Source organism: Pantoea cypripedii (assembly GCF_011395035.1).
GTDB classification, from domain to species: Bacteria; Pseudomonadota; Gammaproteobacteria; order Enterobacterales; family Enterobacteriaceae; genus Pantoea; species Pantoea cypripedii_A.
The window spans coordinates 2,132,300-2,593,672 of record NZ_CP024768.1 but is presented as its reverse complement, the minus strand read 5'-3'; the positions used below and the strand labels follow the sequence as shown (position 1 = coordinate 2,593,672).

The following is a 461,373-nucleotide window of genomic DNA, read 5'->3' as shown; positions in this document are numbered from 1 at the left end:
GCGGAACTCGGTGCGGTTGGCGGGGATGAAGGTGGCGCGTTGTTCGGTGAAGCCGACAGCGACAAATTTACCGATCCCAGACTGGCGGCGGAGTTTGTGCGCAGCACCGGCATTGATTGTCTGGCGGTGGCGATTGGCAATGCGCATGGCAAATACAAAGGTGAACCGAAACTCGATTTTGACCGGCTGGCGGCGATCCGCGATGCGGCGCGCGTGCCGCTGGTGTTACACGGCGGTTCTGGCATCAGCGATGCGGATTTCCGCCACGCTATCAGCCTCGGTATTCATAAAATCAATTTCTACACCGGCATGTCGCAGGCGGCGCTGGGGGCGATTGAGAGCCAGATTGCCCAGCGTGAAGCGCGCTACGATGCCTTTGCCGAACTGCTGATGGCAGTGGAACGTGATATCGCCAACGTGGTGTCTCAGCAGATGCGGGTATTTGGCAGCGCCGGGAGAGCCTGAGATGGTGGCACGCAGCGGCATCATAGCGGCAGGCAGCATGCTGGTGGATCATGTGCAACGTATCAGCCACTGGCCGGAGCAGGGCTGGCTGGCCGAAATCCACCACAGCGAAAAGTGTAGCGGTGGTGCGGTGCCGAATGTGTTGTTCACCCTGGCACGTATGCAGATTAACCTGCCGCTGGCGGGCGTCGGGATGATCGGTGAGGACAGCGACGGCGACTATCTGATGCAGCTGCTGGACCAGCATCATGTTGAACGACGTTTTGTACAGCGTACCCGCAGCGTCAATACCGCCATGACCCAGGTGATGACCACGCCCGATGGGCAGCGCACCTTCTTCCATGCGCGGGGTGCCAATGCGCAACTCGATCTGGCGCATTTTGCCGCGGTGAATACCGATCATCGCATCTTCCATCTGGGGTATCTGCTGCTACTGGATGCCCTTGATGTGCCGGATGGAACCTGGGGCACGCGCAGCGCGCAGTTGCTGGCACAGATGCAGCAGCGCGGTTATCTGACGTCGCTCGACCTGGTATCGCGTGCCGGGGAGTATCAGGCATTAGTGGTGCCCGCGTTACGCTGGCTCGACTATCTGGTGATTAACGAGCTGGAAGCACAATCGCTCACCGGCATCAGCCTGCGCAGCGCACAGGGACTGGCACCGCCCGCCAGCTTTGCCGCTGCGGCACGCTGGCTGGCGCAACAGGGCGTGCGTCAGCGTGTGGTGATCCATGCCCCCGAGGGAGCATGGGGCTTGCAGGTGGGTGGCGAAGGGGTCTGGCAACCGGCGTGGCAGCTCCAGCCGGACGACATTGTTGGCAGCGTTGGCGCAGGGGATGCCTTCTGTGCCGGGGTGCTGTATGCCAGCCACCAGGGCTGGACGATGCCAGACACGCTAAAGCTGGCGCATACCTGCGCCTGTTTCAATTTGCATGCGGCCAATGCGCTGGACGGCACCCGCCCTTTGAGCGAGATGCAGCGCTGGATGGATCAGGCGATTTGTGTCACCGGCGCTGCTGCAGCCGGACGCATCACATCAGCGGAGAAAACATAACCGAGACCACGGATGGTGCGGATCAGACTGGGCTGGTGTGGATTCATTTCAATCTTGCGCCGCAGCCGCATAATTAACACATCAATGGTGCGATCAAACACATCCAGCGTTTCACTGTGGGTGAGTTCCAGCAATTGATCGCGTGTCAGCACCTTGCGGGCATGGCACACCAGCGCGCGCAGCAATGCATATTCGCCCTGGGTGAGCGGCACGCTTTCACGCTGAGGGTTGAACAACTGACAACGTGCTTCATCCAGTCGCCAGCCGTTAAATTGCCAGCCATCATCCTGGGCGATGTCCGGTTGCGCCAGCCGTCCGCAACGGCGTAACGCCGCGCGTGCACGCGCCACCACCACGCGGGGATTGAAGGGTTTGGCAATGTAATCATCCGCCCCCATTTCCAGCCCGACCACCATATCCGCTTCCGATCCCATACCGGTCAGCATGATCACCAGCAACTCGGGTCGTTGTCGTTGCATCTGCTGCAACACCAGCAGGCCGTTGGTGTCCGGTAACATCATATCCAGCATCACCAGTGAGATTTCCGGATGCGCAGCCAGTAATGACAGCGCGTCTTTGCCCTGGTGGCAGCTATAAACGGTAAAAACATGTTCACTCAATACATCGTGCAGCAGTTCGCATACGGCACGATCGTCATCCACTACCAGAATCGCGGGCTTCATTACGGGCCTCTTTTGTTATGGAAGAGTTAACGGAGAGTGTATACCGACCGCTTTTGCCTGCTGCATCAGGCAACAGAAACGTGAGCGATATCGCCTGACAGAGTGCGAAAGCGTGCGTTACCGCAATCTTTTTTCACCATCCCATTGACGTGTGGGAAAACGATTGCGCGCACATGGTGCAATGCACCATAATCGCGCCTCGTTCTGGTTCAGAATAGTCTTAGCCGGTGCTGTGATTGAGAAGGTAAACGATTGCGTCCCGGCATGGCATAGCAATTGCTATGAGGACTGAGGGGAAAGGAGTTTGTATACAAGGCGGATCGATGGCAGAGCATGCAGCCCCGTCTGCCTTTTCCCGAAACAATAACGCGCATGCACACCCCATTGGCAAGAGAACGCACGTCAGTGACGTCTCCCCATCACGAGAGATGATGATGTTAGAAAAACTATTCAAGCTAAAAGCGCACAACACAACGGTCCGCACCGAAGTTATTGCGGGTATCACCACCTTCCTGGCAATGGCCTATATCCTGTTTGTTAACCCAAGCATCCTGGGTGCTACCGGCATGGATAAGGGTGCGGTATTTGTGGCGACCTGTCTGGCGGCGGCGATTGGCTGCGTCCTGATGGGCCTGATTGCCAACTACCCGATTGCGCTGGCACCGGGTATGGGCCTCAATGCCTTCTTTACTTACACAGTGGTACTGCACATGGGCTACACCTGGCAAATTGCGCTGGGTGCGGTGTTCCTTTCTGCCTGTATCTTCTTTGCGTTGTCGGTGTTCAAGATTCGTGAGTGGATTATTGCCAGCATTCCGTTGCCATTGCGCGCCGGGATTGCGGCCGGTATCGGCCTGTTCCTGGCGCTGATTGCGCTGGAAGGAGCGGGTATCGTGGTTGATAACCCTGCGACCCTGGTGGGTCTGGGTGACCTGACCAAGCCGGGTCCGCTGCTGGCGCTGCTGGGCTTTGTCATCATCGTGGTGCTGGAAGCGCGTCGTGTTACCGGTGCGGTGCTGATCGGTATTCTGATTGTGACCTTCCTGTCGATGGGCATCGGCCTGACGCCGTTTGGTGGCGTGTTCTCTGCACCGCCGTCAATCGCCCCGACTTTCCTGCATCTGGACATCGCCGGTGCCTTTAACGTCGGTCTGGTGAGCGTGATTTTTGCCTTCCTGTTTGTCGACGTGTTCGACAACACCGGTACGCTGCTGGGTGTGACGAAGCGTGCGGGTCTGGCGGATGAGCAGGGCAACGTACCGAAAATGGGCCGTGCGCTGATTGCCGACAGTGCGGCAGCCTTGTTTGGTTCACTGCTGGGTACTTCAACCACCACCAGTTATGTCGAATCGGCAGCGGGCGTCAGCGCCGGTGGCCGTACCGGTCTGACGGCGATTGTGGTTGCCATTCTGTTCCTGCTGAGCCTGTTCTTCTCACCGCTGGCGGGCAGCGTACCGGTATTCGCGACTGCTCCGGCGCTGCTGTTTGTGGCGGTGCTGATGGCATCCGGCCTGGCAGAGATTGACTGGAAAGATATCACCACCGCCGCCCCGGTCACCGTGACTGCGCTGACTATGCCGCTGACTTACTCCATCGCCAACGGTATTGCGTTTGGTTTTATTACCTGGACGGTAGTGAAGCTGCTGAGCGGTCGTACTAAAGAGGTGAATGCGGCGCTGATTATTATGTCGATCCTGTTTGTGATTAAACTGGGTTGGTTGAGTGCGTAATCGCTTCAGAGTGATCTCGTTCGCTACGGCGTAATTTCGTTCGCTATGGGCTGAGGTAGTTTCAGCTCGCCGGTGCGGCGACCGAGCAAAGGGGACCTGGCCGTCCCCTTTGCATTCCCCGGCCTTGCGCCGCCTTCCTCGCCGCTTCGCGGCTTTATTGCGCGATTAATCGCGCCGCTACGACAGCGTGCAGTTATTTGTAGCGGCGCGATTTATCGCGCAACCGTCCTTTAAGATTCAATATTCTTTACGGGCGGTGTTTTTTTTTGTTTTTTCTTGCCTGCTGGGTAACGACTGGGCCATATTTCACCGGGCGTCAGACCTAATGCCTGCGCAATAATTTTTTCTCCCCGTGGCCAGGGTTTTCGCAGAGCATTATTTAATGTTCCAGCCGCAAGTCCGTTTTCTCTTGAAAGTGCAGCGAGAGACTTCTTCTTGCTTGAGGTTCCTGAAAAATAACCCTACTATTATTGGTAGCCATATTGAATGTTCTCGCGCTGATATCATTTTTTAATGAAAGGATATTGCTGTCATGCCTTGCATGTGTGCAATTAACAAGGACGATCATTGTTATGAAAAACAAAGAGAAAAAACTCAAAACATTTCATCTGCCACAACAAAAAGGCAAGCTGTCCGACTACTGGATTGCTATTTGCGAAGGTGAGGTAGAAGGCGCAGAAACAGAGCAGGAAGCGATAAAAAGGATCCTGAATAAAAGGAAAGATTTACACTGAAGGGTGTGAATACCATCTCATTTACTGGCTCTGAATAACCGGCCTTCCTGTATTCATATAATAATAATCGGGCGTGCTAATTCTGCTGTCTTGTCGGCGCAATTTTAAGATCGCGCACACAGACTGACTGAGGTAACTCGTATGAAAATATGATGCTATCAATAACATTTTTGGCGGAAATGACTCCACCTATACTTTCTTTCCACTCGATATAATCATTTTTCACGAAGTTGTCACTAATATGGCTGATAAGCTCCGTTTCGGCGGCACCCGGAGAGATGGTTATAACCCGGACGTTATCCGGGGCAACCTCCCAGCGAACGCTGTCGGACAAACCGTGGACTGCGAACTTAGTTGCACAATATGCAGCATGGTATTGGTAGGTCTTTTGACCCGCCAGAGAGGATATGTTGATGATTGTTCCTGTTTTCCGCTCGCGCATCGAGGGCAATACCGCCTGCATCCCATTAATGACGCCTTTGATATTGGTATCAATCATTCGATTCCATTCGTCATGATTCTGATATTCTAATTCGCCCAACAACATCACTCCCGCGTTATTTATGATGCAATCGACGTCGCCAAACTTCTCTTCAGCCTTACGAATAGCATGAAAAACCTGCTCACGACAGGTAACATCGACTTCAAAACAAAGGGCGTTTGCAAGATTCATTGCATGGAGCTTATCTATTCGACGCGCCAGGAGAGCCAGACAATATCCCCTGTTGCTCAGTGCTCTGGCAACTTCAGCGCCAAATCCGGAACTGGCACCCGTTATTACAACCAGTTTATTTCTCATAGAAAATTGCCCCATTCTCCATAATATTTCTTAGCAACATCCGGATGAGATCGCAGCCTTCCCTTCATATAATTCAGACCGACGTCTCTGAGCAGCGGGTTGTTTGGGTCGGTTTCGATAAATGAGGCATCTGAGGTTAACTCCTCGGGCAATTTAAATACCGGTACGACAGAATCGAGACTGGCACCCAGGAAGTAGGCCACAGAAATTCTGTCATTCTCTCCTGCCGGGGCCAGAACCCGATGAACGGTTGCTTTGAGGTATCCGTTAGTGGCTAACTCCAGGAGCTCGCCCAGATTAACCACAAAAGTATTATCAAGGGGTGAAACATCCACCCATTTATTATCGTTGGTCTTAACCTGTAAACCTTTATTCTCGTCCTGAAGAATTAACGTCAAGAGACCAGAATCCTTATGTGCACCCACACCCTGAGTCTCGGTTATTTTTTTACAGCGTGGATATCGGATGAGTTTTATATGCTCGTTCGGCGTGTCACCGTATATGGTGTCAAAAGCGTTTTCTGGCAAACCCAGACCTGATGCAAGGCTTCTGAGTAATCTCAGAGAGATGCTGGTTAATATATTGTTGTAGAAAAGCAGGGTGTGCTTCAACTCAGGTAGCGATTCCGGCCATTGATTAAAACCATGCAAGCCCATCCAGATGGGATCCTTATCCGTTAAGTTATAAGGTTTTCGTTCAGCCCCGATATCAAATTGTTCCCGCCAGTCTGCTTTGCCATTGGTTAGTTCATTGCCCGCTCGGTTATATCCTCTGAAATGAGGGGAGTTAATCATTGAAACAGAGCGTTTTTGTTCTTCAGATAAGAAAAAAAACTTTCGGGTTTGTTCACGAACTTCTGCCAGGAATGATGCTGAGACACCATGGTCGCTGAGATAGAAAAAGCCAACATCGTGGGCTGCTTCCTTCAATAAGCCGATAAATTTATCTTTGTCATTCCGGTCCCCATCTAACAAAGATAATTTCAATACAGGTATAGATGCCATTTTCACTCTCTCCATCATTAGCCCATTTAACTGGCAGAACTTTGCTTCACCAATACCATAATATACCAAACTATACTAAAGCTTAGATTGAGTGATGTGAGCTTTGTCGCATGTTGCAGTCATGCTCGGTGGAGCATGCTGCCCTGGATGAAGGACATATGATTTTGGGGCAGGAGGGGAGTTACGTGAGGCGAGCGGTGTTCCGCAATGTCTGTGGAATACCGCTCGCTAAGATGGCACCGCTCACAAATGAGCGGTGCCTGGTTTACCTGAACGGTGGTTCATTAAAGGTACGCAGTTTGCGCGAATGCAGCTTATCCCCCTCGGCGCGCAGTAGCTCCACCGCACAAATCCCGATCTGCAAATGTTCTGATATCGCCCCTTCATAGAAACGATTCGCCTGGCCAGGCAGTTTGATTTCGCCGTGCAGCGGCTTATCCGAGACGCACAACAGCGTGCCGTAAGGCACCCGGAAACGATAGCCCTGGGCGGCGATGGTGGCACTTTCCATATCCACCGCCACCGCGCGGCTGAGGTTAAAGCGCAGCGCTGACGCGGAATAACGCAGCTCCCAGTTGCGGTCATCGGTGGTCACCACGGTGCCGGTACGCAGGCGTTGTTTGACTTCTTCCCCAGGCATGCCGCTCACCGCTTTGGTGGCGTCGTAGAGCGCGCGTTGTACCTCGGCGATGCTCGGAATCGGGATATCCGGCGGCAGTACGCTGTCCAGCACATGGTCGTCACGCAGATAGGCATGCGCCAGCACGTAATCACCAATGGTCTGGCTTTCGCGCAGGCCGCCACAGTGACCAATCATCAGCCAGGCGTGCGGACGTACCACCGCCAGATGGTCACAGATGGTTTTGGCATTGGAAGGACCCACGCCAATGTTGACCAGGGTAATACCACGGCGATTGGGTGAGGTCAGGTGCCAGGCCGGCATCTGATGCTTCTTCCACGCCAGATCCGACATCATCGCTTCCGGATCCTGGGTGTCTTTGGTGATCACCACATCACCGGCACAGGCGAGGCTATCGTAGGAGGTGTTGGGATCCTGCACCTGCTCAATCGCCCAGCGAACAAACTCATCAACGTAACGCGTGTAGTTGGTAAACAACACAAACGGCTGGAAATGCTCCACGGCGGTGCCGGTGTAATGACGCAGGCGCGCCAGCGAGAAGTCGGTACGCAGTGCATCGAAGTGTGACAGCGGGAACAGCGCGTCAGCGTTGAACAGGCCATCGGCGGTTTCATCACCAATTTGCGACAGTTCCGTGGTGGGGAAATGGCGGGCAATGCTGGCGCTCATCGAACGGTCCAGTGACAAATCGGAACCGTCAATCACATAAGGGTAAGGAATCTCCTGCTGCGATGGCCCGACTTCAATCACCACTTCGTACTCTTTTTCAATCATCAGCAATTGCTCACTGAGATAGTGACGCAATAACGCCGGACGCGTAATGGTGGTGCTGTAGCTGCCGGTGTGGGTAAAACGGCCCCAGGCACGGGTACGATTACGTTGCGGGCCATCGCCAGCCCAGGTAATACGCAGCTCAGGGTAGACAAACAACCCCTGCTGGCGCGCCGCCTCATCAGGCAAACGTCCGTTTTCGCTAAAGTCGCGAATGGCGCTGCGTAACGCATCTACCGCGTTGGCGTATAACCGCTCAAGTTCATCCAGCGCCTGCTGGCTGCTGATGCCGTTCCGTTGTGTATTCATAAGTTCTCCCGCATCAATTTTGGGCCGATTTGGCTATAGCATAGCGGGTAAACCCCTCAGCACCATGAAGAATCTGTGATCAACCGCATTCTGCACCAACAGAGTGCTGGTGCGTCTTCAAACGCTGGCTATGGTTAAGATCAGCAGACGCGTTCCCTCCTGCTTTGGCGCGATGCCGGTGCAAAAACTTGTCACCAATGCTTACCTTTGGCGAGATTTTTGCTTGATTGTTAACCGTGGCCCTGCTGGTCACAGACTGCACATCGTTAAGTTTCAGAAATTGATTTCTCCCAGGCCGTGGTATGGCTCCGTTCCTGACCCGTTGAGGATTGAAAGCATGTCTTTGAAATTCATAAAATTACCATTGAAGGTTGTGATTGCAGGTTGCCTGAGCGCGGCGTTTTATGCCCAGGCGGACATTAAGATTGGGGTGGCCGGTCCGTTCTCAGGCCCCAACGCCACTTATGGCGCACAATACTGGAAAGGTGCCTCTCAGGCCGCCGATGACATCAATGCTGCCGGAGGGGTGAATGGTGAAAAAATTGTGCTGGTGCAGGGGGATGACGCCTGCGAACCGAAACAGGCCGTGGCCGTCGCCAACCGCCTGGTAGACCAGGACAAGGTACAGGCAGTGGTGGGGCACTTCTGTTCCTCTTCCACCATGCCCGCTTCCGAAGTGTATGACGATGCTGGCGTGCTGGCGATTACCCCCGGCTCAACTAACCCGCAGATCACCGAGCGCGGCATGAAAACCATGTTCCGTATGTGTGGCCGCGACGATCAGCAGGGGGCCATTGCCGCCGATTACATCATCGATAAGCTGAAAGCCAAACGCGTGGCGGTGATCCACGACAAAGACACCTACGGCCAGGGGCTGGCCGATGCCACCAAGGCTGCGCTGGAAAAGCGCGGAGTCAACGAGGTGTTGTATGAAGGTCTGTCGCGTGGCGAGAAAGATTTTAACGCGCTGGTGACCAAAATCGCTTCAGTCAAACCGGACGTGGTGTACTTCGGTGGCTGCCACCCGGAAGCCGGTCCGCTGGTACGTCAAATGCGTGAACAGGGCGTAACGGCTGCCTTCTTCTCCGGTGACTGCATCGTGACTGAAGATATGGTGACCGCAGCGGGTGGCCCGCAATACACCAAAGGCGTGTATATGACATTTGGTCAGGATCCGCGTCAGATTCCTGACGGCAAAGCGGTGATCGCCAAATTCCGCGCCGGTGGTTTTGAGCCGGAAGGCTACACCCTGTATGCCTACGCTTCCGTGCAGGCGCTGGCTGCTGCCTATAAAGCCGCAGGTAAAGATAACGCCAAAGCCAGTGAGTGGCTGAAGGCCAATAGCGTTGATACCGTGATGGGCAAAAAAGCCTGGGATGGTAAAGGCGATCTGAAAGTCTCGGATTACGTGGTTTATCAGTGGGACGATAAAGGCAAATATCACCAGCTGTAAGCTGACACGCGGCCCCGCGTGTTGCGGGGCCATTCGCGATTGGGCGCGAGGTTTGCGCTCCCTTTAAGCACGGGACTTGCATATGGAAGCCTTCTTTCTCCAGCAGCTGGTGAACGGCCTGACACTGGGCGCGGTTTACGGGCTGATTGCCATTGGCTACACCATGGTTTACGGCATCATCGGCATGATCAACTTCGCCCATGGCGAGGTCTATATGGTCTCTGCCTATCTGTGTGCCATCGGGCTGGGGCTGCTCAGCTTTTTTGGCATTCACTCCTTCCCACTGCTGATTTTCGGCACCCTGATCTTCACCATTGTGGTGACGGCGGTCTACGGCTGGACTATCGAGCGCATCGCCTATCGTCCGTTACGTAACTCCACCCGTCTGGCACCGCTGATTTCTGCCATTGGTATGTCACTGATTTTGCAAAACTACGTGCAGATCAGTCAGGGTCCGAATCAGCAGGGTATCCCCACCCTGATGTCCGGCGTGCTGCGCATGGAAGTTGGCGATGGTGTGGTGCAAATCACCTGGACCAAAGTGTTTATCCTGATTGCCGCGTTCTGTGGTATGGCGCTGCTCACCTGGATTATTCAGTACACGCGGCTGGGGCGGATTTGCCGCGCCGTGCAGCAGGATCGGCGCATGGCCGCCATTCTCGGTATCAACACCGACCGGGTGATTTCGCTGGTGTTTATGATTGGCGCGGCGATGGCGGGTCTGGCGGGCGTGCTGGTCACCCTGAACTACGGCACCTTTGATTTCTATATTGGTTTCGTTATCGGCATCAAAGCGTTTACCGCGGCGGTACTGGGCGGCATTGGTTCGCTGCCGGGGGCGATGCTCGGCGGCCTGTTGCTTGGCGTGGCCGAAGCGCAGTTCGCCGGGTTGGTGAACTCTGATTACAAAGATGTGTTCTCTTTTGCCCTGCTGGTGGTGATTTTAATCTTCCGGCCACAGGGGCTGTTGGGACGACCGCTGGTTGCCAAAGTGTGAGGACGCCAAAATGAGTGCAATGACGCAACGAATCGATGTGCGCCAGTCGCTGCTGGATTGTCTGATGGCCGGGCTGGTGGCGCTGGTGGTGTTTGGCCCCATTGTGGGTGTGGTGCTGGATGGCTACAGTTTTCATCTTTCGCCGCAGCGCGTTGCTGTGCTGGTGGCGGTGGTGATGGTGGGCCGTCTGCTGTTTAGCTTGTTTCAGCAATCCGCTGCCGGGCAGCGCTTCGCGCGTAAATTTGAAGGCAATGATGATGGTGTCTACGTGCGTGAACCGGGTCAGCGCTCGCGCCTGCGCTGGATCCTGCCGGTGCTACTGGTGGTGGCGCTGGCGTTTCCGTTCCTCTCCAGTAAATACCTGCTGACGGTGGCGATTCTCGGGCTGATTTACGTCTTGCTGGGTCTTGGGCTGAATATTGTGGTTGGCCTCGCGGGGCTGCTTGACCTCGGTTATGTGGCGTTTTATGCCATCGGTGCCTACGGGCTGGCCCTCGGTTATGAGTATCTCGGCCTTGGGTTCTGGAGCATGTTGCCGCTCGCGGCGCTGATGGCCGCTTTTGCCGGGGCGCTATTGGGTTTTCCGGTGCTGCGTATGCACGGCGATTATCTGGCGATTGTGACGCTCGGTTTTGGCGAAATCATCCGTCTGGTGCTGAACAACTGGCTGACCTTCACCGGTGGTCCCAACGGGGTATCGGTGCCGTCTCCCACCTTTCTCGGACTGGAGTTTGGCCGCCGCGCGCGTGAGGGCGGGGTGCCGTATAACGAGTTTTTCCACCTCGACTACAACCCGAACATGAAGTTTATCTTTATCTACGTGGTGCTGGTTCTGGTGGTGCTGCTGGTGTTGTTTATCAAACATCGCCTGACGCGCATGCCGATTGGTCGTGCCTGGGAAGCGCTGCGGGAAGATGAGATCGCCTGCCGGGCGATGGGATTGAATCACGTACTGGTGAAGCTGTCGGCGTTTATGCTCGGCGCGTCAACCGCCGGTATCGCCGGGGTGTTTTTCGCCAGTTATCAGGGTTTCGTCAATCCAACCTCGTTTACCTTTTTCGAATCGGCACTGATCCTCGCCATCGTGGTGCTGGGCGGGATGGGTTCTACGCTGGGGGTGGTACTGGCGGCGTTTGTGCTGACGGTTGCCCCGGAGCTGTTGCGCAGCTTCGCCGAGTACCGGGTGCTGTTGTTTGGCGTGCTGATGGTGCTGATGATGATCTGGCGACCACGCGGGCTGGTACGAACCGCGCGTGTCGGTGTGCCGCTGCGTAAAGGAGTGCGCCATGAGTGATGCGATTTTGCAGGTGGATAACCTGATGATGCGCTTCGGCGGCATTAAGGCGCTTAACGACGTTAGCCTGGCTGTCGAACGCGGCTCGGTCACGGCGCTGATTGGCCCCAACGGCGCGGGCAAAACCACGGTATTTAACTGTTTAACCGGTTTTTACCGGGCGACGGGGGGGCGCATCACCCTGAATGCCAGTCAGCGATCCACCGACGTGATTCAGGTGCTGGGGCAGAAAATTCACCCTGGCGACTGGCTGCACCCGGCGCGGCTCGGTTCACGCGTCTGGTACAAAATGTTTGGCGGGGCGCATCTGGTGAACCGTGCTGGTCTGGCGCGCACCTTCCAGAACATCCGCCTGTTTCGTGAGATGTCGGTGATTGAGAACCTGCTGGTGGCGCAGCATATGCAGGTGAACCGCCAGCTGCTGGCGGGCATTCTGAATACCCGCGGCTATCGCGAGGCGGAAAATCGCGCGCTGGATCGGGCGTTTTACTGGCTGGAGAACGTGGATCTGGTCGGCAGCGCCAACCGGCTGGCGGGGACCTTGTCTTACGGCCAGCAGCGGCGGCTGGAGATTGCCCGTGCCATGTGCACGCGGCCGGAGCTGATCTGCCTCGATGAACCGGCTGCTGGGCTTAACCCGGTGGAAACCGAGGCGTTAAGCCAGATTCTGCACCGTCTGCGTGCTGACCATCGCATTAGCGTGTTGTTAATCGAACACGATATGCCGATGGTGATGCGCATCTCTGACCATATCGTGGTGCTGGATCACGGCGATGTGATTGCCCAGGGCACCCCGCAGCAAATCCGTCATGACCCGAAAGTGATTGCCGCCTATCTCGGCGCGGAAGAGGAGAGTGATCATGGCTGAACCGATGCTGAGTTTTGACCAGGTAGATGTGTTTTACGGTCCGGTACAGGCCCTGAAACAGGTTTCCCTGACGGTGAACGAAGGGGAAACCGTGGCGCTGATTGGGGCCAACGGTGCAGGCAAATCCACGCTGCTGATGTCGATATTCAGCCAGCCGCGTATCGCCGCCGGGGAGATTCGCTTTCGCGGCGAAGCCATCAGCCACAAATCGACCCACGCGATTGCCGCCAGTGGCATTGCCCAGGCTCCGGAGGGACGGCGTATTTTCCCCGATATGACGGTGGAGGAGAATTTGCTGATGGGCACCATCTCCATTGGCGATCGTTTCGTGCGCGAAGATAAGGATCGTATGTATCAGTTATTTCCGCGCCTGCTGGAACGACGTAAGCAACGTGCCATGACGTTGTCCGGCGGTGAGCAGCAGATGCTGGCGATAGCGCGAGCGTTGATGAGCCGGCCAAAGCTGCTGCTATTGGATGAACCGAGCCTCGGTCTTGCGCCACTGGTGGTGAAACAGATCTTCAGCATCCTGCGTGAACTGACGCAGCAGGGCATGACGTTGTTCCTGGTGGAGCAGAACGCACGCCATGCCTTGCAACTGGCCGACCGGGGTTATGTCATGGTTAACGGTGAAATCCTGCTGCGCGGCAGCGGAGAGGAATTGCTGCATAACGACGAAGTACGCAGTGCTTATCTGGGAGGCGCGGTCGATCCTGCGGCCCTGGGAACAAAAAGTTTGTAATAATGATTAAATGTTGACGGGAAACACTTTGCATAATTGTTAGCGCCCTATCATCATTATTCTTCTTGTCCAAAGTGATTTGGTATTCCCTTGCAAAATCCTGGCGTAGCAGTGATGCGGGCGATCAGAAAAACGGCGTGGTATCCAAAACGCCGTTCTTATCGCACGCTGTTGTGGCGTGAAATTACGCCTCTGGCCGTGCCCATCTTTATCGAAAACCTCTGCGTGATGCTGATGGGCGTCCTCAGTACCTTCCTGGTCAGCTGGCTGGGTAAAGAAGCGATGGCGGGTGTAGGCCTGGCCGACAGCTTCAATATGGTGATCATCTCATTCTTTGCAGCCATCGATCTTGGCACCACGGTGGTGGTGGCGTTCAGCCTTGCCAAACGTAATGGCAAGCGGGCGCGCGCGGCGACCCGACAGTCGCTGGGATTGATGACGGTGCTGGCGTTTCTGCTGGTGATCGCCATCGAGATTTGGGGCCATTTGATTATCGATGTGATTGCTGGCAGTGCCGAACCCCAGGTGAAAGAGCTGGCGCTCAGTTACCTGCAAACCTCGGCCTGGAGTTATCCGGCAGCGGCGATTGCGCTGATCGGCAGCGGTGCCCTGCGCGGGGCGGGCAACACCAAAATCCCGATGCTGATCAATGGCGGGATGAACATCCTTAATATCATCATCAGTACTGTGCTGATCTATGGCTGTTTTGGCTGGCATGGATTGGGTTTTATCGGTGCCGGTCTCGGGCTGACCATTTCACGCTATATCGGCGCCATAGCGGCGATTTACGTGCTGTATCTTGGCATCAACCCGGCGCTAAAGATCTCCATCCAGAGTTACTTCCGGCGCTGGAATTACGGCATCCTGATGGAAGTGCTGAGCATTGGTGTGCCAGCCAGTATCGAATCGGTGTTGTTTAACGGCGGCAAGCTGCTGACGCAGATCTTTGTCGCCGGGATGGGCACCAACGAAATCGCCGGTAACTTTATCGCTTTCTCGATTGCCACCCTGATTAACCTGCCGGGTAACGCCTTAGGTTCGGCTTCGACCATTATCACCGGTAAGCGCCTGGGGCGTAATCAGGTGATGCAGGCCGAACGCCAGATTAAGCATGTGTTCTGGCTGGCGATGATTGGCCTGTGCAGCCTGGCGGCGATCACCGTACCGATTGCCGGATTGCTGGCGAAGTTCTATACCCGCGATCCTGAAGTGATCGCGGTGACCAAACACCTGATCTGGCTGAACGCCGCCTTTATGCCGATCTGGACCGCCTCCTGGGTGCTGCCTGCCGGGTTGAAAGGCGCACGCGATGCCCGATACACCATGTATGTGTCGATGTTCAGCATGTGGGGCGCGCGCGTCGTGGCCGGTTACCTGCTCGGCATTGTGCTGGGTATGGGGGTCGTGGGTGTGTGGCTCGGCATGTTCCTCGACTGGACAGTGCGCGGCATTTGTTTCTGGTGGCGTCTGACCAGCGGTACCTGGCTGAATAATTATCGGCGCATGCTGGCGAAAAATGCGGGGGGATAGCCCCCGTGTCCCGTAGCGGCGCGATTTCGTGCGCGGAGCTGGAAAAAACCGCGCGATAAATCGCACCGCTACAACCTGGTGCGGTATTGCGCTATGGTTTAAATCCCCGCACTTACCGTAGCGGCGCGATTTATCGCGCGTTGTTGGAAATTCAGGGAAAATAAGTAAAAACTATTATTTGTCGTCAACCTTTCTATGCCATTTTCCCTTCTTAATTAAAAAATCATCTGCTGGTCAATTCCGTTATTTAACCGCTGGCTTCGATACCGAAAAATTCTTTTTCAGTGCAACCAGGAGTGTCAATATGGAAAACCCTGACAACATCGCCCCGTTATTTTCTGTACGCCAGCTTTCTGTAGCATTGCCTCCCGGCATGGACCGCCGCTATGCGGTGGAAAACCTCAGTTTTGATCTCTGGCCCGGGGAAATTCTTTGCATCATTGGTGAATCCGGTTCGGGTAAATCCGTTACTGCCCATGCGGCGATGGGGCTGCTACCGAAGGCGCTGCGCGTGCAGGGCGGCGAGATTCTGCTGCGTGGTAGCGACCTGTTGCAGCAAAGCGTCGACCAGCTGCGCCAGTTGCAGGGTAAGACCCTCGCCATCATCTTTCAGGACCCGTTGTCGGCGCTGAATCCGCTGATGACCATCGGTGAGCAAATTGCCGAAGTGATGCTGGCGCACAACGTCGGTACCCCGGCGTCACGTCAGCAAAAAGTCCTGGCGCTGCTGGAAGAAGTCGGGTTGCCGGAACCGGAAAAAATCCAGCATCAGCATCCGTTTCGCCTGTCCGGCGGCCAGCGTCAGCGCGTGATGATTGCCATGGCACTGGCGCTCGATCCCGATATTCTGATCGCTGATGAGCCTACCACCGCGCTGGATGTCACTACCCAGGCGCAAATCCTGCGACTTATCCGCGGCCTGCAACAGCGCAAGGCGATGAGCGTGATGTTTATTACCCACGATTTTGGGGTGGTGGAGGAGATTGCTGACCGGGTCATCGTGATGGAAAAAGGCTGCATGGTGGAATCCGGCCCGGCGCAGCAGGTGTTGCATGCCCCGCAGCATCCTTATTCACAGAAGCTGATTGCCGCCGTGCCGCGGATGCATGCAGGTGATAAGGAGGTGCGCAATACGCCGACGGTATTGCAGGTCAATAACCTGGTGAAAACTTACCGTAGCGACGGCGGCTGGTTGAGCCGCAGCCGCGAGGTGAAGGCGCTGAACAAAGTCAGTTTCAGCCTGAACAAGGGCGAAACGCTGGGGATTGTTGGCGAGTCGGGTTCTGGTAAATCCTCGCTGGGCCGGGTATTGCTGAAGTTGCTGGCGGCAGATAGTGGGGAAATCCTGTTTGACGGGCGCGATATCCTGCCGATGAAAGAAGCGGATTTCCGCCCGCTGCGGCGTTATATCCAGATGATTTTCCAGGACCCCTTTGCCTCACTTAACCCGCGCCATACCATCGGCACCATTCTCTCTGCCGGGCCGCTGGCGCTGGGCGGTATGACGCCGCAGGAAGTGGAACGCAAAGCCAAACAATTGCTGCAACGGGTGGGCCTTGACGCCAGCGCCTGGCAGCGTTTCCCGCATGAGTTTTCCGGTGGTCAGCGTCAGCGTATCGGCATTGCGCGCGCATTAATGTTCGACCCGGTGCTGCTGGTGGCAGATGAATCGGTATCGGCGCTGGATGTGTCAATTCAGGCGCAGGTGCTGGAATTGCTGCGCAGCATTCAGCAGCAAACCCAGGTGGCGATGATTTTTATCACCCACGATCTGCGCGTCGCCAGCCAGATTTGTGACCGCATCGCGGTGCTGTTTAAAGGGGAAATTGTCGAGCAGGGCACGCCGCAGGCGGTGTTCCGTCAGCCGCAGCATCGTTATACACAACAACTGGTTAGCGCCATTCCCGGCCATGCGGAAGAACGGGTGGCGTCTTAAGTGAAATTGGAAAAAGCTATGACAAAAGTCGTTGTCATTTTATTAAAAAAGGTCTTATAGCTGTAACGCATTAATAAAATCTGAAGGTGGCTGCGGGTGAAAAGTTAATTTCACCTGCACGGCGAACTGTTGTCGAAATATCTCTGATGGCAGACTGAAATAATGACGATAAAACAGCGGGAATTATTATGCCTGGTCCGTTTGTTGTGCCGGTACATGGCGATGTGAAGTTGCCGGAAAAAGTCGATGTTGTGGTGATTGGCGGTGGCATTATTGGCTGCTCCACCGCGCTGGAAATTGCCGAACAGGGCATCAGCGTGGCGTTGTGCGAAAAAGGGGGCATTGGTCAAGAGCAATCCAGCCGTAACTGGGGCTGGGTAAGGCTGGCGCGGCGCGATCCGCGAGAAGTCCCGCTGATGGCCGAAGCCCTGCGCATCTGGCAGCAGCTGGATCAGCGGGTGCAGGCGGATACCGGCTATCAGCGTGCCGGTATCACCTTTAACTGCGCCACCGATCAGGAATTCAGCGAGCTGCAAAGCTGGTCGCGGCATATGGCAGGTACCGGCTTTCGTGCTGAGATGCTGGATCGCGCCGGGGTGGAGAAACTGTTTCCCGGCCACAAAATTCAGGGCGTGGGCGCGCTCTATACCCCGGATGATGGGCGTGCTGAACCGCAGAAAGCGGCTCCGGCGATTGCCGAAGCGGCGCGCCGCCACGGTGCCCATATTCTGACCGAATGCGCGGTGCGCGGCATCGAAACCAGCGGCGGGCGGATCTCTGGCGTGATGACGGAACGCGGGGCGATTGCCTGTCAGAGCGTGGTACTGGCCGGAGGGGCCTGGTCGGGGCTGATGGCACAGCGCTTTGGTCTGCGCCTGCCACAGCTGAAGGTGCTGAACAGCGTGGTTCGCACAGAGTCGCTGGCGGGCGGGCCGGAAGCGGCTTTCTGGGCGCGCGATTTTGCCATTCGTAAACGGCAGGATGGCGGCTATACCATCGCCTCCGGCCATGAAAGCGAAGTGGATTTTGTGCCCGACACCTTTCGTTTTGCCCGTCATTTCCTGCCGGCACTGCGCCACGAATGGAGATCATTACGCCTGCGTCTCACCGGACGATTTTATGATGAGTGGCGCATGCCGCGTCACTGGCACCTGGATGAACCCAGCCCGTTTGAATACTGTCGCGTGCTGGATCTGCCGCCGTCGAAAAAACTCACCAACAAGGTGCTGGAACAGCTGAAACAGCAACTGCCAGCGCTCGCCGGGTTGAAAGTCGCACAGCGCTGGGCAGGCTGCATTGATGTGTTGCCGGATGCCATTCCGGTCATTTCCCATATCGAGCGTTATCCCGGCCTGGTCATGGCCACCGGTTTTTCCGGCCACGGCTTCGGTATCGGACCCGGCGCCGGACGCCTCACCGCGGATTTGGTGCTCAACCGTACCCCAGTTGTGGACCCCAAAGCCTTCCGTTTTTCCCGTTTCACTGATGGTTCGAAGATCGAAATTATGACCGGCTACTAACTCTTATTGCCGCAACGCGGCGTTGTGTTTCTGTTCACCTGAGGAATAACAATGAGCGATAAGTTTGCAGATTCCCTGCCAAAAATTTCCCGTCGGCAGGCCCTGGTTTATCTGGCCTCCGGCACCGCAGCCATGGCATTACCGGGGTTGTTTGGCAGCAATGTGGCACGAGCAGCGATGACGGGAGCGGCAGGCAGTGGTGGACAGATGGTGGTGGGGTTCTCTCAGGAGCCGACGGTGTTTAACCCGCTGATGCCCCATATCGAGGTGGATGATGGTTTGCATTTCAGCCTGTTCGATCCCCTGTTTGGCATCGATGATAAGGGTAATTTCACGCCAGCACTGGCGACAGAAGTGCCGACCCAGGCGAACGGGGGGATTTCCGCCGATGGTCTCAATTTCCACCTCAAATTGCGTGACGGGGTGAAGTGGCACGATGGCCAGCCATTCACCGCCGAAGATGTGAAATTCACTCTGGAACTGCTGGTGGACCCCAATTTCCGCAGCTGGAGCCGCTCCGGTCATGAGCTGGTGCGGGATATCACTGTCGTCTCACCGACCGAAATTAAATGGCGGATGGAAAAACCCTACGCGCCTTACACTTCGATTCTCGCCGCCACTTTTATTGTGCCGAAACATGGCTTTGCTAACGTGCAGGACAAAAACACCGCGCCGTTCAACAGCGCGCCGGTGGGCACCGGACCGTTCAAATGGCAGCAGCGTGTGCCGGGCGACCATATCGAACTGATGGCGAACAAAGATTACTTTGGCGACGGCCCGAAACTCGACCGGCTGATTTATAAATACATCCCGGATCTCAACGTGATGTACACCCAGTTTGTCTCGGGCGATATCGACATCGCCGGGCTGCAATGGATCTCGGCTGACCATTACGACGAGGCGAAAAAACTGCCGGGTAAAGTGGTGGATGTGTCCCAGAGCGCCACCATCGAGAACTTTGCTTTCAACCTTGCGCGTCCACAGTTCCAGGATCCCGCCGTGCGTGAAGCGCTGTATTACGCCATTGATAAACAAACCATTATCGATGCGTTGTATTACGGCCTGCCGAAGCCGACCGAAACCTATATGCCGCGCCAGTCGTCGTATTTTAATGCTGATTTACCGGCCCATGAATTCAGCCTCGATAAAGCCAAAGCCCTGCTGGATAAGGCGGGCTGGAAGCCTGGCTCGGGCGGGATACGCGAGAAGAATGGCGTCAGGCTGTCGTTCACCAACTCCACCACCGCGGGTAACCATCTGCGTGAGCAAATGCAGCAGTTTATGCAGCAAAGTTTCCAGGAAATTGGCGTCGAGATGAAGATTTCCAACCTGCCACCGGCGGTGATGTGGGGTGATTACTGGATGTTGTCGAAATTTGATAGTGCCATTGTCGGCCTGAATTACCTCACCGGTTCCGACCCGGATACCGCGACCTATATGCGTTCCGATGCTATTCCGGCGCAGGGCGGGGCCGGGCAGAACGTGTTCCAGTACAAAAATCCCGAGGTGGACAAGCTGCTGGCGCAGGGCAGTGCCGGGTTCGCACCTGAACAGCGTAAGGCGGCTTACCTGCAAATCCAGTCGCTGGTGCGAAAAGATTTGCCGTTCCTGACGTTGTTCAGTTTCGCCAACGTGCGCAGTCACAAGCAGGGCGCGGAAAATATCATTCCCAACATCAACGTGCGTATCGATAGCTGGAACGTCAACACCTGGTACTGGAACAAAAAAGCCTGAGTCCATTCACAGAGCGCGTGACGTGCAATCCGCGTCACGCCGGGGAGAAGAGCCATGGGCGCATTTCTGCTGCGACGTGTCGGTCAAAGCCTCATTTTACTGTTGCTGGTGTCGATTATCGGCTTTGCCGCACTCAACCTGGCACCCGGTGGGCCACTGTCACAATACGCCTTAACGCCGGGGATGACCCAGGAGGCGATGCAGCGCATCGCCACTCAAATGGGGCTGAACCGGCCTTTGCCAGTGCAATATTTTGACTGGCTCAGCCATTTGCTGCGCGGTGACTGGGGGCGATCTTACCGTGATGGTCAACCGGTACTTAGCATCATCTTTTCACATCTGCCCGCTACCTTGTTGCTGATGTGCACCTCAATGGTGTTTTCCATCGCTATTGGCGTATGGATCGGCATCCAGAGCGCCATCAAACGTGACAGCCTGTTTGATCGTATGGCGACCATGGGCGCGATGGTGGCGCTGTCGATTCCAACCTTCTGGTTCGGCCTGGTGGCGATTTACTTCTTTGCACTGAAGCTGCAATGGCTGCCCGCCGGAAATATGTACACCGTGGGGGACGGTTCCCTGCTGGATGTGCTGCGCCATCTGATACTGCCGGTGCTGGTGCTGACCTTTGTCGATGTGGCGATCTGGAGCCGCTATATGCGCACCGCCACGCTGGAGGTGATCAATCAGGACTTCATCAAAACCGCGCGTGCCAAAGGTGTCGCACCGCGTCGTGTGCTGCTGAAGCATGTGGTGGGCAATGCGCTGCTGCCGATGATCACCCTCGCGGGCATGCAACTGCCAACGATTCTCGGTGGGGCACTGGTGGCGGAGACGGTATTCACCTGGCCTGGTATGGGGCGTCTGTTCCTGGATAGCCTGGGCTACAGCGATTACCCGGTGGTGATGGGGTTGCTGATGTGTTCGGCCATTCTGGTGCTGATTGGCAATCTGCTGGCGGATGTGATCACCGCGCTGGTCGATCCGCGTATTCGTCCCGCTTAAGGAGGCAAGATGGCATCTTCCGTGATTACGCCACCGGTCGCCACGTCACGCTGGCGAGGCAACCGCACGCTGCAACGCTTTCTGCGTCACCGGCTGGCCTGCGCCAGTCTGCTGCTGATTATCCTGATGGCACTGGCCTGTGCCTTCGGCCCGGCCCTGCTGCCGTTTGACGATTTACATATCGACCTGCGCGCGCGTTTTGCGCCGCCGCTGACCGGCTGGCACTGGCTGGGCACCGATCCGCTCGGGCGTGATTTACTGGCGCGTTTGTTGATGGCGGGGCGCATTTCGCTGCTGGTGGGCTTCTTTGCCATGCTGCTCAGTATCATGCTGGGGACGCTGGTGGGGATTGTGGCTGGCTATTACGGTGGGCGTGTCGGCGCGCTGCTGATGCGCGTTGTCGATGCGTTTCTCGCCTTTCCCAGCGTGTTTTTGCTGCTGGCGCTGGCGGCATTTATCAAGCCAGACCCGGCAATGATCACCGTGATTATCGCGGTAACCAGCTGGATGGAGGTGGCGCGCATCGTGGAGGCGGAGGTACGTTCGCTGCGTGAGCGTGAATATATTCTGGCGGCGCGCATGCTGGGCCTGTCCGGGCGCTGGATCATGTTCCGTGAGCTGCTGCCCAACGTGGTCGGGCCGATTATTGTCGCCGCGACGCTGACGGTGGCGCGTGCCATCCTGCTGGAAGCCTATATCAGCTTTCTCGGCTATGGCATTCAGCCGCCACTGCCGAGCTGGGGCAATATGCTGAACGGTGCACAGCAGTATCTGATTCGTGCGCCCTGGCTGGCGCTGGTGCCGGGCATCGCCATTACCCTGGCGGTCACCTGCTTTAACTTTATTGGCGATGGGCTGCGCGATGCGCTGGATGCACGCAGCGAGAAAGAGTGAGGTAACGATCATGGCCCGGTTCTCACCGTTTGAAGATTCGCTGTGGTTTGCCACCGCCGCTGCCGCCCCATCATTGCCTCCGTTGCAGGGCGAGCACCAGGCTGATGTCTGTGTGGTGGGCGGCGGTTATACCGGGCTGACCACTGCGCTGACGCTGGCAAAGCAGGGAGTTAAAGTCACACTGGTTGAAGCGCAGCAGGCGGGTTTTGGTGGCTCGGGACGCAACGCCGGTCACTGCACTCCCACCTTCACCCATTTTTCCCTGCCGGAGCTGCGCCGGTTACTGGGTGAACCCTGGGCGGAGCGACTGATTGCGCGTCAGACCCAGGCGAATCATCAGGTCAGCGCGATGATCGGTGACTACCAGATTGACTGCGAATGGCAGCAAAACGGTTATTTGCAGGCGGCAGCACGGCCAGGGGCCATGAAGTTGATCGAAGAGAAAGCTCGGCAATACAACGCGGTGGGAGCGCACACTGAAGCGGTGGATGCCGTGCAGGCGGAACGCATCAGTGGCAGCCCGCGCTTTTATGGTGGCTGGTTTCATCATGAAGGGGGACACCTCAATCCGCTGGGCTATGCGCGTGGCCTGGCGCGCGCAGTGGTGCAGGAGGGCGGGGAGATTTATTGCGCATCGCCAGTCAGCGAGGTGAAAAAGCAGGGAGCAAAATGGCAGGTGAACACGCCGCAGGGCGCCGTGCTGGCGGATAAAGTAATTTTTGCCACCGGCGCTTACACCGTGGCTGGCTGGCCGCAACTGGCCCAAAGTTTTCGCATCATGCGGGTGTTTGTCGCCGCCACTCAGCCGCTGGAGGCGGCGTTACGTCGCCAGGTACTGCCGCTGAATACCACCATCCATGACGGACGCGGTGATATCTACGTTTACAAATACAACCAGCAAGGGCGAATTGTTGCCTCGATGTTCCCGATGGGGCGGCGCGGGCGTGAGATGAATTATACCCATCAGGTGATGAGCGACCGATTGCGCTGGCTGCATCCGGTTATCGACCAGCCATTGCGCTGGGAATATTTCTGGTATGGCGAGCTGGATATGCAGCAGCGCACAATCCCGCGCCTGTATCAGCTGGCACCCGGCGTGGTGGCGCTGACCGGTCTTTCCGGGCGCGGCGTACCCACCGGCAGTATGTTGGGCGGAATTCTGGCCGAATGGGCGCTGGAGGTGCCGCAAAGCGAGCTGGCGCTGAAGATTGAGCCACTGCATAAAGCACCGTTCTGGATGGGCTTCGGCCCGCAACTGACGCTGCGCTATTACCGGGCGCGGGATTGGCTGCGTTGCCGCATCGAAGGTGCCGCGTTACCGCCGCACGCCTGATGTTATATGCGTTTTGCGGCAATGAAGCGCAGAACTAATTGTTTTGGTTATAAGGTGGGGTGCGTTTTACTGGCAAGGTCAATCATTTCTGGAGAACAGCCGATGAAAAAGTTACTACAGCAGTGGTTTAATCGTATCAATCAGCCGCAGAGCGCCGCGCCGCAACAACGTGACATCGATGTTGCGAAACATATTGAGCTGCTGATCCCCATCAGCCAGCTGTACGGTATTGAATTCCATCCCTCGGTGTATCGTTACTATGAAAGATGAACGATTTCATCTGGTCATGCGCTACAGCTACTGGAATGAGCTGTGCGTTACGGCGGCTGCCTGATTGAACCCCGTCATGCAATATCGCACCGGGTTGTAGCAGCGTGATTTATCACGCGGGATCTACCGGCACCGTGCATAGAATTGCGCGATAAATCGCGCTGCTACGAAAACGTGCGATTATTGGCATGTTCGGCATGAATGCCGCCCTTACTGGCGTAGGGTGCGAATTTATTCGCACCAGGGATTGACGCTCAAGACGGTAGCTACGGTTTACTGCGCGATTTATCGCGCTTTTTTTATGCGCCCAATCTGACGATTTTCTGCACATTGTTTAAATAATTCTTACAAACCCTCCTTATTTCGTTCAACTGTATTGATTGTGTAATAAATGCGTAAAGAAATGTTTTTCTTTACCGTTGCGCTTGTGTAAAAATACGAAAGTAAATGATAACCATTCTTTTTATCATTTAAGGGATCGGGCCAGGGGTATGTGAAATCGATCCTGTGGCCTGATGTGCGCGTCAATAACAACAATCAAACCCACACATTTAAAAATGGATAAAAATCGCAATTTGCCGTTTGGCAGCTTTAACTCGCTGACCTTGTTCACCGGGCTGTGCATCGGTATCTCCCCAGCGGCGGCGCTGGCGGCAGACAATACCGGCAAAAAAACCGACGATACCCTGGTAGTCGAAGCGCAGACGCCTTCGCTCTATTCGCCAGGCGTTTCTGCTGATCCGAAATTCACCCAGCCACTGGTGGATACCACACGTACCATCACGGTGATCCCTGCCCAGGTCATGAAAGATCAGGGCGTCAATAACCTCACCGATGCACTGAAAAACGTACCGGGCGTGGGGGCGTTTTACGCCGGAGAGAATGGTAGCTCGTCTACCGGGGATGCGGTGTATATGCGTGGTATCGATACCTCCAACAGTATTTACGTTGATGGCATCCGCGATATCGGTAGCGTGACGCGCGATACCTTCAACACCGAACAGGTCGAGGTGATCAAAGGTCCGTCAGGCACTGACTATGGTCGCAGCGCACCCTCTGGTTCCATCAATATGATCAGCAAGCAGCCGCGGCTGGACACCGGTCTTGATGCCTCGGTCAGCGTCGGCAGTGCCTGGATGCGTCGCGGTACGCTGGATTACAACCAGGCCATCAGCGATAACGCCGCGTTCCGCCTCAATCTGATGGGCGAAAAAACTCACGATGCCGGACGCGATAATATCCAGAATGAACGTTATGGTGTGGCACCGTCGCTGGCGTTTGGGCTTGATACCTCGACCCGTCTTTACCTTAATTACCTGCATGTGCACCAGAACAACACCCCGGATGGCGGCATTCCGACCATCGGCCTGCCGGGCTATTCCTCCCCGACAGCTGCTACCTCCGCGTTGAATAACTCAGGTAAAGTGGCGACCAGCAACTACTACGGCACCGATTCAGACTTCGACAAATCCACCACCGATAGCGCAACTATCCGTTTCGAGCATGATCTGTCGGATAACACCACCATCCGCAACACCACGCGCTGGTCGCGGGTGAAGCAGGAGTATCTGCTGACGGCAGTAATGGGCAGCACCATCGGCATGCCGGACCCGAACGATGTCGGCACCTGGACCTGGACGCGTAACGCCAACCTGAAAGACGTCAGCAACCGCATCCTGACTAACCAGACCAATATCACCTCGAAGTTTTATACCGGTTCGGTCGGGCATGATGTCAGTGCCGGGGTGGAGTTTACCCGTGAAAACCAGACCAACTACGGGGTGAATGCCATTACCGCGCCAGCGGTCAATATCTACCATCCGATCAGCAGCATTTCAGTGGGTGGGTTGGATCGTAACGGCGCGAACGCCAATGGCCAGACCGACACCTTCGGCATCTACGCCTTTGATACCCTGGCGATCACCAAAAACTTCGAGCTGAACGGTGGCATTCGCCTCGACAACTATCACACTGATTACGACAGCGCCACCGCCTGTGGCGGCACGGGGCGCGGTGCGCTGGCATGTCCGGCAGGTGTGCCGCGTGGTACACCGATTACCACCGTCGATACCGCGAAATCAGGTAATCTGGTGAACTGGAAAGCGGGCGCGCTGTATCGCCTGACTGAACACGGCAACGTTTACGTTAACTACGCCATCTCCCAGCAACCGCCGGGCGGCAGCAGCTTTGCGCTGGCCGCCGGTGGCAGCGGCAATAGCGCCAACCGTACCGATTTCAAACCACAAAAAGCCAAGTCCAGTGAAGTGGGGACCAAGTGGGAAGTGCTGGATAAACGCCTGCTGCTGAATGCGGCGCTGTTCCGGACTGATATTGAGAACGAAGTGGCGGAAAATGACGACGGCACCTATTCGCAATACGGTAAGAAACGGGTCGAGGGTTATGAGCTGTCGGCCACCGGTAATATCACGCCGGACTGGCAAATCATCGCCGGTTTTACCCAGCAACATGCCTCAGTCACCGAAGGTGACAGCGTAGCCCAGGACGGTTCCTCCGCGCTGGCGTATACGCCGAAGCATGCCTTTACGCTGTGGACCAACTATCAGGCAACGGATGCACTGTCGGTGGGGGCGGGTGCGCGTTATGTTGGCAGCCTGCGCCGTGGCAGTGATGGTGCAGTAGGCACGCCGGACCATACCGAAGGTTACTGGGTGGCCGATGCGAAGCTGGGGTATAAGGTGAACAACAACCTTGATCTGCAACTTAACGTCTACAACCTGTTTGATACCAACTATGTTGCCTCGATCAACAAGAGTGGTTACCGCTACCATCCGGGTGAACCGCGTACCTTCCTGTTGACCGCCAACGTACATTTCTAAGCGCCTAATGTGGGGCCACTGTGCCCCACTTTTCAGAGAGAATAACGCGATGATGTATCACATACCTGCCGTACTGACGCCGGAAGAGGTCGCCAGTTTCCGTTCGCTGCTGCAACAGGCCGAGTGGGTCGATGGTCGGGTCACGGTCGGCAGCCAGGGGGCTACGGTAAAAAACAACCAGCAAATCGATACCGGTACGCCGTTGTACGATCGTTTGCAGGCGGCGGTGTTGCAGGCGCTGAACAACAACCCGCTGTTCTTTTCCGCCGCGCTGCCGCGCACCATCTCCACACCGCTGTTTAATCGTTATGAGCAGGGGGAAACCTACGGTTTTCATGTGGATGGCGCAGTACGCCACAACGGTGCGGCGGGCTGGATGCGCACCGATCTTTCCGCCACACTATTCCTGTGCGAACCGGACAGCTATGACGGCGGTGAGTTGGTGATCGAAGACACCTATGGCCAGCACAAAGTCAAACTCCCGGCCGGGCATCTGGTGCTGTATCCCTCCAGCAGCCTGCACTGCGTCACACCGGTGACGCGCGGTGCGCGCGTGGCATCCTTCCTGTGGATTCAGTCGATGGTGCGGGATGACAAACAGCGCGCCATGCTGTTTGAGCTGGATCGTAATATTCAAAACCTGAAAGCCCGCCACGGCGACAGCGAAGAGCTGCTGTCGCTGCTGAATATGTATCACAACCTGCTGCGTGGCTGGACCGAGGTGTAAAGCTGCACTTTAGTGGTCAAACTCGCATGCCTGCTTGACCTTTATCCCCTTGATTTCGCCTGTAAATGTCAGACGAAATTCATCGAATTGCTGCGTAATAATGGTCTGGTTATCGGCAGAGCGAAACTCCTTCATGATAAACGAGGGAACATTGCGCTTAGGGTCCTTAGGCTGATGCTTAATTTGCACCAACGGAAAATGTTGATTCAGCATATTGATGCTATCTGTTCCCACCTGAAGAGAAACCAGCGTGTAAGCGGTACCGTTGGCCGGGTCCGGGATATTATTGAAGCCGCATTTATAGGTACCGGTGCGGATAACGACCGCATCGGGTGGCATGATGTGGGTCACATTGGTGCGGCGAAGTGGGGTGTAGGGTTCCGGCGTGGTGGAGCCTTGATGATAGATATAATAAGCCGTGGTGAGCGGCTGCTCCGGCGCAGTTGTTACTGCTGCGGGTGACGTATCCGCGACCGGCGCTTTGTTTTCAACCACAGGCGCAGTCGCTACACCGGTGAGCGCCGCGATGCGTTGCTGGTAGTCCGCCTGTAATTGGCCCGCTTGCGCACCGTGACTGCGCAGTTGTTTCAGCCATTCGCGTTGCGATTGTTTTAACTGCGCCGCATCGGTGCCGCTAAGGCCAGACATTTTTTTGCGATAAGCAGCGGCTAAGGCTTCATCCGATGCCGAGAGCTGCGGATTCTGGCAAATCAGTTTTTCCTGTGCCGTGCTGGCGCGGGTGCAGTCAAAAGAGGCGGCCATCGCCGGAGAGATTGCGCCGAGTAACAACACGGAAGCCAGGATATTGCGTTGGAGAGACATCATTATTCCCTGATTGATGGTTTCTCTCCGTGCTATCGGCGGCAGAGTGGCAAACTTTAATTCAGGTTTTGCGCCTGACTACTGCGTCAGCTCTCTGGCAAACTGGATAAAGTCGTGTAACGCCTTGTTTTTTACCTCCCGCTGCCAGCTCATGGTTAGCGTGGAGGTGGCGTGTTGATCCTGCAAAAAGCAGTAGCTGACGTCCGGTATCATCACCGAACGCTGGGTTTCAGGCACCAGCGTGACGCCCATCCCCATCGAAACCAGACCGATTGCCACTGAGACATCGCGGGTCGGCTGGATTTTCTGCGGCACAAATCCCGCCTGCTGGCAGGCGTTCAGTGCCGACCAGCCAAGCCCGACACCCGGTGGGTCTTCCTGCATCAAAAACGGTTCAGTAGCGAGTTGCGAGAGCGCAATGCGCGGCTGGCAGGCCAGCGTATGGCTGCGTGGCAGCACCGCAATCAGCGGACGGGTGGCGAGATCGAGATATTCCAGATGATCATATCGTGGCACCGGTGAACGAACCAGGGCGACATCTATTTGATTAGTTAACAAAAGTGTAAGTTGTTCGTGAACATTACGTTCTTCAATGACGACATCAATGTCCGGCTTGCGCTTACGGTAACCGTTAATTAACAGCGTAAGTGCCGGATCGAGGATGGAAGAACCAACGTAACCGAGCTTGATCTGTCCGCGATAACCCAGGCGCAAGCTGCGGGCATTGTCGCGAAACTTCACGTAATGGCTCGACGCAATGCGCGCTTCTTCCACCAGTTGTTCGCCTTCGAATGTCAGCGCCACATGCCGCCTGTCACGGGTGAACAGCGCGAATTCCAGCTCCTTTTCCAGGGCCTTAATGTATTGACTTAACGCCGGTTGAGCGATGTTGAGGCGCAGTGCCGCCTTGCCAAAATGCAGCTCCTCCGCCAGTACCACGAATGCGTGTAAATGCCGGTAATCCATCGGTTCTCTCCTGATTTTTCCTGATAATAACTCCTTATCAAAACCGCCGGTATTATTATTGGACTCTTATCACTGATCCTCTAAAACTGTGAGGGCAACGACGGGAGGTGCCGGTTCTATGCCACTGAATTCACTTCTGTTGTTCTCAAGGTGTGCCTGCGTTTGTCTGCGCCGCTGCATCACCGATTACCACGACTAAGAGGGACATTGAGATGTCTGTTAAGCAAACGAAAGTCACCGATTTGCGTTCCGCACTGGAAGTCTTAAGCCAGTACGATGATGAATTGATCTATACCGATGAACCCGTAAACCCTATCGCGGAGCTATCCGGGGTTTACCGTTACGTTGGCGCACACGGTACAGTGAAACGCCCAACGCAAATCGGTCCGGCGATGATTTTCAACAAAATCAAAGGCTATAACGATATGCGTGTGCTTATCGGCCTGCTTTCTTCACGTAAACGTGTGGCACGCCTGTTTGGCACCACCCCGGAAAACCTGGCGTTTATGTTGAAAGATTCCGTCGCTAACCCGATCGCACCGATTGTTATCCCGCGTGAACAGGCAGCCTGCCAGGAAGTGGTTCATCTGGCCAGCGACCCGGATTTCGATATTCTGAAAATTCTGCCGGCACCGACCAATACCCCGGAAGATGCCGGTCCGTATTTCACTCTGGGTATGTGTTATGCCGCCGATCCTGAAACCGGCGAGCACGATGTCACCATCCACCGTCTGTGCGTACAGAGCAAAGACGAAATCTCCATGTATTTCGTGCCGGGCCGCCATCTGGATACCTTCCGTCAGAAAGCGGAAGCCGCCGGTAAACCGCTGCCGATTTCTATCAGCATCGGTGTCGATCCCGCGATTGAAATTGGTGCCTGCTTTGAGCCGCCAACAACACCGCTGGGCTTTGATGAGCTGTCCATCGCCGGTAGCCTGCGCAACCAGGCGGTTGAATTAGCCGAATGTGTCACCGTGAAAGCGCTGGGTATCGCCAATGCCGAAGTGGTGATTGAAGGTGAACTGCTGCCAGGCGTGCGTGTGCGTGAAGACCAGAACACCAATACCGGCAAAGCCATGCCTGAATTCCCGGGTTATACCGGTGCAGCCCAGGCCGCGGTTCCGGTGATTAAAGTGAAAGCCATCACCCATCGTCGTTCACCGATTCTGCAAACCTGTATCGGTCCAAGCGATGAGCATACCAACATGGCCGGTATCCCGACCGAAGCCAGCATTATGCAAATGGTGGAACGTGCACTGCCCGGCTTTGTTCAGACTGTGCATTGCCCAAGTCCAGGCACTGGCAAATATCTGGCGGTGTTGCAGGTGAAAAAACGCACCCCGGCTGATGAAGGACGTCAGCGTCAGGCGGCATTGCTGGCTTTCGCCGCTTTCTCCGAGCTAAAACATGTGATGCTGGTGGATGAAGACGTCGATGTGTTCGATATCAATGACGTGATGTGGGCGATGACCACGCGCTATCAGGCCGATATTGATACCGTGACGATTCCTGGCGTGCGCTGCCATCCGCTCGATCCGTCATCCGATCCGGCTTACAGCCCGTCGGTGCGTGACCACGGTATTGCCTGCAAAGCGATTTTTGACTGCACCGTGCCTTATCACTTGAAAGCCAATTTCCACCGCAGCGAGTTTCTCGAAGTGGATGTGAACCGCTTTATCCCAGGTTTTAACAAAAAATAAGGAGGCAGCATGTCAGGGTCTGTCGTTCGTAACAGTGGTAAACCTCGGGTGATTGTGGGCATTAGCGGTGCCTCTGGTTTTTCTTATGGCGTACAGGCATTGCGCTATTTACGTCAGCTGGATGTGGAGAGCCATCTGGTGATCTCGCCGGCGGGGCATCTTAATCGTGAACATGAAACCGACCTCAGCGCAGAGGATGTGGCGGAATTAGCCGATGTGGTTTATCCCATCCGTGCCGTAGGGGCGGCGATCGCCAGCGGTTCATTCCGCACCTTCGGCATGCTGGTGGCTCCCTGTTCGATGCATACCCTGGCGGCTATCGCCAACGGCCTGACCGACAATCTGCTGACGCGTGCTGCTGATGTGGTATTAAAAGAGCGGCGCAGGCTGGTCCTGATGGTGCGGGAAACCCCGCTCCATCTGGGACATATCCGCAATATGCAACAGGCGACCGAATCCGGCGCGATTGTTTTTCCGCCGGTGCCTGCGCTGTATGCCAGGCCGCAAAGTGTGGAAGAGATTATTGCGCATAGCGTTGCACGTGCTCTGGGGCTGATGGATCTGGATTGCGCCGATCTGCCGCGCTGGGGAGAAGACGTGACTTTAATGACCAGGAGTAATAAATCGTGATTATTGGACCCTATATTAATGGCTCTGCGGTACTGATTGGTGGCATTGTCGGTGCGCTGCTCAGCTCACGCTTGCCCGAGCGTATCAGAACCTCCATGCCGCTGATTTTCGGCGCAGCCTCGATGTGTATGGGGATTGTGCTGGTGGTGAAAGTCAGCCATATGCCGGTAATGGTGCTGTCGGTGATCCTTGGCGCACTGCTCGGTGAGTTGTGTTATCTCGAAAAAGGCATTGGCAAGCTGGGCAGCAAGGCTCGCGGGCTGGTGGAGATGTTTGTCAGTTCAGGTGCGCAGGATCAGGAATCGCAGGAACAATTTCTGCAAAGCTATGTGGCGATTATCGTGCTGTTTTGCGCCAGCGGCACCGGGATATTCGGTTCAATGCATGAAGGCATGACCGGAGATACCAGCGTCCTGATTGCGAAATCGTTCCTTGATCTGTTCACTGCCGCAATCTTTGCCACCTCACTGGGTTTTGCCGTGGCCGTGGTTGCCGTGCCACAGTTAATTATTCAGTTGCTGCTGGCCTATGGTGCGGTATTTATTTTACCGCTGACCACCCCAGCGATGCAGGCGGATTTCTCAGCGGTAGGCGGTGTATTAATGTTCGCGACTGGCTTCCGTATTTGTGGCATTAAAATCTTCCCGGTGGCAAATATGTTACCTGCGCTGGTTTTAGCCATGCCGATCTCTTCGTTGTGGACCAGTTTCTTTTAATGGAGGAAGGTAAGTCACAGGTTATAAATGGGATGGAAATGTTATAAATCCAGGGGCCGGAAACGGGTGCTTAACTTTCCGGCATCTTAAGCAAGATCGGAATTTATCATGATTAAAAATAAAATTACTTGCGCAATAGCCTTGCTATTGCCATTGGCATCATACGCAGCGGATAACGCAACACAGGGTCTTGAAGTGCTACAGGTGACTTCTCCAGCTGACGATGGCAGCAATGGTACGCTGCGCTGGGCACTGGAAAAGAATAATCAAAATCCTGGTCATTACCGCATCGAATTACACGCCACTAACAACCAGCCACTGATTATTAAACCGAATAAACCCCTGCCGGAAATTAAAGGACCGGTGGAAATTATTAACAGCGATTTCCTCAAAAATGGCAGTTATGTGGCTATCGATGGCTCGGGTTACATTAAAGGCGTCGATCCGCGATCCTGCCCGGGAGCAGTAAGCGGCCAGTATGGTGCGAATGTCCGTACCACCACCATGCCGGGTCTGGTACTGCGTGATACCCATGATGTTACCCTGCAAGGGGTCGAGGTACGTAATTTCTGTATCGGCATCCTGATCAATCGCGCCAAAAATAACGTCATCGAAGATAACCGGATTGTCGGTAACCACGGTGGTGCCGGTATTATGATGACCGGCGATGATGGCAAGGGTAATTCCACCGCAACCACTACCGAACGTAATAAAATTATCCGCAATACCTTTATTAACAACGGCGATGCAATGGAAGCCACTCGTGGCGCTTCATTCAATCTGATTGCGGATAACTTTGTCACCACGGATAGCGTACATAATCAGGAACCGTCGCAGGGCCTGGAAATGTTATGGGGTAATGACAACGAAGTGATTCATAACCACTTTGAAAATTATTCCGATGGCGTCCAGCTGAACTGGGGTAATCGCAACTATATTGCCGACAATACCTTCACCAATCTTTCTTCAGCGGTAACCTTAAGTGGTACAGGCAATGTGGTGGCGGGGAATATTATGACCGGTAACCGCGTGGCCGTGTCTGTTCGCCCGCAGGGTGCGCCGGGTAAAGATGGCAGCTTTGGTATTAACCGTATTACCGGACCCGCCGTAAACCGTATCACTGAAAATATTATGGTCGATAACGGTAAAGAAATTAAACGTTGCTTTGCCGGTGGTAGTTGCCTGCCGGGTTATGCCGGAGCGATTGTCTTTAATGTGCCGGGTCTGGAACATGCGGCATTTATCGGTAATCGTGGTGGTGGTATCAGCGATGACACCAGCAAACTGGAAAAAATCTGCGCAATTGATGGCAACGTTGCCGGTTGTGAACCGACGCCGAACAAAGACCAGCATGCCCCGGCTATTACCCGTGTGGTCCGTAATCAGAACACGCTGACCGTAGACGGCAATGTCAAAGGTGAAGCCAATACGGAATACCGTATTGAGTTCTTCTCCAACAGTAAGCCTGCCATGGATGAAGCTGAGCATTTCCTCGGTTATGAGATGGTGGCGATTAATGCGCAAGGCAATGGCACCATTCATTATCAGACTCCGGTAAACGCTGATTTGCAGGTTGCCAATGTGACCTCGACAGCCACCACCAATGACGGAGCAACCTCCCCATTAAGTAAGCCAGCCCCGATGCAATAACTCTTTCCTGGATAAGCTGCGACATCGCATTACCTGACGGCATTCACCTGAAATTAAAAAAATAATCCGACCGGAAAGAGACGGCAACGCTGCCGTTCTCATCCTGTCAGGTGTGTCATTAGCGAAACAGGAACAACCCATGAACTTGCGTAAAAATGTATTAGCGATTTCTCTGCTGCTGGCCTTGCCGGGCGTGACCAACGCCATCGCTGCCACCAGCGCACCGGCCGCCGCGGTTAGCGTGCGTCACGCAGAGCCGATTGTTATCCGCCAGACTGCGATTGGCGAAGGCATGCCGAAAGTCATTATTCCGACCACGGGTGCGACAGCCGACGAGGTTTTGGCCCAGGCGAAAGCCATCGGTGCCAACCCGGATGCCGATTTGATTGAATACCGTATTGATTACCTGAATTTTGCTACTGACGCCGCCAAAGTTGGCGCGCTGGGCAAACAGGTGGCCGCAGATGTCCAGGGTAAACCGCTAATCCTGACTTTCCGTACCCAATCTGAAGGTGGCGCGAAAGCCATCAGCGATAAGGATTATGGCAAGTTATATCTGGCGCTGATTAAAGATCATTTCATCGATATTCTTGATGTGGAAATGTTCCGCGATCCGGCCGTGATTCATCAGGTGGTGACTGCGGCTCACCAGGCAGGGATCAAAGTGGTGATGTCCAGCCATGACTTCCACAACACGCCATCAACCAGTGAGATCGTATCCCGCCTGCGTAAACAAGACAGCATGGGTGCCGATATCCTGAAAATCGCGGTAATGCCGCATGATTCGGGCGATGTGGTGAAACTGATCGATGCGACTGCGCAGATTCGTAATCAATATTCGCGCAAACCGCTGCTGACCATGTCCATGGGCGGATTGGGTGCCATTTCCCGTTTGTCCGGTGAAGTGTTTGGCGACGACCTGACCTTCGGTATGTTGGGTACGGCTTCAGCGCCGGGCCAGGTTGATGCTGCACAGCTGCATCAGGTACTGAAAACCATCGATGTTGCGCTGAACGGTCATTAATTCCCGCCTGTTAAATACGCCTTCCACGTTAGCCGTGGAAGGCGTTTTCTTTTAGAACTTCACTTTGACCTGCACACCCGCTATCCAGGTATCTTTAATCTCTTTATTCGAGAAGGCACCCGGTTCTTTGATGTACTGCACGCTCGGACGCACGGACAGCCACGGCGTTGCCTGCAAGGTGTAAGTCATTTCAACCAGTTGCTCACCAATATCCAGACCGCTAACCATAGCTGCATCGGCTAACTCGCCTTTGGCGCGCAGGCTATCGACGGCGTTATCACGGCTGTGCTGGTTATACACCGCACGACCATAACCAATCGCAATCGCATCATTCGGGCGTGATTCAAACGGGCCATTCAGCACCAGACCGGCGGAGTACCAGTGACGGAATGGGGAGGTGGCTTCGTCGGTGGTGGTGGCCTGACCAAAAACGTGCAGATTCTGGCTGCGTGAGGACGCGGATTGCCAGACAGTCTGATCCGCCAGCAGGTAAGCCCCCCAGCGTTTATCTGCGCGGCGGTCCGGCTGGTCAATACGCGCGACGTTGGAGCTGTCGTAGTAATAACCTAACTTGTATTGGCCGGGCAGGGCGCTGTTGAAGTTGTAGATCAACTCAATCGGTACGATATAACCGGTGGTGCCTGGTGCGAACGGTTTAAATGCGCGAGATGATTCGCTGTTCTGCTCCGGATTAACGTTAAACACGGCGGTTTGCAGTGCCCAGCTATCATTGAAGGTGTACTTCAGCTCACCCCCCAGATGCGCATTCGGGTAGTTGCCCCAGCCACTGCCACCTGACATGGAAAGCGGGTGGGCGCAGAATCCGGCGTTCATAAAGTTAGTCAGAATCGACAGACCACCAAAATCATTGCCCATCGCCAGCCAACCCAGTTTGTACTGCAATTGCGGGGTAAACAGGGTGTTGGTGTAGCTGAATTCACTCAGACGGGTATATTCCCCACCGTAAACTTCCTGAATCGGCAGACGGTTGCCTACCAGATCGGCAGAGGTGCTGCGCCCACGACGGTCGTTGATGCTGAGCTGGATAGTACCGGCATGGTCAGCATTAAACAGACGATTCAGATCGAAAGTGGCACCGAGGCGAATTTGCTGCGCATAGCGGGTGCCATAAGACTGGCCGCCACTGAGCACACCGGCGGTTTCAGAAACATAATCGCCGGTTAAGTTGACGCCATGTTGCGCCAGGTCGGTGCGTGCACCTCCCCAGTCGCCGGTCATCGTGTCCTGATGGAAAAAGTCGGTTGCCTGTGCGGCAGGCATGGCCAGCGCACAAAGTAATGCCACAGGCAATGGCCTGATTTTAAAACGAATGGTATTCATGATGTATAAATTGTGATTAGTGAAAATGCACCCTTATTGTACCTCCTGGTACGTTCTTCTTCGTCCGCTTATTGACGTTTCATGACAAACCATTTGTTTCTAAATTTTACGTGTCGTCAGCCATGGCTGAGGGTGTTTTGCTGCATGCTGGTCAGTAAAAAATTGGCGATTTTTTCCTCAATTTGGCTGTCGATAGTTCTGAGCCTCAGCAGAGGAATTCCGCTCTCTTGCAGAATGGCCTCTTTTAAAGCATCTCGTTCGCGTTGTTCGGGTGTGTCATGATATCGGCCATCTACTTCCATCACGGCAAAAGGTTGCTTCCCGACACGAAAATAAAAAACAAAATCGCAGCTTGCTCCTTGTAATAAAAATTCCTGCTGGCGTTGATTGAAGCGACCTGCGGAATTTGTCAGAAGTTGCCTCAGCAGGATCTGCCTGTGGCAAACAATGGTGCGGAAAGTTGCTTGCTTAAGCACATCTTTTATTAATCGCATGGCAATTTGTTCTGAACGATATACAGAATCCTCTTTATTGAGTCTCGCATTCAGATTTTCTAAAGACTGATCATACTCTTCATAGAGTAAATCGAAAGCGCTGATGACCGGACTGTAATATATCTCCTGATTATCGGCATAATAGGTCATATAGCGAACCAGTGCGGCGATGTGTTTATTATTTCCCGCGAAGACATTCTCTCCGGTGACTAAGGTAAACTGCTTTTGCGCTCGTGAGACCGCGACATTGATTAAATGCGGATCGTCAACAAAATCGAGTGCTCGAGCATCAGCTTTTTTATCTATGACGGTGGAGAAAACGATCTGTTCACACTCTCGCCCCTGAAATTTGTGTACCGTCGAATTAATAAATTCTGCGGGCAGGATGCGTTCGGACAGTGAGACCTGTGCATTATAAGGGGAGATAAAACCGCGGTTTGCAGCGTTGGTACTTTCCAGCGTCATGAATGATTCCAGCTCGCGCAGGTTGCTATTGTATCGTTCATGATTTCCCTTTGCGGTAACGATCAGCGAGAGCGCTGCTTCGCCCTGATCCCGGGTCATGACAACGAGTTGATTGTCATAAAATTGCTTATTGCAGAAATGAATAATTTTGGGATGGCAGCGATAGTGCTCTTTTAATAATGTCACAGGCAACGCTTTGCCATACAAACTGAAAAGCGAGTCCAGTAAGCTTTTGCTGCCGCAATCATAATGGGGTGCCGGAGCGAGGATATTGGTCTGTTCAGGGATATGGGGGAGTTGTTTGCGGTCGCCAACGACAATGACATTTCGCGCACAGGCGAAGGCCAGAATGCCCGGAATGATATCTTGCTGCGATGCTTCATCAATAATGACGTAATCAAGTAAGGTGCCGGGAGCCAGAGAATTGATAATGGAATGTGTGCTGCTGCCAATAACAGGATAGCGTTTGACAAAATCGGCGAACTTACGGCGGTAGTTTTCCTGTGAAAAATCAGCATCTGTTCCGATTGCCTGGGCCAGATGCTGGCGTATCAACACCATTGAATCTGATGTCACGCGTTGCATCAGGTCTGCTACATTGTGAGCTTTCAGGATGTGCTCTTTTTCAGCCAGCTCATCCAGTGCCTGCTGTAAACGCGTGGCATAATACTGGAGCTGGAGAGCAAAAAAGAAGCGCTGCCGTTTTGAAGAGGTATTGAGTGCGGTTGTTTTGATAATACCGAATCTAAACAACAATGTAAGTCGACTGCGCCAGCGAAGCCTGTCTTCCGTAACTGTGCGTAAAAAAGCCATCAGGTCGGTAATTTTCTCTTTCTTTAAACCGTAGTGATTTACTTCCGGCAGGCTATCGAAGTTTTGCGTCTCGACCCACTGGCTGAGATACTTCTTTTCGATGCTGATTTCGTCAATCTCTGCACGCAGTCGTGCAGCGTCATTTTGTGCCCGTAAATATTTTTTAAGGTGTATTGTCTGCTCATTCAGCGTCGCTTTGTCCAAAGCTTGCGCGGCAGGAATGTTCGGCCTGAAAGACGGTGTGTCGAAAAATTGTTGACGGTTTTCCATACTGCCTAACCTGGCCACAACATAATCCAGGTTCGCTTTGGCCAGCTTTTCATACACGTTATCAACGGCAGTATTGTTATTCGAGACCACTGCAACATTCCCACCGCGCAACAGAATATTCGCGAGGATATTGAGGATGGTTTGTGTTTTTCCGGTTCCCGGCGGCCCTTCTATGACAGATATCTGCGAACTAAAGGCGGTTTCAACTGCCTGCATCTGGCTTTCGTTCAAACCAAAAGGATAAATAAAACTATCCGGTGCGCGACGAGACGCATTTTTACCGTGACAGTAGGCCTCCAGAGCGGTATCGGGATGGGCGATGATCTTGTCTAATTGTTTAACCGTGTTTTCTGCGATGCTCTCTTTACCGGGGCCAGCTTGTCGCAAGCGCTGCTCAGCCACGTGGCGAAAATAGTTAAAAATATTCCCTTTTTTTAACGATGTCTCATTAGCAAACTCGACTTCACCATATCGATAGACCAGGTTTGGGCTGAACCGGCATAGCTTATCAGCACATATTTATTGCCAACGATTTGCGCACTCTCAATACGCTTTGCGGTTGGCTGACCTTGTTTGATCAATATTGTGCCATTAACGCGGGTCGTAGGTTCAACCTGACAGGCACTGAATGGACGGATATATTTTTTCCCGGAAGGAAAATGGCATGCCAGTTGAATGCAACCTTCTTTATCAGAATAGAGCGTCCAGTCGACTATTTTGGCAGTTTTGTCTTCTCCATCAACGACGACGGTGACCATTTCTCAGCTCCATGAGTTTCGCGAAAAGCAAACCACTATACTCGCCAGAGCGAATGGGGTGAAGTCAGGTTCGGACGGTGGAATGAAAAAGCAAAAAGCCCGCTCAGATTTCCCTGAGCGGGCTTCTCTAAATATGGCTCCTCTGACTGGACTCGAACCAGTGACATACGGATTAACAGTCCGCCGTTCTACCGACTGAACTACAGAGGAATCGGTGTTGATGGCGCGCATATTAATGGCCACTGGCAGATGTGTCAACAGCTAAAAACACATTTGTATTCAACTGGCTAGCATTAATACAAAGCGATCACGCTTTAAGCAGATTCCGGTGGGGCGGGGTTTAATCGCGCCAGCGGATCCTGGTGGTAGAACTGTTGCAGATGGTGGTACATCGCGGGAAAGCGGTTTGCCAGCAGATCCGGAGCACTGAAGAAATACTCGGACAGCACGGCAAAGCACTCGGCGGCATCGCTGGCAGCGTAGGGATCGATAGTGGCGGCCTGCTCGCCGACCAGATCCACCTCCGATTCGATTTGCTCCATCGCGTGTAATAAATCTTTTTCCCAAGTGGCGACATCGCGCAGCGCAATCGCCGGGATACCGCTGGTATAACCGCTGCCGCGCGCATCCAGCTTATGCGCCACTTCGTGAATCACCAGGTTGTAGCCGGAGAGATCGAAAGAGTCCTGTATATCCAGCGCGTTTAACACCACCGGACCCTGAGTCCAGCTCTGACCGGCGTGCACGGCAGCTGCCTGATGCACCAGACCGCTTTCATCCTGCCAGTGGTCATTAACATTGAAGGGTTCAGGGTAGATAAGGATTTCATGGAAGCCGTCGAGCCATTCCAGACCCAGTTTTAACACCGGCAGGCAAAACAATAACGCCAGTCGCGCGGTGCGCAGCTCATCCAGTTGCAACCCTTGGAGTGGAGTCATCTTTTTCTGTTGCAGGAAGCGCTGGGCCAGGGCGATCAAGGCCTGGTGCTCATCCTCCTCCAGCAGAGAGAAGATAGGCTGCGCCAGCGCCTGTTGCCACGGGAGCGCTGCAACGGAAGATTCAACCTGCGCATGCCACGGCCATTTGAACATTGCATCACTCACTCTTCAGGGCGGAAGACGGTATCGTCGCGCGGTGCAGAGAAAATTACCAGCGCGGATTCAAAGCTGTCTATTCAACCTGTTAGCGAGGATTTTGTCTGTGACTGGGATTACAAAGGTGAGAGTTTTCCTCTCCCGCAGGCGGGAGAGGAGGGAGGATTTATTCACGTTCAACGCGCTGGAAGGCGATCACCCAGACCCAGGGGTTAACTTCCCAACTGGTGGCACCGTATTGCTTTTGCCAGGCCTTACGGTAGGCCTCTTTTGGTGATTCAGCATTCATATTCATGGTGAAGAAGTTATTCAGGAAATGCGAGTCAGTCTGGACGCCTTCTGCCATGATGTCGTCTTCGCTGATGTCCTGAATCTTCTCCGCGCGCACTGAGGTAATTTCCAGGTCGATGCGGCTGGCCCAGCGCGGCATATGGATGGCAGTCTGCCAGCCAAACTGCTCAGCGTCCTGCATGTTTTCATCCAGTTGCCCCAGTTCATTGCTGTCGGCACGATACTGGCAGAACGACGGAAAGCGGAACGGTATCGGGTCACGTTCGTATTCGGTGAGTTGACCTTCGGGAACAATCGGCCCACGCCAGGTCTCGCGTACCCACAGACGATCACCGGGTTTACCATAGGGGCAGTGATAACTGATATCAGCCATCGACATCAGTTTGTAGCCATGCAGATGGTTCGCGCTGACGTCAAATGCGTGCACGCCTTCGTGATGATCCTGACCCGGACCAAATGCCTGAGTCTTCATAATGCGCCGGGTCTGTGTTTGCTGGCCAACCAACAGGGCGCGTACCCGCTGTTCGGAAAAAAGAATCGGCCGTTCTTTCATGATTTACCTCTTGTTATGTCACGAACCCGGAGAATCTGCTGCCTCATTCGCGTCTGCGGATGTGCAGAATTAGCATAATGGGTTTAAATAAATTTGCTTAATAATTTGTCGCCTTATAGTCAGGCCATCCGTGTGTTTTCAGTTTTAAAAATGGCTCATAAGCAAAAAGCATGCTTAGTTGGCTTAGACGGAAAAACAGAATCACATTTTTCTCAGATACAGTACGTTATAACGGACAAAATGGGAACTCTTTCAGAATATGCCGTGGCTGATCGGTTGACCGAAACGTTTTTAAGTAGCGGGTTAAACCAGAATAATTGATTAACACACTATATCTGTATGCCTTTAAAACATTATGGCTGCTAAACAGAGTCGTTTAACTGAAACGAGGATGAGGAAATACCGAAAACGCCTGTGGCGCTGGGAAAGCGGAGTTAACAGCGCTATAACAGGATCAGGATCTCATTTTTTCCTCATGGCTTATGCAGGAGGGGTGTAAAGATAGTGTCATCAACGGGCCGCTATGATGTCCGCAGGAGTAGCACCCTGAGCCTGGCGGTGCTTTATAACAGCAATAACAGGAGAAGCACGATGTCGCTAACTGGTTGGCAAACACGATTCGAAAACTGGCTGCAGCAGAACTGGCTGCATGATGATAAAGCCCATGATATCGCCCACCTGCGCCGCGTCTGGATGAGCGCATCGCGCATTATGCAGCAGAGTGATGCTGATCCGCTGGTGGTGCTCACCGCCTGCTACTTCCATGATGTGGTCAACCTGCCGAAAAACCACCCGGAACGCCATCTGGCCTCGACCTACGCCGCAGAAGAGACGCGTCGTATTTTGCAGCAGGACTTCCCTGATTTTCCCGCCGACCATCTTGATGCTGTAGCCCATGCGGTACAGGCGCACAGCTTTAGCGCTGGCATCGCTCCTCATACGCTGGAAGCGAAGATTGTGCAGGATGCGGACCGGCTGGAATCTCTCGGGGCGATTGGACTGGCGCGCGTGTTTTATACCGCAGGAGCGTTGGGCCGTCCGCTGTTTGATAGCGATGATCCGTTGGGGAAAGACCGCGAATTGAATGACGTGCAGTGGACGCTGGATCACTTTCAGAAGAAGCTGCTGCGCCTGCCGGAAACCATGCAAACTGAGGCCGGACGACAACTGGCAGAATACAATGCTGACTTCCTGGTACGTTACATGGCCAAACTCTGTGCCGAGCTGCAGGGCAACCTGACTTCCATTGATGAATCGGTATTAAGAGATTTCAGCCCTATACAGGTTTAATATTAAATTTTTATGACAGCCTGTTAACTTTCGGCATCTTCCGCTACGTTGATGAAAATCAAAAAGGAGTAACAAGATGACCGAGACCGTTAACTTAACCATTAAAATTGATCCTGCGCTGAAAGAACACATCAAACAGCTGGCTCTGGACAACCAGATCTCCATGAGCCAGGAGATTGTTAATCGTTTGCAGGCGAGCTTACTGGCACCGGCTCAGGACGCGGTTGATAATCAGGACACAGAAGAAGCACCGACTGAACAGCTGAGTACCGCTGAACTGAAACAGATCCGCGCGCTGCTGAAGAAGCAGGGCAAGAAGAAAAAATAAGAATAAACCCGTCGCTTGACGGGTTTTTCTTTTTGGAAATTTAAGCGGCTTCGACGCGAAACTGCTGAGCGCGCTGCGCCAGGCGGTCTGAGAGATCACGCAACTGCGCAGCGGCGACCACCTGCTGCGCATTGAGCGTTTCGTTTTGCTGGAGCTGCTCGCTCATCGCCACCACTTCCTGGGCAATCGTGCTGACCCGGCGGCTCTGGGCGGTGGTATTGGTTTGCAGATCATCCAGCTGTTGTACCACACCCGAAACCGCGTGGCTTATTTGCGCAAACAGCGTTTCCAGCGTTTTCACTTTATCGAAGCCGTCGCTGACGTGCTGACGCGTATGCTGAATCAGACCATCAATCTGCCGTGTAGACTGGCCGCTTTGCTGCGACAACAACCCAATCTCTTTCGCCACGACCGAGAAACTGCGGCCATACACTCCGGCATGCGCCGATTCAATGGCGGCATTCAGTGCCAGTAACCGGGTTTGCAGCGACAGATTATCCAGCATATCGACAATCCCGGCGATATCGCCCGACGCGCTGACGATCTGCTGCATCTGATGTTCCATGTTATCCACTTCCCGCGCGCAGTTACGCATTAACGTATCGGCGGATTGGGCTTCCTGGGTGGCCTGCTGCGAGAAACGCGCGCCGTTTTCCACTTCTTCGGATACCCGATGCAGACGCTGTGACAGGTGATGGAAACTGGCGTTTTGTGCCTGATGTTGCTGCATCACCTGTTCGTTATGCTGTTGCATATGTTCGGCACCGGCCGCGACACTCGCCGCCACGGTGTTGATATCGCTCACGATCAGCTGCAACCCCTGGCGCATGGTATCTATTGACTGAAATAACTGGCGTGTTTCCAGCGACTGGCGGCCTGCTAAGGTTTGGCTGGCAAGCAGGTCGCCGGTGGCGATTTGTGCCAGCTGGGCATTGGCACGCCGCAGCGGCTGTAAGACACCGCGAATCAGCAGCGTCGCCGTCAGTAACAGCAGTACCATCAGCAGCGCACTGACCAGCAAAGACAAATCACGGCTATGTTTCAGGGTGCTGAGGGTACTCTGATTCACGCTGCTGAGCTGATGGTTGGCCTGTTCAATTTCACTGAACCAGGCATCGTTGAATTGCTGCTGAAATGCCTGCATCGGCACCATAAAGAAGGCATTGATATCATTGGCGCTGAGACCTTTTAGCTGCTCCTGCAACCCGCCAGCCAGCATGACAAAACTCTGCGCCAGCGGGCTATCGGCGGCGGCATGATATTGCGTAAACAGCTGTTGTGCCTGGTTCAACGAATCCTGAGCGGCAGCGGCAAGGCTTTTCCAGCTATCCACTGAGCCGCTTTGCTGATCCTGCATCAGATAAATGCCCGCACCGTGGCTGTTATCGCTGGCGGTGAGTAACTCAATACGGGCTTTATCCAGCAGGGCCAGTCTATCCCGGAGCAGGCTGGCCTGTTGCAGCGAGGTTTGGGTCTGATTCACTTTACTGTTAAGCAGCACCACGCCTGCCGATTGCAGCAGGCAAAACAGCACCATAAACAGCAAAAACTGGCTGCGCAGGCTGGTGAGCCACAAAGGTATGCGCAGGGAAAACCGGGCGCGCAAGCGCGCTGGCAGAGAGATAACGGAAAGGAGTGACATCAAACGCCCCCAAAAAATAAAAAGCAGTATTGGCAGGGCGTGTGACAGTTTGGTGATAGGGGAGTGACCGCCAGGGAAAACAGCAGAACACTCGTCCCTAAAGGAAATACTGGACCGAAATCACTCGTTGTTGCGGGTGTATTGTTCGATCAATGGCAGCAGCAATTGCGCGACAGCAGCAAATACCGGCACCACCACCGAGTTGCCAAACTGTTTATAGGCTTGTGTGTCTGATACCGGAATGCGGAAACGTGCTTCACCGGGCGCTTCAAATCCCATCAGGCGTGCGCATTCCCGTGGTGTTAAACGGCGCGGACGACGTGCCATATTCCCGGCGTGCTGAAAGTTCTGCTCGCCGAGGGCGCTATCCCAGCCGCGATCGATGAGAATCTCCGAGCCATCTTTGTAATAACGCGCCGACAGAGTACGTACACACACCGCCGGATTGCGCGGATCGTTCAGGCCGAAACCGAAGCCATTACCTTTGGCTTTATGTTTTTTCGCGTACTGATAGAGATAGTTCCACAGTACCGGGGAGAGGGTGTATTTGGCATCGGGCTGCGGTTCCAGCAGGCTGCTCAGGGCGGGGACTTTTTTCGGGTAAAGTGAGGAGAGTGTCCGCAGGGAAAAACCGGCACTGAGTCCGAGATCACGTCGGATACCCACCAGCACGATGCGCTCGCGGTGCTGTGGCAGGAAATGGCGTGCATCAACCACTTTGGCATCGGGGAGCCCGGCATCATCCGCATCGGCCACATCGTAGCCCAGCTCATCGAGGGTCGCCATGATGATGGCAAAAGTGCGGCCTTTATCGTGGCTCTTGAGGTTTTTGACATTTTCCAGCACAAAGAACGGTGGTTTTTTCGCGGCCAGAATACGTGCCACGTCGAAGAATAAGGTGCCCTGTGCTTCGCATTCAAAACCATGCGCCCGTCCCATCGCGTTCTTTTTACTCACGCCTGCCAGTGAGAACGGCTGGCAGGGGAAACCGGCCAGCAGTACCTGATGATCAGGGATGGTGCTGGCGATGTGCTGATAGATCTCCTGCTCATCGCTCAGGCCCGCCGGTTGTGTCACCTGACGGATATCACTGTTAAAACGATGAGTCTGGGGATCGCAATAGTGGTTCGCCTTATAGGTGCGCACCGCTTCTTTATTCCATTCACTGGTGAAGACGCACTGGCCGCCAATCTGCTCAAACCCCCGGCGAATGCCGCCAATACCGGCGAACAGGTCGATAAACTGGAAGGCGGGAGCAGCGTAATGTGCGGGCCGGGTGGGTAACAAGGCCCGCAGGCTGGTCATTTCCGCGCTGCTTAGCGCCGGAGCCGCGATCTTCCCCTGACGTATGCGGTTGAGGCGCTGCACATTCCAGTCGCGACCACCGGCGTCGCTAAGCGTGATGACCAGATCGCGCGCGGCATAAATGGCCAGCACCTGTTGCAGCAGGATGCTGGCTTCATCAACGGTGGAAACAGTGAGCGGGGAGGGTGAGGCAGTCGCGGCAGTCTCTTCGGCGTGCATGCGTTTTTCCTTAACAGTGAAGCGACTATGCTATCACTCATCACGCCACGAAGAAATTGGCCCGCTGTGCCTGCCTTCAATCCCATCACTGCGCATCCCGCTTTCGCTTTTGCCCCAAACCGCTAAAGTTGAAGGAGCCACAAGAAGAAGGAAACGTTATGGCCGACGTCCATTCCCGCGATGTACGCAGCAAGAATATGCGCGCGATTCGTAATCAGGATACTGAGATTGAACAGCGTATCGCCTTGATATTAAAAGACCGTGGTTTTATCTATCGGGTGCAGGATAAAGCATTAGCGGGCCGTCCTGACTTTGTTGTGCCTGCCCAGCAGGCGATTATTTTTGTTCATGGCTGCTTCTGGCATCGCCATCACTGCTACCTGTTCAAAATGCCTGCCACACGCACCGAATTCTGGAGCGGAAAAATTAACAGTAATGTTGAACGCGACAGGCGTTATGTCCGGCAACTACAGGAGAGCGGCTGGAAGGTGCTGATCATCTGGGAATGCGCACTGCGCGGTAAGCTGCGTCTGGATGATAACGCGCTGATCGAACGGCTGGAGGAGTGGTTATTGGCCGCCAGCCACAGCGGTGAAATTGATCATGCTGGTTTGCATCATTATCGGGGTGAATAAGGGTGATTGTTGCTTTTATACGCCATAACGGTTTAGATCTCCCCTTTCTCTGGGACGCGGAACATAGCCATGAGCAGCATAAAACTGACGGTCAAACGCCTGTACCAACTTCGTGACGAACGGATGGTCGACACCCGAGCCACTGCACGTATCTATCTGGGCGATACGCTGGTGGCAACCGAAGAGATTACCGGTATGACAGAAAGTCCGGTGAGCAAGTATGTGCATGCGGGTGATGTGGCAGGGCAACCGTTACGCGTCGAGTGGGATTGTGCGGGCATCGCCGATATGTCGGTGACGATGATTGAGCGTTGCCCCTGTTGTCAGGATCACGAACCGGAATAAGGATAATATTTTGGCAGGAACCAGCTTACTGACGCTTCTGGACGATATTGCAACGTTGCTTGATGACATCTCGGTCATGGGCAAAGTGGCCGCAAAAAAAACCGCAGGTGTTTTGGGGGATGACCTCTCACTCAATGCGCAACAGGTGACAGGCGTAAAAGCCAATCGCGAATTGCCGGTGGTGTGGAGTGTTGCGAAAGGCTCGTTTATCAACAAATTGATTCTGGTGCCGCTGGCGCTGGTGATCTCCGCATTTATCCCCTGGCTGATTACGCCGCTGCTGATGCTGGGCGGCGCGTATCTCTGCTATGAGGGGGTGGAGAAAGTGCTGCACAGCCTGAATCATGATAAAGCAGAAAAAAGCCCGGAGGCGCGGCAGCAGCGGCTTGAGCAGCTGGCGCAGCAGGACCCGCGGGAATTTGAGAAGAATAAAGTGAAAGGTGCGGTGCGTACCGATTTTATTCTTTCCGCTGAGATCGTAGCCATTACGCTCGGTATCGTCTCAGAGGCGCCATTGCTGAATCAGGTGCTGATTCTGGCGGGCATCGCGATTCTGGTCACCGTCGGCGTCTACGGTATCGTGGCGGTAATTGTGAAAATCGACGACCTCGGTTACTGGCTGCGGGAAAAATCCTCCACGCTGGCGCAGGCGGTCGGCGGGCTGTTGCTGGCGGCGGCACCCATCCTGATGAAAATTCTGTCGGTGGTTGGCACGGTGGCGATGTTTTTGGTCGGGGGTGGCATTGTGGTGCATGGTATTACCCCGCTGCATCATGCCATTACCGAGTACAGCAGCGGATTTGGTGCGCTGATCTCGGTACTGCTGAGTAACGGCGCCAATCTGGTGCTGGGATTCCTGATTGGGTCGATCGTGCTATTAGTGGTGAATCTGGTTGCCAAATTGCGTGGATAATCGTTATAAAGCGCAGGAAATTTTTAATCACGGGTCAGGAGAACGATGATGAACGACGATATGTTTGAATTCGATATCGATGCACAGCTGGAACAGGCTGAGGCAAAAGCGGCTGAAAAAGCCAGCGAAGTGCCGACCGATCTGAGCGACGAAGCCGATTGCGAAGGCTGTAAAATCTGATTTTCCCACCCGGGAAACGATTTCAAAGCGGATAATAATTTTTATCCGCTTTTTTTATTTTCCGCATTTTTAACTGCTTATTCCTAAATTGCAGTTGTAATCACAAACTCTTATAGGCAAAAACATCCCCCACCTGCTATACCTGATGAGGTTCATTCAACGGTAGAAGGGAGGGCGCGTAATGACCTTTGCGATCAGTGACGAAGTTCAGCATAAACAGGGCGGACCCACTATGGTGGTGACCGGCTATGCCAGCGGAATGGTAGAGTGTCGTTGGTATGATGGCTATAGCGTGCGCCGTGAGGCTTTCCATAGTGACGAACTCTGTCACTCATCCGCAGCGCGTCAACTGGCCAGCTAACCCGCCTCCGGGACGGCTTTTTGTCGTCCCGTGTTATTTCCCCTGTCTTCCTGCCTGTACCATTATTCTCCCGCTGACTACACTGTTTTAATTCACCTTTTCCGGAGCATGGTCGCTGATGGCACAAACGCCACTTCCCCGGCAGTCGGAACATCCTTTTCTGCGCGTTCATCTTTGCTTTCTGGCCGTGTTTCTCTTTTCAGCCTTGCTCACGGTGCATGAGGCGCTGGAGCTCAAGGCCAATTATGAAGAACGGCAGCGCGCGCAATTGGCGGAAATCCAGAAAAGCCTGGACAGTCAGTTCCAGGAAAGTGTGGATGGCCTGGTTTATTACGAAAAAATGCTCAACTACGCGCTGGCACATCCGCTTGACTCTGATAATGCCCGTGAAGCGGTAAAGCGGTTTGAACTGCTGCGCCGGGAACCGCAATGGCAATTGCAGCTGGAAAGCCCACGCAGCATGCCACTCAATGGCGTCAGTGATGACTGGCTGGCGCACGACCCATTATTACAGCGTGATCCAACGCGTATCAGCCAGGAACTGCGTGCGGCGCTGGAATTCAGTTTTATTATGCAGTTCAGCGATCCCGATCAGGATTTTCACTCACGCTTCTGGTACATCTCGCGCGCCGGATTTTTTATCAGCTCGCGTCCACCACAAAGCTTCCAGGAGCTGGCAGAAAGTTATGCCACCATGGTGCAGCGCAGCTACTTTCGCAGCCAGCAACCGCAGAAAAATGCCAACTCGCGCCTGCGCTGGACCACCGCTTACCAGGGGCTGTTTAATGAAGGTCTGATGCTTACCGTATCCGCACCGATTATCAGCAATGGCTACTGGTACGGTGTCTTGTCGATGGATTTTACCCAGCAACGCATCCGTGAATTGATGGTGGAAATGCGCCATACCTTACTCCAGGGCAAACTGATCATGATGGATCGCAGCATGAACGAGGTGGCACGCCTCTATGCACCGGATGATGAACCGCTGGCACCCCAGGAGCTGCAGCAGTTAAAAGTGCTGATGGAGCAGCAGCCCAGCGGTATCCTGCGCCTCGGGACGCAGTTTGCCAGCTGGAGCAGGCTAAAGAATGTTGATGCCTATATCGTCAATGTACAGAGCCTGAAGCAGGGGATGCAGCAGGAGCTGGGGCGCGTCTCTCTCTTCCTGTTTGGCATGTGGATGTTGTTTGTTCTGCTGCTGGTGGTGGCGCATCAGGTCATTTTCCGCCTGGTAAGGCGTATGGACGATCTCTCTGAACGCCTCACCTGGCGAGCCAACTATGACGGCTTAACCCGTCTGCTTAATCGTAGCGCCTTCTTTGAACAGTTCGTCGCGCAGGCGGCGCATTGTCAGCAGCTGGGACAGCCGATTGCGGTGATTCAGTTAGATGTCGATCACTTCAAAAAAGTGAATGACACCTGGGGGCATCACGCGGGCGATCAGGCACTGATTCGGGTGGCCAGCGTCATCAGCCATACGCTGCGTAAATATGATGTTGCGGGCCGTATCGGTGGCGAGGAGTTCTGTATTGTGTTGCCGGAAACCACGCTTATGGAAGCCGCTGCGGTGGCAGAACGTATCCGGTCGCGGCTGGCGGCAAAAACCATCCTGGTTAATGCCAGCACCACTTTCAATATCACGTTATCCGCCGGGGTTACCAGCAGCGAGGAGCAGGGCGATTATCACGGCGAAAGCCTGCAGGCCAAAGCGGACAGCAGGCTCTATCTGGCGAAAACCAGCGGGCGTAATCGCGTGTGCAGTGAGGATTAGACTTTGCCGTCGTTATCTTCTTCCACCGCCTGATAAATCCGTTGCAGGATATCCGGGAAGGCAGATTGCACGCGGCTCCAGCTGGGAATAAAGGGTTTATCATTCGGGCGTTCAATAAACGCCTGACCGGCGTCGAGAATCGCCTGGGTGAACATTTCCACCGCCGCTTCTTCGATATGCTGGTCAAACTTCAGGCCGTTCATGGTGGCTTCGTGGTTGTAGATTTCCATCATATCCAGCGCATTGCGGTAGTAGGTGGCTTTCAGCACCCGGAACGAATCGCTGGTCAGCGGGACACCCATCGTCGCCAGCTTACGCAGCAGCGACTGCACAATGTCGTTACTCATGCGTTTCAATCCACCGGTACCGTCCTCTTCCGACAGCGGCTGATGCTTATGATCGTAGTTGTCGGCGATCTCTACCTGGCAGCTCTGGCGAGTGGTGTAGTTGCGATAAATCTCCGACAGCACCCCAATTTCCAGACCCCAGTCACCGGGAATTTTGATGTTATTCAGCACATGGGTGCGCATGGCAAATTCGCCAGACAGGGGATAGCGGAAACTGGCGAGGTAATCGAGATACTCCGAATGGCCGTAGACTTTTTGTAATGAACGCAGCAACGGGCCGACCAGCAAACGCCCAACACGACCATTCAGTTTGCCGCCTGCGACGCGCGCGTAAAAACCTTTGCAGAACTCATACTGAAAAGCCGGGTTAGCCAGCGGATAGAGCAAACGCGCCAGCATACTGCGTTCATAGGTGACGATATCGCAGTCATGCAGGGCGACACAGCTGGTGCGGTCAGAGGCCAGGGTGTAGCCGGTGCAGAACCACACGTTGCGGCCTTTGCCTGGCTGGCTGGGGGATAAACCTTCTTTGTCCAGCTCGGCGTCCAGCGCCTTCAGCCGTGGTCCGTCATTCCATAAAATACGGTGACGTTGCGGCAGGCGGGAGAAGAAGTCGCGGGCAAACAGAAACTGATCGCGGTCAGCACGATCGAGACCAATGACGATTTCATCGAGGTAGGGGACTTTCGCCAGTTCGTTAACGATATTATCCAGCGCCGGGCCTTCCAGTTCGGAAAACAACGACGGTAAAATCAGCCCCATTTTGCGTTTGCGCGCAAAGCGCACCATCTCTTTTTCCAGCGATTCAACGCTGCGGTGGGTGAGATTATGAAAGTTGGTTATCACGCCATTCTGGTAAAAATCACTCATCGCCTCATCCTTCTGATTAGCTGTGCGGCCCGTTAATCGGGTTGGGCAAGAAAATAATCCAGACCTTCACGCCAGCCCTGTGGACCAACATGTGCGGTGTGGTAGACGTTTTCATCATCATCGCGTTGCAGGATGACGGGCGTTTTACTGAAACCCTTAATCACCACGGCATAATCGACGCGTTCCAGCATCGGTGCATCATTGGGACCATCGCCGAGGCCAAGGGTGATGCGCGTCTGGCCTTCCTGCCGGGCAAGATGTTGTTGCAGCCGTTGCAACGCGATGCCTTTCCCGCTGCCCTGTGGCATGACATGCCAGAAACGCCCGCCCTGGGTTAACGCCAGACCCAGCAGTGCCAGTGCCGCGCGGAATTCTTCAAGACGCGTGGGTTCATCGCGCCATAGCAGCACTTCGGATGCCTCACGTAACCGGCTCTGACGCGCTTCGGCCGGTGTCAGCCCGGTGAATTTCGCCACCTCCATATCACTGAAGTCGTGAAAGCCGGTGAAATGAAATCTTTCCTGCAAGGTTTTTAGCTGCTGGCAGAGATCAAGATAGTCGCGGCCGGGATCTTCGGGCAGGGTTTGCTCACCCCCCCAGGCGATACGTGCACCGTTTTCGGCAATAAAGGGTGCGCCAGCAATGCCGAGTCTCTTCTGTAGCGGAATGATTTCGGCAGCGGTTTTGCTGGAACAAATCACCAGCGGGATTTGATGTTGTTTCAGGCGCGTCAGCCATTCGCTGGCGGCATCCCAGCGATAATCGTGATGGTCCAGCAGCGAACCATCGAGGTCTGTGACAATCAATAGCGGTTGGTCAAGGCTGACCATCATCACACTCCTTACCCCCTCGGGCATGCGTAAAGCGAGGAATTATCAATATAATAGCGTAATCGCGATCACAGTTTTTCGCCTGTCAGCGTGAAGCTGCTCTGAGATAAATCCGAAAACGCTGTGATAGCAGCATTGTGCATGCCGGAAGATTGTGCAGAAAAAAGACAGCAAACGCGCGGTGTTTTCGGTAACAACCTGCGTAACCAAGGCGCATGGCGTTGCCTCTCCAGTAAGTGCTGGCACTTGTCTTATTCAGACCACAGCGTAATCTGGCTGCTGTGTTAGAGATTTTCCTGGTGTAACGAATTTAGCGCTTTATCTTTACCCGGCCATCCCGCCGGGTATTTTTTTGCCGTCAAGGTTAGCGGTTGACTTCGGTGATGGTGTAATCGCGGATATCCAGTTCAAAGGCTTCCGCCAGTTCGGTATAGGAGTCGTAAGATTCACCATCCACTCTGACGCGGTGTGCGTGCTCGGCTTCCATATACTCTTTCACCTCACCCGAGGTTTTTTCCTGAATTGCCTGAAGCAACGCCTCAACATCGATATTCACTTCACGCTGAACGTTATCGCTGTACTCTTTTGCAGTTGCCATCATCAGCCTCCTGAAAGGCGCAAGGGGTCTTAAAACAGTATAGACGGCAGAGGGAAATGGGCAGGTGGCTGAGTGACAGGCAAAAAAAAGCCCGCGCTGCGCGGGCAAAAATCCTTGTTACTTTTAGGTTGACTGCGCCTTTGGGGTTGGTGCAGTGCTGAAAATTCTACGCGGTGCGGGCGTCAAAAGTCTCGCCGCTAATCGTTAAGAAAGTGAAAATCCCTTGCCGGGCGTAGCGTTAGTCAGCCTGATGTGCGAATCATCTGATGCTGATCATGATCACACAGTCGTTCATTTCTTCCGTTACACTGTGTCCGAGGCACTATTTCTGGAGAGTAATCAATGAAGGTCAATGACCGCGTGACGGTAAAGACAGACGGCGGTCCACGCCGTAGCGGGACAATCCTGGCGGTGGAACCCTTTAATGAAGGGGTGATGTATCTGGTGGCGCTGGAGGATTATCCGCTGGGTATCTGGTTCTTTAATGAAAGCGATCATGCGGAAGGGATATTTGTCGAACCCTTCGCAGAGGAATAACAGAGTTTCACCCGTAGCGGCGCGATTAATCGCGCGTTTTTTTCGGCCAGGCGCACGGCCTTGCGCGATAAATCGCGCCGCTACCCAATATCGCACTGGGTTGTAGCGGCGCAATTTATTGCGCGGGGTTTATCGGTACCGCTGCGGTCTGCCACGAATTAAAACGTTTCCCAGTTATCATTACTGGTTGCTGCCAGCACCGGACGCGGGCTAAACGTCTTCGGCAGCGCTGGCGCAGAGGATGTGGACACCAGCAATCCCGGACTGTCATTTAAACGGAATGCCGCCACTGCCTGCGTCAGTTTGCCGGCCTGATCTTCCAGTGATGCTGCTGCCGACGAGGCTTCCTCAACCAGCGAGGCATTCTGCTGCGTCACGTTATCCATCTCAGTCACAGCCAGACTCACCTGCTGAATGCCACGGCTCTGCTCATCTGAGGCGGCGGCGATTTCCGCCATAATATCGGTCACCCGACGTACCGCCTCAACAATCTCGCTCATGGTGGCTCCTGCTGCGCCAACCTGACTGGAGCCATTGCTGATCAGATCAACCGACTCGCCAATCAGCGACTCAATCTCTTTCGCCGCCTGGGCGCTGCGCTGTGCCAGACTACGCACTTCACTGGCAACCACGGCAAAACCGCGCCCCTGCTCACCGGCACGCGCGGCTTCAACCGCAGCGTTCAGCGCCAGAATATTGGTCTGGAAGGCGATGCTGTTGATCACATTGGTAATCTCAGCAATTTTCTTCGAGCTGCCGGAAATGTTATTCATGGTTTTCACCACGCCATTGACCAGCTCACCACCACTACGCGCTTTACCGGAAGCATCCGCAGCCAGCTGGCTGGCATGATGGGCGTTTTCCGCGTTTTGTTTCACCGTGGCTGTCAGCTGTTCCATGCTGGCCGCCGTTTGCTCCAGCGCAGAAGCCTGTTCTTCGGTACGCGAAGAGAGGTCGGTATTGCCGGCAGAGATCTCACTGGAACCCTGATAAATCGCCACCGCGCCTTCACGCACCGTGCCTACGGTACGTACCAGCGAAGCCTGCATCAGTTGCAAATTATGCAGCAGGCTACCAATTTCGCTGCGGCCCCACTGTTGTTCCGGCGCAGTCAGGTCGCCCTGGGCGATGCGTTCAATGCGTGCCACGGATTGACGCAGTGGGTTGATCACCACGCGGCGCAGGAACAGGAAGGTCAGCAGCACCAGCACCAGCGCGGCGGCAAATGCCGCTGCCATCGCGATAAAACCAATGCGGGATTGATGTGCCGCCATGGCGTTAATGGCATCAGCCCGGTCGGTGCGAATCTTAATCGCCTTCAGTAACACCTGGTTATACGCATCATCCAGTTTGCGCGTGACGTCAGTTTCCTGCGCGATAATTCCTTCAAAGCTGCCTTGCTTGGCCGAGTCGATCATCGGCTTCAGTCCTTTATCGATATAAGCATTGAAGCGTTCGGTCAGCGGGGCATCCAGTGCCAGGTCTTCGGCTGTTTTGGTCTTACGATCCATATAAAGTTTGAAGCCCGCGCGTGCCTGCTCAATGCGCTGCTCGGTGCGTGCCAGATCGGCACGGTAACCCTCCATCTCACCAATACGTGCCGCCGCGCCGGACTGGATCACATTCAGACGTGCGGTGCGCAGATGGTTGGAGCTGTTGGAAATCCCCATGCGGATTTGAATTTCATCCGTGGCATCATTCAGCGACGTATTGCTTTGAATCAGAAAGTAGCTGGCGAGTCCAATGCACAGGGCAAAAAGCAGCAGAATGCCACCAAAGATCATGCTGAAAAGAGGCATCAGGCGCAGGTTCTGCCAGATGCTGAGCTTATGTTGCTCATCAATCGATGCTGTTTTCATATCCTTGCTCTCAGTTAGGTAGGTGTGCTGAAGCTAACATCGGCAAGGCAGGGGAAAGGATTAGGCGGCAGAGTGGGATCTGCATCGCAAAATGGATAAAACGCAAAAGGGCTAATCTGCTGATTAGCCCTTATTTTTACCGTGCTAAATTATCGCACGTTGACATAGATGCCAGAGGTAACATTATCCGTCAGACGCACAACATGGTAAATAACCTGTTTATTGTGGGTCTTAATTTTGCGTTTAATATTACCTTTATGTGACGAAACTGTTTTCGCCTTAATTTGCATCTTGTCTGAAATCTGAATAGTGTCGTGGCCTGACATCCACATTTTCAGCATATTTGATTCAGTCTGACTTAATGTCAGAGGGTGAATATCAAGTCCAGCTGAAATTCGCGGCGCTGCATTGAGTTTCTTTTGCAGGTAGGTGCCAAGTAAGGAGTCCAGGGTCGATGTTTTAATCGATTTTGACGTAATAATCAGGTTCTTACGAACGTAGAGATATTCCTCAAAATGGATGTTTGAAATCGCCATGAAGATGAAAAATAAGGTGTCAGGGTGCTGCATGATAATGCCGCGAATACGATCACTGGAATCGGATTCATGAATGAAACACTCTTCGTTAATAAATACCACTCCGGGCTTTAGCTGTTCACAGCGTTGCTGCAATTGCTCGATGTCCGACACGGAAGTAATATTTTTCTTTTTAACTCCTTTTGCGGACATATAGTCCGATAATCCCAGGCGTGTGTAGTTGCATGAATCCATAATAATCGTTGGCATGTTAGCGACCCTCACCAAATTTGTTATCCGTTTAAATCAACGATGAATTACGCGTTTGCGGTACGAGAGAGATTTCCAAAGACACTTTTTTATTCTGCTCAGCAGTCTGGCGAAGTCGATCTACACCCCTGCGCCATAATGACTCTTCCCTGACCCGTCCTGCGAAGTTTGTTGTGTTGCTTCAACGTCACTCTTGTCCCCGCGATAGTGGGAATCGCCGGGAAGTTGCCTTAAGTACTTAAATCGCCCTGTTTTTGCGAGCCATGTCACTATCGCGCATGTCACAGACAAATCTGATAGGACAAATCTTAAAAACATTTGAATTGCGAAAGTGTGACGCTTCAGCGAGTGTTGACAATGCCGTAAAAAAAGAATTCTTACAAGAAAAATCGCTGTTAAATTTTTTTTGTTCAAAAACAATCTTTTGGGCATTTTCTCAACGAATCCACACGCTTAGGCATGGTAGGATTCGTCTGACTAAAATACTTGAAGCGCCGTTTAATAAGAATAATTTTCACCATAAATGCGCATTTATCAGAATTTCCTCAGTTGATTTCTGAGAAATATGGTTCGAAAAATGCACAAATATATTTTGAATCCTTAACTATCACTTAAGAACGGCTACAGAATCGTTAATCATCCTTGCCGGGAGAGTTCAGACATGAACTGAGCGAGCAAATCAAAGACTTCGCTGAAGAGATGTTCACAGAAGGGGGCGAGCAAAGGCATCATCAGACCCAGGCTGAGGATACCCACAGATAAGGTTATCGGGAAGCCCACAACGAAAATTGATAACTGTGGTGTAACACGGTTTAACAAACCCAGGGCCATATTGATCGTGAGGAGCAGAACGATCAATGGCAGCGCTAACATCATGCCGTTAAGGAAAATTAATCCCGCTGCTTTAACCAGCGCCATAAACGCATTGGCGTTCAGGGGGTGATCGCTGATCGGCATGGTGTGAAAACTGTCGACCAGCATGGAGATCAACCACAGATGACCGTCAAACGTCAGGAACAGCAGCATCGCCAGCATATCAAGGATACGGGCCAGTACCGGCATATTGAGGCGGCTGGCGGGATCAAAGAAGGTCGCGAACGACAGTCCCATCTGCAAGCCAATCACTTCACCCGCCATGCGCACTGCGCCAAAGGCAAACTGCATGGTCAGACCGAGGCCGACGCCAATCAATATTTGCTGCAGCAGCAGCCAGAAACCGGCCGCGCTAAACAGCGTAACGTTAACCGATGGCAGCAGCGGCATTAAAATCCAGGTGGTCAGCAACGCCAGGCCAATTTTGACGCGGTTAGGAATGCTTTTCTCGCTCAAAACCGGTGCGCTGCCAAACAGCGCCAGCAAACGTACCATCGGCCAGAAAAACTGGCTGACCCAGTGGACCAGCTGGCTGCTGTCGAGGGTAATCATTAACCGATGATATAAGGCAGGTTGCTAAACAGGTTGCGCATGTAATCCAGGATCAGATTCAGCATCCACGGGCCGGCAATCACGGCGGTGGCGGCAACGGCGAGAATTTTAGGGATAAACGACAGCGTTTGTTCGTTTATCTGCGTGGCGGCCTGCAACACGCTGATGAACAAACCGCTGATCAGCGCCACCAGCAACATCGGGGCGGCCATCATCAGTGCGATACGCATCGCTTCCTGTCCCATTACCATTACCGATTCGGGTGTCATGTTGCGCTCCTGTGTTGAGAAAAGTGGCGAACTACGCCACTCAGGAATAGAAACTTTGTGCCAGTGAACCCACCAGCAACTGCCAGCCATCCACCAGTACAAACAGCATCAGTTTAAAAGGCAGCGAAATTGAGGCCGGTGGCACCATCATCATCCCCAGTGCCATCAGTACGCTGGCAACCACCAGGTCGATGATCAGGAAGGGGATAAACACCGAGAAACCAATCTGAAAGGCCGTTTTCAGCTCGCTGGTGACATAGGCGGGCAGCAGGATGCGCATCGGCACGGCTTCCGGCCCCTGAATCGGTGGCGTATTCGCCAGACGGGCAAACAGGGCGAGGTCAGCTTCGCGGGTTTGACGCAGCATAAAGTCACGCAGCGGCTGGGCGCCTTTATCAATGGCGACATCCATGCTGATCTTGTCCTGACTGAACGGCAGATAAGCGTCGGTATAAATTTTGTCGAAAGTGGGTGCCATGATGAAGAAGGTCAGAAACAACGCCAGACCCACCAGCACCTGGTTGGGCGGGGCCGACGGGGTACCCAATGCGTTACGCAACAAACCAAACACAATAATGATGCGGGTGAAACTGGTCATCATCAGCAACACTGCCGGAAGAAAGGACAGGGAGGTGATAAAGACCAGCGTCTGAACCGGCAGCGACCAGCTCTGGCCGCCGTTTGCCAGCGGATGGCTTACCAGACCTGGCAGTTGCGCATGGGCAACCGGTGCCAGCAACAGCAGCGGCAGTAGGGGAAGCAATCGACGCATCATTGGGGTTTTCCGGGACGTTTAACCAAAGTCTGTAGCAGCTGACGAAAATCCTGCGCGGGTGCCGGGGGAGCCGAAAGTTCTTCCGGCGCTACCGGGGGCAGGCTGTGCAGATGGGTAATTTGCTGCGCGGTCACGCCGAGTACCAGACGGGCATCCGCCGTATCGACAATCACCACGCGTTCCTGCTTGCCCACCAGAACACTGGCGCTGACTTTCAGCGCCTGTCCGTTTACCGTTTTTGGCGCAAAACCGAGGCGGCGCGCCAGCCAGCCGCAGGCGAGGATCAGCAGGATAATCACCGCCAGCACGCTGCTGACCTGGCCTACCACCGAACCGGTCGAAACCACCGGTTCGTTCTGGATCATCGGTTGACCCGTTTGCGCGTTCTTTAACATTATTAGCGGCTCAGACGACGCATGCGTTCAGAGGGGGTGATGATGTCGGTGATGCGCACGCCGTATTTGTCGTTGACCACCACCACTTCGCCCTGGGCAATCAGGTAGCCGTTGATCAGAATATCCAGCGGTTCACCGGCCAGACCGTCCAGCGCCACCACCGACCCCTGAGTCAGGCGCAGCAGCTCTTTGATGGTCATCTTGGTGCGACCCAGCTCCACAGTCAGTTTGACCGGGATATCCATGATCAAATCGATGTCCTGCAATGAACCGCTGGTCGCGCCGGCGTCGAGCGATTTAAACACGCCATCGCTTTGCTCCGGCGCGCTGGTTGCCGCCTGCTCATTCATTGCTTCAGCCCACAGATCGTCCGCGGAGATGTCGTCATCGGACGGTTTCTTGCTGTCACTCATTGGGCTGTTCCTCATTCAGCGAATTCAAAATCGGGTTAATCAGGTGCTCGACACGCAGCGCATACTGGCCATTTATCGTGCCGTATTGGCTGGTCAGCACCGGTACGCCATCTACGTGTGCGATGATGCGATCCGGCTTCTCAATGGGCAGGACGTCGCCAGGTTTCAGTTGCAAAATACGCGACAGACGCAGCGACACATCCGCGAAGTGGGCAATCAGCTCCAGCTCCGAGTGCTGCACCTGTTTCACCAGATTGTCACGCCAGTGATTATCTTCCTGACGGGAGTTTTCCAGCGGGGGATTGACCAGCAGCTCGCGCAGCGGCTCAATCATTGAAAACGGAATACAGATGTTGAATTCACCGACCAGGTTACCAATTTCCACCTGGAACGGGGTATTCACCACGATGTCGTTCGGTGAAGTGGTGATATTGGTGAACTTCACCTGCATCTCAGAACGGACATATTCCACATCCAGCGGATAAATCGCTTTCCAGGCGTCGCTGTAACCTTCCAGTGCCAGCTTCAGCATGCGGCGGATGACGCGCTGTTCGGTATGGGTAAATTCGCGGCCTTCCACTTTAGTTGGAAAGCGGCCATCGCCACCAAACAGGTTATCCACGGCGATAAACACCAGGCTTGGCGAGAACACCACCAGCGCGGTACCGCGCAGCGGTTTCAGGTGGATCAGGTTCAGGTTGGTCGGCACCGGCAGGTTGCGGGCAAACTCATGGTACGGCTGAATCTTGATCGCCCCAACGCTGATATCCGGGCTGCGACGCAACAGGTTAAACAGCGCCATACGAAAGTGACGGGCAAAACGCTCATTGATGATCTCCAGTGCCTGCAAACGCTCGCGTACCACGCGGCGCTGGGTATTGGGATCATAGGGACGAATATCACCATCGCCCCCGGTGGAACTCTTCTCTACTTCCGCGCTGTCACTGTCGCCATTGAGCAGCGCGTCAATCTCAGCCTGGGAGAGAATGCTATCGCCCATTAAATCACCTCAAAATGAAGGCGGTAAACAGCACGTCACTGACCACCTGCGGAGGTTGACCTTTTACCAGCGGCGGTGACAGCACCTGTTTGATTTGATCAACCAGGGCCTGTTTGCCTTGCTCCGATGCCAGCGCACTTGCACTCTGGCGGGAAAGCAGCAACAGCAGGCGGCTGCGCACTTCCGGCAGGTAGTCATTCAACCGACGACGGGTTTCCTCATCGGGCAGACGCAGCGTAAAGCCCACGTACAGCACACGGTCTGGATCGTTGTCAGGATTGACCAGGTTAACCGTAAAAGTATCCATTGCAAAAAATACGGGGGCGGGTGGCGGCTCAACTTTTGCCACTTCCGGCTTATCGCCCTCGTGTTTATTCATCATTCGCCAGACTGCATAGCCTGCCACGCTGCAAGCGGCCAGCGTCACAATCAGTAACACCGGAATTAATATTGAACGTTTGCGGCCTTTAGCTTTCGCGTTATCAGACATGTTTGCAGTTACTTCCTGTGAATTATGGGCAAGCCTTTCGGCTCGCCTGGACAGATTATCCCGCGTCTTAAGTCAAACAATGGGAAGAAAAGACGCGGGTTTTACGCTTACCTTCAGCGTTAGCCGCTGTCAGGCAAAGATATCGACAGCGCCGTTGCCGGTCGCGCGCGCCTGGAGGGCTGCCGGGACGGCAATAGGCGTTATCTCGTTGTCACTGTCCTGGGAGAGGGTAAAGCTACCTGACTTGCCATCACGGCGACCTTCCTGCTGGCCCTGATAATTCTGGCCCTGTGCGGAGGCGTCGCTGCTGACATTACTCTGTCCCAGGTTGATGCCACTCTCCGCCAGCGCCGTTTTCAGCTGTGGGAGAGCCGCTTCCAGCGCGGCCCTCACATGGCTGTGGCTGGAAACCATATTTAACTGTGCCTGATCCTTATCCAGGGTCAGGCTGATCTGAATCGCACCCAGGTCCTCCGGGTGCAGACGCAATTCGGCGTTTTGCTGCCCATTGCGGCTGAACATCACAATCTGCTGACTCAGCGCCTGCTGCCACTCAGAACTGCCGAGTTGCGCGTTGAGCATCGGGGTCGATGGCGTGGTGCTGGTCGACGCGGTGCTGCTGGTCAGGGTACTGGTACTGCTTAACGGCGCGCTGGTAATCGGTGTGGTCGTGTCGTTGCTGCTCAGGTCACGCTTATCATCCGGTTTACTCAACGTGCTCAGCACCTGCTGAAAACTTTCATCCAGCGTCAAAGCCGTGCTGTTGGTGCTGCTGTTACTGGCCGTGGTGCTGGCGGCCGACGTTGTCGTGGTCTGCGCAGTTAACGCATCGGCGACATCGCTGGTTTTCTTCGTGGTCACCGCCGAAGTGGTGGCCGCGGGTGTGTCTGGTTGTTCATCCTTCACGGCACTGGCCAGCGAATTCAGTAAGGTGCTATTCAGACCGGCGCTTTTCTCGCTGGTGTTGTCACTCAGCGTACTGGTGGCTGCTGTCTGCGTGGTTCGGTTTTCTACCGCAGCTGGCAACATAGCGAACAGGGCCTGAACATTCTGTAAGTCGCTGGCGCTTAACGAACTTGCCTCACTCTTATCCTTATCATCGGCTGATTTCAGCGTGGCTTTAATATTTTCCGGTTGTAAAAGTGCGTTCAGGGTCTCTGGTTTGTCCAGTGCCTCCATCAGCGTACTCAGGGAGACACCTTTGCTGGATTTTTCATCGCTTTCTGCTGATGAATCAGCCGATTGCGTGCCGGTACCTTGTTGTTGTGCCAGCGTGAGTAGCTTATTTCCCAGCGCGGTGACGAAGTCCTGCGGCAGGTTTTCCACCCCCTGCAGAACGTCCGTCGAAACTGAAGTGTCCGCATCACCCGCAACCGGGGTTTGCGTCACCACTGTTGGCAGCGTAATCATTCGCTTTTCCTCAATGCAGCCCGTTGGGCGTATTCATCCATCCGTTTCTGGTCGAGACGGTTTTCCTGTCGTAAAGCGTTTTCGGCAGCGCGGGTGATTAGCGTTTGGTAGGCATTGAGCCGCTTTTGCTTTTCGCGCCAGTTGTTGAGAGCCTGATCGAGACGCTTTTCCCATTGCTGCAGCTGTTGACGATGCTGCTCAATGGCTTTTTCCAGCGTCTGAATAAATTGGTGGTAGTTGGTCCAGCGGGTACTGGCGATGCCACCTGACATGTCCTGATTTAACTTGTTGCGATATTCATCCTGGTAATCGAGCAGCATATGCAGCTGCTCGTCCGCCTGTTGCTGGCCGCGGCGCATATCACCGAGATGGATAACCGCTTTTTCCAGGTCCTGTTCTGCCAGATCGCGCAATGTATCAATAGCATTGGCCGTTTTCATTGCATTCCCCTTAAACCCAGGTTAACCGAACATCGCCTGTAAATGCAGGCAGGCATCGTCGTAGTCGCTGCGTTCGAAAATCCCCTGTTGCAGGAAAGCTTCCATTTGTGGATAGAGCTTGATGGCCCGATCCAGCATCGGATCGCTACCTGCGGCGTAAGCCCCGACGCTCACCAGATCGCGGTTACGCTGGAAGCTGGAGAGCAGTTGCTTAAACTGGCGCACGCGTGCGTAGTGGTTTTCATCGATCAGCGCCGTCATGGCACGGCTGATCGAGGCTTCAATATCAATGGCCGGATAGTGTCCGGCCTCTGCCAGGCGGCGCGATAACACGATATGGCCGTCAAGGATGGCACGCGCCGAATCGGCAATCGGGTCTTGCTGATCGTCACCTTCGGTCAGGACGGTATAGAACGCAGTAATCGAACCGCCGCCGTGGGTGCCATTACCGGCACGTTCCACCAGCGCAGGGAGTTTCGCGAATACCGAAGGCGGATAGCCTTTGGTGGCCGGTGGTTCACCGATAGCCAGCGCAATTTCACGCTGGGCCATGGCGTAGCGGGTGAGGGAGTCCATAATCAGCAACACGTGCTGACCACGATCGCGAAAATCTTCGGCGATACGCGTGGCATAGGCGGCACCCTGCATACGCAGCAGCGGGGAGACATCCGCCGGTGCAGCAATCACCACCGAACGGGCACGGCCTTCGGCCCCGAGAATATTTTCAATAAACTCTTTCACTTCACGGCCACGTTCACCAATCAGCCCGACGACAATCACATCGGCTTTGGTGTAACGCGCCATCATGCCGAGCAGCACGCTTTTACCCACGCCGGAACCGGCGAACAGGCCCATACGCTGGCCGCGACCGACGGTGAGCAGGGCGTTAATCGCGCGCACACCGGTATCAAGCACATCTTCGATCGGGGTACGTTGTAGCGGGTTGAAAGGGGCGGTGATCAGCGGGGCGCGATAGCCGGTTTCGGGTGAGGGCAGGCCATCCAGCGGTTTACCGCTGCCGTCGAGCACGCGGCCCAGCAGCTGCGGACCGAGCAGCAGCTGTTTGCCACTGTGGGCGTTATCGCCGCTGACGCGCGCATACACACGGGCACCGGGCAAAATCCCGTCCACCTCTTCCAGCGGCATCAGAAACAGTTTCTGGCCGTTAAAACCGACCACTTCGCTTTCCACTTCGGTAATGTTCGCGCCGTCGTGGCGTTCAATCACGCAGGTGGCACCGAGCGGCAGTTGCAGGCCAGTGGCTTCCAGCACCAGGCCGGTGGCACGGATCAGTCGACCATAACGGCGCACGGTCTGTACCTGAGAAATACGATCTTCGAAGGCGTCCAGCGCCCCGAGCCAGCGATTGAGGCGCGTCGTCATCAGAACTCTCCCGGTGCCGCCAGGCGGCACAGTTCCTGCCAGCGTGTCGCTACGCTGGCATCGAGATCGCCGTCCTCGGCACTGAGTTTACAGCCGCCGGGGTGCAGGGAACTGTCGGCCAGCAGACGCCAGCCGTGCAGATCCAGCGTCGGGCCGAGCGTCTGCTCAATACGCTGTAAATCGTCAGGATGGACGCGCAGTTGCGGCTTGCCGCTGAACATCGGTTCCTGCTGGATCAGCTGCTGGATCTGGCGCAGCAGGGCGCTGCCATCGACCGTGGTCGCCTGGCCGATCACCGTGCGCGCGGCTTCCAGTGCCAGCTGCATCAAACGCGAGGCAATCACGCTATCGAGCGATTCCAGCGTGTGCTGGAATTCGGTCACCAGTTGCTGCATGCGCGCCTGCAAAGGGGCCTGCTGCTGCTGAGCATCGGCTAATCCCTGCTGAAAACCCGCGTCATAACCATGCTGTTGTGATTCCGCATGGCCTTTCTGGTAACCCTCGCTGTAACCCTGGGTTTGTGCTTCTTTCCGCATCTGCTGTTGCAGACGCTCCAGCTGTTGCTGCTGCTCATCTTCGGGACTCAGCTCTTCGTCGCTGATGGATTCCAGCGGCAAAGGTTCCGGTTCCGTATCAAACGAACGCCCTAAATCATCAGGCTGCCAGGGCTGCCATGGACGGGCGGAAAAGGCATCAGACATAGGTTTCCTCGCCACCACCAATTACCATTTCGCCGGCTTCTGCCAGACGGCGTACCACCAGCAGGATGGCTTTCTGTTCGTTTTCCACCGCAGACATACGTACCGGGCCACGGTTGGCGAGGTCGTCGCGCAGGATGTCGGCCGCACGGGCGGACATGTTTTTGAGGAACTTCTCGCGCAGCGGCTGCTCGGCACCTTTCAGGGCAATCAGCAACTGCTCGGACTCCACTTCCTGCAACAGACGCTGGATGCTGCGGTCGTCCACTTCCACCAGGTTTTCGAACAGGAACATTTCGTCGATGATTTTCTGCGCCAGTTCGCCATCGAAATCGCGCACCGCTTCGATAACCGCTTCTTCCTGCTGAGTTTTCATCAGGTTGATAATTTCTGCTGCGGTTCTCACGCCGCCCATTTTCGCACGCTTGAGGTTGGTACCATCCAGCAGGCTGTTGAGCACTTCGGTCAGCTCTGCCAGCGCTGCTGGCTGTACCCCGCCGAAGGTGGCGATACGCAGCATCACATCGTGACGCAGACGCTCGTCGAACAGCGCCAGAATATCTGCTGCCTGGCCACGTTTGAGGTGGACCAGAATGGTGGCGATAATCTGCGGGTGTTCGTCGCGGATAAGATCCGCGGCCGCCTGCGGTTCCATAAAGTTGAGCGTTTCCATCCCGCTGGTGGTTTCACGCGTTTCGAGAATGTCCTCCAGCAGGCTGGAGGCGCGTTCCTCGCCCAGCGCCTTGACCAGCACCGTGCGCAGGTATTCATTGGAGTTGACGCTGAGCGCAGCAAACTGCTCGGCGTTCATCTCAAACTCGCGTAATACCTCGGTGAGTTGCTTGTGCGAGATCTGTTTCATGCTGGCCATTGCCGCACTCAGATGTTGCACTTCGCGCTGGTTGAGGTGTTTGAACACCTCAGACGCACGATCCTCGCCAATGGTCATCATCAGAATGGCGCTTTTTTCAGTACCGGTCAGACTCATAGTTCGTTACTCATCCATTCACGGATCACCAGCGCAACAACGCGTGGATCGTTTTCAGACATATCGCGGATGCGCTGGCTCATGACTTCCGCGCTCATGCGGTTAGTTGATTTACGCTCCTGATCCACCTCATCTTTGCTGAGCTGCACGTTGTAGGCCTGTTCTTCTTCCTGCGCAGCGGCACGGGCAGCAGCAGCGTCAGCGGCAGCCTGTTCCTGGGCACGTTTACGCAGCAGCTGCGGACGGACCAGCTTGCGGTAGAGGATGAAGGCAACCAGGGCAACCAGCAGCCAGCGACCGGCGGTCATCAGCTGATCAAAGAACGACTGCTGTTGCCAGAAGGGCAGGTCGCCACCGGCTGGCTCAGTCATGTTGAACGGTGAGTTCACCACGTTGATGCTGTCGCCACGGGTCTGCGAATAGCCCATCGCTTCACGCGTCAGGTCTTCAATCTGCTTAATCTGCTGGTCGTTAAGCGCAACGGGTTTGCCTTTATCGTCAGCACGATAGTTCACCACCACGGCAACCGACAGACGCTGCACATCACCGACATTCACTTTGGTATGACGGATGGTGCGATCCAGCTCGTAGTTGACCGTGTCATCATGACGTGAACTGCTAGGGCCACTGTTCTGCTGGGCGGTGCTGGTCGTGCTGCCATTCGCGGCGTTGTTCTGACCATTGGCATTCTGGCCGTTGGCATTGTTAGTCGGCGGATTGGTTACCGGCGCAGTATTGGCAGGTGCTGGCTGGTTGGACAGCGCACCCGGTACGCCACCCGGATAGGGACTGCCGTTTTGCTGGTTGGTACTGGTCTGGCGCGAGCGAATCGCCGAGTTATCCGGACCACCGTTCGGTTGATATTTCTCGTCAGTTTGTTCGCTGCGGTCAAAGTTGAGCTGCGCCGTCACCTGCGCGTGCACGTTGCCCTGACCAACAATCGGGTTAAGGATGGCTTCGATACGTTGCTGATAACGCGCTTCCACTTCGGAAGTAAATTTCAGCTGGGCATCGTTAAGATCGCGACCTTCGCTGTCAGAGCGGGTCAGCAGACGACCTGCCTGATCCACCACCGTGACGTTACCCGGCGGCAGACCGGGGACGCTGCTGGAGACGATATGCACGATGGCCTGGATTTGGCCTTCATCGAGCGCACGTCCCGGTTGCAGGTTCAGGGTGACTGACGCGGAAGGGGCCTTCTGCTCACGAACAAACAGCGTGGGTTTTGGCATCGCCAGATGGACGCGGGCGCTTTTGACCGGTCCGAGGGTTTCCATGGTGCGCGCCAGTTCACCTTCCAGCGCACGTTGATAGTTGACCTGTTCGCTGAACTGACTGATGCCGAACTTCTCTTTATCCATCAGTTCAAAACCGACCGATCCCCCTTTTGGCAAACCCTGCTCGGCAAGACGCAGGCGCAGTTCATGCACCTTTTCAGCTGGCACCATCAGCGCACCGCCAGTCTCTGAGAACTGGTAAGGGATGTTCATCTGGGTCAGTTGGGTAACAATTGCGCCGCCGTCCTCATCGGAAAGGTTGCTATAAAGGACGCGATAATCCGGGGTTTTAGCCCAGAGCACCAATGCAAAAACCACTGCGATAGCCGCAGCGGCAGCGATAATTAAGGGAATTCGCGGATTGGCGCGCAGGCGGGCGATAAGGTCACTGAAGCCTTTCTTTGTTGTATCCTGTGTAGCGGCTGCACTCGCATTCATGACCGATTCCTGCCTGACATAATTGACCGGGTGTGTTGTGGTGACAAAACTGACTCCCTGAAACGTCGAAAAATGAAATTCCACTCCAATGCTTTGCATTATTTTCTGAATCGCGAAATTTGATGGCTGAATAAGCCGGGTTTTTTGCAGTCATTTAGCGCCTTTGTCTTATTGACAGTGTGCTAACTTTTCCATCGTGAAAATTCGGATCAACTTCAACGAGGTAATGGCATGTCGATTCAGGCAATTGATGGTGTTCTGCAGCAGCTCCAGCTGACATCGGTGCAGGCCAGCGGTCAGCAGAGTGACGCCACGCAGCAGGTGGATTTTGCAGCCACCATGAAAGCCGCGCTGGATAAAATCAGCGAAACGCAGAACAACGCGCGCACTCAGGCGCAGGATTTTGAGATGGGTAAACCGGGCGTGGCGCTGAACGATGTGATGGTCGATTTGCAGAAATCATCGATTTCCATGCAGATGGGCATTCAGGTCAGAAACAAGCTGGTATCGGCTTACACCGACATCATGAATATGTCGGTGTAATACCCGCTCAATATTGTTATCTGGCTAATAGTAAACTTAGCAACTATTGCTAAGTTTTGCCAGGAATAATCTGAGAAGATGGTTTTGCCCCTTCAAGAGCTAAGCCATTACGAGTGCCGGAGATAAGCGCCGGGTGGGGCATTGATTTTCAGAAAGGTCACCGTTGGGTGACCTTTCTGGTCTGGTTTGATAAAACCTATTGGATCTCCGGCCAGGCCACCGCAGGAATGCCGTTCAGCTGCGGGCGGGCAAACAGGAAACCCTGGAATTTGCTGATACCGGCAGCTTCCAGCCACATCCATTCTTCCGCTTTTTCTACCCCTTCAGCAATCACTGAGATCTCCAGCGAGGAGCAGCATTTGATAATGGCATGCACGATAGCCTGCTTCGGACCGCTTTTGTGTACGTCTTTGATAATGTTGCGGTCGATTTTGATCTTATCTGGCTGAAATTTGGCCAGCAGTGACAGTCCGGCAAATCCGGCACCAAAATCATCCAGCGCCACGCTAATCCCGGCCGCTTTTAATTGCTTAATCGCGGCGGCAAATTCATCGGCTCGCGAAATGGCTTCATCCTCTGTCACCTCCACCACAATCTGCTCGGGTACCAGGCCACTGGCCCGAATTTCTGTCAGCAGATAATCCACGGCGTTTGGCACCATCACCAGCGACATCGGTAACAGATTAATCGATAGCGTCAGTTCCGGAATGGCGAACTGTTTTGCCAGCTTAAAGGCCTGGCTTTTACTCCTGAGATCGATCTCATAGGCCTGCTTGCGGCTGTAGGGAGCAAAAAACTTTTGCGGCGGGCCGCCATCGGCACTGCGAATCAACGCCTCCAGCGCCAGCACTTCGCGTGAAAAAGGGTCAATGATGGGTTGAAAGGCAAAATGGCAGCGCGTTGAGGGATCAGGGATAACGTCGACCAGCACTTTTTCTTCGTTATCAGCGATAAATTCCCAGGTGCTGGCCGGGGGAATGTCAAAATAGGTTTCTTTTTCTCTGGCTTCGACAAAAGTACGCAAAAAACGCAACGCCCGATCTTCAAAAGTGAGCTGATAACGGGATGTCCCCTTGTTCAGCACTGCCTGTAATACAGTGGCCTTATCATGCTCGCGCAGGTCGAACAACTCCATGCCGGAATTGCCAAAACGGCGTGCCGGAGCGTAGTCATGCAGCAATTCCACGAGGTTTTCATGACGCGCGTCTTTACAGATCCGTTCATAGATAGACTGCACGGCTTCGTGCGGTCCCTCCAGCAACTGGAAAAAGTGCAGACCATCAAATAACAAAATGCCCGTCACATCCGATAATTCATTCTTTTTATTGGCTTTATCAACCATGCCTTCAAGGGTTTTCACCGGAACATGGTCGCACAGATGGCTGCGATAAAGGATGGTTGAGAGCATGGCAGGTTCCACAGCATTATTTTTTGTGTGACCTACATTAACAGAGCGCTGAAGGAAAAAGACGATACGGCAGATGATTTATATTTGTAGTGGCTTGATCTCCTCCCGGCAGGCTGGAACGCGAAGACTGGCTGGCGTCAAGTCGGATTCTTTCTGTATCAGGTGGTTGCTGGGTTATCGATAAAAATATTAGATTGAAACGACAAATAAAAAGCGTAGTGTGACCTTCGTTAACGGGAGGTGAGCACAATGTTGCGTGATTATTTGAAGATTGATGATAGCGATCGCTTAGTAGAACAGAGTATGCAAAGGCTCAACAATCGCGGTCAGGAAGATATTACTGAATGGCACATTATTGGCGCGAATGGCGAACATAAAGGACGGGTGTCCTTGTTTGATAAAATATGTATTCAGCGTTCCTGGTGTGTCAGTTATCGCATTACACAGACCGATGTAAACGGAAGGGTTGTCGTCGATCACTTGACCGACGTGTTGTAATTTTTGCCGTAGTTCTTGTCTTATTTAACCCGCCGCTGTGCGGGTTTTTTACGTTGCAACTATTGGCTCGCTGACCGTGCATGACCGGTAATATTTATCCGCGCGGTGAGGCAGGGTCGGGCAGGAAAATCTTCGTTCAGTCGCTGTAATGAGCAAATTTGTTTGTCGTAACGGGGAGGCGCAGGGATATTTTATCAGCAATCAGTTCCGAATATTCCTAATGCGAACTCGCTATTTTCTACTAACTTTAATCATTCGCACGTTATTAAAACTGGCAATTTTTAGAAAAAGGAAAATAGCATGAGTGATTCAGAGGCAATCAAAACCAAAACTGACTACCTGCGTGATGTCACCTCACAGCTAAAGGAGATGCGTCATTACGCGCAAACCAATACTGAAACGCTTTCCAGTCACTGGCTGGCCTTTGATGCCGGTGAATATAAAGACAAAGAGTACGCAGGGCGATTCGATGGTTTGCTCAATAAGCAGGGTAAATTGCTGGATGATATCGATCAGGCGATTCAGGATCTGGAAATCGCCATCAATCATAGCGAGCAGGAGAGCTAAGCCGAAGGCGCTGGTGGTTAATCAGCCACCAGCCACATATCAGCTTCATCGAACATCTCTTCGATGATCCGTGCCAGGGTGGCTTTATCGTTTTTACTCATGTCGGTATCAATGGCATTACGTTCCATCGGCTTGACCCGGACCTCAAGTTCGGGAAACACCCGCTGCACACGCTTTTCCAGTTCCTGCAAAATCATTTCGCGCGCGCCGGGTAATCCCGCTACGTTGCGCTTGTCGTAAATCAGCTCCACAAACATCAGGGCATTCCATTTAATGAATCAGTGCGCCATTTTACTGTAAATAAAAACAGTATCAAGCAGCGGAAAGAGCTAAGATGAAAATATTATCGCTGGTCACGGTGTGACGTTTTTCATTCCAGGGGGTAAACATGCGGCAACTGGTAATCGATATTTTGCTCAAGATGGCAAAAATGGATGTGGAAGCCAAGGAAGTGATGGCGCAGGTGGAAGCACAATCGCTGCTGATTGCTGCACTGCTGATTCAGGCCAAACAGGATAATTCATTAACCATCAGTGATACGGTCCAGGATGCCATTGTGACGGCTTCTCGCTCATCCGAGGAGTTTTTACAATCCGATGTGGACCTGTTGCTGACGCATATTAACCGACTGCTGGCTGTCGCGCGTTACGTCGAAGTGAAGGCGATTGAGCGCGAAGAGTAGAAAAAAATTTTACCTCTGGAGGTGGAAATCCAGCAACACCTCCAGAGGCGGTGCAAAGGCACCATTCGTTCAAGGACAATCTACGACCGAAGTCGTCAGACTAAGTTATACAACTTTTCATAGATTGTACAACTTTATCCTGATCATTTTGAGCTTTCTTAGGGCCGGACTAAACCGTGCCAGAGCATCAAAGTTCGTTTTTAATGCAGAACTCTTCCCACGTCATTCCCAGCGCCGTAGCGTGTGATTTCAGGTAGGTTTCGATGGCATCTGCCGCCACCGCTTTATCTGGCTCGGCAAGCTGAATGGAAAACAGCATACCGTCGAGGTTCTTCTGGCGGAGAAATGCAGCGTAGATACGCTCAGCGTGCCACTGACGCAGGGCGGTTAATGTCATGCTCGCCTGCTGTGCATCCTGCTCTGTCAGTTCATCCAGTGCTGACTGGAAATCAGGGTGGGCGGCAAAAAACATGTCGCGTGCCTGGGCATAATACTGTTCTGGTGTTTTCATGCGGGGTTCCTGCTAATCGACTCGGCGCGTAGTGTAACGTGCATCAGTCAGGTTGTCGCCCGAGCCGGGTCATATGAGGTAAAACGCGCGTGATGCGAGCAACCAACGTGCAGACAGCTTGCGAAACTCACTGGAAAAATTATAACGTAGCCGCCATTGAAGCGAGTGTAGGGATCGAAGATGAAAAAGTGGATGGTACTGGCGGCACTGGCCCTGACCGGTTGTGCGCAAATCAACAACTATGAAGCCGCAGTGCAAACCCCGCCTCCGGCAGAATTACAGGGTTACTGGCAAACTGTGGGGCCACAGAGCAAGCTGGTCAGTGACCAGGCGATGGCCAGCCTGATTATCGGTGCTAAGGGTGATACGCTGGATTGCCGTCAATGGCAGCGCGTGATTGCCAAGCCGGGCAAGCTGACTCGCTTTGATGATCAGTGGGTCAACGTGACGCGTCTGGTACGGGTGATGCCATTGCAGTTGCAAAATGGTGAACTGCGCTACGATGGTTTGCGTATGCGTAAAGTGGATCGCCCGACAGTGGAATGCCAGCAGGCATTACAGGAAGTGGCGGCACGTCCCAATGAAGCGGTGATTCAGAATATCGAGCCGGAAATTTTGCGGCCGACGCAGAGCGTTGCTCAGCAGTAGCAGACAGGAAAAAAGACGCAGCGGCGGAAAAGTGATTTTCGCTGCCGCTGCGTGAGGGTAAAACTCAGACCGATTCGCGCGGTACCAGCACGCTGCCCTGCTTGCCATAGGCACCCATCACTGACTTCTGGCGCGACGTTTGCCCCACCAGCTGTGACAGTTCATCCATACGGGTCTGCAACAAACGTTTGACTTCACTCTCGTTGTCGAGGATATGGCGCAATACCGGGCGCAACTGCTCCTGGGTTTGCAGCGAAGGTGCCGCATCCTGCGTCGATCGGGCTAACTGTTGCACCGCACTGACATAATCCATCTCCTTTGTAATCAATTCATCCCATTCGCCGTCTGCGGCAAGACGCAGCATTCCCTGGCTGAGATCGAGTAACTGTTGATAAATGGCAATCAGATGCGGTGCGATAGTCATTAAACGGCGTCCTGAAGGTGTTGAGGTTGAGCGACTTCTTTCCAGGCATCAGCAATATTACGCAGAAGGCCTTCAACTTCTTCGATGGCTTCCACGTCATTTCGCAGATTGGCCTGTAACAGACGGCGTACCATATAGGCATACAGCCCTAACAGGTTCTCGGTGAGTTCATCACCGTTGCTGTCTGCCAGACCCTGTTTGAGTCCGTTTTCGATAATGTTGATCGCATGAGAGAGCGAGCGGCCTTTGCCCTCCATATTACCGTCCTGTAAAAACAGGCGGGCGCGAACCAGCGCGCTGAGCGCGCCGTCAAACAGCATCACCACCAGCTGCTGCTGGCTGGCGCTCATGACGGCGCTTTCAACGCCGATTTTGGCATAGGCTTGAGTGCCATTTGCGCTATACATGAATCACTCCTTATGAGGATGAGCTACTGCTGGAGCTGCTGGACGACGTGTCGAACTGCTGCGACAGATAGCTACTGGTGCTATTCAGCGAACTCATCAGAACGTCAAGGGCAGTAAACTGCGTTTTATACCGGGCGATCAGGTTATCGATACGCGTACTCATGTCGTTGTACTGATCGGTCAAATCATTCAGCGTCTTACTGACGCCATCGGTCGCCGCCTGCACAATGCCGGTGGTAGAGAGCCAGTTGGTCAGGTTGGTGGCGATAGTGGTGGTGATACCGGTGGTGGTACCGTCGCCGACGATCATCTCTTTCACGCCATCAGCATCGCTTTCCAGTGCGGTGGAGAGTTTGTCGGAATCCAGCTCCAGCTGGCCTGATGTCGGATCGGTGGTGATACCAATCTGCGCCAGGGTTTTATAGGTGGACGAACTCTGCGCATTGGTCAGCATGCTTTTCAGCTGGGTCTGAATGGTACGCAGGGTGCTGTCACCGAGCAGTGCACCGTTGCTGGAATCCTGTGAGTCTGATCCCACATCCACCGCAGTATATTTGGTCAGCGTGTCGAACTGCGTCAGCAGGGCGTTATAGGCACTCACCCAGCTGGTAATCGCGTTGTCGGCTTTCGAGGAATCTTTGGTGATGGCCAGCGTCTGGTTGCCGGTGGTGGTGTCATTCAGCTTCAGCGTAATACCTTCCAGCGCGTCGCTGATGGTGTTGCTGCTGTTCTCAATTTCAACGTTGTTCACCGTCAGTTTGGCGTTTTGCGCCGTGACGCTTTCCGTCATGGCGTTGCTGCTGGCAGTGGAGTCATAACCCACAATACCCTGCAAGGTATCATCGCCGGTGACCGTGATGCTGCTGACGGCGTTGTCGCTGCCGGTTTCCGTCGAGGTCAGTGACAGACGGTAGCTGCTATCGCCGGTTTTAATAATGGTGGCGGTGACACCGGCATCGGCGCTGTTGATCGCATCACGCATTCCCGTCAGCGAAGTCTGATCGCTGGTCAGGGTGATGTCTTTGCTGGTGCCATCAACCAGTTTAATGGTCATGGTACGGCTGCTGGCAGAACTATCGCCCAGCGCGGTGCTGTTGCTGGTTTGTGTGGCAGAGGTCAGAGTCTGTGCCTGTGCCAGCTGTGACACGCTGATCGTGTAGTTGCCCGCTACCGTGCTACCTGAGGTTGTTGCACTGAATGCAGAGGAGGTGCTGGTAGCCGTCGTTGCCGTGAACAGGTCGGCGCTGTTTAACGCGGTATTCGCGGTCTGGAATGTTGTCAGAGCACTTTTCAGCGTGCCATAGGCGCTCAGTTTTGCGGTATATGCCGTCTGCTGATCTGAAATCGGCGTTAATGACGCTTTCTCGGCGGTTTCCAGACTATCCAGAATGGTACTTAAATCGAGGCCTGAACCGACACCCAGGGTAGAGATACTTGCCATGTTGTTTCCTTTTTATGTCGACACGGAGAGTGAATACCCGGGTTATCGGCTTGGGATGGGCAAAGTTTAAAATTATTTACCTGCGAGTAATAAAGCGAATAGCGCATATAGAGAAGGGTATTTCTGACGCTAGAAAAGTGATCATTCAGCACTAAAGAAGTGCAAGACCTGGGCGATAAAGATAAGCGTGACAGGCTGAAGTGAAAAATTTTTGCCTGGTACTAAAAAAAATCTAAAGGTTGTTTAAGGGCAGACGATAACAACTTTGACGGCGCTGAAGCCGGCGGGTTGAAGCCCACACCTTAACCGAAAGACTTGATTAACAGGAATATTTATCATGGCCCAAGTCATTAATACCAACAGCCTCTCGCTGATCACTCAGAACAACATCAACAAGAACCAGTCTGCTCTGTCTACTTCTATCGAGCGTCTGTCTTCTGGTCTTCGTATTAACAGCGCTAAAGATGACGCAGCGGGCCAGGCGATTGCCAACCGCTTCACTTCTAACATCAACGGCCTGACTCAGGCAGCGCGTAACGCCAACGACGGTATCTCTGCTGCGCAGACAACTGAAGGCGCACTGTCTGAAATCAACAACAACTTACAGCGTATCCGTGAACTGACTGTACAGGCTCAGAACGGTACTAACTCTGATTCTGACCTGTCTTCAATCCAGGACGAAATCAAATCACGTCTCGACGAAATTGACCGTGTGTCTGGCCAGACCACCTTCAACGGCGTGAACGTGCTGTCTAAAAACGGTTCAATGAGCATCCAGGTTGGCTCAAACGATGGCGAAACTATCGACATCAACCTGCAGCAGATTGACTCTTCAACTCTGGGTCTGAGCGGCTTCTCCGTCTCTAAAAACTCTCTGGATGTGACTGATTCTATTACTCAGGTTGCTGATACCGGCACCGGCGTAATGACTGACATCGACCTGACTGACGTGGCAAGCAAACTGGGCGTGAGCAGCGGTACTCTGTCTCTGCACCAGATCTCTGGCACCAGCGAATACGTGGTACAGTCTGGCAGCGATTACTACTCTGTATCTGTTGATACTGACGGTACTTCTGGCAACAACGCCGGTAAAGTTGAACTGAACACCGTTGACGTTTCTTATGATGACGCAGCGAATGGTCTGTCGAGCGGCAGCCCGGCCACCGTAAGTGGTCAGCTGATTAAAGTGGGTACCGACAGCAGCGGTAACGTGACTGCTTACACCACTCTGCAGGACAAAAACTACGCGGTAAGCGGTACCGTGCTGGCGAACAGCAATAACGCCGCTCAATCAACCAGCGGTACTATGGCCATTCACCTGAGCACCAGCGGTGCCACCACCGCGACTGCTGAATTCGCTGGTGCATCTACTGCTGACCCGCTGGCTCTGCTGGACAAAGCGATTTCTCAGGTTGACACCTATCGTTCAAGCCTGGGTGCGGTGCAGAACCGTCTGGACTCTGCTATCACTAACCTGAATAACACCACGACCAACCTGTCAGAAGCGCAGTCCCGTATCCAGGATGCGGACTACGCGACAGAAGTGTCGAACATGTCTAAAGCACAGATCATCCAGCAGGCAGGTAACTCCGTGTTGGCGAAAGCTAACCAGGTTCCGCAGCAGGTTCTGTCTCTGCTGCAGTAAGTCTCGAATGACTGCCAAACCCCGCTCCGGCGGGGTTTTTTTATGGCTGAATAACCGCAAAATCGTGGCGCTGCTTGGCGGATTGAATTCGCTGGCAACCCTTAGGATAAGGAAAAATCGTCTTGCTGCGTGCCGATGACGGCTGACGCAACCATTGCCAGAGAAGGGCCATCATGAACCATTCCCCACGTGTCAGCATTATTATCACGGCGTATTTTCCCGTTTGGCTGGAAGGGGCGCTCAGCAGTGCGCTGGCGCAGGACCATCCTGACTGTGAAATCCTGGTGGCTGACGTCAGTGGTACAGAATTTGTCGCACAACTGCTGCAACCTTACCTGAATCAACCGGGTCATCCGGTTCGTCATCTGATTTATCCGGCACGACATCCCGAAGCCATTGCCGAAGCGATCCGGGAAGCGCGGGGCGAGTTTATTAATGTGCTGAGCTATGCAGATGTGCTGGCCAGCAACGCCATCAGTACCCTGGTGGGTGCATTGGAGATGGCACCTCAGGCGGTGCTGGCGCTATCCAAACGTAACCGCATTGATGCATCGGGTGAACCGATGCCAGATATCCTCTCCACCGCCGCGTTTTTGCCCCAATCCGGACTGATCAATGGGACGGACCTGTTACGTTACCAGTGCCGCCTCGATTACAACTTGCTGGGTGATCTCAGTGCCGTGCTGATGCGCAGGGAAATGTTACTGGCGTTAATGCCTGATAACCATGCGCTGTTGAGCCTTGAGGGGGAGGCGTTACCCGAAATTGCTGCGCTGGTGCTGTATAGCAAGTTGCTGCCACAGGGGGATGCGGTATGGTTCCCGCAAGCGCTATGTACGGTGCGTGTGTCAGACGTGTATGTGCAACCCCATCTGAAAGAGGGGGAAGATCACATCCGTATCCCCCGTGAGAAACTGACTCAGCAGCTGCGCAAAGCGCAATGGTATATCAATGCCAAAGGCCCGTCTGAGATGGTCAGGGTGACCTCGCTGACGCAACCGGCTCAGACGACGCAATACAATATGCGTCAGCAGCAATATCAGGCGCTGAGCAACAGTACCCTTGAACACTGGAATGCGGTGCGTCAGCTGACTTCGGCTCACCAGGCGGCACTGATGCAGCAGAGTGCGGAAGTTGCGCAACCTGTCTGCGTGGCGGTGGTCATCAATGTCACCCCGGAAAATGCGGCTCTGCTTGATGAAACCCTGGCATCGCTGGCCGCGTTTGCTTCCCCATTATTGACGCTGCGCCCATTACTGGTGGGGGCAGTCACCGATAATCAGACGGGTGTGCTGGCGTTTCCGTCATCAGCCGAGCAGCGTTTACCGGTAATCAATCAACTGATCAACGATCAGGATGCCCACTGGTTTATTTTTGTTGAGGCAGGAACGCGTTTTAATGCCTCTGGCCTGATCGCACTGGCGAGTACCTTGCCATCCCGTGATGATGTGCTGGCGTTATATGCCGATGAGTATTTCTTCATTAACGGTGAGCCCTCTGGCCTGGCGTTCCGCCCGGATTTCAACCTCGATATGTTGCTCAGTTCACCGAAAACCATGGCGCAGCACTGGCTGTTCCGCCGTGAATTGCTGCTGGCGGCAGAAGGGTTTGACCTCAATTATCCGCAGGCGGCAGAACTGGACCTGATGGTGAAACTGATCGAGTCGCAAGGGTTGAACGTGGTGGGGCACCTGGCAGAACCGCTACTGACGGCGCATTTGCGTGCACGCGAGGTGGTGGTGGATGCCGGGATAATCCAGCGTCACCTGCAAAATCGCGGTTACGCCAATGCCGAAATCGCCCTCGACAATTACTACAACTATCGTCTGCGCTACAACCATGAGGCACAGCCAAAAGTCTCGATCGTGATCCTCGCCGGGCAAAGTCTGCCGGCCCTGATTACCTGTGTGACGACGCTGATGGAGAAGACGCGCTATCAGCATTACGAGCTGCTGATTGTGGCTGACTGCCAGCACAGCCCGGAACGCGACAACTGGCTGGGTGCCATTGCCACGGTGGATCCGCAACGTATTCGCGTTATTCAATACCCGCATCCATGGCATCAGGGCGCGATGAGTAATCTGGCAGCAGAGCAGGCGCAGGGTGAATACCTGATGTTTATGCACAGTGAGCTGGCGATTGCGGATGGCGACTGGCTGGACAATCTGCTTAATCATGGGCAGCGCCCGGAAGTGGCGATTGTTGGTGGTAAGCAGCTCTCCGCCAATAATAAAGTGCGTCACGCGGGTTATGTTCTGGGCATCAATGGCGTGGTGGGCGATGTGCTGCGTGGCCATGACGATAAAGATCCCAGTGCACTGGGCCGTTTGCATCTCGATCAGAATTACAGCGCCGTGTCTGGCGATTTTATGCTGGTGCGTTTTGCGGTGTTTGCGGCGCTTAACGGTTTCGATGAAAGCCAGACGTTGTTTAGCGATGTGGATTTGTGTCTGCGTGCGCGCGAACAGGGTTATCTCACGGTCTGGACTCCTTACGCACGTATCATGCGTGCTGCCGAACGCAAAAGTCCTTTTGCGGGTGTCGCGCTCAAGACTGCCGCCCAACTCAGGCAGCAGGAAGAAGACAAATTGCTGCAACGCTGGCTGCCGCTGGTGGGGCATGACCCCGCCTATAACACCAATTTGTCACTCCGTAGCCGCCACTTTGATATCAGCAACGACAGTGAAATGAGCTGGCGCCCGGTGAAACGTCCCGCGCTGCCACAACTGTTGTTGCATCACTCCGATACCGCTGGCTGTGGTCATTACCGCATGCTGCAGCCGTTGTATGCGATGCAGGTGGAGGGCAAGGCGCAGGGCAACGCCTCGTTATCGTTGCTCAATCTGAGCGAAGTGGCCCAGTATCGTCCCGACAGCCTGATCATCCAACGCCGTTACGCACCGGCCTTCCATAGCTGGATTGAACGTGCGGGCAAGATGCCGGATATGTTTAAAGTGTTCGAACTGGACGATTACATCCTCAACCTGCCAATGAAGCACTACAACCGTGCCAATTTCAGCCAGGAGATCTCCGGACTGCTGCGCAAAAGCCTGAGCTACTTTGACCGTTTTGTGGTTTCGACACCGCCGCTGGCCGAGTCGCTCGCCACTTACCATCCCGATATCCAGGTGGTGCTGAACCGTCTGCCGGTGAACTGGTGGGGCAACCTGCATAGCCTGCGCGGACAAGGGCGCAAACCGCGCGTGGGCTGGGCGGGTGGTGCCAGCCATCAGGGCGATCTGGAGATGATTGCCGACGTAGTGAAGACGCTGGCGAATGAGGTGGAGTGGGTGTTTATGGGCATGTGTCCGGAAAAACTGCGCCCTTACGTGCATGAACATCATACGGGTGTCGACATCAGTCTCTATCCGGCGGCGTTAGCCGCGCTCAATCTCGATCTGGCGCTGGCACCGGTAGAAGACAACATCTTTAACATCTGCAAAAGCAACCTGCGTCTGATGGAGTACGGTGCCTGCGGTATTCCGGTGATTTGTAGTGATGTGGAGTGCTATCGCCACACCGAGATGCCGGTTACCCGCGTCAAGAATCGCTTTAAAGACTGGGTGGATGCGATCCGTATGCACCTCAGTGATGCCGATGCCAGCGAGCGCAATGGTCTTGCCCTGCAAACCCTGGTGCGGGAGGAGTGGATGCTGACCGGTAAGCACCTGGATAACTGGTTAAAAGCCTGGACTGCCTGATAGCGCAGGAAATACCCCGTTTTTGCCCTTTGTTTTTGGGATTGGTGGCAGGGCGGGGTCGCTACTATAGGGAATATTTTCCGGGCACCATCAGCGACAGAAGAAGCACACGACGATGACCACCATTCAGGACGAAAACTTTCCCTATTTCATTATTGCACCGGACTATCGCGAGTCTTCGGCTGGCATTCAGGTGATGCATCGCTTGTGTCACCTGTTGAATGAAAGTGGCAGGCAGGCATGGATGGTCAATTGCACCGTGAATCCGGCGTGGAATACCCCGGCAGTCAGTGGCAAAGAATTGTGGGAGCACCGGCAGCGTGGCGGCCTGTTTGCCGCTATTTACCCGGAAGTGGTGAGCGGCAACCCTCTTCAGGCACCGGTGGTGGTGCGCTATATGCTCAACCAGGAAGGGGTGATTAACGGCAATAGCCTGGAGGCCGGTCCTGATGATCTGTTTTTCTGGTTCCGCCCGGAGTTTGCCGGTAAATACGCAAATCCCCGCCTGTTAAACATCGAGTTTTATGACCTGGAGCTGTTCCAGGACGATCAACCAGAAAAATATTGCGACATTCTCTATCTGAACCGCGTGCCCCCCTCCGCGGTTGATTTCGCTGCTTTACCGCCCGGTATTGAGATCCTCTCGATGCGGCATCCACTGACGCTAGCCGAACTGGCCGCGAAGCTCAAAAAGGCACGAACGTTTTATACCTTTGAATCATCCGGTACGGCCTTACTGGCCATTCTGTGTGGCAGCCCGGTGGTCGCGCTGACGGCAGCGGGTTACGAAAAATATGCCCTGACCGAGGCGACGCTGGCCGAAAATGGCGCCATCGGTATCTGCTGGGATGACCAGCCAGAGACCCTTGAGGCCGTGCGTGCCAATCTGTGGCAGATGCGCGATACCTTACTGGCGCGCCGTGAGCAGACGCAGGCGCAGATCCAGCAACTGGTGGATATGACCCAGCAGAAGCTCCGCCAGCACCAGCAGGCGCTGAGGCAGGGGCGGCTGGAAAACTGGCTGGTACAACGTAGCCTGACACCAGCTCTGCATAACAGGCTGGCATTAGCCAGCTCGCCGCGTATCCTGGTGGCGGTGTTTAACGATGCCGACCATCCTGAGCATCTCTTGCTGACGCTTGACACCCTGGCGCAACGGCCTGCGTTTGTGCAGGTGGTGGTGATTGCGGCGCAGGAGATGACCCTGCCTGCGGACATACTGGCGATTCATGCTGATGAGTGGCTCAACTGGCTGCAACACGCCAGCGCCACAGCCACATTTGACTGGTTACATTGCCTCCCTGCGGGCAGTTTTTACAGCGCGGAAAGCTGGCCGGCACTGGCCCATTTCCTTAACCGACAAACGGATGCCCTGGCGGTGTACAGCGACGAGCTGTGGCTGAACGCGGCGGGCGCAGCCGTGCCACATCTGAAACCGCACTGGGACTGGGATCTGTTCAGCGCATCGCCTGCATCCTGGCTGAAGCGATGTTTGCTGGCACGCGAGGCACTGCAACGCTGGCTGGGTGAGGCGCGGCAATATCCGCAGGCATTTGAAGTGTCTCTGATGCAGCTGATCGCATTACACGCAGGTGCTGGGGCGATCCGGCATTACCCGGATCTGTTGAGTATTTTGCCTGAGCCGCAGCTGAGCGAAGACGAGAGTCTGGAGACGGCGCGGGTGCTGGAGCATGGCCTGCATCTGATGGGCTATCCCGCCGCCCAGGTGCACATCCAGCCGGGCCAGATCATGCAGTTGTTGTATGGCCATGATGCGCTGCCACAGGTCTCGCTGATCCTGCTGGCGGGCAATTCGCTGGCCCAGCTGGAGCACGCCATCACCAGCCTGCTGCAACATAATAACTGGCCGCATACCGAACTGCTGGTGGTCAATCATCAGCATGACGATAGTACGCTGAATAACTGGCTGGCGGGGCTGGCCACCATCGATCCAGCACGGATTCGTGTGATTGAGGTGGCCGCTGGCTGGCAGCCGGTGGCACTGCGCAACGCCGCAGCGGCGCAGGCCAGTGGCGAATATCTGTGCTTTATTGAGCCGCAGCTGATCTTCCTGCTGGATAACTGGCTGGCCGCGTTGATGAACCATGCGCTGCGAGCGGAAGTGGCGATGGTGGGACCGAAGTTGATCCACAGCGAACAGCATATTCTCTCGGCGGGGGTTATTGCCGGTCACCGCGGGCTGGCCGGGCATATTGGTCACGGCGAACGCTGGGACTCGCAGGTGATGGGTGGTTACCTGCAAAGCGATCGTCAGTCACGGCTGCTGAATGGGCAGTGCCTGTTAATCCGTCAACGTTGCTGGCAGCAACTGGGGGGACTGGACGAAGGTTACAGCGACCCTGCGGTAGCGGAAATCGACTTTGCCCTGAAAATTGCCCAGGCCGGTTATCGCAGCATCTGGACACCGCACAGCGTGGTGGCAACAAGGGGCAATGCGCGCGGATTCAACTCTTCGTCACCGGAGGCCAGCCGACTGCGCCAGCACTGGGGGCGTGACCTGCTGTGCGATCCTGGCTATCCCCTTAATTACTCGCTGCACGGTGATCCTTTCAGCGTTGATGAGAGCCTGAAACAAACCTGGCCCGCCTTTAGCGAGGCAAAAATTCCCCGAGTGGCTTTTGTGCATGACGATCAAGATAAGCCAAATAGCGCGCGCTTGCTGCAGATCCTGACTCTGATGGCACAGCAGCAACAGATTGCGCTGCTGACTTATGACGCCTTTTCCCCCTGGGTGGTGCTGCGTCTGCAACCGGATGTGTTGATCGTTGCGGCCGATGTCGCCGAACGACAACAGGACAACATCGCGTCGATGGTGAATCTGAGCGGCTGCCAATGCTATGTCCTGCCGGAAGCCAGCGTTACCCAGCAATCCGGCTCGGATTTGTTACAGGCGAGCTGGCTGAATGGCTGGCTGGTGTGGAGTGGAGAATCACAGCTTTGGCTGCAAAAACGTAAGCAAAGCACGTTTCTGCTGCCGTCGCAGGTGATGATGCCAGAAACACGGCCCAGCAGTGCCCCGCGTCACGCACGCCTGCGGGTGTTGTGTGACACCAGCGAACTGAGCGCGGCGGATATACGCTTTTTTGCCCGTGTGGTGGGCGAAACGTCAACATTTATCGACTGGGTGATCCGGGGGGCAGCACCGGCCAGCTGGCTTGAGTCGATCAGCGAAATCCATCGTGCTGCCCCGGGTCCGGTTTCGGCCGATGAACTCGCCAGTCTTCACGTCAACATGGCGGTGCTGTTTCGTCTCCATCTCGACGAAAACCGTGGCAAAGATGATTTGGCATTACTCCATTACCAGGCAGCAGGTCTGCCGGTGCTGTGCAGCGACATTGCGTCACTCCGGCACCGTGGGTCGGCGAGCCATATCCGTAACAAAGAAAATCTCTGGATAACCGCACTGCGCGACTGGCACCAGCAGGCTGAATTGCCGCCGGTACCTGCGCCTGATACCGCGCATCAGTTAACCGCTGACGGGCTTGCGACCTTCTGGCAGCAGGCTGGTATCCATTTTTCCTGACCGTGACACATAACACCGCCCACAGGGGGTTTTGATGAAAAAGATCGCGCCACATTACGACAATAAAAACATTCTGGTGACCAGCCCGTTGTTGCCGCCGCTGGAGGAGTTTATTCCTTACCTGGAGAATATCTGGCAGAGCAAATATCTCACCAACGGGGGGCCTTATCATCAGGCGCTGGAAGCAGCGCTGGCGGAGTACCTCGGGGTCAAACATATTTGCCTGTTCTCCAACGGTACGCTGGCCTTAATGACGGCGTTGCAGGCTTTGCGAATCGGTGGGGAAGTGATTACCACGCCTTACTCCTTTGTCGCCACTTCGCACTCGCTGCTGTGGAACGGTATTAAACCGGTGTTTGTCGATATTGACCCGGTCACCTGCAACCTCGACCCGGCCAAAATTGAGGCCGCCATTACACCGCAAACCAGCGCCATTATGCCGGTGCATTGCTACGGTATTCCCTGTGATACCGATGCGATCCAGCGCATTGCTGATACCTACGGTCTGCGGGTGATTTATGACGCTGCTCATGCGTTCGCGGTGAAACGCGATGGAGTCAGCGTCCTCAATCATGGTGATTTATCGGTGCTGAGTTTCCATGCGACTAAAGTGTTTAACACCTTTGAGGGCGGGGCGATTATCTGTCCGGATGAGAAAATTAAACGCCGTATTGATTACCTGAAAAACTTCGGTTTTGCGGACGAAACCACCGTCGTAGCGGCGGGTATCAATGGCAAGATGAGCGAGTTTCAGGCGGCGTTTGGCATGTTGCAACTTAAACACGTTGATGCGGCTTTTGCGGTGCGTCAGCGGATTTATCAGCGCTACGTAGAAGCGTTGGCTGGCGTACCCGGTGTGTCGCTGTTGCACGCCGATGCGCAAACCGAGTGGAATTACGCCTACTGCCCGCTGTTTATCCATCCGGAACACTTCCCGCTGTCACGTGATCAGCTGTACCAGCGTATGAAGGATGAGGGGATCTATGCGCGTCGCTACTTCTATCCGCTGATTTCGCAGTTCCCGATGTACAAAGGCTACGATTCATCCCATCCTGACAATCTGCCGGTGGCGAGCGAAACCTCACAACAGGTGCTGTGCCTGCCGATCCATCCAACCCTGACCGAAGCTGAGCAGACGCGCATTATTGATATTGTGCTGGCAGCCAGCCAAATCGCCGCAGCCTGAAAATAACTAAAAACCCCCTCTCCCCTGACCTGGGGAGAGGGGGATGAGGCAGGGTTAGCTGGCGGCGGTAACCGGCTGGCTGAGCAGATCCAGCAGCGTGACCGGCTGATGCAGCGTGGCACTGCGCTGGGTCTTCTCAAGAAAAGTTAAGCCACTCAACGCGGTCTCAATGCCCTGGCTGTAATCGTTATGCTCGCCGCGCAAACTGTGCGCGATATCCACGTAATAGTTGGCAAAGGCTTCGATAAACCCGGCAGGATGACCGGCTTTGAAGCGGCAGTAGCGTGGCAGGTTAGCGATGCGGTTGGCGTTATCGGTGCGATCAATTAACGTGACCTGCCCATGCGCGTTGCTGAGTTTCAGCGTCTCCGGTTCAACCTGAAGCCATTCGGCACTGCCTTTATCACCCATCACCCGGATGCGTAAGCCATTGCGGTAGCCAAGGGCCGCTTTGCCATACCAATACTGGCATACCAGGCCGTCTTCATACCGGGAAACAGCATGGACGGTATCGATGATATTGGGCAGCGAGGTGAAGTGGCTGTTGATGGCATATACATCGGTTGCCCGGCGTTGCACGATAAAATCCACCAGTTGATGGACGTGCACACCCAGATCGAGAGAAACAGTAGGGATGACACCGTCGGATTGCCGCCAGCTTTGCGGGCGCGCGACTTCGCCTGCCGGATTGCGGCGGCTAAAGCCTTCCTGCGGCATTTCTACCAGAACCTGCTGAATATCGCCGAGTTCCCCTGCCAGGATACGCTGGCGTAATTCACGGACCATCGGGTAACCGCTGTAGTTATACGTGACATACAGGCGACCGCCGGTGCGTTGCAGGGTGTGCTGCACCACCTGAGCGCTGGCGACGGACTCGACCAGGGCTTTTTCACAAATCACCGCGACGCCGTATTCCAGACAGCGCACGATCACATCGAGATGATGGGGGGTAGGCAGTAAAATCACCACGGCGTCCAGCTGGGTATGTTCGGCAGCCAGTAACGTCTCAACATTCTCATACAGGCGCTCAGCCGGGATACCCCAGGCCTGTGCCGTTTGCTGGTTGATTTGTGCATCGCGGCTAAAACAACCGGCAACCAGCTGGAACTCGCCATCCATCTGGCAGGCAATTTTATGTGTCTGACCGATGGCGGAATTGATGCCGCCACCGAGGAAAGCGAGCTTGAGTGGCTGGGTCATATTGATCTCTCCTGTTGCGTCGGCGGATTGAGATACTGGTTCAGATGAGGAGTCAGCTCTGCCAGTGTGGTCAGGCTGGCGCATTCGGCAAACACCAGGCCCGCGCGATCGCGCGGGGCGGGTTCCAGCGCATCGCCAGGAAGTTTCAGCGGGATCACATCCAGAATCTGTGCCGGTAGCGAAGCGAAGTGAAAGCCGGGGAAACGGGTGGGCTGGGTTACCGAGACGGTATGACGGGCAATAAAACGCTGACGCACCGGACGGCGCTGATCAAAGTGGTCGTCCAGCCCGATAAACGGGGCAACAAAATGGCTACAGTAAGGCACACCGGTGGAGAGGCTGATCAGGCGGCTGTACAGATCGCCAGGACAACGGCGCGTCAGTTCGATCAACCAGAAATCGTTGCCGTCAGTCATAAACTGGGTGTGCAGCAGACCATCAACCAGACCAAGCTGTGCGGTTAGCGTTGCCAGACAGTCACTAACCCGATCCTGCAATGCCTGACTCAGTTGGGTGGTGAGGGAACTGCTGTTGACCTGCCACGGGTAAACGGTGCAAAACTCATCGACAAAGAATTCGCAGACGATTTCACCGTTGCGGATAAACGCGGAATGGCTGTGCAGCGTACCCTGAATAAATTGTTCAATCAGCGCCTCGCCGCTGCGTGAAGCCTGGCGGGCAGCAGCAAAAGCGGTGGGCAGCTGCGCACGTTCGCTGATATGCGTAATCCCCAGCCCACTGTAGGCATCCACGGGTTTGACGATCAAGGGTAACGGGAGCGTTTCGCTGTCACTCAGTTGATCCACCGCTGCGGGTACCGGGAAATGATGAGCCTGCGCCCAATGGCGGAACTGATCCTTCTGAAACAGCGTGTCGCTGACCTCGGGAGAGTCGAATCCGGCAAAACCAAGCTGATCCGCCACGCGTGAGCCGGTGAGATAAGACACATCGGTGACGCCGGGCAACAGTGCCGAAATGCGCCACTCACGGCACAGATCAATTACCTGCTGCACATCACCATAGTTAACCGCACTGCTGTCATCAGCGAAGCGATGACCTGGGTCCTGGTTTTTACTGCCACAGACCGCCGTGCGGTAACCCTGTTGGCGTAACACGTCGAGAAAGGGCAGCGATGCGAATCCCGCATCCAGCAGCAGCGCCCGTGAGGGTGAAGACATGGCGTCCAACCTTAGCCTGAGTAAATTTAACGGCTTTATTTTATGCAACTGACTCGGGGAACAATGGCTTAAACAGACGGGCTTTTTGGCCTGATTTGCCGGGTTCCCGTGTGGAATGGCGGCAAGAGGGTGTAACGGGCAGATAAAACCGTGATGCAGGTCAGTTTGTGAGCAAGTTCCAGGGAAGGAGAGCGTGATTTCAGGTAAAAAGGGGCTGCTATTGTCGCTAAGGTGACACCCCCGCCCCAGATTTATGATGGATTATTATCGGCCTGATAAGGAAAGAATTATGCCAAACGCGAATAACGTTAATTCGGTAGTCAATTTTAATCGGCAATCAGCATTATCCACGCCAGTCACCCCACCTGTCAGAACGACCGCCGTCACATCCCTCGGGAATAGTTCCGCCCGGTTGTCATTACCACCACAATTATTACCTAATCGGACTTTGACGCGCGCGACCAGTTTGTCATTACCGATATTATCTTCTCGTAGCAAAGTAGATAATCAGTTTACCCGTTCTATTCGTTCCCTGACACCGGTCACGCCTACCTCACCTCAGCGGCCCTCTCCGGTAAAGGCAATGGATTGCTCTCGCGATGTGAATAATAAAAAACAACGTATTACCCGCGACTGGGGGGTGCAGAATATATTGCAATCCACTGATAATATACAACAGGCGTTAAAAGCAAAGAAATTCATCAGGAAAAATGCCGCTGAGCAGCTGGCAAAACTCTCATTGAATAAGCCTGAAGGCAGTCAGGATGAACAAATTAAGCAGGATATAGTCGTCAGCATACGGCAGTCCGGCATATGGAATCATCAGGCAATTGATATTGCGGTTGACGCGCTGGTGAAAGTATTCAAAATCAGACTGAATATTTATGACGCAGATTTGGGTTCTACTATTCAGATGGGAGATGAGCAGAATTCCCGGCAGACGGTAAACTTACAAAGAATCAGAATTCAGGGTCAGGAACATTATCAGCTGGTAGAGCGTTCCGGTGTGGTTCGCGATGTGCCGGCAGACGGAAATTGCTTTTTCGCGTCAGTCTCTCTTGGTCTGTATGGCGACGAAGATTCCTGGATTCATCTAAGGAATGAAACGGCTAATTACGTGGACAATCATTGGGGCGATTATAAGGAATTTATTGCAGAGCCGTCGGAAAACGTATCGTTAAATGATCGCCTGTCAGAACTGACTGAAAGCAGACCCCATATTAAAGATAACATTCTCGATATCACTGCGAGAAATTTGAAAAAAAATTTATGCAGTTTTATTGACCGCAACGTAACACCGGTGCAGGTGATTGCCAAAGAGGATGAAATCACTTTAAGAAATGTATTGCATCACTTTTTATCGATCTATGATGTACAAAAGCTGGCTGAAATAAAGCAGGCGATTACCCGCTGGCTGCTGGATCCGGTAGAGGAAAAACGACAGCTGGGGCGTTTACAGGCACTGGCACAACGTTCTCAACATAGTCTGCGTTGCCTTGAGTTTCGCGAACAGGCCAGCCAGCAAAAACACAAAGATGTTAATTCACTGAAGATTTTCGCAACGGCCATCAGCAATGATCTGGTGACCATTATGGTGGATACGGGGATCAATCCTCATCAGTTGCTGGCTCTGCTTGAGACCACAGAAGCAGCGAAACTGATAGAGGACGCTGGATTACTCGGTGCTTCCTGTGAAGATCTGGCTGATATTTTGCAGGGAATGGCGGAAGATCCCGATTTACCTCCCGAGTACAGGCGTATTAAGGAATCCTCGGTGCAGCGTCAGATTGAACAGTTAAAAGAAGAGTTTGAAGAAAGTCTGATAGCACTGGCAAGGTTTGATCAAGATATCGATGTCGAAGGCTTTTTCATTGTCAGTGACCGGCAATTAGAGGCGTTTAACTGGCATAGTCCGGTAAATAATACTTACACCGCTAAAGTTGATGATGTTGTGAGTCGTCAGGGGGTAAGCAGAAGAGAGGTGATCGCGCCCCGGGTCAGGCGTTTGTTAGAGAAAAGCTTTATGCAACGCGTGGCGGTTAACCATCTTTATGATGATGTGGTTTATAACGGCCCGCTGTTTATGGTGAGAAGCGTCATTAATCCGGAGCAAAGGGAGTTATATTATGATGGCGAAATAAGCGAAAGAAGTGTCAGGCGTCATCTTAACAATAATCGTGCAGCAAGAATGGTGAGTCTGAAACAACATATGGCGAGTGCACCGTTTATTTTTGGTGAGGGGATGCCAGTTAGCGATATGGTTCTGGATGGCCTGAATTATGGCTATAAAGGATTGAGTATTGATGTGTTAAATCGACAGTTGATTGATAACCTGGCGATCTCAATATTCCGGTTGAATCGCATTGGCCTCTGGAGTAATACTATCATCCCCAGGATGACCCTAACGGGCATTATGGATTTTCACTGGATGGATGGTTTAGAAGATGACACCGTTGAATTATTGTTTCAGGGGTTGAGAAATCCAGCGGATAATAATGAACTGGATAGCTTGTTATTGTTCTCCTCGTTAATGCAAATAGGAAAAAAAATTAAAGGAGACACCTTTGATGAACATCAAATCGCCGGACTTATCGAAGACGGTCTTTATCCCTTTATGCTGGATAAACTCGCGCTGAAACTGGATGAACTGGCTCATCTGTTGTTTTTACTCCCGTATGGCGTTGATGGCGAACGGGGTATTATTGATATTGCGGCTAAAATTAATGAAGAACGTGCTGAAGATGAAGCACCCTATAACCCGGTCACTGACTGGAAAATGCTGGTCACCACACTGGCAGATAAAGGGAGATTCAGTAAAAGGCTCGAAGTGCGTTTGCGAAACTTACAGGAAAAAATCGATAATATCCCTCTTCCGATGTTCTACAGCTATCTGGCCCAGCAAAGCAATATCATCGTTATTGAGGAAAATGAGGCGCAGGAATTTTTAGCGAATTATGACCCGTCGGGTCAGATTGTTTTTACACCACCGGCAGAACAACCCGACCAGCGTTTTATGGTACTGCGTCCTGACTCAATAGAAGTTTACGATGGCAGAGAAGCAGAACCAATAGAGTTCTATCGGTTCGAAAGCAGCAACTTTTCTGCATTGCGAGCCATTATAGAAACCGATGCGATCCGTTTGACTAACCTGCAGCGGCGTCAACCCACTGATGCAGATAACCGGGCAGCATTAGAACAATTTGCGCTGAATATTTTAGCGCGGCATAAAGGTTAGAAACTCAGTAGCGGTGTGATTTATCGCACTGCTACTCTGATTCCCTCTTGTAAGGAGGTGCCGAAGACAACAAAAACTATCGTGCTGCGTTTCACGCCAGGAATATAAAAAGCCTGTTGTAATGTCGCTGTTCAAATACAGTCAGCGTCAGATTGAATGATGGATTATCAGGGCTTAATAAGGAATATATCATGCCAGATTTTAATAACGTCCATTCTTTAGTAAATTTTAATCGCCAGTCCACATTATCTACCCGTCCACCTGCATTGAAAAAAATAACCACGGTTGCATCTCTAAATAATACAACCGCAACGATTTCCTCACGTATTGCGCCACCACCACTCCGGCCAGACCGGAATCTATCCTCTGCTGCCAGTCAATTTTTCCCTTTCCGCAACCATGCGGAGAGTCAATTTGCCCGTTCAATTCAGAAAATAGCGCCATTTAGCATCGCGCAGAAAAGACCGTCTTCGGTTATGGAGATTACCTGTGGTCGCAAAGATCATGTTAAAAGTAAACGTTTTGATCCCAGCTGGAGCGCGAGCGATATCTTAAAATCAGGAAGCGAAGCGAGGCATAACGCAAAAGTAAAAAAATCAATAAAAAAAAATGCGACGGAATTACTGCAAAAACTTTCATTAAAAACGAAGGAAATCAGTGAAAGTGAACGGGCAAAAGAAGATTTACTCAGTTGCATTCGCCAGGAAGGCAGATGGGATCATGATGCCATCGATATTGCGGTGGATGCACTGGCAAATACCTGCAAAGCACGAATCCGAATTTATGACGCTGACGTGGGCATGATTGCTGATGCCGGACAAGAGCAGAATAGACAATGCACCATCAATTTACAAAGAATCAGAATCAACGGGTTAGAGCATTATCAATTCATCGATAATGCCGGTTGCGTACATGATGTGGCAGCTGATGGCAATTGCCTGTTCCGGTCAGTATCCATGGCCTTATTCGGCGATCAAGACTCCTGGATTTATTTAAGAGGCCAGACAGCTGACCATATTGCAAATCACTGGGAAGATTACCGGGATTTTGTTGAGGTACCGTCAGCAGAGAGCGTACCCGTTACAAGCCAGAAAAATAACCGACTTGAACAGCTCTTGCCGGCTTTCACGCTAAAGACGCCCCACCTGAAGGATAATATTCTGGAAAAATTCTCGATGTCGCTACAAAAGGATTTGCGCGATTTTATCGGACGAGGTGTCACGCCATCGCAGGTTATGCCCGAACAAGATCAGCGAGCACTGAGAAACGTGTTGCATCATTTTTTATCGATCTATGATGTCAACCGGCTACAGGGTATTAAGAAAGCTATCGCTGGCTGGATATCCGACCCGGTTGAGCAAAAGAGAATCTTCGGTCGTTTACAACGTCAGATGGAGCGAGCTCAGGATGGCCAGCACAATCTTACGTTGCGGGAGCAGGCAAGTAAGCAAAAGATCAGGGAAATGGGTTCCCTGAAGGTGTTTGCTAACGCCATTAATCATGATCTGGTGACCATTCTGTTAGATACCGGTATCAATCCGCACCAGTTGCTGGCTTTCCTCGAACTGACAGAAGCGGCGACATTGATATCGGAAGCGGGATTACTGGGTACCGCATTAGAAGACCTGGGGGAAATTATACGGGATTTGGAAGAAGACCCCGATTTACCAGAGGATTGCCAGCGGATAAAGGAACCCGCAGTTCAGGAACAGGTAGAGAATTTAAAAGAGTGCTTTGAAAAAGATCTGATTGAACTGGCGCATTTTGTTAATAACGTCGATTTTGAAGGGCATTTCATGATGAATGACCGACAATTAGACGAGAACTACAGTGCTGAAAATTATAATTACACGGATAATCTTGACGAAGTTATCGCCAGAGAGGGGGTGATCAAAGCAGATCTGATCGCTAACCGGACCCGGAGATTGTTAGAAGTCCGTTATATGCAACGTCTTCCTATGAATAATCTTCACGAGGATACCGCGTATAACAGCCCGTTATTTATGATGCGAAGCATTATTAATCCCGAGGAGGGAGGGTTATATTATGATGGCAATCTCAGCGAGAAAAGCATCAGGCATCATCTCAGCAACAACCACGCAGCCAGAATGGCCAGTCTGAGACAACATATGGTCGGGGCACCGTTCATTCTTGGCGAAGGTGCACCTGTCACTGATATGAATCTGGATGGTCTTGCTTATGGGGATAAAGGGCTGAGTTATGCGATGATCATGGAAGAATTAATTAATAATCGCGCGATATCCATATTTCGTCTCAATCGTATAGGCCTGTGGAGTAATACGGCGATTCCAAACATCACCCGTACCGGAACGTTGCCCTTTCACTGGATGGATGATTTTAGCGATGACACCATTGAATTGCTCTTTCACGGCTTCAGAAATCCAGATCAGAACCATGATTACGATAGTTTGCTATTGTGTACCTCATTACAACGTATTGGCAAAAAAATCATCGGGGATAAATTTGACGAGCATCAGCTTGGCAAGCTGATTCAGGATGGTCTTTATCCCTATACACTGGGGAAATTATCACTAAAACTGGATGAACTGGCATATCTGCTGTTTCTGTTCCCTCATGGCGTTAATGGCGGAAGGGGAATTCTTGCTATCGCAGCGAAGATCAATGAAGAACGAGCCGAAGGAGAACCCCCTTATTCCCCTAACGCGGACTGGAAAAAACTGGTGACCTCACTGGCGCTGGATAAAACCTATCGGGTAAAACTCGAAGAGCGTCTTCAGGTTTTACAATCAGCCATTGATGATATTCCCTGGTCGCAGTTATGTCGCCATTTGTCGCGGAATGCAAATATTATGGTGATTGAGGAAAATGAGGTGCATGACTTTGTCGCTTATTACCAGCCATCGGGAAATATCAGCTATACGCCACCCACAGGCGAACTTCACGAACCTTATCTTCTGCTGCGCCCCGATTATTTAGAAGTCTACGATGAGGAAGGGGTATCTTTCGGTGAATTTTATCGCTTTGAAAACACCAATTTTTCCGCTCTGCGCGCCCTTATTGAAGCCGAGGGGGCGAATTTCCATGATGTTCATGGACGTTTGCCCAGCGATACAGAAAACCGGGAGGCATTAGAGCGTTTGGCTAAACAAATAATAGCGCTGCAAAAAGTGCAGGAAACCCGTCAGAAGCCTGCCTGACAGGTGCTCTCCATGCAGCAGCACAACGGGTCGTGCTGCTGCCATAAAAAAGTAACCATCCTGTTACAGAACTCGCCAAATCTGCCGATAACGACTTTCAGAATCACACAAAATTTTGTCTTATTTTTTCCATTTCTGGGGTGTCTATGCGCTTCAATTATGACTTGTTACCCGGTGAGCTACTGACTTTTGAAGAGATCGCATTGCGTTATACGCAACAGCATCCTGACGAGAAAGAGCTGACCTCCCGCGGGTTGCTGAGCCCGTCAACCAGCTATCGCAATTTGATTATCCGCGCGGTATTTGCCCAGCAGGAGATCAATAGTCCGCTGGAGGATCTGCTGTTTGTCTCGGACGACAACGAACGGAAAAACTATCTGCGCCGTTTTGAGCATTACCTGAAAAACCAGCAGGCTTTCCTTTATTTCCGTCGCACCGATGAAATAAAGAAAGAAAATCGCTGGAAGGTGGTGGGGGAAACCCGCGTCTATGCGATGCTCGATCCGCATTCCGCCGAGGCGCAAAACATGCTGGCGAGCCGCGGTTTCAAGCTGGTGCTGATGCGCCAGACTGAAGAGGATGAATACTGGCAGTTGTTCGACCCGCAGGCGCATCCTTGTTTCCCGTTGTCACGCAAGGTGCAATTCCTGGTGGTGCTGAGTACGCCACAGCATAAAGTACCGATAGCGGTGATGCCCGGCACCGAAGTGGGCAGGCGGGTGAAAGCCAGAGTTTTCCAGCGCGACAGCCAGGCCGAATTTAGCGCCGCGGTAAAAGCACGATATGGTGCCTGCATCATCACCGGCACACGGCTGACGGAGCGCCATAGCTGGCCCTGGGTCGAAGCCTGCCATATCGATACCCAGGAAAATGATGATGGGTTTCTTGCCGATAATAGCGTGGATAACGGTTTGTTCCTGCGCAGTGACTTACAACGGCTGTTTATCAACCGAATGTTAAGTATTGATGCGGAAACCGGCCAGGTGTTGTTCAAAGCACAACTGGAAAGCGACGATAACATTAATCCTTTTTATCAGGCGCTTGAGGGTAAAACCTGTGCACTATGGGATGCGGTGCCGCCTGGGACGCGGCAGCGTCTGCGTAATCTGCGCTAATCCCCCCACAGATGGCAGCTCATCACGCTGCCATCTATTACAAATTTGAAATAACCGCGCTTTGCCCGCCTATTCACCCAATCAAAACACCCTACAGAATTGGATAATCATGCCGATAACTTTACTAACGCAGGGTAGTCAACGTGAACGATCTCTATACCGCCGATGGCGTGATGGATAAACATTCGCTCTGGCAGCGCTACGTTCCTCTGGTGCGGCACGAAGCGCTGCGTCTGCAGGTGCGCTTACCAGCCAGCGTTGAACTTGACGATCTGCTGCAGGCCGGTGGCATTGGTTTACTGAATGCTGTGGAGCGCTACGACGCGCTACAGGGCACCGCCTTTACCACCTACGCCGTGCAGCGCATCCGGGGATCAATGCTGGATGAATTGCGTAGCCGTGACTGGGCACCGCGCAGCGTTCGCCGTAATGCGCGCGAAGTAGCAGGTGCCATGCATCAGGTAGAACAAGCGATGGGGCGCGCGGCTACCGAGCAGGAAGTGGCTGAGCAATTGAATGTTTCGCTGGAGGAGTATCGGCAGATTCTGCTGGATACCAACAACAGCCAACTCTTCTCCTACGACGAGTATCGGGAAGAACACGGTGACAGCGCAGAGCTGGTGACGGAAGGGCATGAAGAAGCCAACCCGCTTCATCAACTGATGGAAGGGAATCTGCGTGAGCGCGTGATTGAAGCGATCGAGGCGTTGCCCGAACGCGAAAAATTGGTGCTGACACTGTACTACCAGGAAGAACTGAACCTGAAAGAGATTGGCGCGGTGCTTGAGGTGGGCGAATCCCGCGTCAGCCAGCTGCACAGTCAGGCGATCAAACGCCTGCGTGCCCGATTAACGGGAGCGCGCTGACAGAATCAGTTCCTGGCGATCCAAAAATAATAAAACCGGGGACTCAGCAATGGGAGCCAAATCCAAAGCCAGACCTTTAAGTCGCTACCTTAAAGACTACAAGCACAGCCAAAGCAATTGTTCACACTGTGGCAAAGTTCTTGACCGTATGGCGTTAGTGTTCCGTGGCCAGATTATCAACAAAGAGGCCATCGCACGCATGGACCAGATGATTGATGATCAGGTCTGGATGAAACTCCAGCCGGAATTGACGGCCTTGTGTCGTTTTTGCAGCGATATTTTTTGTAATACTCATCCGAATTACTTCGATATCATGGCGTTCAAACAATACCTCTTTGAACAGACTGAGATGAGCCACAGCACCATTCGTGAATATGTGGTGCGGTTACGTCGTCTCGATGACATGCTTAAGGCGAAAAACTTCCCGGCAGAGCGTTTGCGGGGCAACAGCTGGCATGAATGTCTGGAGAACGATTTACCTGATGCCGGTAATAACAACTACCGCATCGCTTTGCGCAAATATGACCAGTTTTTAGGCTGGCAGCGCAGTTAACTGTGATCCTCCCCTTGTTGTTGTCGAAGACGTCAGCAACAGGGACCGCACCCGGTGATTTCCGGGTGCGACTTCTCTCATCTTCTGCAACACTGTAAGAATAATCGCACTTTGCCCGAATGGAGGCTGCATTGTCCTTACATCTTTTGCACCAGTATCCCCGTCTTGAACTGCTCGGTGCACCCACGCCGCTGGAACATCTGCCACGTCTGTCTGACTACCTCGGCCGCGATATTTTCATCAAGCGCGATGATTTCACGCCAATGGCGTTTGGTGGCAATAAGCTGCGTAAACTTGAATTTCTGGCGGCGGATGCCCTGCGTGAAGGGGCGGATGTGCTGCTGACCGCCGGTGCTATCCAGTCGAATCATGTCCGCCAGACGGCTGCTGTCGCGGCACGTCTTGGTCTGAAATGCGTGGCGCTGCTGGAAAACCCGATTGGCACCCATGCTGAAAACTACCTCACAAACGGCAATCGCCTGCTGCTGGATTTGATGGATGTGGAAGTGGTGATGGTGGATGCACTGCATAACCCGACAGCACAGCTGGAGGAGCAGGCAACCCGTCTTGAGGCGCAGGGGTTCCGCCCTTATGTGGTGCCGGTGGGTGGCTCCAATGCGCTCGGCGCGCTGGGTTATGTTGAGTGCGCGCAGGAAATCGCTCATCAGAGCGAGGGCGTGGTGGATTTCGCCGCTGTGGTGGTCGCATCCGGCAGTGCCGGTACACATGCCGGTCTGGCGGTTGGTCTGGAACAGTTGCTGCCAGATAGCGAGCTGGTGGGGGTGACCGTTTCGCGTAAGGTGGCCGATCAGCTGCCGGTGGTTGAGCGTATCCGCAGTGCGCTGGCGCAGCAGCTGGAAGTCACCGCCCGTGCCCCGATCACGTTGTGGGATGACTATTTTGCCCCGCGCTACGGTGAACCCAATGAAGAAGGGTTGGACGCGGTAAAACTGCTGGCGCGGCTGGAAGGCATCATGCTTGACCCGGTGTACACCGGCAAAGCGATGGCGGGCTTGATCGATGGTATCAACCAGCAGCGCTTCCGCCGTGAAGGGCCACTGTTATTTGTTCATACCGGTGGTGCTCCGGCGTTATTTGCTTATCATCCTTCGGTCTGAGGCGCGGCTGAAAAAAGGTTTATAATCCGGCCGTTATTTGACTTGCCCGGTTAAGTAACGCCAATAACGATAGTGCGGCAGACGCGTTTTTTTGCCGCCTCACAACACACCACTCACAAATAATAAATGGGGTAACTATGGCTTTCTCACAGATTCGTCGCCAGCTGGTGATGGGAGTGATGGCAGTGGCGTTAGTCGCTGGCTTCAACGTTAAAACCTTTGCGGCAGAAAATCTGCTGAATAAAGTTAAAGAACGCGGCACGCTGCTGGTGGGACTGGAAGGCACCTATCCGCCGTTCAGCTTCCAGGATGAAAACGGCAAGCTGACTGGCTTTGAAGTGGAGTTTGCTCAGCAACTGGCGCAGCATCTTGGCGTGAAAGCCAGCCTGAAACCGACCAAATGGGACGGCATGCTGGCGGCGCTGGATTCAAAACGTATCGACGTGGTGATAAACCAGGTCACTATTTCTGACGAGCGTAAGAAGAAATATGACTTCTCCACGCCGTACACCATTTCCGGTGTGCAGGCGCTGACGCTGAAGAAAAACGCGGGCAGCATCAGTAAACCGGAAGACCTCTCGGGTAAGAAAGTGGGCGTTGGCCTCGGTTCTAACTATGAGCAATGGCTGCGCGATAACGTCAAGGGTGTCGATATTCGCACTTATGATGATGACCCGACTAAATATCAGGATCTGCGTTCTGGCCGTCTTGATGCCATCCTGGTAGATCGCCTGGCTGCACTGGATCTGGTGAAGAAAACCGGCGATACCATGGCGGTGGCGGGTCCGGCATTCTCTCGTCTGGAATCAGGCGTGGCGCTGCGTAAAGGCAATGATGATTTGCTAAACGCGATCAATGCGGCCATTGCTGAGATGCAAAAAGATGGCTCGCTGAGCAAGCTCTCCGAGAAATGGTTCGGCGCGGACGTCACTAAATAATGCAGGAAAGCCTACAACTGGTGCTGGATTCAGCACCATTTCTGCTCAAAGGCGCGGTGTTTACCCTTCAGCTGAGTATCGGCGGGATGTTCTTTGGCCTGATACTGGGTTTTGTGCTGGCATTGATGCGCCTGTCTCACTTCTGGCCGGTTAACTGGCTGGCCCGCATTTACGTCTCGATCTTCCGTGGGACACCGCTGATCGCCCAGCTGTTTATGATCTACTACGGCCTGCCGCAGTTTGGTATTGAGCTGGATCCGATTCCATCCGCGATGATTGGCCTGTCGCTCAACACCGCCGCTTATGCTTCGGAATCCCTGCGTGGTGCCATCGCCGCCATTGAACGTGGACAGTGGGAAGCGGCTGCCAGTATCGGTATGACGCCGTGGCAGACATTACGTCGCGTGATCCTGCCGCAGGCGGCGCGGACAGCGTTGCCACCGTTGGGTAATAGCTTTATTAGCCTGGTGAAAGATACCTCGCTGGCCGCCACCATTCAGGTGCCGGAGTTATTCCGTCAGGCGCAGCTGATCACGTCTCGTACCCTTGAGGTGTTTACCATGTATCTGGCCGCTTCGGTGATTTACTGGGTGATGGCCACGGTGCTTTCTGCCTTGCAGAACCGGCTGGAAGCGCACGTAAATCGTCAGGATCGGGAGGTGAAATGAGTGCCATTGAAGTTCGTCAGCTGGTGAAGAAGTTTCACGGCCAGACGGTGCTGCACGGTATCGATCTGGACGTGGCTTCAGGCGAAGTGGTTGCGATTATCGGACCGAGTGGCTCGGGTAAAACCACGCTATTACGCAGTATCAACCTGCTGGAAGTGCCGGACAGTGGGCGTATCCGGGTCGGGGATATCTCGGTCGATGCCGCGCTGGGCATTCATAAGCAGAAGGAGTTGGTACGACGTCTGCGTCAGCAGGTCGGTTTTGTGTTCCAGAACTTTAACCTGTTTCCTCACCGCTCGGTGTTGGAAAACATCATTGAAGGACCGGTGATCGTCAAAGGGGAACTGAAAGCGGAAGCGATTGCGCGTGCCCGCTCCCTGCTGGAGAAAGTCGGCTTGCAGGGCAAAGAAGAGAGCTTCCCACGTCGGTTGTCCGGTGGACAGCAGCAGCGTGTGGCGATTGCGCGTGCGCTGGCGATGCGGCCGCAGGTGATTCTGTTTGATGAACCCACCTCCGCCCTTGATCCTGAGCTGGTGGGGGAGGTGCTGAATACCATTCGCGCGCTGGCGGAAGAGAAACGGACGATGGTTATCGTCACCCACGAAATGAGTTTTGCCCGTGATGTGGCTGACCGCGCTATTTTTATGGACCAGGGGCGCATCGTAGAACAGGGACCGTCAAAGGCGCTGTTCAGCAATCCTCAGCAGGCACGCACCCGGCAGTTTCTCGACAAATTCCTTAATCAATAATCTGCAGCGCCGCATCATATTTGCGGCGTTTTTTCCTCAGCTTAGCCGTCTTGTGACTCGATTATTCTCTGGCTGATCAGGGGGTGAAATATTCTTAATTGTTGGGGGTGTTGATTTCCCGTTGAGAGTGATGGTGGTGGTTTAACGTTTAAATAAATGAGCTAAATCATTAGTCTGCTTATTTACCAATAAAGGTAAAGGTGCGTAACGCCTTGTTATAACAGGACCAGTGGGAAACTTTTAAGAGTTTCGCTACAGTCATGCAACATCTCCTGCCCGATAATCCCCCCTTAATCTAAAAAAGTACTGTCCATATATCTGCCTCATATTTTCACATTTCAGACCTACACAGCGGGAGTTAATCTTATGAATAACACCAGGAGCGATGAAATATTGTGGGTGAATACCCTTAAAGGGACCTGCATATTACTGGTTGTGCTCTACCACACGGTTTTACCCGGATTTGAGAATACGGTGCAATATCTGTCGGCAGGATGGATTCCAGCTGAAATATGGGTGAAGTTTAATACGGTACTGTCGCCACTGCGTATGCCGGCTTTTTTCTTTGTATCGGGGCTGCTGGCGGCGAATGGCATCATGAATCGTCCGTGGAAGCAGGTGTTTACCAGCCGGATTACCAACCTGTTTTATCTCTATATTTTATGGGGATTTATTCAGTGGTGGTCAATCGTCGGTATCTCTTCCGAAATTACCGGGCAGCGGATTTCGGAAAACCTGAATGCGGCCTATGCCGGTTCTCTGCTTGAGTTTCTGAAGCTGACCTTCCTTGCCATGAGTACCTCCTGGTATCTGTATGGCCTGGGGATTTACTTCCTGCTCGCCCGGATCTTCCGTAAACAGAAAATCGCGTTGCTGGTTATCGCCGTGGTGCTGAATTATCTGGCAGTGGAGAAGATTATTCCCTTCTGGGGACCACAAAGCCTGGCGCAATATTTTCTGTTCTTCCTGATGGGGGCATTCTGGAGCCCGCTGATGTTGCGTCTGAGTGAATGGCGGCGTGAAAACATCGTCCCCTGGGCGCTGCTGGCGGCGCTGGCCGGTGTGCATGTTATTTTTGGTATGAGCAGAAGCCTGTTTATGTGCCTGATTGCGGTGCTGTTCAGTGTGGCGATTTGTCGCTGGCTGAATGCGCATTTCCGCATGAGCTGGCTCAACTGGATTGGGCGTAACACGTTACAGATTTACGTCATTCACCGCATCTTCATTGAGTTCTTTGGTATGTCGGCGATTCTGTTTGCCCAGCGTCATCATCTGTTCGAGCAGGCATGGTTTTCGGTGCTGTGGGCGTGCCTCTACCCGATAGCGATCGTCGCCATCTGTTCGCTGTGTTCGGTACTGGTGTGGTCGTTGACCAATCGTGGTCTGGGGCAGTCGCTGTTTGTCTTCCCAACCCTGATTGGCATGAAACGCAAGAAAACCGCAGCGTAAAGACAAAATTGCGCCGCTACAAACCGTGCAGATCCGTAGCGGCGCGATTTATCGCGCAAAAAGATCGGTAAAGCGGCCCTGCTACCGGGCCGCTTTGTTTAGATTAACCTCAGCCAATGGTCATCAGACTGGCGTTACCCCCGGCAGCGGCGGTATTGACGCTCAGTGAGCGTTCGATTAACAACCGTTCCAGCAGCAGATTGGTTTCACCGCGGGCAAAGCCCTGCACGGACACAATCGCACCGTCACGCGCGGCAACCTGCTCGCACAGGCTACGCAGCTGATCGGCATCACCGTGGTAGATCACCGCATCAAACTCACCCGCCAGCACATCTTTCGCCAGCATGATCCGTTGCTGCACCGCAGCAGGCAGGGCAGCGCGCAGCGTGCGATGCAATTCATCATCCGGCCACAACGCATGGCTGCCGACACTGGTGACTGCCGCCAGTTGCGTCAGCGCATCCTGCTCATTATCAGCAAGGCACAATACCTGTTCACGTGGCAGCAGGGTGAAAGTGTTGCGCTCACCGGTCGGACCCGGCAGTACGCGCACCGTACCGGCCTGTGCCAGCTGATCATAATGCTGCGTCAGAGCCAGCAGTTCGGGTTTGTCCTGTGCCCATTGTTGCAGTGCCTGATGGGCGCTGAGCAGCGTGGTACGCAGCGTGCTGTCCACCGGGCGCTCGGCGTCCTGGCGGTCAAAAGTCGTGCGCAATGCGCCGTCCGGGCGGTTTGCCAGCAGGCGATAGAGATAGAGCGGGCCACCGGCTTTCGGACCGGTGCCGGACAAGCCTTCACCCCCGAACGGTTGCACGCCAACCACAGCACCGACCATATTGCGGTTCACATACAGGTTGCCGACTTTCGCCCCTGCGGTGACCTGCGCAATAGTTTCATCGATACGGGTGTGCACGCCGAGCGTCAGGCCATAACCGGAGGCGTTAATCTGATCGATCAGCTGCGGCAGGTTATTACGTGCGAAACGCACCACATGCAGCACCGGACCAAAGACTTCTTTGTCGAGGTCGCTGACCTGTTCCAGCTCAATCAGCGTGGGTTTAACGAAGGTGCCCGTTGCCCACTCTTTACTGTCCTGCGGATTTTCCTGCGCGGCCTGGTAAATGGTGAAGCCTTTACTGCGCATCGCCTGAATATGGCGCTCAATATTGGCTTTGGCTTCGGCATCAATCACCGGACCCACATCGGTGGCGAGGCGTTCTGGGTTCCCCATGCGGCACTCGGCCATCGCACCGCGCAGCATTTTCAGCGTATGGTCGGCGACATCGTCCTGCACACACAGCAGACGCAGGGCTGAGCAACGCTGTCCGGCGCTATCAAATGCGGATGCAACGATATCCACCACCACCTGCTCGGTCAGCGCAGAGGAATCAACGATCATCGCGTTCATCCCCCCGGTCTCGGCAATCAGCGGCGTTGGACGACCCTGCGGATCGAGACGACCGGCAAGGTTGCGTTGCAGCAGGGTCGCGACCGCAGTAGAACCGGTGAACATCACGCCGCGCACGCGTTCGTCTGCGGTCAACTGAGCACCCACGGTTTCCCCCAGGCCAGGCAACAGTTGCAGCACGCCGGACGGCACACCCGCATCCAGCATAATCTGTACTGCCTGGGCAGCGATCAGTGGCGTCTGCTCGGCGGGTTTCGCCAGCACGCTGTTGCCTGCGGCGAGGGCGGCGGCAATCTGACCACTAAAAATCGCCAGCGGGAAGTTCCACGGACTGATACACACCACCGGACCGAGCGGACGATGGGTGACGTTATCGAAATCATCACGCACCATGCCGGCGTAGTAGTAGAGGAAATCTACCGCTTCACGCACTTCGGCGATGGCATTGTTGTAGGTTTTACCCGCCTCACGCACCAGCAGGCCAATCAGCTGTTGCATCTGGCCTTCCATCATTTCGGCAGCGCGCTCCAGAATGGCGGCGCGTTCCTGCGGAGGGGTGGCAAACCAGATCGGACCGGCATTCACTGCCGCATCCAGCGCCTGTGACACCTCATGTGGCGTGGCCTCGCGCACGCTGCCCACCACATCGGCGGGAGCGGACGGGTTGAGCACCGGGCGGCTGCTACCGGCACCCAGCTCGCCGTCAATCAGCGGTTGTGCCTGCCACGGCTGGCTGGCGCTGTTCAACAGGGCGCTGGATAACGATGCCAGACGGTGTTCGTTCGCCATATCAAGACCAGCGGAGTTGACCCGTTTTTCGCCATACAACTCGCGCGGCAACGGAATCTTCGCGTGCGGCAGGCCAATCGCACCTTCGCTCGCGCCCATTTTTTCCACTGCTGTAACCGGATCGGCCACCAGTTCATCAATCGGCAGTGAGGTATCGGCGATGCGGTTCACGAATGAGGTGTTGGCACCGTTTTCCAGCAGACGGCGTACCAGATAAGCCAGCAGGGTTTCATGGGTACCCACTGGCGCATAAATACGGCAAGGACGATTGAGTTTGCCGTCAGCCACTTTGCCCACCACCTGCTCATACAAGGGTTCCCCCATGCCGTGCAGACACTGGAATTCGTACTGACCTGGATAGTAGTTGTTACCCGCCAGCTGATAAATCGCCGCCAGCGTATGGGCGTTATGGGTGGCGAACTGCGGATAGATGAGGTTTGGCACTGCCAGCAGTTTTCGCGCACAGGCCAGATAAGAAATATCGGTGTAAACCTTGCGGGTATACACCGGGTAACCTTCCAGCCCGTCGATCTGGGCGCGTTTGATTTCGCTATCCCAGTAGGCACCTTTCACCAGACGGATCATCAGGCGACGACGGCTGCGTTGGGCCAAATCCACCAGGTAATCAATCACGAACGGACAACGCTTCTGGTAGGCCTGGATCACAAAGCCGATACCGTTCCAGCCTTCCAGTTCCGGTTCGAAGCAGAGTTTTTCCAGCAGGTCGAGCGACAGTTCGAGGCGATCAGCTTCTTCCGCATCGATGTTGATGCCGATGTCGTAAGAACGCGCCAGCAGCGTCAGGGATTTCAGCGTGGGGTAGAGTTCGTCCATTACGCGTTCATACTGCGCGCGACTGTAACGCGGATGCAGTGCCGACAACTTGATGGAGATACCCGGGCCTTCGTAAATGCCACGTCCGTTGGAGGCTTTGCCAATGGCGTGAATGGCCTGCTGATAGGAAACCAGGTAGGCTTTGGCATCGCTGGCGGTGAGCGCCGCTTCGCCCAGCATATCGTAAGAATAACGGAAACCTTTCTCTTCCAGCTTGCGTGCATTAGCCAGCGCTTCAGCGATGGTTTCACCGGTAACAAACTGTTCACCCATCAGACGCATCGCCATATCCACCCCTTTGCGGATCAGCGGTTCGCCACTTTTACCAATGATGCGGTTCAGGGAACGGGACAGGTTGGCTTCATTATGGGTGGACACCAGACGGCCGGTGAACAACAGGCCCCAGGTGGCGGCATTGACGAACATTGACGGACTGCGACCAAGATGCGACTGCCAGTTGCCATTGCTGATTTTGTCGCGGATGAGTGCGTCACGGGTCGGTTTGTCAGGAATACGCAGCAACGCTTCGGCCAGACACATCAGGGCAACCCCTTCCTGCGAAGAAAGGGAAAACTCCTGCAGCAAACTTTGCACCATTCCGGCGCGTCCGGTTGCACCTTTCTGATGCCGAAGTTTATCGGCGAGGGTGTAAGCCAGCTGATGGGTTTTCTCCGCCAGCGGGGCCGGGAGACGGGCCTGCTCCAGCAGCATCGGCACGGCATCGGTTTCCGGACGACGCCATGCGGCGGTGATGGCCGAGCGTGTCACCGACTGCGGCAGGATATGTTCGGCAAAATCGAGGAACGGTTGCAGGGCCTCTTCTGATGAAGGATCTTCCTGCGCGCTATCGCTGGGTTGCAACGGAATCTCCGGCAGCGAATCTCCTGCCTCCAGCTGCGTCAGATAGTTAAAAATCGCCTGTTTAATCAGCCAATGTGGCGTGCGATCGATCTTCTGCGCTGCCAGTTTAATACGATCGCGGGTGGCGTCATCCAGCTTCACCCCCATGGTGGTGGTTCCCATGCTTTCCTGTTCCTCAAAAAGAATAGTTTGATGTCCGGTGTGAACTGCACTATCACTTATGTTGCAACTTTGTGCAACCTTGTTAATTGTGCGCTAAGTTATTGGTCTGGGGTTTATTGCAAGAATCTCGCCAGGGTTGCAACTTTTGTCGTGTGAAATGCAAAAGGTGCAACCTATCACAGGCGAGGTGAGGGCGGGGCGCAACCGCCAGCGATAGGGTGTGAAAGACGTTGTACCGACCACGGCTTTGCGGCAGGATACCGCGCCTTAATGGAAATCGAATTATAAGTGGAGAGATAAAATGAATGTCAGTACACCGATGCTGGTGACTTTTGTTGTTTATATCCTCGGGATGGTGTTGATAGGGCTGCTTGCCTGGCGTTCGACCAAAAACTTTGATGACTATATCCTCGGTGGCCGCAGCCTTGGCAGTGTGGTAACGGCGTTGTCTGCGGGGGCATCGGATATGAGTGGCTGGCTGCTGATGGGGTTGCCGGGGGCTATTTTCCTGTCGGGCATTTCCGAAAGCTGGATTGCCATTGGTCTGACTATCGGTGCCTGGCTGAACTGGAAAATTGTTGCCGGGCGTCTGCGAGTGCAGACGGAGCATCATAACAATGCCCTGACGCTGCCGGACTTCTTTACCAGCCGTTTTGAGGACCACAGCAAAATCCTGCGGGTGATCTCTGCGCTGGTCATTCTTATCTTCTTCACCATTTACTGTGCTTCCGGGGTGGTTGCTGGCGCGCGTCTGTTTGAAAGCACCTTCGGTATGGATTACCAGACGGCGTTATGGGCTGGAGCTGCGGCCACCATCCTCTATACCCTGGTGGGTGGCTTCCTGGCTGTCAGCTGGACGGATACCGTCCAGGCCAGCCTGATGATTTTCGCGCTGATCCTGACGCCGGTGATTGTGATTGTGGCGGTGGGTGGCTTGTCTGACTCGCTGGCGGTGATTGAAGCCAAAAGCCTGGAAAATCTCAACATGCTGAAAGGGCTGAATTTTGTGGCGATTGTCTCGCTGCTCGGTTGGGGACTGGGCTACTTCGGACAACCACACATTCTGGCGCGTTTTATGGCTGCCGACTCCCATCGATCGATTCGCACGGCGCGTCGTATTGGTATGACCTGGATGATCCTGTGCCTGGCGGGAGCCGTGGCTGTCGGCTTCTTCGGTATTGCTTACTTCCAGAACCATCCGGACCAGGCCAGCGGTGTCAGCCAGAACGGTGAGCGCGTATTTATTGAACTTGCGCGCATCCTGTTCAATCCGTGGATCGCCGGTATTCTGCTGTCAGCCATTCTGGCGGCGGTGATGTCCACCCTGAGTTGCCAGCTGCTGGTGTGCTCCAGTGCGCTGACGGAAGATCTGTATAAAGGTTTCCTGCGGAAAAATGCCAGCCAGCGCGAGCTGGTATGGGTGGGACGTCTGATGGTGCTGGTGATTGCATTGATTGCTATCGCACTGGCCGCCAATCCGGAAAACCGCGTGCTGGGCCTGGTGAGTTATGCCTGGGCTGGTTTTGGTGCCGCATTCGGCCCGGTGGTGCTGTTTGGTGTGTGCTGGCAACGTATGACACGTAACGGTGCGCTGGCGGGGATGATCATCGGCGCAGTGACGGTGCTGGTGTGGAAACATTTTGCCTGGCTGGATCTGTATGAAATTATCCCAGGTTTCCTGTTTGCCAGCATCGCGATTGTGGTGGTGAGCCTGATGGGCCGGGCACCTTCGCAGGAGGCGCAACTGCGTTTTGCGGCGGCAGAAGCCGAGTATCAGACTAAATAAGCCTCAGCCCGCCTCATTTTATGGGGCGGGTTTTATTGCCGCGCCGTAGTGATGGGGTGTTCAACCGGGAGTGAATATATTTTCCTGGGTAAAACAATTATCCCGCCTGGCGGTTGTTGACCAATTGGTTAATAAACGCACAGCACGTTTTACTACATCAGATGCGCAGACATCGTCCCCGTCAGGTTTTCCAGACTTTCGCATGGCCCCTGCGGTTTCCGAATCCTCCTAAAAAGTTCAGCCAAACCAGAAATAACTAACATATTGATATTTATCTTAAATTTAATTTAAGATGAAGGTCGGGTGCGGGCCACAGTCACTTTTTGTTAGCTGATAGTTAAAATTACTGTTGCAAAGGACCGCAAATATGATGCACTTTAATCATAAGCGTTGTCAGAAGTGTGGCTAAGGTCACTGGAGTTCGCGCATGATTCGGTCCTTCAAAGGACAGGTAAATACCCTCCAACATACGCAGTTCACTGCGGGGGATTTCTTCCCTCGAAAGTTTCCTCTTCGTTTTTCAATCTTCAACCTTTTTCAGGCCCCAAATCATTACCGGTGCGCGGCAGCGTTTTCGCGTTGTTGTACACCTTTCTCAATGGCTCGAAACGGCTCTAAAGGAAGCCACGTAAACCTCTAAAGCGTTCACGTCATCGCAACAGGACAAACCCTGCGGCGACAAATGAAACCAACTGTAAGGTGCCACTATGGGAAGACAGAAAGCAGTGATCAAAGCGCGTCGTGAAGCAAGAAGAGTAATTCGTAATGACTCTCGCAGTCATCGTCAGCGTGAAGAAGAATCGGTCACTTCGCTGGTGCAGATGGGTGGGCTGGATGCAATTGGCATGGCGCGTGATGTACGCGACCGTTCACCAATTGAGGCCAGAAATGATGCTCAGGCGCACTATCTTAATGCCATAGAAACGAAACAGCTTATTTTCGCCACCGGCGAAGCCGGATGCGGGAAAACCTGGATTAGCGCAGCCAAAGCGGCTGAGGCCCTGATACATAAGGATATCGACAGGATAATCGTTACGCGCCCGGTTCTGCAGGCGGATGAAGATCTCGGTTTCCTCCCCGGAGACATTTCCGAGAAATTCGCCCCTTATTTCCGGCCGGTCTATGACGTTCTGGTTAAACGTCTTGGCGCTTCCTTTATGCAGTACTGCCTGCGTCCCGAAATCGGCAAGGTGGAGATCGCGCCCTTCGCGTATATGCGCGGACGCACCTTCGAAAATGCCGTGGTGATTCTGGATGAGGCGCAGAACGTCACCGCTGCGCAGATGAAGATGTTTCTGACGCGCCTTGGTGAGAACGTGACGGTCATCGTCAACGGTGATATCACCCAATGTGATTTACCGCGTGGCGTGCAATCAGGCCTTGCCGATGCGCTGGCGCGCTTCGAAGAGGATGAGATGATTGGGGTTGTCCGTTTTGCTAAAGACGACTGTGTCCGTTCAGCACTCTGCCAGCGCACGCTGCATGCTTACAGTTAACCATTGAGAATCAGGACAGTAGACAAAACCCGGCTCAGGCCGGGTTTTTTTGTGTCGTTCCCGGAGAACAGGCAAAAAAAAGTCTGAACATACGTTCAGACTCTTCTTCAAAATTGTGGCGGTGAGAGGGGGATTGACTCGCTTCGCTCGCCCTGCGGGCAGTTTGTTCGCTGCGCGCCCAAACTGTCCAACCGGCTACGCCGGTTGTCGAACCCCGTCGGGGCTTCTCATCCCCTCTCACCCGGAGAATATGCAAAAAAAAAGTCTGAACATACGTTCAGACTCTTCTTCAAAATTGTGGCGGTGAGAGGGGGATTCGAACCCCCGATACGTTGCCGTATACACACTTTCCAGGCGTGCTCCTTCAGCCACTCGGACACCTCACCACATTTTTTGCTGCTGACCTTGGCGGGTCAACGGGGCGCTACTATAGGGAGTTCGCCTAAAAGGGTCAAGCCCTATTTTCTCCTTTTTTTCTATTCGCTTAAGCCCTGAGCGAATCGCGTTAACCCTGTTCGTATTGGTTATCCTGTCATCAAAATATTGCCTGACAGTCACAAAAGTGTAACGCCATTGTCGCAGACTTGTCCGCGGAAACATTTGGTTATATTTGTGAATAAGGATGCTTATAAATGAAACAGATACCTCTGATTACGGTTCCACTCATCGCTTCATTGTTGGCTCCGGCTGCGATGGCGGATGAGACCAGTTACTCCCGCGCCGCAACCGGCGATCTGACTCAGCACGGTGGTGCGCGTCGTCTGACAGGCGATCAAACCGAGGCATTGAAAGCCTCGCTCAGCAATAGCACGGCAAAAAACGTGATTCTGCTGATTGGTGATGGGATGGGGGATTCGGAAATTACCGCAGCCCGTAACCTGGCGATGGGGGCCGGTGGCTTCTTCCCGGGTATTGATGCGCTTCCGCTTACCGGCCAGTACACCCACTATTCACTGGATAAGAAAACCCACAAGCCGAATTACGTCACGGATTCAGCCGCTTCTGCCACGGCCTGGGCAACCGGCACCAAATCCTATAATGGTGCCATTGGTGTTGATGTAAACGGAAAAGACCAGACCACACTGCTGGAGTTAGCAAAGGCGGCGGGTAAGGCTACCGGTAACGTTTCTACTGCGGAACTGCAGGACGCGACACCCGCAGCACTGATCGCCCATGTGACTTCGCGTAAATGTTATGGTCCGGAAAAAACCAGTGAGCTATGCCCAGGCAATGCGCTGGAGCAGGGTGGAAAGGGTTCGATCACCGAACAGATGCTGAAAACCCGTGCGGATGTCACGCTGGGCGGTGGGGCGAAATCCTTCAGCGAAGTGGCGAAAGCGGGTGAATATCAGGGGAAAACCCTGCGTGAGCAGGCGCAGGTACTGGGTTATCAGCTGGTGGATGATCTTGATGGCATGAATGGCGTACAGCAGGCTGACCAAAGCAAGCCACTGCTGGGGCTGTTTGCGGCGGGTAATATGCCGGTGCGCTGGCAGGGGCCAAAAGCCAGTTATCACGGTAACCTGGATAAGCCGGTGGTGACCTGTGAAGTGAATAAAGACCGTCCGGCGAGTACGCCGACGCTGGCGCAGATGACCAAAAAGGCACTCGACCTGCTCAGCCAGAATGACAAAGGTTTCTTCCTGCAGGTTGAGGGGGCATCGATTGATAAACAGGATCATGCCGCCAATCCCTGTGGTCAGATTGGTGAAACCGTGGACCTCGACGAAGCGGTACAGCAGGCGCTGGCCTTCGCCCGCCAGCACGGTGATACGCTGGTGGTGGTGACTGCGGACCACGCTCACAGCAGCCAAATCGTCGAAAATGGCACCAAGGCACCGGGGTTAACCCAGGCGGTAAATACCAAAGATGGCGCGGTGATGACCATCAGCTACGGTAACTCGGAAGAGGATTCGCAGGAGCATACCGGCACCCAGCTGCGTATTGCCGCCTACGGCCCCCATGCTGCCAACGTGGTGGGGCTGACGGATCAAACCGACCTGTTCTTTACCCTGCGCGATGCGATGGGCATTAAATAACACGCCCTTAATCACCAATAAAAAACCCACGCAAGCGCGTGGGTTTTTACTTTATATAGACAACAGATCATCATTGCTGGCCAACGGTGATTTTTAAGTTTTTGTCGGAATATTCATATCGAAAATTAAATTTACCCATACATCTGCCATAGTTATGCGGATAAGTCAGTACTCCCTGCTCCCCACTTTGTGTCACAAAAGGGGGGGAGACGGTTATTTGTGTTACTTCGGTCATAAAACAGGTTCCGACATCTTTATAATATTCAATCCACCCACTCTGGCTGTTTCTTAATGTTCCTGAGTTTTCCGGGAGGCGCCATGCGCCAATTTGCGTTTCTTCTTTGCTGTCTTCTTCTCTGACGAAGCCATACCAGACATTCGCATCATCCGTAGCCCGGCGTATCTCAAACAGATATTTTCTATTGATTTTAATCGGATACATCACAGAGCAACTGACACCCTCGCCACCATCTGCACCCTGTCGGCAGTGATTCGTGTCCGCAACCTGAGTTCCAGAAATAAAAGAAGAGTACACCACCATATATTGTTCGTCGGTTCGTGGTTGCAGGCCAATATAACCTACCGCACCGGTGCCGGTGAACGAAAATTGATTCGCGTAATAATACCCGGCACTTTCCATATCGGTATTTACCGTAAACGGCATGGTCAGACTGGTAATATTCGTTGCGTTAACAGACCAGTTCCAGCCAGCCATCCCGCCAGGCGTTATTGCTGAGACGTTACCCATCAGAGAGGTAGTGAATATAAATGCGGACAAAGGATATTTCATATTTCTCCTGTTTAAATCATTCTGTCTTCCATAGCGTAGATTGAGAATAGACGTTTTTCTGATCTGTGCCAGAAAAATTACCACGCGGATTTAGCGGAAGCAGGCCAGGAAAAATAACCATTAAATAAAAAAGCCCACGCGATTGCGTGAGCTTTGCAGGTTTGCATTACTGCGTCTGATCGATTATGCAGCTAATCAGACGTTGAACAGGAAGTTCATCACATCGCCATCTTTCACGATGTATTCTTTCCCTTCTGAGCGCATTTTGCCTGCTTCCTTCGCGCCTTGTTCACCTTTATAAGTGACAAAGTCATCAAATGCGATGGTCTGGGCGCGGATAAAGCCTTTTTCGAAGTCGGTGTGGATTTTGCCCGCCGCCTGCGGAGCCGTTGCGCCGACCGGGATAGTCCAGGCACGCACTTCTTTCACACCGGCGGTGAAGTAGGTCTGCAGGTTGAGCAGGGTGTAACCCGCGCGGATAACGCGGTTCAGACCCGGTTCTTCCAGACCCAGCTCAGCCATAAATTCAGCACGCTCTTCATCATCCAGCTCGGCGATATCCGATTCCACTGCGGCACAAACCGGCACCACAACAGAGCCTTCGGCATCAGCAATCGCGCGCACCTGATCGAGATAAGGGTTGTTCTCGAAACCATCTTCGTTAACGTTGGCGATGTACATCGTCGGCTTCAACGTCAGGAAGCTCAGATAACGAATGGCCGCTTTTTCATCGGCATCCAAATCCAGCGAACGCAGCATGCCAGCGTTTTCCAGATGCGGCAGACATTTCTCCAGTGCAGCCAGCTCGGCCTTCGCGTCTTTATCACCACCTTTGGCTTTTTTCTGCACGCGCTGGATGGCACGTTCGCAGGTGTCGAGATCCGACAGCGCCAGCTCGGTGTTGATAACGTCAATATCTTCAGCCGGGTTAACTTTGCCTGCCACGTGAATGATGTTGTCATTCTCAAAGCAACGTACCACGTGGCCGATAGCCTCGGTTTCACGGATATTGGTCAGGAATTTGTTGCCAAGACCTTCACCTTTCGACGCACCTTCTACCAGACCGGCAATATCGACGAATTCCATGGTGGTGGGTACAACACGCTGCGGCTTAACGATATCGCTCAGTTGATCGAGACGTGGGTCGGGCATCGGCACCACACCGGTATTGGGTTCGATGGTGCAGAACGGAAAGTTGGCTGCTTCGATACCCGCTTTGGTCAGCGCGTTGAACAGGGTGGATTTACCGACGTTCGGCAGGCCCACAATACCGCATTTAAATCCCATGGTCTGATTACCTTTCTCACTGAGGATGCAGCGCTGGCTGGCAACGCTGACAGATTCTAAAAATTTCGCGCATTATACACAGAAATGCTGCTGTGCGGCGCGGGAATTGGCGTTAACCGGCTTTGAAAGCGTGCAGGCGGTTCATTGCCTTTATTTTGTCTTCTTTCAGCCAGAGTTCAGTGCAACGCACTGCTTCGTCAATGGCATCGTCAATCAGCTTCTGTTCACTGGCAGGGGGTTTACCCAGCACAAAGCCGGTCACTTTATTACGATCCCCTGGGTGACCAATACCAACTCGCAGGCGGTGAAAATTATTGTTGTTGCCCAGCTTACTGATGATGTCTTTCAGCCCGTTATGGCCGCCGTGGCCGCCACCCTGTTTGAATTTCGCGATACCCGGCGGTAAATCCAGCTCATCGTGTGCCACCAGAATCTCTTCCGGCGCGATACGGTAAAAGGTCGCCATTGCTGCAACCGCTTTGCCACTCAGGTTCATAAAAGTGGTGGGTACCAGCAGGCGCACATCTTCCCCTGCCAGCGATAACCGGGCGGTATAGCCAAAGAATTTGGGTTCGTCTTTCAGAGACTGATTGTAGCGCTCTGCCAGCAGATCCACATACCAGGCGCCAGCGTTATGGCGCGTGGCGGCATATTCGGCGCCGGGATTCGCCAGTCCGACAATCAGTTTAATGCTGCTCACGATGGTTATCCTGTCTCGCTTCACAAAGGGCGTTAGTTTACTGCGTGGATAAGGAGATGACAAAGGGCGAGGGCGAAGAATAGTGACGCTTCGTTATTTATCATTTTCTATCGAAATCAATCCGATAAGCGGTAAAGTTTTGTCAGAATTGTGAAAGATGTGTGATCCTGTACGCATCTTAACCGCCTGCTATTGCCTAAACTTATGGTCAGTTAACGTTATGTGCTGTTCTTAGCTTTGCTCATAAGGATGGAGGTGAACCATGAAACGTCATCACACTCGCTATATCGGTAACGGCCTGATGTGTCTCGGCTTACTCACCATGGTGCTCGGCGTCGGCTATTCGATCATCAATCAAATTCCTTCGCTGAATCTGCCGCAATTTCTGGCGCATGGCGCAATGTTCAGCATCTTTATCGGTGCGTTGCTGTGGCTGGTTGGTGCGCGTGTCAGCGGACGCGAAAAAGTCGAAGACCGCTATTTTTGGTTGCGGCATTACGGCGATAAACGTTGCCGCCGTAATACCCATCACCCCTGATACTAAACCAGCGTAGCCTGATTAATCGGCTGTAACTGTGCCAGATACTGTTCGGTGCGGTTACGGCCCGTGGCTTTTGCGCGGTAGAGTGCTTCATCGGCCAGTGCCAGCAGCGTCGGGAAATGCTGATCTTCCTGGCAGGATGTGGCAAAGCCAATGCTAACGGTGTAAATGATATCATCCGGTTGCGACAGCTGTGTCGCAACGCGGATGCGTTCACATACCGTCTGTGCCTGTTCGCTGTCGCCGGGCAAAATGGCGGCAAATTCCTCTCCGCCCAGACGGGCAAATTGGCCTTCTTCTGGCAGTAACGCCTGCGCAACCTGGCAAAAATCAATTAATACCCGATCGCCTTGCTGATGACCGTAACGGTCATTAATGCTTTTGAAGTGGTCAAGATCGAACAATACGGCGGTGAAGGGCTTTTGCTGACGTAACCGTCGGGCAATGATCTTTTCTGCCTGCTCGAACAAGGCTCGGCGATTCCACACGCTGGTTAGCGGGTCGTGCAGGGATGCCAGTTTATGCGCAATCTGCGTACGTTCATTAACCATCGCCAGAATGGTAAACGCCAGGCCAATCACAAACAGAATGGATTCGAGAATCACGTAGACGGAAAAACTGGAGCCGCCAATCGCACCATGTACCGGTGTCGCCACCGCATCATCGAGAAAAATGCGCGCCAGATGGAACAGCAGATGGATCCACAATAGCGTCTGCGCGGGCCAGAACGTCACCTTCAGCGAGGCGCGGGCGCGCCATAACAGCTGAATTAACGCCGCGGTGTAAAACATACACAGCAGACACACCACCAGCACGCGTTTGGGCATACTGTAATAAAAAGCCGGGAAGCAGCACAGAATGGCCCACAGCAGCGCGCCAGCCAGCCAGCTCAGCCCTATCGGTTTTTTACAGAACACGCGGAAGGCATTCAGCAAACAGCCATAGGCCAGCATCATGACCACATTCCCGACCGCAACCGGCAAAAAGTGCAGTCCTGCGGCGCGCAGGCTGCTGAGAAACACGGCCAGTAAGGTTAACGTCAGCGTCAGCGAAGTGAAGCCCAGTACGCGATCATACTGCGAACCGATCCAGGCGAAGACCAGAATGATGCTCAAAAACCCCAGTACATAGAGCTCACATACAAAAAGTGTGTAGATGTCGAGAGCCATAGTGGTCGGAGTTCTCAAAAAAAAGTGTGGTGAAAAATACCACTAAACATTGGGGCGCTAAAGTCCGGATGTCAGTGTTGGCAGAAAACAGTGAATGGCAACGAGAATAGCGAATTTTAACGAAATTTATCGCGCAAGCATCCGCAGCGGGAGCGGCTTAGTCGGTAAATGACGTAATAGCAGGACGAGAGAGAGAAAACCGGGCACGTGGCCCGGTTTTGTTCGATCAATGTTCGAACATGGCGGAGATGGATTCTTCGTTGCTGATACGACGAATCGCTTCGGCCAGCATGCCGGACAGCGTCAGGGTACGCACGTTCGGCAGAGATTTCATCTCGTCAGACAGTGGGATGGTGTCACACACGATCACCTGATCGATCACCGATTTGCGCAGGTTTTCCACGGCGTTGCCGGAGAAAATCGGGTGCGTTGCGTAGGCGAACACGCGCTTGGCACCGCGTTCTTTCAGCGCTTCAGCCGCTTTGCACAGCGTACCGCCGGTGTCGATCATATCGTCGACCAGTACACAGTCACGGCCAGCGACGTCACCAATGATATGCATAACCTGAGAAACGTTGGCACGCGGGCGACGTTTATCAATGATAGCCATGTCGGTGTCGTTGAGCAGTTTGGCAATGGCACGGGCGCGAACCACACCGCCAATATCCGGGGAAACCACAATCGGGTTTTCCAGACCAATTTGCAGCATATCTTCCAACAGGATTGGGCTGCCAAATACGTTATCAACCGGGACATCAAAGAAGCCCTGGATCTGCTCGGCGTGCAGGTCCACCGTCAGAACACGGTCAACACCCACGCTGGAAAGGAAATCCGCAACCACTTTAGCGGTGATCGGCACACGCGCGGAACGCACACGGCGGTCCTGACGGGCATAGCCAAAGTAGGGGATAACGGCAGTAATACGACCAGCAGAAGCCCGACGCAGTGCGTCGACCATCACAACCAGCTCCATCAGATTATCGTTGGTGGGGGCACAGGTGGACTGGATGATGAAAATATCACCACCGCGTACATTTTCGTTAATCTGTACACTCACTTCACCGTCGCTGAAACGACCGACAGCGGCGTCTCCGAGGCTGGTGTAAAGGCGGTTGGCAATACGTTGTGCTAGTTCCGGGGTGGCGTTACCAGCAAATAGCTTCATATCAGGCACGAGAAGAACCTCAGGCTTTGCGTCCAGCGAATGAACAACGCTGCGATAACCGGCGCATACCGCAGGGCGTGTTCATACAGGTGTGTTGATGCGTCGCGTGCTGCGTCTGGAACAGGGGTGACACAGTCACGCATACGCTTAAATCCCGGAAAGAGTACGTTGTAACGGCGAGGTATTTAGCCCGCGCGCCACAAATCCTCGTATCCATTCCGGGGCAAGCTCCAGCACCTGACGAGCGGCGGATTCGGTGTTAAATTCAGCAAACACACAAGCTCCGGTCCCAGTCAGGCGCGACGGCGCGTATTCTAGCAGCCAGGAAACCAGCTCATCAACCTCACGAAAACGTTTTCTTGCCACTGATTCACAATCATTGTGGAAAGGCAGCTGCAAAAGTACATCAAGTGAGCGGGTTGGTGAATCTCTCGTCAGCTCAGGATCGCCAAAGATTTGCGGCGTCGCGATGCTGACGCCCGGATGGGCCACCAGATACCACTTTTCTGCCGGAGCGGCTGGCTGCAATTGTTCACCCACGCCTTCGGCAAAGGCGGCGTGCCCGCGGATAAATACCGGCACATCCGCTCCCAGCCGCACGCCAATTGCCGCCAGCTCATCGACGCTCAGCCCGGTTTGCCACTGATGATTCAGCGCCACCAGCACCGTCGCGGCATCTGACGAGCCGCCACCCAGTCCGCCCCCCATGGGCAAACGCTTTTCCAGGGCAATCTGCGCACCGGCATGCGGCGGCAGGGTGCCGCGCGCACTTGCCACCTGCATTAACGCCCGTGCCGCCCGGACAATCAGATTTTCCTCGTCCGGGACGTCGTCGAGTGGCGTCAGCAAACGAATATCACCGCTGCTATCCGGGGTGATGGTCAGCGTATCGCCGTAATCAAGGAACTGAAACAGGGTTTGCAGATTATGATAGCCGTCCGGACGACGGCCAGTGATGTAAAGAAATAAATTTAGCTTCGCCGGAGCAGGCCAGGTGGTGATCATTGTACGGTCCAGCTATCCATACGCAGTTTGATACGCTGACCACCTTCACTCAACTCCAGATTGGCTGGCAGCGGTGGGGTGACTTTGCTGTCGTAATCAGAAATCGTGACTTTCCACTGCTGGCCGTTACGGCTGTAGTTCAGGCTCTGCAACTGATATTGGTCGTTCAGCTGATAGTCGCTGGCATCGCCAGGCAAGCCCATCATCCACTGACGCAGATTAGCCAGCGGAATGTCCATGCCGGTTAGCTGGGAAATCATCTTCTCAGCGTCATTGCTGACGTAGCGCTTGCCTTTGTTATCGACGATTTGCACCACGGAACCTTGCGCATCCAGCTGTAACTCAGTGCTGCCCAGTGGGTTAGTCAGCAGCAGGCGATAGCGGTCAGCGGCGGTCTGCTGCCAGTTAAAGCGGGCATAGACTTTCTGGCGATCAGAAATGTAAGCGAACGCGCCACGGGTTTCATAATGGCTGATCTTCGCCACCGTCTGTTGATGTTGCTGCCACTGTGGTGAGGTGGTGCTCGGACCAGGGCCCTGCTGCGGCTTGTTGATGCTACAGGCAGCCAGCAGCACGCTGGCAAGGGGTAAAAGGCGCAACAGCTTGCGCTTGGGCATGTGCATCACGTGGTCATCTCCTCAGACACGTTTTTAATTCGTAACCGGTAACGCTAACCATCCGCATCTAAGCCGTCAATGCTGATGTACGGATTATTGCGCACGATCAGTTTAATCTTATTACAGTCATAGCCTTTGTATGGCTTTTCTTGATCTATGGCATCTTGTATTATGCGCTTCACAAAACCATGACAATACCTGGGATATCCCACCAGAATCACCATGACGCTGCTTGCACTCGGAATCAACCATAAAACTGCACCTGTTGCACTGCGCGAACGTGTATCGTTCACGCCGGATACGCTGGATCAGGCACTTAGCAGCCTGTTATCCCAGCCGATGGTGCAAAGTGGTGTGGTGCTTTCCACCTGTAATCGTACTGAACTCTACCTTAGCGTAGAGCAGCAGGCCGATTTGCAGGAGAAGCTGGTGCGCTGGTTGTGTGACTATCACCAACTGCGCGAAGAAGATGTGCGCAAAAGCCTCTACTGGCACCAGGATAACGCCGCAGTCAGTCATCTGATGCGCGTCGCCAGCGGGCTGGACTCGCTGGTGCTGGGCGAGCCGCAGATTCTGGGGCAGGTGAAAAAAGCCTTCGCCGATTCTCAGCGTGGCCATGCGTTGAGCAGTGAACTGGAGCGCATGTTCCAGAAAACCTTCTCGGTCGCCAAACGCGTCCGTACCGAAACCGAAATCGGTGCCAGCGCGGTTTCTGTTGCCTTTGCTGCCTGTTCTCTGGCACGTCAAATCTTTGAATCGCTCAGCACCGTCAATGTTTTACTGGTGGGTGCCGGTGAAACCATCGAGCTGGTGGCGCGCCATTTGCGCGAACATCATGTGAAAAAACTGATGATCGCCAACCGTACACGTGAGCGCGCTCAACTGCTGGCCGATGAAGTCGGGGCTGAAGTGATTGGTCTGGCGGATATTGATTCGCGTCTCGCCGATGCTGATATTATTATTTCTTCTACTGCCAGCCCGCTGCCCATTATCGGCAAAGGGATGGTGGAACGCGCGTTAAAAGCACGCCGTAACCAGCCGATGTTGCTGGTGGATATCGCCGTACCGCGTGACGTAGAGCCGGAAGTGGGCAAACTCGCCAATGCCTATCTCTACAGCGTGGATGACCTGCAGGCGATCATTGAGCAGAATATGGCGCAGCGTAAAGCCGCTGCGGTGCAGGCTGAAAGCATTGTGGTGCAGGAAAGTGGCGAATTTATGGCCTGGCTGCGCGCGCAAAGTGCTGTCGAAACCATTCGCGAGTATCGTACCCAGGCCGATGATGTCCGTGCTGAATTGCAGGAACGCGCGCTGGCTGCGCTGCGTCAGGGCGCGGATGCGGAAAAAGTGTTGCAGGAGCTGGCACACAAGCTGACCAACCGTTTAATTCACGCTCCAACCAAATCACTACAGCAGGCCGCGCGCGATGGCGACAGCGAACGCCTGCAGATCTTACGTGACAGCCTCGGTCTCGATTAGGCTGTTACGACCTTTTACGGGATACCCTCAATTACATGAAGACCTCTATTGTTGCCAAGCTGGAAGCGCTCCAGGAACGTCACGAAGAAGTGGAAGCGATGCTGGGCGATGCTGGCGTGATTGCCGATCAGGACCGTTTCCGTGCGCTTTCGCGCGAATATGCACAGTTGTCTGACGTGACCCGTTGTTTCCGTGAATGGCAACAGGTGCAGGAAGATATTGAGACGGCAGAGATGCTGCTCGACGATCCTGAAATGCGCGATATGGCGCAGGAAGAACTGAAAACCTCACGCGAAAAACGCGAAACGCTGGAGCAGCAGTTGCAGGTATTGCTGTTGCCGAAAGATCCTGACGACGAACGCCCCTGCTTTGTGGAAGTCCGCGCCGGGACGGGCGGTGATGAAGCGGCGATTTTTGCCGGTGACCTGTTCCGTATGTATAGCCGCTATGCAGAAGCGCGTCGCTGGCAGGTTGAAATTGTCAGCAGCAATGACGGTGAGCACGGCGGGTATAAAGAAGTTATCGCCCGTGTGAGAGGCGAGGGCGCGTATGGTCGCTTCAAGTTTGAATCCGGTGGACATCGTGTACAACGCGTCCCGGAAACCGAGTCACAGGGCCGCATCCACACCTCAGCCTGCACTGTAGCGGTAATGCCGGAGTTGCCGGAAGCCGAACTGCCGGAGATCAATCCGGGCGACCTGAAAATCGATACCTTCCGTTCCTCCGGTGCCGGTGGTCAGCACGTTAACACCACTGATTCTGCTATCCGCATTACCCACCTGCCGACCGGGATTGTGGTGGAGTGTCAGGATGAGCGTTCGCAGCATAAAAACAAAGCTAAAGCGCTGGCGGTGTTGGGTGCACGCATTCACGCCGCAGAGATGGCGAAACGCCACGAGGCCGAAGCCTCAACGCGTCGCAACCTGCTGGGCAGCGGTGATCGCTCCGACCGCATCCGCACCTATAACTTCCCGCAGGGACGGGTGACCGACCATCGTATCAACCTGACGCTTTACCGTCTGGATGAAACCATGGAAGGTAAGCTGGATACCCTGATTGAACCGATTGTGCAGGAATATCAGGCCGATCAGCTGGCGGCGCTGGCTGGACAGGATTAATGGACATCCGTCATTGGCTCCGGCATGCCGTCACCACGCTGCGTGGTGGCGATAGCCCAAAACGCGATGCTGAAATTCTGCTGGCGTTTGTCACGGGCAAATCGCGTAGCTGGCTGGTGGCGTTTGACGATGCACCGCTTGATGACATCCAGCTGCAACAGCTTGAAACCCTGCTGGCACGCCGTGCCCAGGGCGAGCCGGTGGCGCATCTGGTGGGGGAGCGCGAATTCTGGTCGCTGCCATTACGCGTCAGTGATGTCACCCTGATTCCGCGTCCTGATACCGAGATATTGGTGGAGCAGGCGCTGGCCCATTTGCCTGCTGCCGCTGTAACCGTACTCGATCTGGGCACCGGTACGGGTGCCATCGCGCTGGCACTGGCCAGTGAACGGCCGGATTGTCAGGTTTACGGTTGCGATCGTATTGCCGCTGCCGTGGCGCTGGCGCAGGAAAATGCGCAGCGTCTGCATATTTCTAACGCAAAATTTTTCCTCAGCCACTGGTTCACCGCACTTCCCCCACAACGTTTTGACCTGATTGTCAGCAATCCTCCCTATATTGATGCCACTGATGAGCATTTGCAGCAGGGGGATGTCCGTTTTGAGCCACTCAGTGCGTTAGTCGCCGATGATGCCGGACTGGCAGACCTGCGAGCGATTATCGCCTCGGCACCAGACTGGTTGATGTCAGGCGGCTGGCTGTTGCTCGAGCATGGCTGGCAGCAGGGCGAGGCGGTGCGTCAGTTGTTGGTGCAGCATGGCTATCAAGGGGTGAACACCGTGGATGACTATGGCGGCAATCCGCGCGTGACGCTTGGACAATTTCTCTGATTAAGGAAGCAAGATGGTTACCTGGTATCCACTGATCAAACATTTCCACCTGCTTACGGTGGTCATCACCATTAGCCTGTTCTTGCTGCGTTTTTACTGGCTTTGTACCGGTTCCGGGCAGCTGAACCGCCGCTGGGTACGTATTGCGCCGCACATTAACGACACCTTTTTACTGTTGAGTGGCGTGCTGTTGGTCATGATTACGCACTTTTACCCGTTCTCACCACAAGGAAGCTGGCTGACGGAGAAGCTGATAGGGGTTATTATCTACATCGCCTTAGGTTCCGTGGCATTAAGTCGTCGCCCACGCAAGATGAGTGTCCGCTGGATTGCTTATCTGCTCGCTATCGTGGCGTTGCTGGTCGTGTTTAAGCTGGCGATGACGAAAATGCCGTTATTGGGGATAGTATGACCTCGCCAGAGCAACTTGATTACAGTCAAACACCGTTAAGTGAAGCGGTTATTGGTGCTACCTGCGCCATCCGCGAAGATTTTTCTGCTCAATCCGTTGAGCTTCAGCTGGCTGCGTTAGTTGAAGAAGCGCGCGTTTACATTAGCGATGCAGCGGATGCTGACCTGCAACTGGAAAAGTTGCTGGACCTGTTTTATCGCCAGTGGGGATTTGGTGGTGCCAGCGGCGTCTACAATTTATCGGATGCGTTATGGATCGATAAGGTGCTGAAAAGCCGTCAGGGCACGGCCGTGTCGCTGGGGGTGATCCTGCTGCATATCGCCGAGGAGCTGGAGTTGCCGCTGATGCCGGTGATTTTCCCGACGCAGATGATTCTGCGGGCGGACTGGCTGGATGGCGAAATGTGGCTGATCAATCCGTTTAACGGCGAAACCCTTGATACCCATACGCTGGAAGTGTGGCTGAAAGGCAATATCAGCCCGACAGCGAAGCTCTATCAGGATGATCTCGACGAAGCGAAAACCGTCAGTGTGATGCGCAAAATGCTCGATACGCTGAAAGCGGCGCTGATGGAAGAGAAAAAGATGGAGCTGGCGCTGAATGTCAGCCAGGTACTGTTGCAAATCGATCCGGACGACCCGTACGAAATCCGCGATCGTGGTTTGATTTACGCTCAGCTGGAGTGTGAACATATCGCGCTGAACGATCTGACCTACTTCGTTGAACAGTGTCCGGAAGACCCGGTTAGCGAAATGATCCGAGTACAGATCCACGCAATTGAACAAAAACAGGTCACGCTGCACTAAGCGTACCTCTGAATAAGGAAAGGGCATGACACAGAAAGTAGTCAGTATTGGTGATATCAACGTCGCAAACGATCTGCCATTTGTTCTCTTTGGCGGCATGAACGTGCTGGAATCGCGCGACCTCGCCATGCGTATCTGCGAACACTACGTGAAAGTAACCGATAAACTCGGCATCCCTTACGTGTTCAAAGCCTCTTTTGATAAAGCGAACCGTTCTTCGATCCATTCCTACCGTGGTCCGGGTCTGGAAGAAGGGATGAAGATTTTTCAGGAGCTGAAACAGGCTTTTGGTGTGAAAATCATTACTGACGTCCATGAAGCCGCACAGGCGCAGCCCGTTGCAGATGTGGTGGATGTGATTCAGCTGCCTGCGTTCCTGGCACGTCAGACTGACCTGGTTGAAGCGATGGCGAAAACCGGTGCGGTGATCAACGTGAAGAAACCGCAGTTTGTCAGCCCGGGTCAGATGGGCAACATCGTGGATAAATTTGCCGAAGGCGGCAATGACAAAGTTATTCTGTGCGACCGTGGCAGCAATTTCGGCTATGACAACCTTGTTGTGGATATGCTCGGTTTCAACGTGATGAAGAAAGTCACCAATAACAGCCCGGTGATTTTTGATGTGACCCATGCGCTGCAAACCCGTGATCCGTTCGGTGCGGCATCAGGCGGACGTCGTGCGCAGGTGGGTGAACTGGCGCGTGCAGGTATGGCGGTGGGCATTGCCGGCCTGTTTATCGAAGCGCATCCGGAGCCGAACAGCGCCAAATGTGATGGCCCGTCAGCGCTGCCACTCGACAAGCTGGAACCATTCCTGGTGCAGATGAAAGCCATTGATGATCTGGTGAAAAGCTTCCCGGAACTGGATACCAGCAATTAATTTGCCGGTTGATGAAAAAGGCGTCGTAAGACGCCTTTTTTATTGCGCGTTCGGTTACAACATAATCGTCATCAAATACCCGATAAACAGGGCGAGATGAGCCGCCCCGTTAAGTACATTGGTACGCCCGGTGGAAAACGAAATATGGCACAGAATCAATACGGCGCTCATCACCACCATATGCGGCGGCTCCAGACCGAATACCAGCTGCTGACCCGTAAGCGTAGCGATAATGGTCACCGCTGGCACCGTCAGTGAAATCGTCGCCAGCACGGAACCGAAAAACAGGTTCATGGCACGCTGCACCTGGTTCATCAGCACCGCTTTAATCGCTCCAAGTCCTTCAGGCGACAGAATCAGTAATGCCACCAGGAAGCCGGTGAACTGCTCGGGCGCATTCAATTCTGTCAGCAGATGTTCCAGCGTGTTGGCGTTCATTTTGGTCACGCTGATCACCGCAATCAGATGCACAATCAGCCAGGCGGTATGCCAGACAGAGCTGTGCGCCGACGGCTTGCCATGATGCGGGTCGCCATCATCGCTCTCATCTTCGTGCTCATAAACAAACAAGTTCTGGTGTGTTTTCGTCTGGATTAACAGAAAAACACCGTACATCGCCGCGGAAATCGCCGCTATCAGCAACGCCTGGGCGGTGGAGAAATTGCCACCGGGTAACGCATTGGGGAACACCAGCACCAGCATCGCCAGCGGAAAAATGGCGATCAGATACTGCTTAACGCCAACCAGATTGACGTACTGGGTAGCGAATTTCCGCCCGCCGAGCAGCAGCGCAAAGCCAACCAGGCCTGCGGTAACAATCATAATGATGGAATAAAGCGTATCGCGCATCAGTGCGGGCGCGGCATCGCCGGTGGCCATCAGCGCTGAGATCAGGCTGACCTCCAGAATCACCACCGACAAGCTGAGGATCAGTGAGCCATAAGGCTCGCCCAGTCGGTGTGCCAGCACATCAGCATGGCGTACCACACTAAACGCACTGCTGAGAATAGCGACCAGCGCCAGCAGGTTAATGCCAACCACGCTCAGCAGGTTGGTTTGCCCGCCAAAAAAGCTCAATACTGCCAGGGCGACAATCGGGAAAATCAGGGAATACTCAGAATGTCGGGTTTTCTCATGTGCAGCCATTCACCATCCTCTCCGGAAAAAAGAACAAAATCAGGCAGTCAGTGCCTGATAAATATACGTGGTTTTATCGCGATGCGCAGTGTAACTTTTCAGCCTCTCTGGTGTTGTATCTTTACGCGTTTTTACTTTTTGTAAAATTTATATCAACACGGACAAAAAGCAAGGTTATCTCTGGTCACTATCCAATTTTCATGATGTTAATGGTTAGATTATGGAACTTATTTCGATGATTAAGGTTATTTATTTTGTAGTTTACGGCTTAAAATTGATGTTATAACCGTATTTTGTTATTTAACTATAGAAAGTGACTGTTTGCGTTTTTATTTATCTGTTCCAGACTTATAAGGTATGTTCGCAGGGGAGGAACTATGCCTTATTCATCAACACGTCAACTGCCTGACAGCGTCCGCCACGTGCTGCCAGCGCACGCCCAGACCATCTATCAGAAAGCGTTTAATAGCGCCTGGGAAGAGTACAAGGATGAAGATGATCGGCGCGGCGATGATTCGCGTGAGAAAGTGGCACATAAGGTCGCCTGGGCAGCAGTGAAAAAAGATTACCAGAAAGGCGACGACAATAAGTGGCATCCCAAACACTAACCTATGCGGGCCTTTGCGGCCCGCTTCACACTTCTTAACCCGTTCACACTTCTCAACTCAAGTATCATGCCAGGCAGCCGATGCTATTTACAGGCAATTTACCCTTTGTGATCGGCATCAACCTTGAATAAATTGTGACAAATGCATTAATGTCTTCTTATCAGGCAGCTTTGTGCTAGCCACAGGTCATGAAAACCGTTTCAGAGGAGCCAAATCGACAGGATGTCAGGGGAGTTGAGGAGGTCGCATTGCTAACCCGGGAATTCTTATTAAAAGCGGATTGTAAAACATCATTCGGCGATATCGATGACACGCTGCTGTGGAGCTGTGAGCAACGCGCCGCTTCTCTCGCCGCTACGCTGGCCTGTCGGCCTGACCAAAGTCCGGTGTGGATTTTCGGCTATGGCTCGCTGATGTGGAACCCGGTCTTTGAGGCGGAAGAAGTGGCGTCTGGTCATCTTGATGGCTGGCATCGTGCTTTCTGTCTGCGGCTGACTGCCGGACGTGGTACGGCGTCGCATCCTGGGCGCATGCTGGCGCTGAAAGAGGGCGGCACCACCAGTGGCCTGGCATTTCGTCTGCCGGAAGCGCGTCTGCACGAGGAACTGGAGTTGCTGTGGAAGCGTGAAATGATCACCGGATGCTATCTTCCCACCTGGTGCGAGCTGAAGCTGGACGATGGCCGTAGCGTATCCGCATTGGTGTTTATTATGGACCCGCGCCACCCGCTGTTCGAAGCGGATTCCTGTCCGGGGACTATCGCCCCGTTAATTGCCCAGGCCAGCGGCCCGCTGGGCACCAACGCGCAATATCTTTTTGCGCTGGAGCAGGAACTGGCAAAACGCGGTATGCAGGAAGAAGGATTAACGGTGCTTGCCAGCCAGGTCAGGGCGCTGCAATTACGGACAGCGCGCTTGTCCTCTTAATTACCGGTATTAATCAGCCAGGTGCCGGGTTTATCAATGGTCAGCGTCTGGCTGTGAACCTGGCTGCCATTATGCACTTCAAGATGATACTGGCCTGCCGCCAGACTGAGCGTGGCAAACCCGTTGCTGGCTGGTTTCACGTTCTGCGCTTTTCCATTCAGTACGATGTTCTCGCCGCTCTGTAAACGCAGATAGAGGGTTGCCAGCGCGGGCGCACCGCTGACCGTTTTACTGGCTTCTGCGGCCGCAGGGGTACCAGAGTTCGCTAACGGCACGGCCACTTCGCGATGATTCACTTTCCACACGGCGACAATCACCGCCAGCACCGCAACCGCAGCGACAGCCAGCAGGCCGGGAGATAAACGTCGGACGTTGCGGGGTGTGACCGGTTCGATGGTCGCCGCCGCATGGTTAACCCCCATGATCTGGGGTTCCGGAATGATGATCGTCGGCTCAGGTTCCGCTGGCGTTTCACTGACGCTGGTATAACGTGTCACCAGGGCTTCGACATCGCTCACCGGTAAGTCGATCAAACTGGCGAACGCATCAATGGTTTGTGGGCGGTCGGTCGGTTTCATCGCCAGTGCGCAGTCGATGGCATGCAGTAGCGGCAGTGAGTAACCCGCCGGTTTGCGTTCTACCAGCGGCTGATAATTGTCTTCAATACAGCGCACCACAGAAACCGGTGGCGCATAGCCGGTAATCAGATTATGCAGCACGGCGCCCAGCGCGTAGATATCGGTCCAGGGTCCCTGTTCGCCTTCACCTTCTTCGCTGTATTGTTCAATGGGGGCAAAACCGGGCTTCAACATAATCTCGGTTTCATCGGACAGGTTGCCAATCTCTTTGCGCGCGGAGCCGAAATCCAGCAATACTGGCAGCTGGTTTTCCTGAATCTGGATATTATCCAGTGAGATATCGCGATGCAGGTAACCTGCCTGATGAATGGTATTGATGGCGCCAAACAGCGGCGGTAGCAGGCGACGAATCCAGTCTTCGTTGACGCTCTCCGGGCTGGTCAGCTGCCACTCTTTCAGCGTCATGCCGCTGTAGTAGAGCGTGCCCATATAGGCGGTGCCGTTCTCTTCCCAGAAACGCAAAACATGCAGCAGGCCAGGATGATTAAAGCGCGCCAGCAGACGTGCTTCCTGAATAAAGCTGTTGCGACCGGCGTTAAACAGCTTCTGAAAACGTTCGCCGCGCAGCTCCAGCGACAGATCAGCAGCACGAACAGCCAGTGACACCGGCATATATTCTTTGATGGCGATAGTGCGTTCCAGCTGATGATCCCAGGCACGGTAAACAATGCCGAAACCTCCGCCGCCTATCACATCCTTGATCTCAAACTCATTGAACCGGTAACCCGCAGGCAGGGCGTTGGGTACTTTCTGATTATCGTTTGCCGACATAGTGAACTCTCTGAACACGTCCTGTAGCGCCCGGCCATCACGATGACATGGGCAACGACCGCTAATTAATTAATGTTACGCCAGGCACCAATCGCCGGATCGGCGAGATCCGCGTGCAGGGTGTCAATCAGTAACACAGTCACTTTTTGCTGTGGCATAAACTGTGGCGTCCAGACGCCACGTAAGGTATCAACCCGCTTCTTAACGGCATCGCTATCCTGTCCAGCGGTCTTATCCATTTTGATCAGTAAAGTACCGGTAAAACGCCAAAGGTGCTGTTGTGCATCAAACGGCAACACCAGCCAACTGTCATTGGCATCAGGACGCGCCACGATCATGCGCTGGTTATTCACTGCCACCACCTGCAAGGCGGTTGTGCCCAGGTTGAGATCGGCGATGGGATAACCCTGATAAAAATTCACCGGCTGCTTGCTGGTCTGCCCGGCGCTCATTAGCGTCAATTCGCTGGCACCTTCCAGCCAGCCTTCACTGGAGCAGTGCTGTTGGCTACTCTCGGGGACAAATAACGATTCCCCTTTCTCATCCCATGAGGTACGGAAATGGCAGCCACCGGGCAGTGCAAATTGCTGCAATGGCGTGCTGTCCGCAGGGCGCGATAAATCAAGTGGTGCGGCATTATCATTGCTGGCACTGGCTGTGGCGTCATTCAGCACAATCGGTCGCCAGTTCTGCAATTTGGTGGCACTGCCGTTGGCCAGTACGCTGCCTTGTTTATCGGTCATTTGCCACGGAATGACATCAAGCGTGCCACACTGATTGGCTAATAACGTTCCTACCCGCGGCAGGAAGCTGGTGAGTACGCTGGAATCGGTGCTTTTACCCGAAACAATGCGCAGCGGCAGCGTCTCTTTACACCAGTCATTTGGCGCATTACTGGCTACGTCATCGATATACACTTCCAGTGAGAGGCTTGGCGAGTACACCACCCGATAATCTTCTGCCTGCGCATTCAGCGCCAGCAGCAAGGTCATTAAGCCTGGCAACCACAATTTCATATGAATCCTTGGATCAATAACGTGACGGCAGAAAACGTGCCGCATCAGCCTGGGAATAAAGCAGCGTTGCTTCCTGTGGCTCGCCAACCCAAATCGCCAGAGCACTCAGATTGTCGCTTTTTACGCTGCGGTTAACCGCTTGTTCCATCAATGCCAGCCACTCTTCGCAGACATTCACCATGCGCAGTGCCTGTTCCATTTCTTCAGTGGTCAGGTTGAGCCAAAATCCGTCGGTGCAGACAAGAAATGCGTCGCCATCCTCCAGTGCAATCACATCGCTAAACGTGACCGGTCGTACCGGTTCAGTGCCGAGCGCATTATAGAGTAAATTACTGTTAATGCCGGTATTTTCATAGCCGGCTTCGCGCAACTGCTGGGCCAGACTGTGGTCGCGAGTGACCTGGTGCAGCGCACCGTGGCGGAAGTGATAAACCCGGCTGTCACCTGCGTGCGCCCACCATGCGCATTGTTTTTCCCGGTCAATAAACAAGGCGGCAAGGGTGGTACTCATGCGGGAAAAATTAGGATTCATTCCCTGCGCTTCCAGCAGCACGCGCTGGCAAAGTTTCACCGCTTCGCAGGTGACTTCCGGTGTGAAGTCATCGTTGTCCTGCAATGCACCCAGCAGCGTGTCACGTACCAGCTGTGCAGCCATGTCACCACCGGGGAGTCCCGCGACGCCATCACATACCAGAAAACAGGCTTTATGCTCGTCAAGTTTCGCGCCGGTGCGATCCTGATTTTCATCGCGCATACCCTGCTGGCAGCGACTGGCAAACATCATCTTCATGCGTCTTCGGTCCGCGTTTGGGAGTCTTTGTATTGATTGACTTCCATATCGTAGGCATGAAGAAAGGCTTCGCCGAACAGGGTGTGGAAGTCATCTTCAATTTCACCGGCGGTGCGCTGATAATGACGGGAAAAATGATCCCACAGGGCGGCTTTACGGGTGTTGGAGAACGGCATTTTCGGCATGGCACCGTCGCGTCGTGCCTGCTCTTCCAGCCGCTGCGGATTAAAGGATTGCAGCATCGCCGCAATAATGGCGCGAATGCCGGCGATCATTCCTAACTGATGTGCCTGTAAATCCACCAGCGCATCGCGTACTGCTGTTTCCGGCGGCATAAAGCCTGGCATCTGGCTCTGGTACATCTGCATCAACACCGTTTTACCGGAGGGCAGAATCTTGAACGGGTTATTGGCCTCATTGAGGATCATCGTCATGTCAGCTTTGACACCGCGTTTGAGAATCGAGCGCGAGGAGAGCAGCGCAACCGTTCCCTGCGAGAACAGACTCAGCATTCGGCCAGTGACCCGCATTTGCTCTTCATTGATCGGCGTCTGATGGCCGTTATTCAGCCCCATTCCCTCCAGCAAAGCCGCAATCAGTTTATCCTGGTCGCTGCCGGACATAATGGCGGGCAGGGCGGAGGAATCGCTCTGCGGATCGATACCCAGGCGGGCATCGTTATGGCGTTCAGAGCGTGTTGCGACCGGTTCAAAGAGAACCTCTTCAATGGCACCAGGCAGGCCATCCAGCAGGCCAAGGGGGTCGCCTTCACTGGCGGCAAAAAATGCCAGCGGATCATCTTTTTGCGTGGTTGCACGCACCGGATCGCGGACCTCAAGGCCATAATCGCCAATCTTCAGTGTGTCGCCATGCTGCAAAACCGCCTGAACGCCACGGGGCAACGCTGCACCATTCAACACCACTGAGGTGACGCTCCCCTGATTGGTCAGGCGGCATTCGCCTTCTGGTGACAGGTGTACCAGTGCCTGCAGGCGCGAAATGGCCCGCGATTCATCCGGCAACACCAGATCATTATCCTGGCTGCGGCCGATGGTGCCGCCCGGGGGCTTGAACGCCACCGTTTTTGCCGGCACATCCGTATTGCACTGCACAATGGTAAATTCCATGAGTCTTCCCGTTTTCAGAGGGCAAACGTCGCGATCTTATTCGAACATGGGCGGATAAAGACCGTTACGTCCCGGCTGCGCACCAGACGCCGGGTTAAACAGTAACGAAAAAAGCTGCGCGGTGAGCGGGCCACTGTGTTTATGCGTGGCGTGAGCAAAACCGTCACTGCGATTACTCCACCAGTAGCTGATGTGCTGCTGGGGATCAAAATGGTCTGCCACTTCACGCCAGCTCAGCGTGCTGGGCAAATCGTCAAAGCCGATGACATCCATGATGTCAGAGCGTCGCTTTTCCGGCACCAGCAAAGGTGACACCTGGAGTATTGCCTGTTCCAGTTGCTCCGCTGTTTGCGCGGCACGCACGGCATGCAACAAGGTGGCGCCCAGTTCCTGAAACCACTCGCCGGAAATGGCCAGCTGTGCAGGATGCCACTGGCTGAGTGGAAAATGATGCAGCGCCAGCAACGGCCAGGCGCGACCGACACGATCGCACGACGGCAGCAGGCAACCCATTTGTACCTGCTGGCGCAGCGGTGAAATCGGCAACACAAAATTCCACACCGGTGCGGCGAGAAAAAGCTGGGTGCTGGCATCATTTTGCGGATGCCAGTGCAGCAATCCCTGTTGAAACCAATGGCTCCAGGATGTCACGGTATTTTCACTGAGACGCTGGCGCAGGAAATCACCGGTTGTCGGCAATTTCCCGTACCAGCCTGGGGCGATATAGGTCGCCATCGTTACCTCACCATTACTCACTGCGTCCGGTCAATCGCTGTGTCGCCTTTAACGGCGCGAGCGTCAGCGTATTGCCGTTCTGACCCGCATTTTTCAGATTTTCCGCAAGCTTACGCATCATCAACGCATTGTCACTGGCATAAGGCGAAGACTGAATTTGCTGATCCAGCAGTTGGCTGAGATGCCAGTCCAGTTGTTGTAAATCACGAGCGCTGACATTGGCTGGCAGGGAACGTTGCAGATTTTGCATCAACCAGCCGCGCAGAAACTCACCGTCATAATTGCGAGGCTGATACAACATCTGATAGGCCCGCAAGGCGTTGCGGCTGTATTCATTGTCGGTACCGGGATCGTCGCGCAGCAGATTGGTAATTTGCTGTGCCACGCGGGGCAACAATAAAGACTTAAGGGCGTTTTGATAAAGCACCCATGCCGCGTCACTCACCTGATTACCGCGATACAAACCGACACGCATGGTAAGCGGAGGATTGTCGAGGGAAAAGCGATCCGAAAGCGGCAATTTAACCAGGTTATTTAAGAAGGGTAGCAGATCAAAAATATTATCAGCGGGCTGATGAATCACCTGCTGGCTCTGGCGGGTAATAGGCGCGATGCGCGCGGCGACCTGGTCGAGATAGCGCTGATTCTGGAGGTAACTTGCCAGCCACAGACAGGAAAGCAGCAGCAGGGCACCCGTCAGGGCACCGTAGCCAATCCAGTGAAACAGCCGGTTGCGATACTCCCAATGCCGGTTACTCCCGGCCAGTCCGCTTTCACGAAACACCAAATCACTCAGCAGATTACGAATAAAAAAGCTTTGTCCTTTGGTACCGGGAATCGGGCTGCTGCGATTGACGCTATCCCAGGCGGCAATGGTGTGCTGTCCAGCCAGCGGCAGCTGTAATTTACGGTTCAACTCGCCCATGATGCGGTCAAAAGGGAGGCCTTCCTGGGTGCCGCTGGTAAAAAACAACCCGCGCGCGGACCTGGCCACCGTATCCTGATGGCCGGAAAACACCACATCGAGATATTCGCTCAGCAGCGGACGCAGAGAGCTGAATTCCTGCGGGAAGAGGAAACTGTCGGCGCGTTGTGTCAGGTCGCGATCCTGCGCCATCACGCCTGCCAGCTGCTGTTGCAGGCGCTGTTCAAGCAGGTGGAAATGCTGATTGAAGCTACGATGCCAGCTATCCTTGTGGGGTTTGCCCGGATCCCAGGGGAAGGTGAAACCCCAGATGGCATCGCGCTGTTGCTTAGTCAGCGCCCCGTAAAAGCTGAGAAAACCTTTCAGCAGATCGGTTTTCGTCACCATCACATACACCGGGAAATGAATGCCAGTTTGCTGATGCAGTTCGACCATACGCTGCCGTAGGGCCGTTGCCTGGGCATGGCGTGCTTCGGCTGAATCGGTGAGCAGGTCGGCCACGCTGATGGTAATGATGACACCGTTAATCGGCTGGCGGGTGCGATAGCGTTTTAGCAAATGGATAAAGTTTTGCCATTCGCTGGCGTCGCGTGCGCGCTGACTTTCCTGCAATGCATAACGACCGGCGGTATCGATCAACACTGCGCTGTCGGTAAACCACCAGTCGCAATGGCGTGTTCCACCGACACCTCGAATTGCCGCGTTGCCGAGGCTATCGGTGAGGGGGAAATCCAGCCCGGCATTGAGCAGGGCGGTCGTTTTACCGGCACCGGGTGCACCAATGATCACATACCAGGGCAACTGATAGAGATAGTGGCTCTGAAAACGGGCCAACAAGCTTTGCTGCGGACGTCGACCAAACTGGGTCCGCTTCAGGCGCTGTGCCGCTTCGCTGAAACGTTGGGTGAGCAGTGTTTCGGTTGTCTGGCGATCGGTTAACTCTTCACTGTTGACCTGTTGCAGGCGAGTGAGGAGTTTGCTGTTAAACCACGCGCGCCAGATTGCCGGGATAAACTGGAACAGAACCCAGAAAAAATAGAGGAGACCCACCACCAGTTGGCGTGGCCATACCGGTTCGAGTGGTCGGGTATCACCCCAGCTCCACAGCGGGCCGAGTATCCACAATACGCAACTTAGCGCGCTGACGCCGATAAAGCTCCACAACAGTCGGTGGGTCAATAAATGCTGAAGTGATGTGCGCATCACTGGCCTCCCTGGTGATTGCTGAGGGTTTCCGGTGCCGCGAACAGGGTGATTTCCACCCGGCGGTTGCGGGCGCGGTTTTCATTGCTGTCGTTGGGCAGCAGAGGATTACTGTCGCCACGTCCTTCGGCTTTCACGTTGTGCCCTTCAGCCAGCTGCGGATTGAGCAACTGCGCCACGGCTCGCGCGCGCGCAAAGGAGAATTCATAGCTGGAGACGAAGCGTCCATCCACCGCACCGTCATCGGTATACACCGAGACCAGCACCGTGCCCTTTACTGATTTCATCGCACTGGCGACGTGTGCCAGCAGAGCGCGTCCCACCTGATTGACGACTGTGCCATCTGCGGCAAACAGCTTATCGGCTGGGATGATCACCTTGCTACCAAATGCACCATCACTGACTTCTAACTGCCCGGCCGCGATCACATCATTAAGACGCTGATGCAGGTCAAGCAGCGCCTGAGGGGATGTGGGGCGGCGTCCCGGCGTAATCTGCGGTAGCGGAGTTTGGTAGATGGCACGTAACAGAGGTTCTGCGGCATTGCCCAGACGCCAGTTCAGGCCGCTGTAGATGAGGCAGGCGACCATGGTAGCCAGCGTGACACAGGCCCACAGCGGCACCATCGGACGGGATAAACTGCTCACCAGCGGATGAACTTCCACCAGGCGTGTCATCGCGGCAGCGTTATCCGGACGGGTTTCGGCAATCAAATGTGCCAGACGCTTACGAATGATTTCGCATTGCGCCGGACCATTTTCACTGCCGCGATAGCGACCTTCGTAGCCCAGCAGCAGACAATAATGAATCACTTCCAGCAACCACAGATGTTGTTCCGGGCTTTGCGAAATGCGCGACAACAGTTGAAAGACCTTGTCGCCGCCCCAGCTTTCATTATGGAAAGTGACCAGCATCCCGTTACCGGACCAGACGCCACGGGTGCCCCATGGAGTTTGCGCGGCGGCTTCATCCAACAGGCTGCACAGGCAATAGCGCGCGCCAATGATCATCTCAAACGGCAAACCGGCTTGTTTACAGCGGTGTTCGAACTGACGGACTTCATCGATAAGTAACTGACGCAAACCGGCGGGATCGTCATGCGTAGCAGCCTGCCGAATCTGAACGACGGCATTGAGGATTGGGGCTGCGGCAGTCAATAAAAGGTTATCATTGCCCGCGACGTTCGCATCACGTGCAGGAGCGTCCTGAGTCATTAAATCGTGTTCTTCCAGGCAATAGTGAAACTCTCTGCTCGCAGAGAGTCAGCCTTCTGCGAGCAATATGCGCCGGATTTCATGGTCAGTCTAAGATCCAGGTCGCGGTATCGTTGGTGCGGCATGCCTTGCTGGCACCCCCCACGTCTACACAGACCTGTTTGCTGCGGCGGGGACGGGGACGGTCACTGCGCACGGTGGCATCATAACGGCTGCTCTCGACGCCCGCTTTTGGCGGCACGTAGCCAATTAACTGACCCTGCGCTTCATCCGCAATCGCCAGCCAGCTGTGCTCAACCCGGCCTAAAACTTCAAAGGTTTTACCGGTTTCCAGATAACGCACCACTTTGCCGCTATAGTCGGGTGTGGTCATGATGGACGCGCCATATAAGGCACGAAAGCTCTCGTTGACTGGCGTGAACTCGCCAGGTGCTGCCACCGCATGACGATGAACCAGTTTAACCCCATTGACTTCGCTGGTTACCAGGGTGTCATCTGTGACTGGCGGCGGTGGCGCTTTACAACTCGCCAGAGTGAGCACCGCCAGCAGTGTTAGCACAAGACTCTTATTCACCATGATCCTCAAATTTCATCAGATTAACTACATAATGGGGTGTCCTGAGTGCCGGTTAACGGGCGCAGGGGGCCGGATTATGCAGTGAGAAAGCCATCAAAAAAACAGACAGATTACAGAAAGATAGTGCTCCCGTCAGTCTACCTAAGACTTTTGAGAATTCAAACCATTGCACCGTATGAAATCCCGTGCTAACGGGGAAAACGGGACGATCGTTGGGTGATAAAAAAACTGTGCGCATGGGGATAGTTAAGCCAATTTAACTTATTTAATGCGATTCGGCGCTCAGGCCTGCGTAAGCGCTTTTGATGTCTGTCAGGGCCAAAAATAAACGGTAAATAAGATTAATCTATTTTCTGATATAAAAAAAGATTGCGGCAGTAAACAAATTTCTGACTTTCAGAATATCCGCCCCTGATTCGGCCCGTTGCAACTTCAGTTCCGGCATGGCTTTTGCTAAGTCTTTTAGTCGAAAAGGTTATTTGCCAGGAGAATGCGATGACTCAGGCTGTGGATTATTTGCAGGCCAGCCGGGCGAGCGAGATTGCCAGCCTGCAACGGTTGCTGCATACCGGTGAATTGATCACTGCAATCAGTGAGTTAATTCATCTGTTGCAACGTGAGAGGGGCGTCAGCAACATCTGGTTATGCTCCGCAGGGCGTTTATTTGGTGATGAGCTGGAAGCCCGCGCGTTGGATGTGCGGCGCGGTCAACAGCAAATGCTCGCCGTGCTGCCACCCGCAGATGCGCAACCCGGTTATAGCCGTTTCTGCCTGCTTATCGCGGCGGGTTTACAGGCGCTGGAGGGGTTGCCCGCACTACGGTTGCAGGTACAGAGCCAGCAGTTGGCGCATGCGCAGGCCATGGATGCGTTCAACCACATTATCCGCACCTTACTCAATCTGGTGTTTGAAGCGGCGGATACCGCCAGCGAACCGGATATTTCTCGTGCGTTGATCGCGCTGTTCAGTTTTATGCAGGGAAAAGAGCTGGCCGGGCAGGAACGCGCCACCGGTTCAGCGGGTTTTGCCGCCGGGCATTTTACCGACCAGCAGCGGCAGCGGTTGCAGGCGCTGATTGAAGCACAGGAGCAAAGCTTCGCCACCTTCAGCCAGTTCGCCGATGCGGGCAATCTGCAACGCTGGCGCGCGATGGCTGATGCGGGCAGCGACATTGAGCGTTTGCGGCGTATCGCCTGCACCGGCGCGCATTGTGGCGAGAATGGCGTACTGCACTGGTTCCGGCTGCTCACCGCGCGACTGGATGACATGAAACAGGTGGAAGATGGCCTGAGCGCCACGTTAATGCGTTGCTGCCGACGAGCCATCGCCGCCAGCGAGCAGCACGATAGCCACACACCCGCGCTGGCCGATGAAGCGGGGTTCACCTTATATGTGGCGGGAGCCAATTGGCTGGCCGGCCAGGATGTCACGCTGGATAGCAATGGTCTGGCTCCACAGTTGGGTCGTTCGGTGCTGTCGCTCATCCGTGAGCAGGCGCAGCGTTTACAAATGCAGGCCGATGAACTGGCCAGCATGCGTGCCTCGCTGGATGAGCGTAAAATCATCGATCAGGCTAAGGGCTGGTTGATGCAACAGCATGGCTACAGTGAACAGGACGCGTGGCAGACGCTGCGCAAAAGTGCCATGAACCAGAACAAACGCATCCTTGAAATCGCCCAGGCGATCCTCGCGGTGGCCGCCACGTTAAAGGCATAACCCGTTAGAGTTAGCTGCACAAACAATGTGCGTATTTTGCGTCAACGCAGTGCGCAGCGCAGAACGAAAAAAAGGCTTAGCGGGTTAACTGCCTGAAATATCGCCCTTCACCTTCCTGGCACAGCCTTTGCAATAACCTGAATGACATTACGCATTTGTTTTGCCAACGGCGGCAGAACGAGTGCTTTGGATAAAGGCGTCCGGCCCCGTGCGATTGCATGTGGGAGGACGCCTTTTTTTATTCCTTTTTTTCAGGGTAAAGCGGATGAGCAAAACGCGGTTTTCGATTTCCCGTCGTCATTTTTTGCTGAGCAGTGCGGTGGTGGGCAGTAGCTATCTGCTGCCTGGATTACGCAACGCCGTCTGGGCAGCAGGCAGTGATGCACCGGAGAAAAGTACGGTGCGGGTGGGGTTTATCCCGTTGACGGACTGCGCGCCGGTGGTGATGGCAGCGGTGAAAGGCTTCGATAAAAAATACGGTCTCAGCCTGCAACCCAGTAAAGAAGCCAGCTGGGCGGCCGTGCGCGACAAACTGACTTCCGGTGAGCTGGATGCGGCCCATGCGTTATACGGCATGATTTATGGCCTGCAACTGGGGGTGGCCGGTCCGCAACACGATATGGCCAACCTGATGACGCTGAACAACAATGGCCAGGCGATCACGTTAGCGAATCAACTGAAAGATCAGAAGGTGACCGATGCCGCCAGCCTGAAAACCCTGATCGCGGGCAGCGCCAAAGGCACTTACACCTTTGCTCACACCTTTCCCACCAGTACCCACGCCATGTGGCTGTATTACTGGCTGGCGAATGCCGGGATCGATCCCATTGAGGATGTGCGTACCGTGGTGGTGCCACCGCCACAAATGGTGATGAACATGAAGATCGGCAATATGAGCGGCTTCTGCGTGGGCGAACCCTGGAACCAGCGTGCCATCAGCGACAACATCGGTTTCACCGCCGCGACGACGCAGCAAATCTGGCCGGATCACCCGGAAAAAATCCTCGCCACGCGATCGCAGTGGGTCACGGAAAACCCCAACACCGCTCGGGCGCTCACGGCTGCGGTACTGGAAGCCGCCCGCTGGATTGATGCGTCCGATGACAACCGACGTGAAACCGCACAAACCCTGGCGGGACGCGCCTGGATCAATACCAAACCGGAAATCCTGGAAGGCCGCATGCTGGGTCATTACGAAAACGGCCTGGGCCAGCAGTGGCAGGACGCGCATGCGATGCGGTTCTTCCACGACGGTGAAGTCAGCTTCCCATGGCTTTCTGATGGCATGTGGTTCCTGACGCAGCTGAAACGCTGGGGAATGCTGAAAAGCGATCCGGATTACCTCGCTGTGGCGCAAAAAATCAACCGTATCGACATCTATAAACAGGCTGCGGCTGCGGTGGGTAACGTCACGCTGCCCACTGGCGTCATGCGCAGCAGCACCCTGATGGACGGCAAAGTGTGGGACGGCAGCAATCCTGCCGCTTACGCCGCCAGTTTCGCTATTCACCATTAACAGGAAGAGGAGTTGCCATGAAATCTGACGTGCGCACCCTGAAATCTCCGGTCAGCGCCGCCGCTCCGACGGCACAGGTGATCACCCTCAAGGTCACCAGAGCATCCGGTGTACGCCAGCCCTGGCTGAGGCCACTGCTGCAACGGCTGATCCCGGCAGGTTGCGGCATCCTGTTGTTGCTGCTGGTGTGGCAAATCGCCGCGTTATCCAGCAAAGGCTTCCCCACGCCTTACGCCACCTGGCAGGCGGCGCTGACCCTGTTTGCCGACCCTTTCTATAACAACGGTCCAAATGACCAGGGGATTGGCTGGAACGTGCTGGCGTCGTTGCAACGTGTGGCGGTGGGCTTTGGCCTGGCTGCCCTGGTGGGGATTCCGGCGGGTTTTCTGCTCGGTCGCTTCACCTTTGTCTCCCGCATGTTCAACCCGATCATCGCGCTGCTGCGTCCGGTCAGCCCGCTCGCCTGGCTGCCAATCGGCCTGCTGCTGTTTCAGCGTGCTGAACCGGCCTCCAGCTGGACCATTTTTATCTGCTCCATCTGGCCGATGGTGATCAACACCGCCGAAGGGGTGCAACGCATCCCGCAGGATTACCTCAACGTGGCGCGGGTGCTGCAACTGTCTGAATGGACGGTGATGCGCCGCATCCTGTTTCCGGCGGTGTTGCCCGCCGTGTTGACCGGGGTACGCCTGTCCATCGGTATCGCCTGGCTGGTGATCGTCGCCGCCGAGATGCTCACCGGAGGCCTGGGGATTGGGTTCTGGATCTGGAACGAGTGGAACAACCTCAATGTGGAAAACATCCTGATTGCCATTGTGATCATCGGCGTGGTCGGGCTGTTGCTCGAACAAATGCTGATGCTGCTGGCGCGTCGTTTTAGCTGGGACAAATAAGGAGCCTGTCTGATGAATCCGATCATTCGTGTGCAGCTGGTGAGCCAGCGTTTCGCCACCGCCCAGGGGGATTTCCTCGCCCTCGACAACGTCAGCTTTGACATTCATCCGGGGGAAACCCTCAGCCTGATTGGGCACTCCGGCTGCGGCAAATCGACGCTGCTTAACCTGATTGCCGGACTGACCACGCCGAGCAGCGGCGTGCTGCTGTGTGACAACCGCGAAATCACGGGCCCTGGCCCGGAGCGTGCGGTGGTGTTTCAGAACCATTCGCTGCTGCCGTGGCTGACGGCGTATCAAAACGTCGAGCTGGCTGTGCAGCAGGTGTTTAAAGGCAGGATGAACCGCAGCGAGATGGCGGAATGGATTGAGCACAATCTCGGCAGGGTGCAGATGAGTCATGCCATGCATAAACGTCCGGGGGAAATTTCGGGTGGTATGAAACAACGCGTTGGCATTGCCCGTGCGCTGGCAATGAAACCGCGCGTGTTGTTGCTGGATGAACCCTTCGGTGCGCTGGATGCACTGACCCGAGCCCATTTGCAGGACAGCGTGATGCGCATTCAGCAGGAACTCAACACCACCATCGTGCTGATTACTCACGACGTAGACGAAGCGGTGCTGCTCTCGGACCGGGTGCTGATGATGACCAATGGACCGGCCGCGCAGGTCGGCGAGATTCTGGCAATTGATTTGCCGCGTCCACGCTCCCGGGTGGCGCTGGCCGATGAGCCGCGTTATCACCAGCTGCGCCAGCAAATCCTGCATTTCCTGTACGAAAAGCAGACGGCAGTCGCGTAAGGAGCCGGGCATGCAGCAGCTGATTGTCATCGGAAACGGCATGGCCGGGATGCGCATGGTGGAAACCCTGTTGCAGCGTGCGCCAGGGCGTTATGCGATTACCGTCATTGGCCGGGAACCCGAGGGAAATTACAACCGGGTGCTGCTGTCACCGGTGCTGGCAGGGGAGAAAACCTTCGCTGAAACCCTGATCCACCCGCCGCAATGGCATGCGGAGCATGGCGTCAGGTTGCTGGCGGGAGAAGAGGTGCAATCTGTGGACCTTGACGCCCGGCTGCTGCACACCGACCAGCGCAGCCTGCGCTGGGACAAGCTGGTGTTTGCCTGTGGATCGCAGCCACGGATGCCGTCACTGCCGGGGATTGATCAGCCGCAGGTGCTGGGATTCCGCACGTTGCGCGATGTGGAAAAGATGCAGGCCGAACCGGGACCGGTGGTGGTTCTTGGCGGTGGGCTGGTTGGGGTCGAGGCGGCAGCTGCGTTGCGTCAACAGGGGCGAGAGGTCACGTTGCTGCATCATCGCCCCTGGCTGCTGGATCGTCAGCTGGATGCCCACGCCGGTGCGCTGTTGCAGCAACACCTGACGGCGCGCGGCATCGACTGTCGTCTCGGGGTGTCATTGCAGCAGGTGGATGCGCACCAGGTGACACTCACCGATGGCAGCCAGATTGCCGCGCGGCAGGTCGTCATCGCCATCGGTGTGATCCCGGAGATTGCCGTGGCACAGGCGGCGGGCGTGCCTTGCCAGCGCGGTATTCTGGTCAATCGCCAGCTGCATACCCCGATTGCCGACGTCTATGCCCTCGGTGAATGCTGCGAAATTGCGGGTGAAACCTTCGGTCTGGTTGCGCCCTGTCTGGCACAGGCGGCGGTGTTGGCTGCCAGCCTGGCGGGTGAACCGGTGGAGGATTTTTACTTCCAGGAGAGCGGCACCCGGCTCAAGGTCAGCGGCATTGAGGTGTTTAGCGCCGGGCAGATTGGCGATGCGCCGTCGCTGACCAGCTTCGACCCGCTGTCGGGCCACTATCAGCGGCTCTTCCTGCGCGATGGTGTGCTGGCAGGCGTGCTGTTGTTTGGCGACAGTAGTCCGGCGGCAAAATTACTCACCCGATTACAACGGACCGAACGCGTCGATATCAATGCGCTGTTCGGGCTGGACAACAATACGACGCAGCCAGTGGCTGCAGGAAGCACAATGATGAGCAAACCCATTCTCGCAGTCGTGGGCCACGGTATGGTTGGCCACCATTTTCTGGAGCAACTGGTCAGCCGCGAGCTGCATCAGCAATATCATATTGTGGTGTACGGCGACGAGCCGCAGATGGCTTACGATCGCGTGCATCTGACTGAGTATTTCACGGGCAAAAGTGCTGACGACCTGTCGCTGGTCAGTGACAATTTTTTTCAGCAGCACGGTATTGAGTTGCGTAGCGGCTGTGAAGTGCAGGCGATTGATCCACAGCGCCGCAGCCTGCGCGATAGTCAGGGGGCCGAACTGGCGTGGGACAAACTGGTGCTGGCGACGGGCTCGGTGCCTTTTGTGCCGCCCGTACCAGGCCATGACCTTCCTCGCTGCTTTGTCTATCGCACGCTGGCTGACCTGGATGCTATCGCTGCCTGCGCGCGCGGGGCGCAACGCGGGGTGGTGATTGGTGGGGGTTTGCTGGGTCTGGAGGCTGCCAACGCCCTGAAACAGCTGGGGCTGGAAACCCACGTGGTCGAGTTTGCGCCGCGCCTGATGGCAGTGCAGCTGGATGACGGCGGCGCGCAAATGTTGCGTGGCAAAATCAGCGCCCTCGGGGTGCAGGTACACACCAGCAAGGCGACGGAAGCGATTGAGAGCCAGCCAGACGGCAGTGTGCAGCTGCGCTTTGCCGATGGCAGCCTGCTTGATAGCGATCTGGTGGTGTTTTCCGCCGGGATCCGTCCGCGCGATGCGCTGGCGCGTGCGGCGGGCCTTACCCTTGGTGAACGTGGTGGTATCGTCATTGATGATGGCTGCGCCACCAGCGTGCGCGATGTGTATGCCATCGGTGAATGCGCCCTGTGGCACGGGCAAATTTTTGGTCTGGTAGCACCGGGCTACCAGATGGCGCGGGTGCTGGCCGGGCAACTGGCGCAGGAAGAGACCGCCTTCAGCGGGGCGGATATGAGCACCAAACTTAAGTTGCTGGGGGTGGAGGTGGCATCATTTGGCGATGCGCATGGTCGTACCCCCGCCAGCCAGAACTATCAATGGATCGATAACCCGAAAGGCATCTACAAAAAGCTGGTGGTGTCTGAGGATGGCAAAACCCTGCTCGGTGGGGTGCTGGTGGGAGACAGCAGTGATTACGCCAGCCTGCTGCAAATGATGCTGAATAAAATGGCGCTGCCGGAAGCGCCAGAGAGCCTGATTCTGCCGCAGCTGGCAGGCGCGCCAGCCAAAGCCCTCGGCGTGGCGGCATTGCCGGACAGCGCGCAGATTTGCTCCTGCCACAATGTCAGCAAGGGCGACATCTGTGCTGCGGTACAAAGCGGCTGCGGCGACATGGCGACGTTGAAAAGCTGTACTAAAGCCGCCACCGGCTGTGGCGGGTGCAGTGCACTGGTGAAGCAGGTTATGGAGCATCAGCTCGCCAGCCTGGGTGTTGAGGTGAAGAAGGACATTTGCGAGCACTTTGCCTGGTCACGTCAGGAGCTGTATCACCTGATCCGCGTGGGTGAAATCACCACGTTTGATGAGTTGCTGGCGCAGCATGGCCGTGGTCAGGGCTGCGAAATCTGTAAGCCGCTGGTGGGGTCGCTGCTGGCTTCCTGCTGGAATGATTACCTGCTCAAACCTGCGCATCTGCCGTTGCAGGACACTAACGATCGCTACTTCGCCAATATTCAGAAAGATGGCACTTACTCGGTGGTCCCGCGCGTGCCGGGGGGAGAGATCACCCCGCAAGGCCTGATCGCCATCGGTGAAGTCGCTGCGCAGTACGATCTCTACACCAAAATCACCGGCGGGCAGCGTATCGATCTATTCGGTGCACGCCTCGATCAACTGCCTGCCATCTGGGAAGCGCTGATTGCCGCCGGATTCGAAACCGGGCATGCCTACGGCAAATCGCTACGCACAGTAAAATCCTGCGTGGGGTCGAGCTGGTGCCGCTACGGGGTGCAGGATTCTACCGCCTTTGCGATTGCGCTGGAGCATCGCTACAAAGGCCTGCGTGCGCCGCACAAAATTAAAATGGCGGTGTCTGGTTGCACGCGTGAATGTGCCGAAGCCCAGAGCAAAGATATCGGCGTTATCGCCACCGATAAAGGCTGGAATCTGTATGTGTGCGGCAATGGCGGTATGAAGCCACGACATGCCGACCTGTTTGCCAGTGACCTCGACGACGACACCCTGATCCGTTATGTCGATCGCATCCTGATGTTCTATGTACGCACCGCCGATCGTCTGCAACGTACCAGCGTATGGATGGACAATATGGCAGGTGGACTGGCGTATTTGCGCGAGGTGGTGATTGACGATGCGCTCGGCATCGGTGCCACGCTGGAACAGGAGATGCAGCGGGTGGTGGATCGTTATCAGTGCGAGTGGCAAACCACCCTGGCCGATCCGTCGCGTCGCGCGTTGTTCAGTCCCACCATCAACAGTGACCAGCCGGACGAAACCCTGCATTACAGCGAGGTCCGTGGCCAGCGTCAGCCAGTTAATAACCTCAGCATTCCGGTGCTGACCCTGCCCGCAGAGCCGTGGAGTGCCATTTGTGATGAGACGGCGATCCCGCCTGCGGCAGGTATCGGGGCGCGGCTGGGTCAGCAGCGTGTGGCGCTATTCCGCTTCGGTAGCGCCATCTATGCGATCGAAGATATTGAACCGGGTACGCAGGCCAGTGTGTTGTCACGCGGCATTCTCGGCGATGTGGCCGGGGAGCCGGTCGTTATCTCGCCATTGTACAAGCAGCGGATACGGTTGCGTGACGGACAAAGCCTCGATAACCCCCAGCTGCAATTACGTTGCTGGCCGGTGCGTGTCGAGGGTGGCAAAGTCTGGCTGGGTAATCAGTCGCTGCTGGCGCTGGCGGCCGCATCATGAAAACCACCTGTCCCTACTGTGGTGTGGGTTGTGGCGTTGAAGTCCATGCCCCGGATGCGCCGGTCAGTGGTGACCGCCAGCATCCGGCGAACTTCGGTCGTCTGTGCGTCAAGGGTTCTGCGCTGGGGGAAACCCTTGGGCAGGAGGGACGTTTGCTGTGGCCGCAGGTAAAAGGCCAGCGTGCCAGCATGGATCAGGCGCTGGATTATGTGGCCGCAGGATTGCGTGACATCATCCGTCAGCATGGCCCACAGGCAGTGGCGTTTTATGCCTCCGGCCAGCTGCTGACCGAAGATTACTACGTCGCCAATAAACTGATGAAAGGCTTTATTGGTGCCGCCAATATCGATACCAACTCGCGGCTGTGCATGGCCTCGGCGGTGGTGGGATATAAAAGAGCCTTTGGTGCGGATGCGGTGCCCTGCTGTTATGAGGATATTGAGCAGGCGGATCTGGTGATTCTGGTGGGTTCCAATGCCGCCTGGGCGCATCCGGTTGCCTGGCAGCGACTGGTGCAGGCGAAGCAGCAGCGGCCTGAGATGAAGCTGGTGGTCATCGATCCGCGGCGTACCGCCAGCTGCGATCTGGCCGACCTGCACCTGGCCCTGCGTCCCGGCAGCGATAACGCCTTGTTTGCCGGATTACTTAACTGGCTGAGCACCGGGGAGGGCATCGATAGCAGCATGTTGCCGCACCTCGACAATGTTGAAGCGACGCTGACAGCCTGTGCTGACTGGGATCTGGCCGCTGTTGCCCATGCCTGCCAGCTGGATCAGGCCGCCATTCTCGCCTTCTGGCAGCTGTTCACTGCGCATCCCCGCGTGCTGACGTTATGGTGCATGGGGATCAATCAATCGCAGACTGGCAGCGACAATAACAACGCCATCCTTAACGTGCATCTGTTAAGCGGCAAAATTGGCCGCCCTGGCGCTGGGCCTTTTTCCCTCACCGGTCAACCTAATGCGATGGGAGGGCGTGAAGTCGGCGGCTTAGCCAATCAGCTGGCCGCACACATGGGGTTCAGCCCGCAAGAAGTGGATCGGCTGGCGCGTTTCTGGCGCAGCGACCGGGTGGCATCTCAGCCTGGACTCAAAGCGGTGGAGCTGTTCCAGGCGGTAGAGCGCGGTGAGGTGAAAGCGGTCTGGATTATGGGCACCAATCCGGCGGTGTCGATGCCGGAGGGGAATCGCGTGGCTGAAGCGCTGGCGCGTTGTCCGCTGGTGATTGTCTCGGAGGTGAGCGCGGCCACGGATACCAGCGTTTATGCCGACGTGCTGCTTCCCGCCCAGGGGTGGGGGGAAAAGAATGGCACCGTGACCAATTCGGAACGTCGCATTTCGCGGCAACGCAGTTTTGCTGCGCCTGCCGGGGAAACGAAGCCGGACTGGTGGTTGCTGGCTCAGGTGGCTCAGCGGCTGGGCTATGGGGACGCGTTCGGCTGGCAGCATCCCCATGAAATATTTATTGAACATGCCGCGCTGTCCGGCTTTGAAAATCAGGGGCGGCGCGCGTTTGATATCAGTGCGCTGGCAACGCTGAGTCGTGAGCAGTATGACCAGTTGCAGCCGGTGCAGTGGCCGGTGAATACGGCTGCCCCGGCAGGCACGCCGCGTCTGTTCAGCGATCGCCGCTTCTTTCATATGGATGGCAAAGCGCGTCTGCTGCCGGTCGCCATTCCGTTACATACCCCTTCCTCTGCACATTATCCGTTACTGATGAACACCGGACGTATCCGCGATCAGTGGCACACTATGACGCGTACCGGTGCGGTGCCGCGGTTGATGCAGCATTACGACGAACCTTTTGTGTTGCTGCATCCGCATGACGCAGCGGCACATGGCCTGAGTCAGGGCGATCTGACGCGGGTGCAATCGCAGCTTGGCTGGTGGTGTGGCCGGGTGAATATCGATAACGGCCTGACGCGTGGACAGCTGTTTATTCCGATGCACTGGACGCGTCAGTTCAGCGTCCAGGCGAATGTGGATGGGCTGGTGGCGGCGCGTTGTTGTCCGGATTCCGGGCAACCGGCCCTCAAGCAAACTGCGGTGCGTCTGCAACCGCTGCGCCCGCAATGGCAGGGCTGGCTGTGGCAGCGTGAGCAGACGGATCCACAGCATGTGGATTATTGGTCGCGCGCGCCGCAGCCGGGTGTGCAGCGTTATGTATTGGCCGGACAGGGCACACCAGCCGATTGGTTACAGCAACAGCCCGGTGCAGCTGAACTGCAATGGCAGCAAGCCAGGGCAGGTCAGCAGTTGCATCTGTTGGGCTGGCGCGAGGGGCAGCTGGAGCGGGCATTCTATGCCGCCCCCTGGTTACCAGAGATTGACCATGCTTTTGTCGCGTTGGGATTCAGCGAACCACCTGCCACGGCGCAACAACGGCATGCGTTGCTTGGCGGCCGACCAGCGCAGGGGGAGAGCCAGGGGCGTACCATTTGCAGCTGTTTTGGTGTCGGTGAAGTCGCCATCCGGCGCGCCATTGAGCAGGGGTGTCACTCTCCAGCGGCACTGGGCGCGTCGCTCAAATGCGGTACCAACTGTGGCTCCTGTATTCCGGAGCTGAAACAACTTATCGCCGCGCTTCAGGTAGCGCAGTAATGGAGGCCATCATGACTCAGGCAATCAAGACACTGGATAAATTGTTTAACCCGCACGGATCGGATGTGTCGCAGGGTGAGGTATGGCTGGTGGGTGCCGGGCCGGGCGATGTAGAGCTGCTGACGCTAAAAGCGCTGCGGCTGATCAAAAGCGCGGATGTGGTGGTCTACGACCGGCTGGTCAGTGACGACGTCATGGCGGAAGTACCCGCCAGCACGCTGGCGATTGATGTCGGCAAAAAACCCGGCAGCCACGGGTTAAAACAGGCGCAGATCAATCAACTGCTGGTGGATCTGGCGCGGAGCGGGCGCAATGTCGTGCGCCTGAAGGGGGGCGATCCTTTTATTTTTGGTCGCGGTGGCGAAGAGATGGTTTGTTTACAGCAGGCCGGGATTGAATGCCGGGTGGTGCCAGGGATTACAGCAGCAGCGGGCTGCGCAGCGGCCAGCGGCATTCCACTCACTCATCGCGATTGCGCCCAGTCGCTGCGACTGATTACCGGACACGGTAAAACCGGCGAACCTCAGTTGGATGATCATAGCCTCGCCGCCGCCAATCAGACGCTGGTGTTTTATATGGGACTGAAATGGAGCGCCAGTATTAGCGCGCAGTTGCAGGATCAGGGGCGCGTTCCGACAACCCCGGTTGCCATTATTGAGAATGGCACGCGGCCAGAGCAGCGGGTGCTAATCACCACCCTCGGGCAGCTGAGTGAGACCGTGGCCCGCGAGCAGCCGCAATCACCGGCGTTGTTGCTGGTGGGGGAGGTGGTGAGTTTTTATCGTGAGTCCCGCGTTGCGCTGAGAGGATTGGCGTTTGTGAAATGATCATCGACTGATTATTTCCTGAAGCCAGACTGAATCCCTTAAATTCACCTGACATTTCCACCACTTAAATTTCAGAGGGCTGTCCCCTGTGCTAACGTCCAGCCACTTTCTTTACGGACGACAGGAATCACGGTTATGCGTGTCTCAACGGCACCTCATGATGCGCTGTTCAAAAAATTTCTCAGCCATCTGCCGGTCGCCAGGCAATTCCTGGAAATTCACTTACCGGCAGAAATACAGCAGCATTGCGACCTGGATTCGCTGCAACTGGTTCCGACCACCTTTATTGAACGAGATCTGAGCGCTTTTTATTCTGATGTTCTGTTTTCGATGAAGACCGCCTGCGGGGCAGGATATATCTATACTTTAATCGAGCATCAAAGTTCCCCCGATAAACATATGACCTTGCGCATGATGCGATACAGCATTGCCGCCACGCAGCGTCACCTCGATGAAGGTCATCGTGAATTACCCATCGTGGTGCCGATGCTGTTTTATCAGGGGAGGGTCAGCCCCTACCCATATTCTATGAACTGGCTGGAATCATTTCGCAATCCGAAGCTGGCTGAACAGATCTTCTGTCGGCCCTTCCCGCTGGTTGATGTTACGGTCATTCCAGACGAGGAAATCATGACGCACCGGGATGTGGCACGGCTTGAGATGGCACACAAAATCATCCGCTTGCGCGACATGCTGGAGAATATTGACCCAATGGCAACCTTGCTGGCGGTGGATTACAATGACGATCTCTCGATCGACGTCATATTTTATTTACTGCGACATGGAGATACGGACAACAGGGAAAAAGTCGTTGATATTTTGAGGCTGGCCAGACCGCAACTTGAGGAAAAGATTATGACGATTGAAGAGCAGTGGAGGCTGGAATCACGTCAGGAAGTCACACTGGAAATGGCACGCCGTATGTTGGCAGAAAAACTGGATCTTAACACCATCATGAAAGTGACAGGTCTCAGTGATGATGAGTTGCAACAACTCAATTCCTGGCTATTCCACAGTAAATCATGCCGCTAAGACAGCTGTGCTGCGGTAATTTCCTTTGAGGAAAAGATGATGACGATTGAAGAGCAGTGGCAGCTGGAGTCTCGCCTGGAAGGGCGTCAGGAAGGGCGTCAGGAAGGGCGTCAGGAAGGGCGTCAGGAAGTTACGCTGGAAATGGCACGGCGTATGCTTGCGGAAAAAATGGATTTCAACACCATTATGAAGGTGACTGGCCTCAGTGATGGTGAGTTGCAACAACTCAATTTCTGAACACCCCGCGCTAAATCATGCCGCCACTTCATCAGCCCTGGCGGTAATTTCCCTTATGGCTAAATAAACTGACATTTTCCCCCCTTAATCCACGCTTTAGCGCCAGCGCCTTTTGGCATTCTATGCTCAGAATTCCAGTCAGCAGAGGTATGTCGTGGCTGAAGAGAGTAGCGACGAGGACAAAACAGAATCGCCCACAGCGCACCGACTTGAAAAAGCGCGCCAGGAGGGGCAGATTCCGCGTTCGCGCGAGCTGACGTCATTACTGATGATGTTGTCCGGCATCATGATTTTATGGCTGGGTGGCACCAGCATGGCGCGACGGCTGGCGGCGATGGTGGCGACAGGTTTTCGTTTTGATCATGGCATGGTCACTGATGACAAGGTGATCGTGGCGCATATCAGTACCCTGATTGGTCAGGCGGTGCTGGCGGTGCTACCGCTGATGGCCGGATTGGTGCTGGTGGCGATTGCGGCACCGATGCTGCTGGGCGGTATCGTCATCAGCGGTAAATCAATCAGCCTGGATTTCACCAAACTCAACCCGTTAAGCGGCCTGAAACGTATGGTGTCAGGACAAACCTGGGCTGAGCTGCTGAAAGCTGTCCTCAAGGCGGTACTGGTGGGGGCGGTAGCGGGCTGGTATGTCTGGTCACACTGGCCGGAGATGCTGCGCTTAATCAGCGAGTCTCCCATGAACGCGCTGGAACATGGCATGAACATGATCGCCGTGTGTTGTGCGCTGGTGATGCTGGGCCTGATCCCGATGGTCGGCTTCGATGTGTTCTGGCAGTTGTACAGCTACTTCAAAAAATTACGTATGTCACGCCAGGATATTCGCGACGAATTCAAACAACAGGAGGGCGATCCTCATGTTAAAGGGCGAATTCGTCAGGCGATGCGCGCCGCTGCACGCCGCCGGATGATGGCCGACGTGCCCAAGGCCGACGTGATCGTCACCAACCCGACGCACTACTCGGTTGCGCTGCAATATAACGAGAAAAAGATGAGCGCACCGAAGGTCATCGCGAAAGGGGCAGGTGAGGTGGCGCTGAAAATTCGCGAACTGGGCAAAGAACATCGCGTACCCATTCTTGAAGCACCGCCGCTGGCGCGTGCGCTATACCGTCATACCGAAATTGGTCAGTTCATTCCAGGTGCACTTTATGCGGCGGTGGCCGAAGTGCTGGCGTGGGTCTGGCAGCTGCGACGCTGGAAGCGTGAAGGCGGCATGATACCGAAGAAACCTAATAATCTGTCGGTCCCGGCAGAGATGGACATTCCAGGAGAGAATAGAAACGATGGCTAATCTGGCCGAAAAGCTGCGGTTACCGGGCAACTTCAAAGACACACAATGGCAGGTACTGGCTGGTCCGGTACTGATCATGATGATCCTGTCGATGATGGTACTGCCGTTACCTGCGTTCATCCTCGACCTGCTGTTTACCTTTAACATTGCGCTGTCGATCATGGTGTTGCTGGTGGCGATGTTCACCCAGCGCACGCTGGATTTCGCGGCATTCCCCACTATTTTGCTGTTCTCCACCTTGCTGCGTCTGGCACTTAACGTCGCCTCAACGCGTATCATCCTGCTGGATGGGCATACGGGTGCCGCTGCGGCAGGCCGTGTGGTAGAAGCCTTCGGCCACTTCCTGGTCGGCGGTAACTTCGCCATTGGTATCGTGGTGTTCATCATCCTGGTGATCATCAACTTTATGGTTATCACCAAGGGTGCTGGCCGTATCGCCGAAGTGGGCGCACGTTTTGTCCTCGATGGGATGCCCGGTAAACAGATGGCGATTGACGCCGACCTGAACGCCGGGTTGATCGGTGAAGAGGAAGCTAAACGTCGTCGCTCTGAAGTGACACAGGAAGCGGACTTCTACGGCTCGATGGACGGTGCCAGTAAGTTTGTGCGTGGTGATGCCATCGCCGGGATCATGATCATGGTGATTAACGTGATCGGTGGCCTGCTGGTGGGTGTGGTGCAGCACGGTCTGGATCTGGGGCATGCCGCGGAAACCTATACGCTGCTGACTATCGGTGATGGCCTGGTCGCGCAGATCCCGGCACTGGTTATCTCGACCGCAGCGGGTGTCATCGTGACACGCGTCAGCACCGACCAGGACGTTGGCGAGCAGATGGTGGGCCAGCTGTTTAACAACCCACGTGTGCTGATGCTGAGTGGCGGGGTGATCGGTTTGCTGGGCCTGGTGCCGGGTATGCCTAACTTCGTGTTCCTGTTGTTCACCGCAGGGCTACTGGGGCTGGCCTGGTGGTTGCGTGGCCGTCAGATGCAGCCGAAGAAACAACCGGAATCCTCCAGTGTGGTGAAAAGCCAGGAGACGCCTGCTACGGTTGAAGCTTCATGGACCGACGTGCAACTGGAAGATTCACTCGGCATGGAAGTCGGCTATCGCCTGATTCCGATGGTCGATCATCTGCAAAACGGTGAACTGCTGGGGCGTATCCGCAGTATCCGTAAAAAAGTGGCGCAGGAGGTGGGCTTTCTGCCGCCGGTGGTACATATCCGCGACAATATGGAGCTGCCGCCTGCCCGTTATCGCATCCTGATGAAAGGGGTGGAAATTGGCAGCGGTGATGCTTATCCGGGACGCTGGATGGCGATTAACCCTGGCACCGCAGCCGGTACCCTGCCGGGTGAGGCGACTATCGATCCCGCCTTCGGCCTGGCTGCGATCTGGATCGACAGTGCGTTAAAAGAACAGGCGCAGATTCAGGGCTTCACCGTGGTGGAAGCCAGTACCGTGGTGGCAACGCACCTCAATCATCTGATTGGACAATATGCCAGCGAGCTGTTTGGTCGTCAGGAAGCGCAACAACTGCTGGATCGCGTGACGCAGGAAATGCCGAAACTCACCGAAGATTTGGTGCCGGGCGTCATTACCCTGACCACGTTGCATAAGGTCTTGCAGAACCTGCTGACGGAGCGAGTGTCGATTCGCGACATGCGCACCATTATCGAAACCCTGGCCGAGCATGCACCGGTGCAGACCGATGCGCAGGAGCTGACCAGCGTGGTCCGTGTGGCGCTGGGCCGTGCCATCACCCAGCAGTGGTTCCCGGGCAATGGGGAAGTGCAGGTGATTGGTCTGGATGCCACGCTGGAACGTTTATTGTTGCAGGCGTTACAGGGCGGCGGCGGTCTGGAACCGGGTCTTGCCGATCGTTTGTTGCATCAGGCACAGGATGCGCTGCAACGTCAGGAAATGCTGGGTGCGCCGCCGGTGCTGCTGGTTAACCATCCATTGCGTGCGTTGCTGGCGCGCTTCCTGCGCCGCAACCTGCCGCAGCTGGTGGTGTTGTCTAATATGGAGCTGACGGATAACCGCCAGATTCGCATGACTGCCACCATCGGAGGCAAATAATATGCGTCGCGTCTGGCCGGGACTGTTTCTGCTACTGCCCTTGTGGGCAGTAGCAGCAGATGGCGCGTGGCATGCCAGTGCCAGCGGGCCGACTCTCGGGGCGCGCGGTAACTGGCTGGCTTCTCCACCGTTGCGTGCCACAACCAGGGTGCAGGGGACGATTTCACGGGTGAGCTGGCGTTATCGACTGAGCCGTCCGGCGCCTTCCGGGCTGGTGGTACGTCTCTGTGCCAGTCAGCGTTGTGTGTTGCTGGAGGGGGCGAGCGGGACGACGCGCAGTCTGGCGCACATCGCTGCCGATGAAACCTTGCATCTGGCGTTTGGCTTTAACGGCCGGGGTGCCGTGCCGCCAGGCCTGCGGGTTATCAGCAGTGAAGTCACGGTAAATTATCAGTAGTGTATCCGGGAACGCAGACCTGCGTTCCCGTGGCCTCTCAAAGGGTTAATTACGCACCCTGATCACGCCATATTTTGCCGCCTGATCCTGAAAAACCACATCACCTGTATTGTTGTTGATGATTTTTATCGTCAGGACATCGCTGTCCATGCTGTTTTGGGCAAACAGGGCAAAATTTTTCGTCAGCAGAATGTGCAGGCCATCGCTTTTTTGTTCGCCCGCCTGGCTGGGATAATTTCCGCTGTTCATGTTGTACAGGGTAGTAATATTGTTTTGCGTGATTTTCAGATCGCTGTCATTGAAACAGTTATCGACATAGTTGGGGATGACCACCGGACCGCAGGTCAGAATCGCCGTAAATCCATCCTGATATTTCTCCTGCTGGGCAATTTTATATTTTATGGCCTGAATATTTCTCGCGGCCAGTGGGCTGCCGTTCTGCCCGGCTTTTTCATACCAGAACAGAGATTGTTGCAGATCCAGCGGGACCCCGACGCCTTTCGCATAGCTATATCCGAGATCGATCTGTGCGTCGGCATTGTTCGCTTCTGCCGCCTGCCGGGTGAGCTGCATACCGCGAGGGATATCTTTGGTGACGCCCTCGCCAAAGGTGAGCAAATATCCCAGATGTGCCATCGCGGCGGTGTTGCCCGCTTTTGCCGCTGGTTCCAGCCAGGTTAACGCGGTTCTCTGTTGTGCAGGCGTACCTTGACTCAGCTGAATACCTAACTCGGTCTGGGCAGCAACATCGCCGGATTCGGCTTTCAGCTCAAGCGGAGATTTGGCTGGCGCAGCGGCGGGTTTGTCGGCGGCGGGTGGCGCGGGAGCCGGGGCTGGAGTTGGAGTTGGGGAGGAGGAGGGGGCCTGGGTGCCGGTCAGTGTAGTCAGATCCCGGATACGTCCCTGATAAGCGGATTCCAGAGCCTGAATGGTGGTGGCTTTATTTCGGATGTCCTTGAGCCAGGCCAGCTGTGTTTTGCGTAACAACGCTTTGTTTTGCGGCTGTTGCTGAAGGGCGCTGTTATACAAGGTGCTTAATTGCGTATCCAGAGTGGACAGCTCAGGTGTGGCACAGATTGTCAGCTCAACAAATCCTGTGGCTTTGTTACAGTCAAATGAGGCGCTGTAAGCAGCGGGAACCGATCCCAGTAACAGGGCGGCTAATAACGTTCGTTTCATTTTCTTCCTCAGTCACCATCCATTGATGAAAGGTACTATCGGCGGAGGAAGGCGGGGCTTTAAGAGAAATCAGGCCCTCCGGCACGGAAGCGAGTTCCGCGCCGGGGGGCAGGAGGGATTACATCCGTTCGACGGTTTTGATACCGAGGGTATCCAGACCCTGTTTCAGGGTTTTCGCCGTCAGCGCCGCCAGTTGCAGACGGCTATTACGCACCTGCTCATCTTCCGCTGACAGGATCGGGCAGTGCTCGTAGAAGCCGGAGAACTGACCCGCCAGATCGTACAGATAAGCACACATCACGTGCGGTGTGCCGTCACGCGCAACCTGGGTGATCACTTCTTCAAATTGCAGCAGACGAGTCGCCAGTTGGGCTTCACGTTCTTCTGTCAGCACGATAGCGCCTTGCAGGTTGTCGGCATCAATCCCGGCTTTACGGAATACCGACAACACGCGGGTGTAGGCATATTGCATATAAGGTGCGGTGTTACCTTCAAAGGCCAGCATGTTGTCCCAGTCGAAGACGTAATCGGTGGTGCGGCTTTTTGACAGATCAGCGTATTTCACCGCGCCGATGCCAACCACTTCCGCCAGATCCTGCAACTCCTGCGGTGTCATATCCGGGTTTTTCTCGCTGACCAGCGCCAGTGCGCGCTCAACCGCTTCATCCAGCAGGTCGGCCAGTTTAATGGTGCCGCCGGTACGGGTTTTGAAAGGGCGGCCATCTTTGCCCAGCATCATGCCAAATGCGTGATGCTCCAGCGGCACGCTCTCAGGCACGTAACCAGCTTTACGCACGATAGTCCATGCCTGTTGCAGATGCTGATGCTGACGTGAGTCGATGTAGTACAGCACACGGTCAGCATGCAGGGTTTCATAACGGTATTTCGCACAGGCGATGTCGGTGGTGGTATAGAGGTAGCCACCATCTTTCTTCTGCACAATCACGCCCATCGGGTCGCCTTCCTTGTTTTTGAATTCATCAAGGAACACCACGGTTGCGCCTTCGCTGATCACCGCCAGACCTTTCTCTTTCAGGTCGGCAACGATGCCCGGCAACATGTCGTTGTACAGACTTTCACCCATCACATCTTTACGCGTCAGGGTGACGTTCAGGCGGTCATATACTTTCTGGTTCTGACTCATGGTGATGTCGACCAGCTTTTTCCACATGCTGCGGCAATATTCATCGCCACCCTGCAATTTCACCACATAGCCGCGTGCGATCTCGGCGAAAGCTTCGTCTTCGTCATAGGTGCGCTTGGCTTCGCGGTAGAAGGCTTCGAGGTCAGCCAGTGCGATATCTTCATGATGTTCGTTCTGCTGTTTTTCCAGATAGGCAATCAGCATACCGAACTGCGTGCCCCAGTCACCGACGTGGTTAGCACGGATAACATGATGGCCGAGAAACTCCAGCGTGCGCACCGCAGCATCACCGATGATGGTGGAACGGACGTGACCTACGTGCATTTCTTTCGCCACGTTCGGTGCGGAGTAGTCAATCACCACGGTTTCAGGTGTCACGCTGCTGACGCCAAGACGAGGTAAGGCCAGCGCCTTTGCCGCCTGCTCCGCCAGCCACTGGCGATCGAGGAAAATATTAATGAAGCCGGGACCCGCGATTTCAACTTTGCTGGCAATGCCGTGCAGATCAAGATGCTGGATCACCTGCTCAGCCAGCTGACGCGGTGCCTGACCGAGCTTTTTTGCCACCGCCATGATACCGTTCGCCTGGTAGTCGCCAAATTGCACCTTAGCGGACTGACGAACCTGGGGTTCGCAATCGGCAGGCGCACCTGCTGCGATCATTGCCTGACCGACTTTGTCGGAAAGAAGAGCCTGAATATTCACCGCGTTACCTTCATATGCTGAAATGGCCCGCCTGCCATAAGCGAGCCGTTGTCGTCATCCCGCAGAGGCGCTCTCGGGCTGGCGGGACGGAAAAAATAAGAGGGGAAGTATACGTGAAATGATAGAGTGCGTCAGCAATCGGTTCAGACTGAAAAATAGAGGAAACACAGCGCCGATTAACGGCGCCGTGCAAAGCGACGAGGATTTTTAACGCTTTTGTCTTCACGCACCTTCCAGTGGCGGGAAATTGCAAATCCCATCAATGCAATCAGGACCGCGACAACAATGAGCATAGACATAGGGCCATTCCTTTTATTTGAGTAGTCACAAATTTATAAGAAAGGATTTCAGGCTGCAATTGTTTGCAGGCTAAATAAGACTTATCTCATTGTATTAATTATATTTATTAAAAACAGATGGTTAAGGCACTTTCATAAAGTAACTTTTGGTCCTGGGGTTGCGATTAATCCGAATTGAAAGGCGGTTTTATAAGGTTTTACGGGGTTTTAGCGTCGAAATCAGATGATTCCGACAGTTATGCCTGGAGAAATTCAGATTCTGCAAGGATCTACATTGATTAAAAAATCTGAACTAATCGCGAGGTGATTAACACATGACGATGATTTTTCCTTCGGAACTGAAGGATTTGGAACAGGACCTGCTTCGCTTCGAACAGGCATTACTGCAATTTGCTGAACGTTTGGGATTGCAGCTTGATCAGCACGAGGCCGATCATGTGGCGGTACGTTGCCATCAGTACGCTACGGCGGAACGCTGGAAACAGGGGTTGTTGCAAATCGGCAGCCAGTTTTCTGAAGCCATGATCAATGGTCGTCCGATTTGTCTGTTCAAATTACATCAACCACTCCAGCTGGCGGGATGGCAGGTTGAGGTGATCGAGTTGCCGTGGCCGGGTGAAAAACTTTATCGGCATGAAGGCTGGGAGCACGTTGAGATTGTCTTGCGTGGCGAGCCGGAAACCTTGGGTATGCGGGCAATGGCGCTGCTGGCCGATGAAGCGCTGCTGCAGCCAGGCATTTCGTTTAAAACCAGTACGCCACAGGGAGAGAAAGAGCGTTTGCCCAATCCGACCCTGGCCGTGACGGATGGGCAAACCACCATTAAATTTCACCCGTGGCGACTGGAAGAGATCGTCGCCAGCGAGCAGGCTTAGCGACGGGTTGCCACCGCACGTTGCAGGCGAACAACGGCTTCTTCCAGCGTGGCACGGGTGCAGCCAAAATTGAAACGAACAAAATTGTCGTCGCCAAAATCACGACCCGGCGAGAAACCCAGCCCGTGCTGTTCAAACCACCGTGCCGGGCTGGCAACAGCAAGCTGGCTGGCATCGATCCAGCCCAGGTAGGTCGCTTCCGGTGACACCATGCTGAGTTCTGGCAGGGCATTAACCTGTTCCACCAGCCAGTCACGGTTGGCGCGCAGATAATCAAGCTGCGCCGCCAGCCAGGCATCGCCCTCCCGCCAGGCCGCTTCTGCCGCGACCAGCGCCAGAATATCGACTGCAGGGACAATTCCCTGACGCGTCTGATTAAAACGTTTACGTAATTCCGGGTCAGGGATGATCGCCATTGAAGCGCCCAGCCCGGCAATGTTGAAGGTCTTCGACGGTGAAATCAGGGTGATGCTGCGCTGCGCCGCGTCTTCGCTCAGTGAGGCGAAGGGGATGTGCTGCACACCGGGACTGAGGATCAGGTCGCAATGGATTTCGTCAGAACAAACGATCAGGTCATGTTGCTGTGCAAAGGCCAGCTGTGCCAGCAACTCCTCACGACGATAGGCAGTGCCGCCAGGGTTTTGCGGATTGCACAGCATCAGCAGGCGTTCGTTACCCTGCATTTGTTCACTCGCCGCCGCCAGATTCATTAGCCAGCGCTGATTTTGTAACCGAAGCGGTAAGTGGATTTGACCTCGCTCCGCCAGTTTAGCCGCAGCGCGAAACGGAGGATAAATGGGGTCAGGAGCGACGGTGCTTTGCGTGGGGTCGGTAAATGCGCGGACCGAAAGATTCAGGCCGCTGACGACGCCGGGCAACAACACAATCCATTCCGGCTGAATCTGCCAGCCATAGCGCTGCGCCAGGCGGGAAATCGTGATATCAATCAATCCGCTCGGCGTACGGCCATAACCGAAAACACCATGCTCTGCCCGGTTTTTTATCGCAGTAATCACACATTCCGGGGAGCGAAAATCGGTGTCAGCAACCCATAGTGGCAGTACATCCTGATCGCCATATTTGTGCCATTTCAAACTATCGCTGTGACGGCGGTCTATCCATTGGTCAAAATTGAATGCCATAGTTAGTTTTCCACGTAAACTGTCTTCATTGAGCAGACTAACTTAAGCAATCTTCCCGAGCCAGAAGTCATGTGAAAGGAGAAAATTATGACGAAACTGGAAATATGCTGCTACGGCATCGACTGTGCAATGACTGCGCAGCTGTCCGGTGCTGATCGTGTGGAGCTATGTAGCGCACCACGTGAAGGGGGGCTGACGCCATCAGCGGGTGTGCTGGAGGCAGTACGACGTCAGGTGACAATTCCGGTGCATCCGATTGTTCGGCCACGCGGCGGTGATTTTTGTTACACCGCCCATGAGTTCGAGGTGATGAAATCGGATGTGGCGTTGATGCGCGAACTGGGTTTCCCTGGTCTGGTCATTGGTATGCTGGATGAAGACGCACATGTCGATATCACCCGCATGCGTCAGATTATGGCGTTGTGCGATGGTATGGCGGTCACTTTTCATCGCGCCTTTGACTTGTGCCATAGCCCAAAGCGCGCGCTTGAGGTGCTGAATGATTTGGGCATCGCGCGTATTCTGACTTCGGGTCAGCAGCAAAGCGCGGAAACCGGAATTCCATTATTGCGGGAACTAAATGAGCAGAACGTGGGTCCAATCATTATGGCCGGGGCAGGGGTGCGTCTGAGCAACCTGCAGAAGTTTCTGGATAACGGTATCCAGGAGGTTCACAGCTCGGCTGGCCGCTTAGTCGCCTCCCCGATGCGCTACCGTAAAGCTGGGGTGTCGATGTGTTCTGAAGCGGAAACCGATGAATTCAGTCGCTACTGCGTTGATGGTGATGTGGTTGAAGCCATGAAAAGCATGATGCAGATGAACACCGTCCGGGTAGCCTGAAATCACGCCAATTTTGCCGCGCAGCACGCCGAAAGCATGACGTGATGTTTGCAAGTACCAAACCCCAGTTTTTCTTGCTGGGGTTCTTTTTATCTAAAATATGCGTCTGACTCTTCGCACAGTAACGAAATGCGATGGATCATAGAAATATAAATCCGTCAACCCGCCAATATTAAACTCACACAATCTCCATATTGTCATTAACATGACGTGCAAACAAAAGAACTTATTACAACTAAAAGCACGGATGATTTTGTGAACCAGAGCATCCGTGTGTCATCAATGTAGTGCCTTTGGCTGGGGTAAATGGATATGACCATGATTTCACAAGAGAAACTTGTAACTCTGAATCGTATGCGCAACGGAACGGATTATAAGTTACGCGGTGATAAAGCAGTCGGTGTGGAAGTCAGACATGATAATGTGCGGAAAAAACGCAAAGAGGTCACCTGCCGGAGTCTGGCACCATTGATGCGTGAAGGCTTAATTGATTTCGTGGTGATTGTCAGTGATATGACACGTTATTACGAAGTCAGACTTACCGAAGAGGGTGAGAAGGTAATAAGGAGCAAGCCACGATAATATTATCGGGAATAATATCCCGTCATCACTTTTAATGATGGATAAACTATGAATCGTAGCGGCGCGATTTATCGCGCAATATTATTTTGCGTCAATATCAACCCTCGCCGCTACGAGTCAGGACCAGAACATGACAGGTTATTGCTGTTTCAGCGACTGCTCATAAATATCAATGGCATTTGCGATGATGGCTGCCTGAGATATCCCGGAATGGCTGGCGAGTAACTCGATTCTGTCAATGGTATTGAGATGGAGTTTATAAGTTTTGGGCTTCATTCCACGCTTTTCATCGCTGCGTTTCTGAATGTCGCTGGCTGATTGAATCATGCTTAAACCCTCCGTAGGGTCAGGAAAACCAGGGTATGGATGTTCTCATTAAGTTCGCCCTCGGGATTATAAAATAGCGCCGCTAAGCTTAATCTCCTGAATAACCTCACTATAGTGGGTTAATCAGACTTGACTTTGTTCAGAAGACTTTTTTTAGTTTTAAAATCCATGAAGTCATGCAATGGCAGAAGCTAACATCGAATGAGGTGTGCAATCCGGAGTTAAATAACTAAAGCAAAGTTTAAATAAACTTTTGCGACTTGTATTTTGTCAGTTGTGCGGTGAATCCCCCTGTGCGGTGGGGCAAAGCCAGGCATTCTGACGTGTCATGCGGGCCGGGATTATGGCTTAATCGGCTCACCGGGAGGCACCCGGCATCGCATATTCTTATGTTGCCATCTCTCTCTCCTTTCCCTTTGTGATGATCGCCGCAAGCTGACCGTAGCGCATCATGGAAAAAGATGCTTACATTGAAAGTTAAGGCTATTCACGGATAACCATCATGAAATCCATCCCTTGTGCCGTTTTACTGCTGCTTTTACCGCTCAGTGGCGCTGCGCTGGCCGTCAGCACTGCCTGCCTGCCGTTGAGTAAAAACATCACCAATAGCAATAACTGGATCATGCTGGGAGGAAATGCGAAAGGCGCAGTACGGCAGGTGATCGCGGGCGAATTTGGTAAAGATGTTGATTCACAGAAACGCATTCTGGGGCAGTTTGATCCCTGCGGCGATTTGATGGTGGCGGACATTACCTACGATAAAAGCGAAAGTAATGTCGTGCTGAGCATGGAACAACACATTGCGCGTGTGCAGGGGGGCTGGGTAGCTGAATACGCCTATCTGGTGAAAGTCCTGAAAGAGGGTAAAGAAGTGGTGGTGGATAATCGTCAGGGCACCATTAACTGGCAGATGGGGCAACGGGGCAACATCATCAGTTCCTCTGACAAATTTACCAGCATGGGGAAAAACGGCTTCACCGATACCACCTACCGCTATGACAAACATTTCCGCGTAGAAAGGAGTGTCGCGCGCGGCAGCGATGCGCTGACTAACGGCGAGAGTAGCTACAACTGGAATCCTCAGGGGCTGGTGACCAGCGCCATCAGCGCCCGCAGCAAGGATACCTACACCTACGACAATCAGTGGCGTGAGTTACGTCTGAATGGCACCGCGACCACACCGGTCAGTACCCTTCGTTCGGTGGATGAATGTCAGCTGTGGGATGAAGTGGGGAATTGCACGCTCAGTTATTTGCATGAAACCGAAGTGTTTGATAAAGGCACTATCGAACGCCATCTCAGCTCGGCCTACAAATACCAGTACTGGGACAAACCCACAGAAGAACAATAGTGCTGGTCAAATTGTAGCGGCGCGATAAATCACGCCGCTACGCAGGGTGGGTTATTTAACGGTTTTACTGAACGCGTCCACCGCCAGAATCGCATTGGCAATATCTTCCGGCGACAGATTCGGGTTCAGGTTTTTCAGCGTATCGCCTTCGCTATTTGCCAGCGCCCCGATCCGCACCAGATTCTCCCAGGACTCATGTTCCAGATGCAGCTCTTTCAACGTGGTCGGCATATTAATGGAACGGTAGAAGCGGATATAGCGGGCAATCTCTTCATCCGGACGCTGCTCCAGTACCATCTGGGTCAGGGTGCCATAAGCCACTTTTTCACCATGGGTCAGATGGTGGATATCCCCGTCGATTGCGGTAAAACCATTGTGGATAGCATGGGCACCCGCCAGACCGGCATTCTCAAAGCCGAGGCCGGAGAGCAGGGTGTTGGCTTCGACTACCGCTTCAACGGCAGGTGTTACGCGTTTTTCGCTGACGGCGGTGTAAGCGCTGTAACCCCAGGTGAGCAGCGTTTCCTCACAGGCACGGGCGATCGCCAGCCCGGCGATGGTGGGATCGCCATTGACCATCGATTTGGCATGTGAGCGCAATACGGCCTGCGCTTCTACCCAGGTGGCAAGACCATCGGCAATACCGGATGCGAACAGCCGTACTGGCGCGCTGGCACAGACGGCGGTATCCACCAGCACCAAATCCGGGTTCTTGCTATAGAAGCGATAACTTTCGAACACGCCGCTGTCAGAGTAGATCACGGAAAGCGCGCTACATGGCGCATCGGTGGAGGCAACCGTCGGGACGATGGCGACCGGCAGCTTGAGTTCATCAGCCACGGCTTTCACCGTATCCAGTGTTTTACCGCCGCCGAGGCCGACTATCACGTCGCTGCCGGTAGATTTCGCCAGTTGTGTCAGGCGGTTGATTTCATTGCTGGAGGCTTCGCCGTTAAACGGCTGCCGATTGAATTCGACGCCGGCTGCTTTTAACGCCTGTTGTGTCCGCTCGCCAATCAGTTGCCAGACAATATCGTCAGCCACCAGAAAAGCGTGTTTGCCCAGCTCGGCGATATAGGACCCCAGTTCAGCCAGTACGCCAGCGCCCTGCACATATTTCCGTGGTGAAGAGAAAATAAACTTACTCATAGCCATAACTCCTTTGGGTGAGAAAAGAGACTGGCCTCAAACTGACACAGAAAAGTGACGGTAATTTAACCATTGGTGGCAAGTTGAGAATTATTCTCAGTTACTCACGGAAGGTAACTATCGTCTTCCCCTCATTGCGGCGTTAAGATAGCGGCAAATTCACCGGGAGCATGCCATGACGTTACTGATTTCATTTCTGTTTGCTATCACCATCCTCACCTTAACGCCGGGCTTTGATACCGCGCTGGTACTGCGTACCGCAGCGGCACAGGGCTGGAAACGCGCCTCGGCTACCGCGTTTGGGGTGACCCTGGGATGTCTGGTGTGGGGCGTGATGGTCGGGCTGGGATTGGGTGCGTTGCTGCTGGCATCAGAAATGGCCTACAACCTGTTGAAGTGGGTGGGGGCGGCATATCTGCTGTGGCTGGGTGTGAAATTGTTGCTTAATCCGCGTAGCCAGGTGGATGACGGGCAGGTTACCCCCCAGAAGGAACAGCGTTATTTCGCCTGTTTTAGTCGTGGGCTGCTGGGCAACATGCTGAATCCAAAAGTGGGGGTGTTTTACGTTACCTTCCTGCCGCAGTTTATCCCGGCCGGTGCGTCGGTACCCTTGTGGTGTACTCTGATGGCGCTGACCCATATGGCGATAGGTCTGGTGTGGAATGCGGTGCTGATTGGCGGCAGCCACTATTTTGCCGCGCACCTGCGTCGTCCGACGGTGCTGAAAGTGATGGATCGTCTGACAGGTTGCGTATTTATCGGTTTCGCCGCGAAGCTGGCGCTGTCGCGGCGTTAAGCATCAGGGCTTACGTGCTACCAGTACCGCGCGCAGCGGTGCTGGATAGCCTTCTACCGTTTTGCTGCTATCGAGCGGATCAAGGAATTCAGCCAGCGATTCGCTGGTCATCCAGTCAGTGCGGCGTTGTTCTTCCACCGAAGTCACCGCGTAATCAACGATACGTACATCGACGAAGCCACACTTCTCCAGCCAACTTTTTAATGCGGCGGCGGAGGGAATAAAGTAAACGTTGCGCATCTGTGCATAACGTTCGCCAGGTACCAGTACCGCGTTCTCATCCCCTTCAATCACCAGCGTTTCCAGCACCAGTTCACCGTCGCTGACCAGCTGATTTTTCAGCTGTAGCAGGTGATCAAGCGGTGAGCGGCGATGATACAGCACCCCCATCGAAAACAAAGTATCGAACGCCTGTAATGCGGGAAGTTGCTCAATGCCCAGCGGCAGCAGATGCGCACGACGATCGTCACCCAGTAACTTGCGTACCGCTTCGAACTGACACAGGAACAGCTGCATCGGATCGATGCCCACCACCAGCTGAGCGCCAGCACCGACCATGCGCCACATGTGATAGCCACTGCCACAGCCGACATCCAGTACCGTGCGTCCGGCCAGCGGGGAAATATGCGGCAGTACGCGCTGCCACTTCCAGTCAGAACGCCATTCGGTATCGATTTCCGTGCCATAGAGCGAGTACGGCCCTTTACGCCACGGCATGAGATTACGCAGCAGCTTTTCAATCCCGGCACGCTGACGTTCGGTTAAATCATCCTGCTGCGCGCTAACGCTATGCAGCAAATCGAGCGTCTGTGGGACAAGTGCGGGAAGATGCTCAACCGATTTTTCCCAGTTGCGGAAATGGCCGTGCAGGTTTTCACGCTGCCAGGCAGCCACCTGGGCGGGCAACACTTCCAGCCAGCTGGCAAGCGGGCCAGTCGCGATTTGCTGATAGAACCGACCAAAATCAATCATTTCAGCGCCACCAGAGAACCAAAGTTAAAGCACTGGAACCACAGCTCGGCGTGAGCAAAACCCGCCTGCCTCAGGCGCGCTTTGTGGGCTTCGACGCTGTCGGTCAACATGACATTTTCCAGCATGCTGCGCTTCTGGCTAATTTCCAGCTCGCTATAGCCGTTGGCGCGCTTGAAGTCGTGATGCATGTTGAACAGCAGCTCGCCGACTTCGGCATCTTCAAAGCTGAATTTTTCCGACAGCACCAAAGCTCCGCCAGGATTCAAGCCCTGAGCAATTTTTTGCAGCAGCAGCACACGGGCAGCGGGTTCCAGGAACTGCAACGTAAAGTTGAGCACCACAAGCGAGGCGTTTTCGATGTGAATATCACGAATATCCGCCTCCAGTACCTGCACCGGGGTATCGGCACGGAAGGCATCGATATGACGACGGCAGCGTTCAACCATCGCTGGCGAATTATCGACAGCAATGATCTCACAACCCGGCACATGAATATTACGGCGTACTGAGAGCGTGGCAGCACCGAGCGAACAGCCCAGGTCGTAAACCTTGCTGTTGGGCTGCACAAAGCGTTCTGCCAGCATGCCAATCATCGAAATGATGTTGGAATAACCGGGCACCGAGCGCTGAATCATATCGGGAAAGACTTCAGCCACGCGCTCGTCAAAGGTCCAGTCACCCAGTTTATCGATGGGGGCGGAAAATAGCGTATCGCGGTCAGACATAATGAAATATCCGGAGAGAAAACGGAAAGGGCGCTATTCTGGCAGAAACTGCCGCAGGCTGCACCCGTTTCCCATGAGTGTAGTCTGCGGGCGTCAGAACAGGCTGGATTGCTGAGGCCAGACGGGCAGGGCGGGCAGGCGCGGTTCCAGCTGTTGTAACCGGGGCCACAATGCCTCAACCAATGGAAACACCGCACCCATATCTGGCGTGTGGATAAACAGCAACGGATCGCTCTCTGCCAGCCAATTGGGCAACTTTGCCAGCCACGGCTGAAACAGCGGCACGGTTTCATCGACGCTATCGCTGCCGATAAAGCGCACCATCGGCTGATTGCCGGTTCGCACCGCGTGTGGCGGTACGCGAGGCTTTTTTTCCCGCGCATGAATGGCCGCGGCGGTTTGTGATTGCGAGGCATGGACCGGTCGGCTATCCAGGATCACCCGGTTCACGCCGCGTTGCTGCAAACCGCGATTGAGCGCACGTTCGGCCTCGCCTTTGGCAAAGAACGCCGCATGGCGCACCTCCACCCCATAGCTGAAGCGACGCGGCAGGCTATCAAGAAAGTGCCACAAATCATTCAGCTGCGCCGGTGAGAAGGCGGCGGGCAGTTGCAACCAGTATTGGCCGATACGGTCGGCTAACGGGTCCAGCAGACGCAGAAACTCCGCCAGCAAATCATCGCAGTTACGCAGCGCCGCCTGGTGGCTGATGGTGGACGGGAATTTAAAGCAGAAGCGGAAATCATCATGGGTCATATCGCGCCAGCGCAGCACCACTTCCTGCTTTGGCAGTGCATAAAGCGTGGTATTACCTTCGACACAATCGAACAGCTGCGCATAATCAGCCAGCGTTTCCAGACCAAATTGTTTCCAGTGGGCATGCTGCCACTGTGGTAACCCAATACGTAGCGTCAAAACGAACTCCAGACGGGAAAATCAGCGACAGGTTAACCTGTTTTCGTCACACTGGGATAACAACCTGTGACAAAAGCAGATGTTTTAGCCGCTTTGGCGCGGCTCTACTTATCCTGTCTGGGTTTTTCCATTATAATAGCCGCCTTTTTTGCGGCAGCATCTCATATGGTTACGCGGCCTGATGCTGTCAGCTGCAGCGGCGAAGTTAAAAGGATACGTTATGCGTACAGAATATTGCGGACAGCTCAATCTGTCTCATGTGGGTCAGCAAGTCACTCTTTGCGGCTGGGTAAACCGCCGTCGCGATCTGGGTAGCCTGATTTTTATCGATATGCGCGACCGTGAAGGCATCGTCCAGGTGTTCTTCGATCCCGATCGCCAGGAGGCTTTCCAGCTGGCGTCTGAGCTGCGTAACGAATTCTGTATCCAAATCACCGGCACCGTGCGTGCGCGTGATGAGAAGAATAAAAACAGCGATATGGCGACTGGCGAGATTGAAATCTTTGCCCATGACCTGAACATTATTAACCGTGCTGAGCCGCTGCCGCTGGATTCCAACCAGGTCAACAGCGAAGAAGCACGTTTGAAATACCGCTACCTGGACCTGCGTCGTCCGGAGATGGCACAGCGCCTGAAAACCCGTGCAAAAATCACCAGCTTTGTCCGTCGCTTTATGGACAACGAAGGTTTCCTCGATATCGAAACCCCGATGCTGACCAAAGCCACACCAGAAGGTGCGCGTGACTATCTGGTGCCGAGCCGCGTGCATAAAGGCAAATTTTATGCACTGCCGCAGTCGCCTCAGCTGTTCAAACAGCTGCTGATGATGTCCGGTTTTGACCGTTACTATCAGATCGTCAAGTGCTTCCGTGACGAAGACCTGCGTGCCGATCGTCAGCCTGAATTCACCCAGATCGATGTGGAAACCTCTTTCATGAGCGCCGAACAGGTGCGTGAAGTGATGGAACGCCTGATCCGTGAACTGTGGCTGGATATCAGAGGCGTGGACCTCGGTAGCTTCCCGCAAATGACCTTCGCCGAAGCGATGCGTCGTTACGGTTCTGACAAGCCAGACCTGCGTAACCCGATGGAGCTGGTGGATGTCGCTGACCTGCTGAAAAACGTCGAATTCCAGGTGTTCTCTGGCCCGGCTAACGATGCAAAAGGCCGTGTCGCCGCGCTGCGCGTGCCGGGTGGTGCCACCCTGAGCCGTAAGCAGATTGATGAATACGGCAAGTTTGTTGAAATCTATGGTGCCAAAGGTTTGGCATGGATGAAGGTCAACGAGCTGGCCAAAGGTTTTGAAGGTGTACAAAGCCCGGTAGCGAAGTTCCTCAATGCTGAGATTGTGGCAGCCATTCTTGAGCGTACCGGCGCACAGGACGGCGATGTGATCTTCTTTGGTGCCGATCGTGCCAAAGTGGTTTCCGATGCGCTGGGCGCACTGCGTCTGAAAGTGGGTCGTGACCTGCAAATTACCGATGATAAAGCCTGGGCACCGCTGTGGGTGATCGACTTCCCGATGTTCGAAGCGGATGACGAAGGCGGTCTGGCCGCGATGCACCATCCGTTCACCTCGCCTAAAGAGATGACGGCTGAGCAACTGGCGGAAAACCCGGAGCAGGCTATCGCCAATGCTTACGATATGGTGATCAACGGTTATGAAGTGGGTGGCGGTTCCGTGCGTATCCACAACGGTAAAATGCAGCAGGTGGTGTTCAGCATTCTCGGTATTGCTGAAGAAGAGCAGCGTGAGAAGTTCGGCTTCCTGCTGGATGCACTGAAATTCGGTACGCCGCCGCATGCGGGTCTGGCATTTGGTCTGGACCGCGTCACCATGTTGCTGACCGGCACCGATAACATCCGTGACGTGATTGCCTTCCCGAAAACCACCGCGGCGGCCTGTCTGATGACGGAAGCACCCAGTGAGGCCAACCCGGCTGCGCTGGCCGATCTTGGGATTCAGTTGGCTCCGAAGAAAGACAAGCTTGAGAATAAATAATGGGCTATAAGCATCCGGTTTCGGTTCTGGTAGTGATTTTTGCTCAGGACTCAGGCCGGGTGCTGATGCTGCAACGCCGCGATGACGAGAGCTTCTGGCAATCGGTCACCGGCAGTCTTGAAGCCGGGGAAACCCCGCTTCAGACCGCACAGCGTGAAGTGCAGGAAGAACTGGCGATTGATGTGGTAACGGAACAGCTGCTGCTGGAAGATTGCCATAAACAAATCGAGTTCGAGATCTTCCCCCACTACCGCCATCGCTACGCGCCGGGTACCACCCATAATCGGGAACATTGGTTCCGGCTGGCATTGCCCACCGAGCGCGAGGTTATCCTGAGTGAGCACCTTGCCGCGCGCTGGCTGACGCCCGCAGATGCAGCAGCCCTGACTAAGTCCTGGAGTAACCGCCAGGCAATTGAAGAATTTATCTGAATGCCAGCCGTCACGCGTTTTTTGGGCGGCGCATTGATTAGAATTTAATGCATCTGGTGCGTTCTTCAGAACAGCACAGCGAAATTGAACAGTCAGGTTAGAAAGATACCCTGCATAAGATTTGAGATCGGAGAAATATTTTTATGGCTGGACATAGTAAATGGGCAAACACCAAGCACCGCAAGGCGGCTCAGGATGCAAAGCGCGGTAAGATCTTCACCAAAATCATTCGTGAGCTGGTGACCGCAGCGAAACTGGGTGGTGGCGATGCCGGTTCTAACCCACGTCTGCGCGCGGCAATGGACAAAGCCCTGTCCAACAACATGACCCGTGATACCATGAACCGTGCGATTGCACGTGGCGTGGGCGGTGAAGATGATTCCAATATGGAAACCATCATTTACGAAGGTTACGGTCCGGGCGGCTCTGCGGTGATGGTTGAGTGTCTGAGTGACAACCGCAACCGTACCGTCGGCGAAGTACGTCACGCCTTCACCAAAACCGGTGGTAACCTTGGTACTGACGGTTCCGTTTCTTACCTGTTCAGCAAGAAAGGCGTTATCTCCTTCGAACCGGGCAAGGACGAAGATAGCTTGATGGAAGCTGCGCTGGAAGCGGGTGCAGAAGATATCGTCAGCTACGACGATGGTGCTATCGACGTGTTCACGGCGTGGGAAGAACTGGGTGCCGTGCGTGATGCGCTGGAAGCGGCTGGCCTGAAAGCCGATAGCGCGGAAGTCTCGATGATCCCGTCCACCAAAGCTGAACTGGATGCGGAAACCGCACCAAAACTGCTGCGTCTGATCGATATGCTGGAAGATTGCGACGACGTGCAGGAAGTTTACCATAACGGCGAAATTTCCGATGAGGTGGCGGAAACGCTGTAATGGCGTTTTCTCAACCCCAGACTGCCGGAGACGCGTCATGGCGATAATCCTTGGGATCGACCCTGGTTCGCGCGTCACTGGCTACGGTGTTATCCGTCAGGTCGGCCGCCAGCTCAGTTATCTGGGCAGCGGCTGTATCCGCACTAACGTTACCGATCTGCCCTCCCGCCTCAAACTGATTTATGCTGGCGTCAGCGAAATCATCACCCAGTTTTCACCTGATTTTTTTGCCATTGAACAGGTGTTTATGGCGAAAAACGCCGATTCAGCGCTCAAACTGGGGCAGGCGCGTGGGGCCGCCATCGTGGCAGCGGTAAATCTCGATCTGCCGGTGTTTGAATACGCGGCACGCCAGGTCAAGCAAACGGTGACCGGCATCGGTAGCGCGGAAAAAAGCCAGGTGCAGCATATGGTGCGCACCTTGCTGAAATTACCTGCCAATCCGCAGGCGGATGCGGCGGATGCTCTCGCCATCGCCATTACGCATTGTCACGTCAGCCAGAATGCGGCGCGGATGAGCGATAGCAAGCTGGTATTGACGCGAGGGCGTTTGCGGTCAGGCTAGACGAAACCTAAGGGCTGGATATTCATCCAGCCTTTTTTATGGTATATAAACAGGCTTACTCATAGATTAAGGAAGTGCTCAGGTGATTGGTCGTTTACGAGGCAACATTCTGGAAAAACAGCCGCCGCTGGTGTTGATTGAGGCGCATGGCGTCGGTTATGAAGTGCATATGCCAATGACCTGCTTTTATGAGCTGCCTGAGCTAAACCAGGAAGCGATCATCTTCACCCAGTTTGTGGTGCGTGAAGATGCGCAACTGCTGTTTGGTTTCAACAGTAAGCAGGAGCGTGCGCTGTTCCGTGAGCTGATTAAAGTCAATGGCGTGGGGCCGAAGCTGGCGCTGGCGATTCTTTCCGGCATGTCTGCACAACAGTTCGTGACGGCGGTGGAGAAAGAAGAGATTGCGGTGTTGGTGAAACTGCCTGGCGTCGGCAAAAAAACCGCTGAGCGTCTGGTGGTGGAGATGAAGGACCGCTTCAAAGGTATGCACGGTGATCTGTTCGGTGGTGACAGCGCCTTTACCCTGACCACACCGTCGGCTGCGCCAGACACCAACGATGCGGAAGCAGAAGCGGTTGCGGCCCTGGTGGCACTGGGGTATAAACCGCAGGAAGCCAGCCGCATGGTAAGCAAAATTGGCCGACCTGATGCGGACTGCGAAACCCTGATCCGCGAAGCCCTGCGCGCAGCCATTTGAGGTAAAGCATGATTGAAGCCGATCGCCTGGTCTCCGCCAGCAGTGTTAACGAAGAAGAGAACCTTGACCGCGCCATTCGGCCTAAGCTGCTGTCTGAATATGTTGGACAGCCGCAGGTGCGTGAACAGATGGAGATCTTTATCAAAGCGGCGCAACTGCGTGGCGATGCTCTCGACCATCTGTTGATCTTCGGTCCTCCCGGCCTCGGTAAAACCACGCTGGCGAATATTGTCGCCAACGAAATGGGGGTCAATCTGCGCACCACTTCCGGACCGGTGCTGGAGAAGGCGGGCGATCTGGCGGCGATGCTGACTAACCTTGAACCGCATGATGTGTTATTCATCGATGAAATTCACCGTCTGTCACCGGTGGTGGAAGAGGTGCTCTATCCGGCGATGGAAGATTATCAGCTGGATATTATGATCGGTGAAGGTCCGGCAGCGCGTTCGATTAAACTCGATCTCCCGCCGTTCACCCTGATTGGTGCGACCACCCGCGCCGGTTCACTGACTTCACCCTTGCGCGATCGCTTCGGGATTGTGCAGCGCCTGGAATTTTATAACGTGGCGGATTTGCAGCATATCGTGGGCCGCAGTGCTGCTTGTCTGGGTCTGGCATTGAGCGAAGAGGGTGCACTGGAAATTGCACGCCGTTCACGCGGGACACCGCGTATTGCTAACCGCCTGCTGCGCCGCGTGCGTGACTTCGCCGAGGTGCGCGCCAATGGTGATATGAGCGGTGAGGTTTCCGCCAGCGCGCTGGACATGCTCAATGTGGATAGCCAGGGCTTTGACTATATGGATCGCAAGCTGCTGCTGGCGATTATTGATAAGTTCATGGGCGGCCCGGTCGGGCTGGATAACCTTGCCGCAGCGATTGGCGAAGAGCGTGAAACCATCGAAGACGTGATTGAACCCTTCCTGATTCAGCAGGGCTTTATTCAGCGCACGCCGCGTGGCCGTATGGCAACGCAGCATGCGTATCGTCACTTCGGTATTACCCGCGAAGAACAGTAAACCGGCGTCAGGCCGCCGGTTTTTTTGCCATGCTGATGATAAACAGGATGGCTGCGCATAACACCACTGACGGACCGGCCGGGGTGTCGTAAAGCGCGGAAAAGCTCAGACCGCCGGTCACGGCCAGAATGCCGATAATCACCGCAAAGCCTGCCATCTGTTCCGGTGAGCGTGAGAAGCGGCGTGCGGTAGCGGCCGGGATGATCAGCAGTGAAGTGATAATCAACGCCCCGACAAACTTCATCGCCACACCAATCGTCAGCGCCGTCACCAGCATCAACATCAGGCGCGTGCGCTGAATATTGACACCATCCACCTGCGCCAGCTCCGGGCTGATGGTCATGGAGAGCAGTGAGCGCCATTGCCACGCCATCACCGCCAGCACAATCACCACGCCACCGCCCATCATCCACAGATCCTGTGGTGTGACGGCCAGCAAATCGCCAAACAGATAAGCCATTAAATCGACGCGCACGCCAGACATCAGGCTGACTACCACCAGACCCAGCGATAACGCACTGTGCGCCATAATGCCGAGCAGGGTATCAATCGCCAGATGCGGGCGACGTTCCAGCCACACCAGCCCGAGCGCCAGGCAAACCGTCACCAGAATCACCGCATAATAGGGATTGACGTTAAACAGCAGGCCGAAGGCCACGCCGAGGAGTGATGCGTGGGCAAGGGTATCACCAAAATAGGACATGCGTCGCCAGACGACAAACGCGCCCAGCGGACCGGCCGCCAGTGCCAGAAACACACCGCCCAGCCAGCCAGGTAACAACAGTTCAATCATGACGGGCCATTTCCTTTGCGCAGAACAATTCGTCCCTGTAAATCGTGACGATGATTATGATGATGGCGATAAATCGCTAGTTGCTGAGCGCCGCGTGGACCGAACATCGCGATAAATTCCGGGTGCTGCGAGACCGCCTCCGGGGTGCCAGAACAGCAGATATGGTGATTAAGACACAGCACTTCGTCCGTTTTGGCCATCACCAGATGCAGGTCGTGCGAAACCATTAGCACACCGCAGTTCAGCTCGCGCCGCAGCTGATCAATCAGGTCATACAACGCGACCTGACCATTTACATCGACACCCTGGGTAGGTTCATCCAGCACCAGCAATTGCGGGTCACTGAGTAACGCCCTCGCCAGCAACACGCGCTGCGTTTCACCGCCGGATAATTTCTGCAAAGGCGCATGGAGCAGATGCCCAGCCTGTACGCGTTTTAACGCCGGTAAGATGGCGTCTGCACGGCTGCCACGCGACAGACGCATAAAACGTTCAACGCTGATCGGCAGGGTAGGGTCAATATGTAATTTCTGCGGCACATAGCCGATGCGCAAACTGGCGCTACGTTTGACGCTGCCTGTGTCAGGCGTCAGCAAACCCAGCACCACGCGCACAAGTGTTGATTTCCCGGCACCATTCGGGCCAAGCAAGGTCAGAATTCTTCCCGGCTCCAGTGACAGGCTGATACCCGCCAGTACCGGACGTTGGGAGAATTTCACGGAGATGTTTTCGAGCGTAACAAGTGAAGACATGATATTTACAGGTTGCACAGAATTTCGAATGTTATAATATCACATTCCATCACCTGGTCACGATGGAATGACGCATTATGTTACACAATAAAAAGCGCCTTGCTTTTACCCTTCCTGCGGTCGCGATAGCGGCTTCATTTTCCCTGCCAGCATCTGCTGCGGTCGTTGCCTCAATTAAACCGATCGGATTTATCGCCGCCGCGATTGCTGATGGCGTCACGCCAGTGGAAGTGCTACTGCCGGATGGCGCATCTGAGCATGATTATGCACTACGTCCTTCAGATGTAAAACGTATAAAAAACGCAGACTTAGTGGTTTGGGTTGGCCCGGAAATGGAAGCCTTTCTGACGAAGTCAGCGGCGGAACTTCCGGCGAATAAAAATCTGGAAATTGCCAATATTGCCGGGGTCAAACCGCTACTGATCACCGGTGATGACGACGATGATGAGCATGAACATACGCAGGATCAGGGACATGGAGCAGAAGATTCAGCTGCCCATGAGGCGTCTGATGAACACCATCATCATGGTCAGTTTAATATGCATCTGTGGATGTCCCCAGAGATAGCAAGGCAATCTGCGGTTGCAATCCACGGAAAATTATTGGAACTTATGCCGCAAAGCAAGGCCAAACTAGACGCCAACCTGCAGCAGTTTGAAGCAGAATTAGCGGATACGGATAAACACATTGGCGCGCAGCTTGCTCCGGTGCGGAATAAGGGTTACTTCGTTTTTCACGACGCTTATAGCTACTTTGAGAAACATTACGGTTTATCACCGTTAGGGCATTTTACCGTTAATCCTGAGATCCAACCGGGCGCACAGCGTTTACATCAAATACGAACACAGTTGGTTGAGCAAAAAGCCACATGCGTTTTTGCTGAGCCACAATTCAGGCCGGCGGTCATCGATGCCGTGTCACGAGGAACTAATGTGCGTAAAGGTACGTTGGATCCATTGGGCATGGGAATCAGCTTAACCAAAGACAGCTACGTGAAATTCCTCTCACAGTTGTCGAGCCAGTATGCAAGCTGCCTGAATGGAGCATAGAGGAATAGGTAAAAGTGCAGCAGATAGCCCGCTCTGTCGCCCTCGCATTTAATAATTTGCCGCGCCCCCACCGCGTTATGCTGGGGTCATTAACCGTTATTACATTGGCCGTCGCTGTCTGGCGGCCTTACGTTTACCATCCCACCGATGCTACGCCGATCGTCAAAAATGTCCCACTGGACAAATTCGAATTGCAGAATCTGCTGCCGGAAGACAGTGAGCCGGTCGATCAATCGACGCCAGAACCGGAAGAAGACATCCCGGCAGACGACATTGATAAAGACGTGCCGGATAATCCGAACGTGCACGATTACACCGTCTCTGCAGGCGATACGCTGAGTAGCGCCCTCAATCAATACGGTATCGACCTCGGTGACATCAATGCGCTGGTCAGCAGTGACAAGGATCTGCGTGGTCTGCGTGTGGGTCAACAGCTGAGCTGGACCCTGAACGCCGATGGACAGTTACAGAGCTTCAGCTGGGAGCTTGATCGTCGCGAAACCCGCACTTATCAGCGTCAGGATGACGGCAGCTTCAAAATGCAACAGGAGCTGCAAAAAGGCGAATGGCAAAACAGCGTGCTGAAAGGCGAAGTGCGCGGCAGTTTTGCTGCCAGCGCCCGCAGCGCCGGGTTGACCAGCAACGAAATCAGCAACGTGATTAAGGCGATGCAGTGGCAGATGGATTTCCGCAAGCTGCGTGCTGGCGATCAGTTCAGTGTGCTGATGTCGCGTGAAATGCTCGACGGCAAGAGCGCCCAGAGCCAGCTGGTCGGTGTGCGCCTGCATACCGGTGGCAAGGATTACTACGCCTTCCGCGCAGAAGACGGCAAATTCTATGATCGCAATGGGTCAGGTCTGGCGCGTGGCTTTATGCGTTTCCCAACGGTGAAGCAATACCGGGTGTCGTCCAACTTTAACCCGCGTCGTCTGAACCCGGTCACCGGTCGCATCGCGCCTCATCGCGGTGTCGATTTTGCGCTGCCAATTGGTACGCCGGTATTAGCGGTGGGTGATGGCGAAGTGGTGATGGCGAAGAATGGCGGCGCAGCGGGTAATTACGTAGCAATCCGTCATGGCCGCCAGTACATGACGCGCTATATGCACCTCAGCAAAGTGCTGGTGAAGCCGGGTCAGAAGGTGAAGCGTGGCGATCGTATCGCGCTTTCCGGTAATACCGGTCGCTCTACCGGGCCGCATTTGCACTTTGAGATCTGGATTAACAATCAGGCCGTTAACCCACTCACGGCGAAACTGCCGCGTATGGAAGGGCTGACGGGTAAAGATCGCAGCAGTTATCTGGCTGATGTGAAAACTTACCTGCCGCAGCTGGCACTGCAGCAGTAACGTATTATCACGGGAAAAAACGCAAAACCGACGGATTATTCGTCGGTTTTTTGCTATCTGACGCACGAAGATTGCAAAATTAGTCATCGTCACTATTATTGACCGGTCATTGTCAGAGGCGAGTGCATGGAAACCCGTAAAAAAAATAACATTGAGTTTATTCCCGTTTTTCAACGTTCTTTTTTGAAGCCGAAATACTGGGGCAACTGGCTGGCGATTGGTGCGCTGGCCGGTATGGCTATGTTACCCGCAAAAGTGCGAGATCCCCTGTTGGGCAGCCTGGGTAAGCTGGCAGGTAAGCTGGCAAAAAGCGCGCGTCGCCGCGCGTTGATCAATCTGTATTACTGTCTGCCGGAGTTGAGCGAAGCTGAGCGCGCAACCATCGTCGATCATATGTTTGCCACCGCCCCTCAGGCGATGGTGATGATGGCGGAACTCGGCATCCGCAACCCGGAGCGGGTGCGTCAGCGTGTTGACTGGTTTGGTCGCGACATCATCGACCAGCTACAGGCCAACAATGAAAACGTCATTTTCCTCGTTCCGCATGGCTGGGGCGTGGATATTCCGGCGATGCTGCTGGCATCTGAAGGGCAGATGATGGCGGCGATGTTCCATAATCAGAGCGATCCGCTGATGGATTATGTCTGGAATACGGTGCGTCGTCGTTTTGGCGGGCGTATGCATGCGCGTAATGATGGTATCAAACCTTTTATCAGTTCCGTGCGTCAGGGCTACTGGGGTTATTACCTGCCGGACCAGGATCACGGGGCGGAGCACAGCGAGTTTGTTGATTTTTTTGCCACTTACAAAGCGACGTTACCGGCGGTTGGCCGCCTGATGAAGGTCTGTCGGGCGCGCGTGGTACCCTTGTTCCCGGTGTATAACAGCAGCACACATCGTCTTGAAGTTTATGTGCGGCCACCGATGGATGATTTGCTGGAAGCGGATGATAAAACGCTGGCGCGTCGTATGAATGAAGAAGTGGAAATCTTTGTTCGCCCGCACCCGGAACAATATACCTGGATTCTCAAGCTGCTGAAGACGCGTAAAGAGGGGGATATTGAACCCTACGTGCGCAAAGATCTTTATCCCCGCAAATAACGCAAAAAACCTGTCGGGATGATCCCGACAGGCTTCGTCATTAGAAGCGATATTGCAGACCCACGGTAACGGTGTAGTTCTTATTGGAAATCCCTGCCGCATCACCACCATAAGAGGCTGACTCGCCGGTTGGCGTATAGATAACCTGGGTGCCACCTTTGCCTTCTTCGTATTTGCTGTAAGTGAATTCAGCAAATACTTTGGCATTTTCGGTGACGTAGTAACCCGCATCAACAGACGCGCCATAGTAGCGGGAATTTGAGGTTTTCTCGCGGAAGGTCAGATCACGCAAATAATGTTCGTCGTTATCGTGCGCACGAACCCAGTCGCTGAATTTGAACTGGCCGTTAAATTCGAAATTATTGATGCGATAGTGGCCTACCAGGCCAATATACGGCATGGAGAAGCGCTGGCTGTAGCCAATCCCCGCCTGGCCGTTCGGGAAGTCACCCACCAGTTCTCCATTGTCGTAATTGTAAGAACCGCCGGTTGCCGTCCAGCTGAAACGCGTTTCCTGATAACCCGCTACTGCGCCGACTTTATAATTATCGCCCTGCAGGAACCAGCCTTTTACGTTCAGGTCGTATTCATTGGCGTAATTCACATCGGTGCTCGGATGTGAAGAATGATCGGTCCAGCCTGACTGGTTAGCATTCTGCCAGTCGTAATCATCCATATGACCGGAACCGGAAGCCAGAGAAGTCCAGCCGCGTGCATTCAGCGTCAGGAAGGACCAGGCATCCCAGGAAATATCACCTTTCAGGATGGCGACATTTTTAATTTTCCAGTCCAGCTGGCTGACTTTACGTGCGTTGCTTGCATCATAAACCAGCTCTTTGGATTTACCGCCCAGCATCCCCACTGAGGTGGCTACGCTCAGACTTTCCGGTGAAAAGTTTGGTGTGAATTGCGCAGACTCCGCATAAGCGGTCCCTGAAAGCGCGGCCATCATCATTACCGCAACAGCATTCTTGTTCATGTTATATCCCGTGTTTAATTAAACTAATCCTTAAACTGCGCGCACAGACTAATGTGCAGGGAAATGTCAGGCAAGTGTAAGTTTTTCGCTAAGAAAACGTGCGATCAGAGTTCAGGAGAATTAACTAATAAAAATTTATGTTCTGACGATAATAATCGATCGCTCTGCGGAATGAGGGGAGCGGATACTGATAATTGTCCGATTAAGCAACAGGTTAGTTGAACAGGTAAGCTAATGTTCAGGGAGGCTATGCTGGTTGGGAGGCGAGAATTAATTTTCGTCGCGAATTAATTTGTCTTCATCATTCAGAAGCGCATTTAATTTGTGAGGCGAATTAATGAGCCATTTGCGTTATGAGAAAAACGGGTGATAAATTAGCCGAAAATAAAGTTCAATAGATGTCCATGAAATCTTTTCATCATTTATTTTAAGGTAAATTTTTTGCTGAAAACAGCACCCGATATCAGGCGTTGAATTATCCGATCCGATCATCCAATACAACGCCTGTTAATTAATCAGACTTCAGTGACCTGGCTACGACGTTTGCGTTCCTTTAAAAACAACACCACCAGGCCGAACCACATCACACCGCTGGCGAAGTTAATCGCGCTAAACCACGGCGTGCCACCGCTGAAATAGGCGCTTTTTGCCAGTTCGATGCCGATAGCCAGCGTCAGGATGCTGATCATGCCCAGCATCGCGGCGACGCTGCCTTTACCTTCATTACTGGCGTAGAGGGTGAGACGGTACAGACCGGCATTGACCATCCCGGCACCGAAGGCATACAGACTCAGACCTGCCGTCAGCAACAGGTAGCTGTGGCTATTCAGCAGGTTTGCCAGCAGCGCAATGCCGAGGCCAATCAGAATCGGCCACGCGGCGAATTTTACCGGTTGTTCAATCGGAACCCGGCCCGCCAGTTTACCCAGCGTCAGGTTACCCGCGATCATCGCCAGAAATACCGGCAGTTGCAGCAGGGCGTAGTGCAGACGTGGCAGACCTTCATCATGCATCAGAATCACCGGAGACAGGGCCACCCAGGTGAGAATTGGGATAAACACCAGACCAATCGCGAAGGAGCCATACATCACCTGCTTATCACGCGCCAGGCGGCCATACGCGCGCGCCAGGTTCGGCAAAGCAATGGAGTGACTACGGTCACCGGCAGTTTCGGGCATGATGCGCCACAGCACGATAAAGGCCACAATGCTGCAGGCGGCAAACAGCCAAAACATGCTGCGCCAGTCACCGACACTAAGCCAGGCCGCACCAGCCAGCGGACCTGCCAGCGGGGCGAGCAGCGCGACATTGGCCATCAGCGCCATCATGCGCACGGCCAGGGCTTCGGCGAAGGCCTCCTGTACCGCGGCATAGCTGACTGCGCCGATAAAGCACAGGCTGATGCCCTGAATAAAACGCAGGGTGACAAATTGCTCGATGTTCTGCACCAGGGTGGTGAGCAGGCAGGCAGCGGCAAAAAACAAAATACCGAATAGCAACACCGGACGGCGGCCATATTTGTCGGAAAGTGGACCGAGCAGCCATTGCAGCACCACACCCCCCATCAAATAGGCCGTCAGCGAGGTAGAAACCCATTCCGGCCCGACATGGAATTCACCGGTGACCAGCAGCATCCCGGGTTGGATCATGTCGTGGGCGATGTAGGTGGCAAACTCAAACAGCACCAGCGCCAGCGGAAAAAGCAGCACGCGGCCTGTCAGTTGAGTGATGGGTTGATAGCGGGCCATCTGGCCTCCTTGTCAGAGAAAATAAAACGCGACTGCCGGGGCAGTCGCGTTTTCCTTATTGTTACAGCCGCTGTCAGTGGGCGTATTTAGTCTACGCGCAGCACCCGGCTGGTATTGGTGGTGCCGGTAGTCGCCATCACGTCGCCCTGGGTCACAATCACCAGATCGCCGGAGACGAGGAAACCTTTGTCACGCAGCAGATTGATGGCATCGTGAGCGGCGGCAACACCGTCGTTATTGCTGTCGAAAAAGACCGGCGTGACACCACGGTACAAAGCGGTCAGATTCAGGGTACGTTCGTGACGTGACATTGCGAAGATCGGCAGGCCCGAAGTGATACGTGATGTCATCAGCGCGGTACGGCCTGATTCTGTCATGGTGATGATGGCGGTAACCCCTTGCAGGTGGTTCGCGGCATACATCGCGGACATGGCGATGGCTTCTTCGATGTTGTCAAACTGCACTTCAAGACGGTGCTTGGACACGTTAACGCTCGGGATTTTTTCCGCACCAAGACACACTTTCGCCATCGCGGAAACCGTTTCTGCCGGGTACTGGCCCGCTGCGGTTTCAGCTGACAGCATCACGGCATCGGTGCCGTCGAGCACGGCGTTCGCCACGTCCATCACTTCCGCGCGGGTTGGCATCGGGTTGGTGATCATCGATTCCATCATCTGCGTTGCGGTGATAATGGTACGGTTCAGCTGACGTGCACGACGAATCAACGCTTTCTGAATGCCGACCAGTTCCGGGTCGCCAATTTCCACGCCGAGGTCACCACGCGCTACCATCACCACGTCAGAAGCGAGGATGATGTCATCCATGGCTTCCTGGGTCGCTACGGCTTCTGCGCGTTCCACTTTCGCCACCAGTTTGGCTTCGCAACCGGCATCGCGTGCCAGACGGCGCGCATAATTCATGTCTTCACCACAGCGTGGGAAAGAAACGGCCAGGTAATCTACGCCAATTTTTGCCGCAGTGAGAATATCGGCTTTATCTTTCTCGGTCAGTGCTTCGGCTGACAGGCCACCGCCCAGCTTGTTGATGCCTTTGTTATTGGAAAGCGGGCCACCGACAGTGACTTCGGTGAAGACTTTCATGCCCTGAACTTCCAGCACCTTGAGCTGTACACGCCCGTCATCCAGCAACAGAATGTCGCCGGGTACCACGTCAGCAGGCAGGCCTTTGTAGTCGATACCGACTTTTTCTTTGTCGCCTTCGCCTTTGCCCATGCTGGCATCTAGCAGGAAACGGTCACCCACATTGAGGAATACTTTGCCTTCTTTGAAGGTCGACACACGAATTTTAGGACCCTGCAGATCGCCCAGAATGGCAACGTGGCGACCCAGTTTGGCCGCAATTTCACGCACTTTGTTAGCGCGTAGCTGGTGATCTTCCGGGGAACCATGGGAGAAGTTGAGTCGTACAACGTTCGCACCCGCCGCAATGATTTTTTCGAGGTTATTGTCGCGATCGGTTGCCGGGCCGAGGGTTGTAACGATCTTGGTTCTTCTGAGACGTCTGGACATGAAGGACTCCGTTGACTAAGTATCGTGTCCCTGTCATCTGGACACGTTGTGGTCACATATTCTATATGATCGATGGGCTGTGATTCGACTCACATTGTGAATGTGATGTTAATTATTTTGCCGTGCATTGATTTCTGTCTGCACTTGCTTCTCCAGGCGCGAATCTTTCAGCGCCTCTTTAACCCGTTTTAGATTCTCGCGGAAAGAGGTGCCGCGCTCAAGGGTAAAACCCGTTGCCAGGACATCGACCATGGTCAATTGCGCCAGGCGGGAAACCATCGGCAAATAGATATCAGTATCCTCCGGGACATCGAGTGTCAGTGCCAGAGTGGCTTCTGCCGCAAGCGGTGAACCGGGGGAGGTGATAGCCAAGACGGTGGAAGCGTTTACACGCGCCAGGCGAGCCAGTTCTATCATATTTTTGGTTCGACCAGTATGTGATATGAGAACAAAAACGTCATTTGGTCCACTATTTATGCAACTCATGCGCTGGATCACAATATCCTCCGACCAGATGACCGGCAGATTAAAACGCAGGAATTTATTGGTGGCGTCATGGGCGACCACGGCGGAGGCACCGAGGCCGAAAAAAGCAATCTTATTGGCCCGCGTCAGCGCCCGAACCGCCTGGTGAATTACCGCCATATCCAGCTGTTGACGCACGCGGTTAAGGCCAGCCAGCGCCGAATCGAAAATTTTATGGCTGTAGCTTTCAACGCTGTCATTTTCTTCCACGTCACGGCTGACCCAGTTTGGGCCTTTCGCCAGGCTCTGCGCCAGTTGCAGTTTAAAATCGGGAAAACCTCGCGTCCCCATACGATGGCAAAAGCGATTCACTGTTGGCTCGCTTACCCCGGCGGCACCTGCCAGCGTGGCGATGCTGGAGTGGATGGCTTGCTGTGGGGCGGCAAGGATTTGCTCTGCGACTTTACGTTCCGATTTGCTCAGCGCCTGCAATTGCGCCTGAATCTGTTCCAGCATATTGATAACCCGATGACCACTCATCACTTTTGCCAGTTTCATTTATGGATGAAAGGGCGCTCTGTTAACAACAATATACCGTGTAAACTGCAGTCGCACGCAGTTGCGGATAAATGTAAACGCGATTTTTTTGTCATACTTTGACCCGTGATGGGTTTTGCCCCGACAAAAGCAGAAACAGAAAAAGCGTCAAAAGCGCACGTGACAACACACGTTATTCATCAATCGCGTTCAGAGTTATCACACGCAACACCTGTGTCCGGGTTGTTCCGGCACAGGGAAAAAAGTACATTGTGCTGTAAGAAAATTACAATAAGGACCCGGTAAATGAGGACGCTCGACCGGGTATATCCTGCAACGAGGAGAGGAAAATGGCGGTAACACAAACAGCCCAGGCATGCGATCTGGTGATTTTCGGTGCCAAAGGCGATCTTGCACGCCGGAAACTGTTGCCTTCACTGTATCAGCTGGAGAAAGCCGGTCAGATTCACGAAACCACGCGCATTATTGGCGTAGGCCGCGCGGAGTGGGATAAAGACGCATACACTAAAGTGGTGCGTGAAGCGCTGGAAACCTTCATGAAAGAGAAGATCGATGAAGCGCTGTGGGACAAACTCAGCAGCCGTCTCGACTTCTGTAACCTCGACGTCAATGATACTTCGCACTTTTCGCGTCTGGGCAAAATGCTCGACCAGAAAAATCGCGTCACCATTAACTACTTCGCCATGCCGCCGAGCACCTTTGGCGCCATCTGTGATGGTCTGGGTTCAGCCAAACTGAACGCCAAACCGGCGCGTGTGGTGATGGAGAAGCCGCTGGGCACCTCGCTGGAAACCTCTCAGGAGATTAACAACAGCGTGGGCAAGTACTTCGAAGAGAGCCAGGTCTTCCGTATTGACCACTATCTGGGCAAAGAGACGGTACTGAACCTGCTGGCACTGCGTTTCGCTAACTCGATCTTCGTGAATAACTGGGACAACCGCACCATCGACCATGTGCAGATTACCGTGGCGGAAGAGGTGGGTATCGAGGGCCGCTGGGGCTACTTTGATAAAGCGGGCCAGATGCGTGACATGATCCAAAACCATCTGTTGCAGATCCTCACCATGATCGCCATGTCGCCGCCATCAGACCTGAGCGCTGATGCGATTCGTGACGAGAAAGTAAAAGTGCTGCGTTCACTGCGTCGCATCGATCAGACTAACGTGCGGGAAAAAACCGTGCGCGGTCAGTACACCTCCGGCTTTGTGCAGGGCAAAAAAGTGCCGGGCTACCTGGAAGAAGAGGGTGCCAACAAGCAAAGCGCCACAGAAACCTTCGTGGCAATCCGTGTCGATATCGACAACTGGCGCTGGGCGGGCGTACCGTTCTACCTGCGTACCGGTAAGCGTTTGCCCACCAAGTGTTCTGAAGTGGTGGTGTACTTCAAGAATCCGGAAATGAACCTGTTCAAAGATTCCTACGCTGAGCTGCCGCAGAACAAACTGACTATTCGTTTGCAGCCGGATGAAGGCGTGGATATCGAGATCCTGAACAAAGTCCCGGGTCTGGATCACAAACACAAACTGCAAACCACCAAGCTGGACCTTAGCTACTCAGAAACCTTCAACCAGTCGCATCTGGCGGATGCGTATGAGCGTCTGCTGCTGGAAACCATGCGCGGTATTCAGGCGCTGTTCGTGCGTCGTGATGAAGTCGAAGCCGCGTGGACATGGGTGGACTCCATCATTGATGCCTGGAATGCGGATGCCGATGCACCGAAGCCGTATCAGGCAGGCACCTGGGGACCGGTCGCCTCCGTGGCGATGATCACCCGTGACGGACGTTCCTGGAACGAATTCGAGTAACAAACCAGAAAGCCCGCGAAATCAGCGGGCTTTTTTTTATCCCCTCAGCGCGTCTTATAATCTTCCAGATGAATATTGAAGGCTTTCAGCTTGCGCCACAGCGAGGTACGGCTGATCTTCAGCGCCTGGGTGATCTTCATGGCTCTGCCTTTGCATTGGATGGCAGCCTGGATCAGGGCATCCCGTTCCATATCATTAAGGCTGTGCAGGCCATTGGCGGGCGGCACGACGCCAATATCGCGAATCCTTTCAATCAGGGATGAAGGAATATCTTTCGCCCGAATGATGGCGCCGTCGCTGTAACTGAAGGCGCGTTCAAGTACATTGCGCAATTCACGGTTATTGCCCGGCCAGCTGTAACGCGTCAACAGTTGCAAGGCATCGTCAGATAACGACACGTTTTTGCCCACTTCATGACTCATAATCTTCAGATAGCGTTTGATCAGCGGCGGGATATCTTCACTGCGTTCGCGTAACGGCGGAATATAAATATCAAACGACTGCAACTCATACAGCAAATGGCGGCGGAAGCGGTTTTCATCCACGTATTGATTAATATCGACCGTGGTGGTGGTGATGAGGCGGACATCCAGCGGCACCAGCAGCTGGTTGGCTTTGCTGAGTAGCCCGGTTTTCAGCAGTTGCAACAGCGCGGTCTGCACATCGGCCGTCAGATATTCGACGTTTTCCAGCAGCAGTGTGCCGCCTTTAGCCAGCTCGAATTTAGAAATCACATGCTTGTCACCGTTAATCACGCCACCGAGAAACTCGCTGGTCATCGCTTCACGCAGGATTGCCTGGCAGTTAATGGTGATAAAAGGCTTATCCTGACGCTCGCTGGCATTATGAATCGCCTGCGCCAGGTGCGACTTGCCCAACCCTTCTTCTCCGTGCAGCAGCACCGAACCGCGTCCTTTCGCTGCCTGTTGTGCCAGACGCATCACACGCCGAATCGCATTGGAACTGCCTACGTAATCGAGATCATCAAAGGTCAGACGCGCCCAGACACCGCTGTGGCGATGTACCAGCTCACGGATGCGTTCAATCGGGTGTAGCAGCGCGATATAGCGATCCGAGGTATTATTGGGGCCTTTCACGATCTTCAGCGATATCGCCAGCGAAATAAAACTGCCATCAAACTCAATGGCGGTTTCAAACAGGTCAACTTCACGATTGTGTTCAATGGCATTAATGATGTTTTGCGGCAATTTAATAATGTCGTGGATATTTTTCCCGAGGATCTTTTCACTTTTGATATTAAACAGATCGCTGCCGTGAATATTCAGATAAAGAATGGTGCCTTTATTATCCCAGGCCAGCACGCCTTCTTCCACGCCGTCCAGCAGCGCATGGACTTCGCTGAGATGCTGATTGGATTCGGCCAGAACCAGGTCAGTATTCAGCCTGGCGGTAATTTGTTGCTCGATAGAATGTACCAGCGCCAGCCCGAGTGTCGGCAGAGTATCATTACCGGTTAGCAGGACAAGACCCACCGCGCCCATCACGGTGCTGTTACTATCAAAAACCGGTGCGGCGCAAACCGTCAAGGCGTGCAGATGCCGGTTGAAATGTTCATAGCCTCTGACGCTGACCGTTTCGTGCAGCAGCAGGGCACTGGAGATGGCATTATTGCCCATCATGCCTTCACGCCAGTAGACGCTTGCGCGAATCCCCAGGGCTGCCAGGCGGGTGCTCATCGCCGGGGTGGCGTAAAATCGCAGCGTACAGCCGGTTTCGTCGGTAATGAAGATGGCGCAATCTGGCGTATCAAGATATTCGAAAATATCCTCGATAATCGGTGAAGAGATATTTAGCATCTCCGATTTGTTACGACACAACGAGTCGAAGGTGATGCCTTTGGCATAAAGTTGTGGTGGCCAGTGATCGTGCCGTTGCTGCCGCCGACAACGCAGCCAGGACTCCTTCAGCCAGGGTTTAATATCGAGACGGTCCAGACTGGTGAGGTTGGTAAACTCCCCCGGATCTTTGGCGACAAACGCCCGCCATATCGCTTTCATATTGAGACGCATGCGTTGCCTTCCTGCTGAAAAAGATCCAGCGATTAATATTGAGCTGCGCGTGATTCACGCGAACGTAGCGCTATATGTAAAGTATTTTGGTTCTTTCCAGGAAAAGAGCGTAGCAATTTGTGACATCGATCGGTAAATAATTTCCCTCAATTTCGCCAGCGTGGATTTATATATAATTCATTGTATTGACATGATTTTTTAATTCTCCCATAACGGGCTGTGAAGCATCTCACATCTTTGAATACAGTATGACGGCTGTCAAATAACCTGCCTTTTCTTCCGCGCAATGTTTCTTTTTGCAACCTTCCGCAGAAAAAGAATGTTTCCGGATTGAACAAAAAAAACTTTTTTACAGCCTTTTTTCCCCTTTCTATGCTCACCTTGTTCTTGCATAAGACGACCAGCTATATCACCTGTTAATTAAAGGAAAGAAAGATGAACATCTTTTTATCAGAAATGGTCGGCACCATGCTGTTGATTCTGCTTGGCGACGGTGTGGTGGCCAACGTGGTATTAAAACAAACCAAAGGAGGAAATAGCGGCTGGATTGTCATTACCGCAGGATGGGGCTTTGCGGTGACAGTCGCTGTTTATGCCGTCGGCTGGGTTAGCGGCGCGCATCTCAATCCGGCGGTGACCCTGGCTGTCTGGCTCCAGGGCGGCATTCCTTCAAGTGTGGTGCCGATTTACTTTGTCGGTCAGCTTGTCGGGGCGTTTCTTGGCGCGATTCTGGTCTGGCTCACCTATAAGCGTCACTATGATGCATCCGATGATAAGGGATTAATCCTCGCGACCTTTTGTACCGGTCCTGCCATTCGTGACTATAAATGGAACCTGGTCACCGAAATTATCGGTACTGCCATGCTAACGTTTGGCGTGCTGGCCATTTTTAACTCACACAATGGTATTGCCGGGGGCTTCGGTCCTTATGCGGTCGGTGTGCTGGTATGGAGTATCGGTCTGTCGTTAGGTGGCCCTACTGGCTATGCGATCAACCCGGCGCGTGACCTTGGCCCGCGTCTGGCCCACGCGTTGTTGCCGATAAAAAATAAGGGTGATTCCGACTGGGGCTATGCCTGGGTGCCGATCGTCGGTCCATTAATCGGCGGCGCTGCGGGCTCCTTATTATACACAATCTTGATTCCTGTCTTTACCACCCATTAACCGTCAGCTCCCCTGGCCGCCAGGTGCGGGCAGGGGAGATTATACGAGGAAGGATTGATGAAAAAGTTGATCAATAAAGTCGATGATGTGGTCAGGGAACAACTGGAAGGTTTTGCTCTGGCGCATCCGGAATTGATGGTGAACACCGAACCTTTCTATGTTTGTCGTCGCACGGATAAACCGAAAGTGGCGCTGATTTCCGGTGGTGGGTCGGGCCATGAACCGATGCATGGCGGATTTGTCGGTTTCGGTATGCTCGACGGTGCCTGTCCCGGCCATATTTTTACCTCTCCCACTCCTGACCAAATGTATGAATGCGCGCAAAAGGTCAACAGCGATAACGGCATTCTGCTGCTGATTAAAAATTACACCGGGGACATTCTCAATTTTGAGACCGCGGCTGAACTGCTCCACGGTGAAGGCATTCCGGTGCAGGTGGCGGTGATTGATGATGATGTGGCGGTGAAGGATAGCCTGTACACCGCGGGACGACGTGGTGTTGCCACTACGGTGCTGGCGGAAAAAATTTTAGGCGCGGCGGCGGAAGAAGGTTATAGCCTCGATGAATGCGTACAACTGGCAACGCGTATCGGCAACCGTGGACGCTCCATCGGCGTAGCGTTATCGGCCTGTACCGTCCCGGCGGCGGGCAGAGCCAGTTTTGACCTGGCCGATGATGAAATCGAGTTTGGTATTGGTATCCATGGTGAACCGGGTATTCGCCGTGAGAAGTACAGCGATTGCGATACGCTGGTCACGGAGATGCTCAACGAAATTCTCGACAATACTCCCTACAGCCGCGTGTTACGGCAGTGGGATGGCGAAAAAGGCGAATGGGTGGAAAATAACCAGAGCACCGAACCGCTGAATGAACAGGACAGTGTGATTGTGCTGGTCAATGGGCTGGGTGGCACGCCGCTGTCTGAGCTTTATGCCGTGTACCGTAAAACGGCTGAGATTCTCACCGGGCGTAACATTCATATCGCCCGCAATCTGGTGGGTACTTTCTGTAGTTCCATCGACATGCAGGGAGTCTCGATTACGTTGTTAAAAGTCGATGAGGAGATGCTGACGTTGTGGGATTTTCCGGTCAGCACGCCAGCGCTACGCTGGAAAATGTAACGCGGTGTCGCGGCCTGGTCACTGATGACGGGCCGCCCTGGCACCGGATGAAATCACTCTGCGGGGGATAACAATGGTCGTAACCAAGAAACAGGTGATTGACTGGCTGGGTGCGTCGGCAGCGGTTTTTGAACAACAACAAGAGTTTCTGACCAATCTGGATCGCGAGATTGGCGATGCCGACCACGGGTTAAACATGAACCGTGGCTTCAAAAAGGTGAAAGAAAAACTGCCAACGCTGGAGGATAAGGATATTGGCACCATTTTGAAAAATACCGGCATGGTGTTGTTATCAAGTATCGGCGGGGCCAGTGGGCCGTTGTATGGCACTTTTTTCATTAAATCCGCTGAGTGCGTGATGGCGAAAGAAGAACTGACGGTGACAGATTTGTACAACATGTACCGTGAGGGAACGGATCGGATCAGCGCACGTGGCATGGCGCACCCGGGTGATAAAACCATGGTGGATACGCTATCCGCCATCGTCACATCGTTGCAGGAGCATCAGGACTCGCCACTGACGACGGCCCTGAACCTGGCTCAACAGGCTGCGGAGGCCGCGATGAAAAGCACCATCCCGATGCGGGCCGCGAAAGGGCGCGCCAGTTACCTCGGCGAACGATCCATCGGCCACCAGGACCCCGGTGCCACTTCCAGTTATTTGCTGTTCAAAACACTTTGTGAGGTTGTGGGTTAACAAATGCTGTCCTCAATAAGGTGGTGAAATATGGTCAATATCGTGGTGGTTTCTCATAGCAAAAAATTGGCTGAAGGCGTCGTTGAGCTGGCGTCGCAAATGACGCAGGGAAAAGTGAAGTTCGCGCTGGCGGCGGGGATGGATGACGCGGAGAATCCGATAGGCACTGACCCGATTGCCATCATGACGGCCATCGAAGATGTCATGGAAGACGATGTCCTGGTGATGGTCGATATGGGGAGCGCCATCCTCAGCACCGATATGGCAAAGGAGTTGCTGGGCGAGGAAGCGATGGCACGGGTTCAGGTCTGCGCGGCTCCGCTGGTGGAAGGCACCGTCGCGGCGGCAGTGGCGGCGGCGGCGGGTCAGCCCATTGACCAGGTTATCAACGAGGCACATCAGGCGCTGGCGGCGAAATATGCCCAACTGGGCCAGAGCGACTGGCTGGCCGGTGCACCAGCACCGGTGAGCGACACCCGCAACTATCCTTTGCACTTTACCTGGACCATCACCAACCCGACCGGTATCCATGCCCGCCCGGCAGCGGCGATTGCCCGTAGTCTGAGTCAATTCGATGCCGATGTGCAGTTGGCTAACGGCGATCGCGCCCTTAACGCGAAGAGTATGAACAATGTGGCGCGACTGGCAATCAAGTGTGGCGACCTGATTACCCTGTATGCACGCGGGCCGCAGGCGCAGCAGGCGATTGACGCTTTTGCCGCACTGGCAGCGACGCAATTCGGTGATGAAGTGCAGGAAAGCGTTGCTCCAGAGGAGGGGGAAGTGACGCGGCCAGGGTCGTTGTCCGTCACTATCCGCCGCATTGCACGGGAAATGCCCTCGCTCCCGTCGCGCGTGGCAGAAGCAAAGCCGCAGGAACGTGCCTGGCTCAGCGAGGCGATTTCTGACGCGCAGCAGGAGCTGGCCGCGTTGGTGGTCAGCACCGGAAAGCAATTATCTGAAAAAGAGGCGGCCATTTTCTCCGCGCATCAGATGATGCTGGAAGATAGCGAACTCTTTGACGCGACCTGTGAAAAGCTGGACCAGCAAAACGCGCCGGTTGAACGGCTTTGGCTGGCAACCATTTGTCAGATGGCGGATGAATATCGGGCAATCGAAGACGCTTATTTACGCGAAAGATATGTCGATGTTTATGATGTCGGTATGCGGGTATTGCGGTTGCTGCCCGGCCACCCGTCATTGGCCTTGCCACAGGAGCACACCCCGACGCTGATTATCGCCAATTATTTATTACCCTCCGAGATCATGGCGCTGGATAGTGCATGGGTTGCCGGTATTTATTTTACCGAAATTGGTGCTCACTCCCATCCGGCACTGCTGGCAGCAGCGCGTGGCATCCCGGTTTATATCGCTAGTGCGCAGCATACCCAGACATACCAGGATGGTACCGTGGTGACATTGTCTGGCGCGTCCGGAGAGATTTTACCGCGGTAGCAATCAACCAGAATGAACCGTAGTTTCAAAAATACTTAGCAGCCAATAGACGCGAGTCACACGAATCTTGTATGGTACGGCTCAGGAACATCCCACAGACCAGGCTCATGGTCTGACTGAAACCCCCTTAGGAAACGTGATGAAAAACTGGAAAACAAGTGCAGAACAGATCCTGACAACCGGACCGGTCGTACCGGTCATCGTGGTAAACAAACTGGAACATGCTGTGCCGATGGCAAAAGCGCTGGTCGCGGGCGGTGTACGTGTGCTGGAAGTGACCCTGCGTACCCCCGTCGCGATGGATGCGTTACGCGCCATGATTAAAGAAGTCCCTGAGGCGATTGTCGGGGCGGGCACCGTCATTAATCCTCAGCAGTTAAAAGAAGTGACTGATGCGGGTGCGCAGTTCGTGATAAGCCCAGGAATTACCGAACCGTTGCTGCGTGCGGCAGTAGAAGGGCCGGTGCCGTTGATCCCAGGTATCAGCACGGTCTCTGAGCTGATGACCGGTATGGATTACGGCCTGCGTGAGTTTAAATTCTTCCCGGCAGAAGCGAATGGCGGGGTGAAAGCGTTGCAGGCTATCGGCGGACCTTTCCCGCAGGTGCGTTTCTGCCCGACGGGTGGCATCTCACCGGCTAACTACCGCGATTATCTGGCGCTGAAAAGCGTGCTGTGTATCGGGGGTTCCTGGCTGGTGCCAAATGATGCGCTGGAAACAGGCGACTGGGATCGTATTACGCGCCTGGCGCAAGAGGCCGTGGCTGGCGCGAAATAATAGCAAGCGGTGAGCCAGGTGCTCACCGCTTCTGACATTAACCTTCGACTTTCACTGCTGCTGCGCTGGCAATAGCACGGGCGATGGCATCATCAGTATTCTCGCCTGTGGCGAGCGCGACACCCAGACGGCGCTGACCCGCGATTTCCGGCTTACCAAACAGGCGCAGTTGCAGACCGGCCCCCAGTGCCGCTTCCACATTGACGAAACGCACATTGTTGCTGGTAAGCGTCGGCAGGATCACCGCCGAAGCCGCCGGGCCATACTGGCGAATGCCGCCGACAGGCAGACCGAGGAAGGCGCGCACATGCAACGCGAACTCCGACAGGTCCTGTGAAATCAGCGTCACCATGCCGGTGTCGTGCGGACGTGGCGACACTTCGCTAAAGATCACCTCATCACCGCAGACAAACAACTCCACGCCGAACAGGCCGTAACCGCCAAGCGCCTTCACCACTTTCTCGGCGATATCCTGGGCGCGTTGCAGCGCCAGATCGCTCATCTGCTGTGGCTGCCAGGATTCACGATAATCCCCGTCTTCCTGGCGATGACCGATCGGCGCGCAGAAGTGGATGCCATCCACAGCGCTGATGGTCAGCAGGGTGATTTCGAAATCAAACTTCACCACACCTTCCACAATCACGCGACCGGCACCGGCGCGACCACCTTGTTGGGCGTAATCCCACGCCTTATCCAGCTGGCTGGCTTCACGAATAAAACTCTGGCCTTTGCCCGACGAACTCATCACTGGCTTCACGATGCAAGGGAATCCGATGGTGTCAGCGGCGGCGACAAAGTTTTCTTTGCTGTCGGCAAACTGGTAGCTGGAAGTGGGCAAAGCCAATTCTTCCGCCGCCAGACGACGAATGCCTTCGCGGTTCATGGTCAGACGTGCCGCGCGCGCGGTAGGCACCACTTTCTGTCCCTGAAGCTCCAGTTCCAGCAATTTTTCCGTGGCAATAGCCTCAATTTCCGGCACCACAAAATCGGGTTTTTCCAGAGCAATCAGCGCGGCCAGTGCATCACCATCCAGCATGTTAATCACATGACTGCGATGGGCAACGTGCATGGCCGGGGCATCGGCGTAGCGATCGACCGCAATCACTTCCACACCAAGACGCTGGCACTCCAGTGCCACTTCTTTACCCAGCTCGCCTGAACCTAACAGCATGACACGCGTTGCGGCAGGACGCAGCGCGGTTCCGAAAGTCGTCATAATTTCACCTTAGCAGTCAAAATGCGCGCGCAGTATATACGAAAACGTTTGCGTTCTCACCTTTTCCCCCTGAGAAGGTTTGCCTTACTTTGCTCCGCTCTGACATTTCCTGACATCTTCTGCGGCAGCATGTGAAACCGGAATCCTAAACAGGAGTTAAACGATGAATAACTGGCTGCAGCAAATTCAATCGGTACTGAAAAAGCACGGAAGCGCGGGTCAGGGGAGTGGTCTTAGCGACATGCTGGCACCTGGCGCGTTAGGTGGGCTGGCAGGCATGCTGATCGCCAGCAAATCTTCCCGCAAGTTGCTGACCAAATATGGCGGTAAAGCGTTAATTATTGGTGGTGGCGCGGCAGCGGGCGCTGTGCTGTGGAATAAATACAAACAGCGCGTGAGTGAAAGCCATCAGAACGAATCAGGTTATGGTCAGTTGCAAACGCCGCTGGATCAGCGTGCAGCACGTCTGGTGACCGCGTTAGTATTCGCGGCTAAAAGCGATGGGCATATTGACGATCGTGAACGTGCGGCCATCGAACAGAATATTCAGCAGGCGGGCTATGGCGCGCAGGCCGAAGCGCTGATCCAGCAGGCGATGAACCGTCCGCTGGATCCGCACTGGCTGGCCGCAGATGTCAAAAATGAGGAGGAAGCCCTGGAACTGTACTTCCTCAGCTGCGCAGCCATTGATCTCGACCATTTTATGGAACGCAGCTACCTCTCCGCGTTGGGGGATGCCTTGAAAATCCCCCAGGATGTCCGTGAGGAAATGCAAAAAGATCTCATGGCAGAGAAAGCGGCACTCCCCACCAGTTAACCAGCCCAGGGCCACACCCGTGGCCTTCGTTTACATTTTCCTGTGCTGCAATGGCTTGGCTTCGCGCCCAATCGGTGCCACGCTTGCAGAATGTTGTCTCTTCAGGGAAATCAACCATTATGAATCAGCCACAGGCGAAAAAAATCCCCCATCAAATGACCCTGCACGGGGAAACGCGCACTGACAATTACTTCTGGCTACGTGACGATGATCGGCAAGATGCCGAAGTGCTCGACTACCTGCACGCCGAGAACGATTACGGTAAAGCGATGATGTCATCACAGACGCATCTGCAGGATCGGGTGCTGAAGGAGATTATTGACCGCATTCCTCAGCAGGACCATTCCGTACCCTATGTCAAAAATGGCTATCGTTATCAGAGTCGCTATGAAAGCGGCAATGAATATGCAGCTTATTACCGCCAACCTAAAGATGCTGCCAGCGATGCGGAGTGGCAGCTGTTGCTGGATGGCAACCAGCGCGCGTCGCACAGTGATTTCTATACCATGGGCGCGCTGGCGATCAGCCCCGATAACCAGGTGATGGCGCTGGCGGAAGATTTTCTCTCACGCCGCCAGTATGGGGTGCGCTTCCGTAATCTGCAGAGTGGCAGCTGGTATCCCGAGGTATTAAGCGATGCCTCGTCCAGCCTGGCGTGGGCCAACGATTCACGTACCATCTATTATGTGCGTAAACATCCGCAAACCTTGCTGGCGTACCAGGTCTGGCGTCATGAGCTGGGGCATCCACAATCTGACGACCAACTGGTGTACGAGGAAAAAGACGATACCTTCCACCTTAGCGTGCACAAAACCACGTCTGAACACTTCATTCTGATCGCCCTGTTCAGCACCACCACCAGTGAAATCCAGTTGATTGATGCCGAGTATCCCGATGCGCAGCCGCAGGTGTTTTGTCCGCGCCGACGTGATCATGAGTACACCATCGATCATTACAATCATCAGTTCTACATTCGTTCCAATCGCGAGGGTAAAAACTTCGGTTTATACCGCAGCGCCTGGCTGGCGGAGACGCGCTGGCAAACGCTGATCCCGGCACGCGAGCAGGTGGTGCTGGAAGATTTCCAGTTGTTTAATCACTGGCTGGTGGTGGAGGAGCGCTCACGAGGCGTCACCAGCCTGCGCCAGATCCACTGGGAAAGCGGTGAAAGTACGGGCATCGCCTTTGATGATCCGACCTATGTCACCTGGCTGGCCTACAATCCGTCACCGGATAGCGATACGCTGCGTTATGGCTATTCGTCGATGACCACGCCGACCACCCTGTTTGAATTGAATATGGAAAGCGGCGAACGCCGGGTGCTGAAACAAACGCCGGTGCCGGGCTTCAATCCGGATGACTACAAAAGTGAACATCACTGGATCACGGTACGTGATGGCACTGAAGTCCCGGTTTCGCTGGTATATCATCGTCAGCATTTCCGTCCCGGTAATAATCCGTTGCTGGTTTACGGCTATGGCGCTTATGGCAGCAGCATGGATGCCAGCTTTGGCACCAGCCGCATCAGCCTGCTGGAACGCGGGTTTGTCTATGCGATTATCCATGTGCGTGGTGGTGGTGAACTGGGACAGCAGTGGTATGACGATGGCAGGTTGCACCACAAGCCCAACACCTTCACTGACTTTATCGATGCGACAGAAGCCCTGGTGGCAAAAGGTTTTGGTCACCCACAACAGTTGTATGCCATGGGGGGCAGCGCCGGAGGCTTGCTCATGGGGGCGGTGATTAATATGGCACCGCAGCTCTACCACGGCGTGGTGGCGCAGGTGCCGTTTGTCGATGTGGTGACGACCATGCTCGATCCTTCGATCCCGCTGACCACCGGGGAATACGATGAGTGGGGCAATCCCGAGCAGGCGGAGTATTATCACACCATTCGTCAGTACAGCCCGTATGACAATGTGGCCGCGCAAGCCTATCCCCATCTGCTGGTGACTACCGGCCTGCACGATTCACAAGTGCAATACTGGGAACCGGCGAAATGGGTGGCGAAACTGCGTGAACTAAAAACCAATGATACGTTGCTGCTGCTGTGCACGGATATGGATTCCGGTCACGGCGGAAAGTCGGGCCGCTTTAAATCCTATGAAGGGGTGGCGCTGGAATTTACCTTCCTGATAGGTCTGGCACAGGGCGTATTACCCAATCGCAGCGACTACTGACCCGTCTTCACGTATTTACGTAGCGCCTGCCGCAAGGGTGGGCGCAAATCGCGAATATTCTCCAGCACCCAGCGTAAATAGCCAGGATCTTTGCGCGCGATACTCCCGATGCTTTGTCCGCGATATTTGCCAAACGGGAACACATCATCGACAACGGGGGCGGGCTGGCAGCGGCTGACCATTTGGGCCGCATCCCACCCTGATTTTTCCATGATGCGAATCAGCAAGGCGGCGGTGACATAGCAGTCATACAACGCGCGGTGCGCGTGCAGTTCAGCGGGGGGCGTGACATCCAGCTTCAGACTGTGGCGCAACGCCTGGTTGCCATATTTCTGTCCCGGCCACAGCTGGCGCGCCAGCGTCATGGTGCAAATCCATTCACCGGGCATTTCCGGCAGCATACGACGATCGAAGTTAGCGTTGTGGGCCACATAATGGGTGCTGCCATGATAGCGCCCAATCGCCTGTTCTATCGGCGGTTTATTCGCGACCATCGCTTCGGTGATGCGATGTACCGCCATTGCCTCACGGCTGATGGGACGGTCCGGGCAGACCAGATCACTCATCGGATTGAGGATTTGTCCGTCAATAACGTCTACGGACGCCACCTCGACCACGCCACCCTGCAAACCGCAGGTTTCGGTATCGATAACACGTAACATAGATTATTTCTGCTTCGGTTCGTAAGGCAGACGGGAAAGGCTCAGTGACGCCTGGCGATAGTGCATTAAACGCTGACGAAACCACTTACGTAACGCTTGCGGTTGCTCTCGCTCCACCAAATCGGCGACGACCGGCATATTGTAGCGTTCTTTGAAAGCCACTCCGGCGGCGGCCAGATCGACATTCACTTTGTCTTTCTCTTCCTGCGAAAGCAGGGCAAGGTTTTGACTCATGCTTTTCTCCTGTTAACAGGGGCAAAAGTAATGTTTTCATCGTTAAGGATCAAGGGAAAAGGGATCGCATTGCAGGTCTCGACACCTGAAGATCAGCAGCGTATCCTGCTGCCACGCGTGCGGTGGATTGCCGCAATAAAGAGGATGACCTGATGAAGAAGACGACCTTAACCCGCATTGCGGCGCTGTTACTGGCATCATCCACGCTGGCCTTCAGTCAGTTTGCGCTGGCCCATGCTCATCTCAAAACGCCGGTTCCGGCAGACAAATCGACGGTTGCTACCTCGCCACAAGCACTGACGCTGACTTTCACTGAAGATGTTGAACCCGCTTTCAGTGGCGTTGAGATCCGCAATGCGCAGAATCAGGTCATTCCAGCGGAAAAAGCGAGGCTTAATGATAAGCAACATGACCAGCTGATTATTCCGCTCAGCCAGCCGCTGCCTGCTGGTAGCTATCAGGTCAACTGGCATGTGCTCTCGGTGGATGGTCATAAAACCAAAGGCAGTTATGCATTTAGCGTGAAGTAATGAGCCTGAGCACGCTGTGGATCTGCCTGCGGGCATGCCACTTTCTATCCGCGTTGTTGCTCACCGGCAGCGCGTTCTATACCGCACTGCTGGCACCGAAGCGTTTCCGTCCGGTGCTGGCGCAACGCTTGTCAGCCATCCTGAAATTAAGTGCGGTAGTGAGTTTACTCAGTGCCGTCCTGATGCTCGCCACGCAAACGGGCCTGATGAGCGGTGACTGGCATAATGTCGTGGATAGCGATACCTGGCAGGCGGTGTTGGGAACGCGTTTTGGTCAGGTATGGCGTTGGGAGCTCCTGTTTGCCTTACTCAGCGTGCTGGCATTATTGCTGCGCGGCAACGTGCGACAGCAATGGTTGTTGCTGACTGGATTGTTGCAGCTCATCACGTTAGCGGGGGTAGGACATGCGGCGATGCGCGACGGTTGGGAAGGCACTTTGCAACAGGCTAACCATGCATTACATCTGATATCGGCGGCGTTCTGGAGCGGGGGGCTGCTGCCACTCCTGCTGCTGATGCGTGAAGCACGCAAGATAGCGCATCGCGCCGATGCGATTCGCAGCATGATGCGTTTTTCCCGCTATGGGCATTTAGCCGTGGCGCTGGCGCTGTTAACCGGCATCTTCAATAGTTTGCTGATTGCCGGATCACCGCTGCAATGGCACCAAACGCTCTGGAGCGAGCTGTTGATTGCCAAGGCGTTGCTAGTGATGGTGATGGTGACTGTAGCGGTGATTAACCGTTACTGGCTGGTGCCGCGTTTTCGCCTGGCGGGAAGTCGCGCATCTACGATTTTTATTCGCCTGACGCAGTTCGAGCTGCTGCTGGCGGTTGTTGTTATCGGGCTGGTTAGCGTCTTTGCCACGCTGGCTCCAGCCTGAATCATCTATACCGATTGAATGTATGAGGACGACATTTTGCTGAAGAAACTGATTCCAGCTTGTGTGCTGCTGACCCTGTGCAGCCAGGCGATGGCGGCACAGATTATTACCATTAGCCGTTTTGAGATTGGCAAAGACAAATGGCCGTTCACGCGTGAAGAAGTGATGCTGAGCTGTGAAAAGGATGGTGCGTTGTTCGCCATCAACCCGAGCACGCTGTTGCAGTACCCATTGAATGACAAAGCCGAAGCAAACCAGAAATCAGGCCGTGGCACCACAGAATCCATCAGTTCAATCCAGGCGGAAGACAAAGCCCACCCGGGACAGAAGATGAGTCTTGAGCCGATTATCGCCCGCGCTCAGGCGCTGTGCAGTAAGTAATCCCTGCCTGAGAGGCGTGGCAGCCCGCTACGCCGCTTCCCTGCGCTATTCTGCCGTCGCGATCACAGAGTCGGCAGCTTTCCTTCCCCGATGTGATGGTTGGCTGGAAAATAATCACCTGTGGTCTACCTTTAAAAGGCAAGGCGACCTCGCCTGCATTAATGCCAACTTTTAGCGCACGGCTCTTCAAGAGCCATTTCCCTGGACCGGATACAGGAATCGTATTCGGTCTTTTTTTATCTGTATGATTTATAGAGATTTATTTTCACTAGTCCGAAAATGTCTTGGATTTGTCTGAACTTCCTGTATTCGGTTCATACCATCACAAATTCCTGACCTCGCGTATCCAGATACTTTTTAGTCATGGCGATGTTTTTATGACCAGGCAATCTTTGCGCGAACTCTTCACCATATTCCGCTTCATATGGTCGCGGGTTTTAACGCCGTGCTATCAGCCGGATAATCACCGGTTTCCGTTATCATCCGGGAGAATCATCCGCCAGAGTTATGGCGGAGAGGGTGCTAATGCGGATTAGCGTGCAAAGGATTTCATTAATGTTTTCATATGTGTGCATAATGAGTACATTATTACAAACAAGGCATGCATACAATCTGGAGCTGTTCACCAGCGGATCGGCAAGCAATTTATAAATAGGGATAAAATGCGTAAAGAATATTTGATTTTGGGCTTCGTTTTACTTATCACGTTAATTTTTCCATTGGTCGTTCTATATCTATATAGGGAGTATGTGACGGGAATACCTGTTACATTCTCTTTAGACGGCGTTTCTCGTGACTCTGGTAAATGGTCAGATTTTGGTTCTTTACTTTCTGGTCTATTTACTTTGAGTGGTGCAGTCGCAGCTTTAGCCGCACTGCTATTTGCAATTTTTCAAAATAGACAACTCTCCGATGAAGCAAAAAAACGATCTGTGATGGATCAGGAGACTGCAAGAAAAAATGAGAGCTTTATGATCTTTCAGCAGGAGAGAATGAATTTTGAAAAATTCAGGATGCATCAGTTAATGTTTAATGACCTGCTGGATAAGGTGGAAGTAGACGCATTTAATAATTTCGCATTCAAAGCCAGGATGATTTTTTACAAAAAAATCTTCTCTAATAATTCATTCTCTAAATGTGACACAAAGGTGGATTTGACAGATGTGAAAGCTGGATCATTAAAAGATATACTTGATTGTGTAGAAAGCATCAACGTTAAGATGAAATCAGAAGAATATTTCGATTCACCCCATGTACTGGTTGATGACATATCCACTCTCCACTCTCTGTTAATGTTAACGGTGGAGAGAACTGCCAGGGATGGAGACATCATTTTTGCAGGTAAGTTTATCGTACTGAATGTTGTTGACTTACATAATGACTTAGTGTTTCTTTCCGATGCTGTTAATGCACTTTGTACTTTTTGTGAAGTTGATACGAGGGTGAGCTTAACCACTCATCTTAGTCTCGGTAAAACCATTATTACCCTTATTAATTATGCAGGTCATTTCGATTTTTCGAAAGTTCAGTTTTCGACCTATCCATATAGCTTTAAAAGTGAATTGTATCTGTCTAATCTTGCAGAGCTTTATAAAATTTTCGCTATAGATAAAAATTCCCCGCTATATCCTTTTTTCAAGAACCTTAATAATTACATTCTTGATGCGTTAGGAGCGTCAAACATTCATCATGTAACTTCTATAGAAGGTTATTTATTCTTTTTAAACTCCTTTAAACAACGCGTTTCTTCAGCCATTTCAGAAGCAATGATACATGATGTTAAATTCTTAACGATCGGGGAGTATTATCTAGGTGAAATAGTTAAAATGAGCGCCAGAATTAAAAATTGAGTCTTTTTACAACCGGTTCTTCAACTGGATAATTATCTCTTTGGCCTCTGTCTGATGGTGGTCACGCGGTCCATAAGGATGCACTTGAGCCATGCCTGCCCATCGTCACTTCGGCAAAGACGGCAAGCCAGACACCAAATGGTTGTGACAAACTTCACGGACCCGAGTAAAACCGCGGTTGTGGGACTATATTTTTAGGATAAATCTGAGATAATTCATTTGCCCCTTCAAGAGCTAAGCCATAGCGAGTGCCGGAGATAAGCGCCGGGTGGGGTACTAATCTTTGGTGAAGGCCGCAGAAATGCGGCCTTTTTCATTTTTATCCACGGTTGGCGTGCTACCTGATCGACCCCCGCTGCATACTGCCAGAAATGAACAAAACCTGTCTGGTGGTGTTAATCACTCGATTGGGGTCTTTTTGCTGTGATAGCTTAACGTCAAACCAGCCATACCTATGCCGCCGATAAAGATGAGAAGAACCGCAATGTATAAGCCTGCCTGCCTTTTCATCATCCTGCTGCTCAGCGGATGTGCACTGAAACAGTACCCACAATCCGCAAAGGTCAGCGATGAAGAAGCGAAAAATGATGATTGCGCGACATTGCAGCAGGAAATTGCCAAAAGTCATGACGTTCAGCAGCAGATTGCGAAGACCGGGCAGTTTGATGCGCTCACGGTGGTCGGTTTTGTGGGGGATTTTGGTATCGGTAACGGGATTGCGAAAGCCAGAGCCAACCAAAAGGCTACCGCACGATTGCAGCAACTGGAGGCGTTGGAAGCGGTACGTTGCCACACTGCATCTTAGTATGCAGTAAACCTGGGTAATCTCATAAGAGCCTGTCTGCCAAAAAAATGGTATAAGAGTGGCGCTTTATTGTTGTTGCCTGCTTATAAGGATTCTCCATGGCAAATACGCAATACCTTCTCTGGGTAATGATTGGCACATTAACCTTATTATCGGTGTTTATTTCCGCGCTGATTGGCCGGGCTAAATCACCGCGACTCGGTTTTATGACCTTTGCGGTATTATTTCTGGGCTTTATGGCCGCGATTTTCTTTATTACGCGCTAGCTCGTGTTGTGTCCTGAGCCGCATGTTGCCGCACTGTTTGTGTGGCAACTATGCCTGGCCTGAGTGATTACGAGTTGGAGTGGAGTGCCTTACGGTGCTGTGCGATAAGTTGGTCGCCGAGATAGCGATCTTCTTCGTGTTGTGTAATGTAATATTCGTATGGGTCTTTTACTCCCAGACTCTCAACATATTCCAGATGAGCACGTTTTATTTCGCGGTTAATATACTGCACTTCATCCATTCCCATGTCATCAGCATAAACCGGCGCTTTACTTTTGATCTCAGCAATTAATGGCCTGTTACTCTGCATGAATATTTCCAAATCAATCTTGTAATAATCTTTCACGGACTCACCCCTCTGCAACTCTGGTGTTTTAAGTCTGGCAAAAGATGCGGAAGCTGTGTGGCTATGGATGCTTACCATTTCATCTCACCGTTCCCGACAGGTACTGCCCATCGTAAAATACTAACAATTTGATTTATAATAAGATTATGTATCGGGTGCGAAGGATTTGATGAGAATGATAGTTAATATCATTTAACTTGTTCGGAATAGTCCGAAGAATTACAGTAACTGCCGTCCCTCGCAGAGCTAACACCTTCAATGAGTGCCGGAGATAAGCGCCGGAAGGGACGTTCATCAGGGCTGCTGGATGCGGCCGCTGCTGAATCCTGCAGCGACATCACCGTTTATCCCACCACCAGCAAATGTACCAACCGCGCAAGCGTTTCCAGCAACAACAAGCTGCCGACAACAATCACTACCAATACGCCTATAAATTGTTTACGGCTGTTCACGCTTCCCTCCGATGCCTGCAGGTCGCCAGGCTATACTTTAAGCCGGATTCACTAAACTTCCAGTAAACCAGCTTTCAGGAGACCAATATGTTTTATCAAACGGTCAATGCGGAAGCATGGCGTCACATCTGGGTCGTCGGCGATTTGCACGGTTGTCGCAGGCAGCTTGATTCACAATTGATTCTCCATCAGTTCGACAGGGAACGGGATTTATTAGTTTCTGTTGGTGATTTGATCGATCGGGGACCAGACAGTCCCGGCTGTCTGGCGCTGCTGGAGGAACCCTGGTTCCGTTGCGTGCGTGGTAATCATGAACAGATGGCTATCGCGGCGTTGCAGGGCGAGGACCCGATGTTGTGGCTGATGAATGGTGGCGAATGGTTCTGGCAACTGCGGGGCAGTGAGGTGATTGCTGTGCGCCATGCTTTAAGACGCTGTGCTGAATTGCCGTTGATTTTGCATCTGCAACTTGCCGACCGGGTGGTGGTGATTGCCCATGCGGATTATCCGGCCAGTCACTACGCACTGGGGCAGGAGGTTGACTGGCATCAGGTGGTGTGGAGCCGCGACCGACTGGGACGGCATCAGCGCGGCAACTCGGCAGCGATTGATGGGGCCAGCGATTTTTATTTCGGCCATACCCCTCTCGAGCAGCCACTCAACGCAGCCAATCAACATTATATCGATACCGGTGCCGTATTCGGCAACCGGCTCACGCTGGTGCAGCTGCAATAATGTTTACCGGAACAAACGGCCGTCGCGGACCAGCTCACGCGGATAGCTATTCTTGATACGATTTCCGACTTTTTTAGCCAGCCCGAGTGGCTGCTGCTGCCAGGTCACAATCACTTCATCCCGCTCGGGCAGATGTTCCGGATGGATATCCTGACCACGATACCAGCTTTCCGCTTCGGCTTCCGTCAGCGCAAAGGCCAGCGAACTATCCGGCTGCGCCAGAGCCACCACGGCCTCGTGTTGCCAGCGATAACCTTTCGGGAAGGTTTCCGCGAGTTTCACACCAATGCGGGAGAAGCGCACTTTACTCAGCCAGCTTTCCAGCGCGGCAGGGAACAGCCACAACTCTTTATCTCGCTGCCATAACAGCAAATTATCGTCCCATTGCAGGCCGACCTTGGCCGCTGCGTGCATCACTTCGGCAGTCAGCTTCCGGCTGGCCGGGAAAAAGGGGAGTTTGCCCAGTTTATAGGTTGGGGCAGGCAATGCCGCAATGCTGGCGGTTTTACGCAGACGTGCGACAAAGAAGCCTTCGCTGTCGAAGATGTGCGGGAACACATGCAGGAAGCCCTCTGGCGTCAGCGCCTTTTCAACACCCGCGAACAGGCCATGCAGCGGCACAATTTCCACGGCATCAGGATAACGTTGCTGGAGCCAGCTGATGACCTGCTGGTTCTCAATCTGGTTGAGCGTACAGGTGGAATAAATCAGCGTGCCTCCCGGTTGCAGGGCGTGAAAAGCGCTGTCAATCAGGTCACGCTGGGTGGTGGCGATGTCCTCAGTGCTGGCCAGGCTCCAGTTACGTAACGCATCGGCATCTTTACGCACCACGCCTTCCCCGGAGCAGGGCGCATCCAGCAGGATGGCATCAAACTGCTCGGGTAATGCCGCACCAAACACACGGCCATCAAAATGGGTAAGGGCAACGTTGCTGACCCCGCAGCGACTGATATTGGCATGTAAAACCTTTACCCGGCTGGCAGAGTATTCATTGGCCAGAATCGCGCCATTGTTGTGCATCAATGCCGCCATTTGCGTCGTTTTGGAGCCAGGCGCAGCGGCAACATCCATGACCTGCCGCGCGTCGGGTGCAGCATCAAATAATGCGGTGACCGGCAGCATCGAGCTGGCTTCCTGAATATAAAATAACCCGCTGAGATGTTCCGCCACGCTGCCCAGCGGCAGTGATTCGTCGTCGCGTTCAATCCAGAAGCCTTCAGCACACCAGGGAATGGGCGTCAGTCGCCAGCCGTAATGTTCGGTACTCGCCAGAAAATCAGGCACGCTGATTTTTAAGGTATTCACGCGCAGGCTGCGGCGTAACGGTTGCTGACTGATGGCGAGAAAACGTTGCAGCTCTGCATCGTCGGGCAGGCTGGCACGCATCAGCGTGAGGAAATCTTCAGGAAAACGTTCGGACACGGGTTTCTTCCGGGGATAACAAACAGAGCGCGAAGTGTAACACGCGAAAAAGAATCGGGCAGCCAGGCTGCCCGATTTGCTTAGGGTTGTGCGGGATCGGGAATCGCGGTTCCCCAGTTGCGCCAGTCTTTTGGCGCTTCATCCTGCAACAGGAAGTGTTTGTTGGCACCCGCCTGCGGTGCCAGCGGCACGGTTGGCGGGGTGGCAAACTGAATCCCGCCCTGAATAAATTGCTGGAAGGTGCCGGTTTTCACCACGCCACCAATCAGGCCGAAATTCAGGTTATAGCCGGATGCCAGCCAGAACACCGAATTGTTGCGTACCAGATGCTGATATTTCTTGCTGATACGCAGCGCTACCTGGACGCGGTCCGCCATATTCCCCAGCGAGGTGCCGGTGACGGTGCCCACTTCCACACCACGGAACAGCACCGGTGTACCAACCGAAAGCGAACCGGCCTCTGTCGCATCAACAAAGATCGTCAGACCATTGAGATAACGCGAATCGGTAATGGTGCTGTCCTGCAACTCAAAGGTCCGAGCCTGAGCACCTTTGCCCGGATCAACGTTGACATAAGGTTGCAGCAACGTCTCAAGATGGTTCACGCCAGCGGCAGAAATCTGTGGAGAAACCACTGAGAAACGGCTGCCGATACGGGCAAAGTCCTGCACATATTCCGGATACAGCACGGCTTTTGCCACCACCTGGTTGTTGTCGGCACTAAGTGAGAGCGACTCGACCTGGCCGACGTTGATACCGAGATAACGAATCGGCATGCCCGCTGACAGTTTGCTGGCATCATAGGTATGCAGCGCAATCTGGCTGCCTACGGCACGTGCGGCGGTTTCCGAAGCATAAAGTACCCGTTTCACCCCTTTTGCCGCTTGCGCACCGCTCAGGTTATCGAAGCTGATGGCACCTTTCAGCGCGCGATTCAACGGTGATGCCTGCACGGTCAGACCGCTACCATTCAACTGTACCTTGGCACCCCCCTCAGCCCAGAACACGCTTTCGCTGGTGAGCAGTTTGCGATATTGCGGTTCGATATGGATTGATATTTCAAAGGCATCAGCGCGCGGCACAACATTGACCACTTCACCCACCTGGAATTTACGATACAGCACCACAGAACCGGTCTGAACATCAGGCAGGCTGCTGGCTGTCAGCTTCAGCGTGGCAGGGGGCTGATCGCCAATAATCCCTTCTTCTGCGCGCTCAGCATCGCCATACAAGGGGTAACGGATCTGCGGGTTGCCTTTTGCCCCCGGAACCAGACGGATACCCCCATCGACCCATTCACGAGCGCTGGCACCCAAAACCTGCATGCCATCAAGGCCGAACTTCACGTCGATGCGACTGTTGACGATAAATTTGCTGTCACCGTGCACCAGATGGCGATATTCAGGATTGATTGCCACCACAAAGCTGATACCTTTTTCATCCAGCTCACGCGAGATAACCTGGCCTATCTTCATGCCGTAGAGCATCACCGGCTGTCCGGCATCGATGCCATAGGTTTCTGGCGCATTGAGTTGCAGTGTCAGAACATCCGGTTTTTGCAGCAAAGATTCACTGGCCGGTAATACGGTGAAGTGATCCTGCGCCTGGCCTTCACCAGGGATCAATTCAAAGGTATTGCCGGTTAACAAACTGCTGAGACTGGTGTCCGTCAGGCTGATTTTCGGTGAACGCATTTCAATGCGTGTGCCAGTGCGCATTAATCCGGCGACAGACGGATCGACAGTCAATATCCCGGTCACCTTACCGCCAGGGAGTAAATTCAGTTTGGTCAGGGTGCCCACTTCCAGGCCCTGATACATCAACGGCGTGCTGTCTGCTTTCAGGTTATCGCCATTGGGCAGATCAAGGCTGATCTGTACCCCGCGCTGGCTTTGCGCCAGGTCGGGATAGAGCTGGTAGTTTTCATCGGTGTCGGCCTGCTGGCCTGAGTCAGGAGAGTCAAAGGCAATGGCACCATTCACTAATGCCGCCAGACTCTCCAGTTTTACTTTGGCCCCACTCAGGCTGACATCCGCGTCCACGCCAGAGACGTTCCAGAACCGGCTCTGCTTTTTCACCAGATTAATGAAGCGGCGCTCAATCAGCACATCAATGGTGACGCCATCAGTATTGTTGTTGATGCTGTAGTCATAGACCCGGCCAACCGGAATTTTGCGGTAATACACCAGCGAACCGGTATTTAGCGAGCCAAGGTCGGGAGCATGCAGATGGATCAGCAACTCACCGGTATTGACACGGTATTTCGGTTGCGTATCGAGTGCCGTGAAGTGTTCCTGCGGGTTACCACTGCCCGGCATCATGCTGATGTAGTTACCCCCCACCAGAGCATCCAGCCCCGAGACCCCGGCCAGCGAGGCTTTCGGCGTCACCAGCCAGAACTGGGTGTTGTCACGCAGCGCATCACGCATGTCGCTCTTGATGCTGGCTTTAATCTGGATGCTGCGATAATCATCGCTCAGCACGATACCCTGCACCGTACCCACTTCCACACCCTGATAGCGAATAGGCGTGCGCCCCGGCACGATACCGTCCGCCGTCTGGAAGTTGATGGTGATGATAGTCCCGCGTTCCTGATAATTGGTCCATAACAGCCATGCGGCAATCAGCAGGGCGATAATGGGCAGTAACCAGAACGGCGAAATCTTGCGTTTATTCCGCAGATTTGCGCTAGTCGGTGTAGTCGGCGTTTCCTGTTGCATGTGCATCCCAGATCAGGCGGCTGTCAAGCCACTCTACAGCCATAATGGTCAGGATCACTGCCGCGCCAAAATAGAGCGCGGCAGGTCCCATGGTAAATGCCAGTAGCTGGTCACGATTGACCAGCGACATGGTTAATGAAATGACGAACAGATCCAGCATCGACCAGCGACCAACCCAGGTCACGGCGCGCAGCAAGCGGATACGGGTTTTCAGCCCCTGTTCACATTTGAAGTGAATACTGAGCAGCAGCGTTAACATCACCAGCACTTTGGTAAAGGGCACCAGGATACTGGCGATAAACACCACCGCCGCCACCGGAATATTGCCGGAAGCCAGCCCGAGAATGCCGGAGAAAATGGTGTCCTCGCGTCGTGCCCCATTAACATACACCACGGAAATCGGCAGCAGATTGGCTGGTATGAGCAGTACGATGGAAGCCATCAACGATGCCCAGGATTTTTGCAAGCTGTGGCGGCGGCGATAATCCAGCGGCGTGTGGCAGCGGGTACAGCGGCCGCGATCGTCAGCCATACCGGTGTGGTGGCAGTTCAGGCACACCTGCCATTGCTCAGGCGGTGAGGTGGGCACTGACTGCGGATAATAGTGTTCCCACAGTTGCTCGACATTGAGGTGAATGAGTGTCAGCACGCTAAGCACCGTGAGCGCGATATACGCCACCATGCCATAACCCACTTCCAGCGTGGCGTAGTCCTGTACTTTGATGGAAGCCACCGCTACGCCGACCAGGTAGATATCCAGCATCACCCATTCTTTCAGCTTCTCCAGCATCAATAATACCGGGCGCAGATTCATCCCCAGTGCATGGCCGATACCCAAATAGCTAATCCCTGCTACCAGGGTCATGGGTGCGCCGATGGTGCAAAACGCCACGATGGAGGCGGTGATGACATCGCCTTGCTGCGTCATCTGCACCACCCCTTCCAGCAGGCTGGCATTAATACGCATTCCCAGTAGCCGGATATCGACCAATGGCAGGGTAAAAGCGAACGGCATCAGCATCAGCATGGTGACCGCCATCGCCGTCAGACGCGTCATTGACCAGTCAAAACCACTCTGAATACGTGCGTGGCATCGTGGGCAATAGGCAGCCTGATGCGATTTAACATCCGGTAAGGAAAAAAGGGTATCGCATTGCGGACAACGCTGATAACGTGCGTGGGGCAACGTCTGGCTGATAGCGTGAATTTTCATAGAGTGACGCAAGTGGCCCATCGTTCGTTACAATTACCGGCATGTCAGGCAGCAGGTTGCTGGCTGAGACATCTGTGGTGACATGAAGTTCGATCCACAGAAAGCTAAGGGTATAGTAACTAACACAATGATTCACCTTGTGACGCTGGATAATTAGTGCTTATTTTAACAACTGAGTGACACACGCGGCGTTGCTGCGTCGAATTATGGTTAAACAATGAACAAAAAAGCCTTTTACGAGGATTTAAATCGCGATGCGCGTGCGCTGCTGGCGGGTGAAACCTCTTTCCTCGCTGCGCTGGGTAATTGCAGCGCGTTACTGTTTGAACGCCTGGAAGGCGTGAACTGGGCAGGTTTTTATTTGCTGACTGAAGCGAATACGCTGGTACTGGGTCCCTTCCAGGGCAAAATTGCCTGTGTGCGTATTGCGGTAGGCAAGGGTGTTTGTGGCACGGCGATTGCAGAAGAGAAAGTGCAGCGCGTGGAAGATGTGCACGCTTTCCCCGGTCATATCGCCTGTGACGCCGCCAGTAATGCGGAAATCGTGATTCCTCTGAAAGTGAATGGCACGTTAGTCGGTGTGCTGGACATCGACAGTACGGTTTATTCTCGCTTCGATAGTGAGGATGAAGCGGGGCTGGTGGCCCTTACTGACGGGCTTTGTGAAGTACTGGCGGGCAGCGACATTGAAAAATTTCTTCAACTGACGCGCAGCTAATCGACTGGATCACATAGCATTTGGCGATGTTGTCATTATAATGTCGCCTGTTCATGCCTGCTCTGGTCGGCAAACCCGTTGTAATCAGGAAATTTCATGGAAAATCAACCTAAGTTGAATAGCAGTAAAGAAGTGATCGCCTTTCTGGCGGAGCGTTTTCCGCACTGCTTTAGCGCCGAAGGTGAAGCGCGTCCGCTCAAAATCGGTATCTTTCAGGATCTGGTCGAGCGTGTTCAGGGCGATATGGGCCTGAGCAAGACGCAACTGCGTTCGGCCTTACGTCTTTATACCTCAAGCTGGCGTTACCTTTACGGCATTAAAGCGGGTGCCATCCGTGTTGATCTCGACGGCAACGCCTGTGGCGTGCTGGATGAGCAACATGTTGAACATGCGCGCAAACAGCTGGAAGAAGCGAAAGCCCGTGTTCAGGTTCAGCGCGAGCAGCAAAAAGCGAAGAGGCGTGAAGCAGGTGAAGAGACGGGCGAACGTCGTCCGCGCAAACCGGCTCCGCGTAAAACCGCTGAAGGTGATGCACCGCGTAAACCGCGTCCGCAGGCACCGCGTGCGGCTTCTGCTGAACGTAACGCTGCGCCACGCCCACCGCGAGCCAAACCCATCACTGATACCTCAACTTTGCAACCCGGCCAGAATATTAAAGTTAAAGCAGGCAAAAGTGCGATGGACGCAACCATTCTTGAAATTACTAAAGATGGCGTTCGGGTACAGCTCGCTTCCGGCATGGCAATGATTGTGCGCGCAGAACATTTGCAGTTCTGAAACGGAGGCTGACCCTGGCATGAACAATATTTTTAAGATCGGTATGATCGCGGGCCTGCTGCTGGCAGGCCCCAGTTTTGCCGCGGATAACATTACCCGCGCAGACCAGATTCCCCAGTTACACGAAGAACCACAGCATCCCACCGTCAGTGAACGCGTCACCTCGCGTTTTACCCGTTCGCACTATCGCCAGTTCGATCTGAATCAGGATTTTTCAGCGAAAATTTTTGATCGCTACCTGAATCTGCTCGACTACAACCACAATGTGCTGCTGGCTTCGGATATCGCGCAGTTTGCCGATAAGAAGACCACATTGGGTGATGAACTGCGCAGCGGCAAGCTGGATGTTTTTTATGATTTATATAATCTGGCGCAGAAACGCCGCTTTGAGCGCTATCAGTATGCGCTGAGCGTGCTGAATCGCCCGATGAACTTTACCGGCAACGACACCATCGACATCGATCGCAGCAAATCACCGTGGCCGAAAAGCACCGATGAGCTGAATGCGCTGTGGGATGCGAAGGTCAAATTTGACGAACTGAGCCTCAAGCTGACCGGTAAAGATGACAAAGAGATTCGCGACACGCTGACCAAACGTTATAACTTTGCTATCCGTCGTCTGGCGCAGAGCAACAGTGAAGACGTGTTCCAGCTGGCGATGACCGCCTTTGCGCACGAAATCGATCCGCATACCAACTATCTCTCCCCGCGTAATACCGAGCAATTCAACACCGAGATGAGCCTGTCACTGGAAGGCATCGGTGCGGTGCTGCAAATGGATGATGACTACACGGTGATCAACTCGATGGTGGCAGGTGGCCCGGCGGCGAAGAGTAAATCGATCAGTGTGGGCGATCGTATTGTCGGTGTGGCTCAACCGGGTAAACCGATGGAAGATGTCATCGGCTGGCGTCTCGATGATGTGGTAGCCAAAATCAAAGGGCCGAAAGGCAGCAAAGTGCGGCTGGAAATCCTGCCGGCTGGCAAAGGCACCAAAACCCGCATTGTGACCCTGACGCGTGAGAAGATCCGTCTGGAAGACCGCGCGGTAAAAGGCACAGTGCAGACCGTCGGCAAAGAGAAAGTCGGCGTGCTGGACATCCCGGGCTTCTACGTGGGCCTGACGGATGATGTGAAAGTCCAGCTGCAGAAACTGCAGAAGCAGAATGTCGACAGCATCGTCATTGATCTGCGTACCAACGGCGGCGGCGCACTGACTGAAGCGGTATCGCTTTCAGGCCTGTTTATTCCAAGCGGTCCGGTGGTACAGGTGCGTGACAACAATGGTCGCGTGCGTCAGGACAGCGATAATGACGGCATTGTGTACTACAAAGGCCCATTAGTGGTGCTGGTGGATCGCTTCAGTGCTTCCGCGTCTGAGATCTTTGCCGCCGCTATGCAGGATTATGGCCGCGCGCTGATCGTCGGTGAGCCGACCTTCGGTAAAGGTACCGTGCAGCAATACCGTTCGCTGAATCGTATCTATGATCAGATGCTGCGTCCGGAATGGCCTGCTCTGGGTTCTGTTCAGTACACCATTCAGAAGTTCTACCGTATCAATGGTGGCAGTACCCAGCGTAAAGGCGTCACGCCGGACCTGCTGATGCCGACTGGCGTAGAAGCGGCTGAGACCGGTGAGAAGTTTGAAGATAACGCCTTACCGTGGGATAGCGTCAGTGCCGCGACGTACACCAAAACCGGTGATATCACGCCGCTGGTGCCGGAGCTGACCAAAGAGCATAACGATCGCATCGCCAAAGATCGTGAGTTCCAGTACATCATGAAAGATATTGCGCGCTTCAACGCGACCAAAGATAAACGCAATATCGTGTCACTCAATCTTGTCCAGCGCGAGAAAGAGAACCATGACGAAGATGCACTGCGTCTGGAACGCATCAACGCGCGTTATCAGGCGGAAGGCAAACCGCAGCTGAAGAGCCTCGACGATCTGCCGAAGGATTACAAAGAGCCGGATCCATATCTGGATGAAACGGTGAAAATTGCCAATGACCTGGCGCAGCTGGAGAAATCCCAGCCGCAGGCCGCGGGCAGTAAATAATCGTTGCGCTCAAATCACAAGCACCGCTCAATGCGGTGCTTTTTTTTATCCCTTAATCCGCTTAATGTTTGCCAGGCGCAGAGACATTACTGAATGTAAAGTTATGTCTTTTTAGACACTTAAAGATTAAGGTTGCTTGAAATGCTGCGTAATGACCCTAGGATGTATATCCGCGTATAAGCGCGAGCACAACTGAGGAAGATTAACGTTTATGATGCGTATTGCTCTTTTCCTGATCACCAACCTGGCGGTGATGTTGGTTTTCGGACTGATTCTCAGTCTGACAGGAATCCAGTCAAGCAGTGTTCAGGGTCTGATGATTATGGCAGGTCTGTTTGGCTTCGGCGGTGCGTTTGTTTCACTGCTGATGTCTAAATGGATGGCGTTGCGTTCGGTCGGTGGTGAAGTGATTGAACAACCCCGTAACGAAACGGAACGCTGGCTGATGGATACCGTTGGCCGCCAGGCTCAGCAGGCCGGCATTGCTATGCCGCAGGTTGCCATTTATCACGCTCCCGATATCAACGCCTTTGCGACCGGCGCACGTCGTGATGCCTCGCTGGTGGCGGTATCGACCGGGCTGTTACAAAACATGAGTCGCGATGAAGCAGAAGCGGTTCTGGCCCATGAAATCAGCCATATCGCTAACGGCGACATGGTCACCATGACGCTGATTCAGGGCATCGTGAACACCTTCGTGATCTTTATTTCACGTATCATTGCCCAGGTGGCGTCCGGCTTTCTGTCGGGCAACCGCGATGGCGAAGAAAGCAGTAACGGTAACCCACTGGTCTACTTTGCGGTAGCCACCGTGCTGGAGCTGGTATTCGGCATTCTCGCCAGCATCATCACCATGTGGTTCTCGCGTCATCGTGAGTTCCATGCCGATGCGGGGTCAGCGAAGCTGGTAGGTCGTGAGAAGATGATTGCCGCGTTGCAGAGATTGAAAACCAGTTATGAACCGCAGGAGCCGAGCAGCATGATGGCCTTCTGTATCAATGGTAAAGGTAAATCGCTTAGCGAGCTGTTTATGTCGCATCCGCCGCTGGATAAGCGTATCGAAGCGTTACGCAGCGGTGCGTATCTGAAGTAATGGCAACAACGAAAAGGGCGCCTCAGCAGGCGCCCTTAGTTTTTATGACTCGGCAGCTTCACGCGATTGTGTCATGCGCGCCATACTCACCACCGCGGCTACGCTAGAAAAGATACCAGCCAGAATCAGCGAGGCATGAGTGCCGCTCTCACTGAACAGGTTGAACATCAACGCCACCAGTGCAGCGCCGCTGCTTTGTCCCAGCAAACGCGCGGTCCCTAACATACCACTGGCACCCCCGCTGCGGTTACGTGGCGCGGAGGAGATAATGGTGTGATTATTGGGCGACTGGAACAGGCCAAAACCCGCACCGCACAGCATCATACGCCAGATAATATCGGCATCGCCGGGTTGCGCGGGTAGCAGGGCCAGCAGAAACAGACCGGCCGCAAACATCGCCAGCCCCAGCCCACCCAGCAGACCCGCATGTACCTTCTCAATCAGACGACCGGCAATCGGGGCCATTACCATCGTTGCCAGCGGCCAGGGAGTCAACAGCAGGCCGGTAGCCACTTCATCACGTCCCAGCACGTTTTGCAGGAAGAAGGGCAGCGAAACCATCGCCAGCATCTGGGCGCAGAATGAACAGATAGAGGTACCGAGAGAGAGGGTAAAAATGGGAATGCGCAGCAGATCCACCGGCAGCAGCGGTACCGGCATCGCTAACTGACGACGAATAAACACCACGCCCACCAACAGCAGCACCACGACTTCACCCAGTGTCAGCCAGTGACTTTGTCCCTGGGCAAAACCACTCAGCGCCGAGATCAACAGGCCAAAGAACAGCGCGTTCATGATGGCGCTTGCCACGTCAAATTTCTGTTGCTTCGCTTTCTGCTGATTATCTGGCAGGAAACGTAACGCCAGCCACAAAGCAATAATCCCCAGCGGTACGTTTATCAGGAACAGCCATTTCCAGCTGGCGACCGATAAAATAGCGGCTGCTACCGTCGGGCCAGCGGCGGTGGAAACGGCTACGATCAACGAGTTGATCGCCATGCCGCGCCCAAGGAACCGTTGTGGATAAATGATGCGTATCAGCGCGGTGTTGACACTCATCAGCGCAGCTCCACCGAATCCCTGCAGCACACGGGCAACGGTGAGCATATTCAGTGACGACGACAGCGCACAGAACAGCGATGTCGCGATAAACAACGCCAGACCGGCTTGATAGACACGACGGTAACCGAGCATGTCACCGAGAAACGACAGTGAAAGCAGCGAGATAACGATGGCGATTTGATAGGCGTTCACAATCCATATTGATTCAGCCGGGCTGGCGTTTAATTCGCGTGAGATGGTGGGCAAGGCGACGTTAGCAATCGCGCCATCCAGCACCGCCATCATAATGCCCAGCGCAATAGTAATGATGGCGCCATAACGTTGTGGAACGGGTAAACCATCCTGAAGTGAGGTTGCGGACATAGAAGGAATAAGTGAAGTAAGTGAATATCATCATGCTAATCAATTCTGTGCCGGAAAGCATCGTATTGCATGACAAAAAGTATCAGTGAATGTGTCGCTTAGTGCTGTGCATTGCCGCCTGAGGCCTGAAACGCATATACTGGCGCTTCTGTTCCGTTTTTTTTGAAACAACCTCAAAAAAGGATACGCGATGGCGAACGCTGATAATGATAAACAGCCTGATTCCGTCTCTTCGGTGATGAAGGTGTTTGGTATTTTGCAGGCGCTGGGGGAAGAGCGCGATCATGGCATTACCGAGCTGTCTCAGCGCGTGATGATGTCAAAAAGCACCGTCTATCGCTTTTTACAGACTATGAAGTCGCTGGGCTATGTGGCACAGGAAGGTGAAACGGAAAAATACTCGCTGACGCTTAAGTTATTCGAGCTTGGGGCGAAGGCGCTGCAAAATGTTGACCTGATTCGCAGTGCCGATGTGCAGATGCGTGAGCTGTCACGTCTGACCAAAGAGACCATCCATCTTGGGGCGCTGGAAGAAGACAGCATCGTTTATATTCACAAAATTGATTCGCTCTACAACCTGCGCATGTATTCGCGGATTGGACGCCGTAATCCACTGCACACCACGGCAATCGGCAAAGTATTGCTGGCGTGGCGCGATCGCAGTGAGGTGCAGGAGATCCTCAGCGAAGTTGAATTTCGACGCAGCACTGCCAATACCATCGTCAGCGCTGAGGCGTTGCTTAAGGTGCTTGACCAGGTGAAGGTGCAGGGCTTTGGTGAAGATAACGAGGAGCAGGAAGAAGGATTGCGCTGCATTGCGGTGCCCGTGTTTGACCGCTTTGGGGTGGTTATTGCCGGACTTAGCATCTCATTCCCGACTATCCGTTTCTCGGAAGAAGGTAAAAACGAGTATGTTGCCATGCTGCATCGTGCTGCGCGTGCTGTCTCCGGGCAAATGGGCTATCACGACTATCCCTTTTAAACCGAAGCGATAAACGGGCTGTGACCAGCCCGTTCACTGATCAGTTATCGACCACTTCACCGCTCTTTTTCAGCAGCGGGCAGTCTGTCACGCCGACGATACCGCTATCGGTATGCAGATACTGCGCAGTGATCATGCCACGTGCAGTCAGGTAGCTGCATTGCAGACCCAGTCCGGCCGCGTTTTTATTACTGCCGGTTAACACGCCATAGCCCGTAAATAACATTGCCAGCCAGATAACGGCGATGACCACTATCGCCCGGATGAATAGTTTCATTTTGTCTCCATGTGATACATAACGCAGCTGTCCAGATGTTGCTGCCATCTCTATAGTAGCAGCATGCCTCGCTTTCCTCGCCAGATCGATCAGAGATAACTGAAAGATGCCACACAGGAAATTCTGCTTTCCGTTCGTGCCCATTATCTTTTGCCGCCGCAAGGCGTAGAATCAGCAGCTGAGTGAGTATTTGACATTAATCAGTAATCTGAGGCAGTTATGAATGAGTTAGCCGCAAATTCCAGTCCGCTGTTCAGCTATGGCGTACTGGCCATCATTATCGTTGTGGCCTTTATCGCCTGGTTCTTTGTCAACCGGGCCAGCGTGCGGGCCAGCGAACAGATTCAATTGCTGGAAGCGCTACTGGAAGAACAAAAGAAACAAAATGCGCTCCTGCGCCGTCTGGCCGACGCACAGCCAGACACTGCAACAAAAAGCGAAGAAGAGAGCGAAAAGCGCGATTTTATTCGCTTAATCCCGGAACGGTAATCATCGAGTGGAGAGGTAATGGCCTGGCAAAATCCCTGGTATGATGCGGCAAAAGAGCACCACACGCCGCAGGGCTTCCGTAACCCGGAAGAGGAGTTACGGCATCCTGGGGATTTGCAACGCTGGCGGCGTGAGCGCAAAGAGCAGGGTCTACCTCTGCCACCGCAGGCGGGTTATCCGGCATTTATTGATGACTGGTGCCAGCCGGTTGATTTGAGCGGTACTGACGATCGCATCTGGTGGCTGGGCCATGCCGCTTTACTCCTGCGTCTGAATCAACGTTATGTGCTGATTGACCCGGCGTTATCGCAACGTGCGTCGCCGCTGCCGTTTGCAGGTCCGCAACGTAAAACCCCGGCACCGCTCAGCGTTGCGCAGTTACCCCATCTCGACTACGTGCTGATCTCGCACAATCATTATGATCATCTGGATCGTCCGACGGTGAAACGCATCGCACGACAATTCCCTCAGGCGCATTTTCTGGTCCCGCTCGGTATGGAAGCCTGGTGCCGTCGTCGGGGAGTGCGTCATGTGACCCAGCTTGACTGGTGGCAGAGCATTGAGCTGGCGGGTATCCACTTTTCAGCGGTACCGGCACGTCACTGGAGCATGCGTTCTTTCTTCGACCGTAACCGTTCCCTGTGGTGTGGCTGGGTGGTGAGCAATGCCACGCTTAACTTCTGGTTTTCGGGAGACAGTGGTTACAGCGAAAACCTCGCGGCCATCGCCGACAAGCTGGGGCCATTTAACCTTGCGGCCCTGCCGATTGGCGCTTACGCACCAAAATGGTTCATGCGCGGCCAGCATATGGACCCGGATCAGGCGGTACAGCTATGGCAGCAAATCGGACGGCCGGTAACCATCCCCATCCACTGGGGTGTATTTGAACTGGCAGATGAATCGCTGGATGAACCCCCAGCGGTGCTGGTACAGGCTCTACGCACTGCAGGAGAGACGGGGACCGATTTTTCACCGTGGAGAATAGGTGAGAGCCGCAGTTTGCTGAATATCGATTCGGATTTGTCCTAAGCCCGTTTTGTTAAACTCCGTACGCTGGTGCGTTTTTTTAACATTTAATTGTTGTGACGTTAGAAAAAAATGAGATAACTGCCAAATCGCAATTATGCATATATTTGGGGCAGGCACGTTTATATTTTCCTGATTTTGGTGCAAAACTATTAATAAGCTGTACTGAATAAAAACGATTGTACAGGATTTGCTCGGTGCACATATGTTGCGTCAGACGTTAACATTTTGGTGGATTACATTATCTATGCCATATTTTTGCAATATTTTTTGCGTATGTTTATCCGTTTAAATAGTGGTGAATTGGACAGTTTATCCTAATTCGACTACAACAATTTTTGGCTGTAATCATACTGATCAATAACCTTTTTTTGTGCAGTAGCGGTAAACGGCGGCGGAAGCGAAACAGTCAAACTCTGTGCCCTGGCTAGCAATTATGTGCGGCAAGTCGATGAGCTTTTAAAAATGGCTTGCCATTAATTTGCGGATATGTGATAACGACTCGTGGGTTAAACGAGGTACAGTTCTGTTTATGTATGGCATCTTCAGTAAAGAAGTTACGAGTAAAGACGTTGACGTTGAATACCGCTTCCTTGCCGAAACCTTAAATTAGTGCCTCATGCAGTAATGTCTCTGGTTTCTCTGTAAGTCTGCCTCCGGGCAATATAAACACTCTAAGGAATTTGCAAAAATGGCAAAAATTAAAGGTCAGGTTAAGTGGTTCAACGAGTCTAAAGGTTTTGGTTTTATCACCCCTGCTGACGGTAGCAAAGATGTGTTCGTACACTTCTCTGCAATCCAGGGCAATGGTTTTAAAACTCTGGCCGAAGGCCAAAACGTTGAATTCGAAATTCAGGATGGCCAGAAAGGCCCTGCAGCAGTTAACGTCACTGCAATCTGATTTCGTCGCCAGGCTGGGTGCCATGCACCACTGAAACGAATCTTAAAGTCCCGGTCAGTGACCGGGGCTTTTCTTTATCCTTTCTGTTACCAGATGACCAGGTTACACTGCGCCGCGAATCGCTAACCCGGAGTTATCTATGTCTTTGATTTGCCCGCTTTGTCACCAGCCACTTCTGCTGCAGGCCTCCAGCTACCGCTGTGATGCCGGTCATCAGTTCGATCAGGCCAAAGAAGGGTACGTCAATCTGCTGCCAGTGCAGCATAAAGGCTCGCGCCAGCCGGGTGACAGCCCGGAAATGTTGATAGCCCGACGTGAGTTTCTCGATGCCGGATATTATCAGCCATTACGCGATCACCTTGCCTCATGGCTGTCACAACGTCTGCAGGGTACCTCAGCGCAACTGCTGGATATTGGCTGTGGTGAGGGCTACTACACCGCAGCAATGGCTGCAGCGTTGCCGTCAGCCCGGGTCTACGGCCTGGATGTGGCGAAAGCGGCTATTCGCATGGCGGCAAAACGTTATCGGCCGATAACGTTTTGCGTGGCTTCGAGTCAACGCCTGCCATTCGCCGATGCTTCGCTGGACACCATTGTCCGCATCTATGCGCCCTGTAATGAAGACGAGCTAAGCCGGGTGATCAAGCCGGGAGGCTATCTGCTGACAGTGACCCCTGGCCCGCATCATTTGCAGCAATTTAAAGCGTTAATTTACCGTGAGGTGCAGCTGCATGTGGCGGAGGAGAAGGCCTATGCCGGTTTTCATCAGGTTGAACAGCAAAACCTGGCTTACGGCATGACACTGAGCGGCAAAGCGGCAACCACCTTGCTGCAAATGACACCTTTTGCCTGGCGTGCGCGTGAGGAAGTGTGGCAAACGCTGGCAAAAGCGACTGAGTTCAGTTGTGACGCTGATTTCACCCTGACGCTCTGGCAGCGCGATTAACGCGCTTCCACCAGCGTGTTGTAGATTCGTTCTAAATCGTCGAGTTGTTTCACTGCAATCAGCAGACGGCGCTGTTCCAGCTGCATCACCAGGATGCCGTCTTCGGACAGATTCATACTTTGAATGCGGCGATAGTCAATCCAGACGCCCGCGAAAAACAGGCCGTCGTTTTTCATCAGCAGTTTCGGACTGCGCAGCCAGAACAGCCAGATCGCCATAAAACTCAACACCATCAGCAGGGTGGTGGTCAGTTGCGGTCCCTGGTGGCTGACGTTATTCCACAGCAGAATCATTAACAACACGATAAAGATCGCGCTATCGATTTTATGGCGGCGGCGCAGTGCCACCCGCAATTTGGTTGGACCATTACGTCGCGGCAGAATGGCTTCATCGTAGATGGCGAATAACAGCAAGCCCGCAATCAGCAGCACAATCAGGGCGTCAGTCAGTGACATGATCATTCCTTAACAGAAGTTACCTGAACGTTGGCGCTCAGGTAACGTCAATAAGCAGCCGGGAGCAATGCTCCCGGCTGAGGGTGTTACAGTCCGAGCAACCCGATCCAGTAACCGAAAATACCAATGGCAAAGAAGCCGACGATAATCCACAGGGCGTTAACTTTGCGGCGAAGCAGCCACATACAGCCAAAGGTTAACAACAACGGAATCAGGCCGGGCATCAACTGGTCAAGAATTGACTGAACGGTGGTGACGGTGGTTTTGCCGGTCTGGTCAGTGATGCGTGAAACCACCAGCGGCACATTGACATGTGTCCACTTGTTGACCAACGCCCCCATGACAAACAAGCCGAGAATCGACGCCCCTTCCGTCAGTTTCTGCAGGAAGCCGCCGCCCATATCGCTGACAATATCCACCCCTTTACGATAACCGTAAGCCACGCCGTAATAACGGGTGAGCAAACGCGCGATATTGAACAAGAGGAAAAACAACAGTGGGCCAAGCAGGCTACCGCTCATGGCGATCCCGGCACCCAGCGCCGCAAACACCGGACGCACGGTACCCCAGAAAATCGGGTCACCCACACCGGCCAGCGGCCCCATCAGACCGACTTTGATACCGTTTATCGCACCATCATCAATTGCTGCACCATTGGCACGTTGTTCTTCCATCGCCATGGTGACACCAAGTACCGGTGCTGCCACGAACGGATGGGTATTGAAGAACTCCAGGTGGCGCTTGATGGCCTGTTTACGGTCATCATTGTTTTCCGGATAAAGACGACGAATCACCGGCACCATTGAGAAGCAGAAGCCCAGCGCCTGCATACGTTCAAAGTTCCACGAACCCTGAAACAGGTTGGAGCGCAGGAACACACCACGGACATCGCCGGGGGTGAGTTTCTTTTGAGACTGAGTTGTATCAACCATGATGTCACCTGTTCCTTAATCGAGTTCGTTGTCGAGGTCGTTTTGCGCAGGACCGGCCGCAGCAGCACCGGCAACACGGTTATATTTCGGTGCCAGCTGGATATACAGAACCGCCATTACCACACCAATCACGCCCAGTGCCACCAGGTTGAAGTTGGTGAAGGCGGCAGTCACGAAGCCGAGGTAGAAGAACGGCATCAGGTAGCCAGCGCGCATCATGTTGATCACCATCGCATAACCAACTACCACGATCATGCCACCGGCGATGTTGAGGCCATTGGTTACCACTTCCGGAATCGAACTCAGCAGGGTGTGTACCGCACTGGTGCCGACGGAAATGGCGACGATTAACGCAGGAATCGCGATACGCATCGCCTGCAACAGCAGAGCAGAAACGTGAATCCACGAAATCGCCGACAGGTTACCTTTCTCCGCCGCTTTATCGGCAGCGTGCTGGAAGGCGACGGTGATAGTACGAACGATAATGGTCAGCACCTGGCCCGCTGCCGCCAGCGGAATCGCCAGCGCGATACCGGCACCGACGCTCTGACCACCGGCAATAACCAGAATGGTTGAGATGATGGAGGCGAGGGCGGCATCGGGGGCCACGGCGGCACCGATGTTCATCCAGCCGAGTGCAATCATTTCGAGCGTACCACCGATGATGATGCCGGTTTTCATATCGCCGAGCACCGCACCAATCAGGGTACAGGCCACCAACGGACGGTGGAACTGGAACTCATCAAGAATCGAACCCATCCCGGCGATACAGGCCACAATAAAAATCAAAACGATTTGTAGCGAGGTTATCTCCATTGCATTTCTCCTAAGCAAAGGTCACGAATTTTCGCCCACGTACGCAGGCGCAGATGGCGAATTACGGATTTACCTTCGCAATCAGGTCCATCATTTTCAGTTTCGGGTCGTTAGAAACTTTGCGGACTTCCAGTTCAATACCCCGGTCATTGAGTTTGCGGAAAGCGGCAATATCCTTTTCATCGACGGAGACCGCGTTGTTGACCTGAGTTTTGCCCTGACGGAACGCCATCCCGCCAATATTGACGGATTTGATATCCACGCCCTGTTCAACAATACGTTCCACATCGGTGGGGTTGGTGAACAACAGCATGACGCGGTCCCGTCCATATTTCGGGTTGTTCCAGACGCGAATCATTTTGTCGACATCCACCACATGCGCGGTGACACCCGGAGGTGCTACCTGGGTTAGCAGCGTTTTACGCACGTGGTCGTTGGCAACTTCATCGCTGACGACAATGATGCGTGTGACGTTGGTTTCTTTGGTCCAGCGGGTAGCGACCTGGCCATGAATCAGACGGTCATCAATACGCGCCAGACCAATCTTCATATGCTCGCCAGGCGCCAGCGGTTTTTGCGGTTGCGCAGCGGCTTTGGCAGCCGGTGCAGCAGGAGCGGGCTCAGCCGTTTCGGTTTTCAGCGCTTTCACGCCTTCACGACCGGCTTCGACCGCGATGTGAATTAACTCCTCCAGTGAGGGATTGTCATCCCGTCCCATCAGGGTTTCCACCAGCATCGGAATGTTGACACCGGCGATGACATCATGATCCGGTTTATCTACCACGATGCGGCTTGCCGCGTTGAAGGGACTGCCACCCCAGGTGTCGACCAGGAACAGTACACCTTTTGAGGTGTCCATATTGGCCAGTCGCGCCTGATACTTTTCTATTAGCGTTTCTGCATTTTCGCCGGGAACGAAATCAATCCATCCGACATTTTCCTGCTCACCCAACAGCATTTCTGCTGTTTTTAGCAGTTGTTCTGCCGCCCAGCCATGTGTACCAATTACAATAGCAATGGTCACTTGCTACCTCCGTTCGCATGAGAGATTCTCTGGCTTCGCCGGGAATCGATGAAAATTACCGTTGTTAGTTCATGTGGATTGTTTTAGGCCAGGATGAAGCAAAGCATCGATTAATAAGCCAAAACTTTCCGCTGCACAGCGATAAGGTCGCGATTTATTTTAGTGAGTGAAAAAATAATTTATGTGATGTTTGTCAGTTATTGAGAGCGTAACGGGGTTAATTTGTGCTTTTATCTCTCCTTCTTTCAGGCTGTTACTGTTTGTAAATGTAAGAAAATTTTTTGACGCCAGAAATGTAACTGATACATTAACGTTCTGTTTATTCCTCAGGAGTACCGGGCTTTAGCTCACCTTTATGGACCGTCACCGACGTCGCTTCACACTTTCTCCGCGCCAGCTGGCGCAAGCTTTCACGCCTTCCGGCGTTATCCAATCCGTTAACGATCTGCTGTCTCGCTTCATTGCGCAGGCCCGATCGCGTGCACCCATTTCCCTGGTAAGGAGTCATTGATGGAATTTCTCTTCGACCCCTCAATCTGGGCGGGTTTGCTGACGCTGATCGTGCTGGAGATTGTTCTCGGCATCGATAACCTGGTTTTTATCGCGATTCTGGCGGACAAACTGCCACCGAAGCAGCGCGATAAAGCGCGTCTGATCGGTCTGTCGCTGGCCCTGGTTATGCGACTTGGCCTGCTGTCACTCATCTCCTGGATGGTGACATTGACGCGACCCCTATTCAGCGTAGGCGATTTCAGCTTTTCCGGGCGCGATTTAATTCTGCTGGCGGGTGGTGTCTTCCTGTTGTTCAAGGCAACCATGGAACTACACGAACGGCTGGAGAACCGCCATCTGGAACATCAGGGCAATCGTAGCTATGCCAGTTTCTGGGCCGTGGTGACGCAGATTGTGGTGCTCGACGCGGTGTTCTCACTGGATGCAGTGATTACCGCCGTGGGAATGGTGAACCATCTGCCGATAATGATGACGGCGGTGGTGATCGCCATGGGTGTGATGCTGCTGGCCTCGAAACCGCTGACGCGTTTTGTTAACGCGCATCCCACCGTGGTGGTGCTGTGCCTCAGCTTCCTGTTGATGATCGGCCTGTCGCTGATGGCAGAAGGCTTTGGTTTCCATATTCCGAAAGGTTACCTGTATGCCGCGATTGGCTTCTCGATTCTGATCGAGCTGTTTAACCAGATTGCGCGCCGTAACTTTATTCGTCATCAGGCGCATCGTCCGATGCGTGAGCGTACCGCAGAAGCGATTCTGCGTCTGATGGGCGGGCGTCAGCGTAAGCAAGCCGCCAGCACCGAAGAGTCAGCGCTGGTGGAGGCTCTGCCGCAGGAAGCCTTTAAAGATGAAGAGCGCTATATGATCAACGGCGTGCTGACGCTGGCACAGCGTTCGATTCGCAGCATCATGACGCCACGGGGTGAAATCTCCTGGGTGGATGTGGAGCGTCCGCTGGACGAAATCCGCATTCAATTGCTGGATACGCCGCACAGCCTGTTCCCGGTGTGTCGCGGTGAACTGGATGAGATCATCGGTGTGGTGCGTGCCAAAGAATTGCTGGTCGCGCTGGAGCACGGCATGGATGTGGCCACTTTCGCTGCCAATACGCCGCCGATTGTGGTGCCGGAAACGCTGGACCCGATCAACCTGTTAGGCGTGCTGCGTCGTGCCAAGGGCAGCTTTGTTATCGTCACCAACGAATTCGGCGTGGTGCAGGGTTTGATTACCCCGCTTGACGTGCTTGAGGCGATTGCCGGTGAATTCCCTGACGAAGATGAAACCCCGGACATTATCGTTGATGGTGATGGCTGGCTGGTGAAAGGGGGAACCGATTTACACTCCCTGCAACAGCTGCTTGATTATCATGAGCTGGTGAAAGCAGAAGATGACCACGCGTCACTGGCGGGTCTGTTGATCGATCAGAAAGGCCAGCTGCCGGTGCCGGGCGAGGTGATTGATCTGCCGCCGTTACATTTCCAGATTATCGAAGCGACAGATTATCGGGTGGATTTGGTTCGTGTGACCCGCGATCGACCGCACGATGAGGAAGAAGAAGCATAAAACCAAACGGCACCTGCGGGTGCCGTTTTTTATGCGCTTAACTGTGCCTGATGTTGTTCCAGCCAGTCAGGGAAATCTTCGATCGGCATGGGTCGGGCATAGAAGTAACCCTGTAAATGATCCACCCCACGTTCGCGCAGATAATGCGCCTGTTCCGCCGTCTCCACGCCCTCCGCCACCAGCGCGATATTCAGACGCTGTGCCAGTGAAATCACCATATCCGTGACGGTCGCGTTAATGGCGTCGGTGCCGATGGCGGCGGTAAAGATCTTATCGATCTTGAGTACATCCGGCTTGAGGTCTTTCAGATAGGCCAGCGAGCTGTGCCCGGTACCGAAATCATCAATCGCTAGCCTGACGCCAATTTCATGCAGCTGGGCAACCACCGACTGATCAATGATGGGTAAAGCATCGCGCTCGGTCAATTCCACCACCAGTCCCGGCAGCGGATTGGCCGGCCACCAGATGCGTTGCAAATCCTCGACAATCGCCCGGTCGTGGAAATGGCTGGCAGCCACATTAATGGCGATGTGGAAGGAGGGACAGCGTGGCAGATTCGGTAGCTCATCCACCACTTTGGCGATGACAAAACGCGTCAGTGGGGCAATTAAGTTTTGCCGCTCGGCCAGCGGAATAAATACATCGGGAGCGATCCAGCCCTGGCGCGGATTATGCCAGCGCAGCAGCAATTCGATACCATCACATTCGCCACTTTTGGCATTAATCAGCGGCTGACAATAGACCATAAATTCATTGGCGGTGATGCCATAACTAATTTGCCAGCTGAGGCTCATACGGTTAGCGGTAGCCAGCCAGACGATATACCCCATCAACAGGCTCAGCAGCACCGCCAGCGGTAACTGCGAGGGCAGGGTACTCAGTGCCAGACGGGCGGGCGAGGGGCCATACAGGGTGATGGTGTAAGGGTAACGCAGGGATGCCTGGTCGTAGGCCACTTCATCCTCGGACGGCACGGTCGGCTCAATCAGCGGATTGCCATATTCCAGACTCTGGCCGCCAACGTTGAAAATGGCGCGTTCCACCCACGGCAACTGTGGTTCCAGCAGATAATTGGTCATCAGTTCGATATTAATCACCTGAAGTAAACCTTCGCGGTTGTCCAGCGACTTGGGCGTCCAGAGCAAAAGCACCGGGGAACCTTTTAAAAGATAATCATCGGTGGTCAGCATCATGCGCTGATTATTAATCGCCAGTTCGGGGTAGGTAAGACTAAAGGGGATATGACTCGGGCCATAGATGCTGGAACAATACAGGGTGTCATCCTGCACCAGCTGTATCGATCGCACCGTTTGTAGCGCGGCGATTTTTTCAATCAGTGGAAAGCGCACTTCAGGGCAGGGTACGCCAACCAATCCCAGGGTGTTATTGGCGGAAACATCCAGCGGTGAAAACATGCGATCAAAACGTTCGATGGCGCGTGATGCAAAATCCAGTGACTGCTGCTCAATACGTGACTTCTCTTCGATATAACGAAAAGTCAGCGTGAGAATTAATACCAGCGCGGCGATCACTAACGCGATAAGCAAACGCTTACGGCGAAATTGACCAACAAATTGCTGGGCTATGAGCATCAGTAACCACCTTGCAAGGACTAAGAATAAAGCCAAAGTAACGTATAAGTTATCGGCATAGCGGCGGCCAGGTTTAGCACGGCTCAGGAAAAAAAGCGGTACTGAAAAAGCAACGCGGCCAACGAGGGCCGCGTGTAAATCACTCTATCTGGTTTAACCAGACGGAGGTAGCAGCAGTTGCATAAAAAAGTTCAATCGGTGTTTTTTTGCGCACCGAAGCAAGCTGCTGCGTCAGAGGGGGAATTAGTCGCACTGCACCTTGATGGCAAGGCCGCCGCGTGAGGTTTCCCGATATTTGGCGTTCATATCTTTGCCGGTCTCGTACATGGTTTCGATCACCTTATCGAGCGAGACGCGCGGTTCGCTGGTGCGACGCAGCGCCATACGGGCAGCGTTGATGGCTTTGACGGAGGCAATGGCGTTACGCTCAATGCAGGGCACCTGCACCTGACCTGCGACCGGGTCACAGGTCAGACCCAGGTTATGTTCCATGCCGATTTCAGCAGCAACGCAGACCTGCTCCGGGCTGGCACCCAGCAGCTCCGCCAGACCAGCCGCCGCCATGGAACAGGCGACGCCCACTTCACCCTGACAACCCACTTCAGCACCGGAAATCGACGCGTTCATTTTATACAGCACGCCGATGGCACCCGAGGCGAGGAAATAGCGGATGTAAATATCCGGCGTGACGTTTTCAATAAAATGATCGTAGTAGGCCAGCACGGCGGGCACGATGCCACAGGCACCGTTGGTGGGGGCGGTAACCACGCGCCCACCGGCGGCATTTTCTTCATTCACCGCCAGTGCAAACATATTGACCCAGTCGATAACATTCATCGGGTCGTTGGAGTGTTTGGTCGAAGAGACCAGCAGACGGCGCAATGACGCGGCACGACGCGGCACACGCAATGGACCCGGCAGCACGCCTTCGGTGTTCAGGCCACGATCGATACACGCCTGCATGGTCTGCCAGACATGAGCAAAGTAGCTGTAGATTTCCTCACGACTGTGCAGCGCCAGCTCATTTTTCATCACCAGACCAGACAGGGACAAGCCACTCTCGCGACAGTGGCTCAGCAAATCTTTGGCAGAGTGGAACGGCCAGGGAACTGAGACCTGATCCAGCACCGATTGACCAAAATGTTCTTCATCGACGATAAAACCGCCGCCGATGGAATAATAGGTTTTGCTGAGGATCAGCAGGTCACCGGCAAAGGCGAACAGCGTCAGGCCATTTTCATGCAATGACAGGTTTTCGCTACGAAACACCATGCCACCTTCACGCGGGAAATCCACCTCATGCGCACCGTTCGCCAGCAGCAGACGCTCGCGCTGTTCGACATCCTGAATAAAGGCCGGGATGCTATCGATATCAACGGTAGCGGGCGCGGCACCGGCCAGACCCATAATGATGGCGATATCGGTATGGTGACCTTTGCCAGTGAGTGACAGGGAGCCATAGACATCGACCGCAACGCGCGTGACATCCTGCAACTTACCCTGCTCGGCCAGCAGATCGACAAACTGTTTACCCGCTTTCATCGGGCCGACGGTATGCGAACTGGATGGGCCGATGCCCACTTTGAACATGTCAAAAACACTAATCACCGGTGACACTCCTCACAAATCTTATTTAGTACGGCACAGGCCGTTTTATGCGGCTAATAGTAATCGCAGGTGCTGCGACAGGAGCAGCTTTTCGCATGAAATAAACTAATTATACAACACAGAAATAGTTATCCATTGCCGGTGGCTAAAACCGGCAATGACAGAATGGCAAGCAACCCTGCCAGAGGGAGATAAATCAGACGGGGAGGGCGATTTGCTGACCAAGCGCGCGAATGATGCCTGCGGTCATGCCCCAGATAAAATAATCTTCATACCAGGAAAGCCACACCTGATGCTGGCGATGACCCCGACGCAGCGTCAAATCGCTGTAACGACTGAGGCGCAATGCCTCGGCCAGTGGCATGGCAAAGGTACTTTCGACTTCGTCCGGATTGATGCTGAGCGGCAGCCCGGCAGGAATGATGCCCACTACAGGTGTCACGGCGAAACCGGTGCTGCTGATCACCGCAGGCAACACGCCCACCACCTGCACCTGATCGGGGTGAATCCCCACCTCTTCCTGCGCCTCGCGCAGGGCGGTGTGGATCAGAGAATCATCGGTGGCATCCTGCATACCGCCTGGGAAAGCCACCTGACCCGCATGTTTGCGCAGATGGGAAGCGCGACGTGTCAGCAACAAGCCCGGCTCGGCAGCGTCAATCAAGGGGACCAGGACGGCGGCGCGCCGACCGTTGATCACACTTTTCGCCGCAACCAGCGGAGGTTGCAACACAAAGCGGCTAAGGAATTGATCGAGGGTCAGTGCACCGTTCATCTTAAAATGGCTCCCGCAGGCTGGGCAAAATACGATTCACTTTGTGCAGCGTTTCCTGATACTCCGCCGCGACGGCGCTGTCAGCAACCAGCCCGCCGCCCGCCGCGCAGTACAACTGCTGGTTTTCGGCGATCAGGGTACGAATAGTGATGCTGGTATCCATGCGCCCGCACAGGCTGAGATAACCAATACTGCCACACCAGGCGTTACGGCGATGCGGTTCGAGTTCTTCGATGATCTCCATCGCACGGATTTTTGGTGCGCCGGTGATGGATCCACCGGGAAAACAAGCGCGTAACAGGTCAGTGGCGGAAAGCCGCGCCGGTAACTGCGCCCGCACCGTGCTGACCAGATGATGCACCGCAGGGAAAGGTTCCACCACAAAAAGCTCGGGTACGCTAACGCTACCCGGTTCGGCGACGCGGCCAATATCATTCCGCAGCAGATCAACAATCATCAGGTTCTCAGCACGATCTTTCTCAGCGCTGGCCAGTTCCAGCGCCTGCTGGTGATCGGCTTGCGGGTCGGCCATGCGCGGGCGAGTGCCTTTGATTGGCCGGGTCTCAATCACCCGTTGTTGCAGAGAAAGGAAACGTTCCGGGGACAGGCTAAGAATGGCGCTTTCCGGCAAGCGCAAAAAGGCGCTGAAGGGGGCGCGATTAGCGTCATTCAGGCGCTGAAACGCCTGCCATTCATCACCGCGATAACTGGCCTGGAAACGCTGGGCCAGGTTGACCTGGTAGCAGTCACCGGCCTGAATATAAGCCTGTACGGCGGCAAAGCGCCGGGCGTAATCATCAAAACTCAGATTGGATTGCCAGTCGCTGGTGAGGGCAAAAGGTGGCACCACCGGCGCGGTTTGCGCCTGTAACCATTGCCAGCGCGCGTCAGGATCATCCAGTGCGACCAGCGTCAACTTACGTTGATGATGGTCGGCAATCAACGCCCAGTCATAAATGCCCACCGCCATATCCGGGGTGTTGAGATCGTTTTGCGCCAGCTGTGGCAGCTGTTCGAAACGACGCCCCAGATCGTAACCAAATAAACCGATCGCCCCCCCCTGGAAGGGCAAATCTGCCGCAAAAGCAGGCTGCACACCGAGGGCATCACAATAGCGTTGTACCAGCGTGAGCGGGTCTTCGGCGGAACAGCGCGTGCTATCCTGCTGGGTAATTTCTGTCGCGGGGCCACGGGTCACCAGGGTAACGAGCGGGTCGGCGGTCATAATATCGAAACGGTTATCCGCATGATCGGCGTGACCCGAGGTCAGCAACATCGCCCACGGCTGATGAGCAAGAGGGGAAAAAAGCTGCGGCAGCGTATCCGGCGTATAATTCAGAGCGAGGGTTTTTACGATCATGGGACAAATCAGATAACAGCAACAAGGGCGTTAGCCTGACACATTTTTTTGCTGCTGGCACCTGTTTGTTCCGCATGGAATAATGCGTCCCCTTTTTCCCAGGAGCGAGTTATGTTTTCAGGTCTTCCGGCATTATCTCACGAACAGCAACAACAGGCCGTCGAACGTATTCAGGAATTGATGGCGGACGGTATGGCCAGTGGTCAGGCGATTGCCCAGGTGGCGCATGAAATTCGCCAGAGCCATCAGGGTGAGCAGATTCGGGCGCGCTTTGAAGACGACGAAGACGACGCCTGACGCCCGAAACGTGTTACAACGCGGCGATGATCTTGATTTCGACTTTATACTTTGGGTTCATCAAACCGGCTTGCACGGTACAGCGTACCGGTGCATTGCCCGGTGACACCCAGGCATCCCAGGCGCGGTTCATCGCCGGGAAGTCGGCTTTATCGACGAGGAAAATAGTAGCGTCGAGGATTTTGCTTTTATCGGAACCGACGCGGGTCAGAATGGCGTCAATGACCGCCAGCGCATTGGCGGTCTGCGCTTCCGCATCCTCATCAAGGTTCTCCGGCACGCTGGTGTAATACACGGTCTGGTTATGAATAACGGCTTCGGACATACGGTGCTCGGGATCGATACGGGTAATGGTCATGATTTTCTCCTTATTTATTGCGGCACTAGCCTGACACATCCCCGGGGGCGCTGTCATCTGTTGTGGTCGCACAGGCGGAATCCTGACATAATTACAGGTCTTTTTGAGTAATCGGTGAGGATGTGTGGCAGACGATTTTGCAGCTGACGGCGCGCTGGCGCTGGCGATCCCTGGCTTTAAACCGCGTGAAGCGCAGCGCGAGATGGCGCAGGCAGTCGCTGAGGCGGTGAAAACCGGCGGTGAGTTAGTGGTCGAAGCCGGCACCGGTACCGGGAAAACCTACGCTTATCTCGCCCCGGCGTTGCGGGCTGACAAAAAAGTCATTATCTCCACCGGATCGAAAGCGTTGCAGGATCAGCTTTATAATCGCGATCTGCCCACCGTTGCCCGCGCCCTGAAATTTAAAGGCAAAACCGCGCTGCTGAAAGGCCGTTCCAACTATCTGTGTCTCGAACGTATGGAGCAGCAAACACAAACCGGTGGCGACCTTAGCGTCCAGGCGCTGGGGGATTTGATTACCCTGCGCGGCTGGTCATCAGAAACCGTTGACGGCGATATCAGCAGCTGTAGCGGTGTCGCCGAAGACAGCCCGGTCTGGCCTTACGTCACCAGCACCAATGATAACTGTCTCGGCAGTGATTGCCCGCTGTATAAAGATTGCTTTGTGGTGAAGGCGCGTAAACGGGCCATGGATGCGGACGTAGTGGTGGTCAACCATCATCTTTTCCTCGCCGATTTAGTGGTGAAGGAGAGCGGCTTTGCCGAGTTGATCCCGGAAGCGGAAGTGATGATTTTTGACGAAGCGCACCAGCTGCCGGATATCGCCAGCCAGTATTTCGGCCAGCAACTCTCCAGCCGCCAGCTACTCGATTTGGTCAAAGACATCATCATTGCCTACCGTACCGAAGTGCGTGATGTGCAGCAGCTACAGAAATCTGCCGACCGGCTGGCGCAATGCACCCAGGATTTCCGCCTGACGCTGGGGGAGCCGGGTTTCCGTGGCAATCTGCGCGATCTGCTGAACGATAACAACGTGATGCGCATGCTGACCCTGCTGGATGATGCGCTGGAACTTTGTTATGACGTGATCAAACTGTCGCTGGGGCGCTCCGCATTGTTGGATGCTGCCTTTGAGCGTGCCGCCCTCTATCGAACCCGCCTGAAACGGCTGCGCGCCATCGATGAACCGGGGTTCAGCTACTGGTATGAATGCTCCAGCCGACATTTCACCCTGGCGCTGACGCCGCTGTCGGTGGCAGAACGCTTCCGGGAAGTAATGGATAATCGTAAAGCCGCCTGGATCTTCACCTCCGCCACGCTGGCGGTCAATGAACAGATGAGTCATTTCTCCAGCCGGTTGGGGGTGGATAAAGCGAAAACGCTGATTCTCAACAGCCCGTTCGATTATGCCCGTCAGGCGCTGCTGTGCGTGCCGCGTAACTTACCGGAGCCGAACCGTCCCGGAGGTGCCCGCCAGCTGGCACGCATGATGAAGCCACTGATCGATGCCAACAAGGGGCGCTGCTTCTTTCTCTGTACCTCGCACATGATGATGCGCGAACTGGCAGCAGAATTTCGTGCCTCCATGACCCTGCCGGTGCTGTTGCAGGGCGAAACCAGCAAAGGTCAGCTGCTGAAGCAGTTTATTGAAGCGGGCAATGCCTTGCTGGTGGCCACCAGCAGCTTCTGGGAAGGGGTGGATGTGCGGGGCGATGCGCTGTCATTAGTGATCATCGATAAGCTGCCGTTTACCTCGCCGGAAGACCCATTGCTGAAGGCACGCATGGAGGATTGCCGCTTACGTGGCGGTGACCCGTTTAATGATGTCCAGCTGCCGGATGCGGTGATTACCCTGAAACAGGGGGTGGGGCGGTTGATCCGTGATACCGACGATCGTGGTGTACTGGTGATTTGCGACCAGCGCCTGGTGTCGCGGCCCTATGGTGCGCTGTTCCTTAATAGTTTGCCTCCCACCCCACGAACCCGCGATCTTGACCGCGCCATCCGCTTCGCTCGCGAGCAGGAGAGTCACTAATTTGTGCCAGGCTGTGGTAAGATGCGCGCCATTTTGAATCTCCCGAGGTTGTTATGTCCGCCCGAATTTTAGCCCTGGACACGGCGACAGAAGCCTGTTCTGCCGCACTGCTGAATCAACAGCACATCGATGCCCGTTTCGAAATCGCCCCGCGTGACCACACGCAGCGTATTCTGCCACTGGTGCAGGAGCTGCTGCAGGCGCAGCAGCTGGAACTGACCGCGATCGACGCGCTGGCTTTTGGGCGTGGACCAGGCAGCTTTACCGGCGTGCGTATTGGCATTGGCATTGCTCAGGGGCTGGCACTGGGAGCGAATCTGCCGATGATTGGTGTCTCCTCCCTGGCCACGATGGCGCAGGGTGCATGGCGTAAAACTGGCGCGACGCGCGTACTGGCGGCGATTGATGCGCGTATGGGCGAAGTCTACTGGGCTGAGTATCAGCGCGATGTTAATGGCGCATGGCAGGGTGCAGAGACCGAAGCGGTGCTGTCGCCAGAAGCGGCACAGGCGCGCATCAATAGTCTGAGTGGCGAATGGACCACCGTCGGTACCGGCTGGCAAGCCTATCCGCACCTGCTCACCACGCCCGGTGCCCAGCTGGTGACCAGCGAAGTCACCTTACCGGCGGCCGAAGATATGTTGCCGCTGGCTGTGGCTGCCTGGCAACGGGGGGAAACTGTCGCGGTGGAGCACGCCGAGCCGGTCTATTTGCGCAATGAAGTGGCATGGAAAAAATTGCCGGGACGTTAAGCCACCACGCAACTTATCGCTGCGCTCTCAGTCTAATCTGAGAAATAACAGGAGGCTTTTATGCCAATTAGTCGTAAAAGGATGTCTGGCGCTTTATTAGCCTGCGCGCTGTTGCTCAGCGGTTGTGTTTCGGTGCCGGATTCCATTAAAGGGAGTTCTCCGCTTCCACAGCAAGATTTATTACGGGTGATGAATGCGCCGCAGCTTTACGTCGGCCAGGAGTCACGTTTTGGCGGTAAAGTGGTGAACGTCACCAATCTGAATGGTCTGACGCGTCTGGAAATTGCCACCCAGCCGCTGGATGACAGCGGGCGTCCGCGCCTCGGTTCAGCTTCGGTTGGACGTATCTTTGCCGACATTCACGGATTTGTTGATCCGACCGATGTGAAAAATCAGTACGTTACGGTGCTGGGTAACATCAAAGGTAGCGAAAAAGGCACGGTGGGCCAGGCCAACTATAATTTTGTCGTGATCGACGTAAAAGGCTATCAGCGCTGGCATTTAACCCAGCAGGTTATGACGCCGCCGCAGCCCATCGATCCCTGGATTTTCTACGGACCGACGCGCCATCACCCAGGATACTGGGGACCTAACCCTTACTGGGGTATGTACAGTAGCGGTCCGGCACAGGTAGAAACAATTCTGACTGAATAATTTTTTATTTCAGTTATTTACGGCCCGATCGCGGCGCTCGCGACCGGGCTTTTTTATTGCGCACGCAACCGAAGCGCGAAATTTAGTGATGAGCCTCGCAACCTGAACAGGTCGAACCCGGCAAACTGGTACAATCAGTTAAAATATTGTTAATGACACTGATGGCAGAGGCGGCGATGGCTAAGCAACAAGAAACTCGGGGTGAATCTTTGACTAAGGTTTGGCTGAAACGCTATCCGCCAGATGTACCAGCGGAAATTACTGCTGACCGTTATACATCGTTAATCGATTTGTTTGAGCATGCGGCGGCGCAATATGCCGATCAGGTCGCTTTCGTTAACATGGGGCAACCCATGACCTATCGCCAGCTGGAGCAGCAAAGCCGCGCCTTTGCCGCCTGGTTGCAGCATGGGCTGAAGCTGAAAGCGGGCGATCGTGTCGCCCTGATGATGCCTAATCTGCTGCAATATCCGGTGGCGTTGTTTGGTGTGTTACGCGCCGGGATGGTGGTGGTCAATGTTAACCCGTTGTATACGCCGCGCGAATTAAAGCATCAACTGAATGACAGCGGTGCCTGCGCGATTGTTATCGTGTCGAACTTTGCCCATACGCTGGAAAAAGTGGTGGCGGAGACCCAGGTCAAACACGTCATGCTGACACGTATGGGGGATCAACTGGCCCCGATAAAAGGCACACTGGTTAACTTTATCGTCCGCTACGTGAAAAAACTGGTGCCGAAATATCATCTGCCAGGTGCGGTGCCGTTTCGCCAGGCGTTGCAGCGGGGTGAACAGCTAAGTTACCAGCGTCCTGACGTGACCAATGATGATCTGGCGTTTTTACAATATACCGGTGGCACCACCGGCGTGGCGAAAGGCGCGATGCTGACCCACGGCAACATGCAGGCCAACCTCGAACAGGCGAAGGCAACCTACGGCAAATTGTTGCGCCCGGGTCAGGAGTGCGTGGTCACCGCATTGCCGCTGTATCATATTTTTGCCCTGACGGTGAATTGCCTGTTATTCCTCGACCTCGGTGGGCAGAACCTGCTGATTACCAATCCGCGTGATATCCCGGGCTTTGTCAGAGAACTGGCGAAGTTCCCGTTTACCGCGATCACCGGCGTGAATACGTTGTTCAATGCGCTGCTGAACGATGCCAATTTTAATCAGCTGGATTTCTCCACCCTGCGCATGTCCGCAGGAGGGGGGATGTCAGTGCAAAAGGCGGTGGCGGAGCGCTGGGAAAAACTCACCGGGCATTATCTGCTGGAAGGCTATGGCCTGACGGAATGCTCGCCGCTGGTGTCGGTCAATCCTTATGACATTACCTGTCACACCGGCAGTATCGGGTTGCCAGTCCCCTCCACCGATGTGCGTATCGTTGATGAGCAGGATAATGACGTGGCACCAGGCGAACCCGGCGAACTTTGTATTCGCGGCCCGCAGGTAATGATTGGCTACTGGCAACGTCCGGAAGCCACTGAAGAAGTGCTGAAAAATGGCTGGCTGCACACCGGTGATATTGTTACCGTGGACAGTGAAGGCTTTATCCGCATCGTCGACCGTAAAAAAGACATGATTCTGGTGTCGGGATTTAACGTGTATCCTAACGAAATCGAAGATGTGCTGATGCAGCATGCGAAGATACGTGAGGCTGCCGCGATTGGTGTGCCGAGCGATCTTTCCGGTGAAGCGGTGAAAGTGTGCATCGTGAAGAAAGATCCCAGCCTGACTAAAGAAGAAGTGCTGGATCACTGTCGGCGTCAGCTTACCGGCTACAAGGTGCCGAAGATTATCGAGTTTCGTGATGAGCTGCCTAAAACCAATGTGGGTAAGATCTTACGTCGCGAATTGCGTGATGAGGTGAAGCGGGAAGGGCAGTAGTGTGTACCTCGCTTAATGGTTAACGCCGGCAATGTCCGGCGTTTTTATTGCTTTTAACATGGAGCGCTGCGCGCAGTCTGTCGCAGCGAAAACATAACGTGAATTATTCCCTGATCGACCAAAATGACCAACTGGCTGCGGTGTGCGAAAAGGCACGCCAGCATGCTGCCGTGGCGCTGGATACCGAATTTGTCCGCACCCGTACTTACTATCCGCAGCTGGGACTGATCCAGCTGTTTGATAGCGAGCAATTGGTCCTGATCGATCCCCTCAACATCAGTGACTGGACACCGTTTATCGACCTGTTGCGTGATACCAGGGTCACGAAATTTCTGCACGCGGGTGGTGAAGACCTGGAAGTGTTTCTGCATCGTTTTGGCTGTCTGCCGGATCCCATGATTGATACCCAGATTCTGGCGGCATTTTCCGGCCAGCCGTTGTCATGGGGTTTTGCGGCGATGGTGATGCATTTCGAACAAATCGAGCTGGATAAAAGCGAAGCGCGTACTGACTGGCTGGCTCGACCGCTGACGGCACGGCAGTGTGAATATGCGGCTGCCGATGTGGCGTATCTGCTGCCGATTGCTCATCTGTTAATGGCGCAAACCGAAGCGGCTGGCAATATGGCGGCGGCACTCAGTGAGTGCGATACCCTGTGCCAGCGTCGTCTGGATGTGCTGACGCCCAATGAGGCATGGCGTGATATCACCAATGCCTGGCAGTTGCGCCCGCGTCAGCTGGCCGCACTGCAACGCCTGGCAGAGTGGCGCTTAAACCTGGCACGTCAGAAAGATATGGCGGTGAACTTTGTGGTTCGCGAAGAGAATCTGTGGAAAGTCGCGCGCTTTATGCCGGGCAGCCTGGGTGAGCTGGATCATCTTGGCCTGAATGGTCATGAGATTCGCTTCCACGGCAAAGCGATGGTGGCGCTGGTCGCTGAAGCACAGGCGCAGGATGAGGCCACACTGCCACAACCGCTGGGCAATTTGATCGACCATCCACAATACAAACAAACCTTTAAAGCGATCAAAGCGCTGGTGCAGCAGGTCAGTGAGGATACCGGGTTTAGTCAGGAGTTGCTGGCTTCACGTCGCCAGATCAATCAGGTTCTGAGTGTGCATTGGGGCTTGAAAACGGCATCACGCACCCCGGAATTGCTCACAGGCTGGCGCGGCGATTTGCTGAAAGCGCGCATCGACGAGATTTTGCAAAGCCTGTAACGCGGTTTTTTCCCCTGCAAACTGCGCAGGAGAAAATCAGGAAACCGCTGGCGTCATTTGGTGACTTCTTCCGTCTCCGGTAGTGTAACGTTCAGCTCCAGAATCGAGATATCATCCCCTTTCTGATCCAGCTGAACGGTCACCATATCCGGATCAATTTTCACATATTTGCAAATCACTTCCAGAATGTCGCGCTTGAGCTGCGGCAGATAGTGGGGCTCACTGTCACCCCTTCTGCGTTCAGCCACAATAATCTGCAGCCTTTCCTTGGCTATGTTGGCTGTGTTCTTCTTACGGGATAAAAAGAAATCAAGTAATGCCATTGGTTATCCCCCGAACAGGCGTTTCAGGAAACCCTTCTTCTCTTCTTCAATAAAGCGGAAGGGGCGTTCTTCGCCAAGCAGGCGGTCTACGGTATCAGCATAGGCTTTACCGGCATCTGAGGTGGTATCGAGGATCACGGGTTCGCCCTGGTTGGAGGCACGTAACACCGATTGATCTTCAGGAATCACGCCGACCAGCGGAATGCGCAGGATATCCAGCACGTCTTCCATGCTCAGCATATCACCACGGCTTACGCGGCCCGGATTGTAACGGGTCAGCAGCAGGTGTTCTTTCACCGCTTCCTGGCTATTTTCCGCACGACGGGATTTGGATGAAATAATGCCAAGAATACGGTCAGAGTCACGGACCGAGGAAACTTCCGGGTTAGTGGTGATGACCGCTTCATCGGCGAAATACAGCGCCATCAGGGCACCCGTTTCGATACCGGCGGGTGAGTCGCAGACGATAAAATCGAATTCCATCGTCGCCAGGTCGTTAAGCACTTTTTCCACGCCTTCGCGGGTCAGGGCGTCTTTGTCGCGGGTTTGCGACGCGGGCAGAATATAAAGCTGCTCGGTGCGCTTATCTTTGATCAGCGCCTGGTTCAATGTGGCATCGCCCTGAATAACATTGACGAAGTCGTAAACAACACGACGTTCACAGCCCATGATCAGGTCGAGGTTACGCAGACCGATATCAAAATCGATCACCACCGTTTTTTTGCCTTTTTGCGCGAGTCCAGTGGCGATGGCCGCGCTTGACGTGGTCTTGCCAACGCCCCCTTTACCGGATGTAACTACAATGATGCGTGCCATAAATGTTGATTTCCTTAACGAAAGAAAAGGGGCCTAATTAAGTGTCTGAATGGTGAGCGCGCCCTCTTTGAGGCATAAACGCGCAGCTTTACCAAAAAACTCAGCCGGAATCTGATCCATGATCCAGTACTCCCCGGCAATGGAGACCAACTCTGCGGCGAGGTTGGTGCAAAAAATCTGGCAGTCACGCTCGCCACTGGCACCCGCCAGGGCGCGACCGCGCATCATGCCGTAAATATGAATGTTGCCATCGGCAACCAGCTCGGCACCAGCGCTCACGCTGCTGGTGACAATCAAATCAGCATTGCGGGCGTAGATTTGCTGGCCAGAACGGACGGGCGTATTAATGATGCGGGTCTTATTGACGGTATCCGCCACCACGGGTGCAGGTGCTGGCTCGGGTTCAGTCGCTGGCGCATCAGTGCGCTTTTTGCGATCGCTTCCCTCTGACAACACCGGCAATCCGGCACGCGCAATCATCTTTTTCAGCGCATCGTCTTTACAACCGCTGACGCCAACGATGCGCAGCCCCGTTGCACTGATGGCTTGCTGCATCTGCTTCCAGTTGATGTCGCCGTTCAATGCCGACACATTCAGCACCACCGGTGCATTTTTCAGGAAGCCGGGCGCCTGGTCGATTTTGTCCTGCAACGCCTGACGAATCACCTCAGGTTGCGAATGGTGCAGATGAACGACTGACAGGGTAAAACTGCTTCCCTTGAATTCGATTGGCATTTGCGACATCTGTCCTGACTCGTCCTGTTTTCACTACCGCTTGATGAACGCCGATAAAATCGTCATTAACACCCTGCGGTCAATATTCGAAGTTCAGCAAGCATGTTATAGTTACTGCTATATTCAGGCAAGTGACGCCATCAGTTAATTCGAGTAAAAAATATGTTTTGTGTGATCTACAGAAGCCCGCAACGTGACCAGACTTATCTTTATGTTGAAAAAAAAGACGATTTTTCTCGTGTACCAGAAGAATTGCTCCGTGGCTTCGGCAAACCCCAGCTATCTATGGTGCTGTCGCTGGAAAAGCGCGACAAACTGGCGGGGGCAGATATCAATAAAGTTAAGCAGGCATTGCGCGATCAGGGCTATTATTTACAATTGCCGCCACCACCGGAAAGTCTGTTGAACATACATCTTCAGCAAAGCAAAAAAGATTAATTCGGATTCATCTGTAAATATATCCAGATTTAATCATCAGCGTAGTCGCTTTATTTATTTGCCTGCGGTTAACCCTTAATTGCAGGCAATATCGCCTGGCCATGGCGATATCGATTAACGTCTTTTGACAATTTACGCACACTCCTTAGCCACAAAGCAGCTTAATATATTGACCCTCAGCCTGCCGCGTTCCGGCACTGAAGCAGACACAACGCGCCAGATCAACTGGCGTCATACTCAAATCAAAGCAGGGGAATAGCATGTATCAGCATCGTAACTGGCAGGGCGCTCTGTTGGATTATCCGGCCAGCAAAGTGGTCTGTGTTGGCAGCAACTATGCTAATCATATCAAGGAGATGGGAAGCGCAACGCCTGACGAGCCGGTGGTGTTTATCAAACCGGAAACCGCACTGTGCGATCTGCGTCAGCCGCTGTCCATTCCGGACAATTTTGGTGAAGTGCATCATGAAGTTGAACTGGCCGTACTGATCGGCGCGACGCTGAAGCAGGCGAGCGAAGAACATGTGGCGAAAGCCATTGCCGGTTATGGTGTGGCGCTGGACCTGACGTTGCGTGATGTGCAGGCCGGTCTGAAGAAAACAGGTCGTCCGTGGGAGAAATCCAAAGGCTTTGACAACTCCTGTCCGCTGTCTGGTTTTATCCCGGTTTCTGAATTCGATGGCGATCCGCAGAACACGGAGTTAAAGCTGGTGGTGAACGGTGAAGTGCGTCAGCATGGCACCACTGCTGACATGATCCACAAAATTCTGCCGCTGATTGCCTATATGAGCCAGTATTTTACCCTGCGCGCAGGTGACGTGGTGCTCACCGGTACCCCGGAAGGGGTGGGACCCATGCGTTCCGGTGATAAGCTGGAAATCTCCCTCGCTGGCCACGGTATCACCACTCGCGTACTGTAAAACTTGCATCGCCGCACCTGAACCTTGTATAAGGTGCGGTCTTTACGTTAATCCGGACCGCCACCATGACCGAACAGCCTTTCTGGCAGACAAAACGCCTTGACCAAATGAATGACGCCGAGTGGGAATCGCTGTGCGACGGCTGTGGTCAGTGCTGCCTGAATAAACTGCAGGATGCGGACACCGATGAAATCTACTTCACTAACGTTGCCTGTAATCAGCTCAATATCAAAACCTGCCAGTGTCGTAACTACGAACGGCGTTTTGAATATGAGGAAGATTGCATCAAGCTGACGCGGGAAAATCTCACCACTTTCAACTGGCTACCGCGTACCTGTGCCTATCGCTTATTGGGGGAAGGGAAAACCTTGCCAGCCTGGCATCCGCTGATTGCGGGTTCGAAGAAAGCGATGCATGCGCAGCGTATTTCGGTGCGATTTATCGCGGTGCGTGAGAGCGAAGTGAGAGACTGGGAAGACCATATTATTGACCGGCCTGATCGCCATGGCTGAGAAAAAACAGGCAGCGCAGGCTGCCTGTTTTATGTTGATTAGCGACCAAACAAATCGCGGCGTTTGGCTTTAAATGGCTGAGCAATCAGCACCAGCACCGCAACCAGCAGATAGGCACCGAACGTCACGATCAGCCACTGCGGCATACTCCAGGTGAGGAAGGTCCAGCCCAGCTCGGAGCAGTCGCCATGCGCCACAAATACCGCAGGCAACCATTTATCCAGTGGTAACCAGCTCGGGAAGCGTGCGGCAAAATCGCAGGTGACAAACGGATTAGGGTGCAGCTGGATCATGGTGTGTTCCCAGGACAGTCTTAATCCCTCAATTGCACTATAAAGCCAGATTAGCAGCGCCACCCAGCGCAGTGGCGTTTTCGGTGCGATGGCACCGACAATGCCCGCACCCATCACGCCAAACAGCGCGCATCGTTCATAAATACACATGACACAGGGTTGCAGCCCCATGACGTGCTGAAAAAAGAGTGCAGTCAGTTCAAGAGCCAGTGCCGTCAGTGCCAACAATAACCAGGCGCCGCGTCCCCGCGAACATTGGTTCAAATATCGCAACATAGTGCTGTTCCTGTAGTCATTAATGCATCGCAGTGTAAACCAAAAGCGCGACCGTGCCAGCCTGGACGCGGGAAAAAATCATGTAGAAAAATGACTTATCCTGATCCAGGCCAAAAAACCTCAGAGTTGTGCGGCGCTAAGCCAACCCTGTTGCATGAAATAATCTGTCACAGGCACCAGCCACTCATTAATGCAGAAAAAACCAACCAGTGACAGCACCAGGGTAAAGGGTAAAGCCATCCATACCATGCGGCCATAAGAAAGGCGGATCAGTGGAGCCAGAGCGGAGGTCAGCAGAAACAGAAATGCCGCTTGCCCGTTAGGCGTCGCTACCGAGGGCAGATTCGTTCCGGTATTCGTCGCGACAGCCAGTAATTCAAACTGACGCAGGTCAATGACGCCGCTCTGGAAGGCATGTTTCGCTTCATTGATATACACCGAACCGACGAAAACGTTATCGGAAATCGACGACAGCAGACCATTAAACACATAAAACCAACTGAGCTGTGATGCCGGGTCGGCCTGTAATACAAAATGGATCAATGGCTGGAACAGCTGCTGTTCAATAATCACGGCGACAATGGCAAAGAAAACCGCCAGCAACGCAGTAAAGGGCAGGGCTTCGGTAAACGCCTGGCCCAGCGCATGTTCATCGGTGACACCGCACAGCGACGTGGCAAGGATAATCACTGACAGGCCGATAAGCCCCACTTCCGCCAGATGAAAAGCCAGCGCGATAATCAGCCATACGCCAATCAGCGCCTGTACCCCGAGTTTCAGGGTTTCCTGTCGGGTGCGTTGTGCACTGGCCTGGCGATCGCTGTCCAGCAAAATGGTACGAACCGCATCCGGCAACGTTTCACCGTAGCCAAATAAGCGGAAACGCTCCACCAGCATGCTGGTCACAATACCGCACAGCAGCACAGGGACAGTAACGGGTGCCATGCGCAGGAAAAACTCGCTGAAGTTCCAACCCGCTGCGTGCGCAATGATCAGATTCTGGGGTTCTCCCACCATCGTCATCACACCACCGAGAGCCGTACCCACGCCAGCCTGCATCATCAGGCTGCGCAAAAAAGCACGAAACTTTTCCAGCGTTGCGCGAGACTCATCATGCTGTGAGGCTGCCGCTGATGCTACACGATGGTAGATCTCGTAAAAACCCATCGCGACGCTGATCACCACCGCCAGCACCGTCAGCGCATCGAGAAATGCGGAAAGGAATGCCGAGGCGAGGCAGAAAGTCAGACCGAGCAGCACCTTGCTGCGTATCGACAGTAATATCCGGGTGAAAACGAAGAGCAGCAGTTGTTTCATAAAGAAGATGCCTGCCACCATAAAAATCAGCAGCATTAACACCTCAATATTCCCCGTCAGTTCGGCTTTAACCTGCCCGGCACTGGCCATACCGATGGCAACGGCTTCAATTGCCAGCAAGCCACCGGGGAGCAGCGGATGGCATTTTAACGCCATGCCGAGGGTAAAAATAAATTCCGCCACCAGTAACCAGCCGGCTAAAAACGGACTGATAAACAGGAAAACCAGCGGATTGATCACCAGAAAAACAATCAGAGTAAGTTTGTACCATTCGGGCGACTGCCCAAGAAAATTGCGCCTGAATGCCTGTGCATAACTGAGTTCCATCTGTTCTCCTGAATGTCATGCCATGTTGTAAATTTTGCCAAAGGGTAATGCGACCCGGCGCGTCATGCAAACGCAGTTTCCGGGGTAAATGATTGATGTTGAAATTTGCGCCAGCGCGCGCTTTTAATCTGTTGCCAGGCTATATCCGCTATAGCCCCTCTGGTATGATGAGTCTAATTACGATAAAGAAAGCAACGAGAAATAAACGCTATGGTGATTAAGGCGCAAAGCCCGGCAGGATTTGCTGAAGAGTATATTATTGAAAGCATCTGGAACAGTCGTTTTCCGCCAGGGTCCATTCTGCCTGCCGAACGTGAGCTTTCTGAACTGATTGGCGTTACCCGTACCACGTTGCGCGAGGTATTGCAGCGTCTGGCTCGTGATGGCTGGCTAACCATTCAGCACGGTAAACCGACCCGGGTGAATGATTTCTGGGAAACATCAGGTTTAAACATTCTGGAAACCCTGGCGCGTCTCGATCACGACAGCGTGCCGCAGCTGATTGATAATCTGCTGTCAGTGCGTACCAACATCGCATCGATCTTTATCAGCCGCGCCTTGCGTCATCACCCGGATAAGGCGCGTGACGTGCTGGAAACCGCGCTCAGCTCTGACGATCAGGCCGATGCCTACACCGAGCTGGATTATCGCGTGTTCCGCGGTCTGGCTTTCGCTTCGGGTAACCCGATCTACGGTCTGATTCTTAATGGCCTGAAAGGGTTGTATACCCGCGTAGGCCGCCATTATTTCTCCAACCCGGAAGCGCGTGAACTGGCCCGCAACTTTTATCAGCAGCTGGCTAACCTGTGTGGCATGGTGCCGACACAGGAACAGATTGTTGATTGCGTGCGTGATTATGGCCGTCGCAGTGGTGAAATCTGGCACAGCATGCAGAAAAGCATGCCGGAAGATTTGGGCAGTAAGCGTTAATCAAGGCTTCAGTAAAAAAACGCCATCAATTTGATGGCGTTTTTTGTTTTCTCACAGTGCCGGGCCGCGTGCCGGACTGCGATCCAGCAGCTCAACACTGCCGTCTTCGTTCTGTTGTTCCAGAATCACGTCAAAGCCCCACAAGCGATGTACGTGTTTCAGCACTTCGCGACGGCTCTTATCCAGCGGTGCACGCTGTTGCGGGACGTAGCGCAGGGTCAGTGAACGGTCGCCGCGCAGGTCAACGTTGTAAACCTGGATATTAGGTTCCAGATTGCTCAGGTTGTATTGCGCAGACAGCTGCTGGCGAATAGCACGATAGCCTGCCTCGTCGTGGATGGCAGCAATCTCCAGATAATTGTTGCGATCATCATCCAGCACGGTAAACAGACGGAAATCGCGCATCACCTTCGGCGACAGGAACTGGCTGATAAAACTTTCGTCCTTGAACTCCCGCATCGCGAAATGCAGCGTTTTCAGCCAGTCGGATCCGGCGATGTCCGGGAACCAATAGCGATCCTCTTCGGTCGGTGACTGGCAAATACGTTTGATGTCCTGGAACATGGCGAATCCCAGTGCGTAGGGGTTGATGCCGTTGTACCACGGACTATTGTAAGGTGGCTGGAACACCACGTTGGTATGGCTGTGCAGGAACTCCATCATAAAGCGTTCCGACACTTTACCTTCGTCATACAGATGATTGAGGATGGTGTAATGCCAGAAGGTGGCCCAGCCTTCGTTCATCACCTGGGTTTGTTTCTGCGGATAAAAATACTGGCTGACTTTGCGCACAATGCGCAAGACTTCACGCTGCCACGGTTCCAGCAACGGCGCATTCTTCTCCATAAAATACAGCAGGTTTTCCTGCGGCTCAGAAGGATAGCGTGCTGCTTCAATATGCACGGACTCCTTCTCTTTGCGGGGCAGGGTACGCCACAATGTATTGACCTGGCTTTGCAGATATTCTTCACGACTTTTCTGCCGGGCTTTCTCTTCCTGCAGGGAGATTTTTTGCGGACGTTTATAACGGTCTACACCGTAGTTCATCAGCGCATGGCAGGAATCCAGCAACCGTTCCACTTCTTCAACGCCGTAGCGTTCTTCGCAGTCGGTAATGTAATTACGGGCAAACAGCAGGTAATCGACAATCGAACTGGCATCCGTCCAGCTGCGGAACAGGTAATTATTTTTGAAGAAGGAGTTATGACCATAGCAGGCGTGCGCCATTACCAGCGCCTGCATCGTCATGGTGTTTTCTTCCATCAGATAGGCGATACAGGGATTGGAGTTAATGACAATCTCATACGCCAGGCCCTGCTGCCCATGCTTATAACGTTGCTCAGTCTCAATGAATTTCTTACCGAATGACCAGTGGGCGTAATTGATGGGCATACCCACGCTGGAGTAAGCGTCCATCATTTGCTCCGAGGTGATCACTTCGATTTGGTGCGGGTAGGTATCGAGCCCATAGAGTTTGGCTACGCGGTCAATTTCCGCCAGATAGACATCGAGCAATTCGAATGTCCAGTCAGGTCCGTCACTGAGTCGTTTACTGTTCCTGGTTGGCTCGTCAAAGATTGTCGTCATAGCGCACCTCTGTTTTGCAGAGTGGCAGGTAACGGAATGTCACCTGTCACGAACGTTTAAGGCTTCATCCTGAGAAAGACAGCCCAAAAAAACTGAGCGAACACTTCAATGATAGTCCACTGTCGCTTATCCGAAACCGGAACTCAAACGAATTCTTTTGGCACAAAATCATTCAATTAAACCCCGCGGATGATTTCGTAAACCCAAATATCAATAACGCGCCAAATATCAGAATATAATTCTGTTTATAAGTGCATTGTATGACTGCGGCGCTTTGTCCTGAAAAAAGTGAAAATGACTGGGTGGCGCATCATAAATTGCTGATTAATGATTTTTTGGCATAAAAAATCCTGATTTTGCCGTGATGCCATGATTTTAGTTACCAGAATGGTAAAAAACATGTGAAATGTCATTGTCAGATGAGAGGATTTATCAGGTGTCCGGTTATGCTGTGCCGGGCGTATTATGTGGTCAATTATGCTTTTATTGGGGTGGCGAGGGTCTTATGCGCGTAGTGATTCTGGGAAGTGGAGTGGTCGGCGTCGCAAGCGCCTGGTATCTGGCGCAAGCCGGACATGAGGTTACCGTCATTGACCGCCAGCCGGGTGCGGCACTGGAAACCAGTGCCGGCAATGCCGGGCAGATCTCGCCCGGCTATGCTGCCCCCTGGGCTGCCCCCGGTGTACCCCTGAAAGCGGTTAAATGGATGTTTCAGCGCCACGCGCCGTTAGCGGTCCGCCTCGATGGCAGCCGCTTCCAGCTGGAATGGATGTGGAACATGCTGCGTAATTGCGACATGCGCCATTATCAGGAAAACAAAAGCCGCATGGTCCGTATCGCCGAATATAGCCGTGATTGTCTGAAAGCCCTGCGGGCGTCAACCGGCATTGCTTATGAAGGTCGTCAGGGGGGCACGTTGCAGCTGTTTCGTACCCGGCAGCAGTTCGACAGTGCCAGTAAAGATATCGCCGTGCTGAAAGAAGCGGGTGTGCCTTATGAGTTGCTGGAGTCACATCAGCTGGCCAATGCGGAACCTGCGCTGGCGGCGACAGCCCATAAACTGACGGGCGGTTTACGTCTGCCGAACGATGAAACCGGCGATTGCCAGCTGTTTACTCAGCGTCTGGCGGAGATGGCGCAGGCTGCCGGTGTGACTTTCCGCTTCGACACCCAGGTTGATCACCTGCTGCGCGAAGGCAACCGCATTTACGGCGTGAAGTGTGGCGATGAGGTGATCAAAGCCGATGCCTACGTGGTAGCGTTTGGCTCGTACTCCACCGCGCTGTTGAAAGATATTGTCTCCATCCCGGTTTACCCCCTGAAAGGCTACTCCCTGACCATCCCGATTAAAAATCCGGATGCGGCACCGGTTTCCACCATTCTTGATGAAACCTATAAAGTTGCCGTGACGCGTTTTGATGATCGCATCCGCGTGGGCGGTATGGCGGAAATTGTTGGTTTTAACACCAAACTGTTACCGGCACGACGTGAAACGCTGGAGATGGTGGTCAGCGATCTCTATCCTGAAGGCGGTTATGTTGAACAGGCCACCTTCTGGAGCGGATTGCGCCCGATGACGCCGGACGGTACACCGATTGTTGGGCGTACACCGCTCTCCAATCTCTATCTCAACACCGGTCACGGTACGCTGGGATGGACCATGGCCTGTGGTTCCGGCCAGCTGCTGGCCGATCTGATTTCCGGCCAGAAACCGGCGATTGCTTCTGACGATTTGTCAGTGTTGCGTTATTTGCCGGGTTTTGAGCCAAACACTTCGCCGCTGCGTAATGCTAACGTGGCGCGTTGAGCATTCAGGGAGAGCAAGAGTATGTCACGTCCTATTGTCGCCACCGTTAATCAACAGGCGCTGCGACATAATCTGGCCGTCGTTCGTCAGGCGGCCCCGTCATCGCGTGTCTGGTCGGTGGTGAAGGCCAATGCCTACGGTCATGGTATCCGTCGCGTCTGGCAAAGCCTGGCCGAGACCGATGGATTCGCGTTGCTGAATATGGAAGAGGCCATCCTGCTGCGTGAGCAGGGCTGGAAAAAACCGATTCTGCTGCTGGAAGGCTTCTTCCATCCTGAGGATCTGCAACTGATTGACCGCTATCGTCTGACCACCAGCGTACACAGTAACTGGCAAATCCAGGCGCTGACACAGGCGCAGCTTTCCGCTCCTGTCGATATCTACGTCAAAGTGAACAGCGGCATGAACCGCCTGGGCTTTCGCCCGGAGCAGGTCAATGCGGCCTGGCAGGCTCTGCGCGCACTGCCCAATGTGGCTGAGATGACGCTGATGGCACATTTTGCCGATGCGGAAAATCCGCAGGGGCTGATCGAGCCGATGAAACGCATCGAGCAGGCAGCCGAAGGGCTGCAATGCCCACGTTCTTTGTCGAACTCAGCGGCGACGTTATGGCATCCGGAAGCGCACTTTGACTGGGTTCGTCCTGGTATCGTGCTGTACGGTGCCTCACCGAGTGGCAACTGGCAGGATATCGCCAGTACCGGGCTGCAACCGGTGATGACGCTGACCAGTGAAATCATCGGTGTGCAGCAGTTGCAGGCGGGCGATGGGGTGGGTTATGGCTATCGCTACCATGCGTCAGCTGCGCAGCGCATTGGGGTAGTGGCCTGTGGCTACGCTGATGGGTACCCGCGTCATGCGCCAACCGGTACGCCGGTATCGGTCGATGGCGTGAGAACCCGCACCCTCGGTGCCATCTCCATGGATATGATTATGATTGATTTGGAACCCTGTCCGCAGGCGGGTATTGGTTCGAAAGTGGAGCTGTGGGGCGAGCAGGTGAAAATCGACGAAGTGGCAAAAGCAGCCGGAACGGTGGGCTATGAGTTGATGTGCGCCCTGGCACCACGCGTTCCGGTGGAAATTATTTAACCGCAGTCAGCGATCCGTGCATACCTCTACTGCAGCGCCAGGCGATCAGTGCCAGCGCTGCACCAATCAGCATCATCAGCGCCAGCGCGGATTTTTCCGCCAGCGGGAAGGCAACCACCAGCAGGCTGCCGCCCGCGCCGCATGCCATCTGAATAAATCCCTGTAACGCAGAAGCGACGCCAGCCTGCTGTTGATAAGGTTCCAGCGCATAGCTGGTGGCCGGGCCAACGGTGAACGCCAGGCCAGCAACCGAGATCGCCACCGGGATCATGTACAGTGCCCAGTGGGTTTGCCAGGCCGCAGGCAACAACGCCATGCCTGCCGTCAGCAGCAGCGCGCCGACCAGCATAGCGACAAAACCCATTGCCAGGCAGAAAGGGCGTCCGGCTTTACGGATGGTTTTGTTGACAAAAGCACTGACCAGCATGATCCAGAAACCGTTGGCACCAAAGGCAAAGGAGAACTGGAGTGGCGTCAGTCCCCCTTCCGTCATCAATACATGCGGAGCCAGCGAGACATAGGTCAGCACCATGCCGAGTGCGCCCGCATTGGCAAAGGCAAAAGCGAGAAAACGCGGTTCACGGGCAATGGCAAGATATTGTGCCAGCGGCAGTCCGGCAACGCGCAGGGTATTCGCCGGGCGTGTCTCAGGCAACCACAGCAGCACGACCAGCGTAATCACCACCGCGTAGACACACAGGAACCAGAAGGGGGCACGCCAGCCAAAGGCATCGGCCAGCAATCCCCCCAGCAACGGTGCCAGTGCCGGGACAATATTCAGTGCGCCATTCAGAAAACCGTAGGCGCGTGCGGCGGCTTCTCCGCTGAGACGATCGCGCACACCGCTGAAAGCCACCACCGCCGTACAGCATACCGCACAGCCCTGGATCAAACGCGCCAGCACGAACATCGGCCAGACGGTTGCCGTCGCAGCGACCGCGCTGCCAATGATATACAGTGCCAGTCCGATCAGGGCGATAGGTTTACGGCCAAAGTTATCCACCAGCGGACCGGTGATCAGCTGACCCAATCCCATCACCAGCAGGAACAGCGGAATCGTGGTCTGAATCAGACTGACCGGGCTGTTCAGCCCCTCGGCAATTTGCGGTAGCGTTGGCAGGTAAAGATCAATGCCGAGCGGTGCCAGCAGCACCAGGCTTAGTAGCAGCAGGGTAAATTTTTGCATGAAGAACCAGAAACGTCCTGTTAATCGAGCGGGAAGGGTAATGATTAAGGCAAAAAAAAGAAAGGGGTTAAAAAAGAAAAGGCGATGTCTGCCAGACTGCAACAGACATCGCGTCGAGGGTATTAGTATGCACCGTCGCGACGCAGCACGACGCCGGCGGTTTTGAACAGAATGGCGATGTCTGTCCATAGCGCCCAGTTTTTCACGTACCAGGAGTCGAAATAGACGCGGGTGTCGTAGTCGATATCATTACGTCCACTGACCTGCCATAGCCCGGTCATACCCGGTTTAGCCATCAGATAGTAATCCACATCACCGGCGTAACGCTCCAGTTCAGCCTCAATCACCGGACGTGGCCCCACCAGACTCATCTCACCCCGAATCACGTTCCACAATTGCGGCAGCTCATCAAGGCTGGTTTTACGCAGGAATCCGCCAATTTTGGTGATGCGTGGATCATTTTTCAGTTTGAAATCACGATCCCATTCAGCACGGGCTTCTTCGCTGGTGGCGAGCAGGTTTTGCAGCACTTCCTGGGAGTTGGTCACCATCGAGCGGAATTTCAGGCATTTAAACTTTTTGCCTTCAAAACCGACACGCTCATGACCATAGATGGCATTGCCACCGTCCCGTTTCACCATCCAGCACAGCAGGGCGAAAACCGGGGCGAGGAACAACAGCAGCAGCGAAGCCACCACGATATCAAAGGTCCGTTTCAGGAAGCGCGAGGAACGTTTAGCCAGATTGTTGCTGACGCGCAGAATCATCACTTCATGGCTGAAGATAAATGACATGTCGGTGCCATACAGCGGCACGCCGCGCAGCGTTGGAATGACGGAAACCGAACGGCACTGCATTTTTGATAAAAACTTCAGCCACTTATCACGTACCACCTGCTGTTCAAACTCTGTCGCGACGATAAATTGGGTGTTATCGCGGTCCATGGTTTGCCAGTTGATATCTTCCCAGGTGATGACCGGTACGCCATTGACACTTTCCGGACGTTTATCGTCTTCAAGTGCAATAAACGCCTGCACGTTATAGCCAAGAATCTCTTCACTTTGCAGGGCCGCATAGGCTTCCAGAGCATTTTTACCGGAGCCAATGATGATGGTCTCTTTTTGCCATTGCCCGGCGCGGTTGATAGCGCGTTTGACCCCGGCACGCATCAGTGGCAGCAGCAGTAAGGCATAGCTCCAGCTGAACACCCATACCATGCGAGAGAAGTCCCATTTCGAGAAGGCGATCAGCGCCAGGTCGAGCAATGAGAAGACGAACAGGGTTTTGACGACCTCTTTCAGCTCGAACCAGAAAGGCTTGCGATAAGTGTAATGACGTAAGCGCACCCAAAACCAGAGAGTGCAAAGGAGTGAAAGGCCTAACTGGGCAATAAAACGATATTCAATCTGTTGTGGAGGAATAAAGCTGTCCAGTTCTCCCCAAATACCCTGGACGGTGGCGGCAGATAAAAAAAGTGCCAGATTTAATGCAATTAAATCAGAAATACTTAGGGCGACCTTCGCAATAAGATTTTTTCGCAAGCCGCTCCATGAGCGGGCTGCATTGTTCAATACCAATGTACTTGCCATAAAACCTGCTCTCTTTTCTTCAGTAAAAGATGGCCTGACCAGAATCAAGTACGCGTTCAGGTGTGAATCGCTGAATAGGGAAAGATATGATTTCTCAGCGAAATGTGAGTCGGTGCTGCCATTAGCGTTGCGCTTTAAAAGACCGCTAAAAACGTGATTATTGTCACGTAATTCTGTAGCGGTGATAAAGATTATGCAGGAGTTATCTGACGGAGTTAATATGGAAATAGTCTGAAAAGGAAAGAAATGCCTGGTGCGGAAGTGATATAAGATGATGAATCTATGTAATAAAATCTAAAAAATATCCTATATAACGCCTTATTTTAAGACTGATTTTAGGAATAACCGCCATTCGCAGCGGATGGCGGTAAATAAAATGACTCAGGCGGGTTTCTTTAGTACCCAACGGTCTTGTTGCTTATCGTAGTGACCAATCTCCAGATCGACGGGTTCGCCATCGATCCAGGCCGGTACGCTGGTTTCATGATCCCAGCCGTCGAGCTGATAGCTTAGGCCGGGGTTAGTCAGGCAGGGGATACTGACGGTGTCGAGTTTCTCGGCGTTCAGTTCCGCATCAATGATCTCGTAACGACCAATCTTAACCACATGTCCCATAGTAATCTCCCGTTTGCACTGGGTGGAACTGTGATCATAGTCGTTTTGGCTCGGTTTACGAGTGCTCTGGCCTCGGATTATTCCTTCTCTTCCGTCGGGCGGACGCCAATCTTCAGGATATGATTGTCTTCTTTTTCTGCCACTGTCCAGGTCAGTTGGTTCCATTCAACATGGTCACCGACCACCGGTGTGCTGCCCAGCAGGGACATCACCAACTGGCCGAGGGACTGCTGATCATTGGTTTCTTCATCGAGGTCCAGCCCGTAAATCTGAGCAACATCACGCAGGCGTGCATCGGCATCCAGAATGAAGTCACCAAAGAAGCGCTGGTCGAGCGCCACCGGCGGCGACTGACTGAACATTTTACCGAGGGCGGGCAGATCGCGCTCGCGACCAATCACGCACAGCACGTCTCCCTCTTTGAGACGCGTACTGCCAGTGGGATGCATCAATACATTGTCACGGAACAGTGCGGCGATACGGGTTTCACGCGGCATCTGCAAGTCACGCAGCGCGGCACCGATACACCATTTATCGGCGCTGAGTTGATAGACAAATTGTTCCCACGGGTTTTCCGGATGAATATCCAGCCCGACGCGGCTAATAGGGGAAGCGGTTGGCGGGACCACCACTTTGGCTTTCCGCGCCGCGAAGCCCAGTGAGGTGCCCTGAAGCATCAGGGACACCAGCACCACAAAGAAGGCGATGTTGAAATACAGCGAGGAGTTCTCCAGCCCGGCCATCATCGGAAACACCGCGAGGATAATCGGAACAGCGCCGCGCAGCCCGACCCAACTGATAAAAATACGTTCGCGACCGGTAAAACCTTTAAACGGTAATAATCCCACCAGAATCGACAGCGGACGTGCCACCAGAATCAGCCACAATGACAACAGCATCGCCGGAATGGCGATATGCCAGAGATCCGACGGCGTAACCAGCAGCCCCAGCACGATAAACATGCCAATCTGGCTCAGCCACGCCATACCATCGAAGGTTTGCAAAATACCATGGCGGTTGCGAATCGGGCTGTTGCCCAGCAGGAAGCCACACAGATAGACCGCCAGAATACCGCTGCCTTCCATCACCGTGGTCAGCGCGAACACAATGATACCGCCGCTCAATGCCAGCAGCGGATACAGTCCCTGCGCCAGATTGATGCGATTAATCAGCTGTTGCAGTGCCCAGCCGCCCCCCAGCCCCAGCACAATTCCCAGACCAAACTGCTGCACCAGATGTACGACAAACATCCAGCTCAGGCCACTTTGCCCTTGCTGAATCATGTCGATCAGGGTGATGGTCAGAAACACCGCCATGGGGTCATTGCTGCCTGATTCGATCTCAAGAGTGGCGCTGACGCGTTCGTTGAGGCCCTTATCGCCCAGCAGGGAGAAGACCGCGGCGGCGTCGGTGGAGCCGATAATGGCACCAATCAGAAAACCCTGCATCAAATCGAGATGGAACAGCCAGGCAGCGGCCAGTCCGGTCAGACCGGCAGTTATCATCACCCCAACCGTTGCCAGCGACAGCGCTGGCCCCAGTGCCACCTTAAACGAGCTGGCTTTGGTACGCATCCCGCCGTCCAGCAGGATGATCGCCAGCGCCAGGTTTGAAACCAGATAGGCGACCGGATAGTTATCAAAGGCGATACCGCCGATACCATCGACCCCGGTCAGCATCCCCAGCGCCAGGAAGATCACCAGGATCGGGATACCGAGACGGGATGAAAAGGAGCTAAGCAGAATACTTGCCGCTACCAGCACTGAACCAATAATGAACAAACTGTAAACCATGCTGGCATTCAACGGCATTCTCCTGCGACGGGTGGCAAATCAGATGGTGTGCGTAAGTTTCACACGGATGATGACAAAAGATAATGCCTTATCAATAGCTTGTCAGCGCAAAATTACACATTTTTTAATATCGGCAGGTGTTGGGGCATCTGTAGTTAAATTTGTCGGCAAAATCTGCCTTGTCTGGCGGGAATCTGCGGGTTGCGGGAAAGAAAAAGCCGGTCAGTGACCGGCTATGCTTATCAGGCTTCTGCAACCTGCTTGTGGAAAAGTTCTCTAAATACCGGGTAAATATCTTCCGGCTCGCGGATGTGCTGAATCGCGAAGTTATCGAACATCGCCTGTAAATGTTCATACTCACGCCACAGGGTTTGATGGGCGCGACGGGTGATCTCGATATAACTGTAATAACGCACCACCGGCAGAATGTTCTTCGCCAGAATCTCATGGCATAACGGCGAGTCATCGGCCCAGTTATCGCCATCCGAGGCCTGTGCAGCATAAATATTCCATTGTGACGGGTCGTAACGTTCTTTCACGACCTCGTCCATCAACTTCAGGGCGCTGGAGACGATAGTGCCGCCGGTCTCCTGCGAGTAGAAAAACTCCTGTTCATCCACTTCTTTTGCCTGGGTGTGATGGCGGATATACACCACGTCGACGTTTTTATAGGTTCGGCTCAGGAACAGATAGAGCAGAATGTAAAAACGCTTCGCCATGTCTTTGGTGGCCTGGTCCATTGAGCCGGAAACGTCCATCAGACAGAACATCACTGCCTGGCTGGAAGGCTCGGGACGCTTCTCGAAATTTTTATAACGCAGATCGAAGGTGTCGATAAATGGCACGCGTTCAATACGCGCACGCAACTCCGCGATCTCTTTCCGCAGCCGTTCCTCTTCCAGCAGCTGCGCAGGTTCGGTTTTTTCCACCTCGTTCAGCGTGGCTTCCAGTTCATGCAACATACGGCGTTTGCCCGCCGTCATGGCGGTACGACGCGCCAGCGAATTCTGCAACGAACGCACCACGCTAATATTGGCGGGGACCCCATTGGAAGTGAAACCTGCCCGATGGGTTTTGTATTCGTTCAACTGGCGATGTTGATTCTTACGCAGGTTAGGTAGCGCAAGATCTTCAAACAGTAAGTCAAGATATTCATCTTTCGAAATCTGGAAGACGAACTCATCCTGGCCTTCACCATCCTGACTGGCATTGCCCTGACCGGCTCCGCCCCCGCCACCACCACCCTGCGGGCGCTCGACGCGGTCATTCTGGACAAAATGATCGTTACCGGGATGGACCCGATGGCGGCTGCCGCCCCGGCCCTGATGGAAAATCGGTTCGTTGATATCGTCAATCGGAATGGAGACGGACTCACCGCTTTCCACGTCGGTAACCGAACGCTTGTTGATGGCCTCGGAGATCGACTGCTTGATTTGCGACTTGTAACGGCGCAGAAAGCGCTGTCGGTTGACTGCGCTTTTATTCTTGCCGTTCAGACGCCGATCGATGAAATAGGCCATAAAGTTCCCCCAAACTACAGTGCAAGCCAGGTCGGGCAAGCCCGACCTTCCTCTTCCGGCGCACCGGCGCCGTTTAGCTTACAAACCGAATTATGACGATTTACGCACACGCAGATACCATTCGCACAGCAGGCGCACCTGTTTGCGGGTATAGCCTTTCTCCATCATGCGATCGACAAAATCATCATGTTTTTTCTGTTCGTCCGTTGAGGTTTTCGTATTGAACGAAATCACCGGCAGCAACTCTTCGGTATTCGAGAACATTTTCTTCTCGATAACCGTGCGCAGTTTTTCGTAGCTGGTCCAGTTCGGATTGCGGCCGCTGTTCTGCGCACGGGCGCGCAGCACAAAGTTGACAATCTCGTTACGGAAATCTTTCGGGTTGCTGATCCCGGCAGGTTTCTCGATTTTTTCCAGCTCGGCGTTCAGTGATTCACGATCAAACAATTGTCCGGTATCTGGGTCGCGGTACTCCTGGTCCTGAATCCAGAAATCGGCGTAGGTGACATAACGATCAAAAATGTTCTGACCATATTCCGAGTAAGACTCAAGGTAAGCAGTCTGAATCTCTTTGCCAATAAACTCGGCGTACTTCGGAATCAGGTAGCCTTTCAGGTGCTCCAGGTATTTCTCCGCCTGCTCCTGCGGGAACTGCTCACGTTCAATTTGCTGCTCCAGCACATAGAACAGGTGCACCGGGTTAGCCGCCACCTCGGCATGGTCAAAGTTGAACACGCGTGACAGGATTTTAAAGGCAAAACGGGTAGAGAGGCCGTTCATCCCTTCATCCACGCCAGCGTAGTCGTGATACTCCTGCCATGACTTGGCTTTCGGGTCAGTATCTTTCAGCGTTTCACCATCGTAAACGCGCATTTTAGAGTAGATGCTGGAGTTTTCCGGGTCTTTCAGGCGCGAAAGGATGGAGAATCGCGCTAAGGTCTCCAGGGTGCCCGGCGCACAAGGTGCGGTGGCCAGCTCACTGTGGTTCAGCAGTTTCTCGTAGATTTTAATCTCTTCGGAAACACGCAGGCAGTAAGGCACTTTGACAATGTACACACGGTCAAGGAACGCTTCATTGTTTTTGTTGTTACGGAAGGTGACCCATTCTGATTCGTTGGAGTGCGCCAGAATGATGCCGTTAAACGGCAGTGCGGAGATACCCTCAGTACCGTTGTAGTTACCTTCCTGGGTGGCGGTCAGCAGTGGATGCAGCACTTTAATCGGTGCTTTGAACATCTCAACAAACTCCATGATGCCCTGGTTGGCACGGCACAGTGCGCCGGAGTAACCGTATGCATCAGGATCGTTCTGAGCGTGGTTCTCCAGTTTACGGATATCCACTTTACCCACCAGCGCGGAGATGTCCTGGTTGTTTTCATCCCCCGGTTCAGTTTTGGCAATCGCCAGCTGTTCCAGAATAGACGGCCAGACTTTCACCACTTTAAAGCGGGTGATATCGCCGCCAAAATCGTGCAGGCGTTTCGCCGCCCACGGAGACATGATGGTGCCGAGATACCGCCGCGGTACGCCATACTCTTTTTCGAGGATGTTGGCGTCTTCTTGTGGGTTGAACAGGCACAGCGGATGATCATTCACCGGGCTGCGTTCGCCATCGGCGCTGAGCACGTAAATTGGTACGCGTTGCATCAGCGATTTAAGGCGTTCAGCCAGGGAAGATTTACCGCCACCCACCGGACCCAACAGGTAAAGGATCTGTTTCTTCTCCTCCAGCCCCTGCGCAGCATGTTTCAGGTAAGAGACGATCTGTTCAATCGCTTCTTCCATGCCGTAGAACTCTTCAAACGCAGGATAGCGTCCCATGACGCGATTCGAGAATATTCTGGAAAGGCGTGGCTCCTGAGCAGTGTCAACCATCACTGGCTCACCAATGGCCATCAACAGTCGCTCTGCAGCGTTGGCGTATGCACTGCGATCCTGCTTACAGATGGCGAGGAATTCCTGCAGTGTGAACTCTTCGTCCTTGGCAGCTTCATAACGCTGACGATAGTGATCGAATATATTCATAGCGATGCCCGTCCTTTCGTTTTTAGCACAGGTAAAGGAGCGTAATAAGATGCTCTTGCAGCTCCCGGAAGATATTCTCTATTGAGTACAGCAACCCTTATGCCAACCTGACGATTTTTTATCGGGATACACAATTCTTATGGTTACTCTGCTCGTACAAAAAGTCTCGTCTTACTTTTAACTGTAGAAGGCATTTAAGAAATTTCCTCCGTCTTTTCTCCTTATTTAGCGATATATCAATAACAAAGTCTCATAAGCTATGGAAAGTCAGGACCTCATTTCGGGCCGGTATCGTCGATTTGAGACAATTCTGCTGCGATTGAGAAGCACCCTCATTAAACGTTAAACCATTGGCAGAATTTGGTTAGACTCTGCGTGTGATTGTTATATTAATAGACTGAATAAATTGTGAACTATTTCAAACTTAAAGTGCTTGCTGTGCCTGAACCCTGATATTTTGCGGCCTTCAGCACCCATGTTGAATCCTTATCTTCTGGCACCTTTGTTATTTATGCCAAATCACCTTAAGGTGGTGGACAGGACCGTTTTTTGCCGGTGCGGATGGGAATAATGTCAGGATGAGAGGCGGTTCCCGGCTCGGATCAGCGATGTGTGTTTCGCACGCGGGAACACCCTCTGCCACCTGTCAGCCGCAGTGTCAGACAACGTTACGTTGCTCTATTTTCTGTTGGTTTTGAAGTATTGCCCTGGAATGGTGCTTTTTTGCTGCCATGCACCATTTATGGGATCACATTTGGTGCATCCGGAGGCTTTGTGACCAGAACAATTCAGTTTCAAGGAGAATCACCACTGCCGGCGATCGGTCAGGGTACCTGGTATATGGGGGAAAACCCGGCAACACACCAGCAGGAAGTGGCTGCGCTTCAGGCTGGTCTGGACTGCGGACTGCGGCTGATTGATACCGCTGAGATGTATGCTGAGGGCGGTGCGGAAATTGTCGTGGGTGAGGCGTTACAGGGGCGGCGGGATCAGGCCTGGCTGGTATCAAAGGTCTATCCGTGGAATGCGGGTGAAGTGGATGCTATTGATGCCTGTGAGCGCAGTTTGCGCCGTTTACAGACCGATTATCTCGATCTTTATTTGCTGCACTGGCGCGGCAACATCCCGCTGGAGGAAACCATCCGTGCGATGGAAACCCTGCAACGGCAGGGAAAAATCCGCCACTGGGGAGTCTCAAATTTTGATACTGACGATATGCAGGAGCTGTGGGGAGAACCCGGCGGTAGCGCCTGCCTGACCAATCAGGTGCTCTACCATCTCGCCTCGCGGGGGATCGAATATGATTTGCTGCCGGAATGTCAGCAGCGCGATGTCCCGATTATGGCTTACTGCCCATTAGCCCAGGCGGGGCGTCTGCGCCAGTCACTGTTCAGCGATGCGCGCGTGCAGCAGGTTGCACAACAGCAGGGCATTAGCGTAGCGCAATTGCTGCTGGCATGGGTGATTCGTAAAGACGGGGTGATAGCCATTCCGAAAGCCAGCAGTGTGGCTCATGTGCGGGAAAATGCGGCAGCGCTGGACGTGGTGTTAAGCGGGGAAGAACTGGCGTTGCTGAACCAGGCTTTTCCGCCGCCGCAGGGTAAGCTGCCGCTGGATGTGGTATAGCGGCGCATTCACGCCGCTTTTATCAGGCTTTGCTGCGCAACCGGAAGGTGGTGGCGAGGCGGGCAGGGGATTCACCGGCACTCACTAACGGCTGACTAATACGCGCGGTTTCCACGCAAACCATGGTTTTATAACCGTCGTTGGCCATATCCGCCATGCTGCATGACAGTTCTGGTCCTGGATTCCAAGTGACAACGTCACTTTGATAGTGGTGGTAAACCTCGATAAGCCGGTTGCCACCTTTATCATGGATCACGCTGCAATCATCGGGCGTGGTAAACACGCGATCAATGCGGCCAGGATAAGTCTGACGGCCATTGGATTCACCGGATGCGCTGCTGTCCACTTTATCGATAAAACGGTTACCCAGGCCGCTCACCTCGGTCTGGGCGATATCGGCGATCTGGAAATAGCTGTGGAGCGCTGCGGTGGCGGAAAAATCGCCGTGTGCTTCCAGTTCGATCTCGCAATGGGATTCGATACGGAAACGAGCGAACAGGGTGAAATCGTGCGGCCAGAACTTTTTGGTTTGTGCGTTACTTTCCAGTGCGAAGGTCAGAATGACGCCTTCTTCATTCTCATCATGGGCTGACAACGTCCAGGGCAGATTACGGGCAAAGCCGTGTGCCGGTTCACCCGCCGGGCCAAACCATGGCCAGCAAATCGGTACGCCGCCGCGGATAGCTTTCCCTTCAGCAAAGGGTGTTTTGTCACTCAGCCACAGAACCGGTTGTTGGCCGCTGGGTTGCCAGGCGAGCAGATGGGCACCCTGCAGGGTAATGGCTGCACGGACACGGGGATGGTTAACGATGATGACGGGTAAATCACCAATCTGACGTTGTGACAGATAAGGCGTGATCTGCGCCACCACGGGTAGCGAAAAAAGCGACTCTTGCATACAAAGACCTTCTCTTTAGCTAGCCAAAAAAAAGGGCGACCTAAGTCGCCCCTTGTTCATTTCACTGGCTGTCTTACTTAGCAGCAACCAGAGCAATCAGGTCGAGAACCTTGTTGGAGTAACCAGTTTCGTTATCATACCAGGAAACCAGTTTCACAAAGTTGTCATTCAGCGCGATACCCGCTTTAGCATCGAATACTGAAGTCAGCACTTCGCCGTTGAAGTCAGTTGATACCACGTCGTCTTCAACATAACCCAGCACGTCTTTCATTTCGCCTTCAGCAGCGGCTTTGATTGCTGCACAAATTTCTTTGTAAGAGGCTGCTTTTTCCAGACGAACGGTCAGGTCAACAACAGAGACGTTCGGAGTCGGAACGCGGAACGCCATACCGGTCAGTTTACCGTTCAGTTCTGGCAGAACTTTACCTACGGCTTTAGCCGCACCGGTAGAAGACGGGATGATGTTCTGAGAAGCACCACGGCCGCCGCGCCAGTCTTTGTGAGACGGGCCGTCAACGGTTTTCTGGGTAGCGGTGGTCGCGTGAACGGTGGTCATCAGACCTTCAACGATACCGAATTTGTCGTTGATCACTTTTGCCAGCGGAGCCAGGCAGTTGGTGGTGCAGGATGCATTAGAAACGATGTCCTGGCCAGCGTATTTCTCGAAGTTAGCACCGCGAACAAACATCGGGGTGTCATCTTTAGATGGGCCAGTCAGAACCACTTTCTTCGCGCCAGCTGCGATGTGTTTACGTGCGGTTTCGTCGGTCAGGAAGATACCGGTTGCTTCAGCAACCACGTCAACACCCACTTCGTCCCATTTCAGGTTAGCCGGGTCTTTCTCAGAGGTAACACGGATTTTTTTACCGTTAACAATCAGCGCGCCGTCTTTAACTTCTACGGTGCCGTCGAAACGACCATGCGTAGAGTCATACTTGAGCATGTAAGCCATGTAATCGGCGTCCAGCAGGTCGTTGATCGCGACGATTTCGATGTCAGAACGCTGCTGCGCAGCACGGAAAACGATGCGACCGATACGGCCAAAACCGTTGATACCTACTTTGATAGTCATATATTCCACCAGCTATTTGTTAGTGAATAAAAGGTTGGCTGTAAAATTACAAAAACCTTACCAGGCGTCAAGCGGAATCGTGTCAATTGTTGCGACAGGTCAATTCCACTGACAGGAATTATTCGTTGCGCAATCGCTTGCGCAACGGCAATTATTCCAGAGCCAGATCTGCCGATCGCCGACTATAAAGGGATGTGTATTGTAAAGGGTGATCGGCATCACAAATTCGTGCTGTGCTCTGCGAGACGGATGCGTTCGCACGAAAAAAGACCCGGATGATGTTATTCGTTTGTTAGAATACTAGTCGATTTTTTCAGAATGACATCCCGGAATCCTAAAATGGCTAAAGACACCGCACCTGCGGAAAAAATCGCGCAGCTGTCCGAAATGCAACGCTATGTCACCCAGCATCGCGGAACGGAACCTCCTTTTACCGGTGCCCTTTTGCATAACAAGCAGGAGGGCATCTACCACTGCCTGGTGTGTAACGCGCCGCTGTTCCTTTCCGAGAGCAAATATGACTCTGGCTGTGGCTGGCCGAGCTTCTACCAGCCAGTCAGCGATGACGCGATTCATTACCTCGAAGATGATACCCACGGCATGCACCGCGTCGAAATCCGCTGCGGTAATTGTGATGCACATCTGGGGCATGTGTTCCCGGATGGACCACAGCCAACTGGCGAACGCTATTGCGTTAACTCCGCTTCGCTCAGCTTCACTGATGAGCAGGGCAAGCAACAGCAGGGGTAAGCATGAAACAGGAACTGGAAGCGATGCTGGCGGCGATGACGCCAGAAGTTTACCAGCGTCTTGCCACCGCGGTAGAGACGGGTAAGTGGCCGGATGGTGTGGCACTGACCCCGGAGCAGCGTGAAAACTGCCTGCAGCTGGTGATGTTGTGGCAGGCGCGTCACAACGATGCGCCGCAGCATATGACGATTGGCAAAGATGGTGAGATGGTGATGAAGTCGAAGAAAGAGCTGAAGGAAGAGTTCGGCATCGAGACCGACGTAACCCGTATCAACCTGCACTGATTACTGAAGGGCTGGTGACACCAGCCCTGATTTTCAGATAATTACCGCACCCTGATTACGCATCTGCTCAATGGCAATGGCGCTATCGTCGGGGTTGAGGTTGACGCCGCGACAGCCTTCTTCCACCACTTCAACCTGATACCCCAGCTCCAGTGCATCCAGTACGCTGTATTTGACGCAGTAATCGGTTGCCAGCCCCAGCACCACTAAATGGCTGATATCACGCTCGCGCAGCCAGCTGTCCAGCTCGGTTTTGCGGCGATGGCCGTTGTCGAAAAAGGCGCTGTAGCTATCAACATCCACGTCCTGTCCTTTATGGAACACCGCATCAATCAGCGAGCGATCCAGCTCAGGATGGAAATCGGCCCCTTCTGAACCCTGGATACCGTGGTCTGGCCACCAGATTTGCGCCAGGCCGTTCAGTTCTCCTAAGGTATAAACCGGCTCACCAGATACTGAGGCAAAGCTGCCATGGTTTTTCGGGTGCCAGTCCTGCAATGCCACCACGCACTCCCCTCTGGCGCGAAATTCACGTGCGTAGCGATTCGCAATAGCAACCGTCAGGTCACCTTCACGCACAGCCATTGGGCCGCCGGGGCAAAAATCGTTTTGTATATCGATGATTATCAATGCCCGCTTCATTACATCTCGCTCCGTATCAGTCTTCTGTCAGTTCGCCACGTAAATTCTGTTGCATTCTGGCACGAATTTCTGCGCTGGTGAGGTTTTGACTCAGCAAAAAGTGAAGTTTTGTTAATGTCGCTTCAACGGTGAGATCGAAACCGCTGATCACACCAGCATGCTCCAGCGCGTTACCGGTGGCGTAACCCCCCATATTCACTTTGCCAGACATACACTGCGTCAGGTTGACCACCACAATGCCACGCTCACTCGCCTGCTGCAGCTCAGCCAGGAACTCCGCATTTTGCGGCGCATTGCCGACGCCATACGAGCGCAGGATCAGGGCTTTCACCGGCTGACGCAGGAAATTGCGCACGACTTCGGCAGAAATTCCCGGATAAATGGTCACCACGCCAATCGGTTGTGGGGTGATCGGATGGACGATCAGTTCACCCTTGCCTGGTGGTGCCGGTGGGGTATTCAGGCGGCGAATATGAATGCCCGCTTCCAGCAACGGTGGCAGGTTTGGCGAGGCAAACGCGTTGAAGCCGTCAGCATGTGCTTTGGTGGTGCGGTTACCGCGGAACAGGGTGTTATTAAAGAATAGTGCGACTTCGTTGATCGGATAGTTAGCCGCCACATACAACGAGTTAAGCAGGTTCTGCTGGCCGTCTGAGCGCAATTCTGCCAGGGGGATCTGTGAACCGGTGACGATCACTGGCTTGGCGAGGTTCTCCAGCATAAAGGAGAGAGCCGACGCGGTGAATGCCATGGTATCGGTACCATGCAGAATCACAAAACCGTCGTAATGGTCGTAATTCTGTTTGATATCGTTAGCGATGGACTGCCAGTCTTCCGGTGTCATGTCGGAAGAGTCCATCAACGGGTGATATTCGTGGATGGTAAAATCTGGCATCTCCGGACGATGGAACTCTGGCATATTGGCCAGCTGCTGTTGCAGGTGACCCGATACCGGAATGTAGCCTTGCGCGGAACGCTGCATACCAATGGTCCCGCCGGTGTAGGCGACATAGATATTTTTCTTTTGCATGAATGAACTCAGACTTGCCGTAAAACGCGCAGTATAAGGGGATTACCGGTGAAAAGCAGCCCGACCAGAGGCCGGGCCGTAAAGATTATCTTACGTCGCCGCAGCTGAGGCAGAAAGCGTAACGATTTTGCGGATCGTTGAGGTTATCGAACAGACCAGGTTGTTTCTTCATGGCGCTCATCACATCAAGCATCGGAGCGGGCAGCCACACTTTCAGTGCCTGTGGCATCACGACGCTGATAGAAGCACTCATTTGATTCAGCAGCAGATCCAGCATTCCCGGATCATCCTGATACCAGCTCAGCTGTGGTGTGGTGATTTTCGCCAGCTCAGCCGCTTTCTTGACCGCATCATCAAAGTCACCCAGCGCATCTACCAGACCATTGGCTTTGGCATCGCTACCGGTCCAGACATGGCCCTGAGCAATATCATTGATCTGCTCTGGCGTTTTATGGCGTGAGGCGGCGACTAAACCAACGAAGTTACGATAGCCGTTTTCAATTGTCAGCTGCATCAATTGCTGCACTTCAGGCGGCAGCGCTTTGGTGGTCGCCACATCCGCCAGAGGTGAAGTGGCAACGCCGTCGGTATGCACGCCAATGGTGCTCAGGCTGTTTTCAACGGTATTGATCACCCCGAAGATACCAATCGAGCCGGTAAGTGTGCTGGGGTTCGCCACAATGTAATCAGCTGGCGTGGAGATCCAGTAACCCCCTGAGGCAGCCATCCCTCCCATCGATACCACCACCGGTTTACCCGCAGCATGCGCGGCGGCCAGTTCTTCGCGAATTGCTTCTGAGGCAGTGACGCTGCCACCAGGGCTGTTCACGCGCAGGATGATCGCCTTAATTTTCGGATCGAGACGCGCATCGCGGATCTGGGCGGCCGTCGTATCGCCACCGACATTACCGGCGGTTTCTTCACCGTCCATGATCGCACCACTTGCCATCACCACAGCGATATTGCCGTCCTGCTGAGTCGGTGGCTGTTTGACGGTGTAATCATAGATGCTGACGTTGCGATAATCGTTGTTCTGCTTATCCCAGCCAAAGGTCTTGACCAGTTCCTGATCGGCAGCCGCACGGCTCTCCAGCGCATCAACCAGCTTATTATTCAGCGCATATTTGGCGGTATCACCCTGCACAGCCTGCAATCCGCTGATGATGCCTGCGGCACCAGGGAACAGCTGTTCCGGCGTGATCTGGCGGTTTGCGGAAACGGTGTTCAGGTAGTTTTGCCACAGCTGACCAATCCAGCGGCTATCGGCATCGCGTGCTTCCGGCGACATATCGTCACGCAGGAAAGGTTCTACTGCCGATTTGTAAGTACCTACGCGGAAGACATGTGAATTGACTTTCAGCTTGTCGAGCAGCGTTTTGTAGTACAGGCCGTTAGTGGCGAAACCGTGTAAATCAACGGTGCCTTGTGGTGACAGGTAAACCTTGTTGGCATAGCTGGCCAGATAATATTGCGCCTGGCTGTAGCTGTCGCCGATGGCATACACCGGTTTGCCGCTGTCACGGAACTCGCGCAACGCTTTACCGACATATTGCAGCGAAGGCTGATCGCCACCACCAAAATCACGTAAATCAAGCACAATACCGGTGATGTTTTTGTCACCTTTTGCCTGGCGGATGGCATCGACCACATCAAACAGGGAATTTTCCTGCAAACGGTCGCTGTTGCTGCCCAGCAATTGGCGGCCAATACGGCTCAGACGATTGCTGACTGAAGGTTTATCCACCAGCACCCCGGTGAGGTCAACTTTCAGTGCGCCTTGTTGCACTGGCTCACTACTATTTGAACCGCTCACCTGCAACCAGATCCCAACACCGGCAAGGATCACAACAATAAGAAATAAATTAAGGATAAATTCCCGGATAAAATTCAGCACCCGCCAACCCCAGCGGAACAGGCCAGCAATAATTCGCCACAGTGTGCGCATAGACTCTCCATATTCATATAGCCGAAGACCGCCAGCATGCTGGCAGCCCCGATGTCGACCTCATCCTAAAGAGCAGCGTGCTAAATGTCAGCAGGAAATCGCGCCAGACTGTTACAAAAGATCGTCGTATGCCAGGATTAGACAACGTTTTTATACAAGGGAGAAGATAATGGATGCACTTGATTTGTTAGTTAATCGTCGCTCGGCTTCACGTCTGGCCGATCCTGCCCCGGCGGGTGAGGTGCTGGAGAACATTCTGCGCGCGGGTATGCGCGCGCCGGATCACGGCACTTTACAGCCCTGGCGCTTCATTATTGTCGAGAAAGAGGGGCGCGATCGTCTGAGCAAACTGCTGGAGCAGGCAGCCCGTGCCAGCGCGATGGATGATAAAGCGATTGAGAAGGCCAGCTCGTCACCGTTCCGCGCACCGATGATTATCACCGTGGTTGCGCGTTGTGAAGAGCACCCGAAAGTGCCGCACTGGGAACAACTGATTTCCGCAGGCTGTGCGGTGATGGCGATGCAAATGGCCGCGGCAGCGCAGGGCTTCAATGGTATCTGGCGCAGCGGCCCCTGGACTGACCATCCTCAGGTGCGTGAAGCCTTTGGTTGCCGTGAACAGGATGCGATTGTTGGCTTCCTTTATCTTGGCACGCCGCAACTGAAATCCAGCACGACCGTGCTCCCGCCTGACACGGCGGAATTTGTCAGTTATTTCTGACAGACAGTGGCGGGCTTCTGCGGCAGGCTGAGTGACGTTGCAGGGATTGCACATCGCGTGTGCGATTGATCGAACTGTAACCGCGCAACACTTACCACATGCTGGCAGCCAGGCTAACATAGCGCTATCTGCCAGTGCATAAGGAACCCGCCATGAGTGAACCTCTTCGCCTGACCCAGTACAGCCACGGGGCTGGCTGCGGTTGCAAAATTTCTCCCCAGGTGCTGGAAACCATCCTGCATAGCGAACTGACCGCTTTTCACGATCCTCATCTGCTGGTGGGGAATGAAACACGCGATGATGCGGCGGTGTACGATTTAGGCAACGGCAGCGCGGTGGTCAGTACCACCGATTTTTTTATGCCGATCGTTGACGATCCCCACACCTTTGGCCGTATTGCCGCGACCAACGCCATCAGCGATATCTATGCCATGGGCGGCAAACCGATCATGGCTATCGCGATTTTGGGCTGGCCAGTGAATGTGCTCAGCCCTGAAGTGGCGCAGCAGGTGGTGGAGGGGGGACGCGCTGCGTGCCAGGCAGCGGGTATTGCGCTGGCGGGCGGCCATTCCATTGATGCCCCGGAACCGATTTTTGGCCTTGCCGTTACCGGCATCGTCGATGTGGCGCGCGTGAAGAAAAACAGCGCGGCGCAGGCCGGGTGTCAGCTGTTCCTGACCAAACCGCTCGGCATTGGCATTCTGACCACGGCGGAAAAGAAAGGTCTGCTGCGTCCCGAGCATCAGATGCTGGCGGCGGAGGTGATGTGCCAGCTGAATAAAGCGGGTGCCGAGTTCGCGCAACTGGCGGGTGTCACCGCCATGACCGATGTCACCGGGTTTGGCTTGCTGGGCCATCTGAGTGAAATCTGTCAGGGATCGGGCTTGCGTGCTGAGGTGATGGCCGCACAGGTGCCGCGTCTGGCCGGGGTCGATGCCTATATCGCTGCGGGAGCTGTTCCCGGTGGAACCGGTCGCAATTTTGCCAGTTATGGCCGACATGTGTCGCCGATGGATGATGCGACACGCGCGTTGTTATGTGACCCGCAGACATCCGGCGGCCTGCTGGTGGCGGTACAACCCTCAGCCATCGAAGAGTTTCAGCGCTGTGCCATGCTGGCCGGAGTCACTGCAACCGCCATCGGCGAGCTTTTTGCGGCAGAGCCCCATCTGCCACTGATTACCGTAGTTAACTGACGTTTAAGGAACGACGCCATTCATGCGTTTGTTTATTGCAGAAAAACCCAGTCTGGGACGTGCCATCGCTGACGTGTTGCCAAAACCCCACCGACGCGGCGATGGCTATATCGCCTGCGGCAATGATCAGGTGGTGACCTGGTGTGTCGGGCATTTGCTGGAGCAAGCTCAGCCAGACAGCTATGACAGCCGTTACGCCCGCTGGAATCTTGCCGATTTGCCGATCATCCCCGATAAATGGCGGCTGCAGCCACGGCCATCGGTGGCAAAACAGTTGAAGGTCATCGAAGGATTACTGGTGCAGGCCACGGAAGTGGTGCATGCCGGTGACCCGGATCGGGAAGGGCAGTTGCTGGTGGATGAGGTGATTGATTATCTCCAGCTGTCGCCGGAAAAACGTCAGAAGGTACAGCGTTGTTTGATTAACGATCTCAATCCACAGGCGGTGGAGCGTGCGGTAGGTCGTTTACGTGAAAACCGTGAGTTTATTCCGTTGTGCGTTTCGGCGCTGGCGCGTGCGCGTGCAGACTGGTTGTATGGCATCAATATGACCCGTGCCTGGACGCTGCTGGGTCGAAACGCTGGCTACGACGGCGTCCTTTCGGTCGGTCGGGTACAGACCCCGGTGCTTGGGCTGGTGGTGCGCCGCGATGAAGAGATTGAAAACTTTATTCCAAAGGACTATTTCGAAGTCAAAGCGCACATTGTGACGCCAAAAGACGAGCGCTTTGTTGCCAGCTGGGTACCGAGTGATGCCTGTGAACCCTGGCAGGATGAAGAGGGGCGCTTGCTACACCGTCCGCTGGCGGACCACGTACTGGAACGCATCAACGGCAAGCCTGCGCTGGTCACCGGGTATAATGATAAACGGGAATCGGAAATCGCCCCGTTGCCGTTCTCACTCTCAAGCCTGCAAATTGAAGCCGCAAGGCGCTTTGGCCTGAGTGCACAGAATGTACTGGATTGCTGCCAGCGCCTGTATGAAACCCACAAGCTGATCACCTATCCGCGTTCGGATTGCCGTTATCTGCCCGAGGAGCATTTTGCTGGCCGTCATGCGGTGCTGAACGCCATCCAGGCGCATCAACCGGATATGACGCCACCGGCGGACTTCAACACCGATCAGCGCAACCGCTGCTGGGATGATAAAAAAGTGGATGCGCACCACGCTATCATTCCGACCGCGCGTGCCAGCAAGGTCAATCTGAGCGAAAACGAAGCCAATATTTATGGCTTGATTGCACGCCAGTATCTGATGCAGTTCTGCCCTGATGCGGTGTTTCGCAAGTGTGTCATCGATCTCGATATTGGCGGTGGGAAGTTTGTGGCGAAGGCGCGTTTTCTGGCCGAAGCGGGCTGGCGGGCGTTGCTTGGCAGCAAAGAGCGCGATGAAGAAAACGACGGCACCCCATTGCCCGTGGTCAGTAAAGGGGATGAATTGCTGTGCGAACGTGGCGAGGTGCTGGCAAAGCAGACTCAGCCCCCGCGTCCCTTTACCGATGCGACCTTACTCTCGGCGATGACTGGTATTGCGCGTTTTGTTCAGGATAAAGATCTAAAGAAAGTGCTGCGTGCGACCGATGGTTTAGGAACGGAAGCGACGCGCGCCGGAATAATTGAATTGTTGTTCCGGCGAACATTCCTGGTAAAGAAGGGCCGTTATATTCACTCCAGTGAAGCAGGCAGGGCATTGATTCACGCGCTGCCTGAAATGGCGGCACGGCCGGATATGACGGCGCACTGGGAATCGACGCTTACCCGCATCAGTGAAAAAGCCTGTCGTTACGATGAGTTTATGCAGCCGCTGGTCAGTACCCTAATCGGTTTGATTGGTCAGGCACGTCAGCAGCCATCGTTACAGGCATTTCGTGGCATTGCCGCGAGCGGCGCAGCGAGTGAGAAAAAACGATCACGCAAACCCGCCCGGCGCAAAATGAAGGAGACCGAGTGATGCGTTATCTGATGTTGCTGCTGAGTGGCGTACTGCTGTTTAGCAGCGCAGCGCAGGCGAATCGCACCCCTGAGGTGGGCCGCACCGGCAATACCGATGTGGTGGTTGATATGCCACCGGAAGTCTGGACGCAGGGACAGAATAACCAGCAAAGCAATTGCATGCAGTGCTGCACCTATGAGAACCGGAGTTATTCGGAAGGGGCGGTGGTTAAAGCGGAAGGCGTGCTGCTGCAATGCTCACGCGATGAGAAAGTGATGGGCACCAATCCGTTAATCTGGAAAATCATCAAATAATCGGGGTGGCCTGCAAAGGCCACCACGCATCATTAAAAGCCGAACGTTGACCAGATTGGAGCGTGATCGGACGGTTTTTCCATACTGCGAATATCATAATCAATGCCGCTTTCGATGCAGCGTGAGGCCAGAGGCTGGCTGGCAAGCAGCAGGTCAATGCGCAGACCACGGTTATCATCAAAACCTTTGGAGCGGTAATCAAACCATGAGAAACGGTCTGCCGTTTCCGGGTATTTCGCGCGCCAGGTGTCCACCAGACCCCAGTTCAGCAGGCGATCCATCCATTCACGTTCTTCCGGCAGGAACGAGCATTTGCCGGTACGCAGCCAGCGTTTGCGGTTCTCTTCCCCGATACCTATATCAAGATCGGTGCTGCTGATATTCATATCACCCATAATCAACACCGGTTTATCGGCGGTCAGCTGATTTTGCAGGTAATTTTGCAGGTCCTGATAAAACTTCTCTTTAGCCGGGAACTTGATCGGATGGTCGCGGCTTTCCCCCTGCGGGAAATAGCCATTGATCACGGTGATATCGCCAATCGGGCTGGGGATCTCAGCCATGATCAGACGGCGTTGGGCATCTTCACCATCCTCCGGGAAACCACGACGGACCATTACCGGCTGCACTTTTGTCAGCAGAGCGACGCCGTAGTGACCTTTCTGCCCATGATAAAACACGTTGTAACCGAGCTTGCTCACTTCTTCGAGCGGGAACATATCATCATGGACCTTGGTTTCCTGCAGGCCAATCACGTCTGGCTGATGCTGCTCAACCAGCGCTTCGAGTTGATGAGGGCGTGCTCGCAAACCATTGATGTTAAAAGAGACAAATTTCATGAGGCAGCCATTTTATCCGTGATAAGTATGGCGGGATGGTAGCGAGTTTTGTCATAAATGTCATGGGCAGAATCGACAGAAAAGGCATGGTGTGGGGTTTACCCGCCGCCCGCGCGCTGCCGGGCGGCAGGTGGTGAATCAATCCTTTCTGGCCTCGGCAAGTGCCGCGACTAACTCCTGTCTGGTCATCCGCACGCAGTAGGAGGGCATTCCGCGCTCGAAACGCCAGCCTTCAGCCAGCGGACCGGCATCGACGGCATCAAAGCCAAAGGCCTCGTAAAGCGCGGCAGCGACAGCTTTGCCCTCGTCATCGTCGCCTGCCAGTGGCAGCGCGCGGCGTCCGGCTGTGGCCGCCGGTAACCCATCAGTCTCCAGCTCGGTCATGGGAATCGCGTTAAAGGCTTTAGTAATCTGACTGTCGGGTAAGTGGCTGGCCAGCAGTTCACTGGTGGTGGTCTGTCGCGTTGCCAGCACATCGACGTGACCGTCGCGATCAGGATAGTAGTTAACGGCATCGAGAAGATGTTTTCCTCTCAGTTCATCTACCGGCAGCGCATCGATGGCGGTCAGTGGCACGGCGATAAGCACGATATCGCCAAATCTGGCGGCTTCGCTTGCCGTACCTGTTTCACAACCGATCATCGGACGCAGGCTGAACAACGTCTGAGGACTCCGTGAATTGCTGAGCATGACCTGATGTCCGGCCTGAATTGCCAGTTTAGCGACCGCACGGCCCACGAATCCGGCACCAATAATTCCAATTTTCATTATTCCTCCACAGGGGCTTTACCTGTGGTCTACTATGATTCGCTCATAAAAGAAGATAAATCGGTCTATTGTTGTTTTAAAAACAACTTAAAGGGGTTAATCATGGACAGACTGGCGGGGATGAAAGTATTCGTTAAAGCCGCAGAACTGGGGTCTTTTGCGGCAGTGGCTGATGCGCTGGAGATGTCACCCCAGATGGTGGCGAAACACATTGCCGCGCTTGAATCGCGCTTAGGTACGGCGTTGATCAACCGCACCACGCGGCGTCAGCATCTGACCGCTATCGGTCGCAGCTATTACGAACGTTGTCGGGTGGTGTTATCGGAAGTGGAAGAGGCGGATGCTGTGGTGCTGAATATGCAAGCCACGCCTTCCGGCATCATTCGGGTCAATGCCCCGGTGACGTTCGGCTCATATGCGCTTGCTCCCTTTATCACCCGTTATCTGGCGACCTGGCCGGAGGTGCAGGTAGAACTGACGCTGAGTGACAGAATCATCAATCCTGGCGAAGAAGAGGCTGAGGTGATTATCCGTATTGGTGAACTGGCCGACAGCTCGATGGTGGCATGGCCGCTGTCACCCTACCGGCTGATTGCCTGTGCTGCACCCTCCTATATTCAACAGCATGGCTTACCCCTGACACCGTCAGATTTGCAGCACCATGCCTGTCTGGTGTATGGGCTTTGGTCGGCCGCCATGCCCTGTCGCTGGATGTTCCGCAAAGAGGGAAAAACAGAAGAAGTGAGACCTGAAGGGCGGTTACGATCCAATGACTGGAAGGCCCTGATGCATGCGGCGCTGGAAGGCTATGGCGTCACACTGGGACCAGAAGACGTACTGAAAGAGGAGATCAATAAAGGACGTCTGGTCAGGGTATTACCGGATTACGAAGGCCCGTCACGCCCAATGCATGTTCTGGTTCCCTCGGCACGCAAACAAACGGCAAAAATACGTTGTTTTGTCGAGGCACTCAGAAGCGAATTTGCGAAGAGCTAAGGGAGATATATGAATGGTGGCACTGGAGTTTGATAAGGGAAAATATCTGGATGGTGGTGGGAGAAGGATTCGAACCTTCGAAGTCTGTGACGGCAGATTTACAGTCTGCTCCCTTTGGCCGCTCGGGAATCCCACCAGGGATGATACATATTGTTGCTACAGGTCGCGGCGATTCAGATGGTGGTGGGAGAAGGATTCGAACCTTCGAAGTCTGTGACGGCAGATTTACAGTCTGCTCCCTTTGGCCGCTCGGGAATCCCACCACTGGCCTGAATCATTACGCCTGAAAGCGGGGCGCATAATACCAAATGCGCTCGGTCTGTAAAGCGCCCACACTAAATTTATGAATCGATTGCCCACTTTTTACTCGTGACGCTGAAGCCTTGCACAGTTCAGCGTCAGAGTGATTAAAGAATGATCGTGCGGTTGCCGTAAACAAACACACGCTGGCCCAGCACTTTGTACAGTGCACGGCTCAGGACATTCTTTTCAACGTCACGCCCCGCGCGCATCATTTCTTCTGCGGTGTAGCTATGATCCACGTTGATGACATCCTGCATAATGATCGGACCTTCATCGAGGTTGTCGTTCACATAATGCGCGGTGGCACCAATGATCTTCACGCCACGCTCGTAGGCCTGATGATAAGGACGCGCGCCAATGAAGGCGGGCAGGAAGGAGTGGTGAATATTGATGATCTGATTCGGGTAGCGCTGCACAAACGCGGGGGTTAATACGCGCATATATTTAGCCAGCACCACGTAATCCGGCTGATAACGATCAATCTCTTCGACCATGCGGTTATCGTGCTCTTCACGCGTCAGCCCTTCATGGCTAACCAGCGCAAACGGAATATCGAAGCGTTCGACCAGCGAGCGCAGCGTTTCGTGGTTGCCAATCACTGCGGCGATTTCCATATCGAGACCGCCAAACGCACTTTTCATCAGCAGGTCGCCGAGACAATGCGCTTCTTTGGTCACCAGAATCACCACACGACGGCGTCCGGCGCTGTTCAGCTCACGTACCGAGCCAACCGGTAAGGCGCTGTCGAGATCCGCGAGCAGGGTGTTGTCATTAAAAATGCCTTCAAGCTCTGTGCGCATGAAAAAGCGCCCGGTACGGTGATCGACAAATTCGTTGTTCTGCACGATGTTGAGTTCGTGCTTGTAACAAATGTTGGTGATTTTGGCGATCAGACCTTTCGCATCGGGGCAAATGGTACGTAAAACTTTTCGTTGCATGGTTTGCGCTTGCATCTCGATCAGAGTCCTGTCAAAGCGATGAATGGTAAAGCCGTTGGCCGAATGTCCAAATCAGCCACAACATTTTTTGTATTTTTTATCGGAGCCACAAGGACAGCGATCGTTTCGCCCCAGCGGAGGCGTTGTTCCGTCAACATAGTACCAGCGTTGATCCTCACGAAGAAAGCGTGAACATTCATAGATGGCCGATGTGCGCCCTTTTTCGATAAAGCGCGCAAAAAAAGTCACGAATGCTTCGTTCTCATGGCTTCCGTGATTACAACGGGTTACATTCAGGCCCAGCCATTCAGTGTCGGAAAAACTTTCAGATAATAACGTCTCAAGTTCGGCCACCCGCTGGCTGGGGAGCCAGGTGGCGACCAGCCAGGCTGCGTTTTTCTTCACGTAAGCGCAGTAGCGTGAGCGCATCAGCTGCTCAGCGCTGGTGGGGGAACTCTGCCCGGTCAGAAAGGGTTGGCAACATAGGCTATACTGCTTTCCGCTACAGCAGGGGCACTTTTCGTCCACGTCATCTCCCGAGGGTGATTAAAGTTAAAGATTGCGCGCGCTATGGTAGCTGAGTGTCAGGCGCGATGCTACGTACCAGGTAAAACCCGAGGTAAGATGAGAAAGGTGAGAATCGGGCTGGCCCTGGGTTCAGGTGCCGCCAAAGGCTGGTCGCATATTGGCGTGATCAATGCGCTGGAGCGAGCCGGGATCGAGGTCGATGTGGTTGCCGGGTGTTCCGTCGGTGCGCTGGTGGGCTCAGCTTATGTTAATGGCCGTCTGGGCATGATGGAGCGCTGGGTCAGTGCTTTTCGCTACTGGGATGTGATTCGGCTGATGGACCTGTCATGGCAGCGCGGTGGATTGTTGCGCGGCGATCGGGTCTTCAGTCACGTTCGGCAGCTGATCCCCACGGATTTTATTGAGCAGTGTGACAAACCTTTTGGTGTGGTTGCCACCAATCTTAGTACCGGCCGTGAGTTGTGGTTGACCGAGGGTGACCTGCATCAGGCGGTCCGTGCTTCCTGTAGTATGCCAGGCTTATTACCACCCGTTGGCTACAATGGTTACTGGCTGGTGGATGGTGCGGTGGTCAATCCGGTGCCGATTTCACTCACCCGGGCGTTGGGCGCAGATATCGTCATTGCGGTTGATTTGCAGCATGACGCGCATCTGATGCAGCAGGATCTGTTGTCGGTTACCCCGCAAAGCGGTGAAGAACAGGCGGCAGCAGACGCGCTCAGCTGGGGCAAAAAACTGCGCCAGCGGTTGCTGGGATTAGCCCAGCGCCGCGCTAATCAAACGCCTGGAGCGATGGAAATTATGTCGACCTCCATCCAGGTACTGGAAAATCGCCTGAAGCGTAACCGTATGGCAGGCGATCCGCCGGATGTGCTGATTCAGCCATTCTGTCCACAAATTTCTACGCTGGACTTTCACCGTGCTGAAGAAGCCATTGCGGCAGGCAAGGCCGCCGTTGAGAAGAAAATGGATGAACTGTTGCCACTGGTTCGTAGCAGATAGTCAGGTTGTTCATTCACAGATGTTGTTACTTCAGTTAATTCTGAAAGGCGCAACTGCGTTTTATGAACCACTATTGAAATGTCTGGTACGCAGGGGGAGAGAATGGAAAAGCCACTAATCGGCAAAAAGATACTCATTGTCGAAGATGAGGTCGTTTTCCGTTCGCTGCTGGATAACTTATTAGTCAGTCTTGGCGCACAGACAATGCAGGCTGGCGATGGTCTTGATGGGCTGACCTTACTCACCGCACAACCGGTTGATCTGGTCATTTGTGATCTGGAAATGCCGCGCATGGGGGGCATTCAGTTTGTTGAACGGATTCGCAGTCGCGGTAACAGCGTGCCGATTTTGATCATCTCGGCAACGCAAAATATGGCTGATATCGCCCATGTGTTACGTCTTGGTGTGCAGGATGTGCTGCTCAAGCCCTTGAAGAACCTCGAACGCTTTCGTGAAGCGGTATATGAGTGTCTTTATCCTTCCATGTTTACCTCCAAGGTTGAGGAAGATGAACAGCTGTTCCAGGATTGGGATGCACTGGTACGCGATCCTCTGGCGGCCTCAAAACTCCTGAAACAATTACAACCCCCGGTACAACAAACTATTGCCAACTGCCGGATTAATTATCGTCAGCTCACCATGGCAGAACAGCCGGGGCTGGTACTGGATATTGCCGCGTTATCGGATAAGGATCTGGCGTTTTATTGTCTTGATGTCACCCGGGCGGGGGATAATGGCGTGCTGGCCGCGTTGTTGTTGCGCGCTTTGTTTAACGGCTTGCTGCAGGAACAACTTTCCGGACAGAAACAGCGCTTGCCGGAGTTAAATGGTCTGCTGCGTCAGGTGAATATGTTGTTGCGCCAGGCAAACCTGAATGGGCAATTTCCCTTGCTGGTGGGTTATTATCATCGGCAGCTCAAAAATCTTATTTTGGTGTCGGCTGGACTTAACGCCACACTGCACATTAACACCCATCAAATTCAACTCAGTAATGGGGTTCCGCTTGGTACTATGGGCAGCACCCACCTCAATCAAATTAGTCAACGCGCCGAGTCCTGGCAATGCCATGTATGGGGCTCTGGTGGCAGGTTGCGTCTGATGTTATCGGCTGAAGAATAAGCGATTAGATTTATATTTTCTGCGGGCTGGAGACAGGGCCAGGGGTTAGCTTTACACTTGGGTAATAGTCTTAAATTCCGCGGATTAACTCCATCCAGGATAAATCCGTCAGTGAGTAGCTGATATACTCATTTCGTTTTTTAAACCGACATATCAAGTATTAACTTGAGCGGCCTATAAGAGAGGTATCTTGATGTCTGCCTTTAAGTCAAAAGTAAAAAAAGCGGTAATCCCTGTTGCTGGTCTGGGTACGCGTATGCTCCCTGCCACCAAAGCTATCCCCAAAGAGATGTTACCGCTGGTCGATAAGCCGTTGATCCAGTATGTCGTGAATGAGTGTATTGCTGCTGGCATTAACGAGATTGTGCTGGTTACCCATTCGTCTAAAAACGCTATCGAAAACCATTTTGATACCAGTTTTGAGCTGGAATCCATGCTGGAAAAACGTGTTAAGCGCCAGCTGCTGGACGAAATCCAGTCAATTTGCCCGCCACACGTTACCATCATGCAGGTGCGTCAGGGCATCGCCAAAGGTCTGGGTCACGCTGTGATGTGTGCACACCCGCTGGTCGGTGATGAGCCGGTTGCTGTTATTCTGCCGGATGTGATCATCGATGAGTACGAATCTGATCCGACCAAAGACAACCTGGCAGAAATGCTGTCGCGTTACGAAGAAAGTGGCCGTAGCCAGATTATGGTTGAGCCGGTTGCCGATGTGACTGCCTACGGTGTGGTTGACTGCAAAGGTGCGGACTTAAGCCCAGGCGAAAGTGCGCCGATGGTCGGTGTGGTTGAGAAACCGAAAGCAGCTGAAGCGCCATCAAACCTGGCTGTGGTCGGCCGTTATGTGCTGTCTGCAGATATTTGGCCGTTGCTGGCAAAAACCCCTCCGGGTGCTGGCGGTGAAGTGCAGCTGACTGACTCCATTGCGATGCTGATGGAAAAAGAAACCGTTGAAGCTTATCACCTGAGAGGTGTGAGCCATGACTGCGGTAACAAGCTCGGTTATATGCAGGCTTTTGTTGAGTACGGTGTTCGTCACCCGGTCCTGGGCAAAGATTTTGCACAGTGGCTTGAAGGCGAAGTAGGAAACAAAAAGTAACTCATTAAGCACAGGATAATTCAATGAAAGTCACTGTATTTGGTATCGGCTATGTCGGTCTGGTTCAGGCTGCGGTGTTGGCCGAAGTCGGACATGACGTTCTCTGTATTGATGTCGACGCGAATAAAGTCGAAAACCTGAAAAAAGGCATCATCCCGATTTTTGAGCCGGGACTCACTCCTCTGGTGATGGCGAACTATGAGTCAGGACGCCTGAAATTCAGTACCAATGCGGAAGAAGGGGTCAACCACGGTGTGATGCAGTTTATCGCTGTGGGTACACCACCAGATGAAGACGGTTCAGCCGATCTGAAATATGTGACTGCTGTGGCACGTACCATTGCGCAGTACATGGATGGCCACAAAGTGGTTATCGATAAATCAACGGTACCGGTCGGCACAGCAGATAAAGTACGCTCGGTGATGACGGAAACCCTGAAAAATCGTGATGCCAACATCGCGTTTGATGTGGTTTCTAACCCGGAATTCCTCAAGGAAGGTGCAGCGGTAAGTGACTGCATGCGTCCTGAGCGTATCGTGGTGGGTACTGATAACGATGAAGTGGTTGAGCTGTTGCGCGAGCTTTATGAGCCGTTTAACCGCAACCATGACCGTATGATTTTGATGGATATCCGCAGCGCAGAGCTGACCAAGTATGCGGCAAACTGCATGCTGGCAACCAAAATCAGCTTTATGAATGAGATCTCCAACCTGGCTGAACGCCTTGGTGCGGATGTGGAGAAAGTGCGTCAGGGTATTGGTTCTGATTCCCGTATTGGCTACCACTTTATCTACCCAGGCTGCGGCTACGGTGGTTCCTGCTTCCCGAAAGATGTTCAGGCGCTGATTCGTACTGCTGAGTCTATCGGTTATAAACCGCGTCTGCTGCAGGCGGTTGAAGATGTCAACGATTCACAGAAGAGCAAACTGCCCACCTTTATCAAACGTCACTTTGGCGATGATTTGCGTGGTAAAACCTTTGCGCTGTGGGGTCTGGCATTTAAACCGAACACCGACGATATGCGTGAAGCCTCCAGCCGTGTGCTGATGGAAACGTTGTGGGAAGCGGGTGCTTCGATTCAGGCATTCGATCCGGAAGCGATGGATGAAGCGCAACGTATCTACGGACATCGTAGCGACCTGAAACTCATGGGGACCAAAGAAGCGGCATTGCAGGGCGCAGATGGTCTGGTAATCTGCACCGAATGGCAGAATTTCCGCGCGCCTGATTTTGATGTCATTAAAACGGCATTAAAACAACCCGTGATTTTTGATGGTCGTAACCTGTATGATCCAGAACGCATCAGCAAACGCGGCTTCGTTTATTATGCAATCGGCCGCGGAGCTTCTATTCAAATTGCGTAATAAATGAGGGATGTATGAAGTTTCTGGTTACCGGCGCGGCAGGTTTTATTGGATTTCATGTTAGTCAGCGTCTGCTGGCTGCCGGTCACCAGGTTGTCGGCATCGACAACCTGAATGATTATTATGACGTCAGCCTGAAGCAAGCCCGCCTTGATCGGATAGCCTCTCATCCCGCATTCAGCTTTAGCAAAATGGACCTGGCAGATCGCCAGGCCATTTCTTCTTTATTTGCCCATCATGGTTTTGAACGTGTCATTCATTTAGGGGCACAAGCCGGGGTGCGTTATTCTATCGAGAACCCGCACCTCTACGCCGAAACAAATCTCATCGGCCATCTCAATATTCTTGAAGGTTGCCGCCATCATAAGGTCGGTCATCTTCTTTATGCTTCCTCCAGTTCAGTCTATGGTCTGAACCGGAAAATGCCTTTTTCAACCGATGACTCGGTTGATCATCCGGTTTCGCTGTATGCCGCGACCAAAAAAGCCAATGAGTTAATGGCCCATACGTATTCACATCTTTATCAATTGCCTACCACCGGGTTACGCTTTTTCACCGTGTACGGTCCGTGGGGGCGTCCTGATATGGCGCTATTTAAGTTCACCCGGGCAATGCTGGCAGGGGAGCCTATTGATGTGTACAACAATGGGCAGATGATGCGTGATTTCACCTATATTGATGATATTGCTGAGGCAATTGTCCGTTTACAGGATGTGATTCCGCAGCCAGACGCCCAATGGACCGTTGAAACCGGATCGGCAGCCACCAGTTCTGCGCCGTATCACGTCTACAATATCGGCAACAGTCAGCCGGTGACATTGATGGCGTATATCGAAGCCCTGGAGAGTGCGCTTGGCATGGAAGCGAAGAAGAATATGATGCCGCTGCAGCCTGGTGATGTGCTGGAAACCAGCGCAGATACGGAAGCCCTGAAGAAAGCGATCAACTTCCGCCCGCAAACCAGCGTGCGCGAGGGTGTGCAGCAATTTGTTGACTGGTACCGTGAATTTTATCAGCAATAATGAAGCACAAAAAAAGGAAGCCACTGGCTTCCTTTTTCTTACCTGGTGAATTCACCAAATGGGTGTGTAGTCACAATTTTTTCGAAGCACTGGGAGGATTTACAGCAGAAAATCGTCCAGTTGTTTGCCTTGTTCTTCAATTGCTTTTTTAATCACGGCGGGTGTACGACCCTGGCCTGTCCAGGTGCGGGTTTCACCATTTTCATCAACGTATTGATATTTAGCCGGGCGAGCCGCACGCTTGGTTTTAGCTGAAGTTTTGGTTTCAGATAAGGCATGCAGTAACTCGTTGGGATCGATACCGTCAGCAATCAACATCTCACGATATTGTTCCAGCTTACGGTTACGCTCAGCATTTTCTGCCTCTGCATGCGACTCTTCTTCACGACGCTCTTTCACCACAACCTCAAGTTTTTCCAGCATCTCTTCCAGTGTTTCCAGAGAGCATTCCCGAGCCTGCGCGCGCAATGTACGGATATTATTCAGAATTTTAAGTGCTTCGCTCATTGTCCTAATCTCAAAATATATTTAATGGGAGTTGTTCTGCCAGCTCATAATAGTGGTGGGAAAAAATAACTGCAATAGCAAAATTAACGAGCAAAACGTAAATAAAAAACGATGAGACTTTTTTAGCAACTGCCAGACACTATTTAACGCTCTCTTTTGTATTCCTTAACCCTTAAATTTTGTGGTTTATAACCCGCCGTTGTCAGGCAACTACGGGAGCTGGGGAATAAAGCTGAATAAAAAATAAACATTGGTGCTTTGTCATTTTGTGCTTTGTCAGTGTGTTTCGGGCAATAAATGAAGTGCTATGACGTTGGTAATTTGAGCAAATGATAAAAATTAATCCATCGCTACAGGCATGCTGTCTTTATGGTAGACTTGCGCGCAACTGGTTCAGGCCCTGATGAGATTTTCCAATGGCTCAACTCTATTTTTATTACTCAGCGATGAATGCAGGCAAATCAACGGCCTTGCTACAATCTTCCTATAATTACCAGGAACGTGGCATGCGTACCCTGGTTTATACCGCTGAAATTGATGATCGCTTCGGTGCCGGTAAGGTCAGTTCGCGTATTGGTCTCTCTTCACCGGCATTTTTATATAATGCCCAAACCCAGCTGGATACCGAAATAGCGGCCGAACATGCCAGACAACCGGTGCATTGCGTACTGGTGGACGAAAGCCAGTTCCTGACCCGTGAACAGGTAAAAGCGTTGTCCGATGTGGTCGACAATATGGATATTCCCGTGTTGTGTTATGGACTGCGCACCGATTTTCGCGGTGAATTGTTTGTCGGCAGCCAATACCTGCTGGCATGGGCAGATAAGTTAGTGGAACTGAAAACAATCTGCCACTGCGGGCGTAAAGCCAGTATGGTTTTACGTCTGGATGCCAATGGAAAACCTTTTAGTGAAGGTGAGCAGGTGGTGATTGGCGGTAATGAACGTTATATATCTGTTTGCCGAAAGCATTATAAACAGGCAATTGATGAAGGATCCTTAAAAGCGATTTACGGGTCGAATCAACCTCATCAGTAAAAACAGTGAATATAAAAAAACCCGCCGAAGCGGGTTTTTTTGTTATCGAAGCTTACGCTTTTTTGGTTTTTTTCTCAGTCTTTACTGACTTTACCGGCTGCAGATCAACCGCTTCTGTCACTTCGGCTGTGGTTTCGACAAATTCGCGACCGTAGAAAGTATCCAGCATGATTTGTTTCAGTTCAGCAATCAGCGGGTAGCGCGGGTTAGCACCGGTACACTGATCATCGAAGGCATCATCAGCCAGTTTATCCACTTTGGCGAGGAAGTCAGCTTCCTGTACCCCAGCTTCACGAATGGAGGTCGGGATGCCCAGTTGGGTTTTCATCTCTTCCAGCCATGCCAGCAGTTTTTCAATTTTCTGCGCAGTGCGGTCACCTTCAGCACTCAGGCCCAGATGGTCAGCCACTTCGGCATAACGACGACGCGCCTGTGGACGGTCATACTGGCTGAAAGCAGTCTGTTTAGTTGGGTTGTCATTCGCGTTGTAGCGGATAACGTTACAAATCAACAGGGCGTTCGCCAGACCATGCGGAATATGGAACTCTGAACCCAGTTTATGTGCCATTGAGTGACATACACCGAGGAAGGCGTTAGCAAACGCAATACCCGCGATGGTGGCCGCATTGTGTACGCGTTCACGAGCTACCGGGTTTTTCGCCCCTTCTTTATAGCTGGCTGGCAGGTTTTCTTTCAGCAATTTCAGTGCCTGCAGAGCCTGTCCATCGGAGTATTCATTGGCGAGCACAGAGACGTAGGCTTCCAGTGAGTGAGTCACGGCATCCAGACCGCCAAAGGCGCAGAGTGAACGCGGCATATCCATCACCAGGTTAGCATCGACAATCGCCATATCCGGGGTCAGTGCATAGTCAGCCAGCGGATATTTCTGACCTGTCGCGTCATCGGTAACGACGGCGAACGGTGTCACTTCAGAGCCGGTACCGGAAGTGGTAGTGATGGCGATCATGCGCGCTTTCACACCCATTTTCGGGAATTTGTAGATACGTTTACGGATATCCATAAAGCGCAGTGCCAGTTCTTCAAAATGGGTTTCCGGATGTTCATACATCACCCACATGATTTTGGCAGCATCCATCGGTGAACCACCACCCAGGGCGATAATCACGTCAGGTTTAAAGCTGTTCATCTGCTCAGCACCTTTACGCACGATGCTCAGGGTCGGGTCAGCTTCGACTTCGAAGAATACTTCAGTCTCGATACCGTGTGATTTCAGCACGCGGGTGACCTGGTCAGCATAGCCATTGTTGAACAGGAAACGGTCGGTGACGATGAAAGCACGTTTGGCTCCGTCAGTCGCCACTTCTTCAAGCGCAATTGGCAGAGAACCACGACGGAAGTAGATAGACTTCGGAAGTTTATGCCACAACATATTTTCAGCTCGCTTGGCCACGGTTTTCTTGTTGATAAGGTGTTTCGGTCCCACGTTTTCAGAAATGGAGTTACCGCCCCATGAACCACAACCCAGCGTCAGTGACGGAGCCAGTTTGAAGTTATACAAGTCACCGATACCCCCCTGTGATGCCGGGGTGTTGATCAGGATACGTGCGGTTTTCATCTTGTCGCCGAAGTAGTGCACGCGTTCATTCTGGTTATCCTGGTCAGTATAGAGACAGGAGGTATGACCGATACCGCCCATTGCGACCAGTTTTTCCGCTTTATCAACTGCGTCCTGGAAATCTTTGGCACGATACATGGCCAGCGTCGGCGATAATTTCTCATGAGCGAAGGGTTCTGACTCATCAACCAGCTTCACTTCACCAATCAAAATCTTGGTGTTAGCCGGGACAGTAATACCCGCCATCTCAGCAATTTTCGGCGCAGGCTGACCCACAATCGCGGCGTTGAGTGCGCCATTTTTCAGGATGATATCCTGCACGGCTTTCAGCTCTTTGCCCTGCAGCATATAACCGCCGTGGCTGGCAAAACGTTCACGCACCGCGTCATAGGCAGAATCGACGACGATAACTGACTGCTCCGAAGCACAAATCACACCGTTATCGAAGGTTTTTGACATCAGAATAGACGCGACAGCGCGTTTGATATCGGCCGTTTCATCCACCACCACCGGGGTATTACCGGCACCCACACCAATCGCTGGCTTACCGGAACTGTAAGCGGCTTTCACCATGCCAGGGCCACCTGTCGCCAGGATCAGGTTGATATCCGGGTGATGCATTAACTGATTTGACAGTTCTACTGACGGGGCATCAATCCAGCCGATAATATCTTTAGGTGCGCCTGCGGCGATAGCAGCTTGCAGCACGATGTCAGCGGCTTTGTTGGTGGCATCTTTAGCGCGTGGATGTGGCGAGAAGATAATGCCGTTACGGGTTTTCAGACTGATAAGCGCTTTAAAAATTGCGGTTGAAGTCGGGTTGGTGGTCGGTACGATACCGCAAATCAGGCCAATAGGTTCGGCAATAGTGATGGTGCCAAAGGTGTCATCGGTGTCGAGCACACCACAGGTTTTTTCATCTTTATAGGCGTTGTAAATATATTCGGAAGCAAAGTGGTTTTTGATCACTTTATCTTCGACGATGCCCATGCCGGATTCGGCAACGGCCATCTTAGCGAGCGGGATTCGTGCATCAGCGGCGGCGAGGGCAGCGGCGCGGAAGATGGCATCAACTTGTTCCTGACTAAAATTGGCGTATTCGCGCTGTGCCTTTTTAACACGTTCTACCAGTGCATTAAGTTCGGCGACATTAGTTACGGCCATGGTGCTCTCCTGAAGGAAGTTAAACTTTTTTAGTAAACAAGCCTGGATCCAGAAGTATAGTCGCGCTATAGAACGCTGTTTGGTCAGGGGGGCGAGTGAACTCGCGATTGCTTACTAAAAAGGTTTACTGTTCTGGATAGTGACGCCTCAGGATATTGTTTCGATGGGGTAAGGTTACCCCCGATGAGGTAGAAGAATTATGACGCAGATCAATTTTGTCCTAAGCTGACACCATTCAGCACCCACTTTTGCAATTAAAGTAATCGCAACCCGCCACACAATAAGGACCGAACAGTAGCAAAGCAGTAACCCGACATTAACGGCAGTTAAATGCACTGGATTTCCGTGCAAGAGGCAGCATAGATTTCTGCTAAAAGCGCTGGTTTTTAGCCAGTGATTTGCACTACATTATGCGCGATTTTTACTGTGACCCATTCTGGAGCTGACTGTGACCCCCGTGCTACTTGATCTATCCGGCTATATTAAGTTTTTTGTCGGTTTGTTCGCCCTGGTGAACCCAGTGGGCATCATCCCGGTGTTTATCAGCATGACCAGCTATCAGGGGGCAGTAGAGCGGAATAAAACTAACCTGACGGCTAATCTGGCTGTAGCCATCATATTGTGGACGTCGCTGTTTCTCGGTGACGCGATTTTGCACCTGTTTGGTATCTCTATTGATTCATTCCGTATTGCCGGCGGCATTCTGGTGGTGACCATCGCCATGTCGATGATCAGCGGTAAGCTGGGGGAAGATAAGCAGAACAAGCAGGAAAAGTCAGAAACCGCGATTAGAGAAAGCATCGGTGTTGTGCCGCTGGCATTACCGCTGATGGCAGGTCCTGGTGCGATCAGTTCCACCATTGTCTGGAGCACCCGTTACCATAACTGGCAAAATCTGCTCGGCTTCACCCTGGCCATCGCAATTTTTGCTTTCTGCTGCTGGCTATTGTTCCGGGCGGCTCCCCTGATGGTCAGAGTGCTGGGGCAGACAGGTATTAACGTCATTACGCGTATTATGGGCTTATTGCTGATGGCATTGGGTATTGAGTTTGTGGTCACCGGACTAAAAGCCATTTTCCCGGGTTTATTAAGTTAAAAATCGCCTTAATTTTCTACACGTCATCTTTTCATGATCCAATCTGGTGCGCGTGATGATAATTTCGCACCAGATTGGTGCTTTTATTCATCATGCTTAACACCGCTGCTGGGTTATCAATTTTGCTACTGTGCTCATCGGAGTTGAGTCATTCTCTCTTTTTTACTGTGATAATTATCACAGCATCATATTCTGATTATCTGATAAGAATATAAAATAATTCCCGCCGTTTAGACTCTTCTTCTATTCACATGCCCCATATTCATGTTACTCGCTGGAGTAAAACACATTTTGGCTATTCTGCTTTTAACTTTGCACACTAAGGCAGCAAATACTTCATAAAATAGATATAAATCAATGTATTAAGTGATAATTTTGGTTAAGAATTAACACTTTTCCTGAGCAATAAGACGTGATAAAAGAGAATTAGATAACATTTTTGTGGTTTAGCTTTGGCGCGTGGGCATTTGTTCTGATAATTTTCGGAACATCGCAATTTTTTTATCTGATAGTCAAAAATGTGTACGGTTCTTGCTTACTCGCTATCAGGTTTATGTTGAAGGTTGATTTCTGTAGATGAAATGGATGCTAGCGAAGGCCCCGGCGTTTTCACCTCTTGCCCTTTGCCTGTGGAGTGTTTTGAGCCAGAGTCAGGCGGCTGACATCCCGGCAGGGACACCATTATCCGCCACGCAGCGCATTGTTATTAATAACGGCAGTGAAGTGGCTTCCCTCGATCCGCAAAAAATTGAAGGTGTACCGGAATCCAATGTGATTCAAAGTCTGCTCGACGGGCTGGTTAACACCGACAACAACGGCAAAATTGTCCCTGGCGTAGCGGAAAGCTGGCACAGCGAACAAGGGCGCGTCTGGACGTTCACCCTGCGAGAAAATGCCCGCTGGAGTAATGGTGAGCCGGTAACGGCAGCCGATTTTGTTTACAGCTGGCAGCGCCTTGCCGATCCGCAAACGGCTTCTCCTTACGCCAGCTATTTGCAGGCGGCGCATGTGGCCAATGTTGATGCGGTCATGGCTGGTAAAGCCAAACCGGCTGAACTGGGTGTCAAAGCGCTGGATGCCCGTCATTTTCAGGTAACGCTGTCAGAACCTGTCCCTTATTTCCTCTCCATGGTGGCAAATACCTCAATGAAGCCGGTTTATCCTCCGGCAGTGGAGAAGTGGGGTGAGCAGTGGACCCAGCCTGAACATTACGTCAGCAATGGTCCCTACACCCTGAGCCAATGGGTGGTGAATGAAAAAATTGTGGTGAAGCGCAATCCGCTGTACTGGGACAATGCGCATACCGTGATTGAAGAGGGCGTTTATCTGCCGTTATCGTCAGAAAACAGCGATATTAACCGTTATCGCAGTGGCGGCACGGATATGACCAACAGCGTGGTCCCGCCCGATATTTACCAAAAATTGCGTCAGGATCTGGGTGATCAGGTTAGAGTCAGCCCGCTGTTGTGCACTTTCTACTATGAAATCAACAATAAAAAAGCCCCATTTAATGATGCCAGGGTGCGTACCGCGCTGAAGCTGACGCTGGATCGTGACATCATTGCGCAGAAAGTGATGGGGCAGGGGCAAATCCCCGCCTACAGCCTGACACCGCCATTTACCGAAGGTATTAAGCTTTCCCCGCCAGCCTGGTTCAATGAAACGCAGGCAGAACGCAATGCCAGTGCGAAAAAGCTGCTGGCAGAGGCCGGTTTTAATGAACAGCACCCGCTGCGCTTCTCGCTGCTCTACAACACCTCCGAGCAAAACAAAAAGCAGGCGATTGCTGCCGCTTCTATGTGGCAGAAAAACCTCGGCGCGGTGGTGACACTGGAAAATCAGGAGTGGAAAACGCTGCTCGAAACGCGCCACCAGGCGCAATACGATGTGGTGCGAGCCACCTGGTGTGCTGACTACAACGAGCCGTCCACGTTCCTGAATATGTTGCTGAGCGGTGCGTCAATCAATACCGCGTTCTACAGCAGCCCGGAATTTGATCGGCTGATGGCGCAAACGCTAACCGCCCCGGACGACGCGGCACGCGCGGCACTCTATCAACAGGCAGAAAATCAGCAGGACAAAGATTCTGCGATTATCCCGGTTTATTATCGGGTCAGCGTGCGGCTGGTGAAGCCCTGGGTGGGTGGTTTTACCGGACGTGATCCCCAGGATCTGATTAATCTGAAATACTATTACATAAAGAAACATTGAGTAACGGGCTGATCCGGCGCTACAGTCGGGCGGCACGTTACCGTGGCAACCCTTGCAAGGGGGATTGCAATCTCTGACCAGACAGGGCGGAGATTCCCGGATACGGGGTACGCCGGGCGGCTTAGACCGACCCGGTGACGATAATAAAACTGGAGCGTAATAATGAACAACATCACGAAAAAAAGCCTGATCGCCTTAGGTGTAGTTGCGGCGATTGGCGCGCTGGCAGGGAATGCCGCGCTGGCAGCGACAGTGCCAGCAGGCGTTCAATTGGCAGCAAAGCAGGAGTTGGTGCGTGGTAATGGTGACGAAGTGCAGTCACTGGACCCACATAAAATTGAAGGCGTGCCGGAAGATAACGTCGCGCGTGACCTGTATGAAGGTCTGCTGGTGAGCGACAGCGATGGCAAACCGGTGCCGGGCGTGGCCGAAAGCTGGGAAAACAAAGATTTCAAAGTCTGGACTTTCCATCTGCGTAAAGACGCTAAATGGTCGAATGGTGCGCCGGTAACGGCACAGGATTTCGTGTATAGCTGGGAACGTCTGGTTGACCCGAAAACGGCGTCCCCGTATGCCAGCTATCCGCAGTATGGCCACATCGCCAACGTTGATGACATCATTGCCGGTAAAAAACCGATTACCGATCTGGGCGTGAAAGCGCTGGACGATCACACGCTGGAAGTTACCCTGAGTGAGCCGGTGCCGTATTTCGATAAACTGCTGATTAACTCCGTGATGTCACCGGTTTACAAGCCAGCGATTGAGAAGTTTGGCGAGCAGTGGACTCAGCCGCAGAATTGGGTAGGTAACGGTGCCTTCAAACTCCAGGATCATGTGATCAACGAACGTATTACGCTGGTGCGTAACCCGGAATATTGGGATAACGCCCACACCGTGCTGAACAAAGTCACCTTCCTGCCGATCAGCTCTGAAGTGAGCGATGTTAACCGTTACTTCTCTGAGAACGGCAGCGACATGACCTATAACAACATGCCGATTGAGCTGTTCAAAAAGCTGCAGCGTGATAACGGCAAAGAGCTGCATGTTGATCCGTATCTGTGTACTTACTACTACGAAATCAACAACCAGAAAGCACCATTCACCGATCCGCGCGTTCGTGCAGCGCTGAAATTGGGTCTGGACCGCGACATCATGGTGAACAAAGTGCTGGCACAGGGCCAGATGCCTGCCTACAGCTTCACCCCGCCAGCCACCGATGGCATGGAAATTCTGCCGCCGGACTGGTTCAAATGGTCACAGGAAAAACGTAACGCTGAAGCGAAGAAATTGCTGGCTGAAGCCGGTTATACCGCAGACAAACCGTTGACCTTCAACCTGCTGTACAACACGTCCGATCTGCACAAAAAGCTGGCAATTGCCGCGGCATCGATCTGGAAGAAAAACATCGGCGTGAACATCAAGCTGGAAAACCAGGAGTGGAAAACCTTCCTGGACACCCGTCATCAGGGCAACTTTGACGTTTCACGCGCGGCCTGGTGTGCAGATTACAACGAACCGACTTCGTTCCTGAACATCATGGTATCGGACAGCAGCAGTAACACCTCGCACTATAAGAGCGCTGAGTTTGATCAGGTGATCAAAGATGCGATCAAAGCCCCTGACGCCAAAGGTCGTGCGGCTGATTATCAAAAAGCGGAACAGATCCTCGATAAAGACAGCACCATCGTGCCGGTTTACTACTACGTGAACGCGCGTCTGGTGAAACCTTATGTCGGCGGTTACACCGGTAAAGATCCGCTGGATAAAACCCTTGATAAGAACTTTTATATAATTAAACACTAATAGCACACAGGCTATCGACAGTGGCGGTGCTGCGGCACCGCCAATTACTTTGTGAAGCAACAGCCTGGTAGGTACGGCAATGTTAAAATTCATCCTGCGACGGATTCTGGAAGCGATTCCGACGCTCTTCGTTTTGATTACCATCTCCTTCTTCATGATGCGACTGGCACCCGGTAGCCCGTTTACCGGCGAACGCACCTTATCGCCCGAAGTGATGGCGAATATCGAAGCCAAATACCATCTCAACGATCCCATCGGCAAACAATATGTTGATTACCTGATTCAGCTGGCGCACGGCGATTTTGGCCCCTCGTTTAAGTACAAGGACTATAGCGTTAACTATCTGGTAGGACATGCCTTCCCGGTATCAGCCAAACTCGGCCTGGCGGCCTTTGTGCTGGCGATGGTGTTGGGGATTACCGCGGGCGTCATCGCCGCGCTGAAACAAAACAGTTTATGGGATTATGCGGTGATGGGGGTCGCCATGACCGGCGTGGTGATACCGAGTTTTGTGGTCGCGCCATTGCTGGTCCTGGTGTTCGCCATCACCTTGCGCTGGCTGCCCGGCGGTGGCTGGAACGGCGGGCAAGTGCAATACATGCTGCTGCCGATGGTGGCGCTGTCTCTGGCGTATATCGCCAGCATCGCGCGAATTACGCGTGGCTCAATGATTGAAGTGATGCACTCCAACTTTATCCGCACTGCGCGGGCCAAAGGGCTGCCGCTGCGTCGTATCGTGTTGCGTCATGCGCTGAAACCGGCGCTGCTGCCGGTGATCTCGTATATGGGCCCGGCATTCGTCGGCATCATTACCGGTTCAATGGTTATCGAATCAATCTATGGTCTGCCGGGGATTGGTCAGCTGTTCGTCAATGGTGCGCTCAATCGCGACTATTCGCTGGTGATGAGCCTGACAATCCTGGTTGGTGTGCTGACCATTGTGTTTAACGCGGTCGTTGACGTGCTGTATGCCGTGATCGATCCGAAGATTCGTTACTGATGCTGGAGTTCGCCCATGATGTTAAGTAAGAAAAACAGCGAAGCTCTGGATGCCTTCAGTGAAAAGCTGGAAGTTGAGGGACGCAGCCTGTGGCAGGATGCGCGTCGTCGCTTTATTCATAACCGTGCTGCGCTGCTGAGTTTGCTGGTGCTGGTACTGATCGCGCTGTTCGTGGTATTTGCCCCGATGTTGTCGCAGTTTCGCTATGACGATACCGACTGGGGCATGATGTCCGCGCCGCCGGATACCACATCAGGGCACTGGTTCGGCACGGACTCCTCTGGCCGGGATTTGCTGGTGCGAGTGGCTATTGGTGGCCGTATCTCGTTAATGGTGGGGATTGCCTCGGCGCTGATTGCGGTGCTGGTGGGCACCCTGTATGGCTCGGCTGCCGGTTATCTCGGCGGTAAAACCGACTCGGTGATGATGCGTATCCTGGAAATCCTTAACTCCTTCCCGTTTATGTTCTTCGTCATTCTGCTGGTGACCTTCTTTGGCCGTAACATCCTGCTGATTTTTGTCGCCATTGGTATGGTGTCGTGGCTGGATATGGCGCGTATCGTGCGCGGTCAGACGCTGGGATTGAAACGTAAAGAGTTTATTGAAGCAGCCCAGGTCGGTGGGGTGTCCACTACCCATATCGTGCTGCGCCATATCGTGCCTAACGTGTTGGGTGTGGTGGTGGTGTATGCCTCGCTGTTGGTGCCCAGCATGATCCTGTTTGAATCCTTCCTGAGCTTCCTTGGGTTGGGTACCCAGGAACCGCTGAGTAGCTGGGGCGCGTTGCTGAGCGATGGTGCTAACTCAATGGAAGTTTCACCCTGGCTGCTGCTGTTTCCGGCAGGCTTCCTGGTGGTCACGTTGTTCTGTTTTAACTTTATCGGCGATGGCCTGCGTGATGCCCTCGACCCGAAAGATCGTTGAGGAGTTTCCCGATGACCATTCATGAATTTCAGCCAGCAATGGCGGCCCGTGCGGGAAGCAACCTGTTGTTAGACGTCAAAGATTTGCGGGTGACCTTTGGTACCCACGATGGCGACGTCACCGCAGTCAACGACCTCAACTTTTCCCTGCGTGCCGGTGAAACGCTGGGGATCGTGGGTGAATCCGGTTCCGGTAAATCGCAGACCGCCTTTGCCCTGATGGGGCTGCTGGCAAAAAACGGTCGTATTGGTGGTTCGGCAAAATTTAACGGCCAGGAAATTCTCAACCTGCCGGAAAACGCGCTGAATAAGCTGCGTGCCGAGCAGATCGCGATGATTTTCCAGGACCCAATGACCTCGCTGAACCCGTATATGCGCGTGGGTGAGCAGCTGATGGAAGTGCTGAAGCTGCATAAAGGAATGAGCAATGCGCAGGCGTTTGAAGAGTCGGTACGTATGCTGGATGCGGTGAAAATGCCGGAAGCACGCAAGCGTATGAAAATGTTCCCGCACGAGTTCTCCGGCGGGATGCGTCAGCGCGTGATGATTGCCATGGCATTGCTGTGTCGTCCTAAATTACTGATCGCCGATGAGCCAACCACCGCGCTGGACGTGACGGTACAGGCACAAATTATGACGCTGTTGAATGAACTGAAGCGCGAGTTCAACACCGCGATCATCATGATTACCCACGATCTGGGCGTGGTCGCGGGGATCTGTGACAAGGTGCTGGTGATGTATGCCGGACGCACCATGGAATATGGCCGGGCGCGTGATGTGTTTTATCAACCGGCGCACCCTTACTCCATCGGCTTGCTGAGCGCGGTACCGCGCCTGGATGCCGAAGGCGAGTCGCTGATGACCATTCCGGGTAATCCACCTAACCTGCTGCGCCTGCCGCAGGGTTGTCCATTCCAGCCACGTTGTCCGCATGCGATGGATATCTGTGCTACTGCCCCGGCGCTGGAGCCTTTTGGCGAAGGACGCCTGCGTGCCTGCTTTAAGCCGGTGGAGGAATTAGTATGAACACCGTAGCGGAAAAGAAAGTTTTACTGGAAATCGCCGATCTGAAGGTGCATTTCGATATCAAAGATGGCAAGCAGTGGTTCTGGCAGCCAGCAAAAACCCTGAAAGCGGTTGATGGTGTCAGTCTGCGCTTATATGAAGGGGAGACCCTGGGTGTGGTCGGTGAATCCGGCTGCGGCAAATCGACGCTGGCGCGTGCCATTATCGGGCTGGTAAAGGCCACAGAAGGGCGTGTTGCCTGGCTGGGGCGTGACCTGCTGGGACAGAGTCAGGAAGAGTGGCGCAAAGCGCGCAGCGATATCCAGATGATCTTCCAGGACCCGTTAGCGTCGCTTAACCCACGTATGACCATCGGCGATATTATAGCGGAACCGCTGCGTACCTATCATCCGAAGATGCCGCGTCAGGAAGTGAAGGATAAGGTTAAAAACATGATGATGAAGGTTGGCCTGCTGCCAAACCTTATCAACCGTTATCCTCACGAGTTTTCCGGTGGCCAGTGCCAGCGTATTGGTATTGCCCGCGCGCTGATTCTGGAACCGAAACTGATCATTTGTGATGAACCGGTGTCGGCACTGGATGTGTCGATTCAGGCGCAGGTGGTGAACCTGTTGCAGCAGCTGCAACGTGAGATGGGGTTGTCACTGATCTTCATTGCCCACGATCTGGCGGTGGTGAAACACATCTCTGACCGTGTGCTGGTGATGTACCTTGGTCATGCGGTGGAACTGGGGACGTATGATGCGGTGTACAACAATCCACAGCATCCCTACACCCGTGCGTTGATGTCGGCAGTGCCGATTCCTGACCCGGATCTGGAGAAGAATAAACAGATCCAGTTGCTGGAAGGGGAGCTGCCGTCGCCGATCAATCCGCCATCAGGCTGCGTATTCCGTACCCGCTGCCCGATAGCCGGACCAGAGTGCGCGAAAACGCGTCCATTACTTGAAGGCAGCTTCCGCCATGCGGTGTCCTGCCTGAAGGTAGATCCGATGTAAAACAAAACGCCGGGCGATTGCCCGGCGTTCATTTAATTTTTACCCTGAATTATTCACGCCACAGGATATGGCACAGCTTGTGGTCTTTCTCGCGACACAGCAGCACGCGCGCAAAGACATCGGTAATCGGCTCCCCATCCGCTTCACCGAGTCCAATCACCACTTCAGAGAAAAAGTCAGGGTTCAGGTCGAAATCCACATGTTCCTGCCAGTCTTCTGAGGGATCGAACAGCTCGGCACCCCCACGTTCCTCAAACTGCAGATTGAACAGAATGATGTCGGCTGGATCGAGGTTGTCACCTGCCAGTTCAAGAAAAATATCGTAAGCCTGCTCCAGCGTTTCATCTTCAGTCAGGCGATTATTTAAATCCATGGTCATTTGCGTGCCCTGCGGCGGTAAATATTTCCGCTCGTTTTACAGTAAAGGACTGAAGAAGTAAAACAGTCGTTCGACGATGCGCTGCCACCAGGCACGTTTTGCCCAGCGCGCGCCATCCAGCAGGCGTGAGCGGGCGATATAGTCATCCTGAACACAAGCAAGATCGCTGCCAAATCCGGCATCATCCACCACCAGGGTAATCTCAAAATTGAGCCACAGGCTGCGCATATCAAGATTCACGGTGCCCACCAGGCTGAGCTGACCATCTACCAGCACGCTCTTGGTATGCAACAGCCCATCCTCGAACTGATAAATCTTCACTCCGGCTTCCAGCAGCTCGGTAAAGAAGGCGCGGCTGGCCCAGCCAACCAGCAGGGAATCGTTATGCCGTGGCACGATAATGCTGACCTCCACCCCGCGCAGCGCGGCGGTACAGATGGCATGCAGTAAATCATCGCTGGGGACGAAGTAGGGCGTGGTCATGATCAACTGGTGGCGCGCGGAATAGACCGCCGTTAACAATGCCTGATGGATCATGTCCTCCGGAAAGCCGGGACCGGAAGCAATCACCTGAATGATGTGACCACTCTCCTGTTCAAACGGCATCACATTGGCATCAGGGGCGGGCGGCAGGATGCGTTTGCCGGTTTCAATCTCCCAGTCGCAGGAGTAAACAATGCCCATGGTGGTGGCGACCGGGCCTTCCATACGGGCCATCATGTCAATCCATTGGCCCACCCCCGCATCCTGCTTGAAGAAACGCGGATCAACCAGATTCATGCTGCCTGTGTAGGCAATATAGTTATCAATCAGCACCACCTTGCGATGCTGACGCAAATCCATACGGCGCAGGAACACACGCAGCAGGCTGACCTGCAGCGCCTCTACCACGTCGATACCCGCATTCCGCATCATCCCGACCCACGGACTGCGAAAAAAGGCGACGCTGCCAGCGGAATCGAGCATCAGGCGGCAGTGCACGCCACGACGTGATGCGGCCATCAGCGATTCAGCCACTTCGTCCGCCAGCCCGCCGGGTTGCCAGATATAGAACACCATCTCGATGTTGTGGCGAGCCAGCTGAATATCGCGGATTAAGGCATGCATCACATCATCGGAGTTCGTCAGCAACTGCAGCTGATTGCCTTTTACGCCGGCAATACCCTGGCGGTGGTGGCACAGCTGGAACAAGGACAGGGCGACATCGCTGTGTTCGGTCGCGAAGATATGGCGGCATTGCTTCAGGTCGTTAAGCCATTTGGCCGTTGACGGCCACATAGTGCGCGCCCGTTCCGCACGGCGCTTGCCCAGATGCAGTTCACCAAATGACAGATACGCAATAATACCCACCAGCGGCAGAATATAGATGACCAGCAACCAGGCCATAGCAGACGTGACAGCACGGCGTTTCATCAGAATTCGCAGTGTCACACCCGCAATGAGCAACCAGTAGCCAAACAGTAGTAACCAACTGATCAGGGTATAAAATGTGGTCATTAAGTGGACGTCCCGTTCGCGCTTTGATGAGCAAAGTTTACGTGTTGATGAACGGTAGCGAAACCCTTAATCATAACGGGTTAACGATAAGCGATTCGAATTGGCATTTTATGGCAGATCACTATAATGCGTGCCGGTGATTAGCCAGTCAGAGAGGATGTGATGAGACGAAGCAGAAATGAAGTGGCTCGCTGGAGAATGTTACGTCAGGTGCAGCGCCGTCGCGCACGCTGGCTGGAAGGGCAATCCCGGCGCTATAAACGTATTCACGCCATTCGTCACCAGGTCGCGCAGCAGCATCGCCGCTCCATCCTGTTCATCACACAAAATACCTGATGGAAAATCGCGGCGTTAAACGCCGCGTAAAACTAATGTCAGGTTAACCATCTGCAGTGCGGCGGCCAGCACAATCAACATCACGATTTGCTGGCGGGCGTGACGAAAGCCCTGCCGACGCCATATCCAGAGTGCTCTGCCAATCAGTGCGAAGACGATGATCAGCAGAGCCAGTGCGCGCCACATTTAGAAAACGCGCTTGAACGGCTTGACCGCAACCTGCTTATACACACCCGCAGCAATATACGGATCATCATTTGCCCAGGATTGTGCCGCTTCCAGAGACGGAAACTCGGCAATCACGGTTGAACCGGTAAAACCGGCGGCACCGGGATCGTTGCTATCAACAGCTGGCATCGGGCCAGCCACAATCAAACGCCCTTCATCCTGCAACAGTTGCAGACGAGCCAGGTGGGCAGGGCGTACAGAAGTACGTTTTTCCAGTGAATCAGCATTGTCTTCCGCATAAATGACATAAAGCACGATTGGGAACTCCCGTTATACTGGTCAGATTTGCAAAACACGTTAAGTGATCGGTAAACAGAGTGCAAACGAAAGATAATTCCAGCGCCATTCAGCGCAAATGGGGCTAAAAAATGCATTTACGGGCACGCACTTAACACTGCTTATTGAAACTGATTGCTATTTGCATTTAAAATCTGCGCTTCACTCAATGAACATGACTGTTATGACGACGCTGACTACGCCTTTCCCAAAACGCACTCCCGTTTCTGTGCTGTTATCCGTGGTACTTCACGGCACAGTAATTGCTGGCATTCTCTATGCATCGTTTCATCAGGTCATTGAGGTTCCTAAAGCATCACAGCCGATTAGCGTAAGCATGGTGGCACCGGAAGTGCAGCCAGAACCTACGCCAACGGTCCAGACGCCTCCACCCCCGCCGGAACCGGAACCCACGCCGGAGCCGGTTCCTGAAGTGGCCCCGGAACCGCCCAAAGCCGAGCCGGTACCGATTCCCATTCCAAAACCTGAGCCGAAGCCAAAACCTAAGCCGAAGGTGGAGAAAAAGCACGAACCGAAGCGTGAGGTAAAACCGCGTGAGGAAGCGAAGCCGCAGGCCCCGGTGAAAACCGACGCGCCGACCACGCAGACGCGACCAACAACGGCACCGAGAACCAATCCGACTTCGACGCCATCGGTTTCAGACGGCCCGAAAGCGATGAGCGTCAGTAAGCCCGCCTATCCGGCGCGTGCTTTTGCGCTGCGCGTGGAAGGTCGGGTGCGGGTACAGTTTGATGTTGATAGCGAGGGTCGCGTCGATAATATTCAGATTCTCTCGGCTGAACCGCGCAACATGTTCGAACGCGAAGTGAAGCAGGCGATGAAGAAATGGCGTTATCAGCCCGGACGTCCCGGCACTAATCTGACGATGAATATTGTGTTCCGTATCAACGGCGGCGCGAATATCGAATAAGGTGGGAAAGCGGTCGGATGACCGCTTTTTTTATCGCCGTTAATCGCTGAGGTTGGCTTTACCCGGCGGCAGCGGACGTGACTTACCGGAGTTGTCGATGGCGACATAAATAAATACCGCCTCGGTGGCACAGTAGGTCTGGCCAATCGGTTCTGAAGAAACTTTTTTGATCCACACTTCGATATTGATGGTCATTGAGCTGTTGCCGGTGCGGATGCAGCGGCAATAGCAGCTCACCACATCACCCACCGCAACCGGTTTGAGAAAACTCATACCGTCAACGCGCACGGTTGCTACGCGACCTTCGGCAATCTCTTTCGCCAGAATCGCACCACCCATGTCCATCTGTGACATCAGCCAGCCGCCAAAGATATCACCATTGGCGTTGGTATCGGCTGGCATTGCCAGCGTGCGCAGCACCATTTCGCCTTGCGGCAATTTATGTTTTTCGTCCATTGCTTCAGTTCTTATGCAGGTGATGGCGGCAACCGCCAAAAAACCCGGCAATTGCCGGGCATCAGTTATTATTTTTCTTCTTGTTGCGGCATGTGTCGCCAGATATACACGCCACTTAACAGGGTAAACAGCAGGGTAAGGCCGGTCAGACCAAACACTTTAAAGTTAACCCAAAATTCCTGTGATAACCAAAATGCAACATAAATATTTGTCAGACCACAGGCAAGGAAGAAAATCGCCCAGGCAACATTAAGACGACGCCAGACGCCATCCGGTAACTGCAACTCTTTCCCCAGCATGCTCTGAATCAGTGGCTGTTTCATAAACCATTGGCTGTAGAGCAATGCCAGCGCAAACAGGGAATAGATCACCGTCACTTTCCACTTGATGAACTCATCGTTATGGAATACCAGTGTCAGAGTGCCGAACACTGCAACCAGCACAAAAGTGATGATGGTCATCTTTTCCAGCTTACGGTACAGCACCCAGCTGGCGATCAGCGCAACGCCGGTGGCAACGATCAGGGCACCGGAGGCGACAAAAATGTCGTAGAGCTTATAGAAAATGAAGAATACAACCAGTGGAAGAAAATCGAGTAACTGCTTCATAGGATATCCAGTCAGGGGCGTCAATTAAGGCGCTCAATGAGCGCCATAATCCTTAACGTAACAGCATATAGAGCCGGTACAAATAGATAATCAGAATGGCGGAAACCAGGTTCCCCAGTGCGTTCAGCACCACAGAAGCCACATTGGCTGGCAGCACCGTCAGCGAAGAAAAAAAGAACATCAGCGCGATTTTAGCCAGCAACCAGACAATAATCGCCGGCGCGATCACTTTGACGTTTTTCCAGGCCATACGCATGCTGGCACGCATGGCGCGCATCACACCCACCTTTTCACTGACCAGCATGACCGGCGCCAGCGAGAACAGGATCGCTAAAAGAACGCCAGGCACCATCAGGACCATAAAGCCAATCTGAACCAGCAAGGTGATCAAAAAGGTTTGCAGCAGCAATTTCGGCAGCAATGGTGCGGAAGCACCAATAGCACGCAGCGCGCTGACACGTTGACCCGCCGATACCATCGGGATCAGACACAGCATGCCGCCCAACAGCAGGGTGTTGCCCACCAGCGCCGCGAAGGTGCCCGCAGCGGAAGCGCGCAGCAAAATGCGTTGCTGATCCGGCGACATATTCTGTACCAGCTCAAACAGCGAGGATGCGCTGTCATCACTCTGGCTCAACAGTGATAACTGGTCGGCACCAGGTGTCAGGGCATGGCCGATAATCACGGTAATAAACGAGGTCAGCAACGCCATCAGCACGACGGTAATCAGCTGATGGCGCAGAAAATTTCCTGTGTCACGGTATAACGAGCTTGCCGTGATAGACATGTACACTCCTTGAAGGAACCGGGTTAATTAACCCGGCGATTGTACATGTTCTGCGGGCATGCTGGCACCCGCATTAGGATAACTTTCTGTCATGTCGGGTAAAGTTTGGTGAAAAAGGGCGGGCAAACCATAGCGTGCTCTGGCCCGATCGCAGGCTTCGTTCAGCACGCCATGTTCGCCTGACATCGTAAACTCGCGGCAGGGCGACGGGCGCTGCTGATAAATCCCACAGGAGACACAACCGCCAATGTCGCCCTGCAACGCCACACAGCGCGGTGTACGCGCGTTAGTGCCGCGCATATTGCGCATCAGCAGGCTTAAAGGTTCGGTTAATTCCACCGGTACCACGCCGCCGCCATCATCAGCTTCGGCCCAATAGAAAGAAACACGGAAATGGGCGCAGCAGGCGCCACAGGTCATACAAGGGTTGAATGAATCGCTCATTTGATCGCCCGCTTCTCCTAAGCATCGAACCAAAATCAACGGCAGAGTTCAGCAAAGTAGTCACGGCGCGAAATTTTCGCAAGCAGATTTTTATTTCCTGCTGTAACGCCAAAATTGATCTGAATCAATTCATTGTTTTATAAGTGATTTATCTGAAATGATTCAGATGCAATTTACCGGAAAACGCGATAGATCTCTTGCCACAAACTTCGTCACTACATCAATAACAAATGGGCAAAGGAGTGAATATGAAACTGGCAAAATGCGCGCTGCTGGTAGCACTGGCAATTCCACAACTGGCACTGGCTCACGAAGCAGGTGATTTCTTTATGCGTGTGGGTACCGCAACGGTACGACCAACTGAAAGTTCGCAAAATGTGTTGGGTTTGGGCGGATTTAACGTCAGCAATGACACCCAGATGGGCCTGACCTTTACTTACATGGCAACCGATAACATTGGTATTGAATTGCTGGCGGCGACACCTTTCAGACACAAAGTTGGCCTGAATGCGACCGGTAATATCGCTACTGTTCACCAGCTACCGCCAACGCTGATGGCGCAATATTATTTCCTGGACAGCAGCAGTAAATTTCGGCCTTATGTGGGTGCGGGTATTAACTACACGATGTTCTTTGATAAAAGCTTCAACCAAACCGGGCAAGATGCTGGCCTGAGCGATCTCAAGATGAAAAATTCATGGGGTGTGGCGGGACAGGTTGGCGTTGATTATCAAATCAACCGGGACTGGATGCTGAACGCATCAGTCTGGTACATGGATATTGATACCAATGTGAAATTTAAAGCGGCGGGTGAGCAACAGAATATCCATACCAATATTAATCCCTTTGTTTTCTTCTTTGGTGCAGGTTACCGTTTCTGACCGGGACAACAAAAAATTCGGGCGACCTATTGGCCGCCCGATTGCTTATTTGATTTGCATATTATTAACCACGGATTTCACTCCCGCGACGCCACGTGTAACGGCCACCGCACGGTTCGCCATCTGTGGTGAACTGACAAAACCACTTAACTGCACCCGACCTTTGAAGGTTTCCACATTGATCTCAGTCGATTTCAGCGAGTCGTCCTTCAGCAGTTCCGTTTTCACTTTCGTCGTGATCACGGTGTCATCGATATAACCACCGGTCCCTTCCTGTGTTGATGTAGGTGCACACGCGCTGAGGGTCAGCGCCATCACCGCAGCCATCAGCATTCCCGCAACGATTTTGAACAGTTTCATTGGTTATCTCCCTGTCATACATGATGTTTCACCGCGATGTGACGGTGCGCTTCAAGTGTGGTGTGGCAGAGGGAAATGGTCAAATCGTGACGAGCGAAAAAACGCGAAATGATCATCATGGCGGGAAAGGGCAGTCGAATCATCAATTACCTGAATGTGATTTGTACGATAAACGCACTTTAGTTATGATTGGCTTCACAGCCAGAAACAAAGGATTTGAGCAATGGACGCATCAAAGATTGCTGAGGGTATATGGGATAGTGTAAAGGGATTGCCAAAGAGTTTTTACTACGGCGTAAAGCGTACTTACATCAGTACTGGTACATTGGGCTATAGTCGAAAGTTGCGTAATGAACAGGAAAACGAACGATTCTACAAGGTGATCAAGGCGTTGATCAGTAATGAAGAACCTATAAGACGCCTGATCACACTATCGTAATCACTGAGTTTTACAACAAACTTGATGAACAGGGTAGGCAAGCCGTACATAACCAGATTGGATATGGTGCGGGCAAGTTGGCCGGTCGTGTTGGTGCTTCGATCTTAACTTCCCAGGTAATCTCTACTTCAATCATCTTACATGCTAAGGGATCATACGCTTGGAAATCCCTCTATGGTGCTGGAGCAAGTTTTACCTTAACCTCCGGGCTATGGCAGGGGCTAATTGAAGAAGCAGCTTTAGCCAGTCGTCGGATGCAGAACCACTATTCAACTACATTTTGGAAAGTACAGCCACAAGGGCTGGACATGATTTACTTTGTCGTTGAGGACCAGTTAAAGCCCTATCTTGAATTTATAAACAGTCATCCAGAAGCATGTAAAAGGATTAATGATGCGATTTGTAAATTGGCTGGCTAAGGCTATCGGTTGGTTTCTTTCTCATGCGTTACAGGGAACAATTACGGTAGTTATGAGCTTTATAGCTCTCGCTTCATTAACTGTTTTCGATAGTGTTGTGATGAAGCTAATAGGTTTTTTTGGTTCATTCGCCGTTGTCTATCTTGCAACCTATTTTCTTGGTAAAACACGCGGCGAACATAAACGATAAATTATCTATGGGGAACCCATTTAGAATGGTAATTCCCCTTGTAAGTCGCAGAACTCATCAGCCGTACTTTCAACCCTAAGCCATGAACTCACCTCAAAAAGTGTTTAGAACTAAAACGGGTGTGCTTACAAAATCAACACAGCGAAAAAACGCGAAATGATCATCATGGCGGGGAGGGGAAACCACCTTATCCGCAGCAGGGCGGATAAGGCGGGAAGGGATTAACGCGTGGCGGCCTTCAGATTGCTGACAAAAGTTTTCAGCTCACTCAGCATAACGTCAGGTTGGTTCAGGTTACGTTCGATGATCTTCACAATCGCCGATCCCGAAATCGCACCGGCTGCACCGGCGGCTACGGCTTCTTTCACCTGACCGGGTTCTGAGATACCAAACCCCTGCAATGGCGGCGCAGCATGGTATTCATGCAGCTTGTCGATCAGATGTTGCAGCGGCACGTGAGCGCGATTTTCTGAACCGGTTACCCCGGCGCGGGACAGAAAATAGGTATAGCCACGGCCATGTGAAGCGATCTCGCGCAGCAGGTCATCATCGGCATTCGGCGGGCAGATAAAGATCGGTGCGACGTTGTGACGCATCGCCGCCTGACGGAACGGGGCAGACTCTTCCACCGGCACATCTGCCACCAGCACAGAATCCACTCCTACGGCTTCACATTGCGCGTAAAAATTATCGATTCCTTTACTGAACACCAGGTTTGCGTACATCAGCAGACCAATCGGCAGATCAGGGTATTTCTGGCGCACGCTGGCGAGAATTTCGAAGCATTGCGCAGTGGTGGTACCGGCAGCAAAAGCACGCAGCGTGGCATTCTGGATGGTTGGGCCATCCGCCAGCGGATCGGAGAAGGGAATGCCTAACTCCAGCGCATCGGCACCACCGGCAACCAATGCATCAATAATTTTCAGCGACATTTCCGGAGAGGGATCGCCGAGGGTGACGAAAGGAACGAAGGCACCTTCTTTGTTCGCCGACAGACGTTTAAATAGCTGATTGTAACGTTCCATCAGATCTCTCCCTTCGCTTTCAGAATATCGTGAACGGTGAAAATATCTTTATCACCGCGGCCGGACAGGTTAACCACCAGCAGCTGTTCTTTTTCCGGATTCTCGCGGATCATCTTCAGCGCATGGGCCAGCGCATGGGAGGACTCCAGAGCCGGAATAATACCTTCTGAACGGGACAGCTGTTTAAAGGCATCCAGTGCTTCGTCATCGGTAATCGACACATATTCGGCACGTCCGATGCTGTTGAGATGGGCGTGCTGTGGGCCGACGGACGGGAAGTCGAGACCGGCAGAGATAGAGTAGGACTCTTCAATCTGTCCTTCTTCGGTCTGCATCATCGGCGCTTTCATGCCGAAGTAGATCCCCACGCGACCATGTTTCAGCGGTGCGCCGTGTTCGCCGGTTTCGATACCGTGGCCTGCCGGTTCCACGCCGATCAGGCCGACGCTGGTTTCATCGATAAAATCAGCAAACATACCAATGGCGTTCGAACCGCCACCGACACAGGCCAGCACTGCATCCGGCAGACGTCCTTCTTTTTCAAGAATCTGCGCTTTGGTCTCTTCGCCGATCATGCGCTGGAATTCGCGCACGATGGTCGGGAACGGGTGCGGACCGGCAGCGGTGCCCAGCATATAGTGAGCGGTTTCATAGCTGCCAGACCAGTCGCGCAGGGCTTCGTTACAGGCATCTTTCAGCGTAGCCGAGCCGCTGTGTACCGGAATGACTTCAGCACCCATCAGACGCATACGGAACACATTAGGTGACTGACGTTCGACGTCCTTCGCACCCATATAAATGCGGCACTTCATTCCCAGCAACGCACACGCCAGCGCTGAGGCAACACCATGCTGACCCGCTCCGGTTTCCGCAATGATTTCGTTCTTACCCATGCGTTTCGCCAGCAACGCCTGGCCCAGAACCTGGTTAGTTTTATGCGCGCCACCGTGCAGCAGATCTTCACGTTTCAAATACAGGCGGGTTTTGCTGCCTTTGGTCAGGTTGCGGCACAACGTCAGTGCGGTGGGGCGACCTGCATAGTTTTTCAGCAGGTCAGTAAATTCTGCCTGAAATTCCGGATCGCGCTGGGCCTCAACAAAAGCGGCCTCCAGCTGACGCAATGCCGGCATCAGGATTTGCGGCACATACTGCCCGCCAAATTCGCCAAAATAGGGATTCAGTAACGTCATCTTCTCATCTTCCTTATCCAGCCCGCTCCGGCGGGCAAGAGAAATTAATAGGCGCGTAACGTGCGGAAAACGGCGGCAATCTTGCTGGCATCTTTAATGCCGGGGGCCGATTCCACACCAGAGTTGAAGTCAAGTCCGGCACAACCGAGCTGGGCGGCTTCGACGCAGTTGTCGGCGCTCAATCCACCCGCCAGCAGCACGTTGTCCAGCTTCTGCCCCTGTAACAGTGACCAGTCGAAACGCTGGCCGGTGCCGCCCTGGCCATTATCAAACACATAACGGTCGACGTGTGGCCAGTCGCGAGCGGGCAACGTGTCTTTGATGCTGAGCGCTTTCCAGATCTGCACGTTGTCCGGCAGCGCCTGGCGCAATTCGGCAACGAATGCCGGGTCTTCATCACCGTGCAACTGAACCGCAAACAATTTCAGCGTCGTGGCCTGCGTGACAATGTCACTGATGCTGTTATTACGGAACACGCCGACGTATTTCAATGGCGCAGCGGCCATCACTGCCTGAGCCTGCTCGCTACTGACCTGGCGCGGTGAACCGCTGGCGAAAATCACACCGCCATAGATGGCTCCGGCTTCATGCGCGACACGGGCATCTTCCGCGCGAGTCAGGCCACACACTTTGTTCGCCCCCATCAGCACGCGACGTACCGCAGAATTGAGGTCGTCTTCTTCCATCAGGGCGGAGCCAATCAGGAAACCATTAGCAAAATGACTCAGCTCGCGTACCTGGGCATAATTATGAATGCCGGACTCGCTAATCACCGTCACGCCATGGCCCAGTCGAGGTGCCAGCTGGCGCGTGCGATTCAGGTCAATCGACAGATCGCGCAGATCGCGGTTATTGATACCGACCACCTTCGCTTCCAGCGCAATGGCGCGCTCCAGCTCCTCTTCATTGCTGACCTCAGTCAGAATGCCCATTTTCAGGCTGTGGGCCACGGCAGCCAGCTGGCGATATTGGTCATCATCCAGCACCGAAAGCATCAACAGGATGGCATCGGCCTGATAATGACGTGCCAGGTAAATCTGGTAGGGGTCGATGATAAAATCTTTGCACAGCACTGGCTGGGTAATCGCCGCACTGACGATGGGCAGAAATTCGAAGTTGCCCTGGAAATATTTCTCATCAGTCAGCACTGATACCGCGGAAGCATAATGACGATAGATACCGGCGATGGCGGCGGGATCAAAGTCTTCGCGAATCAAACCCTTCGACGGAGAGGCTTTTTTGCATTCCAGAATAAAAGCAGTACGCGTACCGCGCAGCGCATCGTAAAAATGGCGTTCGGCCGGTTGCAGGCTGTTCTGGAAGGTTGTCAGTGGCTGCTGCGCTTTACGCGCTTCCACCCATACCGCTTTATCCAGTACAATTTTTTCTAACACGGTTCCCTTAATGCTCATCTCATCCTCTCGCTGCCAGGGCGACAACACGTTCGTATGCCTGGCCGCTGCGAATCGCGGTAAGGGCACGCTGCGCATTGTCACGCAAATCTTCATTACCAAATACTTTCAGCAGCATCGCCACGTTGACTGCAACCGCTTCCTCGTGGGCCTGCTGGCCTTTACCCTGGAGTAAACGCGTGAGAATGTCACGGTTTTCTTCCGGGGTGCCGCCAGCCAGGGCTTCTTTGTCGTGATAACGGAAACCGAAGTCTTCCGGGGTCAGCTGATAGCCGGTGATTTCACCGTCGCGCAGTTCAGCCACCTGAGTCGGGCTGTGCAGCGCCACTTCATCCATACCACCACCATGCACCACGGCGGCACGTTGGTAGCCGAGTACTTTCAGCGTCTGGGCAATGGGCAGCACCAGCTCCGCGCTATAGACGCCGATTACCGCCAGCGGTGGACGCGCTGGATTGATCAACGGGCCAAGTACGTTAAACAACGTGCGGGTTTTCAACTGCTGGCGCACCGGCATCGCATGGCGGAAACCGCTGTGATACTGCGGGGCAAACAGGAAACACACATTCAGATCATCCAGCGCACGCCGCGCCTGTTCTGCGGGCATATCCAGATTGATGCCGAACGCTGCCAGCAGGTCGGATGAACCGGATTTGCTCGATACGCTGCGGTTACCATGTTTTGCCACTTTCAGCCCACAGGTGGCCGCGACAAAAGCACTGGCAGTGGAAATATTGATACTGTTGCTGCCATCGCCACCGGTACCGACGATATCGGCAAAGGTGTAATCCGGACGCGGGAAGGGTTTGGCATCTTCCAGCAGTGCGGAGGCCGCGCCAGCGATCTCTTCCGGGCGTTCACCGCGCACTTTCATGGCGATTAACGCTGCTGCCAGCTGAGTCGGTTCTAACTGACCGGTAATAATGGCGCTAAACAGCTGATGGCTCTCGGCCTGGGTCAGTGTCTGGGCCTGATAAAGTTTTTCCAGAATTGCTTGCATCATTATCTCCCTATTACTTCGCCAGCGCCCAGGCCAGCGTTTGTTCTAACAAACGTGCGCCCTGGGTGGTCAGAATAGATTCAGGATGGAACTGGAAACCGCACACGCGGTCGGCATCGTGGCGCACGGCCATCACCATGCCGTTGTAGCTGGCATTTACCGTCAGTTCAGCGGGGGTATTGCTGCCAACCAGCGAGTGATAACGCGCCACCGGCAGTGGATTGCTCAGGCCGGCAAACATGCCGATCCCATCATGGGTAATCGACGAGGCTTTCCCGTGCAGAATCTCACCCGCCTGGCCGACATGACCGCCGTAGGCTTCAACAATCGCCTGATGTCCGAGGCAGATGCCGATAATCGGCAGACGGCCACGTAACGTCTGCAACAGTTCAGGCATACAACCGGCATCTTTCGGTGCGCCAGGGCCTGGAGACAGCATCAGCACCGGGTTTTCCATCTGCTGCAAACGCTCAATCAGCAGTTCGGCGGGCAGATTGTTACGGTAGATCACCACGTTGTGGCCGAAGGTCCGCAGCTGATCAACGAGGTTGTAAGTAAAGGAGTCGATATTATCGAGCAGCAGGATATCGGCCATCAGAAGATCTCCTTGCAGTGATGGGCGGTGGCAATAGCGCGCAGCACGGCGCGGGCTTTATTACGGCTTTCGTCGGCTTCCGCCTGGGGTTGCGAATCCAGCACCACACCGGCTCCGGCCTGCACGGTGGCAACACCATCCTCTACCCAGGCCGAACGGATAACGATACAGGTGTCGAGATCGCCATGCGCGGTGAAGTAACCCACTGCGCCGCCGTAGCTGCCGCGGCGTGTGCCTTCGGCGTTGGCAATCAGTTGCATGGCGCGAACTTTGGGTGCGCCGCTCAGGGTGCCCATATTCATCACGGCGCGATAAGCGTGCAGCACGTCAAGATCATGACGCAGCGTACCGACGACGCGTGAGACCAGGTGCATCACAAAGGTGTAGCGATCCACGCTGGTCAGGTCCGCCACATAACGGCTGCCGGGTACGCAGATGCGCGCCAAATCGTTACGTGCCAGGTCCACCAACATCAGATGCTCGGCGAGTTCTTTATGGTCTGTACGCATCTCCAGTTCGATACGGCTATCCAGATCGCGATCCAGCGAACCATCGGCATGACGACCGCGAGGACGGGTACCGGCGATCGGATAGATTTCAATCTGGCGGCTGGTGGCGTCGTATTTCAGCGAGCTTTCCGGCGAGGCACCGAACAGCGCGAAATCCTGGTCCTGCATAAAGAACATATAAGGGCTGGGATTGCTGTTCTTCAGCGTGTCATAAGCCGCCAGCGGTGACGGGCACGGCAGTGAGAAACGGCGTGATGGCACGACCTGGAAAATCTCGCCAATGCGAATCGCTTCCTGCATCTGGCTGACAACGTTGCAGTAAACCTCATCACTTTGGTTGGTGCTTAACACCATATGTTCCACCGTCTGCACCGGCAGAGCAGGGGCGGCCTGCGTCATCTGCCCGCGTAATTGCTCGATACGGCTTTGCAAGCGCTGGAACTCGCTGGTGGACGGACAGAACAGGCTGGCTTGCAGGCGTGCGCTGCGTTCCTGATGGTCAATCACCAGCAGGGTCTCCGCCAGATAGAAACAGTAATCCGGGCAACGCTGGTCATTCTGCAACGCCGGAAGCTCTTCAAATCCCGCCACCAGGTCGTAGGCAAACAACCCCCCCAGGAACATGGCTTCACGTTCCTCCACCGGGCTTTGCACCAGTTGGGGGATCAGGCGCAGCGCATCAAATACCGACAACGCTTTCAGACGGGAATCTTCATCCTGTAAATCCTGTGGCTGTGGGAAGTGCAGTTCACGGCCATCCGGGCGCACCTCAATGCGCACCGTCTGTGGCAAAGCTTCATCCAGCAGTGCCAGCAGCGCCCGACCATTTTCCGACAGCGCCTGAATGGTGACCACGTTGCCCAGCGCGCTGATGCGCAGGGCGCTATCAACGATTAACAGACTTTTCAGGTTACGTTTACTGTCGATATCGGCGGATTCGAGCAGCAAGGTTGCCGGACGTGCGCCGCATAACTGATGAAACACTGCGGCCGGATCTTCGCGGTAGGGCGCGGTGCCGGTAATCAACTTCAATGTAGGTTTCGCATTTGGCATGATGATTTCTCTGAATTTAGCTCAAAAAAAAGCCCGCTCGGTGGCGGGCTTAGGTATCTGCACAGCGTTTACGCAAGTTGTGCACGACGACGTCGCCCGTGTTCGGGAACATCGCGCCACCAACCATTTGAATGCGTATGAACAACAGCCATGATTAAATACCCGTTACGTGTGAACTTGTGTACTAGTTAACTGGTTCGGCTGAAAAAAGTCAATACCCTTTTTCAGTTCAGGGCAAAATCGTTATCATGCCTGCCGGTTTATGCAGTTGCTGGAGTTATCTTGACGGACATCCCCCGTTTTCCCCTTTACGATTTACACAGCCACACGCTGGCGTCTGATGGCCTGCTCACCCCTGCGGCGCTGGTGCAGCGCGCGGCAGAGATGCGTGTTGGTGTGCTCGCTATTACCGATCACGACACCGTTGCCGGAGTGGCGGAAGCACAATTGACGGCGCTGGAACAGGCGCTGCCGCTGAAGGTGGTGGCCGGGCTGGAAGCGTCCACCCTGTGGGAGAATCATGAAATCCATATTGTTGGACTGCATGTGGATTGCCAGCATCCTCAGCTGACGCAATTTCTGGCGCAACAACATCAATGCCGCATTGATCGGGCACACCTGATTGCGGAGCGCCTGGAGCGCGCACGTATTCCTGATGCACTGGCGGGCGCGCAACGTCTGGCGCAGGGGGGAGTGATTACCCGTGGTCATTTTGCCCGCTATTTAGTTGAAATCGGTAAAGCGGACAACCTGGCCCAGGTGTTTAAGAACTACCTGGCGCGTGGGAAAACCGGCTATGTGCCTCCGCAATGGTGTACAATTAAACAAGCCATTGATGCAATTCATGATTCCGGTGGCTATGCCGTGCTGGCCCACCCTGGGCGTTATGGTCTTTCCGGCAAATGGCTGAAACGACTGATTGCCCATTTTGCTGCAGTGGGTGGCGACGCCATGGAAGTGGCGCAATGCCAGCAGGCACCGAACGAACGTAGTCAGCTGGCAACCTATGCACGCGATCATCAGCTGGCGGCGTCGCAGGGATCTGATTTTCACCAACCCTGTCCGTGGATCGAGTTGGGGCGTAAGTTGTGGTTACCCGGCGGTGTCGAACCGATCTGGGAACGTTTTCCCGCACTTGCGCCTGATCTGGTTCCAGCAGACAGGTGATATGAGGTTTTTATGAGTCAACTGTTCCATATTCACCCGGATAATCCGCAGCCGCGTCTGGTCAACCAGGCGGTTGACTATCTCAACAAAGGCGGCGTTATTGTCTATCCAACCGATTCCGGTTATGCGCTGGGTTGTCGTCTCGAAGAGAAAAATGCCATGGAGCGCATCTGCCGTATCCGGCAGCTGGATGGGCACCACAATTTCACCCTGATGTGTCGTGATCTGTCAGAACTCTCGACGTATTCGCAGGTGGATAACTCGGCGTTTCGTATCATCAAAAATAATACGCCCGGTAATTACACCTTTATCTTGAAAGCGACCAAAGAAGTGCCACGTCGCTTGATGAACGATAAACGTAAAACCATTGGTTTGCGTGTGCCGTCAAACCCTGTGGCGCTGGCGCTGCTGGAGGCACTCAATGAGCCGATGATGTCTACCTCGCTGATGCTGCCGGGTAATGATTTCACCGAATCTGACCCGGAAGAGATCCAGCACAGCATCGGCAAGCTGGTGGATCTGATCATTGATGGCGGTACGCTGGGACAGCAGCCGACCACGGTGGTCGATCTCACCAGCGATGCTCCAGTGATCGTGCGCGAAGGCGTCGGCGATATTCGCCCCTTCCAGTAACTATGCGTGGCCGGGCGTCGTCTCAGGCGTCTGGCCAATATTGGTTTCCAGCCAGGTTCTGAATTCGCCATACGGAATATAGAGCGAGACATCTTTTAATACGGTTTTACCACTACGAATATTATCGATTTCATGGCTATATCCGACAATAACGCCTGCCATGGTTTGGTCGGCATTATATACCGCGCCACCTGACATTCCCTGTACCACGCCAGCATTTGTCGCCATCGCTACGCAGGGTTTTTTATTCCAGTGATTATTGATTGCGGTACGCGCTAAATTCACGCCACTTGATTCAACGGGCATAGCAGAAATAAAACTGTAACCGTACATCTTAACCGGTTCGCCGATTGCACTTTTGCGGAATTTAACCAACGTCTTAGGATCGTTCTTGTGATAAATAATGGCAACATCACAATAGGGATGATAAGCCTTTACACGCTGCACGGCGGTCGTTGCGACGTGAGCCGCCGTCAGACTGTATTCCGGCGTTAAGGGGATGGTTGTGCCGAGGACACCTAAACCCAGTACAGTCGGGATGCCGGTCACGCTCATATCAACGTGTTGCAGCGCCGCACGACTATACTCAGTATGGCCCACGGAACAACCGCTCAGTGCCAGCGACGCGAGCGCAGGCCAAAGCAGAGAAGTTCTCATGATAGTGATCTTTATTCAGGCATGCCGGTAAAATCCCTGGTGAAGATTTTTGGCATGCAAGTTTAATTCGTACCTGAATGAATTAACGCAACAACTCCCGCGCGCGCCGGTTTATATTATCAATGAAATTACAGGATGGTCGTTAATAAATTGTAAGTAAGTTGATATTAAATGGTAAGGCTGATGTTTTTATTATCACGACACACCAAATTTCAGGTTCAAATTTTACACAGTTTTTTATTCAGAACAATTCATCAATTTTAATTCATGGAAAATAATTCAGAAAATAGAGTCTTAATCCAACGTGCAATATTAATAATCTGATAATTTTTTATTTAATGGCCTGATAAGTCTTAATTAACTCACTTTATTAGTGGTTTCTGCTGTTTTGTCGTGGCATTTCAGTCTATGTATTGGCGATTATCTATAAGTCTGGATGCCTCTGCTATCGAATCAGTCTTGAAAGCGGCTAATGTATCAGGTTGTTTAAGTACCACTAAGTTGTTGTGAATATCCCCGTTTTTAAAAGAGCAAAAATTCAGGGGCTTGAGGGGTAACAGCCAGGGGGCGGTGAGGTTGACCCATCAGTTATACGAATGAATGTGTTTTGCTGGAAAAACCGGAGAAAGGGGGGATGGGCATTATTATCGGCAGCAAAGGAAAAGGTGTTAACGCTGCTATGCTTAGTGTAAAATCGCGGGCCGCCTGCCGACCGGACTGCTGATGTCACGCAGGCGATACAAATTCCGATACGGGAACTGGTAATCCCTGTATCTGCACCTTCTTACCACGACGCCTGGGAAGGCGGTGCTTATGGCTTGATTATCAAGAGTTTATCTTGTGATTCCAATGTAACTCCTTGATTTTACAACATTGGGTACAACAAGATGACCAACAAGCGACTGTACAACAGCCCTAAGTTCACAACCAAGCGTGGCAACATCTTTTACGTCAACTTCCGGCTCCCTTCTGGAGCGTTCTTTCGTCAATCACTCGGCACTGACTCACTGAAAATCGCTGAAGTTACTATGTCACGGCTGATGCCTTTCATTCCGTTGGTTCAGAACGGAACGATGAGCGAAGAGGCGTTGAAACTGGAGATCATGGGCGTTCGCAAGGCTACTAAGCAAGACGTGGATAAATTTCTCTCTCATTGGCTTAAACTCGGCTCCATTGAGGCGGAAACGATTCCAGAACTTGGTAAATGGCACCAAAAATTAACGTCTGGCGAGTTGATCGATCCGCAACTCTCCGAGGAAGTGGCGAAACGATACGCCGAGGAAAATCTCCAGCAGCTATACACGGGCGAAGATCAATTCTCAAAATTGCTGAGGTTTGGCCTTGAGCAAAAGAATCTGGACGCCACAGGCGTGTCAGACGAAGTTGATAAGGCGGCCAGCGCAATCACAATGAGCAGGGTTATGCTCTATCAGGCTTATGAAGCATTTTACGGTGGTGACTTCCTCAAGTATCGCCAACTCACAGATGCATTAAAAAATCAGTCTGCCGAAATGGAAAGCCGGATGCTGCCAGAAGCATTGGATGTTTTAGCTGACGGCAATCCAGATCACATTGCTTCTGAGCAGTCTCAGCTCTGCCTGAACGAAGCTATTGAGATGTATACAACGGAAAAAGGTGGGAAATGGACTTCAACCATTGCGAATGAAAATGAGCGGATCTTCGAAGTCCTCAGAGCCGTGTTGGGTAATGTTCCAGTCACCAGTATTACCAAGCAGGATATGCGGAATGTCTGGAAAGCAGTTCAGGCTCTCCCTATCCGCATAAGATCGCCATATCGTGGCATGACCATTGAGCAACTGCTCGAATACGACGTTCCTGACAATGACCTAATAAGCAGTGCATCAGCAGGGAAACATTGGAAAATCTATCGTTCATTCTTCAAGGTCTACTTAGTCGAGGCGAAGGACTTGCTGAAAATGAGTCCAACTGATGGCATCAAGGTTGAAGTCAAAGAGCGGCGCTATGGTAATTATCAAAACTACGAAATGAAAAAGCTCGTCGAACATGCCCTAACTCTTGCACCTGATAGCGAAATGCGGTGGGGCATACTCTGTTTATCTTATACAGGGGCGCGGCGAGGCGAGATCTTAAGTCTGAAAGTCGATCAGATTCGACAAGATCACGAAACCGGACGCCGTTATTTCATGATCGCTTCGGAAGGGGGTAAATCGGAAGCAGCAATGCGACAAGTTCCGATATCTGATCAGCTTATCGAGTGGGGCTTCCTGGAATTCATCAAAGGTAAGAAAAATCACATCTTCACTAAGCTGTCAGTAAAGGCAGATCTTTTTACACCGATGTTCAAAGTGATAAGGGATCAGTTAGGTATTGCCGAGTACGATGACTATGGGAACAGAAGGGTAGTTCACTCAATCCGCCACTCTTGGATTTCTGCTGCCATCAGCAAAGCAAGCAGCCCTGTTTTGGTTCAACAAATCGTAGGACATGAGCACAGCCAATTACTGGGAATCACAGCGCGATACACTCACCGCCTCGCAATCAAAGACTTAATTCCGGTGATTGACTCAGTTTACTGGACATAAAAGCAAGGCGGTATTTGATATCACGATCAGATTTTCTGCTGATTCACTCGTGTTGATAGCTGTTGATGATTCTCTTTGCGTTCACTGTAGCGATCAGCAAGGTAATCAACATGGGGTCTGAGGAGCAGTGTTATTTTGAATAACTCTTCGACCACATCCACGATGCGATCATAGTATGAAGAGGGCTTCATTCGGCCTTCTTCATCAAATTCTTGCCATGCCTTGGCAACAGATGATTGATTGGGAATAGTGAACATACGCATCCAGCGCCCCAAAACACGCATTTGATTCACTGCATTGAAAGACTGTGAACCTCCACACACTTGCATGACAGCCAGTGTCTTTCCTTGAGAAGGGCGAATCGCACCCTCAGTAAGCGGAATCCAATCGATCTGTGCCTTAAGGATGCTACTCATTGCGCCGTGCCTTTCTGGCGAACTCCAAACCATCCCATCACACCATCTAACCATGCTACGCAGTTCCTGAACCTTCGGGTGTGTCTCTGGCGCATCATCCGGTAGTGGTAAACCTGACGGGTTAAAAATCTTTACCTCAGCGCCCATTGCGGTAAGTAAACGAGCGGCTTCCTCAGCAGAGAATCGGCTGAACGACCGTTGACGTACAGAGCCATAGAGGATCAGGAATTTAGGTGGTTGCTCGTCACCGCTCAACTTGTTGGCTACAGATTGATCAAAGTGTTCAGCATCAAGTGCGGGGAGTAATGACATCAGTTGTTCCTCAATGATTAAAATCTGCCTTTACTTTTAACACATATGAATTATCGTATGTATTAAATTCTTTCTGGAACCACCGAAGATGCACCCAGTACAACTTTTCAAACTACTTGCTGATGAAACGCGCACAACAATCATCTTGCTCTTACGTGAGGCTGGAGAACTGTGTGTGTGCGATCTCTGTGCTGTTACAAACCAGTCCCAACCTAAGATCTCCCGCCATATAGCCTTGCTTAGGGATGCTGGCTTAGTGTTGGATCGCCGTGAAGGCAAATGGATTCACTACCGCCTATCGCCTCACATGCCAGCATGGGCAGCGACAATTATAGATACAGCCTGGGGTAGCCAACGCGATGAAGTACGCGAATCTCTCCAAAAAGCCAACGCTAATGAGTGCGACTGATAACAAAAACACATTCACGTAAACGTATGTATTTTTCAGGGCAGGAGATTTGAATGTTACTCGCAGGCGCTATTTTTGTTCTCACTATCGTTTTTGTCATCTGGCAACCTCGGGGGCTTAGCATCGGTTGGACTACTTCGATAGGTGCGGTTCTGGCTTTGGCTACTGGGGTAATCCAGTTGAATGACATCCCGGCTGTCTGGCATATCGTCTGGAATGCAACTGCTGCATTTATTGCAGTAATAATCATCAGCCTGTTGTTGGATGAGTCAGGATTTTTCGAATGGTGCGCTTTGCATGTTGCCAGATGGGGGAACGGGCGAGGGCGGTTATTATTTACTTACATCGTCTTGTTAGGTGCTGCGGTTGCTGCTTTATTTGCTAATGATGGCGCGGCGCTCATTCTGACACCAATTGTTATCGCCATGCTGCTGGCTTTAGGTTTCAGTAAAGGAACGACACTGGCTTTCGTCATGGCAGCAGGTTTTATCGCTGACACTGCAAGTTTGCCGCTGATAGTCTCCAATCTGGTGAACATTGTTTCTGCGGATTTTTTCCAACTGGGATTTACTGATTATGCATCAGTGATGGTGCCTGTCGATCTTGCTGCAATTATTGCCACGCTGGTGGTACTGCACCTTTTCTTCCGTAAAGACATTCCAGCCGAATACGACCTCTCACTGCTGAAATCACCCACTGATGCCATTAAAGATCCTGCAACATTCAAAATGGGTTGGTTGGTTCTGATCTTACTCTTGGTTGGTTTCTTCCTTCTTGAACCATTGGGAATCCCTGTAAGTGCGATTGCTGCTGCTGGGGCGCTGATTCTATTTGCCGTGGCTAAACGCGGTCATGCCATCAATACAGGAAAAGTCTTGCGTGGCGCGCCCTGGCAGATCGTCATTTTCTCACTGGGGATGTATTTGGTTGTCTACGGATTAAAAAATGCAGGTCTAACTCAGTATCTCACTTCATTGTTAAACACCTTCGCAAGCGGGGGATTGTGGAGCGCCACCTTTGGCACTGGCTTAGTCACGGCGATGCTTTCATCAGTGATGAACAACATGCCAACAGTTTTGATTGGTGCACTTTCAATCGACGCAAGTATGGCGGAAGGTGTCATCAAAGAAGCCATGATTTACGCCAACGTAATTGGCTGCGATTTGGGGCCAAAAATTACACCGATTGGAAGTCTGGCGACGCTACTTTGGCTGCACGTACTCGACCAGAAAAACATCAAAATTAGCTGGGGTTATTACTTCCGGGTTGGTGTTGTTATGACACTTCCAGTGTTGTTTGTGACCCTGAGTGCGCTGGCTTTGTGCCTGGCGCTGACCCAATAATGTGAGAATGAACATGACAGATATTACCATCTACCATAATCCGGCCTGTGGAACATCACGCAACACGCTGGCGCTAATTCGTAACAGCGGCGTTGAGCCAACAATTATCCTCTACCTGGAGACTCCACCTGATCGCGATAAGCTCGAACAGTTGATTACTGCGATGCAGATTAGCCCACGCGAGTTGCTTCGCAAGAACGTTGAACCATTCGAGCAGTTGGGATTGGCAGAAGACCATTTTAGCGATAGTGAGCTAATTCAGGCCATGCTTGCACATCCAATCCTGATCAACCGCCCAATCGTTGTTACGCCCCTTGGGACAAAGTTGTGTAGGCCATCAGAGGTTGTTTTGGATATTCTGCCAAACCCGCAGCAAGGTGAATTCAGTAAAGAAGATGGTGAAAAACTGATTGATAAGGATGGTCATCGCCTGATTTAACTAATCTGCTCAAGTTCCAATTTTAACCGTGCCGATGAAAGCATCTGATTCAAAGGCACTTTTTTTGTTTTTATGTCTGCTCATCTTTTATGCTATTGATACGCTCTAAGCCTGATCATAAAATAACCTTAAGAATAATCCGATTTGGATTTGGGCGTTAGCGCGAGTACATGCATGGAATACATAGCGTTTGGTGATGAAAGTGGCACGACAGGGAGCGACCGTTGTTATGGTATTGGATTACTTTGCATACGTAAGGACACTCTCGATATCTTCAACGAGCGAGTTTTACGATTGAAGCAGAAGTACGGCATCGTAGGCGAACTCAAATGGTCAAAAATCAAAAACAGCGCGGGTCAGGCAAACATCTGCATCGAGTTGTTGAAGATGGTGTTAAGAAACTCTTGTTGCTTCCATTCAATCATTGTCGTCAAGAATATGTATCGCAACTGGCAGACCGACAAAGAAGCTGCATTCTATCAGACGTATACAATGCTGGTTAAAAACACAGCACGTCAGTTAAAGAACCCTCTTGAAGTAATCATCGATCAGAAAATTGATAAGTATAAGAAAAATGATGAAGTTACAGGCATCATTGCGAATAACATGCTTGCAAGGGATGGTGTAAAAAAATTGGTTCAATCAGTAACGATGCAGGATTCAAAACATCATCTTGGATTGCAAGTCGTGGATATTCTCACTGGAGCTGTGAACTCTGGCTATTTGAAGTTCCTCAACCCGGAATTAGAGTTGTCTGTAGCTAAAGAGATCGCATTTCAGCGCATGGCTGCATTACTGGGTTGGGATGTCTTTCATTACGATACCTATCCAAACAAAGACTTTAACATCTGGCATTTTCCACTGGAGGTGAGAAGGGTACCTGATACCATGGCAATAAGGGCGGACTACAGTGTGCCTCTTGTGCGACGAGAAGAGTTGTCATGAGTGATTTGAAGATTGCTCACCGTTCTGAATGGGATAGATCAAATTGCACCATCTTTCTATAGGAAAAGAACGGGGCGGTAATGATAACTGGCAATCGCCGTGGTCACTGTTCCGTGGCTTGAACAAAGAATTCACCTTTACTTTAGATGCGGCGGCAAGCGCTGATAACGCGTTATGCCCCAGGTTCTGGACTGAGGAAGAAGACGCGTTAAAGCAAGATTGGGGTGCTGAATCCTCGATATGGTGCAATCCGCCCTACAGCCAGATCCCATCATTCATTGGACATGCTCACAAAGCGGTAGTGACCTGCTTTCTGATCCCGGTGAGAACACAGGCTAAGTGGTGGCTAAAACTCATTCTGATGAACCCGAATGCTCACGAAATCCGTTTTCTGTCTCGTAATGTGCGGTTCAAGGCTGCACCAGGCACTAAGCAGAAGAGGTTAAATAACCGTGCTCCAATGGCCTGTTGTGTGGTTATCTTCCGCAACGTTCCACGCAAAGGAGAGATAAGGCAGATTGTCAATTGTGCTGACACTGCATTGTTGTTGCACGTCATCAACCGGGGGAGCGTTCCGGGCAGGCCGACAATCTATGATGCGGAAGTGCTGGATCAGGTTATCGACCTCTATGAACGTAAACGGGCAACGCCAAAAGAGATTGCCGAACGGCTGAAAGTACCATTACGAACAGTCCAGAGGATTGCACAAAGGTTGTCTTAATTGCGCCTTAACCCCCCATGATTATGGCGCGTTATGCACATCAAACACACCGAATTTCCTCCATACACTTCGTATTTCCGCCACTCATACCGCGTTAATCTGCATTGCTTTACCCTTCGCCCCTCCGGGGCGGAAATAACAACCCGGGGTGCTTCTAATGTAGAAGGCTGCAAATGTCGTTGGCTCCCAGGCAGCACGGTTAGACGGACTGCCCCGCCCTTGAGAAAAACCATCAAAAATCGAGAAATATCAGTTAGTTACACATCAAGTTCCTTCCGGGTTTCGAGACGCCATGAAGTTGATTGCGGCAGCGGTGAACAACGTCCACGCCAGACGCATAGCGGCACGGCGTCACATCAGCATGTGATCAACGCTGAGACCATCAACAGAGCACCGACACAGCGCCCAGGCAGTGCGGCACACACAGCAGGAAAAATTACTCAACCGCCCAGAAAATTGGGCAATTTCGGCGTCTATTTAACATAATAGCTGTATTGCGCACCAACCCATGAACACTCGCACCACATACGCAGCAAGAGACTTATTTATCGGGGTTTTCTGGGGTAAATCATGTAAAAACGGCTGCATAAACCGTGCATAAAACCGGGTCGGAATTGCATAGCCTTTTTTGACGACCAACGCCTCGTTTTTGGCAATCAGCACATTGGCTGACGCCAGGCAACAGGAAGCACATTTCCAACACTTTACCTTCCGGCAGCGGCTGCATGAAGTCATCGACTCAGTGCTCTATGGTTCGCGGTTCGGCGCTTCCATCAACGTAGAGTGCAGCCAATAACGGTGAACACTCCAGACACCATCATCATAGGCCGTCAGGCTTAATCTAAGCCACCGTAACGAGGCGTTCACCAACAATCCAAGGCAATGCACCCGGCGAAATCAACATGCGTCTGTGTGGCTGGCAGGCCGTCAGGTGAAGGGATTTTCAGCCAGAAAAAATTTTTTCGTGATTAGCGTATTTCAACCTGGGTGACGGGAATCGCTCCCGGTCTAACACCGCCCACAACTATCATTGATTTAATGTTTTCATTGCATGGCGATAGTTTTAACGCTTCCTTTGCTGGCGCGGGTTCCAGGCCTGTTTATGATTATTTCTGGCGGGTTTGGTTGTTGATGTTCACTATAGGCACCGAGCCGGGCGCATAGTCTGACACATGCCGGGATAGCTGGAAAGGGCGTTTTTCTCTGCCTGTCCAGCCCATTTAACCGCTATTTGATCGGAATTAAATGCTATTTACCACCGCTGAAAAATCCAGTTAATCGCAGCGCCTACCACAGAGCGGATCGCCGCCGCCCTAGCATTAATCGTTCGTATTACGAACCTTATAGAGCCCTCAATCGTTCGCATTACGAACTTTATAGGGGTGGTTAATAGTTCGCATTACGAACATGAATTAGATCAATTACAACCGCGAATTAGATCAAGTTAAAACCTGAATTATCTTTAAACCCTATGCGGTCTTCCCTAGCCGTGAAGACCTTACCGCAGGCCAACACCCACACCTTTTGAGATTGCCATTGTGATGGCTATCTTTCTTTCTGACCTTGTTCAGTCGCCATGCTCCGCGCTTCACGATATTCATCGCCCACAGTGTTCGGCTAATCTCTCCCTGACCGGGAGAGGCCAGCCACATTTTGGGCAGCAAGAAGGCTACGCCTTCGCGCAGCTTTGGAAACTGTCACGAGGGTGTAACCCGAGAGTCGAGGCCGGGCGCACACCTGAACGGTAAACTTCCTGAAATCAATTCTAAGCGAAGATAACACCTGACAATGCATTTCCGTGTCTTCTGAATTCAAATCGCTGTGCGTGTCTCCTGCGTGGCTCAAATTCTGTGTTGACAATGTTTATTGTAACCTGTAATTTGACCTGTAACAGTACCCAATCTTTAACCTAAAAAAGTAAAAACTACTTGACATAATGTTACACTTATGGCAAGATATAAGATGACCCGGATTAACACCGATGACATGAGACAGACCAATGCCACCTAACCTATGAGGACTGAATGACAAAAACCGCCAAGATCGATTTTGCAACAACTGACGCCGCCACAATCGTAGATGCAATCATGAACCGCATCACCACTATGAAAAGCCTCAGCGGATTCCGAGACCGTGCAGGCGGTGCAGCGAAAGCCGACAAGCTCTACCCGAACACCCGCGAAGCCTTAAACCTCCTGAAAGACATGAAGCAGCAAAAGCGCAAAGCTGATGCTATCCGCGCCACGCTTGCGCCGTATAACGCACGGCTTGCAGCAGGTGAGACGGTGGAAGATATCCTCTCTCCGATTCTTTCAGCCTGGCGCGAGTACCACGTAAAGAATTCATCCCTGTTGCTGATGCCCAGCCAGATTCTGATGCTGAAAGTGATCGAGTCTGCGACCCAACTGGAAGAATTGACCGGAAAACCTGTTCCGGGGCTGCTGAACAACAATCGTGAGGACTGATAAATGTCACTGAGCATCAACGTACCTGACCACGTTTACAAAGGCCTATTGGCACAAGCAAAACGACAAGGGACAACGGTTCCACGATTGATCCGCGACGTGCTGACCGCCGTTGCAATGCGATTCGATAACGGATTGCCTATACCTGGCTTGGGTAAACATCACGAAGGAGAAAACAACAATGACCACGCAGGCAGCAAAATCTAAACAAGTACCACCCCCAGACGAACCATACACCAACATTGAAATGCGCCTGGTGTGTGCAAGTAAAATCAGAGTCCGCAATGGTGAACATGCCGGAAAGGTGATCGACTGGGATGCAACTATGCTCCGCGTTTATCTTTATCTGTTCAATCAGGTCAAAGGGTTTGAGAGCAAAGAAGGTATGTTCTACCAGTCCCAGAAAAAAATCTGGTTAAGCACGAACATTGGGAAAACCAAGCTGAACGAGGTGTTAAGTGCGTTAAAAATCCTGGGATTGATAACTGATACTGGCGAAAGGAAAAAAGTTAATGGCGCACCGCGCGGCCTGGTTAAACTCACTGCCTCCCGTCTTAAGGATGTCATCGAGAATCTGGAAATCGACTTCGCGGATTTTGATGGCGAGCCTGTTTGGGATCATCAACGTGCCAGCGGGAAGAAACGTAGTAAGTCATATGTTCAAAAGGCGGATTCATCAAAGAAAAAGAGCACCATGCAAGAAGCGCCCCAGGCACAGCAAGAGCCGTCCCCACAGGATAATGCTGATGAACCCGCGCCGAATGAGGGTGCAACGCCCAACAGCATGAACGGGTCTGATCAAGGTGACGCGTATTTCGCCCCTTGGTCTGGTGACACGTTTATTCATGGTCACCTGTCCGAGAATGCCTTGCAATGGGCAAAATGTAAGGGTGCGACTGACTGGAGAGATGCTTGCCGCATAGTGTGGAATCAAATAGGTGTCACGGCACCCACCGAAATCGACGAAACTCATAAACCGCTATCATGTGCTGAGGATCAATGTTCAATGAAGACAGATGCGGCTTAACCGCCGCAGAAGAAGCAAAAATTACCGATATGTTTGCCACCCTGGCGAACCTGACTTACAAATCCCGTTCAAATCCATCATCACCCAGCACCCTCCGCAACGCACGATTACTGCTTGATCGTGGATTTTCGCCGCAAGTGGTGGCGGATAGTGTGGGGATTGCCTTCTCTGAGGTGTGGCAACTCACAAGAAAACAGGTCTCAACAACCTGGGCCAACATGGGCATGGAAACCCGGATTAGCTATATCAATGACTTGTGGCTATCAAAGTTGCACCCAGAACAGATCCGCAGCCGCTGTGATGGTTTGAGCTACGTTTCATTGCGCTACTTCCTTCATCGTGCCGGATGTACAGACGCCGAGATGCTTGCTTATTTCCCGAAGGAATTCGCCGATGTGTGCAAACTGCCAACGGTGAAAGCCAGGCACAAGATCAAACGCCAGCGCCGCATAGCGAAGGCAATGCAATAACTCTATTCACGCATTAAAGCCGCCAATGCCCGGCCTATGCTTTTCACCGATATGACACTAACGACAGACATCACGACTTACTTGCCGCTTATCATCTGGCTTGCGCTTCGCTATGCGTGGCATATCGCCAGGAATCGGTTGAGCAACCGCAAATGCAACACCGTACTCACGTTAAAACCTTTGGAATAAAAATAATGAAAATCAAAGCACTGGAAGACATCCGCGCCGAAATTCTGTTTTCAATGCAGAAAGCACATAGTAACGATAGCAGCAACACACCCAACGTCAGCAAGATCCATGCATCGAGCAGCCCGGAAGAACTCCGCAAGGCGTCTCAGCAAGCCCAGGACACGTTAACAGCGGCGGTTAACAGCTTCTTATCTCAAGGCTCGGTAGTGACCACCACGGCGACTGGAACCGCAGCAGCGGCACCCGCAACCGCCCCAACTGCACAGCGTGGCAAGACCATAAAGGAAAAGGGTATCGCCCTTTGCCACGAGAGTCAGGGCTACAGCGCCAACCTACGCCCGGACTCCTTACTGATGAAGGCTGGCAAGCCTGGAATGATCAGCTTGCAGGTGAACAAGGCAGCTTTAGAGAATGCATCGGCGGAACTGCTCGCAGCGCTAAAACGTTTGGGATATGCCTTCCCAGCGTGATGACTCAGCCATTAAATAAGAGTGATTATTAGCAGGCGAAAAATTTATCGGATAGCTATTGCAAAAGATATAGTCAGGTGATAAAATATATGACAGAGTCAAGTATTACGCGAATTACAGCCAATTATTTGCCTACTTGTATTCTCCTTACGAAATATAAAGCCGCCTGTTCCAGCCAGGCGCTTTTCTTCTGTGCCTCCAGTTAAGGTGCAGAAGAAAGGTAAATGCTTCTCGCCTCTCTCAGCCTTATCGAAATCAAACAGAATTCTCCATGAGCGCGACTAACCTTGCCGCCATGGGTTTGCCAAAATCCGGTCTTCCAGACCCGGTCGCCTGCCAGCGTTGAAGGCATCGAGCACAGCGCGTTTATGGGCCTTCATCCCGGATTACCGTGCTGCTGCTCCCTCTTTCTGCCTCCATCAGAAAAAACGTTTCCACGTTGTTGCCGCCACCGTGCCGGATTCGACCTCCTCAGCCGTTTCCGGTTTCGGTGTGCTTTTTATCTGATGGATCAAGCCCAATACGCTCCCAGCATCATGCACAAAGCGTATTGCACAAAGTGCCATGCACACAGCTTAAAGCTCTCCCTCGTTACTCCTCAGCCTGAAAGCGGATCGTACCGCATCGGGCTTTAGTGCTGCCTGCATCCGGCAAAAGTGTCGGACTGATAATGCAGACGATAACAGCGGCATATCAGCCGCGAAAATCAACTCTGATGGAGAAACAAAACATGGCTTTTGAATATGAAAGCAAGACCCCCGCTGACGTTCTGATTTATACCTCAGACCCAGTGATGCATAAGCACACGGTGATCATTGATCTCGCTGCTGACGTTGCTTGCGGAGATGTGATCAACCCAACCACTGGAGCGGCATACGTTGCTTCTGATGCGGATAACTGTGCAGTCGCACTTCAAAACCAGATTGCAGGTGAAGTGCGTAGCTTGGTCATTTCTGACCGTGGTTGTGTTTTCAACCCTAGTGGTCTGGTTGTAGCTACCACAGCAAAAGATGCTGCATACACCGCTTTGATCAAGCAAGGCAACCGCATTGCTGATGCTAATACCGCTATTTAATCAAGGAACGATAACAATATGAAATTTAATGCTTTCCATAATCTAAGTGGGCAATTTGTAAAACCTTATGGCGATGGCTTCTTGCTGAGTTCCCTTGGCATTTTCACTACACGCCCCAGCGATACCCAGATTATTTCTGTGGACTCTATTGAAGACGTGCAACGTGAAGTGACGCTGAGCCAAGCCAGATACAGCTCGTCCATGAGTGCTATCAACTTCCCGAAAGCGGCTAACATCACTGTCCAAGCCCCTCTACACGTTTACAGCTCAACAATTACCAGCCAAGACTGGCAGGGAAAACGTGCTTCGGGCGAAAATCGCCAATTAACTGCTGAGGACGTTGTGACCACCCACGCTGTTAAGCACTATCTACAAGCCCGCCGCGATGTTGAATATCAAATGGCACAGAGCTTGCTGCATAATACCGTCGAAGCTACGCACCTACGTGAAGGCCCAACAATTGATTGGACTGAATTCTGGGGGATTGAACAGCCGTCCATCACAGTGAAAACAGGATTAGGGGACAATGTGATCACTGAGATGCAGAATGCTGTGACCAAGCTCAAAAAAGCACTCGGCGGTTGGAGTTCAAGCATCGCGCAGATTTACTTGCTGGCATCACCATCTCTGTTTACTGCGATCCAAGGCAACCCAACTGCGTATCAGGCTGCACTATTTGGAGCGACTTCTAACGACATCATCTTCCCAACTGAACTGGGCGCATATGACCGATTTAATCTTGGACGCGTGACCGTAATTCAGGTTGATGATCCTCTTTATCAGATTAAAGAGGGAACCGGATTTATGCTGGCTACGTTCGGAAATATCGTTGAAGGTGATTTGAGTCCGTACATGACGTACGTGACTCCTGCCTCACGGCACGCAGAGGTTGCATCTGGCCCGGTCTATCCATCTTACCACTATGTGATCCGCGATCCACGCTTCATGAATTATGAGGTGGTTAGTGAGCTATCTCAGATTCAAATCCCTATGCGTCCAGACTTCGTTTTGAAAGTGACGATGGATGATGCTGCGTAAGCGGACACCGTATGGCAGATATTGGGGGCATGATTTGCCCCCGCTGCTGATGCAGTGGGAAAGGCTCCGCCATTGAAAGGTGGCGAGGCAAAGGAAAGGAGATTAAACCATGAGATTACAATTGCTTGGGGTTGGTTCTGTGCCAGTGCTCACGATTAAGGGCGATGACGATTCAATCATCAATCTCTCGGCTCTGGCGCGTTATCTTGGCATGAAACGGTCAACACTGTTCGATCATATCAATGCCAAAGGGCTGGAGACAGCGATCAGAGAAGCTGCGACAGAGAAACGAAAAAAGAAGCTCAACACCTAAAGCCGGGATTATTTCCCGGCTTTTTTTGTGACTGGATAACTGTACAACTTGATGGACAACAAAGGAGGTTACACAGTGGTGAAAAGGCTGTATAATAGCACCCGAATCACAACTTAAATCATTGAAAATAAAAGATATTTTATTTTCACTATGACGCCTGGGAAGGCGGTCAACTTAAATAAAATTTCTATATAAAACATCAAGTTAAAATCATCCCTGTTCTGGTGATCATCAGTCTGTATCACATGATTTAGGTGCTTTTTGTATCCCTTCTTGTGTTACATGATTCAATTGAATCATTATCCACATATTGCCTTTTTCCCTAGGGGGTTTATGTTAGATATGGGAAGGTCGCAGAGAGAATAAAATGATACTTTATACATACAGACGTAAAGGCGTGAATGCTGTCACTGAGAGATGCTTTGAGAAAGACATCAACTCGGAACCGGCAAGACAGATAATAAAGGATCTGGCGGTCCATTTGAATTTAATCCCTGACCAGCCTAAGGATTCTTTACCTAATAATTACTCTCCTAATAGATCACAAGAAAACTATCGGGATTACGCAAAAGCGCTGATAAATGCAGGTGTGCAAATCAGTGTTGGAGGTAAGCCTGTCGATCTGAATTTTTATTGTAGAAGCTGACAGGAGATTACTGCTGGTGAGTCTGAAAATCGAAAATGAGATTATGGAGTGGTATGAAACCAACTACAACACTAAGCCTCTCTTTGCAAAAGATAAACCTGTTTTAACGCCTGATACTAGCCTGAATACCGATAAATATCCCTGGGCGAGAGAGACAGGCGACGAAATCATGCAGGACTACTTTCAGCGCTTTTATGTTGACAGCAGTAATTTTAACTTCCTTGCATATTGGCCTTATGAAAAAGGTATCCTGCCTAATTTTCTGCGTCCAAAGTCACAAAAGGTCCAGCAAGTCGAGCCAAAGCCGCTAACCCTCCGTATGCTGATCGAGTCAGCAGAGGCGGGGCGTTGGTTGTTTGATTAGATATGACGCAGGATGAAATATGCTTCTTATAAGCAAGATCTGGGATTGGTTAAGCAGTTTTCAATGGGGAAGTGCATCTGATGTTGTAGGAGCTATTGCTAATACCATTATGGCGGTTGCTGCTTTATGGGGTGTGAAAACTGCAAACAACTGGATATCATCGAAAGCTAATAAAGCTGCCGATGATGTGTTTGATGAGTTGCATGCGCTTTCTGGTAAGTATCTAAAGGTTTACAACATGGCATTATCGGGGTATGAAACTGTGTGCCGTATGTATGGCTTGCACGATAAACTTAATCCGACTAAATTTTTGGTTTATGAAGAAGATAAAGCTGTTACTGAAAAATCTGCCATAAGTTATGAGTTGCTTTCATCCTTCAAAGATAGCATCAGGCGTTCACTAGCGGTAAAAACTAAATATTATGACGGGGCAGGCCATATAGATTTTTTTAAACTTATTATCGAGCATGATGAGTTCTTTAAGCAGACAGTGGATTTTTTTAGAAAAACCAGAGAAATAATACTTCAGCAACATTCGACGCTTGATAAGCATGTTTTTGAGAGTTATGAGGAACTGTTCAAAAATTATTCGAAAGCATATGATGCAGCCTCAAAATCCAGCCACGATATCAAATCACTTAAAATTTCAGAGATTTTTGAAATTCATTAATTCATATAAACAAAAAGGGCCAGCCCGTTAAGGCTAGCCCTTTAAATCTGTACTTTAGAATATTTAGGTCCGTTTCGCTTTCTTGTCCAGCATATAGCGTAAAGCCCGCTCGAATCCCATCGCTTTCTCCAGACGGCACAATGTGACATTATCCAGCCCCAGTGAAGAACACAGAGACTTACGATTGATGACGTCAGGATCGCAGGAAACAAAAGCAGGAACATTCATGCCAGGGATATTAATTTGAATTTTCATATAAGGAATTAGCCTCAAAGGGAATTAGCCTTCGCAAATAATTAAAATGGATATGCCCGGATAACCCCCGGCGAACCGGGGGAATTTTCATTACATGATTATGCAACGGTTATGCGATGGTTACATTCATCATATAATTTGGACGCAATACCAGAGGAATCATTGAGAACTCCTGGTTAATCTCGATCATTCCGTTCTTATCGGTGTTGATCCACTGGTACAGGTCAGACACAGCGCCTTTAGTGGCGATCGTCTGATTGCGTGAGCATGGACCAGTAATTGTTTTAAAGGCATTTACATCGGCTGATGCTGCACCAAATTTAGGAACAATTAAACCTGAGTTGGCGGCGATGGTGTAGCGGTCATCGTCAGCCAACACGAAGGTGGTCGAACCGATGGTGAACGAATCATAGCCGGAAGTATTATCAGCAATCAGCGCGCCGCGTGCGGCTTCAGCCACTTTAGAGGTAATCAGGCTGGTGACTTCTACGTGACCCGCGATAGCGTCATACAGTTCTGGAGAACAGAACATATAGAAACGGTCCACATAGGAACGTGCCGCACCATACTGAGCTACCAACTGGCGCTTCATCCGACCAAATTGTTGATAGATTGAAGAGCCAATAGCGGCGTCAAGCTCGAAATCAAGTGGTGTAACACCCATGATGCTATTGAAGTCCAAATCGCCATCATCCGTTTTGCTTGCATCGGCTTTCTGTTCAAACAGTGCTTTAGCTAACGCCTTTTCCACATATTCCAGTTTTGCATCACGCATGCGGATTGCTTTCTGTGCGATCACTTCTGTGATGCTTGCACCAATATCGGGGTTCTGAGCACTGACCAGGCCCTGCCAGTCTGCGGGTTTAACATCCGCTGAGGTATGCACAGTTGGGATTTCCTGGCTACGCAGAACAGGCTTGCTCATAGAAATGCTGTTTGTATCAGTGCCATAGCGTGAAACCTGTTTCAGCTCATCTACAGCCTTCTCTACCAGGTCATTAACCTGAGCAACCGGGTTAAGAGAATTACTGTTCTGGAACAGATTAAGATCAGTCAGCAGGAAATTTGCTTGAGGTGCTGATTTAATTGCTGCAACTGTATCTAATTTCTCAAAGTCTTTGAAATTAATTGTCATTTCTTGATGTCCTTATTCTTATGCGTTGTAGAAGTCAGCGTTAACAGCCAGACGGATTGAGCCGTCAGCGGTCAGGCGGGTTAGTGCGGCGGTCTTGCTTGCTGCGTCTTTTGCACGCAAAGCGAAGTCAGTCACTACAACGTGACGATCCACAATCACCAGCGTCTTAGGTTTGCCGTCTGCGCTCATGTTGGACAGGTTGATAAATGGCACACCAGGATCCGCCGCTGCTGCGTCGTACAGCGCGAAAGTTGAACTATCCAGAATATCGCCGCAATACACATCAGCCGGGAGGCTTGGCGCGGTTACTTCTGTACGGTCAAATAATGATGAGGCATAAGCCACAATGACATCGCCCTGGGTTACAGGGTATGAAATGCTGGTTTTCATTGGATTTTTCCTTGAGGGTTATTGCTATGTGGGAGAGCCACAATTGAGGGGGGCCGCATTGTAAAAGCGAATGCCTTAGACGGCCTTATCTGAATATCTGGAAGGGAGAGAAACGCAGGTGGATAGAAGGGCGGCGGTCTTGCCGCCCTTGCTGATCCGGCTCTCTCTCGCCCTCTGGCGCGGTTATTCCAGATGGGGGTATTTCCCACACTGGATAAATCTTTTTAAATCTGTCCTGAATAATTCTTTCTTGAGTTCCCTCAATGGAAATAACTCCCACGGGGATGGTCAGTGTAACCAGAGAGGAAACTCAAAAAAGAACCCGCAGGAGTAGCGGGTCGAGGAAGGAGAATGAATTGAGTTTTTATTGTCTGCGGATTGGTGGAATCCCATAACGGTCTAAGGCCGTTTTCTGTATTCCCTGAATGGCTATGCAATTTGCGCTTGCAGCTCACCAGACAAGGAATATAGAAAACGGTGCGTTATAACCACACGCGCCGGAAAACATAGGCAGGGTTGCCGCCTGTGCTTTATCCCCATACAAGGTTACCAGGCTTGCAGGGTGCCCCGTTTTTTACACGGAGAAAGAAGATTGTGAAGGTATTATTTGGTGTGAATGAATTAAATAATTTCCCTCTAGAATAGGCCCTGATGCGTGGCAAGACCTATGATTAGAAGGAGATATTACAAAAGGAGATTTAGCAATGCGCAGCAATAATCGTAATGTCTAAAGTTACATTCACTATCGCCAGAAGGATTCTCACTAGAATTATGAGAAAACCCTTTTGGCGGGAGTGATTGAAATAATTATTTCAGCAGTCGTTTAGGTGAGGGGCCGGGGGGAGACAGTCCCCGGTTATTCCCCTCTATAGGCTTTTGCATACACGCCGGTGCATACCCGGGGAGTAAGTTAGATTGAGAGGTTGCGTAATGGATTTTAATCATCTCTCTCAACCTAAGTGTCTATTTTATCAGTAACAATTAAAATTGTCAAAAATAATTGCATTCTATTTTTATGTGTGGTATGTAAATCTGTGAGAGTCAGAGGTTAGTCTGATCCACCCGGGGGCTGTGTAGTCCGTCAACTACACAAGACTTATATATAACTACAAAGACCTCACGAGCCTTCGCTCTTACCGGTCTTTAAAACCTATGATCTTATGATCTCACGTTCATCCTTCACTTACCGATCATAAAACAATCAATATTATGATCTCACACTCCTTCGTCGTTTACCGATCATTAAACCCATTATTTTATAATCGCTCTCCCCTTTGGTCGCACAGCGCGATTATGATCTTGTGGGTTTCCACACAGTGAAGGGCAGGAAGACAGGAAGGTAGATAGTTTGAAATTTTAATTGATTGGATATTCCACAGGGTAAGTATTCCACAGGGTGAGACTGACCGGGTGAGGAATCTATTAGGCATACTATAAAAGTTCAGTCAAATTGACGTAACCCTCTTTCTGAAGTTCGGTCAAATTGACGTAACTTCACCATAAAAGTTCAGTCAAATTGACGTACTATAAGAATAATAAAAGACCATAAGACTAACAGCCACACCATAAGAGGGCTTATGCCCTTATGCACAGCAAAAGAACTTTAAAGAGTGTTAGAGGATTAATCGTAGATTGATTGGAAAGACTGATCTCTTTAAAGCGTCTTACAGACGCGTCTCTTTGGCAGCGCTCGCACAGCGAGCAAGACCCTTTGGAACACCGTAGCGATGCGAAGGTGACACGATGGCGGCGGGGTGGGGGCCGCGAAGACACAAACCCTACTAGGCTTCACCAGCGCCATTCTCAGCCACTTTCTTAGAAAAGATGAGGCGATGTATTACCACAGCAACTGAGGCGCTTAGAATCGATTGTACGCAGGATTCCTAAGTCATAAAACAGACAACCTCTAATAATAGCATATCGGTAATCAGAGCGCAACAGAAAAATCAAGAAAATTGTTGCAATTCCTGATGGCAGATGATAAACTATATATTGTGGTTTGATGATTAACATCAAATTAAAAAAATCCCATTTAACTATACACACTTCAGAAGGAGTTTTCAATATGGCAACAGCAATTAATTCAGCCAACGATAAGTACAGCGTTGAGGCCTTAATCAATCGTCTGGACGCTGGCAAGATTACTCGCAAATCACTGGCCGAAAGCCGTAGCCGATTCCTGAAAGCCGGTAAGATAGAAGAAGCTGCCAACATTCAGGAAGCCTTAGACGAGACAGAAAACCCTGTTCGTGCAGTTATCCGACAGGCTGAGCGTCTCAAGAAGAATGCTGAACCTCTGGATCTTGAAGATCAGCTAGCCCTCAAGGTTGCAGTTAACCAGCATGCCGGGACAGACTTCCAAGCGTCAGTTGTTGTTGGCTATCAAAATCTTTTCGAGTCTCGCGGGCTGGCTCTCTCATATGATGAGGTTATGGCGATGCTCATGATCGAGGCCGCTGGCCGGTTCAAAGATCTGACATCAGAATATCCGGTAATTGTTTAATGGAGTTTAAATATGGTTTATAAGGATCTGAGTGATTCCCCTCCGCTTGCCTGTTACGCCTCTGTTATTGTCAACTCACTTTCCGATTCAGAACAAGAAGAAGTCGCCGAAATGCTGGATGGCATGAGTGATAATGAATATGTCACGATTGGAAATCCTGGTATTTGTGCGACCTCTTGTTGGTGGAGAGGTTTTTTCTGTTACGGATTTGAAAAATCAGAAATCTTGACTGCATTACAGGAGATTGAATTATGAGTAATAATGGCTCCAAACAGAGAGAGATTAAACTTTCTTTCCCTGATGAAGAAATGGCGGTTATTTTTTCCTTAGCTGAAACCCGTAAATACGGCTCTGCACACACAATCATTAAACGCGCTGTGAGCGACTTTGTTAAAACCGTAAATTCCAAAGGTAAGGAATACCCTGATGATAGAAACAACCCAGTTAAATAACCTTTATAGCCGTGACTTTGTAAAATCCTCCCGCACCTTACGCCGTATCAAGAGTTATAACGGTGTAAAGATGACTCTTGAAATGGCACTGACTTATGACCTTATTGCATCATTTAACCGTGATCAAAAGATGACAAACGGTCATATTAAAAAAGGCCAGCCCTCTCAGGTTGGACAATCTGAATTAGCCGATTATCTGATGTCGTCACCTAAGACAGCCTCACGCACCATACTGGCTATGAAACAGGCCGGGTTAATCGAATGTGTTGGACGTGGTGCTTACGATGTGGATTTGTTGATTGTCCTTCCAATCAGTGAAGAGTTAACAGAAATTTCAATACCGGCAGTTAAGCCAGCTACAACACGCAGCCAACGAGGGAAATTAACCAAAGCTGTTTTACCAAATGCCGTACCTGTGGAGAGAGAAGATGCAGGATCTATTAATAGCGCAAGTGGACATCAGAACAACACTCTGGAAAGCACAGCGATCATCAGAAATCTGGATTTGGACGATAACGGGCCTGATATTCAGTTATATGATTCTGATGTGGAATTAACAGAGATTACAGGGATTGCAGGGATTACAGGGAGAGAAGTTAAATTAACAGGAGCAAATGATGACGTCTGCCTTACTGTTGTTGAGTCTGGTCATAGTGCTGGCAGTGAAATAAACATGGACGTAGGCAGGTTTGATGGTGAATACCTCCAGGTTAAGGGACAGCTCATCAGGGCTTATGAGACAGAACCCAAATCAAATGAATGGGAATTAGATCCCGCCTTCTGACACATTTCTGATTGCCTCTGAACTGCTTACCCCTGAACTGCTTATCTCTGTATTTTCCTTCAATACTCAAATACTGTCCAACAATAAAATATTGACCTGCCCGATATTCCTACCCGATTTCCTTACCGCTTTTACCCATTGTGGAGAATCCCCTATGCCTGCTATACCATCTAAAAGTAAAACCAATGATGTTATTACCCCAAATTTCATTACAACCGTTTTCACCCCAGAGGAAGAAGACAAGATCGCAGAGATGGCTTTTAAAATTCAAAACCAGAAGCCTAAGCATAAGATAAGAGATGAATTAAAACTGACAGCGGAGCACATAGCTAAGATTAGAAAAGCGTGCATCCTTGGACACTCAGCAAAAAGCATAGCGGATGCCTTTAATGTGTCAATCCCTTACGTGTTACAGCAAAAGCGATTATATAATCCAAGACGTTACCTAAAAAAGCCGATCTGCTTAGTTGAAAAAAGCCTGATGGCCCAACAAATGAAGAAAGAGGGAATGAGCATTGATCTTATTTCTGAACATCTGGGACTCGATTTGCGGATGACAAGAAAACTTCTTGAACTTAAGAATAGTGAATATCTTGAACAACAGATTTTACCGTGGGAAGTAGTCTTAAGAAATTTACGCTCAGAACGATATGTAGAAGACCCGATTTGGAAAGACGACACTGTTAAATACAAACTCATCCCCCTGATTGCTTCCGGTCGTGCTGAAATACGCCAGATGATCGGTAAGAGCAAAAAGGCATGGAAAGCAAAGAACATAACCAGCAAGAAAGAAAAAACATTTGAGAAAGAGAAGTTATTTGAGAAAGAAAAAACATTTGAGAATTCCAAAGCAAATTAAATTTCTGCCGGGTTTCATTTTAACTCTTATAACCAGCCCCCTTTTTATTTACGTGGTGTTCCTGATTTTGGATCACCTCAACATAATCCCAAAAATATTCCACTAAGGATTTATTATGTCACAGACAGCTTACAACAACCTGATGGCGCAGATTAAGCAAGCCCAAGCCGCTGCGAATATCCAGAAGCAGAAAGAACAGGTACAGGATTTTATTAAGAAATCATCTGATGCAATGCAGGATCTGGATAAACTCATTGACCAGTTTGGGGACGGCATTCTGAAAGCCTCTTCTAATGGCAAGAAAATTAAGAGCAGAGGTATCGCCCTCACTCACAAGGATCAGGGATATAGCGCGAATAATCGCCCTATTAGCCTCCTGACTAAATCAGTAAATGGAAAAATTAAGGTTGAGATTAACAAGGCTTGCCGCAGCTTGATTGCTACCAAACTGGAAGGGGGTAAATAATGGCAGGTGAAAATGTAATAGTGACTAAAACAGTCAATGATGTTTCCTTTTCTGTAAATAAAGGATCCTATCAGGAAACACTGAAAAAGATTCGCTCTGTTAAATCTGAATGGGAAAAAGTTGGGAAATCCGTCAAGCCACTGAAAATCAATGCAGAGGTTAATCAATCGACCAAAGCGCTGAGACAAGCCCAACAGGCTGCGAAAGCCACACAGGCGCAATCTCAGGCATCTAAAGCAGCCGCTAAAGCAGAGAAAGAGGCAGCAGCGGCAAGGGTTGCTGCTGAACGTAAATTGCAGCAGATTCGCGCTAAGTCTATCCGCTTCAATACCGCTATCAGTAACGCCAGTATTGGCGGAAAGCAGCGAGCAGAGGCGCTCAGCTCGTTTGGTGACCTGACACGCCGGTTTCACGGGAATAAGCTCGGATTGCAGGAGTATAACGCGAAGGTTGCCGCTCTCCAGTCCCAGGTAAGGCAGCAGGGCAAGGTAGGGATGAAAGGTGCCACATTACCCGTAACCGCAAAGGTCGAGAAACTCGATACAACACTGTTAGATCATGCAAAAGGCGCTTTAACCATTGGGGCAACAATTGCCCTAAGCGGAAAGATCCTGGATACAGGCAGAAACTTCGACAGCGCGTTAGCTGGTCTAACCGCTATCACCGGATCAGCAGACAAGGCTAATCAGGAGTTTGCTTTCTTACAGGATCAGGCTAATCGCTTAGGGCTGGATTTGACATCTACAGCTAAGGATTACACACAATTCGCTGCATCGATCGGCCAGAAGCTACCAACCGATCAAATCCATCAGATTTTTAGTGCTGTGAGTGAGTACGGAACTGTTCTGGGGACAACCACAGATGAGCAGAGTCGGGCTTTCACCGCTATCCAGCAGATGGCGAGTAAGGGCACTGTGATGTCTGAGGAATTGAAAGGTCAGTTAAGTGAGGCTCTCCCAGGTGCCGTTGGGATCTTTGTTAAAGCCCTTAATGATATGAAGGGGACAACCAATCTGACTGAGCAAGACCTTTTTGCCCTGATGCAGTCAGGCCAGTTATTCGCCAAAGACATTCTCCCATATGTTGGTAAAGAGATGGCGAAGACAGCCAGAAATGGTGGTGCCCTGGATAAGGCGATGAAGTCAAACCGTGCCTCATGGCAAAGACTACAGACCGCGATGCAGGCATCAATGAATGAGTTTTACAAAAGCGGTTTTGGTGAAGCCACAACGGATCTATTCAACACTCTGACTGCTTTCCTTAACAATAACGCTGATACCTTTCGCTGGTGGGGCCATATTGCCGGTCAGGTTGTTGATGGTGCCACAGATGCGTTTGCAGGCTTGCATGACGCTGTTGTCTTCACTGCCCGGATTACAGAGTACTACCTGAAAAAGATGGGTGTGACCGGTGAGGAGATGTCCTCATGGGCCTCAATGGCGGCATATGCGATTGGTGTTACAGCCTTCGCTGCAAGTATCTGGAAGCTGGGCGGGGCGCTGAAGTACATCATTGGCTTTATGAACCCGCTAACGAAGCTGTTAGCTGTGCTGGAAGGGATCAGTAAGCTAGGTGGCTTGCAGACGGCAACCCCATCAGGCAATACACCAAACCCTAAAGCCCCAGATGCGCCTACTACAGCAAAACCAACAGGTGGTATCACCAAATGGGGATCGGCTGGCAGACTGGCTAAGATTGGTCTTTTAGGCGATGTCATGATGGCCGGAAACGTTCTGTATTCAAACGTTTTCCAGAGGGGTGACGATAAGATCGCAGAGAATGGCAATCAGCCTATCCCGGCGAATATGCCAAAACCGGTAGGACTGTTAGACGTGTTCGATGAGTGGAGAAACGCCAACCAGGTTTCTAAGGCTGTTGACCTTAACTCATTGGCTACCAGCGGCAGCAATCAGCCAAACGTGACGTTCACACCCCCTGGTTTGAGCGCTAACCCGGCTGGTAATCCATTCATGACACCCCCGGCCTGGCTCTCTCAGCCACTGAAAATCGATATCACCAATACCGTTAACGATGGGAAGGTGAAGGACCTGATCCAGTCTGAGATTAAGTTTAACGATACTCAAAACTTCAACCTCCTGATGCAGGGTGGTCCGGGCTGAGTGTACGGACTTAATCTTAATCTATTACCCTACCTACCGATTCCTTTCATCAACACAGCCCCGGCCTCAGTGCCGGGGTTTTTCTTTATTGCTAAAAAGTAAGTTTAAATAGAGTGAATAAATCAGTTTAAACAGGGCTATTAAATCAGTTTAAATACCCGGTAAATGCTGATTTATTACCTCACTCATGGCTGAAAAGGGCTTATTTTCTGTATGAATAATGAGCAATGGTAAGTGGTGACCAGTACAGACGGGACTCCCCCAGCTCTCTTGATGTGTGGTAAACTATCTGTAAGCTATTGGGAAATAAGGATTCAATTTTTATTGTATGAGGGAAGAGAAAGTAGGGTGCTTGTCAACTTTCACAGAAAACACCCTGATCACCTCAAAGTAAAAATTCTCCAAACGAGAATTGCTATTAAATGCAAATGAGAATCAGTATCAAATGAGAATGGATTCATTCTCATTCTCACCCATCCCCTCCGGGGCTGGCCTGATGTCGCGCCACAGGCGCAATATTGTCTTTTCGCCCACAAATGGAGGCTTCCAGCCTCTGAAAGACCCTGAAGGTCAAAAGAGCGTAAACAGACAAATCAGCCTGAATTTACCCACAGGCAATTTCATTTATCCACAGGCTAACCGGGGATACAGTTATCTCTCAATGATGTACTCATGGCGGGGGAGAAGAGTGCGGAAAGTGGTACTCTTATGCCTTCATTGATGTGTAAGCACTGAAAGAATAGAGGTCTGTCCTGTTGCGTGATTGTTAAATAAGGGCGCATTACAGGTAATATGTTAAATACACACTGTATAAACCACTGTATAAGCACTCCTGGTCTGTGGTCACATTCATAATCTTTCATATCCTCGCTGTAAGTCCCTCAGAAAGTCTCTAATCCATTGGTAATAGGGTAGGGAGGGTGTGAGTGAGAGCGCCTCATGGAGGCCCGCACAGGGAGCCTGTAAGCCAAAGCCTCTCGATATTTGAGAATAATAATCGTTATCATTTTAGGGGTGGGTTTCTGCGCCTAGCCTCGATATCCAAACCCAGGATATTTTCTCGTATTCACTTATCTTGCCTGTTCAGGGCGTAAATCCAGGGTAAATAGTGTGAGAAATGACACGATACTATCTAGCCACAATCCTAAAGAGTAACACCCAAAGAAAAACAAACATAACCTATTGAAAATGATCATTTTATGATCAATCATCAGATCGTTTTCGGGGACATATCCCCGTGTTGAACGGGTGAATGATAATGCTTAAAGATGATGAGTCTCATCCTGTGACATTCGCTTTCATGGGACATTCCGTTACGGCCTATCCAACTTTTATTCTTGTGGATGGCGTAAAGATCAGCCGTTCTCAACTGACATTCAGCTTTCAGTTAGCTTTAGCAAAAGCGATGCGGGAGAGTGAAGAAAATGGACGTGCAGAAGGCCAATAGAAAACCCCGCGCTGTGGCGGGGCGGTTAACATGAATATTTATGGTAGGGAGTCCACAACCGGGAGTAGGTCCTTTAGTGGCGGTGTATGAGTGTAACGCGCTGTAATGCCTAACCCCTGGGACTGGCTATGTCCCACCACGAATTGGACCAGTGAATAGTTCCCCACTGTGGCGATAGCATTAGAAATGAACGTATGCCTTAATGAGTGAACCCGCCTCTTTAGACCAAACTCATTCAGATCAGAGATCTGTAGCTCCCTCATCATATCAACCCAATCAAGTGTAACGCTTGTGTAGTTGGGGAGGTTACCGAATACAAGATCTGAATCCTTGATCGGGGCGATTTGGTTTAATAGCCCGGCCTCAATACTTTTATGGATCGGCACCTTACGCCGCGAATGATTAGTTTTACCTTCTTCTATGAAGATGTACCGTCGCCCTGTTTCCTCATCGAGTCTGATGTGTTCCTTTTTCAAATCGGCGATCTCAGAACGCCTGGCACCGGTATAGATCAACGTTAAAAAGTACCACTTGCGCCAATTGTCATCAGCCATGCCAAAGAATTTGTCTTTCAGGTGTTTTAACTCGCTGGCTGTGTAGTTCCCACCTCGGTTAGATTTCACCTCATACGTGATCCCATCGGTAGGCGACTTTTCAAGAATGTCTTTTTGATCGACAAGGTAAGTTTTGAGGATAGATCGCCATAGCTTCAGATGCTTGTGTACATGCTCCGATGTAATCAGATCGTCCTCTGGTGCGTCATACTCAATGCACTCTGACAAACTCATTCTGGAATATGGTAGTTTTGTTCTGGTGGGTAAGTTTGCCGTTACCTCAATCGATTCTCTGATGTGCTGTTTGGTGATCTGGTTCACCGGGATATCACCAACAACATGAAACAGCACCTCATAGAACCGCTGATTCTCATTAGCGGTCTGTTTACGCCATTTCTGGCCCTTATCCCTCACATACCCATTCCAAGCCTCAGATAAGGTCATACAGGAGGTTGTAGGGGCCTCTGAGGGGGAATCTTTAGCTTGTTCCTTAACCTTCTTAGATTTTGTGGGGGCTGGTGGCTCCTGTGCCTGTTCTGCTTCCTGTAGTTGTGCTTTCATTGCATCCACCAACTGGCGATAGCGGGCAAGCTCCCCGCTGTAAAATGCATGGTAAGCCTGTGACATCAGGGCCTGATTCATATCTACCTGACTTGCTACGGCGTTTATCTGCTCAAGGTCAGTTTCCCCAACCTCCAACTGCTTCAGTTTAAGGGCGGCAAGCATGGATCTGGCGGTCATATCATTGCCGCTGTACATATTCCCTGTGTAGTAATCAGCATATCCTTTCGCCTCTGTGGCCGTCTCCTGTGGGGATAATGGCTGGCCTGTAATTTGCTTGTGCATTCTCCCCAGCTCAGGAAGCCTTTGAGCCTCTTCCACACCGCCACGTAGCCAGTTAAGAAGGAATTCATCAAAATCTTTTTTGGTGGCAGTTCTGAAGCCCTGCAAGCGGCGTTTGAACTCATCCACACTCATAGAGCCATTCTGAACCAGGGGGATGAAAGGGCGCACCTGATTCATGAGTATTTCGGCTTGTTTATAGCTGTCTGTACCCAGAGAAATACGAACTAAACTAGTTGAATCATTTAGCCTAAAGTTCGTGTAGTATGTGCGGCCACGAATCATCGTGTGTGACAGTTTGTGTGACACATTGTTTGCCATGCTGTGTACCGTAAAATGGTTACATATCATAGGGTTAGTTGTGAGTTATAGCTAAACCCTTGTTTTATAGAAGTATATCTGACGTCTGGGAAGGCGACAACGAGGCAGCTCAATGAGCGAGAAACTACAGAAAGTATTAGCGCGTGCCGGTCATGGTTCGCGCCGTGAAATCGAAACCATGATTTCTGCCGGACGCGTCAGCGTTGATGGCAAACTGGCGACGCTGGGCGATCGCATCGAAAATGATAAATCCCTGAAGATCCGTATTGATGGCCACGTGGTTTCTATCGCGGAATCCACCACGGAAGTGTGCCGGGTGCTGGCGTATTACAAACCGGAAGGTGAGCTTTGCACCCGCAACGATCCGGAAGGTCGTCCGACGGTGTTTGACCGCCTGCCGCGCCTGCGTGGTTCGCGCTGGATTGCCGTGGGTCGTCTGGATGTGAATACCTGCGGCCTGCTGCTGTTCACCACCGATGGTGAACTGGCGAACCGCCTGATGCATCCGAGCCGTGAAGTTGAACGTGAATACGCGGTACGTGTGTTCGGTGAAGTCGGCGATGATAAAATTCGCCAGCTGAGCAAAGGCGTGCAGCTGGAAGACGGCCCTGCCGCGTTCAAAACCCTGCGTTTTGCCGGTGGTGAAGGTATCAACCAATGGTACAACGTTACGCTCACCGAAGGCCGTAACCGTGAAGTGCGTCGTTTATGGGAAGCGGTAGGCGTGCAGGTCAGTCGTCTGATGCGTGTGCGTTATGGTGATATTCAGCTGCCTAAAGGCCTGCCGCGTGGTGGCTGGATGGAGCTGGAGTTACCGGCGGTAAACTATCTGCGCACCCTGGTTGAGATGCCGGAAGAGACGGTGACCAAAGTCGCAGTGGAGAAAGATCGCCGTCGCACGAAAGCGAACCAGATTCGCCGTGCAGTGAAACGTCACAGCCAGGTCAGCAACTCGCCACGTCGTAGCAGTAAACGCGGTTCCTGATTGAAGAATTGACGCCGCTTTTGCGGCGTCAGTTGTTTTTACCAGTCAATGCCCTGCTGGGCCTGAATTCCGGCATCAAACGCGTGTTTTACCGGGCGCATCTCCGTCACGGTATCGGCCATCTCCAGCAATGTACGATGGCAGCCGCGACCGGTAATGATCACCGTTTGCTCCAGTGGCCGTTGCAGCAAGGCAGTCACCAATTCATCCAGATCCAGATAATCCATGCTGACCATGTAGGTGATCTCATCAAGAATCACCAGATCCAGTTGCGGGTCCGCCAGCATGCGTTGCGCGTGTTGCCACACCTGCTGGCAGGCAGTGGTATCCGTGGCCCGGTTCTGCGTTTCCCAGGTAAAGCCGGTAGCCATCACCTGAAATTCCACCCCATGCTGCTCCAGCAGATTACGCTCGCCGTTGGGCCATTCCCCTTTAATAAACTGAATTGCCGCGACTTTTTTACCATGACCACAGGCGCGTAAGGCGGTGCCAAATGCTGCCGTGGTTTTGCCTTTCCCATTACCGGTAAACACGATGAGGATGCCACGGGTTTCACTGGCGGCGGCGATACGGGCATCGACCTGTTCTTTTAAACGCTGCTGGCGTTGCTGATGACGTTGTTCACTCATGCGCTGGCCGGTCCGGGTTTGCGTCCTGGCTGCGCATCAAAACTGATGCCGGTTTTTCGTCTGCTATCATCACCCATTAAATAAAGGTAGAGCGGCATCAAATCAGCCGGGGTTTTCAGCAGCCTGGCGTCTTCGTCCGGGAAGGCGCTGGCGCGCATTTTGGTGCGAGTGCCGCCTGGATTGATGCAATTCACCCGTAAATGGCGATTTTTATATTCATCAGCCAATACCTGCATCATGCCCTCGGTGGCAAATTTTGACACGGCATAAGCCCCCCAGCCCGCACGGCCAACCCGGCCTACGCTGGAAGTGGTGAAGATCAGGGAGCCGGCATCGGATTTCAGCAGTAATGGCAGCAGGGCCTGGGTGAGAAAAAAAGTGGCATCAAGGTTAATTTGCATCACCTGACGCCAGATATGCGGCTCCAGTTCGGCAAGCGGCACAATTTCACCGAGAATGCCAGCGTTGTGCAGCACCCCATCAAGGCGCGGCACCTGCTGGGCCAGCTGTTGTGCCAGGTGCTGGCAGCTTTCTGGCGTGGCATGGGCGAAATCCAGCAGCAGGAATGAAGCAGGTTTTTTGTTGAGCCGATTGATCGCCTGCTCCGTTTGTTGCAGCGTATCCGGATTACGGCCCAGCAGGATCACCTGCGCGCCATAACGCGCATAGGTTAAGGCAGCTTCGCGGCCAATGCCGTCAGAAGCGCCGGTGACCAGGATAATACGATTTTCCAGCAGATCGCTTTTAGGTTGATAATGCACAGCGATGTCCTTTGCACAGGTCAGAAGGTTTTTGGGTTTTATGCCTCAAAATGGCGTTCGGTGCAATCGCTCAACCGTGCATTCTGTGCCGCCTGCAGGCAATTCAGGCGACGAACGTCAGCAAAGCGGGTAAACTCAGCCTTTGTCTGTAATTCACTGTTTAATAAGGCGGCAGAATGGATTTACTCTCCAGCTATGGATTATTTCTGGCCAAGGCCGTCACCGTGGTGGTGACGATCGCAGCTATTGTTCTGATTGTGCTCAATGCGGCGCTGCGTAAACGTCACAGCGGCGGTCAGCTGCGCTTAACCCATCTGGATGAAGACTACCGCCAGATGAAAGAAGATTTGCAGCTGGCGAAAATGAAGCCGCAGATGCAAAAAGTCTGGCTGAAACAGCATAAAAAAGACGAGAAGCAGAAAGCAAAAATCGCCAAACGCAATGCCAAAGCCGGTGTGGCGGAAGCGGAAAAACCGACGCTCTATGTGCTGGAATTTAAAGGCAGTATGGATGCCGGGGAAGTCAGTTCGCTGCGTGAAGAGATCTCCGCCGTGCTGGCAGTGGCCACTCCGGGCGATGAAGTGCTGCTGAAACTGGAAAGCCCCGGCGGGGTGGTGCACGGCTATGGCCTGGCGGCATCGCAGCTGCAACGGTTACGTGATGCGGGCCTGACGCTGACGGCAGCGGTCGATAAGGTCGCCGCCAGCGGTGGTTATATGATGGCGTGCGTGGCCGATCGCATTGTTGCGGCACCTTTCTCGATTGTTGGTTCGATCGGGGTTGTGGCGCAAATCCCCAATTTCAATCGTCTGCTGAAGCGTAACGATATCGATGTGGAGCTGCACACCGCGGGTCAGTACAAACGTACCCTGACGCTGTTTGGTGAAAATACCGATGAAGGGCGGGAAAAGTTTCGCGAAGATCTGAACGAAACGCATCAGCTGTTTAAAGATTTTGTCCATCAGATGCGCCCGACGCTCGATCTGGAGAAGGTCGCGACCGGTGAGCACTGGTATGGTCGCCAGGCATTGGATCTGGGTCTGGTTGACGAAATTGGCACCAGCGATGCGCTGATTATCCATCAGATGGATCGTTTTACCGTGCTCGGCGTGCACTATGCACGCAAACGCAAAATGATCGATCGCGTGACCCATAGCGCCAGCCTGGCAGCGGAGCGGGTAATTCTGAAAATGTGGCAGCGTGGCAATAAGCCGCTACTGTAAAACGACCCGGCTCCGGCCGGGTTTTTTTATTCCAGGTGATAGTGGGAAGAAAAGGTCACCGCCAGGTATTTGAACACGTTAAATACGGCAGTGGTTTTGGCCGTGGGTAAGCCTTGTTCATCAAGAAAGAACGGGCCGCGAAACACCAATACCTCGCCTTGCTGGAGGACCTCATTGGCTTCCATACCGGCGAAATAATCATCGTGTTCTTTGATAAGCAGATTGGCTTTTTCCAGTAACACCTGGCGTGAAATGGATTCCGTAAATGCTGACATTATTCACTCCTTTTTTGACAGTCACTTTTCTCCTTCTATATTACTTGCCAGCGAGTGGCAGGTGCAAATCCGTGGCAACAGACAAAACTGGCGCAAAATTAAACAGAGTGCTAATTAAGTTGCGTAACGGATTTTATCAGGTAGAGTGTGGGCGATTCAGATTTCAGGGAGATCACACCGGGATGTGTGATACTGTCAGATGGAAAACTCGCTCCTAATCATAAAGTTGCATAAGTCGATGCAATCTGACCTGAGATTGTCCCGGTTGCCTTGAAAAGTGAAAAAGTGGCAGCAATATTGAACCCATTGGGTTTTAGGGTCTCCAATCCTCTCCCGTTTATCAGGACGTTTCAATTAGGTAAAGGTACATATGGGTAAAGCACTCGTCATCGTTGAGTCCCCGGCAAAGGCCAAAACAATCAATAAATACCTCGGTAATGACTACGTGGTGAAATCCAGCGTCGGTCATATCCGTGATTTGCCGACCAGTGGTTCAACGACCCGTAAAAGTGCCGACGGGGAAAAAGCGAAACCCGCCGGTAAGAAGGTAAAGAAAGATGAAAAAGCCGCGCTGGTGAACCGCATGGGCGTGGATCCATGGCATGGCTGGCAGGCGGATTATCAAATTCTGCCTGGCAAAGAGAAGGTGGTTTCAGAACTGAAAAGCCTTGCTGCCGATGCTGACCACATCTATCTCGCAACCGACCTTGACCGCGAAGGGGAAGCCATTGCCTGGCATCTGCGCGAGGTTATCGGTGGCGACGACAAGCGTTTTAGCCGCGTGGTGTTTAACGAAATCACCAAAAATGCGATTCGTCAGGCGTTTGATAAACCGGGCGAACTGAATATCGAACGTGTTAATGCCCAGCAGGCGCGCCGTTTTATGGACCGTGTGGTGGGTTATATGGTTTCTCCACTGCTATGGAAGAAAATCGCCCGTGGCTTGTCTGCCGGTCGTGTGCAGTCAGTGGCGGTGCGTCTGGTCGTGGAGCGCGAGCGCGAAGTCAAAGCCTTCGTCCCGGAAGAATACTGGGAAATTGATGCTGACTTAGTCACGCCAAAAGGCGATGCGCTGGCAATGCAGGTGACGCATCAGGGTGATAAGGCGTTCCGCCCGGTTAACCGTGAACAGACCCATGCGGCGGTGGCATTGCTGCAGAAAGCCCGCTATGACGTGTTGGATCGTGAAGATAAACCGACCAGCAGCAAGCCTTCTGCGCCTTTTATTACATCAACCCTGCAACAGGCTGCCAGCACGCGTCTTGGCTTCGGTGTGAAGAAAACCATGATGATGGCACAGCGTCTATACGAAGCGGGCCACATTACTTATATGCGTACTGACTCCACCAACCTGAGTCAGGATGCTATCGCCATGGTACGCGGTTATATCGACCAGAATTTTGGTAAGAAATACCTGCCAGAGACAGCAAACACTTACGCCAGCAAAGATAATTCACAGGAAGCGCACGAAGCGATTCGCCCTTCTGATGTGGAGGTGGTGGCGGATAAACTGAAAGATATGGAAGCCGATGCGCAGAAGCTTTATCAGCTGATTTGGCGTCAGTTTGTTGCCTGCCAGATGGTGCCGGCTCAGTATGACTCCACCACGCTGACCGTTGGCGCGGCTGATTTCAAACTGAAAGCCAAAGGACGTACTTTGCGCTTTGATGGCTGGACTCGTGTCATGCCTGCGCTGCGTAAAAATGATGAAGATCTGACACTGCCGCCGGTGAATGTTGGCGATGTGCTGGATCTCAAAGAGTTGCTGCCGAGCCAGCACTTTACCAAGCCGCCAGCCCGTTTCAGCGAAGCTTCGCTGGTGCGTGAGCTGGAAAAACGGGGTATTGGCCGTCCTTCTACTTATGCATCCATTATCTCGACCATTCAGGATCGTGGTTATGTGCGGGTTGAGAACCGTCGCTTTTACGCGGAAAAGATGGGTGAAATCGTCACCGATCGTCTGGAAGAGAATTTCCGCGAGCTGATGAATTACGACTTCACCGCGCACATGGAAGATAGCCTCGACCAGGTGGCGAATAATCAGGCTGAATGGAAGGGCGTACTGGATTCTTTCTTTAGCGATTTCAGCCAGCAGCTGGATCAGGCCGAGAAAGAACCGGAAGAGGGCGGCATGCAGCCGAACCAGATGGTGCTGACTTCCATCGATTGCCCAACCTGCGGACGTAAGATGGGTATTCGCACTGCCAGCACCGGCGTATTTCTCGGATGCTCTGGTTATGCCTTGCCGCCGAAAGAGCGTTGTAAGCAGACCATCAACCTGATCCCGGAAAACGAAGTGCTGAACGTGCTGGAAGGCGATGATGCGGAAACCAACGCATTACGCGCCCGCCGCCGTTGCCAGAAATGCGGCACTGCGATGGACAGCTACCTGATTGATAATCAGCGCAAGTTGCATGTCTGTGGTAACAACCCGGAATGTGACGGCTACGAAATTGAGCAGGGCGAGTTCCGTATCAAAGGTTATGACGGCCCCATCGTTGAATGCGAAAAATGTGGTTCTGAAATGCACCTGAAAATGGGGCGTTTTGGTAAGTACATGGCCTGTACCAACGACGAGTGTAAAAACACCCGTAAAATCCTGCGTAACGGTGAAGTCGCGCCGCCGAAGGAAGATCCGGTGCCGTTGCCGGAACTGCAGTGCGAGAAATCGGATGCCTATTTCGTTTTGCGTGATGGCGCCGCGGGTGTGTTCCTGGCTGCCAATACCTTCCCGAAATCGCGCGAGACCCGTGCGCCGCTGGTGGAAGAGTTACAGCGTTTCGCCGACCGCCTGCCGGAAAAATTGAAATATCTGGCAGAAGCGCCTGCCGCCGATCCGGAAGGCAATAAAACGATGGTGCGCTTTAGCCGCAAGACTAAGCAGCAATACGTCGCCTCAGAAAAAGAAGGCAAAGCGACCGGCTGGTCCGCCTTCTATATCGACGGCAAATGGCAGCAAGCGAAGAAGTAATCTCCTCAAGGCCAGCGTTTGCTGGCCTTTTTCCCATCCTTATAGCTAATCGTTCTACATTCTTTCTTTAACTGATATAGTGGTTATAGATTTTACGTTTCGCTGACACGCATTCCCTGAAATACCTCAACCAGGGCGGAAACACGCTCATGGGGGATTGCTACTCTGTCGCCTACCGGGAAGATATAACTATGAAATTGCAGCAGTTGCGTTACATCGTTGAAGTGGTCAATCACAACCTCAATGTTTCTTCTACCGCAGAAGGCTTGTACACTTCGCAGCCGGGCATCAGTAAACAAGTCAGAATGCTGGAAGATGAATTGGGCGTGCAGATTTTTGCCCGCAGTGGCAAACATCTGACGCAGGTTACCCCAGCCGGCGAAGAAATCATCCGCATTGCCCGCGAAGTGTTATCCAAAGTTGATGCGATCAAATCGGTTGCCGGTGAGCATACCTGGCCGGATAAAGGTTCCCTCTACGTTGCGACCACCCATACTCAGGCACGTTATGCGCTGCCGGGAGTGATTAAAGGCTTTATAGAACGCTATCCACGCGTTTCCCTGCATATGCATCAAGGCTCGCCGACCCAGATTGCTGAAGCGGTTTCTAAAGGTAATGCCGACTTCGCTATTGCCACCGAGGCGCTGCATCTCTACGACGACCTGATTATGCTGCCGTGCTATCACTGGAACCGGGCGATAGTGGTGACGCCGGACCATCCGCTGGCAGGGAAAGCGCAGGTGACGATAGAGGAGCTGGCAGAGTTTCCGCTGGTGACTTACACCTTCGGCTTTACCGGACGCTCCGAACTGGATACCGCGTTTAATCGTGCGGGACTGACGCCCCGTATCGTCTTTACCGCTACCGATGCGGATGTCATCAAGACCTATGTCCGCCTGGGATTAGGTGTGGGGGTGATTGCCAGCATGGCGGTGGACCCGGTTTCCGACCCGGATTTAGTACGCATTGAAGCATCAGAGATCTTTACCAATAGCACCACCAAGATTGGTTTCAGACGCAGTACCTTCCTGCGTAGTTATATGTATGATTTTATTCAGCGTTTTGCTCCGCATCTGACCCGTGATGTGGTGGATACCGCCGTGGCATTGCGCTCCAATGAAGATATTGAAGCCATGTTCCGTGATATCAAGTTACCCTTCAAGTGATCCCCTAACTTGTTATTTTCCCGGGGTGCCTGGCTGGCACCCTCAGATTTTTCCTTACTTAGCGCCATCCGTAGCTCAAAAATTTTCATTATTTTTTTGTAAATGAAACATCGGTCACATGTTTTTTCATTGTTAGTTCTTAAATGCGAATTAGTACACATTTTTTACTTTACCGCTTTGCGAGATCCCAGGAATATTCCCATACTCCAGTTAAGAGTTGATGGGAAAGGGCTTTTTATCTGGCCCGGTAAATTAAGGTTGAATTAAGATTGGATCTAATTTTGATTTAACCCAAATTTACAATGTAACTTTTTAATTAATAGTTTGCTTAGTTATTAAATTTATCTCATCAGTTTCTGGCATTTTGATAAATAGCATTAATCGTTGTGCTCAATAAAAATAACTGGATTTTTGGTCTTAACGCGTTTAGGATTCGTCCTAAATCTTAATCGATGTCATCAATTGTTTTATTGAGAGTGATTATCAAAAACTATGGCTACGAGATTAACTGTACAACCGGATTTCCGGGCTAAAAGCACCAAGGTTGAGCGTTCAGGTAACATCCGTCGCAAAGCCTGGTTGACTGTCTTCGCTGCATCAGCCTTGTTCTGGGTAGTGGTGGCACTAATGATTTGGCGTATGTGGGGTTAAGCCATGTGGGCAAATACACTCAGTAGTAAATCTCAGGTTTCTGCACGTCAGCCGAACACGCCTGCGTGTAAAGCGAAAGATGCTGCCAGCACTGAACAGGATGGGGTGATTCCTTCATCGTGGGAACTGAGTGAAAAGCAGCGTCACTTTATTGAATCATTCATGGATCCGAAGTCCAAATAACGCAGGTCTGCGTTCTGCTCTTAAAATATCAACGATTAGTCCTTCTTTTCCGGGTTATCCGGCGGGCAATTTCAAAGCCCTTCCTTTAGCACTCAGCATATAAAAATGGTGTCATCAGCTCTGGCTGAGGACGTTATCCCTTTTTACCCGGAATCCGGGAGGGAGTGACTCTATGAATGCAACGACAACAATGTCATGGTTCAGCATATATGCCTTTTCATTCCTTTTTTGGGCCGCTGCCGTGTGGATGATAATGTAATCCAATAACTCAAATTGTTTCGCTTTTTAAATGCCTCGACCCATGGTCGGGGCATTTTTGTTGGTAATTAAATACCTGCCTGAATGTGTCAATTCGTGTTGTTATCAAAACGTTAACAAGAATGTGGTCTATCTTTAAGCTAAACCTTGTGGTTACTGAGGTTAAGAGAGCCATTATTCAGGAGGAGCTATGTCGACGTTACGCGAGCAGAGTCAGGAGACACTGAAAGTTGATAAAAATACCTGGCAGTATTACAGCCTGCAAAAAGCATCCCACCAGTTAGGTAATATCGATCGCCTGCCCAAATCAATGAAAGTTCTGCTGGAAAATCTGCTGCGCTGGCAGGATGAGGACTCGGTAACGGCGGATGACATTCAGGCGCTGGTGGCATGGCAAAAAGATGCTCATGCCGATCGTGAGATAGCTTACCGACCGGCACGGGTGCTGATGCAGGACTTTACCGGCGTACCCGCCGTGGTCGATTTGGCGGCGATGCGCGAAGCAGTAAAACGTCTTGGCGGCGATGTCGCAAAGGTGAATCCGCTTTCGCCGGTAGATTTAGTGATTGACCACTCGGTCACGGTTGACCACTTCGGTGACGATGAGGCTTTTGAGGAGAATGTCCGGTTAGAGATGGAACGTAACCATGAACGTTATGTTTTCCTGCGCTGGGGACAGAAAGCCTTTAATCGGTTTCGTGTCGTGCCACCGGGCACCGGTATTTGCCATCAGGTGAATCTTGAGTATCTCGGTAAATCCATCTGGCATGAAAACGTGGATGGCGAGGAAGTGGCTTATCCCGACACGCTGGTAGGCACTGATTCACACACCACCATGATTAACGCACTCGGCGTGCTGGGGTGGGGCGTGGGGGGTATCGAAGCGGAAGCCGCGATGCTCGGCCAGCCGGTGTCGATGCTTATTCCTGATGTGGTCGGCTTTAAACTTACCGGGAAATTGCGTCCCGGCATCACCGCAACCGATCTGGTCTTAACCGTTACGCAGATGCTGCGTAAACATGGCGTGGTTGGTAAGTTCGTCGAATTCTATGGAGATGGACTGGCGGATCTGCCATTGGCTGACCGGGCGACCATTGCCAATATGTCGCCGGAGTACGGTGCAACCTGCGGTTTCTTCCCGATTGATGATGTCACCCTGAGTTATATGACCCTGACGGGCCGCGATAGCGTGCAGGTACAACTGGTGGAAGCCTACGCCAAAGCGCAGGGGATGTGGCGTAACCCGGGAGATGAACCCATATTTACCAGCACCCTGGCGCTGGATATGAATGATGTGGAATCCAGCCTCGCCGGTCCAAAACGCCCGCAGGATCGTGTTTCTCTGGGTGATGTCCCTGCGGCTTTCGCCGCCAGTAATGAACTGGAATTAAATCAGGCACAGAAACCGCATAAAAGCGTCAGTTATCGCGACAGCGAAACCGGCGACAGCTATCAACTGGATGATGGGGCAGTGGTGATCTCCGCGATCACCTCCTGCACCAATACTTCGAATCCCAGCGTGCTGATGGCGGCAGGTTTGCTGGCGAAAAAAGCCGTTGAAAAAGGGCTGATGCGTAAACCCTGGGTGAAAGCGTCGCTGGCTCCAGGTTCTAAAGTGGTTTCTGATTATCTGGCCGTGGCCCAACTGACCCCTTACCTTGATGAGCTGGGCTTCAATCTGGTGGGCTACGGCTGTACCACCTGTATCGGTAACTCGGGGCCGTTGCCCGACAGCATCGAGAGCGCGATTAAAGAAGGCGATTTGACCGTCGGGGCTGTACTTTCGGGTAACCGTAACTTTGAGGGGCGTATCCATCCCCTGGTAAAAACCAACTGGCTGGCCTCGCCGCCGCTGGTGGTGGCTTATGCTCTGGCGGGTAATATGAAGGTCAATCTGCAAAGCGATCCCCTCGGCCAGGATCAGCGCGGCCATGATGTTTATCTGAAAGACATCTGGCCGTCGCCGGAAGAAATTGCCGAGGCGGTCCAGAAGGTGACCAGTGATATGTTCCATAAAGAGTATGCCGAAGTGTTTGATGGCACACCGGAATGGCAACAAATCAAGGTGAGCGAAGCCGCCACTTACGACTGGGATGAAGGTTCCACCTATATTCGGCTGTCACCGTTTTTTGACGATATGGAAAAAACACCCAAACCGGTGCAGGACATCACTGGCGCTCGTATTCTGGCGATGCTCGGTGATTCGGTCACCACCGACCACATCTCACCGGCCGGTAGTATCAAGGCGGAAAGTCCGGCGGGGCGTTATCTGCTGGCCCATGGCGTGGAGCGTAACGACTTCAACTCCTATGGCTCACGCCGTGGTAACCATGAGGTGATGATGCGCGGCACCTTTGCCAATATCCGTATCCGCAATGAGATGGTCCCTGGCGTGGAAGGGGGCTACACCAAACATTACCCCAGCAATGAGCAGCTGGCGATTTACGATGCCGCAATGAAGTATCAGCAGGAGGGTGTTGCGCTGGCGGTGATAGCTGGCAAGGAGTATGGCTCCGGCTCAAGCCGCGACTGGGCGGCAAAAGGGCCGCGCCTGCAAGGCGTGCGGGTGGTGATTGCCGAGTCGTTTGAGCGCATCCATCGTTCAAACCTGATTGGTATGGGGATTCTGCCGCTGGAATTCCCTCATGGAGTGACGCGCAAAACCTTAAAATTGACGGGCGAGGAGCATATTGATGTGGCAAACCTTGCGCAGCTAAAACCGGGCTGTACGGTTAACGTGACCCTGACCAGAGCTGATGGCAGCCGTGAAACGCTGGAGACGCGCTGTCGTATTGATACGGGGAATGAGCTGACCTATTACCAGAATGATGGCATTTTGCACTACGTCATTCGTAACATGCTGAACTAAGAAAAAGCCGGGATAATCCCGGCTTTTTTATTACGACTTCGGCAACAGATGCCCCATCTTTTCCGCTTTGGTATCGAGGTAATGGGCATTCTTTGGATTGCGACCGACGATTAACGGCACGCGCTCAACAATATTGATGCCAGCTTCGCTGAGAATCTCCACTTTACGCGGGTTGTTGGTCAGCAAGCGCACTTCATTGATCCCCAGCAGCTTGAACATATCAGCACACAAGGTGAAATCACGTTCATCTGCCGCGAAGCCCAACTGATGGTTGGCTTCTACGGTATCAAAGCCTTTATCCTGCAATGCATAGGCACGAATCTTGTTTAACAGGCCGATATTGCGACCTTCCTGACGATGATAAAGCAGCACACCGCGGCCTTCTTCGGCGATCGCCGTCAGCGCCGCTTCAAGCTGGAACCCGCAATCACAGCGCAGGCTGAATAAAGCATCACCCGTCAGACATTCAGAATGGACACGCGCCAGCACCGCAGTGTGATCGCTAACATCACCATAAACCAGCGCGACGTGGTCGTGGCCAGTTGCCAGTTCTTCAAAACCAACCATCAGGAAATCTCCCCATGGCGTGGGCAGTTTGGCTTCTGCTACCCGTTTAAGCTGCATGTGACTCTCCAGAACCTTCATAGGATGCGCTATCATCATGATAACGCATGGGCCTGTGTGGCCCCAAAACTGACAATATTGTGCCACAACCTGACATCAGGCAGTTAATCAGTCAGAGTTATTGTAGTGATAAAGCACAATTATCTAAGCCGCAATGGTTATGTTATTCTTTTTTCAGCTAAAGTTATGCATTGCACAGTATGTTACGCGGTTGTAAGGGAAGGTGGATGTTAAAGATCGTACAACGCACGACGTTTGGGGCGTTTTTATTGCTGATAATGCCACTGAGCGTCTGGCTTTCTGGCTGGCAGTGGCAGCCTGGATCCCATGGTGCGCTGTTGAAATTCCTGTTCTGGATGACGGAAACGGTCACCAGCCCCTGGGGAACGCTCACCAGCCTGCTTCTCAGCGCCTGGGTATTATGGTGTCTGCGTTTCCGTCTCAGGCCCGCTATTTTGCTGCTCATCATCATGAATGGCGCTATCCTCACGGGTCAGTACACTAAATCCTTTATTAAAGATCAGGTGCAGGAGCCTCGTCCCTACGTGATGTGGCTGGCAAAAAGTCATGGTCTCGATGAACGCCAGTTTTACGCGCTAAAACGTAAGCAGCGCAGTCAGGTGGTAGAGCAGCTGTTGGCAGACGATACGACGTTGCCAGGCTGGTTAAAAAAACACTGGGCATTTGAAACGGGTTTTGCCTTTCCTTCCGGTCATACCCTGTTTGCTGCCAGCTGGGCGTTGCTGATGATGGGTCTGCTGTGGCCGCGTCGTCATACTCTGACCATCGTGGCGGTGTTTGTCTGGGCCAGCCTGGTGATGGGCAGCCGCCTGCTGCTGGGGATGCATTGGCCGCGTGATTTGGTGATGGCAACGCTGATTTCCTGGTTGCTGGTGACGGTGGCAATATGGCTGGCACAGCGGTTTTGTGGTCCTCTCACTGTACCGCCGCCGGAAGCAAAAGAGATTGCACAGCGGGACGACGGATTGTAATTTTCCCATTCAACCCCATATTATTGATTGCACTTGCGTAAATCAGGCCGTTTGATGCGGTGATAGCAGCATCGGCGTCGCTTTTTTGGCATACTTCTACTGGATAACCTCAGACAGGATGCATTGTGAAATATTTGCTGATTTTTCTCGTGGTATTGGTCATTTTCATCATCTCCGTTACGCTTGGAGCGCATAACGACCAAATCATCACTTTTAACTATCTGCTGGCGCAGGGCGAATTTCGTATTTCAACATTGCTGGCTGGGTTGTTTGGTGCCGGATTTGTGCTCGGATGGGCAATTTGTGGGCTGTTCTGGTTACGATTACGGGTATCGCTGGCACACGCGCAGCGCAAACTGAAACGTATGCAGGCGCAGAATGAACAATCGACTGCGGTGACCACGTCGTCTTCCGCCGGTCGTCGGGATTAAGCTTCGATGCTTGAATTGCTGTTTCTGCTTCTTCCTGTCGCTGCAGCGTATGGCTGGTATATGGGCCGACGCAGTGCACAACAGGATAAGCAACAGGAAGCCAACCGCCTGTCGCGTGAATACGTTACAGGGGTTAACTTTCTGCTATCTAACCAACAGGACAAGGCTGTTGACCTCTTTCTCGACATGCTGAAAGAGGATAGTGGCACGGTTGAGGCCCACCTTACACTGGGTAACCTGTTTCGTTCCCGCGGTGAAGTTGATCGCGCCATCCGCATTCACCAATCATTAATGGAAAGTGCCTCACTCAGCTATGAACAGCGTTTGCTGGCGATACAACAGCTCGGTCGCGATTATATGGCTGCTGGCTTGTATGACCGTGCGGAAGATATGTTCAGCCAGCTGGTTGATGAGACCGATTTCCGTATTGGTGCATTGCAGCAGTTGCTGTTGATCCATCAGGCAACCAGTGACTGGCAGCAGGCGATTGAGGTGGCTGAGAAGCTGGTTAAGTTGGGCAAGGATAAGCAGAAGGGGGAAATTTCTCACTTCTATTGTGAACTGGCGCTGCAGGCGCTCAGCAGTGATGATCTTGATCGTGCGATGTCGCTGCTGAAAAAAGGCGAAGCGGCGGATCGACAGAGTGCGCGTGTTTCAATTATGACCGGCCGCATCCTGATGGAGCAGGGCGAATACGCGAAAGCGGTGGAACGTCTGCAACGGGTGCTGGAGCAGGATAAAGAGCTGGTAAGCGAAACTTTGCCGATGCTGGAAACCTGCTATCAACGTATGGAAGAGCCTGAACAATGGGCGCAGTTCCTGCAGCGTTGTGTGGAGGAGAATACCGGAGCGGCGGCAGAGCTTTATCTCGCCGATATCATTGAGCAGCAGCAAGGCCCTGAAGCGGCACAGTTGTACATCAATCGCCAGCTGCAACGCCATCCGACCATGCGAGTGTTCCATCGCCTGATGGATTTTCACCTGCATGAAGCGGAAGATGGCCGCGCTAAAGAAAGTCTGATGGTCTTGCGCGATATGGTTGGCGAGCAGATTCGCACCAAGCCGCGCTATCGTTGCCAGAAATGTGGCTTCACCGCGCATGCGCTTTACTGGCACTGTCCATCCTGCCGCGCCTGGTCTTCAGTAAAACCTATTCGTGGACTTGACGGCCAGTAATGGTCGTCATTATAAAAAAAATAGCGATATAGTTACAACATACAAATGGCAGCTCCACATTGACAAGCTCTGGCCAAGTGATGCCAGCAGCCAATCAGGGGGTTAATCGCAGTACTGCGATTGTCGTCACCAGGACACGCAGGTAGAATGCTTGCCGTTTGTCTAACGCGCCTGCGGGTGCCTGTAACTGAGGAAACGTTATGCCTGTTACCACTTCACCTATTCTGGTGGCACTCGACTATCATAATCTCGACAGCGCACTGCAATTTGTCGATCGGATCGACCCCAGCCAATGCCGTCTGAAAGTTGGCAAAGAGATGTTCACGCTGTTTGGCCCATCGCTGGTAAAAACGCTACAGGCGCGTGGTTTCGAGATTTTCCTCGACCTCAAATTTCATGATATCCCTAACACCACGGCACATGCCGTTGCTGCGGCAGCGGATTTGGGCGTGTGGATGGTGAATGTGCACGCCAGCGGCGGGGCGCGCATGATGAATGCGGCGCGTGAGGCGCTGGTGTCATATGGTAACGATGCTCCATTGTTGATTGCCGTAACGGTACTGACCAGCATGGATGAAGAGGATCTCAAAGGTCTGGGTATTACTCTGTCACCGGCGGCGCAGGCAGAACGTCTGGCGCGCCTGACACATGATTGCGGTCTTGATGGCGTGGTCTGCTCCGCTCAGGAAGCCGCGCATTTTAAGCAGGTGATTGGCAGGGATTTTGCGCTGGTCACGCCGGGTATTCGTCCGGCAGGCAGCGATGCGGGCGATCAGCGTCGCATTATGACACCGCAGCAGGCAAAGCAGGCTGGGGTTGATTATATGGTGATTGGGCGTCCGATCACCCAATCAGCCGATCCTGCGGCGACATTGCAGCAAATTCTGCGCAGTTTACAGGAGGGCTAATGGCTCAGGACAATCCGCTGGTTTATTCCACCGAAACCGGGCGTATTACACCCGCTGAAGAGAAAGCACAGCGGCCGAAAGGCGATGGCGTGGTGCGTATTCAGCGCCAGACCAGTGGTCGCAAAGGTAAGGGCGTCTGCCTGATAACCGGTGTCGACCTGGATGATGATGCGTTAGCGAAACTGGCTGCCGAACTGAAGAAAAAGTGTGGCTGTGGTGGCGCAGTGAAAGATGGCGTGATTGAAATTCAGGGCGACAAGCGCGATCTGCTTAAATCGTTGCTGGAAGCCAAAGGGATGAAAGTGAAACTCGCTGGCGGCTAAATAAAAGCAGGGCCACTCAATGAGTGGCCCTGTACTGTAGATGCGCTGCGTAGCCTTATATTATGTAGGGTCCTTTAGTGGACCTGATGGCCGATAATGCCACCCACTGCGGCACCACCAATGGTACCCAATGCACTGCCGTTAGTCAGAACCGAACCACCAATCGCGCCAGCACCCGCACCGATGGCGGTGTTACGATCGCGTTTGGACCAGTTTGAACAACCGCTCAGGGTGATAACTAAAGTGGTCGCCAGTACGGCTGCGGTCAGACGTTTCATTGTTGTTGTCATAAACTTCTCCTTGATTGTACATACAGAGGCAACCCTTAAAGTATAGGCGTTGCTCCCTGAAACTGTTTCACACCGTTATGTCATCACGGTCCTCATCCTTAAGCCTGCAATCCGCAGCCCGAATGCGAAAACAGCGTGTTAACCTTGCCGCAGGGGAGCAAAAGCGCTCCACGGTTGGCTGGGGACAAGTCTAATCATTACGGAATTTTTCCGAAGATAGAAAACTCCTAATTCACGCCACATTTTTACGCCCTCAGCCACTTTCCGCTGCTTTTACAGCCATTCCCTCCATAACGTTTTTGCCGCAGGCTTTGCACAATTTCTCCATCACATCTTGCTGGAGAAAAAACATGCTGGAAGCGTTGAAACAACAGGTACTGGAAGCCAATCTGGATTTACCACGTTATAACCTGGTGACCTTTACCTGGGGCAATGTCAGTGCTATCGACCGTGCCAGCGGCTTACTGGTGATCAAACCTTCCGGGGTGAAATACGCCAACATGCAGCGCGACGACATGGTGGTGGTGGAACTGGAAAGCGGCAAGGTGGTGGAGGGGAAAATGCGCCCATCATCAGATACCGCAACGCACCGTGCGCTGTATCTTGCCTGGCCGGATATTGGCGGTATCGTGCATACCCATTCGCGTCACGCTACCATCTGGGCGCAGGCCGGGCGGGATATCCCGGCCTGGGGAACCACTCATGCTGACGATTTCTATGGCACCATTCCCTGCACCCGGGCGATGGAGCGGGAAGAAATTGAACAGGAGTATGAGTGGAACACCGGGCAGGTGATCATCGAAACTTTCGCTAAACGCGAGATCGCCCCGACGGCCATCCCTGCCGCGTTAGTCAATTCTCATGGCCCCTTTGCCTGGGGTAAAGATGCCGATGCCGCCGTACATAGCGCGGTGGTGCTGGAAGAAGTCGCCTATATGGCGCTGCATACGGAACAGCTACGTCAGGAGCTACCCTCAATCTCACAAACCCTGCTGGACCTGCACTACCTGAGAAAGCACGGCAAAAATGCCTGGTATGGGCAGAAGTGACAAACACTGACAGGGCGCCATCTGGCGCCCTTTTTTATCGGCCAAATCGAACTGGTATGGCGAGCATGATCAAAAAATAAAATGATAAACCAATAAAAATAAAACAACGTTTCATAAATACATTAGGGATCACTTTTTTGCCAGTCTGGAGCCGTTATCTTGCCTGCCATGCCTGTTGGCAAAGTTTAACGCACCTCCCTCTGGCTCAGTACAGGTGACACTAATATGCATATCAAACGTGCAATCGATAAAATCCCTGGCGGCATGATGTTGATCCCGCTGTTTCTTGGCGCGCTTTGCCACACCTTTTCGCCCGGCGCGGGCAAATACTTCGGTTCGTTCACCAATGGACTCATGACCGGCACCGTACCCATTCTTGCTGTGTGGTTCTTCTGTATGGGCGCATCCATCAAACTCAGTGCCACCGGTACCGTGTTACGCAAATCCGGTACGCTGGTGCTGACCAAAATTGCCGTGGCTTGGGTCGTGGCAGCCATCGCTTCACGCGTGATGCCGGAAAATGGCGTTGAAGTGGGCATGTTTGCCGGCCTTTCCACCCTGGCGTTAGTGGCCGCGATGGATATGACCAACGGGGGATTGTATGCCTCGATCATGCAGCAATATGGTTCCAAAGAAGAAGCAGGGGCTTTTGTGCTGATGTCGCTGGAATCAGGGCCACTGATGACCATGGTGATTCTCGGTACCGCAGGCATCGCCTCGTTTGAACCTCACGTATTTGTCGGTGCGGTGCTGCCATTCCTCGTCGGTTTTGCGCTTGGCAACCTCGACCCGGAATTGCGTGATTTCTTCGGCAAAGCCGTGCATACCCTGATTCCGTTTTTTGCCTTCGCGCTCGGCAATACTATTGATTTAACGGTGATCGCGCAGACCGGTTTACTCGGTGTTCTGCTGGGCGTCGCGGTGATCATCATCACTGGTATTCCGTTAATCCTTGCCGATCGTCTGATTGGCGGTGGCGATGGTACCGCAGGTATTGCCGCCTCCAGCACCGCTGGCGCAGCGGTGGCAACGCCGGTATTGATTGCCGAAATGCTGCCACAATTTAAACCGGTTGCCCCGGCGGCAACCGCGCTGGTGGCGACATCGGTAATTGTTACTTCAGTATTGGTTCCCATCATTACGGCGCTTTATTCACGTCGCGTTAAGCGTTTTCATGTTGCAGCAGGGCAACGCGCGGCCATCAAGTAACCCCGCTAATCTTTCCCCGACCCCTGTGTCGGGGAAATCTCTGGAATTTGCTATATAAATCAATCTCTCATTTGGTCTGGCCTCACTCTGGATTACGCTGATATTGCGTTCAACGCATCATATAAACAGAGGATGAGACTATGACAGTGATTAACCAACCTACATGCAGATTGTTCACCGAAGTCGGACAAACCACGCAGCTGGCTGCCTATTATGAGGAAGGGCGGCACACCATGTGGATGATGCTGCGGGCGCAACCGCGTCCCAGCTTTAACCACGAACTCATCGAGGAGATCATGAACCTGAGCTACGCCGCGCAGCGTTCCGGTCTGCCGATTGATTTCTGGGTGACGGGATCGCTGGTACCACAAATGTTTAATGCCGGGGGCGATTTGCGTTTCTTTGTAGAATGCATTCGCAACAACCGGCGTGAAGCATTACGTGCCTATGCCCGTGCCTGTGTGGACTGCATTCATTCAGCTGCGAAGGGGTTTGATACCGGGGCGGTCACGCTGGCGATGATTGAGGGCAGTGCGCTCGGCGGTGGTTTTGAAGCCGCCCTGGCGCATCACTTCATTCTGGCGCAGAACAGCGCACGCCTGGGGTTCCCGGAAATCGCCTTCAATCTGTTCCCCGGCATGGGGGGATACTCGTTAGTCGCGCGGCGTGCCGGGATGAAGCTAGCTGAAGAGTTAATTTGTGAAGGGGAGTCACACAGCGCGGAATGGTATGAAACCCGCGGACTGGTGGACAAAGTGTTCCAGCCGGGCGATAGCTATCGCGCTACGCGTACCTTCATCGATACCCTGCGTCCGAAATTGAATGGCGTACGGGCAATGCTGAAAGCGCGTCAGCGTGTGTTGCAACTCTCCAGGGCGGAGTTAATGGATATTACGGAGGATTGGGTTGATTATGCTTTCACGCTGGAACCGAAAGACATTGCCTACATGGAGCGTCTGGTGCAACTGCAGAACCGTCATAGCGCGTCCCTGCGCAAAGCCGGATAATCTCGCAGACCAGCGTTAAACGCGGGCAGGATGCTTAAGCCAATGCCCGAGCTGGTCTGCGGGCATTGGTTTCGCATAAAGATAACCCTGACGCCCATCGACGCCGTTAGCCATAACAAATTTTTCTTCGGCTTTGGTTTCAATACCTTCGGCAATCACCTGCAACTCAAGGGCTTTGGCCACTGCCATGATGGCACGCACCAACGACTGTGCCACCGGCTGCTTATTGATATTACGAATAAAGCTCTGATCCAGCTTGATTGCGTCAATGGGAACGCGCGCCAGCTGCGACAGCGATGAGTAACCGGTGCCGAAATCGTCGAGATGGACCTGCGCACCCAACTCCTGAAACTGCTTCATCAGCTTCAGCGCGTCGGCTTCGTTCTCGATCAGACAACTTTCGGTCAGTTCGATATCAATCGGACAATCCGTCAGGTTGCTTTCTGCCAGTGCCTGCTTCAGATCGCTATAAATGCTTTGATCAATCAGCTGCTTCGCCGAGACATTCACAGCAACCCGTAACCAGATGCCTTCCGCGCGCCAGGCGATCACCTGTTGCAGCACGTTGAGCATCACCCAGCGGCCAAGCGGCACAATCAGGCCGGATTCTTCCGCATAAGCGATAAAGTCTCCCGGTGGCACCAGACCACGTTCCGGGGAATTCCAGCGTACCAGCGCCTCGGCTGTACGCACCTCGCCATCGCGATCCACTTTCGGCTGGTAATACACCACCAGATGATCCTGCTCCAGCGCTTTACGCAGGTTGGTGTCGAGCCACAGATATTCAAAAACGCGTTGATTCATCTCACTGGCAAAGACGCAAAACTTACCGCGACCATTCTCTTTCGCGTGGTACATCGCGGTATCTGCGTTACGAATCAGGCTTTCACGATCTTCGCCATGCAGCGGGGCGAGGGCGATGCCAATCGAGCAACCGCTGTACACCTCAATCAGGCCGATACGGAATGGCTGACGCAGCCGTTCCAGAATGCGTGAGGCCATGGCTTCCAGCGCGGCCTGGCTGGTGTTTTCCGCCAGCACCACAAACTCGTCACCCCCCAGACGCGCCAGGGTTTGATCTTTCCCCAGGCAACTCAGGATGGCCAACGATACGGCCTGGAGCAACTGGTCGCCAAACATATGACCATAGGCGTCATTGACCTTTTTAAAATTATCCAAATCGAGGTAAACCACGCCGGTTTGCGCGCCTTTCGCCATCTCCAGAGCCAGACTAATTTGCTGATGAATAGCGTTGCGATTAGGTAAACCGGTGACGGTATCGGTATTGGCGAGTACGCGCAGACGCTCCTGGGCACGGCGTTCCTCGGTTATATCCGTTCCTGAACAGATGAGAAATATTTCATTTTTGCCACTGCCACTGTGGACGAACTTATTACGAAACAGAAACAGTCGTTGACCTTTTTTCGTCTTCACCCAACGTTCAACTTCGTAAGAACTCCCATCGCGAAAGAACCCGGCGATGTTGCGGCGTGATGCCTGGGCTTCCTGTTTGGTCATAAACAGCTGGAACACATTGCGGCCGATCACTTCGTGTTCTTTAAGGCCAGTGTATTCTTCACTTAACCGGTTGAAACGTTGAATATTTCCTCGCTGATCAAGGATGACAATCACCGAGTTGGCCTCAGAAACCACCTGTTCGGCAAACGAGAGGCCAAGGGTCAAATCACGGGCGACGGATGAGGTATCGCCCCAGGCAGAAGCGGTGCCCGCCCAGGTTGCCTGGTTCACTTTGCGGCCAACAAAATGCATCGGTACAGGGGTGCCGTGCAGCGATAACGTCAGGTTAATACTGGAAGTGATGACCGTCATGGCGCGCAGCAAACTCGCCTGCGCGGGGGTAAGGGGAACCGCCAGGTTAGTATGCGCATTTTCCTCTTCAGCAAAATGCAATGCATCGCTGTCTGCTGTCAGACGCCAATGAGGGCTGGTGGTGCCAAACAAAGTGTATAGCAACGTTTGCCCTTGTTCATCGGTCATGGAAACTTCCTCCGGGGGAATGCTCAGCAGGCGGTATCTCATTATTTTAGCAACAGTATTCATCCTCTTGCGTAAGCACAAGGTGCAATTCGAATATATTTTTGTTTAGATAAATGAATGGCACGAAAAAGCCCCAAAAATTTGGGGCTGGGCAGCATTAACAAGGGCATTTGCCCAGTTTTCCGGGTTCACTGGGAAAGCGGGCATTGAGGCAGTAGCGATAAAAATCGCGCTCATTCATCGGTGTCTGCCCGGGATGATGCAGACGCATATGCTGCAGATAATTTTGATAATCATGCACGCCGACCATTAAGCGAAAGCTTTGCTGCAAACCGCGCCACAATCGTTGCCAGCCGGTGCGTGGCGCATCAGTCGCCACGCTTGCCAGTGGCAGGCATTGCCGAATTTGCCATGCGCCTGCCGGTTTGCGGGAATGGTGAATAGCATCAGACATTACGCACCTCCTTACGCAGTGACACCGCCGACTCGTGTACGGTAGGCACTTCACTGCGCAATGCACGACGGATAACAAAGAATGCGGCGATAAGCATGGTCACTGCCACCAGCATAAAGAAGCCGCAAAGCAATGCATTTATCTGGTTACTGAAAACAATGGTTTGCATATCAGCCACGGTTTTGGCCGGTGCGATAATCACGCCTTCGTCCAGTCCCTTACGGAATTTGTTGGCCTGAGCAAGGAAACCAATCGAGGGCTTTTCGTGAAAAATTTTCTGCCAGCCAGCGGTCATTGAGGTGATAAACAGCCAGGCGGTGGGCAAAATGGTCACCCACGCGTACCGTTGTTTCTTCATTTTGAACAGCACGACAGTGCCAAGGATCAGCGCCATCGAGGCCAGCATCTGGTTGCCGATACCGAACAATGGCCACAGGGTATTGATGCCACCAAGCGGATCCACCACGCCCTGGTAGACAAAGAACCCCCAGCCTGCCACCGCGACGGTCGTCCCGGCCATATTGCCAATCCAGGAACGGTTATTCGCCAGTGATGGGACGACCGTGCCCACCAGATCCTGCACCATAAAACGACAGGCGCGGGTCCCCGCATCCACGGCGGTGAGGATAAACAGCGCTTCAAACAGGATGGCGAAGTGATACCAGAACGCCATCATTGCGCGGCTGTTGAATACCTCGGTGATGATGTGTGCCATGCCTACGGCAAAGGTCGGTGCGCCACCGGCGCGTGACAGAATGGTTTTTTCGCCCACTTCACCGGCAATCGAGGTCAGCATTTCCGGTGTCACCACAAAGCCCCAGCCATTAATCACCTGCGCAGCATTTTCGACTGTGGTGCCGATGAGCGCCGCGGGTGCGTTCATGGCGAAGTAGACGCCCGGATCAAGCACTGAGGCGCAAATCAGCGCCATGATGGCGACAAAAGACTCCATCAGCATCGCGCCATAGCCAATAAAGCGGATATGGCTTTCACGTTCTATCAATTTTGGCGTGGTGCCGCTGGAGACCAGCGCATGGAAGCCGGAGATCGCGCCACAGGCGATGGTGATAAACAGGAACGGGAACAACGCACCGGAGAACACCGGACCGCTGCCATCAATAAATTTGGTGACGGCGGGCATCTTCAGCTCTGGCATGGCAAACAAAATGCCGACGGCGAGGCCAATAATCACGCCAATTTTCAGGAAGGTAGAGAGGTAATCACGCGGGGCCAGCAGCAGCCACACCGGCAGTGAAGAGGCGACAAAGCCATAAATCACCAGCACCCAGGTCAGTTCGGTGCCTTTCAGGGTAAAGAACGGTCCCCAGAAAGGATGTTGTGCGATATCGCCGCCAAAAATGATCGCCGCCATCATCAGCACGAAGCCGATAATCGAGACTTCAGCGATTTTTCCCGGACGCAGGAAGCGCATATACACGCCCATAAACAAGGCGATCGGAATGGTGGCGGCGATGGTGAACAACCCCCACGGGCTGTTTGCCAGCGCTTTGACGACCACCAGGGCGAGGGCTGAGAGAATAATGATCATCACGCCCAGTGCGCCGAGCATGGTGATCACCCCGGCAAAGGCCCCGAGCTCCTGCCGCGCCATTTCGCCCAGCGAACGGCCATCACGACGGGTGGAGATAAACAACACCAGGAAATCCTGAACCGCACCGGCCAGCATCACGCCGACCAGGATCCAGATAGTGCCCGGCAGAAAACCCATTTGGGCGGCAAGGATTGGGCCGACCAGCGGACCGGCACCGGCGATGGCCGCAAAGTGATGGCCGAACAGCACCCACTTATTGGTCGGCACATAATCCAGACCATCATTGAAACGCTCCGCCGGAGTACGGCGACGATCATCCAGCTCGAAAATGCGGCGGGCGATAAACAGGCTATAGAAACGATAAGCAATGCTGTAACAGGCCACGGCAGCAATCACCAGCCAGACCGCGTTAACGTGTTCGCCACGGCTGAGCGCCAGCATGGCAAACGATGCGGCACCAATTAACGCCACCGCTAACCAGATCAATCCGGTTCTGACGTTGTTCATGAGTTAACTCCTTGTAGGGACCGGGAAAAATAAACGATCGAATACAACAAGTTAAAAATAATGTAATGGAATGTAAGCGACAGCTAATCGATGAAGAAGTGTGAAGCGGAGAACAAATTTAACAATTGTTTAATATGAAGGGGAAAAATGCGGGATAACGCCTGTTATCCCGCACAATTTCATGCTCAGGCAGCGGGGCGGGCCACGACGCTGCGTGTTTCCATACGCACTTCGGCGATGGTCACGTCGATGACATCCGTCACGCGGTAAGCGACTTCACCTTTGATCTGCACGGTGCCGTTTTCCTGCGAACACACCAGCTCATCACGTACAGCATGGAGGAACGGAGCAGGGATAAAGGCAACGGCACCATTTTCCAGCAGACGGACACGCATGCCGCCACGGGAAACGTCGATGATTTCGGCACTGAACTTACGATCGCTACCGGCAAACGGTGCGAGGAAGCGTGCGTACAGCCAGTCGCCGACATCGCGCTCGGCCATGCGGTTCAGACGACGGCGCTCACTCATTATGAGGGTCAGCTCATCCTGCGGACGTGCAATCGATTCACCACGAATGATGGCTTTCAGCAGGCGATGGTTGATCATATCGCCAGACTTACGAATCGGTGAGGTCCAGGTCGCGTAGGCTTCCAGACCGAGGCCGAAGTGCGGGCCTGGCTCAGTGCTGATCTCAGCAAAGGACTGGAAACGACGGATACGGCTGTCCAGAAATTGCGTTGGCTGGGCATCCAGCTCACGACGCAGCTGACGGAAACCGTCCAGCGTCGTGATGGCCTGTGGATCAACGGTGATACCGTGGCTAGCCAGCACGCCTGCCGCCTGTTCGGCGTTAGCGAGGTCAAAACCGGTGTGTACGTTGTAGATACCGAAGCCCAGCTTCTGTTGCAGCACTTTGGCGGCACAGACGTTTGCCAGGATCATCGCTTCTTCTACGATGCGGTTAGCGATACGGCGTGGCTCGGCAATGATATCCAGCACTTCACCTTTTTCACCCAGCACAAAACGATAGTCCGGACGATCTTTGAACACCAGCGCGTGCGTCTGACGCCAGTCGCTGCGTGCCAGGCACAGGCGATGCAGCAGACGAATCTGCTGGGCGATGCTGTCACTGGTCGGCTGCCAGCTACCACTGTTTTCCAGCCAGTCAGAAACCTCGTCATACACCAGCTTGGCTTTGGATTCGATCCATGCCGCGAAGAAGTGAATGTCGTCAGCCAGGCTGCCGTCTTTCAGTACGGTTACGCGGCAGGCCAGCGCCGGACGGCGCACGTTCGGACGCAGTGAACACACATCGTCAGACAGCTCACGCGGCAGCATCGGGATGTTGAAGCCCGGCAGATAGTTGGTAAAGGCGCGTTTCGCGGCCAGTTTATCCAGCGCGCTGCCTTCTGCAACGTATGCGGTCGGATCGGCAATGGCGATGGTCAGCAGCAGGTTGCCTTCGGCAGTCTCTTCTGCGTATAACGCATCGTCCATATCTTCGGTGCTGGCGCTGTCGATGGTGACGAAATCCAGCGCGGTGAGGTCTTCACGTTGCAGATGCTCGTCAATCATTGCACCAAAACCCACTTCCGGTGCTTCGCGCTCCAGATTGTGGCGCGACAGCGTCACCCACCACGGCGCCAGATGGTCGTCAGCAGTGGTGATAAATTCGGTCAGTTCAGCATAAAAACCACGGTCGCCTTTCAGCGGATGGCGGCGCATTTCGGCCACAGCCCAGTCACCGGCCTGGAAGTCATGGCTGACATCACGGGCAGCGCGACATTGAATGGCATCTTTCAGCAGCGGATGATCGGGCACGATTGACAGGCGGTCATCTTTTTTCTGTACGCGGCCGACAAAACGCGTCAGGAACGGCTCAACCAGGCTTTCCGGCTCGGCGCTCTCGCGATCTTTATCGGTGTGGATCACAGCAACAATGCGGTCACCGTGCATCACTTTCTTCATCTGCGGCGGTGGAATGAAATAGCTTTTCTGAGCATCAACCTCCAGAAAGCCAAATCCTTTTTCCGTACCTTTCACCACGCCTTCGGCGCGCGGGGTCTGCGCGTGGAGCTTCTCTTTCAGCTGCGCGAGCAGCGGGTTATCCTGGAACATAATTTTTTTAGTTTCGTGGCCTAAGAGCGGCTGACAGTTTTACGCGAATCATGCCCGCGCGGCAAGGCTAAAACAGGCTAAAAAGCCGCTTTACGCGGCTTTTTACCTTCTGATAACCCGCCGTCAGGCAATACGTTGGGTTGGCACAGCGGCGGTTAAGGCCAGCTTCACCGGCACTGACTTCGAAGTCGGGGTGCCGCTGCCGTCACCGTAGCTGGAAAGGGGCACCAGCGGGTTGGTTTCCGGATAGTAAGCAGCCAGATTGCCACGGGGAATATTATAGGGCACCAGTTTGAAACCGCTGACCCGGCGAGTGATACCGTCGTTCCACAGGGTTTCGATATCCACCAGTTCGCCTTCACTGAAACCGAGCGCCTGCATATCGTCCGGGTGGATAAACACCACTTCACGCTGGCCGTACACACCGCGATAACGGTCATCGAGGCCGTAGATGGTGGTGTTGTACTGGTCATGCGAACGCAGGGTTTGCAGGGTAAACGGCACCTCGACATCACCCAGCTGTGGGAACAGCGAAGTGGGCAGGGCCGCGTTGCTGAACTCGGCTTTCTGTGACGGGGTATTGAAACGCAGTTCTGCGGCGGCGTTGCCGAGGTAAAACCCACCCGGGAGATCACATTTGGTGTTGAAATCGCTAAAGCCTGGGATGGTGGCGGCAATGTGATTACGAATCAGATTGTAATCATCGGCCAGCGCCAGCCAGTCAATTTTCTCTTTGCCAAGGGTGGCATGGGCGATACCGGCGACAATTGCGGTTTCTGAACGTTGGGTGTCCGCCAGCGGAATACCGACGCCTTCCGACGCATGCACCATGCTGAATGAATCTTCCACGGTGATGAACTGGTTGCCGGTTGCCTGACGATCGCGCTCGGTACGGCCCAGAGTGGGCAGAATCAACCCCTCGTGACCGGGCACCAGATGGCTACGGTTCAGCTTGGTGCTGATATGCACGGTCAGACCACAACGTTGCAGCGCTTCTTCGGTCAACGGCGAGTCAGGTGCCGCCGCCGCCAGGTTGCCACCCAGTGCGATCAGGACCTTCACTTCGTCACGCAGCATGGCGTTGAGCGCTTCCACGGTGTTGTGGCCGTGCTCACGCGGCGGTTCGAAATCGAAATGTTTGCCCAGCGCATCAAGGAATGCCTTACTGGGTTTTTCATCAATGCCCATGGTGCGGTTGCCCTGCACATTACTGTGGCCGCGCACCGGGCACAGACCGGCGCCTTTTTTGCCCAGCTGACCAAACAGCAGTTGCAGGTTGACGATTTCACGTACGGTATCGACGGAATGTTTATGCTGGGTAATCCCCATTGCCCAGGTACAGATTACCCGGTCGGCGCTTTGATAGATGGCCGCGGCTTCGCGGATCTGCGCTTCGCTCAATCCGGACTGACGCACAATGTCGTCCCAGCGCGTGTTATCCACCGCCGTCAGATAGGCTTCCACACCCTGAGTGGCGGCGTTGATAAAGGTTTCGTCAAACAGACCTTTTTCTCCGGCGGCGATCAGCGCGCGATGGTTTTCCAGCAGCGTTTTTACCATGCCACGGATGGCCGCCATATCACCGCCCAGATTCGGCTGGTAATAGGCCGAACTGATGGTGCCCGCCATTGACGTCACCACTTCCAGCGGTTTTTGCGGATCGGCAAAACGCTCCAGACCACGCTCGCGTAGGGTATTGAAGGTGACGATACGCGCACCGTGATCGGCGGCGTGACGCAGGCTGTGCAACATACGTGGGTGGTTGGTGCCGGGATTCTGGCCGAAAACAAAAATCGCATCGGCATGATCAAAATCGTCGAGACGAATAGTGCCCTTGCCTACGCCAATGCTGCGTTTCAGGCCAGAGCCGCTGGCTTCGTGGCACATGTTGGAGCAGTCAGGGAAATTGTTGGTGCCCATCAGGCGGCCAAACAATTGATACAACCAGGATGCTTCGTTACTGGCGCGACCGGAGGTGTAAAGCTCCATCTGATCGGGGTGGTCCATCGCCTGTAAATGGCTGGCAACCAGCGCGAAGGCATCATCCCAGCTAATGGGTTCGTAATGGTCAGTGTCGCGGTTGTAGCGCAGCGGGTGGGTCAGACGGCCCTGATATTCGAGGAAATAATCACTTTGCTGATACAGCGTGCTGACGCTGTGCTGGGCGAAGAATGCCGGTTCAACTACGCGGCGCGTCGCTTCCCATGTCACCGCTTTGGCACCATTCTCACAGAAACTGAAGGTGCTTTTGTTGTCATCGCCCCAGGCACAGCCCGGACAGTCAAAACCGCGTGCTTTGTTCATACGCAGTAGATTACGCATGTTTTTCAGTGCAGCTTTACTGTCGAAGACGAAACGGGTGGTCGCTTCCAAAGAGCCCCATCCACCGGCGGCAGCGCGGTAGGGCTGAATTTTACGTTTAAATTTCATAGTAAATGCAGGCTTATTGTTTAGGAGTTGTTATCAGGATATGACGACTGTTGACGCAAAGTGTGCGACTGACAGCAAAAGTTGTCTAATTGATTGACTTAATGGTGCGATAGGTCGCGTTTATCGCGCTAATCGGACAGAAGCGTGAGCCAGTTCAAACTTTACCGGCAGCTCAGAGCCTGAGGTTACGTACCACCCGGATAACTGGCTAATAATTGTACTTTCAATTATTGCAAGGGTCTGAACCATGAAGAATCTGGCCAGCCAAATTCACGCCTTCGGTAAAGCCTTGATGATGCCCATCTCGGTGATTGCCGCCGCCGGGATATTCCTCGGTCTCGCCGCGGCAATGCAAAACCCGGCGATTACAGGCGATGCTTTCGCGCATATGCACGTTCCTCAGCTCATTATTGGGTTTATTCGTAAGGTGGCAGGCGCGCTATTCGCCAATCTCCCGGTGTTTTTTGCCGTTGCCAGTGCGATTGGTCTGGCAAAAGCTGAGAAGCCTACCGCGGCGTTTGCCGCTGTCATTGGTTTTATCGCCATGAATGTCGGCATCAGTGCCACACTGGCGGCCAAAGGAATGACAGCAGCCACCACCACGGCTGAAGCCTTGCAGCAGTCTGGGATGGATCAGACCACGGCGATGATGACCTCAGCGGAATACATCGAGATGCTGGGCATCTTTACCTACAACATGAGTGTGCTGGGCGGGGTGATTGCCGGGCTGATTACGGTGGCGTTGCATAATCGCTTTTATACCCAGCAATTACCGACTGCCATTAGCTTCTTCGGTGGACGGCGTTTTGTGCCGATTATCACCGTAGTCGTGTTGCCGCTGGTGGGAATATTGCTGGCGTTGATTTGGCCGACAATCGGTGCAGCAATTGCCTGGGTGGGGCAGATGATCGGTAAAAGTGGTCAATATGGCGCGTTTCTGCTCGGTGCCTGCGAACGTCTGCTGATCCCGACCGGTTTACACCATATCCTCAATGAAACGGTGCGTTTCACGCCCATTGGCGGCATGGCGACCGTGGACGGACAGACCATTGTCGGCGCGTTAAATATCTTCAATACTTCGCTGACCAATCCGGGGGCGATTCCTGACGACACGGTACGCACCGCGACACAATTCCTCGCGCAGGGCAAAATTCCGGTGATGATGTTTGGTCTGCCCGCTGCGGCGCTGGCGATCTACCACACCGCACGGCCGGAGCATAAACAACGCGTCAAAGCGCTGATGCTGGCTGGTGCGCTCACCTCCTTTACCACCGGTATCACCGAGCCACTGGAGTTCTGCTTTATCTTTGTGTCACCCGTGTTGTATTTCCTGCATGCGTTGTTAACAGGCCTGTCGTTTATGCTGATGTCGATGCTGCACCTGATGATTGGCAACGTGCAGGGCGGGGCCATCGACCTTGTGGTGTTTGGCATTCTCGGCGGCAGCAAAACGCACTGGTGGTGGACCCTGGTGCTTGGCGTCATCTACGCGCCGATTTACTACTACGGTTTCCGCCTGGTGATTACGCGTATGCGGGTAGAAACCCCGGGGCGTGAATCCGAGGATGAGCAAAAACCGGAGCAGGTGGCGGCCGACGAGCGTACCCAGGTGATCATCAGCGGGCTGGGTGGGCAGGCCAATATCGAGGATGTCGATTGCTGCTTTACCCGCCTGCGGGTGCGCGTTAAACAGATGAATGAAGTTGTTGATCAGACGCTGATGACCACCGGGGCGAATGGCGTGAACCGGGTCAGCGAGCATGATGTGCAGGTGATTTATGGCCCGCAGGTAGAGAAGATCGCCAATGAAGTGAAAAGCGCGCTGGGTGTCGCCTGACAGGGAAAAAAGCCGGATGCGCATGGAAGCGCTTGAGAATATTCAGCGCTGGCAGGATGATAGCCGGGTTGAGGGGTAGTCAGGGAAAAGTCATGCTGGTAAGCACCGAGAGTTCCAGAACCTATAATACCGACCGCAGCCTGGCCTGCACTCTTGCCGCCGTGGCTGGCGCACTGAATACGGCAGCGTTTGAAACCGTGGGTTTTTTCTCCGCCAATATGACCGGTAACGTCTCGCTGTTGTCAGATCATCTGGCAAAAGTTGACCTGCATATCGGCTTGTTTTTTCTGCTGATTATCCTGCTGTTTATTGCGGGGTCTTCGGTCTCAACTCTGATTATCAACGCCGGACGGCGGCGTGAAATTCGTGGTATTTACGCCATCAATATTTTTATCGAGGGCATCGCATTGCTGGTGCTTGGCGTGCTGGAGAGCTGGTTTCCTAATGGCGATTCCGGGGTGCAGCTGATCCTCAGCCTGAGTTTTCTTCTTGGGCTACAAAATGCGGTGGTGACGCGGATTTCTAACGCGCGAGTCAGAACCACCCATGTTTCCGGCACTTCGACCGATATCGGTATCGAGCTGGCAATGCTATTTGATGTGCTGCGGCGCAAAGAATCACCCAAGGATGCGCCGTTATATATCGAACGGCTAAAGCTGCATCTGTACACGGTGCTGGCGTTTCTCGGCGGTGGTGTGGTGGGTATCGTGCTGCTGAAAGCTATCAGTTTTAAATTGTTATTAATGATCGGCCTGATGTTGACGATGATGTCTTTGACCGCCCTCAGACGCGCACGCCAGGTGTCGCTGTGAATTTGTGAAAATATATGGATATCAAACAGTTAATTTATCTTTGCAATTTAGAACGTGAGCGTCACTTTGGCCGGGCAGCCGAGGCCAGCTTTGTCAGCCAGCCTACGCTCTCGATGCGCCTGAAAAATCTTGAACGCGAGCTGGGTCTGTCGCTGATCAACCGCAGCAACAACTTTGATGGATTCACCCCGGAAGGTGAGCGGGTGCTGGCCTGGGCGCGGGAAATCGTCTCGGTGTATCAGGGACTCAAGCTGGAAGTTGAATCGCTGAAACACGGTGTGAATGGCACCCTGCGTCTCGGGGTGATGCCGCAGTGCAGCGTAGCGCTACCAGCGCTGCTGAAGGCGGTGGCAACACGCTACCCGCAGCTGGATTATCGCGTATCGGCGATGAGTGCCGATCAGTTACTGGATGCGCTCAACAGCCATACGGTGGATGGCGGTATTGGTTTTTTTGAACTCAATGCGCTGCGTGAACTGCATTTCCAGACGGCGCTACTGAAGGATCGCGGTGTTGAGGCGGTGTTCAATCCCGAGGTGTTTCCGGCGCTGCTGGAACATCAGACGCTCGATCTGGCGCTGCTTGCCACCCAGCCGCTGTGTCTCGCTGAGCCGACACGCTATTTCCGCCGTTATCTTGATAGCCAGCTACGTGCTGCCGGGCTCCAGCCCAGGGTGATTGTCGAGAGCGCCTCCATTATGCAGTTGCTGCAAAGCGCGCAGGTAGGGTTGGGGGTGATGGTGTCGCCCTGCGGTCATTTGCTGCCGGAAATGCTGCAAAATTTGCAACGTCGACCGATTGAGATCGCGCCGATGGGACGTCAGGCAGCGCTGGTGATTGCTGAACCAGGCCGGGCAACCCCGCTGGCTCAGCATTTTTTCGATGAAGCGCGCGGGCATTTGCCTGATTAACGTGTCTCGCCCAGCGCCATCAGCAGGCGGTCCTGCCAGTTTGCCAGCGCCACCGCCTGAAGCAGGGTAAAGATTTGTTCTGTACTCCAGCCGGCATTAAGCAGCGGTTGCAGATGGGCGGCGCTGAAACGCTCAGGCAGCCGGGTAAGTTGTGCGCTTAACGTGGTGAGCGGATCGTCACTGGCAACGCCATTGATGAGCGTATTTCGCATCTCTCCGGCATGGCGATCAAACCGGCGCTGGCAGCCAAGAATTCGAGCACTTACCGCCTGCACCTGAGCCTCATCCGCACCAAAATGCTCACTCAATCGCTGCTGCAATGTCGCCCAGCCATACAGGGTCTGGGCATCATGTACCAGCAACCACACTGCCTCATCCAGCCCATCTATTCCCTGACAGAAAGTCATGGCCGCCAGCTGTTCAGCCGTGGCATAACGCAGCTCGACCGGTTTCAGCGCATGTTGCCAGCGCGCGGGTTGCTGAAATAATGCGGCCTCGGCATCGGGCGGTGGCGATACGCCGGGTATCCAGCGCACTGGCAGGCCCATCATCGCCTGTAACCCGGCAACCACGCGCGCCTGATAGCTGACAAACCCCACCAGTTGATTAAGGGTGACAATATCCGGTTCCGTCAGGCCGACGGCATCCAGCGCGCTGATGCTGCTGGCGGCAATCAGCGCCGGTTGCATCGCCAGCTGACGCGCATACTGCGTGATCTGCGTCAGCCGGTTATTGCTTTCTCGTGAGGAGTCCGGACCCGGCAACGGATTCAGTCGCGCGGCATAGTGATTGCATAGGCGTTGTACGCCCGCCACCTGAGCCACGGTCAGCGCGGTGCTGAGACGGTCATACAGCGTCAGGGTGTGCGTCAAAGTAGGCGTTAAGGTGTCGGGAAACAGAATCTGGCTGAGATCGCGCGCCGCCAGCAGGGCGGGTTGAAAATGAATAAACAACGGCTGTAAAGCGGTGGCTTCCTGCTGCAAACCGAGCAGAAAACGATCCTCAATATGGGCAGCTTCAGGAACCAGTGGTGCCGCAGCGCTGTGTTGCGGGCGGGTCTGACTCTCGTAAAACCACTGGTCATGGCCTGGAGAACGGCGTTGTTCCATGGTCATTCCTTTTGCAAAAAACGGACTCGGTAGCGGTCGCTGCAATCCGAAAACGGGCGCGTACCGAAGGGCTAGCCTATCGTCGCCGAAGGGCTGTCCGGGGCAAAAGAATGATCGGTGATAATTAATAGCAAGACAGTATAAGGCGCTGCGGGATGGCACATGCATCGCGCGGTTTTTGATTTAGAGGGGTGAGAAGCAGAAATGAAAAGGGCGAGCCAGGCTCGCCCTCAGGAACTTATTTCAGTTCCAGCTCGTTCATCGCGGCAATGCTGAAGCCGCCATCAACGTGTACCACTTCACCGGTGATACCACCCGCCAGGTCGGAACACAGGAAGGCCGCAGAGTTACCTACGTCTTCGATGGTCACGGTACGGCGAATCGGGGTAACGGCTTCGCAGTGTGCCAGCATTTTACGGAAATCTTTGATGCCAGATGCTGCCAGTGTACGGATCGGTCCCGCAGAAACGGCGTTAACACGCACACCTTCCGGACCCATCGCGTTCGCCATGTAACGAACGTTAGCTTCCAGAGACGCTTTAGCCAGACCCATTACGTTATAGTTCGGGATGGCGCGCTCAGCACCCAGGTAGGAAAGGGTCAGCAGCGCTGAATTCGGGTTCAGCATCGCACGGCACTCTTTCGCCATAGCAACAAAGCTGTAGGCGCTGATGTCGTGAGCGATTTTGAAGCCTTCACGGGTAACGGCGTTTACATAGTCGCCATCCAGCTGGTCGCCCGGAGCGAAACCGATGGAGTGAACGAAACCGTCAAATTTTGGCCAGGTTTTTGCCAGTTCGGTGAACAGCGCAGTAATGCTCTCGTCTTCTGCCACATCGCACGGCAGAACAATGTCTGAACCCAGGTCTTTAGCAAACTCTTCCACACGACCTTTCAGTTTGTCGTTTTGGTAGGTGAAAGCCAGCTCTGCGCCCTGTTTGTGCATCGCCTGCGCAATACCGTAGGCAATGGAAAGTTTACTGGCAACGCCAGTAATCAGAATGCGCTTACCGGAAAGAAAACCCATAGCTGTAATCCTTATGGTCATTGTTGTTGGCGGCCGCAATGGTTAAAAAGTGCGCGACCGACGTTAATCGACGTGCGGATTCTAGCATAAACCTCGGCAGGGCGTTAATCCGAGCCTCGGGAATGTGAGTTTATTCATATCCGGTAAGCGTTGACTTTTAACCACAGACCGGCATAAATCTTAAAAATAATTACATGAACATTCGAGCTGGAACATATGGATATCTTCTACACAGAAAACTTTCAGAAACTGGAAACAGTTGGCAGGAAAGGGTTTCATTTAGTCAAAGATAATACGGTGACCGGGTACCACGCTTCCTGGGATGATTTCGGTTACCAGACAATGTTTTATCTTTTTTATGTAAGTGATAAGACCTATCGGCTGGGATTGATTCGCTTACTGTTCAACGGCCATGAAAACACCAGTCGCTTTTTAACATCACAGACCTACCTTGGGGGTGAGGACAAAAGCCGACGCATTACCGGGCTACTGGAAACTCAGGAACATGCCATGCTCGGGACCAGTATTGAGCTGTATCGCAAACTTGGCACAGCGACGAAACGCTTAGGTATCACGCGCGATTTCCTGATGACGATGAATGATCTTTCAAGGCCCATGCCGGTTAATGAAAGGCAACGTATCCTGGATTGGCCTGGGGTGGACAGATCATTGATGCGCAATGAGCTGGAAGCGATAAAAATCATTAATACCGGGTTTAAGACCGCCACAGAGGGTTACCAGCTGTGGACAAAAAACCATGTATTTCTTAATAGTCATTGTTTCAAAGATTTGTTCGATATTCGATTTAATCTTGAGGACGTATTTCCGGAAAAATACGTAGCACTGCTTATTGGCAAAAATGGCACCGGAAAAACGCATTTGTTAAAGGAAATATGTGAAAAATATATTGGACATGACTTCCCTGATTCAGGGGGGCTTGATAAGTTTAATAAATTAATTGTTGTTGCTTACTCTCCATTTGAAAATTATCCGACGACAGTGGAATCGATAAAAGAGAACTACAATGTTTCGAATAATAAACTGGCACAATTACGATCGCTGAATCTGAAAGCAGTGAATTACGAATATATTGGTTTTAAAAATGGCAAGGGGGTATTTGACCTCGACTATCCATCCTTTGATGCGATGAGATCTTTGCTGTGGTTGATTAATTATGACCGTGAGGAAGAATGGTGGGACCCATTAAGTCGGTTCAGCTTATTATGGCGTACGTTATCATTGACATTAAATTTTGATGCCATCGGCTTTTATACTCACAAGAAAAACCTGATTAAACTCGATCTCCAGAACTATCTCAAACAAAAAATAGATGAGATCGATGAGCGAAAAGGTTTTGTTTTTTTGCTTGATGATGAAGTGTTACCGTTAAGTTCAGGGCAGAAAATCTATTCGTATATGATCCCAGCTATCATCGCGGCCATTGATGAAGCCTCGTTATTGTTGATTGATGAACCCGAGCTGTACCTGCATCCTGCGCTGGAAGTGGGGTTAATCGATATGCTGAAGGAGCTGTTAAAGAGCACAAGATCCTGTGCGATCATTTCGACCCACTCGGCAGTGATTGCTCGCGAAGTGAGTCGGCCTTATGTGTATGTCCTTAAACGTGATAAACAAGGGACCAGCATCACCTCACCAGAAATCGAGACACTTGGTGCGACACTGGATGAAATCATTGGTGAGGTATTTGACGATAATCGCACCATCAAAAGTTATCAGCGTTCTCTGGACAACTTGCTTAAAGAACGTAACCCGCAGGAGATTATTAAAGCCCAATCGGAAGAATTTGGTGATAGTGCGTTAATCTATCTCCTGACAAAACAAAATAATAATGCAGAAATTAATATATCGGATGAAGAATAAGCATGGAAGATATCCGTAAGCTCACATTTATTCGCCGCCACCGTTCTGCTCTCTGGCTTAACATTGCAGAGAAAGGCGCTAAACAGCATGCGGCAATATTTAAGGTCGAAAAGCCTCTGTTGTCAGGTGTGATAGCAGGTTATGCGGATCTGATCATCAACTGGGATGCGGCCTTACCCCAATCAAAGTACCATTTTGAACACCTCACTGAACCGGCAAAGTCGGCCGTTGAGAAAAGGAGGGATGTCGTTATTGATTATTACGAACACCCCCCTCTCAGGCTTAAAAAATATATCAGGCATTTAAGATTAAAGCATAAACAGACGGTTTGCCCTTACTGTGGTTTTCGGGTTAAACCTGAGACCCTGGATCATTTTATCCCTAAAACCGGTTGGGCCGAGTATAGTTTGTTGCCGCAAAACCTGGTGCCGCAGTGTTCGACCTGTGCTTCCATTAAAGGACCGCATTACGCGGTTAAAGATGGCGTGAGGTGTCGTTATATTCATCCTTACTTCTTCAGTTTCTTAAGTGCAGTAAAGTTCAAGGTTGCCATTGATTTTGATGGGGGTAGAATGCCGGATTTTAAAATTTCTTTTACTGTTCCGCCGTCATTTTCGAAAACAATAAAAAGTCGGATACGCACACATCTCGATGAACTTGATGTCGCGGAACGGATGAAGTTATGGTGCAACGAATCATTCTTAAGCTGGCAAACCCTGCTAAAGAATAATTATTTTGACCTCAGACAATCGCTCCAGGCAAGATTAGATGAAAATGCGAGCCGTAAAGCCCATGATTGGGAGACAGCATTTTACATGGCCATATTGAATAACCACGAACTGATTAACTATCTCCACGCTTTCCGTCCGCCGCAGCCGGTGGCCATAACGCCCGCGACGGCAGAGGAGACACTTTAACGTGACCCTATGCCGCTCATCGGCATAGGGTTATCGCTCCCGTCGCCAGGCCTCTGCGGTCAGGGCTTCGCCAAAATGGCTGGCGATCAACCGTTTGGTCAGTTCATGCAACGGTGAAGCCAGCACATCAGCGGTGCCGCCACGTTCCACCACTTCGCCCTGATGCATCACCAGCACCTGATCGCTAATGTGCTTCATCATGCCGATATGCTGGGTGACATAAATATAGGAAATGCCGTGCTTCTCCTGGAGTTCCAGCATCAGATTGACCAGCTGCGAACGCATGGTCATATCCAGCGAAGCCAGCGCTTCATCCGCCACAATCACTTTGGGTTGCAGGATTAAGGCACGCGCCAGCGCCAGGCGTTGTTTTTGCCCTGGGGCCAGCATATGCGGGTAGTAACCGGCATGATCGCGTAATAAGCCAACCTGACGCAGCGTGGCAATGATGCGTTTTTCCCGTGCCTCGTCATCCAAATCGGTATTCAGACGCAGGGGAAAATCGAGGATCTGGCTGACGCGCTGACGCGGGTTCAGTGAGGTGGTCGGGTCCTGGAAAATCATGCGGATGCGCTGGCTACGATAACCATAGTCGCCATACTCCAGCGGATGATCATCAATCAGGATTTGTCCATGGGTTGGGGGCACCATGCCGCTCAGCATCTTCGCCAGGGTTGACTTACCCGAACCATTTTCCCCGATAATTGCCAGCGTCTGTTTCTCGCGCAGGGTAAAACTGACTTCCTTCACCGCCTCGACATGCTGGCGGCGAAATAAACCGGTACGGTAACGGAAGGTTTTACTCAGATTACGCACTTCCAGCAGCGTTTCCATGCTTACTGGCCCTCCATATTCAGCGGGAAGTGGCAGGCAAACAGATGTGCTTTGTTGCCGCTAAGACGTGGTGTTTCGATGCATTTACGTTGCGCATAGGGACAGCGCGGGCCAAGGCGGCAGCCAATCGGCAAATGTTCCAGTGATGGGATCGCGCCGGATAAGGTATTCAGACGGCTTTTATGCGGCAAGGCGCTACCGAAATCTGGCATTGCGCGGATGAGTGCCTGGGTGTAAGGATGATGGGGCGTCCCCATCAGGTCATCACTCTGCGCGGTTTCCACCGTCTGGCCGCAATACATCACGTTGATGCGATCGGCCCATTGACTCATGGTGCGCAAGTCATGGCTGATCAGCAGGATGGTGGTGTTGTTGTTCTGATTCAGACGGCTGAGCAGGCGGAAAATCTGTGCCTGGGTGGTCGGTTCCATGGCGTTAGTCGGCTCATCGGCAATCAACAACCGTGGCTGGTTCGCCAGTGCGATGGCAATCATCACTTTCTGGCATTCACCCTCGGTCAGCTCGTAGGGGAAGCTGCGCATGATGTCTTTATGATCTTTGATACCGACGCGATGCAGCAACTCAATGGCACGCGCTTTGCGCCAGAACCACAGCCGCTGATACCAGTGGCCTTTAAATGTCCAGCGAGGAATCGCCTGCATCAGCTGACGGCCAATGCTTTCCGAAGGATCAAGACAGGACTGCGGTTCCTGGAAGATCATCGAGACGTTATGGCCGACAATACGACGGCGTTCGCGCGGGGACAGGCGCAGCAGATCGATATCGTCGAAGCGCATACGGTCGGCGGTGACGCGCCAGTTATCTTTGGTGACACCGCAGATGGCTTTTGCTACCAGGCTCTTGCCGGAGCCGGATTCGCCCACCAGGCCGCGCACTTCGCCTTCGGTGAGGGTCAGATTGATGCGATCGACCGCTTTGACCGGGCCTTCTGCGGTCATAAATTCAATGGTCAGATTGCGGATATCGAGTAACGGCATTATTCAGCTCCCGCTTCTACGGCACGACGGATGCCGTCGCCCAGCAGGTTAACAATCAACACACTCACCATCAGCGCGGCCCCGGGTAACATGACGGTCCAGGGGGCAACGTAAATCAGTTCCAGCGAGTCACCCAGCATCGCGCCCCATTCGGGCGAAGGCAGCTGTGCGCCAAGATCGAGAAAACCCAGCGCGGCGATATCGAGAATCGCCATCGATAGCGAACGCGTAAATTCACTTACCAGCAGCGGGAGTACATTGGGCAGCACGGCACTCCACAGGATATTGAAGTTACGTGCCCCATCAAGACGCAGTGCTACCACGTATTCTTTTTCCATCTCATCGTGCACGGCGGTGTAGATTTCGCGCACCAGACGCGGGATCAGCGCCAGCCACACGGCCAGCATGGCGTGTTCCAGCCGCGGGCCAAGAAACGCCACCACAATGATCGCCAGCAGCAACGAGGGGATCGACAGCAGTGTATCCAGCACATGGTTCATCACCGCCGAACGCAGGCCGTGGGTAATACCCGCCAGCACGCCGAGCACCAGCGCGCAGATCGCCGCCAGCAGCGTAACCAGAATCGCCGAACCTACCGTTGGCGTCACACCGCTCAGCAACCGGCTGAGGACATCGCGACCTAAATCGTCTGTGCCGAGGAAGAACGAGACATCGCCATAGCGTGACCACGAGGGCGGCAGTAACTGGTAGCCAAGGAACTGCTGATCGATACCGTAGGGAGCCAGCAGACCGCCAAACAGGCAAAGAAACAGGATGGCACCGAAGCCATATAAGCCGATCATCGCGCTGGTGTCGTGATAAAAGCGCTGCCAGCTGAGTCGGAAGGTGCCGGGCTGCCGTTTTTCGGCATAAATATTATCTAAGGGCATACCATTCCTTATGTTTCAGCGGATTCAGCGCCGCGCCGACAATATCTGACAGCACGTTAACCACGATCACCAGGCTGCCCACTACCATCACACCCGCAGAAATCGCGGCGTAATCCTGCTGGCGGATAGCATTGATCAGCCAGCGACCCAGGCCCGGCCAGTTAAATACCACTTCCGTAATCATCGCCAGCGTCAGCATGGTGGAGAACTGCAAACCCAGGCGGGGGATCACCGGCGGCAGAGCGTTATGCAGCACATGGCGGCGGATAATGGTAAAACGCGATAGCCCCCGCGTCGCCGCCGCTTTAACGTAGTTTTTATCCATCACCTCGCTGGTGCTGCTGCGCAACAGTCGAATCACTTCAGTGGTCGGGGCGACGGCCAGCACAACCACCGGCAGGATCATATGGGTGAGGGTGCTGATCAGCATTTCATGCCGCCACGGTGAATGACTCAGCCAGGCGTCGACCAGGGCAAAACCGGTGACGTTCTGCACCGGATAGAGTAAATCAAACCGGCCAGATACCGGCAACCAGCCGAGGGTTAACGAGAAAAACATTGTGAAGAGTAACGCCAGCCAGAACACCGGCATGGAGAAGCCGAGCAGCGCCAGCGCGCTAATCGCTTTATCCTGCCATTTATTACGCATCACACCTGCGCAGATACCGAGAGGAATCCCGACCATCAGCGCCAGCATAAAGGCCAGAATGCACAGCTCCAGCGTGGCGGGAAACACCTCGCGCAGCTGGATATCAATGGACTGACCATTGGTGCTGGACACACCAAAATCAAACTGCATCAGCCCCTTAAACCAGAACCACCAGGCATCAAATAATGAAGCGCCTTCCAGCGGGGCATTGGGGGTGAAATAACTCAGACTGAAGCTAACCAGTGACAGCAAAAACAGCGTGATGATCAGCAACAGCAGGCGACGCAATATATAGATGATCATGCTTATTCCTCGCTGCTTTCATCACGATAAACGCCCGCGAATGAGGCGTTACCAAACGGACTCAGCACCAGGCCTTTAATATCATGGCGATAGGCCTGCAAACGTAGCGACGATGCCAGTGGTAGCACCGGCAGTTCCTGCGCCAGCATCTGTTGCGCCGTGTCGTAACTTTCAATACGCGCCGCGAGTTGCTGGGACAGCAGGGCGTGTTGTAACACTTCATCGAAGGCGGGTGAGCACCAGTGCGCGTAATTGGTTTGCGAGCGAATCGCCGCGCAGCTCAGCAGCGGACGGAAGAAGCTGTCAGGGTCGTTACTGTCGGTGGCCCAGCCGGTGAGGGTAATATCATGGTTCATCGCCATCAGCTGTGCTTCCTGAAAACGACCTTCCACCGGGACGATGGTGACACGCACTCCAACCTGCGCCAGATCGGCTTGTAACAACTCAGCGGTTTTCAGCGGGCTGGGATTCCACGACTGCGACGCGGTGGGCACCACCAGGCGCAAATGCAGATTTTCCACGCCAAGTGCCTTCAATGTTTCCCGCGCTTTGGTCGGATTATATTCCGTTACGCGCGCATCATTATCATACGCCCACGAGGCACGCGGCAGAATCGACGCGGCGGTTTCTGCGGTGCCGTAATAAATCGATTCCATCAGACGTTCATTGTTAATCGCCAGCGCCAGCGCGTGCCGCACTTCAGGTCGATCCAGCGGCGGTTTACGGGTGTTAAACGCCAGATAAGCGATATTCATGCCGGGACGCAGCGTCATACGCAAACGTGGGTCATCGCGCAGGATGCTGAGCTGGCTGGCGGCTGGATAGGCCAGTACGTCACATTCGCCGGTCAGCAATTTCGACAGGCGTCCGGTACCGCCGACACCGAGATCAATCACCACCTGCTGGAGGCGTGGCACCCCGCGCCAGTATTGCGGATTACGTGCCAGACGCAGATATTGCCCGGTGCGGTATTCGCTGAGCTGGAATGGGCCAGTGCCGACGGGTTCCCGATCCAGCCTTTCCTGCTGACCTTTGGCTGTCAGTTGATCAGCATATTCTTTGGAGAGCACGGGGGCGTAATGGGTGGCGAGATGCCATAGAAACGACGCATCCGGGCTGTTCAGGCGAATCTCGACAGTATCGTTATCGAGCTTTTTCACGCTCTGCACTGAGTCGGCAAATTGCAGACTATCAAAATAAGGGTAGCTGCCGCCGTTAACGTTATGCCACGGATGCTGGCGATCAAACATGCGGGCAAAGCTGAACACCACATCGTCGGCATTCATTTTACGGGTGGGCGTAAACCAGTTGGTGTGCTGGAAGGCGACATCCTTACGCAGGTGGAAGCGATATGTCGCGCCGTTATCCCGCACTTCCCAGCTTTGCGCCAGATCGGGGATCAGGCGATAGGTATAGGGATCGACATCCAGCAGCCGATCGTAAAGCTGCGCGGCGAGCGTATCGACCACTAACCCGCTGCTGGCCAGCTGCGGGTTAAAGGTATTCACCGTGCCGTTGACGCAATAAACGAAGCCGGTGTGGCGAATATCGTTCGCAGGCAGCGCCCATGCAGACGCACTCAATACGCTGAGGCCGAGCAACAGCGTGGGGAATAATTTTGGCATAGAACTCAACGATTCTGAGGCAATAGCGAGAGTGTATCGCAAACGTCCGGTACTCCCCAAATTAAGGACAGTTCTGGTGTCTTTTTCAGCAAAGCGGCGATGAGGTAATCACACCGTTAGTGTGGAAATGAGAAAAATTCTCAATTAGGGGTTTACAGATGATAATAAGAATGATTATTATTCTTCTGCGCTTCGACGGTGGCTCTACCGAAGAAGAGCACGACATTGCTCACATTGCTTCCAGTATTTGTTGCCCGCTTATAGCGGGCTTTTTTTTGCTCTCAGGAAATGACCCCTGTCAGCCGTGCTACAACTGGTGTGTCTCCCGACCAGATTGATAATCTGATAGTCATTAATAATAACAGTAAGTTATAATACCCTTGCGTAGTTTCGTTAAGACAAGGATGACTTATGATTGTACTGAGTGTTGTAGTGGGGATGCTTGTGGTTGCTGTGACAGTGCTGGGATTTGAGATTCGGTATATCAGACGGAAGCTAAAGAAATATGAGATATACGATATTAACTAAACTTCGGTAGCATTCCGTAAAGCATGATAATGCGCCCTGATTCGGGCGCTTAAATGATTTAATTAACCTCAACCCCGTGCTTCTTCATCATTGCCCGCAGTTGATGATAGGTAACACCCAATAAATCCGCCGCCCGGCGCTGGTTATATTTTGCCTCCGCCAGGCTGCGTTCCACCAGCTGGCGTTCCTGCTGGCTCTGCCACTGCCGCAGATCAAGTGGCAAAGCGGGCTGGCTGCTTTCGCTGCTGACAGTAACCGGAACGGGCGCGCTGCGCGGCGCAAACGGGTTGATAATAATATTATCCAGCGGCTCGTCGATGCTGTGATGGCGATACACCGAGCGTTCCACCACGTTTTTCAGTTCACGCACATTTCCTGGCCAGTTGTACTGCAACAGCGTCTGTTGAGCTTGTTCGCTGAAACCGGGAAACAGCGGTAAACCCAGTTCGCGGCACATCTGAATGGCAAAATGTTCTGCCATCACCAGGATATCACTGCGGCGTTCGCGCAGTGGCGGCAGCTGTACCACGTCAAAGGCAAGGCGGTCGAGCAGATCCGCGCGGAATTTACCCTCCGCGGCCAGCGCAGGCAGATCTTCATTGGTGGCGCAAACCAGCCGGACATTAACCTGTAGCGACTGGTTACCACCAACGCGCTCCAGCTGCCCATATTCAATCACGCGTAGCAATTTTTCCTGCACCAGCATCGGGGCCGTCGCCAGTTCATCCAGAAACAGTGTGCCACCATCGGCACGTTCAAAACGACCGAGGTGGCGTTTCTGAGCACCGGTAAAGGCACCGGCTTCATGGCCGAACAACTCAGAATCGAGCAGATTTCCATTTAACGCTGCGCAGTTGAGGGAGATAAATGGGCCCTGCCAGCGATCGGAAAGATAATGTAAACGGCTGGCAATCAACTCCTTACCGGTGCCACGTTCGCCAATGACCAGCACTGGTTTTTCCAGCGGGGCGAGTCGCGAAACCTGTTCCAGCACCTCAAGAAAGTTGTTGGATTCGCCCAGCAGATTGTCGTTACCATTTGCCATGATGAATTTCACCATCAGTTAATCAATTTCACTACCCTATGCGAATTATGGCGGGATGTAAAACAATCAAGATCAATAAATTCATGCAGTTAAAAACTGGCACGCCTTTTGTATTAGTGATGAGCGTCTTGTGCAACCACATAACACTCTGAGGAACATCATTATGGGTATTTTTTCTCGTTTCGCCGATATCGTTAACGCGAATATCAATTCACTGCTGGAGCGCGCCGAAGATCCGCAGAAACTGGTACGCCTGATGATTCAGGAAATGGAAGACACGCTGGTGGAAGTGCGCTCCACCTCGGCACGCGCGCTGGCTGAAAAGAAACAGCTGCTGCGTCGTATCGAGCAGGCCGACATTCAGCAGGCCGAATGGCAGGAAAAAGCCGAACTGGCTTTGCGCAAAGATAAAGATGATCTGGCGCGTGCGGCACTGATTGAAAAACAGAAACTGACCGATCTGATCGCTTCGCTGCAACAGGAAGTGGCGCAGGTGGAAGAAACGCTGGAACGCATGAAAGGTGAAATCGGTGAGCTGGAGAAAAAACTCAGCGAAACCCGCGCTCGCCAGCAGGCATTGACGCTGCGCCATCAGGCCGCGTCTTCATCGCGTGATGTTCGTCGTCAGCTCGACAGCAATAAATTGAATGACGCGATGGCGCGCTTTGAATCGTTTGAACGTCGTATCGATCACATGGAAGCAGAAGCAGAAAGCCAGCGTTTTGGTAAACCCAAAAGCCTGGATCAGGAGTTCTCCGAGCTGAAAGCCGATGATGAAATCAGCCAGCAGCTGGCAGCGCTGAAAGCCAAAATGAATCGCAGCGAATAATGGTGCTGAACCCGTTCAGGTTAAATGATTAAGGAGAGTCAATGAGCGCACTTTTTCTGGCCATACCGCTGACCATCTTCGTGCTGTTTGTTGCACCGATTTGGTTATGGCTCCACTACAGCAACAAACGCAACGGCGGTGCGGAGCTTTCATCGAACGACATGCAACGTCTGCAACAGATGACTCAGGATGCCCGTCGGATGCGCGAACGCGTTGAAGCGCTGGAAGCGATCCTGGATGCCGAGCACCCGAACTGGAGGCAGCCATGAGTGGCGGCAGCCTGAAAGGGCGTAAACTGTGGCGCATCCCGCAGCAAGGTAAGGTACGCGGAGTTTGTGCTGGCCTGGCGGAGTATCTTGACGTTCCAGTGACGTTATTAAGAGTCATTCTGGTGTTGTCGATGTTTTTTGGTTTGTTCGGCGTAGTCCTGATCATCTATTTTATCCTCGGCTTCGTGCTGGATGTGAAACCGGATGATGCGCCAGACGTGCATAAACCCAGCGCCAGCGAGTTGCTGGATGAGCTGGATGAGGCGCTACAGGTCGATGAACGGCATGTGCGTGATATTGAGCGCTACGTCACCTCGGAAACATTCAGTGTGCGTAGCCGTTTTCGTCAAATCTGATTGCCGGAGGTTGATTTGTCCGCCCAACGTTTTACAACTCTGCGTCGCCGGGCAGCACCTGCGTTGAAGTCGGCGGGAAAATTTATCATCATCAGTGCAGTCACCTACGCCCCTGGCGGCCTCGCCGGCTGGGCAGTGAAATCGGTGGCGCGACGCCCGCTACGCTTGTTGTTGGCGTTTGCGCTGGAACCGTTACTGACGAAGGTGTTTAGTCGCCTGTCGGCGCGTTTCATCAGGGAGAACGATGAAAAGACTGCAAAATGAATTGATGGCGCTGGTGAATCGGGGAGTTGACCGTCACCTGCGCCTTGCTGTGACGGGCCTGAGCCGCAGCGGCAAAACGGCCTTTATTACCTCACTGGTTAACCAGCTATTGAATGTCCACAGCGGCTCTCGTTTGCCGCTGTTTTCCGTGGTGCGCGAGGAACGTCTGCCTGGCGTCAAACGCGTGCCGCAACGTGAACTGGGCACACCGCGTTTTACCTATGATGAGGGTTTAGCCCAATTGTATGGCGTGCCGCCCAGTTGGCCCACGCCGACACGCGGTGTCAGCGAAATGTGTCTGGCACTGCGCTATCGCCCGGATGAATCTCTGTTGCGTCACTTCAAAGATACAGCCACGTTGTATCTGGAAATTGTCGATTATCCCGGCGAGTGGCTGCTCGATTTACCGATGCTGGCGCAGGATTATGCCGGCTGGTCACGCCAGATGCTGGGTTTGTTGCAAGGTGATCGCGCCGTATGGGCACAGCGCTGGCGCAGCCTGTGTGCCGATCTCGATCCCTATGCCCAGGCCGATGAAAATCGTCTTGCCGCCATAGCCGCCGCCTGGACCGACTACCTGCATCAATGCAAAGGCGAGGGGCTGCATTTTATTCAGCCGGGACGCTTTGTCTTGCCGGGCGATATGGCGGGTGCGCCCGCATTGCAATTTTTCCCGTGGCCGCAGGTGGATGACATCCAGCGGCAGGCACCGGCGGGCAGTAATTTCGCGATGCTGCAACAGCGTTTTAATTATTACTGCCAGCATGTGGTGAAAGGTTTCTATAAAAATTATTTCCTGCGTTTTGATCGTCAGATTGTGCTGGTTGATTGCCTGCAACCGCTGAACAGCGGGCCACAGGCGTTTAACGATATGCGTCTGGCGCTGACACAACTGATGCAGAGCTTTCATTACGGCCAGCGCACGTTATTTCGTCGTCTGTTTTCACCGGTTATCGACAAGTTATTGTTCGCCGCCACCAAAGCGGATCACATCACCGCCGATCAGCACGCCAATATGGTGTCGTTATTACAGCAGCTGGTGCAGGATGCCTGGCAGAACGCCGCATTCGAAGGCATCACCTTGGATTGTCTCGGTCTGGCCTCGGTGCAGGCGACCGAAAGCGGGCTGGTTGACCACCGTGGAGAGAAACTCCCCGCGCTGCGCGGTAACCGTCTGCATGATGGTGAAGCGCTGACATTCTATCCCGGCGAAGTGCCGCCACGTCTGCCTGGTCACACCTTCTGGCAACAGCAGGGATTTCAGTTTGAACAATTCCGGCCGCAGCAGCTCGACGTTGACCGTCCGCTGCCGCACATTCGCATGGATGCGGCGCTGGAGTTTTTGTTGGGAGATAAACTGCGATGAATGATGAAACACCGTTAAAACCACGTATCGACTTTGCCCGTCCTCTGGACCGCGAAGCAGATAAACCGTTGCGTGCGGCGCAAACTTTCAGCGCCGACGCTGACGCGGCGTTTCTGGTCACCCGTGAAGAGGAGCCGCTGGAGGAGGGCGCGGGTGAAAAAGTCGTCGAAGCGGCACTGCGCCCTAAACGCAGCCTATGGCGCAAAATGGTGGGCGCTGGCCTGGGAATTTTTGGCGTCAGTGTGGTGGCGCAGGGCGTGCAGTGGATGCACGATGCCTGGCTGACGCGCGACTGGTTTGCGCTCGGCAGCGGCGTTGCCGGAGGATTGATCATCGCCGCTGGTGCAGGTGCCCTGATTAGCGAGTGGCGTCGGTTATATCGGCTGCGACAGCGCGCTGAAGAACGTGATGTCGGGCGTGAGTTGTTGCACAGCCATGGTATGGGCAAAGGTCGTGCATTTTGTGAAAAGCTGGCGCAGCAGGCACAACTGGATCAGGCGCACCCGGCATTGCAGCGCTGGCACGCCGCGCTGCATGAAACCCATAACGACCGCGAGATAGTCATGCTGTATGCGCAGCTGGTGCAGCCGGTGCTGGATCGTCAGGCCCGACGTGAAATCAGCCGCCATGCGGCGGAAGCGACCCTGATGATTGCCGTCAGTCCGCTGGCACTGGTGGATATGGCGTTTATCGCCTGGCGTAATTTGCGGCTGGTGAACCGTATCGCCACGCTTTACGGCATCGAGCTGGGTTATTTCAGCCGTCTGCGCCTGTTCCGTCTGGTATTGCTGAATATGGCCTTTGCCGGGGCGTCTGAGCTGGTGCGTGAAGTGGGGATGGATTGGGTATCGCAGGATATTGCCGCGCGCCTTTCTGCCCGCGCCGCGCAGGGGATTGGTGCTGGTCTGCTTACCGCGCGTCTCGGGATTAAAGCGATGGAGCTGTGCCGTCCACTGCCATGGCTGGAGGATGACAAACCGCGGCTGGGTGATTTCCGCCGGGAACTGATTGGCCAGTTGAAAGAAACCCTCAGCAAAAGCGAGGGTAAAGCAGGGCAGAGTGCTAAATAATCAGCCCCTGTTCACCTTTCACACTGAAAAGGGTGTGAAAGGTGAGATTTTCTTTGTTAATTGTGATTTTTGACGGGATTATTATTGGTTGTTCCGTTACACTTTTGCTTATCGCCAGCCTCTGACTGTCAACTTTTCCTGACAGGCCCCTTCTGAGGCGCCGCAAGTTAGCGTATTATCATTAAAATTCAAAACCTGAATAAGGCCATCGCAATGCGTTTGGAAGTTTTCTGCCAGGACCGTATCGGGCTGGCGCGCGAGCTACTCGACCTGCTGGTTGCCCGCAATATCGACCTGCGCGGCATTGAAATTGCACCGCTCGGCCGCATCTACCTCAACTTTTCCGCGCTGGAATTTGAACAATTCAGCTCACTGATGGCGGAAATTCGCCGTACACCTGGCGTGACAGATGTACGCACCGTGGCTTACATGCCGTCAGAACGTGAACATCGTGCACTGAGTGCGTTGCTGGTAGCGATGCCGGAACCGGTGTTATCCATCGATCTCAAATGCAAAGTGGAGCTGGCAAACCCGGCGGCACAAAATCTGTTCAATCTCGACGAACAAAAAATCCGCAACCAGAACGCGGGTGCGCTGATTAGTGGCTTTAACTTTCAGCGCTGGATCGAGAACGATCGGGTTGATGCTGAGGTCCAGCACGTGGTGATTCAGGGACGTGATTTCCTGCTGGAAGCGCGCCCGATTTACCTCGCGGAAGAAGAAGGTCAGAGCGATCAGCCAGTGGGTGCGATGATTACGCTGAAATCCACCGCGCGCATGGGACGTCAGCTCCAGAACCTGACTGTGACTGATGAGTCGGAGTTCGACCATATCGTAGCCGTTACGCCGAAAATGCGTCAGGTGCTGGATCAGGCACGTAAACTGGCGATGCATGACGCGCCGCTGCTGATTGTCGGCGACACCGGCACCGGTAAAGATATGCTGGCACGTGCCTGCCATCTGCGCAGCGCGCGCGGTAAAAAACCTTTCCTGGCGCTGAACTGTGCCTCGTTGCCGGATGATGTGGCAGAAAGTGAATTGTTTGGTCACGCGGCGGGTGCCTATCCCAACGCGCTGGAAGGCAAAAAAGGTTTCTTCGAACAGGCCAATGGTGGTTCGGTGTTACTGGACGAAATCGGTGAGATGTCACCGCGTATGCAGACCAAACTGTTGCGCTTCCTCAATGATGGCACCTTCCGTCGCGTTGGTGAGGAACACGAGGTGCATGTTGATGTGCGCGTGATTTGTGCCACGCAGAAGAACCTGATTGAGCTGGTACAGCGTGGTGAATTCCGCGAGGACCTGTTCTATCGTCTGAATGTGCTGACGCTGAACCTGCCGCCGTTGCGTGAACGTCCACAGGATATCCTGCCGCTCACCGAGATGTTTGTTGCCCGCTTTGCCGATGAACAAGGGTTGCCTCGTCCTCGTTTATCACCGCAGCTCACCGCATTCCTCACGCGCTACAGCTGGCCGGGTAATGTGCGGCAGCTGAAAAATGCCCTGTACCGTGCCCTGACGCAGCTGGAAGGCTACGAGCTACGTCCGCAGGATATCGTGCTGCCGGAGCAGGCACTGGATGTCTCAATGGGAGAAGAAGCGATGGAAGGGACACTGGATGAGATCACCAGTCGTTTTGAGCGTTCAATTCTGACGCGTCTGTATCTCTCTTATCCCAGCACACGTAAGCTGGCGAAGCGACTGGGCGTCTCGCACACCGCCATTGCCAACAAGTTGCGCGAATATGGGTTAAACCAGAAACGCAACGAAAGCGAATAAAAAGGGTCGCCATTATGGCGACCCTGCACTGCCGTACAGTGCGCATGAATGCGCACCTGATTTCTTACAGCACAGCCAGCGCCGCATCGTAATTCGGCTCGCTGGTGATCTCGTTCACCAGTTCGCTATAAATCACTTTGTCGTTTTCGTCGATCACCACCACGGCACGCGCGGTGAGCCCCTTCAGCGCGCCTTCGGCAATCGCCACACCGTAATCTTCTTTGAACTCAGCACCACGCAGGGTAGACAGCGTGACCACGTTGTTCAGGCTTTCCGCACCGCAGAAACGCGACTGGGCAAACGGCAGGTCGGCAGAGATGCACAGCACCACGGTATTGTTTGCTTTACCCGCCAGTTCGTTGAACTTGCGCACAGAAGCGGCACAAACGCCGGTATCAATGCTCGGGAAAATGTTCAGGACTTTGCGTTTGCCTGCATACTGAGAAAGAGTCACGTCAGCGAGATCTTTAGCTACCAGAGAAAACGGTTTAGCCTGGGTGCCTGCCTGCGGGAACTGGCCTGCAACGGGTACCGGGTTGCCCTGGAAGTGAACATTCTGAGACATACGATTTCCTTTTAACGATGAAAATAGCTGACTTTTTAAAACGTCAGTACAGGTATAGCCGTTGTTTATGACATATTTTTTAAGGGTTTACGAGAGCAAATCGTAGCGATTACTGAGCCGCCTCGCATTTAAGTGACGGATTAAAGGAGAAATAATGAGAACAGTAAAGAGTTATCCGGAAGCCTGGCCGTTGCATTCACCGTTTGTTATTTCCCGTGGCAGCCGCACCGAAGCGCAGGTGGTGGTGGTGGAAATTGAGGAAGAGGGGATTCGTGGCGTGGGTGAGGCGACACCTTATGCACGTTATGGTGAAAGCGAGGCGTCGGTGCTGGCACAGATTGCCACCGTGCTGCCGCAGTTACAGGCCGGTATGACGCGTGCTGACTTACAACAGGCGCTACCACCAGGCGCAGCGCGCAATGCCGTTGATTGTGCATTATGGGATCTGGTGCGCCAGCAACAGCAGCTCAGCCTGGCGGAGCTTTGTGGCGTCAGCCTCGCCAGCCGCATCGTCACCGCGCATACCGTCAGTATCGACACGCCTGACGCCATGGCCAGCAGCGCACTGGCACTGTGGCAGCACGGTGCCCGGCTGCTAAAAATCAAGCTGGACAATAACTTTATCAGCGAACGATTAGTCGCCATTCGCAGTGCCGTGCCGGAAGCCACGTTGATTGTCGATGCCAACGAGGCCTGGCAGGTCGAGGGACTGGCGGCGCGCTGTCAGCTGCTGGCCGATCTGCAGGTGGCCATGCTGGAGCAACCATTACCCGCCGCTCAGGATGCGGCGCTGGCGAATTTTATCCACCCGTTGCCTGTCTGCGCCGATGAAAGTTGCCATACGCGCGAAAATCTTGCCGCGCTGAAAGGGCGCTATGAAATGGTCAATATCAAACTGGATAAAACCGGGGGTCTGACGGAGGCCCTGGCGCTGGCCGTCAGCGCGCGTCAGCAGGGATTCGGCATTATGCTGGGCTGTATGTTGTGCACTTCACGTGCCATCCGTGCGGCGCTGCCGCTTACGCCGCTGGCGCAGTTTGCCGATCTCGACGGTCCCACCTGGCTGGCTGCCGATGTGGAACCGTCGCTGCATTTTACGAATGGGGTACTTATCCCTGCGGCTGCCAGCGCAGCAAATTAATCAGGGTTTCCAGATAAACCTCGGTGGCTTCGTCCACCGAAATCGGCGGCATCTCAGCAGTGATGCACGGAAGGCCAATATCACTGCACCAGCTGCCAAAGGAGCCTGGGGTGGCGTACCCGACACTGCTGACCACCGGCAGTTGCGTTTGTTGCGACAGCCACTGCGCCAGCTCGCTATGATGCGGATCGTCAATGCAGGCCAGTGGCTCATGCCAGGTCACCACCCAGCGCGGCTTGATATGATGAATCAGCTGGCACAGCGCGCTGGTTTCTGGCTCTGATGAGGGACGTTCCCCGGTAGACAGCACCACGTCTCGCTGGTCAGCCACGCTGTTCCAGCGGTATACGGTGTCACCGCTTTGCCAGTTCGCCGCCGGAAAGTTACGGTTGAGATCGACACCATTGGCATTGGCGCGCAGGCCCAGCTGACAGCCATCGGGATTAACCGCCAGAATGACGTGATGACGACGCAGAGACTCCGGCAGCGTGCGCATGGCACCTGATAGCGTCGCTACCGCAGCATTTTCGTCACCGTGGGTGCCAGCGATAATCAGACCGCTCTCAGCATCAGCGGCTGGAGCAGGAAACCACAGCAGCGGCGCACCCAGCACCGATTGCCCATATTGTTGCCAGACAGCATCCAGTTTGCCGCGCAGCGGGCGCGGATGTAGTGACGACATAAGAAACTTCCTTAATAAGATGATGCAAATTGTGACCGGGGATCCAGCCTCAACATAACGGTAAACAGCGTGCCGGAAAATAGCTATTTATCAATCAGCAATTTGCGATAAAGTGCCGAAAGTCGCTGGCGGCGCAACTTTTTTGGCAGCCGCCTTTTTTTGGGTAAAGGAGTGGTGATGAAAATAACTTTTCGCAAGACGCTTGCTGCTTTAATGGTTATCGGTGCAATTTCACCGGTCTTCGCCGCCAATGTGCCACCCGGCGCGCAGCTGGCAACGACGCAGGAAATTGTGCGCCATATAAAAGATGAACCCGCCTCGCTCGACCCGATGAAAGCCGTCGGCCTGCCGGAAATCCAGGTAATGCGTGATTTGTTTGAAGGGCTGACTAACCAGGATGCACAAGGCCATATCGTGCCTGGCGTGGCGCAAAGCTGGAGCAGTAACGATAACAAGACCTGGATTTTTAACCTGCGCAAAGATGCCCGCTGGTCCAATGGCGATCCGGTTACCGCACAGGATTTTGTTTACAGCTGGCAACGGCTGGTTGATCCGAAAAACAGTTCGCCTTCAGCCTGGTTTGCCACGCTCAGCGGCATTGAGAATGCAGAAGCCATTACCAAAGGGCAGATGAGCGCCGACAAACTGGGCGTGAGTGCGCTGGATGGTAATCGTCTCAAGGTGACATTGTCACGCCCGGTGCCGTGGTTTCCCAGCATGGTAGCCAATGCGGCACTCTTCCCGGTACCAGAAAAAGTCATTGCCCAGGATGGCGAAGGCTGGACAGCCCCCGGTAAGCTGGTCGGTAATGGCGCTTATCAGCTCCAGGACCGTGTCGTGAATGAAAAAATTGTGCTGATCCGTAACCGCCATTATTGGGATGATGCGCATTCGGTACTGACTAAAGTCACCTTCATTCCGATTAATGAGGAATCCAGCGCTACCAAACGCTATCGTGCGGGTGATATCGATATCACCGAATCCTTCCCGAAAAACATGTATGCGCTGCTGAAAAAAGAGCTGCCGGGCCAGGTTTACACCCCGGACCAGCTTGGCACCTATTACTATGCGTTTAACACCGAAAAAGGCCCCACCGCCGATATCCGCGTTCGCAAGGCGCTGACGTGGACCATTGATCGCCGTATCATCGCCGAAAAAGTGCTGGGCACCGGCGAGAAGCCCGCGTGGCGTTTTACCCCGGATGTCACCGCAGGTTTTACGCCGCAGAAAAGTTTCATGCAGCAGCATAGCCAGCAGGAACTCAATGCGCAGGCTAAGTCGCTGCTGACGGCGGCCGGGTACGGGCCTGGCAAACCGCTGCATCTGACGTTGCTGTACAACACCTCAGAAAGCCATCAGAAGATCGCCATTGCCGTGGCATCGATGTGGAAAAAGAATCTGGGTGTGGATGTCACGCTGCAAAATCAGGAGTGGAAGACGTATATCGATAGCCGCAACAGCGGCAACTTTGATGTCATTCGTGCCTCCTGGGTGGGGGATTATAACGAACCCTCCACCTTCCTCAGCCTGTTGACCTCCAGCCACAGCGGCAATATCGCGCGTTTTCATAATGCCGATTACGATGCCGTGCTGACAAAAGCCAGTAACGAAACCAGCGCGCAGGCCCGTAATCAGGACTACAACCGTGCCGAGCAGATTCTGGCTGAACAGGCACCGATTGCGCCGATTTATCAGTACACCAACGGACGTCTGATTAAACCCTGGGTGAAAGGCTACCCGATCACCAACCCCGAAGACGTGGCCTACAGCCGCGAAATGTGGATTGAAAAACACTAATCTCCCTGGCGGCCGCTCTGGCCGCCTGTCATGTTTGCTCACAGCCTGAAGATTGCAACTCGTCGCCACCACGCTAGACTGTATCGTATTGATTTTGATGGAGAGGCGAGTTCGTGAACGTCATTGAAGGTAAAGCATTGAAGGTTTCAGATGCCATTGTGGCTTGTCAGCTCGACGGCAAAGGAGGGGTGATCGCGATTGATGAGACTGAGGTCATCAATTGTGAACGTCCCTGCTGGTTGCACCTGAATTACACCCAGGAGCAGAGCGCAGATTGGCTGCAAAAGACCCCACTCATCCCCGATGCGGTGCGTGATGCGCTGGCGGGCGATAGCATGCGACCGCGTGTGTCACGTCTCGGTGATGGTTTTATGATTGTGCTGCGTAGCGTCAACCACAACAGTGATTCACGACCGGATCAGCTGGTGGCGATGCGGGTTTTTATTAATGACAAACTGATTGTTTCGACGCGTCGTCGCAAAGTCTACGCCATCGATGAAGTGCTGACTGATCTGCAAAACGGTAATGGCCCGGTGGATGGGGGGAGCTGGCTGGTGGATGTCTGTGATGCTCTGACCGACCATGCCAGTGAATTTATTGAAGAGATGCATGACAAGATTATCGAGCTGGAAGATGCCCTGATGGATCAACAGGTTCCGGCCCGGGGTGAACTGGCGTTGCTGCGCAAGCAACTGATTGTGATGCGGCGCTATATGGCTCCGCAGCGCGATGTCTATGCGCGTCTGGCCAGTGAGAAACTGGCGTGGATGGACGACGACAACCGCCGTCGTATGCAGGATATTGCCGACCGTCTGGGACGCGGACTGGACGATCTGGATGCTGGAGTGGCACGAACGGCGGTGCTGACCGATGAAATCGCCGCCGTATTGGCGGAAGCCATGAACCGTCGTACTTACACCATGTCATTGCTGGCGATGATTTTCCTGCCGACCACCTTTTTAACCGGCCTGTTCGGTGTCAACCTGGGAGGTATCCCCGGTGGCAGCTGGCATATGGGCTTTGGTGTGTTCTGTCTGCTGCTGCTCATCATGGTGGTGGGGCTGGCGTGGTGGTTAAGACAACGCAAATGGTTATAAGCGGTACCGGGAATGTTAACAATGAGTTAGCGTAAGGTAACCCGCTGTAAATTAAGGACGCGAAGGTAAAAAAGCGGAAAAAAACTGATCGACGTCAATATCCGTATCAGGCAACAGGAGCAGAATCTCTCTCGCAGGTGAATGCAACGTCAAGCGATGGGCGTTGCGCTCCATATTGTCTTACTTCCTTTTTTGAATTACTGCATAGCACATTTGATTCGTACAACGCCGGCCTATCCGCCGGCTTTTTTTTGCCCGTTTGCCAGTGCCGCTTATCTTTACCTATGCTTATAAGACATTCAGCAACAAGGAGAAGGGCATGTCATTTATTCGCGCCACCGATCCCATCCCAACCGATCCACCACCGATTCCGGAACCGATTCCGCATCCGCAACCCATTCCTGAGCCTGATCCACCCTACGATCCTGAGTTTCCACCGATTATCGATCCACCACCGCATCGCTAATAAAAAAGGCGCGTAGCCGAAGCGACGCGCCTTTTTCTGTCGGGGCGAATTACTTTATCTGCAACACATCCAGACGGACGCTTAAATCGACAGCATCTTCTTCTTCCGGTTGCCAGCCAGCAGGTTGCACCGGCAGCGATTCACGATCGAATGCCAGATCGCCGCCATCAATCACCGCATCGCCATGCTGAATGCCTTTGAAGTCAAACAGGTTAATGTCTGCCATATGGGACGGCACGATGTTCTGCATCGCGCTGAACATGGTTTCAATGCGGCCCGGATAACGTTTATCCCAATCGCGCAGCATATCGGCCACCACCTGGCGTTGCAGGTTAGGCTGGGAGCCACACAGGTTACACGGGATAATCGGGTACTGACGTGCCTCAGCGAAGCGGATGATGTCTTTTTCGCGGCAGTAGGCCAGTGGGCGGATCACGATATGTTTGCCATCATCGCTCATCAGCTTGGGAGGCATCCCCTTCATCTTGCCGCCGTAGAACATATTCAGGAACAACGTTTGCAGAATATCGTCGCGATGGTGGCCAAGGGCAATTTTGGTACAACCCAGCTCTGTGGCAGTGCGATAGAGAATGCCGCGGCGCAGACGTGAGCACAGCGAACAGGTGGTTTTGCCTTCCGGAATCTTTTCTTTAACGATGGAGTAGGTATCTTCGTTAACAATCTTGTACTCAACGCCGAGGTTATCCAGATACGCAGGTAGCACGTGCTCCGGGAAGCCAGGCTGCTTCTGGTCAAGGTTCACCGCCACCAAAGAAAAGTTAACCGGTGCACTTTGTTGCAGATTGCGTAAGATTTCCAGCATGGTGAAGCTGTCTTTGCCGCCCGACAGACACACCATGATGCGATCGCCTTCTTCGATCATATTGAAATCGGCAATCGCTTCGCCCACGTTACGACGCAGACGCTTTTGTAATTTGTTCAGGTTGTACTGCTCTTTTTTTGTGACTTCTTGATTTTCTGACATTATTTACTGTCTCAGCCAGCGATTTTCAACAAAAAGGGCACCACAGGGGCACGGCCAGCTACAAAGCGAGTTTAGCGTTAAGCATGTTAACCTGCTCGTCGTTCAACTCTTCTATCCACGTAGCATAAATCTCATACACCCTCTGCGCGTTCTCGTGCCCCATCTGATTCGCAATAAACGACGGGTTTGCACCGGCTGACAGAAGCCAGCAGGCAAAAGTATGTCGCGTATGGTACGGATTACGGCGGCGAATTCCAGCACGTTTTACAATCGTTAAGAAGAACGGGAACCAGAGGCTCCCGTTTTTTATCGATAACCCAGGTATCCGGGTTAGGGCTTAAGGCGGTGATAAGTTCTTTTCATGACTAATTATTCCCCTGAGGTCCCCATATATCGGCCTGGACAAGTCATTTTGATCACAAGCTTATGATATGTTGTGGAGTCCGCCAGACTGGATATAGTTCAGGGAAGCCATCGATATGTAACGAAGTACCTGTGTCATGATAGCCCCACCGTCTAATCAGTGTCCTGGTACTATATCTTGTGCATTCTGCATAACAGGGCGCCTTTTCTTTATCGAGTATTGCATTCAGAGAATTGAATAAATCTTTGACAAGAGTCCCCCCTCGTGAAGAGCTTTGAATGGCGAGCAGGGCGATAACGTAATGTGGAGGGTCCTTTGGCTGGAGATTATCAAGTCCTTCTATCAACGTTACGGCTCGTACGTAATCACAACCACACACTTTATTTAGCTGGTCATAAATTCTGGCATTCTCTTCAGGTGTCATTTCCAACGCTTCAGGTCGAAAGTAAACCAGAACCCCTGAATTATTTTCAGTCAGGAGTATTCCCCCACGTTCCAGCGCGAGATTAACATAAATCCTGAAATATTCTTTCATAACATCAAATCTATTTTTTTCGCTCAGAAAATACAAATTTATAAATTGGATCATGAAAAAACTCTGCCGCCAGCAGATTGCATACTCTATCCATGTCCGATTTTTTAGCGTGCCTGCATCTCATTTCCATATCCTTTAATTGATTGCTGGGTGAATGAACTTGATTGGGATTTATAAAATCTTCTCTTTTTCAAAGAGGGAACTCATCAATGTAGTGTGTATTAATTAATACTATGAGTTATTTGTTAAGGTAAAAAAGATAAAGCATTTAAAATGATATGCCACCAGTGTCTTTATCTCGGGTGTGAATAATCAAAAGAATGATAAAGGCTATTTTATGAAATCAACTAACATAGCGTTTGTATAGAATACTATACCATGGTCCAGGCTGTTGAGAAGATGAAAATAGGCTGATGTGTTGATTTTACATCAGATGATTGAGAACTTGAAAATAATGAAAAATAAATGTTGCAGCAGATCACATAATCAAAAAATCGAGATAGTAAGTTTCAATACTATCCCGAAGGTCATTCACATGACGAAACATACAGTACGACTGCAGCGCTGAACGCCAGCGCATTTTGCAGTTATCCGGGTTATACGGCTACTGAAATTCTTCAGATAAAGTGCCTGCATTCTGCCACGATAATCACCGGATCAGCTTGTTCCGATTCATTGCACACGCCTGAAGAGCCAGGTACGCCGCCAGCGCCGACGCCATCATGCCCGACACCATCAGCACGCGCTGTCCTGAAGCATAGACGGTGGGTGACAGGCCGAGCATCACCGTTCCTGAATACGAGACGATATAGACTATCGCGCTGAGCCATGCTGTTTTCCTCTCCTGTTGCGCCCGGAACAAAAGCAGGGTGGTGGCGAGAGCGAAGAGGATAACCGTAGCGGCTCTGGCAATGGCGAAAGTACTGGTTATATTCTCTGAGGTGAACTTATAGATGGTGTCGAAACCTGATGCAGCGAAGACTCTGCGCTCAATCAGGGACAAGATGATGGTGGCAATAAGAAGTAACAGAGAAAATATTTGGGCTTTTTTATTATTACGGAGTGTCAGGGCTAAACATAAGTAAATAATGCCGACGGCGATTGGCTGAACAGTGAACATCTGGTCAAAGGCCAGGTTTAATCCCATAAGTACTTTATCAACAAAGTTGAGATTAACAAAATCAGGCATCCAGCGTCCAATCTCAAGATATAATCGACGTGTATTTCCCGGGCTAACGATGATGTACGCGAATACCAGCAGAGTGGCTGCCAGAGAGATGAGCGCCGCTTTTCTCACTGGCCCCCGATAGAGCACAGCGATAGTCGGCAATAGGAAGAGATTGATGACCACGATCTGTTCGCTGAACGACGAGAAGAAAAAAATTACCGCGGCAACGATCGCATTTCTGTAGAGATTCTGTTCTGTCGTGCATCGTTTAAGCAGAGCAAATCCCAGTATGGAAAGGGCAAATGGCCACAAATAGTTCACTGAGCCTGTCATCCACAAGATGCCCTCCTTGATAAACCCTTTTTTAATAGTGAAAAGTATGACCAGTACAAAGAAGAGGCTGGCTAAAATGGCGTCTTTTTTATTTTTTGCCACTATCCAGGAGAATGAACATACGGTTACAGCGAATAAGAAGGAATTTAAAAATGCCCAGGTTTGTTTGTGGTTTATTATTTTTAATAATGCGAATTCTATCGCTGTGCGGGAGGACCAGGATTGATAGCGTGTAAGAAGCCATTGGAAAATATCTGGGGTATGTGCTTCTTGCGAAAACACGACATCATCTGAATAGTGGGAAATTCCTTTTAGCTTTAAATAAGCAAATGCACCGAGGAAAATAATAAAAAAAAGAGATGTGAAAGTCCGTGTCATTGTTTTTCTACCTTGCGTACCTGATGAGTATTAGAACCTTGCTGACGTTATATTTTATCAGGTACGAGGCATGGGAAAAAGATGGGTATGATCAGGATAATCGCAGAATTATCACCTATACACAAATGATAATTATTATCATAAACTGATCGGGTGCTAACGAAGGAGTGGTTATGAAGCCCGAAGCGAATGACGTCCTGAGTACTGATTGCTGTATTGTTGGTGGTGGCCCGGCGGGGTTGATGCTGGGTTATCTGCTGGTGCGTGCGGGATTGCGCGTGGTGGTGATTGAGAAACACGCCGATTTCCTGCGCGATTTCCGTGGCGACACCATTCATCCTTCTACGCTTGAAATCATGCATCAGCTCGGTTTACTGGACGAACTTCTGCAATTGCCTCATCAGCGGGCAGAAAAATTGCAGGCCGAATTGGCCGGTGAGGAAGTGACCATGGCGGATTTCACGCGACTGCCCGTGCAATGCCGTTTTATCGCCTTTATGCCGCAATGGGACTTCCTCAACTTTCTGGCGCAAAAAAGCGCGCAGTTCGCCGGTTTCACGCTGCTGCAATCCACCACGTTCGACAGCTTTCTTTACCAGCACGACAGCGTCCGGGGAATTCGGGCGAGCACTGAACACGGCCCGGTGGAGATTCAGGCTCCGCTGGTGGTAGGAGCCGATGGTAGAAATTCAGCCGTACGCCTTGCCGCCGGGTTGACCAGCCGGGCATTTGGCGCATCAAAGGATGTGGTGTGGTTCAGGCTGGATAAACAGTCGGACGATCCAACCTGGGGAATGGGGCATAAGGGGCCACGGCAAAACTTTATTGTTATTGATCGCGGCACTTACTGGCAATGCGGCTACACCATTGCGAAAGGCCAGTTTGAGGAGTTGAAGGCGGCGGGACTGGATCAATTTAAACAGGCGATTGCCTCCGTAGCGCCCTTTAGTGTGGAACGGCTGTCCTCACTGGAGGAATGGCAGCAATTTAAACTACTCTCGATCCGCATTGACCGTCTCGACAGTTGGATGAAGCCTGGCGTGCTATGTATCGGTGATGCGGCGCACGCGATGTCACCCATCGGTGGCGTTGGCGTCAATCTGGCGATTCAGGATGCCGTCGCAACCGCCAATTATCTGACGGAACCGCTGCGCCAGGGGGGAGTCAGCCTGCGCGATTTGGCGAAGGTGCAAAAGCGCCGCCAGTTTCCGACCGTGGCGACACAATTTCTGCAAATTAAGATGAGCAGTAATAAACGTAAACCCGGCAGAAAAAGTCCCATGCCCACCCTTATCCGCCGTTTTCCCTTTCTGCGTTTTGTGTTTGGCCGCCTGATTGGGCTGGGATTCCGCATGGAGAAGCCACGCTTTTCTGGCTAATCCTTCCCCCAGGAACCGGATCAGCATTCTTTGCCCGAATTATTTGTGCATTTATTGATCTGCGCGAAGATTTTGCTTTGTCTGCACTGACAGGATGGAAGCATAAGTTACTTTAGTTTCTAAAGGTGAGGAGAGGCAGATGCAAACTTACGACATGGTATTTGAAGAGGCGTGCCGCCTGGTGGGGCAATGTTACCTGGAACTGGCGCAGCGTGGTGCGGCGACAGAAAAAGATGTATTGGCAACGGAGTTACAAAACCTGCAACTCCGTTATCGTGAATTAACCGGCTCGCCGAACCGGGCAGTGGAGATGGCGATCACCCAACTCAAGCCTTGTTGATAAGCTTGCAGCCCGGCCTTGTGTGCCGGGCTTTGTTTATGACTCGTTTTTCTCTGCTTTCCCTGCCAGTTCTGCCAGCCGCTGATAACGTTGCGTAGCAGCGTCGCTGGCATCACGCCACAATTGTGCCGCGGCTTCCGGTTCGCTGGTTTGCAGCTGCCGGAAGCGCTGCTCATTCATCAATGCCTGCTCCAGCTCAGACGTGGGCGGGCGTGAATCCAGCGACAGCGCAGTTTTGCCCTGTTCCGCCCGACGTGGATCGAAACGATAGAGCGGCCAGAATCCACTGGTGGTCAGCAGGCGCATTTGTTCATGACTATAGGCCAGATCGTAGCCGTGCTCCTCGCAGGGGCTGTAAGCGATGATCAGCGACGGTCCCGGCCAGGCTTCGGCTTCCTGAATGGCTTTCACGGTTTGATTGAGCTGAGCGCCGAGTGAAATCTGCGCCACGTAAACATGCCCGTATAACAATGTCGCCATACCGAGATCTTTACGCGCTTTACGTTTGCCCTGTTCACCAAATTTGGTGACGGCCCCCAACGGGGTCGCTTTAGACGCCTGACCACCGGTGTTGGAGTAGCATTGGGTATCCAGCACCAGCACATTGACGTTTTCACTCAGGCTCATCACATGATCCAGCCCGCCATAACCGATGTCATAGGCCCAGCCATCACCGCCAATCAGCCACACCGATTTATCCACCAGCGCATCAGCTGCGGTCATCAGGGCCTGCGCCTCCTGCTGCGTCGAGCTTTGTAACAGGGTACGCAGTTGCGCAATTTGCTCACGGCGCAACGATGGCGTGACATTGTCACCTTTGAGCGCGGCAACCAGATCGGCTGGCAAATGTCCGGCGCACTGATCCAGCAGACGCAACGCACGCTGACGTTGCTGATCAACGCTGAGTCGGAAGCCCAGACCAAACTCGGCGTTATCTTCAAACAGGGAATTGGCCCATGCCGGACCGCGTCCCTCAGCGTTGGTGGTATAAGGCGTAGAGGGCAGATTACCGCCATAAATGGAGGAACATCCGGTCGCATTCGCGATCAACAAACGATCGCCGTAAAGCTGCGTCAGCAACTTAATGTAAGGCGTTTCGCCGCAGCCGGAACAGGCACCGGAATATTCAAACAGCGGGGTAATCAACTGGGAAGTACGGATATCGATACGCTCCAGCTGCTCGGCGGTGATCTCCGGCAGGGCAAGAAACGCGTCGTAATTAATCTTCTCGGTTTCAACATGCTCCAGACGCGATTTCATGTTGATAGCTTTGATTTCCGGATGTTGACGGTCACTGGCCGGGCAGACTTCAACACACAAATTGCAGCCGGTGCAATCCTCGGGGGCGACCTGCAACACGTATTTTTGCCCGCGCATATCACGCGATTTGACATCCAGTGAGGCCAGCGTGGCGGGTGCACTCTCCAGCGCTTCCGGCGACACGACTTTGGCGCGAATCGCGGAGTGCGGGCAGGCAGCCACGCAGTGGTTGCATTGGGTACAGAGATTGGGCTGCCAGATCGGCACGGCTTCAGCAATGTTGCGCTTTTCCCACCGGGTGGTGCCGGTCGGCCAGCTGCCATCGGGGGGTAATGCGGACACCGGCAATTTGTCGCCCAGACCGGCCAGCATCGCTGCCGTCACGGTTTTGACAAAATCAGGTGCGTTATCAGCGACAACCGGTGGGCGATGCGGGCTGCGGGTATCGACGGGCTGCAATGGCACCGCCTCCAGCGCCTGTTGTGCCATTGCCAGCGCCTGCCAGTTGCGCTGCACCAGTTCCTCACCTTTGCTGCGATAGCTGCGGGCGATGGCGTTTTGCAGCTCGGTCAGGGCGCTGTCGCCTGGCAGGATTTGCGTCAGCTGAAAGAAGGCCATTTGCATTACGGTATTGATGCGTGCGCCAAGCTGGCATTCGCGCGCAATCCGCGCGGCGTTGATCACGTAAAAACGCGCCTGTTTGTCGTTAAGTTGCGTCTGTACTTCCTGCGGCAGGCGGGGCCACACCTCATCGGCAGCGTAGGGGGTATTTAACAGAAAAATGCCGCCAGGCTTGAGTTGGTCCAGCATCGAATATTTGTCGATGAACTGTAACTGGTGACAGCCGATAAAATCAGCCTGTTGAATCAGGTAGGCCGACTGTATCGGTTGCTGGCTGACACGCAAATGCGAAACCGTCAGCCCGCCCGCTTTTTTCGAGTCATAAACAAAATAGCCCTGCACCTGCCAGGGCGTGGCATTACCGATAATCTTCAGATTATTTTTGGTGGCACTGACGCTGCCATCGCTGCCGAGGCCGTAGAACAGGGCTTCGAGATGCGCGCGATTCGGCACAATATTGGTTTCCGGCGGCAGCGAGAGATGGGTGACATCGTCATAAATACCGACGGTAAATCGTGCCGGTGGCTTAGCGCGTTGCAACGCGCGGAACACGGCCAGCACCGCATCAGGCGCGAATTCTTTGGAGGATAAACCATAGCGCCCACCGCAGACCTGCGGCAACGTACTGCGCTCGCCATGGCTCCAGGCTTCTGCCAGCGCCGTCATCACATCCAGAAACAGAGGTTCGCCGAGCGCACCCGGCTCTTTAGTGCGATCCAGCACCGCCACGCGCTGGACGGATTCAGGCAGTACGGTTAACAAATGGCTGGCGGAGAACGGACGATAGAGGCGAACTTTGACCAGACCGACTTTTTCACCACGCTGCAATAACTCGTCAATGGCTTCTTCGGCGGTGCCGCAGCCGGACCCCATCATGATAATGACGCGCTCCGCCTGCGGATGGCCGTAAAACTCGAACGGCTGATAGCGTCGGCCAGTTTGTGCGGCAAAAGCCTCCATCGCAGCGATAACATGCCCGGTACAGGCGTCGTACCACAGGTTAGTGGCTTCGCGTGACTGGAAATACGTATCCGGATTTGCCGAGGTGCCGCGCACGGTCGGGTGATCCGGGGTGAGGGCGCGAGCGCGATGCTGCGCAATCGCCTCCGGCGGCATCAGCGCCAGCAACGTCTCGTCGCTGATCGGCACAATTTTATTGATCTCGTGCGAAGTGCGGAAACCATCAAAAAAATGGATAAACGGGATGCGGCTATTGAGTGATGCCATTTGGGCAATCAGGGCGAAATCCTGTGCTTCCTGCACGCTTGAGACACAAAGCTGTGCACACCCCGTCTGGCGCACCGCCATCACGTCTGAATGATCGCCAAAAATGGATAAGGCATGAGTGGCGACCGTGCGTGCCGCCACATGCAGCACAAACGGCATCAGTTGCCCGGCCAGTTTGTATAATGTCGGGATCATCAGCAGCAGGCCCTGCGATGAAGTAAACGAGGTGGAGAGTGCGCCGGTTTGCAGCGCACCGTGCACCGTGGCGATCGCACCTCCCTCGGATTGCATCTCCACCACGCGTGGGACGTCACCCCAGATATTGCGGCGACCTTCGCCCGACCAGCTATCCGCCAGTTCTGCCATGGTTGAGCTGGGAGTGATAGGGTAGATGGCGATAACTTCGCTGGTACGGAAGGCGACAGAAGCCACAGCACCGTTGCCGTCGACGGTAATCATAAATCGTCCTTTGCTAAGCTGAGAATGCCCGTAAAATTGCCGGGGTTAATCAATTGAGTCTAGCAAAGCCGCCTGGCGTTACTTTCTTATCTGTGTGGTGGATTTCATGCTGCGCACCGAAATCTAACTCTGCTTATTTTTACATCGTCTCAGGTGGGATGTTGCTGGTTTGAAATACGGTGAATTTTCGACGTTAACTGACAAAAAAGCGGCAATCAGGATAATTCTGGTTGCAAAGCCTGAAAGAAAATTTTGTAAAAAGTGATGTCGCCCCTCGACCCCTTGCTGCGCCTGACATATGCTGGTTCGAATTTTTCCCCATCCGCCCGGAGCCTGAACGATGAAAGCCGCTTCCTTCCTGCTGGCCGGTGCTGCATTGCTACTTTCTGCCTGCAGCAGCAATAGTGATAATGAACCGCCGCAACAGGCGACTGCTGCACATATACAACCGCAGGTCGTGATGTCATCGCTGGCGGAATCGAATTGCGCGAATGCCGGGGGAACACTGGCGTTTTCACGTCAGCTCGATGGTTCCCGTATCGGGATGTGCCAGCTGGCAAATGGCCGTCGCTGTGATGAGCAGGCATTGATGGGTGGGAGATGCGCCCGCTAACGCAGGCGCTCACTGTCAGGCTTTCACCTGGTTGGGACAGGCTTCTCCGCGTTCCAGTTGCCCCAGATTGTTCAGCGTGGTTTCGGAGATGGCGGTCAGGGCTTCCGCCGTCAGAAATGCCTGATGGCCGGTAAATAACACGTTGTGGCAGGCTGAGAGGCGACGAAACACGTCATCCTGAATCACATCGTTTGATTTATCTTCAAAGAACAGATCCCGCTCGTTTTCATACACGTCCATACCCAGCGCGCCAATTTTCTGCTGTTTCAACGCATCAATGGCGGCCTGAGAATCAATCAATCCGCCACGGCTGGTATTGATGATCATCACACCATCTTTCATCTGGCTAAAGGCGTGGGCATTCAGCAGATGATGGTTTTCTGGTGTTAATGGGCAGTGGAGGGTAATAACGTCGGACTCGGCAAATAAGGTTTTCAAATCGACATATTCTGCGCGAAGTTCCAGCGCCTGTGGGCTGGGATAAGGATCAAACGCCAGCAGACGCATACCAAACCCCTTCAGAATACGCATCGCGGCGACGCCAATTTTACCGGTGCCGACCACGCCCGCGGTTTTATTGTGCATATTGAAGCCGGTTAAGCCGTCGAGGGAGAAGTTAGCGTCACGCGTGCGTTGATAAGCGCGATGGATGCGACGGTTCAGCGTCATCATCAGCCCCACCGCATGTTCGGCTACCGCTTCTGGCGAATAGGCGGGGACGCGCACCACCTGTAAACCGAGCGCCGCAGCGGCGGCCAGATCGACGTTATTAAATCCGGCGCAGCGCAGCGCAATATATTTCACGCCCAACGCAGCCAGCTCTTCCAGCACCACTCTGCCACCGTCATCATTGACGAAAATACAGACGGCATCACAGCCGACGGCGTTTTTGGCGGTGGCTTCTGTCAGCAGAAAGTCAAAGAACTCCAGCTCAAAACCGTAGCTGGCGTTAACGTGTTCGAGGTATTTCTGGTCATACTGTTTGGTGCTGTAAACCGCAACTTTCATTGTTTCGCTCCTGAAAAATGGAATGCAGGTATGTTCACAGGATAACGGTTTCTGCGTGACTTTGCTGGTGAATACCCGAAGCAGGGTTTAAGCCTTCATTAACCCGGCATAACATGCCATCATCTTCGTCAGGATTGTGTTAAGAACAGGAAAGTGAGCTGCCATGACGCGGGGCCTTCGCCGATTACTTGCTGCGCTGCTGGCGCTGACATTGTTGTTATTGGGATTATTACTGACGGTGACGCAATGGTTACCGCGGCTGGCGGGTGTCTGGCTGCCGGAGAATACCTGCGTGGAATTGAACGGTGCGCCTGGCTGGCAACAGGGCGCGCTGCGTTTCCCGGAGGTGCGCTACCTCGCCGGGGATTGCGAACTGGCTAAAGTCAGCGATGCCCGGCTCGGCTGGCATCAGCAGCGCTGGCTGCTTTCCGCCCGCCAGCTACAACTCAACAGTGACTGCCTGCAAGCGTTGCCGCAAAGCAGCGCCAGTAACGACGCCCCGCGCACTCTGGCGCAGTGGCAGGCGATGTTGCCGGGGGCAGATATCCATCTCGATCAACTGGTACTTTTACCGTGGCAGCAATACGCCGGTCAGTTTGACCTGACGCTCGATAAAGACGCGCAGCGCTTACGTTACCAGGGCGATAACCTCAGTGTTAACGCGCGTTTGCAAGGTCAGCAACTGCAACTGACGCAGCTGCAATTAACCCACCCGTTACTGCCCAAACCGCTGGATTTGCATGGCACCCTGACATTGCCCACCTTTGCCGATGGTCTGCCGGTGGCTGGTGAACTTGGCGGAGATATCAGCCTGACGCAGTGGCCGGTGCCGCTCAGCCTGGCGCTTAACTGGCAACAGCAGCAGGGGAAGCTGACGGTGCGTCAGCAGGGGGACGAGCAACCGTTGCTGCAACTGCCGTGGCAGATCGACGATCAACAAATCCGTATTACCCAGGGACAATGGCGCTGGCCACAGCAGGGACAACCGCTGGCGGGTGGTCTGGCCCTGACGCTGACCCACTGGCAGCAGGGGCTGGAAAACACGCAGATCACCGGGCGCTTCAATTTGCTGACGCAGGGAAAGGGGGGCAAAGGCAACCTGGTGCTGAGCGTCGGACCGGGATCGCTCAGCCTGCAAAACAGCCATTTGCCGTTCCAGCTGACCGGCGAAAGCAAATTTTCTGAGCTGCAATTATACGGTGCCATTCCGGGCGTATTGCAGGGGATGCTGACCGATCCGCAGCTGGCGCTGAAGCCCGGTGCCTTGCTGCGCCTGCGTGGTCGTTTGCTTTCCACACTGCAAGTAGATGAGGCACGCTGGCCGCTGGCCGGGGTGACCTTGAGTACCGCGGGGATAAACGGGCGTTTGCAGGCGATTCTGCAGGCGCACGATCCCAGCTTTGGCCGCTTCAGGCTGCATCTCGATGGCCGTGCCACGCAATTCTGGCCCGATCGTGGCCGCTGGAACTGGCGTTATTGGGGCGATGGGGTGATGGCCCCCCTGAATGCCAAATGGGATGTGAAAGGCACCGGCAGCTGGCAGGATCAGCTCATTAGTCTCGATACGCTGGACACCGGTTTTGATCAACTGGCCTATGGCATGGTTGAGGTGAGCAAACCGCGTCTTACCCTCACGGCACCGGTACGCTGGCAGCGCGATGCACAACAACCCTCTTTTAACGGCGGTTTTGTTCTCAAATCGGGTCAGACCCGGTTTAGCTACGGTGGCTGGTTGCCGCCGTCGGAACTCGATTTTGCAGCAAAAGGCAGCGACCCGAGCCAGTTTATCTGGCGCGGGCAACTGAAGGCGGGCGATATCGGTCCGCTGCGGGTGCATGGGCGCTGGGATGGCGAACGGTTACGCGGCGAAGCCTGGTGGCCAAAACAATCGCTGGCGGTGTTTCAGCCTTTACTCAGCAGCGATCTGAAGATGCGCATTCAGTCAGGCGATCTTCAGGCGCAGGTGGCGTTTTCTGCCGCCAGCGATCAGGGGTTCGAGGCGGGTGGGCACTGGGTCGTAAAAAACGGCAGCGTGTGGATGCCAGATAGCGAAATCAATGGTATCGATTTCTCGCTGCCGTTCCGCCTGAAAGACCATCAATGGCAGCTTGGCCGACGCGGGCCGGTATCCCTGCGTATCGCGGAAGTGAAAAATCAGTTCGCTTTGCAGAATATCACCGCCGATTTGCAGGGCCATTATCCATGGCATGAGCGTCAACCGCTCACGCTTTCCAATGTTAATCTCGACTTGTTAGGCGGCCATGTCAGCCTGCCGGAGCTACGCCTGCCACAGCATGACCCGGCGCGTATTGCGCTGCGGGATATCGACCTGAGCCGCCTGATTACCGCCATTAAACCGAAACAGTTCGCCATGTCCGGCAAGGTCAATGGCGAACTTCCGTTGTGGGTGAATAATCCACGCTGGCTGGTGGAGAAAGGCTGGATCGCCAGCAGTGGTCCATTGACCTTCCGTATGGATAAGGACATGGCGGATGCCATCACCAGCAACAATTTTGCCGCCGGAGCGGCGATGGACTGGCTACGGTATATGGAGATCTCCCGTTCATGGGCCACGCTGGACCTGGATAACTTCGGCAATCTGACCATGCAATCGGAGGTGAAGGGTACCAGCCAGTTCAGCAATCGCCGACAATCGGTCAACCTTAACTACCGTCATCAGGAAAACCTGTTCCAGCTGTGGCGCAGCCTGCGTTTTGGCGATAATTTGCAATCCTGGGTGGAGCAAAATGCCACCCTGCCATCCAAAAAGGACCCCCAACCATGAGCCTGAGGGCATTACTGGTGCTGGCAGCCGGACTGCCGCTGATTGGCTGCGTGCCGCGTATCGAAGTGGCTGCGCCGAAAGAGCCGATCACCATCAATATGAATGTAAAAATCGAGCATGAAATTCACATCAAAGTGGATAAAGATGTGGAAGCCCTGCTGAAGAACCAGAGCGGTTTATTTTGAGGAGGGGCACGATGAAGCGTAAAGGGATCGTCCTGCTACTGGCGCTGTTACTGGTGCCTTCTGCCTGGGCGCTGACGCTCGACCAGGCCCGCCAGCAGGGGCGTGTTGGTGAAACGCTGAGTGGCTACATTGCGGCGCGCCAGCAGGACAGCGAGACGCTGGCGCTGGTAAAACGCATCAATGAGGGTCGGATTCAGCAATATCAGCGCGTGGCACAGCAGAATAATTTAACCACCGGTGAAGTGGCGCGTATCGCCGGAGAAAAACTGGTTAATCGTGCCGGTTCTGGCGAGTATGTGCAGGGAATTAACGGACAATGGCTGCAAAAATAGCCAAAAAAAAGCCGGGCGCTCAGGCCCGGCTAAAAGATGACACAGTTTTGCTTACGCAGCAGCAATCTCTTTGATCGCGTCTTTAGCATCGCTGGTTGCTTTGGTCGCGACTTCCGGACCGTAAGCAATACCTTCTGCGAACACGAAGTTCACGTCAGTGATGCCGATGAAACCGAGGAACAGCTTAACGTAAGGGGTCAGCAGGTCAGTCGGGGTATCTTTATGGATACCGCCACGGCTGGACAGGATCACCGCGCGTTTACCTTTCACCAGACCTTCCGGGCCAGCTTCGGTGTAACGGAAAGTCACGCCAGCACGGGCAATCAGGTCGAAGTAGTTTTTCAGCTGGGTCGGGATGTTGAAGTTGTACATCGGCGCAGCGATAACCACCACATCATGAGCCTGCAGCTCTGCAATCAGCGCATCTGACAGCGCCAGTGCTTCCTGCTGACGCGGAGACAGCGGAGCATCAGACGGACGCAGCGCGCCAACCAGCTCACCATCCAGAACCGGAATCGGGTCAGCGGCCAGGTCACGAACGGTAACGTCATCACCGTTGCTCTTTGCCTGCTCAACATAGAAATCAGCCAGTTGGCTGGACTGGGAGTAACCTGCAAGGATGCTTGATTTCAGAACTAATACTTTGCTCATGGTGTTTTCCTGTTTGTTACGCGGAAGGCTTACCGCTCAATGCGTTACACTCTACGAAGATTCAAGGCCGGGTAAAAGCGCAATATTTCGAGACCTATGTTCGAATTTATTGAATAAGGCAGCACGCACAGTCAGGGCGGCAGGGGCAAATTATGCTATGATGCCGCTCATTAATTGATTGAATCCGCCGGTATTTCCGGCCGGCAGTGCCGGAGCATTGCCACAACAGGTAACTCATCACTATGTCATCAACCGTTACTTCTCCTTTAGCCCCGTTCTGGACGCGACTCGAAAAACTGATGCTGCGCGACCGGCAGCGCCTACAGCGTCGACTGCATGGTGCCGCTAAAGTGAAGAATCCAGCTGCACAGCAGGGGATTGCCACTGAACTGGAAGCTGAATTCAGCCAGGCGGAGCAGCGCGTCGCCCAGCGTATGGCCGCGACGCCGCGCATCACTTTCCCGGAAAATCTGCCAGTCAGCCAGAAGCAGCAGGCGATTGCCGAAGCGATTCGCGATCATCAGGTGGTGATTGTGGCCGGTGAAACCGGTTCGGGTAAAACCACCCAGCTGCCGAAAATTTGCCTGACGCTGGGGCGCGGGGTGAAAGGGTTGATTGGTCATACCCAGCCGCGCCGTCTGGCTGCGCGTACTGTCGCCAACCGTATTGCCGACGAGCTGGAGACATCGCTCGGTGGCTGCATTGGTTACAAGGTTCGTTTTAATGACCAGGTCAGTGACACCACCCAGGTGAAGCTGATGACCGACGGTATCCTGCTGGCAGAGATTCAGCAGGACCGCCTGTTGTTGCAGTACGACACCATCATCATCGATGAAGCGCATGAACGCAGCCTGAACATCGATTTTCTGCTTGGCTATCTGCGCGAGTTGCTGCCGCGCCGCCCGGATTTAAAGGTGATCATCACTTCTGCCACCATCGATCCGCAGCGCTTTTCTCGCCACTTTAACAACGCGCCAGTGATTGAAGTTTCCGGCCGGACCTTCCCGGTGGAGGTGCGTTATCGTCCCATCGTTGAAGAAGCGGAAGACACCGATCGCGATCAGCTACAGGCCATTTTTGATGCGGTGGATGAACTGGGCCAGGAAAGCCGTAGCGATATCCTGATTTTTATGAGCGGTGAGCGTGAAATCCGCGATACCGCCGATGCGCTGATGAAGCGTGATTTGCCCCATACCGAAATTCTGCCGCTGTATGCACGGCTGTCGAATGCGGAACAGAACCGGGTGTTCCAGTCCCACAGCGGACGGCGCATCGTGTTGGCGACCAACGTGGCGGAAACCTCGCTCACCGTACCGGGTATCAAATACGTTATTGACCCCGGCACGGCGCGTATCAGCCGCTATAGCTACCGCACCAAAGTGCAGCGCCTGCCGATTGAGCCGATTTCCCAGGCTTCAGCTAACCAGCGTAAAGGTCGCTGCGGCCGTGTCTCGGAAGGGATCTGTATCCGCCTGTACTCAGAAGATGATTTTCTGAGCCGCCCGGAATTTACCGATCCGGAGATCCTGCGTACCAACCTGGCGTCGGTTATTTTACAAATGACCGCGCTCGGCCTCGGCGATATTGACGCCTTTCCGTTTGTTGAAGCACCGGATAAACGTAATATCCAGGACGGGGTCAGGTTGCTGGAGGAGCTGGGGGCGATCACCGTCAACGAAGACGGGCACTACAAACTGACCGCGTCCGGGCGTCAACTGGCGTTACTGCCGGTGGATCCGCGTCTGGCGCGCATGGTGCTGGAAGCGCAGAAATTTGGCTGTGTGCGCGAAGCGATGATCATCACCGCGGCGCTCTCGATTCAGGACCCGCGTGAACGTCCGGTGGAGAAACAGCAGGCATCAGACGAGAAACACCGGCGATTTGCGGATAAAGAGTCCGACTTCCTGGCGTTTGTTAATTTGTGGAATTACCTGCAAGAGCAGCAAAAAGCGCTGTCGGGCAATCAGTTCCGCCGTCAATGCAAAAGCGACTATCTCAACTATCTGCGCGTGCGTGAATGGCAGGATATTTATACCCAGCTGCGCCAGGTGGTGCGAGAGCAAGGGATGCCGGTCAACAGCGAACCGGCACCGTATCGCGAAGTTCACTGCGCCATACTCAGTGGCCTGCTTTCGCATATCGGCCAGAAAGATGCTGACAAACAGGAGTTTACGGGTGCCCGCAATGCCCGTTTCTCTATCTTCCCCGGTTCCGGGCTGTTTAAAAAGCCGCCGAAGTGGACCATGGTAGCGGAACTGGTGGAAACCAGCCGCCTGTGGGGACGTATCGCTGCCCGCATCGATCCGGAGTGGATCGAGCCGCTGGCGCAGCATCTGATCAAGCGCAGCTACAGCGAACCGCACTGGGAGAAAGCCCAGGGCGCGGTGATGGCGACCGAAAAGGTCACGCTGTATGGCTTGCCGATTGTGCAGGCGCGTAAGGTGAATTACAGCCAAATTGACGCGCCGCTCAGCCGTGAATTATTTATCCGCCATGCGCTGGTGGAAGGTGACTGGCAGACGCGCCACGCCTTTTTCCGCAACAACCAAAAGCTGCGCAGCGAAATTGAAGATCTGGAACATAAATCGCGTCGCCGCGATATCCTGGTCGATGATGAAACGCTGTTTGTCTTTTACGATCGGCGTATCGCCAGTGACGTCGTTTCTGCACGCCATTTCGACAACTGGTGGAAAAAAGCCAGCAAGGACAATCCTGATCTGCTCAGCTTTGATAAGCAGATGCTGATTAAAGATGGGGCGGAAAAGGTCAGCCAGCTGGATTACCCGAATTTCTGGCATCAGGGCAACCTGAAGCTGAAACTCAGTTACCAGTTTGAACCGGGTGCCGATGCCGATGGGGTCACGGTACATATCCCGCTGCCGTTGCTTAATCAGGTTGATGAAGCCGGGTTCGAGTGGCAGATCCCCGGCGTGCGGCGTGAACTGGTGATCGCGTTGATTAAATCGTTACCGAAACCGGTACGACGTAATCTGGTGCCCGCGCCGAACTATGCCGAAGCTTTCCTGGGACGCGTGGCCGCGCTGGAATTGCCGTTACTGGATGCGCTGGAACGCGAGTTCCGCCGTATGACGGGCGTCACCATTGATCGCGAAGCCTGGCAGTGGGATCAGGTGCCCGATCACCTGAAAATGACCTTCCGCGTGGTGGATGAACACAACCGCAAGCTGCAGGAAGGCAAAGACCTGCATCAGCTGAAGCTGTTGCTGAAAGGCAAAGTCCAGGAAACGCTGTCCAAAGTGGCGGATGACGGGCTGGAGCAGAGTGGTCTGCATATCTGGAGCTTTGGCGATTTACCGCAAAGCTATGAGCAGAAACGCGGGAGCTATCAGGTCAAAGCCTGGCCTGCGCTGGTGGATGAGAAAGATAGCGTCGCGATTCGCCTGTTCGACAGCGAACAGGAGCAACAAAAAATGATGTGGCGCGGCCAGCGCCGTTTATTGCTGCTGAACATCCCATCACCCATTAAGTATCTGCATGAGAAGCTGCCCAACAAGGCCAAGCTTGGTTTGTACTTTAACCCGTATGGCAAGGTGCTGGAGCTGATTGACGATTGCATCGCCTGTGGCGTGGATAAGCTGATGAGCGAAGCCGGTGGCCCGGCGTGGCAACAGGAAAACTTTGAACAGCTGCGCGACAAAGTGCGCGCCGAGCTGAACGAAACGGTGGTGACCATCGCGAAACAGGTGGAACAGATCCTGACCTGCGTTTTCAATATCAACAAACGCCTGAAAGGCCGGGTGGATATGTCACTGGCGCTGGCCCTGGCGGATATTAAGAATCAGATGAGCGGGCTGGTGTATCGTGGTTTTGTGACAGGTAACGGCTGGCAGCGGCTGGCAGATACCCTGCGTTATTTGCAGGGCATTGAGCGCCGTCTGGAGAAACTGCCGGTGGATCCGCACAGCGATCGCGCCCGCATGCTGAAAGTGCAGGCGGTGGAGCAGGCATGGCAAAGCTGGCGTAACAAGCTGCCGCCGCAACGTCAGGATGATGCTGAAGTGCTGGCAATTCGCTGGATGCTGGAAGAGTTGCGTATCAGCTACTTTGCCCAGCAGTTGGGGACGCCTTATCCGATTTCGGACAAACGCATTTTGCAGACCATGGAGCAGATGAATTAACAGCGCGTTGCCAGGTGCGGATGAATCCGCACCCTACAAATGTAGGGGCGGCATTTATGCCGACCCATTTACTGGGCCAGTGTTTCCAGGCTGTCGCGGAATGAAGTGACCGCAATGGCGCGGTTATCCGCACGGTAACGATCGGCAGGAGCAGGGGCGGAGCTTTGTACCGCAATTAATTGCCAGCCGTCGTCTTTCTTCAGCAGCAGCGGTGAACCACTGTCGCCAGGCAGGGTGTCGCATTGATGCGACAGCACCGCGCGTTGCGCCCAGCCGGTAATCAGACAATCGCTGTGCGAATACAGCGTATCCAGATGGTCTTCCGGGTAACCGGCCTGGGTGACTTTACGACCTGTGGCTTTCAGCGCGTCTGTCAGATCGCCACGCGAACCGTCAAACAACGGAATCGGCGTGATGGCTGATGGCGGGTTGTGCAGGATAATCAAACCATAATCAAATGGGGCGGCGTCAGGCGGGACAATCCATCCCTCACCATCGGCTTTCAGCTTGCGTGCCAGCGAGGGTTCCACACGCGCATCGATATCATGAATTTCATAGCGCCAGCCTTTGCTGCCCGCCATAAAACGCAGCGCCACCGGCTTATCGAACTTGCCAGGGGGAGTCAGTAAACAATGACCTGCGGTTAATGCCAGATGGGCAGAAATCAGCGTAGCCGTGCAAAGGTTGCCGCTTTCGGTCTCCAGTTGACCAATGGCATCCCAGGGCGCAGCGCTGACATCGGTGATGGCTTTGCGGTGATCCTTGCCAAAAAACAACGTTTTAATCTCGTCCGGGCTTGGCCCGTCTTCATCATCGGCATGTGCTGCGAGGTTAAAACTGAAAATACCAACAAATAACAGGATAGCCAGGCGCATAGTTCTCTCAATGGCGAGAATAAGTAGAGGTTTTGGTCATCACGCTTGAGCGATAACTATAGTCGGTAAGCGGTAAAATAGGGAGAAATATTGGGATAATCAGCACGCTACAACGACTAAATAAAGAAGCTGGCTGCGACAATGCCGCACAGGATCACCACAATCAGAATGATTTCGAAGCGATAGCGACGCACCATGTTCCGCTACTCCAGTAAACAAACACCCGGCAGAACCGGGTGTTTTCAATCATTAATGCAAGGTCGGGCGCGCGGAGGCAACCTTATTTAGCGGCTTTTTTGGTCGCTTTTTTGTGGTGCTTTTTAGCAGCCTGAGCTTTCTGTGCAGCAGGTTTAGTTACTTTTTTGTGGTGTTTTTTAGCAGCCTGGGCTTTCTGTGCAGCCGGTTTGGTTGCTTTTTTGTGGTGTTTTTTAGCTGCCTGGGCTTTCTGTGCAGCCGGTTTGGTTGCTTTTTTGTGGTGTTTTTTAGCTGCCTGGGCTTTCTGTGCGGCCGGCGCTGCTTTTTTCTTCGCTACTTTTTTGTGTTTCTTGGCAGCCTGAGCTTTCTGAGCAGCGGCTTTCTTGTGTTTATGCGTAGTCGCTTTATGTTTAACCGGTGCAGCGGTAGTGGTTGCAGCAGCAGCCGGAGCCGGGGTAGCAGTGGTTTCAGCTGCGAAAGCTACAGAAGACAGACCCATAGCAGCGGCGATCACCAGCGCAAATAATTTTTTCATTGCAAATTCCTCGAACTATTTTTTCATGTGTAGCCCACTGCGGGGCCGGTGAAATGACTATATGAAATTGCAGGAATTCTTTCCGTGAGGGATTGGTATCGGCGTGTAACGGAATGTACAAAGGAAGGTAAAGGAATGGAAAAGGCGGCCAGCAAGGCCGCCGCGCAGTTTAATCAGCCAGATAGCGTTGTTCAAGGTGCTGGCGAAAATAGTGCGGATTTAAGGTTTCTCCGGTGGCGTTGAGCAGCAATTGCCCGGTTGGGAAACGGCTGCCGTGCTGCCAGATATTCTGTTGTAGCCAGTCAAACACCGGTTGCAGGTCACCCTGGAGAATCAGCTCGCTCACCTGAGGGATGGCGCGCTTCACCGCCTGGAACAGTTGTGCAGCATACATCGCCCCGAGTGTGTATGTCGGGAAGTAACCAAAAGCACCGTCCGTCCAGTGGATATCCTGCATACAGCCATCACGATAATTACCGCGTGTATCAATACCGAGTGCATTCTGCATCTTTTCATCCCACAGCGCCGGAATGTCATCGACTTCAATCTCGCCCTCAATCAAGGCACGCTCAATCTCGTAACGTAAAATGACGTGTGCCGGATAGCTGAGTTCGTCGGCATCGACACGGATCAGACCCGGCTTCACTCGTTGTGTCAGACGAATAAAGTTGTCACTGGCAAGGGCGGGTTGATCGCCCATCAGCGCAATCACCTGGGGCTGGATACGTTGCAGAAACTCGCGGCTGCGTCCCAGCTGCATCTCCATAAACAGGCTTTGCGATTCGTGCATGGCAGTGGAACGGGCATGCGCCACCGGCTGACCGCGCCACTGCTGGGGCAGATTCTGTTCGTAACGGGCGTGACCTGTTTCGTGGATCACCCCCATCATCGCGCTGAGGAATTCATTCTCATTGTAACGGGTGGTGATGCGCACATCTTCCGGCACACCGCCGCAAAAAGGGTGAGCGCTGACGTCGAGACGGCCATGATTGAAATCGAAACCGAGGATGCCCATCAGGCTCAACCCCAGTTGTTTCTGCGATTCGATAGCAAACGGACCGACGGGCGGGGTGACGGGATGCTGCTGTTGCTTTGCCACCACTTTTTGCAGCAGTTCCGGCAGCCAGCTTTTTAAATCACCAAAGGTCTGGTCAAGCTGGGCACTGGTCATACCCGGTTCGAATACGTCAAGCAGCGCGTCGTAGCGGGAGACACCCAGTGCGTCTGCGCGCAGCTGCGCTTCTTCGCGACTGAGTTTCACCACGTCTTTCAGGTTGGCGGCGAACCCCTGCCAGTCATTCGCCGGACGCTGCTGACGCCAGGCGTGTTCACAGCGGGAACCCGCCAGCGATTTGGCTTCAACCAGCGAGGCCGGAAGCAGAGTCGCCTGTTGCCAGGCGCGGCGCATTTCCGTCAGGTTGGCCTGCTCAACATCGTTGAGGGATTCCTGCTGTGCGGCGTCAAACACGCCACCGAGACGTTTGTCGGTCAGCAGTTCGTGCATAAATACGCTCAACTCGGCCATGGCCTCGCCACGCGCGCGGCTACCACCGGCGGGCATGGTGGTTTGCATATCCACACCGGCGATGGCACCTAAATGGCCAAAGCGAGACAGACGCAGAAAAGTGCGGCTAAGTTCCTGATAAGCTGAGGACACGGGGAAACTCCTTGTTAAGTTAAGCGCGATGGGATTTCCCGCAAGGGTAGATCAACCGGCCAGCAAAAGCGAACGCTGGCACCGCCCAGCGGGCTGCTCTCAATGGTAACGTTACCCTGCAACGCAAGGGCGATGGAATGCACAATCGCCAGGCCGAGACCACAGCCGCCGGTGGCGCGATCACGGCTCGGATCAAGGCGAACAAAGGGTTCAAAAACGCGTTCGCGTTCTTCTTGTGGAATGCCTGGACCGTCATCCTCCACCTGTAAACAACCGACACTACCGTCAAACCACAGGCTGACGCGCAACCGTTGTTGGGCGTAGCGCAGCGCGTTGTTGACCAGGTTATCCAGCACGCGCTCCATCAAACGGGTATCGGCGACACCCACGTTTTCACGCTGCGGGATGTCAAGATCGATCTGCGCCTGCGGATTGACCGCCTGCACATCTTCAATATGCAGGCGCAGCCATTCGGCGAGATCAAAAGATTTGAGCGTCAGATCGACGCGCGGACGGTCGAGGCGGGCATAGGTCAGCAGCTCCTCGATTAAGCTTTCCAGCTGGCCGATATCCCGATTAAGCGCCGCAGATTCGTGTTCGCTCAGGTTTTCACTCATTTCCAGTCGGTAGCGCAGACGCACCAGCGGGGTACGTAACTCATGGGCGATACCGTCGATCAATTGTTTCTTACTGGCGACCAGCGTGTTGATGTTATCCGCCATCTGGTTGAAGGCAACGCCGAGACGGAACAGGCTGGAGGTGCTGTCAAAATGGGTACGCACATCCAGTTCACCCCGGCCAAAGCGCTGCGCCGCTTTTTCCAGCCGCAGCATCTCTTTCCAGTGGGGGCGCATCCAGATAAACACCGGCAACGCCAGCGACATGCCGATAAAAGCCAGCAGCGCGATATCCAGCAGCCGCATCTGATGCAGATAAAACAGGTAGGGAATCGGTCCGACGGACAAGACGTAATGGCTGCGCGGAATGTGTTGCAGGAAGGTATATTGATCATCAAGCGCGACAATTTCACCCGCGCGCAACCGCTTCATATCCGGCTCATCCAGTTCATATTTACTCATCGGCTCGATGTGCAGATTGAAGGATAAATCGAGATCGAGACTGCGGATGGTTTTGTTCCAGTCACGCGGCGGGATCTCGCGCAATTCGCTGCGCATCAAAAACAACGAACTGGCCATCAAATCGTTCATCGACTGGCGTCCGGCGCGTTCGGCGGTGAATTTGTACACCAGTCCTACCAGCAGGGTCATCACCAGAAAGCAGACGAAAAGTAATAAATAGAACTGGATAAAGAGCTTTCTCATGCGGAACGGGTATCCCAGGCCTGCGGCGCGAACAGGTAGCCTTTGTTACGGATGGTTTTGATGCGGAATGGCTCGGTGGCGCTGTCATACAGTTTCTTGCGCAGGCGAGAAATTGCCACATCAATGCTGCGATCCATCCCGTCATAGCTAACGCCGCGCAGGGTTTGTAACAACGCATCACGATTGAGGATCTGCCCGGCGTGATTGGCCAGTTCCCACAACAGATCAAAGTCAGCGGTAGAAAGGGTGATGTTTTCCTCAAACAGCGTGACCTGCCGATTCAGTGCATCGATAGTCAGCGAGCCAAAGCGCAGTACCTTCTGCGAACTTTGTACCGCCGGGGTGAATTCAGGCTGGCCGATATGCGCCTGGCGTAAATGGAGACGCAGGCGTGCCAGTAGCACAGCGGGTGGGGTGGTTTTCAGGATGTAATCGTTAGCCCCCATCTCCAGCGCCAGAATGTGGTTCATGTCGCTGTCGAGCGATGTCAGCAACACAATCGGGCCTTGCCAACTGGCACGCAAATCGCGACATAAGGTCATGCCGTCTTTGCCAGGTAGCATGATATCCAGCATCACTAAATCGGGATCGGCGGCGGCAATGGTGGCTTCTGCGCGGTCGCCGCGCGTTTCCACAATCACGTCAATGTCATGACGTCCGAGGTAGGCGGCAATCAGTTCACCGACTTCCGGTTCATCTTCCACATATACAATCTTGTTCATAATCCACTGTGACTGGTGAGTATGGACAGCAGCATAGCTTTTTCAGCTGCTGAGCTCTATGCTACAGCACGAAATATCCTTTGCTCTCTGGTATCCGGGCCGTGAAATGTGCCATTATTAGCAGCGCGTTGTGGCGCAAGGTTCGGAACCGTAATGAAAAACAGGAGGAGTGCGAGGGTGTCTGATAAAGAGCTGGCTTCAGCCGGATACAGTGACCGCATCTGCTTCAATTACAGTGATTTCCTTTCCGCCTCGTGCAAGAAACGCTGGAGCTTTGTTGACGCCATCTACGGTGTGTTACCCATTTTTGGCATGGTCACCCGTAAATCAGCGCACAGTCTACAGGCCAGCGATGATCATCTGAAAGAATTAGCATTACAAATCATTTCAACTCAGGTCAGTGATGAGATCAACATTGCGCGCCTGATCACCCTGGCTGAACAGCAGCATATCAGCCGTTTCGATATCCAGTTACCTTATCCGCTGTCAGCGGAGCAGCTTGACGCCATCCATCAGGAATACCGTAAGCCGCTCAACCTGACACAGCAGGGTGACCTGCTGTGTGTCTCCATCCCCGGTCAGCCGCATTAATTTGCCAGCTGCCATACGGCAGGCACTGACGCGGCGATTAAAAATGCGATAGCGATACGTTCCAGCTGTGACAGCGTTTGGCTGGCACGGCCACCGCGACGTGCGTACAGAAACAGCAACACGCCTGGCGCGTAAAGCACCACGGACAGCAGCAGGTGGAGCGGACCAGAGGCATACAACAACCAGATGCCATACAGGCTGGCACCGATGCCCGTCAGCATCGCCAGGGGCTTTTGTTGCCCGCGAACTACTTTGACCAGATAGAGGCCGACCAGCAGATAAGGCACGAGAATCATCTCGGAGGCGATGGTGAGCAGGGTGTTGTAGTCCGCGCCGGTGACGGCAATCAGAATCAGACACACCTGCACGCTGCCATTGGTGAGCCATAGTGAGGCCGCAGGGGAGTTATGGCGGTTTTGCCGGGCAATGCTACGCGGAAACGCCCCCAATTGCGCAGCAAGGAACGGGACTTCAGCGGCCATAATGGTCCAGCTCAGATAGGCACCGCATACCGAAATGATTAAGCCGATAGCGATGATGGCATCTCCCCAGTGGCCGATCAGATGCTGCATCAATCCGGCCATGGAGGGATTACGCATTTGCGCCAGCTCCGCACGCGGCACGACACCCAGCGACAGCAGCGTCACCAGCAGATAAACCAGCAGCGCGGCCAGCACCGCCAGCATTGTCGCGCGACCGACATCCTTCTTATGACGCGCACGGGCAGAGACCACGACCGCGCCTTCAACACCGATAAACACCCAAAGGGTGATCAGCATGGTCTGCTTAACCTGTTCCCACAGTGGTTTACCGAGTGCAATACCGCTGAAATCAAAGCGGAAGCGATCATAGTTAAACGCCATCACCGCCAGCACCACAAACAACAGCAGCGGGACCAGTTTGCCGAGCGTGGCCAACAGGTTGATGCTGGCTGCGGTTTGCACGCCGCGCAGCACCAGCGCATGGACCAGCCACAGCAGCACCGAGGCACCGAGCATCGCCTGCCAGGTATTTCCATCACCGAATACCACGTGGTCTGGCGTATCGGTAAAGAAACTCAGCGCAGAAAACACAATCACCAGATAGGAAACGTTGGCGATAACCGCGCAGAGCCAGTATCCCCACGCCGAACAGAACCCCATCAACTCGCCAAATCCGGCGCGGGCATAGGTAAAGATGCCACCCTCCAGCTCGGGTTTGAGGCGTGTCAGCAATAGCATCGCCAGAGAGAGAAACAGAATTCCCACCCCGGTAATTAACCAGCCAATCAGCAACGCCGCCGGACCGGCAACGGCGGCCATATTTTGCGGCAAGCTAAAAACACCCGCACCCAGCATTGAACTGAGCACCAGCGCGGTGAGTGCACTAAGACCTAATTTTTTATCCAAAACGCCATTCCTGAGCAGCAGAGTATGCTGGGTAAAAAGGATTCCGTTGGATATTAACGCGACAAATCGTCGGCTTTGAAACGGAATGCCCTGAAAATCAGGCGGCAGATTTTACGGAGTGCGTAACGGGAAGGCAATGAATGATGATGCAGAGAAGGTTAGCTTTTATGCAAACAGCAGGGCGACGGGTGCCGCCCTGCCTGGGGTTTACTTGAACAGGTCTGCGGTGACGGTCAGGTTGCCGCCGCTCTGGTTCTGCCACTGACGGGTAACGTGATAATACTTCGCCCCTTTATCACCGGCACGTTTTGCCACTTCTTCTGATACTTCAGTCGGTGAACCGAAGTGACCGGTAAAGGTCACGGTATCAAACGGCTGCATCTGTGCCGCGGTGATCGCGTTCACTTCCTGGATTTTCTTGCCGTCGGCTAAGGTTACCGTGTAACGCTCACCGGTGGAGGTTTGGGTTTCAAAGAAACGACCCACTTTAGTGGTTGGGGTTTCTGAAGAGGCAACGCCTGGGATCTCAACGTTTTTCGCGGCAGCACCCCCTGCGGCCAGTGCGGCTTTACCGGCTTCAGAATCAGCAGGGATCAGGTTCGGGCTCTGAACTTTGCGTTCTTTAGCATCGGCTTTGTAGACATAAGCAGTAACGTACTGGTTACCGCCGTTGTTGGCATCGATCTGACGAACAATAAAGAAAGAGGCCGCGCCTTTCTCTTTTGCTGCTTTAGAAATGGCGTCATTCACATCTGGCTGGCTGGGAAAGAAACCACTCACGGAAACGGTATCGAATGGCTCCAGACGGTAGGCTTCAGCTTTTGGCAGCGCTTTAACGCCATTGTAGCTGAGGTATTCAGTCTGTTTTGATGCTTCAGGCGCATCCGCGTGGTACAGGTCAGCGGTGACGCGCCAGTTACCGCTGTTGCCGTTGCTGTCGTTAATGCCCTGAATATAGTAAGAGGCAGCGCCCAGTTCATCAGCACGTTTAGATACGGCGTCCGCAGCGTCGCCAATCGCGTTGAAACGGCCGGTGATATTAATACGTTGGAATGGCTTCAACGCGGCCGCTTTTTCCGGCGTCAGTTCCTGCGCAGCAAACGCATTGGCTGCCAGCAGTGATAACAAGGTGGACGCCAGAATGGTGTTCTTAAGCTTCATAAAAATGATCCTTCGCCTTACGCAAAAATGAGTACGAAAACGTGCTGGACTCTTGATGTATAACAGATTAGCCGCTGATTATTACATGTAATAATCGGCCTGTCTCAGCCAATTTATGCGACATAGATTGACAATCTACCCGGATTATTCATTGGACTGTCATCAGTCTCTGCTATGGCGTTTTTTTGTGCGCGTTACCACTAAATCTGGTAACACTTAGTGCTGCAATAGTTAAAGTATTGTTAAATAAAGGTTTTTAATAACACTAAATTCGCCGTGACACGATTTTGCTCAGCATATAATTTTTTAATATGACCAAAACACAGCGGTAAAACGTGGCATTCAATCTTTGCTTCTGAATATTTGTGTGAATGTCATAAGCAGGCATTATCACTGTGGATCGCTATTCATATTTTCAGTAGGTTATAAAGACTTTGTTACATTGCGCATTTCGCTCATAAGTAGCTGAAACGCTGTTTCAGTTGCCTGAGCCTGTGCCGCTTACAGACCCTCATCCTTTAACCGATGAAAGGAAACAGTATGTTAATTGGGATACCCAAAGAGCGGTTAGCCAATGAATCGCGCGTGGCCGCCACGCCGAAAACCGTTGAGCAACTGATCAAGCTGGGATTCAGCGTAACCATCGAGCAGGGCGCAGGTATTCGTGCCAGCTTTGATGATGAAAGTTTTGTTGCCGCAGGGGCCACCATCAGCAACACCGCTGACGTGTGGCAGTCAGATATCGTGCTGAAAGTGAATGCGCCCGATGAGGCCGAAATCGCGCTGACGCGTGCAGGTAGCACCCTGGTCAGCTTTATCTGGCCGGCGCAGAATCCGGTGCTGCTGGAAAAACTGGCGGCGCGCAACGTCACCGTGATGGCGATGGACTCCGTACCACGTATTTCCCGCGCCCAGGCGCTGGATGCGCTCAGTTCGATGGCCAACATTGCCGGTTATCGCGCCATTGTTGAAGCCGCGCATGAATTTGGCCGTTTCTTTACCGGCCAAATCACTGCCGCAGGTAAAGTTCCTCCCGCTAAAGTGATGGTGATTGGTGCGGGCGTTGCTGGCCTGGCCGCCATTGGTGCGGCAGGGAGTCTGGGTGCTATCGTGCGCGCATTCGATACCCGTCCGGAAGTCAAGGAACAGGTACAAAGTATGGGTGCCGAGTTCCTTGAGCTGGATTTCGAGGAAGAAGCGGGCAGCGGCGATGGCTATGCCAAAGTGATGTCAGAAGCCTTTATTAAGGCGGAGATGGAACTGTTTGCCACGCAAGCGAAAGAAGTGGACATCATTGTCACCACGGCGCTGATTCCGGGCCGCCCGGCACCGAAGCTGATTACCAAAGAGATGGTTGCCAGCATGAAACCGGGAAGCGTGATTGTCGATCTGGCGGCGCAAACCGGTGGTAACTGTGAGCTGACCGTCGCCGATCAGGTCACGCTGACCACCAACGGCGTGAAGATCATTGGTTACACCGATCTGCCCAGCCGCCTGCCGACCCAATCTTCTCAGCTGTATGGCACCAACCTGGTGAACCTGCTGAAACTGCTGTGTAAAGAGAAAGACGGTCAAATTACCGTCGATTTTGAAGACGTGGTGATTCGTGGTGTGACGGTAATCCGTGACGGCGAAGTGACCTGGCCAGCTCCGCCGATTCAGGTTTCTGCGGCACCGAAAGCTGCGCAGCCTGCTGCGGCACCCAAAGAAAAGGCCGAGGAAAAACCGGCATCACCGTGGCGTAAATTTGTGCTGCTGGCGCTGGCCGTGGTGCTGTTCGCCTGCCTGGCAAACGTCGCGCCGCCGGAGTTCCTGTCGCACTTTACCGTGTTTGCGCTCTCCTGCGTGGTGGGTTACTACGTGGTGTGGAACGTCAGCCATGCGCTGCATACGCCGTTGATGTCCGTCACCAACGCCATCTCCGGCATTATCGTGGTGGGTGCAGTGTTGCAGATGGGGCACGGCGGTTGGGTCACGCTGCTGTCATTTATCGCGGTACTGATCGCCAGCATCAACATCTTTGGTGGCTTTACCGTCACCCAGCGCATGCTGAAAATGTTTCGTAAGAATTAAGGGGTAACAACATGTCTGGCGGATTAGTCACTGCAGCATACATTGTTGCCGCGATTCTGTTTATTTTCAGCCTTGCCGGTCTCTCTAAGCATGAGACATCGAAGCAGGGTAACATTTTTGGCATGAGCGGGATGGCTCTCGCGCTGCTCGCGACCATCTTTGGCCCCAACAGCGGTAACGTTGCCTGGATCCTGCTGGCGATGGTGATCGGCGGCGCAGTGGGCGTCCGTCTGGCGAAGAAAGTCGAAATGACTGAAATGCCGGAGCTGGTTGCCATTCTGCACAGCTTCGTCGGTCTGGCGGCGGTTCTGGTCGGCTTTAATAGCTACCTCGACCACGCACCGGGCCTGTCGGCGGTGATGGAGAACATCCATCTGACCGAAGTGTTCCTTGGCATCTTTATCGGTGCGGTCACCTTCACCGGTTCGATCGTCGCCTTTGGTAAACTGCGCGGTAAAATTTCATCGCGTCCGCTGATGCTGCCGCATCGCCACAAGCTGAACCTGCTGGCGCTGGTGGTTTCATTTGCGCTGCTGGTGTGGTTTGTCCGCACCGGAAGCACCGGTGCGCAGGTGTTTGCACTGCTGCTGATGACGCTCATCGCGCTGGCTTTTGGCTGGCACCTGGTGGCGTCGATCGGCGGTGCTGACATGCCGGTGGTGGTTTCCATGCTGAACTCCTATTCAGGTTGGGCCGCAGCCGCAGCAGGTTTCATGCTGAGCAACGACCTGTTGATCGTCACCGGTGCGCTGGTGGGTTCGAGTGGTGCCATCCTGTCTTACATTATGTGTAAGGCGATGAACCGTTCGTTTATCAGCGTGATTGCAGGTGGTTTTGGTACGGATACCAGCGTCGGCGGCGAAAGTGAAGAAGCCGGTGAACACCGCGAAATCAATGCCGAAGAAACCGCCGAGCTGCTGAAAGCCTCAACCTCAGTGATCATCACCCCAGGCTACGGCATGGCGGTGGCGCAGGCGCAGTACCCGGTGGCCGAAATCACCGAGAAACTGCGGGCACGCGGGATCAAAGTGCGTTTTGGTATTCATCCGGTGGCCGGTCGTCTGCCGGGTCATATGAACGTGCTGCTGGCGGAAGCCAAAGTGCCGTATGACGTGGTGCTGGAGATGGATGAGATCAACGATGATTTCAGCGATACCGACACGGTACTGGTTATCGGCGCTAACGACACCGTGAACCCGGCAGCACAGGAAGATCCGCGCAGCCCGATCGCGGGTATGCCGGTGCTGGAAGTCTGGAAAGCGCAGAACGTTATCGTCTTCAAACGTTCGATGAATACCGGCTATGCCGGTGTGCAGAACCCGCTGTTCTTCAAAGACAACACCCAGATGTTGTTTGGTGATGCGAAGGCCAGCGTGGAAGGCATTCTGCGCGCATTGTAAAAACAAGGGGCGACCAGATGGTCGCCCTTCGTATTTATCGATTATTCGTCGTCATCTTCTTCGTCATCATCATCGAGTTCGATGGGTGATTTAAAGTCATCAGGCTTAATCGCCAGCAAATCGCAACGCAGATGATCGATCACCTGTTCAGCGGTATTTCCCAGAAACGCCGCAGACAATCCGGTACGGCCAATGGTGCCCAGCACCACGATACCCGCGCCCAGATGGGCGGCGATATCGGGGATCACTTCTTCCGGCAAGCCTTTTGCCACATGGGTGAATTCTTCACTGATGGAAAACTTCTGCCGCAACGCTTTCATCGCCACCAGATGCTGGCCGCGAATCGCATCGTTATAGACGCTGGGATCGAAGTCCGGCAGTTCGATAGCGATGTTTATCGGGGTAATCGGGTAGGCACCCACCAGATGTACTTCGGTGTGATTCACCATTTCCGCCAGCACCGTGGTTTCCTGAATCAGCTTTTGGTTGAGGGCGTCATGATGGGGTTCTTCGCTGGCGAGGTTAACCGCCACCAATGCTTTGCCGCCTTCTGGCCACGGCTGGTCTTTAACCATCCACACCGGGCACGGGCATTTGCGCAACAGATGCCAGTCGGTGGGGGTGAAGATCACCGCTTCCAGCCGATCGTGCTGGTGCGCCATCTTCAGCACCAGATCGTGCTGATGGGTCATGACCTCATGAATAATCGCCTCGAAGGGGCGGTTATGCCAGATCACCTTGATTTCAATATCGACACCCGCCTCTAAATAGGCATGGGCCTGTTCACGGATCCACTCGGTACGCTGGCTGATCACGCCTTTGCGCATATTGCCGCGCTCATCAGGCGACAGCAGCGTGGTCATTTCGTATGAAAAGTCATAGATAGGCAGGAAAGCTTTGATTTTTCCGCCGATGCGTTGATTGAGATACACCGCACGCCGCAGCGCGGGTTGATCATCCTGCTGTGCATCAATCGCGACCAGAATATTTTGGTACCGGGTCATAAGGCAATCTCCTCAAAACCAAAGCAAGTTGGGTTAAAGATAGCCTAAGTTAGGACAGTGCAGAAGGGAAAAAGTTGTTGCCGGATCAATAAAATAACATTTATTGATCCGGCTGAGTGTCAGGCAGCCTGCTCAGTCTGACCAGCAAGTTCTGCCAGCAAAGCATGGTTTTCAATAGTGATATATTTGCCTTTTACCGCCAGCATGCCACTTTTCTGGAAACGACCGAGTAAACGGCTGATGGTTTCTACGGTTAGTCCCAGATAGTTACCAATATCACCGCGTGTCATGGTTAAACGGAACTCGCGCTGGGAAAAACCGCGCTGACCAAAGCGGCGCGACAGGTTCCAGATAAAGGCGGCGAGGCGTTCTTCGGCGTTCTTTTTCGACAGCAACAGAATCATGTCCTGGTCGCCTTTAATCTCGCCACTCATCAGGCGCATCATCTGCTGACGCAGGGCGGGCATTTTACCGGACAGATCGTCGAGCGTTTCGAATGGAATCTCGCACACCATCGCGGTTTCCAGTGCCTGAGCAAAACTGGGATGATGGGCGCTGACAATGGCGTCAAAACCTACCAAATCACCTGCCAGATGGAAGCCGGTAATCTGTTCGTCACCCTGTTCAGTGATGGTGTAACTTTTGATGGTGCCAGAGCGAATCGCGTATAAAGATTTGAGTTCATCACCGGCTTTGAACAATGTCTGGCCTTTCTGAATCGGCTTTTTGCGTTCGATGATATTATCCAGCTGATCCAGTTCGTGCTCGTTCAGCGTGAAGGGAATACACAACTGGCTGATACTGCAATCCTGACAATGGATGGCACAACCGCCAGACTGAATACGTCGAATGCTGCGTTTTTCCGGGATCATAATGTCTACGCTCGATGATTATTGACTGTGGTCAATTTTAACATTTTTCCGTGCAAAGGGCACTCATCCGAGCAGTAATAATCCTCAAAAAAAGTGGGGGTGACGCAAAAATAGTTGATCAGCGCTAATTCCGCTATTTGCCGATAAATTCCGCAAGGGTGTTTTTTGATCTGGAACGATTTGTTGACACTTTTTCGCTCCGCCCGTTGCTGGATTCTTGTGCAAAAAGTGACAGATGTGATGCCAGAAAGCATTTGCTACTCTTTCTTCGCTGAATTGTTATGTGGGAAAAAACCATGAACCTTGATGATGATGACCTTTTCCGGGATGCCATGGGTGATGTGACACCGTTGAAAGATTGCGCCAATACGCAGTGGCTGCGCACACCGTCCACCAAAGAGCCACGTGCACCTCAACGCAATGATGAACAGGAAAATTTTCTCACGCGTGGCTTTCTGGAGATTATTCCGCTGGCGACGCCGCTGGAATACAAAGCCGACGGTATTCAGCAGGGAGTGCTGGATAAACTGCGGCAGGGCAAATACCCGCTGGATGCCAGCCTCAATCTGCTGCGTCAGCCGGTGGAAACCTGCCGTCAGTCGTTGTTCAGCTTTATGATGCAGGCGCATAAGCAGGGGCTGCGCAACCTGCTGATCATTCACGGCAAGGGGCGGGATAATGAATCGCACGCCAATATCGTGCGCAGCTACCTGGCCCGCTGGTTGCAACAGTTTGACGATGTACAAACCTTTTGCATGGCCCAACCGCAGCACGGCGGTGCGGGAGCGCTCTACATTGGATTGCGCAAAACCGATAAGGCGCGCCTGGATAACCGTGAACGGCACGCCAAGCGCAGCCGTTAACTGTGGAACTTACGGATTGTCGCCATTAAAACCTCTGCGCTCAGGCTTAAGGTATTGCCGGTGCGGGTGATAATACCCACCGGCTCACCAGGCCCGCTGGAACTGATGGGCAGGGCGCAGACGGCGTTGTGATTCAAATCTTCTTTAATGGCGCCGGACGGTACAAACCACACATAGTCGTAACGCAGCGCCAGCTGACGGGCCAGCGAGGTGGAAGAGGTTTCAACGCAGTTGGCGGGCAGGGAACAATCCTGATCATCCAGCATCTGCTGGGCGATACGACGCGGCGCAGTGCCCTCCGGGGAGATCACGACCGGCCACTGCATGGCACGTGATAACGTGACATTGTCACTTAAAAGCGGGTGCTCCGGGCGTACCACCAGCTTCAGCGACTCCAGGAACAGCAACTCATAAGTCAGTCCGGCCATCATTTCGCTGTCGGCCATGCGCCCAATACCGATATCAAATTCCCCGGCACGTAACCCCGCCAGCAGGACGTTGTTATGCAGGGTCGCTACCTGAACCGTGGTGTTGGGTTGCTGCTGATGAAAACGATCGAGAATTTGCGGCAGCATACCCATCGCTGCGGTCGTCAGTGCGCCAAGACGAATCACCATTGGGCGTCCTGCCAGCGGGGCGTTGAAGCTCTGCCCGGCATGATTCAGCGCATCCAGCACCTTTACCGCATGGGTAAGAAATTGTTCCCCTAGCGTAGTCAGCTGCGCACCGAGGCGGCCACGCTCAAACAAACGGGCACCCGCCAGTTCTTCCAGCTCGTTGAGGGTTTTCGATAGCGCAGGCTGGCTGAGGCTGAGAGTTTCTGCTGCCCGGCCAAGCGTGCCCTGTTGCGCTACCGCAACAAAGGTATGTAAGTGGCGCAAGCGAATGCGCTGATTGAAAAGGATATTTTTGTCCATAACCTCACACTTAATGAGATTTCCAGCGCGCAGGCAACTGGCAAACTGAAATTTTGTTAACCAACCTGCAAAATTATATTAACAATTTTAGCTTGTGTGGCGCGAAACGCATAAGTCACTGTAATGACAGGGAATACCGGATATTCATCTGGCTGCCAACTTATCATCGCCAGTAATATCAGAGGGTTAAGATCACAAATATTGAATAATTCTCAATTACATTCAAAATTACTGCCCGCTATTGTTAACGATGAGCTATCATAAGCGCCGTTTTTTTTACCAAAACTGATGTTTAAATCGGTAAGCCGAAGCAGGGGTTCTGACGTGACCAGCGTTGAAGCAGTAGATGTCCGCCAGCTCATCAATCAGAGCGCATTAAGTAGCTGGCAAAAGCGCCTGATCGCGCTCTGCTTTATTGTTGTGGCGCTGGACGGTATGGACATCGCGCTGATGGGCTTTATCGCCCCGACGCTCAAAACCGCGTGGGGAGTCAGCAATCATCAGCTCGGTGTGGTCATCAGCGCCGCATTGGTGGGGCTGGCTCTGGGTGCCGTGGTGGCGGGGCCGCTGGCCGACCGTTTTGGGCGTCGCCTGCTGATTCTGCAAAGCGTGCTGTTTTTCGGCATATGGACGCTGGCGACCGCGATGGCACAAAACATCGAGCAGATGATGTTGTTCCGTTTCCTGACCGGCTTAGGTCTTGGCGCGGCAATGCCCAACGTCGGTACCCTGGTGGCGGAATACGCCCCTGAACGTCGCCGTTCCTTCATTATCACCGTGGTATTTTGTGGTTTCACCTTCGGTGCCGCCTCGGGTGGTTTTGCCGCCTCCTGGTTGCTGCCGCGTTATGACTGGCATGCGGTGATGTTGCTCGGCGGCGTGTTGCCGCTGGTGGTGCTGCCGTTTCTGTTGCGCGGTTTACCGGAATCCGTGCGCTTCCTGATCAGTCGTCGCGCGCCCGCAGCGCGGATTCATGCCATCCTCGATCGTATGTTGCCGGGCGCAGTGCAAGCCAACAGCCATTTTCAAAGTGCAGAGCCACCCGCAGCACGTCGCGGGGCGATGTCTACCGTGGTTTCCCGCCGTTACCTGTTTGGCAGCCTGATGCTGTGGGGCGGTTATTTTATGGGGCTGTTTTTGGTGTATCTGATTGGCAGCTGGCTGCCATCGCTGGTGCATACGCTGGGGATGTCCGTTACCGAAGCGGCGATTATCACCGCCATGTACCAGGCCGGCGGCACGCTGGGTTCATTGTTCGCTGGCTGGCTGATGGACCGCGTCAATGCCAACCTGGCGCTGGCGGTGATTTATTTCTGCGGCGGCATCGCGATTATCGCCCTTGGTTTCTCCCCGGCTCAGGTGGGGCTGATGAGTGGCATCGCTTTTTGCAGCGGCTTCTGTTTTAACGGGGCCAATACCGGCATGAACGCGCTTTCCGCCAGCTTCTATCCCACCCATGCGCGCGCTACCGGTTCCAGCTGGATGCATGGCGTAGGGCGAGCCGGGGCCATCCTGAGCGCCTTTGTGGGGGCAGAATTGCTGTCGCTCGGCTGGTCATTCAGCCATATCTTCCTGATGCTGGCATTCCCGGCGGTATTAACCACGGTGATGCTGGTCCTGAAATTTCGCTTCGGCGACCCGGAGTAAGCAGGTGAGATCACAGTTCCACGAAATTGTTACCCGGTGTTAAACGGTTGATCTACAGTAGCAACAACCCTTTAGCCCGAGGTGATGATCATGGATAACTTTCTCGCCAGCGATGCCATTCGCACCCTGTTTTCTCAGGCCATGTCGACGATGTACCAGCAGGAGGTGCCGCAATATGGCACCCTGACGCAGCTGGTCAGCGCGGTCAACGAACGGACGCTGGAAGCCAATCCCGCACTGAAAAATCGTCTGGCGGCTGCCGATGAACTCAGTCGCTTAAGCGTGGAGCGTCATGGCGCCATCCGCGTTGGCACCGCTGCGGAATTAAGCCTGTTACGGCAGATGTTTGCGGTAATGGGGATGTATCCGGTGGGGTACTACGATCTGTCGCAGGCTGGCGTGCCGGTGCACTCCACCGCGTTTCGACCGGTTAGCGATAGCGCGCTGCGACGCAATCCCTTCCGTGTTTTTACCTCGCTGCTGCGGCTGGAGTTGATTAACGATGAGGCACTGCGTATTAAAGCCGCGGCCATTCTTGCGGCGCGCGATATTTTTACCCCCGGCTGCCGGGCGCTAATCGCGAAACACCAGCAGCAGGGCGGTCTTAACGCTGCCGATGCCGCGCTGTTTGTCAAAGAAGCGCTGGAAACCTTTCGCTGGCATGCGCATACCACGGTGGATAGCGCCACTTATCGTGCCCTGAGTCAGCAGCATCGTTTAATCGCCGATGTGGTGTGCTTCCGCGGTTGTCATATCAATCACCTGACGCCCCGCACGCTGGACATCGACCGTGTGCAGGCGCTGATGCCGTCACGCGGTATCGATCCTAAAACGCTGATTGAAGGCCCACCGCAACGTCAGGTGCCGATTCTGCTGCGGCAGACCAGCTTCAAAGCCCTTGAAGAGCCGGTGCATTTTAAAGATGGCTTTCAGGGGACGCATACCGCCCGTTTCGGCGAGATCGAGCAACGTGGTGTGGCGCTGACGCCGAAAGGACGTGCGCTGTATGATAAGTTGCTGGCAGAAGCGGGAACGGGCCGTGATAACCAGCAGCATCAGCAGCATCTGGCGGCGGTGTTCCACGATTTTCCCGACGATGAAACCAGCCTGCGGGAACAGCAACTGGCGTGGTTCCGCTATCGGCTAACAGAAAAGGGCATTCAGTCGCCGCCCCGTGCCGAAGAGAGCATGGAACAGCTGATGCAGGAAGGCCGGTTACTGGCAGAACCTATTACCTATGAAGACTTTTTACCGGTAAGCGCTGCGGGAATTTTCCAGTCTAACCTGGGTGATGAAGCCCAGGTCCGCAGCGCCGGTAATGCCAGCCGTGAGGCCTTTGAAAACGCGCTGGGTGTCGCGGTGCAGGACGAAATGGTGTTGTATCAGCAGATGCAGCATCGCAGCCTGGTACGCTGCGGTCTGGCATAAAAAAGCCGGTCTGCGCATCTCCGCAGACCGGCTTTTTGTCTCATTATTGCAGGCGCGGGGTACGCACCAGCGAATATTTCCCGGCACCCAGGAACATAATCGCCAGAGCACCCAGGGTATAAAGGGCTTCCGTCTCCAGGGACCATGCACCCACATCTGTGAGATGCCAGACCACGCCCATTTTTACCAGCAACGTCGCGACAATCATGTTGATCACGATAATGAACGCCGCAGGGCGTGTCATGAAACCCACGATCATCATAACGGGTGCCAGAATTTCCCCGATGTACGCACCGTAGGCGATGAAACCTGGCATGCCTCTGACGGTAAGCAGATGCTCAATCCATGCCACACCGTGAACGACTTTAAATTCACCATGAAACAACAGCAATCCGCCAAACGTCAGGCGGAGTAACAATTTAGCGAAGTCCGGATGATCACACATCCGGGTAAACAGCTGGTTAATGCCACCGAACATTGCGCTTCTCCATTTCGCCAGGTCAACCTGTCACATTAAATCTAATCGGTAAATGGCAACCCGCCAAAAAATCAGAATGGGACGTTGCCTCTATCGCGCGTGTTTTCAGCTTAATCTGCAAATTCCTCAGCAACATGGACATTCACACCGGGCCTGCAAATAATGGAGGAATGCATTATCAGGGAAGCCGAGATGAAAAACGAACGACGTCTGAGGATCATGACAGCGGAAGGTGAACTCAGAGGCACAATGGATGATGATCTTTTTGTCTTCAAGGGGATACCCTATGCCGCTCCGCCGGTTGGCGCATGGCGCTGGCGGCCGCCGCAACCGCTGCAACCCTGGCAAGGGGTGCATGATGCCACAGCATGGGGCGATGCCAGCTGGCAAAATCGGGACTACTGTGTCGCGGCAGGTGGGGGAGATCCGGGGCGTTTTAGCGAAGATTGTCTTTATCTGAATATCTGGACGCCCGATGTCGAACCTTCCAGGCCACTGCCGGTCATGGTATGGCTGCATGGCGGGGGATTTGCTATTGGCGCAGGCAGCCTCGATCCTTATCGTGGTAAAGCGCTGGCCGCGCAGGGCGTGGTGGTGGTGACCATCAACTATCGTCTCGGTCATTTCGGTTTTTTTGCCCACCCGGCGCTGGATGCGGAGTATCCGTCTGATGGCATCGTGAATAACTTCGCGTTGCTTGACCAGATTGCGGCCCTGCAATGGGTGCAGCGTAATATCCCGGCATTTGGCGGCGATCGTCACAATATCACCCTGTTTGGTGAGTCCTCAGGTGCGCGCAGCGTGCTGTCGTTGTGTTGTTCTCCGCTGGCGGAGGGACTGTTCCACAAAGGGATTGTCCAGAGTGCCTATAGCCTGCCGGATGTGACCCGCCCGGAGGCATTGCAGGCGGGTAAATCGGTCGCTGCGCATTTCGGGCTGACGGAAAACGCCTCTGCCTCTGAGTTACGCGAGTTGCCTGCGGAGGCGTTCTGGCCGCTGCAACGTCCGCTGGCGCTGGGGCCGGTGCCGATCAGTGGCGATGCCGTATTGCCAAAGCCGATGCTGGCAACGTTTCTGGCGGGAAAACAGCAGCGGGTGCCTTTGATGATTGGCAGCAATAGCGATGAAGCCAGCGTGCTGGAGTATTTTGGCGTCGATGCCACCCAGGTGCTCAGGCAGCTACGGCGTAGAAACCGCTTCAGCTATCGGGTGATCAAGTGGCTGTACGATATTCACGATGATAGCCTGCTGGGGCGAGCGGTGGCACGCGACATGGCCTTTTCGGTGATGCCACTATTGATCGTTAAAGCGCAACACAATATCGGCATGCCTGGCTGGCGCTACTGGTTCGATTATGTTTCCGAGCAATCACGCGATCTCTATCCCCACGGTGCCTGGCATGGCAACGAAATCCCTTATGTCTTTAATACCCTGCACGCACTGCCACCGCCCGGGGGACGGACTTATACCGCCGCCGACCATGCCTTTGCCGCCAAAGTCAGCGCCTTTTGGGTAACGTTTGCCCGTGACGCAAATGAGTTTAGCCATCAGTTGCAGGGTGACCCTGCCTGGCCCGCCTGGCGTGCCGGTGAAGATGTGACGCTGGTCTTTGGCCAGGATGAAGAAAATCCCCTGCGGTTGCAGCATCGTTTTATGCGTGGGCGACTGCGATTGTTCCGTCTGATGATGCGCAGCATGGTGAAACTTTAATTAACGGGCTAATGCTTAAATTCCGCGAACGTTTTTTTAAGGCAAATTTTTGCGCATCCCTATGATTTAGCTCAGACAATCCTTTTGTATCCGCCCCCGATCCAGCAATTAATTAGCTTGCAAAACCCGTACATTTTCTGAATCTGCTGCCGATAAACGCAATATGCCCGATTTTATCGGGCCTCCATTGCGTTTCACATCAAGGGATTTCGTATGGGTATCTTAAAAAACTTTACTATTCGTGCCGTCATGCTGACCATTCTTGGGCTGTTTTGCCTGCTGTGGTGCGTCGTCGGCCTGTTTAGCGTCCACTCGCTAAACGCTCTGGGTGACGGCAACGAGGTTGATCGTCAGTTGGTCAATCAGATGACAGTACTGAGCAAAGGCAACGATCAATATTTCCGTGTGGTCACACGTATGTCGCGCGTGATGGAAATCCGTGCCTCTGGTGCAACACCGCCCGCCGATGCATTCGGGCCGGTGCAACAGGCGCTGGACAGCATGAAGCAGCAGCTGGAACAGTTCAAAGCGATGGCCCCAGGGCCAATGGCTGCGGACACCGCCAATAGCGTGATCGCCAACTGGCAGAAACTGCTGGATGAAGGAATTGCGCCGCAGGTAGCGCTGGCGCAGCAAGGCACGCTGGAGGCTTACCGCGCGCAGGCCAACAATGTCACTCCGGCATTGAGCCGTGCGTTTGGTGCCAGTGCCGAGAGTTTTAATCAGGCTGCGGCAATCAAGCTGGACGAAACGCGTGTCAACGTCGATAAGCTGACCAACGTGACGAAGGTGATTATTCTGGCGGCGGTGGTGGTGGGTTTGTTGATCCTGCTGTTCACCGATCGCTACCTGGTCACCATGCTGGTTAAGCCGCTGGATAAAATTCGCGATCACTTCGCCATTATCGCTCAGGGCGATCTCAGCCAGCCGGTAGAGGAGTTCGGTCGCAACTGCGTTGGTAAGCTGGTGCCGTTACTGCGTGCGATGCAGGACAGCCTGCGTGAAGCGGTGAGCGCCATCCGCAGCGGTACGGAAAACATTTATCGTGGTGCGGCAGAAATTTCCGCGGGTAACAACGATCTCTCTTCCCGAACGGAAGAACAGGCTGCCGCGCTGGAACAAACCGCGGCCAGCATGGAGCAGTTGACCGCGACGGTGAAATTCAACGCCGACAACGCACGTCAGGCCAGCTCACTGGCGGAAACCGCCTCCGGTACTGCGCAGCAGGGTGGCCGTCTGGTGGGCGAAGTGGTGACTACCATGGAAGGGATTTCCGGCAGTTCGAAGAAAATCGCCGAAATCACCAACGTGATCAATAGCATTGCCTTCCAGACCAATATCCTGGCGCTCAACGCGGCGGTGGAAGCCGCGCGTGCCGGTGAGCAGGGCCGTGGTTTTGCCGTGGTCGCCAGCGAAGTGCGTAACCTCGCCCAGCGCAGCGCCAATGCGGCGAAAGAGATTGCTACCCTGATTGAGGATTCGGTGCAGCGGGTCGGGAAAGGTTCTGAGCTGGTGAACCATGCCGGTCATACCATGAATGACATCCTGAAATCGGTTCAGGATGTGAATGAGATCATGAAGCACATCGCCGCCGCCTCGGAAGAACAGAGCAAAGGGATTTCGCAGGTAGGTACGGCGGTGACGGAGATGGATAGCGTGACGCAGCAGAATGCCTCACTGGTTGAAGAGGTCTCCGCCGCTGCCAGCGCGCTGGAACGTCAGACTGAAGAGTTGCAGGCGTCAGTGGCGAAGTTCCGACTCGCGCCCAGCGCGCCAGTCACGACGGCGGTGAAACCACCGGCTGCGCCCGTGTTACGTCGTCCGGCGCTGAACGCGACGCCTGCGGCTCAATCCAAATCCGCCAGCGCCGACGAATGGGTTTCATTCTGAGGCTGACACAACCACGCCACCAGTTCCTGCAGGAAGGGTGGCGCATCGCGTTCCGCTCGCTGTAGCAAGCTATAACTCGCCCCGGTAGAGACGCAGTGGTCAAACGGGGCGATTAACCGACCATTCGCCAGATCATTCTGTACCAGCGACACATCCGCCACCGTCACGCCAAATCCCTGAATCGCCGCACTGATCGCCAGATCCATGGTGGCAAAATGTTGGTTGCGCGCCATCGGCACGCTGGCCTGTTGCGCATGCAGCCACAATTGCCAGTCGCGGGTGTCATTGGTGGGATGCAAAAAGGTGAAACGGAACAAGGCCGCCACGCTGGCAGGGGGCGCAACGCTGCTGGCCAGCACCGGGGTTAAGCGTTCATCGAATAAATGGATGGCCTCGGCAGGGGCAATGCCGTAGACAATCGCCGCATCAAAGTTATCCAGTTGCGAAGCATGATCGAGGGTGGTGGTCAGCGCTACGTGAATATCCGGCCGCTGTTGTTCCAGTGCCACCAGACGCGGTACCAGCCAGCGCATGGCGCAGGTGGGGGCTTTCAGCCGAATCGAGACATTGCTGCGGCTGGCTTTTTCCGTGGCATTCACCAGCATGGCGAATCCCTGTTGCAGCTCAGGCAGCAGCGCCGCCCCCTGCGAAGTAAGATGCAGCCCGCGCGCGTGGCGTTCGAATAATGCAAACCCCAACCAGCTCTCCAGCGCCGCAATTTTGCGGCTGACTGCGCCCTGCGTAATGCAGAGTTCACTGGCGGCACGGGTCAGATTGAGGTGACGCGCGGTGACCAGAAAGGCGTGAATGGCGTTGAGCGGCAGAGCAGAGCGGGACATAACAGCCTCAAGCTATGATTTTAAGTCATGGCTATTATGACAACAATTCGCTTGTGGACTCAAGCAGCAGGCCGTTGAATAGAAATCTGATTTTATTACGTGGTTATGCAACCTATCTGGCGGAGTTACGATGTCTCTTCAATCAAGTGTTCAGACCTCTTCAAAATTACCCGACGTTGGCACCACTATTTTCAGTGTGATTGGTCAGCTTTCGGCACAGCATAAAGCCATCAACCTGTCGCAGGGCGCGCCTAATTTCCCCTGCGATCCACAGCTGGTCGAGCTGGTGAGCACAGCGATGCGCGAAGGTCATAACCAGTACGCGCCGCTGACAGGTCTGCCGGCACTGAAAGAAGCGCTGGCGCAGAAAGTGCATACTTTGTATGGCCAGCAATATGATGTCGGCAGTGAAGTGCTGATCACCGGCAGCGCCAGCCAGGGCATTTACATGGCGATTTCCGCGCTGGTGCATCCGGATGATGAAGTGATTTTCTTTGAACCGGCGTTTGATAGCTATGCGCCAGTGGTTCGCTTGCAGGGCGGTACGCCGATTGGCCTGAAATTGCAGGTGCCGGATTTTGCCATCAACTGGGACGAACTGCGCGCCACCATTACGCCGCGTACCCGCATGATCATCATCAACACGCCACACAACCCGAGTGCGCAGGTGTTAACTCCGGCGGATCTGGATCAACTGGCGGCATTGACCCGTAATACCGATATCGTGGTGCTGTCCGACGAAGTGTACGAACACATCGTGTTTGATGGTCGTCCGCACTGCGGCATGGCAACTCACCCGGAGCTGGCACAGCGCAGCGTGATTGTTTCGTCATTTGGCAAAACTTTCCACGTCACCGGCTGGCGCGTGGGATATACGCTGGCACCGGCCGTGTTGATGACAGAAATCGTCAAGGTGCATCAGTTTATGATGTACGCCGCGGATACCCCGATGCAGGTGGGTTTCGCCCACTATCTGCAACACCCGGAAAATTATTTGCAACTGTCGCCGTTCTATCAGCAGAAGCGCGATCGCCTGATGTCATTGATGGCGGATTCGCCGTTTAAGCTGCTGCCGTGCGCCGGTTCTTTCTTTGTTTTAGCCAGTTACGGACATTTCAGTGACGAAAGTGATAGCGAAATGGTAAAACGTCTCATCGTCGATCACGGTGTGGCCACCATTCCGTTGTCGGCGTTTTATATGGATGGCACAGACAATAAATTAATCCGTCTGTCGTTTGCCAAAGACGACGCGACATTACAGGCCGGAGCAGAAGCACTCTGCCGGGTCAAAGGGTAACTTAGGGGTATAACAATGAAAAAATTAAACGTACTTTTTGTGGCGCTGGGCATGATGACCTCGGTGCATGCTTTTGCCCAGGACACCTTACGCTACGGTCTGGAATCACAGTACCCGCCATTTGAAAGCCGTAACGCGCAGGGCGAGCTGGAAGGCTTCGATATTGAGCTGGGTAAAGCCATTTGCCAGTCCGGCAATTTCAAATGCAGCTGGGTTGAAAGCAGCTTTGATGCCCTGATCCCGGCGTTGCAGGCGAAGAAGTTTGATGCCATCAACTCAGCGATGAACATCACTGAAGCGCGTGCGAAAAGCATCGACTTCACCAAACCGATTTACCGTATTCCGACCATGCTGGTGGCGAAAGAGGGCCAGGGCCTGCTGCCGACCGCAGAATCACTGAAAGGTAAAAACATCGGCGTCTTGCAGGGTTCCATCCAGGAAACCTATGCCAAAAAACATTGGGAACCCCAGGGCGTGACCGTAACTTCTTATCAGGATCAGAACCAGGTATATAACGACATGGTCGCCGGACGTCTGGATGGCACGCTGGTGATGTCAGCCGCGGGTCAGTCAGGCTTCCTCGATAAGCCGCAGGGCAAAGGTTTTGCTTTCGTCGGTAAGCCGGTTGAAGACGATACCATCCTCGGTTCAGGTATCGGTTTTGGCCTGCGTAAGGGTGACGCGAAGCTGAAGCAGGAGCTGGATGCTGCCATCACCAAAGTGCAGACTGATGGCACCGTGACCAAACTGGCAGCGAAGTTCTTCCCGGGCATCGACGTTAGCGTGGCGAAATAATCACCTGACAGGCAATTGATCGTAGCGGCGCGATTTATCGCGCGGGTTTTTCCAACACCGCGCCCGAAATTGCGCGATAAATCGCGCCGCTACGAAACTGTGCTGGGTTTATTCAGCTGCCAGATAACACAATGCTTCAGCCACCTGATAGGACTTCACAAACGAGGGCACCGGCAGGAATTCAAAACGCGAATGAAAGTTGTGCGCGCCGGTAAAGAAATTGGGTGTCAGTAAGCCTTTAGCAGATAACGCCGCCCCATCGGTCCCCCCGCGCATTGGAATCACCTTCGGTTCAATCCCCAGCTGCGCCAGCGCGGTAAAAATTAAATCAATCGCCCGCCGATCTTTACCGATAGCATTGCTGATGTTGCTGTAAACATCATTGATGCTGAGCGCCACCTGCCCGGTGGGATACAGAGTGGCAATCTCATCGGCGATTTCCACCAGCTGCTGCTTCTTCGCATCGAAGCCGTTTAAATCAAAATCACGAATCGACGCCTTCAGCACCGCACGGCTGGCGTTAGCCTGCATATCGTTAAACCAGATATACCCTTCACGTCCCTCGGTGTGTTCCGGTGTCGCCAGACGATCGAAACGCTGGATAAAGTCATGCGCCATCAACAGGGGATTGACCAGCACGCCTTTGCCGGACATCGGGTGCGCCGGGACGCCGGTGAAAATAATCTCAGCGGCGGCAGCATTGAAGTTTTCATAGACCACTTCGCCCAGTTCGCAGCAGTCGATAGTCCAGGCAAAATCAACGGCAAAGCGTTGTTCCAGATCGAGCGCTTTGGCACCGCGCAGACCAATTTCTTCGTCAGGCACAAAGGCCACCACGATGTCGCCATGATCGCCCTGTAAATTCTCCATCAGCGTCATGACCACGCTGACCGCCGCTTTGTTATCTGCACCGAGCACGCTGGTGCCGTCGCTGAAGATAATTTGCTGGCCGAGGTAGGGCTGGATTTCCGGGTGTTCCGCCACGCGCAGCCAGATATCCTGGACGGCATTGAGGCACAGGTCGTCGCCCGTGAACGTTAAGGTTTGTGGATGAATATCCGCTGACAGCCCGACGTCGACGGTGTCGATATGGGTGATAAAACCGATGCGTGGGGCATCAGGACGATGACCACGCTTAAGTGCCGTTACCGTGGCGTGTTGATCGATGACGATCTCTTCCAGCCCCAACTCACGCAGCTCCGCTGCCAGCAGCTCAGCCATAGCATGTTGTGACGGTGTACTTGGAAGCGTAGTGGATTTGGCATCGCTCTGGCTGGAAACAGCCAGATAGCGGTAAAACCGCTGGGTGAGCTGGCGTGTAAGTTGATCTGTCATCGGGAGTCCTTATCAATTAACGGGGCGTTCGTTCGCAGAACGACTAAATCAAATTATTTATTAGTGCTTTGTATAACGATGCAGACTCATCGAAGTCAACTAATCGCGAGAAATCGGATTTTGACCGCTCGATTGTTCCAGTGTGTTCAGCTGCTGGTGCAGAAAATCCAGGAACAAATTCAGGGCGGCGCTGCGTGGTCGTCCAGATAACGTCTGCAATTGCAACGTTCGCTGGTTCAATTGATCAATGCCCACCGAGCGCAATATCAATCCGTGGGTTTCCGCTTCATACATCACGGTAAAGGGGCTACAGATGGTGACCGCCAGCGGTGTACGCAGCAGAAAATGGAACAGGGTGGAGAAGTTATCGCAGGTCAGCACGGGTTCAATGACATAGCCACTCATATGGCAGGAGAGATCAAACAACTGGCGTACCGTGGTGTTTTGTTCCGGCAGTGCCAGTGGATATTGACCCAGGTCGGCCAGTGTCACCTCATCAGCCTGCGCCAGCGGGTGGTGGTGGTGCATCACCAGTTGTACCGGCGCGGGCCATGAGCCGATCACTTCAACACCGCGCTCGGCATACAGGCTGAACTGCAACGCCAGATCACACTCCCCGTTACGAATTAACTCTGCCACACCCTGAGTGCTGGCGACTTTCAGGCTGAACAACACGCCCGGATTGCTGGTACGGAAATCGGCAAACAGGCGCGGCAGCAGGGTGAATGCCATGCCATCGGTGCAGGCCACGCGGATCTGCGTGCGGCGCACGGCGGTAAGTCCCTTAATTTCCGCCAGGGCATATTCCATATCCAGCATATTTTTCCGCACATGATGGGCAAAAATCTCCCCGGCTTCGTTCAGCACCATGCCACGGGCGTGGCGGTCAAACAGCGGTACGCCCACCTGGGTTTCCAGCCGCTGAATCTGCCGACTGATCGCCGACACCGCGACAAATAACTGCTCGCTGGCTGCGCTGAGCGATCCGGCATTGGCGACCGCCATAAAATAACGAATTTCACTGCTGAGCACTGACCTGCCTCCTGATGGTGCATGCCTCGTAATCGGGCAGCTTACCTTTGCTTTAAAAGCAAATCTTACTCGATAAATTGATAATTGTGGCAAATCAGCCTTTCCGCAAAGATAAGGATGATGATAAAACCAACAAAAGACAGGGCAAACATGACAGTACAACAGGTCGTTAATCAGGCCAGCGACTATTTTGACAGCGGGGAATTCCAGCAATTATTGGCGCGTCGCGTGGCGCTGGTAACCGAAAGCCAGCGCGCGGATCGTGATAGCGAGCTGCATCATTATCTGCATCAGGAAATCGGGCCACAACTGACGGCACTCGGCTTTACGCTGCACTTTATCGACAACCCGGTCACTGCTCAGCGGCCCTTTCTGGTCGCAGTACGCATAGAAGATCCGGCACTGCCAACGCTGTTAAGCTACGGTCACGGCGATGTGGTGTTTGGCGATGATGAAAACTGGCGCGATGGATTATCGCCATGGCAGCTGACCGAAGAGGGCGATCGCTGGTACGGTCGCGGCAGTGCCGACAATAAAGGCCAGCACTGTGTCAACCTGGCGGCGCTGGAACAGGTATTTAACGCGCGCGGCGGACGCCTCGGCTTTAACTGTAAGATGCTGTTTGAAATGGGCGAAGAGATCAGCTCGCCGGGGCTGGCGCAACTGTGTCAGGAACACGGTGAACTGCTCAAAGCTGACCTGTTTATTGCATCCGATGGCCCGCGTCTCAATGCGATCCGCCCGACGCTGTTCCTTGGTTCACGCGGCTGCGTCAATTTTCGTCTTACCATCAACGCCCGTGACAATGCTTACCATTCCGGCAACTGGGGCGGTTTGCTGACCAACCCCGGTACCCAGCTGGCCAATGCGATTGCCTCGCTGGTGAATGCTCATGGCGTATTGCAGGTGGCGGCACTGAAACCGACTTCACTGACGGATGAAGTGCGTGCCATCCTGAGCGATATCGAGGTGGGAGGCATGCCTGGCGATCCGCAGATTGAGGTCAACTGGGGTGAACCCGGGCTGACGCCAACCGAACGCCTGTATGGCTGGAACACGCTGGAAGTGCTGGCGTTTCTCACTGGCAATCCGGCACGGCCAATGAACGCCATTCCCGGTGAAGCCAGTGCGGTATGTCAGCTGCGTTTTGTCGTCGGGACTGACTGGCAGAACCTGGTGCAGCACATCGAAGCGCATCTGCAACAACATGGCTTTGATCAGGTGCGAGTGGAGTTTATGCGTGGATCACCGGCTACCCGCCTCGATCCCACCGATCCCCTGGTGAACTGGGTTCTGGCAAGTATGGCGGAAACCAGCGGGAAAAAACCGGCGCTGCTGCCGAATCTGGGTGGGTCGCTGCCCAACGAAGTGTTTTCCGATATCCTCGGCCTGCCGACGTTGTGGGTACCGCACTCCTATCCGGCCTGCGGTCAGCATGGCGTTAACGAGCATATGCTGAAATCCATTGCGCGCGAGGGTCTGCAAATCATGACGCGCCTGTTATGGGATTTGGGTGAGCAGGGCGCGGAACTGATCGCGCGCCACCGTGCCCATGCCGGAGGTGCCAAATGAGCAGCTTCAGCCAAAGCGTACCGACCAGCGCAGTCAAACCCAGCCTGCACAAAACCCTGTTCGCCACCTGTATCGGCAATGCGCTGGAGTGGTTCGACATTGCGGTTTACGGTTTCTTCGCCAGTTACATTGCCCATGCTTTCTTCCCGACCAGCGATCCCTCGGTGTCGCTGCTGCTGACCTTCGGCAGCTTCGGCGTTTCGTTCCTGATTCGTCCGCTGGGGGCGATTGTGCTGGGCAACTACGCCGATCGTCATGGGCGCAAAAAGGCACTGCTGCTGTCGATCAACCTGATGATGCTGGGCGGGGCGATTATCACCTTTATGCCGGGCTATGCTTCGATTGGCCTGAATGCACCAGTGCTGATTCTGCTGGCGCGTCTGATTCAGGGCTTCTCCGCCGGGGGCGAGTTTGGTAGCTCGACGGCGTTTCTGGTTGAACATTTCCCGGAGCGTAAAGCCTTTATCGCCAGCTGGCAGTTCGCTACCCAGGGGGCGAGCACGCTGTTGGCGTCGGCGTTTGGTCTTGGTCTGACGCAGATCCTCAGCGAAAGCCAGATTCAGGAGTGGGGCTGGCGTATTCCGTTCGCGTTTGGCTTGCTGATCGGCCCGCTGGGCATTTATATCCGTCGCCATGTGCATGAACCGGCCAGCTTCGCCGCACAACAGCCGGAAGCCGCGCCGCTGAAGCGCCTGTTTGGCCGCCAGAAAGAGCTGATGTTGCTGGCAATCGGGTTGATGGTGATCTCCACGGCGGTCAACTACATGCTCAACTATGTGCCGACCTATGCCACCAAAACGCTGCATCTGCCAGGTTCAGCAGCCTTCACTGCGACACTGCTGGCTGGGGTAATTTTGACGGTCGTTACGCCGCTGATGGGGCTGTGGGCTGAGAAGGTAGGGCGCGTGCCGCTGATGTGGGGATCGCTGATTCTGCTGCTGCTGACCATCTATCCGGCCTTTAAGATGGTGGTCAACCACACCACCCCGACAACGCTGATATTGCTGGTGGGCTGGATGGCGCTGCTGAAGTCGGTGTATTTCTCGACGGTGCCGTCGGTGATGGCCGATCTGTTCCCCATTGGCACCCGTGCCAGTGGGATGGCCATCAGCTATAACATCGCGGTGACGGTGTTTGGTGGTTTTGCGCCGCTGATTTGTACCCTGCTAATTAGTGCGACCGGCACCAGCCTGGCACCGAGCTATTATCTGATGGTGGTGGCCTTGCTGAGTGGTATCGCGCTGGTGCGCAGCAAACAGCGCCTGAGTTAATCAACTTGCAATAACCGTATCCTGGTGCGAATAAATTCGCACCCTACAAGCGTAGGGTCGGCATTGATGCCGACCAGGTCAATAAACGCACTGTTCCGTAGCGGCGCGATTTATCGCGCAAGATTTTTTTACGAAAACTGCAAATACGCCACATGGGTTTGCAGATATTCTTCCAGCCCGTGACGCCCGTCGGCACCACCCACGCCTGATTTACGCCAGCCCGCATGGAAACCCTGCATTGCTTCAAAATTCTCGCGATTGATGTAGGTTTCACCAAACTTCAGCTTACGCAGCGCAATCATTGCGGTATTCAGGTTTTGTGTGTAAATCGACGACGTTAGCCCATATTCGCAGTCATTTGCCAGCGTGATGGCTTCATCCAGCGTTTTAAACGTCATGACGGGCAGCACCGGTCCAAAGATCTCTTCACGCATGATCTCCATCTCCTGACGCACACCGGTGATGATGGTCGGTTCAAAATAGAAACCTTTATCTCCGGCGCGTTTCCCGCCCAGCAGCACTTTGCCGCCTTGCTCAACGGCCTTCGCCACTTTTTGTTCGACGCGCCCCAGTGCCGCTGCGGTGATCAGCGGCCCCATGTCGATGTCGGTCCGTTCCGCAGGATTACCAAATTTCACCTGCTTAAAGGCCTCGGTCAGCGCGTTGATGAAGCGATCATAGATGCCTTCCTGCACGTAAACGCGTTCGGCACAGTTACACACCTGCCCGGTATTGATCACGCGAGAGCTGACGATAGCCTTCACGGCCAGATCGAGATCGGCATCATCCATCACGATGGCAGGGGCTTTGCCGCCCAGCTCCAGTGACACTTTGGTGACGTTCTTCGCTGCAGCTTCCATGGTGGCGATACCGGCATTGACGCTGCCCGTCAGGCTCACCAGCCCGACTTTCGGGTTCGCCGCCAGCTCCTGGCCGACTTCCGGGCCATAGCCGTAAACAACGTTAATCACCCCTTTTGGCAGGCTGATGTCATGCAGAATGCGGGCGAAGATCGCCGCGTTGTTGGGGGTGAGTTCGCTCGGTTTGATAACGATGGTATTGCCGGTGACCAGCGCCGGTGCCGCTTTACGCGCAATCAAAAAGAAGGGGAAATTCCACGGCAGAATACCGGTGGTGACGCCAATCGCCTTCTTAAAGACAAAAATGTTTTCATTGGGGCGGTCACTGTTGACGATTTCGCCTTCATAACGCCGCGCCCATTCCGCCATATATTCAAGATAATCGGCGGTAAACAGCACTTCGGTTTGCGCCAGCCCCTGGGTTTTCCCGCCTTCGGCAACGATGGTGGCGGTGAGTTCCGGCTCATGCTGGCGAATACCGGCGGCGATTTTACGCAGCCAGTTGCCGCGCTCAATGGCGGGTAACGCTTCCCAGCCGGGTTGTGCCGCTTCTGCCGCGGCAATGGCCTGGCTGGCATCTTGCTTTGTCCCTTCCGGTACGCGTGACAGCAGCACTTCGGTCGCCGGGTTAATCACTTCAATCCATTTATCGTTGTGGTTTGCAACAAACTCGCCATTAATGAAATGTTGATGGTGCGTTGTCATCTGTAGGGTCTCCGCGATCGGTTTCGTTAAATTTGTGTGAAATGCAGAGTGAAACAGATCAAGGTGTAGCACCTTTTTATCACTGCCAGGGCGAGCGGGTGGATGGCAAAGACGGGAAGAACAACATGATAAACGCAGCATAACTGGCGAAATGCTGCGTATTCAGCGGGTTACTATGGGGTTCGGCAGAGTCTGAAAACGTCAGGTACCGGGCATCATCGCGCCGCTGGCAATAAACCAGGCCAGAAAGCTGACACCGGCAACAATAATGGCGATAGGAAAAAGCAGTCCGATTTTCATGATTATCCTAAAGTGAATGCGGGTTCAGCCCAGCTGAACCAGGGCGCGATGCGTTTTCATCATACTGAACAGTTGAAACTGCGTGGCATCGTCGACTTCACGCAGATGTTCACCTTTTTGATACTGAATACTATGGATATGTCCAAGTTGTCGCCAGACCACGATAGCCGACGCCAGCAGGGCGCAGTTATCCTCGCTTTGCACGCATTCGAGACGGGCATAGCGTGCCTCTTCCAGTCCATTGATGAAGATGTTGAGCGACTCAGGCGGCACAATCGCACGGATATCATCCAGCATCGCGCGGCTTACCGGCCTTGAGAGCAACAGCGTCAACCATTTGGTATTCATCCCAATCCTTCGTCCTGATGATTTTCCTCAACGTTATACGGATTAATTGCGGTCGGGGGAAGGCATGATCCGTGCTTTGTGTGATTGCCATGTTAAGACGGAGGCTGGCAGCCAGGTTAAAACTGTGCTGATCGACACAACATTTTCATAAAATATCGATAATAATAAACAAGTTATCGATTTTCCCTGTGTAACTGCCTGCAAATGCGAAATTGTGATCCGAATGTTGAATACCCACCGGATATTGCCAACACCGCCCACTCTCCGGCAACCATCCAAAGGCTGAGCAAAAGCTGCGCGCCGTAGACTGCCAGGTAATCGGGAGACCGCCGGTTTCCTGTTGGCCTCAACCTTACGAAGGAATAACAATGAACAGTGCCATCATTGCAGGTATTTTCTGGCATCTGGTGGGTGCCGCCAGTGCCGCATGCTTTTATGCTCCGTTTAAACAGGTGAAAAAGTGGTCATGGGAAACCATGTGGTCGGTCGGTGGCGTGATGTCATGGCTGATTTTGCCCTGGGTGGTCAGTGCGGTGCTGTTGCCGAATTTCTGGGCCTACTACGGTAGATTCAGTTTTTCGCAGTTACTGCCGGTGTTTCTGTTTGGTGCCATGTGGGGTATCGGCAACATTAACTACGGATTGACGATGCGTTATCTCGGTATGTCGATGGGCATCGGGATCGCCATTGGTATTACCCTGGTGGTGGGGACGCTGATGACGCCGCTGCTGCAGGGCCGTTTTGTTGAGTTGTTCAGCTCGGAAGGAGGGCGATTAACGCTGCTGGGCGTATTTGTGGCGTTGATTGGTGTCGCCATCGTCTCACGCGCGGGTTTGTTAAAAGAACGCGCCCTCGGCATCAATGCGGAAGAGTTCAATCTGAAGAAAGGGTTGGTGCTGGCGGTGATTTGCGGCATCTTCTCGGCCGGGATGTCTTTTGCAATGGATGCCGCAAAGCCGATGCACGAGGCGGCGGCCAGCCTGGGTATTAACCCGCTGTATGTGGCATTGCCAAGCTATGTGGTGATCATGGGGGGCGGGGCGCTGGTCAACCTGGCCTATTGCTTTATCCGTCTGGCGGTGAAGTCGGATCTCTCTGTACGGGCCGATTTCTCCATTGCTAAGCCGATGCTGATTGCTAACATCGCCTTCGCCGTGCTGGGCGGCACCATGTGGTATCTGCAATTCTTCTTCTATGCCTGGGGTCACGCCAAAATCCCCGCGCAGTATGACTTCGTCAGCTGGATGCTGCATATGAGTCTGTATGTGCTGTGTGGCGGCCTGGTCGGGCTGGTCATGAAGGAGTGGAAAGCGGTCGGACAACGCCCGGTACGCGTGCTGTCGCTGGGTTGTGTGGTGATCATCATTGCAGCGAATATTGTCGGGCTGGGCATGGCGTCCTGATTAAACTGCGGTGGCCATAAATGGCCACCCTACATTGTAGGGTCAGCATTCATGCTGACCTGCCCAGTCATCGCGGGGCTATGGGGCAAAAAACGCTGCCGCCATGCGCTCGGTGTCAGGCCGGTTTCGCGCGTGAAGACCACCGAAAAATAATTGCTATCATCAAAGCCGCAACGCGCGGCCACTTCACTGATTAACCAATCCTGGGTGCGCAGAAAATACTTCGCCTGGCATAGCTGCAACTGACGCAGGTAATGACCAATGGTCATGCCGGTCTGTTGGCGAAACAACTGCTTTAGCGCCCGTTCACTCAGCTGATTTTGCTGACAAAATGTGGCGAGGTCGAAAGGGCGGTCAATCGCTCCCTGCAAGGCGGACATCAGCAGGTCCAGTTGTTCCCCTTCCGGCAATACCCATGGGCGATCCGCCGCATAACCATGACGACGCAGAATCAGCGCCAGCTGTAAAAAAAGCGCTTCAGAAAGCTGAATGGAGAGAGGATCGCTTTTGCGGCTTTCCCGCTCCAGCTGGACGATCACACCACGCGCCAGGGCCATACCGCGCGTGGTTAAGCGCCAGCAGCCAGGGGATTCCGCATCGTCCGGCGGCAGCAACTGGCTCCAGTCCAGTCCGAGATGAAAGCGGTCTCGACAGTAGAGAATATTGTCCAGCACCAGATCATTGACGCTGTCATAACTGTGACAGTCGTTGTCGCGGATATAAAACACATCACCACAGGTAATCAGCCACGGCCGGTCGTTGAGCACGTGTAGCCCGTTGCCACGCCAGACAATAACAATTTCACTGAACTCATGACGATGAGGCGGGAAGGAGGGCTGCGGCAGGCGTTCCGCTACCGCAATCGGCAGAGCAGGTGCCGGGAAATAATCTTCGCGCGACAATATTAGCGACATGAGGGTAACTCCTGATTACAACATCTGCTGGCGCTCCGCTCTGGGCGCGCAGCCAAATTCCCGCCGGAACAGGGTGGAAAAATGGTTGCTGTCACCAAATCCACACTGAAAGGCGATATCCGTAATACGCAAATCGCTGTGCCGCAACAGATGGCGCGCCTGTAACAAGCGCAACCGGTTGAGGTAACGCTGCGGCGTATTCCCGGTTTGCTGCTTCATCTGGCGATGCAGGGTGCGCAGCGACAGTGAAAATTGGTCAGCCAGTGCCTCCCAGCCAATTTCTTCACTGTAGTGCTCATTCAGCCAGTCAAGCAACCGATGCAACCGGGCTTCCTGATCCTGCGCGTCATCGTTGTGACCCGCCTCGCGTAACAACACCAGCAGTTGCAGGAACAACTGTTCCTGACGTGCCTGTTTCTCCAGTGACCAGATGCCGGGTTGATTCATCTGCGTCACAATCTGCAAGGCCTGGCCCATCACCTTGTGGTTAATTCGCCAGTGCGAAGCGTAATTGCCATCCTCCTCGCGCGGCAGCAGAGCTTGCAGACCGGAGAGAAAACGGAAGGCCGCCGGGCTGCGGTACAACACGTTGGTCAGACACAGATTATCGGTTTGCTCATAAAGGTGGCGATCATGGTCGCGAACGAAGCACACACAACCCGCACACAGCGCCTGCGGCTGACCATTAAACACATGAATGCCTGAACCCTGTTCCACCAGCACAATTTCGTGAAAATCATGGTGATGTTCCGGAAACGCCTGCTGAGGCACGCGCGGCTCAATGGCGATGGCGTAATCCCCGGCGGGGAAAAAATCTGCGCTGTGTAAAACGGTCATGGTTCGCCTCTCATTATTAACAAAACCGTAACCGAGTCTACTCAGGCGCTGAGTACCTTACCTTGAATTTTCAACCAGTCGACGCAGGAAAATAGCCAATTTTTCAAGATCTCGCGTGTTGTTCGGGAAAATGCGGCGAAGCTCACAACATGGCGCTTAGCGGGTTCTGTGAGCTGTCTCACGAACATCTTTGTAACGGTGCCAGCGGGATTGGCGTGCTGGCAGTAAGGGGAAGGTGACCAGACGGCAGGATTTTTACTCTGTACGCATCTCATCACAGGAAGAACTCGCCATGAGTATGCGTAACATTGTTGCCATTGATTTAGGCGCATCCAGCGGGCGCGTAATGCTCGCACAATGGACTCCCGCGTCTCAGCGCATCACCCTGCGTGAAGTGCGTCGTTTTGCTAATCAGCGCGTGTCTCGCGCCGGTTATGACTGCTGGGATCTGGATCGTCTGGAGCTAGAGATACGTTGCGGGCTGCAACAGCTGGATGAGGAAGGCATCGTGCCGGACAGCATCGGCATCGATACCTGGGGTGTTGATCTGGTGCTGCTGGATGCTGACGGACAACGCGTTGGCGAGGCAGTGAGCTATCGCGACGCCCGTACCGACGGCCAGATGGCGCAGGCGATCAGCGACCTCGGCAAACAGGCTATTTATCAGCGCACCGGCATTCAGTTTCTGCCGTTTAACACCCTTTATCAGCTGCGCGCCCTGCATCTGCAACAGCCAGACTGGCAGGCGCAGGTCGCACATGCGTTGATGATTCCGGACTACCTGCATTATCGATTGACCGGCAACATGAACTGGGAATACACCAACTCCACTACCACCCAATTGCTGAACATCACCAGTGGCGAATGGGACCCGGATTTACTGGCCTGGGCGGGGGTGGACGCGTCCTGGTTTGGCAAACCCTCCGCACCGGGTAACACCGTCGGTTTTTGGTCCAGTCCCCGCGGCCACCGCATTCCGGTGATTGCGGTAGCGACTCACGACACCGCCAGTGCCGTGCTGGCAACGCCTTTAATGCAGGAGGATGCCGCCTATCTTAGCTCTGGAACCTGGTCATTGATGGGTATTGAGAGCCTGCAACCCTGTGTCAGCCGCGCCGCGCTGGAGGCCAATATCACCAATGAAGGTGGCGCAGAAGGTTATCGGGTATTGAAAAATATCATGGGCCTGTGGCTGTTGCAGCGGGTATGCAGTGAACTGCAAATCAGCGATCTTTGCGAATTAATTCAGCAGGCGGCGGATGAACCCGCCTGTCGCGCCCTGATCAATCCCAACGCCAGTCGCTTTATTAATCCCGCCAGTATGGTGCAGGAAATTCAGAACGCCTGCGCGGAACACCATATGCCGGTCCCTCAGTCGCCTGCGGCGCTGGCGCGCACCATTTTTGACAGCCTGGCGATGCTGTATCGCCAGGTGACCAGCGAACTCGGGCAGTTACGTGCGGCACCTTTGCGTCAACTGCATGTGGTTGGCGGGGGTTGCCAGAACCCGTTGCTCAACCAGCTTTGCGCCGATGCCTGTCAGCTGCCGGTGTTTGCCGGACCGGTAGAAGCCTCGACGCTGGGCAATGTCGGCTGCCAGTTGATCGCTCTCGGTGAGCTGCGTGATGTGGCCGATCTGCGTCGCTGTATCAGCCACAACTTCCCGTTAGAAAAATTCGAACCACTTAACAACAGCGCTTTTCGTGCCAGCCAGGCACGTTTTGCCGCGCTGAGCCAACCCGCTAAGGAACTTGCTTATGACAAAGCTGATTGAACAGGCCTTTGACCTGGCTAAACAACGCTACACCGCAATCGGCGTGGATGTGGAACAGGTAATGACGCAACTGGATGGTATCCCGGTGTCGATGCACTGCTGGCAGGGCGATGACGTGCGTGGATTCGAGAACCCGCAAGGTGCCCTGACCGGCGGTATTCAGGCCACCGGTAACTACCCGGGCAGGGCGCGTAATGCTGAGGAGTTGCGCGCGGATCTCGATAAAGCGATGTCGCTGATTCCGGGAGCGAAACGCCTCAACCTGCACGCTATCTATCTGGAAAGCGACAAGCCAGTGGAACGCGATGCCATTGAACCGGCACATTTCAGTAACTGGGTCGAGTGGGCAAAGAGCAACAAACTGGGGCTGGATTTCAACCCGACCTGTTTCTCACATCCGCTGAGTGCTGACGGTTTTACTCTGGCGCATGCAGATAAGGGCATCCGCCAATTCTGGATTGACCACTGCAAGGCCAGTCGCCGTATTTCGGCTTCGTTCGGCGAACAGCTGGGTACGGCGTCGGTGATGAACATCTGGGTGCCGGATGGCATGAAAGATCTGACGGTGGATCGGCTGGCACCGCGTCAGCGACTGCTGGCGGCGCTGGATGAGATCATCAGCGAAAAACTCAATCCACACCATCATATCGATGCGGTTGAAAGCAAACTGTTTGGCATCGGTGCCGAGAGTTATACCGTTGGCTCTAACGAGTTCTGTCTCGGATATGCCAGTAGCCGTCAGATCGCGCTGACGCTGGATGCCGGCCACTTCCACCCGACGGAAGTGATCTCTGACAAGATCTCTACCGCCATGCTGTATGTGCCGCGCCTGCTCCTGCATGTCAGCCGCCCGGTGCGCTGGGACAGCGACCATGTGGTGCTGCTGGATGACGAAACTCAGGCCATCGCCAATGAAATCGCCCGCCAGAAACTGTTCGATAAAGTCCACATTGGCCTCGACTTTTTTGATGCCTCCATCAACCGCATTGCGGCCTGGGTGATTGGTACGCGCAATGCTAAAAAAGCGCTGTTGCGTGCGCTGCTGGAACCCACGGATCAGTTGCGTAAGCTGGAAAGTGCAGGGGATTACACCGCCCGCCTCGCGCTGCTGGAAGAACAGAAATCGCTACCGTGGCAGGCGGTCTGGGAAGCATGGTGCCTGCGCCATGACGTACCGGCAGATGCCAGCTGGCTGAGCGATGTCCGCCATTACGAACAACAAATTCTGGCTCAACGTTAAGGGACACACCATGCAAAGTATTCTCACTTCCGCTTTTGTACAGGGAATGGTTAAAGCGACCAGCGATATGTGGCTGAAGGGTTGGGATGAACGCAACGGCGGTAACGTTAGCCTGCGTCTGCTGCCGGAAGAGGTGCTGCCGTATACTGCGGATTTCTACGCCGAACCACGTTGTATTGAACTCAGCAAGCCTGCGCCGGCACTGGCAAATGACTGGTTCCTGGTGACCGGATCCGGCAAGTTTTTCCGTAATGTGCGACTTGATCCGGCCGATAGTCTGGTGCTGCTTCAGGTCGATGACCGCGGGCTGTCGTACAAAATTCACTGGGGATTGAGCAATGGCGGCTTACCGACCTCAGAACTTGCTGCCCATTTCCAGTCGCACAGTGTGCGCAAGCAGGTGAGTCACGGTGCTGACCGCGTGATTATGCATTGTCACGCCACCAACTTTATGGCGCTGAGTTACGTGGTGGAACTGGATTCCGCACGTTTCACTCGTCTGTTATGGGAAGGCAGCACCGAATGCCTGGTGGTGTTCCCGGATGGCGTGGGTATCCTGCCGTGGATGGTGCCAGGCACCGATGGCATTGGTCAGGCAACGGCAGATGAAATGGCGACACATAGCCTGGTGATGTGGCCTTTCCACGGCATCTTTGGCGCAGGGCCGACGCTGGATGAGACCTTTGGCCTGATTGATACAGCGGAAAAATCCTCGGAAGTGGTGGTTAAAGCGCTGTCGATGGGAGGCATTCGTCAGAGTATCACCACTGAGCAACTTATCGCGTTGGGTGAGCGCTTTGGCGTCACCCCCTGGCAGGCGGCGTTACAGGTGGAACGAGCCAATGTTGCGTAGAGCCTTTGTGATGCAGGTGCATGCGGATTGCCATGAGGAGTATCTGCGCCGCCATTCGCCCATCTGGCCGGAACTGGCTGAGACACTCAAAGCACATGGAGCGCATAACTACGCTATCTGGCTGGACGAGGAACGCCATTTGCTGTTTGCCAGCGTGGAAATTGAATCGGAAGCGCGCTGGCAGGCGGTGGCTCAAACCGAGGTTTGCCAGCGCTGGTGGGCATCAATGAAAGATCTGATGCCGTCCAACGCCGATAACAGCCCGGTCAGCGCAGCATTAAAACCGATGTTTTTTCTGCCATAAACCCGTGGCGGCGTGAACGCTCGCGCCGTCACGTTCTTACTGAGCAATAACCCGCCAGAGCAGGCCAGATAGCCATCTGTGTAGCAACGATTTGTTCTAAATCTTCCCGACTGGCACCTTCACGGGCGCGTACTGACATCCCCTGAAGCACGCAGGCGAGAAAACTGGCAAGCGAAGTGGTATTGCTACAGGCAGGCAACTCACCCTGCTGCTGACGTGCAGCCAGGAACTGCTGCAACGCGTGCTCCTGCGCATGATGCTGCTGCTCCAGCATGCGTGCCACCTCTTCAGAACCGGCGGAAAGGGCGCTGGAAGTACAAATAAAAAAACAGCCAGCCGGTTTGTCGCATTCGGTGAAGCAGGTCGCGGTGGCGCGGAAATACGCCTCTATCGCTGACTTAACATCCAGCGATGCATCATTCAGCACGGCATTACGTTGTGCGCTGAACCTTTCGATATAGCGCTGCATAGCAGCCTTGAACAGACCTTCTTTGTTTTCAAACTCCGCATAGAGCGTAGGGGCTTTCGCACCGGTAGCGCTGACTAAATCTGCCAGCGAGGTACCTTCATAACCATGCGCCCAGAACAGCATCAACGCTTTATCCAGCGCATCATCGCGATCGAAGACTTTTGGTCTGCCACGACTTTTGCGGATGACCGGTTCACTCATCTGGCTCATACATCCTCACAACGGCGAAAACATATCATTAAATTACCGATCATTAAATTAATATGCAAGGGCAGCAGGTAAGGCGATGTGTCGGCTTTGCCCGTTTGTGCTTTTGATCGGAAAAACCGCCTGATCCGCCAAGTGTAGATCGCCGCTAAAGCCCATACTCACGCCACTCCCATTAAAATAACGAGCGTTAATAAAATAGTTGACGCGCATACGGCTTTGGATCTAGCATTTACTTAACGGTTGTTAACTTAATGGCGACTGACCCTAATTTCATCTGCAAAGAGAGACAAATCATGAAAAGCATTAAACTGACCCTGGCCGCTGTGGCCCTGTCATCAATCGCGTTTGGTAGCATGGCTGCTGATCTGGTAAGCGAAGCGCCAGTGAATCAACAGCAAATTGGCGTAGTGAGCGCATCAGGCAGCACGGATTTGACATCGCTGGAGAATCAACTGGCGGAGAAGGCGAGTGCTGCCGGAGCAAAGTCTTTCCGCATCACTTCGACCTCTGGCAACAACAACCTGCATGGCACCGCAGAACTCTATAAATAAGAAGGGGCTGGCTTCAGATAGCAGAGTATCTGAAGCCCTTTCTTTAACCGTTCGAACGCAACTGCGGATAGCGACGGAAAATGTAGATACACCAGAACAACGCGACCAGACCAATTAACCCGCCCACATTACCGACGTCCGCCATGTTTAAATGCAGGCTGACCTGGTTCCCCAGTAGCGCACCGGCACCAATGCCGATGTTATAAATGCCGGACATCAGCGACATCGCCACATCGGTGGCATCCGGTGCCAGCGACAACACGCGTACCTGCATCGCCAGTCCGATCATCATCATGGCCATACCCCAGAGGATACAGAGCGTGGAAATCGCTGCCGGACGCACAGCGGCAAAAATCAGCAGACCCATGCATAACGTAATCACGGCGATGGCCGCGATCAGCATGGCTGAGGGATATTTATTGCCCAGGGTACTGAACAGCACGCTACCGACAATCCCCGCCGATCCGAACAGCAGCAGTAACAACGTGGTGAAGTTCTCACCGGAATTCGCCACCACCTGCATAAAAGGTTCGATATAGCTGTAGGCGGTGTAATGGGCTGTCACCACCACCGTGACCAGCACATACATGCTAACCAGCGCCGGACGGCGGAACAGCATCGGCACGCTACTCAGTGACCCGGTATGTTCACTTGGCAGGCGTGGCAGAATGCGCGCCAGTAACACCAGCAGCACCAGAGCAGACAAACCAATCATGCCGAAGGTGGTGCGCCAGCCCAGATACTGCCCCACCACGCGGCCAATTGGCACACCCAGAACCATCGCCAGTGCGGTGCCGGTTGCCAGCATACTCAGCGCCTGGGTCTTCTTACCCGCCGGAGCAACGCGTATTGCCAGTGATGCGGTAATCGACCAGAACACCGCATGGGCGAGAGCGATACCGATACGCGAGATCACCAGGGAGGTGAAATCCCAGGCCACGGACGAAAGCACATGGCTGGCGATAAACAACACAAACAGGATCGACAGCAGCAGGCGACGCTCAATGTTACGCGTCAGTAGCATCAGCGGTAGCGATAACAACGCCACCACCCAGGCATAGATGGTCAGCATGATGCCGACATCCGCTGTTTTCATCGAGTAGCTGGCGGCGATATCTGACAATAAGCCGACCGGCACAAATTCGGTGGTATTAAAGACAAAAGCGGCAATGGCCAGCAGCACCACGCGTAGCCAGGCCGTTTTACGGGAGACGGTTGTTGATTGCATTAATTTCAGATCAGTCAGCAGCAAATGAAGGGCAAAGGACACCCATGTAAAGTGACATCCATCACAATTTGTGCCTATTGTGGAGGATTAAAACGCTGAGGGAAACCTTCTAAACGCGTTTTATTGCTGAATATTTTTTATCGCCAACGACACAGTTAATAGCCTGAGGTTATCAGCCACGTTTGCGGGCTGGCATCATGCGCAGCAGCGTGTTGTCTTTAAATACGTAATGGTGCAGTAATGCTGCGACGGCATGCAGGCCGATTAACCAGTAACCGAGTGGGGCGAGGGTCTCGTGCCAGCTAATCAGACTATCGGCGAGATCAAAATCAGGCGTCGCGCTAACGGGCATTTCCATGCCAAACAATTGCCAGGGGCGACCATTCAGATACTTCGAGGTCACCCCCAAAATGGGCAGTACCAGAAACAACGCATACAGCAGGAAATGCATCAGGTTGGCTAAACCCTGTTGCCAGCGTGCCGGTGACGGCAGGATATCCGGCGAAGCATGACGATGGCGCAACACACCGCGGGCCAGCATCAGCACCCATACCGATACGCCACAGCTAAAGTGCGTCATGATCATCAGACTTCGCAGCAACGAACCACGCGGTGCCAGACCCCGTAGTTCGATGGTGGTGTAAGCAATGGCAATCAACAGTACCGTTAACCAGTGCAGCGCTATTTGCGATTTCGCGAATTTTTCCCGCATCAACGATCCAACCTGAAGCACGTTTACGTGTGTCTAACATAGCGAAATGCCACAGGAAAACTTAACAAAATGGCGCACCGCTGTAGCGGGATCCAGACCGGGATTATCAGAGTCACACCAGGTGTTTTAGCGCCACGCTATTCTGAGTGGTCAGGTTTTTTTTTACCAAAACCGGACAGCAATGCTCGCAACCCATGGCACTGGGGAAAAATTTTCGTGCTTGCTGAATAGCTGCATTCGCGGTGTAAAAAGTGCCGAGAAAACGCCGTGCCGCATCAGGAGGAAGGAAAGGACAACCGATGGCATGTACCACGTGATTATCGTTAAAGCCTGCGTGTTTATCGACATAATAATAGAGTCCCATCTGACGTCCTCGTTGCTGTGAAATAAAAAAATCTGACTATTGTTGGAATAGAATAAATTATAGCTAGCAATTGATATTTTGTTTTGAATGGGACTAAAGGTTTGCCGGAAAGTGTTTTTCAGGAGAGAACGGGGCGCAATGGCCCCGTTAAAAAGATGCAGGGTATTACAGTTTACGGCACTGCAAACGCCATCCGACCAGCAAGGCCAGCACCAACAGCATGCTGATAAACAGGGTGACGCCGTTCCAGCCAAAGCTGTGCCAGAATACGCCACCTAAGGTACCAGCACAGCTTGAACCCGCGTAATAACTGAAGAGATAGAGGGAAGAGGCCTGGCCTTTGGCTCTGCGGGCGCGCGGACCAATCCAGCCACTGGCAACCGAGTGAGCGGCAAAGAAACCTGCGGTAAACAGCATCATGCCGGGCAGAATAATCCACAGTGTATTAGAGGCGGTCAGCAATAACCCGCACAGCATAATGGCGGTGGCGGCGATCATCACCGGACCGCGTCCGAAGCGACTGGTCATGGCACCCGCTTTCGGCGAACTCCAGGACCCGGTCAGATAAACCACCGACAGCAATCCCACCACTGCCTGGCTGAGAAACCAGGGGGCACTTAACAGGCGGTAGCCTATATAGTTAAACAAGGTGACAAACGCGCCCATCAGCAGAAAACCTTCTGCGAACAGCAGCGGCAGCCCCTTATCACGCCAGTGCAGACGGAAATTGATCAACAGGTTGTGTGGACGCAATGAAGCCGGGCGAAAATGACGGGAAGCAGGCAGGATTTTCCAGAACATCAGGGCGGAAGCCAGCGAAAAGCAGCCAATCACGCCAATGGCGATGCGCCATGAAAACAGGTCGGTCAGCACCCCGGTCAGCAGACGCCCGCTCATTCCGCCAATCGAGTTACCGCTGATATATAACCCCATAGAGAAGGCGATAACACGCGGATGAATTTCTTCGCTCAGGTAAGTCATCCCCACCGCAGCCACACCACTTAGCGATAAGCCAATCAGCGCGCGCATCAGCAGGATGCCATGCCAGCTGGTCATCATGGCAGAAATGACGGTACAGATGGCCGCCAGCATCAGAGCGGTCACCATCACCGACTTACGACCAATAGCATCAGAAAGTGGGCCGGTGACCAGCAACCCCAGCGCCATCAGGGCAGTCGACAACGACAGCGAGATACTGCTGGCCGCGGGCGACACGCCAAACTGCTGGGAAAGCACGGGCAGAATAGGCTGGACGCAATAAAGCAGGGCAAAGGTGGCAAGACCCGCAGAGAACAGGGCAAGGGTCACACGCATAAATTGCGGCGAACCACGTTCAATCCATGTTGCTGATGCGGGAACTGAGGCAGGCACAACGGACACTTCGTCCTCATCGAGTGTCACAGCCTGAGAAGAGCGACTCACGGAAAATCCTTAAGATTATGAAGGTATTGATATCGTAAGAAAGTCTGAATAGGTTGTACAATATATTAATAATCTCGAATGAGACGTTTAAAATATGAATATCGAACTGCGCCATCTACGCTATTTCATTGCAGTGGCAGAAGAGTTGCATTTTGGTCGTGCGGCTCAGCGCCTGAATATTTCACAACCGCCGCTCAGTCAGCAGATCCAGCAGCTGGAACAGGAGATTGGTGCACAGTTGTTTACCCGCACCAATCGCAGCGTGCAGCTGACCGCCGCCGGACAGCAGTTTTTACAGGATGCGCGCGGGATCCTGTTGCAGGTTGAACAGGCCGCCAGTCGTGCCGTCAGGTTGCATAATGGTCAGGAAGGGGAGCTGCGCATCGGTTTTACCTCGTCCGCGCCTTTTACCGGATTGGTTTCTGATGCGCTTTACCATTTCCGTCAGCGCTGGCCGCAGGTCCATATCCAGATGCAGGAGATTAACACCCGGCAGCAGCTGGCACCGTTACATGAAGGACGGCTCGATCTGGGGGTGATGCGCAATACGCCGCTGCCCGCTGATTTGCAGCATCAATTGTTACTGCGCGAGCCGCTATGTGCGGTGGTGCATTGGGCGCATCCGCTGGCCGATGCTGAGTCTATCTCTATCCAGGCACTGGCTAATGAACCCTTTGTTTTCTTTGATCCGCAGGGCGGCACCGCCTTGTATGGTGAGATTCTGGCCCTGCTGCACCGTTACCAGATTAAACCCTTTATTACGCAGGAAGTGGGGGAAGCGATGACCATTCTCGGGCTGGTGGCGACCGGGCTGGGGGTATCGATTTTACCCGCTTCGTTTCGGCGGGCGCGGCTGGCTGATGTGGTATGGCTGCCGCTGCATGAAAGCGATGCGCTTTCGGAAGTATGGCTGGTATGGTCAGCCACGCGCGAACCCAGCGCACAGATGGCAAATATGATGATGCTTTTGCAGCGCAACGCTGAAACTTAAGCCAGTGGGTGAGAAAAACACCAGGCTTTATGTGCGATAAATCACATATCTAATCAAATATTTGGCGCTATTCGCCATTCTGCCGCACCATAGTTGCTATTTATTTAGAAGCGCGAAAATAACCGGGAGCAGGGCGTGAATCAGGACAGTCAACCTGGCCACATTGACCAGATAAAGCAGACCAATGCAGGCGTGGTTTACCGACTGATCGATCGTTTCGGCCCGATTTCGCGTATTGAACTTTCCAAGCGCGCGCAGCTAGCCCCGGCCAGCATCACCAAAATCGTCCGTGAAATGCTGGACGCGCATCTGGTTCAGGAAACCGAATTTCAGGAACCAGGCAGCCGTGGGCGTCCGGCGATTGGCCTGTTGCTGGATACCCTGGCCTGGCATTATCTGGCAGTACGTATTCAACCGGGTCACATCACCCTGACATTACGTGATCTCAGCAGCCGGGCCTTGCAGGAGGAGCGTCTGCCGTTGATCGTCGGCCCGGACAAGCCGCTCTTGCAGGAGCTGCTGGAACTGATTGATGCCTTTTTTATCCGTCATCAGAAAAAACTGGAGCGTCTGACGGCCATCGCCATCACGCTGCCAGGCCTGATCAATGCCGCGTCCGGTGTCGTGCATCGTATCCCCGGTTACGATATTGAAGATATGCCGCTGGGTGAGACGCTATCGCAACGTAGCGGTGTGCCGGTTTTTGTGCAGCATGATATTTCCGCGTGGACGCTGGCTGAATCGCTGTTTGGTGCCTCACGCGGGGCGCAGGACGTAATTCAAATTGTGATCGATGAAACCGTAGGGGCTGGCGTGATTACCGCTGGACAACTGTTGCACAAGAGCGGGCGGGCGTTGGTAGAAATTGGTCACACGCAAATTGATCCTTATGGTCAGCAATGTTACTGCGGCAATCATGGCTGCCTGGAAACGGTTGCCAGTATCGGCAGTTTACTCAACCTCGCGAAATTACGCCTGCCGACTCAGCCAGAGAGCCGTCTGCATGCGGCTCCGCTGACCATTGAAACCCTGTGTCAGGCGGCACAGCAGGGCGACCGTCTGGCGACCGATGTGATTGCCGGAGTCGGACATCATATTGGTCGCATGCTGGCAATGATGGTTAATATCTTCAATCCACGTCAGATTCTCATTGGTTCCCCGCTTAATCAGGCCGCTGGCGTACTGTTCCCTGCCGTCAGCAGCACCATTCGCCAGCAGGCATTACCGGCTTACAGCGACGAAATCCAGCTGGCCCCCACCGCGTTTAACGATCCCGGTACGTTAGGGGCCGCGGCATTAATCAAAGATGCCCTTTATTCCGGTCATTTGCTGGTAAAACTGCTCCAGGGTTGATTAGCTCGCCCTAAGTTTGCGCTAACGCAATCTGTCAGGTACGACATTTACTTACACTGCCCCTTCGTTACCTCTGGTTCACATCGCTACACGTAAGGAGGAAGGGTGAAGACACTCTTTATCACCGGTACCGACACCGCGGTGGGCAAAACCGTGGTTTCCCGCGCGCTGCTACAGTGCTTTGCACAGGTAGGTCAGTGCGCCGTGGGCTATAAGCCCATTGCTAAAAGCGCAAAACAGACCCCGGAAGGCTTGCGCAACAAGGATGCGTTGCTGTTGCAGCAGGCTTCTGGCCTGGCATTACCTTATGCCGCTATCAATCCTATTACTTTGGAAGAGGATGAAATCAGCACCAGTCCCACCCATCAAATTGATTATCCGCTGCTCAGTAAAGGGCTGGCTGCCTTGCAGGATCGCGCCCCGCATGTGGTGGTTGAGGGAACGGGTGGCTGGCGTTGCCTGATGAATGATCTGCAACCGCTCTCAAGCTGGGTAAAACAGGAGCAGTTGCCGGTGATTCTGGTCGTCGGGATTAAAGAAGGATGCATCAGCCATGCTTTACTGACCGCCGAGGCAATCGCACAGGATGGTCTGCCGCTGGTTGGCTGGGTCGCGAATCGCATCAACCCTGGGCTGGCACATTATGCTGAAATCATTGATGTACTGAGTGAAAAGCTGGTCGCCCCGTTATTGGGTGAATTGCCCTATCTGCCACGTGCAGAACAACGCGAGCTGAGTGGTTACCTCGATCTTTCATTGCTGGATAACCGCCTGTCGCACAGCGACAGTGCAAAACCAGCGGCATGATGAAACAAAAAGTGGCAAATACGGAAAGGCTGAATCTAAGGTTGCAGATTCAGCCGCCGTTTTCTGCAAATTAATCCCTAGTAAATTCAACGAATTGCCAAAAACATCACGGAAACTTATTGCTCTGGCGTGATTCATGCATCAGCTGACCTGATGAATTTACTGCCGGAGCACCGTTATGTCGCACTCAGATGAAAAAGGTTTGCTGTACGGGCTGGAAGCACGCATAGGCCCAGTTCCCGCATTTTTTGCCGCACTGCAACATGTGCTGGCTAGCGTAGTGGGCATCATTACGCCACCGCTGATTATTGGTTCGGTACTGGGATTACAGGCTTATATTCCTTATCTGATTAGCATGTCGTTACTGGTCTCCGGACTGGGCACCTTTATCCAGGCTCGGCGTTTTATGGGCATTGGTGCGGGAATGATCTGCCTGCAGGGCACCAGTTTTGCCTTCCTTGGCGTCATCCTGTCGGGTGGACTGATGGTGAAAGCGCGTGGCGGTTCCCCGGAAGAGATCATGGCGATGATCTTCGGCTGCAACCTGATCGCCGCCCTGATCCCGATGCTGATCAGCCGCTGTATCGCACCATTACGTAAAGTGCTGACGCCAGTGGTGACCGGTACGGTGATCACCCTGATTGGTATAAGCCTGATAAAAGTCAGCATTACTGACTGGGCGGGCGGCCATAACGCGGCGGACTTCGGCGCCCCCTGGAACCTGGCGCTGGGCGCACTGACGTTGCTGGTGATTGTGGCGCTTAACCGCTCACGTAACCGCTGGGCGCGTCTGATTGCGGTGGTAGCAGGGATTGCGGTGGGTTGTGTGGCGGCAGCGCTGACCGGCCATCTGCAACTCAAACCGATGGCACCCAGCAGCTGGCTGGTGATGCCGGGCTTTTTCCGTTTTGGCTTCAACTTTGACTGGGCGATTTTTGTGCCGATTGCGCTGGTTTCCGTGATCAGCGTGATCGAAGCGGTAGGGGATCTCACCGCCAACTGCCTGCTGTCACGTCAGCCGATTGAGGGTGAAGGTTTCCAGCGTCGTCTACAGGGTGGCATCCTGGCTGATGGTATCAGCTGTGTACTGGCTGCGATGTTCTCTGCTTTCCCGAACACCACCTTCGCGCAAAATAACGGCGTGATTCAGATGACCGGCGTCGCCAGCCGTTATGTCGGCATGGTGATCGGTCTGATGCTGGTGCTGCTCGGCGTGTTCCCGGTGATTGGTAATTTGTTGCAGCAAATTCCGCCGCCGGTATTGGGTGGTGCAACGCTGGTGATGTTTGGTAGCGTGGTGGCTGCTGGGATCCGCGTGATGACACAGACGCCGCTGGGACGCCGTGAAATGCTGATTGTGGCGGTGTCGTTTGGTCTGGGTCTCGGCGTTGAAGCAGTACCGGATGTACTAAAACAATTTCCGATGATCATCACCAATTTGTTCGGTCATGCGGTGACCACCGGCGGCATTCTGGCGATTGTGCTGAATGTGATGCTGCCGTCAGAGCAGAGCAACGCCGCACTGACCACTGCCGCCGCAGAGGACTCCCATTAAACACTGACCGTAGCGGCGCGA

General features: G+C 53.5%; 421 protein-coding genes, 4 tRNA genes, 3 pseudogenes and 1 other annotated feature (1 of these 429 running past the window's edge). Of the genes and pseudogenes, 238 read left to right on the top strand and 190 right to left on the bottom strand.

The window, feature by feature from the left end:
• Both CUN67_RS12055 and CUN67_RS12050 read left to right on the top strand, forming a co-directional pair.
• Positions 1 to 465, top strand: the 3' portion of a protein-coding gene (locus CUN67_RS12055) for a ketose 1,6-bisphosphate aldolase (protein WP_208715534.1). The gene continues 396 nt to the left of window position 1, outside the view; the window shows 465 of its 861 coding nt (coding positions 397-861); the start codon falls outside the window, past its left edge; it ends in the stop codon at positions 463 to 465.
• 1 nt (position 466) lies between these two features.
• Positions 467 to 1,519, top strand: coding sequence for a carbohydrate kinase family protein (locus CUN67_RS12050; RefSeq protein WP_208715532.1), 1,053 nt, complete (start codon positions 467 to 469; stop codon positions 1,517 to 1,519).
• Here CUN67_RS12050 and CUN67_RS12045 read toward each other — a convergent pair.
• A complete protein-coding gene (locus CUN67_RS12045; RefSeq protein ID WP_208715530.1) occupies positions 1,456 to 2,202 on the bottom strand; it encodes a response regulator in 747 nt (248 codons plus the stop codon). The genes CUN67_RS12050 and CUN67_RS12045 overlap by 64 nt on opposite strands.
• 431 nt (positions 2,203 to 2,633) lie before the next feature.
• On the opposite strand from CUN67_RS12045, the gene CUN67_RS12040 reads away from it, so the two are divergent.
• Positions 2,634 to 3,932 carry an NCS2 family permease gene (locus tag CUN67_RS12040; RefSeq protein ID WP_217621306.1) on the top strand — a complete coding sequence of 433 codons (1,299 nt, stop codon included), beginning with the start codon at positions 2,634 to 2,636 and terminating at the stop codon, positions 3,930 to 3,932.
• A 230-nt stretch (positions 3,933 to 4,162) separates the two neighbouring features.
• Here CUN67_RS12040 and CUN67_RS12035 read toward each other — a convergent pair.
• Positions 4,163 to 4,369, bottom strand: a pseudogene (locus tag CUN67_RS12035) (helix-turn-helix domain-containing protein); the annotation flags it as partial.
• Positions 4,370 to 4,504: 135 nt separating this feature from the next.
• On the opposite strand from CUN67_RS12035, the gene CUN67_RS12030 reads away from it, so the two are divergent.
• On the top strand, positions 4,505 to 4,666 hold the full coding sequence (locus CUN67_RS12030) for a hypothetical protein (RefSeq protein ID WP_158087403.1): 162 nt from the start codon (positions 4,505 to 4,507) through the stop codon (positions 4,664 to 4,666).
• A gap of 76 nt (positions 4,667 to 4,742) precedes the next feature.
• Here the strand turns inward: CUN67_RS12030 and CUN67_RS12025 are convergent, their stop codons facing one another.
• From CUN67_RS12025 to CUN67_RS12015, 3 genes are all read right to left on the bottom strand, one after another.
• Entirely contained in the window at positions 4,743 to 5,465 is a 723-nt protein-coding gene (locus CUN67_RS12025) for an SDR family oxidoreductase (RefSeq protein ID WP_208715528.1), read from the bottom strand.
• Entirely contained in the window at positions 5,462 to 6,487 is a 1,026-nt protein-coding gene (locus tag CUN67_RS12020; RefSeq protein WP_208715526.1) for an isopenicillin N synthase family dioxygenase, read from the bottom strand. The genes CUN67_RS12025 and CUN67_RS12020 overlap by 4 nt, the downstream gene beginning before the upstream one ends.
• Before the next feature lie 247 nt (positions 6,488 to 6,734).
• Positions 6,735 to 8,189: an AMP nucleosidase gene (locus tag CUN67_RS12015; protein WP_208715524.1), complete on the bottom strand. Its 1,455-nt coding sequence runs from the start codon at positions 8,187 to 8,189 to the stop codon at positions 6,735 to 6,737.
• Between the two features lie 337 nt (positions 8,190 to 8,526).
• On the opposite strand from CUN67_RS12015, the gene CUN67_RS12010 reads away from it, so the two are divergent.
• The 15 genes from CUN67_RS12010 to ybiX all read left to right on the top strand — a co-directional run bounded on the left by CUN67_RS12010 (position 8,527) and on the right by ybiX (position 27,329).
• Positions 8,527 to 9,642, top strand: coding sequence for a branched-chain amino acid ABC transporter substrate-binding protein (locus CUN67_RS12010; RefSeq protein ID WP_208715522.1), 1,116 nt, complete (start codon positions 8,527 to 8,529; stop codon positions 9,640 to 9,642).
• Between the two features lie 82 nt (positions 9,643 to 9,724).
• Positions 9,725 to 10,639: an ABC transporter permease subunit gene (locus CUN67_RS12005; RefSeq protein ID WP_208715520.1), complete on the top strand. Its 915-nt coding sequence runs from the start codon at positions 9,725 to 9,727 to the stop codon at positions 10,637 to 10,639.
• Positions 10,640 to 10,649: 10 nt separating this feature from the next.
• On the top strand, positions 10,650 to 11,933 hold the full coding sequence (gene livM / locus CUN67_RS12000) for a high-affinity branched-chain amino acid ABC transporter permease LivM (RefSeq protein WP_208715518.1): 1,284 nt from the start codon (positions 10,650 to 10,652) through the stop codon (positions 11,931 to 11,933).
• Positions 11,926 to 12,801: an ABC transporter ATP-binding protein gene (locus tag CUN67_RS11995; RefSeq protein WP_208715516.1), complete on the top strand. Its 876-nt coding sequence runs from the start codon at positions 11,926 to 11,928 to the stop codon at positions 12,799 to 12,801. The genes livM and CUN67_RS11995 overlap by 8 nt, the downstream gene beginning before the upstream one ends.
• A complete protein-coding gene (locus CUN67_RS11990; RefSeq protein ID WP_208715513.1) occupies positions 12,794 to 13,543 on the top strand; it encodes an ABC transporter ATP-binding protein in 750 nt (249 codons plus the stop codon). Before CUN67_RS11995 ends, CUN67_RS11990 begins: the two co-directional genes overlap by 8 nt.
• A gap of 114 nt (positions 13,544 to 13,657) precedes the next feature.
• A complete protein-coding gene (locus CUN67_RS11985; protein ID WP_208715511.1) occupies positions 13,658 to 15,073 on the top strand; it encodes an EmmdR/YeeO family multidrug/toxin efflux MATE transporter in 1,416 nt (471 codons plus the stop codon).
• A gap of 304 nt (positions 15,074 to 15,377) precedes the next feature.
• Positions 15,378 to 17,009, top strand: coding sequence for an ABC transporter ATP-binding protein (locus CUN67_RS11980; RefSeq protein WP_208715509.1), 1,632 nt, complete (start codon positions 15,378 to 15,380; stop codon positions 17,007 to 17,009).
• A 188-nt stretch (positions 17,010 to 17,197) separates the two neighbouring features.
• Complete coding sequence (locus tag CUN67_RS11975) at positions 17,198 to 18,529, top strand: NAD(P)/FAD-dependent oxidoreductase (protein ID WP_208715507.1); 1,332 nt, start codon at positions 17,198 to 17,200, stop codon at positions 18,527 to 18,529.
• A gap of 51 nt (positions 18,530 to 18,580) precedes the next feature.
• Positions 18,581 to 20,263: a peptide ABC transporter substrate-binding protein gene (locus CUN67_RS11970; protein ID WP_208715505.1), complete on the top strand. Its 1,683-nt coding sequence runs from the start codon at positions 18,581 to 18,583 to the stop codon at positions 20,261 to 20,263.
• Positions 20,264 to 20,317: 54 nt separating this feature from the next.
• Positions 20,318 to 21,268 (top strand): ABC transporter permease, encoded by a 951-nt coding sequence (locus CUN67_RS11965; protein WP_208715503.1) that lies wholly within the window; start codon positions 20,318 to 20,320, stop codon positions 21,266 to 21,268.
• Positions 21,269 to 21,277: 9 nt separating this feature from the next.
• Positions 21,278 to 22,162, top strand: coding sequence for an ABC transporter permease (locus CUN67_RS11960; RefSeq protein ID WP_084875689.1), 885 nt, complete (start codon positions 21,278 to 21,280; stop codon positions 22,160 to 22,162).
• 10 nt (positions 22,163 to 22,172) lie between these two features.
• Entirely contained in the window at positions 22,173 to 23,495 is a 1,323-nt protein-coding gene (locus CUN67_RS11955; protein WP_208715501.1) for an NAD(P)/FAD-dependent oxidoreductase, read from the top strand.
• 102 nt (positions 23,496 to 23,597) lie between these two features.
• Entirely contained in the window at positions 23,598 to 23,765 is a 168-nt protein-coding gene (locus CUN67_RS11950; RefSeq protein WP_208715499.1) for a hypothetical protein, read from the top strand.
• Between the two features lie 557 nt (positions 23,766 to 24,322).
• The gene (locus CUN67_RS11945) at positions 24,323 to 26,602 is read left to right on the top strand and encodes a catecholate siderophore receptor Fiu (RefSeq protein WP_302882198.1); all 2,280 of its coding nucleotides are present in this window, start codon (positions 24,323 to 24,325) and stop codon (positions 26,600 to 26,602) included.
• Positions 26,603 to 26,651: 49 nt separating this feature from the next.
• Positions 26,652 to 27,329, top strand: coding sequence for a PKHD-type hydroxylase YbiX (gene ybiX / locus CUN67_RS11940; protein WP_208715494.1), 678 nt, complete (start codon positions 26,652 to 26,654; stop codon positions 27,327 to 27,329).
• Positions 27,330 to 27,338: 9 nt separating this feature from the next.
• Here ybiX and CUN67_RS11935 read toward each other — a convergent pair whose 3' ends face one another.
• Both CUN67_RS11935 and CUN67_RS11930 read right to left on the bottom strand, forming a co-directional pair.
• Positions 27,339 to 28,154: a lysozyme inhibitor LprI family protein gene (locus CUN67_RS11935; RefSeq protein ID WP_208715492.1), complete on the bottom strand. Its 816-nt coding sequence runs from the start codon at positions 28,152 to 28,154 to the stop codon at positions 27,339 to 27,341.
• A gap of 75 nt (positions 28,155 to 28,229) precedes the next feature.
• Positions 28,230 to 29,117, bottom strand: coding sequence for a LysR substrate-binding domain-containing protein (locus tag CUN67_RS11930; RefSeq protein ID WP_208715491.1), 888 nt, complete (start codon positions 29,115 to 29,117; stop codon positions 28,230 to 28,232).
• A 212-nt stretch (positions 29,118 to 29,329) separates the two neighbouring features.
• Between CUN67_RS11930 and CUN67_RS11925 the strand changes: the two genes are divergently transcribed.
• The 5 genes from CUN67_RS11925 to aroD all read left to right on the top strand — a co-directional run bounded on the left by CUN67_RS11925 (position 29,330) and on the right by aroD (position 34,837).
• Positions 29,330 to 30,817, top strand: coding sequence for a UbiD family decarboxylase (locus tag CUN67_RS11925; protein WP_208715490.1), 1,488 nt, complete (start codon positions 29,330 to 29,332; stop codon positions 30,815 to 30,817).
• A 9-nt stretch (positions 30,818 to 30,826) separates the two neighbouring features.
• Positions 30,827 to 31,447: a UbiX family flavin prenyltransferase gene (locus tag CUN67_RS11920; protein WP_208715489.1), complete on the top strand. Its 621-nt coding sequence runs from the start codon at positions 30,827 to 30,829 to the stop codon at positions 31,445 to 31,447.
• Positions 31,444 to 32,163, top strand: coding sequence for a DUF554 domain-containing protein (locus CUN67_RS11915; protein WP_084875667.1), 720 nt, complete (start codon positions 31,444 to 31,446; stop codon positions 32,161 to 32,163). Before CUN67_RS11920 ends, CUN67_RS11915 begins: the two co-directional genes overlap by 4 nt.
• A gap of 195 nt (positions 32,164 to 32,358) precedes the next feature.
• A complete protein-coding gene (locus CUN67_RS11910) occupies positions 32,359 to 33,813 on the top strand; it encodes a NosD domain-containing protein (protein ID WP_254711337.1) in 1,455 nt (484 codons plus the stop codon).
• Positions 33,814 to 33,952: 139 nt separating this feature from the next.
• Complete coding sequence (gene aroD / locus CUN67_RS11905; protein WP_208715487.1) at positions 33,953 to 34,837, top strand: type I 3-dehydroquinate dehydratase; 885 nt, start codon at positions 33,953 to 33,955, stop codon at positions 34,835 to 34,837.
• 51 nt (positions 34,838 to 34,888) lie between these two features.
• Here aroD and CUN67_RS11900 read toward each other — a convergent pair whose 3' ends face one another.
• From CUN67_RS11900 to CUN67_RS11880, 6 genes are all read right to left on the bottom strand, one after another.
• Complete coding sequence (locus CUN67_RS11900) at positions 34,889 to 36,142, bottom strand: carbohydrate porin (RefSeq protein WP_254711336.1); 1,254 nt, start codon at positions 36,140 to 36,142, stop codon at positions 34,889 to 34,891.
• A 152-nt stretch (positions 36,143 to 36,294) separates the two neighbouring features.
• Positions 36,295 to 38,622, bottom strand: coding sequence for an AAA domain-containing protein (locus CUN67_RS11895; RefSeq protein ID WP_254711335.1), 2,328 nt, complete (start codon positions 38,620 to 38,622; stop codon positions 36,295 to 36,297).
• A gap of 32 nt (positions 38,623 to 38,654) precedes the next feature.
• Positions 38,655 to 38,978, bottom strand: a complete 324-nt coding sequence (locus CUN67_RS30395) for a hypothetical protein (RefSeq protein ID WP_254711334.1) — start codon at positions 38,976 to 38,978, stop codon at positions 38,655 to 38,657.
• A gap of 134 nt (positions 38,979 to 39,112) precedes the next feature.
• Positions 39,113 to 39,188 (bottom strand) — tRNA-Asn (locus CUN67_RS11890).
• Between the two features lie 104 nt (positions 39,189 to 39,292).
• Positions 39,293 to 40,069 carry a DgsA anti-repressor MtfA gene (mtfA, locus tag CUN67_RS11885; protein ID WP_208715485.1) on the bottom strand — a complete coding sequence of 259 codons (777 nt, stop codon included), beginning with the start codon at positions 40,067 to 40,069 and terminating at the stop codon, positions 39,293 to 39,295.
• A 169-nt stretch (positions 40,070 to 40,238) separates the two neighbouring features.
• Positions 40,239 to 40,916 (bottom strand): hypothetical protein, encoded by a 678-nt coding sequence (locus CUN67_RS11880; protein WP_208715484.1) that lies wholly within the window; start codon positions 40,914 to 40,916, stop codon positions 40,239 to 40,241.
• Between the two features lie 591 nt (positions 40,917 to 41,507).
• Here CUN67_RS11880 and CUN67_RS11875 point away from each other — a divergent pair.
• Positions 41,508 to 42,206 carry a phosphohydrolase gene (locus CUN67_RS11875; RefSeq protein ID WP_208715483.1) on the top strand — a complete coding sequence of 233 codons (699 nt, stop codon included), beginning with the start codon at positions 41,508 to 41,510 and terminating at the stop codon, positions 42,204 to 42,206.
• Positions 42,207 to 42,282: 76 nt separating this feature from the next.
• A complete protein-coding gene (locus CUN67_RS11870; protein ID WP_208715482.1) occupies positions 42,283 to 42,534 on the top strand; it encodes a hypothetical protein in 252 nt (83 codons plus the stop codon).
• A gap of 40 nt (positions 42,535 to 42,574) precedes the next feature.
• Here the strand turns inward: CUN67_RS11870 and CUN67_RS11865 are convergent, their stop codons facing one another.
• The gene (locus tag CUN67_RS11865) at positions 42,575 to 44,176 is read right to left on the bottom strand and encodes a methyl-accepting chemotaxis protein (RefSeq protein ID WP_208715481.1); all 1,602 of its coding nucleotides are present in this window, start codon (positions 44,174 to 44,176) and stop codon (positions 42,575 to 42,577) included.
• A gap of 120 nt (positions 44,177 to 44,296) precedes the next feature.
• Positions 44,297 to 45,700, bottom strand: coding sequence for a DNA (cytosine-5-)-methyltransferase (gene dcm / locus CUN67_RS11860; protein ID WP_208715480.1), 1,404 nt, complete (start codon positions 45,698 to 45,700; stop codon positions 44,297 to 44,299).
• A gap of 158 nt (positions 45,701 to 45,858) precedes the next feature.
• Between dcm and CUN67_RS11855 the strand changes: the two genes are divergently transcribed.
• From CUN67_RS11855 to dgcQ, 6 genes are all read left to right on the top strand, one after another.
• Positions 45,859 to 46,335, top strand: coding sequence for a very short patch repair endonuclease (locus CUN67_RS11855; protein ID WP_208715479.1), 477 nt, complete (start codon positions 45,859 to 45,861; stop codon positions 46,333 to 46,335).
• 69 nt (positions 46,336 to 46,404) lie between these two features.
• Positions 46,405 to 46,680 carry a hypothetical protein gene (locus CUN67_RS11850; protein WP_208715478.1) on the top strand — a complete coding sequence of 92 codons (276 nt, stop codon included), beginning with the start codon at positions 46,405 to 46,407 and terminating at the stop codon, positions 46,678 to 46,680.
• A 10-nt stretch (positions 46,681 to 46,690) separates the two neighbouring features.
• Positions 46,691 to 47,593, top strand: coding sequence for a DUF808 domain-containing protein (locus tag CUN67_RS11845; protein WP_208715477.1), 903 nt, complete (start codon positions 46,691 to 46,693; stop codon positions 47,591 to 47,593).
• A gap of 45 nt (positions 47,594 to 47,638) precedes the next feature.
• Positions 47,639 to 47,773: a hypothetical protein gene (locus tag CUN67_RS30595; RefSeq protein ID WP_302882495.1), complete on the top strand. Its 135-nt coding sequence runs from the start codon at positions 47,639 to 47,641 to the stop codon at positions 47,771 to 47,773.
• Positions 47,774 to 47,954: 181 nt separating this feature from the next.
• The gene (locus tag CUN67_RS11840; RefSeq protein WP_208715476.1) at positions 47,955 to 48,134 is read left to right on the top strand and encodes a YodC family protein; all 180 of its coding nucleotides are present in this window, start codon (positions 47,955 to 47,957) and stop codon (positions 48,132 to 48,134) included.
• A 118-nt stretch (positions 48,135 to 48,252) separates the two neighbouring features.
• The gene (dgcQ, locus tag CUN67_RS11835) at positions 48,253 to 49,905 is read left to right on the top strand and encodes a cellulose biosynthesis regulator diguanylate cyclase DgcQ (RefSeq protein WP_208715475.1); all 1,653 of its coding nucleotides are present in this window, start codon (positions 48,253 to 48,255) and stop codon (positions 49,903 to 49,905) included.
• Here dgcQ and CUN67_RS11830 read toward each other — a convergent pair.
• From CUN67_RS11830 to yodD, 3 genes are all read right to left on the bottom strand, one after another.
• Positions 49,902 to 51,122, bottom strand: a complete 1,221-nt coding sequence (locus CUN67_RS11830) for a glycosyl transferase (protein WP_208715474.1) — start codon at positions 51,120 to 51,122, stop codon at positions 49,902 to 49,904. The two genes, dgcQ and CUN67_RS11830, sit on opposite strands and share 4 nt — an antisense overlap.
• A gap of 32 nt (positions 51,123 to 51,154) precedes the next feature.
• Entirely contained in the window at positions 51,155 to 51,952 is a 798-nt protein-coding gene (locus CUN67_RS11825; protein ID WP_208717181.1) for a mannosyl-3-phosphoglycerate phosphatase-related protein, read from the bottom strand.
• 364 nt (positions 51,953 to 52,316) lie between these two features.
• Complete coding sequence (yodD, locus tag CUN67_RS11820; RefSeq protein ID WP_208717179.1) at positions 52,317 to 52,550, bottom strand: DUF2525 domain-containing protein; 234 nt, start codon at positions 52,548 to 52,550, stop codon at positions 52,317 to 52,319.
• A 342-nt stretch (positions 52,551 to 52,892) separates the two neighbouring features.
• Between yodD and dsrB the strand changes: the two genes are divergently transcribed.
• Positions 52,893 to 53,087, top strand: a complete 195-nt coding sequence (gene dsrB, locus CUN67_RS11815; RefSeq protein WP_084875626.1) for a protein DsrB — start codon at positions 52,893 to 52,895, stop codon at positions 53,085 to 53,087.
• 158 nt (positions 53,088 to 53,245) lie between these two features.
• On the opposite strand, the gene CUN67_RS11810 is transcribed toward dsrB, so the two are convergent.
• The 15 genes from CUN67_RS11810 to fliF form a co-directional block, all read right to left on the bottom strand.
• Positions 53,246 to 54,946 carry a methyl-accepting chemotaxis protein gene (locus CUN67_RS11810; RefSeq protein ID WP_208715473.1) on the bottom strand — a complete coding sequence of 567 codons (1,701 nt, stop codon included), beginning with the start codon at positions 54,944 to 54,946 and terminating at the stop codon, positions 53,246 to 53,248.
• Positions 54,947 to 55,095: 149 nt separating this feature from the next.
• Positions 55,096 to 55,731 carry a transcriptional regulator RcsA gene (gene rcsA, locus CUN67_RS11805; RefSeq protein ID WP_013509559.1) on the bottom strand — a complete coding sequence of 212 codons (636 nt, stop codon included), beginning with the start codon at positions 55,729 to 55,731 and terminating at the stop codon, positions 55,096 to 55,098.
• Positions 55,732 to 56,367: 636 nt separating this feature from the next.
• Positions 56,368 to 57,156 (bottom strand): flagellar biosynthetic protein FliR, encoded by a 789-nt coding sequence (fliR, locus tag CUN67_RS11800; RefSeq protein ID WP_208715472.1) that lies wholly within the window; start codon positions 57,154 to 57,156, stop codon positions 56,368 to 56,370.
• Complete coding sequence (gene fliQ / locus CUN67_RS11795; RefSeq protein ID WP_208715471.1) at positions 57,156 to 57,425, bottom strand: flagellar biosynthesis protein FliQ; 270 nt, start codon at positions 57,423 to 57,425, stop codon at positions 57,156 to 57,158. Before fliQ ends, fliR begins: the two co-directional genes overlap by 1 nt.
• Positions 57,426 to 57,465: 40 nt before the next feature.
• Positions 57,466 to 58,197: a flagellar type III secretion system pore protein FliP gene (gene fliP / locus CUN67_RS11790; protein WP_084878493.1), complete on the bottom strand. Its 732-nt coding sequence runs from the start codon at positions 58,195 to 58,197 to the stop codon at positions 57,466 to 57,468.
• Positions 58,197 to 58,595, bottom strand: coding sequence for a flagellar biosynthetic protein FliO (gene fliO, locus CUN67_RS11785; RefSeq protein WP_208715470.1), 399 nt, complete (start codon positions 58,593 to 58,595; stop codon positions 58,197 to 58,199). Before fliO ends, fliP begins: the two co-directional genes overlap by 1 nt.
• Positions 58,596 to 58,597: 2 nt before the next feature.
• The gene (fliN, locus tag CUN67_RS11780; protein ID WP_208715469.1) at positions 58,598 to 59,008 is read right to left on the bottom strand and encodes a flagellar motor switch protein FliN; all 411 of its coding nucleotides are present in this window, start codon (positions 59,006 to 59,008) and stop codon (positions 58,598 to 58,600) included.
• Positions 59,001 to 60,008, bottom strand: a complete 1,008-nt coding sequence (gene fliM / locus CUN67_RS11775; protein ID WP_208715468.1) for a flagellar motor switch protein FliM — start codon at positions 60,006 to 60,008, stop codon at positions 59,001 to 59,003. Before fliM ends, fliN begins: the two co-directional genes overlap by 8 nt.
• A 4-nt stretch (positions 60,009 to 60,012) precedes the next feature.
• Positions 60,013 to 60,498 (bottom strand): flagellar basal body-associated protein FliL, encoded by a 486-nt coding sequence (gene fliL, locus CUN67_RS11770; RefSeq protein WP_208715467.1) that lies wholly within the window; start codon positions 60,496 to 60,498, stop codon positions 60,013 to 60,015.
• A gap of 129 nt (positions 60,499 to 60,627) precedes the next feature.
• The gene (locus tag CUN67_RS11765; protein WP_208715466.1) at positions 60,628 to 61,908 is read right to left on the bottom strand and encodes a flagellar hook-length control protein FliK; all 1,281 of its coding nucleotides are present in this window, start codon (positions 61,906 to 61,908) and stop codon (positions 60,628 to 60,630) included.
• Positions 61,905 to 62,348, bottom strand: a complete 444-nt coding sequence (fliJ, locus tag CUN67_RS11760) for a flagellar export protein FliJ (protein WP_208715465.1) — start codon at positions 62,346 to 62,348, stop codon at positions 61,905 to 61,907. Before fliJ ends, CUN67_RS11765 begins: the two co-directional genes overlap by 4 nt.
• Before the next feature lie 21 nt (positions 62,349 to 62,369).
• Positions 62,370 to 63,731 carry a flagellar protein export ATPase FliI gene (fliI, locus tag CUN67_RS11755; protein WP_208715464.1) on the bottom strand — a complete coding sequence of 454 codons (1,362 nt, stop codon included), beginning with the start codon at positions 63,729 to 63,731 and terminating at the stop codon, positions 62,370 to 62,372.
• On the bottom strand, positions 63,731 to 64,432 hold the full coding sequence (fliH, locus tag CUN67_RS11750) for a flagellar assembly protein FliH (protein WP_208715463.1): 702 nt from the start codon (positions 64,430 to 64,432) through the stop codon (positions 63,731 to 63,733). Before fliH ends, fliI begins: the two co-directional genes overlap by 1 nt.
• Positions 64,425 to 65,417 carry a flagellar motor switch protein FliG gene (fliG, locus tag CUN67_RS11745; RefSeq protein ID WP_208715462.1) on the bottom strand — a complete coding sequence of 331 codons (993 nt, stop codon included), beginning with the start codon at positions 65,415 to 65,417 and terminating at the stop codon, positions 64,425 to 64,427. The genes fliH and fliG overlap by 8 nt, the downstream gene beginning before the upstream one ends.
• On the bottom strand, positions 65,414 to 67,132 hold the full coding sequence (gene fliF / locus CUN67_RS11740; protein ID WP_208715461.1) for a flagellar basal-body MS-ring/collar protein FliF: 1,719 nt from the start codon (positions 67,130 to 67,132) through the stop codon (positions 65,414 to 65,416). The genes fliG and fliF overlap by 4 nt, the downstream gene beginning before the upstream one ends.
• Before the next feature lie 231 nt (positions 67,133 to 67,363).
• Between fliF and fliE the strand changes: the two genes are divergently transcribed.
• A complete protein-coding gene (gene fliE, locus CUN67_RS11735; protein WP_208715460.1) occupies positions 67,364 to 67,675 on the top strand; it encodes a flagellar hook-basal body complex protein FliE in 312 nt (103 codons plus the stop codon).
• A gap of 196 nt (positions 67,676 to 67,871) precedes the next feature.
• Here the strand turns inward: fliE and CUN67_RS11730 are convergent, their stop codons facing one another.
• Positions 67,872 to 69,083, bottom strand: a complete 1,212-nt coding sequence (locus CUN67_RS11730; protein ID WP_208715459.1) for a diguanylate phosphodiesterase — start codon at positions 69,081 to 69,083, stop codon at positions 67,872 to 67,874.
• A 249-nt stretch (positions 69,084 to 69,332) separates the two neighbouring features.
• Here CUN67_RS11730 and CUN67_RS11725 point away from each other — a divergent pair, with 249 nt between their 5' ends.
• Both CUN67_RS11725 and CUN67_RS11720 read left to right on the top strand, forming a co-directional pair.
• Complete coding sequence (locus CUN67_RS11725) at positions 69,333 to 69,581, top strand: hypothetical protein (RefSeq protein ID WP_208715458.1); 249 nt, start codon at positions 69,333 to 69,335, stop codon at positions 69,579 to 69,581.
• 300 nt (positions 69,582 to 69,881) lie between these two features.
• Positions 69,882 to 70,148, top strand: a complete 267-nt coding sequence (locus CUN67_RS11720) for a hypothetical protein (protein WP_208715457.1) — start codon at positions 69,882 to 69,884, stop codon at positions 70,146 to 70,148.
• Between the two features lie 17 nt (positions 70,149 to 70,165).
• On the opposite strand, the gene CUN67_RS11715 is transcribed toward CUN67_RS11720, so the two are convergent.
• Positions 70,166 to 70,405 carry a DinI-like family protein gene (locus tag CUN67_RS11715; protein WP_208715456.1) on the bottom strand — a complete coding sequence of 80 codons (240 nt, stop codon included), beginning with the start codon at positions 70,403 to 70,405 and terminating at the stop codon, positions 70,166 to 70,168.
• A 131-nt stretch (positions 70,406 to 70,536) separates the two neighbouring features.
• Here CUN67_RS11715 and iraP point away from each other — a divergent pair, with 131 nt between their 5' ends.
• On the top strand, positions 70,537 to 70,830 hold the full coding sequence (gene iraP, locus CUN67_RS11710) for an anti-adapter protein IraP (protein WP_208715455.1): 294 nt from the start codon (positions 70,537 to 70,539) through the stop codon (positions 70,828 to 70,830).
• A gap of 187 nt (positions 70,831 to 71,017) precedes the next feature.
• On the opposite strand, the gene CUN67_RS11705 is transcribed toward iraP, so the two are convergent.
• Positions 71,018 to 71,341 carry a DUF6388 family protein gene (locus CUN67_RS11705; protein ID WP_208715454.1) on the bottom strand — a complete coding sequence of 108 codons (324 nt, stop codon included), beginning with the start codon at positions 71,339 to 71,341 and terminating at the stop codon, positions 71,018 to 71,020.
• Between the two features lie 180 nt (positions 71,342 to 71,521).
• Between CUN67_RS11705 and yedD the strand changes: the two genes are divergently transcribed.
• The gene (yedD, locus tag CUN67_RS11700; RefSeq protein WP_208715453.1) at positions 71,522 to 71,989 is read left to right on the top strand and encodes a lipoprotein YedD; all 468 of its coding nucleotides are present in this window, start codon (positions 71,522 to 71,524) and stop codon (positions 71,987 to 71,989) included.
• Positions 71,990 to 72,053: 64 nt separating this feature from the next.
• Here the strand turns inward: yedD and fliT are convergent, their stop codons facing one another.
• From fliT to fliD, 3 genes are read right to left on the bottom strand one after another with little or no spacing between them, the layout of a single operon-like run.
• Entirely contained in the window at positions 72,054 to 72,413 is a 360-nt protein-coding gene (gene fliT, locus CUN67_RS11695) for a flagella biosynthesis regulatory protein FliT (RefSeq protein ID WP_208715452.1), read from the bottom strand.
• Complete coding sequence (gene fliS, locus CUN67_RS11690) at positions 72,413 to 72,820, bottom strand: flagellar export chaperone FliS (protein ID WP_208715451.1); 408 nt, start codon at positions 72,818 to 72,820, stop codon at positions 72,413 to 72,415. Before fliS ends, fliT begins: the two co-directional genes overlap by 1 nt.
• Positions 72,821 to 72,830: 10 nt before the next feature.
• Complete coding sequence (gene fliD, locus CUN67_RS11685; RefSeq protein WP_208715450.1) at positions 72,831 to 74,261, bottom strand: flagellar filament capping protein FliD; 1,431 nt, start codon at positions 74,259 to 74,261, stop codon at positions 72,831 to 72,833.
• Positions 74,262 to 74,598: 337 nt separating this feature from the next.
• Here fliD and CUN67_RS11680 point away from each other — a divergent pair, with 337 nt between their 5' ends.
• Complete coding sequence (locus CUN67_RS11680; RefSeq protein WP_208715449.1) at positions 74,599 to 75,906, top strand: FliC/FljB family flagellin; 1,308 nt, start codon at positions 74,599 to 74,601, stop codon at positions 75,904 to 75,906.
• Between the two features lie 40 nt (positions 75,907 to 75,946).
• On the opposite strand, the gene CUN67_RS30590 is transcribed toward CUN67_RS11680, so the two are convergent.
• Positions 75,947 to 76,081: a hypothetical protein gene (locus CUN67_RS30590; RefSeq protein ID WP_302882183.1), complete on the bottom strand. Its 135-nt coding sequence runs from the start codon at positions 76,079 to 76,081 to the stop codon at positions 75,947 to 75,949.
• On the opposite strand from CUN67_RS30590, the gene CUN67_RS11675 reads away from it, so the two are divergent.
• The 3 genes from CUN67_RS11675 to vioA all read left to right on the top strand — a co-directional run bounded on the left by CUN67_RS11675 (position 76,080) and on the right by vioA (position 84,337).
• Positions 76,080 to 79,607 carry a glycosyltransferase gene (locus CUN67_RS11675; RefSeq protein ID WP_208715448.1) on the top strand — a complete coding sequence of 1,176 codons (3,528 nt, stop codon included), beginning with the start codon at positions 76,080 to 76,082 and terminating at the stop codon, positions 79,605 to 79,607. The two genes, CUN67_RS30590 and CUN67_RS11675, sit on opposite strands and share 2 nt — an antisense overlap.
• 115 nt (positions 79,608 to 79,722) lie before the next feature.
• Positions 79,723 to 83,151, top strand: a complete 3,429-nt coding sequence (locus tag CUN67_RS11670) for a glycosyltransferase family 2 protein (protein ID WP_208715447.1) — start codon at positions 79,723 to 79,725, stop codon at positions 83,149 to 83,151.
• A gap of 34 nt (positions 83,152 to 83,185) precedes the next feature.
• On the top strand, positions 83,186 to 84,337 hold the full coding sequence (vioA, locus tag CUN67_RS11665; protein ID WP_208715446.1) for a DegT/DnrJ/EryC1/StrS family aminotransferase: 1,152 nt from the start codon (positions 83,186 to 83,188) through the stop codon (positions 84,335 to 84,337).
• A 54-nt stretch (positions 84,338 to 84,391) separates the two neighbouring features.
• Here the strand turns inward: vioA and CUN67_RS11660 are convergent, their stop codons facing one another.
• Together CUN67_RS11660 and CUN67_RS11655 are read right to left on the bottom strand one after the other, a co-directional pair.
• Positions 84,392 to 85,537: a Gfo/Idh/MocA family protein gene (locus CUN67_RS11660; RefSeq protein ID WP_208715445.1), complete on the bottom strand. Its 1,146-nt coding sequence runs from the start codon at positions 85,535 to 85,537 to the stop codon at positions 84,392 to 84,394.
• Positions 85,534 to 86,715 carry an ATP-grasp domain-containing protein gene (locus CUN67_RS11655; protein ID WP_208715444.1) on the bottom strand — a complete coding sequence of 394 codons (1,182 nt, stop codon included), beginning with the start codon at positions 86,713 to 86,715 and terminating at the stop codon, positions 85,534 to 85,536. Before CUN67_RS11655 ends, CUN67_RS11660 begins: the two co-directional genes overlap by 4 nt.
• A gap of 289 nt (positions 86,716 to 87,004) precedes the next feature.
• Between CUN67_RS11655 and CUN67_RS11650 the strand changes: the two genes are divergently transcribed.
• From CUN67_RS11650 to CUN67_RS11605, 10 genes are all read left to right on the top strand, one after another.
• Positions 87,005 to 89,950 (top strand): OTU domain-containing protein, encoded by a 2,946-nt coding sequence (locus CUN67_RS11650; protein ID WP_208715443.1) that lies wholly within the window; start codon positions 87,005 to 87,007, stop codon positions 89,948 to 89,950.
• A 191-nt stretch (positions 89,951 to 90,141) separates the two neighbouring features.
• Positions 90,142 to 93,129: an OTU domain-containing protein gene (locus tag CUN67_RS11645; protein ID WP_208715442.1), complete on the top strand. Its 2,988-nt coding sequence runs from the start codon at positions 90,142 to 90,144 to the stop codon at positions 93,127 to 93,129.
• A 146-nt stretch (positions 93,130 to 93,275) separates the two neighbouring features.
• Complete coding sequence (locus tag CUN67_RS11640; RefSeq protein WP_208715441.1) at positions 93,276 to 94,244, top strand: HNH endonuclease signature motif containing protein; 969 nt, start codon at positions 93,276 to 93,278, stop codon at positions 94,242 to 94,244.
• 143 nt (positions 94,245 to 94,387) lie between these two features.
• The gene (locus CUN67_RS11635) at positions 94,388 to 95,110 is read left to right on the top strand and encodes an RNA polymerase sigma factor FliA (RefSeq protein WP_084875557.1); all 723 of its coding nucleotides are present in this window, start codon (positions 94,388 to 94,390) and stop codon (positions 95,108 to 95,110) included.
• A gap of 49 nt (positions 95,111 to 95,159) precedes the next feature.
• On the top strand, positions 95,160 to 95,663 hold the full coding sequence (gene fliZ, locus CUN67_RS11630; protein WP_013509525.1) for a flagella biosynthesis regulatory protein FliZ: 504 nt from the start codon (positions 95,160 to 95,162) through the stop codon (positions 95,661 to 95,663).
• Positions 95,664 to 95,794: 131 nt separating this feature from the next.
• The gene (locus CUN67_RS11625; protein WP_208715440.1) at positions 95,795 to 96,781 is read left to right on the top strand and encodes a D-cysteine desulfhydrase; all 987 of its coding nucleotides are present in this window, start codon (positions 95,795 to 95,797) and stop codon (positions 96,779 to 96,781) included.
• A gap of 137 nt (positions 96,782 to 96,918) precedes the next feature.
• On the top strand, positions 96,919 to 97,719 hold the full coding sequence (gene tcyJ, locus CUN67_RS11620; protein ID WP_208715439.1) for a cystine ABC transporter substrate-binding protein: 801 nt from the start codon (positions 96,919 to 96,921) through the stop codon (positions 97,717 to 97,719).
• Positions 97,719 to 98,387 (top strand): cystine ABC transporter permease, encoded by a 669-nt coding sequence (tcyL, locus tag CUN67_RS11615; RefSeq protein WP_208715438.1) that lies wholly within the window; start codon positions 97,719 to 97,721, stop codon positions 98,385 to 98,387. Before tcyJ ends, tcyL begins: the two co-directional genes overlap by 1 nt.
• Positions 98,384 to 99,136, top strand: coding sequence for an L-cystine ABC transporter ATP-binding protein TcyN (gene tcyN / locus CUN67_RS11610; protein WP_208715437.1), 753 nt, complete (start codon positions 98,384 to 98,386; stop codon positions 99,134 to 99,136). Before tcyL ends, tcyN begins: the two co-directional genes overlap by 4 nt.
• Positions 99,137 to 99,502: 366 nt before the next feature.
• Complete coding sequence (locus CUN67_RS11605; protein ID WP_208715436.1) at positions 99,503 to 100,585, top strand: acyltransferase family protein; 1,083 nt, start codon at positions 99,503 to 99,505, stop codon at positions 100,583 to 100,585.
• Between the two features lie 109 nt (positions 100,586 to 100,694).
• On the opposite strand, the gene putA is transcribed toward CUN67_RS11605, so the two are convergent.
• A complete protein-coding gene (gene putA / locus CUN67_RS11600; RefSeq protein WP_208715435.1) occupies positions 100,695 to 104,639 on the bottom strand; it encodes a trifunctional transcriptional regulator/proline dehydrogenase/L-glutamate gamma-semialdehyde dehydrogenase in 3,945 nt (1,314 codons plus the stop codon).
• Positions 104,640 to 104,940: 301 nt separating this feature from the next.
• On the opposite strand from putA, the gene putP reads away from it, so the two are divergent.
• Complete coding sequence (putP, locus tag CUN67_RS11595) at positions 104,941 to 106,425, top strand: sodium/proline symporter PutP (protein WP_208715434.1); 1,485 nt, start codon at positions 104,941 to 104,943, stop codon at positions 106,423 to 106,425.
• A gap of 707 nt (positions 106,426 to 107,132) precedes the next feature.
• Entirely contained in the window at positions 107,133 to 107,921 is a 789-nt protein-coding gene (phoH, locus tag CUN67_RS11590) for a phosphate starvation-inducible protein PhoH (protein WP_208715433.1), read from the top strand.
• 298 nt (positions 107,922 to 108,219) lie between these two features.
• On the opposite strand, the gene CUN67_RS11585 is transcribed toward phoH, so the two are convergent.
• A tRNA-Ser gene (locus CUN67_RS11585) sits at positions 108,220 to 108,307 on the bottom strand.
• Positions 108,308 to 108,553: 246 nt separating this feature from the next.
• Between CUN67_RS11585 and phoA the strand changes: the two genes are divergently transcribed.
• Positions 108,554 to 109,960: an alkaline phosphatase gene (phoA, locus tag CUN67_RS11580; RefSeq protein WP_208715432.1), complete on the top strand. Its 1,407-nt coding sequence runs from the start codon at positions 108,554 to 108,556 to the stop codon at positions 109,958 to 109,960.
• Positions 109,961 to 110,030: 70 nt separating this feature from the next.
• Here the strand turns inward: phoA and CUN67_RS11575 are convergent, their stop codons facing one another.
• From CUN67_RS11575 to pth, 3 genes are all read right to left on the bottom strand, one after another.
• On the bottom strand, positions 110,031 to 110,750 hold the full coding sequence (locus CUN67_RS11575) for a DUF3472 domain-containing protein (protein WP_208715431.1): 720 nt from the start codon (positions 110,748 to 110,750) through the stop codon (positions 110,031 to 110,033).
• Positions 110,751 to 110,945: 195 nt separating this feature from the next.
• A complete protein-coding gene (gene ychF / locus CUN67_RS11570; RefSeq protein WP_084875528.1) occupies positions 110,946 to 112,037 on the bottom strand; it encodes a redox-regulated ATPase YchF in 1,092 nt (363 codons plus the stop codon).
• Between the two features lie 112 nt (positions 112,038 to 112,149).
• Positions 112,150 to 112,737, bottom strand: a complete 588-nt coding sequence (pth, locus tag CUN67_RS11565; RefSeq protein ID WP_208715430.1) for an aminoacyl-tRNA hydrolase — start codon at positions 112,735 to 112,737, stop codon at positions 112,150 to 112,152.
• Positions 112,738 to 112,999: 262 nt separating this feature from the next.
• Between pth and ychH the strand changes: the two genes are divergently transcribed.
• Entirely contained in the window at positions 113,000 to 113,275 is a 276-nt protein-coding gene (gene ychH / locus CUN67_RS11560) for a stress-induced protein YchH (RefSeq protein WP_208715429.1), read from the top strand.
• A gap of 2 nt (positions 113,276 to 113,277) precedes the next feature.
• On the opposite strand, the gene CUN67_RS11555 is transcribed toward ychH, so the two are convergent.
• The 4 genes from CUN67_RS11555 to lolB form a co-directional block, all read right to left on the bottom strand.
• Entirely contained in the window at positions 113,278 to 114,447 is a 1,170-nt protein-coding gene (locus CUN67_RS11555; RefSeq protein ID WP_208715428.1) for a GGDEF domain-containing protein, read from the bottom strand.
• Positions 114,448 to 114,673: 226 nt separating this feature from the next.
• Positions 114,674 to 115,621: a ribose-phosphate diphosphokinase gene (prs, locus tag CUN67_RS11550; protein ID WP_021182910.1), complete on the bottom strand. Its 948-nt coding sequence runs from the start codon at positions 115,619 to 115,621 to the stop codon at positions 114,674 to 114,676.
• Between the two features lie 138 nt (positions 115,622 to 115,759).
• Entirely contained in the window at positions 115,760 to 116,617 is an 858-nt protein-coding gene (ispE, locus tag CUN67_RS11545; RefSeq protein ID WP_208715427.1) for a 4-(cytidine 5'-diphospho)-2-C-methyl-D-erythritol kinase, read from the bottom strand.
• Complete coding sequence (gene lolB, locus CUN67_RS11540) at positions 116,614 to 117,240, bottom strand: lipoprotein insertase outer membrane protein LolB (RefSeq protein WP_208717177.1); 627 nt, start codon at positions 117,238 to 117,240, stop codon at positions 116,614 to 116,616. Before lolB ends, ispE begins: the two co-directional genes overlap by 4 nt.
• A 216-nt stretch (positions 117,241 to 117,456) precedes the next feature.
• Here lolB and hemA point away from each other — a divergent pair, with 216 nt between their 5' ends.
• From hemA to kdsA, 6 genes are read left to right on the top strand one after another with little or no spacing between them, the layout of a single operon-like run.
• A complete protein-coding gene (hemA, locus tag CUN67_RS11535) occupies positions 117,457 to 118,713 on the top strand; it encodes a glutamyl-tRNA reductase (RefSeq protein ID WP_208715426.1) in 1,257 nt (418 codons plus the stop codon).
• Between the two features lie 35 nt (positions 118,714 to 118,748).
• Positions 118,749 to 119,831 carry a peptide chain release factor 1 gene (gene prfA / locus CUN67_RS11530; RefSeq protein WP_208715425.1) on the top strand — a complete coding sequence of 361 codons (1,083 nt, stop codon included), beginning with the start codon at positions 118,749 to 118,751 and terminating at the stop codon, positions 119,829 to 119,831.
• Positions 119,831 to 120,661: a peptide chain release factor N(5)-glutamine methyltransferase gene (gene prmC / locus CUN67_RS11525; protein ID WP_208715424.1), complete on the top strand. Its 831-nt coding sequence runs from the start codon at positions 119,831 to 119,833 to the stop codon at positions 120,659 to 120,661. The genes prfA and prmC overlap by 1 nt, the downstream gene beginning before the upstream one ends.
• 13 nt (positions 120,662 to 120,674) lie before the next feature.
• The gene (locus CUN67_RS11520; RefSeq protein WP_208715423.1) at positions 120,675 to 121,073 is read left to right on the top strand and encodes a SirB2 family protein; all 399 of its coding nucleotides are present in this window, start codon (positions 120,675 to 120,677) and stop codon (positions 121,071 to 121,073) included.
• On the top strand, positions 121,070 to 121,879 hold the full coding sequence (gene sirB1 / locus CUN67_RS11515; RefSeq protein ID WP_208715422.1) for an invasion regulator SirB1: 810 nt from the start codon (positions 121,070 to 121,072) through the stop codon (positions 121,877 to 121,879). The genes CUN67_RS11520 and sirB1 overlap by 4 nt, the downstream gene beginning before the upstream one ends.
• Before the next feature lie 25 nt (positions 121,880 to 121,904).
• Positions 121,905 to 122,759 carry a 3-deoxy-8-phosphooctulonate synthase gene (gene kdsA / locus CUN67_RS11510; RefSeq protein ID WP_208715421.1) on the top strand — a complete coding sequence of 285 codons (855 nt, stop codon included), beginning with the start codon at positions 121,905 to 121,907 and terminating at the stop codon, positions 122,757 to 122,759.
• Between the two features lie 54 nt (positions 122,760 to 122,813).
• Here kdsA and chaA read toward each other — a convergent pair whose 3' ends face one another.
• Entirely contained in the window at positions 122,814 to 123,905 is a 1,092-nt protein-coding gene (chaA, locus tag CUN67_RS11505; protein ID WP_208715420.1) for a sodium-potassium/proton antiporter ChaA, read from the bottom strand.
• 368 nt (positions 123,906 to 124,273) lie between these two features.
• On the opposite strand from chaA, the gene chaB reads away from it, so the two are divergent.
• Together chaB and CUN67_RS11495 are read left to right on the top strand one after the other, a co-directional pair.
• A complete protein-coding gene (gene chaB, locus CUN67_RS11500; RefSeq protein WP_208715419.1) occupies positions 124,274 to 124,504 on the top strand; it encodes a putative cation transport regulator ChaB in 231 nt (76 codons plus the stop codon).
• A 248-nt stretch (positions 124,505 to 124,752) separates the two neighbouring features.
• Positions 124,753 to 125,430 carry a gamma-glutamylcyclotransferase gene (locus CUN67_RS11495; protein ID WP_208715418.1) on the top strand — a complete coding sequence of 226 codons (678 nt, stop codon included), beginning with the start codon at positions 124,753 to 124,755 and terminating at the stop codon, positions 125,428 to 125,430.
• On the opposite strand, the gene CUN67_RS11490 is transcribed toward CUN67_RS11495, so the two are convergent.
• The 8 genes from CUN67_RS11490 to CUN67_RS11455 form a co-directional block, all read right to left on the bottom strand.
• Positions 125,427 to 126,839, bottom strand: coding sequence for a serine/threonine protein kinase (locus CUN67_RS11490; protein ID WP_208715417.1), 1,413 nt, complete (start codon positions 126,837 to 126,839; stop codon positions 125,427 to 125,429). The two genes, CUN67_RS11495 and CUN67_RS11490, sit on opposite strands and share 4 nt — an antisense overlap.
• Positions 126,840 to 126,904: 65 nt before the next feature.
• On the bottom strand, positions 126,905 to 127,855 hold the full coding sequence (locus CUN67_RS11485; RefSeq protein WP_208715416.1) for a hypothetical protein: 951 nt from the start codon (positions 127,853 to 127,855) through the stop codon (positions 126,905 to 126,907).
• Positions 127,856 to 127,868: 13 nt separating this feature from the next.
• The gene (locus CUN67_RS11480; protein WP_208715415.1) at positions 127,869 to 128,645 is read right to left on the bottom strand and encodes a PP2C family protein-serine/threonine phosphatase; all 777 of its coding nucleotides are present in this window, start codon (positions 128,643 to 128,645) and stop codon (positions 127,869 to 127,871) included.
• Positions 128,642 to 129,772: a type VI secretion system-associated FHA domain protein TagH gene (tagH, locus tag CUN67_RS11475; RefSeq protein ID WP_208715414.1), complete on the bottom strand. Its 1,131-nt coding sequence runs from the start codon at positions 129,770 to 129,772 to the stop codon at positions 128,642 to 128,644. The genes CUN67_RS11480 and tagH overlap by 4 nt, the downstream gene beginning before the upstream one ends.
• Before the next feature lie 36 nt (positions 129,773 to 129,808).
• Positions 129,809 to 130,507: a type VI secretion system-associated protein TagF gene (gene tagF, locus CUN67_RS11470; RefSeq protein WP_208715413.1), complete on the bottom strand. Its 699-nt coding sequence runs from the start codon at positions 130,505 to 130,507 to the stop codon at positions 129,809 to 129,811.
• Between the two features lie 13 nt (positions 130,508 to 130,520).
• Entirely contained in the window at positions 130,521 to 132,635 is a 2,115-nt protein-coding gene (gene tssM, locus CUN67_RS11465; RefSeq protein WP_208715412.1) for a type VI secretion system membrane subunit TssM, read from the bottom strand.
• On the bottom strand, positions 132,635 to 133,849 hold the full coding sequence (gene icmH / locus CUN67_RS11460; protein WP_208715411.1) for a type IVB secretion system protein IcmH/DotU: 1,215 nt from the start codon (positions 133,847 to 133,849) through the stop codon (positions 132,635 to 132,637). Before icmH ends, tssM begins: the two co-directional genes overlap by 1 nt.
• An 85-nt stretch (positions 133,850 to 133,934) precedes the next feature.
• Positions 133,935 to 134,426 carry an SH3 domain-containing protein gene (locus CUN67_RS11455; protein WP_415860450.1) on the bottom strand — a complete coding sequence of 164 codons (492 nt, stop codon included), beginning with the start codon at positions 134,424 to 134,426 and terminating at the stop codon, positions 133,935 to 133,937.
• Between the two features lie 495 nt (positions 134,427 to 134,921).
• On the opposite strand from CUN67_RS11455, the gene CUN67_RS11450 reads away from it, so the two are divergent.
• The 12 genes from CUN67_RS11450 (at position 134,922) to flhE (ending at position 151,909) form a co-directional block, all read left to right on the top strand.
• Positions 134,922 to 136,142 (top strand): nitrate regulatory protein, encoded by a 1,221-nt coding sequence (locus CUN67_RS11450; protein ID WP_208715410.1) that lies wholly within the window; start codon positions 134,922 to 134,924, stop codon positions 136,140 to 136,142.
• Positions 136,143 to 136,407: 265 nt separating this feature from the next.
• On the top strand, positions 136,408 to 137,658 hold the full coding sequence (locus CUN67_RS11445; RefSeq protein WP_208715409.1) for a CmpA/NrtA family ABC transporter substrate-binding protein: 1,251 nt from the start codon (positions 136,408 to 136,410) through the stop codon (positions 137,656 to 137,658).
• 17 nt (positions 137,659 to 137,675) lie between these two features.
• Positions 137,676 to 138,551, top strand: coding sequence for a nitrate ABC transporter permease (gene ntrB / locus CUN67_RS11440; protein WP_208715408.1), 876 nt, complete (start codon positions 137,676 to 137,678; stop codon positions 138,549 to 138,551).
• A gap of 12 nt (positions 138,552 to 138,563) precedes the next feature.
• The gene (locus CUN67_RS11435) at positions 138,564 to 139,352 is read left to right on the top strand and encodes an ABC transporter ATP-binding protein (RefSeq protein ID WP_208715407.1); all 789 of its coding nucleotides are present in this window, start codon (positions 138,564 to 138,566) and stop codon (positions 139,350 to 139,352) included.
• Positions 139,353 to 139,362: 10 nt separating this feature from the next.
• Positions 139,363 to 143,427, top strand: a complete 4,065-nt coding sequence (nirB, locus tag CUN67_RS11430) for a nitrite reductase large subunit NirB (protein WP_217621290.1) — start codon at positions 139,363 to 139,365, stop codon at positions 143,425 to 143,427.
• On the top strand, positions 143,424 to 146,027 hold the full coding sequence (locus CUN67_RS11425) for a nitrate reductase (RefSeq protein ID WP_208715405.1): 2,604 nt from the start codon (positions 143,424 to 143,426) through the stop codon (positions 146,025 to 146,027). The genes nirB and CUN67_RS11425 overlap by 4 nt, the downstream gene beginning before the upstream one ends.
• A gap of 11 nt (positions 146,028 to 146,038) precedes the next feature.
• Positions 146,039 to 146,854, top strand: a complete 816-nt coding sequence (gene cobA, locus CUN67_RS11420; RefSeq protein ID WP_208715404.1) for a uroporphyrinogen-III C-methyltransferase — start codon at positions 146,039 to 146,041, stop codon at positions 146,852 to 146,854.
• A 135-nt stretch (positions 146,855 to 146,989) separates the two neighbouring features.
• A complete protein-coding gene (locus CUN67_RS11415) occupies positions 146,990 to 147,886 on the top strand; it encodes an Rpn family recombination-promoting nuclease/putative transposase (RefSeq protein WP_208715403.1) in 897 nt (298 codons plus the stop codon).
• Positions 147,887 to 147,922: 36 nt separating this feature from the next.
• Positions 147,923 to 148,123, top strand: a complete 201-nt coding sequence (locus CUN67_RS11410) for a hypothetical protein (protein ID WP_254711333.1) — start codon at positions 147,923 to 147,925, stop codon at positions 148,121 to 148,123.
• Between the two features lie 154 nt (positions 148,124 to 148,277).
• Entirely contained in the window at positions 148,278 to 149,432 is a 1,155-nt protein-coding gene (gene flhB / locus CUN67_RS11405) for a flagellar biosynthesis protein FlhB (RefSeq protein WP_208715402.1), read from the top strand.
• On the top strand, positions 149,425 to 151,512 hold the full coding sequence (gene flhA / locus CUN67_RS11400) for a flagellar biosynthesis protein FlhA (protein WP_208715401.1): 2,088 nt from the start codon (positions 149,425 to 149,427) through the stop codon (positions 151,510 to 151,512). The genes flhB and flhA overlap by 8 nt, the downstream gene beginning before the upstream one ends.
• A 1-nt stretch (position 151,513) precedes the next feature.
• Complete coding sequence (flhE, locus tag CUN67_RS11395) at positions 151,514 to 151,909, top strand: flagellar protein FlhE (protein WP_208715400.1); 396 nt, start codon at positions 151,514 to 151,516, stop codon at positions 151,907 to 151,909.
• Between the two features lie 45 nt (positions 151,910 to 151,954).
• On the opposite strand, the gene CUN67_RS11390 is transcribed toward flhE, so the two are convergent.
• The 3 genes from CUN67_RS11390 to CUN67_RS30585 all read right to left on the bottom strand — a co-directional run bounded on the left by CUN67_RS11390 (position 151,955) and on the right by CUN67_RS30585 (position 155,236).
• Positions 151,955 to 153,088, bottom strand: a complete 1,134-nt coding sequence (locus tag CUN67_RS11390; protein WP_208715399.1) for a lysozyme inhibitor LprI family protein — start codon at positions 153,086 to 153,088, stop codon at positions 151,955 to 151,957.
• A 118-nt stretch (positions 153,089 to 153,206) separates the two neighbouring features.
• Positions 153,207 to 154,937, bottom strand: coding sequence for an arginine--tRNA ligase (gene argS, locus CUN67_RS11385; protein WP_208715398.1), 1,731 nt, complete (start codon positions 154,935 to 154,937; stop codon positions 153,207 to 153,209).
• Positions 154,938 to 155,113: 176 nt separating this feature from the next.
• Positions 155,114 to 155,236, bottom strand: coding sequence for a hypothetical protein (locus CUN67_RS30585; protein ID WP_276329370.1), 123 nt, complete (start codon positions 155,234 to 155,236; stop codon positions 155,114 to 155,116).
• Positions 155,237 to 155,550: 314 nt separating this feature from the next.
• Here CUN67_RS30585 and CUN67_RS11380 point away from each other — a divergent pair, with 314 nt between their 5' ends.
• Entirely contained in the window at positions 155,551 to 156,111 is a 561-nt protein-coding gene (locus CUN67_RS11380; protein WP_208715397.1) for a VOC family protein, read from the top strand.
• On the opposite strand, the gene CUN67_RS11375 is transcribed toward CUN67_RS11380, so the two are convergent.
• Positions 156,108 to 157,253: a MalY/PatB family protein gene (locus tag CUN67_RS11375; RefSeq protein WP_208715396.1), complete on the bottom strand. Its 1,146-nt coding sequence runs from the start codon at positions 157,251 to 157,253 to the stop codon at positions 156,108 to 156,110. The two genes, CUN67_RS11380 and CUN67_RS11375, sit on opposite strands and share 4 nt — an antisense overlap.
• Before the next feature lie 87 nt (positions 157,254 to 157,340).
• Between CUN67_RS11375 and cutC the strand changes: the two genes are divergently transcribed.
• Positions 157,341 to 158,093: a copper homeostasis protein CutC gene (gene cutC, locus CUN67_RS11370; protein WP_208715395.1), complete on the top strand. Its 753-nt coding sequence runs from the start codon at positions 157,341 to 157,343 to the stop codon at positions 158,091 to 158,093.
• A 318-nt stretch (positions 158,094 to 158,411) separates the two neighbouring features.
• Positions 158,412 to 158,675: a hypothetical protein gene (locus tag CUN67_RS11365; RefSeq protein WP_208715394.1), complete on the top strand. Its 264-nt coding sequence runs from the start codon at positions 158,412 to 158,414 to the stop codon at positions 158,673 to 158,675.
• Between the two features lie 138 nt (positions 158,676 to 158,813).
• Here the strand turns inward: CUN67_RS11365 and CUN67_RS11360 are convergent, their stop codons facing one another.
• Positions 158,814 to 159,002, bottom strand: a complete 189-nt coding sequence (locus CUN67_RS11360) for a ribbon-helix-helix protein, CopG family (RefSeq protein WP_208715393.1) — start codon at positions 159,000 to 159,002, stop codon at positions 158,814 to 158,816.
• Between the two features lie 502 nt (positions 159,003 to 159,504).
• Between CUN67_RS11360 and CUN67_RS11355 the strand changes: the two genes are divergently transcribed.
• The gene (locus CUN67_RS11355; RefSeq protein ID WP_208715392.1) at positions 159,505 to 160,353 is read left to right on the top strand and encodes a hypothetical protein; all 849 of its coding nucleotides are present in this window, start codon (positions 159,505 to 159,507) and stop codon (positions 160,351 to 160,353) included.
• Positions 160,354 to 160,404: 51 nt separating this feature from the next.
• Here the strand turns inward: CUN67_RS11355 and CUN67_RS11350 are convergent, their stop codons facing one another.
• Positions 160,405 to 161,502: a glycerol dehydrogenase gene (locus CUN67_RS11350; RefSeq protein ID WP_208715391.1), complete on the bottom strand. Its 1,098-nt coding sequence runs from the start codon at positions 161,500 to 161,502 to the stop codon at positions 160,405 to 160,407.
• 175 nt (positions 161,503 to 161,677) lie between these two features.
• Here CUN67_RS11350 and CUN67_RS11345 point away from each other — a divergent pair, with 175 nt between their 5' ends.
• Positions 161,678 to 162,298 carry a LysE family translocator gene (locus tag CUN67_RS11345; RefSeq protein ID WP_208715390.1) on the top strand — a complete coding sequence of 207 codons (621 nt, stop codon included), beginning with the start codon at positions 161,678 to 161,680 and terminating at the stop codon, positions 162,296 to 162,298.
• 3 nt (positions 162,299 to 162,301) lie between these two features.
• Here CUN67_RS11345 and cmoB read toward each other — a convergent pair whose 3' ends face one another.
• The 3 genes from cmoB to CUN67_RS11330 form a co-directional block, all read right to left on the bottom strand.
• Complete coding sequence (gene cmoB, locus CUN67_RS11340) at positions 162,302 to 163,270, bottom strand: tRNA 5-methoxyuridine(34)/uridine 5-oxyacetic acid(34) synthase CmoB (RefSeq protein WP_208715389.1); 969 nt, start codon at positions 163,268 to 163,270, stop codon at positions 162,302 to 162,304.
• The gene (gene cmoA / locus CUN67_RS11335; RefSeq protein ID WP_208715388.1) at positions 163,267 to 163,995 is read right to left on the bottom strand and encodes a carboxy-S-adenosyl-L-methionine synthase CmoA; all 729 of its coding nucleotides are present in this window, start codon (positions 163,993 to 163,995) and stop codon (positions 163,267 to 163,269) included. Before cmoA ends, cmoB begins: the two co-directional genes overlap by 4 nt.
• A 93-nt stretch (positions 163,996 to 164,088) precedes the next feature.
• Positions 164,089 to 164,910 carry a DUF72 domain-containing protein gene (locus CUN67_RS11330; RefSeq protein WP_208715387.1) on the bottom strand — a complete coding sequence of 274 codons (822 nt, stop codon included), beginning with the start codon at positions 164,908 to 164,910 and terminating at the stop codon, positions 164,089 to 164,091.
• Between the two features lie 220 nt (positions 164,911 to 165,130).
• Between CUN67_RS11330 and aspS the strand changes: the two genes are divergently transcribed.
• The 6 genes from aspS to ruvB all read left to right on the top strand — a co-directional run bounded on the left by aspS (position 165,131) and on the right by ruvB (position 170,508).
• Positions 165,131 to 166,912, top strand: coding sequence for an aspartate--tRNA ligase (gene aspS / locus CUN67_RS11325; protein WP_208715386.1), 1,782 nt, complete (start codon positions 165,131 to 165,133; stop codon positions 166,910 to 166,912).
• Entirely contained in the window at positions 166,912 to 167,343 is a 432-nt protein-coding gene (gene nudB / locus CUN67_RS11320) for a dihydroneopterin triphosphate diphosphatase (protein WP_208715385.1), read from the top strand. Before aspS ends, nudB begins: the two co-directional genes overlap by 1 nt.
• 143 nt (positions 167,344 to 167,486) lie before the next feature.
• On the top strand, positions 167,487 to 168,230 hold the full coding sequence (locus CUN67_RS11315) for a YebC/PmpR family DNA-binding transcriptional regulator (RefSeq protein ID WP_208715384.1): 744 nt from the start codon (positions 167,487 to 167,489) through the stop codon (positions 168,228 to 168,230).
• Positions 168,231 to 168,267: 37 nt separating this feature from the next.
• Positions 168,268 to 168,795, top strand: coding sequence for a crossover junction endodeoxyribonuclease RuvC (gene ruvC, locus CUN67_RS11310; protein WP_208715383.1), 528 nt, complete (start codon positions 168,268 to 168,270; stop codon positions 168,793 to 168,795).
• A gap of 82 nt (positions 168,796 to 168,877) precedes the next feature.
• Positions 168,878 to 169,492, top strand: coding sequence for a Holliday junction branch migration protein RuvA (gene ruvA, locus CUN67_RS11305; RefSeq protein ID WP_208715382.1), 615 nt, complete (start codon positions 168,878 to 168,880; stop codon positions 169,490 to 169,492).
• A gap of 8 nt (positions 169,493 to 169,500) precedes the next feature.
• Entirely contained in the window at positions 169,501 to 170,508 is a 1,008-nt protein-coding gene (ruvB, locus tag CUN67_RS11300; RefSeq protein ID WP_084875393.1) for a Holliday junction branch migration DNA helicase RuvB, read from the top strand.
• 7 nt (positions 170,509 to 170,515) lie between these two features.
• On the opposite strand, the gene znuB is transcribed toward ruvB, so the two are convergent.
• Together znuB and znuC are read right to left on the bottom strand one after the other, a co-directional pair.
• Positions 170,516 to 171,301 (bottom strand): zinc ABC transporter permease subunit ZnuB, encoded by a 786-nt coding sequence (znuB, locus tag CUN67_RS11295; RefSeq protein WP_084875391.1) that lies wholly within the window; start codon positions 171,299 to 171,301, stop codon positions 170,516 to 170,518.
• Positions 171,298 to 172,053: a zinc ABC transporter ATP-binding protein ZnuC gene (gene znuC / locus CUN67_RS11290; RefSeq protein ID WP_208715381.1), complete on the bottom strand. Its 756-nt coding sequence runs from the start codon at positions 172,051 to 172,053 to the stop codon at positions 171,298 to 171,300. The genes znuB and znuC overlap by 4 nt, the downstream gene beginning before the upstream one ends.
• 77 nt (positions 172,054 to 172,130) lie before the next feature.
• Between znuC and znuA the strand changes: the two genes are divergently transcribed.
• From znuA to lpxM, 3 genes are all read left to right on the top strand, one after another.
• The gene (znuA, locus tag CUN67_RS11285; RefSeq protein WP_208715380.1) at positions 172,131 to 173,102 is read left to right on the top strand and encodes a zinc ABC transporter substrate-binding protein ZnuA; all 972 of its coding nucleotides are present in this window, start codon (positions 172,131 to 172,133) and stop codon (positions 173,100 to 173,102) included.
• 14 nt (positions 173,103 to 173,116) lie between these two features.
• The gene (gene mepM, locus CUN67_RS11280; RefSeq protein WP_208715379.1) at positions 173,117 to 174,448 is read left to right on the top strand and encodes a murein DD-endopeptidase MepM; all 1,332 of its coding nucleotides are present in this window, start codon (positions 173,117 to 173,119) and stop codon (positions 174,446 to 174,448) included.
• A gap of 126 nt (positions 174,449 to 174,574) precedes the next feature.
• Positions 174,575 to 175,549: a lauroyl-Kdo(2)-lipid IV(A) myristoyltransferase gene (gene lpxM, locus CUN67_RS11275; protein ID WP_208715378.1), complete on the top strand. Its 975-nt coding sequence runs from the start codon at positions 174,575 to 174,577 to the stop codon at positions 175,547 to 175,549.
• Positions 175,550 to 175,589: 40 nt separating this feature from the next.
• Here lpxM and CUN67_RS11270 read toward each other — a convergent pair whose 3' ends face one another.
• The 4 genes from CUN67_RS11270 to CUN67_RS11255 all read right to left on the bottom strand — a co-directional run bounded on the left by CUN67_RS11270 (position 175,590) and on the right by CUN67_RS11255 (position 180,792).
• Positions 175,590 to 176,528, bottom strand: a complete 939-nt coding sequence (locus CUN67_RS11270) for an omptin family outer membrane protease (RefSeq protein WP_208715377.1) — start codon at positions 176,526 to 176,528, stop codon at positions 175,590 to 175,592.
• 515 nt (positions 176,529 to 177,043) lie between these two features.
• Positions 177,044 to 178,276, bottom strand: coding sequence for an MFS transporter (locus CUN67_RS11265; protein ID WP_208715376.1), 1,233 nt, complete (start codon positions 178,274 to 178,276; stop codon positions 177,044 to 177,046).
• A gap of 86 nt (positions 178,277 to 178,362) precedes the next feature.
• On the bottom strand, positions 178,363 to 179,805 hold the full coding sequence (gene pyk / locus CUN67_RS11260) for a pyruvate kinase (RefSeq protein ID WP_208715375.1): 1,443 nt from the start codon (positions 179,803 to 179,805) through the stop codon (positions 178,363 to 178,365).
• A gap of 108 nt (positions 179,806 to 179,913) precedes the next feature.
• Positions 179,914 to 180,792, bottom strand: coding sequence for a MurR/RpiR family transcriptional regulator (locus tag CUN67_RS11255; RefSeq protein ID WP_208717174.1), 879 nt, complete (start codon positions 180,790 to 180,792; stop codon positions 179,914 to 179,916).
• 365 nt (positions 180,793 to 181,157) lie between these two features.
• Between CUN67_RS11255 and zwf the strand changes: the two genes are divergently transcribed.
• A complete protein-coding gene (gene zwf, locus CUN67_RS11250) occupies positions 181,158 to 182,633 on the top strand; it encodes a glucose-6-phosphate dehydrogenase (protein WP_208715374.1) in 1,476 nt (491 codons plus the stop codon).
• A 44-nt stretch (positions 182,634 to 182,677) separates the two neighbouring features.
• On the opposite strand, the gene dhaR is transcribed toward zwf, so the two are convergent.
• Positions 182,678 to 184,663 carry a dihydroxyacetone kinase operon transcriptional regulator DhaR gene (gene dhaR, locus CUN67_RS11245; protein WP_208715373.1) on the bottom strand — a complete coding sequence of 662 codons (1,986 nt, stop codon included), beginning with the start codon at positions 184,661 to 184,663 and terminating at the stop codon, positions 182,678 to 182,680.
• 435 nt (positions 184,664 to 185,098) lie between these two features.
• Here dhaR and CUN67_RS11240 point away from each other — a divergent pair, with 435 nt between their 5' ends.
• The 5 genes from CUN67_RS11240 to CUN67_RS11220 all read left to right on the top strand — a co-directional run bounded on the left by CUN67_RS11240 (position 185,099) and on the right by CUN67_RS11220 (position 189,879).
• Positions 185,099 to 185,827, top strand: coding sequence for an MIP/aquaporin family protein (locus tag CUN67_RS11240; protein WP_208715372.1), 729 nt, complete (start codon positions 185,099 to 185,101; stop codon positions 185,825 to 185,827).
• 57 nt (positions 185,828 to 185,884) lie between these two features.
• Positions 185,885 to 186,949 (top strand): dihydroxyacetone kinase subunit DhaK, encoded by a 1,065-nt coding sequence (gene dhaK / locus CUN67_RS11235; RefSeq protein WP_208715371.1) that lies wholly within the window; start codon positions 185,885 to 185,887, stop codon positions 186,947 to 186,949.
• Between the two features lie 73 nt (positions 186,950 to 187,022).
• Entirely contained in the window at positions 187,023 to 187,646 is a 624-nt protein-coding gene (gene dhaL / locus CUN67_RS11230) for a dihydroxyacetone kinase subunit DhaL (protein WP_208715370.1), read from the top strand.
• A 30-nt stretch (positions 187,647 to 187,676) separates the two neighbouring features.
• Entirely contained in the window at positions 187,677 to 189,101 is a 1,425-nt protein-coding gene (gene dhaM, locus CUN67_RS11225; protein WP_208715369.1) for a dihydroxyacetone kinase phosphoryl donor subunit DhaM, read from the top strand.
• A 139-nt stretch (positions 189,102 to 189,240) separates the two neighbouring features.
• Positions 189,241 to 189,879, top strand: a complete 639-nt coding sequence (locus CUN67_RS11220) for a bifunctional 4-hydroxy-2-oxoglutarate aldolase/2-dehydro-3-deoxy-phosphogluconate aldolase (protein WP_208715368.1) — start codon at positions 189,241 to 189,243, stop codon at positions 189,877 to 189,879.
• A 37-nt stretch (positions 189,880 to 189,916) separates the two neighbouring features.
• Here the strand turns inward: CUN67_RS11220 and purT are convergent, their stop codons facing one another.
• Complete coding sequence (gene purT, locus CUN67_RS11215) at positions 189,917 to 191,095, bottom strand: formate-dependent phosphoribosylglycinamide formyltransferase (RefSeq protein ID WP_208715367.1); 1,179 nt, start codon at positions 191,093 to 191,095, stop codon at positions 189,917 to 189,919.
• A 163-nt stretch (positions 191,096 to 191,258) separates the two neighbouring features.
• Here purT and CUN67_RS11210 point away from each other — a divergent pair, with 163 nt between their 5' ends.
• Together CUN67_RS11210 and CUN67_RS11205 are read left to right on the top strand one after the other, a co-directional pair.
• Positions 191,259 to 191,912 (top strand): tellurite resistance TerB family protein, encoded by a 654-nt coding sequence (locus CUN67_RS11210; RefSeq protein ID WP_208715366.1) that lies wholly within the window; start codon positions 191,259 to 191,261, stop codon positions 191,910 to 191,912.
• A gap of 119 nt (positions 191,913 to 192,031) precedes the next feature.
• Positions 192,032 to 194,095 (top strand): prolyl oligopeptidase family serine peptidase, encoded by a 2,064-nt coding sequence (locus CUN67_RS11205; RefSeq protein ID WP_208717172.1) that lies wholly within the window; start codon positions 192,032 to 192,034, stop codon positions 194,093 to 194,095.
• Here the strand turns inward: CUN67_RS11205 and exoX are convergent.
• A complete protein-coding gene (gene exoX / locus CUN67_RS11200) occupies positions 194,089 to 194,757 on the bottom strand; it encodes an exodeoxyribonuclease X (RefSeq protein ID WP_208715365.1) in 669 nt (222 codons plus the stop codon). The two genes, CUN67_RS11205 and exoX, sit on opposite strands and share 7 nt — an antisense overlap.
• Before the next feature lie 3 nt (positions 194,758 to 194,760).
• Positions 194,761 to 194,991, bottom strand: coding sequence for a DNA polymerase III subunit theta (locus tag CUN67_RS11195; RefSeq protein WP_208715364.1), 231 nt, complete (start codon positions 194,989 to 194,991; stop codon positions 194,761 to 194,763).
• Positions 194,992 to 195,143: 152 nt separating this feature from the next.
• Here CUN67_RS11195 and copC point away from each other — a divergent pair, with 152 nt between their 5' ends.
• The 6 genes from copC to CUN67_RS11165 all read left to right on the top strand — a co-directional run bounded on the left by copC (position 195,144) and on the right by CUN67_RS11165 (position 199,704).
• Positions 195,144 to 195,521 carry a copper homeostasis periplasmic binding protein CopC gene (gene copC, locus CUN67_RS11190; RefSeq protein WP_208715363.1) on the top strand — a complete coding sequence of 126 codons (378 nt, stop codon included), beginning with the start codon at positions 195,144 to 195,146 and terminating at the stop codon, positions 195,519 to 195,521.
• Positions 195,521 to 196,402 carry a copper homeostasis membrane protein CopD gene (gene copD / locus CUN67_RS11185; protein ID WP_208715362.1) on the top strand — a complete coding sequence of 294 codons (882 nt, stop codon included), beginning with the start codon at positions 195,521 to 195,523 and terminating at the stop codon, positions 196,400 to 196,402. Before copC ends, copD begins: the two co-directional genes overlap by 1 nt.
• A gap of 33 nt (positions 196,403 to 196,435) precedes the next feature.
• Positions 196,436 to 196,783, top strand: a complete 348-nt coding sequence (locus CUN67_RS11180; RefSeq protein ID WP_208717170.1) for a YebY family protein — start codon at positions 196,436 to 196,438, stop codon at positions 196,781 to 196,783.
• Between the two features lie 662 nt (positions 196,784 to 197,445).
• Complete coding sequence (locus CUN67_RS11175) at positions 197,446 to 198,633, top strand: hypothetical protein (RefSeq protein WP_208715361.1); 1,188 nt, start codon at positions 197,446 to 197,448, stop codon at positions 198,631 to 198,633.
• A 484-nt stretch (positions 198,634 to 199,117) separates the two neighbouring features.
• Positions 199,118 to 199,438 carry a hypothetical protein gene (locus CUN67_RS11170; RefSeq protein WP_208715360.1) on the top strand — a complete coding sequence of 107 codons (321 nt, stop codon included), beginning with the start codon at positions 199,118 to 199,120 and terminating at the stop codon, positions 199,436 to 199,438.
• Positions 199,439 to 199,536: 98 nt separating this feature from the next.
• Positions 199,537 to 199,704 (top strand): hypothetical protein, encoded by a 168-nt coding sequence (locus CUN67_RS11165; protein WP_208715359.1) that lies wholly within the window; start codon positions 199,537 to 199,539, stop codon positions 199,702 to 199,704.
• A gap of 67 nt (positions 199,705 to 199,771) precedes the next feature.
• On the opposite strand, the gene CUN67_RS11160 is transcribed toward CUN67_RS11165, so the two are convergent.
• A complete protein-coding gene (locus CUN67_RS11160; RefSeq protein ID WP_254711332.1) occupies positions 199,772 to 200,128 on the bottom strand; it encodes a hypothetical protein in 357 nt (118 codons plus the stop codon).
• 461 nt (positions 200,129 to 200,589) lie between these two features.
• Between CUN67_RS11160 and CUN67_RS11155 the strand changes: the two genes are divergently transcribed.
• Positions 200,590 to 201,237, top strand: a complete 648-nt coding sequence (locus CUN67_RS11155) for a metallophosphoesterase (protein ID WP_208715358.1) — start codon at positions 200,590 to 200,592, stop codon at positions 201,235 to 201,237.
• A gap of 3 nt (positions 201,238 to 201,240) precedes the next feature.
• On the opposite strand, the gene rsmF is transcribed toward CUN67_RS11155, so the two are convergent.
• The 3 genes from rsmF to yebS all read right to left on the bottom strand — a co-directional run bounded on the left by rsmF (position 201,241) and on the right by yebS (position 206,592).
• Positions 201,241 to 202,659 (bottom strand): 16S rRNA (cytosine(1407)-C(5))-methyltransferase RsmF, encoded by a 1,419-nt coding sequence (gene rsmF / locus CUN67_RS11150; protein WP_208715357.1) that lies wholly within the window; start codon positions 202,657 to 202,659, stop codon positions 201,241 to 201,243.
• Between the two features lie 80 nt (positions 202,660 to 202,739).
• Entirely contained in the window at positions 202,740 to 205,379 is a 2,640-nt protein-coding gene (locus CUN67_RS11145; protein ID WP_208715356.1) for a PqiB family protein, read from the bottom strand.
• Complete coding sequence (gene yebS, locus CUN67_RS11140) at positions 205,348 to 206,592, bottom strand: paraquat-inducible protein A (RefSeq protein ID WP_208715355.1); 1,245 nt, start codon at positions 206,590 to 206,592, stop codon at positions 205,348 to 205,350. The genes CUN67_RS11145 and yebS overlap by 32 nt, the downstream gene beginning before the upstream one ends.
• Before the next feature lie 217 nt (positions 206,593 to 206,809).
• Between yebS and CUN67_RS11135 the strand changes: the two genes are divergently transcribed.
• The 4 genes from CUN67_RS11135 to htpX all read left to right on the top strand — a co-directional run bounded on the left by CUN67_RS11135 (position 206,810) and on the right by htpX (position 211,239).
• The gene (locus CUN67_RS11135) at positions 206,810 to 207,310 is read left to right on the top strand and encodes a GAF domain-containing protein (RefSeq protein WP_084875316.1); all 501 of its coding nucleotides are present in this window, start codon (positions 206,810 to 206,812) and stop codon (positions 207,308 to 207,310) included.
• 96 nt (positions 207,311 to 207,406) lie between these two features.
• Positions 207,407 to 208,087, top strand: a complete 681-nt coding sequence (proQ, locus tag CUN67_RS11130; protein WP_208715354.1) for an RNA chaperone ProQ — start codon at positions 207,407 to 207,409, stop codon at positions 208,085 to 208,087.
• Between the two features lie 19 nt (positions 208,088 to 208,106).
• Positions 208,107 to 210,146, top strand: coding sequence for a carboxy terminal-processing peptidase (gene prc / locus CUN67_RS11125; protein WP_208715353.1), 2,040 nt, complete (start codon positions 208,107 to 208,109; stop codon positions 210,144 to 210,146).
• Between the two features lie 211 nt (positions 210,147 to 210,357).
• A complete protein-coding gene (gene htpX, locus CUN67_RS11120; protein WP_021182993.1) occupies positions 210,358 to 211,239 on the top strand; it encodes a protease HtpX in 882 nt (293 codons plus the stop codon).
• A 42-nt stretch (positions 211,240 to 211,281) separates the two neighbouring features.
• Here htpX and CUN67_RS11115 read toward each other — a convergent pair whose 3' ends face one another.
• Positions 211,282 to 212,664, bottom strand: coding sequence for an MFS transporter (locus CUN67_RS11115; RefSeq protein ID WP_208715352.1), 1,383 nt, complete (start codon positions 212,662 to 212,664; stop codon positions 211,282 to 211,284).
• Positions 212,665 to 212,854: 190 nt separating this feature from the next.
• Between CUN67_RS11115 and kdgR the strand changes: the two genes are divergently transcribed.
• The gene (gene kdgR / locus CUN67_RS11110) at positions 212,855 to 213,646 is read left to right on the top strand and encodes a DNA-binding transcriptional regulator KdgR (protein ID WP_208715351.1); all 792 of its coding nucleotides are present in this window, start codon (positions 212,855 to 212,857) and stop codon (positions 213,644 to 213,646) included.
• 40 nt (positions 213,647 to 213,686) lie between these two features.
• On the opposite strand, the gene CUN67_RS11105 is transcribed toward kdgR, so the two are convergent.
• Entirely contained in the window at positions 213,687 to 213,923 is a 237-nt protein-coding gene (locus CUN67_RS11105) for a YobH family protein (RefSeq protein WP_084875306.1), read from the bottom strand.
• A 219-nt stretch (positions 213,924 to 214,142) separates the two neighbouring features.
• Here CUN67_RS11105 and CUN67_RS11100 point away from each other — a divergent pair, with 219 nt between their 5' ends.
• The 5 genes from CUN67_RS11100 to rlmA all read left to right on the top strand — a co-directional run bounded on the left by CUN67_RS11100 (position 214,143) and on the right by rlmA (position 217,285).
• Positions 214,143 to 214,412 carry a YebO family protein gene (locus CUN67_RS11100; protein WP_208715350.1) on the top strand — a complete coding sequence of 90 codons (270 nt, stop codon included), beginning with the start codon at positions 214,143 to 214,145 and terminating at the stop codon, positions 214,410 to 214,412.
• Between the two features lie 18 nt (positions 214,413 to 214,430).
• Complete coding sequence (locus CUN67_RS11095) at positions 214,431 to 215,441, top strand: MBL fold metallo-hydrolase (protein WP_208715349.1); 1,011 nt, start codon at positions 214,431 to 214,433, stop codon at positions 215,439 to 215,441.
• A gap of 529 nt (positions 215,442 to 215,970) precedes the next feature.
• Positions 215,971 to 216,051: a DUF2627 domain-containing protein gene (locus CUN67_RS30670; RefSeq protein ID WP_139810977.1), complete on the top strand. Its 81-nt coding sequence runs from the start codon at positions 215,971 to 215,973 to the stop codon at positions 216,049 to 216,051.
• A gap of 78 nt (positions 216,052 to 216,129) precedes the next feature.
• Positions 216,130 to 216,339, top strand: coding sequence for a transcription antiterminator/RNA stability regulator CspE (gene cspE / locus CUN67_RS11085; RefSeq protein WP_001062678.1), 210 nt, complete (start codon positions 216,130 to 216,132; stop codon positions 216,337 to 216,339).
• Between the two features lie 139 nt (positions 216,340 to 216,478).
• The gene (gene rlmA, locus CUN67_RS11080) at positions 216,479 to 217,285 is read left to right on the top strand and encodes a 23S rRNA (guanine(745)-N(1))-methyltransferase (RefSeq protein WP_208715348.1); all 807 of its coding nucleotides are present in this window, start codon (positions 216,479 to 216,481) and stop codon (positions 217,283 to 217,285) included.
• On the opposite strand, the gene CUN67_RS11075 is transcribed toward rlmA, so the two are convergent.
• From CUN67_RS11075 to manX, 4 genes are all read right to left on the bottom strand, one after another.
• Positions 217,282 to 217,740 (bottom strand): DUF986 family protein, encoded by a 459-nt coding sequence (locus tag CUN67_RS11075; RefSeq protein ID WP_208715347.1) that lies wholly within the window; start codon positions 217,738 to 217,740, stop codon positions 217,282 to 217,284. The two genes, rlmA and CUN67_RS11075, sit on opposite strands and share 4 nt — an antisense overlap.
• An 86-nt stretch (positions 217,741 to 217,826) precedes the next feature.
• Positions 217,827 to 218,672 (bottom strand): PTS mannose transporter subunit IID, encoded by an 846-nt coding sequence (locus tag CUN67_RS11070; RefSeq protein WP_013509404.1) that lies wholly within the window; start codon positions 218,670 to 218,672, stop codon positions 217,827 to 217,829.
• A gap of 15 nt (positions 218,673 to 218,687) precedes the next feature.
• Positions 218,688 to 219,488 carry a PTS mannose/fructose/sorbose transporter subunit IIC gene (locus CUN67_RS11065; protein ID WP_084875295.1) on the bottom strand — a complete coding sequence of 267 codons (801 nt, stop codon included), beginning with the start codon at positions 219,486 to 219,488 and terminating at the stop codon, positions 218,688 to 218,690.
• Between the two features lie 61 nt (positions 219,489 to 219,549).
• Entirely contained in the window at positions 219,550 to 220,512 is a 963-nt protein-coding gene (gene manX, locus CUN67_RS11060) for a PTS mannose transporter subunit IIAB (RefSeq protein WP_208715346.1), read from the bottom strand.
• A 510-nt stretch (positions 220,513 to 221,022) separates the two neighbouring features.
• Between manX and CUN67_RS11055 the strand changes: the two genes are divergently transcribed.
• Positions 221,023 to 222,585, top strand: coding sequence for a TerC family protein (locus CUN67_RS11055; protein ID WP_208715345.1), 1,563 nt, complete (start codon positions 221,023 to 221,025; stop codon positions 222,583 to 222,585).
• A gap of 29 nt (positions 222,586 to 222,614) precedes the next feature.
• Here CUN67_RS11055 and CUN67_RS11050 read toward each other — a convergent pair whose 3' ends face one another.
• From CUN67_RS11050 to pabB, 4 genes are all read right to left on the bottom strand, one after another.
• Complete coding sequence (locus tag CUN67_RS11050) at positions 222,615 to 224,177, bottom strand: EAL domain-containing protein (protein ID WP_208715344.1); 1,563 nt, start codon at positions 224,175 to 224,177, stop codon at positions 222,615 to 222,617.
• Between the two features lie 243 nt (positions 224,178 to 224,420).
• Positions 224,421 to 225,785, bottom strand: a complete 1,365-nt coding sequence (locus CUN67_RS11045) for an L-serine ammonia-lyase (protein ID WP_208715343.1) — start codon at positions 225,783 to 225,785, stop codon at positions 224,421 to 224,423.
• A gap of 196 nt (positions 225,786 to 225,981) precedes the next feature.
• On the bottom strand, positions 225,982 to 226,560 hold the full coding sequence (locus tag CUN67_RS11040; protein WP_208715342.1) for a CoA pyrophosphatase: 579 nt from the start codon (positions 226,558 to 226,560) through the stop codon (positions 225,982 to 225,984).
• 1 nt (position 226,561) lies between these two features.
• On the bottom strand, positions 226,562 to 227,920 hold the full coding sequence (gene pabB, locus CUN67_RS11035; RefSeq protein WP_208715341.1) for an aminodeoxychorismate synthase component 1: 1,359 nt from the start codon (positions 227,918 to 227,920) through the stop codon (positions 226,562 to 226,564).
• Between the two features lie 111 nt (positions 227,921 to 228,031).
• On the opposite strand from pabB, the gene CUN67_RS11030 reads away from it, so the two are divergent.
• Complete coding sequence (locus CUN67_RS11030; protein WP_208715340.1) at positions 228,032 to 228,217, top strand: YoaH family protein; 186 nt, start codon at positions 228,032 to 228,034, stop codon at positions 228,215 to 228,217.
• A 13-nt stretch (positions 228,218 to 228,230) separates the two neighbouring features.
• On the opposite strand, the gene CUN67_RS11025 is transcribed toward CUN67_RS11030, so the two are convergent.
• Positions 228,231 to 228,575: a RidA family protein gene (locus CUN67_RS11025; protein ID WP_021183012.1), complete on the bottom strand. Its 345-nt coding sequence runs from the start codon at positions 228,573 to 228,575 to the stop codon at positions 228,231 to 228,233.
• Positions 228,576 to 228,699: 124 nt separating this feature from the next.
• Here CUN67_RS11025 and CUN67_RS11020 point away from each other — a divergent pair, with 124 nt between their 5' ends.
• The 5 genes from CUN67_RS11020 (at position 228,700) to rnd (ending at position 235,122) form a co-directional block, all read left to right on the top strand.
• A complete protein-coding gene (locus CUN67_RS11020) occupies positions 228,700 to 230,610 on the top strand; it encodes an ATP-dependent DNA helicase (RefSeq protein WP_208715339.1) in 1,911 nt (636 codons plus the stop codon).
• Positions 230,611 to 230,663: 53 nt separating this feature from the next.
• A complete protein-coding gene (tsaB, locus tag CUN67_RS11015; protein ID WP_208715338.1) occupies positions 230,664 to 231,362 on the top strand; it encodes a tRNA (adenosine(37)-N6)-threonylcarbamoyltransferase complex dimerization subunit type 1 TsaB in 699 nt (232 codons plus the stop codon).
• 60 nt (positions 231,363 to 231,422) lie between these two features.
• On the top strand, positions 231,423 to 232,016 hold the full coding sequence (locus CUN67_RS11010; protein ID WP_208715337.1) for a Slp family lipoprotein: 594 nt from the start codon (positions 231,423 to 231,425) through the stop codon (positions 232,014 to 232,016).
• A gap of 209 nt (positions 232,017 to 232,225) precedes the next feature.
• On the top strand, positions 232,226 to 233,902 hold the full coding sequence (gene fadD, locus CUN67_RS11005) for a long-chain-fatty-acid--CoA ligase FadD (protein WP_208715336.1): 1,677 nt from the start codon (positions 232,226 to 232,228) through the stop codon (positions 233,900 to 233,902).
• Between the two features lie 98 nt (positions 233,903 to 234,000).
• Complete coding sequence (gene rnd / locus CUN67_RS11000) at positions 234,001 to 235,122, top strand: ribonuclease D (protein WP_208715335.1); 1,122 nt, start codon at positions 234,001 to 234,003, stop codon at positions 235,120 to 235,122.
• A 53-nt stretch (positions 235,123 to 235,175) separates the two neighbouring features.
• On the opposite strand, the gene minE is transcribed toward rnd, so the two are convergent.
• From minE to minC, 3 genes are read right to left on the bottom strand one after another with little or no spacing between them, the layout of a single operon-like run.
• The gene (minE, locus tag CUN67_RS10995) at positions 235,176 to 235,445 is read right to left on the bottom strand and encodes a cell division topological specificity factor MinE (RefSeq protein ID WP_013509389.1); all 270 of its coding nucleotides are present in this window, start codon (positions 235,443 to 235,445) and stop codon (positions 235,176 to 235,178) included.
• Positions 235,446 to 235,448: 3 nt separating this feature from the next.
• The gene (gene minD / locus CUN67_RS10990) at positions 235,449 to 236,261 is read right to left on the bottom strand and encodes a septum site-determining protein MinD (RefSeq protein WP_084875267.1); all 813 of its coding nucleotides are present in this window, start codon (positions 236,259 to 236,261) and stop codon (positions 235,449 to 235,451) included.
• 33 nt (positions 236,262 to 236,294) lie between these two features.
• Positions 236,295 to 237,005: a septum site-determining protein MinC gene (gene minC / locus CUN67_RS10985; protein ID WP_208715334.1), complete on the bottom strand. Its 711-nt coding sequence runs from the start codon at positions 237,003 to 237,005 to the stop codon at positions 236,295 to 236,297.
• A gap of 153 nt (positions 237,006 to 237,158) precedes the next feature.
• On the opposite strand from minC, the gene CUN67_RS10980 reads away from it, so the two are divergent.
• The 3 genes from CUN67_RS10980 (at position 237,159) to CUN67_RS10970 (ending at position 238,866) form a co-directional block, all read left to right on the top strand.
• Positions 237,159 to 237,434: a YcgL domain-containing protein gene (locus tag CUN67_RS10980; protein ID WP_208715333.1), complete on the top strand. Its 276-nt coding sequence runs from the start codon at positions 237,159 to 237,161 to the stop codon at positions 237,432 to 237,434.
• 260 nt (positions 237,435 to 237,694) lie between these two features.
• Positions 237,695 to 238,354, top strand: coding sequence for a fumarylacetoacetate hydrolase family protein (locus tag CUN67_RS10975; protein WP_208715332.1), 660 nt, complete (start codon positions 237,695 to 237,697; stop codon positions 238,352 to 238,354).
• Between the two features lie 65 nt (positions 238,355 to 238,419).
• Complete coding sequence (locus CUN67_RS10970; protein ID WP_208715331.1) at positions 238,420 to 238,866, top strand: YcgN family cysteine cluster protein; 447 nt, start codon at positions 238,420 to 238,422, stop codon at positions 238,864 to 238,866.
• 38 nt (positions 238,867 to 238,904) lie between these two features.
• On the opposite strand, the gene dsbB is transcribed toward CUN67_RS10970, so the two are convergent.
• Positions 238,905 to 239,435, bottom strand: a complete 531-nt coding sequence (gene dsbB / locus CUN67_RS10965; protein ID WP_208715330.1) for a disulfide bond formation protein DsbB — start codon at positions 239,433 to 239,435, stop codon at positions 238,905 to 238,907.
• Positions 239,436 to 239,555: 120 nt separating this feature from the next.
• Positions 239,556 to 241,079 (bottom strand): sodium/proton antiporter NhaB, encoded by a 1,524-nt coding sequence (nhaB, locus tag CUN67_RS10960; RefSeq protein WP_208715329.1) that lies wholly within the window; start codon positions 241,077 to 241,079, stop codon positions 239,556 to 239,558.
• A gap of 210 nt (positions 241,080 to 241,289) precedes the next feature.
• Here nhaB and fadR point away from each other — a divergent pair, with 210 nt between their 5' ends.
• Complete coding sequence (gene fadR / locus CUN67_RS10955) at positions 241,290 to 242,009, top strand: fatty acid metabolism transcriptional regulator FadR (protein WP_208715328.1); 720 nt, start codon at positions 241,290 to 241,292, stop codon at positions 242,007 to 242,009.
• A 51-nt stretch (positions 242,010 to 242,060) separates the two neighbouring features.
• On the opposite strand, the gene CUN67_RS10950 is transcribed toward fadR, so the two are convergent.
• Positions 242,061 to 243,596 (bottom strand): SpoVR family protein, encoded by a 1,536-nt coding sequence (locus CUN67_RS10950; protein WP_208715327.1) that lies wholly within the window; start codon positions 243,594 to 243,596, stop codon positions 242,061 to 242,063.
• Positions 243,597 to 244,101: 505 nt separating this feature from the next.
• On the opposite strand from CUN67_RS10950, the gene CUN67_RS10945 reads away from it, so the two are divergent.
• The gene (locus tag CUN67_RS10945; protein WP_208715326.1) at positions 244,102 to 245,403 is read left to right on the top strand and encodes a D-amino acid dehydrogenase; all 1,302 of its coding nucleotides are present in this window, start codon (positions 244,102 to 244,104) and stop codon (positions 245,401 to 245,403) included.
• Positions 245,404 to 245,424: 21 nt separating this feature from the next.
• Positions 245,425 to 246,495: a catabolic alanine racemase DadX gene (gene dadX, locus CUN67_RS10940; protein ID WP_208715325.1), complete on the top strand. Its 1,071-nt coding sequence runs from the start codon at positions 245,425 to 245,427 to the stop codon at positions 246,493 to 246,495.
• Here the strand turns inward: dadX and CUN67_RS10935 are convergent.
• The 6 genes from CUN67_RS10935 to yeaG form a co-directional block, all read right to left on the bottom strand.
• Positions 246,488 to 247,681 carry a multidrug effflux MFS transporter gene (locus CUN67_RS10935; protein WP_208715324.1) on the bottom strand — a complete coding sequence of 398 codons (1,194 nt, stop codon included), beginning with the start codon at positions 247,679 to 247,681 and terminating at the stop codon, positions 246,488 to 246,490. The genes dadX and CUN67_RS10935 overlap by 8 nt on opposite strands.
• A 122-nt stretch (positions 247,682 to 247,803) precedes the next feature.
• Entirely contained in the window at positions 247,804 to 249,270 is a 1,467-nt protein-coding gene (gene wbaP, locus CUN67_RS10930) for an undecaprenyl-phosphate galactose phosphotransferase WbaP (RefSeq protein WP_208715323.1), read from the bottom strand.
• A 381-nt stretch (positions 249,271 to 249,651) separates the two neighbouring features.
• Positions 249,652 to 249,885, bottom strand: a complete 234-nt coding sequence (locus CUN67_RS10925; protein WP_084875241.1) for a DUF1480 family protein — start codon at positions 249,883 to 249,885, stop codon at positions 249,652 to 249,654.
• A 77-nt stretch (positions 249,886 to 249,962) separates the two neighbouring features.
• Positions 249,963 to 251,690 carry a potassium/proton antiporter gene (locus CUN67_RS10920; RefSeq protein ID WP_208715322.1) on the bottom strand — a complete coding sequence of 576 codons (1,728 nt, stop codon included), beginning with the start codon at positions 251,688 to 251,690 and terminating at the stop codon, positions 249,963 to 249,965.
• 230 nt (positions 251,691 to 251,920) lie between these two features.
• Complete coding sequence (locus CUN67_RS10915) at positions 251,921 to 253,198, bottom strand: YeaH/YhbH family protein (protein ID WP_208715321.1); 1,278 nt, start codon at positions 253,196 to 253,198, stop codon at positions 251,921 to 251,923.
• Positions 253,199 to 253,288: 90 nt separating this feature from the next.
• On the bottom strand, positions 253,289 to 255,223 hold the full coding sequence (yeaG, locus tag CUN67_RS10910; protein ID WP_084875236.1) for a protein kinase YeaG: 1,935 nt from the start codon (positions 255,221 to 255,223) through the stop codon (positions 253,289 to 253,291).
• 774 nt (positions 255,224 to 255,997) lie between these two features.
• Between yeaG and CUN67_RS10905 the strand changes: the two genes are divergently transcribed.
• Entirely contained in the window at positions 255,998 to 256,849 is an 852-nt protein-coding gene (locus CUN67_RS10905) for an aldo/keto reductase (protein ID WP_208715320.1), read from the top strand.
• Between the two features lie 22 nt (positions 256,850 to 256,871).
• Here the strand turns inward: CUN67_RS10905 and CUN67_RS10900 are convergent, their stop codons facing one another.
• Positions 256,872 to 257,747 carry a D-hexose-6-phosphate mutarotase gene (locus CUN67_RS10900; RefSeq protein ID WP_208715319.1) on the bottom strand — a complete coding sequence of 292 codons (876 nt, stop codon included), beginning with the start codon at positions 257,745 to 257,747 and terminating at the stop codon, positions 256,872 to 256,874.
• A 73-nt stretch (positions 257,748 to 257,820) separates the two neighbouring features.
• Positions 257,821 to 258,819: a glyceraldehyde-3-phosphate dehydrogenase gene (gene gapA, locus CUN67_RS10895; RefSeq protein WP_208715318.1), complete on the bottom strand. Its 999-nt coding sequence runs from the start codon at positions 258,817 to 258,819 to the stop codon at positions 257,821 to 257,823.
• Positions 258,820 to 259,158: 339 nt separating this feature from the next.
• On the opposite strand from gapA, the gene msrB reads away from it, so the two are divergent.
• The gene (msrB, locus tag CUN67_RS10890) at positions 259,159 to 259,569 is read left to right on the top strand and encodes a peptide-methionine (R)-S-oxide reductase MsrB (protein WP_208715317.1); all 411 of its coding nucleotides are present in this window, start codon (positions 259,159 to 259,161) and stop codon (positions 259,567 to 259,569) included.
• Positions 259,570 to 259,571: 2 nt separating this feature from the next.
• Positions 259,572 to 259,853, top strand: a complete 282-nt coding sequence (locus tag CUN67_RS10885; protein WP_084875222.1) for a YeaC family protein — start codon at positions 259,572 to 259,574, stop codon at positions 259,851 to 259,853.
• A gap of 33 nt (positions 259,854 to 259,886) precedes the next feature.
• Here the strand turns inward: CUN67_RS10885 and pncA are convergent, their stop codons facing one another.
• From pncA to sppA, 3 genes are all read right to left on the bottom strand, one after another.
• Positions 259,887 to 260,495 carry a bifunctional nicotinamidase/pyrazinamidase gene (gene pncA, locus CUN67_RS10880; RefSeq protein ID WP_208715316.1) on the bottom strand — a complete coding sequence of 203 codons (609 nt, stop codon included), beginning with the start codon at positions 260,493 to 260,495 and terminating at the stop codon, positions 259,887 to 259,889.
• A 16-nt stretch (positions 260,496 to 260,511) separates the two neighbouring features.
• Entirely contained in the window at positions 260,512 to 261,525 is a 1,014-nt protein-coding gene (gene ansA / locus CUN67_RS10875) for an asparaginase (protein ID WP_208715315.1), read from the bottom strand.
• A gap of 85 nt (positions 261,526 to 261,610) precedes the next feature.
• Positions 261,611 to 263,470 (bottom strand): signal peptide peptidase SppA, encoded by a 1,860-nt coding sequence (gene sppA, locus CUN67_RS10870; protein WP_208715314.1) that lies wholly within the window; start codon positions 263,468 to 263,470, stop codon positions 261,611 to 261,613.
• A 169-nt stretch (positions 263,471 to 263,639) separates the two neighbouring features.
• On the opposite strand from sppA, the gene CUN67_RS10865 reads away from it, so the two are divergent.
• From CUN67_RS10865 to CUN67_RS10850, 4 genes are all read left to right on the top strand, one after another.
• A complete protein-coding gene (locus tag CUN67_RS10865; protein WP_208715313.1) occupies positions 263,640 to 264,191 on the top strand; it encodes an NAD(P)H nitroreductase in 552 nt (183 codons plus the stop codon).
• Positions 264,192 to 264,343: 152 nt separating this feature from the next.
• Positions 264,344 to 265,387: a selenide, water dikinase SelD gene (gene selD, locus CUN67_RS10860; protein WP_208715312.1), complete on the top strand. Its 1,044-nt coding sequence runs from the start codon at positions 264,344 to 264,346 to the stop codon at positions 265,385 to 265,387.
• 22 nt (positions 265,388 to 265,409) lie between these two features.
• On the top strand, positions 265,410 to 267,338 hold the full coding sequence (locus tag CUN67_RS10855) for a DNA topoisomerase III (RefSeq protein ID WP_208715311.1): 1,929 nt from the start codon (positions 265,410 to 265,412) through the stop codon (positions 267,336 to 267,338).
• On the top strand, positions 267,338 to 267,634 hold the full coding sequence (locus CUN67_RS10850; RefSeq protein WP_208715310.1) for a YnjH family protein: 297 nt from the start codon (positions 267,338 to 267,340) through the stop codon (positions 267,632 to 267,634). Before CUN67_RS10855 ends, CUN67_RS10850 begins: the two co-directional genes overlap by 1 nt.
• 32 nt (positions 267,635 to 267,666) lie before the next feature.
• Here CUN67_RS10850 and xthA read toward each other — a convergent pair whose 3' ends face one another.
• Positions 267,667 to 268,473 (bottom strand): exodeoxyribonuclease III, encoded by an 807-nt coding sequence (xthA, locus tag CUN67_RS10845; RefSeq protein WP_208715309.1) that lies wholly within the window; start codon positions 268,471 to 268,473, stop codon positions 267,667 to 267,669.
• A gap of 138 nt (positions 268,474 to 268,611) precedes the next feature.
• Positions 268,612 to 269,241: an NADPH-dependent F420 reductase gene (locus CUN67_RS10840; protein WP_208715308.1), complete on the bottom strand. Its 630-nt coding sequence runs from the start codon at positions 269,239 to 269,241 to the stop codon at positions 268,612 to 268,614.
• A 102-nt stretch (positions 269,242 to 269,343) separates the two neighbouring features.
• Here CUN67_RS10840 and CUN67_RS10835 point away from each other — a divergent pair, with 102 nt between their 5' ends.
• On the top strand, positions 269,344 to 270,237 hold the full coding sequence (locus CUN67_RS10835) for a LysR family transcriptional regulator (protein WP_208715307.1): 894 nt from the start codon (positions 269,344 to 269,346) through the stop codon (positions 270,235 to 270,237).
• Between the two features lie 51 nt (positions 270,238 to 270,288).
• Here CUN67_RS10835 and CUN67_RS10830 read toward each other — a convergent pair.
• The 4 genes from CUN67_RS10830 to CUN67_RS10815 form a co-directional block, all read right to left on the bottom strand.
• Positions 270,289 to 270,373: transfer RNA gene (locus tag CUN67_RS10830), tRNA-Tyr, on the bottom strand.
• A gap of 42 nt (positions 270,374 to 270,415) precedes the next feature.
• Positions 270,416 to 270,500 (bottom strand) — tRNA-Tyr (locus tag CUN67_RS10825).
• Between the two features lie 144 nt (positions 270,501 to 270,644).
• The gene (gene purU, locus CUN67_RS10820; RefSeq protein WP_084875197.1) at positions 270,645 to 271,493 is read right to left on the bottom strand and encodes a formyltetrahydrofolate deformylase; all 849 of its coding nucleotides are present in this window, start codon (positions 271,491 to 271,493) and stop codon (positions 270,645 to 270,647) included.
• 57 nt (positions 271,494 to 271,550) lie between these two features.
• Positions 271,551 to 272,006 carry a YchJ family protein gene (locus tag CUN67_RS10815; protein WP_208715306.1) on the bottom strand — a complete coding sequence of 152 codons (456 nt, stop codon included), beginning with the start codon at positions 272,004 to 272,006 and terminating at the stop codon, positions 271,551 to 271,553.
• A 96-nt stretch (positions 272,007 to 272,102) separates the two neighbouring features.
• Here CUN67_RS10815 and rssA point away from each other — a divergent pair, with 96 nt between their 5' ends.
• The 5 genes from rssA (at position 272,103) to CUN67_RS10790 (ending at position 277,615) form a co-directional block, all read left to right on the top strand.
• Positions 272,103 to 273,008 carry a patatin-like phospholipase RssA gene (rssA, locus tag CUN67_RS10810; RefSeq protein ID WP_208715305.1) on the top strand — a complete coding sequence of 302 codons (906 nt, stop codon included), beginning with the start codon at positions 272,103 to 272,105 and terminating at the stop codon, positions 273,006 to 273,008.
• Positions 273,009 to 273,110: 102 nt separating this feature from the next.
• Entirely contained in the window at positions 273,111 to 274,127 is a 1,017-nt protein-coding gene (rssB, locus tag CUN67_RS10805; RefSeq protein ID WP_208715304.1) for a two-component system response regulator RssB, read from the top strand.
• Between the two features lie 193 nt (positions 274,128 to 274,320).
• The gene (galU, locus tag CUN67_RS10800) at positions 274,321 to 275,229 is read left to right on the top strand and encodes a UTP--glucose-1-phosphate uridylyltransferase GalU (protein WP_208715303.1); all 909 of its coding nucleotides are present in this window, start codon (positions 274,321 to 274,323) and stop codon (positions 275,227 to 275,229) included.
• A 23-nt stretch (positions 275,230 to 275,252) separates the two neighbouring features.
• Positions 275,253 to 276,593 (top strand): UDP-glucose dehydrogenase family protein, encoded by a 1,341-nt coding sequence (locus tag CUN67_RS10795; protein ID WP_208715302.1) that lies wholly within the window; start codon positions 275,253 to 275,255, stop codon positions 276,591 to 276,593.
• Positions 276,594 to 276,607: 14 nt separating this feature from the next.
• A complete protein-coding gene (locus CUN67_RS10790) occupies positions 276,608 to 277,615 on the top strand; it encodes an NAD-dependent epimerase (protein ID WP_208715301.1) in 1,008 nt (335 codons plus the stop codon).
• A 99-nt stretch (positions 277,616 to 277,714) separates the two neighbouring features.
• Here CUN67_RS10790 and hns read toward each other — a convergent pair whose 3' ends face one another.
• Positions 277,715 to 278,122, bottom strand: coding sequence for a histone-like nucleoid-structuring protein H-NS (gene hns / locus CUN67_RS10785; RefSeq protein ID WP_208715300.1), 408 nt, complete (start codon positions 278,120 to 278,122; stop codon positions 277,715 to 277,717).
• A gap of 416 nt (positions 278,123 to 278,538) precedes the next feature.
• On the opposite strand from hns, the gene tdk reads away from it, so the two are divergent.
• Positions 278,539 to 279,159, top strand: a complete 621-nt coding sequence (gene tdk / locus CUN67_RS10780) for a thymidine kinase (protein WP_208715299.1) — start codon at positions 278,539 to 278,541, stop codon at positions 279,157 to 279,159.
• Positions 279,160 to 279,211: 52 nt separating this feature from the next.
• Here the strand turns inward: tdk and adhE are convergent, their stop codons facing one another.
• Positions 279,212 to 281,899, bottom strand: coding sequence for a bifunctional acetaldehyde-CoA/alcohol dehydrogenase (gene adhE, locus CUN67_RS10775; protein ID WP_208715298.1), 2,688 nt, complete (start codon positions 281,897 to 281,899; stop codon positions 279,212 to 279,214).
• 448 nt (positions 281,900 to 282,347) lie between these two features.
• Between adhE and CUN67_RS10770 the strand changes: the two genes are divergently transcribed.
• The 7 genes from CUN67_RS10770 (at position 282,348) to oppF (ending at position 290,956) form a co-directional block, all read left to right on the top strand.
• Positions 282,348 to 282,995: a YchE family NAAT transporter gene (locus CUN67_RS10770; protein WP_084875175.1), complete on the top strand. Its 648-nt coding sequence runs from the start codon at positions 282,348 to 282,350 to the stop codon at positions 282,993 to 282,995.
• 576 nt (positions 282,996 to 283,571) lie between these two features.
• Positions 283,572 to 285,206 carry an ABC transporter substrate-binding protein gene (locus CUN67_RS10765; RefSeq protein WP_208715297.1) on the top strand — a complete coding sequence of 545 codons (1,635 nt, stop codon included), beginning with the start codon at positions 283,572 to 283,574 and terminating at the stop codon, positions 285,204 to 285,206.
• Between the two features lie 162 nt (positions 285,207 to 285,368).
• Positions 285,369 to 287,009 (top strand): oligopeptide ABC transporter substrate-binding protein OppA, encoded by a 1,641-nt coding sequence (gene oppA, locus CUN67_RS10760; protein ID WP_208715296.1) that lies wholly within the window; start codon positions 285,369 to 285,371, stop codon positions 287,007 to 287,009.
• Positions 287,010 to 287,088: 79 nt separating this feature from the next.
• Positions 287,089 to 288,009, top strand: coding sequence for an oligopeptide ABC transporter permease OppB (gene oppB / locus CUN67_RS10755; protein WP_084875169.1), 921 nt, complete (start codon positions 287,089 to 287,091; stop codon positions 288,007 to 288,009).
• A gap of 15 nt (positions 288,010 to 288,024) precedes the next feature.
• The gene (oppC, locus tag CUN67_RS10750) at positions 288,025 to 288,933 is read left to right on the top strand and encodes an oligopeptide ABC transporter permease OppC (protein WP_208715295.1); all 909 of its coding nucleotides are present in this window, start codon (positions 288,025 to 288,027) and stop codon (positions 288,931 to 288,933) included.
• Between the two features lie 11 nt (positions 288,934 to 288,944).
• Positions 288,945 to 289,958 carry an ABC transporter ATP-binding protein gene (locus tag CUN67_RS10745; RefSeq protein ID WP_208715294.1) on the top strand — a complete coding sequence of 338 codons (1,014 nt, stop codon included), beginning with the start codon at positions 288,945 to 288,947 and terminating at the stop codon, positions 289,956 to 289,958.
• Positions 289,955 to 290,956 (top strand): murein tripeptide/oligopeptide ABC transporter ATP binding protein OppF, encoded by a 1,002-nt coding sequence (gene oppF / locus CUN67_RS10740; protein ID WP_208715293.1) that lies wholly within the window; start codon positions 289,955 to 289,957, stop codon positions 290,954 to 290,956. The genes CUN67_RS10745 and oppF overlap by 4 nt, the downstream gene beginning before the upstream one ends.
• A gap of 49 nt (positions 290,957 to 291,005) precedes the next feature.
• On the opposite strand, the gene CUN67_RS10735 is transcribed toward oppF, so the two are convergent.
• Positions 291,006 to 291,335, bottom strand: coding sequence for an HI1450 family dsDNA-mimic protein (locus tag CUN67_RS10735; protein WP_208617283.1), 330 nt, complete (start codon positions 291,333 to 291,335; stop codon positions 291,006 to 291,008).
• Positions 291,336 to 291,371: 36 nt separating this feature from the next.
• Entirely contained in the window at positions 291,372 to 292,832 is a 1,461-nt protein-coding gene (gene cls / locus CUN67_RS10730; protein WP_208715292.1) for a cardiolipin synthase, read from the bottom strand.
• Between the two features lie 162 nt (positions 292,833 to 292,994).
• On the opposite strand from cls, the gene CUN67_RS10725 reads away from it, so the two are divergent.
• Positions 292,995 to 293,168 carry a YciY family protein gene (locus CUN67_RS10725; RefSeq protein ID WP_013509336.1) on the top strand — a complete coding sequence of 58 codons (174 nt, stop codon included), beginning with the start codon at positions 292,995 to 292,997 and terminating at the stop codon, positions 293,166 to 293,168.
• 15 nt (positions 293,169 to 293,183) lie between these two features.
• Here CUN67_RS10725 and CUN67_RS10720 read toward each other — a convergent pair whose 3' ends face one another.
• Positions 293,184 to 293,354 carry a hypothetical protein gene (locus CUN67_RS10720; RefSeq protein ID WP_208715291.1) on the bottom strand — a complete coding sequence of 57 codons (171 nt, stop codon included), beginning with the start codon at positions 293,352 to 293,354 and terminating at the stop codon, positions 293,184 to 293,186.
• Positions 293,355 to 293,651 (bottom strand): YciI family protein, encoded by a 297-nt coding sequence (locus CUN67_RS10715; protein ID WP_208715290.1) that lies wholly within the window; start codon positions 293,649 to 293,651, stop codon positions 293,355 to 293,357.
• Between the two features lie 205 nt (positions 293,652 to 293,856).
• On the opposite strand from CUN67_RS10715, the gene tonB reads away from it, so the two are divergent.
• Complete coding sequence (tonB, locus tag CUN67_RS10710; protein ID WP_208715289.1) at positions 293,857 to 294,603, top strand: TonB system transport protein TonB; 747 nt, start codon at positions 293,857 to 293,859, stop codon at positions 294,601 to 294,603.
• A gap of 39 nt (positions 294,604 to 294,642) precedes the next feature.
• Here tonB and yciA read toward each other — a convergent pair whose 3' ends face one another.
• The 4 genes from yciA to CUN67_RS10690 all read right to left on the bottom strand — a co-directional run bounded on the left by yciA (position 294,643) and on the right by CUN67_RS10690 (position 296,898).
• Positions 294,643 to 295,059: an acyl-CoA thioester hydrolase YciA gene (yciA, locus tag CUN67_RS10705; RefSeq protein WP_208715288.1), complete on the bottom strand. Its 417-nt coding sequence runs from the start codon at positions 295,057 to 295,059 to the stop codon at positions 294,643 to 294,645.
• 68 nt (positions 295,060 to 295,127) lie between these two features.
• Positions 295,128 to 295,667 (bottom strand): septation protein A, encoded by a 540-nt coding sequence (locus CUN67_RS10700; RefSeq protein ID WP_208715287.1) that lies wholly within the window; start codon positions 295,665 to 295,667, stop codon positions 295,128 to 295,130.
• Positions 295,668 to 295,719: 52 nt separating this feature from the next.
• A complete protein-coding gene (locus tag CUN67_RS10695) occupies positions 295,720 to 296,454 on the bottom strand; it encodes a YciC family protein (RefSeq protein WP_208715286.1) in 735 nt (244 codons plus the stop codon).
• A 27-nt stretch (positions 296,455 to 296,481) separates the two neighbouring features.
• Positions 296,482 to 296,898 carry a YkgJ family cysteine cluster protein gene (locus CUN67_RS10690; protein WP_208715285.1) on the bottom strand — a complete coding sequence of 139 codons (417 nt, stop codon included), beginning with the start codon at positions 296,896 to 296,898 and terminating at the stop codon, positions 296,482 to 296,484.
• A gap of 248 nt (positions 296,899 to 297,146) precedes the next feature.
• Between CUN67_RS10690 and ompW the strand changes: the two genes are divergently transcribed.
• Positions 297,147 to 297,779, top strand: coding sequence for an outer membrane protein OmpW (gene ompW, locus CUN67_RS10685; protein ID WP_208715284.1), 633 nt, complete (start codon positions 297,147 to 297,149; stop codon positions 297,777 to 297,779).
• Positions 297,780 to 297,824: 45 nt separating this feature from the next.
• On the opposite strand, the gene CUN67_RS10680 is transcribed toward ompW, so the two are convergent.
• On the bottom strand, positions 297,825 to 298,139 hold the full coding sequence (locus tag CUN67_RS10680; protein WP_208715283.1) for a BON domain-containing protein: 315 nt from the start codon (positions 298,137 to 298,139) through the stop codon (positions 297,825 to 297,827).
• 516 nt (positions 298,140 to 298,655) lie between these two features.
• Between CUN67_RS10680 and CUN67_RS10675 the strand changes: the two genes are divergently transcribed.
• On the top strand, positions 298,656 to 298,997 hold the full coding sequence (locus CUN67_RS10675) for a hypothetical protein (protein ID WP_208713473.1): 342 nt from the start codon (positions 298,656 to 298,658) through the stop codon (positions 298,995 to 298,997).
• Positions 298,998 to 299,408: 411 nt separating this feature from the next.
• Here CUN67_RS10675 and trpA read toward each other — a convergent pair whose 3' ends face one another.
• The 5 genes and pseudogenes from trpA to CUN67_RS10645 form a co-directional block, all read right to left on the bottom strand.
• Positions 299,409 to 300,212, bottom strand: coding sequence for a tryptophan synthase subunit alpha (trpA, locus tag CUN67_RS10670; RefSeq protein ID WP_208715282.1), 804 nt, complete (start codon positions 300,210 to 300,212; stop codon positions 299,409 to 299,411).
• A complete protein-coding gene (trpB, locus tag CUN67_RS10665) occupies positions 300,212 to 301,402 on the bottom strand; it encodes a tryptophan synthase subunit beta (protein WP_084875136.1) in 1,191 nt (396 codons plus the stop codon). The genes trpA and trpB overlap by 1 nt, the downstream gene beginning before the upstream one ends.
• A 44-nt stretch (positions 301,403 to 301,446) precedes the next feature.
• Entirely contained in the window at positions 301,447 to 302,808 is a 1,362-nt protein-coding gene (gene trpCF / locus CUN67_RS10660; protein ID WP_208717166.1) for a bifunctional indole-3-glycerol-phosphate synthase TrpC/phosphoribosylanthranilate isomerase TrpF, read from the bottom strand.
• A gap of 7 nt (positions 302,809 to 302,815) precedes the next feature.
• Positions 302,816 to 304,409: pseudogene (trpD, locus tag CUN67_RS30380) on the bottom strand (bifunctional anthranilate synthase glutamate amidotransferase component TrpG/anthranilate phosphoribosyltransferase TrpD).
• Positions 304,409 to 305,971 carry an anthranilate synthase component 1 gene (locus CUN67_RS10645; protein WP_208715281.1) on the bottom strand — a complete coding sequence of 521 codons (1,563 nt, stop codon included), beginning with the start codon at positions 305,969 to 305,971 and terminating at the stop codon, positions 304,409 to 304,411. Before CUN67_RS10645 ends, trpD begins: the two are co-directional and overlap by 1 nt.
• A gap of 23 nt (positions 305,972 to 305,994) precedes the next feature.
• Positions 305,995 to 306,099: a sequence feature (Trp leader region), on the bottom strand.
• A 154-nt stretch (positions 306,100 to 306,253) separates the two neighbouring features.
• Here CUN67_RS10645 and rnm point away from each other — a divergent pair.
• Together rnm and CUN67_RS10635 are read left to right on the top strand one after the other, a co-directional pair.
• On the top strand, positions 306,254 to 307,138 hold the full coding sequence (rnm, locus tag CUN67_RS10640; protein ID WP_208715280.1) for an RNase RNM: 885 nt from the start codon (positions 306,254 to 306,256) through the stop codon (positions 307,136 to 307,138).
• A 12-nt stretch (positions 307,139 to 307,150) separates the two neighbouring features.
• Positions 307,151 to 307,771 (top strand): L-threonylcarbamoyladenylate synthase, encoded by a 621-nt coding sequence (locus tag CUN67_RS10635; protein WP_208715279.1) that lies wholly within the window; start codon positions 307,151 to 307,153, stop codon positions 307,769 to 307,771.
• Here the strand turns inward: CUN67_RS10635 and CUN67_RS10630 are convergent, their stop codons facing one another.
• A complete protein-coding gene (locus tag CUN67_RS10630; protein WP_208715278.1) occupies positions 307,772 to 308,428 on the bottom strand; it encodes a serine protease in 657 nt (218 codons plus the stop codon). It abuts the gene before it with no gap.
• An 887-nt stretch (positions 308,429 to 309,315) separates the two neighbouring features.
• Here CUN67_RS10630 and CUN67_RS10625 point away from each other — a divergent pair.
• Positions 309,316 to 310,992 carry a tyrosine-type recombinase/integrase gene (locus CUN67_RS10625; protein ID WP_208715277.1) on the top strand — a complete coding sequence of 559 codons (1,677 nt, stop codon included), beginning with the start codon at positions 309,316 to 309,318 and terminating at the stop codon, positions 310,990 to 310,992.
• Positions 310,993 to 311,018: 26 nt separating this feature from the next.
• On the opposite strand, the gene arsH is transcribed toward CUN67_RS10625, so the two are convergent.
• Positions 311,019 to 311,720 (bottom strand): arsenical resistance protein ArsH, encoded by a 702-nt coding sequence (gene arsH / locus CUN67_RS10620; protein ID WP_208715276.1) that lies wholly within the window; start codon positions 311,718 to 311,720, stop codon positions 311,019 to 311,021.
• 88 nt (positions 311,721 to 311,808) lie between these two features.
• Between arsH and CUN67_RS10615 the strand changes: the two genes are divergently transcribed.
• The 15 genes from CUN67_RS10615 (at position 311,809) to CUN67_RS10545 (ending at position 324,304) form a co-directional block, all read left to right on the top strand.
• Positions 311,809 to 312,129: a metalloregulator ArsR/SmtB family transcription factor gene (locus tag CUN67_RS10615; protein ID WP_208715275.1), complete on the top strand. Its 321-nt coding sequence runs from the start codon at positions 311,809 to 311,811 to the stop codon at positions 312,127 to 312,129.
• A 53-nt stretch (positions 312,130 to 312,182) separates the two neighbouring features.
• On the top strand, positions 312,183 to 313,472 hold the full coding sequence (locus CUN67_RS10610) for an arsenic transporter (protein ID WP_208715274.1): 1,290 nt from the start codon (positions 312,183 to 312,185) through the stop codon (positions 313,470 to 313,472).
• A gap of 13 nt (positions 313,473 to 313,485) precedes the next feature.
• On the top strand, positions 313,486 to 313,911 hold the full coding sequence (gene arsC, locus CUN67_RS10605) for a glutaredoxin-dependent arsenate reductase (RefSeq protein ID WP_208715273.1): 426 nt from the start codon (positions 313,486 to 313,488) through the stop codon (positions 313,909 to 313,911).
• 174 nt (positions 313,912 to 314,085) lie between these two features.
• Positions 314,086 to 314,856 carry a DUF3800 domain-containing protein gene (locus tag CUN67_RS10600; protein WP_208715272.1) on the top strand — a complete coding sequence of 257 codons (771 nt, stop codon included), beginning with the start codon at positions 314,086 to 314,088 and terminating at the stop codon, positions 314,854 to 314,856.
• A 43-nt stretch (positions 314,857 to 314,899) separates the two neighbouring features.
• Positions 314,900 to 315,577 (top strand): DNA N-6-adenine-methyltransferase, encoded by a 678-nt coding sequence (locus tag CUN67_RS10595; RefSeq protein ID WP_208715271.1) that lies wholly within the window; start codon positions 314,900 to 314,902, stop codon positions 315,575 to 315,577.
• 2,024 nt (positions 315,578 to 317,601) lie between these two features.
• Positions 317,602 to 318,042 carry a hypothetical protein gene (locus CUN67_RS10590; protein ID WP_208715270.1) on the top strand — a complete coding sequence of 147 codons (441 nt, stop codon included), beginning with the start codon at positions 317,602 to 317,604 and terminating at the stop codon, positions 318,040 to 318,042.
• A 3-nt stretch (positions 318,043 to 318,045) separates the two neighbouring features.
• Complete coding sequence (locus CUN67_RS10585; protein WP_208715269.1) at positions 318,046 to 318,249, top strand: hypothetical protein; 204 nt, start codon at positions 318,046 to 318,048, stop codon at positions 318,247 to 318,249.
• Complete coding sequence (locus CUN67_RS10580) at positions 318,224 to 319,069, top strand: DUF6945 domain-containing protein (protein WP_208715268.1); 846 nt, start codon at positions 318,224 to 318,226, stop codon at positions 319,067 to 319,069. The genes CUN67_RS10585 and CUN67_RS10580 overlap by 26 nt, the downstream gene beginning before the upstream one ends.
• The gene (locus CUN67_RS10575) at positions 319,042 to 319,539 is read left to right on the top strand and encodes a hypothetical protein (RefSeq protein ID WP_208715267.1); all 498 of its coding nucleotides are present in this window, start codon (positions 319,042 to 319,044) and stop codon (positions 319,537 to 319,539) included. Before CUN67_RS10580 ends, CUN67_RS10575 begins: the two co-directional genes overlap by 28 nt.
• A gap of 152 nt (positions 319,540 to 319,691) precedes the next feature.
• Positions 319,692 to 320,198 carry a hypothetical protein gene (locus CUN67_RS10570; protein ID WP_208715265.1) on the top strand — a complete coding sequence of 169 codons (507 nt, stop codon included), beginning with the start codon at positions 319,692 to 319,694 and terminating at the stop codon, positions 320,196 to 320,198.
• A gap of 730 nt (positions 320,199 to 320,928) precedes the next feature.
• Positions 320,929 to 321,273 carry a hypothetical protein gene (locus tag CUN67_RS10565; protein WP_208715263.1) on the top strand — a complete coding sequence of 115 codons (345 nt, stop codon included), beginning with the start codon at positions 320,929 to 320,931 and terminating at the stop codon, positions 321,271 to 321,273.
• Between the two features lie 18 nt (positions 321,274 to 321,291).
• The gene (locus CUN67_RS10560; RefSeq protein ID WP_208715261.1) at positions 321,292 to 322,311 is read left to right on the top strand and encodes a major capsid protein; all 1,020 of its coding nucleotides are present in this window, start codon (positions 321,292 to 321,294) and stop codon (positions 322,309 to 322,311) included.
• A 109-nt stretch (positions 322,312 to 322,420) separates the two neighbouring features.
• Positions 322,421 to 322,624, top strand: a complete 204-nt coding sequence (locus CUN67_RS10555) for a hypothetical protein (protein ID WP_208715259.1) — start codon at positions 322,421 to 322,423, stop codon at positions 322,622 to 322,624.
• Positions 322,625 to 323,286: 662 nt separating this feature from the next.
• The gene (locus CUN67_RS10550) at positions 323,287 to 323,634 is read left to right on the top strand and encodes a DUF1493 family protein (RefSeq protein WP_439332258.1); all 348 of its coding nucleotides are present in this window, start codon (positions 323,287 to 323,289) and stop codon (positions 323,632 to 323,634) included.
• Positions 323,635 to 323,653: 19 nt separating this feature from the next.
• Entirely contained in the window at positions 323,654 to 324,304 is a 651-nt protein-coding gene (locus CUN67_RS10545; protein WP_208715257.1) for a hypothetical protein, read from the top strand.
• Positions 324,305 to 324,367: 63 nt separating this feature from the next.
• Here the strand turns inward: CUN67_RS10545 and CUN67_RS10540 are convergent, their stop codons facing one another.
• From CUN67_RS10540 to CUN67_RS10530, 3 genes are all read right to left on the bottom strand, one after another.
• A complete protein-coding gene (locus CUN67_RS10540; RefSeq protein ID WP_208715255.1) occupies positions 324,368 to 324,559 on the bottom strand; it encodes a hypothetical protein in 192 nt (63 codons plus the stop codon).
• A gap of 109 nt (positions 324,560 to 324,668) precedes the next feature.
• Entirely contained in the window at positions 324,669 to 325,694 is a 1,026-nt protein-coding gene (locus CUN67_RS10535; protein WP_208715253.1) for a major capsid protein, read from the bottom strand.
• A gap of 18 nt (positions 325,695 to 325,712) precedes the next feature.
• The gene (locus CUN67_RS10530) at positions 325,713 to 326,084 is read right to left on the bottom strand and encodes a hypothetical protein (protein ID WP_208715251.1); all 372 of its coding nucleotides are present in this window, start codon (positions 326,082 to 326,084) and stop codon (positions 325,713 to 325,715) included.
• Positions 326,085 to 328,149: 2,065 nt separating this feature from the next.
• On the opposite strand from CUN67_RS10530, the gene CUN67_RS10525 reads away from it, so the two are divergent.
• The 8 genes from CUN67_RS10525 to CUN67_RS10490 all read left to right on the top strand — a co-directional run bounded on the left by CUN67_RS10525 (position 328,150) and on the right by CUN67_RS10490 (position 334,715).
• Positions 328,150 to 328,587 carry a hypothetical protein gene (locus tag CUN67_RS10525; RefSeq protein WP_208715249.1) on the top strand — a complete coding sequence of 146 codons (438 nt, stop codon included), beginning with the start codon at positions 328,150 to 328,152 and terminating at the stop codon, positions 328,585 to 328,587.
• A gap of 12 nt (positions 328,588 to 328,599) precedes the next feature.
• Positions 328,600 to 328,842 (top strand): hypothetical protein, encoded by a 243-nt coding sequence (locus tag CUN67_RS10520; RefSeq protein WP_208715244.1) that lies wholly within the window; start codon positions 328,600 to 328,602, stop codon positions 328,840 to 328,842.
• Positions 328,839 to 329,039: a hypothetical protein gene (locus tag CUN67_RS10515; protein ID WP_208715242.1), complete on the top strand. Its 201-nt coding sequence runs from the start codon at positions 328,839 to 328,841 to the stop codon at positions 329,037 to 329,039. The genes CUN67_RS10520 and CUN67_RS10515 overlap by 4 nt, the downstream gene beginning before the upstream one ends.
• Positions 329,014 to 329,823 (top strand): hypothetical protein, encoded by an 810-nt coding sequence (locus CUN67_RS10510; protein WP_208715240.1) that lies wholly within the window; start codon positions 329,014 to 329,016, stop codon positions 329,821 to 329,823. The genes CUN67_RS10515 and CUN67_RS10510 overlap by 26 nt, the downstream gene beginning before the upstream one ends.
• Before the next feature lie 154 nt (positions 329,824 to 329,977).
• Positions 329,978 to 330,682 (top strand): hypothetical protein, encoded by a 705-nt coding sequence (locus CUN67_RS10505; protein ID WP_208715238.1) that lies wholly within the window; start codon positions 329,978 to 329,980, stop codon positions 330,680 to 330,682.
• Between the two features lie 115 nt (positions 330,683 to 330,797).
• Positions 330,798 to 331,148 carry a hypothetical protein gene (locus CUN67_RS10500; RefSeq protein ID WP_208713472.1) on the top strand — a complete coding sequence of 117 codons (351 nt, stop codon included), beginning with the start codon at positions 330,798 to 330,800 and terminating at the stop codon, positions 331,146 to 331,148.
• Positions 331,148 to 333,268 carry a tape measure protein gene (locus CUN67_RS10495; RefSeq protein WP_254711331.1) on the top strand — a complete coding sequence of 707 codons (2,121 nt, stop codon included), beginning with the start codon at positions 331,148 to 331,150 and terminating at the stop codon, positions 333,266 to 333,268. The genes CUN67_RS10500 and CUN67_RS10495 overlap by 1 nt, the downstream gene beginning before the upstream one ends.
• Before the next feature lie 1,258 nt (positions 333,269 to 334,526).
• Complete coding sequence (locus tag CUN67_RS10490) at positions 334,527 to 334,715, top strand: hypothetical protein (RefSeq protein WP_208715236.1); 189 nt, start codon at positions 334,527 to 334,529, stop codon at positions 334,713 to 334,715.
• A 38-nt stretch (positions 334,716 to 334,753) separates the two neighbouring features.
• Here the strand turns inward: CUN67_RS10490 and CUN67_RS10485 are convergent, their stop codons facing one another.
• Complete coding sequence (locus CUN67_RS10485; RefSeq protein WP_208715234.1) at positions 334,754 to 336,433, bottom strand: site-specific integrase; 1,680 nt, start codon at positions 336,431 to 336,433, stop codon at positions 334,754 to 334,756.
• A gap of 112 nt (positions 336,434 to 336,545) precedes the next feature.
• On the opposite strand from CUN67_RS10485, the gene rluB reads away from it, so the two are divergent.
• On the top strand, positions 336,546 to 337,418 hold the full coding sequence (gene rluB, locus CUN67_RS10480) for a 23S rRNA pseudouridine(2605) synthase RluB (RefSeq protein ID WP_208715232.1): 873 nt from the start codon (positions 336,546 to 336,548) through the stop codon (positions 337,416 to 337,418).
• A 38-nt stretch (positions 337,419 to 337,456) separates the two neighbouring features.
• On the opposite strand, the gene cobO is transcribed toward rluB, so the two are convergent.
• The gene (gene cobO, locus CUN67_RS10475; protein WP_208715230.1) at positions 337,457 to 338,047 is read right to left on the bottom strand and encodes a cob(I)yrinic acid a,c-diamide adenosyltransferase; all 591 of its coding nucleotides are present in this window, start codon (positions 338,045 to 338,047) and stop codon (positions 337,457 to 337,459) included.
• On the bottom strand, positions 338,044 to 338,808 hold the full coding sequence (locus tag CUN67_RS10470; RefSeq protein WP_208715228.1) for a YciK family oxidoreductase: 765 nt from the start codon (positions 338,806 to 338,808) through the stop codon (positions 338,044 to 338,046). The genes cobO and CUN67_RS10470 overlap by 4 nt, the downstream gene beginning before the upstream one ends.
• A 176-nt stretch (positions 338,809 to 338,984) precedes the next feature.
• On the opposite strand from CUN67_RS10470, the gene sohB reads away from it, so the two are divergent.
• Positions 338,985 to 340,031, top strand: a complete 1,047-nt coding sequence (gene sohB / locus CUN67_RS10465; protein ID WP_208715227.1) for a protease SohB — start codon at positions 338,985 to 338,987, stop codon at positions 340,029 to 340,031.
• Between the two features lie 26 nt (positions 340,032 to 340,057).
• On the opposite strand, the gene CUN67_RS10460 is transcribed toward sohB, so the two are convergent.
• Positions 340,058 to 340,306: a DUF2498 family protein gene (locus CUN67_RS10460; protein ID WP_208715225.1), complete on the bottom strand. Its 249-nt coding sequence runs from the start codon at positions 340,304 to 340,306 to the stop codon at positions 340,058 to 340,060.
• A gap of 370 nt (positions 340,307 to 340,676) precedes the next feature.
• Here CUN67_RS10460 and topA point away from each other — a divergent pair, with 370 nt between their 5' ends.
• The 4 genes from topA (at position 340,677) to acnA (ending at position 348,404) form a co-directional block, all read left to right on the top strand.
• Complete coding sequence (gene topA / locus CUN67_RS10455; RefSeq protein ID WP_208715222.1) at positions 340,677 to 343,277, top strand: type I DNA topoisomerase; 2,601 nt, start codon at positions 340,677 to 340,679, stop codon at positions 343,275 to 343,277.
• Positions 343,278 to 343,468: 191 nt separating this feature from the next.
• Complete coding sequence (gene cysB / locus CUN67_RS10450; protein WP_021183095.1) at positions 343,469 to 344,443, top strand: HTH-type transcriptional regulator CysB; 975 nt, start codon at positions 343,469 to 343,471, stop codon at positions 344,441 to 344,443.
• A 492-nt stretch (positions 344,444 to 344,935) separates the two neighbouring features.
• On the top strand, positions 344,936 to 345,094 hold the full coding sequence (locus CUN67_RS10445) for a YmiA family putative membrane protein (RefSeq protein WP_013509244.1): 159 nt from the start codon (positions 344,936 to 344,938) through the stop codon (positions 345,092 to 345,094).
• A gap of 631 nt (positions 345,095 to 345,725) precedes the next feature.
• A complete protein-coding gene (acnA, locus tag CUN67_RS10440) occupies positions 345,726 to 348,404 on the top strand; it encodes an aconitate hydratase AcnA (protein WP_208715221.1) in 2,679 nt (892 codons plus the stop codon).
• 30 nt (positions 348,405 to 348,434) lie between these two features.
• Here acnA and ribA read toward each other — a convergent pair whose 3' ends face one another.
• Positions 348,435 to 349,028: a GTP cyclohydrolase II gene (gene ribA / locus CUN67_RS10435; RefSeq protein ID WP_084875096.1), complete on the bottom strand. Its 594-nt coding sequence runs from the start codon at positions 349,026 to 349,028 to the stop codon at positions 348,435 to 348,437.
• A 227-nt stretch (positions 349,029 to 349,255) separates the two neighbouring features.
• Between ribA and pgpB the strand changes: the two genes are divergently transcribed.
• The 5 genes from pgpB to yciH all read left to right on the top strand — a co-directional run bounded on the left by pgpB (position 349,256) and on the right by yciH (position 352,858).
• Positions 349,256 to 350,020 carry a phosphatidylglycerophosphatase B gene (pgpB, locus tag CUN67_RS10430; protein WP_208715220.1) on the top strand — a complete coding sequence of 255 codons (765 nt, stop codon included), beginning with the start codon at positions 349,256 to 349,258 and terminating at the stop codon, positions 350,018 to 350,020.
• A 125-nt stretch (positions 350,021 to 350,145) separates the two neighbouring features.
• The gene (locus tag CUN67_RS10425) at positions 350,146 to 350,451 is read left to right on the top strand and encodes a LapA family protein (RefSeq protein WP_208715219.1); all 306 of its coding nucleotides are present in this window, start codon (positions 350,146 to 350,148) and stop codon (positions 350,449 to 350,451) included.
• 6 nt (positions 350,452 to 350,457) lie between these two features.
• Positions 350,458 to 351,627 carry a lipopolysaccharide assembly protein LapB gene (gene lapB, locus CUN67_RS10420; protein ID WP_208715218.1) on the top strand — a complete coding sequence of 390 codons (1,170 nt, stop codon included), beginning with the start codon at positions 350,458 to 350,460 and terminating at the stop codon, positions 351,625 to 351,627.
• 200 nt (positions 351,628 to 351,827) lie between these two features.
• The gene (gene pyrF, locus CUN67_RS10415) at positions 351,828 to 352,535 is read left to right on the top strand and encodes an orotidine-5'-phosphate decarboxylase (RefSeq protein ID WP_208715217.1); all 708 of its coding nucleotides are present in this window, start codon (positions 351,828 to 351,830) and stop codon (positions 352,533 to 352,535) included.
• Positions 352,535 to 352,858 (top strand): stress response translation initiation inhibitor YciH, encoded by a 324-nt coding sequence (gene yciH / locus CUN67_RS10410; protein WP_208715215.1) that lies wholly within the window; start codon positions 352,535 to 352,537, stop codon positions 352,856 to 352,858. Before pyrF ends, yciH begins: the two co-directional genes overlap by 1 nt.
• A 74-nt stretch (positions 352,859 to 352,932) precedes the next feature.
• Here yciH and osmB read toward each other — a convergent pair whose 3' ends face one another.
• Entirely contained in the window at positions 352,933 to 353,148 is a 216-nt protein-coding gene (gene osmB, locus CUN67_RS10405; protein ID WP_208715214.1) for an osmotically-inducible lipoprotein OsmB, read from the bottom strand.
• 350 nt (positions 353,149 to 353,498) lie between these two features.
• On the opposite strand from osmB, the gene araD reads away from it, so the two are divergent.
• From araD to CUN67_RS10390, 3 genes are all read left to right on the top strand, one after another.
• Complete coding sequence (gene araD / locus CUN67_RS10400) at positions 353,499 to 354,197, top strand: L-ribulose-5-phosphate 4-epimerase (RefSeq protein WP_208715212.1); 699 nt, start codon at positions 353,499 to 353,501, stop codon at positions 354,195 to 354,197.
• Positions 354,198 to 354,422: 225 nt separating this feature from the next.
• Positions 354,423 to 355,406 carry a 2-keto-3-deoxygluconate transporter gene (gene kdgT / locus CUN67_RS10395; protein WP_208715210.1) on the top strand — a complete coding sequence of 328 codons (984 nt, stop codon included), beginning with the start codon at positions 354,423 to 354,425 and terminating at the stop codon, positions 355,404 to 355,406.
• A 140-nt stretch (positions 355,407 to 355,546) separates the two neighbouring features.
• Positions 355,547 to 356,413 (top strand): crotonase/enoyl-CoA hydratase family protein, encoded by an 867-nt coding sequence (locus CUN67_RS10390; protein WP_208715207.1) that lies wholly within the window; start codon positions 355,547 to 355,549, stop codon positions 356,411 to 356,413.
• A gap of 15 nt (positions 356,414 to 356,428) precedes the next feature.
• On the opposite strand, the gene pdeR is transcribed toward CUN67_RS10390, so the two are convergent.
• The 5 genes from pdeR to CUN67_RS10365 form a co-directional block, all read right to left on the bottom strand.
• Entirely contained in the window at positions 356,429 to 358,411 is a 1,983-nt protein-coding gene (pdeR, locus tag CUN67_RS10385; protein ID WP_208715205.1) for a cyclic di-GMP phosphodiesterase, read from the bottom strand.
• Between the two features lie 157 nt (positions 358,412 to 358,568).
• Complete coding sequence (locus tag CUN67_RS10380) at positions 358,569 to 358,865, bottom strand: YbdD/YjiX family protein (RefSeq protein WP_208715203.1); 297 nt, start codon at positions 358,863 to 358,865, stop codon at positions 358,569 to 358,571.
• Positions 358,858 to 360,924 carry a carbon starvation CstA family protein gene (locus tag CUN67_RS10375; RefSeq protein ID WP_208715201.1) on the bottom strand — a complete coding sequence of 689 codons (2,067 nt, stop codon included), beginning with the start codon at positions 360,922 to 360,924 and terminating at the stop codon, positions 358,858 to 358,860. The genes CUN67_RS10380 and CUN67_RS10375 overlap by 8 nt, the downstream gene beginning before the upstream one ends.
• A 185-nt stretch (positions 360,925 to 361,109) precedes the next feature.
• Complete coding sequence (locus CUN67_RS10370; protein ID WP_208715199.1) at positions 361,110 to 363,044, bottom strand: exoribonuclease II; 1,935 nt, start codon at positions 363,042 to 363,044, stop codon at positions 361,110 to 361,112.
• A 123-nt stretch (positions 363,045 to 363,167) separates the two neighbouring features.
• Positions 363,168 to 365,474, bottom strand: a complete 2,307-nt coding sequence (locus CUN67_RS10365) for an FdhF/YdeP family oxidoreductase (RefSeq protein ID WP_208715198.1) — start codon at positions 365,472 to 365,474, stop codon at positions 363,168 to 363,170.
• Between the two features lie 247 nt (positions 365,475 to 365,721).
• On the opposite strand from CUN67_RS10365, the gene CUN67_RS10360 reads away from it, so the two are divergent.
• The 3 genes from CUN67_RS10360 (at position 365,722) to CUN67_RS10350 (ending at position 369,034) form a co-directional block, all read left to right on the top strand.
• Positions 365,722 to 367,311, top strand: coding sequence for a PTS transporter subunit EIIC (locus tag CUN67_RS10360; protein ID WP_208715196.1), 1,590 nt, complete (start codon positions 365,722 to 365,724; stop codon positions 367,309 to 367,311).
• Positions 367,312 to 367,403: 92 nt separating this feature from the next.
• The gene (locus tag CUN67_RS10355) at positions 367,404 to 368,123 is read left to right on the top strand and encodes a YoaK family protein (protein WP_208715195.1); all 720 of its coding nucleotides are present in this window, start codon (positions 367,404 to 367,406) and stop codon (positions 368,121 to 368,123) included.
• A gap of 14 nt (positions 368,124 to 368,137) precedes the next feature.
• Positions 368,138 to 369,034 (top strand): LysR family transcriptional regulator, encoded by an 897-nt coding sequence (locus tag CUN67_RS10350; protein WP_208715193.1) that lies wholly within the window; start codon positions 368,138 to 368,140, stop codon positions 369,032 to 369,034.
• Here CUN67_RS10350 and CUN67_RS10345 read toward each other — a convergent pair.
• Positions 369,031 to 370,143 carry an oxidoreductase gene (locus CUN67_RS10345; protein WP_208715192.1) on the bottom strand — a complete coding sequence of 371 codons (1,113 nt, stop codon included), beginning with the start codon at positions 370,141 to 370,143 and terminating at the stop codon, positions 369,031 to 369,033. The genes CUN67_RS10350 and CUN67_RS10345 overlap by 4 nt on opposite strands.
• 238 nt (positions 370,144 to 370,381) lie before the next feature.
• Positions 370,382 to 371,170: an enoyl-ACP reductase FabI gene (gene fabI, locus CUN67_RS10340; RefSeq protein WP_013509224.1), complete on the bottom strand. Its 789-nt coding sequence runs from the start codon at positions 371,168 to 371,170 to the stop codon at positions 370,382 to 370,384.
• 216 nt (positions 371,171 to 371,386) lie between these two features.
• On the opposite strand from fabI, the gene CUN67_RS10335 reads away from it, so the two are divergent.
• Together CUN67_RS10335 and CUN67_RS10330 are read left to right on the top strand one after the other, a co-directional pair.
• The gene (locus CUN67_RS10335; protein WP_208715190.1) at positions 371,387 to 373,051 is read left to right on the top strand and encodes an AAA family ATPase; all 1,665 of its coding nucleotides are present in this window, start codon (positions 371,387 to 371,389) and stop codon (positions 373,049 to 373,051) included.
• 2 nt (positions 373,052 to 373,053) lie between these two features.
• Positions 373,054 to 373,968: an HNH endonuclease signature motif containing protein gene (locus tag CUN67_RS10330; RefSeq protein ID WP_208715189.1), complete on the top strand. Its 915-nt coding sequence runs from the start codon at positions 373,054 to 373,056 to the stop codon at positions 373,966 to 373,968.
• Between the two features lie 30 nt (positions 373,969 to 373,998).
• Here the strand turns inward: CUN67_RS10330 and sapF are convergent, their stop codons facing one another.
• From sapF to pspF, 6 genes are all read right to left on the bottom strand, one after another.
• On the bottom strand, positions 373,999 to 374,802 hold the full coding sequence (gene sapF, locus CUN67_RS10325) for a putrescine export ABC transporter ATP-binding protein SapF (protein WP_208715187.1): 804 nt from the start codon (positions 374,800 to 374,802) through the stop codon (positions 373,999 to 374,001).
• Between the two features lie 2 nt (positions 374,803 to 374,804).
• A complete protein-coding gene (sapD, locus tag CUN67_RS10320; protein ID WP_084875052.1) occupies positions 374,805 to 375,800 on the bottom strand; it encodes a putrescine export ABC transporter ATP-binding protein SapD in 996 nt (331 codons plus the stop codon).
• A complete protein-coding gene (gene sapC, locus CUN67_RS10315) occupies positions 375,800 to 376,690 on the bottom strand; it encodes a putrescine export ABC transporter permease SapC (RefSeq protein ID WP_208715186.1) in 891 nt (296 codons plus the stop codon). Before sapC ends, sapD begins: the two co-directional genes overlap by 1 nt.
• On the bottom strand, positions 376,677 to 377,642 hold the full coding sequence (gene sapB, locus CUN67_RS10310) for a putrescine export ABC transporter permease SapB (RefSeq protein ID WP_208715185.1): 966 nt from the start codon (positions 377,640 to 377,642) through the stop codon (positions 376,677 to 376,679). The genes sapC and sapB overlap by 14 nt, the downstream gene beginning before the upstream one ends.
• Before the next feature lie 2 nt (positions 377,643 to 377,644).
• Complete coding sequence (gene sapA, locus CUN67_RS10305; protein ID WP_208715184.1) at positions 377,645 to 379,267, bottom strand: ABC transporter substrate-binding protein SapA; 1,623 nt, start codon at positions 379,265 to 379,267, stop codon at positions 377,645 to 377,647.
• A 586-nt stretch (positions 379,268 to 379,853) separates the two neighbouring features.
• Positions 379,854 to 380,840, bottom strand: coding sequence for a phage shock protein operon transcriptional activator (pspF, locus tag CUN67_RS10300; protein WP_208717158.1), 987 nt, complete (start codon positions 380,838 to 380,840; stop codon positions 379,854 to 379,856).
• 163 nt (positions 380,841 to 381,003) lie between these two features.
• On the opposite strand from pspF, the gene pspA reads away from it, so the two are divergent.
• From pspA to tyrR, 7 genes are all read left to right on the top strand, one after another.
• Positions 381,004 to 381,669 carry a phage shock protein PspA gene (pspA, locus tag CUN67_RS10295; protein WP_208715183.1) on the top strand — a complete coding sequence of 222 codons (666 nt, stop codon included), beginning with the start codon at positions 381,004 to 381,006 and terminating at the stop codon, positions 381,667 to 381,669.
• A gap of 41 nt (positions 381,670 to 381,710) precedes the next feature.
• The gene (gene pspB, locus CUN67_RS10290) at positions 381,711 to 381,938 is read left to right on the top strand and encodes an envelope stress response membrane protein PspB (protein ID WP_084875037.1); all 228 of its coding nucleotides are present in this window, start codon (positions 381,711 to 381,713) and stop codon (positions 381,936 to 381,938) included.
• A complete protein-coding gene (gene pspC / locus CUN67_RS10285; protein ID WP_208715182.1) occupies positions 381,935 to 382,294 on the top strand; it encodes an envelope stress response membrane protein PspC in 360 nt (119 codons plus the stop codon). The genes pspB and pspC overlap by 4 nt, the downstream gene beginning before the upstream one ends.
• A gap of 15 nt (positions 382,295 to 382,309) precedes the next feature.
• A complete protein-coding gene (pspD, locus tag CUN67_RS10280) occupies positions 382,310 to 382,558 on the top strand; it encodes a phage shock protein PspD (RefSeq protein ID WP_208715181.1) in 249 nt (82 codons plus the stop codon).
• Positions 382,539 to 383,924, top strand: coding sequence for a YcjX family protein (locus CUN67_RS10275; protein WP_208715180.1), 1,386 nt, complete (start codon positions 382,539 to 382,541; stop codon positions 383,922 to 383,924). The genes pspD and CUN67_RS10275 overlap by 20 nt, the downstream gene beginning before the upstream one ends.
• On the top strand, positions 383,921 to 384,994 hold the full coding sequence (locus tag CUN67_RS10270; RefSeq protein ID WP_208715179.1) for a YcjF family protein: 1,074 nt from the start codon (positions 383,921 to 383,923) through the stop codon (positions 384,992 to 384,994). The genes CUN67_RS10275 and CUN67_RS10270 overlap by 4 nt, the downstream gene beginning before the upstream one ends.
• Before the next feature lie 213 nt (positions 384,995 to 385,207).
• Complete coding sequence (tyrR, locus tag CUN67_RS10265) at positions 385,208 to 386,773, top strand: transcriptional regulator TyrR (protein ID WP_208715178.1); 1,566 nt, start codon at positions 385,208 to 385,210, stop codon at positions 386,771 to 386,773.
• Positions 386,774 to 386,837: 64 nt separating this feature from the next.
• Here the strand turns inward: tyrR and tpx are convergent, their stop codons facing one another.
• Positions 386,838 to 387,338, bottom strand: a complete 501-nt coding sequence (gene tpx, locus CUN67_RS10260) for a thiol peroxidase (RefSeq protein ID WP_208715177.1) — start codon at positions 387,336 to 387,338, stop codon at positions 386,838 to 386,840.
• A gap of 154 nt (positions 387,339 to 387,492) precedes the next feature.
• Between tpx and ycjG the strand changes: the two genes are divergently transcribed.
• Positions 387,493 to 388,479: an L-Ala-D/L-Glu epimerase gene (gene ycjG, locus CUN67_RS10255; protein WP_208715172.1), complete on the top strand. Its 987-nt coding sequence runs from the start codon at positions 387,493 to 387,495 to the stop codon at positions 388,477 to 388,479.
• On the opposite strand, the gene mpaA is transcribed toward ycjG, so the two are convergent.
• On the bottom strand, positions 388,448 to 389,161 hold the full coding sequence (mpaA, locus tag CUN67_RS10250) for a murein tripeptide amidase MpaA (protein WP_208715170.1): 714 nt from the start codon (positions 389,159 to 389,161) through the stop codon (positions 388,448 to 388,450). The two genes, ycjG and mpaA, sit on opposite strands and share 32 nt — an antisense overlap.
• Positions 389,162 to 389,338: 177 nt before the next feature.
• Here mpaA and CUN67_RS10245 point away from each other — a divergent pair, with 177 nt between their 5' ends.
• The 3 genes from CUN67_RS10245 (at position 389,339) to CUN67_RS10235 (ending at position 392,521) form a co-directional block, all read left to right on the top strand.
• Complete coding sequence (locus CUN67_RS10245) at positions 389,339 to 390,958, top strand: peptide ABC transporter substrate-binding protein (protein WP_208715168.1); 1,620 nt, start codon at positions 389,339 to 389,341, stop codon at positions 390,956 to 390,958.
• Positions 390,959 to 391,071: 113 nt separating this feature from the next.
• Positions 391,072 to 392,055: a zinc transporter ZntB gene (gene zntB, locus CUN67_RS10240; RefSeq protein ID WP_208715166.1), complete on the top strand. Its 984-nt coding sequence runs from the start codon at positions 391,072 to 391,074 to the stop codon at positions 392,053 to 392,055.
• 319 nt (positions 392,056 to 392,374) lie between these two features.
• Positions 392,375 to 392,521 carry a hypothetical protein gene (locus tag CUN67_RS10235; protein WP_208715165.1) on the top strand — a complete coding sequence of 49 codons (147 nt, stop codon included), beginning with the start codon at positions 392,375 to 392,377 and terminating at the stop codon, positions 392,519 to 392,521.
• 49 nt (positions 392,522 to 392,570) lie between these two features.
• Here the strand turns inward: CUN67_RS10235 and ttcA are convergent, their stop codons facing one another.
• The 4 genes and pseudogenes from ttcA to CUN67_RS10215 all read right to left on the bottom strand — a co-directional run bounded on the left by ttcA (position 392,571) and on the right by CUN67_RS10215 (position 396,284).
• On the bottom strand, positions 392,571 to 393,506 hold the full coding sequence (gene ttcA, locus CUN67_RS10230; protein WP_208715164.1) for a tRNA 2-thiocytidine(32) synthetase TtcA: 936 nt from the start codon (positions 393,504 to 393,506) through the stop codon (positions 392,571 to 392,573).
• A gap of 58 nt (positions 393,507 to 393,564) precedes the next feature.
• Positions 393,565 to 393,774: pseudogene (locus CUN67_RS10225) on the bottom strand (tyrosine-type recombinase/integrase); the annotation flags it as partial.
• A gap of 148 nt (positions 393,775 to 393,922) precedes the next feature.
• Positions 393,923 to 394,459 (bottom strand): hypothetical protein, encoded by a 537-nt coding sequence (locus tag CUN67_RS10220; RefSeq protein WP_208715163.1) that lies wholly within the window; start codon positions 394,457 to 394,459, stop codon positions 393,923 to 393,925.
• Positions 394,460 to 395,054: 595 nt separating this feature from the next.
• Positions 395,055 to 396,284, bottom strand: coding sequence for a DUF6056 family protein (locus tag CUN67_RS10215; RefSeq protein WP_208715162.1), 1,230 nt, complete (start codon positions 396,282 to 396,284; stop codon positions 395,055 to 395,057).
• Positions 396,285 to 396,457: 173 nt separating this feature from the next.
• Between CUN67_RS10215 and CUN67_RS10210 the strand changes: the two genes are divergently transcribed.
• The gene (locus CUN67_RS10210; protein ID WP_208715161.1) at positions 396,458 to 397,663 is read left to right on the top strand and encodes an FAD-dependent oxidoreductase; all 1,206 of its coding nucleotides are present in this window, start codon (positions 396,458 to 396,460) and stop codon (positions 397,661 to 397,663) included.
• 139 nt (positions 397,664 to 397,802) lie between these two features.
• Positions 397,803 to 398,003: a DUF2767 family protein gene (locus tag CUN67_RS10205; protein ID WP_084875001.1), complete on the top strand. Its 201-nt coding sequence runs from the start codon at positions 397,803 to 397,805 to the stop codon at positions 398,001 to 398,003.
• Positions 398,004 to 398,039: 36 nt separating this feature from the next.
• Here CUN67_RS10205 and nifJ read toward each other — a convergent pair whose 3' ends face one another.
• The gene (nifJ, locus tag CUN67_RS10200) at positions 398,040 to 401,570 is read right to left on the bottom strand and encodes a pyruvate:ferredoxin (flavodoxin) oxidoreductase (protein WP_208715160.1); all 3,531 of its coding nucleotides are present in this window, start codon (positions 401,568 to 401,570) and stop codon (positions 398,040 to 398,042) included.
• Positions 401,571 to 401,910: 340 nt separating this feature from the next.
• Here nifJ and CUN67_RS10195 point away from each other — a divergent pair, with 340 nt between their 5' ends.
• Positions 401,911 to 402,183 (top strand): putative hemolysin, encoded by a 273-nt coding sequence (locus CUN67_RS10195; RefSeq protein ID WP_208715159.1) that lies wholly within the window; start codon positions 401,911 to 401,913, stop codon positions 402,181 to 402,183.
• Positions 402,184 to 402,198: 15 nt separating this feature from the next.
• Here the strand turns inward: CUN67_RS10195 and CUN67_RS10190 are convergent, their stop codons facing one another.
• A complete protein-coding gene (locus CUN67_RS10190) occupies positions 402,199 to 403,191 on the bottom strand; it encodes a 2-hydroxyacid dehydrogenase (protein WP_208715158.1) in 993 nt (330 codons plus the stop codon).
• Positions 403,192 to 403,354: 163 nt separating this feature from the next.
• On the opposite strand from CUN67_RS10190, the gene CUN67_RS10185 reads away from it, so the two are divergent.
• The 3 genes from CUN67_RS10185 to CUN67_RS10175 are packed head-to-tail and all read left to right on the top strand — an operon-like array spanning position 403,355 to position 406,493.
• Positions 403,355 to 405,976, top strand: coding sequence for a YdbH family protein (locus tag CUN67_RS10185; protein WP_208715157.1), 2,622 nt, complete (start codon positions 403,355 to 403,357; stop codon positions 405,974 to 405,976).
• Complete coding sequence (locus tag CUN67_RS10180; protein WP_013509194.1) at positions 405,973 to 406,161, top strand: YnbE family lipoprotein; 189 nt, start codon at positions 405,973 to 405,975, stop codon at positions 406,159 to 406,161. Before CUN67_RS10185 ends, CUN67_RS10180 begins: the two co-directional genes overlap by 4 nt.
• Positions 406,162 to 406,172: 11 nt before the next feature.
• On the top strand, positions 406,173 to 406,493 hold the full coding sequence (locus CUN67_RS10175) for a YdbL family protein (protein ID WP_208715156.1): 321 nt from the start codon (positions 406,173 to 406,175) through the stop codon (positions 406,491 to 406,493).
• 51 nt (positions 406,494 to 406,544) lie between these two features.
• On the opposite strand, the gene azoR is transcribed toward CUN67_RS10175, so the two are convergent.
• Positions 406,545 to 407,144, bottom strand: a complete 600-nt coding sequence (gene azoR / locus CUN67_RS10170) for an FMN-dependent NADH-azoreductase (protein WP_208715155.1) — start codon at positions 407,142 to 407,144, stop codon at positions 406,545 to 406,547.
• Between the two features lie 242 nt (positions 407,145 to 407,386).
• Here azoR and hrpA point away from each other — a divergent pair, with 242 nt between their 5' ends.
• Complete coding sequence (gene hrpA / locus CUN67_RS10165; RefSeq protein WP_208715154.1) at positions 407,387 to 411,283, top strand: ATP-dependent RNA helicase HrpA; 3,897 nt, start codon at positions 407,387 to 407,389, stop codon at positions 411,281 to 411,283.
• A 68-nt stretch (positions 411,284 to 411,351) separates the two neighbouring features.
• Here hrpA and CUN67_RS10160 read toward each other — a convergent pair whose 3' ends face one another.
• The 5 genes from CUN67_RS10160 to rstA all read right to left on the bottom strand — a co-directional run bounded on the left by CUN67_RS10160 (position 411,352) and on the right by rstA (position 416,589).
• The gene (locus CUN67_RS10160; protein ID WP_208715153.1) at positions 411,352 to 412,158 is read right to left on the bottom strand and encodes a trypsin-like serine peptidase; all 807 of its coding nucleotides are present in this window, start codon (positions 412,156 to 412,158) and stop codon (positions 411,352 to 411,354) included.
• Between the two features lie 280 nt (positions 412,159 to 412,438).
• Positions 412,439 to 412,888 carry an acid resistance repetitive basic protein Asr gene (asr, locus tag CUN67_RS10155; RefSeq protein ID WP_208715152.1) on the bottom strand — a complete coding sequence of 150 codons (450 nt, stop codon included), beginning with the start codon at positions 412,886 to 412,888 and terminating at the stop codon, positions 412,439 to 412,441.
• Positions 412,889 to 413,057: 169 nt separating this feature from the next.
• On the bottom strand, positions 413,058 to 414,545 hold the full coding sequence (locus CUN67_RS10150; RefSeq protein WP_208715151.1) for a carboxypeptidase M32: 1,488 nt from the start codon (positions 414,543 to 414,545) through the stop codon (positions 413,058 to 413,060).
• A gap of 14 nt (positions 414,546 to 414,559) precedes the next feature.
• Positions 414,560 to 415,867 carry a two-component system sensor histidine kinase RstB gene (rstB, locus tag CUN67_RS10145; RefSeq protein ID WP_208715150.1) on the bottom strand — a complete coding sequence of 436 codons (1,308 nt, stop codon included), beginning with the start codon at positions 415,865 to 415,867 and terminating at the stop codon, positions 414,560 to 414,562.
• Positions 415,864 to 416,589 (bottom strand): two-component system response regulator RstA, encoded by a 726-nt coding sequence (gene rstA, locus CUN67_RS10140; protein ID WP_208715149.1) that lies wholly within the window; start codon positions 416,587 to 416,589, stop codon positions 415,864 to 415,866. Before rstA ends, rstB begins: the two co-directional genes overlap by 4 nt.
• A 177-nt stretch (positions 416,590 to 416,766) precedes the next feature.
• Between rstA and CUN67_RS10135 the strand changes: the two genes are divergently transcribed.
• Positions 416,767 to 417,180, top strand: a complete 414-nt coding sequence (locus CUN67_RS10135) for a hypothetical protein (protein WP_208715148.1) — start codon at positions 416,767 to 416,769, stop codon at positions 417,178 to 417,180.
• On the opposite strand, the gene CUN67_RS10130 is transcribed toward CUN67_RS10135, so the two are convergent.
• Positions 417,177 to 418,568 (bottom strand): basic amino acid/polyamine antiporter, encoded by a 1,392-nt coding sequence (locus CUN67_RS10130; protein WP_208715147.1) that lies wholly within the window; start codon positions 418,566 to 418,568, stop codon positions 417,177 to 417,179. The two genes, CUN67_RS10135 and CUN67_RS10130, sit on opposite strands and share 4 nt — an antisense overlap.
• A 207-nt stretch (positions 418,569 to 418,775) precedes the next feature.
• The gene (gene ydgH / locus CUN67_RS10125; RefSeq protein ID WP_208715146.1) at positions 418,776 to 419,729 is read right to left on the bottom strand and encodes a DUF1471 family protein YdgH; all 954 of its coding nucleotides are present in this window, start codon (positions 419,727 to 419,729) and stop codon (positions 418,776 to 418,778) included.
• Positions 419,730 to 420,269: 540 nt separating this feature from the next.
• On the opposite strand from ydgH, the gene pntA reads away from it, so the two are divergent.
• Positions 420,270 to 421,802, top strand: coding sequence for a Re/Si-specific NAD(P)(+) transhydrogenase subunit alpha (gene pntA / locus CUN67_RS10120; protein WP_208715145.1), 1,533 nt, complete (start codon positions 420,270 to 420,272; stop codon positions 421,800 to 421,802).
• Between the two features lie 11 nt (positions 421,803 to 421,813).
• Positions 421,814 to 423,202 (top strand): Re/Si-specific NAD(P)(+) transhydrogenase subunit beta, encoded by a 1,389-nt coding sequence (gene pntB / locus CUN67_RS10115; RefSeq protein ID WP_208715144.1) that lies wholly within the window; start codon positions 421,814 to 421,816, stop codon positions 423,200 to 423,202.
• A gap of 41 nt (positions 423,203 to 423,243) precedes the next feature.
• Here pntB and uspE read toward each other — a convergent pair whose 3' ends face one another.
• On the bottom strand, positions 423,244 to 424,206 hold the full coding sequence (gene uspE / locus CUN67_RS10110; protein ID WP_208715143.1) for a universal stress protein UspE: 963 nt from the start codon (positions 424,204 to 424,206) through the stop codon (positions 423,244 to 423,246).
• Between the two features lie 119 nt (positions 424,207 to 424,325).
• Positions 424,326 to 425,078, bottom strand: coding sequence for an FNR family transcription factor (locus CUN67_RS10105; RefSeq protein ID WP_084874964.1), 753 nt, complete (start codon positions 425,076 to 425,078; stop codon positions 424,326 to 424,328).
• A gap of 296 nt (positions 425,079 to 425,374) precedes the next feature.
• Here CUN67_RS10105 and smrA point away from each other — a divergent pair, with 296 nt between their 5' ends.
• Positions 425,375 to 425,941, top strand: a complete 567-nt coding sequence (smrA, locus tag CUN67_RS10100; RefSeq protein ID WP_208715142.1) for a DNA endonuclease SmrA — start codon at positions 425,375 to 425,377, stop codon at positions 425,939 to 425,941.
• Here smrA and CUN67_RS10095 read toward each other — a convergent pair.
• Positions 425,938 to 426,858, bottom strand: a complete 921-nt coding sequence (locus tag CUN67_RS10095) for a LysR substrate-binding domain-containing protein (protein ID WP_208715141.1) — start codon at positions 426,856 to 426,858, stop codon at positions 425,938 to 425,940. The two genes, smrA and CUN67_RS10095, sit on opposite strands and share 4 nt — an antisense overlap.
• 324 nt (positions 426,859 to 427,182) lie before the next feature.
• Here CUN67_RS10095 and CUN67_RS10090 point away from each other — a divergent pair, with 324 nt between their 5' ends.
• Positions 427,183 to 428,505, top strand: a complete 1,323-nt coding sequence (locus CUN67_RS10090) for an MFS transporter (RefSeq protein ID WP_208715140.1) — start codon at positions 427,183 to 427,185, stop codon at positions 428,503 to 428,505.
• 90 nt (positions 428,506 to 428,595) lie between these two features.
• Entirely contained in the window at positions 428,596 to 429,933 is a 1,338-nt protein-coding gene (gene hglS, locus CUN67_RS10085) for a 2-oxoadipate dioxygenase/decarboxylase HglS (protein WP_208715139.1), read from the top strand.
• Between the two features lie 43 nt (positions 429,934 to 429,976).
• On the opposite strand, the gene CUN67_RS10080 is transcribed toward hglS, so the two are convergent.
• Positions 429,977 to 430,411, bottom strand: coding sequence for a DoxX family protein (locus tag CUN67_RS10080; protein WP_208715138.1), 435 nt, complete (start codon positions 430,409 to 430,411; stop codon positions 429,977 to 429,979).
• Between the two features lie 192 nt (positions 430,412 to 430,603).
• Between CUN67_RS10080 and CUN67_RS10075 the strand changes: the two genes are divergently transcribed.
• The gene (locus CUN67_RS10075; protein ID WP_208715137.1) at positions 430,604 to 432,121 is read left to right on the top strand and encodes a carboxylesterase/lipase family protein; all 1,518 of its coding nucleotides are present in this window, start codon (positions 430,604 to 430,606) and stop codon (positions 432,119 to 432,121) included.
• A gap of 213 nt (positions 432,122 to 432,334) precedes the next feature.
• A complete protein-coding gene (locus CUN67_RS10070) occupies positions 432,335 to 434,011 on the top strand; it encodes a methyl-accepting chemotaxis protein (RefSeq protein ID WP_208715136.1) in 1,677 nt (558 codons plus the stop codon).
• Here the strand turns inward: CUN67_RS10070 and CUN67_RS10065 are convergent.
• Positions 433,969 to 434,850 (bottom strand): LysR substrate-binding domain-containing protein, encoded by an 882-nt coding sequence (locus CUN67_RS10065; protein WP_208715135.1) that lies wholly within the window; start codon positions 434,848 to 434,850, stop codon positions 433,969 to 433,971. The genes CUN67_RS10070 and CUN67_RS10065 overlap by 43 nt on opposite strands.
• A gap of 130 nt (positions 434,851 to 434,980) precedes the next feature.
• On the opposite strand from CUN67_RS10065, the gene CUN67_RS10060 reads away from it, so the two are divergent.
• A complete protein-coding gene (locus CUN67_RS10060) occupies positions 434,981 to 436,147 on the top strand; it encodes a methionine aminotransferase (RefSeq protein ID WP_208715134.1) in 1,167 nt (388 codons plus the stop codon).
• A 15-nt stretch (positions 436,148 to 436,162) separates the two neighbouring features.
• Positions 436,163 to 436,942, top strand: a complete 780-nt coding sequence (locus CUN67_RS10055; RefSeq protein ID WP_208715133.1) for an ABC transporter substrate-binding protein — start codon at positions 436,163 to 436,165, stop codon at positions 436,940 to 436,942.
• Between the two features lie 108 nt (positions 436,943 to 437,050).
• On the opposite strand, the gene pepT is transcribed toward CUN67_RS10055, so the two are convergent.
• Positions 437,051 to 438,277 carry a peptidase T gene (gene pepT, locus CUN67_RS10050; protein WP_208715132.1) on the bottom strand — a complete coding sequence of 409 codons (1,227 nt, stop codon included), beginning with the start codon at positions 438,275 to 438,277 and terminating at the stop codon, positions 437,051 to 437,053.
• Between the two features lie 99 nt (positions 438,278 to 438,376).
• Positions 438,377 to 439,309, bottom strand: coding sequence for a LysR family transcriptional regulator (locus tag CUN67_RS10045; protein ID WP_208715131.1), 933 nt, complete (start codon positions 439,307 to 439,309; stop codon positions 438,377 to 438,379).
• 150 nt (positions 439,310 to 439,459) lie between these two features.
• On the opposite strand from CUN67_RS10045, the gene CUN67_RS10040 reads away from it, so the two are divergent.
• Entirely contained in the window at positions 439,460 to 440,881 is a 1,422-nt protein-coding gene (locus CUN67_RS10040) for a M20 family metallopeptidase (RefSeq protein WP_208715130.1), read from the top strand.
• Positions 440,878 to 442,152, top strand: a complete 1,275-nt coding sequence (locus tag CUN67_RS10035) for an MFS transporter (protein ID WP_208715129.1) — start codon at positions 440,878 to 440,880, stop codon at positions 442,150 to 442,152. The genes CUN67_RS10040 and CUN67_RS10035 overlap by 4 nt, the downstream gene beginning before the upstream one ends.
• A 128-nt stretch (positions 442,153 to 442,280) precedes the next feature.
• Here CUN67_RS10035 and aldA read toward each other — a convergent pair whose 3' ends face one another.
• The 3 genes from aldA to CUN67_RS10020 form a co-directional block, all read right to left on the bottom strand.
• Complete coding sequence (gene aldA, locus CUN67_RS10030) at positions 442,281 to 443,717, bottom strand: aldehyde dehydrogenase (protein ID WP_208715128.1); 1,437 nt, start codon at positions 443,715 to 443,717, stop codon at positions 442,281 to 442,283.
• 201 nt (positions 443,718 to 443,918) lie between these two features.
• Positions 443,919 to 444,017 (bottom strand): YoaK family small membrane protein, encoded by a 99-nt coding sequence (locus tag CUN67_RS10025; RefSeq protein WP_208715127.1) that lies wholly within the window; start codon positions 444,015 to 444,017, stop codon positions 443,919 to 443,921.
• 24 nt (positions 444,018 to 444,041) lie between these two features.
• Positions 444,042 to 444,365, bottom strand: coding sequence for a hypothetical protein (locus tag CUN67_RS10020; protein WP_208715126.1), 324 nt, complete (start codon positions 444,363 to 444,365; stop codon positions 444,042 to 444,044).
• 368 nt (positions 444,366 to 444,733) lie between these two features.
• Between CUN67_RS10020 and rhaT the strand changes: the two genes are divergently transcribed.
• On the top strand, positions 444,734 to 445,768 hold the full coding sequence (gene rhaT, locus CUN67_RS10015; protein ID WP_208715125.1) for an L-rhamnose/proton symporter RhaT: 1,035 nt from the start codon (positions 444,734 to 444,736) through the stop codon (positions 445,766 to 445,768).
• 29 nt (positions 445,769 to 445,797) lie between these two features.
• Here the strand turns inward: rhaT and rhaR are convergent, their stop codons facing one another.
• The gene (gene rhaR / locus CUN67_RS10010) at positions 445,798 to 446,682 is read right to left on the bottom strand and encodes an HTH-type transcriptional activator RhaR (protein WP_208715124.1); all 885 of its coding nucleotides are present in this window, start codon (positions 446,680 to 446,682) and stop codon (positions 445,798 to 445,800) included.
• Positions 446,683 to 446,697: 15 nt separating this feature from the next.
• On the bottom strand, positions 446,698 to 447,519 hold the full coding sequence (rhaS, locus tag CUN67_RS10005) for an HTH-type transcriptional activator RhaS (RefSeq protein ID WP_208715123.1): 822 nt from the start codon (positions 447,517 to 447,519) through the stop codon (positions 446,698 to 446,700).
• A 292-nt stretch (positions 447,520 to 447,811) separates the two neighbouring features.
• Here rhaS and rhaB point away from each other — a divergent pair, with 292 nt between their 5' ends.
• From rhaB to rhaM, 4 genes are read left to right on the top strand one after another with little or no spacing between them, the layout of a single operon-like run.
• A complete protein-coding gene (rhaB, locus tag CUN67_RS10000) occupies positions 447,812 to 449,293 on the top strand; it encodes a rhamnulokinase (RefSeq protein WP_208715122.1) in 1,482 nt (493 codons plus the stop codon).
• On the top strand, positions 449,277 to 450,533 hold the full coding sequence (locus CUN67_RS09995; RefSeq protein ID WP_208715121.1) for an L-rhamnose isomerase: 1,257 nt from the start codon (positions 449,277 to 449,279) through the stop codon (positions 450,531 to 450,533). Before rhaB ends, CUN67_RS09995 begins: the two co-directional genes overlap by 17 nt.
• Before the next feature lie 10 nt (positions 450,534 to 450,543).
• On the top strand, positions 450,544 to 451,386 hold the full coding sequence (gene rhaD / locus CUN67_RS09990) for a rhamnulose-1-phosphate aldolase (protein WP_208715120.1): 843 nt from the start codon (positions 450,544 to 450,546) through the stop codon (positions 451,384 to 451,386).
• Positions 451,376 to 451,690 carry an L-rhamnose mutarotase gene (gene rhaM / locus CUN67_RS09985; protein ID WP_208715119.1) on the top strand — a complete coding sequence of 105 codons (315 nt, stop codon included), beginning with the start codon at positions 451,376 to 451,378 and terminating at the stop codon, positions 451,688 to 451,690. Before rhaD ends, rhaM begins: the two co-directional genes overlap by 11 nt.
• 28 nt (positions 451,691 to 451,718) lie before the next feature.
• On the opposite strand, the gene CUN67_RS09980 is transcribed toward rhaM, so the two are convergent.
• The gene (locus tag CUN67_RS09980; RefSeq protein ID WP_208715118.1) at positions 451,719 to 452,369 is read right to left on the bottom strand and encodes a TetR/AcrR family transcriptional regulator; all 651 of its coding nucleotides are present in this window, start codon (positions 452,367 to 452,369) and stop codon (positions 451,719 to 451,721) included.
• Between the two features lie 293 nt (positions 452,370 to 452,662).
• Between CUN67_RS09980 and bhsA the strand changes: the two genes are divergently transcribed.
• On the top strand, positions 452,663 to 452,920 hold the full coding sequence (bhsA, locus tag CUN67_RS09975; protein ID WP_208715117.1) for a multiple stress resistance protein BhsA: 258 nt from the start codon (positions 452,663 to 452,665) through the stop codon (positions 452,918 to 452,920).
• A 43-nt stretch (positions 452,921 to 452,963) separates the two neighbouring features.
• On the opposite strand, the gene CUN67_RS09970 is transcribed toward bhsA, so the two are convergent.
• The 4 genes from CUN67_RS09970 to CUN67_RS09955 form a co-directional block, all read right to left on the bottom strand.
• A complete protein-coding gene (locus CUN67_RS09970) occupies positions 452,964 to 454,148 on the bottom strand; it encodes a sugar transporter (protein WP_208715116.1) in 1,185 nt (394 codons plus the stop codon).
• Between the two features lie 172 nt (positions 454,149 to 454,320).
• Positions 454,321 to 454,860: a cytochrome b561 gene (gene cybB / locus CUN67_RS09965; RefSeq protein ID WP_208715115.1), complete on the bottom strand. Its 540-nt coding sequence runs from the start codon at positions 454,858 to 454,860 to the stop codon at positions 454,321 to 454,323.
• A gap of 112 nt (positions 454,861 to 454,972) precedes the next feature.
• Positions 454,973 to 455,224, bottom strand: a complete 252-nt coding sequence (locus CUN67_RS09960) for a hypothetical protein (protein ID WP_208715114.1) — start codon at positions 455,222 to 455,224, stop codon at positions 454,973 to 454,975.
• Between the two features lie 165 nt (positions 455,225 to 455,389).
• On the bottom strand, positions 455,390 to 456,646 hold the full coding sequence (locus tag CUN67_RS09955) for an MFS transporter (RefSeq protein ID WP_208715113.1): 1,257 nt from the start codon (positions 456,644 to 456,646) through the stop codon (positions 455,390 to 455,392).
• A 94-nt stretch (positions 456,647 to 456,740) separates the two neighbouring features.
• Here CUN67_RS09955 and CUN67_RS09950 point away from each other — a divergent pair, with 94 nt between their 5' ends.
• From CUN67_RS09950 to CUN67_RS09935, 4 genes are all read left to right on the top strand, one after another.
• Positions 456,741 to 457,637, top strand: coding sequence for a LysR family transcriptional regulator (locus CUN67_RS09950; protein WP_208715112.1), 897 nt, complete (start codon positions 456,741 to 456,743; stop codon positions 457,635 to 457,637).
• A 135-nt stretch (positions 457,638 to 457,772) separates the two neighbouring features.
• Positions 457,773 to 458,990 (top strand): sugar metabolism global transcriptional regulator Mlc, encoded by a 1,218-nt coding sequence (mlc, locus tag CUN67_RS09945; RefSeq protein WP_208715111.1) that lies wholly within the window; start codon positions 457,773 to 457,775, stop codon positions 458,988 to 458,990.
• 105 nt (positions 458,991 to 459,095) lie between these two features.
• A complete protein-coding gene (gene bioD / locus CUN67_RS09940; RefSeq protein ID WP_208715110.1) occupies positions 459,096 to 459,797 on the top strand; it encodes a dethiobiotin synthase in 702 nt (233 codons plus the stop codon).
• 178 nt (positions 459,798 to 459,975) lie between these two features.
• Positions 459,976 to 461,352 (top strand): nucleobase:cation symporter-2 family protein, encoded by a 1,377-nt coding sequence (locus tag CUN67_RS09935; RefSeq protein WP_208715109.1) that lies wholly within the window; start codon positions 459,976 to 459,978, stop codon positions 461,350 to 461,352.
• The last annotated feature ends 21 nt before the right edge of the window (positions 461,353 to 461,373 follow it).

Coding starts and splice junctions, on each gene's coding strand:
- ispE (WP_208715427.1), bottom strand. CDS start 116,617: ATGATCACCACCTGGCCTGCTCCGGCGAAGCTAAATTTATTTCTTTAC.
- nudB (WP_208715385.1), top strand. CDS start 166,912: ATGGGCTATAAGCATCCGGTTTCGGTTCTGGTAGTGATTTTTGCTCAG.
- adhE (WP_208715298.1), bottom strand. CDS start 281,899: ATGGCCGTAACTAATGTCGCCGAACTTAATGCACTGGTAGAACGTGTT.
- chaA (WP_208715420.1), bottom strand. CDS start 123,905: ATGGCTGCACATGAGAAAACCCGACATTCTGAGTATTCCCTGATTTTC.
- purT (WP_208715367.1), bottom strand. CDS start 191,095: ATGACGACTTTCGGAACCGCGCTGCGTCCTGCCGCAACGCGTGTCATG.
- CUN67_RS10540 (WP_208715255.1), bottom strand. CDS start 324,559: ATGAAAATTCAAATTAATATCCCTGGCATGAATGTTCCTGCTTTTGTT.
- rstB (WP_208715150.1), bottom strand. CDS start 415,867: ATGAGAAAGCTCTTTATCCAGTTCTATTTATTACTTTTCGTCTGCTTT.
- CUN67_RS11715 (WP_208715456.1), bottom strand. CDS start 70,405: ATGTTTGTGGAGCTGATTTACGACAAGCGCAACGTAGCGGGATTACCC.
- CUN67_RS11850 (WP_208715478.1), top strand. CDS start 46,405: ATGAGCAGCATAAAACTGACGGTCAAACGCCTGTACCAACTTCGTGAC.
- CUN67_RS11265 (WP_208715376.1), bottom strand. CDS start 178,276: ATGGCCCGCTATCAACCCATCACTCAACTGACAGGCCGCGTGCTGCTT.
- CUN67_RS11870 (WP_208715482.1), top strand. CDS start 42,283: ATGACCGAGACCGTTAACTTAACCATTAAAATTGATCCTGCGCTGAAA.
- CUN67_RS11730 (WP_208715459.1), bottom strand. CDS start 69,083: ATGCTCTCAACCATCCTTTATCGCAGCCATCTGTGCGACCATGTTCCG.
- pspF (WP_208717158.1), bottom strand. CDS start 380,840: ATGGCAAATGGTAACGACAATCTGCTGGGCGAATCCAACAACTTTCTT.
- hrpA (WP_208715154.1), top strand. CDS start 407,387: ATGTCATCAACCGTTACTTCTCCTTTAGCCCCGTTCTGGACGCGACTC.
- CUN67_RS11010 (WP_208715337.1), top strand. CDS start 231,423: ATGCCAATTAGTCGTAAAAGGATGTCTGGCGCTTTATTAGCCTGCGCG.
- CUN67_RS10335 (WP_208715190.1), top strand. CDS start 371,387: ATGGATATCTTCTACACAGAAAACTTTCAGAAACTGGAAACAGTTGGC.
- htpX (WP_021182993.1), top strand. CDS start 210,358: ATGATGCGTATTGCTCTTTTCCTGATCACCAACCTGGCGGTGATGTTG.
- tyrR (WP_208715178.1), top strand. CDS start 385,208: ATGCGTTTGGAAGTTTTCTGCCAGGACCGTATCGGGCTGGCGCGCGAG.
- tagF (WP_208715413.1), bottom strand. CDS start 130,507: ATGGCGACCTATATCGCCCCAGGCTGGTACGGGAAATTGCCGACAACC.
- CUN67_RS11825 (WP_208717181.1), bottom strand. CDS start 51,952: ATGGTCAGCCTTGACCAACCGCTATTGATTGTCACAGACCTCGATGGT.
- dhaM (WP_208715369.1), top strand. CDS start 187,677: ATGGTCAATATCGTGGTGGTTTCTCATAGCAAAAAATTGGCTGAAGGC.
- prc (WP_208715353.1), top strand. CDS start 208,107: ATGAACAATATTTTTAAGATCGGTATGATCGCGGGCCTGCTGCTGGCA.
- CUN67_RS11345 (WP_208715390.1), top strand. CDS start 161,678: ATGACGTTACTGATTTCATTTCTGTTTGCTATCACCATCCTCACCTTA.
- CUN67_RS10925 (WP_084875241.1), bottom strand. CDS start 249,885: ATGGGACATGTGGTTAAGATTGGTCGTTACGAGATCATTGATGCGGAA.
- pspB (WP_084875037.1), top strand. CDS start 381,711: ATGAGCGCACTTTTTCTGGCCATACCGCTGACCATCTTCGTGCTGTTT.
- CUN67_RS12040 (WP_217621306.1), top strand. CDS start 2,634: ATGATGTTAGAAAAACTATTCAAGCTAAAAGCGCACAACACAACGGTC.
- CUN67_RS12025 (WP_208715528.1), bottom strand. CDS start 5,465: ATGAGAAATAAACTGGTTGTAATAACGGGTGCCAGTTCCGGATTTGGC.
- CUN67_RS10390 (WP_208715207.1), top strand. CDS start 355,547: ATGACAGTGATTAACCAACCTACATGCAGATTGTTCACCGAAGTCGGA.
- CUN67_RS11985 (WP_208715511.1), top strand. CDS start 13,658: ATGCGGGCGATCAGAAAAACGGCGTGGTATCCAAAACGCCGTTCTTAT.
- pepT (WP_208715132.1), bottom strand. CDS start 438,277: ATGACAGATCAACTTACACGCCAGCTCACCCAGCGGTTTTACCGCTAT.
- CUN67_RS10270 (WP_208715179.1), top strand. CDS start 383,921: ATGAATGATGAAACACCGTTAAAACCACGTATCGACTTTGCCCGTCCT.
- CUN67_RS10615 (WP_208715275.1), top strand. CDS start 311,809: ATGCACCCAGTACAACTTTTCAAACTACTTGCTGATGAAACGCGCACA.
- CUN67_RS10500 (WP_208713472.1), top strand. CDS start 330,798: ATGTCACAGACAGCTTACAACAACCTGATGGCGCAGATTAAGCAAGCC.
- flhE (WP_208715400.1), top strand. CDS start 151,514: ATGCGTCGCGTCTGGCCGGGACTGTTTCTGCTACTGCCCTTGTGGGCA.
- CUN67_RS11445 (WP_208715409.1), top strand. CDS start 136,408: ATGAGCAAAACGCGGTTTTCGATTTCCCGTCGTCATTTTTTGCTGAGC.
- CUN67_RS11865 (WP_208715481.1), bottom strand. CDS start 44,176: ATGTCACTCCTTTCCGTTATCTCTCTGCCAGCGCGCTTGCGCGCCCGG.
- oppB (WP_084875169.1), top strand. CDS start 287,089: ATGTTAAAATTCATCCTGCGACGGATTCTGGAAGCGATTCCGACGCTC.
- ntrB (WP_208715408.1), top strand. CDS start 137,676: ATGAAATCTGACGTGCGCACCCTGAAATCTCCGGTCAGCGCCGCCGCT.
- phoA (WP_208715432.1), top strand. CDS start 108,554: ATGAAACAGATACCTCTGATTACGGTTCCACTCATCGCTTCATTGTTG.
- yebS (WP_208715355.1), bottom strand. CDS start 206,592: ATGAAAATTCACGCTATCAGCCAGACGTTGCCCCACGCACGTTATCAG.
- sohB (WP_208715227.1), top strand. CDS start 338,985: ATGGATTTACTCTCCAGCTATGGATTATTTCTGGCCAAGGCCGTCACC.
- CUN67_RS11375 (WP_208715396.1), bottom strand. CDS start 157,253: ATGGCATTCAATTTTGACCAATGGATAGACCGCCGTCACAGCGATAGT.
- yciH (WP_208715215.1), top strand. CDS start 352,535: ATGGCTCAGGACAATCCGCTGGTTTATTCCACCGAAACCGGGCGTATT.
- CUN67_RS10735 (WP_208617283.1), bottom strand. CDS start 291,335: ATGACCATGGATTTAAATAATCGCCTGACTGAAGATGAAACGCTGGAG.
- CUN67_RS10505 (WP_208715238.1), top strand. CDS start 329,978: ATGCCTGCTATACCATCTAAAAGTAAAACCAATGATGTTATTACCCCA.
- CUN67_RS11830 (WP_208715474.1), bottom strand. CDS start 51,122: ATGAGTGATTTTTACCAGAATGGCGTGATAACCAACTTTCATAATCTC.
- tsaB (WP_208715338.1), top strand. CDS start 230,664: ATGTCCGCCCGAATTTTAGCCCTGGACACGGCGACAGAAGCCTGTTCT.
- CUN67_RS11680 (WP_208715449.1), top strand. CDS start 74,599: ATGGCCCAAGTCATTAATACCAACAGCCTCTCGCTGATCACTCAGAAC.
- sapF (WP_208715187.1), bottom strand. CDS start 374,802: ATGGAAACGCTGCTGGAAGTGCGTAATCTGAGTAAAACCTTCCGTTAC.
- znuC (WP_208715381.1), bottom strand. CDS start 172,053: ATGTCTTCACTTGTTACGCTCGAAAACATCTCCGTGAAATTCTCCCAA.
- CUN67_RS11095 (WP_208715349.1), top strand. CDS start 214,431: ATGGCCTGGCAAAATCCCTGGTATGATGCGGCAAAAGAGCACCACACG.
- CUN67_RS10215 (WP_208715162.1), bottom strand. CDS start 396,284: ATGACACGGACTTTCACATCTCTTTTTTTTATTATTTTCCTCGGTGCA.
- CUN67_RS10855 (WP_208715311.1), top strand. CDS start 265,410: ATGCGTTTGTTTATTGCAGAAAAACCCAGTCTGGGACGTGCCATCGCT.
- ruvB (WP_084875393.1), top strand. CDS start 169,501: ATGATTGAAGCCGATCGCCTGGTCTCCGCCAGCAGTGTTAACGAAGAA.
- sppA (WP_208715314.1), bottom strand. CDS start 263,470: ATGCGCACACTGTGGCGAATTATTGCTGGCCTGTTCCGCTGGGGTTGG.
- ycjG (WP_208715172.1), top strand. CDS start 387,493: ATGAGAACAGTAAAGAGTTATCCGGAAGCCTGGCCGTTGCATTCACCG.
- pabB (WP_208715341.1), bottom strand. CDS start 227,920: ATGATCGTAAAAACCCTCGCTCTGAATTATACGCCGGATACGCTGCCG.
- CUN67_RS11410 (WP_254711333.1), top strand. CDS start 147,923: ATGATGACGATTGAAGAGCAGTGGCAGCTGGAGTCTCGCCTGGAAGGG.
- selD (WP_208715312.1), top strand. CDS start 264,344: ATGAGTGAACCTCTTCGCCTGACCCAGTACAGCCACGGGGCTGGCTGC.
- CUN67_RS11115 (WP_208715352.1), bottom strand. CDS start 212,664: ATGTCCGCAACCTCACTTCAGGATGGTTTACCCGTTCCACAACGTTAT.
- CUN67_RS10935 (WP_208715324.1), bottom strand. CDS start 247,681: ATGCAAAAATTTACCCTGCTGCTACTAAGCCTGGTGCTGCTGGCACCG.
- CUN67_RS11210 (WP_208715366.1), top strand. CDS start 191,259: ATGAATAACTGGCTGCAGCAAATTCAATCGGTACTGAAAAAGCACGGA.
- pdeR (WP_208715205.1), bottom strand. CDS start 358,411: ATGACCGATGAACAAGGGCAAACGTTGCTATACACTTTGTTTGGCACC.
- arsH (WP_208715276.1), bottom strand. CDS start 311,720: ATGTCATTACTCCCCGCACTTGATGCTGAACACTTTGATCAATCTGTA.
- fliS (WP_208715451.1), bottom strand. CDS start 72,820: ATGTATAGCGCAAATGGCACTCAAGCCTATGCCAAAATCGGCGTTGAA.
- CUN67_RS11350 (WP_208715391.1), bottom strand. CDS start 161,502: ATGAGTAAGTTTATTTTCTCTTCACCACGGAAATATGTGCAGGGCGCT.
- CUN67_RS11950 (WP_208715499.1), top strand. CDS start 23,598: ATGAAAAAGTTACTACAGCAGTGGTTTAATCGTATCAATCAGCCGCAG.
- cybB (WP_208715115.1), bottom strand. CDS start 454,860: ATGCGGGAAAAATTCGCGAAATCGCAAATAGCGCTGCACTGGTTAACG.
- CUN67_RS11655 (WP_208715444.1), bottom strand. CDS start 86,715: ATGTCTTCACCCTCACGGGCGCTGCTGCTGGATGCGGGATTCGCATCG.
- CUN67_RS10350 (WP_208715193.1), top strand. CDS start 368,138: ATGGATATCAAACAGTTAATTTATCTTTGCAATTTAGAACGTGAGCGT.
- arsC (WP_208715273.1), top strand. CDS start 313,486: ATGACAGATATTACCATCTACCATAATCCGGCCTGTGGAACATCACGC.
- lapB (WP_208715218.1), top strand. CDS start 350,458: ATGCTTGAATTGCTGTTTCTGCTTCTTCCTGTCGCTGCAGCGTATGGC.
- sapA (WP_208715184.1), bottom strand. CDS start 379,267: ATGCCAAAATTATTCCCCACGCTGTTGCTCGGCCTCAGCGTATTGAGT.
- fliO (WP_208715470.1), bottom strand. CDS start 58,595: ATGTTAAAGAACGCGCAAACGGGTCAACCGATGATCCAGAACGAACCG.
- lpxM (WP_208715378.1), top strand. CDS start 174,575: ATGGAAACCCGTAAAAAAAATAACATTGAGTTTATTCCCGTTTTTCAA.
- CUN67_RS11990 (WP_208715513.1), top strand. CDS start 12,794: ATGGCTGAACCGATGCTGAGTTTTGACCAGGTAGATGTGTTTTACGGT.
- exoX (WP_208715365.1), bottom strand. CDS start 194,757: ATGTTACGTGTTATCGATACCGAAACCTGCGGTTTGCAGGGTGGCGTG.
- acnA (WP_208715221.1), top strand. CDS start 345,726: ATGTCGACGTTACGCGAGCAGAGTCAGGAGACACTGAAAGTTGATAAA.
- uspE (WP_208715143.1), bottom strand. CDS start 424,206: ATGACCCGGTACCAAAATATTCTGGTCGCGATTGATGCACAGCAGGAT.
- tcyN (WP_208715437.1), top strand. CDS start 98,384: ATGAGTGCCATTGAAGTTCGTCAGCTGGTGAAGAAGTTTCACGGCCAG.
- CUN67_RS11520 (WP_208715423.1), top strand. CDS start 120,675: ATGGTTACCTGGTATCCACTGATCAAACATTTCCACCTGCTTACGGTG.
- CUN67_RS30395 (WP_254711334.1), bottom strand. CDS start 38,978: ATGGTCACCGTCGTCGTTGATGGAGAAGACAAAACTGCCAAAATAGTC.
- ribA (WP_084875096.1), bottom strand. CDS start 349,028: ATGCAGCTTAAACGGGTAGCAGAAGCCAAACTGCCCACGCCATGGGGA.
- tdk (WP_208715299.1), top strand. CDS start 278,539: ATGGCTCAACTCTATTTTTATTACTCAGCGATGAATGCAGGCAAATCA.
- CUN67_RS11920 (WP_208715489.1), top strand. CDS start 30,827: ATGTCAGGGTCTGTCGTTCGTAACAGTGGTAAACCTCGGGTGATTGTG.
- tagH (WP_208715414.1), bottom strand. CDS start 129,772: ATGGAATTTACCATTGTGCAGTGCAATACGGATGTGCCGGCAAAAACG.
- fliG (WP_208715462.1), bottom strand. CDS start 65,417: ATGAGTCTGACCGGTACTGAAAAAAGCGCCATTCTGATGATGACCATT.
- CUN67_RS11355 (WP_208715392.1), top strand. CDS start 159,505: ATGAAATCCATCCCTTGTGCCGTTTTACTGCTGCTTTTACCGCTCAGT.
- CUN67_RS11135 (WP_084875316.1), top strand. CDS start 206,810: ATGAACAAAAAAGCCTTTTACGAGGATTTAAATCGCGATGCGCGTGCG.
- CUN67_RS11435 (WP_208715407.1), top strand. CDS start 138,564: ATGAATCCGATCATTCGTGTGCAGCTGGTGAGCCAGCGTTTCGCCACC.
- CUN67_RS10095 (WP_208715141.1), bottom strand. CDS start 426,858: ATGGACAAAAATATCCTTTTCAATCAGCGCATTCGCTTGCGCCACTTA.
- yeaG (WP_084875236.1), bottom strand. CDS start 255,223: ATGAATATATTCGATCACTATCGTCAGCGTTATGAAGCTGCCAAGGAC.
- CUN67_RS10720 (WP_208715291.1), bottom strand. CDS start 293,354: ATGTGGCGCGCACTGGCTCTGCTGATCATCGTCTTCGCACTGATTGGC.
- CUN67_RS11555 (WP_208715428.1), bottom strand. CDS start 114,447: ATGGCTCTCGACATCTACACACTTTTTGTATGTGAGCTCTATGTACTG.
- CUN67_RS10185 (WP_208715157.1), top strand. CDS start 403,355: ATGACGCGGGGCCTTCGCCGATTACTTGCTGCGCTGCTGGCGCTGACA.
- CUN67_RS12015 (WP_208715524.1), bottom strand. CDS start 8,189: ATGAATACACAACGGAACGGCATCAGCAGCCAGCAGGCGCTGGATGAA.
- CUN67_RS11980 (WP_208715509.1), top strand. CDS start 15,378: ATGGAAAACCCTGACAACATCGCCCCGTTATTTTCTGTACGCCAGCTT.
- CUN67_RS11970 (WP_208715505.1), top strand. CDS start 18,581: ATGAGCGATAAGTTTGCAGATTCCCTGCCAAAAATTTCCCGTCGGCAG.
- ansA (WP_208715315.1), bottom strand. CDS start 261,525: ATGCAAAAGAAAAATATCTATGTCGCCTACACCGGCGGGACCATTGGT.
- pspA (WP_208715183.1), top strand. CDS start 381,004: ATGGGTATTTTTTCTCGTTTCGCCGATATCGTTAACGCGAATATCAAT.
- CUN67_RS10025 (WP_208715127.1), bottom strand. CDS start 444,017: ATGAAAATCGGACTGCTTTTTCCTATCGCCATTATTGTTGCCGGTGTC.
- rstA (WP_208715149.1), bottom strand. CDS start 416,589: ATGAACAAGATTGTATATGTGGAAGATGAACCGGAAGTCGGTGAACTG.
- ybiX (WP_208715494.1), top strand. CDS start 26,652: ATGATGTATCACATACCTGCCGTACTGACGCCGGAAGAGGTCGCCAGT.
- fliR (WP_208715472.1), bottom strand. CDS start 57,156: ATGATTACCCTCGACAGCAGCCAGCTGGTCCACTGGGTCAGCCAGTTT.
- CUN67_RS10950 (WP_208715327.1), bottom strand. CDS start 243,596: ATGACGACAATCTTTGACGAGCCAACCAGGAACAGTAAACGACTCAGT.
- ompW (WP_208715284.1), top strand. CDS start 297,147: ATGAAACTGGCAAAATGCGCGCTGCTGGTAGCACTGGCAATTCCACAA.
- mpaA (WP_208715170.1), bottom strand. CDS start 389,161: ATGTCGTCACTACATCCGCGCCCGCTGCGCGGCAAACTGGATGCTGTC.
- CUN67_RS10360 (WP_208715196.1), top strand. CDS start 365,722: ATGAAGAATCTGGCCAGCCAAATTCACGCCTTCGGTAAAGCCTTGATG.
- CUN67_RS11670 (WP_208715447.1), top strand. CDS start 79,723: ATGACCACCATTCAGGACGAAAACTTTCCCTATTTCATTATTGCACCG.
- CUN67_RS10725 (WP_013509336.1), top strand. CDS start 292,995: ATGAGACGAAGCAGAAATGAAGTGGCTCGCTGGAGAATGTTACGTCAG.
- mtfA (WP_208715485.1), bottom strand. CDS start 40,069: ATGTTCAAATGGCCGTGGCATGCGCAGGTTGAATCTTCCGTTGCAGCG.
- CUN67_RS11040 (WP_208715342.1), bottom strand. CDS start 226,560: ATGAACGGTGCACTGACCCTCGATCAATTCCTTAGCCGCTTTGTGTTG.
- prmC (WP_208715424.1), top strand. CDS start 119,831: ATGGACATCCGTCATTGGCTCCGGCATGCCGTCACCACGCTGCGTGGT.
- CUN67_RS11960 (WP_084875689.1), top strand. CDS start 21,278: ATGGCATCTTCCGTGATTACGCCACCGGTCGCCACGTCACGCTGGCGA.
- CUN67_RS11765 (WP_208715466.1), bottom strand. CDS start 61,908: ATGATTACGCTGCCAACAGTGGTGACGCAAACCCCGGTTGCGGGTGAT.
- proQ (WP_208715354.1), top strand. CDS start 207,407: ATGGAAAATCAACCTAAGTTGAATAGCAGTAAAGAAGTGATCGCCTTT.
- CUN67_RS10795 (WP_208715302.1), top strand. CDS start 275,253: ATGAAAGTCACTGTATTTGGTATCGGCTATGTCGGTCTGGTTCAGGCT.
- CUN67_RS10190 (WP_208715158.1), bottom strand. CDS start 403,191: ATGAAAGTTGCGGTTTACAGCACCAAACAGTATGACCAGAAATACCTC.
- rssA (WP_208715305.1), top strand. CDS start 272,103: ATGAGAAAGGTGAGAATCGGGCTGGCCCTGGGTTCAGGTGCCGCCAAA.
- CUN67_RS10835 (WP_208715307.1), top strand. CDS start 269,344: ATGGACAGACTGGCGGGGATGAAAGTATTCGTTAAAGCCGCAGAACTG.
- CUN67_RS10900 (WP_208715319.1), bottom strand. CDS start 257,747: ATGCAAGAGTCGCTTTTTTCGCTACCCGTGGTGGCGCAGATCACGCCT.
- pyk (WP_208715375.1), bottom strand. CDS start 179,805: ATGTCCAGACGTCTCAGAAGAACCAAGATCGTTACAACCCTCGGCCCG.
- cobA (WP_208715404.1), top strand. CDS start 146,039: ATGACTCAGGCAATCAAGACACTGGATAAATTGTTTAACCCGCACGGA.
- CUN67_RS10365 (WP_208715198.1), bottom strand. CDS start 365,474: ATGAAATTTAAACGTAAAATTCAGCCCTACCGCGCTGCCGCCGGTGGA.
- oppC (WP_208715295.1), top strand. CDS start 288,025: ATGATGTTAAGTAAGAAAAACAGCGAAGCTCTGGATGCCTTCAGTGAA.
- CUN67_RS10850 (WP_208715310.1), top strand. CDS start 267,338: ATGCGTTATCTGATGTTGCTGCTGAGTGGCGTACTGCTGTTTAGCAGC.
- CUN67_RS10515 (WP_208715242.1), top strand. CDS start 328,839: ATGAGTAATAATGGCTCCAAACAGAGAGAGATTAAACTTTCTTTCCCT.
- CUN67_RS10105 (WP_084874964.1), bottom strand. CDS start 425,078: ATGATCCCGGAAAAACGCAGCATTCGACGTATTCAGTCTGGCGGTTGT.
- fliL (WP_208715467.1), bottom strand. CDS start 60,498: ATGTCTGATAACGCGAAAGCTAAAGGCCGCAAACGTTCAATATTAATT.
- CUN67_RS11390 (WP_208715399.1), bottom strand. CDS start 153,088: ATGAAACGAACGTTATTAGCCGCCCTGTTACTGGGATCGGTTCCCGCT.
- CUN67_RS10645 (WP_208715281.1), bottom strand. CDS start 305,971: ATGCCAAATGCGAAACCTACATTGAAGTTGATTACCGGCACCGCGCCC.
- CUN67_RS10585 (WP_208715269.1), top strand. CDS start 318,046: ATGTCACTGAGCATCAACGTACCTGACCACGTTTACAAAGGCCTATTG.
- pspC (WP_208715182.1), top strand. CDS start 381,935: ATGAGTGGCGGCAGCCTGAAAGGGCGTAAACTGTGGCGCATCCCGCAG.
- CUN67_RS10610 (WP_208715274.1), top strand. CDS start 312,183: ATGTTACTCGCAGGCGCTATTTTTGTTCTCACTATCGTTTTTGTCATC.
- CUN67_RS11065 (WP_084875295.1), bottom strand. CDS start 219,488: ATGGAGATAACCTCGCTACAAATCGTTTTGATTTTTATTGTGGCCTGT.
- ttcA (WP_208715164.1), bottom strand. CDS start 393,506: ATGTCAGAAAATCAAGAAGTCACAAAAAAAGAGCAGTACAACCTGAAC.
- CUN67_RS11605 (WP_208715436.1), top strand. CDS start 99,503: ATGAATAACACCAGGAGCGATGAAATATTGTGGGTGAATACCCTTAAA.
- CUN67_RS10245 (WP_208715168.1), top strand. CDS start 389,339: ATGAAAATAACTTTTCGCAAGACGCTTGCTGCTTTAATGGTTATCGGT.
- dsrB (WP_084875626.1), top strand. CDS start 52,893: ATGAAGGTCAATGACCGCGTGACGGTAAAGACAGACGGCGGTCCACGC.
- CUN67_RS11480 (WP_208715415.1), bottom strand. CDS start 128,645: ATGAAGATGATGTTTGCCAGTCGCTGCCAGCAGGGTATGCGCGATGAA.
- CUN67_RS09980 (WP_208715118.1), bottom strand. CDS start 452,369: ATGAGCCAGATGAGTGAACCGGTCATCCGCAAAAGTCGTGGCAGACCA.
- cobO (WP_208715230.1), bottom strand. CDS start 338,047: ATGAGTGAACAACGTCATCAGCAACGCCAGCAGCGTTTAAAAGAACAG.
- CUN67_RS11485 (WP_208715416.1), bottom strand. CDS start 127,855: ATGAAATTGTGGTTGCCAGGCTTAATGACCTTGCTGCTGGCGCTGAAT.
- CUN67_RS10580 (WP_208715268.1), top strand. CDS start 318,224: ATGACCACGCAGGCAGCAAAATCTAAACAAGTACCACCCCCAGACGAA.
- CUN67_RS10530 (WP_208715251.1), bottom strand. CDS start 326,084: ATGAAAACCAGCATTTCATACCCTGTAACCCAGGGCGATGTCATTGTG.
- CUN67_RS10485 (WP_208715234.1), bottom strand. CDS start 336,433: ATGGCAAACAATGTGTCACACAAACTGTCACACACGATGATTCGTGGC.
- CUN67_RS11945 (WP_302882198.1), top strand. CDS start 24,323: ATGGATAAAAATCGCAATTTGCCGTTTGGCAGCTTTAACTCGCTGACC.
- CUN67_RS30670 (WP_139810977.1), top strand. CDS start 215,971: ATGTATGGCATCTTCAGTAAAGAAGTTACGAGTAAAGACGTTGACGTT.
- galU (WP_208715303.1), top strand. CDS start 274,321: ATGTCTGCCTTTAAGTCAAAAGTAAAAAAAGCGGTAATCCCTGTTGCT.
- CUN67_RS10040 (WP_208715130.1), top strand. CDS start 439,460: ATGACAGTACAACAGGTCGTTAATCAGGCCAGCGACTATTTTGACAGC.
- CUN67_RS11645 (WP_208715442.1), top strand. CDS start 90,142: ATGCCAGATTTTAATAACGTCCATTCTTTAGTAAATTTTAATCGCCAG.
- CUN67_RS09995 (WP_208715121.1), top strand. CDS start 449,277: ATGACAAAGCTGATTGAACAGGCCTTTGACCTGGCTAAACAACGCTAC.
- fliZ (WP_013509525.1), top strand. CDS start 95,160: ATGGGAGCCAAATCCAAAGCCAGACCTTTAAGTCGCTACCTTAAAGAC.
- CUN67_RS11650 (WP_208715443.1), top strand. CDS start 87,005: ATGCCAAACGCGAATAACGTTAATTCGGTAGTCAATTTTAATCGGCAA.
- CUN67_RS10375 (WP_208715201.1), bottom strand. CDS start 360,924: ATGAACAACGTCAGAACCGGATTGATCTGGTTAGCGGTGGCGTTAATT.
- CUN67_RS11965 (WP_208715503.1), top strand. CDS start 20,318: ATGGGCGCATTTCTGCTGCGACGTGTCGGTCAAAGCCTCATTTTACTG.
- CUN67_RS10635 (WP_208715279.1), top strand. CDS start 307,151: ATGAGTCAACTGTTCCATATTCACCCGGATAATCCGCAGCCGCGTCTG.
- copC (WP_208715363.1), top strand. CDS start 195,144: ATGAAGAAGACGACCTTAACCCGCATTGCGGCGCTGTTACTGGCATCA.
- CUN67_RS10195 (WP_208715159.1), top strand. CDS start 401,911: ATGAAAGCCGCTTCCTTCCTGCTGGCCGGTGCTGCATTGCTACTTTCT.
- chaB (WP_208715419.1), top strand. CDS start 124,274: ATGCCTTATTCATCAACACGTCAACTGCCTGACAGCGTCCGCCACGTG.
- CUN67_RS10220 (WP_208715163.1), bottom strand. CDS start 394,459: ATGATCCAATTTATAAATTTGTATTTTCTGAGCGAAAAAAATAGATTT.
- CUN67_RS11055 (WP_208715345.1), top strand. CDS start 221,023: ATGGAATTTCTCTTCGACCCCTCAATCTGGGCGGGTTTGCTGACGCTG.
- CUN67_RS11030 (WP_208715340.1), top strand. CDS start 228,032: ATGTTTTCAGGTCTTCCGGCATTATCTCACGAACAGCAACAACAGGCC.
- znuA (WP_208715380.1), top strand. CDS start 172,131: ATGTTACACAATAAAAAGCGCCTTGCTTTTACCCTTCCTGCGGTCGCG.
- yedD (WP_208715453.1), top strand. CDS start 71,522: ATGAAAAAGTGGATGGTACTGGCGGCACTGGCCCTGACCGGTTGTGCG.
- CUN67_RS10570 (WP_208715265.1), top strand. CDS start 319,692: ATGCAACACCGTACTCACGTTAAAACCTTTGGAATAAAAATAATGAAA.
- flhA (WP_208715401.1), top strand. CDS start 149,425: ATGGCTAATCTGGCCGAAAAGCTGCGGTTACCGGGCAACTTCAAAGAC.
- fliH (WP_208715463.1), bottom strand. CDS start 64,432: ATGTCTGATGCCTTTTCCGCCCGTCCATGGCAGCCCTGGCAGCCTGAT.
- kdgT (WP_208715210.1), top strand. CDS start 354,423: ATGCATATCAAACGTGCAATCGATAAAATCCCTGGCGGCATGATGTTG.
- rhaT (WP_208715125.1), top strand. CDS start 444,734: ATGAACAGTGCCATCATTGCAGGTATTTTCTGGCATCTGGTGGGTGCC.
- CUN67_RS10160 (WP_208715153.1), bottom strand. CDS start 412,158: ATGCGCCTGGCTATCCTGTTATTTGTTGGTATTTTCAGTTTTAACCTC.
- CUN67_RS11925 (WP_208715490.1), top strand. CDS start 29,330: ATGTCTGTTAAGCAAACGAAAGTCACCGATTTGCGTTCCGCACTGGAA.
- ruvC (WP_208715383.1), top strand. CDS start 168,268: ATGGCGATAATCCTTGGGATCGACCCTGGTTCGCGCGTCACTGGCTAC.
- araD (WP_208715212.1), top strand. CDS start 353,499: ATGCTGGAAGCGTTGAAACAACAGGTACTGGAAGCCAATCTGGATTTA.
- CUN67_RS12045 (WP_208715530.1), bottom strand. CDS start 2,202: ATGAAGCCCGCGATTCTGGTAGTGGATGACGATCGTGCCGTATGCGAA.
- CUN67_RS30585 (WP_276329370.1), bottom strand. CDS start 155,236: ATGTCTATGCTCATTGTTGTCGCGGTCCTGATTGCATTGATGGGATTT.
- prfA (WP_208715425.1), top strand. CDS start 118,749: ATGAAGACCTCTATTGTTGCCAAGCTGGAAGCGCTCCAGGAACGTCAC.
- dhaR (WP_208715373.1), bottom strand. CDS start 184,663: ATGCGTCTCAATATGAAAGCGATATGGCGGGCGTTTGTCGCCAAAGAT.
- cysB (WP_021183095.1), top strand. CDS start 343,469: ATGAAATTGCAGCAGTTGCGTTACATCGTTGAAGTGGTCAATCACAAC.
- CUN67_RS10970 (WP_208715331.1), top strand. CDS start 238,420: ATGACCGAACAGCCTTTCTGGCAGACAAAACGCCTTGACCAAATGAAT.
- hemA (WP_208715426.1), top strand. CDS start 117,457: ATGACGCTGCTTGCACTCGGAATCAACCATAAAACTGCACCTGTTGCA.
- fadR (WP_208715328.1), top strand. CDS start 241,290: ATGGTGATTAAGGCGCAAAGCCCGGCAGGATTTGCTGAAGAGTATATT.
- xthA (WP_208715309.1), bottom strand. CDS start 268,473: ATGAAATTTGTCTCTTTTAACATCAATGGTTTGCGAGCACGCCCTCAT.
- CUN67_RS11050 (WP_208715344.1), bottom strand. CDS start 224,177: ATGCTCATAGCCCAGCAATTTGTTGGTCAATTTCGCCGTAAGCGTTTG.
- rluB (WP_208715232.1), top strand. CDS start 336,546: ATGAGCGAGAAACTACAGAAAGTATTAGCGCGTGCCGGTCATGGTTCG.
- dhaK (WP_208715371.1), top strand. CDS start 185,885: ATGAAAAAGTTGATCAATAAAGTCGATGATGTGGTCAGGGAACAACTG.
- pncA (WP_208715316.1), bottom strand. CDS start 260,495: ATGAAGCGGGCATTGATAATCATCGATATACAAAACGATTTTTGCCCC.
- CUN67_RS11660 (WP_208715445.1), bottom strand. CDS start 85,537: ATGACCCAGCCACTCAAGCTCGCTTTCCTCGGTGGCGGCATCAATTCC.
- cmoB (WP_208715389.1), bottom strand. CDS start 163,270: ATGATTGATTTTGGTCGGTTCTATCAGCAAATCGCGACTGGCCCGCTT.
- CUN67_RS10600 (WP_208715272.1), top strand. CDS start 314,086: ATGGAATACATAGCGTTTGGTGATGAAAGTGGCACGACAGGGAGCGAC.
- CUN67_RS09970 (WP_208715116.1), bottom strand. CDS start 454,148: ATGCAATCAACAACCGTCTCCCGTAAAACGGCCTGGCTACGCGTGGTG.
- pntB (WP_208715144.1), top strand. CDS start 421,814: ATGTCTGGCGGATTAGTCACTGCAGCATACATTGTTGCCGCGATTCTG.
- smrA (WP_208715142.1), top strand. CDS start 425,375: ATGAACCTTGATGATGATGACCTTTTCCGGGATGCCATGGGTGATGTG.
- fliP (WP_084878493.1), bottom strand. CDS start 58,197: ATGCGTCGATTGCTTCCCCTACTGCCGCTGCTGTTGCTGGCACCGGTT.
- CUN67_RS11955 (WP_208715501.1), top strand. CDS start 22,173: ATGGCCCGGTTCTCACCGTTTGAAGATTCGCTGTGGTTTGCCACCGCC.
- minE (WP_013509389.1), bottom strand. CDS start 235,445: ATGGCATTACTTGATTTCTTTTTATCCCGTAAGAAGAACACAGCCAAC.
- tonB (WP_208715289.1), top strand. CDS start 293,857: ATGACGACGCTGACTACGCCTTTCCCAAAACGCACTCCCGTTTCTGTG.
- CUN67_RS11105 (WP_084875306.1), bottom strand. CDS start 213,923: ATGAAACTATTCATCCGGGCGATAGTGGTCATCGCCGTTATCTGGCTG.
- CUN67_RS12030 (WP_158087403.1), top strand. CDS start 4,505: ATGAAAAACAAAGAGAAAAAACTCAAAACATTTCATCTGCCACAACAA.
- nifJ (WP_208715160.1), bottom strand. CDS start 401,570: ATGATTACCGTCGACGGCAACGGTGCTGTGGCTTCTGTCGCCTTCCGT.
- CUN67_RS10885 (WP_084875222.1), top strand. CDS start 259,572: ATGAAACAGGAACTGGAAGCGATGCTGGCGGCGATGACGCCAGAAGTT.
- CUN67_RS12005 (WP_208715520.1), top strand. CDS start 9,725: ATGGAAGCCTTCTTTCTCCAGCAGCTGGTGAACGGCCTGACACTGGGC.
- osmB (WP_208715214.1), bottom strand. CDS start 353,148: ATGACAACAACAATGAAACGTCTGACCGCAGCCGTACTGGCGACCACT.
- CUN67_RS09960 (WP_208715114.1), bottom strand. CDS start 455,224: ATGGGACTCTATTATTATGTCGATAAACACGCAGGCTTTAACGATAAT.
- tpx (WP_208715177.1), bottom strand. CDS start 387,338: ATGTCTCAGAATGTTCACTTCCAGGGCAACCCGGTACCCGTTGCAGGC.
- CUN67_RS10055 (WP_208715133.1), top strand. CDS start 436,163: ATGAAAAAATTAAACGTACTTTTTGTGGCGCTGGGCATGATGACCTCG.
- CUN67_RS11205 (WP_208717172.1), top strand. CDS start 192,032: ATGAATCAGCCACAGGCGAAAAAAATCCCCCATCAAATGACCCTGCAC.
- tssM (WP_208715412.1), bottom strand. CDS start 132,635: ATGCGCACATCACTTCAGCATTTATTGACCCACCGACTGTTGTGGAGC.
- CUN67_RS11935 (WP_208715492.1), bottom strand. CDS start 28,154: ATGATGTCTCTCCAACGCAATATCCTGGCTTCCGTGTTGTTACTCGGC.
- CUN67_RS10680 (WP_208715283.1), bottom strand. CDS start 298,139: ATGAAACTGTTCAAAATCGTTGCGGGAATGCTGATGGCTGCGGTGATG.
- CUN67_RS11155 (WP_208715358.1), top strand. CDS start 200,590: ATGTTTTATCAAACGGTCAATGCGGAAGCATGGCGTCACATCTGGGTC.
- CUN67_RS10520 (WP_208715244.1), top strand. CDS start 328,600: ATGGTTTATAAGGATCTGAGTGATTCCCCTCCGCTTGCCTGTTACGCC.
- fliM (WP_208715468.1), bottom strand. CDS start 60,008: ATGGGCGATAGCATTCTCTCCCAGGCTGAGATTGACGCGCTGCTCAAT.
- minC (WP_208715334.1), bottom strand. CDS start 237,005: ATGTCGCAAATGCCAATCGAATTCAAGGGAAGCAGTTTTACCCTGTCA.
- hglS (WP_208715139.1), top strand. CDS start 428,596: ATGGATAACTTTCTCGCCAGCGATGCCATTCGCACCCTGTTTTCTCAG.
- CUN67_RS11365 (WP_208715394.1), top strand. CDS start 158,412: ATGATTTCACAAGAGAAACTTGTAACTCTGAATCGTATGCGCAACGGA.
- CUN67_RS10555 (WP_208715259.1), top strand. CDS start 322,421: ATGAGATTACAATTGCTTGGGGTTGGTTCTGTGCCAGTGCTCACGATT.
- CUN67_RS10945 (WP_208715326.1), top strand. CDS start 244,102: ATGCGCGTAGTGATTCTGGGAAGTGGAGTGGTCGGCGTCGCAAGCGCC.
- CUN67_RS11145 (WP_208715356.1), bottom strand. CDS start 205,379: ATGCAACAGGAAACGCCGACTACACCGACTAGCGCAAATCTGCGGAAT.
- tcyJ (WP_208715439.1), top strand. CDS start 96,919: ATGGCTTTCTCACAGATTCGTCGCCAGCTGGTGATGGGAGTGATGGCA.
- CUN67_RS10075 (WP_208715137.1), top strand. CDS start 430,604: ATGAAAAACGAACGACGTCTGAGGATCATGACAGCGGAAGGTGAACTC.
- rcsA (WP_013509559.1), bottom strand. CDS start 55,731: ATGCCAACGATTATTATGGATTCATGCAACTACACACGCCTGGGATTA.
- CUN67_RS11360 (WP_208715393.1), bottom strand. CDS start 159,002: ATGATTCAATCAGCCAGCGACATTCAGAAACGCAGCGATGAAAAGCGT.
- azoR (WP_208715155.1), bottom strand. CDS start 407,144: ATGAGCAAAGTATTAGTTCTGAAATCAAGCATCCTTGCAGGTTACTCC.
- icmH (WP_208715411.1), bottom strand. CDS start 133,849: ATGACTCAGGACGCTCCTGCACGTGATGCGAACGTCGCGGGCAATGAT.
- CUN67_RS10545 (WP_208715257.1), top strand. CDS start 323,654: ATGCTTCTTATAAGCAAGATCTGGGATTGGTTAAGCAGTTTTCAATGG.
- dsbB (WP_208715330.1), bottom strand. CDS start 239,435: ATGTTGCGATATTTGAACCAATGTTCGCGGGGACGCGGCGCCTGGTTA.
- CUN67_RS10460 (WP_208715225.1), bottom strand. CDS start 340,306: ATGTCAGCATTTACGGAATCCATTTCACGCCAGGTGTTACTGGAAAAA.
- rssB (WP_208715304.1), top strand. CDS start 273,111: ATGGAAAAGCCACTAATCGGCAAAAAGATACTCATTGTCGAAGATGAG.
- CUN67_RS10345 (WP_208715192.1), bottom strand. CDS start 370,143: ATGGAACAACGCCGTTCTCCAGGCCATGACCAGTGGTTTTACGAGAGT.
- CUN67_RS09950 (WP_208715112.1), top strand. CDS start 456,741: ATGAATATCGAACTGCGCCATCTACGCTATTTCATTGCAGTGGCAGAA.
- pgpB (WP_208715220.1), top strand. CDS start 349,256: ATGTTAAAGATCGTACAACGCACGACGTTTGGGGCGTTTTTATTGCTG.
- bhsA (WP_208715117.1), top strand. CDS start 452,663: ATGAAAAGCATTAAACTGACCCTGGCCGCTGTGGCCCTGTCATCAATC.
- sapC (WP_208715186.1), bottom strand. CDS start 376,690: ATGCCCTTAGATAATATTTATGCCGAAAAACGGCAGCCCGGCACCTTC.
- CUN67_RS10035 (WP_208715129.1), top strand. CDS start 440,878: ATGAGCAGCTTCAGCCAAAGCGTACCGACCAGCGCAGTCAAACCCAGC.
- fliI (WP_208715464.1), bottom strand. CDS start 63,731: ATGACGACGCGCCTCAATCGCTGGCTCGGGGCGCTGGACGCCTTCGAA.
- CUN67_RS10210 (WP_208715161.1), top strand. CDS start 396,458: ATGAAGCCCGAAGCGAATGACGTCCTGAGTACTGATTGCTGTATTGTT.
- CUN67_RS11720 (WP_208715457.1), top strand. CDS start 69,882: ATGAGTGATTCAGAGGCAATCAAAACCAAAACTGACTACCTGCGTGAT.
- CUN67_RS10070 (WP_208715136.1), top strand. CDS start 432,335: ATGGGTATCTTAAAAAACTTTACTATTCGTGCCGTCATGCTGACCATT.
- CUN67_RS11270 (WP_208715377.1), bottom strand. CDS start 176,528: ATGAACAAGAATGCTGTTGCGGTAATGATGATGGCCGCGCTTTCAGGG.
- fliQ (WP_208715471.1), bottom strand. CDS start 57,425: ATGACACCCGAATCGGTAATGGTAATGGGACAGGAAGCGATGCGTATC.
- CUN67_RS11075 (WP_208715347.1), bottom strand. CDS start 217,740: ATGTCACTGACTGACGCCCTGATTGTGCTGCTGATTGCGGGCTTGCTG.
- CUN67_RS10490 (WP_208715236.1), top strand. CDS start 334,527: ATGCTTAAAGATGATGAGTCTCATCCTGTGACATTCGCTTTCATGGGA.
- trpB (WP_084875136.1), bottom strand. CDS start 301,402: ATGACGTTACTGAATCCCTATTTTGGCGAATTTGGCGGGCAGTATGTG.
- CUN67_RS11840 (WP_208715476.1), top strand. CDS start 47,955: ATGACCTTTGCGATCAGTGACGAAGTTCAGCATAAACAGGGCGGACCC.
- yciA (WP_208715288.1), bottom strand. CDS start 295,059: ATGGACGAAAAACATAAATTGCCGCAAGGCGAAATGGTGCTGCGCACG.
- nirB (WP_217621290.1), top strand. CDS start 139,363: ATGCAGCAGCTGATTGTCATCGGAAACGGCATGGCCGGGATGCGCATG.
- CUN67_RS10445 (WP_013509244.1), top strand. CDS start 344,936: ATGGCTACGAGATTAACTGTACAACCGGATTTCCGGGCTAAAAGCACC.
- CUN67_RS10275 (WP_208715180.1), top strand. CDS start 382,539: ATGAAAAGACTGCAAAATGAATTGATGGCGCTGGTGAATCGGGGAGTT.
- CUN67_RS10700 (WP_208715287.1), bottom strand. CDS start 295,667: ATGAAGCAGTTACTCGATTTTCTTCCACTGGTTGTATTCTTCATTTTC.
- yodD (WP_208717179.1), bottom strand. CDS start 52,550: ATGGCAACTGCAAAAGAGTACAGCGATAACGTTCAGCGTGAAGTGAAT.
- CUN67_RS10745 (WP_208715294.1), top strand. CDS start 288,945: ATGACCATTCATGAATTTCAGCCAGCAATGGCGGCCCGTGCGGGAAGC.
- oppA (WP_208715296.1), top strand. CDS start 285,369: ATGAACAACATCACGAAAAAAAGCCTGATCGCCTTAGGTGTAGTTGCG.
- CUN67_RS11455 (WP_415860450.1), bottom strand. CDS start 134,426: ATGGTGAATAAGAGTCTTGTGCTAACACTGCTGGCGGTGCTCACTCTG.
- CUN67_RS11170 (WP_208715360.1), top strand. CDS start 199,118: ATGTATAAGCCTGCCTGCCTTTTCATCATCCTGCTGCTCAGCGGATGT.
- dadX (WP_208715325.1), top strand. CDS start 245,425: ATGTCACGTCCTATTGTCGCCACCGTTAATCAACAGGCGCTGCGACAT.
- CUN67_RS11995 (WP_208715516.1), top strand. CDS start 11,926: ATGAGTGATGCGATTTTGCAGGTGGATAACCTGATGATGCGCTTCGGC.
- iraP (WP_208715455.1), top strand. CDS start 70,537: ATGCGGCAACTGGTAATCGATATTTTGCTCAAGATGGCAAAAATGGAT.
- CUN67_RS10525 (WP_208715249.1), top strand. CDS start 328,150: ATGGCAACAGCAATTAATTCAGCCAACGATAAGTACAGCGTTGAGGCC.
- aroD (WP_208715487.1), top strand. CDS start 33,953: ATGAACTTGCGTAAAAATGTATTAGCGATTTCTCTGCTGCTGGCCTTG.
- CUN67_RS10495 (WP_254711331.1), top strand. CDS start 331,148: ATGGCAGGTGAAAATGTAATAGTGACTAAAACAGTCAATGATGTTTCC.
- rhaM (WP_208715119.1), top strand. CDS start 451,376: ATGTTGCGTAGAGCCTTTGTGATGCAGGTGCATGCGGATTGCCATGAG.
- CUN67_RS10560 (WP_208715261.1), top strand. CDS start 321,292: ATGAAATTTAATGCTTTCCATAATCTAAGTGGGCAATTTGTAAAACCT.
- CUN67_RS11810 (WP_208715473.1), bottom strand. CDS start 54,946: ATGAAAACAGCATCGATTGATGAGCAACATAAGCTCAGCATCTGGCAG.
- CUN67_RS10205 (WP_084875001.1), top strand. CDS start 397,803: ATGCAAACTTACGACATGGTATTTGAAGAGGCGTGCCGCCTGGTGGGG.
- CUN67_RS10535 (WP_208715253.1), bottom strand. CDS start 325,694: ATGACAATTAATTTCAAAGACTTTGAGAAATTAGATACAGTTGCAGCA.
- rhaB (WP_208715122.1), top strand. CDS start 447,812: ATGAGTATGCGTAACATTGTTGCCATTGATTTAGGCGCATCCAGCGGG.
- CUN67_RS11490 (WP_208715417.1), bottom strand. CDS start 126,839: ATGTCGGCAAACGATAATCAGAAAGTACCCAACGCCCTGCCTGCGGGT.
- rhaR (WP_208715124.1), bottom strand. CDS start 446,682: ATGTCGCTAATATTGTCGCGCGAAGATTATTTCCCGGCACCTGCTCTG.
- CUN67_RS11070 (WP_013509404.1), bottom strand. CDS start 218,672: ATGGTTGATACAACTCAGTCTCAAAAGAAACTCACCCCCGGCGATGTC.
- CUN67_RS10980 (WP_208715333.1), top strand. CDS start 237,159: ATGTTTTGTGTGATCTACAGAAGCCCGCAACGTGACCAGACTTATCTT.
- aldA (WP_208715128.1), bottom strand. CDS start 443,717: ATGACAACGCACCATCAACATTTCATTAATGGCGAGTTTGTTGCAAAC.
- CUN67_RS30595 (WP_302882495.1), top strand. CDS start 47,639: ATGATGAACGACGATATGTTTGAATTCGATATCGATGCACAGCTGGAA.
- ychF (WP_084875528.1), bottom strand. CDS start 112,037: ATGGGATTTAAATGCGGTATTGTGGGCCTGCCGAACGTCGGTAAATCC.
- asr (WP_208715152.1), bottom strand. CDS start 412,888: ATGAAAAAATTATTTGCGCTGGTGATCGCCGCTGCTATGGGTCTGTCT.
- CUN67_RS30590 (WP_302882183.1), bottom strand. CDS start 76,081: ATGATGGCCCTTCTCTGGCAATGGTTGCGTCAGCCGTCATCGGCACGC.
- CUN67_RS12010 (WP_208715522.1), top strand. CDS start 8,527: ATGTCTTTGAAATTCATAAAATTACCATTGAAGGTTGTGATTGCAGGT.
- CUN67_RS11975 (WP_208715507.1), top strand. CDS start 17,198: ATGCCTGGTCCGTTTGTTGTGCCGGTACATGGCGATGTGAAGTTGCCG.
- CUN67_RS11100 (WP_208715350.1), top strand. CDS start 214,143: ATGAATGAGTTAGCCGCAAATTCCAGTCCGCTGTTCAGCTATGGCGTA.
- CUN67_RS11875 (WP_208715483.1), top strand. CDS start 41,508: ATGTCGCTAACTGGTTGGCAAACACGATTCGAAAACTGGCTGCAGCAG.
- CUN67_RS11415 (WP_208715403.1), top strand. CDS start 146,990: ATGCGTGTCTCAACGGCACCTCATGATGCGCTGTTCAAAAAATTTCTC.
- sapB (WP_208715185.1), bottom strand. CDS start 377,642: ATGATCATCTATATATTGCGTCGCCTGCTGTTGCTGATCATCACGCTG.
- CUN67_RS11575 (WP_208715431.1), bottom strand. CDS start 110,750: ATGAAATATCCTTTGTCCGCATTTATATTCACTACCTCTCTGATGGGT.
- cls (WP_208715292.1), bottom strand. CDS start 292,832: ATGACCACATTTTATACCCTGATCAGTTGGTTACTACTGTTTGGCTAC.
- rhaS (WP_208715123.1), bottom strand. CDS start 447,519: ATGACCGTTTTACACAGCGCAGATTTTTTCCCCGCCGGGGATTACGCC.
- CUN67_RS10975 (WP_208715332.1), top strand. CDS start 237,695: ATGTATCAGCATCGTAACTGGCAGGGCGCTCTGTTGGATTATCCGGCC.
- hns (WP_208715300.1), bottom strand. CDS start 278,122: ATGAGCGAAGCACTTAAAATTCTGAATAATATCCGTACATTGCGCGCG.
- phoH (WP_208715433.1), top strand. CDS start 107,133: ATGGGAAGACAGAAAGCAGTGATCAAAGCGCGTCGTGAAGCAAGAAGA.
- minD (WP_084875267.1), bottom strand. CDS start 236,261: ATGGCACGCATCATTGTAGTTACATCCGGTAAAGGGGGCGTTGGCAAG.
- CUN67_RS11195 (WP_208715364.1), bottom strand. CDS start 194,991: ATGAGTCAAAACCTTGCCCTGCTTTCGCAGGAAGAGAAAGACAAAGTG.
- fliD (WP_208715450.1), bottom strand. CDS start 74,261: ATGGCAAGTATCTCTACCCTGGGTGTCGGTTCAGGCCTCGATTTAAGT.
- msrB (WP_208715317.1), top strand. CDS start 259,159: ATGGCTAAAGACACCGCACCTGCGGAAAAAATCGCGCAGCTGTCCGAA.
- CUN67_RS10865 (WP_208715313.1), top strand. CDS start 263,640: ATGGATGCACTTGATTTGTTAGTTAATCGTCGCTCGGCTTCACGTCTG.
- kdsA (WP_208715421.1), top strand. CDS start 121,905: ATGACACAGAAAGTAGTCAGTATTGGTGATATCAACGTCGCAAACGAT.
- CUN67_RS11220 (WP_208715368.1), top strand. CDS start 189,241: ATGAAAAACTGGAAAACAAGTGCAGAACAGATCCTGACAACCGGACCG.
- CUN67_RS11315 (WP_208715384.1), top strand. CDS start 167,487: ATGGCTGGACATAGTAAATGGGCAAACACCAAGCACCGCAAGGCGGCT.
- vioA (WP_208715446.1), top strand. CDS start 83,186: ATGAAAAAGATCGCGCCACATTACGACAATAAAAACATTCTGGTGACC.
- CUN67_RS11450 (WP_208715410.1), top strand. CDS start 134,922: ATGACTCAGGCTGTGGATTATTTGCAGGCCAGCCGGGCGAGCGAGATT.
- sirB1 (WP_208715422.1), top strand. CDS start 121,070: ATGACCTCGCCAGAGCAACTTGATTACAGTCAAACACCGTTAAGTGAA.
- CUN67_RS10630 (WP_208715278.1), bottom strand. CDS start 308,428: ATGAGAACTTCTCTGCTTTGGCCTGCGCTCGCGTCGCTGGCACTGAGC.
- CUN67_RS10180 (WP_013509194.1), top strand. CDS start 405,973: ATGAGCCTGAGGGCATTACTGGTGCTGGCAGCCGGACTGCCGCTGATT.
- CUN67_RS09935 (WP_208715109.1), top strand. CDS start 459,976: ATGTCGCACTCAGATGAAAAAGGTTTGCTGTACGGGCTGGAAGCACGC.
- CUN67_RS10380 (WP_208715203.1), bottom strand. CDS start 358,865: ATGTCTGATGCTATTCACCATTCCCGCAAACCGGCAGGCGCATGGCAA.
- CUN67_RS10330 (WP_208715189.1), top strand. CDS start 373,054: ATGGAAGATATCCGTAAGCTCACATTTATTCGCCGCCACCGTTCTGCT.
- CUN67_RS10235 (WP_208715165.1), top strand. CDS start 392,375: ATGTCATTTATTCGCGCCACCGATCCCATCCCAACCGATCCACCACCG.
- CUN67_RS10565 (WP_208715263.1), top strand. CDS start 320,929: ATGGCTTTTGAATATGAAAGCAAGACCCCCGCTGACGTTCTGATTTAT.
- CUN67_RS10575 (WP_208715267.1), top strand. CDS start 319,042: ATGTTCAATGAAGACAGATGCGGCTTAACCGCCGCAGAAGAAGCAAAA.
- CUN67_RS11640 (WP_208715441.1), top strand. CDS start 93,276: ATGCGCTTCAATTATGACTTGTTACCCGGTGAGCTACTGACTTTTGAA.
- CUN67_RS11160 (WP_254711332.1), bottom strand. CDS start 200,128: ATGGTAAGCATCCATAGCCACACAGCTTCCGCATCTTTTGCCAGACTT.
- copD (WP_208715362.1), top strand. CDS start 195,521: ATGAGCCTGAGCACGCTGTGGATCTGCCTGCGGGCATGCCACTTTCTA.
- oppF (WP_208715293.1), top strand. CDS start 289,955: ATGAACACCGTAGCGGAAAAGAAAGTTTTACTGGAAATCGCCGATCTG.
- CUN67_RS11930 (WP_208715491.1), bottom strand. CDS start 29,117: ATGGATTACCGGCATTTACACGCATTCGTGGTACTGGCGGAGGAGCTG.
- CUN67_RS11425 (WP_208715405.1), top strand. CDS start 143,424: ATGAAAACCACCTGTCCCTACTGTGGTGTGGGTTGTGGCGTTGAAGTC.
- CUN67_RS11240 (WP_208715372.1), top strand. CDS start 185,099: ATGAACATCTTTTTATCAGAAATGGTCGGCACCATGCTGTTGATTCTG.
- livM (WP_208715518.1), top strand. CDS start 10,650: ATGAGTGCAATGACGCAACGAATCGATGTGCGCCAGTCGCTGCTGGAT.
- ydgH (WP_208715146.1), bottom strand. CDS start 419,729: ATGAAGCTTAAGAACACCATTCTGGCGTCCACCTTGTTATCACTGCTG.
- CUN67_RS10695 (WP_208715286.1), bottom strand. CDS start 296,454: ATGTCTATCACGGCAAGCTCGTTATACCGTGACACAGGAAATTTTCTG.
- rlmA (WP_208715348.1), top strand. CDS start 216,479: ATGTCTTTGATTTGCCCGCTTTGTCACCAGCCACTTCTGCTGCAGGCC.
- CUN67_RS10175 (WP_208715156.1), top strand. CDS start 406,173: ATGAAGCGTAAAGGGATCGTCCTGCTACTGGCGCTGTTACTGGTGCCT.
- lolB (WP_208717177.1), bottom strand. CDS start 117,240: ATGCACATGCCCAAGCGCAAGCTGTTGCGCCTTTTACCCCTTGCCAGC.
- rhaD (WP_208715120.1), top strand. CDS start 450,544: ATGCAAAGTATTCTCACTTCCGCTTTTGTACAGGGAATGGTTAAAGCG.
- CUN67_RS10065 (WP_208715135.1), bottom strand. CDS start 434,850: ATGTCCCGCTCTGCTCTGCCGCTCAACGCCATTCACGCCTTTCTGGTC.
- fliF (WP_208715461.1), bottom strand. CDS start 67,132: ATGAATGCGAGTGCAGCCGCTACACAGGATACAACAAAGAAAGGCTTC.
- gapA (WP_208715318.1), bottom strand. CDS start 258,819: ATGACTATCAAAGTAGGTATCAACGGTTTTGGCCGTATCGGTCGCATC.
- CUN67_RS10765 (WP_208715297.1), top strand. CDS start 283,572: ATGAAATGGATGCTAGCGAAGGCCCCGGCGTTTTCACCTCTTGCCCTT.
- tcyL (WP_208715438.1), top strand. CDS start 97,719: ATGCAGGAAAGCCTACAACTGGTGCTGGATTCAGCACCATTTCTGCTC.
- CUN67_RS11025 (WP_021183012.1), bottom strand. CDS start 228,575: ATGACCATTACCCGTATCGATCCCGAGCACCGTATGTCCGAAGCCGTT.
- dhaL (WP_208715370.1), top strand. CDS start 187,023: ATGGTCGTAACCAAGAAACAGGTGATTGACTGGCTGGGTGCGTCGGCA.
- pyrF (WP_208715217.1), top strand. CDS start 351,828: ATGCCTGTTACCACTTCACCTATTCTGGTGGCACTCGACTATCATAAT.
- dcm (WP_208715480.1), bottom strand. CDS start 45,700: ATGCACGCCGAAGAGACTGCCGCGACTGCCTCACCCTCCCCGCTCACT.
- CUN67_RS10590 (WP_208715270.1), top strand. CDS start 317,602: ATGACAAAAACCGCCAAGATCGATTTTGCAACAACTGACGCCGCCACA.
- CUN67_RS10690 (WP_208715285.1), bottom strand. CDS start 296,898: ATGAGCGATTCATTCAACCCTTGTATGACCTGTGGCGCCTGCTGCGCC.
- CUN67_RS11880 (WP_208715484.1), bottom strand. CDS start 40,916: ATGAAAGAACGGCCGATTCTTTTTTCCGAACAGCGGGTACGCGCCCTG.
- ychH (WP_208715429.1), top strand. CDS start 113,000: ATGAAACGTCATCACACTCGCTATATCGGTAACGGCCTGATGTGTCTC.
- dgcQ (WP_208715475.1), top strand. CDS start 48,253: ATGGCACAAACGCCACTTCCCCGGCAGTCGGAACATCCTTTTCTGCGC.
- trpA (WP_208715282.1), bottom strand. CDS start 300,212: ATGGAACGTTACAATCAGCTATTTAAACGTCTGTCGGCGAACAAAGAA.
- CUN67_RS10060 (WP_208715134.1), top strand. CDS start 434,981: ATGTCTCTTCAATCAAGTGTTCAGACCTCTTCAAAATTACCCGACGTT.
- aspS (WP_208715386.1), top strand. CDS start 165,131: ATGCGTACAGAATATTGCGGACAGCTCAATCTGTCTCATGTGGGTCAG.
- CUN67_RS12050 (WP_208715532.1), top strand. CDS start 467: ATGGTGGCACGCAGCGGCATCATAGCGGCAGGCAGCATGCTGGTGGAT.
- cmoA (WP_208715388.1), bottom strand. CDS start 163,995: ATGTCTGACCGCGATACGCTATTTTCCGCCCCCATCGATAAACTGGGT.
- fliJ (WP_208715465.1), bottom strand. CDS start 62,348: ATGAAAACGGCCAATGCTATTGATACATTGCGCGATCTGGCAGAACAG.
- CUN67_RS11705 (WP_208715454.1), bottom strand. CDS start 71,341: ATGAAAACACCAGAACAGTATTATGCCCAGGCACGCGACATGTTTTTT.
- CUN67_RS10020 (WP_208715126.1), bottom strand. CDS start 444,365: ATGAATACCAAATGGTTGACGCTGTTGCTCTCAAGGCCGGTAAGCCGC.
- CUN67_RS11165 (WP_208715359.1), top strand. CDS start 199,537: ATGGCAAATACGCAATACCTTCTCTGGGTAATGATTGGCACATTAACC.
- fliE (WP_208715460.1), top strand. CDS start 67,364: ATGTCGATTCAGGCAATTGATGGTGTTCTGCAGCAGCTCCAGCTGACA.
- CUN67_RS12020 (WP_208715526.1), bottom strand. CDS start 6,487: ATGATGGAGAGAGTGAAAATGGCATCTATACCTGTATTGAAATTATCT.
- fliN (WP_208715469.1), bottom strand. CDS start 59,008: ATGAGTGACAGCAAGAAACCGTCCGATGACGACATCTCCGCGGACGAT.
- CUN67_RS11725 (WP_208715458.1), top strand. CDS start 69,333: ATGTTGCGTGATTATTTGAAGATTGATGATAGCGATCGCTTAGTAGAA.
- CUN67_RS10355 (WP_208715195.1), top strand. CDS start 367,404: ATGCTGGTAAGCACCGAGAGTTCCAGAACCTATAATACCGACCGCAGC.
- topA (WP_208715222.1), top strand. CDS start 340,677: ATGGGTAAAGCACTCGTCATCGTTGAGTCCCCGGCAAAGGCCAAAACA.
- wbaP (WP_208715323.1), bottom strand. CDS start 249,270: ATGGCAAGTACATTGGTATTGAACAATGCAGCCCGCTCATGGAGCGGC.
- purU (WP_084875197.1), bottom strand. CDS start 271,493: ATGCAAGCGCAAACCATGCAACGAAAAGTTTTACGTACCATTTGCCCC.
- kdgR (WP_208715351.1), top strand. CDS start 212,855: ATGGCGAACGCTGATAATGATAAACAGCCTGATTCCGTCTCTTCGGTG.
- CUN67_RS10840 (WP_208715308.1), bottom strand. CDS start 269,241: ATGAAAATTGGAATTATTGGTGCCGGATTCGTGGGCCGTGCGGTCGCT.
- CUN67_RS11675 (WP_208715448.1), top strand. CDS start 76,080: ATGAACCATTCCCCACGTGTCAGCATTATTATCACGGCGTATTTTCCC.
- CUN67_RS10370 (WP_208715199.1), bottom strand. CDS start 363,044: ATGTTCCAGGATAACCCGCTGCTCGCGCAGCTGAAAGAGAAGCTCCAC.
- CUN67_RS11855 (WP_208715479.1), top strand. CDS start 45,859: ATGGCCGACGTCCATTCCCGCGATGTACGCAGCAAGAATATGCGCGCG.
- nhaB (WP_208715329.1), bottom strand. CDS start 241,079: ATGGAACTCAGTTATGCACAGGCATTCAGGCGCAATTTTCTTGGGCAG.
- znuB (WP_084875391.1), bottom strand. CDS start 171,301: ATGATTGAACTGTTGTTACCTGGCTGGCTGGGCGGTGTGTTTCTGGCA.
- fabI (WP_013509224.1), bottom strand. CDS start 371,170: ATGGGTTTTCTTTCCGGTAAGCGCATTCTGATTACTGGCGTTGCCAGT.
- putP (WP_208715434.1), top strand. CDS start 104,941: ATGAATGTCAGTACACCGATGCTGGTGACTTTTGTTGTTTATATCCTC.
- CUN67_RS11175 (WP_208715361.1), top strand. CDS start 197,446: ATGCGTAAAGAATATTTGATTTTGGGCTTCGTTTTACTTATCACGTTA.
- putA (WP_208715435.1), bottom strand. CDS start 104,639: ATGGGAACCACCACCATGGGGGTGAAGCTGGATGACGCCACCCGCGAT.
- CUN67_RS10080 (WP_208715138.1), bottom strand. CDS start 430,411: ATGTTCGGTGGCATTAACCAGCTGTTTACCCGGATGTGTGATCATCCG.
- CUN67_RS10625 (WP_208715277.1), top strand. CDS start 309,316: ATGACCAACAAGCGACTGTACAACAGCCCTAAGTTCACAACCAAGCGT.
- zwf (WP_208715374.1), top strand. CDS start 181,158: ATGGCGGTAACACAAACAGCCCAGGCATGCGATCTGGTGATTTTCGGT.
- CUN67_RS10915 (WP_208715321.1), bottom strand. CDS start 253,198: ATGGCCTATTTCATCGATCGGCGTCTGAACGGCAAGAATAAAAGCGCA.
- fliT (WP_208715452.1), bottom strand. CDS start 72,413: ATGACTATCGCACCGCATCTGATTGCCATTTATCAACAGTTACTCGAT.
- cutC (WP_208715395.1), top strand. CDS start 157,341: ATGACGAAACTGGAAATATGCTGCTACGGCATCGACTGTGCAATGACT.
- cspE (WP_001062678.1), top strand. CDS start 216,130: ATGGCAAAAATTAAAGGTCAGGTTAAGTGGTTCAACGAGTCTAAAGGT.
- sapD (WP_084875052.1), bottom strand. CDS start 375,800: ATGCCGTTACTCGATATCCGCAATCTGACCATTGAATTTATGACCGCA.
- CUN67_RS10510 (WP_208715240.1), top strand. CDS start 329,014: ATGATAGAAACAACCCAGTTAAATAACCTTTATAGCCGTGACTTTGTA.
- pntA (WP_208715145.1), top strand. CDS start 420,270: ATGTTAATTGGGATACCCAAAGAGCGGTTAGCCAATGAATCGCGCGTG.
- CUN67_RS11380 (WP_208715397.1), top strand. CDS start 155,551: ATGACGATGATTTTTCCTTCGGAACTGAAGGATTTGGAACAGGACCTG.
- CUN67_RS10790 (WP_208715301.1), top strand. CDS start 276,608: ATGAAGTTTCTGGTTACCGGCGCGGCAGGTTTTATTGGATTTCATGTT.